Source organism: Bacillus sp. FSL K6-0138, from assembly GCF_037982765.1.
In the GTDB taxonomy this organism is placed as follows: Bacteria; Bacillota; Bacilli; order Bacillales; family Bacillaceae; genus Bacillus; species Bacillus glycinifermentans.
Genome location: NZ_CP150286.1, coordinates 2712361 through 3173733, shown reverse-complemented (window position 1 = coordinate 3173733; position 461373 = coordinate 2712361). Strand labels below are relative to the sequence as shown.

The window sequence follows — 461373 nt, the reverse complement described above, 5'->3', positions numbered from 1 at the left end:
GATCGGGCTTGTGACCTTCATTTTATTTAAAACATCTTCGCTCTGGGTGCATTACGAATCAAAGGAGGGATGACGGATGGAACCGGCAAAGGAAATGGCAAGAGAGGCTATTCTGGTTCCGGCCGGGAAGGAAAAAACGGGCCGGATCGCCTTTCATATCCTCACGGGAGGCCTTGCCCTTATTTTGCTGTATCCGGTTATTTGGCTTTTGGTCAGCTCGTTTAAAGAAAGCGCGGGCATTTTCGCTACATCGCATTCTCTGATCCCCGATCCGTTTGTCATATCCAATTATGCAGAAGGGTGGAAAGGGATCGCCGGACAGCCGTTTATTACATTTATCAAAAATTCGCTCATCATCGTCGGATTATCGACAATCGGCGCCGTTTCGTCTTCTGCGGTTATCGCTTATGGATTCGCGCGCATTCCGTTTAAGGGAAAGGCGTTTTGGTTTGCCTGCATGATGGTGACGATGATGCTGCCTCACGAAGTGCTGATGATTCCGCAGTACATCATCTTTGCGAAGCTTGATTGGCTCAATTCATTCAAACCGATCGTCATTCCGCAGTTTTTCGGGCACGCGTTTTTCATTTTTTTGATGATCCAGTTTATCAGGACGATCCCCGTTGAACTCGACGAAGCGGCAAGAATCGACGGCTGCAGCCGTTTCGGGATCTTTTTCAGGGTGATTCTGCCGCTGATCGCCCCGGCGCTTTCGACATCTGCGATCTTTTCGTTTTATTGGAAGTGGGAGGAGCTGATCAATCCGGTCCTTTATTTGAACAAACCGGAGCTTTATCCCGTTTCGCTGGCGCTGAAGCTGTTTTTAGACACGGAAACGGCGTCGAACTGGGGAGCGATGTTTGCGATGTCGGTCGTCTCGCTTTTGCCCGTCATTCTCGTGTTTTTTCTGTTCCAAAAATCGATCGTTCAAGGGATCAGCATGAGCGGATTAAAATAAAAAAGGGGAGAGATATGTATGCCGAAGCTCGTTTTTGATGAAGAAAAGCTTTATGAAATCATCGATCGAATCGTCAAGCGGACGTTTGAAATGGATTTTGAGTGGGACTGGCCCGGAGGTGTTGCGTTTTACGGCGTGGCTGAAGCGTATGAAGCCACGAAAAATGAAGAATACCTTCGCCTTCTGAAAGAATGGATCGATGAAAGGCTAGAAGACGGCCTGCCGAAGCTTTCGGTCAACGGCGTCTCAATCGGGCACACGCTTTTGTCCTTATATGAAGCAACCGGTGATGACCGCTATCTTGATACCGCAAAGCAGATGGCCGATTACGTTCTTCATGAAGCCCCAAGGTTTGCCGACGGCATTCTGCAGCACACCGTCAACTCGGAACGACATGTGTTTCCTGAACAGGCATGGGTTGATACGATGATGATGGCCGGGCTGTTTTTGCTTAGAATCGGAAGGCTTGCGGGGAATGATGACTATTTCGAAGACGGTCTCAGACAGTTTCACGGTCATGAAGAATTTTTGCAGGATATGGACACGAATTTGTATTATCACGCGTGGGATCATCAGGCAAAACACAATCTGTCAGGGGTGTTTTGGGCGAGGGGAAACGGCTGGGCCGCGCTGACGATGGCCAAGGCGCTGCCGCTGATTGATGTGACACACCCGTCTTATATGATCATTGACGGTTCGCTGAGAGATCTGTTGAGCGCGCTCGCGAGGCTCCAGCATTCTTCCGGGTTGTGGCATACGGTGCTGACAGACCCCGATTCCTATCTTGAGGTCTCAGGTTCGGCGGGAATTGCTGCAGGTCTTCTTGCAAAGGGGTCTTTATATCACAAATACATTCAAAAATCTTTGAGCGCAATTACAGAAGCAGTCCGCGAAGACGGCCGGGTCGAGCGTGTTTCCTCCGGAACCGCGGTGATGCCCGATGCCGAGGGCTATAAGGATGTGCCGTTTAAACGGATTCAAGGCTGGGGCCAGGGGCTTGTGCTGACCTTTTTGGCCGATGTCGTCCGCTCCAAATCGCGCGTATTCCAATAAAGAAACATCTGTTTTAGATCGCAGTGGGGGGATGGGGATGAAAAAGCTGCATCAAAGACATGTTTCACGGCGAAAGGGGACCTATTTTAGAAAGAGCTTTGTATTGATATTGCTGATTGCATGCATTCCCGGTCTTCTGACGGGAGCAGGCATCTATTTTTTCTCGGCGGCGAAGATTGAAAAAGAGCTTCAGGATCTGCATGAAAGCCAGGTCGAACGGCAGATCAGCCAGATCGATGACAAGCTTGAAGGCCTTGAGATCATGCTTTCTCAGCTCGCTTATGATACGCGGCTGATGAACGGCCTGGCCCGCGCCGATTTGCAGAAAGACTTTCAAACGACATACCGGCTGTCAAAATCGCTGTTTGTGCTTCAGGATCAAAATCCGCTGATCGAGCGGGTCGAGCTGTTTATTGAAGGCGCAGAGCCGCTCTTGTTGAGCCCCGAATACAGCGGAATAACCGACAAAAAAGCGTTGAAAGTTTACGATTCACTGCTGTCAGGGGATCAAAACGTCTATTGGAAAGAAGGGAACAACGGTTCTTCAGGCATGACCCTGATCCACAAAATACCCGGTGGGATCTCAAAACCGTTCGGCGCTTTGATTCTAACCCTTGACAGAAAGGAAATGAAGCATCTGCTTGAAAGCCTTTCGCCTTATTCAGAGGGAACGGCTCTGCTTTTCAACCGGAAGCAGCCAGAGGAGAGCGGCGAACGCACATTTGAAAGCGTTTTAAAAGAACGGATCGAACGGGAGGCGCGAAACCACGGCTCGTTTGTCATCAAGTGGAAGGACGGGACATATTCCGTGTCTTACGGACAAATGGCCAGGCTCGATCAGAAATGGACCTATGTCTCTGCATCGCCGATGTCGGCGATTACGGCTCCTGTATTGTTTTTTTCGAAACTTGTCGCATCGGTCAGCGCTCTGGGAATCGTGATTGCGGCATTGCTGACGTGGTATGCCTCAAACAAAATCTATTCGCCTGTTGCAAGGCTTATTCAGCTTTGCTCAGGTGAAGGGAAAAAAAGGATTCACCGCGACGAATTTCATTGGCTCGAAAAACGCTGGAACGACATGTCGACAGAGAGCGGACAGCTGAGAAACCAGGTCATGAAACAGACATCTGAAGCGGCAAACGGATTTTTCCAGCGCCTGCTTCACGGGCACTTCGCAGGCGAATCAGAGGAAGGCTTGAAAAAGCGCTTGAAAGCCTGCGGCTGGAATGTGCAAAACGGGGTGTTTATCATCGCTGATATTCAGCTGACAGGGCTGTACGACGGAAGCAGTTCTTTTTCAGAGAAGGACGAAAGCCTCGCCGGTTTTATGCTTGGCAATATCACAGCTGAACTTGCGGAACGCAGCTTTTTTATCTTTCCGGAGACCTTTTCGCTTGATGCGTACCGCTATATGTTTTCAACGCCGACGTTCATCAGGAGCATGGGGGTGTCTGTGTTCATCACGATTGTCGGCACGGTCGTTCAGCTCGTGTTTACATTTACGATGGCGTACCCGCTCGCCAAGCGGCATGTCAAAGGGAGGAACCTGGTGCTGAACCTCGTCATTTTTGCGATGCTTTTCAGCGGGGGGATGATTCCGACGTACCTCGTCGTCAAATCGCTGGGACTTCTTGATTCTTACTGGGCTTTAATTTTGCCGACGGCGATCAATCCGTTTAATTTAATCATTATTAAAAACTTTTTTCAGCAGCTGCCGAGAGAGCTCGAAGAGTCGGCGAAAATCGACGGCTGCTCGGAGATCGGCGTGTTTTTCCGGGTCGCACTTCCGCTTTCAAAACCGATTGTTGCGACATTCGCCTTGTTTTATGCGGTCGGTATCTGGAACGACTTTTTCCACGCGCTCCTTTACATCAATGACAGCGCAAAATGGCCCCTGCAAATGGTGCTGCGCCAGGTGACGATCCTTTCTGATCTGACCGGAACGACAAACGAACTGGCAGAAAACGCCGTCCCGCCGGAGCAGTCGATCAAACTGGCCGTCATTGTCATTGCGACGCTCCCGATTTTAGCGGTGTATCCATTTTTGCAAAAACACTTTGCCAAAGGGATTTTGATCGGGTCTGTAAAAGGATAAAAAAGCCGCCGGCAATTGCCGGCGGCTTCAGACCGTTGACAAAACAGGTCGGATTTTTAAAATCCGACCTGTTTTTGTCCATTTTATTCTATTATTTCGATCAGAAGGCTGGCGGTTAGGACCTTTCCAGGTCCAATTCGCCAGCTTTTTCAGATTCATGGCAGCGAAAACAAGCATCGCCTGCATGGACAATTTTTTCTTTCCCCGTAGGGTTGTCCAGCGCAGGCCATGCTTATGTTTTAAATCGGCAAAAACTCGTTCGATCGTCTCTTTACGTTTGGCATAGATTTGTTTATTCTCTTCCGTATGCCGAAGATGATCAGCTTCGTCTAAATGATCCTGCCAGATATGTCTGTGAATCATCTTTCGATGATCTCTACTTTCTGTACATGTATGTAGTAATGGACATTGTTTACATCGTTTTGGATCTGAAGCATACTCTCGATAACCTTGCCGATTGGTTGTGCGATAGGAGAGAATATGGTCTTGCGGGCAGATATAGACATCATAAAATTCATCGTAAACATACTCGTGTTTTCTCATGAATCCTTTTTTGGTTTGCGGACGCGTGTAAGGCATAACAGGGCGAACGTTTTCTTCATGAAGAAATTTTGCGATAACCGGTGTTTTGTATCCGGCATCAACTGCGACCGTATGAGGCTTGGCAACGCGCTCTTTTACTTGTTGAAACAGCGACGCGAACACTTGGCTGTCATGGATATTGGCAGGCTCAACAACCGTTCCCAGCACAAATCCGTTCCGATCACAAGCTGTATGAAATCCATAGGCAAAAAGACGTTCTCGTTCGCCTTTGACAAAATATCCGCTCTCAGGATCAGTTGTACTTTCCTTTACTTCTCGTTCCTCTAAGCATCGCCTGGGCTTTAAGGGCTTTTTTCCGTTCGCTTCGCGATCGGCATTAATTTCTTGATCTAGCTGCTCCTGATAAGCTCTTGTTTCTTTTCTTACGATCTTTTTCACAAACTTTTTCTTATTGGCATTCGCTTTGACATGTGTGCTGTCGATGAAGGCGACCGAAGGATCGACGAGGCCGAGATCCATGGCTTGACGTAAAATCTTATAGAAGATTGTTTCAAATAGGTCTGTGTCATGAAAGCGACGTTCATAGTTTTTACTGAAGGTTGAAAAATGAGGGATTTTTTCAGAGAATCCATATCCAATAAACCAGCGATAGGCTACATCAGTTTCGATTCGCTTAATGGTTTCGCGCATGGAGCGATGACCAAACACGTATTGAATGAGCACCATTTTAATCAGTACAACAGGATCAATACTTGGACGCCCTTTTGAAGAATAAAGAGGGGCAACTTTTTCATAAATAAATGAAAAATCAATGGCTTCTTCCATCTTCCTGACCAAATGGTCTTCAGGTACAAGCTCACTTAAGGCAAAGACTTCAAGCTGTTCACGCTGATCTTTAGAGTGTTTGGTCAACATGGTAAAACCTCCAAAAATTAGATTCCACACACATTTTAACAAAAAAAGCTTGTCGATCAAGCCACTTTTGTTTGTGACTTTGTCGACAAGCTGAAGCCGCCGGCAATTGCCGGCGGCTTTTAAACGGAGGAATGTCTTTTTTTCATCCAAAAATACAACGGCAGTCCGGCAAGGCCGATCAAGATCGACCATAAACAGCTGTAAAAGTCCGTAATGAGCGTGCTTGCGAGGACAAACATAGATCCGGCGATGGCCGCAATCGGCAAATACGGGTAAAGCGGCACACTGTACGATCTTTTCAGTCCGCTGTTTTTCCTCCTTAAAATAAACACCGCGAAAAATGCCATCACATAAAAGATGTAGATCATAAAAATCGAAACCTCTGACAGCTTTTCAGGGTTGCTGATGACCATCAACATACAGGCGATGACGATCTGTACGATCACTGCGATCCATGGCGTACGAAACGTCGGATGGACGTGTGAGATCCAGTGCGAAAACGGCAGCTGTTTCTTTTCGGCCATCGCGAATATCACGCGCGGAAAGGACAGCACCTTTCCATTTAAGCATCCAAAAATGCTGACGATGATTCCGATGGAGATCAGTTTGCCGCCGATCGGCCCGAATAGCATCGAAGCAGCCGTGCCCGTCGCATTCTCTCCGAGTTCAACAATTTGATCAGCCGGTAAAACATGAAGCAGCGCTATATTGATAAACAAATAGCAGGCCGTGACCAGGAGAATGCCTCCGGTCATCGCTTTGGGAAGCAGCTTCTCAGGATGCTTCATCTCCCCTCCGAGCGCTGCGAGAAGAATCCAGCCGTCATATGCAAACAATGTCGCCAAAACGGCGGCCCCGAAGTTTTGGTCACTGATGGTGGATGTGACTGTGCTGAAGATCTGCTCATCACCTTTCCAAAGGCCGAAAATCACGATAAAGACAATGGGGATCAGCTTTCCGACTGTCGTGAGCGTCTGAATCACTCCGCCGTATTTAGTGCCGATGATGTTGACGATGCACAAAAAGGCGAGGGTGATGATGCCGACAAGCGCTGCCCATGACTTGTCCCAGGAAAACAAATGGGTCACGAGTGAGCCGAAATACAATCCGATGGCGCCGATGATCGCCGGTCCGTATATGATAATCTGGACCCAGCCGCACAAAAAGCCCCAAAACTCTCCGTAAATCTCTTCAAGATACGTATAAAGACCGCCTGTTTTCGGTATCTGTGTGCCGATTTCGGCGATGGTCAATCCGCCCGCAAGCGTTAAAACCCCTCCGAGAAGCCAGGCGAAAAGCGCGATCTGCGAATTTCCGGAATAAGAAAGAACGCTGCCGGGCTTCATAAACACACCCGAGCCGATGATCGTTCCAATGACAAGAGAAAGCGCAAATAACAAGCCTATCTCTTTCCTGAGTCCGTTTACGTCTGCATTCATTTGTTACGCCTCCCATTGTTCATCTAAAAAACTTTTTTTATATTGTAATACCAATTTCGTAAAATAAAAATAAAATAAATTTTCTGATTTTCGTATTTTGACGTTTTTATTCATTTTTAATCGGGTGAATTGCCTTTTTTTAGTTTTATAAACGAACTTTAGTAGCTGATAAAATAGTTATTGTTAGGTTTTTTTCGGTCGAGTCGAATCGATTGACTTTTGCCGCGAAATCACATAATTTGGACATAAGATATATCTCGAATTCGAGATATTTTTGAATAGGAGAGGATCTACATGAAAGTACACGGTATTCACCACGTATCTGCGTTAACGGCAAATGCGCAAAAAAATCTCGATTTTTATGTGAGAGGGCTTGGAATGAAGCTTATCAAAAAAACGGTCAATCAGGATGATCCGACCATGTATCATTTGTTTTACGGGGATGAGGTGGCGACTCCGGGATCGGATTTGACGTTTTTCGAGATTCCGATGCTCGCGCGCCGCATAGAAGGAACAAACTGCATTTCTTCGATATCGCTTCGCGTGCCGGGGGAGGAGGCGCTCCGGTTTTGGGAAAAACGCCTCGATGAGCTCAGCATTCGCCGCGGAGACATCACAAAGCGGGCAGGGCGCAGCATTCTCAGTTTTTCAGATCATGAAGGCCAAAACATCATTCTCGCTGCTGATGAAAAAGGTAAATACATAGGAGTGCCTGTGAAAAACAGCGTCATACCTAAAGAATATGCAATCAGGGGACTCGGCCCGGTCGAGCTGTCGGTCTCTGATCAGGCGCCGACTGCATCAGTTCTGACAGACATCCTCGGCTTTCAGCAGATTGCTGAAGAAACCATCGCGGACACCGGCCGCAAGCTCCTCATTTTTGAATCAGGAGAAGGCGGGGCCGCGACGGAAGTCCACATCACGGAGACGAAAGACCACAGAAGGGAGCGCCCGGGAAAAGGAAGCGTCCATCATGTCGCATTCCGCGTCAAAGATGAGGAAGAACTGCAAAAATGGCATGAAACCATCAGCGCGCACGGCTTCACCAATTCCGGCATCGTGGAACGCTATTATTTCAAAGCGCTGTATTTCAGAGAACCGAACGGCATCCTGTTTGAACTGTCGACAGACGGTCCCGGATTTGCCGTTGACGAAGACATCGATGAGCTTGGTCAAAGCCTCGCGCTTCCTCCGTATCTGGAAAACAGGCGAAACGAAATCGAAGCCCGTCTGAAACCGATTAAATAATAGAAAAGTCAAGGCCTTTTTCGGGCCTTGATTTTTTTGTTATGCAAAAAGGCCGCCGGTTATTCCGGCAGCCGGGGGGGGGGGATGCGTATTGAATTAAGAAGAAGTTACTTCTTTTTGATCAAGCTTCACTTGTTTTGTCATCGTTTTGCCGTTTCTGATGATCGTCACTTTCACCGTTTCGCCGATTTTCGTATCCTTGTAGAGGATGCTGCGAAGGCTGCTTCCAGAATCGGTTTCCTTGCCATTCAGGCTGATGATGACATCATTTTCTTTTAGACCCGCTTTTTCAGCAGGAGATCCTGACGCGACCTGGCCGATGTAGACGCCTTTGTTTAATTGGCTTCTGGTCAGTCCGAGCGTGCCTGTTTGATAGTTTTCAGGAACCTGGCTGAGATCCATCATGCTGATGCCGATATACGGTCGTTCGATTTTGCCTTTTGACAAAAGTTGCTCTGCAATGGGCTTGACGTCATTGCTCGGAATCGCAAACCCGATTCCTTCAACGCCGGTTTCGCTGATTTTCATGCTGTTAATGCCAATCACTTCGCCTTTTTTATTGAGCAGGGCTCCTCCGCTGTTGCCCGGATTGATCGCCGCATCCGTCTGAATGACGTTCATCTCGGTTTCGCCAGCTGACGTATCGACGGAAACGGTCCGGTTTACGCCGCTGATGATTCCTTGCGTCACGGTGCGGGAAAGGTCTTTGCCGAGCGGGTTCCCGATCGCGACGACCTGCTCGCCCGCTTTCAGGCTTGAGGAGTCGCCGAATGTTGCGACTTTTTCAACGTTGGCAGCAGAAATTTCCACAACGGCAAGATCTGTCAATGAATCGCTGCCGACCAGCTTGCCTTCCACTTCTTTTCCGTTTGAAAGGGAAACCGTCAGCTTACTCGCGCCCTCGACAACGTGGTTGTTTGTAATGATATAAGCTTTTCCGTTCGCTTTTTTATAAATGACGCCTGAACCTGTGCCCGTTTCCTCTTCGCTTGAGCTTCCGCTGGTTGTTCCGTTTTCGCTGCTTTCAAAGCCGAACATGCCGCTCTGCGATTGTTTTTGATAATTTGAGATGCCGACGATGGCCGGCGATACATTTTCGACCATTGTTGAGACATCTGTCGAACTTGAGCTTGACAGCTTTTCGGTTTTCGTATTTTGCGAGGAAGATGTCGTCGTATCCGCCGTTTGTGTTTGCGCGGCCGATGTCGTCTTCTCGGTTCCGCTGTGCTGAAATGTCGTGACGCCGAGGACAAGGCTTCCTCCGATGATGCCGCTGATGATCGGCGTCAGCCAAGAGAGTTTTCGTTTTTGCTGTTCCGCACGATTGACAGTGTGACTAGCCTGATGTTCAGGGATGATGATTTCATTTTTGGGTTCACGTTTGTTTTCCCTATTGTATTCCATGTTCTCCACGCTCCTATTGTTATCATAACCTTTGATGCATACATCATAAACAAAGAGTGTGGGATAAACATGAAAAGATTGTGGGAAATTGTAAAAGAAACAGGGTAATATAGAAGGAGGGCCGCCTGACGGCTTGTGTACAAAAAATTCCCTGAGGTGTTATACGTTGAATAAAATCGGTTTTATCGGGTTTGGGAGCATGGCAGACATGATTGCGTCCAAACTGCTTGAACAAGGAAAAATTGATGATCATATGGTGTCAGTAAATACAAGGACGATCGGCAGCCGAGCGGAAGAACTAGCGAAACGCTATCCGAACGTTTCCTTCCAATCGGCTGAAGAGCTGGCAAAAGAATGCGGCCTTATCTTCATATGCGTTCCCCCTTTGGCAGTCGAAGAAGCGGTCACAAAAATCAGCCCTTTTCTCCGGGAGGATGCGCATATCGTATCGATTGCCGCTGCAGTTACGATCAGTCAGCTTCACAAATGGACAGACCGGCAATCATCAAGATACATACCGACTTTGACATCTGAGACGGGTACCGGTATTTCGCTTGTCGTTCACGGGGAACGGGTGACGGAAGACAACAAAAAACGGCTCGAAGAATATCTCTCTTTATTTAGTACGGTGAAAAACATCCGTGAAGCAGATATCGATGCCGCAAGTAATTTAACAAGCTCATCGCCTGGATTCATTGCTTCGATTTTTGAAGAATTCGCCCAGGCTGCACTCAGGAACAGCAGCCTGACAAAGGAAGAAGCATTTGACTTTCTGATCCATTCTTTAGTCGGCACGGGAAAACTTTTACTGGAAAAACAAATGACGTTTGAAGAAACGCTTCAAAGGGTGGCGACAAAAGGAGGCATCACCGCCGAAGGGGCCGATGCAATCCGGAAGGCGGCGCCGCAGATGTTTGACGAGGTATTTGTCAGAACAATGGAGAAATACAAGGAAATAAACGAAGCAATTAACCGCCGGAAAAACGGGATTTATGAATGAGAGGCTGCAAGCACGCGGCCTTTTTTCATTGTCACTCGATATATTTCTACACTTTTCCATTGTGATCTTTGATTTCTAAAATTGTCAAAAGTTATTGCAATCCTATTAAAATTCTAATATAATTTGTTAGAATATTCTTAAAATAATACAAAATTTGAGAGATTTGTCAGGGGGTTTTTGATGAAGCTGTATATGTCTGTTGATATGGAGGGGATTTCCGGGCTTCCGGATGATACGTTTGTCGATTCCGGCAAGCTGAACTATGAGCGGGGCAGAGCAATCATGACGGATGAAGCCAATTACGTCATAGAAGAGGCGTTTAAAAACGGCTGTTCTGAAGTGCTTGTCAATGACAGCCATTCGAAGATGAACAATCTTCTCATCGAACGGCTTCATCCTGAAGCGCAGCTGATCTCAGGGGACGTCAAGCCGTTTTCGATGGTGCAGGGGCTTGATGACACGTGCGGGGGAGCGATATTTCTCGGCTACCACGCAAGGGCGTCGATGAAAGGCGTTATGTCGCACAGCATGATCTTCGGCGTCAGGCATTTTTACATAAACGATCAGGCCGTCGGCGAGCTCGGATTTAACGCCTATGTCGCGGGCTATTACGGCGTTCCGGTGCTGATGGTGGCCGGTGACAAACAGGCGGCGCTCGAAGCGGAGGAGCTCATTCCGAACGTGGCGACGGCCGCCGTCAAAGAGACGATTTCCCGCTCGGCTGTCAAATGTCTGACGCCCGAGAAAGCGGGGCGGCTTTTAAAAGAGCAGACTGCCTTTGCGCTCCGAAACAAGGATAAAATCAAACCGCTCGCACCTCCGGACAGGCCGGTGCTGAGCATCGAATTTGCCAACTACGGTCAGGCGGAATGGGCGAACTTGATGCCTGGCACCGACATCAAACCGGGAACGACGATCGTCCGCTATGAAGCAAAGGACATTTTGGAAGCTTACCAGGCGATGCTTGTGATGACAGAGCTTGCGATGAGAACGACATTTTCATAGGAAGGTGTGATGAAAAATGGCGGGTTACATCATCAAGCGGCTGCTCTCGATGGCGGCGACCATTTTGGTAATTACGACGCTGACCTTTGTGATGATGAAAGTGATACCCGGCTCTCCTTTTAACGAGGAGCGGACTACAAATGAAGCGGTGCAGCAAAACCTTGAGGCTTACTACCATTTGGACGAGCCTCTCTTTGTTCAATATTTGTTTTATTTGAAATCGATCGTCACGTTTGATTTCGGCCCGTCGATCAAACAGCCGTCGCAGAGCGTGAACGATTTGCTGGCAAGAGGCTTCCCCGTTTCGTTTGAACTGGGGATGACGGCGCTTGTGATCGCAATTCTGTCAGGCGTCGTCCTCGGCATCTTTGCGGCGCTTCGGCAAAACGGAATCATCGATTATTTGGCGATGACGCTCGCAGTTCTCGGAATTTCCGTTCCGAACTTTATTATGGCAACCATGCTGATTCAACAATTTGCCGTCAATTGGAACATCTTTCCGCCGTCGACATGGACGAGCCCGATGCATATGGTGCTTCCGACAGCCGCTTTGGCCATGGGGCCGATGGCGATCATCGCCAGGCTGACGCGTTCCAGCATGATAGAGGTATTGACCCAGGATTACATCCGGACGGCGAGGGCAAAGGGGCTTTCCCCTTTTAAAATCGTCGTGAAGCATGCGCTGAAAAACGCGCTCATGCCCGTCATTACCATTCTCGGGACGCTCTCAGCCGCGATTTTAACGGGCAGCTTCGTCATTGAAAAAATCTTCGCCATTCCGGGAATGGGAAAATACTTCGTCGAAAGCATCAACTCCCGCGATTATCCCGTCATAATGGGAACCACCGTTTTTTACAGTATCATCCTCATCGTTATGCTGTTTCTAGTCGACATGGCCTACGGAATTCTAGATCCGCGCATTAAACTGCATAAGAAAGGGTGAGACATATGAGCCTCCCAGTTCGCACGGAACATAAAGCGCCGCCGGGCGGGCATATCCCGAACGAATGGTTCGTTCCGAAAAAACAGAAAAAAGGCGAAAGCGAATCTGTCGTAAGGCCGAGCCTTTCATACTGGCAGAACGCCTGGCGGATTTTAAGAAAAAACAAGCTTGCGATGACCGGTCTAGGGATTTTAATATTCCTCTTCATCATGGCGGCTCTCGGACCCGTCTTGTCTCCGCACAGCGTTACACAGCAATCGCTCTCACAGCAAAATCTTCCCCCGTCCGGAGAGAATTGGTTCGGAACGGACGAGCTTGGCCGCGACGTGTTTACAAGAACATGGTACGGAGCCAGAATTTCTCTTTTTGTCGGTGTGACGGCGGCTTTGATCGATTTTGCGATCGGCGTTGTTTACGGCGGGATTGCAGGGCTTAAAGGCGGCAAAACCGACCATATCATGATGCGGGTCATCGAAATCCTTCACGGTCTCCCGTATTTACTCGTCGTCATCCTTTTAATGGTGCTTATGGGACCGGGGCTCGGAACGATTCTCGTTGCGCTGACCGTCACCGGCTGGGTCGGGATGGCCCGGATCGTCAGGGGGCAGGTGCTGAAGGTCAAGCATGATGAACACGTTCTCGCATCGAAAACGTTCGGGGCGGACACGATGCGGATCATCAGAAGGAATCTGCTTCCGAACATGATGGGGACGATCATCGTTCAGATGACGCTGACGGTGCCGTCGGCCATATTCGCCGAAGCTTTTTTAAGCTTTCTGGGCCTTGGAATTCAGGCTCCGTTCGCCAGCTGGGGCGTTATGGCAAACGACGGTTTGCCGGTGATTTTGTCAGGACATTGGTGGCGGCTGTTCTTCCCGGCTTTCTTTATTTCGCTGACGATGTTCGCCTTCAACGTTCTTGGGGACGGCCTTCAGGATGCACTTGACCCGAAGCTGAGGAGGTCATGACGATTGCGGAAGAAAATATTGGAAGTCGATAACCTGCATGTTTCGTTTTCGACATACGGCGGGACGGTCAAAGCCGTCCGGGGCGTGAGCTTTGATTTATATGAGGGAGAAACGTTTGCGATCGTCGGCGAGTCAGGGTGCGGAAAGAGCGTCACTTCGCAAAGCATCATGCAGCTTTTGCCGAAGCATTCGGCCGTGATCACGGGCGGTTCGATTCGCTTTAAAGGAAAAGACCTGTGCCGTCTGCCTGAAAAGGAGATGAGGGCGATTCGAGGGGCGGAAATCTCGATGATCTTCCAGGACCCGATGACGGCGCTCAATCCGACTTTGACCGTCGGTGATCAGCTGGCAGAGGCGATCCTGCAGCACCGGGACGTGACGAAGGACGAAGCGAAAAAAGCTGTGATCTCGATGCTTGAGCTTGTCGGAATTCCGAATCCGAAAGAGCGCTTAAAGCAATATCCGCACCAATTCAGCGGAGGGATGAGGCAGAGGATCGTGATCGCGATGGCGCTGATTTGCGAACCTGAGATCCTGATCGCTGATGAACCGACAACGGCGCTTGATGTCACCATACAGGCGCAGATCCTTGAACTGTTTAAAGACATTCAGCGGAAAACCGGGGTGGCGATCATTTTAATTACCCATGATTTAGGCGTTGTCGCACAGACGGCTGACAGAATCGCGGTTATGTATGCGGGGAAAATCGCGGAGACGGGAACGAGAGCAGACATTTTTTATCATCCTCAGCACCCGTACACAAAAGGGCTGCTGAAATCCGTGCCGAGGCTTGACCTTGATGATGCAGACCTCGTTCCGATCGAAGGGACGCCGCCGGATTTGTTTTCCCCGCCTGAAGGCTGTCCGTTTACCGCCCGCTGCGGGTGCGCAATGGAGGTCTGTGAAAGGGTCTATCCGGTGAAAACAGAGGTGTCGGCGGGGCATGACGTATGCTGCTGGCTTCAGGATGAACGGGCCAAGCGGGCTATACTTTCGTCTTAACAAATGAAACGGGGGGATTTGATGAAAAGATGGTGGAGCAGTTTGATCGTCATAGTTGGTCTCGTCATGCTGTTCGGATGTACGGCCAATGAACAGGCAGGACAGGATGCTGGGGGAAAAGGAAACCATGCGGAAAAAGAACAGGTGCTAAAGCTGAACAATGAAAACGAGCCGACGTCATTCGATCCGCCGATCGGCTTTGATAATGTGTCATGGCAGGCGCTGAATAACCTGATGGAAGGGCTCACCCGGCTTGGCTCAGATCATGAGCCTGAGGCTGCTTCAGCCGAAAAATGGAACATTTCCGATGACGGAAAGACATATACTTTTACAATCCGCGGGCAGGCGAAATGGTCAAATGGCGATCCGTTGACAGCAGGCGATTTCGAATACGCCTGGAAGCGCCTGCTCGATCCGAAAACGGGTTCATCCGCCGCATTTTTAGGATATGTTATCGAGGGCGGTGAAGCGTTTAACAGCGGAAAAGGCTCAAAGGACGATGTCAAGGTTACAGCCGTTAACGACAAAACGCTTAAAGTCACGCTGACAAGCCCGCAAAAATCGTTTTTAAGCATCGTCTCAAACCCGGCCTTTTTCCCAGTCAACAAGAAAATAGCCGAAGAAAACCCGAAATGGCATGAGGAAGCTGACACATTCGTCGGGAACGGGCCGTTTCAACTGACGGAGTGGAAGCATGATGAAAGCCTGACGATGAAAAAAAGCGGTACGTATTGGGATAAAGATACCGTCAAGCTTGATAAAGTCACATGGGCGATGGTCAATGACAGAAATACCGATTATCAAATGTTTGAGTCAGGCGAGCTTGACACAGCTTATGTGCCGGCGGAGATGAGTGAAAAGCTGATGGGATCTGACGAGGTGAAGGTGTTTGACCAGGCCGGCCTTTATTTTTACAGATTCAATGTCAATATGGAGCCTTTCCAAAACGAAAACATCAGAAAAGCGTTCGCGATGGCCGTTGACCAGCAGGAAATCGTCGACTACGTCACGAAAAACGGTGAAAAACCTGCGCGCGCCTTCGTCTCGCCGGGCTTGAAAGGATCAAACGGCAAGGATTTTCGCGAGGAAGGCGGGGATTTGGTCACATTTAACGCCGAAGAAGCGAAAAAGCTCCTTGAAAAAGGAATGAAGGAAGAGCATTATGAGAAGCTTCCTGATGTTACGCTGACATACAGCACAAAGCCCGAACATAAAAAGATGGCCGAAGCGATTCAGCAAAAGCTGAAAAGCGTATTGGGCGTGAACGTGAAGCTGGCCAATATGGAATGGAACACTTTCCTTGAAGAGCAAAAAGCGCTCAAATTTCAATTTTCCCAAAGCTCTTTTTTGCCTGATTATGCCGACCCGATCAACTTCCTGGAAAGCTTTCAAACCGGCAATTCGATGAACAGGACCGGCTGGAGCAGCAAAGCGTATGATCAGCTGATTAAAGAGGCAAAACAAGAAGCTGATGAAACAAAGCGCGATAAACTGTTGCACGAGGCTGAAAAACTGCTGTTTGAAGGCATGCCGATCATTCCGGTCTATTTCTATAATCAGGTTCACTTGGAAAAGGAAAATGTAAAGGGCATCATCCGCCATCCTGTCGGCTATATCGAACTGAAATGGGCCGAAAAAACGTAGTCTAAAAAAACGTCCGCCCGGGACATTCATGTGCGCTTTTCGCACAGTTTTCGGGCGGTTTTTTCACAAAGGGGGACTTAGCATTGAGAGTAGCACCTCGCAAACTTGAGAGAGGGGATGTGGTCGGAGTGATCGCTCCCGCCAGCCCGCCCGTCGCAGAACGGCTTGATAAAGCCGTCGAATATTTAAAAGAGCTTGGGCTCCGCGTCAAATTCGGCCGCGCCGTCGGCAAAAGGTGCGGCTATTTGGCGGGAACTGATGAAGAGCGCGTCAACGACTTGCATGAAATGTTCCAAGACCCTGACGTAAAAGCGGTCATTTGTGCGTGCGGTGGATATGGCACGGGGCGGATCGCAGAGCGGATTGATTATGACATCATCAGAAATCATCCGAAAATTTTTTGGGGCTACTCAGACATCACCTTTTTACATATTGCCATCCAGCAATGCACCGGCATGATCACATTCCACGGCCCGATGTTAAGCTCTGACATCGGAAAGGAAGACGTCCACCCGCTGACAAAGCAGTCATTTCAGCAGCTGTTTCACAGCATGACGCTCAGCCTGACCGAAGAAGTGTCGCCTTTAGAGGCAATCGTCAAAGGAACAGCGAAAGGCGGACTGATCGGCGGAAACCTCGCACTCCTCGTGACGACCCTCGGCACGCCGTATGAAATCGATACAAGAGAGAAGCTTTTGTTTATTGAAGATATCGATGAAGAGCCTTACAGAATTGACAGGATGCTCAACCATTTGAAAATGGCCGGGAAATTGTCCGATGCCGCAGGCTTTCTGCTGTGCGATTTTCATGACTGCATTCCGAAAAAGCGCGATGAGTCACTGATGTTGAAGGACATTATTCAAGACTATATCATTCCGGAAGGAAAACCGGCGCTGTCCGGCTTTAAGATCGGCCACTCTTCTCCGAACATTGCCATTCCGATCGGAGCTGAGGGCGTGCTTGATGCCGATAAAAAGCAGCTCATCATCGAACCGGGAGTTTCTTAAAGGAGGCCGCCATGAAAATTACGGGAATTCATACATACCGTATTGCCGTTCCGCTAGTAAAGCCGTTTAAAACCGCGCTCAGAACGGTACGTACCGCAGAAGCCGTCATTGTGAAAATGTCGGCTGAGAATGCGGCGGGCTGGGGGGAAGCGCCGCCGACTGCCGTCATTACCGGAGAAACCCTTGACAGCATCGAAAGCGCGATCAAGGAAGTATTCGCCCCGGCTCTGACCGGCCGAAGTTTACTAAATGCAGAAGCGATATTTCACGACATCGGGAAACTGATGAGCGGAAATACGAGCGCAAAGGCAGCCGTTGATATGGCCGTTTACGATTGTTTATCACAGATGTGCGGGCTTCCCCTGTATCAATTTTTGGGAGGATACAGGAAGGAGATGGAGACGGATTTCACCGTCAGCGTCAATGATCCGGATGAAATGGGCGAAGACGCTGCCGGCTATGAAAAAGCCGGATTTCGCACGTTAAAAGTAAAGGTTGGAAAAGACGACATCGAGACCGATCTTGCCCGCATCCGTGAAATCCGCAGACGGACGGGGCCGGGCGTGAAGATCCGGCTTGACGCGAATCAAGGCTGGACACCGAAACAGGCGATCAGAGCGATCAAAAAGATGGAGGATGAAGGGCTTGAGATTGAGCTTGTCGAACAGCCTGTCCATAAAGGCGATCTTGCAGGATTAAAACGGGTGACAGACGCAGTCGATACGCTGATCATGGCGGATGAAAGCGTCTTTTCGCCGGAGGAGGCGTTTCAGGTGCTGAAAACGAAAAGTGCTGATTTGATCAACATCAAGCTGATGAAAGCAGGCGGCATCAAGAGGGCGCTGAAAATCAATGCGATCGCGGAAGCGTGCGGAGTCGAGAGCATGGCAGGCAGCATGATCGAAACAAGGCTCGGCATTACGGCGGCCGCCCACTTTGCAGCAAGCCAAAAAAACGTGACAAGGTTTGATTTTGACGCGCCGCTGATGCTGAATGATGATATCGTCGAAGGCGGAATCAGCTACGCCGGCAGCAGGATTGTGATGCCTGATGCACCCGGGCTCGGCATATCAGGCATCAAAGGGGAGGCGATACGATGAATGTGTATACGGCAGCCGTTTCAGTAGCGAACGTCTGGACGGATCCTGACGCACCGCGGAGGATCGATCAGGCAATGCTCTCGCGGCCCGTCCATGTAAAAGAATGGCTTGATTCTTTAACATATGAGAAGCGCCTTGAGCTGTGTACGGCGAATCTCATTCAAACACAGGTGCTGTTCGGTGAAGAAGTGCTGGTCCTTGAAGAAAGGGACGGCTGGGCAGCGGTTGTGATCCCCGGACAGCCGTCGGCGAAAGATGAACGCGGCTATCCGGGCTGGATGCCGAAAGCCTGTCTGGCAAAAAAACGCCGGGTGAAGGCGGAAGCGTTTGCCGTCATCCGAAAGCCTACCGCCTATTTATATACGGAGGAGAAAAAGAGAGAGTTCGAATTAAGCTTTCTCACGTCGCTTCCCGTTTTCGGGGAAGAAAGCGCCTGGTATCAAGTCGACACGCCGTTGGGGCCAAGGCGGCTGAGGAAAGAGGACGCCGGCACATTATCCGGTGAAAAAGGTTCGGGAAAAGACATCGTTCAAACGGGAGAAGCTTTTTTGCACCTGCCTTATCTGTGGGGCGGAATGAGCGGATTTGGCTATGACTGTTCAGGTTTTGCGTATTCGATGCTGAAAGCGAACGGCTATTTTGCGCCCCGGGATGCCGGTGATCAGGCAAAGGGCGGCAGAGAAGTTCCGTTTAGCCGGCCGGAGCCGGGAGATCTGTTGTTTTTTGCATATGAAGAAGGGCAAGGCCGGGTGCATCATGTCGGCATTTACTGTGGAAACGGAAAGATGCTTCATTCTCCGAAGACCGGCAAAACGATCGAAATTATATCCATCGAAGACACGGTATATGAAAAGGAGCTGTGCGCGATTCGGCGCTATTTTTCACCAAAAACGGGGGGAACGGCATGAAACGGAATACACTGCTGAACGTCAGCCGTCTGAAAATGCATTTTGACGCCGGGAAAGGCAAAACGGTCAAAGCGGTCGACGGTATTTCATTTGAAATTAAAGAAGGGGAGACATTCGGGCTCGTCGGTGAATCAGGCTGCGGCAAATCGACGACGGGCAGGGTGCTGATGCGCCTTTACGAACCGACCGAAGGCGAGGTTCGATACCGGGGGAAAAACATCCACGCATTGGACGAATCCGAATCGTTTCAATACAACCGCAAAATCCAAATGATCTTTCAGGACCCATATGCTTCATTAAACCCGCGGCTGACGGTCAGAGACATTATGCTTGAGCCGATGGAAATCCACGGCCTGTACGAAGGGCGGAAGGGGCGGCTTGAAAAAGCGGACGAGCTCCTGGAATCGGTCGGCCTGCACCGCAGCTTTGCCGATCGTTATCCCCACGAATTCAGCGGCGGCCAGAGACAGAGAATCGGGATTGCGAGGGCGCTCGCCCTGGAGCCGGAGTTCATCGTAGCCGACGAACCGATTTCCGCACTCGACGTTTCCGTGCAAGCCCAGGTGGTCAATCTGCTGAAAAACCTGCAAAAAGAAAAAGGATTGACCTTCCTGTTCATCGCCCATGATCTTTCAATGGTCAAGCATATCAGCGACCGGATCGGCGTCATGTATCTCGGCCACATGGTTGAAATCACGGCGAGCGCCCGATTGTATAAAGAACCGCTTCATCCGTATACACAGGCGCTTTTGTCCGCCATTCCGATTCCTGACCCGGATATTGAAGACAAACGGAAGCGAATCATTTTAAAAGGCGAGCTTCCAAGCCCGATCGACCCGCCGACAGGGTGCGTATTCAGGACAAGGTGCCCTGCTGCGATGGACATTTGCGCTGCGGAAAAGCCCGTATTGAAGGAAGCTGAGGAAGGGCACTTCGTCGCCTGCCATTTGTATGACGGGGATGTGAAAAAGGAGGCCGATGATGTGAAGGTGACGGTACAGGCCAGATAGGGATCAGTATTTTCGAACAGCATAAATCATGTTCTCCGAAAGAATAATAAAATGAATAGTTTTGAAGAAGGAGACTTGATGATGCTCGAAGAAAGGAAAGGTAACCTCGGTTTGGCTCTTTCTGGCGGAGGTTTTTGCGCCGCATTCTTTTATATCGGCGTTCTTGCAAGAATGGCCGATATGGGACTGCTTCGTCATGTAGAAGTAATCTCTACCGTATCGGGAGGATCAATTATTGGTGCGCTATTTTACCTTCACCTCAAGAACATGCTCGAGGAAAAACAGGGCTCTGAAATTAAAGATGAAGACTGTCAAGATATGTTGGAAACGATTCAAAACGAGTCTCCTCGCGGTTCAACACAGCATACGGTTGCATACTTTTCTCATCCATTCCCAAAATTTAAGAATGTGTTTACCCGATTCACGAAGGGATTATGTCGGAGAGACAATTGCTTAAACATGAAACAGCAATCCATTAAGTCCAGTGTAAAAAATGCGAAAATCCCGATACATATGATGAACGCCACCCGGTCATAATTGGGTATTTACCGTTTCGGGAATGGAGGAAACGAAGAGAGACAATAGCGTGCTGCCCGTAGACTGGAATTTCAATCTGCCGCCTTAAAGGACCTTAACAAGCGTACGGTGTCAATGACGAAGTTCAAACGCTTCTTCCAGACCTTGACTCTTTTTCTGATGCAGAAGCCATGCCGGACGGCTGTAAAATGAGCGGATGCGAAATCAATCGCTCAAAGGTTAAAGATTTTGCTGCGAAGCACCCTATTCCAAAAATAGACTACCGCTTTTTTGAAATTGAAGAACGGCTTACTTCACGGAACATATACCCTTACTATAAACGGCTGTTAGAGGCTGCAAGCAAAACTTTGTTTAAAGCTTTTCGAATAAACATTGTTTTGAAAATTGCCGGTTTCGCAATCATGGCATTTTAAGCATCATGCTTTTTATAATGCTGCCTCAACACTTTCACGTTCCAAAGGCGCTACTGACTCCGGTCATCTTTTTCCTTTTACTTTTAAAGGCAATGTATGCAGACTTACTGAAAGCACCTGCAGTAAGGATCATGTTGAAAATTGTACCTGCTGTAATCATAGCTTTCACAGGGGGTTTGTTAATCGGTCTTTATCTTGTTACACTTGATAAGCTCTATTTATATTTGGGAAGCATGAAGAGGTTAAAAAGAAAGGCAGAAAAAAAGGAGCCGCTTTAATCGGCCTCCTTACGTACAGCTCCGCTCAAGCGGCATCGTACAGCATCTGAAAGAACCGCCTGACTTGATAATCTCCGACAGGTCGACTTCAATAACCGTATAACCTCGCGACCTTAGCTGTCTGTTGACCGCCTGATTGTCAGGGAGGCTGATGACGGTTTGATTTCCGATGGAAAGCACGTTTGTTCCCAGTCTGAACTGTTCATGCTCAGGTATCTCGATCATATCGTAGCGCTCTTTAAGCACCTTGTATTCGCGCTTTCCTAGCGCTTTTGGATAGACGAGCGCTTCGTGCGGAGAAATAATGTTGAAGACGCAATCAAGATGAAGGAAGGTTTCTTCAAATGGAACGGGAATCACTTCGTGTGTAGGAAGCAGCCGTTTAAGCTCCTGAACGGCTGAAAGCGATGTCCGTTCGCTGATGCCGGCATACACGGTATGCTGATCGATGAGAATGTCGCCTCCCTCTATTTTATCGCCTTTGTTTAACGAACGGTAAGCGATGTTTTCTTTTGAAAGCCACTCCTGAAGCACGGTTTCCTCACCCTGGCGGATATCGGCCGAGAGCCGGGAGGTAAAAACAGTCTCCCCGATCGTAAATCCGATATCCCTTGTGAAAACCTGCTCGGGAAATTGGCTTAAAGCAGGAAGCAGCACTACTTCGATGCCGCGGTTTTCCAATTCCTTGACAAATGCTTCATGCTGGCGGACGGCAATCGTTATATCGATATTTTCTTCATGGAAGTGTTTCTGCGTTTCATTGATGACATCCTTAATCGTCATATATTCCGGCCGGCACAGCACAACTTTTTTCAAAATGTCGTATTCGCTGGTGCAGTTTGCTTTATCATTTTTTTTCGATACTGCTGAATCCATGTGCTCTCCCCCGTCTCGTGATCATACTGCCATTATTCCCTTCCCAGCGCAGGAAATAAACGCTTTCGAAAGAAAACCTTACAGATTATCCGGATAAAAAACTTTAGACAAATGAATTCTAATAGTGTTTAATAAAGAAAATTCCACTTCACAAACACATTCAAGACATCAAAGGAGTAATGGAACATGAATCGACCGGAGAAAAAAAACTGCAAGGAATCGAAAGTTGTCAAAACGAGCCGGGTTTTTCCGCTTGATACGAACAACCACAACACGCTGTTCGGAGGGAAGCTGATGAGCTATATTGACGACATCGCCTCGATTTCCGCAGCAAGGCATTCCAGATGCGGGACGGTGACCGCATCGATGGATTCTGTCGATTTTCTCGAACCGATCGGCCAGGAGGATTCGGTTTGTCTCGAATCTTACGTAACATGGGTGGGAAGAACGTCTATGGAGGTATTTGTCAAAGTGATTAAAGAGCATTTGCTCACAGGGGAACGCAAGCTTGCGGCCACCTCCTTTTTAACGTTTGTGGCGTTAGACAAAGACGGAAATCCCCAGCCCGTTCCGCAGGTCGTACCTGAGACTGAAGAAGAAATCATGCTCCACCAAACGGCCAAACAGCGGGCTGAAGAACGAAAAAGTCACAGGAAGCACAGCAAAGCGCTCGCCGAAGCCCTTGCGGTGGACAAGCCGTGGTAAGCCGGCCAACCCCGTCTCTTTTTACAAAGAGACGGGGTTTTCTTTTGCACCCGGCAGAGCCGACACTTTTTTTGAATAAGAGATTTCAAATGATGAATTATTCTAAAAAAATAACTAGCCGATCTGGTTATCTTGATTTTCTACGCTTTTAGGAAGATTTTTATCGAATTAATCGGGATGATTGTCATAAAAAGAATAAAAATGAAAAATTGAAAAATAGGAGGAAAATATGTTGTTATTTGTATTCCTGTAAAATATATTAGTTTTTGTGAAGTTTTTGTGAAAAAATTTGGATGAGGTGTATGAAATGAAAAAAGGTTTTGGTTTAATCGCGCTTGCCATGCTGGCGTTCAGTTCTTCCGTGCCCGTTCACGCGGCAGACCACGGGCGTGAAGTGCTCGGAGCGAATGACGGCTGGGGAGCTTACGGCGAAGGTACGACCGGAGGTGCTGAGGCTTCCTCTGATCATGTATATACGGTGGAAAACCGGCAGGAGCTTGTGGATGCGCTAGGCGGAAAAAACAGTACCAACGGCTCCAACGATACGCCGAAAATCATTTATATCAAGGGAACGATTGATCTGAATGTCGATGATGAAAATAAATTTTTAGGCTATGATGATTATCGGGACCCCGAATACAGCCTTGAGAAATATTTAAACGCGTATGATCCCGATAAGTGGGGGAAAAAGGAGCCGTCAGGAGAGCTTGAGGAAGCAAGAGCCCGCTCAGAAAAAAATCAAAAAGAGCGGGTTGTCATTAATGTCGGGTCCAATACGACGATCATCGGATTAGGGGATGACGCGAGAATCGTCGGCGGAGGTTTTCAAATCAAACAGGCGGAAAATGTGATCATTCGCAATATCGAATTCGAAAATGCGTACGACTATTTTCCGGCCTGGGATCCGACGGACGGGAGCGACGGAAATTGGAACTCTGAATTTGATAATCTATTAATCGATCAATCGGAACATATTTGGATAGACCATTGCTCATTCAACGACGGAAACAAACCTGACGAATTGAATGGAACGTATTTCGGACGCGAATTTCAGCATCACGACGGACTGCTTGACGTCAAAAAACAATCGGATTTTGTCACAGTGTCCTATAATGTATTCTCAGGACATGATAAAAACACGATTGTCGGATCAAGCGACAGTTATTCCTCGATAAAGGCCATTTGAGAGTGACTTTCCACCATAACATGTATGAAAACATCAAGGAGCGCGCACCGCGTGTCCGCTACGGAAAAGTGCACATTTACAACAACTATTTTAAAAACACGGATAATAACTACGATTACTTATGGGGCGTAGGATATTCTTCAAAAATTTACGCCGAGGACAACTACTTTGAGCTGCCTGAGGGAACGAAGCCTCAGAAGTTGATGAAAGCCTTTAAAGGGGATGCTTTATACGAAGAAGGTACGCTCTTAAATGACCAAGAAAGCGTCTCGAAAATCGATGTTGTCAGCACCTATAATAAGGCGAAAAGCGCATCGATCAAAAAATCGGTAGGCTGGAAACCTGAGCTTTACGGGAAAATCGACGCTGCCAGTGACGTACCTGAAATCGTCGAACAGCAGGCCGGCGCGGGTAAATTGAAATAAGCTGAAAAAAGAGGACAACCTGAATGTCCTCTTTTTTTTAAAAGTTTACAATCTGAACGTTCGGGTGCTAAGATTTTGCCATGATAGCGTTTTTGATAGAGGAGTGAAGGGGATGGGATTTGTCAAAGATTTGCATACTGAGGAAAAGATGGCGCCGGCCGTGGGGGTTCTGTATTCGGCCGTCAGTGAAAATGTCGAGCGGCTGAAGTCGATCGTCTCCGGCATCAGCCCCGAGCTTCTTGAGTATAAAGGAGAACACGGCGATCAAAACAGCATCGCCCAGCTGATCAGCCATTTAATCAATGTCGACACCCGCTGGGTGTTCAGACTGAGGCAGGAGAACCTGCCGCGGGAATTGGAAGAAGCGATCGGTCCGATGACAGATGAAAACGGCCTCCTGCCTGAGGTGAAAGGTGTTCCGCTGTCCGTATTATTGTCACGGTACGACAAAGTGCTTGAAGAGTTGAAAAACACCGCCGGACAACTGACGGAAGAAGATTTACTGAAGACCGTCCCGTACGAAGGAGATCTTGCCACGATCCGCTGGGGGATCTGGCATATGTCGGATCATAACCGCTATCATCAGGCGCATATTCAAGCATTGATTAATGCGTTTCGCAAGCGCGGAGGTTGAATTCGTTCTAAAAGGCTGGTAATCTATACAGTACATGAAGAATACAGCGTTAAAGTTTTCTAGGGTTCCGCACGTCTTTTGATGTGGTCTGGTCCGAGAGAAAACACATATGAAGCTTCATATGCACACGGAGGGATAAAAGCCCGGGAGTATCGTTTTCCATCGATAAACCCGGGCTTTTCTTTGCGCTGATAAATGAAATGGAGGGAATGAATATGAAATGGGGAAGCGTCGTACTGGCCGCCTTATTTGAAATTGTTTGGGTGACCGGGCTGAAACACGCAGATACGGCCATTGAATGGATCGGCACGGCATTTGGCGTCGTCGCCAGCTTTTATCTATTGGTGAAAGCGGGGGAGAAGCTGCCGGTCGGAACCGTTTATGCAGTATTTACAGGCCTTGGCACAGCAGGCACTGTCCTGTGTGAGATCATCCTGTTTCACGAACCGGCCGACATCGTCAAGCTCGCCTTGATCGGCGTTTTGCTGTGCGGTGTGATCGGGCTGAAACTAGTGACACATGAAGAGAAAGGGGAAGAATCGTAATGGAATGGATCTATTTAATTGCCGCCGGATTGCTCGAAATGCTCGGCGTAACAATGATGAACCAATTTCATAAGGATAAGCGCTTAAGATGGATTTTTCTGTTGATCATCGGTTTTGCCGCTTCGTTTTTCCTGCTTTCGCTCGCGATGAACGCATTGCCGATGGGCACGGCATACGCAGTTTGGACGGGTATCGGAGCCGCGGGCGGAGCGCTCGTCGGCATTCTCTTTTACGATGAACCGAAGGATGCCAGACGCATCTTTTTCATCGCGCTTATTTTGGCATCTGCCGTCGGGTTGAAGCTTGTCAGCTGATCTTTGGCAAAATAGGCCTTCATAAATTGATTTTTCAATAAACTCCAGTATAATGAAAAGATAGTTTATGATTACGAAAAAGAGGGTTTAACAAAACATGAAATCGTATATGAAACAGCAGTTAAAGCAATATCAGGAAACCAATCGTGAAAAAGCGCGCCTGCTCGTAAGCTGTCCTGATCAGCCGGGAATCGTTGCGGCGGTTTCTTCGTTTTTATTTGAAAACGGCGCAAATATTATCGAATCCAGCCAATATACGACAGATCCCGAGGGCGGCCGCTTTTTCTTGAGAATCGAATTTGAAGCGCCGGGAATCCGTGAAAAGATCGGCAATATGAAAGACATGTTCGCTTCTGTGGCTGAGTCTTTCCAAATGACATGGAGCATCGCCCCGGCAAGCGAATTAAAGCGGGTCGTCATCTTTGTTTCAAAAGAGCTGCATTGTCTGAATGAGCTGTTGTGGGAATGGCAGAGCGGCAATTTGATGGCGGAGATTGCTGCCGTCATCAGCAACCATGAGGATGCGAGGGAAACCGTTGAATCGCTCAACATCCCGTTTCTTTATATGAAAGCGAATAAAGACATCCGCAAAGAAGTCGAAGCGCAGCAGCTCAAATGGCTTGAAGAATACCGCGCGGACGTTATCGTTCTTGCCCGCTATATGCAGATTCTGACGCCGGACTTCGTCTCGGCGCATCCGAACAAAATCATCAATATCCATCATTCTTTCCTGCCCGCTTTTATCGGGGCCAACCCGTATAAACGCGCATACGAAAGAGGCGTCAAATTAATCGGCGCCACATCCCATTATGTGACAAACGAATTGGATGAAGGTCCGATCATTGAGCAGGATATAAAACGAGTCGATCACAGAGACAATGCGGAGGCGCTGAAAAACATCGGCCGCACGATTGAACGAAGCGTTCTCGCTAGAGCGGTCAAATGGCATTTGGAAGACCGGATCATCGTGCACGGCAATAAGACGATCGTCTTCAACTAAAAAGTCTTGACAGCGTCCGTTTTCCTCTGCATAATAATAAAAAATCAGCGAGCGTTGAAGAGGACCAGTAAGCAGTTTTTTCTGTGAAAGAGAGTGAAATGAGATGCTGAAACATTTCACCACATGAAACCTGCCGAACCTGCCTCAAGAGCCCTGGAGGGAAAACCCAGGCGCATCCCGGCGTTACAGGGGGAAAGCGGAATGCCGTTTTGCGCATTCAATGAAGGTGGTACCGCGGAAAGCTCTTTTCGTCCTTTTTTACAGGATGCAAAGGGCTTTTTTTATTGGTTTTAAGCCTTGATCATTTCGGAGGGAAAAAACGTGAAAAAACAACGGATTGTCATTAAAATCGGGAGCAGTTCTTTAACGGATGCAAAGGGCGGGATTGACGAAGCAAAGGTCAGCGACCACGTCCGGGCGATCGCCGCTCTGAAAAAAGAAGGCCATGATGTGATTTTTATTTCTTCAGGAGCTGTAGCGGCCGGCTTTTCCCGGCTCGGATATCCGGCAAGACCCGTCACTTTAAAGGGAAAGCAGGCCGCTGCTGCTGTCGGACAAAGCCTTTTGATGCAGCAATATATCCAGCACTTTGCCGAACACGGTTTGATGCCCGCGCAGATCTTATTGACGAGAAATGATTTTGCCAAAAGAGAGCGGTATCGAAACGCCTATGCGACCATCACGGAGCTGATCGAAAGAGGGCTTGTGCCCATCATTAATGAAAACGATTCGGTGTCTGTCGAAGAGCTGACATTTGGGGATAATGATATGCTGTCCGCGCTTGTGAGCGGATTGATCCATGCTGACAAACTGATCATTCTGACGGATATCAACGGTCTCTATGACTCAAATCCGGCTGAAAACCCCGGCGCCAAGCGCTTCGATTTTATCGCCGACATCACTGACGATCTATTAAGCTATGCCGGCTCGATCGGTTCAAAAGTCGGAACGGGCGGCATGAGGTCAAAGCTGTTGGCATCAAAAACAGCCCTTTCTCTCGGAGTCAATGTATTCATCGGCACGGGGAAGGGAGAAGACAAATTGATTCAGATTTTAGAAGGGAGAGGAGACGGAACGTACATCGGGCAGTCTGATCTGTCTTCTGTGAACAATCACAGGCAGTGGATTGCGTTTCATTCTCCGGTATCAGGAAAAATCACTGTTGATGAAGGAGCCGAACGGGCTTTGGCCGAAAACGGAAGCAGCCTGCTGCCGGCAGGTGTTACGGATGTATGCGGAGAATTTGCCAAAGGCGCAGTCGTCGAGGTCTATGGACCGAACGGCTTGGCAGGAAAAGGTCAGACGCTGTATTCGGCGGAAGAGCTTCTTCAAGTAAAGGGAAAACGGAGCGATGAATTCGAGCACGAAAAAGGGATAGAAGTCATCCATCGAGATGATTGGATTAGCATAAACGAATAGGGGGGCTGATTTAGATGAGTGAAGTGATCGAAAAAGCGAAAAAAGCGAAAATCGCAAAAGACGAGCTTGTACATCAGACGACGGAAAGCAAAAATGAAGCGCTTCGTCTGATAGCTGAAGCGCTTCGGATAAAACAGGACGACATTTTGGAGGCGAACGGAAAAGACATTGCCGCAGGCAAGGAAAAGGGGTTTTCGCCTTCGCTGCTGGACCGTCTCGCCTTAAGTCCGAAACGGCTGAACGATATTGCAGATGCCGTCCTTCTTCTTGCAGATCTTGATGATCCCGTGGGAGAAAGCCTTGAAACGATCAAGAAAGAAAACGGGCTTCTTATCGAGAAAGTCCGGGTCCCGCTCGGCGTTGTCGGCATGATCTATGAAGCCCGTCCGAATGTGACGGTTGACGCGGCGACCCTTTGCTTGAAAACGGGAAACGCCTGCATACTCCGCGGCAGCTCGTCTGCGATCAACAGCAACAAGGCGCTCGTCGGCGTCATACAGGAAGCGCTCGGCGCATCGAAGCTTCCAAAGGATGCCGTCCAGCTGATTGAAGATACGAGCAAAGAAACGGCAAAACAGCTGTTTACGTTAAATGATTACTTGGACGTATTGATTCCAAGGGGCGGAAAAAACCTCATCGACATGGTCGTGCGCGAATCGACGGTTCCAGTGCTCGAGACCGGAGCAGGAAACTGCCATATGTTCATTGACGAAACGGCAGAGAGCGAGATGGCTGAGCAAGTCGTCATCAATGCAAAAACGCAAAGGCCTTCGGTCTGCAATGCGATCGAAACGGTGCTGATCCACGAAAACTGGCCGAAGCGCTACGCAAAAGAACTGCTTCAAAAGCTTGAAAAAGAAGGCGTCCAAATCAAGGGGGATGAAGCGGTTTGCGAGCTGCTTCCTTCGGCGGTTCCGGCCGAAGAGCCCGATTGGGAAACGGAATTTTTGGCGCCGGTCGTCAGCGTCAAAACCGTCTGTGATCTGGATGAAGCGATCAGACATATCCACAAGTACGGAACGCGGCATTCAGAAGCAATTTTGACCGAAAATGAAGAAAACGCCCGCTTTTTCCTAACATCAGTAGATGCAGCGGCGGTTTATCACAATGCTTCAACCCGCTTTACCGACGGGTTTGAATTCGGATACGGCGCAGAAATCGGCATCAGTACGCAGAAGCTTCACGCAAGAGGTCCGATGGGTCTTAAAGCGCTGACTTCTTCTAAATATATCATTAAAGGAAACGGACAAATTCGTATATAACAGACTCACATTCTGCCTGAAACTTAGGCAGAATGTTTTTTTTATTGCATCTCCAATTTATATGTTGTAAAATTCAATTGTGCACAATATAAAATAAAGGAGATAAATCATGACAAAACCGTTATTTACATCCCGAGCCACTGCTAAAGGAGGAAGAGACGGAAAAGTCACCTCTTCTGACGGCGTGCTCGCGTTGGAGCTTGCCATGCCGGGAACGCCTAAAGCAAAGGAGAGGGGAGACGCCACCAATCCTGAACAGCTGTTTGCCGCAGGATATGCGGCTTGCTTTGACAGCGCATTGCAGCTCACCGCCAGAAAAGCGCGGCTGCAGATTGAGACTGAAGTGACCGCCGATGTCAGCCTGCTCAAGGATGAAGCGGACGGGGGATATAAGCTTGGCGTCAAACTGCAAGTGAAAGGAACAAATATTGAACCGGCAGAGCTTGAAAGCCTTGTTCATCAAGCGCACAAGGTCTGTCCGTATTCAAAAGCGATTTCTGAACATGTCGACGTCATACTTGAAATCTTGGCATAAAAAAAGCGCCTTCCAATTGAAGGCGCTTCAGACCGTTGACAAAACAGGTCGGATTTTTAAAATCCGACCTGTTTTTGTCCATTTTATTCTATTATTTCGATCAGAAGGCTGGCGGTTAGGACCTTTCCAGGTCCAATTCGCCAGCTTTTTCAGATTCATGGCAGCGAAAACAAGCATCGCCTGCATGGACAATTTTTTCTTTCCCCGTAGGGTTGTCCAGCGCAGGCCATGCTTATGTTTTAAATCGGCAAAAACTCGTTCGATCGTCTCTTTACGTTTGGCATAGATTTGTTTATTCTCTTCCGTATGCCGAAGATGATCAGCTTCGTCTAAATGATCCTGCCAGATATGTCTGTGAATCATCTTTCGATGATCTCTACTTTCTGTACATGTATGTAGTAATGGACATGGTTTACATCGTTTTGGATCTGAAGCATACTCTCGATAACCTTGCCGATTGGTTGTGCGATAGGAGAGAATATGGTCTTGCGGGCAGATATAGACATCATAAAATTCATCGTAAACATACTCGTGTTTTCTCATGAATCCTTTTTTGGTTTGCGGACGCGTGTAAGGCATAACAGGGCGAACGTTTTCTTCATGAAGAAATTTTGCGATAACCGGTGTTTTGTATCCGGCATCAACTGCGACCGTATGAGGCTTGGCAACGCGCTCTTTTACTTGTTGAAACAGCGACGCGAACACTTGGCTGTCATGGATATTGGCAGGCTCAACAACCGTTCCCAGCACAAATCCGTTCCGATCACAAGCTGTATGAAATCCATAGGCAAAAAGACGTTCTCGTTCGCCTTTGACAAAATATCCGCTCTCAGGATCAGTTGTACTTTCCTTTACTTCTCGTTCCTCTAAGCATCGCCTGGGCTTTAAGGGCTTTTTTCCGTTCGCTTCGCGATCGGCATTAATTTCTTGATCTAGCTGCTCCTGATAAGCTCTTGTTTCTTTTCTTACGATCTTTTTCACAAACTTTTTCTTATTGGCATTCGCTTTGACATGTGTGCTGTCGATGAAGGCGACCGAAGGATCGACGAGGCCGAGATCCATGGCTTGACGTAAAATCTTATAGAAGATTGTTTCAAATAGGTCTGTGTCATGAAAGCGACGTTCATAGTTTTTACTGAAGGTTGAAAAATGAGGGATTTTTTCAGAGAATCCATATCCAATAAACCAGCGATAGGCTACATCAGTTTCGATTCGCTTAATGGTTTCGCGCATGGAGCGATGACCAAACACGTATTGAATGAGCACCATTTTAATCAGTACAACAGGATCAATACTTGGACGCCCTTTTGAAGAATAAAGAGGGGCAACTTTTTCATAAATAAATGAAAAATCAATGGCTTCTTCCATCTTCCTGACCAAATGGTCTTCAGGTACAAGCTCACTTAAGGCAAAGACTTCAAGCTGTTCACGCTGATCTTTAGAGTGTTTGGTCAACATGGTAAAACCTCCAAAAATTAGATTCCACACACATTTTAACAAAAAAAGCTTGTCGATCAAGCCACTTTTTTTGTGACTTTGTCGACAAGCTGAAGCGCCTTCCAATTGAAGGCGCTTTTACTTTCTGTTTTCTTTCGTCATTGAAGCAAGAAGCGAACTGAGCGAGTGTTTTAATCGCTCGAGCTCTTCAGCGGGCAGGTTCGTCTGCGCCAGCATAGTTTGCGGGATGCAGCTTGCTCTTTCTTTCATCTCTGCACCGGAGGAAGTCAGTTTGACGATCACAGACCGTTCATCTTCAGGCGACCGTTCCCTCGTGATCAACCCGCGTTGCTCCATTCTTTTCAGCATCGGTGTCAGAGTCCCTGAGTCCAAGTAAAGAAGCTCCCCCATTTTCTTCACGCTTAAACCTTCATGCTCCCACAATAAAAGAAGCGCCAAGTATTGCGGATAGGTAATGTTCAGCTCATCGAGAAGCGGCTTGTACAGCTTCGTCATCTCGCGCGAACTGGCATAAAGCAGAAAACACAGCTGCCTGTCAAGCTTCATATGTTCAAATTCGTTTGCCATCGATTCACCAACTTTTATTTTGTTCCGTTTTTATTGTATAAGATTTTTCGTCTTTTTCCTATTCTTTCACAAGTATCATGTTTAAAAAGCGCGTTTTGTGAAATATAAGAAGTAAGGACAAAAACATTAGGGGAGGAAGTTGAGATGACTGCATTATTCACAGCAAAAGCAACGGCAAAAGGCGGAAGATCCGGACACGTCGCTTCAGATGACGGAATCCTGGATTACGATCTTGTCATGCCGAATGAAAAAAAGGAAGGAGAGACAGGAACAAATCCTGAACAGCTGTTTGCCGCAGGGTATGCAGCATGCTTCGGCGGCGCATTGGAACTCGTCGCCAAAAAGCAGGGCATTGATCTTGAATCTGAGGTAGAAGGCCGTGTAAGTTTAATAAAGGATGAAAGTGACGGCGGATTTAAGATTGGCGTTCAGCTCGTTGTCTCCGCAGGCGGATTGGAAAAAGAAAAGGCCGAGGAGCTTGTGAAGGCCGCGCACGAATTTTGCCCTTACTCCAAGGCGACGAGAGGAAACATCGATGTAGACCTGCAAGTGAAATAGCCTTTCAGGCGGGAAAGCAAACAGGAGTTTGCTTTCTTTTTTAGCATCCATTACTCGAAAGGAGCCCAACATGAAATATATGAAATGGACGATGATGATAACCGTTTTTCTTGTATTCGCCATGTTTTCGGGATGTGCCGGCGGCGCGCAGGAAAACGATCGGCAGCAGCCGGCTGATCAAGCCGCTCAGAAAAAAAGCGATTTAAGAAAATACTCTTATGATAAAGATAAGCAAACAGAAGACGACTTTGATCTTATCGGACAATATGTACAAGCTGAAGATGACCAGATGACCATCAAGATCAAAGATCAGGAAGTGATTATTACAAAAAGCAAACGCTTTAAGAACAATGAAGACTACGAAGACCTCATGGGCAAGCTTGTGAAAGTGGAGGTGAACGGAAAAAGCCAGGAAGCAGAAGAGATTGAGCTGATGCCGCAGTCGAAAGCCGATGAAAACGGCGTATATGAACAGGAAAAGGACGGAAGCCGAAAAATCGTCGCAACGCTTGTTGATGAAACAGGTAAACGGATTATAGTCAACACAAAAGCCGGAAACAAAACTTATCAGAAAACGGCTGATTTTGAGCGGGATATAGCAGAAAGTCCGGATAAGCTGAAGGGGAAAACGGTAAGGCTCAGCATTCAGAAGGACGGTAAAGCGGAAAGCCTGAACTTCGAAGCTGAAGATCAGCACCTTGACTGGTATAAACAATAGGGAGCCTTGAAGGCTCCCTAATATTGTATTTTATCGTCCGTTTGCTTCCATGTGAGGAAAGGTTCGAGCTTATCCCGAAGCTCTATATGATAAAAAGGAATCGTTCGGTCGCTCTGTTTTTTTCTGATTTCCTCATAAATAAACGAGTCGTCAAAACCGGCTGATGCGGCATCGGAATCCTTTGCTGCAAAGTACACTTCCTTTGGCCTCGCCCAGTAAATCGCCCCCAGGCACATCGGACAAGGCTCACAGCTTGTATAAATAATGCAGTCGTTCAGCTGAAAATCGCCAAGTGCTTCACAGGCAAGCCGAATGGCCGTCACTTCGGCATGTGCGGTCGGATCATTGCTCGTCGTTACATTGTTTTTCCCTTCGGCAATGATCCGGCCGTCTTTGACAATCACGCAGCCGAACGGGCCGCCTGTCCCGTCCTTTACACTTTCGACCGCAAGTTCGATCGCACGCTGCAAAAATGCTTCATGATTCATCTTTTGTATCCTCCTTGGTTGTCCTCATGATGATTATAGCTGATTGACAAAGAAAAATGAATTTAGTTCAGAATATTCTTTATTTTTGATTTCATATTTGGCATCACATAAAATAGACATACATAGAAATGGACGGGAGAGGATTTTTTGCTTACTTTGTATATTGCCAGACACGGACAGACCGAATGGAATATTGAAAAGAGAATGCAAGGCTGGGAGGATTCAAAATTAACGCCTTTAGGTTTGGCAAATGCCGAAGCGCTCGGCGAAAAGCTGAAGGACATCCCATTTCAGGCTGCATATGTCAGCACAAGCGGCCGTGCCGTAGACTCCGCTATGGCGATCCTCAAAAATCGTTCGATCCCTATCATCAAAGACGGCATATTTAAAGAAATTTCTCTCGGTTCTTGGGAAGGCAAGACATTTGAAGACATCAAACGAAACGATCCTGAGATGCTTGACGCCTACTTTCAGGCGCCTGAACGGTATATTCCGAATGAAGGGGAAAGCTTTCGCCAATTTGAAGGGCGGGTCAGACGGGCTCTGGGACAAATCACCGAAAAGCACCGGGAAGGAAACATTCTGCTTGTTACCCATTCCGTCTTCATCCTCATGCTGCTGAATATCTTCAAAAAACGTCCGATTGATGATGTATGGAATTCGAGCTATGTCCATGATACGGCGCTGGCTGTCGCCGCAATCAAGGAAAACGGAGACGCAGTCATATTAAAAGAAGGAGACGGAGAGCACCGGATTGAGCAGGCCGGCGCCACATGGTAATGATTAAAAAAGAAGCCTTAAAGGCTTCTCAGGCTGTCGAGAAAATCGACAGCCTTTTTCATTTTTTCCTTAAATTATCCATTTCACCATTTTATAATAAAGAAAAGCCTTCTAAAAGGACGGTGTCTGTTCATGTTCTACACAAGGAATTCTTCCCAGAACGAAGCTGAATTTGTATTGCTTGATCAGCTTGTTGAAGAGGATCACCTGCTTCGTAAAATTGACAAGTACATCGATTTCTCTTTTATCATTGAAAAGGTTAAACCTTACTACAGCGAAAATAAAGGCCGCCCCTCACTTGATCCGTTGATTTTATTCAAAATGATGTTTATCGGATACCTTTACGGTATCCGTTCAGAAAGACAGCTCGAAAAAGAAATTTACTATAATATGGCTTACCGATGGTTTTTAGGGTTAAACATCAACGATCCAGTTCCTCACCATTCAACCATCAGTTGGAATAGACGTACACGCTTTAAAGATACGACCATTTTTCAAGACATTTTCGATGAGATCGTTCTTCAGGCCATTAATCATGATATGGTAGGAGGCCGTGTCCTTTTCACAGATTCAACTCACCTCAAAGCCAATGCCAATAAGCATAAATATACGCGAAAAACGATTGAGCAGGATACACAAAACTATATAAAGGACTTGGATAAAGCCGTCCAAGAAGATCGGGAAGCACGCGGAAAAAAGCCTTTAAAAGCCAAAGAGGAGGTGAAAACTAAAAAGGAAATTCGTCATAGTACAACTGATCCCGAAAGCGGCTATCTTTACCGTGAAAACAAACCTGAAGGTTTTTTCTATTTAGATCACCGAACAACGGATATGAAATTCAATATCATCACCGATGCCTATGTAACGCCCGGTAATGTCCATGATTCTGCGCCTTATCTCGATCGATTAGACCACCAAATCGCACGATTTGGTTTTCAAGTTGAAGCCGTCGCTCTTGATTCTGGCTATCTGACAACTCCAATCTGTAAAGGACTGTCCGACCGTCGAATTTTTGGCGTTATTGCTCATAGACGCTTTCATCCTACAAAAGGTTTGTTTCCGAAGTGGAAGTTTCATTATGACCGTGAAAAAAATCAGTACATTTGTCCGAACGGACAAACACTCTTATACTCAACAACAGATCGAAAAGGCAACAGATTTTATAAGTCCAACCCTGAAAAGTGTGTCTCATGCCCTCTGCTTGAAAACTGTACAAGATCGAAAAACCACCAGAAGGTCGTCTCAAGACACATATGGGAGGACCATAAAGAAAAGGTCAGGCAAAATCGTTTGTCCGACTCCGGAAAAATCCTCTACAAAAAAAGAAAAGAAAAAATAGAGCGGAGCTTTGCAGATTCAAAACAGCTGCATGGGCTTCGCTACTGCCGGTTGAGGGGAAAACAAAATGTGAGCGAACAAGTTCTCCTCACCGCCGCTTGCCAGAATATGAAGAAGATTGCCACACACTTAGCCAAGCTTGGCTAAGTGTGTGGGAGGGCTTTTTCCTTTTATAAAGATTAAAAAATGAACAAGAAATTTTATGAAATAAAAAAGCTTGTAGGAAAAAACATGTTTTTCTCTACAAGCTGAGAAGCCTTAAAGGCTTCTTTTTTAATTACCAATCGCGTTCGCTTTCCCGCACGGGATCGCCAAGTTTCGCGGCGGAGATGTACGAAGAGTCGGACAGGCGAATCGTTTTGACATCGGATATGCCGGCTTTCGTTTTGACGTTTGCGAACGTGAAAACCGTGCGGGAAAGGGGGGAACCGGCAATTTGTCCGTATGCGATAAGGCACAGATTCCCCGTAACTTTCCGGCTTAGCAGGCGGCGCACAGACCAAAGCTGTTTTTTTCCTTGTTCATCAAACTGAAAATACGGAGTGCCGCGGTCTTTGAAGAACAGGCCGGACAGGCCGTTTTCTTTTAATTGCTTCATCAAAACAAGCGGCTCTGATAAAAGCGATGCTGTCAGCCTGAAGCTTCCGGACGGGCGCACTGATGCCAATAAGCTTATAATGGGCGGATAGCCTGTTAAGTGTCCGCCGCTTTGAAATAGCCGCGCCGCAAGCATTTGATCCGTTTTGATCATGCGGGCTTCAGTGTGTGAAAGCAAATGCTCCAGATCATCGAGCGTATGCAAGTATCCTTTGATTTCATGTTCCATGTCGGTTTGCGCCTGATCGATGGCGCTTGTTTTTGCCGCTGTCACGCTTGACAGCAGAACCTGCAGATGGCGGTTCAAACGGTGCATCAGGTCGCTGATTTGCTGATGGGAATGGCGAAATTGGCGGGCTAGGGCGTGCAAATCATGTACATTCAGGCGAATGGTCATTTAAAGCTCCCCGGCTTCCAGCTGAAGCCTTTCAATCTCCTCGGCGACACGCTGTTTCACGGTTCTCAGTCTGTCATACACGCGAAATTCCACGCGGTCGAGATCATCCAAAAGGGCGTCATACATTTCCCGCGCCTGGCCCCACCATCCGTTCATATGCATTTGATGAGCCTTTAAAATGCACGAGCTTTCATGTCTCAGCTCAGTTATAACAGAATTCAAATCTTTTACATAAAGTGTGAGAGAGTGAATATCTTCATCATACGCTTTTCTTTTTAATTCTCTTTCTAAGGATTTTCCATCGTCTATCACTACATATTTTCCTTCCCTTCCATCATCTACTATCAATATGTTAAAAGAAAAGAATCTGGAAAGAAATCGTACGAATGAATCAAAAGTCATAATAAAAATTTGCCGATTAAACCGCGATAATTAGTTCCTAAGAACTATAACGAAAAAGAACCATCCATACGGACGGTTCTTTTTGATATCAAACGGTTTGAGCGAGCTGGTCTCTCGCTTGTTTTGCAGCTTCAACCATATTTTTCAACGCGGCAATCGTTTCTTCAGGCTGTCTCGTTTTTAAGCCGCAGTCCGGATTGACCCAAAAACGGTCGGCAGGACAAACGTTCAAGGCATCCTGAATGATCGAGAGCATTTCATCTGCCGGAGGGACGCGCGGGCTGTGAATGTCGTATACCCCAAGACCGAGCCCTTTCAAATACGGATGCTTTTCAAGATAATCGAGGAATCCGCCGTGGCTTCTGCTGTGTTCGATCGTGATGACGTCCGCGTCAAGGTCTTCGATCGTGTCAACAATATCCTCAAAGTTGCTGTAGCACATATGCGTATGGATTTGCGTCGTATCCTTGACAGATGATGTGGACAATCTAAAAGCTTCAGCCGCCCATGAGAGGTACTCATCCCAGTCGCGTTCTTTCAGCGGGAGTCCTTCTCTTAAGGCCGGTTCGTCAACCTGTATGATTTGAATTCCGGCTTTTTCAAGCGCTTCGACCTCTTTTCTGAGGGCGTGCGCGATTTGAAATGCGATTTCTTTTCTCGGAAGATCGTAGCGGGCGAACGACCAGTTTAAAATCGTAACAGGTCCTGTCAGCATTCCTTTTACCTGTTTGGAGGTCAGGGATTGGGCGTACACCGTTTCTTTGACCGTCATCGGCTCTTTGAATTCGACATCCCCGTAGATCACCGGCGGACGGACGCAGCGGGAGCCGTAAGACTGCACCCAGGCATACTTGGTAAATGCGAACCCTCCCAGTTTTTCGCCGAAATATTCGACCATGTCCGTCCTTTCGAATTCTCCGTGAACGAGAACGTCAAGCCCGACCTCTTCCTGAATATCGATCCATTTTTTCGTTTCGGCTTTAATAAATGCCTCGTACTGCTCGTCTGACCATTCTTTTTTCCGCCATTTTTGCCGTGCGCTGCGCACTTCGGCGGTTTGCGGGAAGCTTCCGATCGTTGTCGTCGGCAAAATCGGCAGGCCGAGCGATTCGCTTTGAATGCGGAGCCGCTCTTCAAAAGGCGTCGCCCGCTTAAAGTCTTCTGCGGTCAGCCTGTTTCTTTCTTCAGCGAACGCCGTGTCCGCGGCGGTTCCAAATTGTTTAAGGGCTTCCAGATGCCTGTTTGCTGCATCGATTTGCTCTTTGACGGCCGCTTTCCCGGAAACCAATCCTTCCTTCAGCAGGCTGATTTCTGAAAGCTTTTCCTTTGCAAAGGACAGGCCGTTCAGCAAATCGCCGGCCAGCTGTTCATCGGGGTGCTTGGCGACAGGAACGTGAAGCAGGCTGTTTGAAGGCTGAATCCACACCTCTCCCACACCGAGTTCGCCGATCAGCTCCGTAATCCAGTCGAGCCGTTCTTCAAGGTTGGCTTTCCAAATGTTTCGCCCGTCGAGAATTCCGGCGGCAAGCACTTTATCTTTAGGGAAGCCGTGCGCTTTTACCTGTTCGAGGTTTTTTCCTTTGTCATGGACGAAGTCCAGGCCGATTCCTTCAACCGGAAAGGAGATCAGCTCCTCGTATGCATCAACCGAATCAAAATACGTTTGCAGAAGGATATTCAGCCCGGATACTTCGGCTGCAATCGCCTGGTAGATATCTTTCGCGGCGGCGACTTCGCCAGAAGAAGCCGTGACAAACGCAGGTTCGTCGATTTGTACCCATTTTACGCCTTCTTCTTCAAGTTCCTTCAGAAGCTGGATGTAAAGCGGGATCATGCTTTCGTAAATGCCTTTGATATCCTGTTTTTCGTAGCCCTTGGCCAGCGCTACAAACGTGTAAAGGCCGAGGATCACGGGTTTCGTTTCGATGCCCAATGCCTCTTTCGCCCGGCGGTAATCTTCAAGCGGCTTATTGTTTGTGAGGCGGTATTGTGCGTTTTTTTCATATTCAGGAACGATATAGTGGTAGTTTGTGTTAAACCATTTTGTCATTTCGCACGATACGGCTTCTTTTGTGCCTCTCGCCATTGCAAAATAAGTGTCCAAAGGATCGTTAATATGTTTGAACCTCTCCGGGATCCAGTTGAACATCACCGCCGTGTCCAGAACGTGGTCATAGAATGTAAAGTCGGAAACCGGTACGATGTCGATTTGCTGGTCAACCTGCGTTTTAAGGGCTGCAACGAATTGTTTGTCCATTTCGTTCAGGAATGTCTCACGTTCTTTGTTTCCTTTCCAATAGGCCTCAAGCGATTTTTTCCATTCCCTGTTCAAGCCGATTCTTGGAAATCCCAAGCTGCTTGTTTTCACATTTGTCATGTTAGGTCTCCTCCTTTTAATATTCAATAAAAAAAGACACTCACTCTCCGGATGGGTTGAAGGTGAATGCCTGATTCAGCATTTTTGTGAACGAGAAATAAACGTAGCCTTTTGTTACGTCAACTCGAACACCTCCTATCGACCGTAGGTATATGGTGTGTCAGAACAGGCAGGTCTCCTGGCTCATGAATCAGCGGTTATTTCACCCTTCCCGTATAGAAACAGTGGGTTTTCTCTGAAATAACCTCCTCAATTACAGTGGCGGGACCGCGTTGGATTTTCACCAATCTTCCCTTTTAAAATCTAACGTCACGCTAGATTACCGTGCTCCCGGTATGAAATTGTTTAGTAGATTATATACCGTGACGATCTTTTAGTCAAAATAATTTTTGAATTCTTACAATTAAAAAGATTCTGCGTCATAAAAAGGCTGCCGACAATGTCGGCAGCCTCCGGTTTCTTTTACAAGGAAAGAAGTCTTTTCTCGCCGGCTCTTTCAGCCAAGATTTCAGGTGCGGATAAATATAAAAAGCCGTTTCCGATCAGCGCTTTTGAGTAATCGAGAGGAAGGGTCCTGCGGATTAATTGGGCGTATAGTTCAGGCTCCGTCAGCTCCCGCTTGAATGCGTCCTCTTCGAAGGATTTGATCAAGGCGAGCGCGCCGCTTACGTGCGGAGTAGCCATAGACGTTCCGGTCAGCTTGCCGTATTGCCCATCCGGCAATGTCGACAAAATTTCTTCGCCGGGCGCAACCAGATCAATCTCTTTGTTGGCGTTTGAAAATTCCGACGATTCCCTCGTCAAAGACACAGATCCGACAGCGATCACTTCGTTGTATGCAGCAGGGTATGAATATTCCTCTGTACGGTCGTCTCCGTCGCCCTCGTTACCGGCGGCGCAGACGACAAGAACCCCGCTTTTGACGGCGTTTTGGATCGCTTCTTTTAATTCCGGTTCATCAGACGGACCGCCGAGCGACATTGAAATGATATCCGCTTTTTGCTCGACCGCGTAGTTGATCCCGTTGATGATCCATTCGTACTGGCCGCTTCCGTCTTCACCGCCGAGAACCTTGACGATTAAAAGGTTTGCCTCTGGCGCAACTCCGGAAATACCGCCGTTTTTATCATTGGCGGCGATCGTGCCCGCCACATGTGTGCCATGTCCATTATAATCGCTGATTTGATCTTCTTGTCCATCGTCATCGTCGGTGAAGTTTTTGCCTCCGATGATTCTGTCCGCTAAATCGGGGTGATTGACGTCACAGCCCGTATCAAGAACCGCGACGGTGACATCTTTTCCTTTAAAACCTTGTGACCACAGCTCCGGCGCCTTAATCGCATCGATTCCTTCCGGCAGTTCATTAACGTCCATAAACTTTTCGTCCGTCACATAAGGAATTAATCGCATTTGCATTTAAAAGCCCTCCCTGTTTTGTGCTGCTTAAGATGGGTTACAAGGTTGCATGATACTATTGTAAAACATTTATTTTGCTAAAAAAAAGGTTCATTTGTATGAATTTTATGAAAAATCAAAAAATACGGATAATAGAGGAAAAAAGTCGAATAATCGGTGAACTTGCTGATTCGATGAGTGAAAAGACCTGTCTCGTCTCATATTACGGCGGGCAAAAGGACATCCTATAATGAAAAAAGGAGGCGTTTTATATATGAAGGAAAAAGAAGACCGCGAACGGGATGTGCTGTCGATCAACGAAGCCGAATTTGTGCCGCATCCAAAGTTTGACGGGGAATATACACTTTTGCTGCATGAAAACTATCATTTTCTTTCGCGGGAAGATATTCCGGACGGCAGCGGAAAATAGCGGGCTTGCAGGGCACACCTAACGATATTTTTGGCGAAAAAGGGAACTAACGCATATAGATAAGAGATAAAGCCGTTTTAGTTATTGACAGGCACTCTTTTTTTCTGTAATCTCATTGTGTCCGGTAAATACAGCTCTTCGTTAGGTGAGGCTCCTGTATGGAGATACGCTGCTGCCCAAAAATGTCCAAAGACGCCAATGGGTCAACAAGAATCATCGACATAAGGTGATTTTTAATGCAGCTGGCATGTTTGCCTATGCCATACAGTGCTAAAGCTCTACGATTGAAGGCGTTAGGGTTTTATTATGTATGGCTTTTAACACCTTCATGCTCATGAAATAGGTGTTTTTTAATTTTTTGAGGAAAGTAAAGAGCGTATTTTCCAATTACGAAAACAATAGGAGGTGTGAGTATGGATTCTCCCCATTCGAGGCGGTCTAAACATACGAGAAACATCATCAATCACAAAACACTGATTCAATTTGAGGAGATCCTATTACCGCCGCACCTTCCGCTATGGCGATTACGGATCTCCTAAGAAGGAGGTACAGATTGCCATGGTACAGAACATGACATATGATGAACTGATTTTACGAATTATCATTTTGCTGAGAGACGGGAAACGCAAAGAGTTTCAAAACGTGTTAGAAGAACTCCAGCCTTACGATATGGCGATTTTATTTAAAGAAATGCCTGAAAAGCACCGCGGACGGTATCTGTCTTTTTTAACGGTTGAAGACATTACCGATCTGATGGGCGAGCTCGAAAAAGAAGAACAGCTCACAGTGTTGAACAAAGTCGGTAAAGAAAAAGCGGCCCATGTCATGAACAAAATGGACAATGACGACCTTGCCGCGCTCTTGGAGGAAATGGAGCCGAAGCTTAAAGAACAGCTTCTGTCAAGCATGGAAGAAGAGGAGTCTGAAGCGGTCAAGGTGCTGATGAACTATCCGCCTGAAACGGCGGGAAGAATCATGACGAACCGCTTTGTATGGATTCCGCAGCACTATACAGTGCAAGAAGCCGTCGTAAAGCTGAAAAGCTTTGCGGAGATCGCAGAATCGATCAACTATTTATACGTCATTAATGAAGCAAAGCAGCTCGTCGGCGTATTATCGTACCGCGACCTGATTTTGGCCGAACCGGGTGAAAAGGTTCAGGATTTGATGTTTACGAGGGTCATCTCTGCCGAAGCCCTTCAAGATCAGGAAGAGGTTGCAAGGCTGATTGAACGCTACGACTTCCTTGCGATACCGGTTGTTGAAAAGGATCAGAAGCTCGTCGGGATCGTGACGGTCGACGACATTATCGACATCGTCATCCAGGAGGCGAATGAAGACTACGAAAAATTCGCCGCTTCAGGTAAAGCGATCACGTTTGATACGAAATCGTACGTGGCGGCTTACCGCCGCCTGCCGTGGCTGATTCTGCTCTTGTTCATCGGATTGATCTCCGGAAGCATTATGAGCTATTTTGAAGATACGCTTCAACGGGTGGTCGCGTTGGCATTTTTCATGCCGATGATCGCCGGGATGACCGGAAATACGGGCACTCAGTCATTGGCTGTTGTCATCAGAGGCCTTTCTAAAGAAGAACTCAACAAGAAAACGATTTTCCGCTTAATTTTTCGCGAGCTTAGAACCGGCATTATCATCGGTTTGGTGTGCGCCGTTTTCATTACGGGAATCGCGATTGTCTGGCAAGGCAATTTGCTGCTCGGATTTGTCGTAGGAACATCGCTGTTTGCAACGCTTATCATCGGAACGATGGCGGGAACGATCGTGCCGATCATTCTGCACAAATGCAAAGTCGACCCTGCGATCGCATCGGGTCCGCTGATCACTACGCTGAATGACATTTTGTCACTTTTGATTTACTTTGGCATTGCAACTGCTTTTATTCATGCTTTATAACCCGTAAGCCCTCCTTTAACGGAGGGTTTTTTACTTGCCAGGCTTTAAGAACATTTTATATATTTAGGCGGGGGAAGGGGGATTGGGGCATGCAAAAAATCGCCGCGGTTATGTTGTTCATGGCTTTTGCCATCATCACCGGCTGCCAGGATCAGAATAAAGATGAGGGGAAAGACCGGCGGCTTGCCGCCGCTGAAGACATGCTTGAGGCCATCATGGAAGACGATCTGCCGAAAATGAAACAGCTTTATGTCGAAGGTGCGACTCCTTCGCCTGAAGAAGTTCTTAAAGCTAAAAGGAATTGGGGAATTTCCGGGCTTGATAAGAATGACTTTCAAATGTATGAAGCAAGCATCCACGTGTTTCACGCTTCTTACAAGGCGAAAAGCGGAGAGCCCGGAAAAATCGCGTTTCGCATCCGCAATGATCCAGACAAGGGTGTCATGATCGACTACATCGGGCATATAGCCGGCAAGCAGTGAGGACGAATCGTGTGACGAACGATTCGTTTTTTTAACGGTTTCTGTATTTAAAATGTGCGTTAAGCTGCCCCTCGAGCATTTTTTTTCTCAGCTGCTGGTCGTTTTTTAGGCTCTGCTCTTTTTTGCGCATATCCTTGAGGATCTCCGCCGTCTGGACGCCGTCCTCGCGTTTGTTCGCAATATCCATCAGCCGTTCCACATCTGTGAAAGAATATTTTCTCGTGCCCCTTGATGAGCGGTGCGGATAGATCAGTTTCCGTTCTTCGTAATAGCGGATCTGCCGCACAGATAAGCCCGTCAGCTCGCTGACGATGCCGATGGAAATCACTTTTTTATCCTTATAAGAAAGATCTTCGACTGACATTTTCCCACCCCTAAGATGACTTTTTTTGTATTATATAAGAAAATGCGATAAAAAAACTGCCATTTGTCAGAAAATCTAACATAGATTAAGAAGTTTTTTAAAAACCACGGAAGAAAAGTTTACAGAAAGGATGCAGACCGAAGATTACTCCTATATGCTTTAGCTATAGTGCTGATTAGGAGGAATATTCATGAAAGAACACAAAGCCGTCTCACTCGCTAAAGAAATCGTCGCATTGGACATCAAAAGGGATGAGCTGCTGGAGACTTTGATGAAGCTTGCCGGAAACGATGCATTTCCGCTGCTCAGGGCGGTGCAGAACGGTCTTTATCGGAAATCCTCTTAAAGTCCTGAAGGGAGTGGGGCAATTTTAACACGGTCTTCATATTGCCTTAACAAACAATGGGTATTCTTGACTTAAAGGATACACCAAAATGAAAGGAGAAGTCATGAGTAAATTATTGAAACTTGCATTGGAAAAAGAACGGAACCACTATTCGGAAAAATTGATTTCGATTGGTGTATATAAGCGGGATCATGTGCAGAGAATGACGATTTCGGAGCTCCGAAACGAATATTTTTATTTTTTCCGCAAAAATAAAGCCCCCTTTTCAAAATAAGACGTTTTGAAAAATGCGGGCTTCTTTTTAATGTGTTAAAAAAAATAAGAAGGAGTTTTCTTTCGTATAACGAAAATATAATACATATTGAATAGAGGAAAATAGCGCCCTTTTTTTGCTATGTATGTAAGGGTTTTCATTTTCCTGTATTCATTTAAGAAAATTGTATAAGAGGTAGATGATATGAGACTTTCGTTTAATGAGGAAGAAGTTCACCGCGCTATGTCATTGTACAAGGTTTTTGCCAGGGCTTTTAAAAGCATTTCGGAGCATAGTATACGGGACAGCAAAGAACATGGCTTTAACCCTACGGAATTTGCTGTACTGGAGCTTTTGTATACAAGGGGTGCCCAAAAGCTGCAGCAAATCGGTTCCAGGCTGCTCCTTGTAAGCGGGAATGTAACGTATGTGATCGACAAACTGGAAAAAAACGGTTTCATCAAACGAGAGCAGGATCCGAAGGATAAACGATCCGTTTACGCCAGCTTGACGGAAAAGGGCAAAACATATCTTGACGAGATTTATCCGATCCACTCCATGAGAATCGCCCGGGCGTTTTCGGGTCTGACAAAAGAAGAGCAGGAACAGCTGATGGCTTTGCTCAAAAAAGCCGGAATTCACAGCCAGCACCTTTTGTTTCGCTGATCTTCAGCTTTCCGCCCGCCCGGTTTCTTTCAAGTGATCGAGAATCGCTTTGATCTGTTTATCCTGGGGCTGTCTGAAAAAACTTTCGAAAGGGCATCCTATTTCTTTTGTCCGTTTTACGACAGCCTCCATTGTAAAATCGGCGGGAGACAGCTTTTCGCCGACTTCCTCCCAATAAAGCGGAGCTGCGACCGTGCCGAGCTCATTTCCCCTTGCGGAATACGGGCAGATGATCGTTTTGCCCGGCGCGTGCTGTACATAGTCGATATAAAGCTTTCCGCCCCTGTTTTTTATCAGCCGTTCTGTTGTAAACAGATCGGGAAAAAGCGATACGCAGTATGATGCGGCAAAGCTTGTGAATAGGCGGGTGTCTTCATACGTAAACGCGTTTTTTGAAATCGGTATATAAATTTGTATCCCTTTGTTGCCGGACAGCTTCGGAAAAGAAACGAGGCCGAGCTGATCAAATAAACGGCGAAGCTCTTCCGCGGCGCGGACAGCGAGCGGAAATTCCGATTTCGACGGCGGATCAAGGTCGAATACGATTTCGGTAGGATTTTCGGTATCGACCGTTTGAAAAGGGATGTGAAATTCGAGCGCAAGCTGATTTGCAAGCCAAAACAAAACGGAGTAATCACGGCATACGATGTGTTCGTGCTCATCATCTTTGACTGAAGTCACAAACTCCGGGGCGTAATCAGGCTTATTTTTTTGAAAAAAAGATTCTCTTCCCGCCCCGTGCGGATATCGGATCACGGTAAGTGCGCGGTTTTCCAAAAAAGGGAGCAAAACATCGCCGATTTCGGTTATATAGCCGACATAATCGGCTTTCGTTTTGTTGCTTTCAGGAAAAATCACCTTGTCAAGGCTTGTCAGCTGCAATGACGGGTGCACATTTTTTGAATGAAGCAGAAGCCGTGTATACGTACATTCCTCCCATGTCATATCAAATTCAAAAGAGACAAACGATACCTCGCGAAGCGCACCGAAATGAATCGTTAAATAATGCACAGTCAAACAAATGGAAGGATCGATGACGTATTCTCCAGGTTTGGTTTCGGTTCCGTGTTCGGTTATGATGGCGAGGATGGCATTCCTCTCCTGTTCTCCGAGCCCGTGGGATACAGAGCCCATTTCCCTGATGTGTCCGCGGTCGGAAACAGCGATCGACATATAGCCGTTTGCCTTGTTATACCCCGTCATAAAAACGGAGGCTCTCTTATAGTTTTTAAGTTTAAGCCACTCGGCCGTCTTTTTATTTTCGAGCCACCGGCTGTCTTTTTTCTTCGCAACAATTCCTTCACCGTCAAACCTTTTGATTGAGCTCCAAAGCGAATCAAAATCCCGCGTCTCGGGGATCAATTGAATCCGTTCATTTGAACGGGGATCGGGGGCCATCGGAAATCCAAGGCTCTTAAGCAGGCCGGATAACTCCTGCTTTCGCTCTGTATAGGGAGAGGATGTCATCGTTTTTCCTTTGTAAGTCAGCAGATCAAAGGCGAGAAAGTGGCACGGTTTTTTTTCGGCCGCTTTTTCGATCAGTTCCTGATTTTTCATCATGCCCCTTTTTTGCACGTACTCAAAGTTGGAACGAAAGGGGTTTGCCAAAGAGACGATTTCGCCGTCGAGCGTAAACGGAAGGTGGTCGTAAAAAGCGGTCAGCTTTCTTTTTGCAAATATCGCAATTTCCGGGAAGAGACCGTTCAGAGGCTGGCCGTTTCTGCTGATCAGGGAGACATCCGTTTTTGAAACCGTCAACAGCGCCCGGTAGCCGTCGTACTTTGTTTCATACCGCCACATTTCGCCCGAAGGAGGCACGGACGTAAGGACGGGCTGCATCGTAATGGCCATCTGTTATTTTGCTTCGGAGGCTTTTTTGCGCGAGGTTTTTCGTTTTTTGTCCTCCGCTCCTTTCGTAATTGCAGCTTCTTGCTTTTTCGGAGCTTTCGTCCGTTCGATGCTTGCCTGAAGGGCGCTGACGAGATCGATGACATCCTCCCGCGGTGCAGCGGCAGCACCTGGCGTGACGCCTTCATTCTGATCGATTTTTTCTTTGATTTTGTCCATGACCGCAATTCTGTAAGTATCCTCGTATTGTTCAGGAGCAAATGAGGTCGTGAGCTCATCGATGAGTGAAATCGCCGTTTGCAGCTCTTTTTGATTGACATCCGTTTCTTCGGGAACGCCGGGAACGTGGGCAGAGTTCCTAACTTCATCAGGATAGTGGATCGATTCCATTAAAATGCAGTTTTCGTACACGCGTAGGATGGCCAGCTGTTTCTTTGAGCGGATGGTGATGTGGGCGATTCCGATTTTTTCCGTTTTTCTCAGCGCTTCCCGAAGCAGAGTATACGCTTTTGTACCGTTGTCTCCCGGTCCGACGAAATATGAACGGTTAAAGTAGATCGGATCGATCTCTTTTAATTGTACAAAGTCGACGATTTCCACCGATTTTTCTTCCTGTTCTTCTTTAAGCTGTTTCAGCTCTTCATCCGTTAATACGACATATTTGCCTTTTACATATTCGTATCCTTTGACGATATCATCAGGGGCCACTTCCTCATGGCAGTTTGTGCATTTTTTTTCGTATTTGATCGGGGCTCGGCATTCTTTATGAAGCGAGCGCAATTTCACGTCTTTATCTTCCGTCGCTGCAAACAGTTTCACCGGGATGTTGACAAGACCAAAGCTGATCGAGCCTTTCCACATCGTATGCATCGGTCCAACTCCTTTTTTCCTTAGTGATTCCTCGGGGCAGATTGTTTCATGAATAGTAACTTATGGATTCAAAAAAGCATTCAGGTTTAAACCCGAATGCTGCCATGTTCAGATAAGAGCTTTTCTATTTCTTCAGCGGAAAGGAGACAGCCGGGGTCCTGTTGGAAAACCCCGCAGCCCTTTGCCAATAACCATTCTTTCTGTTCCGCGGTTTTGGCTCCTTCGGCGGCGGTTTCCAGTGAAAGATGGCGGGCGAATGAAATGATCGCTGCAGCCATCTGTTCTGATTTTGAATCTGATGGAATCCCTTTAATGAAGGATTTGTCGATTTTGATTTTGCTGACAGGCAGGTCTTGCAGGACGTTTAAGGAACTGCTGCCGGTTCCGAAATGATCGATCGTGATTCCGACTCCGAGCATTTTTAATGAAACGAGCTTTCTTTTTGAATACGGCAAATGATCCATAATCATGGCTTCGGTGACTTCCACTTCAATCAATCCGGGCGGGAGCCGGTGCGTCGCCAAGCTTTCTTCGAAGTCTTGTATGAACCTGTCGGATTGGAAGTGCCGTGGCGGCACGTTTACGGCTACGGTCAGCGGCGTTCCGCTGTCATGCCATTTTTTTGCCTGCCGGCAGGCTTCATCGATCATCCATTTCCCCAATTCAGCCGTCATGTCTTCAAGGCGTCGAATCGGCTCATCTGTTGCATTGAGGCATACCGCTTCTGCCCCTGCCGCTTTTTGTGTGGAAACGCTGAATTGCGGAACATACATGAGGATAAGCGATTCCTTCATGTCAGGCTTCTTTTTGGTCGATGGAGAGAAGTATTGGTATCTGCTTTTATTTTTTTCTTTTACGGAATACATGGCCATATCCGCTTTTTTCATCAGCTCCTCACCGTCCGTTCCGTCGAGCGGAGAGATTGCAATACCGATGCTGACGGACGTTTTCAGCCTGTGTTCTTTAATATGAAAAGCCGTTTCAAATTGCCGGATCAATTGTTGTGCCAGCCTGTCAATGTTTTCCCGCGGATCTGCAGGGATGATGATAATGAATTCATCTCCCCCCAATCGCGCAATAAACCCTTGTTCAGGCATACAGGCCGCCAAGCGCTTTGAAGCCTCTACCAAAAGCAGGTCTCCGATGTCGTGGCCAAGGGCGTCATTAAATTCCTTAAAGCGGTTTAAGTCCAAAAACAAAACGGCTGTGCTTCCGCTATGTTGATGAAGGACATTTTCCAAATGGATACATGCGTATCTTCTGTTCGGCAAGTCCGTTAAAGCGTCATAATGGGCCATTCGGTGAATCTTTCGTTCGGCTTCGCGCTGCTTTGTCATATCTTTGCAGATGAGATATATGCTGTCAAGATTCTGTCTGACATAAACGGGAATCAGCGTCAGATTTAAGTCGAACTGTTTGCCGTACAGCGTGATTTGCGTATCGCGGTTGAGCGCTTGCTTTTCACTTTTTACTCGATGAAACCAGCCGAGAAGCCTTTCACGCTCTTCATGCGGAAAAACAGACGAGAGCATGGCAGGGGTTTCTATTCCCATCTTTTTCAGAAGCCTGCATCCGGACGAATTGGCGAAAAGCATGCGCCCTTCAAGCGAAAAAACATAGATCGGATCAATATTATAGTTGATTAAAGATTGAAAACGCTCTTCGTTGTCCCGGATTTTTTCGGCTTGAATCAGCAGGCGCTTGTCGTGAAACGCGCCGAAAATCAAAAGAGCCTGAAGCAAAAGGGTGAAGATGACGATGGCAATCCCTAATTGGACCGTATCCATTTCCCCGTGTCCGTGGCTGATTCCTTGTTGCATGTAAAGCGTTGCCGCCGCCATACCGGTATAGTGCATGCCTGAAATCGCGCCGCCCATTAAAATCGCGCTTGCGATTTTAATAAACTGAGTCCGAAATGAACCTCTTCTTTTCGCGAAAACACGCGATAGCTTCAAGGCGGCGAAAGAGGCTGTAATGGCAATCGCAAAAGATGCCGTATAAAGAACGGGTTGATAGACGATCTTTATGTGTTCCATCGACTCCATCCCGATGAAGTGCATCGATGCAATGGCGACACCCATTGCAAAACTGGCGGCCCAAAGCCTTAAACCAGGCATGTCCTTTCCGTTTATCACGTAAAATGATACGAGGGAACCGCTGAAGGCGACAACAATCGACAGCATGACAAGCCAAAAATCGTACGTCATGGCAGCCCCGGTTTGAAACGAGATCATGCCGATAAAGTGCATGGACCAGATGCCAAGCCCCATCGTCAAGGAGCCGGCCAAAAGCCACCCTTTGCTTTTCCAGCCTTTCGTATGTACGACCCGTTCGGATAAATCAAGGGCCGTATAGGCTGCCAAAACCGCCGTAATGTATGATAAAACAATCAGCCATCCATTATAATCACCTGAAACTTGTGTCACTTTTTTCTCCGCCTTTTCTGAAGATGTAGAATAGAAGCCGAATGCTTGCCGTGGAAAGGCTGCCGGGTAAAGCGGCATTCGCTATAATTTGTGAATTATACTACATATGATGTTATTCGCCAATGGACGATCATATCCTTCCGGTCTCATAAAGCCATTTTCTCAATGAGGCTGAATGTGTTAAAATCATTTTGTGCGTTCTTTAGAACTTGAAATTATCAATCGTTTAAAGGTTGTGATCGATATCGAAGAATTGATTCTATCAATGGCAGAAGCATTTAAAAGTCTATCGTATTTCGGGATTTTTTTGGCGCTGTGCATCGAATTCGTGCCTGCAGAAATCGTCCTTCCGCTTGCCGGATATTGGGTCTATCAAGGAGACATGTCTATGTGGGGCATCGTTCTTGCGGGATCGCTCGGGGGTGTCGTCGGGCCGCTGACTCTTTACTGGCTCGGCAGATACGGGGGGCGTCCATTTTTAGAGCGATACGGCAAATACTTTTTCATCAAGCCTGAGGCGCTTGATAAGGCTGACCGCTTTTTTGAGAAGCATGGCGGGTTTGTCGCATTCAGCGGCCGGTTTATTCCGGGTATCAGAACGCTAATTTCGATTCCGTGCGGACTTGCAAAAATGAATGTGTGGGCCTTTTGCATGTATACATTCTTCGCGATTACGCCGATTACGTTCGTATATGTTTATTTAGGCTTTTATCTCGGCGAAAACTGGAAAAATGTCGGCAGCCTCCTCGACGGGTACCTTCTCCCGATCGGTATCGCTATTGTCGTTCTGTTTATTTTGTATCTTTTTTGGAAAAACAGGAGAAACAAAATCAAAGCAGCTCAGCCTTTTCTAGATAAAAATAGGGATTGACAGCAGAACGTTCGGAGGTTACTATTATCTTATAATTCAATATTTTTTCTTTTTTCCCAAAGGGGAGTAGCGTCCGGATGTAACCCGGAAACAAAGTCGTCAGTTCATGGATGTTCATCCATCGGCTTTGTTGGCATGTTTTAATCAATGACCATGTCTAGCAAGACCTTTGCCTAATGTTGGCAGAGGTCTTTTTTGTTTGCCGAAAATACCCTGCCGCATTAGCGGGAATAAGAGAAAGAGACAATCACTTAGGAGGAGATATTAAATGGATGCAGCATTGCTACTGGAATACGGTTGGGTTCTTCTCATTTTAGTCGGGCTGGAAGGGATATTGGCGGCAGACAACGCACTCGTCATGGCGGTCATGGTTAAACACTTGCCGGAAAAAGAAAGAAAAAAAGCGCTCTTTTACGGGCTGGCCGGCGCGTTTGCGATGAGATTCGGCGCACTGTTCGCCATTTCTTTCCTTGTGAACGTATGGCAGGTTCAAGCGATCGGAGCGGTCTATCTCTTGTACATTTCGATCCATCATATCGTAAAAACCCATGTTCTGAAAAAAGAAGAAAAAGCGAAGGAAACGAAAAAAGGCGGTTTTTGGCCGACTGTGATAAAAGTCGAACTGGCAGATATCGCCTTTGCAGTAGACTCCATTTTAGCCGCGGTGGCGCTCGCTGTTACGCTGCCTGTGACTAACCTTCCGCAAATCGGCGGACTTGACGGCGGGCAATTTATCGTCATCTTGGCCGGAGGTATCATAGGACTTGTCATCATGCGTTTTGCTGCAAGCGCATTTGTCAATGTTTTAAAGAAACGTCCGAGCCTGGAAACGGCGGCTTTCCTGATTGTCGGCTGGGTCGGCGTCAAACTGGCGCTCTACACGCTTGCACATCCGCAAATCCATATCGTATCCGAGCATTTCATCCATTCAGGCACATGGAAACTCATTTTCTGGGCCGTGCTGATCGCCATCGCTCTTGGAGGATGGTTTATGACAAACCCGAAAAAACAAGAAAAACGGGCTGTTCAAGAATAACACAAAAGCCGCCGGCGTTATGATATGCTCCCCTAAAGGTAGACAGATGAAATAAAAAAATCTGTTTGCCTTGGGGGAGTTTTTTCATGGCTGGAAAATGGTTTTCAAAAGAAGAAAAATTGAATATTCTATCAGAATGTGATCAGGGCAATAATTCGGTGAAGGAGATCGCAGAAAAATATGGCATTCATGCCGAAACGATTCGTGAATGGAGAACATCGCATGATATGGCGGGTGTGGAGAGTTTGGAACGTTCAAAGCGCCATAAGTTCTATCCCGCAGAATTAAAATACAATGCCGTGAAAGACTTCTTATCCGGACGCTACTCTCAAAGAGAAATCTCGAGAAAATATAAGATTTCCAGTAAATCCGTACTCATGAAGTGGGTTGAGCTTTATAATGGTCATAAAACGTTAAAAGACAGCGGGAGAGGAAGGAATCGTTTGATGACCAAACGGAAGAACGTTTCATTGGAAGAACGGATTGAGATTGCGAAGGATTGTCTAGCTCATGGAAAGGACTACGCCAGATCAATGGAGATTCATCAAGTCTCCTACCAACAGGTGTATCAATGGGTGAAAAAGTATCAAGAAGGCGGAGAAGAGGCCTTAAAAGACAACCGAGGGAAACGCAAAACCGAAGAAGAATTGACACCTGAAGAAAAAATTCAACGGGAAAACAAACGGCTGGAACAGGAAAATGAGCGTTTGCGCGCAGAGAATGCGTTCTTAAAAAAGTTGGAAGAGATCAAAAGGAGGCGGTTCTAAGTCAGGTTCGGTACGAAGATCGATATCTCGCCATTTTAGAGCTGAATCGAAAAGAAGGCTTTTCTGTCCAAATGTTATGTGAGATTGCCGAAGTTTCGCGCCAGGGGTATTACAAATGGAGGAGCCGAGTACCTTCAGCGAGAGAAAAACAGAATGAAAAGATTATCGCCAAAATGGCGCTACTTCACGAACAAATTGGCGGTATCTACGGATACCGCAGAATGACCTTAAACATGAACCGCCGCTTTAAAGAGCGCCTCAATCATAAGCGCATCTATCGGCTGATGAAAATTGCCAAGCTGGAGTGTGTCATTCGGCGGAAGAAAAAACGTTACGGCAAAGCGACGCCTCAACATGTGTCCGAAAATATCCTGAATCGAGAGTTTAAAGCGGACAAACCAAATCAAAAATGGGTGACTGATGTGACAGAGCTAAAATACGGCCATCGGAAAGCGTACCTCAGTGCCATTTTAGATCTTCATGAGGGAATGGTCGTGTCTTATGTGCTGGGGAAATCCAATAATAACGCCCTTGTGTTTAAAACCTTGAACCAAGCGCTTGAGGCAGCCCCAAACGCACGTCCTCTCCTTCACAGCGACAGAGGTTTTCAATACACGTCCCACCAGTTTAGAAGGATGATTGAAAACGCAAATATGACACAGAGTATGTCCCGCGTCGGCCGCTGTATTGATAACGGCCCCATTGAGTCGTTTTGGGGGAAATTAAAATGCGAGAAATACAGACGGAATTCGTACGAGACATTTGAGGCACTTCAAAGCGCAATTGATGAATATATCCACTTTTACAACCACGATCGTCTACAAGAAAAACTAAACGGCCTCAGCCCAGTGGAATACAGGGCTAAAGCCGTCTAGTGTGTTTTAGTTATTTCCACTGTCTACTTGACAGGGTGCAGATCATTATGCCGGCGGCTTTTTTATGACGAATATTGACGGGTTTCATCGAAATATCATTTCATTTTATTAACAGAGATGTTACAAAAACAAAAGAAAAACCCCCCTAATCCTCAAAGATATATCGAATTGATCTATAAGATCATGCAATCCGCTGTCACATTTGAAAAAATAGAAATGAATTCCACCTTTTCTCCTTTGCGATTCCCTATCAAATTAGCTATCATAAATGAGTAGTATAGGGAGGAACTGAGGTGAAACCAGTGCTTAGCCTTTTGTTTAAGACAGGGAAGAAGAAACCGACATTAGAAGAGTCTGTGATAAGCATACAAAAAGGAAATCAGCAGTTGCAAAACGAGCTTATCGAGCAATACAAGCCTTTTGTGGCTAAAACGGTTTCATCCGTGTGCAAACGATATATAGATGAAAAAGATGATGAATTCAGCATTGGCTTAATCGCTTTTAATGAAGCCATTGAAAAATATTCGTCTGAAAAGGGGAATTCCCTGCTTGCATTCGCCGAACTCATTATTAAGCGAAAAGTCATTGACTATATAAGAAAAGAAGCCAGAAACGCACAAAACATAAACATGGATTTACAAGAAGGAGAAGAGCAGGAATCGTCTCAAAGCGTGATTGAAGCCGAGCTTTCCATAAACGAATTCAACCGCCAGCTCGAACAGGAACAAAGGCGGGAGGAAATTCTGCATTTTAAAGGCAGGCTGAAAAGCTTCGGACTATCTTTTTCGGATTTGCTGGAGAATTCTCCGAAACATACGGATGCAAGGCAAAATGCCATCAAAGTGGCGCTGACGCTAGTCGAACATGAAGACTTGCTGGACATTTTGTTTCAAAAAAAGCAGCTTCCCGTTAAACAGCTTGAAAAACTGGTGGCTGTAAGCAGAAAAACAGTTGAAAGAAACCGTAAGTATATCATCGCCATGGTCATCATTATAACCGGCGATTATGTTTACCTTAAAGATTATCTAAAAGGGGTGCTCAACTCATGAGAAGAGGGATTATTGTAGAAAAAAATAAAAAATTCGTCACATTGCTAACCCCTGACGGACAATTTTTAAAAGCAAAAAAGACGGAGGAAGATTATGAAATCGGTCAGGAGATTACGTTTCCCGCGGAGACCAGAATGTCAAGGAGGCGCGCTGGTTTTTTTGACCTGCTTGCTCTTCGGCCGTTAAAAGCCGGCGTTTTCTCAATCGCGGCGATCATGCTGCTCGCTTTTATGATCATTCCCGATGCTTTGAACAACAAAGCGTACGCTTATATGACGATCGACATTAATCCCAGCTTTGAATTGACCCTTAATAAAAACTGCGAAGTCGTCGACTTGGTCCCGCTGAATCAGGATGGAAAGGATTTGCTGAACAGTATAGAAAATTGGAAGAATTCGGATTTCAAAGAGGTCGTCAGCGAAATCGTAGAGGATAGCGATGAACAAGGATATGTCAAAGAATCAAAGGAAGTGTTGATCACAACAGTTTATGAAAATAATGAAGATGATACATATAAAGCAACGGTTAAAAGCGAGATCGACGATGTCGCAAAAAAGTATGAGGAACAGAACTATAAAATGGAAGCCGTAGAATCTGATCTTGATACTCGCGCAAAAGCGCAAAAGGAAGGCGTTTCCACCGGACGCTACATCCGCACTCATGAAAAGGAATCACAAGATCCAAAACCGGAAGCCGAACAGGAAGAAGCTGAAAAGGACGGCCAAAATCAGGAAGATGCCGAAAAAACTGAAAAAGATAAAGCTGTAAAAGAAGAAGATCAAACAGAGCAAAATACGGATGATGAAGATTCCGATACGGAAGATCAGCCGAATCCAGATCAATCTTCAGGTCAGGATCAAAACGAATCTGATCACGATACAAAGAAAGAAGAGGAGACAAATACCCCAAAAAATCAAAACCCTCAAGAAAAATTCCATAATGACAAAAACGGTCAGCAGCCGGAAAAAGGAAATTCGAAAAATGGCTCCGGCAGAGAGAGCCAACAAAACAAGCCTCCGATGCAAAAGGAGAAAAAGCCCTCTGATCAATGGAATCAAGAATATCCGCCGAGCAGTCCCGGCGAATAATTCAGGAGGTATTTATTTGTCGGTATTTCCGCTTAGCTGAGCTTGTGCCTGCCGTACAAGACGTTTTGTCATTTCCCCGCCTACAGATCCATTTGAGCGAGCGACTGAATCTGAACCGAGCTGCACGCCGAATTCTTGGGCAATTTCGTTTTTGAATTGGTCCAGTACTTGCTCTGCCCCAGGGACAATCAATTTATTTGTTCTTGCCATGTTTTCAACTCCTTTTTCTTAGTGTACTGCTTGTTTAGTTTGAAATGGACAGGGGCTTTTTATGCTGGCAATTGTTGAAGCCTGCACGAAAAACGCCCGGCTTTCGGTAGCCGGGCGTAACGTAAAACATTATGTTGCGGAGTGTTTGGCAAATACGTCATCGATCACTGCCTGCGCCGTCGCCTGAATATGGGAAGCGATCACGGAAAGCACGGTAACTGCCGTGATGTCCCTCGTTTTCTTCCATTCAGGTTCTGCAAGCTCTTTGTAATAATCCCGCATGCGGTCAGTCTCCTGATAGACGATCGTTTCCATCGTCGCCTCTTTGCGCACAAAATCGTCTCTCTGATGCACAAGATCAAGAACGCGTGCATAGCCTTCATAAAAGCGCAGCGGACTGACGATATCGTCAGACCGGTCGGTAATCGTATTGAAAATCATTTTTAAAATGGGTCTGATCGTTTCAAAGTCATAAACCGATTTTAAATCCCGTACAATAAGAAGGATGACGGCTTGTTCGATGGAATACTTTTTGCCGAGTTCCGGATGGCCCATCAAATCTTTGATATCGCGCTTGATCCAGTTTTGAATCGCGGTTGATTTTAAAGATGTCAGTTCACACAAATTGCCGAGCTCGACAATTTCGTTTGTGGAAAGCCCGTGTTCGGTTTTTTGCTTTTTGCGTTCGTATCGGATGATGAATTCAGGGATTTTTATATGATGTTCCGCTTCATCGACCGTCATGTCGGCCGATTTCAGCACGATTGCGAGCGGGCTTATATCCAGCTGCCCTTTCAGCGAATACATCAGCTTGGCCATTTCCAGGCGAGTCAGTTTAAAAGGTTCCATGGATCCACCTCATTATGTCATAAAAAATAAAATAGCAAACATCACACATTATCTTACGTCTTATCGCTTGCATTTTCAAATCAATGCCTTATAATTTTATTATACGAGTTCATTTGATCTTATTATAACACGGAGGTAATTATGGGAAAAAGAATCCTTCTCTTTCTATTATCGAACATTTTGGTCATTACGACAATCGGTATCGTCTTGTCCATTATCGGTTCGCTGACAGGCGTCGGGACGTATTTTACATCAGGCGGAGGCATTGACATCGCCGCGCTTCTCATCTTCAGCGCCGTCGTCGGTTTTGTCGGATCTTTCATGTCGCTCTTGATGTCGAGATGGATGGCAAAAATGGCAATGGGCGTTCAGGTGTTAAATCCGAAGAAAGATGCGCTCAGCTTTGAGGAACAGCAATTGGTTGACCGCGTTCACAAACTGGCGCGCGCTGCCGGGCTGACGAAAATGCCGGAAGTCGGGATTTACCATTCCCCTGAAGTAAACGCGTTTGCGACCGGACCGTCTAAAAACCGCTCGCTGGTCGCCGTGTCTACAGGACTTCTTCAGGAAATGGACGATGCGGCCGTCGAAGGCGTGCTCGCCCATGAAGTCGCACACATCGCCAACGGCGATATGGTGACGATGACCCTGCTTCAAGGTATCGTCAATACGTTCGTCGTCTTCTTCGCAAGGATTGCCGCATGGGCGGTATCACGGGTTGTCCGTGAAGAGCTTGCGCCGATCGTTCACTTTATCGCGGTCATCGTCTTCCAAATTGCCTTTTCCATCCTTGGAAGCCTTGTCGTCTTCGCGTATTCGCGGCACCGTGAATACCATGCGGACAGAGGCGGGGCAGACCTTGCCGGCAAGGACAAGATGATCCACGCGCTTCGTTCTCTTGAGCGTTATACGTCAAGAATCAAAGACGAACAGGCGTCTGTTGCAACATTGAAAATCAATGGGAAAAAGCATACACCGCTTTTCTCAACCCATCCTGATTTACATGACAGAATCCGCCGTCTTGAAGCAAAATAAAGCTTTTGGAAATCCCTCCTTGAAAAAGGGGGGATTTTTATATACAAAAATCCAAAAGCTTCTGTACACGACAGAATGTTTCATTTAAAATGGAACACGTTATACAGAAGATGATGAAACAACTAATAAAAAAGAAGGAACGATTATGAAGGTTTTATTAAACAAGCTTTTGCGTGTTCTGTCGCCAGTACAGCTGATTGCGCTCTATTATTTTTTTGCGGTTTCGGTTTCCGTAATCCTAATAAGCCTCCCCATTGCGCATCAAGATGGCGTGGATTGGTCATTTATGGACGCGCTGTTTACCGCGGTAAGCGCCGTGAGCGTGACAGGCTTGACAGTAGTTGATACAGCCGATACATTCAGCACGGCGGGGATTTGGATATTGGCGTTTGTACTCCAATTCGGCGGGATCGGCATCATGACGCTCGGTACTTTTGTCTGGCTCATATTCGGAAAACGAATCGGCTTGAAAGAGCGCCGTCTCATCATGACAGACCAGAACCAGTCCAATTTATCAGGGGTTGTCAAGCTGATGAAGCATGTGCTGATTCTGATTGTTGCCATTGAGTTTTTCGGCGGGCTGATCCTCGGCACTTATTTTCTGAAATATTTTGATTCGCCAGGAGAAGCATTTATACACGGTTTTTTCACCAGCATCAGCGCGACGACGAACGCGGGATTTGACATTACAGGCGATTCGATGATTCCGTATCGCCACGATTATTTTGTCCAGTTCATCGTGATCCTGCTGCTCATTTTCGGAGCGATCGGATTTCCCGTTCTGACCGAAGTGAAGGATTTTCTGTTCAGCAGGGAACGGAAATTTACTTTCAGCTTATTTACAAAGCTGACGACAGTCACTTTTTTCCTCCTCGTCTTCGGGGGAGCAATCGGCATTTATGTCATGGAAGCCCGCTTTTCATTTTTAGGAAAATCGTGGCATGAAATATTGTTCTTCTCGCTCTTTCAATCTGCGGCGACGCGAAGCGGGGGACTCGCGACAATGGACATCAGCCACTTTACGGATACAACGGTATTGTTTATGTGCATCCTGATGTTTATCGGCGCCTCGCCGAGCTCTGTCGGCGGGGGGATCAGAACGACAACGTTCGCTTTAAACCTGCTGGCTTTATTCCATTTTGCCAGAGGAAACAAATCGGTAAAAATTTTCAAAAGGGAGCTTCACCAGTCCGATTTAATGAAATCGCTTGTCGTAACGATGGTTGCCGTGCTCTTGGTGCTATGTTCGACACTCATCCTGACGGCCACAGAACAACACACTTTATTGGAAATCCTGTTTGAAGTTTGTTCAGCTTTCGGTACGACCGGTTTATCACTGGGGATCACGGCCGATCTGAGCACGACGGGCAAAATCGTCATCATGATCCTGATGTTCATCGGCCGGATCGGAATTGTAACATTGCTTTATTTGATCGGAAGAAAAGATAGCGAAGCGAATTATCATTATCCAAAAGAAAGAGTTATTATCGGTTAAAAAAGACGGCCCATGTGAACTGCACCCCAATTGTTAGACACCATCTAACAATCGGAGGTGCAGTTTTTTATGGCTAAATTTACAGCTGAGGAAAAAATACAAGCGGTCAAAAGGTATCTTGCGGGTAGGGAAGGGCATAAAACAATCGCCAGAGAGATCGGTGTTTCGTCAGGTGTGTTTCAGGTATGGATTCGCAAATACCATTACCATGGAGAAAGTGCGTTTCAAAAACTCTATACAACCTATTCTGTAGAAGATAAACTGAAGGTACTTCACTATATGATCGAAAATGGGACGTCGATCCGTGAAACAGCCGCCATCTTCAATATTCAAGCACCTTCTACGGTGGCTCAATGGCAGAAACTGTTCGAAACCGGAGGAATCGATGCCCTAAAACCGATGAAAAAGGGGCGGCCGTCAATGACAAAGAAAAATCAAAAAAGAACGAAGAAACAAACACCGCAAGAAGGATCAGTGGAAGCCATGCAGGCTGAAATTGAACGTCTGCGAATGGAGAATGCCTACTTAAAAAAGTTGAATACCTTAGTTCAAAACAAGGAAAAATTACAAAACAAGAAAAGGCCCAAGTAGTATTTGAACTAAGGACTGAATTTCCGGTAAAAGCCCTGCTTAAACTGGCTGGAATTCCGCGCAGTACGTATTATTACTGGGTCAAAACCTTCGGTCTTCCAGACAAAGATGCCAAATTAAAAACACTGATTCAATCGATTTATCATGAACATAAAGGCCGTTACGGGTACCGCCGGATACGCGACGAGCTTAAAAACCGGGGATATCAAATGAATCATAAAAAAATATATCGCCTCATGAAGGAACTGGGGTTGAAATGTCTCGTACGGATGAAAAAATACCGTTCGTATAAAGGAGAAACCGGCACGGTGGCACCAAACAGGCTAGAGCGGAATTTCAAGGCGGAAAAGCCGAAGATGAAATGGGTAACAGATATCACGGAATTTAAATTATTTGGGGAGAAGCTCTATTTATCGCCAATGCTTGATTTATTTAATGGCGAAATCATTGCTTATACAATTGGATCCAGGCCAACGTATTCATTGGTATCCGAGATGTTGGAAAAATCATTTGAACAGCTGACAGATAAAGAAAATCTGTTGATTCACTCCGATCAGGGCTGGCACTATCAAATGAAACAGTATCGCCACGCCCTAAAGGAACGAAATATTATTCAAAGTATGTCTCGTAAGGGAAACTGTTACGATAACGCGGTCATTGAAAGTTTCTTTGGTATTTTAAAATCAGAGTTTATCCATTTCAACGAATTTCAAAGCATCGAGCATTTTAAACAAGAGCTCGTAACATATATCGATTACTATAATCACAAACGGATCAAGGCAAAATTAAAAGGCATGAGCCCAGTACAATACCGGATTCATGCCAGTCATGTTACTTGAGAAAATAAGCTGTCTAACTTTTGGGGGTCACTTCAATGCGGCTGTCTTTTTTATCCACATAAAGTCACCCTTTATATGGTATAATGCTTAAATGGCGGACTTGAAAAAAAGGGGGAAACTTCATGAAAAAGAGAATCATCCATTTGTTTATGGCCGCCGGATTTCTGTTGCTCGCCGGAGCCTGCTCAAACAGCCCGACGGCAAAAGAAAGCATGGATCAATATGTAGACAAATGGAACAATCAAAATTTTGCAGAAATGTATGACCAGCTGTCGGCTGAAGCGCAAAAATCGATCTCGAAAGACGACTTCATCAAACGAAATAAATCGATTTATGAAGATGTCGGAGTCACCGACTTAAAAGTGACGGCCGGTGATCAGGACGAAAAAGAAAAAGACAAAAAAGATTCGCAGATTGTACCGTACAAAGTCAGCATGAACACATTGGCGGGACCCGTTTCTTTTGAAGGAAAAGCGAAGCTTGTAAAAGAGAAGAAAGACGGCAAAACATCGTGGAACATCAATTGGAATCCGTCCTTTATGTTTTCACAGCTGAAAAAAGGGGAAACGGTCCGGATTACCGCGGAAGAGCCTGTCAGGGGCAACATATATGACCGGAACGGCAAGGCGCTCGCAACGAATGCGAAAGTGCCCGAAATCGGCGTCGTCCGCGGGGAACTCGGTGATCATAAAGATGCGGTCTTGAAAAAGCTGGCCGGCCTCCTGGATATGGAAAAGGGAGATATCGAAAAACAGCTGTCGGCTTCATGGGTGCAAAATGACTCCTTTGTCCCTCTTAAAAAAGTAAAGCCTGACGAGAAGGAGCTTATTAAAAAAGCGACCTCTTTACCTGGCGTGTTGAAACAGGACACGACATCGAGATATTATCCTTACGGTGAAGCAGCCGCTCATCTTACCGGATACATAAGACCGATTACAGATGAAGAGCTGAAACAGAACAAAGACAACTACAGCCAACATTCAATGCTCGGCATCGTCGGCCTTGAACATATTTACGAAAAGCAGCTCAGAGGCGAAATCGGCTGGTCGATTTCGATTCCGGAATCAGGTGCTACGATCGCATCAAAAGCAGCCAAGGACGGAACCGACATCCACACGACGATCGACGTTAAAAAGCAGCAGGAGATCTACAGCCAATTGAAAAACGATTCTGGCGCAGCAGTGGCCCTCCAGCCGCAAACAGGGGAAACATTGGCACTTGTCAGCGCACCATCCTACGACCCGAACGGATTTTTGTTCGGCTGGAAGAAAGGCGAATGGGAAAAGCTGAACAAAGACAGTGCAGCGCCATTTACTGCGAAATTCAACAAAACGTATGCGCCCGGTTCAACGATCAAACCGATCACGGCCGCGATCGGGCTGAACAACGGTGCGATCAAGGCGGATGAAAAGAAACATATCGTCGGCAAAGAATGGCAGAAAGATTCGTCATGGGGCGGATATAAGGTGGCAAGGGTTTCAGAACAGCTGAGCGATGTCGACTTGGAAAATGCGCTCATTACCTCTGACAACATTTATTTTGCCCAGACGGCTATTGATACGGGACGCGACAAATTTGTCGAAGGGCTGAAATCGTTCGGCTTTGAAGAAAAGCTCGGATACGAATTTCCGACGACGGCATCTTCGATCGCCAACGACGGGATCGACTCAGACATTCTGCTGGGCGATACTGCATATGGCCAAGGACAGATGCTGATGTCCCCGATTCATTTGGCAGCCGCTTATACGCCGTTTATCAATGACGGAAACCTGATCAAACCGCGCCTGATCAAAAAAGACGGCGATGAGAAGGAAATCTGGCACAAAAACCTCGTAACCGCAGACGAAGCAGCGGCCATTACAAAAGGGCTGAAAGGCGTTGTAGATGATCCGCGCGGCTCCGCTTATAAGCCGGTCGTCAAGGGTCTCTCGATCGCGGGCAAAACGGGAACCGCCGAACTGAAAAAGAAAAAAGGCGAAAAAGGCAAGGAAAACGGCTGGTTCACAGCCTATGACTACAAAAAGAAAGACCTGTTAGTCACGATGATGGTTGAGGATGTATCAAACCGCGGAGGCAGCTCATACGTCGTCAATAAAGTGAAACAATTGTTTAAATAAGCACCGTTTTTCGGTGCTTTTTTTCTTTCCGGAAAATGGATGTGTGGACGGCTCTTTTCAGGAAAAGATATGGATAAACAAAACGAAAGGAATGTCGTGTATGAAACGAAAAGTTGCCAGAAATGAAGCCGCTTTGAACAATAAAACGCCGGCTGAAAGCATGCATGATCACCAATATATCACACAGTTTGATGCGGAAAACGGAGACAGGGGTGCAAACCGCAATTCAAAACAAGGAAAACAGGGAGATTGACGGAACGGTGGAGAAAAATCAAAAAAGCAAGGATATGCAAAATCATAAAAAGCCGATGAACAAAAAAGTGCTTCAGGAGGAATTTTCGGGCGAACTCGGCGATGTCAACGCCTTTAAGTTTATCGATATCATCGAACAGAATAAGAAAAAGAAAAAAGATGAAAAGGATAAGCAGAAAGATTGAAAAAGGACCAAATCCGATTTGGTCCTTTTTTCTTATTTACACGTTATACCGTGCCTGCTTTTTCAGCCACCTCAGCAAATTCGTCATTTTCAGTTCGATAAACGGCTGAGCCACCGTTTTAACGAATCCGCTTGACAGGAAGAAGGTCAAGACGGCGGTTGCGATGATCAGCACGGTCAGGCTCTGATAGTCGGCGAGCCATTCTTCCGCACCGGTTTTTCTGAATGACTTAATAATAAAGCCGTGCAGCAAATACACATAAAATGTCCTTGTTCCCCAAAGGGTAAAGAAATACCGTCTTTCAGGCACAAGTGCCATAAACCCGAAGGTTGAGCCAAACGTCAGCACAAGGAGTGCGACGCGATTCAGGGCGCTTTTCATTCCGACGTCTCCAAATTCAGAATAAGGCTTTGAACCGAACAACCACGAATAATCGAAATCTACGAAGAAATAAAAAACGAACGTTGCCGCCAATACGGCTAGAGCCGCCTGTTTTCCTTTCCAGCCTTTCAGCTTTTTGAAGTGTTCTTTTTTTAGATAAAAGCCCGCCAAAAAGACCGGGAAGAAAACGAATGTCCTCGAAAGGCTGAGCGTATCGCTGATGGCGTCGATATACCCGACAAGAACGGCGATCGCAAGGCTTGCGGCAAACGACCATGCTGCAGGCAGTTTTGTAAATGGAAACAAAAAAAGGTTCCAAAAAAACAAGCTGAGCAGAAACCAAAGCGACCACTGCGGTTCAAACGGATTGAAGGCAGTCAGGCTTTGATCATCTATAAACGAATAAAACACCGTATATATCCCCTGGAAAATCAAGTAGGGAACGATCAGCTTCACAGCGATTTTTTTCACATATCCGGGACGGTTGAATCCTTTTGCAAAATAGCCTGATATGAGAATAAAAGCCGGCATATGAAACGTGTAGATGAATTTGTATATATGAAGCAGCACATCATTGTCATTGATATATGACCGGATGATGTGGCCGAACACGACAAGAAAAATTAACAGAAATTTGGCGTTGTCAAAATAGCTGTCACGTGAATTCGTCATAACATCACCCTTTTTTTATAAGTTTGCAGCAGTCAGGCGCTTGTTTCTGTTGAATGATGCTTCGTTTATCATTTTAAAATAAAAACCATGTCTTTTCCTATGAATGAAGGCCCATTGTTAGGGAGGTGTAACGGAATCGTAATGAACGATTATAGCGTCATTGTTCTGTAAAATGGGTGGAAATCTTGTAAAAGTTTGAAACAAATGAAGGAAGATCAGACGGTTTGTAGAATTATTGGAGGATAGGTTTTGAAGAAGGAGTGTAACAAATGGCGGATACTCTTGATTTGAACGAATCTTTATATCTGCAAAACCAGCTGAAAAAACTGAAGCGGGAAAACGAAAAGCTAAAGGCGGATTTGTATCAGTATGAACTGCTGTTCAACGGAACGCTGGACGCTATTTTTATTTTGGATCAACGAATGAACATTGTTCAGGCGAATGATGCCGCCTGCAAAATCTTGCAAAGCCAGAAAAAGAACGTGCTGAACCGTTCGGCGCTCGATTTTTTGCACGCTGTTCCGCCTGAAGAATTAGAGCAAAACGTCGAGCGGTTTTTGAAGCGGGGATATACGAAAAAAGAAGCCGCGATCAGGTTGGATAACGGCTCAGTCAAATATATTGAGTTTACGGCGAACAAAGGAATAAGGGATGATTGCTTTTTTGTCGTAATGAGGGATATTTCATCAAAAAAAATATTGGAGCGCGAACGCACGATCAATGAAAAGCTGTTTAAGGATTTGTTTCACAGGGCTGTTGAAGGCATCGTGATCTTTGACAATCAGGGCCGTTTTATCGATGCCAACCAATCGTTTTGCCAAAGCTTCGAAATCGAAAAAGACGAGCTGTCCAAATTGAGACTTTCGCAGTTCGTTTCCGCAGAAAACGCCGGAAAGCTCGACAAAATTTTGAGCGCTTTGTTCAGGAAGGGAAAGGCTAAAGGCGAACTGCCCGTGCGGCTGAGGTCCGGGAAAGACAGGCTGTTTGAGCTGACGATTACATCGAATATTTTAAACGGTTTTTATATGTCGATCATGAGGGACATCACCGAAAAACGGTCGATGGAAAAACAGCTGTTTAAAAGCGAAGAGCGGTTTCGGGAAGTGTTCGAAAATGCGATGGATGCGATCATTATTTTGAACAATAACGGCCGGATCGTAAAGGCTAATCAGTCGGCCTGCAAAATTTTCGAACTGCCGATGGAAGAGCTTTTACATAAAAGGATCAAAGATTTTATCGATAAATCCGATGAGCGGTATCTTTTCATTCAAGAGCAATATGATGAAAAAGGGGAAATCAGGGCAGAGCTGCTGTTCCGCATGGCGAACGGGCAATATAAAGAACTTGAGTTCACGTCGAAGCGCATCATGTTCGGCAGCCAGGGCTTAATGATTTTGCGAAATGTGAGCGACCGGAAGCGGATGGAAAAAGAGCTGCGGGAAAGCGAGCTGAAATTCAGGAAAGTCTTCAACGGATCAATGGACGGGATCGTTCTTTTCGACAACCGATACGACATTATCGATGCGAATCCGCAAGCCGGAAACATTCTCAGCATTCCTCTTGAACGGCTAAAAACTGCAAATCTTCTTGACGCCATCTCCGGATATCAAATAGAAAATGCAGCCTCTCCGGCAAAAGCCATTTCTTTGGAGGAAATGGACAATGACATTCCATTTCTGTTAACCGACCAAAACCGGATCTTAGAATTTTCATTTAAGCGAAATATCATCCAAAATATGAATCTGGCGATGCTCAGGGATGTGACGGAACGAAAGGAGCTGGAAGAACGGCTCCGCAAATCTGACACGCTTCATGTCGTCGGGGAGCTTGCGGCGGGAATCGCCCATGAAATCCGCAACCCGATGACCGCTTTAAAAGGATTTATCCAGCTGTTAGAAGGAAGCATTCAAGAGGAACACTCCCTATACTTCAATGTGATCACATCTGAATTAAAACGGATTGAATCGATTATTACCGAGTTTCTGATTCTCGCAAAGCCGCAGGCGATCATGTACGAAAAAAAGGATATTGTGAAAATCATGCAGGACACGATGGATCTTCTGCATGCACAGGCAAACCTGGACAACGTTCAGATGCACCTTGACACTAATGGCCAAATCCCCCTCATCTATTGCGAGCCGAATCAGCTCAAGCAGGTATTCATCAACATTTTGAAAAATGCAATCGAAGTCATGCCTGACGGCGGCAATGTCTACGTGTCAATCAGGCCGAAAGACGGAGACCATATCGTCGTGTCGCTCACAGATGAAGGGATCGGGATGACGGAGGATAAATTGAAGCGGCTCGGGGAGCCTTTTTATACGACAAAAGAACGGGGGACTGGACTTGGGCTTATGGTCAGCTATAAAATAATCGAAGAACACAATGGAAAAATTGAGGTCGAGAGCGAAGAAGGGAAAGGCACGACATTTCACCTGACCCTCCCGATCCGGCAGCAGCATGAAGAGGAGGTTTTATAGCGTTATGGGCTTTTACAGCGAGGTCAGCTCGCCTTTTGGAGAGGCATACATTGTCGAGCAAAACGAACATATTACACACTTGATTTTTGAAAAAGAAGAATTGGACAGCATGAAAGCGGAAGATCCTGATCTTGCACATCAGGAAACGGCGTTATTGCAGCTTGCAAAACGCCAGCTGACGGAATACTTCAGAGGAAAGCGGAAAGCGTTCACCCTTCCGATGCATCAAGAGGGGACGGTTTTCCAGAAAAAAGTGTGGGAAGCGCTGCTTTCCATTCCTTACGGGGAATCGCGGAGCTATTCCGACATTGCCGAGGCAATCGGCCATCCGAAAGCGGTCCGCGCAATCGGCCAGGCGAATAAAAAGAACGCGCTGCCGATTTTCATTCCCTGCCACCGCGTGATCGGAAAAAACAACACGCTGACCGGCTATGCCGGCAATGAAACAGACAAAAAAGCGATTTTGCTTGAGATCGAAAATATTCCGTATAAAGGAAAATAATCGGCGCATGCCGTTTCTTTTTTTCGCTTGCGACATATCATTTTATTAAGCTAAAAATGTTGGCCGCGGTGAAAAGGAGGACGAATAGATGAAACTCATCCGCCCGCAAAAAGTTGCAGTGTACGCTGAATTGTTCGTCAAACTGCATGTCCTTACGAAAGAACAAAAAGACGATATTATTCAATCGATAAAAAACCGCTAAAGCAGCCTGATCAAAGGACTTTAGCGGTTTTAGCCGAAGAAAACAGCGCGTCGATTTCCTCTTCGAATCTGTCGGTGATGATCCCCTTTTCCGTGATGATCCCGGAAATAAGATGATGGGGCGTGACATCAAACGCCGGATTGAATACGGGCACCTCTTTCGGAGCGATTTGCGCACCGGCGATTTGTCTGACTTCATCGGGATCGCGTTCTTCAATCGGAATGTCGTCGCCGGTTGATATCGATGGATCGAAGGTTGACAGAGGAGCGGCGACGAAAAACGGAATTTGAAACGCTTTGGCTAAGATCGCCAAACCGTACGTCCCGATTTTGTTTGCCGTGTCTCCGTTTTTGGCGATCCTGTCGGCTCCGACGATGACCGCCGAAATGTTTTTTTCTTTCATCGTGTGGGCAGCCATGCTGTCGGTAATGAGCGTGACGTCTATTCCGCCCTGCATCAGCTCCCATGCCGTCAGGCGTGCACCCTGCAAAACGGGACGGGTTTCGCATGCGTAAATGTGGAGATCGAGATCTTTTGTTTTCGCCAGATAAAATGGGGAAAGCGCTGTTCCGTATCTGCTTGTCGCGATCGAACCCGCATTGCAGATCGTCATGATGTTATCGCCCGATTTAAACAGCTGAAGTGCATTTTGTCCGATTTGACGGCACGTTTCTTCATCTTCAATCTGGATCTGAATCGCCTCATGAACGAGGTCGGTTTTTGCTTCATTGACCGATTTCGCTCCTTCCGCGCTTTTCACAAGCCGCTTGAGCGCCCATGACAAATTGACGGCCGTCGGCCTTGCCTCGTTCAAGTTGTCTTTTATGTTTTTGACTTCTCGAAGGAATTCGGATACATCCTCTGTTTCGATGCTTTGGGCAGAGAGAGCCAGACCGAAAGCCGCAGTGATTCCGATCGCAGGCGCGCCGCGGACTTTCAAGGTTTTGATCGCATCATAAATGTCTTCCTTTGTAGTTAAATGAAGATATTCCGTCTTTTCCGGCAGCTTTTGCTGATTTAAGATTTTGACTGATGTATCTTCCCACTCCACAGAGCGGGGCACAGCGAATTGCTCTGACATGTCATTCACTCCTAAAAGCTTGTTCTAAAAACGCATTGATCAAGTCCTTCGGCGTGCGGTATTCTTTGCGTTTTTTGATTAATGCTGAACCGATTTTCAAGGCGAGCCTTTTTTGGCTGATCCGCCTGCTGAATGGAACGATCGTTTCAAGATCAGCCACATGAGCCAGACCGATCGTCCGGCGGATCATTTCGCATCCGGCAAAGCCGGCTGCGTCTTCAAACGCTTTTTTCAGCGTGTCTTCAAGGTATTCCGGCGCATTCCGGTATGAGAAGAGGGCGTCTTTTTCCCACGCCTCGCTGAACGTTCTGCTGAACGTCTCCCATACGGTTTCCACATGGGCGAATAAAGGGCGGCGTTCCGCTTCTTCACGGGCGAGCGCATTTAGCAAGAGGTTGGCGATAAACTGTCCGATGTCAAAACCGATCGGCCCGAAACAGGCAAATTCGGGATCGATTACCTTTGTTTCCGCATCTCCGGCGAAGATGCTGCCCGTGTGCAAGTCACCGTGAATAAGCGTTTCATGAGAGGTGATGAAACGTTTTTTTAATGCCGCCGCTTCGAGCCTCAGCGCATCATCCGCCCATATCTTTTCCGCATCATCGCGAAGCTCCTCTTCAAAATCGTTTGTCTCATGATCCAAGAAAGGATCTGTGAACACGAGGCTTTCCGTGATATCGCATAAATCCGGATTTTCAAATTGCTTGGCAAGCCGTTTTTTGACTTCTGGATCGAGCGCATAATCGGAGGAATAAAACAAGGTTTTTCCGAGAAATTCTCCGATATCCCGCGACAGATTCGGGTAGTTTTTGCCTTCGATCAGACCTTTTCTTGCAATTTTCAAGCTTGAAAGGTCTTCAAGCACGGTTACGGCAAGCTCCGTGTCCGAATAATAAACCTGCGGCACAAGATGCGGGGCGTGTTCAGCCTGCCTGATCAGCGCGCTGCTTTCAATCCTTGCCCTGTCGAGCGACAGCGGCCAGCTTTCGCCGACGACCTTTGCATATGGCACGGCCTGTTTGATGATCAGCCCTTTGTTCTGCTCTTTATCGTACACATGGAAGACAAGATTCAGGTTTCCGTCCCCGATTTCCCGGCACGTCAAGGTGCTTTTGCTTGAAAACAGTCCGAGGCGGACGGCAAGAGCAGCAGCGGAGCTTTCTGTCAATGTTTCGTATACAGCGGTTTTCGTTACGGTCATATTCGTTCCCTCCAAAAAATAAAAAGCCTCTTTCTCAGTGAGAGAAAGAGGCTTTATCGTCGTGTCTGCCTCTCTTATCTCTCAGAATGCAAATCTGATGGAATTAGCACCGTGCCCTAGCGGCGCAAAACTTGCGCCCCATTTCACAATGGTATTACGGTCGGTTGCTGTTGGGGTCATTAGGCCAGTCCTTCACCCAACTCTCGATAAGAGAAATCGATATAAAATTTTAAAATTTCAGTCGGTCAGTTGCTGAAAATGTTACCAGCATCGCGGTTTCTTTGTCAATACTTTTTAATATAAATCTTTGCGGATGTCTTCGAAAACCGGAATGTGCCCCCTCGTTTTTGCAATGTCATCAAGATCAATTTCCGCTCTGATCACCGTGTCTTCACGTCCGGCTTCTGAGAGTACGTGTCCGAGCGGGTCGATGATCATGCTGTGGCCCGCAAATTCGTTTGCCGGGTCTTTTCCGGAGCGATTGCAGGCTGCGACAAAGCACTGGTTTTCGATCGCTCTCGCCGCCAAAAGAGCGCGCCAATGATCGAGGCGGGCCAGCGGCCATTCAGCTGAGACAAAGATGATGCCGGCTCCTTTTGAGGTGTGCTTCCTGATCCATTCCGGAAAGCGGATGTCATAGCAGATGAATCCCGCTGCTTTTACGCCTTCAAGCTCAAAACTGCCGTCAGCTGATCCGGAAGATAAATAAAGATGTTCATCCATGAGCTGAAAAAGGTGTGCTTTGCTGTATTCTTTGACGAGTTGTCCGTGTTTGTCCGCGATGTACATCGTATTGTACACGCCGCTTTTTTTCTTAACCGCGACAGAGCCGCACACGATGTGGACATCGTTCGCTTTTGCCGTTTGCTGAAGCCACTTTTTCGTCTGCTCTCCTTCATCGTCTCCGATTTCGTCGAGACGTTTTAAATCATATCCCGTCGTCCAAAGCTCGGGAAGGATTACGATGTCCGAGCGCCGGCTTTCAGCTTCGATCAGCCGGCTCGCTTTTTTGAAATTTTCGGAAGGATTTCCGTACGATATATTGAATTGCAGGCAGGAGATCGTCCATTTCAATTTGAGCCACCTCATTTTTTACTTTACATTTTACTTTTAACAATATATGATGATGGACTATCATTTCAAGAATTTTTCAAAGCGGGTGAAAAAAATGAAATTTGAGTTTTCTGATGTATTGAAGCAGCTTCCGGAGCAGTTTTTTGCTTCTTTGGTTAAAAAGGTGAATGAAAAAATTGCGGCCGGGTGCGATGTAATCAATCTCGGCCAGGGAAATCCGGATCAGCCGACACCGGCTCACATTGTAGATGCCATGACGAAAGCGGTCCGAAATCCCGAAAATCACAAATATTCGTCGTTTCGTGGCAGCCGTTCACTAAAAGAGGCGGCAGCCGAATTTTACAAAAAGGAATACGGCGTTACCCTCGATCCTGAAAAAGAAATCGCTGTATTGTTCGGGGGAAAAGCCGGGCTTGTCGAGCTGCCGCAATGCCTGCTGAATCCGGGGGACACGGTGCTTGTTCCCGATCCGGGATATCCGGATTATTGGTCAGGCGTTGAGCTCGCGAAAGCGAAGATGGAAACGATGCCGCTTTTGGAAGAAAACCGTTTTTTGCCTGATTACGGCCGAATTCCGGCAATCGTGAAGGAAAAAGCGAAGCTGATGTATTTGAACTACCCGAACAATCCGACAGGAGCCCAGGCGACGCCGGCGTTTTTTGCAGAAACGGTCAAGCTCGCCAAAGCGCACGGAATTTGCGTTGTCCACGATTTCGCCTACGGGGCGATCGGCTATGACGGAAAAAGGCCGGTCAGCTTCCTTCAAACCGACGGGGCAAAAGACGCCGGGATCGAAATTTATACGCTTTCCAAAACGTACAATATGGCTGGATGGAGAGTCGGATTTGCCGCCGGGAACGCCTCTGTGATCGAAGCGCTGAACCTCTATCAGGATCACATGTACGTAAGCCTCTTTAAAGCGGTTCAGGATGCCGCGGCCACAGCGCTTCTTTCGGATCAGAGCTGTGTGAGGGAACTAAACGAACGATACGAAAAAAGGCGGAACGTCTGGATAGAAGCCGTTCGCGGCATCGGCTGGGAGGCGGTGGCGCCCGAAGGATCTTTTTTTGCATGGATGCCCGTTCCGAAAGGCTTTACGTCTGAGGAGTTTTCCGATTTGCTTCTTGAAAAAGCCAATGTTGTCACAGCGCCCGGCATCGGTTTCGGAACGTATGGCGAAGGATATGTGAGAGTCGGACTTCTGACAAGCGAGGAACGCCTGCGGGAAGCCGCATGCCGGATCGAGGAGCTGAATATTTTCAAAAAATCGGGAGTCTCTCATTGACAAGTACATGAAACGATGGGATAATTCAAAATAATTTATAAAAATCAATATTCTTATCAAGAGCAGGTGGAGGGACGAGCCCGATGAAGCCCGGCAACCGACTTTTTAAAAGCACGGTGCTAATTCTTGCAGCTGTCGCTGAGAGATAAGATTCGACACGCAGAAAACGAAACCTCTTTAAAGCGAAAAGCAGCCGCATTAAAGAGGTTTTTTATATGCATGAAAGGCAGGAAGGAGCTAAAGAATGAGCGAACTTTTGGCAACATATGTCCTGACTGATCCCGGAAGCGACCCGGAAAAAAAGGCCGAAGAAATTGCAATCGGCCTGACCGTGGGATCATGGACGGATTTGCCGCAATTAGAAAAAGAACAGTTAAAAAGGCATAAGGGACGGGTCGTCCGGGTCGAAAAAACGGAGGGGAGCAAGGGAGAGCAACAGGCCCGGGTCACCATCGCTTATCCGGAAATCAATGTTACGCACGATATCCCGGCCGTCCTCACGACAGTTTTTGGGAAGCTGTCCCTTGACGGAAAAGTGAAATTGACGGATCTTGAATTTTCAGAAGACTTTAAACAAACGCTGCCGGGTCCGAGGTTCGGGGTCTACGGAATCCGCAAGAAGATAGGCGAATTTGAAAGGCCGCTTCTGATGAGCATTTTCAAGGGTGTGATCGGCCGCAGCATGGAAGACATAAAAGAGCAGCTGAGACAGCAGGCGCTCGGCGGGGTCGACTTGATCAAGGATGATGAAATTTTCTTTGAAACCGGTGAAGCTTCGTTTGAAAAGCGGATTGCAGAAGGGAAAAAAGTGCTTCAGGAAACCTATGAAGAAACAGGCCGTAAAACGCTCTACGCCGTCAATTTGACGGGGAGGACGATGGACCTGAAAGCAAAAGCGAGAAAAGCGGCCGAGCTTGGCGCTGATGCCTTGCTGTTTAACGTGTTTGCCTACGGGCTGGACGTGCTGCAAAGCCTCGCGGAGGATGATGATATTCCGCTGCCGATCATGGCGCATCCAGCGGTAAGCGGAGCGTTTACATCATCGCCGTATTACGGTTTTTCCCATTCGCTTCTCCTCGGAAAGCTGAACCGCTATGCGGGGGCGGATTTCAGCCTGTTTCCTTCACCGTACGGAAGCGTTGCGGTTCCAAAGCGCGAAGCCCTCGCCATTCATGAGGAATGTACGAAAGAGGACGTCTTTAAACCTTCCTTTGCCGTCCCGTCAGCCGGCATACACCCGGGGATGGTGCCGCTTTTGATGAAGGATTTCGGCATCGACCACATCATAAACGCGGGAGGCGGCATTCACGGTCATCCGAACGGAGCAAGCGGCGGGGGAAGGGCGTTTAGAGCGGCCATTGAAGCCGTTCTTGAAGCCGAGCCTATCGAAGAAAAGGCGAACCGTTCTCCCGATTTAAGGCTCGCCCTTGAAAAATGGGGGAAAGTCGAGGTATCTGCATGAGACGGCCCCTGATCATTTGCGACTTTGACGGAACGATTACGAATAATGACAATATCATCAGCATTATGAAGGCATTTGCTCCTGAGGAATGGCATGCCTTAAAAGACGGGGTTCTTTCAAAGGAGATGCCGATCAAAGACGGCGTCGGAAGCATGTTTCGGCTTTTGCCGAGCGCGCTGAAGGAAGAGATTACGGCATATATCCTCGAGCAGGCGGAGATCCGCCCGGGCTTTGAAGAATTTGTTTCATTCCTTGCCGAATGCGATCTCCCCTTTTATGTTGTCAGCGGAGGCATGGATTTTTTCGTCTATCCGCTGCTTGAAGGCATCGTGGGAAAGGAGCGGATCTACTGCAATCAGGCTGATTTCGGAGGCCGCTATATATCGGTGAAATGGCCGCATCCGTGTGATGCTGAATGCGGCAACGAATGCGGCTGCTGCAAGCCTTCGATCATCCGCAGGCTAAAAAGAGAAGACGATTTTATCATAATGATCGGAGATTCGGTTACAGATGTAGAAGCTGCAAAACGCTCCGATTTGTGCATCGCGAGGGATTATCTGCTCAAGGAATGTGAAAAGCTGCAATTGAATCATGCCGCATTTGCAGATTTCTATGATGTGAAGCGGGCGCTTCTGGGCGCAAGGGAGGTGGAGGAATGGATCAAGTGCAAAAACGCTGGCAGGAGCTTGCAGAAGTAAAACGTGAGCTTGCCGAAAGAGACTGGTTTCCGGCAACGAGCGGCAACCTTTCGATCAAGGTGTCTGACGAACCGCTCCGCTTTCTGATTACAGCGAGCGGAAAGGATAAACGAAAGGAAACCGATGAGGATTTTCTGCTGGCAAATGAGGAAGGAAAACCGGCAGTAAGCGGCCATACGCTTAAACCGTCGGCAGAAACGCTCCTGCATACGCACGTCTACAACAAAACGAATGCAGGCTGCTGTCTTCACGTCCATACGATCGACAACAACGTGATTTCAGAGATTTATAGAGAGCAAAAAGAGGTGAGCTTTAAAGGGCAGGAAATCATTAAAGCCCTCGGATACTGGGAGGAAAACGCGGAGGTCACCGTGCCGATTATTGAAAACACCGCCCATATCCCGGATCTGGCGGCTGACTTTGCCGCGCATCTTTCAAAAGACGCGGGCGCCGTCCTGATCCGCAGCCACGGCATTACCGTCTGGGGAAAAACGGCTTTTGAAGCAAAACGCATGCTTGAAGCGTACGAATTTTTATTCAGCTGGCATTTAAAATTAAAAACATTTCAGGCGCAATATGCATAGTGCGCCAAAGGGGGAGAAAACGCATGGCAACGATCCGCATCCATGATGAACAAAACACAACAATCGAAAATCAAAAAGAAGTCGAACAATTTCTGCAGCAGCAGGAAGTCATTTACGAAAAATGGGATATCACAAATCTTCCTGTAGATTTAAGAGAAAAATACGATTTGAGCGATGAAGAAAAGCAGCAGATTTTAGACGCGTTCGCAGCCGAGATTACAGACATATCAGAGCGCCGCGGTTACAAAGCCCAAGATGTCATCTCGCTCTCCGATCAAAATCCGAAGCTTGATGAGCTGCTCAAAAACTTTAAGCAGGAGCATCACCATACAGATGATGAGGTGAGATTCATCGTCAGCGGCCATGGGATTTTTGCGATCGAAGGCAGGGACGGCACGTTTTTCGACGTTCTGTTAAATCCGGGCGATTTGATTTCCGTACCGGAAAATACGCGCCACTATTTTACCCTTCAGGAAGACAGGAAAGTCGTTGCCGTCAGAATTTTCGTCACCACTGAAGGATGGGTGCCGATTTATGAAAAAGAGCGGCTGAAGCAGTCATAAAACAAGCGTCCCGGCAAACCGGGACGCTTGTTTACTTGTTTTTTTCATGCAGTTCCCGAATGTTGGCTTTGTGAAAGGAAAGGTGGGGCTTTTCTTTTTGGTAGTATGCAAGCCTGTCGAGTAAGGTTCCGGTGTGGAGCTCGAATTTATGGCCGTCAGGGTCGGAAAAATAAATCGAATCTTTATCGCCTTCATGGCGTTTCCTCCCTTTTAACACATTGACGCCCAAGTCATTCAATTTCTTTTCCCAATAGGGCAAATCCTCCTGTTTGATCGAAAAGGCGATATGCGTGTACGAATCGTGTATTTCCGTCCTCTTGATATCTTTTTCCTCGTTCAGCGCGAGCCAGATGCCATTTAGATCAAAATAAGCGGTTTTCTCCGCTTTTACGAGCCATTTGGCATCAAACACCTTCTCGTAAAAGCTGATGGAAGCCGAAAGGTCAGAAACAGAAAACAGCAGGTGGTTAAGCCCTTGAATCGTTTTACCTTCCATTTGCGCTCAGCCCCTCTTCAAAATCTTCCAGCTCTTTTGCGATGAGTCTGAATAAAAAGGCGAGAACCGCCGCATCATCAATCCATCCCGCACCCGCGAGAATATCCGGAATCAGGTCAACGGGAGACAGCAAATAAACGAGGGCGATAGCGGCAAGCCAAATCGTTTTTTTGGGAAAAAGGGGATATTCGCCTTTTCTCCAAGCCCTGAATGCCCTGAAAAACAACGGGATCCCCGATAAAGCTTCCTTAGCGGCAAAAAGCGCCTTTAGTCTTCTAAACAGCATAAAAAAAGACCTCCTGTATATGAAAAAAGCCTTTGCGGCGTTTATCTATTTTCAATATTGGGTATAACATCCTTAATCCAACAAATCTATTATACTCGATTTCGAAACTTTTTTTCAAAAAATAGGTTTACAAAATAAGTATAATCTGTAATAATGCTCAAGTACGCAAATATGAAAGATTTTCGAAACTTTAAAGCGGTAAGGGGTGAAGCGTATGCAAAGCTATTCACAGAAAGAAGAACTGCTTGATTCCATCAACGAAAAGCGGCAGATGATGGTAAAAGCTGCCGAAATCTATGGATATACAGGGGATGAAACGATTAAGCGCAGCCAGGAGCTGGATCAGCTGATCTATCAATATCAAAAGATGACAATGAATGAAACGCACGCATCTGACAAGCCATTGCCCGTTTTTTTAGATACGCTCATTCTGGAAAAGTATACGGCATAGCTGCCAGAGATCGAAAAAAGAGCTGCCGCAGGAAGAAAAGGACAGCTCTTCTAAAGAGGGACGGGCAAAGCCTGAACGTTTCAGCCGTGCTGCTCGTTTGAAATCGGCAGCGTGATGGTTACGGTTGTTCCTTTATGCCGTTCACTGTCAATATGAATGGTGCCCCCGTACATGGAGATGATTCGTTTGCACACGACCAGGCCGAGACCGGTTCCTTTTTCTTTTGAGGTGACAAAAGGCTGAAAGATCTTTTCCATCATTTCTTTTGGAATTCCTTCCCCGCTATCCTTCACGATAATTTCCGCTGTTTGTTCATCATGTTCAATTTTAATCAGCAATTTTCCGCCGTTTTTCATCGATTCCAGCGAGTTTTTTGCGACGTTTAACACGACTTGTTTAATGTGGTCCTTTTTGCAATAGACGTATGCCGGATTTTCTGCATGATCGCAGAATGAGACTTCGACATTGTATAAATTCGCTTCAGAATGAATAATCGGCATAATTTCATCGATCATTTCGTTCATTGAGTTCAGCTTCCACTGTTCAGCCGTAGGTTTTCCAAGCACGAGGAATTCGCTGACAATCTGGTTGATCCGCTTGATTTCCTGTTCGATGACAGAAAAATACATTTGGTCTTCTTTAGATTTGTATTTTTTTTGAAGAAGCTGGATGAATCCGCTGATTCCGGTCAGCGGGTTTCTGATTTCATGAGCCGTGCTTGCTGCGAGGGTGCCGATCAGCTCAAGTTTTTGCGCTTCATTTTGGGCGCGTTCCTGCTTGGTCCTCCTCTTCAACAGCACATACTGAATCAAAAGGAACAATATGTTAAGCAGAATAAATATGCTTAAAAAGGAAAGCAGGAGGCTGCGGACCAGTTCGTCAAGCTGAACCGGCTCCGGATATACTTCAAGTTTCCAGTCGATCTGATCCAAAAAGGCATCGACGGTCTGACCGGTTACATTCTCAGACGGTGCATGCCCGGCCGTAAGGACAATCTGATCTTTCTGATTGAGAATTTTGATGTAAAGCTCAGGGCTCAGCACGTTCATGATATTTTTTAAATAATCGATCCGGATCGACGCCAGCAAAAAGTTTGTCACATGGCCTTCGGGATCAAAGACGGGGGTGAAAATGCTCAGCTCGCGGCTGTGCGGCGTACTGCCGACGTCATCTGTGATGACCGATTTTTTGGAGCTTTCCGCTTTTCGCAAAATGCCTTTATAGGGGAGATGCTTTTTTTCTTTGACAGGCAGCGTGCTGACCGTGACATCGCCGTTTTTATCGAGCAGATACAAAGCCGAAAAGCGCGGTTCTTTTTTGTACGTTTCCGTCAAAATCTGCTTCATTTGCTTCTGATCGATAGGGTGGTTAAGGGCCGTTGCCATGGAGCTCATCCTGGCCTCTGTTTCGCCGATCAGATAATTGATCTGGTTGCGGTGGATATTCAGCATGAGAGTCGCCGTCTGCCGGTGTTTCTCGGTAATATTTTCGCGTTCTTGTTCGTATACAAAGAAGCTTATAATGAAAGCCGGGATCATTACCAGGATCAAATAAAGCCTCAAGTTCTTCCACATATTTTTCATATTGCTCATTTTTTCACTCTCTCCCAATCAATACAGAGATAGAGGTATTATATCACTAGTAGGAGCCGATTTATAGAAAAGATAACCAATACCTTGAAAATAGGACACAATACCGGGGAATTCCAGTAAATAAGGATATAGTCCTTATGACCTATTATCTTTTGAAGGGTTGAATGTTAACAGTTGACATTTTCCTCATAGTTTATTAATGTTTTCCTGTAGTTGTTTCTTTGGAGATGAGAGATATGAATAACCGAGAACAGGAACAGTCATTAAAATTATTTATCGTACTATCACGAGCGTACAGATCAATCAACGATCACATGAATAAACATATTCATAAACATGGTCTGAACCCGACCGAATTTGCCGTTTTGGAGCTTCTCTATCACAAAGGGGATCAGCCCCTTCAGCAAATAGGGGACAAGATTCTTCTGGCGAGCGGAAGCATTACATATGTCGTTGATAAGCTGGAACAGAAAGAGCTGATCATGAGAAGGGCCTGTACAACCGATCGACGGGTGACGTATGCCCAAATTACGGACAACGGAGTCAGGCTCCTGAAGCAGATTTTCCCGGGTCACGCGCAGGAGATTCATGACATGATCAGCGTGCTGAGCAGCGAGGAGAAAGAGGCCTGCATCGAGATGCTGAAAAGAGTAGGCTTGAATGCAAAACATTTTTATAAGGATAAAGAAAAAGGAAGCCGCTAAATGCAGCTTCCTATTCTTTTTCATTCAGATTTTCTTTGCCCATCGGCAGGATGAGAATTTCAACCCGCCTGTTTTTTCTTCTTCCTTCCTCCGTACGGTTGGAAGCAATCGGCTTATATTCCCCGTAGCCTTTCGCGCTGAACGTTTTTGCGTCAAGCTTCGGATTTTCGATCAAGAGGCTCATGAAGTTAACGGCTCTCATGACGCTTAAATGCCAGTTTGATTTAAATTGCGAGTTTTTAATCGGCACATTATCGGTATGTCCGCTGATCACGATATTCCGCGGCGGATTTAAAACGAGCAGATCAGAAATCTCTTTTGCAAGCGAAACGTCCTGCTGGCGAATCTCCGCTTTTCCCGAATCAAAAAAGATATTGTCTTCAATCGAAAGAAGCAGTCCTTCGTCTGTGAGCTTCGTATTGACCTGTTTTTCAAGCTTCTTATCTTTAATGAACTGGTTGACCTGCTCCTGAATTTTCTTCAGGGCTTCCTGGTCTTTTTGTTTTGAATCAGCTTGTTTTGCATTTTTTGGTTCATCCGGTTTTTTTCCGTCCTCTTGAGTAGGCGACTTCGGCTCGACGAAGCTGGAATAATCCATCACGCCTGTGCCGCCTGTCAGCACGGCATTGAACGATTTAGACAGCATATCGAACTTTTTCGCGTCTATCGAACTCATCGCAAACAGCACGATAAAGAGGGCGAGAAGAAGTGTAAGCAGATCGGCATAGGGGATGAGCCAGGATTCGTCTACGTGTTCTTCATGGTCTTTATGCTTTTTCTTTTTTTTAGCCATTATCGCTTTCCCCTTCTTGCGTCATGATGCCGGAACGTTCGCTAGGGGAAACATACATCAGAAGCTTTTGCTCAATGACTTTCGGAGCCTGGCCTTCCAAGATGGAAAGGATGCCTTCGATCATCACTTCGCGAACTTTAATTTCCTGCTTCGATTTCCGTTTTAATTTATTTGCAAAAGGGTGCCACAGCACATATCCCGTAAAGATCCCGAGCAGGGTGGCAACGAATGCCGCGCTGATCGCGTGTCCGAGCGCTTCTGTGTTGCTCATATCCGCCAGCGCAGCGATCAGTCCGACGACCGCTCCCAAAACGCCGAGCGTCGGGGCGTATGTTCCCGCTTGTGTAAAGATGCCGGCACCGACCTGATGCCTTTCTTCCATTGCTTCGACTTCTTCGGTCAGGACGTCGCGGATGAAGTCCGCACTCTGTCCGTCTACGGCCATGCTCATTCCGTTTTTCAAAAATTCGTCATCGATTTCGTTCAGGTTCGCTTCCAAAGCGAGAAGGCCTTCACGTCTCGCGATTTGCGCCCATTCTGTAAACATTGGGATCAGCTCGTTGATTTCGATCATCTTCCGTTCTTTAAATAAGATGCCGAAAAGCTTCGGAACCTTTTTTAATTCGCTTGTTGGAAAGGCGATAGTAACAGCTGCGATGGTCCCGACAAGAATGATCAGCCATGCTGCCGGATTGACGAGAACCGAAGGGCTCACGCCTTTCATCACCATGCCGACACCTACTCCGATGATAGCTAAAATGATTCCAATTAACGATGTTTTGTCCATTTTTTTCACCAATTCCTTTAACTAACTTTTCTAACGTTAATATCGGTGCCATAAGATAGGAACTTTAGCGGGTTTCACAAATTGTTATAAAATCAAGGCGAATAGGGACTTTCGGACGATGGAATGGAATTTTTTTCTTGTGGCGTAAAAAATGCCGGCTTCCGCAAAGGAAGCCGGCAGGGGGATCTATGCGACCGGTTTTACCGCGATATCGCCGTTTTCAACTGTCACATCGAATCCTGAGACGCTGTTTTCTTCAAGAAGCAGGTCTGTCATTTGATCCTCGATGAACTCTTGAATCGTTCGTCTTAAAGGACGCGCGCCAAATGCAGGATGGTAGCCGATGTCGGCTATTTTTTCTTTCGCTTCGTCAGACACCTTTAATGACAGATGCTGGTCGTTTAATGTTTCTTCAAGCTCTTTGAGAAGCAGGTCGACGATTTTCACGAGATCCTCTTTTTCAAGAGGCTGGAACTCGACGATGCTGTCAAACCTGTTTAAGAATTCAGGTTTAAAGTAGCTGCTTAAAGAGTCGATTAATGATTGTTCGCCGATCAGCCGTTCTTCTCTGTTAAAGCCGACGGTTGTCCGTTTTTCAGATGCCCCGGCATTGCTTGTCATAATAATGACGGTGTCTTTAAAGCTTACCGTCCGTCCTTGGCTGTCAGTCAGGCGTCCGTCCTCCATGATCTGCAGGAACATGTGCTGAACATCCGGATGGGCTTTTTCGATTTCATCGAGCAGCACGATGCTGTACGGGTTTCTGCGGACTTTCTCCGTCAATTGTCCTGCTTCATCGTGTCCGACATATCCCGGAGGCGAACCGATCAGTTTTGACACGGCGTGTTTTTCCATATATTCGCTCATGTCGAGGCGGATAATCGAATCCTTCGTGCCGAACAGCTCTTCAGCAAGCCGTTTGGAAAGCTCGGTTTTACCGACGCCTGTCGGACCGACAAACAGGAATGAACCGACAGGTCTGTTTTTTGATTTCAGTCCGGCGCGGCTTCTTCTGACGGCCTTCGCAACCTTTTTCACGGCCTCTTGCTGTCCGATGACGCGGCTTGCGAGGTTTGCTTCAAGCTCCTTCATTTTTTTCTGATCATCCTGCTGGAGCTTGCCGACGGGAATGCCCGTTTTTTGTTCGATGATCGCTTGAATGTCTTCAGCCCCGACTGTAGCCTGTTTTTCCTCTGTTTGCTTCTCGAGCGCATTGTGCAGCGCTTCTTCTTCATCGCGAAGCTTTGCAGCGAGCTCGTAATGTTCTTCCTGAAGCGCTTTTGCTTTTTCCGCTTCGATTTCTTTCAGCCGTTTTGAGGCTGCTTCTCCGCTCACAGTATCGATTTCAAGGTTCGCTTTTGAGCCGGCTTCATCCAATAGGTCGATCGCTTTGTCTGGAAGATGGCGGTCCTGGATGTAGCGGCTTGACAGGACGACGCAAGCTTTGACGGCTTCATCCGTATAGGAAACTCCGTGATATGCTTCGTATTTTTCCTTCAGGCCGTTCAAAATGGCTGTGGCCTGTTCGATTGTAGGCTCATGCACCATGATCGGCTGGAAGCGGCGTTCCAACGCTGCGTCTTTTTCGATTTGGCGATACTCTTTCAAAGTCGTTGCACCGATGACTTGCAGCTCTCCTCTGGCAAGCGCAGGTTTTAAGATGTTGCCTGCGTCCATGGAGCCTTCAGCAGAGCCGGCGCCGACAAGGAGATGAATTTCATCGATAAAGAGGATCGCGTTTTTGCGTTCTTTCAGCTCTTTCATCAGCTGTTTCATTCGCTCTTCGAATTGGCCCCTGATTCCGGTATTGGCAACAAGGGAGGCCACATCGAGCAGGTAAACCTCTTTATTTTTGAGTTTATTTGGAACATCGCCTTCCGAAATTTTCAGCGCAAGACCTTCGGCGATTGCCGTTTTACCGACACCCGGCTCTCCGATTAGGACCGGATTGTTTTTATTTCTGCGGTTTAAAATTTCGATCACGCGCGCCACTTCATCGTCGCGGCCGATGACGGGATCGACCAATCCCGTTTTTGCGGCATTCGTCAAATTGACGGCGAGTTCATCAAGCAAGCCTTTTTTGGCGTCAGTTTGCGCCTGCGCTTCAGACGGCTGGCTGAAGAAAGAACCCCCTCCAAAGAAGTGGTTACCTGAATACATGGAAGGCTGAGTCAGCTCTTTATAGCAGTTTTCGCATAAGTCCATTTGTTTCTTTGTGTAATTGATTTGCATGTTTAGGCGAATCGTCGCCTCATTTTTTTGACAATGTTGACAACGCATTTGCCAAAACCCCCTTTTTAGAATTTGACCTTTTTTGACCTTTTCGATTTTAAAAAATGGTCTTTTGTTTGACCATTTCTGACTATTAGTATACATTGACCTTCTTTGACTTTCAAGATACATGCTCAAAATATTCTTTTCCTTTTCATTCCTGTTTTTCAAGTTTGTCCTTCTTTTTAAGGAACATGTCTCATATGATGGAGAAAGGGATTTTGCGGAAACCATGTTTCATTTTACGGGGGAGAAATATGAGTCAATCACGAGGATCCGCTTTTCAGCTGGCGTTTGTCTATGTAGGAACGGTTGTCGGAGCTGGATTTGCGACGGGAAGGGAAATCGTTGAATTTTTTTTAAGGTTCGGCTGGACGGGTTTGGCCGGCATCCTGATCAGCGGGCTGATGTTTACATTTCTCGGTGCGAAAATCATGCTGATTTCGGTCAGGATCAATGCCAAATCGTATCAGGAGCTTAATAAATTCCTGTTTGGGCAGACGCTCGGGAAATTCGTCAATGTCTTCATGCTCATGGTGCTGCTCGGTGTGACTTCAGTCATGCTGTCAGGTGCCGGGGCGATTTTCGAAGAGCAGCTCGGGCTATCCAATCAGGCCGGCATGCTCGTGACGATTGCTTTGAGCCTGTTCGTGATGATGAGCGGCGTGAAGGGGATATTCAGCGTCAATGTCATCGTTGTTCCATTATTGCTGTTTTTTTCAGCGATTGTGCTATTTGATTCGTTTATCTTCAGCGGCCCGGCCGTTCACAAATTGCCCGGCTTTTCGGCAAAACCGGACTGGATTGTGGCAGCTGTTTCATACGGCGCTTTTAATTTATCGCTCGCACAGGCTGTGCTTGTGCCGATCGCTTCAGAATTGAAATCGGAGCGGCTGATTAAAAAGGGGGCGCTAATCGGAGGCACCCTGCTGACCCTTGTATTAATCTCAAGCTTTTTGTCTCTGTCCACATTGCCGAACGTCCTTCTATACGAAATCCCGATGGCGCAGGTCGTCTATATCGTTCAACACTCCGTACATATCATCTACCTGTTTATCATTTTCGGGGAAGTCTTCACATCGGTGATCGGCAATTTGTACGGGCTTGAAAAGCAGATAAACGAATACATTCATATAAAAAGCCTTTATATCTTCATCCTTATACTGCTTACGGTATACTTGACAGGACAGATCGGCTACGGAAAATTGATTTCGACGATCTATCCGTTGTTCGGCCAGTTAAGCCTTGTATTTATCTTCTTTCTGATGTTCAAAAAGTTGCCGAAGCGTTAAGAGTTTCCCCTTGGCGAAAATCCGGATTTGTGATAAGATGGCGAAAGAAAATTTAAACAAAATCCGCTCGGGAAATCTGCGGGAGAGGTTCTAGCAAAACCCTCTATAAAAAACTAAGGAAAGCTGTATCCTTGGGGTATGGCGTTTTTTATTGTTTGTTTGCTAGAACACCTTTCCTTTTCAAGGAAGGTGTTTTTTCGTTCTGCCGATGTTTTTTAAAAGCATGAGCGAAAGCGGAGAAGGAGGAATTATGAAACAGGAAAAAGCGGTCGTCGTTTTCAGCGGCGGTCAAGACAGTACGACGTGCCTTTTATGGGCATTACAACAATTCGAAGAGGTGGAAACGGTCACCTTTCATTATAATCAGCGCCACCAGCAGGAAATTGAAGTCGCGGGAAACATCGCCGGCAAGCTTGGCGTAAAAAACCATCTGCTTGATATGGCGCTTTTAAATCAGCTTGCGCCAAATGCCTTGACAAGAGATGACATCGAGATCGAGGCGAAAGAAGGCGAGCTTCCGTCCACATTTGTTCCAGGACGAAACCTTGTATTTTTATCATTTGCTTCCATTCTTGCCTACCAAATCGGCGCGCGCCATATCGTAACAGGCGTTTGTGAGACGGACTTCAGCGGCTATCCGGATTGCAGGGATGAATTCGTCAAATCGTGCAATGTCACCGTCAACCTTGCAATGGAGCGGCCGTTTGTGATTCACACGCCGCTCATGTGGCTGAACAAGGCGGAAACGTGGAAGCTGGCCGATGAACTGGGAGCGCTCGATTTCGTCAAAAACGAGACGCTGACCTGCTACAACGGCATCATCGCCGACGGCTGCGGCGAATGCCCGGCCTGCAAACTGCGCGCAAACGGCTATCAGGAATATATGAAAATGAAAAGGGAGAGAGCTTAATTTGCTTACACAAATCTACCCGCAAACAAGTCACCCGTACGCGTTCGAACTGAATAAAGATATGCAGGTGTCGGCAGCCCACTTCATTCCGAGGGAAGACGCGGGCGCTTGCAGCAGGGTTCACGGCCATACGTATACCATCAATATTACGATTGCCGGAGATCATTTGAATGAGTCAGGTTTTCTCGCGAATTTCAGCACCATTAAAAAATTGATTCACGGGGAATACGATCACACGCTTTTAAATGATCACAAGGAATTTTCCGGGGAAAGCCGCGAGCAGATCCCATCGACAGAAGCTGTTGCGAAAGCGATTTTTGACAAAGTCGAGGCCTATTTGGAAGGACTCGAAAATCGTCCGCACTGCGTTCAAGTATTTGTCAGGGAAACGCCGACAAGCTATGTCGTCTACCGACCAAAACAAGGTGATCACCATGGCTAAACCGATTCCGGTGCTCGAAATTTTCGGTCCGACCATTCAGGGAGAAGGAATGGTCATCGGCCAGAAAACGATGTTTGTCAGAACGGCCGGCTGCGATTATTCGTGCAGCTGGTGCGATTCGGCCTTCACATGGGACGGATCTGCCAAAAAAGATATCAAATGGATGACTGCTGAAGAAGTATACGGGTCGCTGAAAGAAATCGGCGGTGATTCATTTTCGCACGTCACTATTTCAGGAGGCAACCCGGCGCTGTTAAAACAGCTCGACGAACTGATTTCCCTTCTGAAGGAAAACGATATTCGGACCGCCCTTGAAACACAGGGCACGTTCTATCAGGATTGGTTTGCCAAAATTGATGACCTGACAATCTCGCCAAAACCGCCGAGCTCAAATATGAAAACCGATTTTCAAAAGCTTGACCATATCATCGGCAAGCTAAAAGAACAAGGCAGGCTGGCTGCAGCCAGCCTGAAGGTCGTTATTTTCTCACCGGAAGATCTTCAATTTGCGAAAAACGTCCACCAGCGTTATCCAGAAATCCCGTTTTACCTCCAGGTCGGAAACGAAGATGTGCATACAGAAGAACAGGATCGGCTCGTCGAAAAGCTGCTGCGAAAATACGAAGAGCTGGTCGATGCTGTTACGCGCGACCCGGAATTAAACCGCGTCCGCGTGCTGCCGCAGCTTCACACCCTGATCTGGGGAAACAAACGGGGAGTTTAATGTAGAAAGGAAGAAAAAAATGAGAAAAGATTCAGAGTTAGAAGGCGTAACCCTTCTCGGAAACCAGGGAACCGAGTATTTGTTTGACTACTCTCCGGATGTGCTGGAGGCTTTTCCGAATAAGCACGAAAACAGGGACTACTTCGTAAAATTCAACTGCCCTGAATTCACATCCCTGTGCCCGAAAACGGGCCAGCCCGATTTCGCGACGATCTATATCAGCTATATCCCTGATAAAAAAATGGTAGAAAGCAAGTCTTTAAAGCTGTATCTCTTCAGTTTCCGCAACCACGGAGACTTCCACGAAGACTGCATGAACATCATCATGAACGATCTGATCGAATTGATGGACCCGCGCTATATCGAAGTTTGGGGCAAGTTCACGCCAAGAGGCGGAATTTCCATTGACCCGTACACCAACTACGGCCGTCCGGGGACGAAATATGAGAAAATGGCGGAATACCGCTTGATGAATCATGATTTGTATCCGGAGACGGTGGATAATCGTTGATGTTTCCGTGTGTGAAACGAAGTGAGATCACGCAATATATCAGATAGTGTGACCCGTAAAAAAACGGAATTTTGCAGTGGTGGGCTGAGCGAGGAGATTGTTTACGGCTGTGGCCGAGACGCGTACTGTTACGACGCGTACTGTTACGCGTCTTTTTTTATTTGAAATTTAACCGGATATTATAAGGCGTGCTGGACGGGATGCTAGATGTCAATATGAAGCGCGATTCAATTCGTTAATCGAAGTGTGCAAAAATGAGATCACACCGTCATCTGTCTCATTTACGCCTTCGTACGTCTGTTCGTGGCGAACGTCCGGATACTCCTTGCCCATAACCCTTTGTTTCGTAATCCATCGTCTCAACCTCTGATTATGACCGTCTAATTCAACGCCATTCATGAAACAAAGGAATCCGCAGCACGGCTGCGCACACTATCGACTACCTTACCGTTACGATGGTCGGTATTCAGGCAGGCCAGCAGTTACATTCGCTTGTAAAACGGCTTGGACGTAACCGAAACGCCGTCACCCCGTCAGGTTAATAACTCATTATCTATATTTATGTATAGCAAATTCCTTTTCAGGCAGTCCCAAAATGTCTGTATTTTGAGGAATATAACCAAGTAACCGTAGCATTGCTACAATTTGCCCCTTATGATGAAATTCATGCGTAATAGAATGGATTAGTAATTGGTGCGGCGTTTTTCTTACAGCCCCACTGCCTAATTTCCACGAAGGCTCTTTTTCGATAATATTATCAAATTTATCAGTGAACTGTTCAAATACAGCATCTACATATACATTCGCCTGTTGAAAATAACGTTGAATATCCTCTATCTGCATACCATTGATTTCTTCCTTTGTTAATAGTGGCGAAGATGTTTTTGAAAGCACAAAAGACCCCAGCCAAGCATGATAACAACCCGCCGCATGAACTAAAGTATCTCTTATACTTTGAAAACCAAATCCAAATTCTTTTGTAAAATCATTTCCGTTCAGTTCTTTACACTGGTCTAGCAAAATCTGTCTCGTTTGTTTTATCCACTCATATTCTTGTTTTTCCATCACTATCCCACCCGTAGAAATAATAGATATTAGAATATTCTTCTAATTATACACAAATGGGTATCATCGTTAAATACCTGATTTAATCAAACTTTGAGATAAATGAACCATCTTTATTACAGAGCTGGACTTAACGTTAGATACTGCAAGCCCTTCTGCGCCATCCATGGAAATATATCATCAATAACGATAAAATTAGCGAAGAAGGATGTTATCTTATTGAATGCAAATCATTTTTTGAGAGACTTGAGAAGAAATGCAAAGGCGGCCGTTTCCGATTCTTTTAGAGAAACGACTAGAAGGTACAACATTTTGAACTGCGGATTTAAGGACAGGGGGAGGGAAAATGAGCAAAATCTCTGAAAAGCTTCTAAAATGCTGGTTGGCTATTCCGAGACAGGTGAGGGCTTTTGGATTGGCTCTCTTTACCGTCTGTTTTTTCGGCTTTATGATGATTCTCGGAATAAAAAAGCTGATTCAATTTAACACATTAAATGCAACAGACATGATTTTTTGTTTAATTGTTTCGGTATTTATCTTATGGATATTGAATAGTTCAAATAAAGGGGAAAATAAATAGCTTTATCCGACAGCCGTACCGCCAGGCTTTGGGTAGACATGATATAGACGTACAAACGTGTGCGTCTTTTTTTTAATGTTTGACAAGTTTATAATATGTAAAGATTGAAACACAAAGGGAAAATACAGGGAGGAGAAGAAATGAAAGTCATGCCAACAGGCGATTTGCCGAAATCGGCGGTTGCACAATTTTTCAGTACACATTGGGGGAGCCCTGTCATGGTAAATTCCAACGGTTCATTTCAATGCGATGAATTAGAAGGTTATGCCGCGTTGGATAAAGAAGGGGATATCATAGGTTTAATTACGTTCGTCATAGATGGAAACGAATGCGAGATTATCTCATTGGACAGCATCATTGAAAATAAAGGGATCGGGTCTGCGCTTTTAAAAGAAGCGGAGCGGGCATCAGAGCAAGAACGGTGCGAAATCGTGAAGTTAATCACAACCAATGATAATATAAGGGCGATCGGGTTTTACCAAAAGAGAGGCTATGTTTTTGCGGAATTGCATGTGAACGCAGTTGAAAAAGCCAGGAAAATAAAACCTGAGATTCCTCTGAAAGCCGATAACGGGATTCCAATACGGGATGAATTGCTTTTCGTAAAAAAGCTGAGAGCAGGAAATTAATAAATAGAGACGCCGCCTTGGCGTCTTTATCTCATTGTAAACCCATTACAAAGCTTTCCCCGTTCCCGCATTCTGCAGCACATCCCGCAGTGTCTCCGCGCCCATCAGCCATTTTTATAGCAGGAAAATCAGTGCTTTTTCTGCAACAATATGTGCTGAAAACACTTTTATAACCACCAATATCTTGCGCAAATTCCTTCATTGATTCATTACCTTGGTTATACCTTAAAACACTTTGAGTTTTTTCTTCAGCTGAAAATTTAGGCATAAAAACACCCTGTAAATATCTAAACCGGTGTCTAACATTTACAGGACAGTTCACGAATAGGCGGGCTTTTCTTTTGCTTTCATTCTTCATTTTAATCCATGTCATTAAGACTGCTTATACTTCTTTAAAGAAAAACACATCCATATTCAGTCATCTGAATGTATGGGTGTTTTTTAAAGCAAGTAGATAAATATACCTAATTCTGAAGTCTTCGATTCTTTCCGATTCAGAAGTGTCTGTTAGTTCTAATTGCTCATTTACTTTATCCCTACCTTAAATTAAGGAACAAATGATTCAAAAGGGATGTTTATTGATTTATAATAAAGCGGTTCCTGGTCAATGGGAAAATTTTCTTCGGCCGGGATTGCATAGTAGAGAAGCGCAAGATCTCGTTATTGAGGTTTCAAAGGGCGTTTTACAAAAGATGCTTTTCATGAACGATTTAAATGATAAAAATAAACAAACCTCATTAGAGGAGGACTAACGATGAAATATAAAAAAATCATAACGCTCAGTATTGGTATTCCAATACTTTTGGGAGGATGTATGAATTTGGATACAGGAAATCATGACAAAAACGGGGAAAAAACAGTATCTAATAGCCATGCGCAAGCTGACCAAAATTTAATTCGTGTACAAGATTATACAGGACAAGGCTATGAACTTGACGGCGGACAAGCAACCGCTAAAATCGCCAAAGCGCATCGTGGAGAAATTGAAAAAGCCGTTAAGAAATTTTTCCTGGAAAAGTATAAGACGAAGGTGAAAGTCCATAACGTCGTTGGTGCGCTTAACGCAGCTTCTGTATTTGTAGAATCTGAGGGTGAGCCGCATTTTCATACATATGTGGTTGTTCCGATTGATGTGAAGAATGATAAGGTATTGACGGATAAAGTATGGTCTCAGGAAGGTCAAGTAGAAAGTGCAATTAATAGTGGTATTTATGCAATGGTTTTTGATCAAGAACTAGGAAAACTTGATAATTACCTGGCCAAAACCGTGAAGCAAGAGCCTGTTGTTGGGATGAGGCAAGAAGCCGTTAATAATGTAATGGCATCAGGGTTCCATACAGTTTATTATTATATAACAACTTTTGATGATAGTTTAGATAAGGTTTATTTGAAATATTTAAAAAATCCAAATAAAAATAAAGAGGAATGGAAACGAGAGATCAAGCATTCTAAAATAGATCCGGAATCGTTTTATATCACTATACATTTATATATGAAAAAACCTAATACAGAACCAAACAAATTTATTTTCAATCAAATTGTAAAAGATTTAGAAAATATGAAAGGGCTCGCACCAGGACAATATAGTGTCTTTTTACATGACAATACAATTAACAAAAAAGCGGGTTCGAATTCACAGGAAAATACTCTTGAACGATCCGATCCAAATTATATTATGAAAGATTAGGAGCAATATTTCAAAATGGCTAATGAAGTCAAAAATAATAAAACACTCAGTGAAGATAAAAATTTAGTAGAAATTGCAGGATTTCATTCCTATAAAAATCCGCTTGAAACAGATACATTTAACGTCAATGGCTATAAGTATGTAGTGGTAAATAAAATTTATGAAGATCCAACCGGCCTTGATGTGATAACAGTCAAAAACGTGGAAACAGGAAAATACACAGTCGTCTACCAAGGAACAAACGCGGGCAAAGAAAACGGCATGCAGGACATTCTCACCGATGCCCAGATGGCCGGCCCTTTAACGCCGGAACAAGTAAAAGCAGCCCGCAAATACTACGATCAGATGAAAGCCAAATACGGTGATAAATTAACCTCAGTTTGCGGAAACTCGCTTGGAGGGGGATTGGCGAATGCCGTTGCGGTGGAGCATCCCGATGTGAAAGCTGTGACGATTAATCCGTCGATCCTGCCTGAAGGAGAAGTGGACCGGGATCAAGACTATCCGAATATCACAAACTATTTTAGTAAGTATGATCCGCTGACATTGGCGGAGGAAGGAGTGCTGCTCGGCGACAGGATTCCGGGAAAAGTGATCGAAATTGATAATGGCGTTCCGTTTCTATCAGCCCTCATGTCCAACCATATGGGCTATAGAATGGGAGAAAATACAGAGGAAGACCAATCGGTTGAAATCGGCGAAAAAGGAAAACCGGGCTGCGGCCGAATTTATATTTCTGCTGGCGATCATATTGTAACAAGCATTTGGACGGGTGAACCTCTTTACGGAAACATCGGTTCCAATAAGATCGAGATCAATAAAGAAAATCTCGACCTGCTGGCGGCTGCACTGGAAAACGATGTGCTTAGGCGGCTGGGGTATGTTTCAGAATATCTTCAACACTCCAATGAGATCGTCGAAAACGAAAAAAAGCTGAAATCAAAACGTTTAGCCGATCTTCGCGAAATGTTTACCGACATGTTTGAAAGTGCATTCGGCGATCCGTTGTTTATCGGAATCTCACAAGCTGGCAATATCCTGAAATATTTGATCGACGGTTTAATTGCATTGCTGGATACCGCTGAAGAAAAGTGCCGTTCTTTAAATGTGTTATTGAACTCGCTCCGTCTGAACTGCTTGAATATGTTTTTCAAACAAATATCAGTGTGGAAAGCATCACAGGTGAGATAAGGGGATATTTGAACGGGCTTAAACATGATATTGACATTCTGACAGGCGCGCTGACAAACATGATCCGACAGGAGATTTCCGATGTTTTCGTCAACCCTGCCATGGGATTTGCCGATGCTGTTGCAGACGAAATATACAGTCATTTTGTCATCGTCGGAAAAAATGAAAAGGGTCTGAAAAAACAGGTCAAGACTTTTATACGTCAGGTTCAATCGGCGGGGGAAGGCATTCAAAACGAGTGACCGCGGCGCCGCGCAAGACATTAAAAACCGTAAAGCGCCAACACAGCAAAAAACGTCGGTTCCGGCATCCGTTCAATCTCGATTTGAGGAGTCCGACTATTTAAAAGATCGTCTGAAATTGAAAGACCGTCATGTGAATAGTTCAGTGGCGACAATGGCGGGTTCTATTAACGCAAGCCTTGTTCCTGTCGCAAATATTCTATTTGATACATTGCTGGCGCTGGAATTGGCATTGGAGACTTCGGCGGCTTCCATAAAGGGAACGGGGAATTTATTTTTGGGCTTAGCCGTCCCGGCGAAATTGTTCGGGATGTTTTCTGATTGGGACGAGAAAATAAAAAGTGCGATTGACCATGTGGTGAAGCCGCTTGACGAAATTGCGGAAACAATAGAAGGGGTCCGCAAAGCGGTTGGCAATTTAATTTCATTCCTGCCTTGTTTTGTGTATAAATTCAAACCGTACATCGATAATGCGATTTTTGAACAGATTCACTTCAACAGCGTCAACCTTTACAATACGGCTGCCGTGTCTATTTTGGAAGAAACGGAATTGCTTTTTCAAGATATTGTTTTTCAGCTGTCAAACCAAAAAGCAAAAGCAATTACTGCATTGTGCAATGCATCAAAAGACATTTTGAAAAATATCAAACTTCTCCGTGCCGATGTTAAACGGGGGACGTTGTAGGAAGCAGGGGAAAAATCCGCCGTACCCAGCCAGACGGCGGTTTTTTCCTTCATTAGAAGCTCGTGCGGAAATCTTGCAGATTGCGAGGAAAAACATGATGAATCGGAGATTTGATTAATGAAAGGAGTCTTTAATAATTTTGTAGTTTTTATGGTTGACGACGGTTAAGGAGTCCAATTCTAAGTCTCTGTAGTTGTCCATTATCGTGACATCAACGATGACCGAGTTTTCGTTTACTTTTTCAACGACTCCGGTGAGTCCGTTTTTAAATTCGATGACGTTCCCGACTTTTGCAATTTTCACGTGGCTTCCTCTCCTTTAAAATGTTTTTACCTATTGAAAGTATTTTGCAATATTTTCATGGAGAAGTAAAGCGAAATGGGGGAGAACGGGACAATTGTTGTACGTGTTTTTGCTTAGTGGTATAATTAATTAGTTAAAGATGATATTTAAATAGAAGGAGAGGGACAAGTTGACAGAGGAAAATGCTATGGAGCACATCGAGAACTTGAGATCTGGAAACATCCATGAACTTCGCGTGAAAAAAGAGGATTTTCTTTCTTTTAGAGCCATCTTGACGAAACAGGAAGATTTCAAGCATTTTCGGGGGATTGCCCAGCGCGGGGGAGACGTCATTTTTCAATATATGAAAGAGCCAAGAAGCTAAAAGGCTTTCTCAAGCGATGAGAAAGCCTTTTTATATGGTGAAATGCCAGGCGTTCAGCACAAGTATTGCTGGATGCTTTGTTTTTTTCTGTAAAATCGGTGCACTGTCTATACAATTATGTGCCAGTTGGACGCTTTGATGGAAAGCTTGCCAAAATTTTATTAGTGAAATGAAGGGTTTGTCTTGTTACCGTAATACATATGTTTTTTCGATTTGACTAGGAGGAATGGAATGAAATCGAAAATTGCTGCGATAGCTGCTTTTATCATTTGCATGCTCCCTGCGGCAAGAATCGAACATGCTCAGGCCGTCAAGATATTCTCGAAAAAAGACAGACAGGAAATGGACCGGCTGCTTTCAAGCGTTGACCCGGAACCAAATCCGGCTTTTTCACATATGATCGATGAAAAAACGATCATTGAGCTTGTGCCCCGGCCGCGTCATGAAAAGAAAGGCGAAAAGGAAGAAGAGCCGAAATTGACGGGCAGGGAGAAAGATTTATTGTCAAGGCTTGTGCACGCTGAGGCCAAAGGCGAGCCTTTCGCGGGGAAGGTCGCCGTGGCAGATGTCGTACTGAACCGTGTGGAACACCACGGATTTCCTGACAGCGTAAAAAGCGTGATTTACCAAAAAAACGCTTTTGAGCCTGTTCTGAACGGGAGCATCAACCATAAGGCGGACCGCGAATCGAAGAAAGCTGTCGAAGAAGCGGTCGATCAACATAAAAAAGAAACAAACGCTTTATACTTTTATAATCCGGACACTGCATCAGACAACTGGATTAAAACGAGAAAAATCGTCAAACGCATCGGCAATCATGTGTTTGCGATTTGACCGCAAAAGCCGGGGCTCTAAATGATATGCTCCCCTAAAGGTAGACAGATGAAATAAAAAAATCTGTTTGCCTTGGGGGAGTTTTTTCATGGCTGGAAAATGGTTTTCAAAAGAAGAAAAATTGAATATTCTATCAGAATGTGATCAGGGCAATAATTCGGTGAAGGAGATCGCAGAAAAATATGGCATTCATGCCGAAACGATTCGTGAATGGAGAACATCGCATGATATGGCGGGTGTGGAGAGTTTGGAACGTTCAAAGCGCCATAAGTTCTATCCCGCAGAATTAAAATACAATGCCGTGAAAGACTTCTTATCCGGACGCTACTCTCAAAGAGAAATCTCGAGAAAATATAAGATTTCCAGTAAATCCGTACTCATGAAGTGGGTTGAGCTTTATAATGGTCATAAAACGTTAAAAGACAGCGGGAGAGGAAGGAATCGTTTGATGACCAAACGGAAGAACGTTTCATTGGAAGAACGGATTGAGATTGCGAAGGATTGTCTAGCTCATGGAAAGGACTACGCCAGATCAATGGAGATTCATCAAGTCTCCTACCAACAGGTGTATCAATGGGTGAAAAAGTATCAAGAAGGCGGAGAAGAGGCCTTAAAAGACAACCGAGGGAAACGCAAAACCGAAGAAGAATTGACACCTGAAGAAAAAATTCAACGGGAAAACAAACGGCTGGAACAGGAAAATGAGCGTTTGCGCGCAGAGAATGCGTTCTTAAAAAAGTTGGAAGAGATCAAAAGGAGGCGGTTCTAAGTCAGGTTCGGTACGAAGATCGATATCTCGCCATTTTAGAGCTGAATCGAAAAGAAGGCTTTTCTGTCCAAATGTTATGTGAGATTGCCGAAGTTTCGCGCCAGGGGTATTACAAATGGAGGAGCCGAGTACCTTCAGCGAGAGAAAAACAGAATGAAAAGATTATCGCCGAGATGACGCTTCTTCATGAACAAATTGGCGGTATCTACGGATACCGCAGAATGACCTTAAACATGAAGCGCCGCTTTAAAGAGCGCCTCAATCATAAGCGCATCTATCGGCTGATGAAAATCGCCAAGCTGGAGTGTGTCATTCGGCGGAAGAAAAAACGTTACGGCAAAGCGACGCCTCAACATGTGTCCGAAAATATCCTGAATCGAGAGTTTAAAGCGGACAAACCAAATCAAAAATGGGTGACTGATGTGACAGAGCTAAAATACGGCCATCGGAAAGCGTACCTCAGTGCCATTTTAGATCTTCATGAGGGAATGGTCGTGTCTTATGTGCTGGGGAAATCCAATAATAACGCCCTTGTGTTTAAAACCTTGAACCAAGCGCTTGAGGCAGCCCCAAACGCACGTCCTCTCCTTCACAGCGACAGAGGTTTTCAATACACGTCCCACCAGTTTAGAAGGATGATTGAAAACGCAAATATGACACAGAGTATGTCCCGCGTCGGCCGCTGTATTGATAACGGCCCCATTGAGTCGTTTTGGGGGAAATTAAAATGCGAGAAATACAGACGGAATTCGTACGAGACATTTGAGGCACTTCAAAGCGCAATTGATGAATATATCCACTTTTACAACCACGATCGTCTACAAGAAAAACTAAACGGCCTCAGCCCAGTGGAATACAGGGCTAAAGCCGTCTAGTGTGTTTTAGTTATTTCCACTGTCTACTTGACAGGGTGCAGATCAAAAGCCTTGGCTTTTTTATATTTGATAGCATGAAAAATAAAATAATTTTTGAACTTGTCTCATATGATGGGGTATAACCAGTGAGACAAGGAGAGACCTCATGAACCGTTTTGTGAAAGGAATTATTCTTCTATCGGTAGCTGCTTTTTTTGCAGAATGCCTTGAGTTCGTCATTAACATGATTCTCGCGCGGGAGCTTGGGGAGCATGGCATGGGGCTCTATATGAGTGTTTTACCTTCAATATTTTTGGTTGTGGTGATCGCGAGTCTCGAACTTCCCGTTTCCATATCAAAGTTTATCGCTGAATCCAATCCGAAGCTGCATGAAAGCATGCTGAAGCATGCCTTTCGAATGACGGCGCTTTGCACGGCGTTTTCTACGGCGGCAGCCGCCGTCATCCTTCCCTTTATCCCGATTTTTGATTCTTACCATCCCTTTATCAGAGGCCTTGTGATCGGCATGATTCCAACCGTCGCATTTACCTCGATTGCAAGAGGGTATTTTATGGGCGTCCAGCAAATGGGGAAAATCGCGACGGCAAATGCATTGAAAAAAATCTTTCAGCTGATCGGCTTGTTTTTATTTTTTCAATGGTATTCTTTTGAAATCGATACGTCTGTGTTGATCTCAGTGTTTGTGCTCGTTGCAAGCGAAGTCGTCGTGTTCGTTTATTTGTATTCCCAGTTTATTTTGGTCAGGCGGGCCGCCGCAAAGGGGCAGCATGTCCATTTGCGGAGAAGCGATGTGCTGAAACGGCTGCTCACCGTTTCCATACCGACTACCGGCATGCGCGTTTTCCATGCCGTCACAAATGCGGTCGAACCTTTTTTGGTGAAAGGGACGCTGATTGCCGCGGGCGTTTCTAAAACGGGGGCCGTCGATCAGTTCGGCATGCTTTCGGGAGTTGCGATGTCGATCGGTTTTTTTCCGGCTTTTATCGCCCATTCGCTTATGGTCGTCATGATTCCGAGCATTTCCGAAAGCTATGCGTACAGGCAATACGACAGGGTCATCAAACGGATCAAACAGGCGATTTTCATCACGCTGCTTTACGGTATACCGTCTGTGATGGTGATGTATCATTTTGCAGAACCGCTGACCCATTTGTTTTTTGATTCAGTAAAAGCGGCGTTTTACCTGAAGCTGCTTTGGCCGTATTTTTTATTCCACTTTTTTGTGATGCCGTTTCAAGCATGCCTGATCGGGATGGGCCTTGTCAAAGACGCCTTTTACCACAATGTCTGGGCAAGCGCTATATCGTTTTTGATGATGTATATCCTCGGTTCGATGGAGGAGCTGCAGATGACGGGGGTTATTCTCGCGATGAACACAGGAATGCTTCTTTTGACAGCTCTCCATTATGTCACGATTTGCAAGGAGCTGGGCGTGACCTTGATGTTAACAAATAAAACGGGATCTCCGCGAATCGAGAGCCGCTGATCTTCATAGTTTTTTCGTCTCCCGGGGAAGCTAATAAAAAAAGAAAGGGAGATACGATGAAAAGATATGGCATGATGCGTTATTCACTTATTTTTTTGCTTTCGGCAGGGATGTTCGCTTTTCAGCCTTCTGCGGCCGCCAAACTTGTGTCGCCGGCGGTGATGCACATGAAAACGATAGAAGGAGAGCGGGTCGTCATTCCCGCCGAAGGGCAAAAAACGATCATCCATTTTTGGACGACCTGGTGCCCGCCGTGCCGAGAAGAGCTTCCCCGCTTTCAATCCTATTACGATAAGAAGCATGAAGACGTAAGACTTATTACCGTCAACCTCTTGAATGCGGAGAAAAACGAACAGGCGGTGAATCGTTTTATTAAAGAGAACAACCTGTCATTTCCGATCGTTTTTGACCGCGATGGAGACATAATGAAGGAGTACAACGTCATGACGATCCCTTCGACGTTTTTCATTAACGAAAAAGGGGAGCTGGAGAAATCGGTCGTCGGGCCGATCACCGTTGAACAAATGAAGGAATGGGCGGAGAAAAAAAGCTGAAAATTTCTTTCGGCTTTTTTTATGATTTGATGCAAATGATAATTAATATCAAAAAGAAATTATAATAATTATTAGTTGAAACGTGAAGATACCATGCTATAATAAAAATGAACGTTCCCGTTTTTGCATCGCATAAAGCGGGAATAGCTATCAAATAACTGAAACCTTTACTTTTTATGCTGCCGTAGAAGGCGGCAATTTGTTTTTTATAAGGAAATTGACGATGAATTACATTCTCAATTAGGAGGAACCAACAATGCAATTAGAGATTCGAAATAAGACTGAGCATCGGCATCCGATTTTCAATTTTGACTATGTAAGGCAGCATGGCGAATTGGCTGCGGCTCTTTTATCAGGCATACTGATTGCCGCAGGCTGGCTGTTCTCCGCCCGTGAAACGCTGTCTGCCGCCCTTTTTCTCGCCGCTTTTTGCATTGGGGGCTTTGCCAAAGCAAAAGAGGGGATACTTGAAACGTTATCGGAAAAGACGCTGAACGTTGAGCTTTTGATGATATTTGCGGCGATTGGCTCCGCCCTGATCGGCTATTGGGCGGAAGGCGCAATTTTGATTTTTATTTTCTCCCTCAGCGGAGCCCTTGAGACATATACGCTAAATAAAAGCAAACGCGACTTGACATCCCTGATGAAATTGGAACCGGAAGAAGCCGTCCGATTGGAAGACGGGAGACAGAGAAAGGTTGCGGCAGCGGAGCTTGAGGCGGGAGACGTCATCATGGTCAAACCCGGTGAACGAATCGCAGCTGACGGTGAAATCGAATCAGGACAGACAAGTGTCGATGAGTCTGCGCTCACGGGCGAATCGATTCCTGTTGAAAAAAAGGGCGGAGATGCCGTTTTTGCGGGCACCGTCAATTTAAACGGCTCTTTGACTGTCCGCGTCAAAAAGGCGAACAAGGACTCGCTTTTCAAAAAAATCATCAAGCTGGTCGAATCTGCGCAAAACAGCGTATCTCCGTCGCAAGCGTTTATTGAACGCTTTGAAAATGTATATGTGAAAGGCGTTCTGCTCGCAGTCGGACTGCTGCTTTTTCTGCCGCATTATATGCTCGGCTGGACTTGGAGCGAGACATTCTACAGAGCGATGGTGTTTATGGTCGTCGCCTCGCCTTGTGCGCTTGTTGCGTCGATCATGCCTGCCGCACTGTCGCTGATATCAAACGGGGCAAGAAACGGCCTGCTTGTAAAAGGAAGCGTCTTTCTTGAGAAGCTCGGAAACAGCAAAATCGTCGCATTGGATAAAACGGGAACGATCACGTACGGAGCACCGGCCGTTGAAGATATGCTTCTTGCCGAAGGCACCGCCGAAAATGAATGCCTGACCGCCGCGGCTGCGATCGAACAGCAGTCAAATCACCCCCTTGCAAAAGCGATTGTCGAGTATGCCGATGCAAAAGGAATTCACCCTGATGCAAACGTATCGATTGAAGAGACTTCGGGATTCGGGGTGAAAGCGCAATTCGAAGGAGAAACATGGCTTATCGGCAAAGCCGGCTATGTCGGCGAAGATGAGGTCATCCGCGCCTTTGGAGATTCGGTTAAGCGTCTGTCCGAGGAAGGAAAAACGGTCGTGTACGTAAAAAAAGGCGACCGGCTCGCAGGCTGCTTTGCGCTCAAGGATCAAATCAGGCCAGAGGCGAAAGAGGTCATCGGCGAGCTGAACCGCCTCGGTATTCAGACTGCGATGCTGACAGGCGATCAGCCTGAAACAGCAGCGGCCATCGCGCGGGAAGCGGGACTGAACATCGTCGTATCCGAATGTCTGCCTGACAGCAAAGTAACGGAAGCGGAAAAGCTAAAGGAAACGTACGGAACGATCGTCATGGTCGGAGACGGGATCAATGATGCACCAGCTCTCGCGTCCGCCGACGTGGGAGTCGCCATGGGAGGCGGGACTGATGTAGCGCTCGAAACGGCGGATATCGTGCTTATGAAAAATGATTTGAAGGGATTGACGAAACTGATCCGGCTGTCACAGAAAATGAACACGATCATTAAACAAAACGTCATCTTTTCGCTCAGCATCATCTGCCTGTTGATCTGCAGCAACTTCCTCCAGATCCTCGACCTGCCGCTCGGCGTCATCGGCCACGAAGGGAGCACGCTGCTTGTCATCTTAAACGGACTCAGGCTTTTAAAATCTTAATGTAGCAAAAGGCTGCCGTGTTGAACTGCACCCCAATTGTTAGACACCATCTAACAATCGGAGGTGCAGTTTTTTATGGCTAAATTTACAGCTGAGGAAAAAATACAAGCGGTCAAAAGGTATCTTGCGGGTAGGGAAGGGCATAAAACAATCGCCAGAGAGATCGGTGTTTCGTCAGGTGTGTTTCAGGTATGGATTCGCAAATACCATTACCATGGAGAAAGTGCGTTTCAAAAACTCTATACAACCTATTCTGTAGAAGATAAACTGAAGGTACTTCACTATATGATCGAAAATGGGACGTCGATCCGTGAAACAGCCGCCATCTTCAATATTCAAGCACCTTCTACGGTGGCTCAATGGCAGAAACTGTTCGAAACCGGAGGAATCGATGCCCTAAAACCGATGAAAAAGGGGCGGCCGTCAATGACAAAGAAAAATCAAAAAAGAACGAAGAAACAAACACCGCAAGAAGGATCAGTGGAAGCCATGCAGGCTGAAATTGAACGTCTGCGAATGGAGAATGCCTACTTAAAAAAGTTGAATACCTTAGTTCAAAACAAGGAAAAATTACAAAACAAGAAAAGGCCCAAGTAGTATTTGAACTAAGGACTGAATTTCCGGTAAAAGCCCTGCTTAAACTGGCTGGAATTCCGCGCAGTACGTATTATTACTGGGTCAAAACCTTCGGTCTTCCAGACAAAGATGCCAAATTAAAAACACTGATTCAATCGATTTATCATGAACATAAAGGCCGTTACGGGTACCGCCGGATACGCGACGAGCTTAAAAACCGGGGATATCAAATGAATCATAAAAAAATATATCGCCTCATGAAGGAACTGGGGTTGAAATGTCTCGTACGGATGAAAAAATACCGTTCGTATAAAGGAGAAACCGGCACGGTGGCACCAAACAGGCTAGAGCGGAATTTCAAGGCGGAAAAGCCGAAGATGAAATGGGTAACAGATATCACGGAATTTAAATTATTTGGGGAGAAGCTCTATTTATCGCCAATGCTTGATTTATTTAATGGCGAAATCATTGCTTATACAATTGGATCCAGGCCAACGTATTCATTGGTATCCGAGATGTTGGAAAAATCATTTGAACAGCTGACAGATAAAGAAAATCTGTTGATTCACTCCGATCAGGGCTGGCACTATCAAATGAAACAGTATCGCCACGCCCTAAAGGAACGAAATATTATTCAAAGTATGTCTCGTAAGGGAAACTGTTACGATAACGCGGTCATTGAAAGTTTCTTTGGTATTTTAAAATCAGAGTTTATCCATTTCAACGAATTTCAAAGCATCGAGCATTTTAAACAAGAGCTCGTAACATATATCGATTACTATAATCACAAACGGATCAAGGCAAAATTAAAAGGCATGAGCCCAGTACAATACCGGATTCATGCCAGTCATGTTACTTGAGAAAATAAGCTGTCTAACTTTTGGGGGTCACTTCAAGCCAACCGGCAGCCTTTTCCTTTCCCGGCCTTCATCAGGCACGCTCCTTAAAAAACTGATACAATATATAGATGAAGCAACATGTTTTTAGGAGGGAACCGGACGTGAAAAGAATTGAGCAACTTTCATCCTGGCTGAAGGAACAAGGTATTTCGTCAGCTTTTATCCATTCAAAAGAAAATGTGTTTTATTTGACTCACTTTTATACAGACCCGCATGAACGGCTGATGGGCGTTTTCGTGTTTCAGCATGAGGAGCCGTTTTTTGTTTGTCCGCTGATGGAGAAAAATCAGGCGAAAGAGGCCGGCTGGGCGTATGAAATCATCGGATATGAGGATCATGAAAATCCGTGGGATCTCATTTCAGCCGCGCTCCAAAAACGCGGCTTGCGCCTTGCGAAGGTCGCAGTCGAAAAAGAAGCGATCTCCCTGTCGCGCGCCGAAATGCTGAAGCACGTTACAAATGGGGCGGAACTCGTTTCCGCGGAAGAAAAGCTGAACGAACTTCGCGTCGTTAAGGATGAAAAGGAAATCGGCATTCTCCGCGAAGCGGCAAAGCTTGCCGACTACGGGGTTGAAGCGGGGGCAGCCGCTCTAACAGAGGGCATCGCGGAAATCGATGTCGTCGCCAAAATCGAATATGAGTTGAAGAAAAAGGGAATTCAGGGGATGTCGTTTTCCACGATGGTCTTATTCGGGGAAAAATCTGGCCAGCCGCACGGCAATCCCGGCAGCCGGACATTAAGAGCGGGCGATTTTGTCCTTTTTGATCTGGGCGTCATCATCGACGGGTATTGCTCTGACATTACGAGGACGCTCGTCTTCAAAAACGCGAGCGACCGCCAAAAAGACATTTACGAAACCGTCCTCCAAGCCGAAACCGCTGCCCTTGAAATGAGCAGGCCCGGCGTCAGAATCGGCGATCTCGATTTAAAAGCGCGGGGAATTATCGAAAAAGCCGGTTACGGAGACTATTTTCCGCACCGCCTCGGCCATGGGCTCGGAATCTCACCCCACGAATATCCGTCCATGAGCCATAACAATGATGAGCTGTTAAAAGAAGGAATGGTATATACGATTGAGCCCGGCATCTATGTACCGGAAATCGGCGGGGTCCGAATCGAAGATGATGTGCTCGTTACATCAGACGGCTCAGAAGCGCTTACCCGGTTCCCGAAAGAGCTTACTGTGATTTCCTGAATGTTGGAACCCGCTTGCTGCGGGTTCTTTTTTGTAGATGATAAACCGTGAATTCTCTTCCTCTTTATTTTGACTTCTTTTACACTAAAGAGAGAAATCAATCCTTTGAAATGAAAAAGTCGTCAAAAGAGCGGAACGGCTCGACTTTATGTTTTTCGTTGAGCGGCCTCATCGCTGCTTTTGAAGACAGTACGATGATGATGCATAAGAAGATCAGAATAAAAATACCCATATTTCTTCTCCTTTCTGAAATGAAAACGTGATCAGCACCGATGCTGTTTTCATTTTAGAGTATGAAATGCATTTCAGAGCAAGAATGAAATGAAAGAAGGGAAACGAATGGTGAATATCAGGGAAATAGCCGAAGCTGCAGGTGTTTCAATTACGACCGTTTCAAGGGTTCTTAACGGCCATCCTTACGTGAAGGAAGAAAAGCGGAAAAAGGTTCTTGAAACGATCGAACGGCTCGAATATACGAGAAACGTGCATGCAGTTCATCTGTCGAAAGGCTTTTCAAACATGATCGGCGTTGTGCTGCCGACGGTCAGCATGCCGTATTTCAGCGAACTGATCGAAGGCATCGCCGAGGAAGCGGCCGAGTCCGGGGTCCATTTTGCGCTTTATCAGACGGATTATCAGCTTGAAAAGGAAATGTTTGCGTTAGAACAGCTGAAACAGCGGCAGGTGGACGGCTTGATTTTTTGTTCGAAAGCGATGTCAGATGAAGAGCTTTTGAATTGGCGGGATACGGGTCCGTTCATTCTGTGCCAGGATTCAAAGGATCCCCGTTTTTCAACGGTCAGCATCCCGCATCATGAAGCGTTTCGCCGCGGGCTCGATTTTTTGATCGGAAAAGGCCATCGAAAAATAGCGATCGGCTTGGCGCGCAAACATGGTGTGAACAGCCATTTCCGGCTGGCGGCGTATCAGGAAGCGCTTGAAGCCATCGGTGAACCTTACCGGGATGAGTGGGTTTTTGAACGATCGCTTACGATTACCGACGGGCAAAAGCTGTTTTCCAAATGGAGCGGAATGGACGAAAAACCGACTGCGATTTTTGTGGCTAATGATCAAGTATCAGCAGGGCTTTATCTTGAGGCGAAAAAACACCGTGTCGATATTCCCGGAACCCTTGCCTTATTAAGCTGCGATAACCAGCCGATCAGCGAAGTGCTCGGCATTTCAACGATCGAAATCAAGACGAAGGAAATGGGGAGGCACGCCTTTCGTCTTCTCCAAAACAGAATCAAAGGGGAGGAGCCGGAAAAGCAGGTCGTTTCCTACAGATTGATTGAAAGATCGACAGTATAAGTGAAATATCAGTGATAAAAATTCGACATTTTTCATCAAAAACGGCAAAATAAATTGACGCGCTTTCATGAGTTTTGTACGATATGAGAGATTGAATGACAAAAAGGAGCTGAGGATCGTGAACAGATCCTTCACCGTTGAAAAGGTACTCAACAACAACGTTTTAATCGCCCTTCATGAAGACTATAAGGAAGCCGTTTTGATTGGAAAAGGGATCGGGTTTGGCAAAAAGCGCGGAGATCTTATCGAACACGAGAACTATGAAAAAATGTTTATTCTGGAAAATGATAAAGAACAATCGCAGTATAAGAAGCTCCTCACATATGTCGATGAAAAAATGGTTGATATCGCCAATGACGTCATTTACCATATCGCGCAAAAAATCGGCCAGCCGCTCAATGAGCATATCCATGTCGCGCTGACAGATCATATCGCATTTGCTGTCAAGCGATTGGAACAAGGCTTTGATATGAAAAATCCGTTTTTGCTTGAGACGGAATCCCTTTATCCGAAAGAATACGAAGTCGCCAAAGAAGCTGTTGACATGATTAATGAACAATCGGGCATTCAGCTTCCGGAAGGGGAGATCGGTTTTATTGCCCTTCATATTCACAGCGCTTTGACAAACAGGCCGCTTTCGGAAGTCAATCAGCATTCGCAGCTCATTTCGAAGCTTGTCCAGGTGATTGAAGACGCCTTTCAAATGAAGGTGAACAGGGAAAGCGTCAACTATTTGCGCCTGATACGGCACCTGCGTTTTACGATCGACAGGATTACGCGGGAAGAGCCGACTCAGGAACCGGAAAAATTAATGTTGTTGTTGAAAACGGAATATCCGCTATGTTACAATACTGCTTGGAAGATGATCAAAATCTTGCAGCAATCGCTCAAGAAACCTGTTCATGAGGCAGAAGCCGTTTACTTAACATTACATTTGTACCGTTTGACTAATAAAATTTCATAAACACCTTTATAACGTGTTACTGATTCGATCAGGCATGAGTGAAAAAAGGGAGGAAATGAAGACGCTGTCTTTCGTTTCTTTGTGTACCCGCTTTCACCATGCCTTTTTGTCGTTTAAAAAAGGAAATGTAAACGGTTAAATTGAAAAAGAATGTCTTTTGAATGTGTTTGTCATGTTTTTTTGCTGTAAGGTCAAACTATCCTTAGAGGGGGTATACACCATGTTTAAATCGCTATTCGGCGTTCTGCAAAAAATCGGACGGGCGCTCATGCTTCCTGTTGCGATTTTACCGGCCGCAGGTATCCTGCTTGCCCTCGGTAACGCCATGCAAAATCCGCAAATGACAAAGGTCGCGCCGTTCCTGACCAATGGCACGGTCCAGCTCATTGCAAAGGTTATGGAAAATTCGGGAGACATCGTCTTCTCCAACCTTCCGCTCCTGTTTGCGGTCGGGGTCGCCATCGGGCTTGCAAATGGAGACGGAGTCGCAGGAATTGCCGCCATTATCGGATACCTTGTCATGAATGTAACGATGAGCGCGGTGCTTTTGCAAAACGGTACCATTCCGAGCGATGCAGTTGAAAGAGCGAAATTTTTCACGGAAAACCATCCGGCTTACACGACAATGCTGGGAATTCCGACATTGGCAACCGGGGTATTCGGCGGGATTATCGTCGGTGTTCTGGCTGCCGCCATGTACAACAAATTTTACAAAATCGAACTTCCGCAATATTTGGGATTCTTTGCCGGAAAGCGTTTTGTTCCGATTGTAACATCTGTCTGTGCATTAATTCTCGGTCTGATCATGCTGATTGTCTGGCCGCCGATCCAAGGCGCCCTTAACAGCTTCTCAAACGGGCTCCTTGCTGCAAACGAGGCACTGGCCGCGTTTGTCTTCGGTATCATCGAGCGCGCGTTGATTCCGTTCGGTTTGCATCACATTTTCTATTCTCCGTTCTGGTATGAGTTCTTCAGCTATACCGATAAAGCCGGAGAAATCGTCCGTGGTGACCAGCGGATCTTCATGGCGCAGATTAAAGACGGCGTCCAATTGACCGCAGGAACATTTATGACAGGTAAATATCCGTTCATGATGTTCGGTCTGCCTGCTGCTGCGCTTGCAATTTATCATGAAGCAAAACCGGAAAACAAAAAGCTTGTTGCCGGCATCATGGGTTCAGCCGCGTTGACATCTTTCCTGACGGGGATTACTGAACCGCTTGAATTTTCATTCCTGTTCGTCGCACCGATTCTGTTTGCGATTCACTGCGTGTTCGCAGGACTGTCTTTCATGATAATGGACATCTTGCACGTCAAAATCGGTATGACATTCTCCGGCGGGCTGATCGATTTCTTCCTGTTCGGAATTCTGCCTAACCGTACGGCATGGTGGCTTGTCATTCCTGTCGGTTTGGTGCTTGCCGTTATTTACTACTTCGGGTTCCGATTTGCGATCCGCAAGTTCAATCTGAAAACGCCGGGCCGCGAGGATGCCGCAGCCGAAACCGCTTCTGAAGGCGGCGGGGAAACGACGGGAGATCTGCCTTATGAAATTCTTGCCGCAATGGGAGATAAAGAAAACATCAAGCACCTTGATGCTTGTATCACAAGGCTGCGCGTAACGGTCAACGACCAGAAAAAAGTTGACAAAGAACGCTTGAAAAAGCTTGGTGCATCTGGAGTTCTTGAGGTCGGAAACAACATTCAGGCCATCTTTGGACCTAAGTCTGACAATTTGAAATCGCAAATGCAGGATATCATGTCAGGTCGGACGCCAAGACCTGCAAAAGCCCCGGATGCCGGCGGCGAAGTTGAACAGCAGGTTGAAGAAGTCATGGTAGAGCCTCTTCAAAATGAAGCGGGAGAAGAAGTGTTTGTTTCACCGCTTTCCGGAGAGATTCACCCGATCACGGACGTTCCTGACCAAGTATTCTCAGGCAAAATGATGGGCGACGGATTTGCGATTCTCCCTTCAGAAGGTACGGTCGTTTCTCCTGTGAAAGGGAAAGTGCTTAACGTCTTCCCGACAAAGCATGCGATCGGCCTGCAATCCGACGGCGGCAGAGAAATTCTGATTCACTTTGGAATCGATACCGTCAGCTTGAAAGGGGAAGGCTTCACGGCGTTTGTTTCTGAAGGAGACCGCGTTGAACCGGGACAGAAAATGCTTGAAGTCGACATTGAAAAAGTGAAGGATAAAGTACCGTCTCTCATGACGCCAATCGTTTTCACAAACCTGAAAGAAGGCGAAAGCGTAAGCCTTAATGTGGAAGGCTCTGTCAGCATGACACAAGACGAAATCGTCCGCATCGAAAAATAAGTTCATAAAATGGCCGTACTTGTCAGATGACATGTGCGGCTGTATGATATAATATTGTGAATGTATTAAAGCTAAAAGGAGATTGATTAAAATGGCACAAAAAACGTTTAAAGTAACTGCAGACTCTGGTATCCACGCACGTCCTGCGACTGTTCTCGTACAAACTGCAAGCAAATACGATGCAGATATCAATTTGGAATATAACGGTAAAACCGTAAATCTAAAATCAATTATGGGCGTTATGTCTCTTGGCATTGCGAAAGGTGCCGAAATTACGATTTCTGCTTCAGGTGCTGACGAGAATGATGCACTTGCTGCATTGGAAGATACAATGAAAAGCGAAGGACTTGGCGAGTAATGCTTGAATTAAAAGGAATAGGAGCTTCAGCCGGTATTGCAATTGCAAAAGCATATCGGCTTGAGGAGCCTGATCTAACGGTTGAAAAGAAAAACATCTCTGATTTTGAAGCGGAAGTTAATCGTTTTGACCAAGCAATCGAGGATTCAAAAAAAGAGCTTGAAACGATTAAAAGCCATGCTTTGAAAGAGCTTGGCGAAGATAAAGCAGAAATTTTTTCCGCGCATCTTTTAGTATTGAGCGATCCTGAGCTGTTAAACCCTGTAAAAGATAAAATCAAATCAGATTCCGTGAATGCGGAATTTGCTTTGAAAGAGACGGCTGACATGTTCGTATCCATGTTCGAGTCAATGGATAACGAATATATGAAGGAACGCGCAGCAGACATCCGTGATGTCACGAAGCGCGTCACAGGACATCTTCTCGGCGTCGATATTCCGAATCCGAGCTTGATTTCCGAAGAAGTGGTCATCGTTGCCGGTGACTTGACTCCGTCTGATACAGCGCAGCTGAACCGCCGTTTTGTTAAAGGGTTTACAACGGATATCGGCGGACGTACGTCCCACTCAGCCATCATGGCCCGCTCTTTGGAAATTCCTGCGGTTGTCGGTACGAAAGCGGCGACGAAGGAAATTCAAAACGGCGTGACTGTTATCGTCGACGGCATCAATGGCGATGTGATCGTTGATCCTTCACAAGAGATCATCGCTCAATACGAACAAAAACACCAAAAGTTCCTGGAGCAAAAAGCTGAATGGGCCAAGCTCGTCAACGAGCCGACCGTCACAAAAGACGGCCATCATGTCGAACTTGCCGCCAACATCGGTACGCCTGACGATGTAAAAGGCGTTCTCGAAAATGGAGGCGAAGCCGTCGGACTTTACCGCACAGAGTTCCTTTACATGGGAAGAGACCAGCTTCCAACAGAAGAAGAGCAATTCGATGCCTATAAAACCGTTCTCGAGCGTATGGAAGGCAAATCCGTTGTCGTTCGTACCCTTGATATCGGCGGAGACAAAGAGCTTCCATACTTGGAACTGCCAAAAGAAATGAATCCTTTCTTAGGATACAGAGCCATCCGTCTTTGCCTGGATGAGCAGGAGATTTTCAGAACGCAGCTTCGTGCGCTGCTACGGGCAAGTACATATGGAAACTTGAAAATTATGTTCCCTATGATCGCGACCGTTAATGAATTCAAAGAAGCGAAAGCGATTCTCCTTGAAGAAAAAGAAAAGCTTCAATCAGAAGGCCACAAGGTGTCCGATGACATCGAAGTCGGCATGATGGTTGAAATTCCGTCGACTGCGGTTATAGCCGACCAGTTTGCGAAAGAAGTTGATTTCTTCAGCATCGGAACAAATGACCTGATTCAATACACAATGGCTGCCGACCGGATGAACGAACGCGTTTCATACCTTTATCAGCCGTACAACCCTGCGATTCTCCGCTTAATTACGCTTGTCATTGAAGCGGCTCATAAAGAAGGAAAATGGGTCGGCATGTGCGGCGAAATGGCTGGGGACGAAATTGCGATTCCGATTCTTCTCGGCCTTGGCCTTGACGAATTCTCAATGAGCGCAACATCGATTCTTCCGGCAAGAACGCAAATCAGCAAGCTTTCTAAAAAAGAGGCGGAATCTTTTAAAGAACAAATTCTTTCTATGAGTACAACAGAAGAAGTCGTTCAATTCGTAAAAGATACATTCAAATTGTCTTAATTGACGAAGGAAACCCGGACATTTTGAACTGCACCCTGTCAAGTAGACAGTGGAAATAACTCAAACACACTAGACGGCTTTAGCCCTGTATTCCACCGGGCTGAGGCCGTTTAGTTTTTCTTGTAGACGATCGTGGTTGTAAAAGTGGATATATTCGTCAATATCATGTTGAAGCTCCTCGAACGTCTCGTATGAATTCCGTCTGTATTTCTCGCATTTTAATTTCCCCCAAAACGACTCGATGGGGCCGTTATCAATACAGCGGCCGACGCGGGACATACTCTGTGTCATATTTGCGTTTTCAATCATCCTTCTAAACTGGTGGGACGTGTATTGAAAACCTCTGTCGCTGTGAAGGAGAGGACGTGCGTTTGGGGCTGCCTCAAGCGCTTGGTTCAAGGTTTTAAACACAAGGGCGTTATTATTGGATTTCCCCAGCACATAAGACACGACCATTCCCTCATGAAGATCTAAAATGGCACTGAGGTACGCTTTCCGATGGCCGTATTTTAGCTCTGTCACATCAGTCACCCATTTTTGATTTGGTTTGTCCGCTTTAAACTCTCGATTCAGGATATTTTCGGACACATGTTGAGGCGTCGCTTTGCCGTAACGTTTTTTCTTCCGCCGAATGACACACTCCAGCTTGGCAATTTTCATCAGCCGATAGATGCGCTTATGATTGAGGCGCTCTTTAAAGCGGCGGTTCATGTTTAAGGTCATTCTGCGGTATCCGTAGATACCGCCAATTTGTTCGTGAAGTAGCGCCATTTTGGCGATAATCTTTTCATTCTGTTTTTCTCTCGCTGAAGGTACTCGGCTCCTCCATTTGTAATACCCCTGGCGCGAAACTTCGGCAATCTCACATAACATTTGGACAGAAAAGCCTTCTTTTCGATTCAGCTCTAAAATGGCGAGATATCGATCTTCGTACCGAACCTGACTTAGAACCGCCTCCTTTTGATCTCTTCCAACTTTTTTAAGAACGCATTCTCTGCGCGCAAACGCTCATTTTCCTGTTCCAGCCGTTTGTTTTCCCGTTGAATTTTTTCTTCAGGTGTCAATTCTTCTTCGGTTTTGCGTTTCCCTCGGTTGTCTTTTAAGGCCTCTTCTCCGCCTTCTTGATACTTTTTCACCCATTGATACACCTGTTGGTAGGAGACTTGATGAATCTCCATTGATCTGGCGTAGTCCTTTCCATGAGCTAGACAATCCTTCGCAATCTCAATCCGTTCTTCCAATGAAACGTTCTTCCGTTTGGTCATCAAACGATTCCTTCCTCTCCCGCTGTCTTTTAACGTTTTATGACCATTATAAAGCTCAACCCACTTCATGAGTACGGATTTACTGGAAATCTTATATTTTCTCGAGATTTCTCTTTGAGAGTAGCGTCCGGATAAGAAGTCTTTCACGGCATTGTATTTTAATTCTGCGGGATAGAACTTATGGCGCTTTGAACGTTCCAAACTCTCCACACCCGCCATATCATGCGATGTTCTCCATTCACGAATCGTTTCGGCATGAATGCCATATTTTTCTGCGATCTCCTTCACCGAATTATTGCCCTGATCACATTCTGATAGAATATTCAATTTTTCTTCTTTTGAAAACCATTTTCCAGCCATGAAAAAACTCCCCCAAGGCAAACAGATTTTTTTATTTCATCTGTCTACCTTTAGGGGAGCATATCATTTATGTCTGGGTTTTTTGTTGTTTGTTCTGAATGCAGCCTGCTGCGGACGGGGATAATACGAGTTGACCCGAAAAGAGAAGGGAGTTTTTCTCATGTCAAAACAACATGTCAAAGCCGGGGATCATGTGTATGTCATATACCGGAACCCGCATGCTGCAAACGTAGCGCATATCAAGGAAGCCGAGGTTGTCGAGCATCCCCTTCACGAAGGCGAACTGGCACTGTTTATTTATGATACGTATCATGCGTTCGCCGAGGATGATGCCGTTTTTTCTTCATACGAGGAGGCAGAGCGGCTTTACCGGGATTTGTTTGAGTAAAGTCCGCATATAAACGGGGAATATGGCAAAAAGTATTGGAAATAAGTAAAGGATGTGTGCTTTTTTCCAATGATAAAACCGTTTGTTCCCCAGCTTGTCTATATTGAGCCGCGCGCTTTGGAATATCCGCTCGGAAGGGAGCTGAAAGATAAATTTTCCCGAATGGGACTAGAGATCAGAGAGACGACTTCCCACAACCAGGTACGGAATATACCGGGAGAAGGCCATTTGCAAAAATACCGAAACGCAAAATCGACTTTAGTGATCGGCGTCAGAAAAACGTTAACTTTTGATTCGTCAAAGCCTTCCGCTGAATATGCGATACCGTTTGCGACCGGCTGCATGGGCCATTGCCACTACTGCTATCTGCAGACGACCATGGGAAGCAAGCCGTATATCAGAACATATGTCAATGTTGAGGAAATTCTTGATCAGGCGGATCAATATATGAAAGAGAGGGCTCCGGAGCAGACGAGGTTTGAAGCATCCTGCACGTCTGATATCGTCGGAATCGACCATTTAACCCACACGTTAAAGCGGGCGATCGAGCATTTTGGACAAACCGATCTCGGCAGGCTGCGCTTCGTCACGAAATTCCACCATGTCGACCATCTGCTCGACGCAAAGCACAACGGCAAAACAAGATTCAGATTCAGCGTAAACGCAGACTTCGTGATTAAAAACTTTGAGCCGGGCACATCCCCGCTGGACAAGCGGATTGAAGCGGCCGTTAAAGTCGCGGAAGCCGGCTATCCGCTCGGCTTCATCATCGCGCCTATTTACATTCACGACGGCTGGCAGGATGGCTACAGAATCCTTCTCGAAAAGCTGGATCAGGCGCTGCCGCGCCATGTCAGAAATGACATTACATTTGAAATGATCCAGCATCGATTTACAAAACCGGCCAAACGGGTTATCGAAAAAAACTATCCGAAATCAAAGCTCGAACTTGATGAAGAAAAGCGCCGCTACAAATGGGGCAGATACGGGATCGGAAAATACATTTATCAAAAAGACGAAGAAGCGGAGCTGCGAAGCGCATTGGAATCGTATGTCGACAAGTATTTTCCCGAATCCAAGATCGAGTATTTTACATAGGAGAGCCCTTTTTCCCCTTGATTGTGCTGGTCCGGAACCTTCTTTGCAATCAGGGGGTTCCTTTTATCATCATGTCAAAAAAGGATTTTTCCATTCCATCAATACAGCATTATTCAGCGATTCCTCATCTTCAAGATACTCCGGAATGACGCAAAGAGGCGACCGTCCGCAGTGCAGAAGGAACGACAGAACAGGATCCCGCTTTTTGCCGTCTAAAACGGCCTGCACATATTGTTCAGGGGACATGCTATGAGCCGACTTGTGGTAGCAGGGGATGCGCCCGCCTCCCAAAAGCCGTTCGAGACCTTTAAACACCGTCAATTCATACATCGTCTGCATCAGCCGCTTCCCGATTCCGAGTTTCCGGTACAGAGGGGAAACGGAAATATCAACGACATAAAGAGCATTGCCGTCTTCCTGATGATTCCGGATGTACCCACGATCTGTCGCGTCTTCCCATTTGTGGCGGGGGCGATCCGGATCAAAATTGATGATCAAACCTGTCATTGAGCCGATGATGCGCCCTCCTAACGCTGCGCAAAGCGCACCGTCCCGAAAAACGTCAATATGTGAACGTAGCTGTTTTTCATTCCATAAAAGCTCTTCCGGAAAAGGCGGAGGAAAGCATTCTTTTTGCAGAGAAACCAAAGCCGGAATATCTTTATACGAATAATTGCGGATCTCCACCTGCTGGTACATTGCACCGTAATCGACAAAAAACTGTTTGAGGATCACCCATCACCCCTTTTTCATTTCCCTTCATTATAAATTGATTTTTGTCTTAAACAATAGGAATAAAAGCCGATAAAAAATATGAAAGTGTATGTAAAAAGGAGGGGTCGCGTGTTTAAAAAACTGCACATTAAAATTGCGGGTTTCGTAGCTGTCGTCCTGATCTTGACAGTGATCGTTCTCCAATTTTCAACAACGTTCATCCTAAAATCGATGCTTGAGGAAGAAGCAAAAGATTCTACTTCAAGCCTGCTCAGTTCGCTTAAAGGAAATATCGAGCTCCAGCTGAAAAACTATGAAACGGCGCTTGAGCAAATAAGCGACGGGCAATTGGCCCAAACGTTCCTCAAAGACAGGAACGGCGACATCACGAAGCTACTCAACGATGATTTAAAACAGATAAAAGAGAAAAATGAGTTTGTCAATTTAGTTTATATCGGTACAGATCAAAAGGAAATGTTCACATTCCCTAAGAAAACGTTTGAAAAAAACTATAATCCGGCTGAAAGACCTTGGTATAAAGGAGCTGAACAAACGCCTGACAAAGTCGTCTGGACGGAGCCATACAAAGACGCCGTTTCCGGAGAGCTGACCATCACGGCTGCAAAAGCGATCGTAATCGATCAAAAAGTAAAAGGAGTCGTCAGCTTTGACCTGTCCTTAGATTCAATCAACAAAATTATTGAAAACCAAAAAATGCCTTATGATGGATATGCGTTTTTAATCGACAAACAGGGGATGATGCTGGCGCATCCGTCAAAACAAGGCGAAGATATGTCGCAGGATCAGACATATAAAAACGTCCTTTCCGGACAGGACGGCATCAAGATAGGCAAAGACAGCGTCATCGCATATCAGACCGTCGGCAGCACCGGTTGGAAAATCGGCACGCAATTTGAAAGCGGAAAGCTGCTATGGGTCGCGGGTGAAATGAACAAAATGGTCATCATCATTTCTGCAATCGCTTTAGCGGCCGCCATTATTTTGAGCTATTTCCTGGCGAAATCGATTACAGGGCCGATTAAGCAGCTCATTACCAAGACAAAAGCTGTCGCTGAAGGTGATTTAACCGTTCAGTCTGTTGTTAAATCAAAAGACGAAATCGGCACGCTGACAAATGACTTTAACAAAATGGTCGATCATATGAAAGAGATGATCCTTAAAGTAAGGGCGTCCTCCGGAAAAGTATCTGAATCGACCGACCGGCTGAGTGCGGTATCAGAGGAAACGGTATCGACGAGCGATGAAATCGCCAAGGCGATTGAAGAAGTGGCAGCCGGTGCGACAGAACAGGCTGCCGAGGTCGAAACCGTAAATGAAAAATCCGAACGGCTGTCTGTCAAAATTAAAGAAATCGAAAACCACGCCGACAGCATCCAGAAGCTTTCGAGAACGTCGGAAGATGCAAGCTACGAGGGAATCGATGCGCTCGGCCAGCTGTTGGCAAAATCGAATGAAGCCAATGCCGAAACGAAAAAAGTGGAGCAAATGCTTCAAAAACTCGAAGAAAAAACGAAAAACATCGAAGAAGTCGTCACAGCGATTTCAGCCATCTCGGACCAAACCAACCTGCTCGCCCTTAATGCGAGCATTGAAGCGGCCCGGGCCGGAGAAAGCGGGCGCGGTTTCGCCGTAGTGGCGGAGGAAGTCAGAAAGCTGGCCGAACAATCGGCTGCCTCATCCCAGAACATCAGCGAAACCGTCAAACAGATTCAGCTTGAAACAAAAGAAGCCGTCTCAGCCATGACGGAAGCGAGCAAGATGAATGAACAGCAAAATGACATGATTCACGAGACGGGAGAAGCGCTCAGTAAAATTACCGCAGAAATGCAGGAACTCGTCAAATCGATTGATCACATTTATTCAGAGATCTCGGTGATGAGCGCCGAGCAGCAGCAGATGACGGATTCGATCCAAAGCATTTCAGCCATTTCCCAGCAATCGGCAGCAGCCGCTGAGGAAGTCAATGCTTCCACAAACGAACAGCTTGCGGCGCTAGAAACGATTGCGACATCGACCGAAACGCTCAGTACTGCAAACAAAGAGCTGCTGGACGCGATTAACAAATTTAACGTATAACGAACAAACGCCGCCCCCTCTTTTAAGGAGGGGGTTCTCCTTTATTCCAATTTTCAGGCGACGCATGGTACACTATAAAAAAGAAGGGAGCTGATGTCTGTGGATTTAAAGATCAAAGGAAAAACCGCGCTTGTCGCCGCAAGCAGCAAAGGACTGGGGAAAGCGATCGCCTCCGCGCTTGCTGAAGAAGGCGCCAATATCATGCTGTCTGGAAGACATGAAGCATCCTTAAAAGGTGCCGCACAAGAACTCGACGCGCTCGGCAGCGGCTCTGTATCTTACCAAGTGTGCGACCTTGCAAACGCAGAGGACATTCAAGCGCTTGTTCGAAAGACGGCCGAAACCTACGGGGCGATCGACATGCTTGTCAACAATGTCGGGGGTCCAAAAGGCGGGGGTCTGCTGGAGCTGACGGACGAAGATTGGACATCATCGTTTGAGCTTCATTTGCTCAGCTATATCCGCTTAATCCGGGAGACTCTTCCTTATTTAAAAAAAGGCGGCGGACGGATTATCAATATTGCTTCATCATCAGTCAAACAGCCGATTCCGGGGCTTTTATTGTCAAATACGTTCCGGATGGGCATCGTCGGCCTCACGAAAACACTGGCGGAAGAGCTGGCGGACGATCGGATTTTGATCAACACGCTGGCACCGGGAAGAATTGCGACAGACCGCGTTGCAGAGCTTGATCGGCAAAAAGCCGAAAAAACGGGCCTTTCCCAAGATGAGGTTAAAGAAGACTATGAAAAGCAAATCCCGCTCGGTTTCTATGGACGGCCTGAAGATTTTGCCCAATATGCAAGCTTTCTTTTATCTGGACGCAATACATATATGACTGGGCAAACATTGTTAGTAGACGGCGGTATGGTAAAAGCAATTTAAGGAGGAGACAACATGAAACAAACGATCGGATTCGTCGGTCTGGGGGTCATGGGAAACAGCATGGCGTCTCATATTTTAACAGAAGGGTATCCGGTAGTCGTCTATACGAGAACAAAGCGGAAGGCCGATAACCTTCTTGAAAAAGGAGCAGAGTGGAAATCCTCCGTTAAAGAACTGGCGGAAGCGGCAGATGTGATCATCACAATGGTCGGTTATCCGCAGGATGTCGAGGAAGTGTACTTTGGAAGCGGGGGTATTATTGAAAATGCCAAAAAGGGTTCGTATCTTATTGACATGACAACCTCAAAGCCGTCGCTCGCCAAAAAAATCGAAGCGGCTGCCAGGAAGAAGTCACTCTACGCATTGGATGCCCCGGTATCAGGGGGAGACATCGGCGCGCGGAACGGCACGCTCGCCATTATGGTCGGCGGAGAACGGAAGGCTTTTGAAGATTGCTTGCCGATTTTTTCGATCATGGGCGAAAACATTCAATATCAAGGACCTGCAGGCAGCGGCCAGCATACGAAAATGTGCAATCAGATCGCGATTGCCGCAGGGATGATCGGCGTCGCAGAAGCGATGGCCTACGCCAAAAAATCGGGTCTTGACCCGGAAAATGTACTAAAAAGCATCACCACCGGAGCCGCAGGAAGCTGGTCTCTTTCCAACCTCGCGCCAAGGATGCTGAAAGGCGACTTTGAACCGGGTTTTTATGTCAAGCATTTTATTAAAGATATGGGAATCGCGCTTGAAGAAGCCGAGCTGATGGGAGAAAAAATGCCGGGACTTGAGCTCGCGAAATCCCTTTATGACCGCCTCGCTGAAAAAGGCGAGGAAAACAGCGGCACACAAAGCATCTACAAGCTATGGACAGAGTATCAATAAACGAAAAACCACTTGCAAATCGCAAGTGGTTTCAGACCGTTGACAAAACAGGTCGGATTTTAAAAATCCGACCTGTTTTTGTCCATTTTATTCTATTATTTCGATCAGAAGGCTGGCGATTAGGACCCTTCCAGGTCCAATTCGCCAGCTTTTTCAGATTCATGGCAGCGAAAACAAGCATCGCCTGCATGGACAATTTTTTCTTTCCCCGTAGGGTTGTCCAGCGCAGGCCATGCTTATGTTTTAAATCGGCAAAAACTCGTTCGATCGTCTCTTTACGTTTGGCATAGATTTGTTTATTCTCTTCCGTATGCCGAAGATGATCAGCTTCGTCTAAATGATCCTGCCAGATATGTCTGTGAATCATCTTTCGATGATCTCTACTTTCTGTACATGTATGTAGTAATGGACATGGTTTACATCGTTTTGGATCTGAAGCATACTCTCGATAACCTTGCCGATTGGTTGTGCGATAGGAGAGAATATGGTCTTGCGGGCAGATATAGACATCATAAAATTCATCGTAAACATACTCGTGTTTTCTCATGAATCCTTTTTTGGTTTGCGGACGCGTGTAAGGCATAACAGGGCGAACGTTTTCTTCATGAAGAAATTTTGCGATAACCGGTGTTTTGTATCCGGCATCAACTGCGACCGTATGAGGCTTGGCAACGCGCTCTTTTACTTGTTGAAACAGCGACGCGAACACTTGGCTGTCATGGATATTGGCAGGCTCAACAACCGTTCCCAGCACAAATCCGTTCCGATCACAAGCTGTATGAAATCCATAGGCAAAAAGACGTTCTCGTTCGCCTTTGACAAAATATCCGCTCTCAGGATCAGTTGTACTTTCCTTTACTTCTCGTTCCTCTAAGCATCGCCTGGGCTTTAAGGGCTTTTTTCCGTTCGCTTCGCGATCGGCATTAATTTCTTGATCTAGCTGCTCCTGATAAGCTCTTGTTTCTTTTCTTACGATCTTTTTCACAAACTTTTTCTTATTGGCATTCGCTTTGACATGTGTGCTGTCGATGAAGGCGACCGAAGGATCGACGAGGCCGAGATCCATGGCTTGACGTAAAATCTTATAGAAGATTGTTTCAAATAGGTCTGTGTCATGAAAGCGACGTTCATAGTTTTTACTGAAGGTTGAAAAATGAGGGATTTTTTCAGAGAATCCATATCCAATAAACCAGCGATAGGCTACATCAGTTTCGATTCGCTTAATGGTTTCGCGCATGGAGCGATGACCAAACACGTATTGAATGAGCACCATTTTAATCAGTACAACAGGATCAATACTTGGACGCCCTTTTGAAGAATAAAGAGGGGCAACTTTTTCATAAATAAATGAAAAATCAATGGCTTCTTCCATCTTCCTGACCAAATGGTCTTCAGGTACAAGCTCACTTAAGGCAAAGACTTCAAGCTGTTCACGCTGATCTTTAGAGTGTTTGGTCAACATGGTAAAACCTCCAAAAATTAGATTCCACACACATTTTAACAAAAAAAGCTTGTCGATCAAGCCACTTTTTTTGTGACTTTGTCGACAAGCTGAAACCACTTGCAAATCGCAAGTGGTTTTTTTGATCAGGCTTATTTTCCGATAAACTGCTGAGTCCAGATGTTTCCGTCTTTCACATAGCCGACACCGATATTTGTAAAGTCAGGGTTCAGAATGTTTTTTCTGTGGCCCTCACTGTTCATCCAGGCTTGTACGACTTCTTTTGGCGTTCTTTGGCCTTTTGCGATGTTTTCACCTGCTGTACGGTATGTGATGCCGAATTTCTTCATCATGTCAAAAGGAGATCCGTAAGTCGGGCTGTTGTGATCAAAGTAGTTTTTATCTCTCATATCTTCAGATTTTTTGCGGGCGACGCTGCTTAGTTTCTCATCCAGTTTCAGAGGTTTTAAGCCGCGTTTAGTTCTTTCGGCGTTTGTCAGGTCAACGACTTCTTTTTCATATGCACTTACTGAAGAAGCTGTCGTGTTTTGCTTTGTTTCAGAAGACTGCTCTTTAGAAGCCGCAGGTTTTGAAGCTTCCTGTTTCTGAGCAGGCTTGGACGCTTTTGGAGCCGGAGCAGATGCTTTCGGCTGATTTCCTTGATTCATATAAGAACGAAGCAGAGACTGAATTTTTTCCTGGTCAGCTTTAGACAGCTGGTTCGGATTTTGAATATTCAGCTTGCCGGCCAAATCAGAAATATTTATAGAATGAATGGTTTTCACTTGAACTTGAGGCTGCTCTTTAGCATCCGCATGCTGACCGCTGAACGTGAAGATCGATGCAGCAGCAGCCGCTGATAGAAGAAAAGCTTTTTTCATAAACTATGATCCTCCTAAATGTTGTAGTTTTGTTTTGTACACTAGCATCATAACATGCGTTTTTTGAAATAATTGATCCATTAATTTCCTTTGACGTGCAGTTGTTGTTAACTTTGTTATAAAAAAAGGGAAAATCCTTTTCTGACAATGTGCAACCAATTTGTATTTTTACACGTCTTGTCATAAACGTACCAAATTTTAAATATGTTAGATAAATTTTAATAGAAAAAGTGATTGACAGCCTTTTTCAAAACTACAGATTGTAACAACCATTACAAAAGTGTTACAATAAGACTCAGTTATTTAATGCAAAAGTGGAATATCGTGAGAGGAGAGAGTTGTGGGTGACTGAAACTGGACATGATCCGGCTCAAATAAAAAAAAGCAGGCGTTCACGCATGTGGCGGATTAATCTGTATTTCTTTGCAGTGTTCACTTTGTTCGCCGCACTGATCGTGAAGCTCGGCCTCGTACAAATCGTCAACGGAGAGGAATATGAGCGTCAGGCTTCAAAAACCGAAGCCAAAATCGCGTCTTATCCGGCTCCCCGGGGCAAAATGTACGACAGAAACGGCAGGGTTGTCGTTGACAACCAAAGCGTCCCGGCGATTACGTACACGGTGACATCGAATACAAAAACGAAAGAAAAAATCAGCACGGCCAAAAAGCTTGCAAAGCTGATCGATATCGATACGTCATTTCTGAAAGAGAGAGACTTGAAGGACTACTGGCTTGCCGCACATCCGAAAAAAGCCGAGGCGCTTTTGAGCAAGGATGAGAAAAAACTGGAGTCCAGCAAAACATACGCCCTTCAGGTTGAACGGGTTCCAGCCGAAGAAATCGCAGCCCTTAAGAAAGATAAACAGGAGCTCGAAACGGCGGCGTTTTTCAGAAGATTTTCCGGCGGCTACGCCTATGAACCGCAAATCGTAAAATCGATGAATCCGAAAACCGCGGCAAAGGGGGACGCCCAGCTGCTTGACGAAAAAACGTCAAAACAGCAGCCTGCCCGCGATTTAACGTATGAAGAGGTGTCGCGCGTCTCCGAGCATCTTGAAGAGCTGCCCGGGGTCGACGTCATTATGGACTGGACGCGGAAATATCCTTACGAGAAGACGCTGCACTCGATTTTCGGAGGCGTTACGACACCTGAGCAGGGGCTGCTCAAGGATAGGCAGGATTTTTACCTGACGAGAGGCTACGCGCGGAATGACAGGGTCGGAAAAAGCTATCTCGAGTATCAGTATGAAGAATATTTAAACCCGAAAAAAGCGAAGGTGCAATATACGGAAAACCGTTCAGGCGAGGTCGTCAGCCAGAAAACGGTCGATGAAGGAAGACGCGGCTACGATCTGCAGCTGACGTTCGATATAGAGCTCCAAAAGAAAGTCGAAGAGGCTATCGAAGAGGAGCTTAATAAATTCCGCGGCTCAAACTACATGCTGGACAGAGCGTTCGTCGTCATGATGGATCCGAACAACGGAGACATTCTGTCAATGGCCGGAAAGCGGATCGTCGACGGCAAAATAACCGATTATGCGATCGGCACTTTTACGACACAGTATGAAATGGGGTCGGCGGTCAAAGGCGCGACAGTGCTTGCCGGTTATCAAGACGGTATGCCGCACGGGCAGAGATATTTAGATCATCAGCTGACCTTCGCAGGTAATGTTAAAAAAGGCTCCTACAGAGGAAACACCATCGGCTGGGCTGATGAAGTCAGAGCGCTGGAAAAAAGTTCGAACGTTTATATGTTTTATGTGGCATTGAGGATGGCTGGCATAACGTACACACCGGGCGCCCCCCTTCCGGCAGACCTGGAGGACTTAAAGAAAATGAGGTATTACTACAATCAATTTGGGCTCGGCGTGAAAACAGGCATTGACTTGCCGCAGGAGTCGGCCGGGATGCAGACGAACCCGAAAATAGTCGGGGGTCTCCTTCTTGATGAAGCGATCGGACAGTTTGACACATACACGCCTCTGCAGCTCGCCCAATACGTTTCAGCGATTGCCAACGGCGGATACAGAGTGCAGCCGAGAGTCGTGAAAAGCATCCACCAGCCTGAAAGCGAAAAACTCGGTCCTGTCATTGAAGAGCGTTCTCCCAATGTTCTTAATCGCATCAACAATTCCGAAAGCGACATCGCCATCGTCAAGCGGGGATTTAAAAGAGTAACCCAGACGGGAACTGCCGCCGGCGCATTCGGTTCGCTTGACGTATCAGGCAAAACCGGAACGGCAGAGACGAACTACTACGGTACAAACCGAAACTGGTGGGGTACACCAACTTACAATATCACCTTTGCGGGCTATTACCCATCGGAAAATCCGCAGGTTGCCTTCAGTGTAGTCGTTCCGTCTGTTGACGACAAAACGAAGATGAATAAAAACATCGCTGCCAAAATCGTCAAAGCTTATGTCGATCTGCAAAAAAAATACAGCAAAGATTAGACAAAAAAGAACACGGGTCAATTCCGTGTTCTTTTTTTGTTATCAAAATTTGACGAATGCTAGAAGTTTTGAAGGAGATTTCTCGCATTTTAGCGAATCCTTTTAAACAAAATCGTTTTAATGAATGCTGGTCATGAATAGGGTATAAAGGAGGGATATGATGGAACAAAAAACAAAACGTTTTGAGCAATATAAACCTCATATGAATTTACAGGCAGTCCTTTCAGCAAACGGCCGTTTTATATACATATCCGCAAACTGCGAAGAGCTGTTAAGCTACAAGCAGAGTGAATTGATCGGTACGTATTTGAAGGACTATTTACACGAAGACGATCTTTTTCTGGTAGAAAGTTATTTTTACAATGAACACCATTTGCTGCCGTGCACCTTCAGATTTGTGAAAAAAGATTATACGATGATCTGGATTGAAGCATCGATCGATTTTGTGACGACCCATGTCGGAGAAAAAGAACGGGAAATTGTTCTCAAAATGAAAGTGTTTGAAGACCGTCCCTCTAAGAAGAACAGCTCTTTACATGAGGAAGCCGAGCTTGGGGAAACCGCCGGAGCTCCGGAGAAAGAGGAATTTGAAGCGATGGTGGAAGGCTTGCCCAGTCCTTTGTGCATCAGCGTTCAAGGAAAAATCGTCTATGTCAATGACGCCATGGTCAGCCTGCTCGGGGCAGAGCACAAACGGCAAATTATCGGAAAGTATTCCTACGATTTTATCGAAAAAGAGTACCACGAAATCGTCAAAAACCGAATTAAAAGAATGCAAAAAGGGCTTGATGTCGGCATGATCGAGCAAACGTGGAAAAGGCTCGACGGCACGCAAGTTCACCTTGAAGTGAAAGCGGCTCCGACCGTTTTTCAAAATCAAAAAGCGGAGCTTCTTCTGCTCATTGATATTTCGTCAAGAAAAAAATTTCAAACGATTTTGCAAAAAAGCAGGGAACGCTACCAGCTCCTGATCCAAAACTCGATTGACACGATTGCCGTGATCCACAAAGGAAAATGGGTATTTATGAACGAATCCGGGATCAGGCTGTTTGAAGCGAAAACGTATGAAGATTTAATCGGCAGGGATATATATGAACAGCTTCATCCTTGTGATCATGAAAACGTGAAAACCAGGCTCAACCGGATCACGGACCGCAAATCTGAATCGGAAATCATCAAACAGACCTGGTATACGTTTGAAAAACGACTCATTTACACCGAAATGGTCTGCATTCCGACGACGTTTTTCGGCGAAACGGCCGTTCAGATCATTTTAAGGGACATTTCTGAACGAAAACAGACCGAAGAGCTGATGCTGCGCTCGGAAAAATTGTCGATTGCCGGTCAGCTTGCAGCCGGAATCGCCCACGAGATCCGCAATCCGCTTACCGCCATTAAAGGATTTTTACAGCTGATGAAGCCGACGATGGAAGAAAACGAGCACTATTTTGATATTATATTTTCCGAATTGAGCAGAATCGAACTGATATTAAGCGAGCTTCTCATGCTGGCCAAGCCGCAGCAAAACGCCCTGAAAGAAAAGCTTGACCTCGTCAGGCTGATCCGCGAAGTGACTGCTCTTCTGGAAACGCAGGCAAACTTAAACGGCATTTTGATCAATACGAATCTCTCGGTTGAAAAAGTGTTTATAAAAGGCGATCAAAATCAGCTGAAGCAAGTCTTTATCAACTTGATTAAAAACGCTGTCGAATCGATGCCAGACGGCGGAACCGTCCATTTGGGCGTCAACGAAACCGATGAGTCCGTTACCGTAACGGTTCAAGATGAAGGCGAAGGGATACCAGAGCATGTCCTCAAACGAATCGGAGAGCCGTTTCTGACGACAAAAGAAAAAGGAACCGGCCTCGGACTTATGGTAACCTTTAATATTATCGAAAACCATAACGGAACGATCGAAGTCAAAAGCAAGGTTGAAAAAGGCACGACTTTCGTCATTTCTTTTCCAAAATAAAAAAACAACGGCGTAAAAGCCGTTGTTTATGTAGTCTGAAGCGATTGGCGCTTCTTGAAAATAAATGTCTCCAGACGGTCCAACCCCTCCCGCAGCGTATCCGGTGCATATGCGTAAGAGATCCTCACATAGCCTTCCCCATATTCAGAGAATGAGCTGCCCGGCACAATCGCAAGCCCCTCTTCCTCAAGAAGCGACGTACAGAAGTCAAAGGAAGACATTCCAAACGATTTGATCGACGGGAAAATGTAAAATGCGCCAGACGGCTTCACGACATCGAGCCCCATCGTCACCAGCCTGTCGTACACGTAATCAAGCCGTTTTTTATATTGTTCCCTCATGATCAGCGAATCGTCGAATCCGTTTGTGACGGCTTCCAAAGCCGCTTTTTGCGAAATCGAAGAAGCGCATGACACATTATACTGGTGAACTTTTAAAATATGTTTGGCGATTTCTTTAGGCGCGAACAGAAATCCGATTCTCCAGCCGGTCATGCTGTGGGATTTGGAAAGTCCGCCGATGACGATCGTCTGATCCCGGAGCATGGACGCAATCGAATGGTGCGGCCTGTCAAATGTAAGCTCGCTGTAAATTTCGTCTGAAAGGACAAATACATTCCGCCCTTTCAGGAGTGATGCGATTTCCTTCAGCTCCTCCTCGGAAAGCGTCATTCCCGTCGGGTTTGACGGATAAGGGAGAACGACGCATTTTGTTTTCGGGGTCAGCGCTTCCTCGATGAGCTTCGCTGTCAGCTTAAACCCGTAAGACGTCGTATCGACGATCACAGGGACGGCGCCGCACAGCCTGATAATCGGCTCATATCCGGGATAAACCGGTCCCGGCAAGATCACTTCGTCACCCGGAGACAGCATCGTGCGAAACGCAGCGTCAATGGCCTGGCTGGCCCCCGTTGTGACGATGATTTCGGTTTCGGCTTCATAGTTAACATCAGACTTTTTTTTCATATACAATTGGACAGCTTGTCTCAGCTCCGGATAGCCCGCATTGTGCGTGTAAGATGTATGGTTTTCATCTATCGCTTTTTTTGCGGCCTGTTTGACATGGTGGGGCGTGAAAAAGTCGGGCTGGCCGATTGTTAAAGAAATGACGTTTTCATGCCGGGATACAAGGTTTGAGAATTTGCGGATTCCCGAAATTTCAATGTCTTTTACATTTGGATTAAGCAAATGTTCCATTTTTCATCACCTTAAAAAATGTTGTGGTTGATCTTATTTTACCATCATCAGTTAAATTGTCATCTTTTAATCAATCAATTTTATGTAGACGAAAGCGAATATATGCAGGCCGGCATCGCATTAAAGAAAAATAAGACAATCAGGGAGATTGTCTTACAGATCAATAACCATAGTCTGGATCAAGATCTTCTTTCCAGGAAATATAGATTTCATCTTCGCGTTCTGCAGCATCCTTTTTCATTTCCGAATACATGGCTTTGCTTGCGTCCTCTAAAACGGTTAGTTCGTGATCTTTGATTACCACAATTGTTCCCATCATTAACACCTTTCCTGTAAAAATCCTTGACCATTGTAACACGTTGCGCCTGAAAGTCAATGATGAAATACATTAATTTCAGCTTAAAAAACCGCTCGATATATTGATCAAAATCGGCAAATGTTAGTAGTATATAGAAGTCAGATGTTAGGAGGAAATGTATTGGAATTAAGTAAACATGAAGCCGCTCCTTCTGCTGGGGGCGAATATGCCGGGATCGGTTCTCGCTTTTTGGCTTCTCTCATTGACGGAATCATTCTTGGTGTCCCAATGTATCTGATTTCTACTGTTTTTGCATCGCTGATGCTGATGGGAGATGCCGATTTTATGACCATGTTGGAAAAAGATAATAATTATGTAACAGAACCTGAAATTTTCGCCGTTTTCTTCTCGCTTCTTAAAATAACGGCGATCATCGGGGCTTTTGCGTTGCTCGTTTATTTTCTTTATTACACGCTGATGGAATCTTCGAAATGGCAGGCTACGCTCGGCAAGAAAATTATGGGGATTCACGTAGCCGACGCAGAAGGGGGGAGAATCTCGTTTGGCCAAGCTGCCGGACGTTTTCTGGCAAGAAGCTTCTTATCCCCGATTTTGATGATCGGTTATATTTTAGCGTTTTTCACGGAGAGGAAACAAGCGCTTCACGATTTGCTGGCCGGAACAATCGTCTTAAAAAAATAACGGATAAAAGACAGCACGCTTTCGGACTGAATGCGTGCTGTTATGCCGTAAAGATTAAAAATAGGGGGAATCTATATTATGATTCAGCCGGAACAAGAACAAGCAGTCAAACGGACGCCAGGTAAAGGGTTAAAGCTGTTTTTTACGCTTCCGATTATTTCCTGGGCTTTATACGACTTTGCGAACACGATTTTTTCATCAAATATCGTCACGATCTTTTTCCCTTTTTGGCTGCAGGAGGCGGTCGGCGAAAACGCGAGCATGAATCAGGTCGCCAGCACGTTTATTTCATACTCAAACGCCGCCGCAAGCTTTTTGCTTGTCATTTTTACGCCGCTGTTCGGGGTGCTCATCGACCGCACGGGCAGGAAGAAGCGGTATATTGCGCTGTTCACGGCGATTTCTGTCGCCTGCACCGTCTTCATGGGGGTGTTTGCAGGCAGTTCTTTCGGGCAAACGTTTTACGGTTTGCCGTTATCTTTGATGCTCGTTGTCGTCATGTTTGTAACGGCAAAGTTCTTTTATCATTCCAGCCTGGTGTTCTATGACACGATTTTGGCTGATTTGGGAACTAAGGAAGAAATCCCGCTTATCTCCGGGTTTGGAACTGCCGTAGGCTATATTGGCACATTGGCCGGTTTAACGGTCTATCTCATGGTCGGCAACCACGATTTTTATCGAGCGTTTATTCCGTCCGCTTTGTTGTTTTTGATCTTTTCTTTTCCGTATCTTTTATTTACAAAGGAGCGCAGAAGGCCGGAACCGATGGAGAAAAAGCCGTTTTTCAGCGGCTACAGGGAAATCGTGCAGACGTTTAAGGACATTCGATTGTACCGTCCGGTTTTTCTGTTTATGATCGCTTACTTTTTTCTCAATGACACCCTTTCTACGGTGGTCGCGATGATGGGGGTATACTCAAAGTCGGTCATCGGTTTTTCGACAGGGCAGTTTATCCTGCTCTATCTCGTATCAACCGTGGCAAGCATTGTCGGTTCATTCCTGTGGGGCTATGTGACGAAGTGGATGGGGGCGAAAAGAGCGGTCAGCCTCATCACCGTCATTTTGATCATCTCTTTAAGCATCGGTGTGTTTACGGCATCTCAAGCACTGTTTTGGGTCGCGGGCAGCCTGTTTGGCATCGCGCTCGGAGGGACTTGGGTCGCTTCGAGAACATTGATTATTGAACTGACGCCGGAGCACAAACGGGGCGAGTTTTTCGGGCTGTTTGCTTTCTCGGGGAAAATTTCCTCCATTTTTGGACCGCTTCTGTACGGTTCGATTACCCTGCTGTTTAAAGACCTTGGAAACATTGCGAGCAGAATGGCTTTCGGCTCCTTGATTTTGCTTGCTTTAACCGGTCTTGTCATCCATCAAACCGTAAAACCAAAAGCATGACACAGAGCATCAACTTTTAACAAAAGACGCCGATATAAAAGGTACAACACCAAGTAGGATAGAGAGGGATATCAGTGTCTTTAAACAAACAGGAAATTTTATTAAGCTCCGGAACGAATGAATTAGAAATTGTGAAGTTTGAAGTGGGTCACAATATTTTCGGCATAAATGTAATGAAAGTCAGAGAAATCATCCAGCCTGTCGAGATCACGAAAGTGCCGCATTCCCACAGGCATGTAGAGGGGATGATCACCCTGCGCGGCGAAATCCTCCCTGTCATTGATTTATTCTCATTTTTCAATGTTGAGCACGGTGAAGAAGAAAAGCAGGAAAAGTATATTGTCACCGAATTCAACAAGCGGAAAATCGTGTTTCACACAGGCGCCGTTTCGCAAATCCACCGTGTGTCATGGGAAGAGATCGAAAAGCCGACAGCCTTGAATCAAGGGTTGGAAAGGCATATGACAGGGATTATCAAGCTTGACGGAACGATGATCTTCCTCCCTGATTATGAGAAAATCATTTTTGATCTTGAGTCTGAATCCGGCCTTGATCCTTATCATGTGAAGGATGAGAAATTTGACCAAAGAAGAACAGACAAAAAGCTGATCATTGTCGAGGATTCTCCGCTACTGCTGCGCCTTTTAGTTGAAAAGCTGAACGAAGCGGGCTACAACAACATCGTTTCGTTTGAAAACGGCAAAGATGCCTATGAGCATGCCTTAGAGCTGATCGAGGACGGCACGCCGCTTCAGGAAAAAGTCGATTTAATGATCACCGATATCGAAATGCCGCAGATGGACGGCCACCGTTTAACAAAGCTTTTGAAAGACAACCCGTTAAGCGCCGGAATGCCGATATTGATTTTCTCTTCGCTTATTACGGATGACCTGCGCCATAAAGGTGAGCAGGTCGGTGCAGATGAGCAGATCAGCAAGCCGGAGCTGAACGAACTGATCGAAAAGCTCGACAAATATATTTTTCAAAATCAATAATTGAAAAAAGCCTCCTTTGGAGGCTCAGGCTGTCGAGAAAATCGACAGCCTTTTTCATTTTTCCCTTAAATTATCCATTTCACCATTTTATAATAAAGAAAAGCCTTCTAAAAGGACGGTGTCTGTTCATGTTCTACACAAGGAATTCTTCCCAGAACGAAGCTGAATTTGTATTGCTTGATCAGCTTGTTGAAGAGGATCACCTGCTTCGTAAAATTGACAAGTACATCGATTTCTCTTTTATCATTGAAAAGGTTAAACCTTACTACAGCGAAAATAAAGGCCGCCCCTCACTTGATCCGTTGATTTTATTCAAAATGATGTTTATCGGATACCTTTACGGTATCCGTTCAGAAAGACAGCTCGAAAAAGAAATTTACTATAATATGGCTTACCGATGGTTTTTAGGGTTAAACATCAACGATCCAGTTCCTCACCATTCAACCATCAGTTGGAATAGACGTACACGCTTTAAAGATACGACCATTTTTCAAGACATTTTCGATGAGATCGTTCTTCAGGCCATTAATCATGATATGGTAGGAGGCCGTGTCCTTTTCACAGATTCAACTCACCTCAAAGCCAATGCCAATAAGCATAAATATACGCGAAAAACGATTGAGCAGGATACACAAAACTATATAAAGGACTTGGATAAAGCCGTCCAAGAAGATCGGGAAGCACGCGGAAAAAAGCCTTTAAAAGCCAAAGAGGAGGTGAAAACTAAAAAGGAAATTCGTCATAGTACAACTGATCCCGAAAGCGGCTATCTTTACCGTGAAAACAAACCTGAAGGTTTTTTCTATTTAGATCACCGAACAACGGATATGAAATTCAATATCATCACCGATGCCTATGTAACGCCCGGTAATGTCCATGATTCTGCGCCTTATCTCGATCGATTAGACCACCAAATCGCACGATTTGGTTTTCAAGTTGAAGCCGTCGCTCTTGATTCTGGCTATCTGACAACTCCAATCTGTAAAGGACTGTCCGACCGTCGAATTTTTGGCGTTATTGCTCATAGACGCTTTCATCCTACAAAAGGTTTGTTTCCGAAGTGGAAGTTTCATTATGACCGTGAAAAAAATCAGTACATTTGTCCGAACGGACAAACACTCTTATACTCAACAACAGATCGAAAAGGCAACAGATTTTATAAGTCCAACCCTGAAAAGTGTGTCTCATGCCCTCTGCTTGAAAACTGTACAAGATCGAAAAACCACCAGAAGGTCGTCTCAAGACACATATGGGAGGACCATAAAGAAAAGGTCAGGCAAAATCGTTTGTCCGACTCCGGAAAAATCCTCTACAAAAAAAGAAAAGAAAAAATAGAGCGGAGCTTTGCAGATTCAAAACAGCTGCATGGGCTTCGCTACTGCCGGTTGAGGGGAAAACAAAATGTGAGCGAACAAGTTCTCCTCACCGCCGCTTGCCAGAATATGAAGAAGATTGCCACACACTTAGCCAAGCTTGGCTAAGTGTGTGGGAGGGCTTTTTCCTTTTATAAAGATTAAAAAATGAACAAGAAATTTTATGAAATAAAAAAGCTTGTAGGAAAAAACATGTTTTTCTCTACAAGCTGAGCCTCCTTTGGAGGCTTTTTTTATGATCAAAAATAGCTTTCGCCAAGCTTCTTGAATACAGGCTTTGCCGAAGGGCGCTTCCTGTTCGTGACAAGCGGCTTTTCCTTCAATCCCGTGTATTTCTGCAGAAGCTGCTTTGCGATGTTCAATGACATATGAGCTTTAGGGTTCCGATAAGAATGATTTAGTGTACCTAAGTGCGGAAGGTTATCGAAGTCTTCTTTAGTTGGAGGCATGTGAAAAAAGTAGTCTCCGAGAGAAATAAGCACATCTGACTGCTGCTGGCTGAACTTTGGGTTTTTTGAAAAGTGAAGTCCTACCTTTTTTCCTTTTCCTTCATTGATGAGCTTTTGCAGAGCTTTCTTTTTCAGGAGATACAGGTATTTTGGATCGGTCGCGGTTTTTGCGTGGCGATTGACCGTGTAAATCGCTTTTGAAAGGTTTTCAACTGTTGGTTTTAATACTTTAGTATGATTATGGTCGTCCATCTTTTCTCTCCTATCCATTCTTTCCTCATCACCTCCTAAAGATGTAAGGCTTATGTCTAAATTATACGAAATACAAGAGAAAATGCAAATATTCCATTAAAAAACGCGCGTTTTTTTAACGAAACGCGCGTTTTTCTCTTTATAAAACTGATTTTATTTTCGCTTTTGCATTTTTTTGTCTTTTCAATGCGGCTTGCACATCGATCTCTGCCGTCTGGGCGCTGAATCTGGGCAGCGCGATAAAATAGTACAATGCGGCTATTATAATAACGCCCGCCAATCCGTAATATATATAATCAACCTTGCCGATAATGCCGGGGAATAAGAGGGCGATCAATCCGAGCGCCGAAGATTGGGCGATCATCATAAGCGGATCCGTCCAACCGCTGACCCTTCCCATCAGCCGCGGATGAACGATTTTCGGTATCCATCCGCCAAGTGCGGTATTGACGGGCCCGATGCATGTCCCGGCGATAAAAGCGGCCGCATAGTAAATCGGCAATTGATCGGTAAACCCGAGGAGGATGACAAACGCTCCCGCAATAAAGATCGGAATCGACATCAAGTATTCGGGCTTCACTTTTTTTGAAAGCAGAGCGCCGCCGACGGCCCCCGCCAAAAGTCCGATACCGAGAACGACCGTAAAGAGGGACGTGTGCCACTCATAGCTGTCAGGGGACAGCTCGTATTTCATTTTAAACATCGGCAGAACGGATAAACTGCCGCTTACAAGCCCGAAAATAAAATATCCGAACACAAGCGAGGCAAGCAGTTTGTTTTTTAAAATATAAACGAAGCCTTCTTTAAAGTCGTGCATTGAATCTTTAATGGTAATTTGTTTCCAGCCTTTTTGTCCGTTCGGCTGACGCGCTTCAAGCGGAATGTTGCAGGAACGGATCAAAAACCCCGAAACAATAAAGCTTATAAAGTCGAGGGCGATCGCTCCGTGCAGGCCGATCGTTTTATACATAAAGGCTCCGAGGCCTACGCCGAACAGCATAAATAAACTGAAAAGCATTTGGTTAAGCCCTGCTGCCTGGGCATATTGGTCCTTTCGCAGGATGGCCTGAACCAGACTCGCTTCTGCCGGATAGAAAAATTTTGTCACGGCGCTTCTGATAAACAGAACGCAAAATACAAGCGGAATGGATTGTAAATACAATACAAAAAAGAGAACGACAGTCAAACCCGCTCTGATCCAATCACAGTTTTCAGCTACTTTCTTGCGGTCAAAACGGTCAGCAACCACACCGACGATAAAGAAAACGAACACTGTCGGAAGAGAATACATCAGCTCGGCGATCGTCGTGTATGCCGGCTGGCTGCTGAACCTGTCGAGCAAGAAGAAAGCGAAAGCCATATTTCCAACTGTCGTTCCCATTTGAGAAGCGAAAGCTGCGAAAAAAAGACGGACGAAATTACGATTTTTAAAAATATCCATATATACGCTCCTTACCCTAAAGGTCCCATTATATCTTAATATAGAACGAATGATTGTTCAAATTTAAGGCGTGATCGTAACTCGGGTACCGTTAGGCACGATGGAAGCCAGTTCCAGAACGTCCCGGTTGTGCATTCGGATGCATCCCTTTGAAACAGCTTTTCCAATTGAAGCGGGGTTATTCGTGCCATGGATGCCGTAGTGCCTTTTCGACAAGCCGAGCCAGTAAGCGCCGTACGGCCCGCCTGGGTTCGCTTGACGGTTCACAATGACGTATTCGCCTTTCGGCGTTTGCGTCAAAATTTTCCCTACGCCAATCGGAAATGTTTTTATCAGTCTGCCCCGGTTATACAATTTCAGTGTTCTGGCGCTGATAGATACGGTAATCCGGTAAGGAATGGGGGCCGGGTCCCTGATGAAGGCCTGAAGCGGAACAGGCGGCATGATGAAAGCCCCGGCCGCTTGAAGCGTTTCTCCCGGAGGTACTTGGTACATCAACAACTTTTTAGAACATCTCCTTTTCCAAAACGAAAAAAAGGAGCCTTTTCCTTATACTTATTATAGACGGAAAGAGGCTTGGGAAGTTTCGTTTTTTACTAAGATTGAAGGAGCGGGAATTTTTTCTATTTGTTTTAATGTATGCAGATGTACCCGTTTTTGAGCCAAAACGATTTATTCCGCCTCCAATTTGAAAACGGTGACCTCAGGTTTTGACAGAAATCGGAGAGGCAGCCTCGTCGTCCCGATTCCGCGGTTGACATAGACCGTCATCCCTCCTACATCGTACAATCCTTCCGTATAAATTTCCCCGTAAGGAGGCGTGATGAGAGGACCGAACAAAGGAAGCTGCACCTGCCCGCCATGGGTGTGTCCCGATATTTGCAGATTGACGGGATAATCCTTTGCCGCCAAGGCAGCATCAGGTTCGTGAACGAGCAAAATCGAAAAGGCGTCTTTGCTCAGCCTGGAAAGGACGCCTTCATAGTTCGGCCTGCCGAGCATTAAATCGTCGAGTGAAGCCAGCTCGATCACGCTGCCGTCGATTAACTCCAGATTGACGAGATCGTTTCGCAGCACGCGAAAGCCGGCGGATGCCATGAGAGACTGGTAGACCTTTGTCCCGTAGCCCCCGTGATCGTGATTTCCGTAAACGGCAAACTTCCCGTAAGGGGCGCTGAGCTTCGCCAATGCTTGAACAACGTCTTCATGATCACGGTATTGGTGCGGTTTATCGATTAAATCCCCGCTAAAGACGATCAAGTCCGGCTGAAGCTCGTTTACTTTGCGGATGACATCCAAAAGCTCGCGAACCGTAAAGTACTCGCTTAAATGGGTGTCGCTGAATTGGACGATCCGGAACTGGTCAAACCCTTTCGGAATCAACGGATGCTTAATGGGAATGAGCGTCGTTTCAAGCATGCGGGGTTCAAGATAGCGCGCGTAACCAAGGCCGCCGGCAGAAGCGAATATACCGGCTGCGGAAAGGCTAAAGAGCCCTTTTAAAAATCGTCTCCTTGATGGATTTTTCATCACTAAAACCAACCTTTAATAGAATCAATACATTATATCATCAGAGAAAGGAAATCAGGACAATCTATTCATTTTGTTAATTTTTTTTAAAGGATGTGGTAAACTGTGATGTGAATGACCATTCATTCATAATGAGGGGGATGAACATGGATAAAAAAGTTGTGATCGTGACCGGGGGATCGAGCGGAATGGGAAAAGCGATTGCCCAAAAGCAGGCCGAGGAAGGCTGGAATGTAATGATTACGGGAAGAACGGAAGACGCACTGAAGGCCGCCAAAGATGAAATCGAAACATTCCCGGGACAGGTTGAAATATGCCGGATGGATGTCAGGTCGATCGAAGATGTGGAGCGTATGATAAAAGAAACGGCCTCCCGCTTTGGCACGATAGACGCTCTTGTCAACAATGCCGCCGGCAATTTTATCTGCCCTGCGGAAAAACTGTCTGTTAACGGCTGGAAAGCTGTCATCGATATCGTCTTAAACGGGACATTTTACTGCAGCCAGGCGGCAGGCCGCTATTGGATCAAACATAATAAGGAAGGGCTGATTGTAAATATGGCAGCGACGTACGCATGGGGCGCGGGGGCCGGAGTCGTCCATTCCGCGGCTGCAAAAGCCGGCGTGCTATCGCTGACGAGAACGCTCGCCGTCGAGTGGGGGAGAACGTACGGGATCAGGGTCAATGCGATTGCGCCCGGACCGATCGAAAGGACGGGCGGAGCGGAAAAGCTCTTTGAATCAGAGGAGGCTGCGCTTGCCACGATTAAAAGCGTACCTTTAGGGCGGCTCGGAACTCCTGAAGAAATCGCGGGTCTTGCCTCGTTTCTGCTTTCGGAAAAAGCGGAATATATAAACGGGGAGTGCGTGACGATGGACGGGGGCCAGTGGCTGAATCCCCGTCCGTTTTAAGATTGTAAATTCAAACGTGCGGGCCGTTATGGTATAATCAGACAAAGATTTAGAAGCAGGTGATGTGCCGTGTTGGATCCACTCGATATATTAACGAACATTGAAGATGTCATTCCATTCTATCAGCCTATTTTCAGCGCCGAAGAACAGAAAGTGATCGGCTATGAAGTGCTGGGGCGCATTCAGCTCGAATCTGAAGTTCAAAGCCTCGGTCCGTTTTTCTCAGACCCGTCGATTCCCGAAGAATATAAGACAGAGGTCGACCTTAAAGTGATTCGTCAGGCGCTTGACCATTTTTTAGAAAGCGACCGGGATCTCCTGATTTTTATCAATCAGGATGCAAATGTGCTGATGATGGATCACGGAGAGGGCTTTCTGGAGCTCTTGATGGAATATAGCGAAAAGGGGATCGAACTGAACCGTTTCGTCATTGAAATCACGGAACAGCATTTTGAAGGGGATATCGAGCAGCTGCACCATTTGCTGACGTATTACCGTACATACGGCATTAAAGTGGCTGTCGATAATATCGGCAAAGGCAGCAGCAATCTCGACAGAATCGCGCTGCTTTCTCCTGATTTGCTGAAAATCGACCTTCAGCCTCTCAAACTGTCCTCCCCTTCGCCTTCCTATGAGTACGTGCTCTACAGCATATCCCTGCTCGCCCGAAAAATCGGCGCAGCGCTGCTGTACGAAGACATTGAAGCGAAATTTCAGCTTCAATACGCCTGGAGAAACGGCGGCAGATATTTTCAAGGGCGGTATCTGCAAAAGCCCCGGGGACAATTTGTCGAACGGGATTTGCTGAAGGAGCGGTTAAAGGCGGAGTTTCACCAGTTTATCACGCATGAGAAAAAGAAGCTCGAAATCTTATATGATCATTCTGAACAGTTTGATAAACGGGTTCATCAGCTTGTTGCATCGCTTAAAAAGGCAAGCCAAACAGATGACGCCTTTCTCTTGAACCTGGGGAAAGAGCTCTCCGACTGCAGTTTCAGAATCTATATGTGCAATGAAGACGGCTTCCAGGTGACCAAGAACGTGTTTAAGCATGACGGAGCATGGACGTTTCAGCCTGAGTACATCGGCAAGAACTGGAGCTGGCGCCCGTATTTTTTAGAAAACATTATGAGAATGAGAACGATGAGAAAGGGATTTTTCAGCGATTTGTACAGCGACATCGAAACTGGGGAAATGATCAGAACGTTTTCCTATCCGATGGATGAAGAACTCTATCTGTTCATAGACCTATCGTATTCCTATTTATACGAACAGGACGGTTTGATTTAAAGCGGCGCCACGCCGCTTTTTTTCTTTTCATTGCATTAGATTTTTCGATCAAAAAAGAAATTGCCGAGAAAATAGTTGACAATGATAGTGATAATCATTATCATTTAATTATAGAGAGATGATCCTCTCTGTTCCCCAACCCCTCTATCAGATCAAGATTTTTTGAAAAACTTGGCGCTGCCCCCGCCAAGTTTTTTGTTTTGATGAACCCGCGTGGCCGGCAGGAATAAGACAATCCGCATCATCCATACCATCTAACGTATATGTTCGCTGAATAATGCATGTGAAAAATATTTTGTATGTATGACATTTTTAAGAAAAACCATACTAGGAAAAGCAGTTTTTCTTTTTCCCGATCCGAAAAGGAAAAATGTCATCGGCTGATACTTTGTGGTATGATGCGTGTAGAACTTGTATTATAATTAATACTTGTTGATCCTGAAGTTGTTTTTTGAAAGGAGTCTTTTTTAGAATGTCACAATTAATGGGTATCATCACGAGACTGCAGAGCCTGCAAGAAACTGCTGAGGCAGCCGGAGAACCGACGCAGCGTTATTTCGAAGTAAACGGGGAAAAAGTATGCAGTGTGAAATATTTCGAGAAAAATGAAACATTTGAGCTGACAGTATATCAAAAAGGAGATAAACCGACAACATTTCCGTTTGACAACATTGATATGATTTCGATCGAAATCTTTGAACTGCTTCAGCAATAGGAGGATATGGAATGAAAGCATTTCCACGCGTTGTTTGCCCGCATTGCGGCCATGCGGAGCCAATGGATCAAGTCCTGACAGCCCAATCTAATCAAAACGTCATCTTTACGTGCGACAGCTGCGGATACATGTTGAAAAACATACCGACAAAAAAAGGGTAGCAAAAAGGTAACGGCGTTAATCTTCGGTGCAGATCATAAATGAAAAGGGGCATTCCAATGGCTGATTCTTTTCTTTTTTACAATCTTTCTGAAGATCAAATGACATTTTCCGACGTGGTCGAAAGGCTGAAGGCGTTTATTCTCAAAGATCCGCGCTCAAGCTATTTGCTGTCGGTCGGAACGGACTCTCAGATTCATCAGAACTGGACGAAGTTTATTACTGCCATTCATTTGCATCGCAAAGGCAAAGGTGCTTGGGGCTGTTTGAAAAACACCATCATCAAAAGACCGATACATAGCCTCAGGGAAAAAATATCGCTGGAAACTGCTTACAGCCAAGAGGTTGCCGCATACCTCCTGAATGATTATTTTACTGAAATCACAGATCTGCTTCTTCCGTTTACAGACGAAGGAGCAGATTTAACAATGGAAGTTCATTTGGATATCGGAAAAAAAGGGATGACGAAAGATTTGATTCAGGAAATGACGGGTCGGATCACCTCGATGGGAATCAATGCTAAAATCAAGCCCGACTCCTATACAGCTTCAAGCTATGCTAACCGGTATACAAAATAAATGTTTGAAAGGATATCGAACAGATGTCGAAATGTGCGGTTGACGTTTGATTTTTAATTTCTTATTCTAGCCCTATAGAAACTAGTGAGAGGTCATAGTTTCTCACTCTAGCAAAATCATTTAGGGGGCTGGTTAAGAATGGAACGCTTTTCAGAAGAAGAGAGAAAGCTGTTGCTGAATGTGCTGCTGAACCATGAATATGCCGTAGAACTATTGAGCAGTGAGATCAATGATATAGAAACGGGTACAAAAAACGTGGATAGCCTGACATATAAAAAGCTGGTTACCTTATACGACCGTGTCCGGTCTGAAAATTAGGTCAGATTATATCAATTGATACTCATCCTGAGTATCTTTTTTATTTCAAAACCTGCAGAAACGGCAAAGCCGGCCCTTTGAAAACAGGAAAGTTTTTCGACAAATATTGATAACGTTTATATTATTGTAGTATAGGGAATATATGCGTTGATGATAAACGCTTACAAAGGAGTCGAATAATCATGATTAGTTTGCAATCGGATGAACTTCTTGAAACGACGGTTGGACATTACATGATCGATGCTGATAAAGTCGCTCACGTCCAAATCGGAAACAATCTGGAACATGCTCTTCTCGTCCTGACCAAAACCGGTTATACAGCAATCCCTGTACTTGACCCTTCCTTCCGTCTGCACGGATTGATCGGTACCAATATGATTATGGATAAGATTTTCGGACTTGAACGAATCGAATTTGAAAAGCTTGATCAGCTTCATGTTGAAGATGTCATGCTGGCGGATATTCCACGGTTAAAGATAAATGACCCGATATTAAAAGGCTTCGGCATGGTGATTAACCATCCGTTTGTCTGCGTGGAAAATGAAGATCAGGTGTTTGAAGGCATTTTTACGCGCCGGGTCGTATTAAAACAATTAAACAAACACCTCAGGACATTGAATAAATAGGCGCGGCAGCTGCCTATTTTTTATTTGCAGCGGTTTCATCCGTCCCCTAAAACCTTCCCTCACCGTCACGCCATCCGTCAAAACTTGATAAACAAATGACATAGTGATTAAAATAGTTGATAAGGAAAACTTATTGGAATGAGGAATGCCTATGCAGCTTCAAGAGCTTCACATGCTCGTCGTTTTAGCCGAGGAATTAAATATGCGGAAAGCGGCAGAGCGCTTGTTTGTTTCACAGCCGGCGCTGTCCCAGCGGCTGCAGACCATTGAGAAATCGTGGGGCACCAAAATATTTTTAAGATCGCAAAAAGGGCTTACCGTCACATCGGCAGGTGAGAAAATCATTCAGTTTGCGAGAGATGTGACGGTCGAGCAGGAAAGGGTCAAGGAAGACATCGATGAACTTGAAGGTGAAATTCACGGCACGCTTAAGCTGGCGGCGGCCTCAATCATCGGGCAGCATTGGCTGCCGAGCGTCCTGAAGACGTACGTGAAACAATATCCGAACGTAAAAATTTCACTTGTCACCGGCTGGAGCAGCGAGATGCTGAAAAGCCTTTATGAGGATCACGTACATATCGGAATTATCAGGGGAAACCCCGAATGGAAAGGGCCAAAACATTATTTGATGAGAGATGAATTGTACCTCGTCGATACGGAAATCAGGAATATCGAGGATATTACAAAGACCGAACGTCCGTTTATCCAATTTAAAAGCGACAGCACTTACTATCAGGAAATCCAGCATTGGTGGCATCAAAAATTCAAAACGTCTCCGAAACAGACGATCATCGTCGATCAGATTGAAACGTGCAAACAGATGGCGTTTCACGGAATCGGCTATGCGATTCTCCCGTCTGTGACGCTTCACGGGAGCGGCAGCCATGTTCATAAGATTCCTCTGCTTGATGCGAAAGGAAAATCGATCGGCAGAGATACATGGCTGCTGGGATACGAACCCGCGCTTCAGCTAAAACAGGTGCAGGCCTTTTTAGAGGTCGTAAAAGCATGCACAAGAGAGGAGTAATCTGGTCAAAAAGGCAGTTTTCCAAAAGGAAGCTGTCTTTTTTATATGTTTTGTTGACATTGATAATCATTATCATTTAAAGTTATCTGTATAATAATGAAAATCATTATCAATTACGCGAGGTGATTCAGTTGGCGAAAGCGCTGATTGCGTTTGCCAGCATGTCTGGCAATACCGAAGATATCGCATCGATCATAAGAGATACATTGATCGAACATTCCGTTGATGTCACATATTTGGAGATGGACGACGCAGACATCGATCTGCTGCCTGAATATGACTACATATTGATCGGCACATATACATGGGGCGACGGGGATCTTCCCTATGAAGCGGAACCGTTTTTTGAAGACGTCTCCTCGCTCGTTTTAAAAGGGAAAAAAGCGGCATGCTTCGGTTCGGGGGATTATGCGTATCCGCGGTTCTGCGAGGCGGTAAACACGTTTTGCGGCATGCTGGAAAAGACGGGGGCCGACCTTTTTCCTGAAACACTCAAAATCGAGCTGGCGCCTGAAACAGACGAGGATATCGAATGCTGCAAAGAATTTGCGCTAAGCTTTCTCAGATGGGCGAAACACGAGAGCGGGTTAGAGTCCCATGTTTCATAAAGGAGCAACAGCGGTCGCCTCTTCAAGGCGCTCGGGTTATTTTGTAGCCGTAAAGCGGGAAGGTATCTTTCATTATTCGTGTGAACAAGGCTGGAAAAAGCTATTTCAGCTAAAAAGTAAAATTTGTTCGATCGCATATGTCGGCCGCTATGTTTTCGGAGCGGGAGAATCAGGGGTCATCATCAGGTCGGCTGATGATGGAGAAACGTGGACGATGTCGAGCTTTCCGACAAATGCAACGATATGGTCCATCACAGGCAGGAGCGACGGATTCGTATGTGCACACGGAAAGCATTGCATCTATACATCAGATGATTTCGGCGCGTCCTGGAATATCATTAAGCCGTTTTCGGATTTGGCCGATCCACCCGTCATCAGATCATTGTGCATTCATGGGAACAGCCTTTACATCGGGACGCAGATTCATCATGAAAACGGCGGAATATGGGGTTACGATTTGGAGAAAGGGACCGTTTGTATGGTGAAAAAAGAAGCGGACCGCATGACGGCCTCCATGATTATTTTTGGCGGGGAATGGCTCGTTTGCGCGATGGGATCAAAAAAAGGGAAACGCGGGGCTGTCGAAATTCTGAACACCCGTACAAACGCGGAACAGCGGATCTGTGCCGAAATCGTCGAAAAAGAAGAATCCTTTCTCGATGTATCAGAGAACAACGGCGTCATTTATGTGACATCCGCTCAGGATCATAACAAATTTTCGAGAATTTATCAGCTCGATTTCTTCGAGCGGGAACTAAAATGGTTCGACACGATCAAAGGTCACGGTTTCAGAGTGGCCAATCAAAAGGAGCATTTCTTTTGCGCCGGCCTTTACGAATGTAAATGTGTCAAACCTTTTGAACAGCCTGTAATCGCACACTAATATATCTGGAGGAATCAGAATGGGAAACGTTTTGCTTGTTTATGCCAGCATGTCGGGAAACACCGAAGCGATGGCGGACTTGATTGAAAAAGGCCTTTTGGAGGGCGGAGCCGAAGTCGACCGTCACGAAGCGATGGATATTGATGCATCGCTGTTCAACGATTACCGCCATATTATATTAGGCGCATACACATGGGGAGACGGAGACCTTCCCGACGAATTTTTGGACCTTTATGAGGAAATGGAAGACCTTGATTTCAGCGGCCGGACATTTGCCGTTTTCGGTTCAGGTGACACATCCTATGAACATTTTTGCGGCGCCGTCGACATTCTTGAAAAAAAAATCGCAGAGCTCGGGGGAGAGATCGCACTCCCGTCCGTCAAAATCGAGATGAATCCGGAAGGCGAGGAGGAAGCGATGCTGCTCGAATTCGGCAGGGCTTTTGCAGGGCAGGCTGGGGTGAAACAATAGCGCCTGCCGCCGTTACAGCCGATTTTTCGACAAGCTCCTTTTTTTCTTGTCTTTAAATCTTACCTTTGATACAGTAATGGGGTAGACAAGAGAAGGAGGACGTACATAATGAAAATGATGGATGCAAATGAAATTATTTCATTTATTCAAAATAGTAAGAAATCAACGCCTGTCAAAGTGTATGTAAAAGGCGATCTTGAAGGAATCGACTTCGGCGATTCGGCACAGCCTTTTATTACAGGAAACACCGGGGTTGTATTTGGAGAATGGGATGAAATCAAAGCGGCCCTTGAAGCGAACAAAAGCAAAATCGCGGACTATGTCGTCGAGAACGACCGTCGCAATTCCGCGATTCCGACACTTGATTTGAAAAACATCAAAGCGCGCATTGAACCGGGTGCCATTATCCGCGATCAAGTGGAAATCGGCGATAATGCCGTAATTATGATGGGAGCTTCCATCAACATCGGTTCTGTCATCGGAGAGGGAACGATGATCGACATGAACGCCGTGCTCGGCGGACGCGCAACGGTCGGAAAAAACTGCCACATCGGAGCGGGAGCCGTGCTTGCCGGTGTTATCGAGCCGCCTTCAGCAAAACCTGTCGTGATTGAAGACGATGTTGTCATCGGCGCTAACGCCGTCGTTTTAGAAGGCGTAACAGTCGGAAAAGGAGCAGTCGTAGCTGCAGGAGCCATCGTAATCGAAGATGTCGCGCCTTACACGGTAGTCGCGGGAACGCCTGCGAAAAAAATCAAAGACATCGACGAAAAAACGAAAGGCAAAACGGAAATTAAACAGGAATTGCGTCAGCTGTAAGAAGCGGCATCAAAGCGTGCGTGGATGTAACAATCCACGCCTTTTCGCATATTGGGAGGTTAAAAAAGATGAACTTGGAGCATTTGACAGCCATTCGAAGGGATCTGCACCAAATTCCCGAGCTCGGATTCCAGGAATATAAAACTCAGAGCTATATCCTCGACCATTTGCAAAAGCATCCCGGGAACAGGCTTGAGATCGAAAAGTGGCGGACAGGGCTGTTTGTTAAAGTGAAGGGTACGGCACCCGATAAGATTTTGGCTTACAGAGCCGATATGGACGGGCTTTCGATCCGCGAAGAAACAGGCTATTCCTTTTCTTCCGTCCATCAGGACAGGATGCACGCATGCGGCCACGATTTTCATATGACGATCGCGCTGGGGCTAATCGATCATTTTGTACATCATCCCGTCAAGCAGGATCTTCTGTTTTTGTTTCAGCCGGCGGAAGAGGGACCTGGGGGAGCCGAACCGATGCTTGAGAGCAGCGTTTTCAAAAAGTGGAAGCCGAGCATGATCACCGCGCTGCACATCGCACCAGAACTTCCGGTCGGCACGATTTCGACAAAAAGCGGACTCCTTTTTGCCAATACGTCAGAGCTTGTCATTGAGCTTGAAGGAAAAGGCGGGCATGCGGCATATCCGCACCTTGCCGAAGACATGGTAGTGGCGGCAAGCTCGCTGGTCACCCAGATGCAGTCGATCGTGGCTAGAAACGTCGATCCCCTTGACAGTGCGGTCATTACGATCGGCACAATCAAGGGAGGATCTGCCCAAAACATCATCGCCCAGGAAGCGAAGCTTGAAGGCACCATCAGAACGCTGTCGCCTTCATCGATGGAGCGGGTGAAGACAAGAATCGAAGCGATGGTCAAAGGCTTGGAAACATCCTATCATTGCAGAGGAAAGGTCAGCTACCCTGCGGCGTATCATCAGGTTTACAATTCCGGCGACTTAGTCGAAGACTTTATGCGTTTTGTAGCCGAAAAAGGGCTTGCCAAAGTCGTCCGTGCAAAAGAAGCGATGACGGGAGAAGACTTTGGCTACATGCTGAAAAAATATCCCGGATTCATGTTCTGGCTCGGCGTCGATTCCCCGTACGGACTTCATCATGCGAAGCTTACGCCGAAAGAAGAAGCGCTCGAAACGGCGGTCCGCGTCATGACAGCATATTTATCCGAGCAGGCCGATTAAATCCTTTAAAGACCGGTATAAAATCGCGGCAAAGGTGGCATCTTAGATGGTGGAGGTGTTTCTTCATGTCGAAAAAAATCGGAATTGAACAATCTTTATCAGATGTCGAGGCCGCACTAAAGGAAAAAGGATATGAGGTTGTATTAATGAAAACGGAAGATGATGCAAGGGGCTGTGACTGCTGTGTTGTAACTGGCCTGGATTCCGATATGCTCGGAATTTCTGACACGATGACCGGAGCTTCTGTCATTCAGGCATCAGGTTTAACCGCAGATGAGATCTGTGAGCAGGTTGACCGGAAGTTTCATTAATAGACGTTAAAACCGAAGTGTCATGCTTCGGTTTTAGCTTGTTTTTTCAGATGGGGAAGCGTGTGGTGCTAATTTAAATTCATTATCAATTAAAATTGACTAAAAAAACGCTTGACGCTATAATTGATTATGTGATGTTATTAACTAAATGAGAATGTATCATGTGCATTCTCATTTTGGATATGGGTAGCAGAACCCAAAAATATCATTGGAGGGATACATAAAATGGCAGAACGCATGGTAGGTAAACAGGCGCCCCGTTTTGAAATGGAAGCAGTGCTTCCTAACAAGGAATTCGGAAAGGTAAGCCTTGAGGAAAACATGAAAAACGACAAATGGACTGTCCTTTTCTTCTATCCAATGGACTTTACTTTCGTATGTCCGACGGAAATTACGGCAATGTCCGACCGCTATGACGAGTTCGAAGATCTAGATGCAGAAGTGATCGGTGTATCAACTGACACGATCCACACTCACCTTGCCTGGATCAACACAGACCGCAAAGACAACGGACTTGGACAGCTGAAATACCCGCTTGCAGCTGATACAAATCACGAAGTGTCCCGCGAGTACGGCGTGCTTATCGAAGAAGAAGGCGTCGCTCTTCGCGGATTGTTTATCATCAACCCTGAAGGTGAAATGCAGTATCAAACTGTTTTCCATAACAACATCGGCCGCGATGTCGACGAAACATTGCGCGTTCTTCAAGCGCTGCAGACGGGCGGACTTTGCCCGGCAAACTGGAAGCCTGGCCAAAAAACACTTTAATGCCGTCTCCCGGAATGGAATCGGATTGGAAAGGTCTAACATTTGTTAGGCCTTTTTCATCGAACAAATGAAAATGGAGGAAAAAACATGAAATTACGTCAGCCTATGCCGGAGCTTACTGGCGCAACAGAATGGTTAAACGGAGAAGTGTCAAAAGAGGAGCTGATCGGCGAAAAGCCGACGCTGATTCATTTCTGGTCAATCAGCTGCCATTTATGCAAAGAAGCCATGCCGCAGGTCAACGAATTCCGCGACCGCTACAGCGATAAATTAAACGTAGTAGCCGTGCATATGCCCCGTTCCGAAGATGACCTTGATATCAATAAAATTAAAGAAGTGGCCGCTGAACACGATATTACACAGCCGATATTTGTCGACAGCGAACACAAATTAACGGATGCGTTTGAGAATGAATATGTGCCGGCCTATTATGTGTTTGACAAAACAGGACAGCTTCGCCATTTCCAGGCAGGAGGCAGCGGAATGAAAATGCTCGAAAAACGCGTGAACCGCGTTCTTGCCGAATCAGAGCAGGCTGCTGAATAAAAATAAAAAGCCCGGTTTTTTGGGGTTTTTTATTTATCCGGGTGCTTCCGAAAAAAATTTTTTAAAAAAATTCCGCATTCAGCCTCTCTTACCAAATGAATCATTAGACTCTTTCGATTCATTTTAATGAGTCTAATTACCTGTTTTTGATGAAGTGTTATATTGCCCGTCCCCTGTTCATTCATGTATGCCATTTCGACATGAAGTGTCAACCAATTTAGAATATTCTGGATTTATAAGCCCTATAGATCACTGTTTTCTCACGCTTTCCAGTCCGTGCGGATCGGTATATTCAGTTGCTTAATTATGTTCATCTCAAAAGTAATTTTCTAGGTTTCTTCATTATTTACCATATTTCGACAAGAGGGATGAGATAGGCCGATGTACTGCAAAAAACCCCATGGATTCAGCCTTCACAGAAATTTAGTTCTATTTTCTTAACGGGAAGCAACAGTAGAAAAACAAAAAAATAATTGATAAAATTAGTTTGGTAATCTAATATTTTTATTAGAGGGTTATTTATTCTGATAGGAGGGTAAAAACGGTATGTTTAACGAGAGGGAAGCATTGCGTTTACGATTGGAGCAGCTAAATGAAGCTGAGGTTAAGGTCATTAGGGAGTATCAAATTGAGCGTGACAATATATATGCAAAGCTGCGTGAATTGGATCGCCCATCCAGCTTTAATAACGATACAAAAAAAGATTTTCGCACAGAGCGAAAAACCGAATCGCTCCCTGTTTTAGCTGAATTAGCTGCACAGGAGATGAAAAGCTATCAACAGCAGCAACAGATGCAGACATCTCAAAAAACTCAGCAGCAGACTTCTCCGCAAGCTTCCGCACTGCCTGCCGGAATTCCAGACGGTACAACGCGGCGCAGAAGGGGGACGGCACGTCCGGGTTCAAAAGCTGCAAAACTGCGTGAAGCGGCGATTAAAACGTTGAAGCGTCACAATGCGGCAATCAAAAGCTCCGAACTTCAAAAAGAAATTGAAAAAGAAAGCGGGCTTGAAATTCCGAATATGACAACCTTCATGCAAAGTCTCATTAAAATGTATCCGGAAGTCAAAAAACCATACCGCGGTCAATATATATTAGAGGGAGACATATCTACCGAAACAGAAAAACAATAGTTTTATCCTTAATTTCTCAGATAGCGCTTGCATTGATAAGGAGAGCGGCTTAACAGGCCGCCGTGTTCTTAAAACTGCTTGAGTCTATTCTCAAGCAGTTTTATCCATTTATTCCCTTAAAGTTTCGTTCAGTTTAAAGGTTTTGTTTCTTTATCCTTACGTTTTATTTTATAGACCCACTTTTGAGAAGGGGTCTCTTCTTTATACTGTTTTTTCCATTCTTCAATTTTATGTTCCATGATGCCGTCGTTTTTCTGAATGGCGCTCAGCTGCTCTTGCAGAACATCGACTTGTTCTGTCACGGATTGAAGAACCGCTTCAACCTGTTCTGAACGCTCAAACAATGCGCTGTCCTGCTGTGCTTCCTTCTTCGTCTGACGATGATATGCGTCAATATCGGCAAAATGAGAAGCAATCCACTTGTCGCTTTCATCAAGCTGCCTTTTGTAAGAAACGATCGTTTCGTAAAACAGCGTTTCCTTCGTTTTTTCCGCTTCTGCAATCCGGTTTTTCATATCGATCATCCGCTCTTTTAATACACTTACGTCAGCTTCGATTTGCTTGAGCTGAAAACTTTTGGCTTGAAGATCGTCTTTCAGGAGGGCATTTTCCTTCGCCAGTTTTCCGAGTTCTTCTTCCTTTTGAAGCCTCATCTTTTTTTCTGTTTCTGCATGATGCTTTTCGGCTTTGAATTGCCGATAGAGACTTTTGTTTTCTTCCGCGGCTTTGACATTTGTTAAATGAAGGCGGTGCTTTTCTTCTATTTCCTGCTTTCTCTTCAATGTTTCATTTTGAAGAAGCTCCTGCAGCGTCACGATTTTTTCGAGCAGTCCGCTTTTGATGCTGTTCAGCTCTTCATCCGCTCCGTCCTGCTTGTTTGCCAAAACCCGCTGTAATTCCAGTGTCAGCTGCTCAAGCTCCTGTTTCATCGCGTTGTTTTCTTTATTAAGCTTTCGGTTTTTTTGATGAAAATAGCTCGCTTCAAGCTCATGAATCAGCTGATGGCATCTGGCGACCTCCGCCTTTAAAAAAAGATTTTCCTGTGACAGATCATGGAAGAAAGGCAGCGAACCTGATGGTTTTTTCATGGTGACCCAGCCTCCTAAAGAAGTTACAACTACAATATGCAAAATTTGAACGGCTCATGCTTTCGAAAATGTCTTTTACAGACTTGTTCCTTTTTCGTATGTTTTGCTATGATTTTCACTGAAACGTCTATCTGAACGAAGGAGGGAAGCGATGAAGCCCGTTCATGTCATATTGGCAGGAGGATTATCGAGCCGTTTTGGGGAACCGAAAGCATTTGCCTTATGGAAGAACAAACCCCTCTATCAGTGGTGCAAACAAGCTCTCGGGGGGGAAGCGCTCATATTGAGCCGTCCGGAGCTTACCGAGCGTTTTAAAGCCCGCGGAGAAACGGCGGTTCTTGAAGATGCCGAGCCGTTCAAAGGGAAAGGGCCTTTGGCCGGTATATATACGGCCATGGCGTATGAAGAAGGGGATATTTATACCGTTTTAGCCTGTGACACGCCACTTATCCGGAAAGAGACTGTAGCCGCTTTGAAGCAGCTGATCGCTACAGGAAGAGATGCGGTTGTGCCTGTCGCCGGAGGAAGAGCGCAGCCGCTTGCAGCAGTCTATCATAAAAGAGTCAAACAAACTATCTATGAACAGCTTTGTCGCGATCAGCTGAAAATCAGCGATTTCCTCTCGCAGATTTGTGTAGAGTACGTTGAAGCAGGCGAAATCGGGGCAAAGGAAGACGAATTTACAAATGTCAATAAAAAGTCAGATTTAGAAAGAATAGAAGCGTTTCGCTTTGAATGAACCGCTTTTATCAAAGCTTTCAAGAAGCCACCGGGCGGTCAAACGGTAAAATAGAAAGAGATTTTTACAGCGGAAAAGTGATATGATACTAAAAAAGACAGCAAAGGAGATTCCCCTGATGGATGAACGGTATTCAAGACAAATCAGATATCAAAACATCGGACAGGCAGGGCAGGACAGAATCAATAAAAGTCATGTTTTGATAGTCGGCGCCGGAGCGCTCGGCACGTCTGCCGCAGAAGGGCTGGTGCGCGCAGGCGTCGGTGATTTGTCCATCATTGACCGCGATTACGTGGAATGGAGCAATCTGCAAAGGCAGCAGCTCTATACGGAAAAAGACGCGGAAAACCGCTTGCCGAAGGCGATCGCTGCCAAAAACCGCCTGGCGCAAATTAATCGAGATGTCAACTTGCATACATATGTTGCAGAAGGCAACGCCGAAACGCTGAAGCCTCTCATTGAAGAGGCAGATGCCGTCATTGATGCGACGGACAATTTTGAGACGCGCATGATCATCAATGACCTCGCACAACAGACGGGCACTCCCTGGGTATACGGCGCTTGCGTCAGCAGCCAGGGGATGTACATGACAATCGTTCCCGGGCGTACGCCCTGTCTCGCCTGTCTGTTTGAAGAAATTCCGGTCGGCGGGGCTACATGCGATACATCGGGAATCATTTCGCCTGCCGTACAAATGGTCTCGGCTTATCAGCAGGCTGAAATATTAAAGGTCTTGACCGGTAGGGAAGAAGCGCTTCAAACCGCTTTTGTGACCTTTGATTTATGGATGAACACCCATTTTGAGATGCGGATCAGCAGGAATGGCGAATGCCCGTCATGCGGTCATGCGCCGGTTTATCCCCACCTTTCGGATAGAAGCCTAAAGAAAGCGGACGTGCTGTGCGGAAGGGAAACGGTCCAGATCCGCAGCGAAGCGCTAAAACGCCTCCCGAAAGAGGAGCTCGCCGAAAAGCTCGCCGCGATCGGGAAAGTTGACATAAATGAGTATCTGCTTCATGTCGCATATGAAGCGTTCAGAATCGTCATTTTTAATGACGGGAGGGCGCTTGTTCACGGAACGAACGATATCAAGGAAGCCAATTCAGTATTAGCCAGACTGATCGGAATGTAACAACAGGAGGTTTTTTGAATGATCGAAAAAAGAACGCCCATTCCAGTTTATGAAGCCACAGCGCTCGTGTCGCAGCACCATAAACACGGAGAAATAGAATGGGTTCATCTTGAAGAAAGTCTGAACAGATATTTGGCGGAGGATGTAACGGCTGATCACGATGTACCGGCATTTGACCGTTCACCATATGACGGCTTCGCAGTCAGGGCGTCCGATACGGCCGGCGCCTCCCGGGAACAACCTGTGCGATTCGAAGTTATTGATCACATCGGTGCGGGTGCTGTTTCCGAAAAAACACTCGGGCCCTTTCAAGCGGTCAGGATCATGACAGGAGCACAAATACCTGAAGGCGCTGATGCGGTAGTCATGCTGGAGCTTGCGAAAACCTGCAGCGAGGGCGAAAAACAGTATATGGAGCTGAAGCGTTCTTTTCAGCCTGGAGACAATATTTCAAAAAAAGGTGAAGACGCTGAAAAAGGCTCGGTCCTCTTAGTGAAAGGAACAAGAATAACATCCGGAGTGATCGCTCTGCTTGCGACTTTCGGCTATGCATCGGTACCGGTCGTGAAAAAGCCGGTCATCGGTATTATCGCCACCGGGACAGAGCTGCTGAATGTCAGCGATCCCCTCGTTCCCGGGAAAATCCGCAACAGCAATGCAAGCATGGTAATGGCACAAGTCAAAGAAGCGGGAGGCATTCCCCTATATTTAGGGAAAATTTCGGATGACTTCGAGGAGAGCTTTGACGCCGTAAAAAAAGCGCTTGAAAAAGTTGACTTTCTCATTACAACCGGAGGAGTTTCCGTCGGGGATTTTGACTTTTTGCCCGCCATTTATGAGAAGCTCGGCGCAGAAGTGTTATTTAATAAAATCGCGATGCGTCCGGGAAGCGTGACGACTGTTGCTCATTTGGACGGAAAGCTGTTATTCGGGCTTTCAGGAAATCCGTCTGCTTGCTTTGTCGGATTTGAACTGTTTGTAAAGCCTTCCGTCAGAACCTGGCTTCTCGATCAAAAGCCGTATGCTTTATGCGCTGAAGCCGTTTTAACCAGGGATTTTCCGAAGCCGAATCCGTTTACCCGCTTTGTGCGTTCTTTTGTTTCGGTCAAAGACGGAATGCTCCAGGCAGAGCCTGTCGGCTTGGATAAATCGAGTGCGGTCACCTCGCTGGCGGATGCAAATGCCCTCGTCGTCCTGCCGGGAGGTACGAGGGGCTATGAAGCCGGAAGGCGTGTACATGTTCTTTTATATCGGGATGAGAACGGAAGTGAGCAGCTGTGGCCGGAAATGTTCCAATCCTCCAGATCGTAGGCTACCAAAACAGCGGCAAGACGACCTTTATCGAACAGCTCACGGAAAGGCTGGAGCGGCTCGGCGTAAAGGCCGCATGCCTGAAGCATCACGGACATGGGGGAGAGCCCGACTCCTTTTCGGAAGGAAAGGACAGCGACCGTTATTTGCGTGCGGGAGCAGCGGTTTCCGGAGTTGAAGGGGCAGGTGTTTTTCAGCTGACAGCACGCGGAAGCTGGACGCTTGACAAGCTGATTTCCGTCTACCGTCTGCTGTCAATTGACTGCCTCTTAATCGAAGGTTTTAAAGGAGCGCCTTATCCAAAGATCGTGATGGCCAGACATGAAGGGGACCATCAATTGATCGAACAATTGGAAGGGGTCCGCGCTGTTATTTATCAGCGCGGCGAACCGCCTGCACCAAGGCCGGACGTACAATCCTTCCATATCGAAGACCCGGCTGCCATATCATTCATATTACACCATTTAAAGGAGGAAGGCGTTTGTCTGAACGATTTATCATAACAGCAAAGCCGATCGTGATCGAAGATGTCGTAAAAAAAGTCGAAAAAAGGGAAGCGGGTGCGATTACGACGTTTATCGGCACTGTGAGGGAATGGACAAATGGAAAAAAAACACTTTATCTTGAATATGAAGCATACGTCCCGATGGCGGTTAAAATGCTTTCTCAAATAGGGGAAGAAATCAGCGGAAAATGGCCGGGAGCGACTGCGGCGATTACCCACAGGATCGGCAGGCTGGACATATCCGAAGCCGCGGTCGTCATCGCCGTCTCTTCTCCTCACCGTAAAGCGGCATATAAAGCAAACGAATATGCGATTGAACGGATCAAGCAGATCGTTCCGATTTGGAAAAAAGAGCATTGGGAAAACGGGGAATCCTGGATCGGCGATCAGCTTGAAACGACAGCTTATCCGGATGGCAAACCAGACATCGAAGCGGCGGCTTCGGCAAAGAAAGAGGTGTTAAAACATGATTAAAATTCTCCTGTTTGCCGGCCTTGCGGAACAAGCCGGGACGCAGAGCATCATGATGGATGAAGAGAAAACGACAACAGACCGCATCAAGGCATATTTAAAAGAAACATACCAGCTTCAGGGAATCGAACGGGCGATGATCGCCGTCAATGAAGAGTACAAGAGGGGAGAGAGCGACGTAATGTCGGGTGACACAGTCGCTTTTATTCCGCCGGTAAGCGGCGGGTGAAGAAACTGGCGCGGCAACCGGTTATGCATAAGCTATAACCGGTTGCCGTTTTTATCGGACGAATTCCCAAGGTAAAGAAAACAGCCGCGCCGTTCTTTCGAAATGTTCGGTTCTAATTTTTGAATCAGCTCATAAAGCTCACTAATGCGGTGAACGTTAAAATTGGTCCGTTCTTTCAGCTTCATTTTAAGCTCTTTTGTCGTCACGATTTTTCCTTTCTGCTGCTTAATAATTTCCACGCAATGTGCTGCATAATACTCTTTATTGGAACGTCTATGTCGATGGATTTCCCTGTCAAGCTCACCGAGCCTTGCATAGATTCCTTCTCGTTCTTTTCTGAAGTCTTTCCAGATTTTTTGTTCCAATTCACCTAAGAGGAGAAGCCGATTTTTTAAAGCCTCTCGTTTCGACATTGCAATCAACTCCGTCATTTATTATTCGATAATATTTTCTACTATTTTACATCATTTTCCTCCATTCATCAAAAAATTTCCTTTCTCATTTTATAAAAACTTGGAAAAATATATTTTTAGATACTGAGGGGATTTCCAGCATAAGGGGTAAAATGTTTACATAATTAGTCTGAATTTTATAAAATCGGTGGAAATTCATTTCGGAAACCGATATATTAGATGATGTGTTTCTGTTTACATGAATTGGAAAGGAGCTGATGCGAATGGAGTCGCTAAAAAAACTAAAAGCCTTTTATTGGCCTTATAAAAAATTGTTTGTATGGTCGCTGTTTTCGATGCTTTTGCTGACGGCGATCACCGTCGTCTATCCGATCATGCTTCAGATGACGATTGATGAAGTGATCCTGGGCGGCCGCTATGGCTTAGTGATTTGGATCAGCCTTGGCTTTATTGTCGTGATGGCGGTAAAGGGCGTTGCGACGTTTTTTCACCAATATCTCGGAGATATGTTCGGCATTCAATCAGTATACCGTTTGCGAAAAGAGCTGTATGCAAAGCTTCAGAGGCTGCCGTTTTCGTATTATGACAGCGCAAAAACGGGTGATTTGATGTCCCGTCTCACAGCAGATGTCGAAGGTATCAGATTCTTTTTATCGTTCGGTTTTTCAGAAGCCGTCAGATTTGTGCTGCTCGTGACGCTCAGCTTATCCGTCATGTTTTCCTATTCTGTCCCGCTTTCGCTTGTCACCATCGCCTCTTTGCCGTTTTTGGGAGCAGCAGTCTATCGGTTCGACAAAAAAGTACACCCCGCATTTCGAAATATCAGAAAATCCTTTGCCAGATTAAATACGAAAGTTCAGGAAAATATCAGCGGCATGAATACCGTCAAATCATTATCAAAAGAAGATTTTGAGATTCACAAATTTACCGATTCGAATGAACACTTTCGAACCAAAAGCTTGAATGCTTCATTGATCATGTCGAAATTCTTCCCTTTGATGGAGTTTATCGGAAATATTTGTCTCGTAGCGCTTCTCTCATTCGGCGGCTGGCTTGTCATTCAAAACAGCCTGCAGCCGGGGGAGCTCGTCGCTTTTTTCAGCCTTGTCAATTACATGATGTGGCCGATTATGAACCTCGGCTATGTGATCAACTTGTTTTCACAGGCGAAAGCATCGGGAGAGCGTTTGTTAGAGATTCTTGACGCCGATGAGGATATAACCGACCGCGCTCACCCGAAGGAAACCGGCCGGCTGAATGGTGATGTCGTGTTCAGCGGCGTGACCCTCCAATATTCGGAAGGAAACGCCGACGCTTTGCATGAGGTGTCTTTTCAGGCTCCGCGCGGAACGACGATTGGATTAATCGGGGGTACCGGCTCGGGTAAGAGCAGCATCGTACAGCTCTTAAGCCGTTTTTACGAGCCGACATCGGGAACGGTCACAATCGACGGAAAACCCCTTTCCCATTACTCATTAAAGATGCTCCGCTCCAACATCGGGATTGTGCCCCAGGAATCGTTTTTATTTTCGTCGACCATACGGGCGAACATTTCTTACGGCAGACCGGATGCATCGATGGATGACATCATCGAAAGCGCGAAAAGGGCCCAGGCCCATGATTTTATCATGGAGCTTCCGGATCGGTATGACACAATGCTTGGCGAAAGGGGGCTCGGGCTGTCGGGAGGGCAGAAACAGCGGATTGCGATAGCGAGAGCGATCTGTCTCGATCCGAGCATTCTGATTCTTGATGACTCGACAAGCGCCGTCGATATGGAGACGGAGCACCGGATTCAGCTTGCGCTCCGGGATGTAATGCGCGACCGGACGACGTTTATTATCGCCCATCGGATTTCATCCTTGAAGCATGCTGATGAAATACTCGTCCTTGATAAAGGCGTTGTCAAAGAAAGGGGAACGCATGAAGAACTATTAAGAAAAAACGGTTTGTACAAACGGATTTTCGATTTGCAGTATAAAGACCAAAATATTCTGAATGAACCGCATGTTGCGCGATAGGAGGTTTTGCCCTTGGAAAATCATGCGAAAAAACAAACGCTTTTGAACCGGTTTTATTATTCCTCAGATCAGATCATTGAAAAGCCTTTTAACTGGTCGCAAATGTGGCGTTTGCTCAAATACTTAGCGCCATACCGCAAAAACCTGCTTCCCTTGTCTTTTCTGACGGTGATGATCGCTGCCGCTGTCAGGCTGACGGTGCCGAGCTTGATCGGCGTCTATGCGCTTGACAAAGCGATCACAGGCAAGGACATGAACCTCTTATTGATCTTAATATGCGTCATCAGCCTGATGTACTTGATCAACTACGGAGCGAACGTCCTGAGAATCCGCTGGATGAACATGCTCGGGCAGCATGTCATTTACGATCTCAGGCAGCATTTGTTTACACATGTTCAGCGCCTTTCACACCGCTTTTTCGATGAACGTTCGGCAGGCTCCATTCTGGTCCGGATCATGAATGATATCAATTCCCTTCAGGAGCTGTTTACGAGCGGGGTCATCAATTTGCTGATGGATATCTTGCTTCTTCTTGGCATTATCGTCATTTTGTTTTCGCTCAGTCCCGAGCTGACGATTGCAATCATGATTACGCTGCCGGTCATGTTTTTTATCTCTACTAATCTGCGCAGAAAAATCAGGCGTTCATGGCAAAAAGTCCGCCTAAAGCAATCAAAGCTGAACTCCCATTTAAATGAAAGCATTCAAGGAATCCGTGTTACACAGGCTTTTACACAAGAAAAAGAAAACATGATGTATTTTGACGGCGTAAACGGCGAAAACCTTGAGTCCTGGCGGGAAGCGACGAAAAAAAATGCGACATTCCGCCCGCTCGTGGAAATGACGAATGCCGTCGGAACGGCGATTTTAATTTGGTACGGTTCAAGTCTCATCATAAATGAAACGATTACGATCGGCGTCTTTGTGTCTTTTGCCTTTTACCTCGGAATGTTCTGGGAGCCGATATCAAGGCTGGGGCAGGTGTACAACCAGCTTTTGATGGGGATGGCTTCATCCGAACGGATTTTTGAGTTTCTTGATGAAAAGCCGATTGTAGCTGATAAGGAAGATGCGGCCCAAATCAAGGAATTAAAAGGCGCCATATCGTTTGAAAGGGTCGAATTTTCATACGGCGGGAAACGAAAAGCGCTTCACAGCGTATCATTCGACATTCCGGCCGGAACGTCGCTGGCGCTTGTCGGGCACACGGGTTCAGGCAAGACGACGATTGCCAGCTTAATCAGCCGGTTTTACGACGCCACGGGGGGAACGGTGAAGGTGGACGGAATTCCGATAGCCGATATATCGCTGTCTGATCTACGTTCGCAAATCAGCGTCGTTCTTCAGGATACATTTATTTTCTCAGGAACGATCATGGAAAATATCCGGTTCGGCCGCCCAAACGCAACGGATGAAGAAGTCATCAAAGCGGCAAAAGCCGTCAGCGCCGACGCGTTCATTGCGGAGCTTCCGGACGGGTATGCCACAGAGGTGGAAGAACGCGGCAATATGCTGTCGGCGGGCGAAAGGCAGTTAATTTCATTTGCGAGAGCGCTTTTGGCAGATCCGCGCATTCTCATTCTTGATGAGGCGACGGCGAGCATTGATACAGAGACGGAAGTGAAAATTCAGGCGGCGTTGAAAACCCTGCTAAAAGGGAGGACTGCGGTTATGATCGCCCATAGGCTTTCCACGATAAGAGACGCCGATAAAATCATCGTGCTTGATCATGGCAAAAAAATGGAGGAAGGCAGCCATTCCGAATTGATGGAAAAAAAGGGAATTTACTACGAGCTTGTCAAAGCACAATATCATTTGCTGCAAGTATGACAGTTTCGTATTAACGGAAAAAATGAAACTTTTGGCTGGATGATTCGTACTCATATTCAGAAAAAACTATTGGAGGTATTGCGAAATGGAAGCGAATTTGGAAAAAAATCCGGTTAAAAGTCCCTCGATATTTGGAATTTTTACGAGCCCCGGCGAACAATTTGAAAGAATCAAAACAAAACCGGCAATATGGGGGCCGCTGCTTCTCGTACTCGTTTTAACCGTAGTTGGTGCAGTGTATACGGCTGTGGGCACTAATTATGACGCGATTTTTAAAGAGTCCGGATTAACGGGTGAGGAACTTGAAATTGTCAGACCACTTGCGGTGGGCGGAGCCATATTCGGCACAATATTTATACAAATCGCAACCGTTTTTATTGCTCCGCTTATTTATTGGCTCTGCGTCAAAATATCCGGCGGTACCACAACTTACCGGAACATGCTGTCTTTGAACCTTTTCATTATGTTTATTTCCTGCATCGGCTTACTGATCAACGGACTATTCTTATATTTTACCGACTCAACTTCACTGTACAATGTAACATCGCTTGCGAGCATCATTCCGGCTGAGCAGCCTCTTGCAAGTATTTTAAATCTCTTTGAAGTATTCTCGCTTTGGGGGTATGTTTTGCTGGCTGTCGGCCTTGAAAAAGTAGGGGGAATCTCCAAAAAATCAGCGTGGATCAGCGTAGCTGTCTTGTTTGGAATTCTTTTGTTATTCTCAGTCGCATCCGGATTTTTTGATGCAATGTCGGCGGGTGCATAGAAGATGAAGAAAATATTGATCGGAAGCGGTATAGTCGTGATTGTCGCTCTATTTATCGGAATTAATTTGTACCGGTCAGCTGCTCAAACCGGCGGCAGCGCCGGTGCCGAATTCAAAACCGGTAAGCTGGAGGAAAAGGAGATAGCGGCAACCGTTATGGTTCCCGGTAAGTTAAAGTTTGAAAATGAACAATCTGTTTTTTATGAGGCGGATAAGGGAGATCTCGATCAGATAAAAGTAAAAGAAGGGGACAAGGTCAAAAAAGGAACGGTCCTCTTAACCTATACGAATGAACAGCTGAAGCTGGAAAAAGAAAAAAATGAATTGGCGATAGAATCTAGTCAGCTCAAACTCAAGCAAATCAACGAAAAGAAAAAAGCATTAAACAAAAAAGAAAAAGAGGCCGGCGAACAATTTGATTCTCAGCGATCTGAGCTAGAAATGGAAGAAAAAACGGCGGAACTCGAGTTGCGGCAGTATAATCTGGAGAAGAAATCAATTGAGCGCCAATTGAGTGACCTTGAAGTCCGCAGCGAAATTGAAGGAACTGTCATTTCCGTCGAAAGGGAAGCGGCATCTAAAAAATCCGAGATTCAGGAGCCGGTTATACATATTGGCAATACTGATCGTCTCATCGTTGAAGGTGCATTGTCTGAATACGATACGCTAAAGGTGAAAAAAGGCCAGAAAGTAGCGTTGACATCAGACGTCATTCAGGATCATGAATGGAGAGGAAGGGTTGCAGCTGTCGGTCTTGTGCCCGAAAGGCAAAACGAAACAGCGGCTGCGGGGGCTTCTGAAACGGAGAAAGCCGTACAGTATCCGCTCAAAGTTAAAATCGCCGGTCGGCTCCCTCAAGGAAAGCCCGGATTTAAATTGATCATGAATATTGAAACAGATAAGCGTAAAGCGAATACGCTGCCTGCAAAAGCTGTCAAAAAAGAAGACGATCAGTACTATGTCTATACGGTAAAAGACGGCAAGGCAACACGTGTCGACGTAAAGATCGGTGAAACGGTGGATAACCTCATCGAAATAAAGGATGGCATTTCACCGGATGATCAAGTCATTTTAAATCCTTCAGACGATTTGACTGACGGAACGGATGTGAGAGTCTGATGATTCAGCTTTCCAATGTGACAAAAAGTTATCATATCGGGAAAGAGACATTTGATGTCCTTCATTCCATTGATGTCGCCATTGAACAGGGAGAGTATCTTTCGATCATGGGGCCGTCCGGATCAGGAAAATCAACGCTCATGAACATCATTGGCTGTCTTGATCGCCCAACGTCGGGTACGTATAAGCTGGACGGAGAAGATATTTCTTCTTATAAAGATAAGGAGCTGGCGGCGGTCAGAAATCGATCGATCGGCTTTGTGTTTCAGCAGTTTCAGCTTTTGCCAAGGCTTAACGCTAAAAAGAATGTAGAGCTTCCGATGATTTATGCAGGGATCGGCAAAAAAGAGAGGCAGGAACGGGCCGAAAGGGCTTTAGAAAAGGTTGGGCTAAAAGACAGAATGCTTCACATGCCGAATGAACTATCGGGTGGGCAAAAACAGCGGGTGGCAATTGCCCGCGCCATTGTGAATGAACCAAAGCTGGTTTTGGCAGATGAACCAACCGGAGCCTTAGATACGAAAACGAGCATTTCGATTATGGAGCAATTTTCTGAATTAAATTCCGAAGGTACGACGATCGTATTGGTTACACACGAACCGGAAATAGCAAATTATACGAACCGTATGATTTTGGTGCGCGACGGCGAAATCGTCTCTCCTGAAGGACAAAGGAGAGTGGGGGAATGAGCCTTTTGGAAAATGTGCAGATGGCTCTAAGCTCTGTGTTGGCTCATAAAATGCGGTCAATCTTAACGATGCTCGGAATCATAATCGGCGTCGGTTCGGTTATTGTCGTGGTAGCCGTCGGACAAGGCGGGGAACAGATGCTCAAACAGTCTATCAGCGGTCCCGGCAATACAGTGGAATTATATTATTCACCGAGCGAAGAAGAGCTTGCCAGCAATCCTGCCGCTTATCAAGCAAGCTTTACAGAAGCCGATATTAACGGTTTAAAGGAAATTGAAGGAGTTAAGCAGGTTGTCGCTTCAAAAACAGAAAGTATGTCTGCCCGCTATCGCGAAGAGGAAACCGATTCATCAATAATCGGTATTAACAGCGGGTATATGGATGTCAATTCATTGGACATAAAAGAAGGCAGAGGGTTTACCGAAAATGATTTTCTATCAGGAAAACGAGCGGGGATCATTTCTGAAAAATTGGCAGAGGAACTGTTTGACAAAAAATCACCGCTTGGTCAGGTCATATGGGTAAACGGACAGCCCGTTGAAGTGATCGGTATCCTGAAAAAAGAAACCGGGCTGCTTTCGTTTGAACAGAGCGAAATGTATTTGCCGTTTACGATGATGAAAACATCATTTGGCACGAGCGACTACAGCAATGTGTCCCTTCAGGTGCAGTCCGCTGATGATATCAAGGCGGTCGGTGAAGAAGCCGTGCAGCTGATGAATGACCATCATGGAACTGAAGATTCTTATCAAGTCATGAACATGGAAGAAATCGCAAAAGGCATCGGCCAAGTCACAACAATTATGACGACTATCATTGGTTCAATTGCCGGCATCTCTCTATTGGTCGGAGGGATCGGTGTCATGAATATCATGCTTGTATCCGTGACTGAACGCACTAGGGAAATCGGGATCAGAAAATCACTTGGAGCAACGCGAGGACAAATCCTCACCCAGTTTTTGATTGAATCGGTTGTTTTGACCCTGATTGGGGGGCTGATCGGAATCGGGCTCGGATACGGAGGAGCTTCACTGGTTTCTCTTTTGGCAGGGTGGCCGTCCCTCGTTTCTTGGCAGGTTGTTCTCGGCGGGGTCTTATTCAGTATGGTAATCGGCGTCGTTTTTGGAATGCTTCCGGCAAACAAAGCGGCCAGATTAGATCCGATCGAGGCTTTGCGTTATGAATAATGAAAAGAGACCGTTTGACGATCGGTCTTTTTTTATTGGAATTTAAAACAAAATTAAGCTGATTTTAATAAAACTTAGTCTGATAAATGTTAGACTGGGTATTGTCTTTATTTCATAAAAAGGAATTTTCAGGAGGAATTAGAAAGTGGAAGCAACGATAGAAACAGCAAAAGAAAAAAAGCCGTTTTTAATCGGCCTCATCACAAGTCCCGCCAAGCAATTTGAAAGAATGAGAGAACGGCCCGCCATCTGGCTGCCGATGATCATCACAGCTGTATTATCAGCCTTGGCCGCCTATCTCGTCATCTCCAAAAGTGCCATATTCGGTCAAGAGGATTTAAACACTGTAAGAAGCACTGCAATCATCGTCCGTAATATTTTCCAATCGGTTATTTTCTTTGTGATTGGTGCTTTAGTTCTATGGCTGCTTGCGAAAATCGGCGGAGGAAAAACAAATTTTATCACGATGCTTTCGTTATGCGTTTTTGTGAATTTCATCCCTGCCATTAGGGATATTATCATCAGCGTCATTTATTATATGACGGGTTCCGGCGTCGTCTTTTCGGTAACGTCGCTGGACGGATTGATCCCTGCCGAAGAACCGCTTGCGACCGTTTTAAACGTCTGTGACATCTTTACGATCTGGTCATTTGCCCTAACGGCGATCGGCCTGCAAAAAGCGGGCGGATCTTCAAAGCGGGGAGCATGGATCGGAGTAGCCGCTTTATTTATCCTTAAGCTTCTTTTGGCTTATTTATACGGGATGCTCCTTCTTTTAATAGCAAATTTACCTAATTAACGGACCCGCCTTTTGTCAGCCTCATGCCTTGTGCATGAGGTTTTATTTTGTTTATCCCGAATGAATGAAGAATGAATAGATCATAATAATGTCACATATTTTTGCGGATTTTTATCGCTTATACAGTTTACAAATGGTATATATCGCGTTAAGATGTTAAAATGTGAAGGATTTTGATGGTTATTGAATGAATTTGAAAGATTTTTGTTGAGTTATGTCGAAAAAGCGTTTACAATAGAATTGTAAGTGAAATGAAGGCGTTTTCAAAAAGGGGTGGTAATGTGTTGACTCCCGAACGGCATCAGCTGATCATCGACGAGATCAAAAAGCATGATGTCGTGAAAATCCAGTATTTAATGAACTTGACAAAAGCATCTGAGTCAACGATCAGAAGAGATTTGTCGACGCTAGAAGCCCGCGGATATTTAAAGCGCGTTCATGGAGGGGCATCAAGGCTGTCCGACATTCGGACGGAGCCTGATATGCTTGAGAAATCATCCAAAAACCTTCATGAAAAGAAAAACATCGCCAAGGAAGCGGCCTCTCTTCTTGAAGAAGGCGATTGCATTTATTTAGATGCCGGGACGACCACCTTGCAAATGATCGACTTTATAGATCAAGAGAAGGATATAATCGTCGTCACAAACGGAGTCATGCATATCGAGGCATTAATCCAAAAAGGCATTACATTCTACTTATTAGGCGGACAGGTAAAGCATAAAACCGGTGCGATCGTGGGCGGCTCCGCTCTTTCGGCTATCGGCCAGTACCGGTTTGACAAGAGCTTTATCGGCGTTAACGGCATTCATAAGGAGGCGGGATATACAACGCCCGATCCCGAGGAAGCACTCCTGAAAGCAAAAGCTGTCAAACAGGCGAAAAAAGCCTTCATTTTAGCCGATGCTTCCAAGTTTGGGGAAATGTCTTTTTCTGCCTTTGCAAGTTTAGACGAAGCAACGATCATTACAGCAGGATCTGCAAAGCATTCATTCGATAACTATCAAGAAAAAACTGTCGTAAAGGTAGTGAAAACATGATTTACACTGTAACTCTCAACCCATCAGTCGACTACATTGTTCACGTTGAAAACTTTTCCTTGGGCGGATTAAATCGTTCAGCTTATGATTCGAAATATCCGGGGGGCAAAGGCATCAACGTCTCAAGGGTATTAAACAGACACCATGTGCCATCAAAGGTTCTCGGTTTTGTCGGCGGTTTTACCGGGGGATATATCAAGTCATTTTTGGAAGAAGAAAAGCTTGAGACAGCCTTTCATGAGGTAAATGGCGATACCCGGATCAATGTAAAGCTGAAGACGGGCGACGAAACGGAAATCAATGGACAGGGCCCGTCGATCACCGACGAAGATTTTGCGGCGTTTTTAGATCAGTTTTCAGATATGCAGGAAGGGGATATCGTCGTATTGGCAGGCAGCATTCCCGCTTCACTTCCTCAAGACACGTATGAAAAGATTGCTGCAAAATGCAAGGAGAAAAACGTCAGGGTTGTTGTTGACATCTCTGGAGAAGCGCTTTTAAAGGCCCCGGAAATGAATCCGCTTTTAATGAAGCCGAATCACCATGAGCTCGGAGAAATGTTCCAGACGACGATTCACACAGCTGAGGAAGCGGTTCCTTACGGAAAAAAACTGATCGAACAAGGAGCGGAAAACGCCATCGTTTCCATGGCTGGAGAAGGAGCTCTGCTGTTTACGAAAGATCGGGTATATCACGCAACCGTTCCTAAAGGAAAACTCGTAAACTCTGTCGGCGCGGGAGATTCAGTGGTTGCCGGTTTTCTTGCCGGCATCGAAAAGCGGCTGGGCATCGAAGAGGCTTTTCGGTTAGGGGTCGCTTCAGGGAGCGCTACGGCTTTCTCAGAAGAACTCGGAACGGAAGAGCTGGTACACAAGCTGCTTCCTGAAGTTCAGGTCCAAGCCATCTAAAGGAGGAAAGGTTATGAAAATCACAGAGCTACTCACGAAGCATACGATCAAACTAAGCCTTGAGAGCAGCAAGAAAGAAAACGTTATTGAAGAAATGGTAACGGTTTTGGATCAAGCCGGAAAGTTAAATGATAAAGAAGGCTACAAAGAAGCGGTCATCAACCGTGAAAAACAAAGCTCCACAGGGATCGGCGAAGGCATTGCCATCCCCCATGCGAAAACGGCCAGCGTAAAAGAGCCGGCGATCGCTTTCGGACGTTCAAAAGAAGGCGTTGATTACGAATCTTTGGACGGACAGCCAAGCCATTTGGTATTCATGATCGCAGCAACTGAAGGGGCGAATAACACGCACCTCGAAGCGCTGTCAAGGCTGTCAACATTGCTCATGCGGGAAGAAATCCGCAAGCAGCTTCTTGAAGCAGCAACTGAAGACGAAATCATTGACATCATCAACATGCATGATAAAGATGATGAAGAAGAAGAGCAGGCTGAAGAGGCTCAAGCTCCTTCTGCAAAAGGAAAAATCCTCGCGGTTACGGCGTGTCCGACGGGAATCGCGCACACGTTCATGGCCGCTGACGCTTTGAAAGAAAAAGCAAAAGAAATGGGCGTTGACATCAAAGTTGAAACAAACGGTTCCAGCGGTGTGAAAAATAAATTGACAGCACAGGAAATTGAAGACGCAGTCGCGATCATCGTTGCTGCCGATAAACAGGTTGAGATGGAACGCTTCAACGGCAAACACGTCATCGAAGTGCCGGTGACAGCGGGGATCAGACGTCCGAAAGAACTGATTGAGCAGGCGCTCAAACAAGATGCGCCTATTTATCAAGGCGGCGGCGCTTCCCAAAATGATGAAGGTGAAGCAAAAGGAAAATCCGGCGCAGGAAATGCCTTCTACAAGCATTTGATGAGCGGTGTCAGCAACATGCTTCCGTTTGTCGTAGGCGGCGGGATTTTAGTTGCTATTTCGTTCTTCTGGGGCATTAACTCAGCGAAGCCTGGAGACCCTTCTTATAATGAATTTGCGGCTGCGTTAAATGCGATCGGCGGCGGAAACGCCTTGAAATTAATCGTTGCAGTATTGGCCGGATTTATTGCGATGAGCATTGCAGACCGCCCTGGTTTTGCGCCTGGTATGGTCGGCGGTTTTATGGCAACACAGGCTGATGCAGGATTCTTGGGCGGATTAATTGCCGGTTTCCTTGCCGGTTACATCGTCGTTCTCTTGAAAAAAGTATTTGCAGGTCTTCCGCAAGTGCTTGACGGATTGAAGCCTGTTTTAATCTACCCGTTATTCGGTATCTTCTTTACAGGAATTATCATGCATTATGTCGTCAATACGCCGGTCAAGATGATAATGGACGGATTGACGCACTGGCTTGAAGGCCTTGGAACAGGAAACCTTGTTTTAATGGGAATCATTTTGGGCGGTATGATGGCGATCGATATGGGAGGTCCGATCAACAAAGCGGCCTTTACGTTCGGGATTGCGATGATTGACGCCGGAAACTTCGGACCTCACGCTGCTATTATGGCGGGCGGTATGGTTCCTCCGCTTGGCATCGCGCTGGCAACAACGATCTTTAAAAACAAATTTTCAAAACGCGACCGTGAAGCTGGTATTACTTGCTATTTCATGGGTGCGTCATTTATCACAGAAGGTGCGATTCCGTTTGCGGCAGCCGATCCGGCACGGGTTATCCCTGCTTGTGTAATCGGATCAGCAATCGGAGGCGGATTGTCTCAATTTTTCCGAGTCACGCTTCCTGCTCCGCACGGAGGAGTGTTCGTCTTCCTGACAACAAACCATCCGCTTCTCTATTTGGTGAGCGTCCTGATCGGAGCAGTTGTCACAGCTGTCTTGCTCGGCATCTTGAAAAAGCCGGTTCCAGCTGAATAATAAGTGCTAGAAAGTGCCGCTTTGTTCTCTCCGCGGCACTTTCTTTTTTACTGTTTTTTCCGGCAGAAGGCATGCGAATTAGGAAATATCCCATGACTTATGATAAAGTATAGGAAAAGCCGATATTTTGCGTGATAGACTGTTTTAGGAGGAAGCGTTTTGACTGAAGAAAAATCCGCCAAAAAGAAAAGTTCTCTCTTTGAATGGGTAAAAGCCATTGTCATTGCAGTCGCTCTGGCTCTATTGATCAGGACGTTTTTATTCGAGCCGTATTTAGTCGAAGGGACATCGATGGACCCGACGCTCCACGACGGGGAACGCTTGTTTGTTTATAAAACGGTGAAATATGCCGGGGAATTGAAGCGGGGAGACATCGTCATTATCGACGGCGATGAAAAAAATGTCCACTATGTCAAACGCCTGATCGGTCTGCCGGGAGATACTGTGCAAATGAAGGATGACACGCTTCTCATTAACGGGAAGAAAGTGGATGAGCCGTATCTTTCGCACAACAAAAAAGAAGCTGAGGAAGTCGGGGTGAAGCTGACCGGTGACTTCGGTCCTGTCAAAGTTCCTGAAGGCAAGTACTTCGTGATGGGCGACAACCGCCAGAGATCGATGGACAGCCGGAACGGCCTCGGGCTGATTGATAAAAAGCGGATAGCCGGGACATCGGAATTTGTGTTTTTCCCGTTTAATGAAATCCGAAAAACAGATTAAAAAAACGCCTGACGTCCGCATCGGACGCCAGGCGTTTTTTCTTTTATGATGAGAATGAAGCCAGTACTATAATAAACAGCACGGTAATGAACACCGAAGCTGTAATAAGGAGCACGCTGTAGAAGAGCTTGATGTCGGCGGCTTCTTTTCCGTGCTTTGTCAGCATGCGCTTTGCTGCGATATGTACGAACGTATAAATGATGGCGATTCCGAGATAAAGGCCGAGATCGCGCGCCGTAAAACCGGTTACCGCCACATATACCCCGGTAAAAAAAATAAACATGCAGTATTCTGTCAGAGTGATAAGCTTCATGTTTTCCTCCGTCTAATTTTCCGTGTTTTCCCCGAACATTACTTTTTTATAATATATCTTTTGGAGCCAGCCTACAAGAAGGCCGAAAAAGGCTAAAAGGCACGAAAAAATAAGAAAGTCCGTCGTCCACATATCATAGCCTTTAAAAAATCCGATCGACATCGTGGAAATCACCATCGCGAGCGAGACGAACAGCGCATGCCACGGCCTCATGTTTATCCATCTTTTAATATCAGGATCATCTTTTATATTCATATTCCATCCCCCAATCCACATTAATTGTAACATATTGTAACAACATAGATGCAAGTGTTCATATTGCTTTAAAACTTTATTGTAAAAAAGCAAAGCATTTCTCTTAAAGACTATTCGTGTTATACTCTTTTTAATGAAGTATTAGTGATGGAGGATATTACATGATAGCTGTGAGTAATGTCAGCTTGCGGTTTGCGGACCGGAAGCTGTTTGAAGATGTAAACATTAAATTTACGCCTGGAAATTGCTACGGGTTAATCGGAGCAAACGGAGCGGGGAAATCTACCTTTTTGAAGATATTATCAGGGGAGATCGAGCCGCAGACCGGAGACGTTCACATGAGCCCGGGAGAGCGCCTCGCCGTGCTGAAGCAGAACCACTTTGAATACGAGGAACACGAAGTGCTGAAAGTCGTCATCATGGGCCATAAGCGCCTGTACGAAGTCATGCAGGAAAAGGATGCTATTTACATGAAGCCGGATTTTTCCGATGAAGACGGCATTCGCGCTGCAGAGCTTGAAGGTGAATTTGCCGAGCTGAACGGCTGGGAAGCTGAAGGGGAAGCGGCGATCCTGCTGAAAGGACTCGGTATTCCCGAAGAGCTTCATACGAAGAAAATGGCCGATCTCGGCGGATCTGACAAAGTGAAAGTTCTGCTTGCACAAGCGCTATTCGGCAAGCCTGACGTACTTCTTTTGGATGAGCCGACAAACCACCTTGATATTCAGGCGATCCAGTGGCTTGAAGAGTTTCTGATCAACTTTGAGAATACGGTTATCGTCGTATCGCATGACCGCCACTTTTTAAATAAAGTATGTACGCATATCGCCGACCTCGATTTCAACAAAATCCAAATTTACGTCGGCAACTATGATTTCTGGTATGAATCAAGCCAGCTTGCGCTTAAAATGGCTCAGGAAGCCAATAAGAAGAAAGAAGAACAGATCAAACAGCTTCAAGAGTTTGTTGCCAGATTCAGCGCAAATGCTTCCAAATCGAAGCAGGCGACTTCCAGAAAAAAACTGCTTGAAAAAATTACGCTCGATGACATTAAACCGTCATCGCGGAAATATCCGTACGTCAACTTCACGCCGGAACGCGAAATTGGCAATGACGTGCTTGTTGTTCAGGATCTTTCCAAAACAATCGACGGCGTGAAAGTGCTTGATTCGGTGAGCTTTATGATGAATAAAGACGATAAAATCGCTTTTACGGGCCGGAATGAGCTTGCCGCCACGACGCTGTTTAAAATTTTGGCGGGGGAAATGGAGCCTGACAGCGGAACCTTTAAATGGGGCGTGACAACATCGCAGGCCTTTTTCCCGAAGGACAACAGCGAGTTTTTCGAGAACAGCGATATGAACCTTGTCGACTGGCTTCGCCAATTTTCGCCGAACGATCAGAGCGAAAGCTTTTTGCGCGGATTTTTAGGCCGGATGCTGTTCTCCGGTGAAGAAGTGCTCAAAAAGGCAAGCGTCTTGTCAGGGGGAGAAAAAGTCCGCTGCATGCTGTCAAAAATGATGCTTTCAGGAGCGAACGTGCTTGTGCTTGATGAGCCGACAAACCACTTGGACCTTGAGTCGATTACCGCGTTGAACAACGGCTTAATCAGCTTTAAAGGCGCCATGCTGTTTACGTCCCACGACCATCAGTTCGTTCAGACGATTGCCAACCGGATCATCGAAATTACGCCAAACGGCATCGTTGATAAGCAAATGACCTATGATGAGTTTTTAGAAGACAAAACGGTTCAAAGCAAATTGGCCGAGTTATACGCATAACACGAAAGCCCGCCTCTTCGGCGGGCTTTCAGCGTGTCGACAAACCCTTGCATTCGTTGCCAGGCCTGCTAAGTCGGTGCTCACGAGTAAGAAAGGAACGGCGGCTAAACGCTCAGGCGTCCTGCCTGAACGCCGCCGTCATCACATCCTGTGAAAGTCCGCTCTGATGCCCGGCCTTCCTAGACTGCAAGGGTTTCGGGTCACTCAGCAGCAGGATAATTGCACCGGTTGTTGACATCCTGTGCAACAAACGGACAGTTTCCGGGCGGAGCATCATAAAAAGGGCTTCCATTTGAAGCCCTTTCGCATGTGCGGATGTGCCAGCCTTAAAAAGCCCAATTGCCGTTGCGGAAGATTGGTTCTCTTTTTCCGTCGGCCGTGATTCCGTCGATGTCCATTTCGCCTGAGCCGATCATGAAATCGACATGGGTGATGCTTTCATTCAACCCTTCCTTTGCCAGCTGTTCGCGCGTCATTTCTTTGCCGCCTTCGATGTTGAACGCATACCCGCTTCCGATGGCAAGATGATTTGAAGCATTTTCGTCAAACAGCGTGTTATAAAACAGGATATTTGATTTTGAGATCGGCGAATCGTGGGCTACCAGTGCGACTTCGCCCAGGTAGTGCGAGCCTTCGTCCGTCTCGACCAGCTCTTTTAAAATATCCTCGCCCTGCTCTGCTTTGACATCGGTAATCCGTCCGTTTTCAAACGTCAGCGTAAAGCCGTCAATGATGTTTCCTCCGTAGCTCAGCGGTTTTGTGCTGGAAACGGTTCCGTTCACCCCGTCTTTTTTCGGAGCGGTAAACACCTCTTCCGTCGGCATGTTGGCCATGAATTCATCGCCCTTTTCATTAACGCTTCCGGCCCCGACCCAGACGTGTTTTTCAGGAAGTTCAATCGTGAGGTCCGTGCCTTTTGCTTTATAATGAAGGGCCTGATAATGCTTTTCGTTTAAAACGCTCACTTTATCGCGAAGCGTCTGATCGTGCTCTTTCCATGCTTTGACCGGGTCTTCGCGGTCGACGCGGGTCGTCTTGAAAATTTCGTCCCAAAGCATTTGCACCGCTTTTTCTTCGCTGCTTTCAGGGAACACTTTTTTCGCCCATGCCGGAGAGGGGGCTGCCACGACAGTCCAGCTCACTTTATCGGACTGAATCATTTGTCTGTATGTATGCAAAGCTTTTCCGGCCGCTTTTTGCTGTGCTGCAATCCGTTTTGAATCGATTCCTTTCAAAAGGTCGGGACCTGATGAGACAATCGAAATAAATGCTGCACCCTCTTTGGCGAGCGTTTCCATGCCTTTTGCTTCCCATTCCGGATACTCTTCGAACGCTTCAGTTGGTGCAAGCTCATATTTCAGTCTGGTGACGACGTCATCCTGCCAGCGGACTGTCACATGTTTTGCTCCTCTTTCATATGCGCTTTTTACGAGCAGGCGTACGAAGTCGCGAATCTCCGTCGAAGCGTTGATCACGACTTGCTGTCCTTTTTGAACGTTGACACCTACTTCTATGACAAGCTGGGCGTATTTACTAAGTTTATCGGTAAATGAACTCATGTTTGCAAAACCTCCTTTATTGTCCATAACATCATAACAAATTTTGACTCAAAATAAAAAGTTCGCAGCGGGCAGGCTGCGAACTTTTTCAGCGGTTTATTTTGGCTGTCTGGCCGGGGGGAGAGCTCGGCATGTTGCTGAGCGAAACACTGATCCCGCCTAAAATGATCCCGCTTAAGATAGCGGTAATGGCCACGCGTCTTCCCAAATCCTTGAGCATGTTCTTCCTCCTTATCGTTACTCCATTTCCCACGATATGAAGAAAGTCTGCAAAAAAGACGTTAAAAATAAAATTATTTAGCGGCTTTTTGCAATTTGTGAATTACGTCAAGAGAACGGCCGGTCCCGATGGCCACGGATTCAAGCGGATTTGCAGCAACGTGGACAGGAACGACGATTTCCTGGGAGAGCCATTCTTTGATGCCGTTCAAGAGGGCGCCGCCACCCGTTAAAATGACGCCGCGGTCGACGATGTCTCCGCTCAGTTCCGGAGGACAGTCCTCAAGCGTTGCTCTGATCGCTTCGATAATGTGAAGAAGGGACTCGCGCATCGCTGCCTGGATCTCGTTTGATTCAAGCGTAATCGTTTTTGGCAGGCCTGTGACAAGATCGCGTCCCCTGACTTCCATCGTCTTCGTTTCATGCTCAATCAAAGCATAGCCGATTTCGATTTTGACTTCCTCGGCTGTCCGTTCCCCGATCAGCAGGTTGTATTTTTTTCGTACGAATGAAACGATGTCTTCATCAAGCTGATCGCCGCCGATTCGGATCGAGTGGCAGGATACGACGCCTCCGAACGAAATAATCGCCACTTCAGTCGTACCGCCGCCGATATCGACGACGACGTTGGCGACGGGTTCATCGACAGGCAGGTCTGCGCCGATTGCCGCTGCGACAGGCTCTTCGATCAAGTGGACCTGTTTGGCGCCGCAGTTTTTGACGGCGTCGCTGATGGCCCGTCTTTCGACAGCGGTCGAGCCGGAAGGCGTGCAGACGACGACGCTCGGCTTTCTGAATGTAAAGCCGATGTTTTTCCCGGCTTTTTTCATGATCTGTTTTAAAAGGTCGGTCGTCATGTCGTAGTCGGCAATAACCCCGTCTTTCAGCGGACGGACTGCGACGATTTTGCCCGGTGTCTTTCCGATCATGTTTTTCGCTTCGATTCCGACGGCCAAAACGCTTTTTGTTTCCGTATCAACGGCAACGACGGAAGGTTCGTTTAAAATGATTCCTTTGTTTTTACTGTAAACCAGTATGTTCGCTGTTCCTAGATCAATTCCGATCTCGGTTGTTTGAAACATATTTTCACCCAATCTCTATTTAAAATTTTTTGATAAACGAAATGGTTTTTCTTCGCGTTGAGAAAAAGATATTCATTCCATTTAAATTTTCTCTGAAAAACATCGATTTTTGGGGGTCTGTGACGACATTGAAAAAAACCTGTAAAATGATGACCTCATATTGGCATCATGAGAAAATTATTTCATTTTTATTGCGCGGATTTTTTGTCTGAAAGGGGGAAACCTTTTTCCCCTATTGTACGTCTATCGTTATACTAAGACAATATCTTAGAAAAATAGAAACATAATGAGGAAGAAGGCGAAAGACTTTGAAATCCATAGGAGTTGTGAGAAAAGTAGATGAACTCGGCCGCATTGTGATGCCGATTGAATTGAGAAGGGCGCTTGATATCTCAATCAAGGACAGCATTGAATTTTTCGTTGACAAGGATAAAATCGTTTTGAAAAAATATAAACCTTACGGCGTTTGTCTGATAACCGGAGAGATTACATCCGAAAACCGCGAATACGGAAACGGAAACATTACGCTCAGCCCGGATGGCGCCAAATTGCTTTTGGAAGAACTCAAAAGCGCGCTGGACCAGGCCAAATCGTAACATTGAGCCGCCCTGCCTGTTCACCCGGGCAGGGCTTTTTTTGCCAATTGGTTCAGAAATCGGTTTCCTCCGAAAAGATGACCGACATCACCGTCACTGAAAAATTCGGCAATACAGACGATAAATACTTCGAACAATCCTCTCAAAGATGGTGTAAAGAATGTTACAATTAACAGAGAAATACAAGTGGCAGGTGGGGTCATGAAAAGATATCAAGGACGGATCATTGCGACCGCTTTGGCAATGACTTTTATTATGTTTTGGAATTATTTATTTTACGGGATATTGGGAAATCAAATTAACTGGACGGTTGATCTGCTGTTTACACTTGTGACATTGGTCAGCGTATGGTGGCTGACGCTGTACATCGATGAATCCAATCAGCTTGTTTATAAGCTGAAGGAAAGCGAAAAACAATATAAAGAGCTTTCGGCGGCAACGAACCGGATTATGGACAACCTTCAGGAAATCGTGTTTCAAACCGACCGGAAAGGCAACATCACCTTCTTGAACCAGGCGTGGACCACCCTGACCGGCTTCAGCATTGAAGAAAGTCTCGGAACGATGTACAATGATTATTTTGATCATGAAGAGCGCATCTCGAATCATCTGATGAGCCAGCTGAAGAACAGGGAGCGGGAAGGAAGAATCGAAGTTCTGTACCACCGCAAAGACGGAAGCAAGTTTTGGGGTGAAGTGCACTATAAGCTTTATTATACGAATGGCCAATTTACGGGAAGCTTAGGCACGCTGACAGATGTTACAGAGAGAAAGAACACGGAAATGGAGCTTTTGAAATCAAATCAGCGCCTTGCCATGCAGTCTCAGAAGCTGGCGATGGCCGGTCAGCTTGCCGCAGGAATCGCACACGAGGTGAGAAATCCGCTCACATCTGTAAATGGGTTCCTGCAGCTGATGAAAACGGAATACCCTGACAGAACCGAGTATTTTGACATTATCTTTTCTGAAATCAAACGGATTGATTCCGTGCTCGGGGAGCTGCTCGTATTGGCAAAGCCCCATCAGGTTCAGTTTAAAAAAATCAAGATCAATTCCGTGTTGCAGCAGGTCACGACCCTGCTTGAAACAAATGCGGTTTTGTCCCATATCGAAATCGAAAAAGCCTTTCAAAAGGAAGGAAGAGAGTGGGAAATAAACGGCGACGAAAATCAAATCAAGCAAGTGTTCATCAACTTGATCAAAAACGGGATCGAAGCGATGCCTGACGGAGGAAAAATCACGATTTCATCAGAGAAGGAAGCAAGCTTTGTGAAAATCAGCATCAAAGATGAAGGCGGAGGCATGTCACAAGATGAACTGGCCAAGATCGGCGAACCTTTCTTTTCGACAAAACAGGAAGGCACAGGGCTCGGGCTTACGATCTGTTTAAATATCATCGGCGCCCATAACGGGGAACTAAAGGTAGACAGCAAATTGGGCGAAGGGAGCACATTCCACATTTTGCTGCCGCTTGAGGAGGGCGCACAATACGAAAAATCGCAGAAATTGAGTCATGCAACCTGAATGAACATACATATGAAGAAAAAGAGGAAAAAACCTTTTTCATATGATAGAATTTGTAAAAGATTGACCCATGGAGGAATTTTCGATGAAAAAAGAATTTGCTGTAATCGGACTCGGCCGGTTTGGCGGCAGCATTTGCAAGACATTAAGTGAAGAAGGCCTTGAGGTGATGGCGATCGACAGGGACGAGGACCGTGTCAACGAATACGCGAAGATCGCTTCTCATGCAGTCATAGGCGACACGACAGACGAGTCCGTCCTGAAAAATCTTGGGCTGCGCAATTTTGACCATGTCATCGTGGCGATCGGAGAAGATATTCAAGCGAGCATCCTGACTACCCTCATGCTAAAAGAGCTGGGCGTTAAATCGATTACCGTCAAGGCGCAGAATGATTATCATGAAAAGGTACTATCGAAAATCGGAGCTGACCGGATCGTTCATCCGGAGCGTGATATGGGCAAAAGAATCGCGCATAACATCGTGTCCAACAATGTGCTTGATTATCTCGAACTGTCAGATGAGCACAGCCTTGTCGAAATTGTAGCCAACAGCAGGCTCGCGGGAAATACGCTGCTTGACCTCGATATCAGGGCGAGGTACGGAATTAATATCGTTGCGATTAAACGCGGAAAAGAAGTGATCGTGTCCCCGCTTGCCACCGAGGAGATTCAAAAGGATGATATTCTCATTGTCATCGGCTCCAATCCCGATATCGACCGTTTTGAGAAAAAGGTTTTTCAGCATTCATAATGTACGGCTTATGCCGCAAGCGTTTTTCGCTTGCGGTTTTTTTATCTTTTCATTGACTGTTTCAATCGATTCAGATACGATATTGAACAATATACATAACAAAACGAGAGGGGCTTTATACCTTTGGAGAAACAGATGTTCATTCACCGGCTTGGTGCTGCGGGACATCGCAGAAAAGCTGATATTGTGATCAAAAACGGAAAAATAATGGATGTTTTTAATCAGGAATGGATCGAGCAAGACATAGCCATCACAGACGGAGCCATCGTCGGGTTAGGCGATTACGAGGGCGAAGAGGTCATCGACGCAGAGGGACAGATGATTGTTCCCGGCTTTATCGACGGCCATGTCCATATCGAGTCTTCTATGGTGACGCCGCCGGAGTTTGCAAAAGCGGTGATTCCCCACGGGGTGACGACCGTTATAACAGACCCTCATGAAATCGCGAATGTCTCAGGGGTAAAAGGTCTGCATTTCATGATGGAACAGGCCCGGCTGACCCCGCTGAACATCTATTTCATGCTCCCTTCGTGCGTACCGGCGGCGGCGTTTGAAAAATCGGGCGCCGCTCTTTATGCCGATGATTTAAAACCGTTTTACAGCCGGGAAGATGTACTCGGCCTGGCGGAAGTGATGGATTGCGTTTCAGTGGAATCTTTGGCGGCGGGCATGACGCAAAAGCTGTTTGACGCGCAAGCAGCGGGCAAGCGGATCGACGGTCATTTAGCTGGGCTTACGGCTAAATACGTCAACATCTACCGGGCGGCGGGGGTTCTGACAGATCATGAGGTCACAACTCCTGAAGAAGCGCTTGAACGCATCAGACGGGGAATGTATGTCATGCTCAGGGAAGGCTCTGTGGCAAAGAATGTGCGCAGCGTACTGCCCGCCGTAAACGAAAAAAATGCAAGGCGCTTCTTTTTTTGTACGGATGATAAGCACTTGGACGAGCTGATCGATGAAGGGAGCATTAATCACCAGGTGAAGCTCGCCATCCTGTCAGGGCTTGATCCCTTTCTTGCCTATCAAATGGGAAGCCTCAATGCCGCAGAATGCTATGGGTTAAAAACGAAAGGTGCGGTCGCTCCGGGCTATGATGCAGATCTCCTCTTTATCAGCGATTTAAAGAATGTACGCATCACAAAGACGATGATTAACGGGAAGGTGTACAGCGGACTGAATGAAGCGGACGCCGCCGCCTCTAAGCCTGAACCGGCGCTGCTCGAGACGGTGCATCTCCCCGATTTACAGGCGGAGGACCTCAGGATTCCCCTTGTTCGGGACAAGGACGTTCGCATCATCGAAATCATTCCCAACCAGCTTGAAACAAAGCTCGTCATCGCTAAGCCGAAAGACGGGGCGTTTTTCCGTGCAGATCCGGAAAGAGATTTGCTGAAGATCGCGGTGATTGAACGCCACCGGGGTATAAAGGAAATCGGCCTTGGGATTGTAAAGGGATTCGGATTGAAAGAGGGAGCAATCGCAGCGACGATATCGCATGATTCACACAATTTCATCGCCGTCGTCACGAATGATGAGGATATGATGAAAGCGGCTGGCATCTTGGGCAAGATCGGCGGAGGACTGACCGTCGCGAAAGGGGGAAAAGAGCTCCATTCCGTCGCACTGCCGATCGCAGGGCTTTTATCAGACAAACCGCTGGAAGAGGTCAACAAGAGCTTGAAATCGCTTCATGGCGCCTTGAAACAAACCGGTTTTTCAGGAAGCTTCAATCCGTTTTTAACGCTTTCCTTTTTGGCGCTGCCGGTCATTCCTGATGTGAAGATGACGACCGAAGGGCTGTTTGGTGTTAAAGCGTTCACGCACATTTCCGTGCAATGAAAAAACGGATGCACTGATAAGGTGCATCCGTCAGCTTGTCGACAAAGTCACAAAAAAAGTGGCTTGATCGACAAGCTTTTTTTGTTAAAATGTGTGTGGAATCTAATTTTTGGAGGTTTTACCATGTTGACCAAACACTCTAAAGATCAGCGTGAACAGCTTGAAGTCTTTGCCTTAAGTGAGCTTGTACCTGAAGACCATTTGGTCAGGAAGATGGAAGAAGCCATTGATTTTTCATTTATTTATGAAAAAGTTGCCCCTCTTTATTCTTCAAAAGGGCGTCCAAGTATTGATCCTGTTGTACTGATTAAAATGGTGCTCATTCAATACGTGTTTGGTCATCGCTCCATGCGCGAAACCATTAAGCGAATCGAAACTGATGTAGCCTATCGCTGGTTTATTGGATATGGATTCTCTGAAAAAATCCCTCATTTTTCAACCTTCAGTAAAAACTATGAACGTCGCTTTCATGACACAGACCTATTTGAAACAATCTTCTATAAGATTTTACGTCAAGCCATGGATCTCGGCCTCGTCGATCCTTCGGTCGCCTTCATCGACAGCACACATGTCAAAGCGAATGCCAATAAGAAAAAGTTTGTGAAAAAGATCGTAAGAAAAGAAACAAGAGCTTATCAGGAGCAGCTAGATCAAGAAATTAATGCCGATCGCGAAGCGAACGGAAAAAAGCCCTTAAAGCCCAGGCGATGCTTAGAGGAACGAGAAGTAAAGGAAAGTACAACTGATCCTGAGAGCGGATATTTTGTCAAAGGCGAACGAGAACGTCTTTTTGCCTATGGATTTCATACAGCTTGTGATCGGAACGGATTTGTGCTGGGAACGGTTGTTGAGCCTGCCAATATCCATGACAGCCAAGTGTTCGCGTCGCTGTTTCAACAAGTAAAAGAGCGCGTTGCCAAGCCTCATACGGTCGCAGTTGATGCCGGATACAAAACACCGGTTATCGCAAAATTTCTTCATGAAGAAAACGTTCGCCCTGTTATGCCTTACACGCGTCCGCAAACCAAAAAAGGATTCATGAGAAAACACGAGTATGTTTACGATGAATTTTATGATGTCTATATCTGCCCGCAAGACCATATTCTCTCCTATCGCACAACCAATCGGCAAGGTTATCGAGAGTATGCTTCAGATCCAAAACGATGTAAACAATGTCCATTACTACATACATGTACAGAAAGTAGAGATCATCGAAAGATGATTCACAGACATATCTGGCAGGATCATTTAGACGAAGCTGATCATCTTCGGCATACGGAAGAGAATAAACAAATCTATGCCAAACGTAAAGAGACGATCGAGCGAGTTTTTGCCGATTTAAAACATAAGCATGGCCTGCGCTGGACAACCCTACGGGGAAAGAAAAAATTGTCCATGCAGGCGATGCTTGTTTTCGCTGCCATGAATCTGAAAAAGCTGGCGAATTGGACCTGGAAGGGTCCTAATCGCCAGCCTTCTGATCGAAATAATAGAATAAAATGGACAAAAACAGGTCGGATTTTTAAAATCCGACCTGTTTTGTCAACGGTCTGACGGATGCACTGATAAGGTGCATCCGTTTTTTTAGTGCGCCGCGATTATACTTCCATAATGATTGGAAGTATCATCGGACGGCGTTTTGTTTTTTCGTACAAGAAAGGTGCAAGCGTGTCTGTAATTTCGTTTTTGATTTCAGACCACTGTGTCGTTTTGCGCTCCATCACTTTTCTCAAATGTCCGGCAATCAGTTCCTGAGCGTCATTGATGAGGTCGCCTGACTCCCTCATGTAGACAAACCCTCTTGAAATTAAATCAGGTCCGGCGGAAATTTTGAATTCCTTCATGTTAATGCTGACGACGACGATGACGAGCCCTTCCTCAGAAAGGATTCTCCGGTCGCGCAGGACGATGTTGCCGATATCGCCGATGCCGCTTCCGTCAATATAAACGTTTCCGGAAGGGACTTTTCCGGCGACTGATGCTTCTTCGCTCGTCAGCGCCAGCACCTCGCCATTGTCCATGATAAAGCAGTTTTCCTCGGGAATTCCGCAGTCTGTCGCCAATTTCACGTGCATTTTTTGCATTCTGTATTCACCGTGAATCGGCATGAAGAACTTCGGCTTGATCAGGCGGAGCATCAGCTTTTGCTCTTCCTGGCCCCCGTGTCCGGATGTATGGATGTTCGTTACCGCGCCGTGGATAACATCCGCTCCTGCCCGGTACAGCTGGTTGATCGTGCGGCTGACGCTGATCGTATTGCCCGGGATCGGAGATGATGAAAATACGACTGTATCCCCCGGGTTGATCGAAATTTGCCGGTGCGTGCCGTTTGCGATTCTCGAGAGAGCCGCCATCGGCTCGCCTTGGCTACCCGTACAGAGAATCGTCACTTTTCCGGCCGGAAGCCTGTTGATTTCATTGGCTTCAACAAACGTGTTTTTAGGGCATTTAATATACCCGAGAGTTTGTCCGATTTCAATCGCCGATTCCATGCTTCGTCCGAATACGGCCACCTTCCGGCCGTTGGCAACCGCTGCTTCGATCACCTGCTGAAGACGGTGGATGTTTGAGGCAAAGGTGGCAAAGATGATTCTGCCTTCGACCTTGCGGAAAATGTCATCAATGCTTTCCCCGACTTTGCGCTCCGACATCGTGAAATCCGGAATTTCGCTGTTTGTGCTGTCAGAAAGGAGGCAGAGAACGCCTTCTTTTCCGATTTCGGCCATTTTGGTCAAGTTGGCCGGTTCGCCTACCGGCGTAAAATCGAATTTAAAATCGCCGGTATGTACGATATTTCCTTGCGGTGTTTTTACGACAATACCGTATGAGTCCGGAATGCTGTGTGTCGTCCTGAAGAAAGAAACCGACGTTTTTCTGAACTTGACAATATCGTCCTCTTCAATAATATGAAGCTTTGTCTGGCGCAAGAGGCCGTGCTCTTCAAGCTTCTTTCTTAAAAGGCCGATCGCAAGCTGCCCACCGTAAACCGGTACGTTCACCTGTTTGAGCAGGTACGGAATGCCGCCGATGTGGTCTTCGTGTCCGTGTGTAATAAAAAGGCCTTTGATCTTTTCTTCGTTTTTGACCAGATAGGTGTAGTCGGGGATAACGTAGTCGATTCCGAGAAGCTCGTCTTCCGGAAACTTAATCCCCGCGTCAATTAGCACGATCTCATCCTGAAATTGAACGCAGTACGTATTTTTGCCGATTTCCCCCAGTCCGCCCAAGGCAAAAACGGCCGTTTGATCGTTTTTAACAAATTTCATTCACTCATAACTCCAATACTTTAAATTTTTCGCTCTGTTTTTCAAATTCTAAAAAAGCGCCTTCAACTTCCTGTATAAACTCAATGTTGTAGTTGTATGATTTTAATTTAGATCTGACATCACGTTCAGATTGAGCTTCCACAAAAATTGAATCTGTTTTTTCACGAACAGGTACTTCGTCATTGCTGCTCTGAAAAAATACCTTATAAATCATCCAAATCTCTCCTTAACTGCCGATTGTTAGACTCATCTTTCTATTATATGCGAAATTGCCTCATAAGAAAAGCATTGAGAAAAAAAGGACCTGTTCACCTGTGTGAAGGTCCTTTTTACGCAATTGATTTTCTGCGCATCATGCCGTTTAATTGTTTTTTTAATTTTTTTCGAAGGCGGCGAAGCATGTCTTATTCCTCCTTTCGCTGACTTGTCCCAAACCGGCCTTGTTACCTTTAGTTCTATTATATGACGAATTTGCTCATTGTTACATGGATATTATTGGAATGCAATTTTGTTTTGATTTTCGGGTTGCGAAGGTTTTCTGAACGCTTCAGTTTTTGTATGATGGAACAGAGGAATGATAAAATCATACAACTAAGGGAGAAGGATTCACAGTCATGGATAAAAAACTGATTTTCTTTGATATTGACGGAACGATTTATGACCACGATAAAACCATTCCCGCGAGTGCAAAAACGGCCATTTCCAATTTGAAGGAGCGGGGACACCACGTTTTCATCGCCACCGGACGGGCCCCTTTTATGGTCAGTCCAGTGCTTGAAGAGCTCGGCATCGACTCGTTTATATCTTATAACGGCCAATATGTTGTGTTCGAAGGGGACGTCATCTATAAAAACCCCCTTTCCGGGCAATCCCTTGAAGCGCTGCTTGCGCATTCAGACCAATGCGGCCATCCCATCGTTTTTATGGGAGAGGAAGGCATGCGGTCTTCTGTCGATGATCATCCCTTTATTCACGAGGGAATCGGCAGCTTAAAAGTCGATCCGCCGCAATTTGACCGCTCTTATTATAAAGGCAGGGACATTTTCCAGGTGCTTTTGTTTTGTGAGGAGGCAGATGAACGCCAATACGGCCGCTTCAGCGAATTCGACCTCGTCCGCTGGCACGAGCGTTCGACAGATGTGCTGCCTGCGGGGGGATCAAAGGCCGAAGGGATTAAAAAAGTCATCGAAAAGCTTCCATTTGACAGGGAGGACACATACGCGTTCGGAGACGGGCTGAACGATTTGCAAATGATCAAATTTGCAGGCACCGGAGTGGCGATGGGAAATGCTGTACCAGAGTTGAAAAAAGCCGCCGATTTTATTACAAAACCCGTCGATGAGGACGGAATTGCGTTTGCGGTTGAGTCGCTCGGCCTTTTGAAATAATCCAAAAAAAGCGGATCAAAGCATGATCCGTTTTTTTGTTATCTGCCGACCGGTATTGCATGATCCGGCTCTTTCAGCGGGTTTTCTTTGTCGATATGATCATAGAACATCACACCGTTCAAATGATCGATTTCGTGCTGAAAGACGATTGCGGGAAATCCTTTTAATCGAATGTCAATATTCTCCCCTTCAAGGGTCGTTCCTTTTACCCTGATCCGCGCATATCTCGGCACATAGCCCGGAATCGGCTCATCGACGGAAAGGCAGCCTTCTCCGCTCGTCAAATAGCTTTTCTCGACTGAGTGGCTGACGATCTTCGGATTGAAAAGCGCGTAGCTGTATAATGTACCGTCCTCGCTTTCGGCATGAACGGCGATCATCCGTTTATTGACGTTAATTTGCGGAGCGGCAAGGCCTACCCCTGGACGAAGGTTGTATTTTTTAGCGATTTCGGGGTCCTGACTGTTCTTGACGAATTCGATCATTTCAGTCAGTTGTTTGATTTCTGTTTCGTTTGCCGGCAATTGAACTTCTTCGGCGACGGTCCTTAATGCGGGATGACCGTCGCGGACAATGTTTTCCATCGTGATCAACATCTTCACTCCCAATGATTAATATGTAAAGTATAGCGGATCATTTGCATGCCGCGCAATGTCTGAAAAAGCGCATTGGTAAAATGACCAGCCTGTTTCGGCTGGTCATTGCACAGGTACTAGCAGCACCCTAAATAAGCGGCACCTACAATAATCAGCAATATAAATAGAACAACGATCAAAGCGAATGTGCGGCCGTAACCATAACCGCCATACCCGTATCCATATGAAGGGCAGCAATAACCGTACATATTAAGACCTCCTCCGTAAATTTACGCAAAGCCTTTTTTCGTTGGTAGGCATAGCGTCTAATATAAATTATGTAAAAGCGTAAAGGTTGTATAGTCGAATGCCCACTTTCGCGCAAATTTCCCGGGTCAGCTGTTCTAAATCGGACAAGCTGATACATACCGATTTTGTATCAGCTTGTCCGATAGAGACAGGGACTTCGGTTGTCAAACAAACGAAGACGCTTTATAGTTGAATTTGTGTTTAGATTGGGGGAAATACGAAAGTGAAATCTTTAAAAATGCGCGTGCCGACCGGCATTGCCGTCTTTTGCGCGGCGGCCTTTCTGCTTGCGGGATGCTGGTGGGAAGATCCGGTGGACTCGCTGCACGCCGCGTTCGAAAAGGTCGTAGATCTGGAAAAGCCGTTTCAAAAGGAGCAGAAATCTCTGAAAAGCCTGGAGCAAACCGAATCAAAGCTTTACGACAAGATGATGAAACTCAATATGGATGATTTTGACCAAGTCGTTGCCCTCTCAGAAAAAGCGCTCACATCTGCCGATAAACGGGAGCGGCATTTGAAATCGGAAAAAGAAAGCATCGATAAGGCCAAAAAGGAGTTTGAGGCGCACAAAGCTTCCGTCGAAAAAATCGACGATCAGAAAGTCAAGAAGAAAGCGCAAAGCGCGGCTTCCTATATGGAAAAGCGCTACCTGGCGTATGACAATCTCTACAAGTCCTATCAGGATGCGCTCGGGCTTGATAAAGAACTGTACAAACTGCTTCAGAATAAAGACGCCGGACTTAGCGAGCTTGAAGCGCAGCTGAATAAAATCAACAAATCATACGATGCAGTGTTAAAGCAAAACGAACGCTTTAATACCTACACGACAGACTACAACAAAGCGAAAAAAGATTTTTACAAGGCCGCAGGGTTTGATGTCAAGGAGAGCCGTTGATTCGGCTCTCCTTTTTTCGACAAAATCTGCAAAGCTATTGTAATACAGTTTGAGGTTTATACTAGAACAGTTTTATAACAGGGTGAAGAGCGTGAAAACAGTGTTTTAGTAAAGCGAATACATTTATTGAATTTCGGGAATGAAATCGATTGACGAGTACCATCGACTGGTGTAAACTTAGCGGTGGTGGAACTTGTTGTATTAGTTTGTAGCAAGCGATAAATGATACAGTTTTAGAACGCGTCGGGCTGTCCTTACATAAAATGTTTCGACAACAAGTACAGCGGCTAATATGAAATAAATATGAGTTGCGCCTGACAATTTAGGACACCCTAATTCTGTATGTATAAGGATTACACGTCTATGACTGTCAAAAGAAAGGAAGAGGTGACTTTAATATGGCTGCAAAAACGAAAAAAGCAATCGTTGATAGCAAAAAGCAATTTGATGCCATTAAAAAGCAGTTCGAAACGTTTCAAATTTTGAATGAAGAAGGCAAAGTCGTAAACGAAGCGGCAATGCCTGATTTATCTGATGATCAATTAAAAGAATTAATGCGCCGCATGGTGTATACGCGTATTTTAGACCAGCGTTCCATTTCTTTAAACAGACAAGGCCGCCTTGGTTTCTATGCGCCGACTGCAGGTCAGGAAGCTTCTCAAATTGCTACGCATTTTGCGCTTGAGAAAGAAGACTTCGTCCTTCCCGGCTACCGTGACGTTCCGCAGCTGATCTGGCACGGTCTTCCGCTTTATCAGGCGTTCCTGTTCTCACGCGGACACTTCCGTGGAAACCAAATGCCTGACGATGTTAATGCGCTTTCACCGCAAATCATCATCGGTGCGCAGTACATTCAGACAGCCGGTGTGGCTCTCGGTCTGAAAAAGCGCGGCAAACAGGCTGTGGCGATTACTTATACAGGTGACGGAGGAGCTTCTCAAGGGGATTTCTACGAAGGAATCAACTTCGCGGGCGCTTACAAAGCTCCGGCTATCTTCGTTGTTCAAAATAACCGCTATGCGATTTCAACGCCTGTCGAAAAGCAGTCAGCTGCTGAGACGATTGCTCAAAAAGCTGCAGCCGCAGGTATCGTCGGCGTTCAAGTAGACGGAATGGATGCGCTTGCTGTATATGCCGCTACACGCGAAGCTCGCGAACGCGCGATCAACGGCGAAGGCCCTACTCTGATTGAAACGCTTTGCTTCCGTTACGGTCCTCATACAATGGCCGGAGACGATCCGACGAAATACCGCACAAAAGAAATCGAGAATGAGTGGGAGCAGAAAGATCCGCTTGTCCGTTTCCGCAAGTTCTTGGAAGCTAAAGGCCTATGGTCTGAAGAAGAAGAAAACAAGGTAATCGAAGAAGCGAAAGAAGAGATCAAACAGGCAATCAAAAAAGCCGACGAAGAGCCGAAGCAAAAAGTGACCGACCTGATCGACATCATGTATGAAGAGCTTCCTTACAACCTTGCAGAACAAAAGGAAATTTATAAAGAGAAGGAGTCGAAGTAAGCCATGGCGCAAATGACAATGATTCAAGCAATCACTGATGCGTTACGCACAGAACTGAAAAATGACGAAAATGTCTTAGTTTTCGGAGAAGACGTCGGTGTTAACGGCGGCGTATTCCGTGCGACTGAAGGATTGCAAAAAGAGTTTGGTGAGGATCGCGTATTTGACACTCCTCTTGCTGAATCTGGTATCGGCGGTCTTGCGCTCGGTCTGGGCTTACAAGGCTACCGTCCGGTAATGGAAATTCAATTTTTCGGTTTCGTTTATGAAGTAATGGATTCCGTTTCCGGCCAAATGGCTCGGATGCGCTACCGTTCCGGCGGACGCTGGACTTCCCCTGTGACGATCCGTTCTCCGTTCGGCGGCGGCGTTCACACGCCTGAGCTTCATGCCGACAGCCTTGAAGGGCTTGTTGCGCAGCAGCCTGGTCTTAAAGTGGTAATTCCTTCAACTCCGTACGATGCAAAAGGACTTTTGATTTCCGCGATCCGCGACAACGATCCGGTTGTTTTCCTTGAGCACATGAAGCTTTACCGTTCATTCCGCCAGGAGGTTCCTGAGGAAGAGTACACGATCGAAATCGGCAAAGCTGATGTGAAGCGTGAAGGTACAGATCTTTCCATTATCACATACGGAGCGATGGTTCACGAATCATTAAAAGCTGCAGAAGAACTTGAAAAAGAAGGCGTATCTGCTGAGGTTATTGACCTTCGCACTGTCAGCCCGCTTGATATTGAAACGATCATCGCGTCAGTTGAAAAAACAGGCCGTGCAATCGTCGTTCAAGAGGCTCAAAAACAAGCAGGCGTCGGGGCTAACGTCGTAGCCGAAATCAACGACCGCGCAATTCTTAGCCTTGAAGCGCCTGTGCTTCGCGTCGCTGCACCTGACACTGTATTCCCGTTCTCTCAAGCTGAAAGCGTTTGGCTTCCAAACCATAAAGACGTGCTTGAGACTGCGAAAAAAGTGTTGGAATTTTAATCTGACAACCGGAAAGGGAAAAGATGTCATACATATTTTTCCCTCATGCATTTCCACAGTCAGACGGAAACATTTAGCCGTGTAACTGACGGTCGGCCGGGACGCCCGGCTGACGGATTTATCAACTACGTAAATATCTTAGGAGGTCGAGAACTGTGGCATTTGAATTTAAACTTCCAGATATCGGGGAAGGAATCCACGAAGGCGAAATCGTAAAATGGTTCGTCAAGCCAAACGATGAGGTAAACGAAGACGACGTTTTGGCAGAGGTTCAAAACGACAAAGCTGTTGTAGAAATTCCTTCACCTGTTAAAGGAAAAGTATTAGAATTAAAAGTTGAAGAGGGAACAGTCGCAACTGTCGGGCAGACGATTATCACATTTGATGCACCGGGTTACGAAGATCTTCAATTTAAAGGCGACGACTCTGGCGACGCCAAAACAGAAGAACAAGTTCAGTCTTCAGCCGAAGGCGGTCAAGATCTGGACAAAGCGAAGAGTCCTGAACAGCCGGCACAAGAAACAGGCGCAGGCAAGCAGGACCAAGCGGATGCAGATCCGAATAAACGCGTTATCGCGATGCCTTCCGTACGTAAATACGCTCGCGAAAAAGGCGTAGAGATCGCGAAAGTTGCCGGATCCGGCAAAAACGGCCGCGTTCTCAAAGAAGATATCGACAGCTTCTTAAGCGGCGGAAATGCGGAAGCTCCGGCTGCGCAAGCAGACAAAAAAGCGGAAACAGCCGCACAACCTTCAGCTCAAGCTCAAGCTCCGGAAGGCGAATTCCCGGAAACACGCGAAAAAATGAGCGGAATCCGCAAAGCAATCGCAAAAGCAATGGTAAATTCAAAACATACGGCTCCACACGTTACATTAATGGACGAAGTCGATGTTACAAACCTTGTGGCACACCGCAAGCAGTTTAAGCAAGTTGCGGCTGACCAAGGCATTAAGCTTACTTACCTCCCTTATGTGGTGAAAGCTTTAACATCAGCTCTTAAAAAGTATCCAGTATTGAACACATCAATTGACGATAACACTGATGAAGTTATTCAGAAGCACTACTACAACATCGGAATCGCAGCAGACACAGATAAAGGCCTGCTTGTACCGGTTGTTAAACACGCGGATCGCAAAGCGATTTTTGAGATTTCAAACGAAATCAACGAACTTGCTACAAAAGCGCGCGAAGGAAAGCTTGCTCCTGCTGAAATGAAAGGCGCTTCTTGCACGATCACAAACATCGGTTCTGCGGGCGGACAATGGTTCACACCGGTTATCAACCATCCTGAGGTTGCGATCCTTGGAATCGGCCGCATTGCTGAGAAAGCCGTTGTTCGTGACGGTGAAATTGTCGTTGCACCTGTTCTTGCTCTTTCCTTGAGCTTTGACCACCGTATGATCGACGGAGCAACTGCTCAAAACGCGTTGAATCACATCAAGCGTTTACTGAACGATCCACAATTAATTTTAATGGAGGCGTAATGTCATGGTAGTAGGAGATTTCCCTATTGAAACAGATACTCTTGTCATCGGTGCGGGACCTGGCGGCTATGTAGCTGCCATCCGCGCTGCCCAGCTTGGACAAAAAGTAACAATCGTTGAAAAAGGCAATCTTGGAGGCGTATGTCTGAATGTCGGATGTATTCCTTCTAAAGCTCTGATCAATGCAGGCCACCGTTATGAGAATGCAAAGCATTCTGAAGATATGGGGATCACTGCTGAAAACGTAACAGTGGACTTTACAAAAGTTCAAGAATGGAAAGCCTCTGTCGTGAACAAGCTTACCGGCGGTGTTGAAGGCCTTCTGAAAGGCAACAAAGTCGATATCGTAAAAGGTGAAGCGTATTTTGTAGACAGCAACTCTGTCCGTGTAATGGATGAGAATTCAGCTCAGACTTACACGTTCAAAAATGCGATCATCGCTACGGGTTCTCGCCCTATTGAATTGCCAAACTTCAAATATAGCGACCGTGTACTGAATTCAACCGGCGCTTTGGCTCTTAAAGAAATTCCTAAGAAGCTTGTCGTAATCGGCGGCGGATATATCGGAACAGAGCTTGGAACAGCGTATGCAAACTTTGGTACTGAACTTGTTATTTTAGAAGGCGGAGACGAAATTCTTCCTGGCTTTGAAAAACAAATGAGTTCTCTTGTCAAACGCAACCTTAAGAAAAAAGGCAATGTTGAGATCCATACAAACGCGATGGCAAAAGGCGTTGAAGAAAAAGCTGACGGCGTAACAGTCACTTTTGAAGTAAAAGGTGAAGAAAAAACCGTTGATGCAGATTACGTACTGATCACTGTCGGTCGCCGTCCAAATACGGATGAGCTTGGCCTTGAGCAAGTAGGCGTCGAAATGACAGACCGCGGCATCATCAAAACAGATAAGCAATGCCGTACAAACATTCCAAACATTTACGCAATCGGTGATATCATCGAAGGCCCGCCGCTTGCACACAAAGCGTCTTACGAAGGTAAAATTGCCGCTGAAGCCATTTCCGGTGAAGCTGCTGAGATCGACTACCTCGGAATTCCTGCAGTTGTCTTCTCTGAGCCTGAGCTTGCATCAGTCGGCTATACTGAAGCACAAGCGAAAGAGGAAGGCATTGAAATCACTGCTGCGAAATTCCCGTTTGCTGCAAACGGACGCGCGCTGTCACTCAATCAAACTGACGGTTTCCTTAAACTTGTGACACGCAAAGAAGACGGACTCGTTATCGGTGCACAAATCGCCGGCGCGAGCGCTTCTGATATGATTTCTGAGCTGAGCCTGGCAATCGAAGCAGGAATGACTGCAGAAGATATCGCCATGACGATCCACGCTCATCCAACATTGGGAGAAATCACAATGGAAGCTGCCGAAGTAGCAATCGGCCTGCCGATCCATATCGTAAAATAAAAAATAAGAAATCCCCTTTTTCCGGGGATTTCTTATTTTTTTAATTGTTTTCGAAGAAGCTCCACGATTTTTGCTTTGTCTTTTATTTTTCCCTCAATCTTGACCAGTACTTTTTTATCATGGACAAGCAGCAAGCTTGGAAATGTGTGCACGTCCTTTTTCCAATCTCCCTTTTCATGCAAGATTTCCATACCTGAAACCTGCTTTGGAAACTCCTGTTTTAAATCCATCAGAGCATCATAGTATGCGACTTCCTGTTCCATATGCTCGTCATCGGAAAAAAAGAGAAGCTTGACGCGATGTGTATTGTCATTTTGCTCATTCTGATCAGCCGAGATGTGAGATAAAGAACATCCACTCGCAAAAAAAAGGATACAAACAGCGGTGATAACAGCCCGACACAGCATCCGTCCCTTCACCTCTCTTAAAAATGCAAGTCAATTTACCTGTTTTTACATAACTGTTCAATTAGTAAACAATTCCTATTTTATCATGATAATAGGAAAATCCATTCGTTGTTACCGATTTGTTATCAAATTGATAACTCTTGTTTCATTTGCGGAATGTTTCTTAATAACAGGATAAATTAGGAAAAATGACACAGGTCTTAAAAAAACGTTCTGCACATGCTTAAAGTGTGAATAAACATGAAATACCGGATTGTTCAATCGTTAAAAAACATACAAAAATAATATGAATGTGTTATACAATTTACCATTGACAATGTTAATGTGACATCATATTATAAGGGTAACAAAATTAAACGCTTCCATTTTGAAATGAAAAGGGGAATGAAAGATGGGAACGATCGTTTGTCAAGAATGCAATGAAACCATTCAGCATTTTGAGGATGAAAAGGTGACGGTTCTTTACGGAACGTGCGGACATTGCAACTGCTGTCACGAAGAGGAGAAATAGACAAAAAAAGCATGCGGCATCAGATCAAATCGGCCGCATGCTTTCGTATTTTACAGGATTGCCTGCTGTTCTTTAATGACCCGGATCATATGGAGCGTGTCATCTTCAGGCCCTTGAACAGGAAGGCCCGCTTCAAGGTTTTTTTCAATGTAGGTGATGTTTTCCTCTGTAATGATCTCGCCCGGTATGAAGATCGGTATGCCTGGAGGATAAACCATGACAAACTCTGCGATAATCCGTCCGGCCGCTTGTTTAAACGGGACGACTTCCGTATTTGCGTAAAATGCATCACGGGGCGTCATTGCAAGGGCAGGGATATCGGGAAGAAGCACTTCAGGCTTTGTTTTGCTTACTCCGGATGAAACAGCCTGGCGGGCGATTTCCGTCAGCGCCTTGATCAGCGCTTCTGCATCCTCGCTGCGGTCTCCCGGCGTAAAGATGCAAAGGATGTTGTACAAGTCAGAAAGCTCAACTTCGATATGATAGGATTCGCGAAGCCATTTTTCTACATCATGCCCTGTCAAACCGAGGTTTTTCACAGAGATAATCAGCTTCGTCGGGTCATAGTCATAGGCTGCTTTTGAACCGAGGATGTCCCTGCCGGCGCAAAAGAGCCCTTTAATGTGATTGATGCGCTCCCGCGTTTGGTTGGCGAGTTGAATCGTTTGTTCGATCAATTCATGCCCTTCTGTTGCCAGGCGTTTTCTGGCGACATCGAGGGAAGCAAGCAGCAAGTAGGATGTCGACGTCGTCGTCAACATGCTCAAAATCGACTGCACCCTCTCTTTTGATACGAGTCCTTCTTTCATATTGAGCACTGAGCTTTGTGTCAGTGACCCGCCGAGTTTATGAACGCTTGTTGCCGCCATATCAGCTCCCGCCTGCATGGCTGAAACAGGCAGATCCTCATGGAAGTGGATATGAACGCCGTGCGCTTCATCCACAAGGACAGGGACGTTGAACGAATGCGCCACATCGACGATGCTTTTTAAATCGGCCGCAATGCCGAAATACGTCGGATTGATCACGAGAAGCCCTTTTGCATCTGGATGCTCAAGCAGCGCTTTTTTTGCTGATTCAGGCGTAATACCGTGAGAAATCCCGAACTCATCGTCGATTTCAGGGTGAACGAAGATCGGCACAGCACCGGAAAATACGATTGCCGACATAACCGATTTATGAACGTTTCTCGGAACGATGATCTTGTCTCCCGGCCCGCAGACTGCCATGACCATCGTCATGATGGCCCCGCTTGTTCCTTGAACGGAAAAGAACGTGTAGTCGGCGCCGAACGCTTCAGCCGCCAAGTCCTGCGCCTCTTTGATGATCCCTTTTGGAGCGTGGAGATCATCAAGCGGCTCAATATTGATTAAATCTATACTTAACGCATTTTCGCCGATGAACTGTCTGAATTCAGGATCCATTCCAGACCCTTTTTTGTGCCCGGGAATATGGAATTGAATCGGCTGCTTTTCAGCGTGTTTTTTTAAACCGGTAAATAAGGGTGTTTCGTGCTGCAACAATTGTATTCCCACCTTCATGTAGATGCCTACTGCTTATTGTTAGTCAAAATCGATTTTATTTTCCTTGATGGCATAAAACAAATGAATTATATTATGTTCTTGAAAGAATGTAAAGAACAATTTAAGATCTTTCTAAGGGGATGGAACATGCCCTTGGATAGACGCAAAAAAGAAAACGAATACTACATAGAACAAAGCCGTTACAAGGAGATGAAGAAAATGGAAGAAGAATATCAATATCCGATGGATGAAGACTGGAGCACCGAAGAAGCGATTGATGTCATTTCGTTTTTCCAGGCTGTCGAGCTCGCTTACGAAAAGGGCGTAAAGCGCGATGTATTAATGAGCGCATACCGTCGATTCAAAGAGATCGTGCCTGGAAAAGCCGAGGAAAAAAAGCTGTGCAGCCAGTTTGAAGAGGTGAGCGATTATTCTCCGTACCGGGTGGTAAAAAAGGCAAAAGAACTGACAGAAGACGATAAAATCAAAATGTAAAAAGGGATGAATGTGTTCATCCCTCCAGACCGTTGACAAAACAGGTCGGATTTTAAAAATCCGACCTGTTTTTGTCCATTTTATTCTATTATTTCGATCAGAAGGCTGGCGATTAGGACCCTTCCAGGTCCAATTCGCCAGCTTTTTCAGATTCATGGCAGCGAAAACAAGCATCGCCTGCATGGACAATTTTTTCTTTCCCCGTAGGGTTGTCCAGCGCAGGCCATGCTTATGTTTTAAATCGGCAAAAACTCGCTCGATCGTCTCTTTACGTTTGGCATAGATTTGTTTATTCTCTTCCGTATGCCGAAGATGATCAGCTTCGTCTAAATGATCCTGCCAGATATGTCTGTGAATCATCTTTCGATGATCTCTACTTTCTGTACATGTATGTAGTAATGGACATTGTTTACATCGTTTTGGATCTGAAGCATACTCTCGATAACCTTGCCGATTGGTTGTGCGATAGGAGAGAATATGGTCTTGCGGGCAGATATAGACATCATAAAATTCATCGTAAACATACTCGTGTTTTCTCATGAATCCTTTTTTGGTTTGCGGACGCGTGTAAGGCATAACAGGGCGAACGTTTTCTTCATGAAGAAATTTTGCGATAACCGGTGTTTTGTATCCGGCATCAACTGCGACCGTATGAGGCTTGGCAACGCGCTCTTTTACTTGTTGAAACAGCGACGCGAACACTTGGCTGTCATGGATATTGGCAGGCTCAACAACCGTTCCCAGCACAAATCCGTTCCGATCACAAGCTGTATGAAATCCATAGGCAAAAAGACGTTCTCGTTCGCCTTTGACAAAATATCCGCTCTCAGGATCAGTTGTACTTTCCTTTACTTCTCGTTCCTCTAAGCATCGCCTGGGCTTTAAGGGCTTTTTTCCGTTCGCTTCGCGATCGGCATTAATTTCTTGATCTAGCTGCTCCTGATAAGCTCTTGTTTCTTTTCTTACGATCTTTTTCACAAACTTTTTCTTATTGGCATTCGCTTTGACATGTGTGCTGTCGATGAAGGCGACCGAAGGATCGACGAGGCCGAGATCCATGGCTTGACGTAAAATCTTATAGAAGATTGTTTCAAATAGGTCTGTGTCATGAAAGCGACGTTCATAGTTTTTACTGAAGGTTGAAAAATGAGGGATTTTTTCAGAGAATCCATATCCAATAAACCAGCGATAGGCTACATCAGTTTCGATTCGCTTAATGGTTTCGCGCATGGAGCGATGACCAAACACGTATTGAATGAGCACCATTTTAATCAGTACAACAGGATCAATACTTGGACGCCCTTTTGAAGAATAAAGAGGGGCAACTTTTTCATAAATAAATGAAAAATCAATGGCTTCTTCCATCTTCCTGACCAAATGGTCTTCAGGTACAAGCTCACTTAAGGCAAAGACTTCAAGCTGTTCACGCTGATCTTTAGAGTGTTTGGTCAACATGGTAAAACCTCCAAAAATTAGATTCCACACACATTTTAACAAAAAAAGCTTGTCGATCAAGCCACTTTTTTTGTGACTTTGTCTACAAGCTGAAGGGATGAATGTGTTCATCCCTCAGCTTGTAGAGAAAAACATGTTTTTTCCTACAAGCTTTTTTATTTCATAAAATTTCTTGTTCATTTTTTAATCTTTATAAAAGGAAAAAGCCCTCCCACACACTTAGCCAAGCTTGGCTAAGTGTGTGGCAATCTTCTTCATATTCTGGCAAGCGGCGGTGAGGAGAACTTGTTCGCTCACATTTTGTTTTCCCCTCAACCGGCAGTAGCGAAGCCCATGCAGCTGTTTTGAATCTGCAAAGCTCCGCTCTATTTTTTCTTTTCTTTTTTTGTAGAGGATTTTTCCGGAGTCGGACAAACGATTTTGCCTGACCTTTTCTTTATGGTCCTCCCATATGTGTCTTGAGACGACCTTCTGGTGGTTTTTCGATCTTGTACAGTTTTCAAGCAGAGGGCATGAGACACACTTTTCAGGGTTGGACTTATAAAATCTGTTGCCTTTTCGATCTGTTGTTGAGTATAAGAGTGTTTGTCCGTTCGGACAAATGTACTGATTTTTTTCACGGTCATAATGAAACTTCCACTTCGGAAACAAACCTTTTGTAGGATGAAAGCGTCTATGAGCAATAACGCCAAAAATTCGACGGTCGGACAGTCCTTTACAGATTGGAGTTGTCAGATAGCCAGAATCAAGAGCGACGGCTTCAACTTGAAAACCAAATCGTGCGATTTGGTGGTCTAATCGATCGAGATAAGGCGCAGAATCATGGACATTACCGGGCGTTACATAGGCATCGGTGATGATATTGAATTTCATATCCGTTGTTCGGTGATCTAAATAGAAAAAACCTTCAGGTTTGTTTTCACGGTAAAGATAGCCGCTTTCGGGATCAGTTGTACTATGACGAATTTCCTTTTTAGTTTTCACCTCCTCTTTGGCTTTTAAAGGCTTTTTTCCGCGTGCTTCCCGATCTTCTTGGACGGCTTTATCCAAGTCCTTTATATAGTTTTGTGTATCCTGCTCAATCGTTTTTCGCGTATATTTATGCTTATTGGCATTGGCTTTGAGGTGAGTTGAATCTGTGAAAAGGACACGGCCTCCTACCATATCATGATTAATGGCCTGAAGAACGATCTCATCGAAAATGTCTTGAAAAATGGTCGTATCTTTAAAGCGTGTACGTCTATTCCAACTGATGGTTGAATGGTGAGGAACTGGATCGTTGATGTTTAACCCTAAAAACCATCGGTAAGCCATATTATAGTAAATTTCTTTTTCGAGCTGTCTTTCTGAACGGATACCGTAAAGGTATCCGATAAACATCATTTTGAATAAAATCAACGGATCAAGTGAGGGGCGGCCTTTATTTTCGCTGTAGTAAGGTTTAACCTTTTCAATGATAAAAGAGAAATCGATGTACTTGTCAATTTTACGAAGCAGGTGATCCTCTTCAACAAGCTGATCAAGCAATACAAATTCAGCTTCGTTCTGGGAAGAATTCCTTGTGTAGAACATGAACAGACACCGTCCTTTTAGAAGGCTTTTCTTTATTATAAAATGGTGAAATGGATAATTTAAGGAAAAAATGAAAAAGGCTGTCGATTTTCTCGACAGCCTGAGGGATGAATGTGTTCATCCCTTTTTACAAAATCGTCAGAGCGTGACTTTGTGGGTCAACCGGTAAAGAAAGGCAAGCTTTTCAAAAGACGATTCGATTTCAGATAAAAATTCCTGTTCGTTCATCTTGAGCACCTGTTCCTTTGAAAGCTGGATGCCGCACAGAGCCTCGGCTTTTTTTACATTCTCGAGCCGGTCAAACAGCTTTTCAAGCCCTTCTTTCCCCAGGTCGGACTGCTTGCTGGCTTCAGGCTTCGTATGGTCGGCTGACCAGAAAAATCCGTCAGGTATCGTGCTTTTGATCTCTGACAGATGCTCTTTAAACAGCTTTCCGTATTCTTGTTTAAGAGGAGATTCGTAAATCAAGGCAAACCAGACGAAAACATGGGTTTCCCAAAGGCCGATTTGAAAATGGGGCAGCTTTTTATAGCCGCGCTTGTTATTTGCAAACGCAACCCAGCTGTCATCAGGCGGATTAACCGAACGGCGGGCATGCTTCGCAACGTGTACGAACATGTCGTCCCCGGCCAGGGCGGAAAGAACAGGCGCAAAATGTTCGCCAAGCTCCTGAAGCTTCGGCCGTACGGTTTCTTTCAAAACGTCCATCCGCGCATCTAAACCTTCTATTGTAAATGTGTGAAAATCCTCTTCTGTGAAACGCAGATTGTTCATTTTTTTCCTCCTTGTCCAATCAGTAATGATATTTTACCACAGCCAGCTTTCCAAACAAAAAATAACGTTTGAAACTTTCGTATTATGGGAAACGGTAGGTAAACACACAATTTTTAGAATGACGTTGCGAAAGCACCGGCGATTCATACGATATGAATAAGAAAAAATCATAAATGCCGCGAGAAGCTATGACCAGAAGGATGACTTTTCAAATCAATTTTCTCTGGAAGGGGCGTAGGGCGATGAAACCAATTGTAAAACAAGGGATTAAGGAAGAAAAAGACAATCGGGCCGCCGTGTGGAGGCTTGAGGTCGATTATGAATTAGCAACACTTTATGAAGCGATGGAGAAAAAGGATGAAACCCAAATCGAAATGAGCAAGCGAAAACTGGAGCAGCTCAGAAAAGAATGGATCAGATTGCATGGATGAAACCATAATAAAAACGAACCTGGCAGACGGTTCGTTTTTATCTGGGCGACGGGATTCTTCTTTCATTTTTCTTGCTTTTTTGAGATCAATATCAGTATGCTATGAATAAAACAACACGTATACATAGAAAAGAGGTTGTGCGATGACAAACTGGAAGGAAATCGACCGGCTTGCAAAAAGATGGGTAAAGGAAGCTGGACAAAGAATTCAAGAATCGATGAAAAAGAAGATGACGATCGAAACAAAATCGAATCCCAATGACCTTGTCACGAATATCGATAAGGAAACAGAGCGCTTTTTCATTGAAAAAATCCAATCGGCTTTTCCCGACCATCATATTCTCGGCGAAGAAGGCCAAGGGGACAAGCTCACATCGCTCGATGGAATCGTCTGGATTATCGACCCGATCGACGGGACGATGAACTTTGTTCATCAAAAACGGAACTTCGCGATCTCAATCGGCATTTTTGAAAACGGAAAAGGCAAAATCGGACTTATTTATGATGTAACCCATGATGAATTGTACCACGCGTTTCGCGGAGAGGGTGCATATATGAATGACATCAAGCTTGAACAGATGAAAGAGGTGCCGCTTGAAGAAGCCATTTTGGCGATCAATGCAACATGGATAACGGAAAATAGACGGATCGATCCAAGCGTTTTATCCCCCCTCGTCAAACGGGTCAGAGGAACGCGTTCTTACGGCTCGGCGGCCCTGGAGCTTGCATATGTGGCGGCGGGCAGAATGGACGTCTATGTGACGATGCGTCTCGCCCCTTGGGATTATGCGGCCGGCTGCATCCTGCTTGACGAGGTTGGAGGTACATATACGACGATTGACGGAAAACCGCTCAATTTTCTTGAAAACAACAGCATTATAGCCGGCAATCCTGCCGCTCATCGAACGATATTCACAGACTATCTGCCGCATGAATAGCAAACCTTTTTCTGCGTCTGACCTTGCGTTTTTCGAAGAGCTGATACGTTTCAGTCCCGCATGGGCTGAAGAAGAGCTGAACGGGGAACCGGTAAAAAGCTATATGCAGTCCTATGCGATGTACAACGGAAGCTGGCTCGTGTGGGAGGATGACGGCCGGCCGGCGGCGGTCAGCTTTCACCTTGAATGGGCCCCCTCAAACGGCAAACCTTGGCTCGGCACATTGCTCGTTCATCCCGATTATCGAAGGAAGGGCCGCGGCAAAACAATCATTGGGAACATCGGGAGCAGGCTGAAAAACGCAGGGCATAAAGCGCTCTTTGCCGCCGTCCCTTTTGATCGGGATGAATGGCAGCAGATGCTCGCACATTGCGGTTTTGAACAGCTGAAAACGGAAAAGGATGAAAAGGGAAACCGGTATTTGATCATGGTATATCCGCTGACGCACACGTGAATTGTTTCGCGTGTGCGTTTTTTTTTGTTTTTCCTGAAACTTTTGGGATAGCTGTTTGTCTAAGGTTGCAGGCCTTAAGTTTGATGCAGAGGGTTTTTGGGTGCAAAATGGTTTATAAAAAGAGGTAGTTAAGTGGCCCAGGTAACCGGATAATTAAGGCGGCTGATCCTGACCGGAACCGTGCTGTTTTGCGGCGGATATGTGTTGATGATGGCGTTATACCTTTTGTTATTCTAGAAAACCGGCGGCACGAGACCGCCGGTTTATGCTTTTGTCATTCGAGTATCCCTTTTTCGCGCATTCTCTTTTTGAGCGTAAAGCCGCCTCCCATGATAACGATGAGAGCCGCTATAGCGACTAGTACCCCGACCAGGCTTTTTTCGGCGATCGCGACCCCGATCAGCATGATGCTGGCGACAGCGGTGAATGCAAACAATAAAAACAGCCATTTCACTTGCTTCATAAGTTTTCCATCCCCTTTTTCAGTCTACTGTTAGTTTACAGAAAAATGTTTAAAATATAAAGAGGGAAGCGCTTTATCTTGCTAAACAAATTGAAATGACTGCAATTCTCATGTATAATATGAAAGGTTATCTGACTTTTTTAGGAGATGAAAATGTGAAACTTCGAGAAGATCTTCGCAATATTGCTATTATCGCCCACGTTGACCATGGAAAAACGACGCTGGTGGACCAGCTTCTCCATCAAGCCGGTACATTCCGGGCAAATGAGAACGTGGCTGAGCGCGCGATGGATTCCAACGATTTGGAAAGAGAGCGCGGCATCACGATTTTAGCAAAAAATACGGCGATTAATTATAAAGATACACGCATTAATATTTTGGACACTCCTGGACACGCGGACTTTGGCGGCGAAGTTGAACGGATTATGAAAATGGTTGACGGCGTACTGCTCGTTGTCGACGCTTATGAAGGCTGCATGCCGCAGACCCGCTTTGTGTTGAAAAAGGCGCTAGAGCAAAACTTGACGCCGATCGTTGTCGTCAATAAAATCGACCGTGATTTTGCCCGTCCTGAAGAGGTCGTTGATGAAGTTCTTGATCTGTTCATCGAGCTGGATGCAAACGAAGATCAACTGGAATTCCCGGTTGTATATGCTTCAGCCATCAACGGTACCGCTTCAACGGATCCGAATCAGCAGGATGAAAACATGGAAGCTTTATTTGAAGCGATTGTCAGCCATATTCCAAGCCCTGTCGATAACCGCGAAGAGCCGCTTCAATTCCAGGTGGCGCTGCTTGACTACAACGATTATGTCGGCCGTATCGGAATCGGCCGCGTCTTCAGAGGCACGATGAAGGTTGGACAGCAGGTGGCATTAATGAAGCTTGACGGCACTGTTAAACCGTTCCGCGTAACGAAAATCTTCGGCTTCCAAGGGCTGAAGAGAGTCGAGATCGAAGAAGCAAAAGCCGGCGATCTCGTCGCTGTATCCGGAATGGAAGACATTAACGTCGGGGAAACCGTCTGCCCGATCGATCAGCAGGAAGCTCTGCCGGTTCTCCGCATCGATGAGCCGACGCTTCAGATGACGTTTGCGGTCAACAACAGTCCTTTTGCCGGACGCGAGGGCAAATATGTCACCGCAAGAAAAATCGAAGAGCGCCTCGAACAGCAGCTGCAAACAGATGTCAGTCTCAGGGTCGATCCGACGCCTTCGCCTGATGCCTGGATCGTCTCAGGACGCGGTGAGCTTCATCTTTCTATTTTGATAGAGAACATGCGCCGTGAAGGCTTTGAATTGCAGGTGTCAAAACCTGAAGTCATCATCAAGGAAATCGACGGCGTCCGCTGCGAGCCTGTTGAGCGCGTTCAAATCGATGTTCCTGAAGAACACACAGGCGCCGTGATGGAATCAATGGGCGCCCGCAAAGGCGAAATGATCGATATGATCAATAATGGAAACGGGCAGGTCCGTCTGATTTTCAATGTGCCTTCACGCGGTTTAATCGGGTATTCGACAGAGTTCCTTTCATTGACGCGCGGCTTCGGTATTTTGAACCACACGTTTGACAGTTATCAGCCGGTCGAGCCGGGTCAAGTCGGCGGACGCCGTCAGGGCGTTCTCGTTTCAATGGATACCGGAAAAGCTTCAGCTTACGGTATTCAAGGTGTTGAAGAGCGGGGCGTGATTTTCGTTGAGCCGGGTACGGAAGTGTACGAAGGCATGATCGTCGGCGAACACAACCGCGAAAACGACCTTGTCGTCAACATCAACAAAATGAAACAGCAGACAAACGTGCGTTCAGCGACAAAAGATCAGACGGTCAGCATGAAAAAACCTCGCATCATGTCTCTAGAAGAATCGCTCGAATATTTGAATGAGGACGAGTACTGCGAGGTAACGCCTGAATCGATCAGATTGAGAAAGAAAATTCTCGATAAAAATGAACGCGAAAAAGCAGCGAAAAAGAAGAAGCTGGCAGGATTGTCTTAAGTTTACGCAGAATTGAAAAAAGAGGCACCCAACTAAGCAAAGGGGAGGGGAATCTTTTTGACTGAAGTAAGTGAACGGCTTTCGTTTTTTGCCGCTCTTTATAAAGTGGACGAAAATCCCGGGGCGGGGATGTGGTGGCTTTACTTTACCATCTTCATCCTGTCCGCCGTCGTTTTTCAATTGGGGTTTGCCAAACGGCTGCCCCTGTTAAAAACAGCGATTATTTATTTCTTTCTTGCTTTGGGATGTACGTTTCTCACGTTTTTCGGCGTGTTTTTGCCGGTTGGAGAAGGATTGATCGTCGCCGCTCTTATTTTGACGATCTACAAAATCCGGCTGCACCGCTCGAAAAAAGGACAGGAGACAGGGACATAAGCGTCCAGTACAAAAAAAGACACAGCCAAGTGCTGTGTCTTTTTTACGTTTCTGCCAAAAAGTCATTCATGAGCAAGTCGCTGAACAGCCGTCTGGCAAATAGGATTTCCTCTGTTGAGTAGCGGTCTAAAAAGCCTTTAAACCGCTGTTCGATTTTCTCGTGTTCCCGCTGATGAATGGCATGCACTTTTTTTCCTTTGCCGGCTAAGCGAAAATAGACCTCTTTTTTATTGTCGCTTAGCTGGGTTTTGCCGATGAGGCCTTTTTTCATCAGCTTTGCCGTAATTCTTGAAACGGTTGCTTTTGACAGACCCATTTTCCCTGCGATGGAGGTGACATTAATCGGTTCGTGATCCCCAATACAGGCGATTGTGTGAATGTCGGACATGGTCAGATTCAGCTCTGAGCCCAATTCCTGCTCCATGCTTTCGAGTTCTGCCGATATTCGCTCCTTCATTGCGCTTTCCTGCTGTTCTTGCTGGTGGATGAGTGCAATGTACATGTCAAAAATCTCTTGTTTGGCGTGTGTCAAATGTTCCATGCAGAAAACAGTCTCCTTTTGATCGATTTCCTGCTTTATTATATCATTTTGTTTCAGATGAAACAAAATGATTATAAGGATGGCATTGGAACATTTTCGTACCAGCGGCGAATGCCTTCTGAAATGAGATGTTTCGGGTGTTGGTGCGCTTTGCTGACAGCCCAGGCAACATGGCCGTCAGGACGGATCAGGACTGATTTGACATCGTCCCATTCCGGCCGGTTCAACACAGCTTTTGCAATTACCGTTTTCAGATGCGGAAGGCAAGGGATTTGCATTGGATCATCATCTTCAAATGCGATATACAAAAAGTGTCCGGAATGAAGAAACGAATAGAGACGCTTGGCAGAGCCGTCTTTCAGCGTGATATCCAGGTCGGGCAGGCGTTTTCCATTCAGCTGATGCTGCGGCGACATTTCATCTGACGGGTAATTAACGCTGAGAGCGGCGATTTGTTCTGCCAGGTAGCGATTGACCTCAGGGAATGTGAGAATGTCTGAAAGCAGCTCGCGCAAATAGAGTCCCGACCTGGTGAAATCAAACAGTTTTGTTTGAATTTGCGTATTCCGGAGAAGCTCTTTCCCGACAGGATTCCTTTCCGTATGATAGCTGTCCAGGAGCCAGTCGGAAGCCCTGCCTTTGACGGCTGAAGCAAGCTTCCAGCCGAGGTTCATTGCATCCTGAAGCCCGACATTCAGCCCTTGTCCGCCGGCTGGAAAATGAATGTGCGCTGCATCTCCAGCCAGGAAGATCCTTTTTGATCTGTAGTGCTCCGCCAATCGGCTGGCATTGCCGAACCGGGACATCCAAACCGGGTTGCCGGCGCCGAAATCGGTGCCGCATATCTGTACGAGGCCTTTTTGTATTTCTTCCAGTGTCACCGCTTCGTGCAACAGGCGCTGAGGTTTGTGCGGCGACACGATGAGCACGCGGTAAACGCCGGGTGACAACGGGACGATAACGACGGCGCCTTCTTCATTGATATGCGTATAGAAACTGGAATTTGGCGGCGATTGAAGCGCTACATCCCCAAGCACGGCGGTCAGGCTTGCATCGCTTCCGTGAAACGCGATCCCCGCCTGTTTGCGGACGGTGCTTCCCGCCCCGTCTGCACCGACAATGTAAGCTGCCGTTAAAAATGAAATGCCGTCAGGGCCCTGGACGACGAGCTCTGCATGTTCATCGTTTTGCCGGACGGCAAGGACGTCATGGCCGCGAAGGATAGAGACACCTGAGCTGCGAGCATGTTCTTCAAGCAATTCCTCGGTATCAGTTTGAGGAAGAAACAGCGTATAATCGGTGCGAGTGTCAAGTTCAGAAAAGTCCAATGCCGTGTCAAGACCGGCAAAATGTCCGTGCGGCAGCGGCTTTCCTCTTTCTTTAAACCGCTCAAACAAGCCGCGCATTTCCAAAATTTCGATTGACCGCGGATGAAGCGTCAGCGCTTTTGAATGGGGGGAAGGCTGAGTCAGGCGTTCAACGATACAAGCACGCACGCCGGCCAGCGCCAATTCGGAAGCAGTCATCAGGCCGACCGGGCCGCCTCCAACGATAATAACATCAAAATCCATGATATATCACTCCTTTTTTGTTTCGCATGAAACAATTCAAATATACAATTTATTTGATTGATTTTCAATATTTTTCTCAAAAATGTTTCGAATGAAACAAAAATACAAAAAAGACATGAATCATGTTCATGTCTCAGACGGCTATGACTTTACCTGTTCTTTGTCTTTTCTGTGCGGATATAATTTAAAACGGCCGGTTTTCACCCGGTTCTCAGTTTTGATTTTGATTCGTTCATAGCATTCATTGCACATATACGTATGTATAGGCCGGTTTCGAAGACGCTTGGCAATCAGTGTGTCATCATCGATCTGATCAATTTTGTCACACAATGAACACTTTACCCTCACATTGTTTCACCTCGCTCGTGATTCATTATATCACCAATTTCACCGGACAAAAATGTTCTGCAGAAGAAAAAAGGAAAGCTTGTGCCGCGAGAGAAGGTAAAGGCACAAGCTTTTTTCGTTACTGCTGTCTGTTTTTCATGTATTTATTCGATTGGTCGTTCTGCTCTTTTTCAAGATTTTTTTGCCGCTCTCCGTTCAGCTGGTCATTGTTTGATTTTGTCGGATTTGTGTTTTGATTGTCTGTTGCATCATTCGGCACTTCCGGAAGAACGCGTCCGACAATCGCTGCGAGCTCGTCAAGGATGCCTTTTACGGGCCTTCCCGCTTGAATTTCTTTTCCCATCGCCCTGAGGCGGTTTACGGTGTCGGGGTCGGCCACGACGGCAGCATTGGCACCGTACGGATCGCTTTTCAGCGCTTGGACGACGGAGTATTTAATGGACTCTACTTTGCTGCGCTCCAAATTATCTTTGACATCGATGCCGACGACTGCGAGCCTGCCGAGAACGACGGCTGTTGCATCATTGACTCCAGGAACGCTTTCGGTAATTTTCACGAGGCGTCTGGCAATGGCTTGGCCGTCTTTGCGGCCGACGGGCTCCTGGGCGGTGTTTTTCACTTGAACGGTCCCGTTGCGCGGACGTTCATTCGCGTTATTTTGTGCATTATTTTGAATGCCGCAGGCTGAAAGGAGCATAACGGTTTGAATGAAGATCAAAAAAATGATTCGCACTTGAGGTTGCCTCCTTAAAAATGCTTTCAATATTTTTATTGTTGAATTAACCTTCTATCTTTATTCACGAAAACATATATTTTAGCGGGCGCTCCATCAGCTTTTAACCCGATTGAAACGAAAAGGCTAAAAATCCTGATCAGGAGGCGAAGGATTGAGTAAAATTTATGTGTTAGATACGAATGTGTTATTGCAGGATCCAAATTCAATCTTTTCTTTCGAGGATAATGAGGTTGTCATTCCGGCTGTTGTATTGGAGGAGGTTGATTCTAAAAAACGCTATATGGATGAAATTGGGAGAAACGCAAGGCGCGTATCTAAACTGATAGATGAATTGCGTGAAAAGGGAAGGCTGTATGAAAACGTATTGCTTCAAAATGGAGGGAGCATCAGAATCGAACTAAATCACCGCTCCTTTCATCAGCTTCAGGAAATTTTTGTGGAAAAAACAAACGACAACCGCATTTTAGCCGTTGCGAAAAATTTGAGTCTTGAGGAGGAAACGAAAGAGGACGGGCGTCCCGTCATCCTCGTCAGCAAAGACATGCTCGTCCGCGTCAAAGCCGATGCGATCGGCTTGATGTCAGAGGATTTTCTGCATGACCGGGTTGTTGAAAATGATGATATATACAGCGGTTTTACCGAATTATATATTCATGCCGACCAGATGAACGCTTTTTACGAACAACATTGTTTGCCTCTTGATGAGATCAGCAGTGAACCGTTTTGTCCGAATCAGTTCATCATCATGAAGGATGCGCTCGGCGGCTCATCATCTGCGGTCGGGATCGTCGATCAGAATGGAAAAGCCGTCAGAAAATTGGTTTTTGATCAGGAGCAGGTTTGGGGCATCCGCTCGAGAAATGTCCAGCAGACGATGGCGCTTGAACTTCTTTTAAGGCCGGACATTCCGCTTGTTACGCTGATCGGAAAGGCGGGCACAGGGAAGACGCTGCTTGCGCTGGCTGCCGGTTTATTGCAGACGGAAGACTTGGGGAATTTTAAAAAGCTGGTTGTCACAAGGCCGATCGTGCCTGTCGGGAAGGATATCGGATATCTGCCTGGGGAAAAAGAAGAAAAGCTCCGCCCGTGGATTCAGCCGATTTTTGATAACCTGGAATATTTATTCAACGCGAAAAAGCCCGGGGAGCTTGATGATATTTTAGCCGGGATGGGTTCCATTCAGGTCGAAGCCCTTACGTATATACGGGGCAGAAGCATTCCCGATCAATTTATTATCATCGACGAGGCGCAAAATCTGACCAAGCATGAAGTCAAAACGCTCCTTACACGCGTCGGAGAGGGCAGTAAGATCGTCCTGATGGGGGACACCGAACAAATCGATCATCCGTATTTGGATGCGATGAACAACGGCTTGGCCTACGTCGTGGAGCGCTTTAAAGATCAGAAAATTTCCGGAAACGTAAAGCTTTTAAAAGGGGAGCGCTCAGGGCTTGCAAGGCTGGCCGCCGATCTCTTGTAAAGAAAAAACCTGGACGGATGATCTGCACCCTGTCAAGTAGACAGTGGAAATAACTCAAACACACTAGACGGCTTTAGCCCTGTATTCCACTGGGCTGAGGCCGTTTAGTTTTTCTTGTAGACGATCGTGGTTGTAAAAGTGGATATATTCATCAATTGCGCTTTGAAGTGCCTCAAATGTCTCGTACGAATTCCGTCTGTATTTCTCGCATTTTAATTTCCCCCAAAACGACTCAATGGGGCCGTTATCAATACAGCGGCCGACGCGGGACATACTCTGTGTCATATTTGCGTTTTCAATCATCCTTCTAAACTGGTGGGACGTGTATTGAAAACCTCTGTCGCTGTGAAGGAGAGGACGTGCGTTTGGGGCTGCCTCAAGCGCTTGGTTCAAGGTTTTAAACACAAGGGCGTTATTATTGGATTTCCCCAGCACATAAGACACGACCATTCCCTCATGAAGATCTAAAATGGCACTGAGGTACGCTTTCCGATGGCCGTATTTTAGCTCTGTCACATCAGTCACCCATTTTTGATTTGGTTTGTCCGCTTTAAACTCTCGATTCAGGATATTTTCGGACACATGTTGAGGCGTCGCTTTGCCGTAACGTTTTTTCTTCCGCCGAATGACACACTCCAGCTTGGCAATTTTCATCAGCCGATAGATGCGCTTATGATTGAGGCGCTCTTTAAAGCGGCGGTTCATGTTTAAGGTCATTCTGCGGTATCCGTAGATACCGCCAATTTGTTCGTGAAGTAGCGCCATTTTGGCGATAATCTTTTCATTCTGTTTTTCTCTCGCTGAAGGTACTCGGCTCCTCCATTTGTAATACCCCTGGCGCGAAACTTCGGCAATCTCACATAACATTTGGACAGAAAAGCCTTCTTTTCGATTCAGCTCTAAAATGGCGAGATATCGATCTTCGTACCGAACCTGACTTAGAACCGCCTCCTTTTGATCTCTTCCAACTTTTTTAAGAACGCATTCTCTGCGCGCAAACGCTCATTTTCCTGTTCCAGCCGTTTGTTTTCCCGTTGAATTTTTTCTTCAGGTGTCAGTTCTTCTTCGGTTTTGCGTTTCCCTCGGTTGTCTTTTAAGGCCTCTTCTCCGCCTTCTTGATACTTTTTCACCCATTGATACACCTGTTGGTAGGAGACTTGATGAATCTCCATTGATCTGGCGTAGTCCTTTCCATGAGCTAGACAATCCTTCGCAATCTCAATCCGTTCTTCCAATGAAACGTTCTTCCGTTTGGTCATCAAACGATTCCTTCCTCTCCCGCTGTCTTTTAACGTTTTATGACCATTATAAAGCTCAACCCACTTCATGAGTACGGATTTACTGGAAATCTTATATTTTCTCGAGATTTCTCTTTGAGAGTAGCGTCCGGATAAGAAGTCTTTCACGGCATTGTATTTTAATTCTGCGGGATAGAACTTATGGCGCTTTGAACGTTCCAAACTCTCCACACCCGCCATATCATGCGATGTTCTCCATTCACGAATCGTTTCGGCATGAATGCCATATTTTTCTGCGATCTCCTTCACCGAATTATTGCCCTGATCACATTCTGATAGAATATTCAATTTTTCTTCTTTTGAAAACCATTTTCCAGCCATGAAAAAACTCCCCCAAGGCAAACAGATTTTTTTATTTCATCTGTCTACCTTTAGGGGAGCATATCAGGAATCCAGGTTTTTTCTTAGAATGCGCTTGATCATAGGCTTATTGGACATGAATTTCTTTTACGTTTTTGATCGGGTTTGTCCGGTTTGAGCCGTCTGCGAAATAAACATGGACGGGCCCGTCTTCTGTCAGCGGCTTTCCGTTTTTGCTGAAGCAGAGAAGGATGGCGCCTGCTTCCCCGATCGGAACTGAGAAATCTCCTTCTTCTGTTTTGAAGATGCAAAAAGCGGCAGTCTCGGACACTTCCGCGTTGTGTAAAAACGGTTCGAGCTTGATCGCGAATGTTCCGTCAAGCAACTTTTCCCGTTCGTATTTCTTCTCTGATTTTAGAGTCGGCGGCGATACGGCGCCTTCACTGATGATGCGCTCACGATCGATGTCAAGGTACTCCTGTTCCTGTTCCGCCTCATTTGAAAAAAAACGGTCCAGTTCGAATTTTCGGTCGTCAAATATCCAGACGCTCGGATCTAGCGTAATCGAGTATTTCACATTTCCTGTTATCGTTATGATCTCCATTGTTTCTCACCACTCCCTCACAGAGATTATAAGCGCTTTCTTTTGGATTGTCACTTCTCATAACGCGGGCTTCCTCAGGGAAAGATAAAAGAAACTCATGCTTTGGATGGAGGGAAGAGACGTGAATTGCCGGCATAATGACGAGCTCGAACATTTTGTCACAGAAGCGAAAAAAGTAACCGCAAAAGGAAAAGTAGCCTCATACATACCGGCTTTGGCGGAGCAGTCGGGGGATGATTTGTCGGTCGCGGTCTACTATACCGATGGGACGTGCCTTTCGGCGGGGGATGTGAAAGAAGTCTTTACGCTTCAAAGCATCTCAAAGGTGCTGGCGCTGGCGCTCGTTTTGATGGAACACGGACCTGAAAAAGTGTTTCATTTTGTAGGGAAAGAACCGACGGGCGATCCGTTTAATTCGATCATCAAGCTTGAAACCGTTAATCCGGGCAAGCCGCTCAACCCGATGATCAATGCCGGCGCTCTGGTCGTAACCAGCATGATGAAAGGGGCGACATCATCTGATAGAATCGGCAGGCTTTTGGAGTTTGTCAGGGCGCTTGCAAACAATCGGAGCATCTCTTTTTGCAAAAAGGTCGCGGATTCGGAATTTCAAACGTCGATGGTCAACAGGGCGATATGCTATTACATGAAAGAGCACGGGATTTTTCAGGCGGAAGTAGAGGACGTTATGGATCTGTATACGAAACAATGCGCCATTCAGATGAACAGCCTTGACTTGGCGAAGATCGGCTGTGTGTTTGCCTTAAACGGCAAACACCCCGAAACTGGGGAACAGCTTATTCCGAAAGATATAGCGAGAATTTGCAAAACGTTTATGGTGACCTGCGGCATGTACAATGCAAGCGGCGAATTTGCGATTAAAATCGGAATACCGGCAAAAAGCGGCGTCTCCGGCGGAATCATGGGGCTTGTTCCGTACAGCTTCGGAATCGGCATTTTCGGCCCTTCTCTGGATGAAAAAGGAAACAGCATCGCCGGAATCCGCCTGCTTGAGCTTTTGTCCGAAAATTACAGCCTAAGCATTTTTTAAGAATCCGAATGATCCTGAGATGCGCCGAAGGGGGCAGAAATAGCTTGCAATTTTATAGGTTAGGCTTTATTATAAATAGAAGAATTAGGTACTCGCCTGGGGAACGGAGGGATACTTTTGGCGTCTGAGATTGTAGTCGATCATCGTGAAAAAGCACTTGCTCTTTTAAAACGTGATGCTGATAAAATTTTGAAGCTGATTCAAGTGCAAATGGACAACTTAACGATGCCTCAATGTCCTCTTTATGAAGAGGTTTTAGATACACAAATGTTCGGACTCTCAAGGGAAATTGACTTTGCTGTCCGCCTTGGATTGGTAGAGGAACAAGAAGGAAAAGAATTGCTTTACAGGCTTGAACGAGAATTGTCTGCATTGCATGAAGCCTTTACAAAAAAATAAACGGATAGCTAAAGGGGATGCTTCTTTAGTCTGAGTCAGCTTGTCGACGACGTGTCTGTAAGTACAGATGGCCGGCAGGCTTTTTTTATTATTTTTGAGAAATAAACGAAGACGCCCGTACTGCCGATAAAAAACAGACCGGGATATCGAAGATTTATAAAAGGGTATCTTTCGTTCTTTTAAAGAAAGTGTAGTAAAATAACGAAAGATCATATCAAATATTTTAAGGGCAAAAGTAAGGAAGAGGATAATATGATAAAAAGAATGCTCAAATCGTATGATTATTCACTAATCTTCGCTGTATTTCTCCTGTGCGGGTTCGGACTCGTGATGGTGTACAGCTCAAGCATGATCACGGCGGTGACAAGGTACAATAAAGACAGCTCCTATTTTTTTGACAAGCAGCTCACGTTCCTGGTGTTCGGGACGATTGTCTTTTTATTCACGGCACTTTTTCCGTACAAGGCATTCGCCAATCAAAAATTCCAAAAAATATTGCTGCTTGCTTCCGTCATCGCCTTGGTCGCCCTGTTTGCAGTCGGTCATGTAGCGGGAAACGCCCAAAGCTGGTACAAGTTGGGGGGCTTAAGCATTCAGCCGGGAGAGTTCGTCAAGCTGACGATCATCTTGTATCTTTCTTCCGTGTATGCCAAAAAACAAAGCTACATCGACAATTTGGGAGCGGGGATCGCCCCTCCGGCGCTGATTACGCTCGTCATCTGCGCATTGGTAGCCGCTCAGCCCGATGTCGGGACGGCGACGATCATCGGTTTGATTGCGTTGTGCATTATTCTGTGCTCCGGATTCAGCGGGAAGACGCTGCTGAAGCTCCTGATGCTGGCGGGCATTGTTCTTTTGCTTGTCAGTCCCTTGATTTTGTTGAATTTGGACAACATCTTAACTCCGGGGAGGCTGAGCCGGTTTGAAAGCTACCAAAACCCGTTTGAGGATGCTCAAAACTCTGGATTTCAGGTCGTCAATTCGTATCTTGCGCTCGGTTCCGGGGGGCTTTTTGGCCTCGGGCTCGGAGAAAGCATCCAGAAGTACGGCTATCTGCCCGAATCGCACACCGATTTCATCATGGCGATCATCGCCGAAGAGCTCGGGATATTCGGCGTTTTATTTGTCGTGCTGCTGCTCGGCTTCATCGTTTTAAAGGGTTTTTATATTGCGAGAAAATGCGATGACCCGTTTGGGAGCCTTTTAGCGATCGGGATATCAAGCATGATTGCGATCCAGTCTTTCATCAACCTGGGAGGCATCTCTGGCCTGATTCCTTTGACAGGCGTCACGCTTCCGTTCGTCAGCTACGGAGGCTCATCGCTCATATTGCTTATGGCATGCGCCGGGATGCTGGTGAATATCAGCATGTTCAATGAATATTTTGACAGATACAAGCGGAAAGAGCCTGTTAATACTACAAAGCTTAAAGAAAATCAATATAAAAAAAGTATAAATTTTTAAAAAAGTAATCGTGTACAAGCCTCATTTGATTCATTTAGAATAGATACATATGAAAACAGCGGATGAGGAGGAGCGACATGTCACAACAGCCTATACAAAAAATACTTGTTGCAAACAGGGGGGAAATCGCGATTCGGGTGTTTCGCGCCTGTACAGAACTGAATATTCGTACGGTGGCGATTTACTCAAAAGAAGACAGCGGATCCTATCACAGATACAAGGCTGATGAAGCGTATTTGGTCGGCGAAGGAAAAAAGCCGATCGATGCTTATCTGGATATTGAAGGCATCATCGAAATCGCGAAGCGAAACCACGTAGATGCGATCCATCCGGGTTACGGGTTTTTATCGGAGAATATCCAGTTTGCCAAGCGCTGTGAAGAGGAAGGCATCATTTTTATCGGTCCGACCTCAAAGCACCTCGATATGTTCGGGGATAAAGTCAAAGCCCGTGAACAAGCGGAAAAGGCGGGCATTCCGGTTATTCCGGGAAGCGACGGCCCTGTCGCAAGCGTCGAAGACGTCAAGCGTTTTGCTGAACAATACGGATATCCGTTTATCATCAAGGCATCCCTTGGCGGAGGAGGCCGCGGCATGCGGATCGTCAGAGACGAATCCGAATTGGAGGAGTCATATAACCGGGCGAAGTCAGAAGCGAAAGCCGCTTTTGGGAATGATGAAGTATACCTTGAAAAGCTGATCGAAAAGCCGAAGCATATTGAGGTTCAGGTGATCGGGGACAAAGAAGGAAATGTGGTGCACCTCTATGACCGCGACTGCTCCATACAGAGGCGCCATCAAAAGGTCATCGAAATCGCACCGAGCGTTTCACTTTCCGATTCTCTGAGGGAAAAAATCTGTGAAGCCGCCGTTGCGCTCGCGAAAAACGTTGATTACGTCAATGCGGGAACGGTCGAATTTTTAGTCGCAAACGACGAATTTTTCTTTATTGAAGTCAATCCGCGCGTTCAAGTCGAACACACCATCACGGAGATGGTGACGGGCATTGATATCGTTCAGACGCAGATTTTGATCGCCGGCGGGCTGAGCCTGAAGAGCAAAGAGGTGAACATCCCGGATCAGGATGCGATCACTTTGCACGGCTATGCGATTCAGTCGAGGGTGACGACAGAGGACCCGTCAAACAACTTTATGCCTGATACCGGAAAGATTATGGCATACCGGTCAGGCGGCGGATTCGGCGTTCGCCTTGATACGGGGAACAGCTTCCAGGGAGCCGTGATTACGCCTTACTACGATTCCCTGCTCGTCAAGCTGTCGACCTGGGCGCTGACGTTTGAGCAGGCTGCCGCGAAAATGGTCCGAAACCTTCAGGAATTCCGGATTAGAGGAATTAAAACGAACATTCCTTTTCTTGAAAATGTGGCAAAACACGAAAAATTCCTGACGGGGCAGTACGATACATCATTTATCGATACGACGCCTGAGCTCTTTGTATTTCCTAAACAAAAAGACCGCGGCACAAAGATGCTGACCTATATCGGAAACGTAACGGTTAACGGGTTCCCGGGCATCGACAAAAAGGGGAAACCTGAGTTTGACAAGCCGCGAATTGTCAAAACAGACGTTGATCAGCCGATTGCGAACGGCACGAAGCAGATCCTTGACGAGCAGGGAGCCGACGGGCTGGTGAAGTGGGTGAAAGAGCAGGAATCGGTGCTTTTGACCGATACAACATTCCGCGACGCTCATCAGTCACTGCTCGCGACAAGGGTCAGAACCCACGACCTGAAGAAGATCGCTAACCCGACGGCTGCGCTCTGGCCGGAGCTGTTCAGCCTTGAAATGTGGGGCGGGGCAACATTTGACGTGGCATACCGCTTCCTGAAAGAAGATCCGTGGAAACGGCTCAAAGAACTGCGGGAAGAAATTCCGAACACAATGTTCCAAATGCTGTTAAGGTCGTCAAACGCGGTCGGTTATAAGAACTATCCGGACAATCTGATCCGAAAGTTTGTCAGTGAATCGGCAGCTGCCGGGATCGATGTGTTCCGTATTTTTGACAGCCTGAACTGGGTAAAAGGCATGACGCTTGCGATCGATGCCGTCCGCGAATCCGGAAAACTCGCCGAGGCGGCGATCTGCTATACAGGGGACATTCTTGATCCGGCAAGAACGAAGTACAACCTCGAGTATTACACATCGATGGCTAAGGAGCTCGAAGCGGCCGGCGCCCATATTCTCGGCATTAAAGATATGGCCGGTTTGTTAAAGCCGCAGGCAGCCTATGAATTGGTGTCTGCACTGAAAGAGACCGTGGATATTCCAATTCATTTGCATACGCATGATACGAGCGGAAACGGCATTTACATGTATGCAAAGGCGATCGAAGCCGGCGTCGACATCGTAGACGTGGCCGTAAGCTCCATGTCGGGATTGACGTCACAGCCGAGCGCAAGCTCTCTATATCACGCGCTTGAAGGCCATAAACGCCGTCCTCAGCTAAATGTCGATGCGGTTGAATCGTTGTCCCAATATTGGGAAACCGTCAGAAAATATTACAGTGAGTTTGAGAGCGGAATGAATGCGCCTCATACCGAAATCTATCACCACGAAATGCCTGGCGGACAATACAGCAATCTTCAGCAGCAGGCCAAAGGCGTCGGCCTCGGCGACCGCTGGAACGAAGTAAAAGCGATGTACAGGCGGGTCAACGATCTGTTCGGGGATATCGTAAAGGTTACACCGTCATCCAAAGTAGTTGGAGATATGGCGCTTTATATGGTGCAGAATAAACTGACTGAAGAAGATATTTACGAAAGGGGAGAATCCCTTGACTTCCCTGATTCGGTCGTTGAAATGTTTAAAGGGTACCTCGGCCAGCCACACGGCGGGTTCCCGGAAAAACTGCAAAAGCTCATTTTAAAAGGACAGGAGCCGATTACCGTCCGTCCCGGAGAATTGCTTGAACCAGTCTCCTTTGATGGGATAAAAGCGGAATTTTTGGAAAAACACGGTGTTGAGCTTTCTGATCAGGATGCCGTTGCTTACGCGCTCTATCCGAAAGTGTTTACAGAATATGTTCAAACCGCTGAGCTATACGGAAATATTTCCGTTTTGGACACGCCGACTTTCTTCTACGGCATGACGCTCGGCGAAGAGATTGAAGTCGAGATCGAAAGAGGAAAAACGCTGATCGTGAAGCTGGTCTCCATCGGGGAGCCGCGCTCTGATGCGACGCGGGTCGTCTACTTTGAGCTGAACGGACAGCCTCGTGAAGTGGTCATCAAAGATGAGAGCATCAAATCCTCCGTTCACCAGAAAGTAAAGGCGGATCGTTCTAATCCGAATCATATCGCGGCATCGATGCCGGGAACGGTGATCAAGCTCTTGGTCAGCAAGGGAGATCAAGTCAATAAAGGCGACCATTTGATGATCAATGAAGCGATGAAAATGGAAACGACCGTCCAGGCTCCGTTTTCGGGCACAATCGAAAACATTCATGTCGCAAACGGTGAAGCGATTCAAACCGGAGACCTTCTCATCGAAATGAAGAAATAAACAATGCAGGCTGCCGATAAAAATCGGCAGCCTGTTTTGCGCGGTTTAAAAGCCCCTGCTTCATAATGCAGGGGCTTTTGCCGTCTGTTTTTTAATGTTTTGTTTTGGATTGATGACGGTAACGGGATGCGAGCAGCAAGAAGTAGCAGAAAACCCCGAACAAGCATGAGATAAAGAATGCGTGGGCGAGAGCAAGGCTCAGCTGCAGGCGGGTCAGAACGACCAAAATTCCTGACACGGCCTGAAGGATGATCAATATAACCGAAATCATCCAGCCCCAATAAATCCGCTTCTGGTTTTTATAGTGTCTTGCCGCGTGAACAGCCGCTATGATGATCCAAGCGAACAGAAGAAAGGCTGCCGCCCTGTGGCCCATCTGCACCCATTCGTGGAACTGGGACGGCGCCCAGCCTTTCACCCTGCTGCACATCGGAAAGTCCAGGCAGGCTAGGCTTGACTCTGTATGCCGGACATAGGCTCCTGTATAAACAACGATATACGTGTATACGATGATTCCCGTCATATGAAACCGCATCGTTTTTCCTATATGAAAAGACTCAGACTTTTCATTGCTGTCCGCTTCGAATATGAGAAGCGTCAGCAGAAGGACCGAAGCGAATGAAATGAGTGAAATCCCAAAATGCAGAGCCATAATTAAAGCCGATGAGCCGAAGACGACAGCTGCGGCCCCGAGAAGCGCCTGGAGAATAAGAAAGACGACCGACATCACCGCAAGGAATTTCGTTTCCCTGATATGACCGATTTTTTTCCAGCTCCATATCGCAAGCGCCAGCACGAGAATGCCGGAGGTTCCGCTAACAAATCTGTGGCTCCATTCGATAATCGATTCCAACGTCAGCTCAGGGAATATGCTTCCGTGACAGAGCGGCCACGATCTGCCGCAGCCCATTCCGGAACCAGTCTTCGTGACCAGAGCCCCGCCGATCAGCACGAAGAGCATGGCGATAGTCGTAATAATTCCCAGCCATTTTAATGCTTTATTCATAAATTCAATTCCCCTTTTAATCCAAACTGCCTGATAAAAAAATTTTTATCCACTCTCAAGTTTAAGCGAATTTATGTTCTGCTGCAATTCATAATGATTATTGTTCACAAAAATGCAATACAAACCGTTCACATTTTTCTTGAATTTGAAGACTTGATTATTCCGGTCCGGTTTGATAGAACTATATTTGAATAGAGGAGATTTTTTCGCTCTCGTTCACAATTTTTCCTTCATCTGTAATGAAAGTCATAAAAAGTTCACAAATATAAACCGGTTTGTCGATTAATATCTAATAGGATGTTTTTTTCCATCCGGTAATCTTGTATGATAGAGTTGTAGGTTTTTTATGAATATACGGCTTCTCTTGACGTGATGAAGGTTTGAGTAAGGGGGGTTAACGTTATTGGCTAATTCAAGAATTACGGCTGATACAGCAATGAATGGACAAATAGAAGAAACAACGGCATGGAAGGATTTCCTCGCCCTGATCAAAGTCGGGATTGTATACTCAAACCTGATAACAACATTTACAGGCATATGGCTTGCCTTTTATTTATCAAATCAGAGCTTTCTTGGAAATCTGGATATCGTGCTGTTCACATTGGCAGGGTCGTCGCTCATCATAGCGGGGGCTTGCGTCATCAACAACTACTATGACCGCGACATCGACCGGCTCATGCAGCGGACGAAAACCAGGCCGACTGTAACCGGCAAAATCCAGCCCTCCCAGGCGTTGTGGTTTGGCATTTTGCTGATTGCGTTCGGTTTTATCATGCTTCTGATGACAACCGTTATGGCAGCTGTCGTCGGATTCGTCGGCGTCTTTACGTACGTTTTTCTTTACACGATGTGGTCAAAGCGCCGCTATACAATCAATACGATTATCGGCAGTATTTCCGGGGCCGTTCCTCCGCTGATCGGCTGGACCGCTGTCGAAGGATCGATCGGTGTTGTGGCGTGGGTTCTGTTTTTAATCATGTTTATATGGCAGATTCCTCACTTTCTGGCGCTTGCCATCAAGAAGACGGAGGAGTACAGAGCTGCGGACATTCCGATGCTGCCGGTCGTCCACGGGTTTGAAGTAACGAAAAGGCAGATTATCATCTGGACCGCCTGCTTAATGCCGCTGCCGTTTTTCCTCGGCGGGCTCGGCATGCCGATCGTCGTCCTCGGGACGGTATTGAACATCGGCTGGCTCGTCTGCGGCCTTTTAGGCTTCAGAAGCAAAGATATCATGAAGTGGGCAACGCTTATGTTTGTATATTCATTAAATTACTTGACCATTTTCTTTGTGGCAATGGTCGTTCTTACGCTATTTAAGATTGGATAAAAACTCTATATTCATCACATTGAAGGCTGTCACCTAAACACGGAAACAGACAACAATCTTGTAAAAGCCGCCTTAGACGATTACTCGGTCATCTGATATGGGCGGCTTTACGTTCATACATAGATGGTATTTTGAGTAAAAATGATCATTATTTAAGAAAAGAGGAAATGTAAGTGCTTTATTGGGTATGGGAGTCAGATGGGTGAATGGGTGTTCTAATAAAGATGGAGTAGTGAAAGTTTCAAAAGGATTCATTGAAAAGGGGTTGGGGTGAAATGTTAAAGAAATGGCGTCTGATTTCGCTGTTCACTATTTTGACGCTCGTTTTAGCAGGATGCGGAGAGCCGTTTTTATCAACGCTGAAACCCGCGGGAGAAGTGGCTGATCAGCAGTATTTCCTGATGATTCTCAGCACGCTGATCATGGTGGTCGTCGTCATCGTAGTGAGCTTCATTTTCATCTTTGTCATCGTGAAATACAGAAGGTCCCGTCTCGGTGAAGACCACATGCCGAAACAGATTGAGGGAAATCGCAATTTAGAAATTTTATGGACTGTTATTCCGATTATTCTATTGCTTGTACTGGTCGTTCCCGTGGTCGCGCAAACCTTCAGCCAGGCGGATACGAAACCGATGGATAAGAAGAACAGAGACCCTGAAAAAACGCTTGTGGTCAATGTCAGGGCAAATCTTTACTGGTGGGAATTCGAGTATCCTGATTACGGCGTCGTGACGAGCCAGGAGCTGGTCGTGCCGACGGATGAACGCGTCTATTTTAAACTGAAGGCTTCAGACGTGAAACATTCCTTCTGGGTGCCTTCGGCCGGCGGTAAGATTGATACGAATACAGACAATGACAACAAATTCTTTCTGACATTCGATTCAAAGAAGGCTGAACAGGCGGGCGAATATTTTTACGGCAAATGCGCTGAGCTTTGCGGACCATCCCACGCCTTAATGGATTTTAAAGTTAAGGCGCTTCCGAAGGATGAGTTCAAACAGTGGATGAAGAACATGGAAAATGATAAATCGAAGCCGAAAACAGACCTCGCTGTAGAAGGGGAGAAGGTTTTCAAAGAGAAAAACTGCCTGAGCTGCCATGCAACCGATGCGAAGGATCAGAGGGCGGAAGCAGCCAGAACGGCGCCGAATCTCGCCACTTTTGGCGAAAGGTCGAAAATAGCGGGCGTCAAAGACTTCAATGACGAGAACCTGAGAGCGTGGCTCAAGGATCCTGAGAGCATTAAACCGGGGAATAAAATGACGGGAACATACCCGGCTTTAAACGATAAGGAGCTCGATGCACTGACCGAATACTTAAAGGGGCTAAAAACACAAGATTAACGCTTCAAAGGGAGAAGAGGGAGGTTACATTGTGAGTACGCTTAGAAAAAAGCAAGGTTTTGGGGCTGTGTTATGGGACTATTTAACGACTGTCGATCATAAAAAAATAGCCGTGCTTTATTTAGTGGCCGGGGGATTCTTCTTTGTGCTCGGCGGAATTGAAGCGATGATGATCAGAATTCAGCTGATGTTTCCGCAAAACGACTTCGTCAGCGCCGGCGTCTACAATGAAATTATGACGATGCACGGGACGACGATGATCTTCCTGGCGGCCATGCCGCTGTTGTTCGCCTTGATGAATGCGGTCGTCCCGCTTCAAATCGGGGCGAGGGATGTCGCGTTTCCGTTTTTGAATTCACTCGGATTTTGGCTGTTCCTGTTCGGCGGCATCTTTTTGAACTTAAGCTGGTTTTTGGGAGGGGCGCCTGACGCCGGCTGGACGTCGTATGCTTCATTGTCCCTTCATTCAGAAGGGCACGGAATCGATTTCTTTGTGCTCGGTCTGCAAATCTCCGGGATCGGGACGCTGATTGCGGGCATCAACTTCATCGCTACGATCATCACCATGAGGGCGCCGGGGATGACCTATATGAGACTCCCGCTTTTTACGTGGACGACGTTCGTCTCCTCCTCCCTCATATTGTTTGCGTTTCCTCCGTTAACGGTCGGAATTGCGCTCTTAATGTTTGACCGCCTGTTCGGCACGAGCTTTTTCAATCCTGAATTAGGCGGAAATACGGTGATCTGGGAGCATCTGTTCTGGATTTTCGGTCACCCTGAAGTGTATATTCTCGTCCTTCCGGCTTTCGGAATTTTTTCCGAAATCATTCCGGTTTTTTCGAGAAAAAGGCTTTTCGGTTATTCGTCAATGGTATTTGCGACAGTACTGATCGGATTTTTAGGCTTCATGGTGTGGGCTCACCACATGTTTACGACCGGGCTCGGCCCCGTTGCAAACGCCATTTTTGCGGTCGCGACGATGGCCATCGCGGTTCCGACGGGGATCAAAGTATTCAACTGGCTGCTGACGATCTGGGGCGGCAGCATCAAGTTTACGACGCCGATGCTTTATGCGGTATCATTTATTCCGTCTTTCGTCCTCGGAGGGGTGACCGGGGTTATGCTTGCCGCCGCGCCTGCCGACTACCAGTTCCATGACACGTACTTTGTCGTCGCCCATTTCCATTACGTCATCATAGGCGGAGTGGTGTTCGCTATCTTAGCCGGAGCTCATTACTGGTGGCCGAAAATGTTCGGGAAAATGCTTTATGAATCTTTAGGAAAGATTACGTTCGTGCTCTTTTTCATCGGCTTCCATCTGACGTTTTTTATTCAGCACTGGCTCGGGCTGTGGGGAATGCCGAGACGCGTGTTCACATTTTTGCCGAATCAGGGGTTTGAAACGGCGAACATGGTCAGTACGATCGGAGCATTTTTGATGGCTGTTGCCGTTATCATTCTGGTGATTAATATCATCGCAACGACGGTGAAAGGGGAAAAAGCCGGCAGCGATCCATGGCTTGACGGGAGAACGCTGGAATGGTCCGTTTCGTCCCCGCCGCCTGAGTATAACTTTAAACAGCTGCCTTTGGTCAGGGGACTTGATGCATTATGGATCGAGAAAAGGGCGGGGAAACGGTCATTAACGGCTGCGGAGCCGCTGCAGGATGTCCACATGCCGAACGGTTCCATTCTTCCTTTCTTTATTTCCTTCGGCCTTTTTGTATCGGCGTTCGGCTTTATGTACCGTTCGGAGTTTGCCTGGGGCTTGCCTGTTATCCTGATCGGACTCGGGATCACATTCTTTTCGATGCTCCTTCGTTCGGTTATTGATGATCACGGCTACCACATTCATAAGGAAGATCTGATGGATGACGATGACAAAGGGGTGAAGGCATAATGCACACAGAAGAGAAACTAACGGCTGAAACCTTCCCGGCTAATCCTGAAAAGGCAACCTTAGAAGGAAAAAACAAGTTTATCGGATTTTGGCTGTTTCTTGGAGGGGAGACGGTTCTGTTTGCGTCTCTCTTCGCAACCTTTATCGCGCTGAGGGACTCCACAGCAGGAGGGCCGAAAACGAGCGAAATGTTTGATCTCGGTCTTGTGTTTCTAGCGACAATGCTTCTGTTGACGAGCAGCTTAACAAGCGTGTATGCGATGTATCACATGAAGAATTTTGCCTTTAAAAAAATGCAGTTTTGGCTCGGGATCACCGTTTTGCTGGGCGCAGGCTTTCTTGCACTTGAGATTTATGAGTTTACACATTACATTCATGAGTATAAATTCAGCATTACGAGCTCCGCTCTCGGCTCTGCTTTTTATACGCTTGTCGGCACGCACGGAGCCCACGTAACCTTCGGGCTTCTCTGGATTCTTGCGCTGATGATCCGGAATATGAAACGGGGATTGAACCTGTACAACGCTCCGAAGTTTTATGTAGCGAGCCTTTATTGGCACTTTATCGACGTTGTCTGGGTGTTTATCTTTACCGTTGTATATTTAATGGGGATGGTGGGATAACATGGTCAATAACGAAAACAGAGGGAACCCCAAAACAGATCTCGTATACCGCAGAAAGAAAAATGCGGAGGACATGAGATATCAGGTGATTTCATTCGGCTTGATGATCGGTTTGACCGTTGTCGCATTTTTAGCGGTGGCCGCTGATGCCGGGGTATGGTTTACGGTTCCGTTCATTCTTCTGCTTGCGGTCATTCAGGTTGCATTTCAGCTGTATTATTTTATGCACATGAGCCAGCGGGGGCATGAAGCGCCTTCCTTGTTTCTCTACGCAGGGATTTTGGTCGCTTTCGTCACCGTCTTAGCGTTTATGACCTTGATCTGGTGGTAAAGAAAGGAGGATGCTCACATGGGCACCCTTGAGATATTCGGCTTTCGCGCCCTTTGGAGCCCCTATTTCCTAGGGGCCGTCCTTTTCCTGACCGCTCTTTATTTTGTGCTGATCAGACGTTTTGGTTCTGAAGACGAACGGGCTTCCCGGAAAGAAATCACCCTGTTTTTGTCAGGCATGGTTCTTTTATATGTTTCCAAGGGAAGTCCGCTCGACTTGCTCGGCCATATTATGTTCAGCGCGCATATGGCACAGATGGCGATTTTATACTTGGTCGTGCCGCCGCTTCTCATCCTTGGAGTGCCGGCCTGGTTTTGGAAAAAAGCGATTTTTCGTCCGGTTGTAAAACCCTTGTTTCAATTTTGTTCCAAGCCATTAATCGCGATCATCGTTTTTAACGGTTTATTTTCGATGTACCATATTCCGCTCGTGTTTGATTTTATTAAAACAAACGCAGTTTATCACGCGGCTGTTACCGTTTTGATCTTTGTCGCCGCATTTTTCATGTGGTGGCCGCTTATTCACCGGGTGAAAGAACTGCCGCACATGAACGGACTCTTGAAAATGGGCTACATCATGGCTGACGGCATTTTGCTGACGCCTGCCTGCGCATTGATTATGTTTAGCGATACGGCCCTGTATTCGACGTATTCGGATCCTTCGGCATGGGCGGAAGCAATGAAGCTGTGTGTTCCGCTTGACATGCTGAGCGGCATGACGCTCACAGGACCGGAGATGTTCAGCAGCTTGCCGGTCATTGAAGACCAGCAGCTGGGAGCGATCATTATGAAGATCATCCAGGAAATTGTGTATGGAACATTTTTAGCGATCGTCTTTTTCAGCTGGGCTAAAAAGGAGAGGGCGAAAGATGAACTGGAGGAGCCTTATTCTCCGTCGACGGTTCATTGAAACGAAAAAGGGTACAGCCGGGTTGGGCTGTACCTTTTTATGTAAGCTTAAACGTTGAGAGCGGATACTTTTTCTTTTATTTTTTTTAAAACGTTCTCGCTCGTTTGCAGCAATTGCTTTGGAAAATACTCTTCTTCACCATACTCGACACCGTGCGGGTAATAATATTTTCCTAAAAGCGGTGTCAGCAGTTTGATGACTGCCCGTCTTGCGCCGACATCGCCTTCGACTGCATATCCGAAAACGCGCAGGTAATATCTTCCCTCCACCATGTCAAACTTGCGGTCATAGGTGACTCGTTCATAATCCCATTGTCCAGCCCTGACGAATCCTTCTTCTTTCATGATATCGTCAAGCCGGTTAAGTTCAGCGGTAAGCCCTTCAATACCGGATTCTTCAAATTTCATCCCTTAAAGCCCCCTTTTTAAAAAAATTACCTTTACTGACAATCATAGTATGAAAGCGTTAAACTTTCAATCCTGCTGAAGTCTGTAATCTAAATATTTTTGTGAAAGTATGAATCATGTAAGGCTTGACGACAATAGGAACAAAAAGAGGAGGTCTTTGTTTTGGCAAGTGTTAAGGATATCATGACAAAGGATTTGTTATATTGTACGGTTCTCGATAATGTATACGAAGCAGCGGTGAAAATGAAGGAAGGCAACATTGGTGCGGTTCCCGTCGTTCGCGATGACAGCCTTGAGCTTGTCGGCATTGTGACTGACAGAGACTTGGTGCTGCGGGGCATAGCCGACAGAAAGCCGAATTCGCAAAAAGTAACAAATGTTATGACGACAGATCTTGTAACATTGCAAGAAGATGATTCTCTCGAAAAGGCAATCGAACTCATGGGAGATCATCAGATCAGGCGGATCCCGGTTACAAACGGGAAAACTTTAACGGGAATCATCACGCTGGGGGATGTCTCGACTTACGAAAAATCAAACCGTCAAGCAGGCGATGCGCTGACGTTTATTTCGGAAAATGAAGAGAGATCAGGCGATTTTCTTCATTAAAAAACATATTTGCGATCATTTGCAAATAGGCTGTATTGTGATTGAAAATTCGTCCGAGTTCTGTTTAAATGACACTAAAGATAAGTTTTTCGGCGGAATGCGATGTATGCCGTTTATGTGATATATTGATCCGTTGGCAGGAGGTGGAAATTTGAAGAATGTATTAAGGGCTTTCTTGATCCTTCTCATTGTTGCGGCATCGTATGCTCTTTTTATCCAATACGGTTCAAGTCCTGAAAAAATCGTCAAAGAAGACAAGCCGCAAGTATCAAACGATGATGCGAAGAAGGAAAGAGCGCTGAACATCCCTTCATCCGGTTTGCTTTCATTCATCGGGGAATCAGCTGATACGGTGGAAAAGAAGCTGGGCAAACCGGACAGGATCGACCCGTCTGCTTACGATTACAAATGGTGGGTGTACAATAAGGGGCCGAAACAGTACGTTCAAATCGGCATTCTGGATAATAAGGCTGTCACGCTTTTTGCGACAGGCGACAAGATCAATACGGCACCGTTTAAAATCGGGCAGCAGGCAAGGGACGTGTTTAAGAAAACCCAAATTGCTCCGTACGTTAATGTCAAATACGACGGCAGCTCGTACCGGTTTGAATTTTCAGAGGAAGATATGAACACGAGGCCGACTGTAAAAGCAGGCGATCTTTATGTTCAGCTGTATATGGATAAATTCGAAGGAACGCTGTCAAGCGTCAGGGCGTTCGATGCCGAAACGCTGATCAAGCAGAGGCCGTATGAGGTCGTCTACAGGGGAACGCTGATCGAACCGAAGGCGCTGACTGAATCTGATTGGCAGCAAGTCGAGAAAGCAAATGAAAAACAGATCTTTGATTTGACAAACGTGATCCGTGCAAAGCACGGACTTTCCCGGCTTTCCTGGGATGAAGCCGTCGCAAAGGTCGCCTACGGCCACAGCCGCGATATGAAAGAACACAACTATTTCTCTCACGTTTCCAAAACGGACGGCACGTTAAAGGACCGTCTTGAAAAAGGACGCGTGAATTTTGAGCAGGCGGGGGAAAACATCGCCCTCAATTACGTTGACGGCCCGGCTGCGGTTGAAGGCTGGCTCAACAGCGAAGGACACAGAAAGGCTCTGTTAAACGCCGATTATACCCATCTGGGGGTAGGCGTGGATCAGAAGTATTATACGCAAAATTTCATTAAACAGTGGAATTGAGAAAGAGCCCGGGGATGCCCCGGGCTTTTCTCATATGCGATTCCACAGCAGTTCGATCGTCCTGATAAACGTTTTTATTGTGACGGTATCTTTTTTATGCGCGGGCGCAATCAGCGAAGTTTTGACCTGGATCGTATCGTTTGCCCCCTGAATCGGAACAAGCATGCCTTTTTCAATTTCTTCGTCGACCAGGTTGCTGCTTAATAAGGCAACTCCCATTTCCTGTAAGACCGCCGCTTTAATCGCTTTCTCGCTTTCTACTTCAACGGTTTTTTCCGGTGAGTATCCGGACCGGGACAAAAATTCCTGCATCATCGTTTGATAGTATCCGTCTGTCCTGTACTTAAAAAAGGGAACGCGCTTCATCAATTCTTCAGGCGTATAGCGCTGATAGAGCGTTATCCCGCAAACGAGAACGAGTTCTTCTTCTTCAAGCAATATATTTGTAATGCTTTTTCTCGTGATTTCCCCGGCAATGATGCCGACGTCATATTGGTTGTTTTCGATACCGGCAATGACTTCATTGTTTGAACGCGACAAAATGTGAATGTCGACTTCCGGGTGCTGTTTCAAATACTCGGAAACGATCGGAATCAAATAATTGGCGCAATATATTTCCGACGCGGCAATGAGCAATTGGCCGTTCGGCTTTGCGAGCATTGAAAATGACTCTTCCATCTGCTCGATGATGAGAAACAGCCGGTCTGTATAACTTTTCAGCAGTTCACCGGCCGGGGTGAGATATGTCTGTTTTCCGATGCGGAAAAACAGCTGCTGCTTTAATTCGCGCTCAAGCGAATGAATCTGGGCGCTGACAGCAGGTTGACTGAAATTTAAGCGCTCTGCGGCTTTTGTGAAATGAAGAAGGTCGGCAGCCACTTGAAACGTTTTTAAATGTCTTAATTCCATTTGGGGCCTCCCGAATCGTGTATCATTTTCATATTTTTAAAGCGTATTTTCGAAAAAGCAACCGAAGCGTGAAGAAATATAACATAAAAAAATGTGATGAAACGATAAAGAACGTCGATTTTTCAGGCGCAGCCTTCTATGATAAATTACAGACAAGTCAGAAAAATAAAAGGAGGGGCGCATGAAACAAATTGATCTGTCCGTTATGATCGTTTATTTCTTCGTGATTTTGCTTGTCGGGTTTTTAGGGTCAAAAAAAGTCAAAACCTCTGAATCCTATGCGGTTGCTGAACGAAATCTCGGTTTCTTCATGTACCTGTCGTGTATGGCGGCGGTTGTCCTTGGCGGCGCTTCTACAATAGGGACCGCAAAGCTTGGCTACATGCATGGCATATCAGGTGCATGGATGGTCATCATGCTCGGGGCGGGAATCATTTGCCTCAGCCTTTTTCTCGCCAAAAAGATTTACGGTTTGAACGTTTTGACGATCAGCGAGATGCTCAGCCGGCGATACAAAGGGGAGACAAGGCTGATCAGTGCAGTTGTCGCCTGCACGTATACCTCTTTAATGGTCGTCACGCAGATCATCGGGATGGGGACGATTTTAAACGTTTTTCTCGGATGGGGTCTTTTTCCTTCCATATTAATAAGCGGCGGGATCGTCCTGTTTTATACGCTTCTCGGCGGGATGTGGGCGATTACTATGACGGATGTCGTTCAATTTGTGATCATGACGGTGGGCATTTTCTTCATTATGCTGCCGGCAAGCCTTCTCGAAGCGGGCGGCTGGACAGGCATTGCGGAACGGCTTCCTGAATCTTATTTTAATATAGGAGCGATCGGAAGCGGAACGATTTTTCAATACTTTTTGTTGTTTACCCTTGGGATGATCGTCGGACAGGAGCTTTGGCAGCGGACGTTTACGGCAAAATCGCTGAACGTCGCCAAAGCCGGCGGAATAGGCGCCGGAGTTTACAGCATGTTATACGCCGTATGCGTCAGTGTGATCGGGATGTGCGCCTATGCGGCGTTTCCCGGACTTGAAGACCCGCAAGATGCATTTGCTTACATGGCGTTTCACACCCTGCCTTCAGGCCTTTTAGGGATTGTGCTGGCAAGTGTGATGTCTGCGCTGATGTCGACGGCGTCGGGATCGCTTTTGGCATCCTCTACGCTTCTTGTCAATGACATAATCAAGCCGAAGCTTGTTCCTGAGATGACAGAAAAACAGTTTCTCTTTTTCTCGCGGGCTATGACGTTGATCATCGGGCTGTTTAGCATCTTTTGCGCGCTTTGGATCCAGGATGTCCTTACGGCTTTGGATATCGCTTATGCCATTTTGTCAGGCGCGATGTTTTTTCCGATCATCCTCGGATTCTTCTGGAAGAAAGCGACAGCTTATGCTGCTTTCTGGTCGATTCTGATCAGCTCCGGAGCCGTTATCGCCGGGCTTGTCTGGAAAGGCGCCTCTTCCAGCGAGCCGATTTTATACGGACTTGCCGCCGGCTTAAGCACGATGGCGGTTGCCGCGTTTCTGCCTGCGTCAACATCGGACGGCAGGGAATCCTCGCCGGAAGCGGCCCGTCTGCAGGATGGAAATAAAGGAGGAGACGTATGGAAGCGATCGATATAAACCCTTTAAGATTAACAGAATCCTTGAGAGAAATGTCCATGATTGGAAAAAGCGAAAACGGCGGAATATCAAGGCTTGCTTTAACCGATGAAGACAGGAGGGCGCGGCTTCTGTTTAAAAGCTGGTGTGAAGAACTCGGAATGGACGTCAGAGTCGATGACCTCGGAAATATGTACGCCGCATATGAAGGCTTGAAGGATGAACCGCCTATTCTGATCGGTTCCCATTTGGATACGGTTGAAAACGGCGGTGCTTATGACGGGGCCTATGGCTTGATTGCAGGGCTTGAAGCGGTGAGAGTATTGGTCGAAAGCGGCAAAAGGCTGACGCGTCCGGTCGAGCTGGTCAATTTTACGAATGAAGAGGGGGCGAGATTTGAACCATCGATGCTTGCATCAGGAGTTCTTGCCGGGCGATATGCGAAAGAAGAAGCATACGCAAAAACAGATCGAGCGGGGACTTCGTTTTTAAAGGCTTTGGAGGACACCGGCTTTAAAGGAGAGCAAGAGAACAGGATCCGGCACGCTTCATGCTATATCGAGCTGCACGTTGAACAAGGTCCTGTTCTTGAGCGGTCCCGCCGGCAGATCGGGATCGTCGAGGGAGTTGCCGGACTGACGTGTGTTGAAATCGCGATTAAAGGAACGGCTAATCATGCCGGAACAACGCCGATGGTCATGAGAAACGACGCTCTCGTCACAGCCTCAAACGTCATCAGCCGGATTCCGGCGCTGGCTTCTTCCATAGATGACGGATTGACGGCGACTGTCGGCCGTTTTTCCGTAAAGCCAAACATCTATAATGTCATACCGGGCGAAGCCGTTTTCACAGTCGATGTCCGCCATATCAAAACAAAAATCCGGGAGGAAGCCGTCCTCCAGATCAGCCGGCTTGCAGAAGCTGCAGCCGGTGAAGCGAAAGCGGAGTGCGCCGTGAAGGTGCTGTGGAAAACGGAGACCGCATTGTTTTCAAAAGGGATGCTCGCCGCTGCAAGTGATGCGGTCTGCCGGCTGGGCTACTCATCCCGGCGGATGTTCAGCGGGGCCGGGCACGATGCGCAATATATCGCTTCTTTGTTTCCGTCGCTCATGCTGTTTATTCCGTGCGCCGGCGGGAAAAGCCACTGTCCTGAGGAATATTCCTCACCTGAAGATTGTGCAAGGGGGGCAGCCGCGCTGCTTCAAACCGTTTTGCTGTTGGACAATCAATATGTAAAGGAGATGTAACAATGCCTCTGCCGACACAGGAATTTTTAGGAGAAAGCATGATTCAACACAGCTTCCATGATGAAGAGACGCTAAAAAAAGTATGGGGCAGAAAATGGGGAGTAACGAACCACGTAGGCGCCATACAAACCGTTTTGCTGCACCGCCCGGGAAAAGAGCTTGAACTGATCCGGACGGGAACGTACGAAGAGCAGATCGATGCCATAGTGCTCAGGGACCGGGAGTCGCAAATTCGGGGCTATACGTACGGCTCTGAATCGATCAACCCGGTGCTCGTCAGGCGCCAGCACGACGGCTTGCGCAGCGCGCTTTTGGACGCCGGTGCCGAGGTCGTCGATTTGGCGGAGACAAGTCCGTTTCATACGAAGTCAATTTATACGAGGGACATCGGCCTCGCTGTTCCCGGGGGAGTGATTTTGACCAGGTTCGCATTGAGAATGCGTGAAGGGGAGGAGGCCTCCGCTTATCAAACCTTTGCGAAAATGGGTGTTCCGATTTTGGGAACGATCCAGGGGACCGGTTTTATCGAAGGAGGCAGCTTCTGCATGTTTGATCGGAAGACTGCTTTCATCGGGCGCTCGGTACGCGTCAATCAGGATGGGATTGACCAGCTCGCGCAAATTCTCTCATGGCAGGGAATCGAGCTGATCGCAGTTGATTTGCCGGCTGACAAGATCCATCTTGATGAAGTCTTTCTGATGGTGGACACAGACGCTGCCCTCGTTGATCCGGCAAGGCTGCCGTACTGGTTTATGGAGGAGATGCGCGCACGCGGGCTCAAGCTGATCTTTGCCGATCCCGACGACCCGATCCTATCCGTTAATTGTATAGCCGTTTCGCCGGGGAAGGTACTATTTTCCGCCGATGCGCCGCGGACGATGGAGGTTTTGGAGAAAAACGGCATTGAGACGATTCCGGTCGACGTTTCAGAGATTCGAAAAATGGGAGGCGGCATTCACTGTTCGACGCTTCCCCTTTCAAGGGAAGACGTGTAATGGGTGAATTTTAGGCGAACACATTTCGGCTGATCAGGATACATTATAGTAGGCACTTGTTTTTCGGAGGGGGTGTAGACGTTGGCAAATCAAAACGCAAAATCATCAATCGATGAATTTAAGCGGTTTATTAAACGGCATCCTAAGCTGATTTCCGCGGCGCGGAAGGAGGAAAAAAGCTGGCAGGAAGTGTATGAGAACTGGGTTTTGCTAGGGGAAAACGACGCGGTTTGGGAGCCGTACAGAGAGGAAAAAGAGATGAAAGAAAAGCCGTCCGACGGGGGCGGGAAAAACGATTTCATTTCGAAAATGGTGACGGCCGTCAAAAGAATGGACGCCGACCAAATGAATGAACAAATCAATAAAGTGAGCCAGTCTATTTCTTCACTGCAAAGCTTGCTCAGTCAGTTTTCCGGAAGCGGCCAAAAAAATGTGAACCATAGCGGGGGACAGCATCCGTTTTCTTTCCGAAAAGATTAACAAAGGAGTTTGTCATGCGTAAAGAAGTGCAGGAATATGTGTTCGCAAGCGAGGAGCGCCGCCGCTTTATCCGTGAGCAGCCGATCTGGTACCGCAGGCTTTCGCGCCGTCCGGATGATTTGTCAGAGTTTCAGCTTGATATGATGAATTTTTACGAAAAAACGATTCCCCACCGTGTAAGCCAGTTTTCAAGCAGCCTACAGATGGCCCAAATGATGATTCAGATGTTTCAGGCCATGCGAACTCAGGACTAATCGGACCCCTGAGTCTTTTTTTTGTGATCATAAAACATCCCTCATCAGTCAAGACTAGCCGGTAAGGGAGTTGATCTACATGAAGAAAAGGTGTCTGATTGCCTGCGTTTGCCTGCTTTTGGCCGGCTGCACGACATATAAGCCGAAGCCTAAAGGCATCACACAAGAAGATGCGCTAAAAGCTTTCGATGTATCAAAGACAATAGACATTTTGAAAAATGCCGTTTTATGATACACTAATATTCGGAGGTGCATGTCAATGTATGCCACAACGGAATCCTTGCGGCTTCAAAACGAAGCGGATGTTTTGGCCAACATGATTCTTCAATCAGAGGCGGCTGAACATTACAGAATGTGCTACAAGCGTCTCCAAGAAGATGAAGAGGCCGGGCGTATCATCGCTTCATTCACAAAAGTAAAAGAACAATACGAGGATGTACAGCGTTTTGGAAAGTATCATCCTGATTATAAAGAGATTTCAAAAAAAATGAGGGATATCAAACGAAAGCTGGACCTTCATGATACGGTCGCCGATTTTAAAAAGGCGGAAACCGAGCTGCAAAGCATACTTGATGAGGTCAGTGTAGAGATCGGCCGGGCGGTGTCAGAACATATCAAAGTACCGACCGGAAATCCTTATTTTGACAATCTTTCATCCTGCAGCGGCGGCTGCGGATCAGGCGGAAGCTGCGGCTGTAAAGTATCCTGACGAGACCCTTTTTAGTCTCGTCCTTTTTCTTAGAACGTGACATAGCGACAGGCAGGTGAAAAATATGGAAGATAGGCGTCAAGGTTTAATCGTCTGGCTCCATTCCTTAAAGCAGGCGAAAATGCTCAGGAAATTCGGGAACGTTCACTACGTCTCAAAACGTTTGAAATATGTAGTTGTTTACTGCAATATGGATGAAGCTGAAAGAATCGCGGCCAAGATTCGCTCGTATTCTTTTGTCAAACAGGTGGATCTGTCCTATAGACCGTTTTTAAAAGTGGAATTTGAATCTAAGCTCGATAAGGCAAAAGAGTACGATTATAAAGCAGGAATTTAATATTTTGTTAAAAAAATCCCCGCAGAAAACCCTGCGGGGTCCTTCTATTCCTTAACGATTTAAGGAGAAGGCAAAGGGAGAGGAGAAACCGGAGGAAGAACTTATGGGGAAACGTAAGTCTTCTCCGCGGTTGGCAACAACATCAATCGATGCTGTTGCTACTAGTATCACCAGGTGTTCAGTCTCCTATACATAAGAAATCACACTTTGGCTGTTTGTGCCAAAAAACACTTTATGATAAGATAGTGATGATTTTTTTCGAGTTTTAAGGAAAAAGTGGTGGAAATATGAGAGTGATTTCTGGGACTTATAAAGGGCGTGCATTAAAGGCGGTTCCCGGCACGTCAACAAGGCCGACGACTGACAAAGTGAAAGAATCCATTTTTAATATGGTCGGCCCTTATTTTGACGGCGGAGACGGCCTTGATCTGTATGCAGGAAGCGGCGGATTAGGCATCGAAGCGCTCTCCAGAGGCTTTGACCGGATCGTTTTCGTTGACCGGGATTTTAAAGCGATTCAAACCGTAAAAAACAACCTGCAAACATTGGGGCTCCAAAAGCGCGCAGAGGTCTACAGAAACGACGCTGAACGGGCTTTGCACGCATTGGTGAAAAGGGGCTTGACGTTCGATGCGATTTTTTTGGATCCGCCATATCGGGAGCAAAAACTGGAAGCGCTTCTTTCGATCGTTGACAAAGCCAATATGTTGACTGATAAAGGGTTTATCCTGACGGAGCACGCAAAAGAAGTGGTGCTGCCGGAACAAGTGGGCGAACTCCTGAGAACACGTCAGGAATTGTACGGTGTAACAGGAGTGACGATCTACAGAAAGAGAGGGAATGGGGATGGCTAGCATTGCCGTTTGTCCCGGAAGTTTTGATCCGGTGACCTTTGGACATTTGGATATTATCAGACGCGGAGCGAAAGTGTTTGACCGGGTCTATGTATGCGTTTTAAACAATTCTTCAAAACAGCCGCTGTTTACGGTAGAGGAGCGCTGTGATCTGCTGCGTGAAGTCACGCAGGACATCCCGAATGTCCATGTTGACTCATTTCAGGGGCTTTTGATCGAATATGCGAAAAGCAAGGATGCGAACGTCATCTTGCGGGGGTTGAGAGCTGTCTCCGATTTCGAATATGAGATGCAGGGGACCTCGATGAACAAGGTGCTTGACGAAAATATTGAAACGTTTTTCATGATGACAAACAACCAGTATTCATTTTTGAGTTCAAGCATCGTCAAAGAGGTGGCGAAATACAAAGGATCAGTAGCAGAACTCGTGCCGGAAGCGGTCGAAGCTGCGCTTGAAAAAAAGTTTGCAAAAGAATGAGCGGCCTAAAACGGCTGCTCATTTTTTCGCAGTTGCCAAGCGTTTTGTGTAAAGAACGATGTAAAGCAACAGGGTTGCAATCGTAAGAAGCGGGCCCGTTTGGACGATGGCATTCCACGTCTGTGTAAAAAGCGTTTCAGGGTTCCCGTCCCGCAAAAATGAGAAAGCCGGCTGATTCGGGTAATGGAAGGCTGTGTAAAGAGGCTTCCAAAGGATAAGGGCAAAAACGGCAGCATAGATTCCCTGCAGGAGCCGCGCGAAAAAAAACGGTTTGAAACGAATGTCCGTTTCGGCCAAAATGCCGGCGACCTGCGCCTGTACACTAAACCCGCTGAAGCCTAAAATGAAGCTGACAACAACGGCTTTTTGCAGCAGGTCGGCATCTGTTGCGCTGACCAGCTTGCTTCCGAGCGTGATCTCAAACAAGCCTGACAGTAAGGGTTTGTCAAAGCTTGCGGGAAAATGGAGCGCTGTCATGATCGAACGGGTGGCATAAGAAAGAACGTCGGCAATTTTCACGGCGGAAAGAATGTTGTTGAAGACAGAAAAGAGAATGATGAAACCGCCGACCATGAGAAGCGTCTGTACGGAAGAAATAACAGCATCGCTCAATAGTTTTCCAAGCGGTCTTTTTTCTTGAAGCCTTGCCTGGTGAAGGGCTTTGAAGGCTTCTTTCATGGAAGGCAGGGGAAGCTTCTTTTTTCTGGCGTGGAGGATTTCTTCTTTTCTTCCATAGGATCGCATTGTCAGCCCGACAGCCAAATTGCCTAAATAGTGAGCCGCTGCAAGCAAGATGCCAAGCGACGGATTATGAAAAAAGCCGACCGCGACAGCCCCGAAAATAAAGAGCGGGTTCGACGAATTCGTAAATGAAACGAGCCGCTCGGCTTCAACCCGGGAAATCTGCCGTTCCTGTCTGAGCCTTGAGGTGAGCTTTGCGCCTGCAGGGTTTCCGGAAGCCATGCCCATCGCGAGAACGAATCCGCCGACGCCGGGAACCCGGAAGACGGGTCTCATAAAAGGCTCGAGGAGGAGTCCGACAAACTTGACGATCCCGAACCCGATCAAGAGCTCTGATAAAATGAAAAAGGGCAATAAGGAAGGGAAAACGACTTCCCACCACATGGCAAGCCCGCTTTTTGAAGCATTAAGCGATTCCTGCGGGTGGGTGATGACGGCAGCGGTAAACATAAGCAGCACACCGGCAATAAGTATAGTCTTTATCTTTGACATGTCCATTTCTATCCCTCCTTACGGCTAACTACACACCTAAAAAAACCGGATCATGGTAAAATAAACGGGAGCGAAGAATCCTCCCAAGAAACTTCTTTATCATTATACGAGGCTTGGTCTACATTTTAGACCATCAGATTCTCTCCCGTTTTTTGACAAAAAGCTGAACGTCTTGACCATACTAAACCAGAAAAGCCCTTCTCTTGAAATGAAGTCAATAGAAGGTATTCGGACATTCAAGCAGGCGGGCGCGATCCCGGTCAGCTGTCAGCACGTTAATTTAAAGATGGAGGGTTACATATTCATGTTAAAAAGAAGATTTATCCGTATCGCATTATTGATCATGATCATCGGGGCCGCCCTGACATTTGTCAAGCTGCCGTATTACATTACAGAGCCCGGCGAAGCGACGGAGCTCAATCCGTTAATCAAGGTGGACGGCGGGTATTCCGAAAAAGGCAGCTTTTCTTTGATGACCGTAAAAGTAGGGCCCGCAAATCCGATTACATACCTATGGGCAAAGGTGCGCCCTTATCATGAAATTCTTCCTGAAGACAATTTTAAACAAAAGGGCGAATCTGATGAGGAATATATGAAAAGACAGCTGCAGATGATGAGGGATTCCCAGGAAAATGCGATGATCGCCGCCTATAAGCGGGCGGGGAAAAGCGTCAGCTACACATCGGACGGCGTTTATGCCATGGCTGTTGTTGACGGCATGCCTGCCAAAGGAAAGATAAAGGTCGGAGACAAAATCAAAAAAGTTGACGGAAAAACGTTTCAGTCGGCGGAGCGCTTTGTCCGCTATATCGAAACGAAAAAAGCCGGGGACACAGTCAAAGTCGTCATTGAACGGGATAACAAAGACGCGACATACGACATGAAGCTGAAAACGTTCAAGGATGATCCGAACAGAGCGGGACTGGGCGTTTCCCTCATAACGGACCGGAAAGTGAAAGTAAAACCGGCTGTTAAGATGGATATCGAAAACATCGGCGGACCGTCAGCAGGGCTTATGATGTCCATGGAAATCTACAATCAGCTCACAAAACAAGATGAAACAAAGGGTCATCACATTGCCGGAACGGGAACGATCGACGATGAAGGCAAAGTCGGACCGATCGGAGGAATCAGCCAAAAAATCGTTGCCGCAGACCGGGCGGGAGCCGATATCTTTTTTGCGCCGAATGAAGGAGGCAGAAAAGGGTCAAACTATGAGGAAGCGGTCAAAACGGCGAAAGATATTAACAGCGACATGAAAATCGTCCCCGTGGATACGATGGATGACGCGATCGAATATTTGAACAAAAAAGTAAAAAGCGCCTGAATGAATGACAGGCGTTTTTTTATGTTCGCAAAAATGTCCGGTTTTCTTCATCATATATGACTGGTGACAGCGAATACTCCTGCCCGGTCAGCATCGTTTGTGCGGGCTCCTTCAGCGGTGCGCTGTAAACCCGTCCGGCTTTGATGTCCAGGTCGAGGGACGGGTGGGAAAAGGCTCCGATTTTGGTGATGAGCGGAACGCGCAGCTCCTTTTTCTTTTTCGAAAGATACGCCTGCCCTTTTTTTGTCATTCCGAGAAGCCTGATGTAGGAAGGGCGATTTTCGGCAAGGATGGAGCGGATATCGGCTTTTTTTGCCCTCGTTAAAATGTGTGTGTTCATTCGCTGCAGCCTCGTCCATGTGTAACGTTTCGTTTTTAGCTGCTCCATGTACTCCGAATAAGAACGGGCAGTGCGGATTGCTTTCGCAATGCGGTGCTCAAGGCCTTCTTCAACCTCATAAATCCCCTCCAGCTCTTTTGTATCCATCGTATGGATGCTGTATTTCAAAAACGGAAAGTAATCTTCCGGCGAGTGCCAAAGGCCGAAGGTTCCGGCGTATTCCTTGAGCTCCTCGGCCGATGCTTCAGGGAGAAAGGAGCTGCTGTCTGAAAGGCTCATCGTTTCCAGGATCGATTTGCGGATTGATGTCGCGCTTGCGATTTGGCTTGGTCCTTCGGGGAGATCGATATCATGATAGTCGGACGAAAGGCGCGTTAAGGTTGCAGGTTTCATCCCGGTATCATCCTGAAGGATCGCTTTGACATAGTGAAATCCGAGAATATTGTTCGGTTTTGACAAGTCGAGCGCGCGCCTTCCGTCTGACACGTTATGAAACGCTTTTGCCATCGCAGCGGGATAGCTCATTCCTGTTGATATGTGCCGCTTCACTTCTTCGTCGAGCTCATCTTTATGCTTAATCGTATATGTTGCTGTGTCAAGAAACGAATCAATATCGCCGTTTTCGCTTCCGAAAAACAGGGAAGTGCACTTCAGTTCGCCAAGGATCGAAACGGCGCCTTCGGCAAATGTTTCGGCCTTTTGGACGGCGAAAGCGTACGGAAGCTCAACGACGATATCAGCATGGGACCTGAGCGCCATCTTCGTCCTCGCCCACTTGGAGACGATGGCGGGTTCGCCCCGCTGCAAAAAGAAGCCGCTCATCACCGCGATCGCAACATCGCTGTGAGTCTGTGCCTTTGCCTCTTTTATATGGTATAAGTGACCGTTGTGAAAAGGGTTATATTCGACGACAACGCCGACCGCTTTCATTTTTCCACCTCTCTTGCATCTCTTGAAATAGTTGTGATACATTTACACAAGGAATGTACAGAATGCCCGCTGTCAGCGGTGTTTTTTCTAAGTGTATGAATTGTTGTTCACGATGTCAACGAATGACTGAAGCGGGCCTGTGATCTGTAAAGAAAAAATATTGACAAAAAACATGATGAAAGCTATAATCATGTTTGTTGCTCTCTTAGAGGTGATACAATGAAATGGACGATACATCAGCTGAATCAAATGCCGAAGACGGGCTTTGAATTTGATGAAACAGTTGATCTGAGCGAACTCTCTCAACACTCGGATATACGCAGCATTTCACCGGTGCGGGTGAAAGGAAATGCGGAGATCGGATCAAAGCAGGCTGCATTTGATTTTACCATTTCGGGCGAGATGATCTTGCCTTGCTCCAGAACGCTTGTTGATGTTCGTTATCCATTCAGTATTTCAACAAAAGAACTGTTTATATTTCATAAGACCGACGAAATGGAGGATGAAGACGTCCACATCGTTGAGGATGATCTGATCGATTTGACGCCGGTCGTAAAAGAAGAAATCCTTCTTGAGATCCCTATGCAAATCTTTTGTGAATCTGTTCAAAACGAAGAAGGTGCTCCACAGGAAGGCAAGGATTGGAAAGTCATTACAGAAGATGACCGGAAAAATCAAATCGATCCCAGACTTGCCGGTCTTGGGAAGCTCTTAAAACAAGAAGATGAATCTTAACGCTCTTTAAGGAGGTGGGAATAATGGCTGTACCTTTTAGAAGAACTTCTAAAATGAAAAAAAGACTTCGTCGTACTCACTTTAAATTGCAAGTGCCTGGTATGGTAGAATGCCCAAACTGCGGTGAGATGAAACTTTCACACCGCGTCTGCAAAGCATGTGGATCATACAAAGGAAAAGACGTAAAAAGCAACTAATCCATAAGAAACGAAAACACAAGACTTCCTGTCTTGTGTTTTTTTGCGCAAAATCCCCTTCTAAAAAGAAAATAGTCTATCTACTCTATTAGCCGCATATGTATGAATTAAATTCATAAAGTCATGGAGGGGGATAACTTTTGACGGTTACAAGACAGGATGCATGGACGCAGGATGAAGATATATTGCTGGCTGAGGTCGTATTGCGGCACATCAGGGAAGGCGGCACACAGCTGTCGGCATTTGAGGAAGTCGGCAAAGCGCTGAGCAGGACGGCTGCTGCCTGCGGCTTCCGCTGGAATTCTTTTGTCAGAAAGCAATACCAGTCGGGCATCGAGCTGGCAAAAAAACAGCGCAAAGAATTGCGGAAAAAAATAGGGGTCCACTCGGCCAACATGCCGAATACGGTAAAAAGCATTTCCGGAGGCGCGGCGGACGGCCTGACGATTGACGACGTCATCCGCTTTTTGGAAAAATTGAAACATGCACCCGGCCACAAAGATGCGAGCGATGAAAAAGAGCGGCTTATCGAAGAAGTCAACGCCTTGAAGGAAGAGGTTGAAAAGCTCAAGAGTGAAAACGAATCGCTGAAGAAACAGCTTGAACTGACAGAGGAGGATTATAAAGCGCTGATCGAAATCATGGAGCGGGCCAGAAAAATGGTGGTTCTTCAGGAGGACGAACGGAACAAAAAAGCCAAAATTCAAATGGAACCGAACGGGAGTTTTGAAAAAATGGAAAAGTAGAGAACCGGCCATTGTTTTCGGCCGGTTTTTTGCTTATGCGGATTCAGAGCTTTGTTTAGTTTCGCTGTCAGGATGCCAAACCAGCGGATTTTCCCCTTTGTCGCGGGCCATGTCGTATTTGACTGATTGAAAGCCCATTTTGTTCCAGAAGTCTGAAGATTTCACGCGCGGACTTGTGCGAATCGGGAGCCCGAACGATTTAGCGAATTCCACCAGCATTGTCCCGTATCCGTTGCGCTGATAGCCCGGCAATACTTCGAGCTTCCACAGCTCAAGGTAATCTTCTCCTTCATCGAAATATTGATTGTATTTCCCATCCGCTTTATACAGGCTCATCCTTGCCACGAGCCGATCCCCGTAATAGATGCCGTAAAACGGCGAGTCGCTGTCGTTTTCGATCATATTGCTTTCAAGGTCCTCCAGCATGGAAAGCTCTTGAATCCCGTATTCCCGGAATTTTTTAAATTCCTCAAGCGTTTTATAATTGATCCGCAAACGTTCGACTTTGACCATTTTGTTACCCCCTTGTTTGTGGTCTATCTATATTGTAATCGCTTTATTGGAAAAATCCAAATGATAATAAATTTTCTAAATAAACGCGCAAAACGATTTTCTGAAAATTTGAAACGCCCATGAAGTCAACCGTTTAAATTTTTGCTATGATATACAGTATATAAAAAACGGGCAGGATGTGAGAGTTTGAAAATCGGAGTAATTGGAGGAGGCTCGGTCGGGCTCCTTTTTGCGTATTATTTTTCGTTCCGCCATGAAGTGACGGTGATCACAAGAAGGCGGGAACAGGCGGACGCGATCCGGCAAAACGGCATCCGCCTTATAGCGGACGGAAAAGAGGGGACCGCCAAAACGGAAGCAACCGTAAAACCTGATGCGGCATACGACCTTCTGTTTGTCGCGGTAAAGGCGCATCAGCTCGAATCCGTTTTGCCGCAATTGGATAAGGCGGCTCCCCGGAATATCATGTTTTTGCAAAACGGTATGGGCCACATTCCCGAACTTGAGAAATGGGATGCCGGACACCGCGTTTTTGTCGGGGCCGTGGAGCACGGAGCCGTTAAAGAAAATGACTATACGGTCCGCCATACCGGAAAAGGGGCCGTCAAATGGAGCGCGTTTACAGGGAATTCGGCTCCGGAGGCGCTTATTAAAGAGCTGGCATCCGTTCATGAAGCGTTTCCTTTCTTGTGGCAGGAAGACTGGTACGACATGCTTGCCGGCAAATTGATCGTCAACGCGTGCATCAATCCGATGACTGCACTTTTGCGGGTGAAAAACGGCAAGCTCGTCGAAGAGCAGGCATATTTTTCATATATGAAGCTCGTTTTTGAAGAAGCGAGCCGGATTTTAGCTATTGAAGATCCGGAAGCGTTTTGGGAAAACGTTCTGTCGGTTTGCCGAAACACAAAACGGAACACGTCTTCGATGCTTGCGGATGTCGCGGCAGGAAGGAAAACGGAAGCTGATGCGATTATGGGCTATTTGCTGAAACGGGCGAAGGAAGCTGGGGAATCCGCTCCCCATCTCGCCTTTTTATACGACAGCATCAAGGCGCTGGAAAAGGGATGAAGCTAAATCTTTTGACCAAAACGCCGAACGTGCTATACTCTTTTCGGAAAGCTAACTATTTACTGGAGAAAGGAAGTTCGAAAGATGCAGCTTACTGAACTTTCCATAAAAAGTCAAAACCCGTTTGTACGAGACTATCTAGATGGAAAAGAGGAGACAACTCCATTTTTTGATTACGGTTTAAACAGAGAAGATTGGGAAGTCCGGTTGTGCGATCTTTCCTCAAGGACATTTGACCGCAGCGCCTTAGCCGATTATCTGCTCAGCTACCACAGCAAATTCCGGTCAAAAAAGATGAATGAGGCAATCGAGCGGCTGCGCGACCCCGCGAGCGTCGCAGTCGTCGGGGGACAGCAGGCCGGTCTTTTGACAGGGCCCCTATACACCATACATAAAATCGTATCGATCCTAGTGTTTGCACAAGAGAAAGAACAAGAGCTGAACGTTCCGGTCGTTCCTGTTTTTTGGGTGGCGGGGGAAGACCACGACTTGGACGAAATCAATCATCTGTATGTATCAGACGGCGGACATGTGAAAAAGCACAAGCTCGCTCAAGCTCATTGGAAGAAAAGCCAGGCCGCAAAAACGGCGCTTGATTCCGATAAAGCCGAGCAATGGCTGAACAGGGTGTTCGCTTCCTTTGAAGAATCCGAGTACACGAACGGACTTCTCTCAAAGCTGAAGCGATGTTTGCGGCAATCTTCTTCCTTTGCCGAGTTTTTTGAATATATCATCGCCGATCTGTTCGAGAATGACGGGCTCGTCTTGCTGAATTCGGGCGATCCTGGACTAAGGTCTCTTGAGGTTCGTTTTTTTCAGGAATTGCTTGAGAAAAACGATGAGCTCGCCCAAGCCGTGAAACAACAGCAGGCGCACATGGAGGAACTGGGCTATTCCCCGATCATCGAAGGGGCGGCTGAGCATGCGAACCTTTTTTACGAACACGATGGAGAGCGGTTTTTGATCGAAAAAAAGGACGGCGCTTTTTTCGTAAAAGAGCTTGAACTCGAGTGGACGCAGGCAGAGCTTCATCAGCTGATGGGCGAACAACCTGAAGCTTTCAGCAACAATGTTGTCACAAGACCGTTAATGCAGGAATTTCTCCTTCCGACTCTGGCATTTATCGCAGGGCCGGGCGAAATCAATTACTGGGGAGAGCTGAAAAGCGCTTTTCAAGTGATGGGCTTTAAAATGCCGCCTGTTGTGCCGAGGCTGAACATCACGTTTTTGGAACGGCATATCGAAAAAAAGCTGGCTGAGCGGGGCATTGACATCAAGGAAGCGCTGGAACAGGGATCTGCCGCCAAAAAAGAGCAGTTTTTCGAAAGCAGGGTGCCAAGCGGGTTTACTGACGCCGTCAAACGGGCGAAAGAAGAAATCGAAAGCATTCATTCCGGCATCCGGAAAGAAGCGCTCGACATTGACCGCAGCCTTGAGCCTCTTCTTGAGAAAAACGCCGGCTTTATTCAGGATCAGCTATCATTCGTCGAAAGAGCGGTCATCAGAAGGATTGAAGAAAAGGAAAACAACATTCTGCGCGATTTTGACAAAATTCAAACGAGCATCAGGCCGTTGGGTGCTCCGCAAGAGAGAATTTGGAATATCATGTATTATTTGAACAAATACGGTCCTGATTTCTTGGAAAACTACAAAAAATTGCCATATTCTTTTCGGAATATGCATCAAGTTGTCAAACTTTGAAATAATTTTTTAAAAAACCTTGACTAGTTCAGGGTTTTTTTTTGTTCTAAAACAGTGTAAAATGAATTTGTGGAGGGAAGTGGTGGATAGTGGTGAGTTGAGGAACGAAAGTGGGGGCCGAGATCATGTTTATGGGTGAATATCAGCATACGATAGATGCAAAAGGCCGCATGATCGTTCCGGCAAAGTTCAGAGAAGGCCTCGGCGAGCAGTTTGTACTGACGAGAGGGCTTGATCAGTGCCTGTTTGGCTATCCCATGTCCGAATGGAAACTCATCGAAGAAAAATTGAAGGCTCTTCCTCTCACGAAGAAAGATGCACGCGCGTTTACCCGCTTTTTCTTCTCCGGCGCCACGGAATGCGAGCTTGACAAGCAGGGCAGAATTAACATTGCCTCTCCGCTGTTAAGCTACGCGAAGCTTGAAAAGGAATGCGTGGTCATCGGGGTTTCAAATCGAATTGAATTGTGGAGCAGAGAGATTTGGGAACAATACGTAGAAGAGCAGGAAGATTCATTTGCCGAAATTGCTGAAAACATGATCGGCTTTGATATATAATGAATCTTTGCGAGATAAAAGCAACGCTCACAGCCAGTTCATTTGAAAAAAAGGTGGGACAAGTTAGAAATGTTTCAGCATACAACAGTACTATTAAAGGAAACAGTTGACGGTTTAAACGTAAAAGAGGACGGTACATATGTAGACTGCACGTTAGGCGGTGCAGGACACAGCGCATATTTGCTTTCCAAACTGTCAAAAGACGGCAGATTAATCGCTTTTGATCAGGATGATACAGCGCTCCGCCATGCGCAGGAAAAACTGGCGGATGATGAAGGGAAAGTGACTTTCATAAAAAGTAATTTTCGGTATTTAAAAGACCGTCTAAACGAAATCGGCATCACAAAGGTGGACGGTGTTTTATTTGATTTGGGCGTCTCATCTCCTCAGCTGGACACGCCTGAAAGGGGATTCAGCTATCATCATGATGCCCCGCTCGATATGCGTATGGATCAATCCGCAAGCCTTTCGGCGAAAGAAGTCGTCAATGAGTGGCGCTACGAGGATCTGGTCAGAATTTTCTTCAAATACGGCGAAGAAAAGTTCAGCAAACAGATTGCCAGAAAAATCGAAGAGGCAAGAGACAAATCGCCTATTCAAACGACAGGTCAGCTTGTCGATATCATTAAGGAAGCAATTCCGGCACCCGCAAGACGAAGCGGCGGCCATCCTGCCAAGCGGATTTTCCAGGCGATCCGGATTGCGGTAAACGATGAGCTGAAGGTATTTGAAGAAGCGCTTATACAGGCGGTTGACGTTCTCAAACCGGGAGGAAGGGTGTCTGTCATCACATTCCACTCGCTGGAGGACCGGATCTGCAAAACGACGTTTAAAGAAATGTCTTCACTGCCTGAACTGCCTCACGGATTGCCGGTGATTCCAGAGGAGTTTGAACCGAAATTAAAATTAGTCAATAAAAAGCCGATTACTCCATCGAAAGAGGAGCTTGAAAACAATAACCGCGCCCGTTCAGCGAAGCTGCGCATCGCGGAAAAAGCACGAGAATGAGCGATGAATAAAAAGGAGGTCATCAGTCTATGAGCAATTTAGCTTATCAAGCGGAAAAACAGCAAAGACAGACACAGCAAAGCCCGGAAAAATCCGTTGTCATCCGGAGAAGGGCATCGATTACATTGGGGGAAAAGGTGCTGATCGTCCTGTTCGCCCTGGCTGTTCTCGGCGGTTCGCTCTTTATGATTTCAAGAGCGTTCGCTGCGTATCAGACGAATATCGAAATCCAAAAACTCGAAAAAAAGGTTGAAACGGAAGGCAATAGAGTTGATGACCTCAAAAAGACGGCAGATGAACTGAAGGAACCTGAACGGATCATAAAAATCGCACGGAAAAAAGGCCTTCATTTAACAGACAAAAAAGTGAAAAACATACAGGAATGATGCAAAATGCCGAAAAAGAATAAATTTATGAACAGAGGAGCGGCAATACTTAGTATTTGTTTTGCCCTCTTTTTCTTTGTCATTTTAGGAAGATTCGCCTTTATTCAAGCGACAGGCAAAGTCAACGGGGAAGTTCTTGCCGTCAAGGCGAAAGAAAAGTATGAAAAAAAACGGATGATCGAAGCGCATAGAGGATCGATCCTTGACCAAAACGGAAAAGTGCTGGCAGAGGACACCTCGACCTATAAGGTGATCGCGATTTTGGATAAAAAGATGACAGTGGATATAAAACACCCTCAACATGTCGTCAACAAGGAAGAAACGGCGAAAAAGCTCGCGCCGATCCTAGGAATGGATGAAGGGAAAATACTCGACATCCTCAATAAAAAAGGGTTCCAAGTCGAATTCGGCGCAGCCGGCCGCGACATTTCATACAGCCAAAAAGAAAAAATCGAAAAGCTCAACCTCCCGGGCATCGCCTTTATCCGCGATACAAAACGATATTATCCGAACGGAATTTTCGCTTCCAACCTGATCGGCTACTCTCAGGTGAATGAAAAAACGGGCGAAATGAAAGGCATGATGGGCCTCGAAAAAACGCTGAACGACTATTTGAAGGACACGGACGGCTATGTCACATATGACACGGACAGGTCTGGATGGCGCCTGCCGAACAGCGGCGAAAAAGTGACAGCGCCTAATAACGGAGACAACGTGTACTTGACGGTCGACCAGAAGATTCAAGCCTTTTTGGAAGACAGCATGACGACGGTTCAGAAGGAGTATCAGCCGAAGAAAATCATGGCGGCGGTCGTCGACCCGAAAACGGGCAAGGTGCTTGCGATGGGGCAAAGGCCGAGCTTTGACCCGAACAAGCGGGATGTCACCAACTATTACAACGACCTGATCTCCTACAGCTTTGAGCCGGGCTCGACGATGAAGATCTTCACCCTGGCGGCCGCGATCGAAGAAGGCGTCTATAACGGAGGGGACTGGTACAAGTCGGGCAGCTATTCGGTCTCCAAAAAGGATAAGCCGATTAAAGACCACAACAACGGCAACGGCTGGGGAACGATCACGTTTAATGAAGGTGTTGAACGCTCTTCAAACGTCGCCTTTGCGATCCTTGCCAACGAAAAGCTGGGAACCGACCGCTTCAACCAGTATTTAAGGAAGTTTCATTTTTATGATAAAACAGGCATCGATTTGCCTGGAGAAGCGTCCAGCAAAATCAACTTTGAATATTTGCGGGATAAAGTATCAACTGCTTTTGGTCAAAGTTCAGCGGTAACGCCGATCCAGCAGCTCCAGGCTGCGACAGCGATCGCCAACAACGGAAAGATGATGAAGCCGTATGTGATCGATCATATCGTTGATCCGGATGACAAGAAAACGGTTCTGCAAAATAAACCGAAGCAGGTCGGCCAGCCGATTTCCGCAAAAACGGCGAAAGAAGTGCGCGATCTTCTCGGTAAAGTCGTCACCTCCAAAAAAGGGACGGGGCAGCCGTATCAGATCGAAGGGTTTGATGTCGCCGGAAAAACGGGAACGGCGCAGATCGCAGGCCCTGACGGCAAATATTTAACCGGAAAGGACAACTACGTGTTCTCCTTCATGGGAATGGCGCCGAAGGACGATCCGAAACTGTTGATCTATGTCGCGGTCCAGCAGCCGAAGCTGAAAAATACCGAAACGGGATCAGCACCTGTTGCAAAGATTTTCAATCCGGTTATGAAAAACAGTCTTCACTACTTAAATATCACGCCGTCGAGCAGCAAGAAGGACGGCGAAAAAGACCAGGACAAGGAAATATCGATGCCTGAGCTGACAGGCAAACGAACAGAGTCTGCGGTAAAAGAGGCGAAAGAGGAAGGCCTTGATCCGGTTGTGGTCGGCGACGAAATGGCCGTGAAAGAACAGTACCCGAAAGCAGGCGAAGAAGTGCTCCCGAATGAACGGGTATTCTTAAGAGCAGACGGGAAGATCACGATGCCTGACATGACGGGCTGGTCAAAACGCGACGTCCTCCGCTTCGCTTCGGTTTCGGGGATTCACTTCGAAACGAGCGGACAGGGGTATGTGACAGGTCAAAGCGTGAAAAAAGGCAAGACATTAAAAACGAAAACAGTCATAAAAGTGACTTTAAAAAACACTTAAAGCAAATCTAAAAGGCTGTCGGCTAAGGTCGATAGCCTTCTATATTGCAAGAGGCGGCGCCTGGCCTGAAAATAGAGAAAACGAGGCCGTTCTATCAAAACGCTCCAAGGCATAAAATGAAACAAGCCTATATAAGGAGTGAACGGTCTCTTGCGCGTTTCTAATGTGACTGTCAGAAAACGTTTAATCTTTGTTCTGATTTTTGGCGTGATCATCTTTTTGATTATCGATACAAGGCTTGGATATGTTCAATTTGTGCTGGGAGATAAGCTGACGTCTTTGGCAAAGGATTCGTGGAGCCGGAATCTCCCCTTTGAACCGGAACGCGGGGAAATTCTTGACCGGAACGGGGTCAAGCTTGCGACAAATCAAAGCGCGCCGTCTGTTTTGGTCGTCCCGAAGCAAGTCGACAACCCCATCAGAACGAGCAAACTGCTGGCCAATGTATTGAATATGTCAGAGGAAAAAGCGTACAAACACGTGACGAAAAAAACTTCCATTGAAAGGATCAATCCGGAAGGTCGGAAAATATCCCACGAAAAAGCAAAAGAAGTCAGGGATTTGAATTTAAAAGGCGTTTATATCGCAGAAGACAGCATCCGTCATTACCCGTTCGGCAGCTATCTGTCCCATGTCCTCGGTTTTGCGGGGATCGACAACCAGGGGCTGCTTGGACTTGAAGCGTTTTACGATGACGATCTGAAGGGCGAAAAAGGCTATGTGAAGTTTTATTCTGATGCAAAGGGAAAAAGAATGCCGGGTGAAGCTGATGACTATACGCCGCCAAAAGACGGTCTCGATATGAAGCTGACGATCGATTCGCGGGTGCAGACGATCATGGAGCGCGAGTTTGACATCGCTGAAGCCAAATACAACCCGGACGGGATGGTCGGCGTGGCGATGAATCCGAAAAACGGCGAGATTTTGGCGATGGTGAGCAGGCCGGATTTTGATCCGGCAAACTATAAATCTGTCGATCCGAAAATCTATAACCGGAATTTGCCGGTATGGAGTACATACGAACCGGGGTCGACATTTAAGATCATTACGCTTGCGGCAGCCCTTGAAGAACAAAAGGTCAATCTGCAGAAAGATCATTTCTATGATAAAGGATCTGTTGAAGTGGACGGGGCGAGGCTGAAATGCTGGAAGCGGGGCGGGCACGGATCGCAGTCGTTTCTCGAAGTTGTCCAAAATTCGTGCAACCCGGGCTTTGTCGAGCTGGGCCAGCGGCTCGGCAAGGAAAAACTGTTCAGCTACATTAAAGATTTCGGCTTTGGCAAAAAAACCGGGATCGACCTTCAGGGGGAAGGTACAGGCATTTTGTTCCCGCTTGACCGCGTCGGCCCCGTCGAACAGGCGACAACAGCCTTTGGGCAGGGTGTATCAGTGACGCCGATTCAGCAGGTGGCAGCCGTATCAGCGGCGGTCAACGGAGGAACACTGTATACGCCGTACATCGCGAAAGAATGGATCGATCCAGTCACAAAACAAACCGTCAAAAAACAGACGCCGATGCCGAAAAAGAAGGTCATCTCTGAAGAAACGTCCAAACAAATCCGCTATGCGCTCGAGAGCGTCGTCGCCCAAGGGACGGGGCGGAATGCGTTTGTCGACGGCTACCGCGTCGGCGGCAAAACGGGTACCGCGCAAAAAGTAAAAGACGGAAAATACTTGAAAAACAACCATATCGTTTCGTTTATCGGCACTGCGCCTTCTGACGATCCGAGCATCGTCGTCTACGTTGCCGTCGATAATCCGAAAGGAACGATTCAATTCGGGGGTACCGTCGCGGCTCCGATCGTCGGCAATATTATGAGAGACAGCCTCCCGCAGCTCGGCATCGAAAAGCGGAAAGACCAAATCGAACGCAAGTACCAGTGGCTGGACAAAAAACTTGTGGAAGTCCCGAACCTTATAGGGCTGTCTGTGACAGAGCTTGAACCGCTGCTTATCAATCTCAACCTGAAAGCGTCGGGGAAAGGGGACGTCGTCGTTCAGCAATCCCCGAAACCGGGCGAGAAGGTAAAAGAGGGTTCGACCATCCGCATATATCTTGACGACCAAGATTGATATAACGATAGACAAAAACGGCAGCCGGCTTTCTCAGCGGTTGCCCGTTTTTCAAAAAATGCATAGATTTTAAAGGATTAGCTGGATGTCTCCTCTTTTTTGCGCTAAAATATGAACTGTATGTCTGGCGCACCTTAAGTGGGCGCAAACCGTAAAAAAACGGGACAGCGAATGAGATCCAATAGAACGCGAGAGGTTTGATACAATGAAATTAACGAAGCTTCTTACATACTTAAAAAACGAACCTTCCTATAAAGGACAAGAAGACCCTGACATTACTTCGATCGAAATGGATTCAAGGGAAGTCAAGACAGGAAGTCTTTTTGTTTGTATAAAAGGATATACAGTCGACGGGCACGATTACGCCCGGCAGGCGGCTGAAAAAGGAGCGGCGGCGATCGTGGCCGAAAGGCAGGTCGATGCCGATGTTCCCGTGATTATCGTCCGCCGTTCGAAAAGGGCGCTTGCCGTGCTTTCCGATGCCTTCTACGGCCAGCCGACCAAGCGGCTCAGACTCGTCGGCATCACCGGCACGAACGGGAAGACGTCGACGTCCCACATGGCTGAAGAAATCTTCAGGAAAGCGGGCTGCAAGACGGGTTTGATCGGCACGATGTATACGAAGATCAACGATGAGACATTCGATGTGAAAAATACGACGCCTGAAAGCGTAACTCTCCAAAAAACGTTCAAAAAAATGGTTGACCGCGAAGTGGATACAGCCATTATGGAAGTTTCTTCACACGCTCTTCATATGGGCCGGGTGCACGGCTGTGATTACGATATCGCCGCTTTTACCAACCTGACGCAGGATCACCTCGATTATCATCAGACAATGGACGAATACAAGCATGCGAAAAGCCTTCTTTTTTCACAGCTCGGCGGTTCTTTTAACCACGAACATCCGAAGTGGGCCGTTTTAAATGCAGATGATCCTGCTTCAGAATACTTTGCCCAGGTCACGTCAGCCCATCTTCTGACTTACGGAATCTCCAATCGTGCCGATATCATGGCAGACAATATCGAGATGGCCCCGAAAGGGACAACCTTTGATCTCGTGACGCCGAAAGGGACGGAACGGGTGACGATCCCGCTCGTCGGCCGGTTTAACGTGTATAACGTGCTGACGGCGGCAGCGATCGGCTTTGCTGCGGATATTCCGTTTTCCGTGATTGTCGAAGCGATTAAGGGTTTGAAGGGCGTGAGAGGAAGATTTGAACTCGTTGATGCAGGACAGGACTTTCCGGTGATCGTCGACTACGCCCATACGCCGGACAGCCTTGAAAACGTCCTGAACACGTGCAGGGGCCTGACGGAAGGGAAGCTGTTTGTCGTCGTCGGCTGCGGGGGCGACCGCGATAAGACAAAGCGCCCGAAAATGGCGAAAATCGCGGCTGAATTGGCGGATGAGCCGGTCTTTACAGCCGATAACCCGAGAAGCGAGGATCCGCTCGCGATTTTGCGAGACATGGAAGAAGGGGTCAAAGGCGCTTATTATCACAGCATCGTCAACCGCGAGCAGGCGATCTTTTTTGCAATCGCAAACGCCAAAAAAGGCGACGTAGTCCTCATCGCCGGCAAAGGCCATGAAACCTATCAGCAAATCGGCGGCGAGACCTTCGACTTTGACGATGCCGAAGTGGCGAAACGAGCTGTTCTTGAGCTGAAATAAAACGAAAAAGATCTAGAGGAAAGAGTTGTTAAAGTGATGGATGCGTTCAAAATAAATCAACATATGAAAAAAAACGGTGAATATGATAAATGCGTATGCTGTTTCTTAAAAATCGGGGAAGGAGAGGAAAACAATGCTTGAACAAGTGATTTTGTTTACGATCATCATCGGCTTTTTAATCAGCGTTGTTTTGTCTCCGGTGTTCATCCCGTTTTTAAGAAGGCTGAAATTCGGTCAGAGCATCCGCGAGGAAGGGCCGAAGTCCCACCAGAAAAAATCGGGTACGCCGACGATGGGCGGCGTGATGATCATCATATCGATCATCATCACAACGATTGCCATGACGATCAAATTTTCCGAAGTCAGCATGAATATGTTCATGCTGCTGTTCGTTACGGTTGGGTACGGACTGCTCGGCTTTTTGGATGATTATATAAAAGTTGCGATGAAGCGGAACCTCGGCCTTACGTCAAAGCAAAAGCTCATCGGGCAAATCGTGATTGCCGCCGTGTTCTACGCCGTCTATTATGCTCAAGGGCTGCCGACGGACATCCGCATTCCGGGCACGGACGTATCGTTTGATCTCGGCTTTGTTTATCCGATCCTTGTGATCTTTATGCTTGTGGGCGGCTCAAACGCCGTCAACTTGACAGACGGGCTTGACGGGCTTTTGTCCGGGACAGCGGCGATTGCTTTCGGAGCATTTGCAATTTTGGCATGGAATCAGTCGCAATACGATGTCGCGATTTTCTCGGTTGCCGTCGTCGGGGCTGTTTTAGGCTTCCTTGTCTTCAACGCACATCCTGCGAAGGTCTTCATGGGAGATACGGGATCGCTTGCCCTTGGGGGCGCGATCGTGACGGTTGCGATTTTAACGAAGCTCGAAATTCTGCTCGTGATCATCGGCGGTGTATTCGTCATCGAAACCCTTTCTGTCATCTTGCAGGTAATCTCGTTTAAAACGACAGGTAAACGAATCTTTAAAATGAGCCCGCTTCATCATCACTATGAGCTTGTGGGCTGGTCGGAGTGGAGAGTTGTCGTCACATTTTGGACAGCGGGTCTTCTGCTTGCCGTCTTAGGAATATACATCGAGGTGTGGTTATAAGTGGATACTCAAGATTTATTACAAAATCAAAACGTCCTTGTTTTGGGACTGGCAAAAAGCGGATATGCGGCTGCTTCGATCCTGCATGAAAGAGGCGTACACGTTGTGGTGAACGACCAAAAGCCTTTTGAAGAAAACGAGGAGGCCCAGATTCTTGCCGAAAAAGGGGTCGAAGTCATCTGCGGCTCCCATCCGACGGAGCTGTTCGACCTCCATTCCATCAGCATCCTGATCAAAAATCCGGGCATTCGCTATGAAAACCCGATGGTCGAGGAAGCGATGAAAAGAAACATTCCCGTCTGGACGGAAGTCGAGCTCGCCTATCATCTGACCGATGCGCCGTTCATCGGCATTACAGGTTCAAACGGAAAAACGACAACGACAACGCTTGTTTATGAAATGCTGAAAGCCGATTCCAAAAAAGCGCTTGTTGCGGGAAATATCGGAACGGCTGCGAGCGATGTGGCTAACCGGGCGAAAGGGGACGAATGGATCGTTACAGAGCTTTCCTCTTTTCAATTGATGGGGACGCATCAATTCAGGCCGAAAATCGGTTTATTATTAAACGTATTTGACGCCCACCTTGATTATCACCATTCACGGGAGAATTACGAGCTTGCCAAGCAGCAGATATACCGAAATCAATCGGAAACAGACGTTGCCGTTGTCAATTTGGACGATGATACCGTTGTGAGGCTCGCCGAGTGTTCAAAAGGGGAAAAGGTCTGCTTCTCTGTCAGACAAGAGCTTGAACACGGAGCATGTGTCAAAGACGGAATCATCATGTTTAACGATCAGCAGGTCATGCCGCTGAAAGATGTCGTGCTGCCGGGCGAGCACAATCTTGAGAACATTTTGGCCGCGGTGTGCATCGTCAAAACGGCGGGAGTTTCCAATGAGGCGATCCGCCGGGTGCTGACGAGCTTTACAGGGGTTAAGCACAGAATGCAGTACGTGGCCACGATTCAAAACAGAACGTTTTACAATGACAGCAAAGCGACGAACATCCTCGCGACGAAAAAGGCGCTGTCTTCCTTTGAAAAACCGGTGATTTTGCTTGCGGGGGGGCTTGACCGCGGAAACGAATTTGACGAATTAAAGCCGCACATGTCCTCGGTTAAAGCGATCATCACATTCGGCGAAACAGCGCCGAAGTTTGAGAAGCTGGCTGAGGATTTGGGAATACAACAGGTTAAACGTGTCGATAATGTTGAACAAGCAGCATCTGCGGCGTTCAGCCTGTCAGACGAAGGAGATGTCATTCTTCTGTCACCGGCATGCGCAAGCTGGGATCAGTACAAAACATTTGAAGAACGTGGTGACATGTTTGTAAACGCCGTGCATATGCTTAAATAAGGGCTTGTCTTTTAGTCTGAAAGCCCAAAGAAATGAAGCTTGGGGTGTTCGGCTTTGCAAACAAAAAAAACGTCACCGGATTTTTTACTGGTTATCATTACGTTATTACTGTTAACAATCGGGCTCATCATGGTATACAGCGCCAGCGCGGTATGGGCGACATACAAATATGACGATTCCTTTTTCTTTGCCAAACGGCAGCTGTTGTTTGCCGGCATCGGGATCATCGCCATGTTTTTCATTATGAACGTCGACTACTGGACGTGGAGGACGTATGCGAAAATCCTGATTATCGTTTGTTTTTTTCTCTTGGTCATCGTTCTCATTCCGGGGATCGGCATGGAGCGGAACGGATCGCGGAGCTGGATCGGCGTCGGCGCGTTCAGCATTCAGCCGTCCGAATTTATGAAGCTTGCGATGATCGCGTTTTTAGCCAAGTTTTTATCGGAAAGGCAAAAGAACATCACATCGTTCAGAAAAGGCTTTGTGCCGGCGCTCGGGATTGTCTTTTCCGCGTTTCTCATCATCATGATGCAGCCTGACCTCGGAACGGGAACGGTCATGGTCGGCACGTGCATCGTCATGATCTTTGTGGCCGGGGCGAGGATTTCGCACTTTGTGTTTCTCGGTCTGATCGGCCTTAGCGGCTTTGCCGCCCTCGTCCTGTCGGCCCCATACCGGATCAAAAGGATTACGTCTTACTTAAACCCGTGGGAAGACCCTTTAGGAAGCGGCTTTCAGATCATTCAGTCGCTTTACGCGGTCGGCCCGGGCGGACTTTTTGGCCTCGGACTCGGCCAGAGCAGACAGAAATTCTTTTATCTCCCTGAGCCGCAGACGGACTTTATTTTTGCGATTCTGTCGGAAGAGCTCGGATTTATCGGAGGATCGCTCATTCTGCTGCTCTTCAGCGTCCTTTTATGGAGAGGCATCAGAATCGCGTTGGGCGCGCCCGATTTATACGGCAGCTTCGTCGCTGTCGGAGTCATTTCGATGATCGCGATCCAGGTGATGATCAATATCGGAGTCGTCACCGGATTGATTCCTGTAACAGGCATTACCCTCCCGTTCCTAAGCTACGGAGGGTCATCGCTTACCCTGATGCTGATGGCGGTCGGCGTGCTGCTCAATGTCAGCAGGTATTCAAGATATTAGCGTCAACATCGTTTTGCCGGATAACCCTGTTCGAAAAAGCAGGGTTATCGTCATGTACATAAGAAATGAGGGGGAAACCAGATGCGGATCGTTGTAAGCGGAGGCGGAACGGGCGGACATATCTATCCCGCCCTCGCATTTATTAAAGAAGTCAAACAGCACCATCCCGACGTGGAGTTTTTGTACATCGGAACAGAGAAGGGCCTTGAGAAAAATATCGTCGAGCGGGAAAACATCCCTTTTAAAGCGATTGATATCACGGGCTTTAAACGAAAGCTTTCATTTGAAAACGTCAAAACGGTGATGCGGTTTTTAAAAGGAGTCAAGGAGTGCAAGAAGGAGCTAAAACGCTTTAAGCCCGATGCGGTGATCGGAACGGGCGGCTACGTGTGCGGACCGGTCGTATATGCCGCTTCGAAATTGGGAATTCCGACGATCATACACGAGCAGAACAGCCTTCCGGGACTCACCAATAAATTTTTATCCAAATATGTTGATAAGGTAGCCATTTGTTTTGAAGAGGCAAAAGCACATTTTCCGGCTGAAAAAGTTGTATTCACCGGAAACCCGAGGGCCTCTGAAGTCGTCTCAATAAAAGGGGCCCAGTCTCTCAAGTCCCTCGGGCTTCAGGAAAACAAGAAAACGGTTCTCATATTCGGAGGAAGCCGCGGCGCCGCTCCGATCAACAAAGCTGTGATCGGCATGCAGCAGGAGCTCAAAACACGGGATTATCAGGTTCTTTATGTTACAGGGGAAGTTCACTATGATAAAGTAACGGAAGAGCTAAATAAACAGGGCGCGGCCGAAAATATGGCCGTCAAACCGTTTTTGCATCAAATGCCGGAATATTTAAAAGCGCTGGATGTCATCGTGGCGCGGGCCGGTGCGACGACCATCGCCGAAATCACCGCGCTCGGCATTCCGAGCGTCCTGATTCCGAGCCCGTATGTTACGGCCAACCACCAGGAAGTCAATGCGCGCTCGCTCGGCGACCGGAACGCCGCAGTCGTTTTGAAAGAATCAGAGCTTAATGGACAGCGGCTCATTCAGGCGATCGATCATATTTTACAAGACGAAAAAACGTTACAAGAGATGAGCGAGCGTACAAAGTCCCTCGGTGTTCCAGACGCTGCCCAGCGTTTGTATCAAGTATTGAATGAACTAAAGCAAGCGAAATAAGTTTATAAGAGTTTTTGGAGGTTTTTCGATGGATAAGGTGATACAAGAATTAAAAGATCTTCAAGTCGGCAAAGTTCTGGAAAATGAACCGCTCGCAAATCATACGACGATTAAAATCGGCGGCCCTGCCGATTGTCTCGTCATTCCAAAGGACATTCAGGCCGTCCGGGATACGATGGAAGTCGTGAAAAAGCATGGCGTCCAATGGAGGGCGATCGGCAGAGGCTCAAACCTTCTCGTTCTTGATGAAGGCATTAGGGGCGTCGTCATCAAGCTCGGAGCAGGGCTCGATCATATGGAAATCGACGGCGAGCAGGTGACGGTCGGCGGAGGCTATTCCGTCGTGCGGCTGTCTACTGGCATCAGCAAAAAAGGGCTTTCAGGCCTTGAATTTGCATCAGGCATTCCGGGATCTGTCGGGGGAGCGGTGTACATGAACGCCGGCGCCCACGGCTCAGATATCAGCCGGATTTTGGTTAAAGCTTTAATTCTCTTTGAAGACGGGACGATGGAATGGCTGACGAACGAAGAGATGGAATTCAGCTACCGCACATCAATCCTGCAGAACAAGCGGCCGGGCATTTGCCTTGAAGCGGTTCTGCAGCTCGAACAAAAAGAGCGCGACGCGATCGTCGCACAAATGCAAAAAAACAAAGACTACCGGAAGGAAACGCAGCCTGTCTCAAACCCTTGCGCCGGAAGCATCTTCAGAAATCCCCTCCCGGATCACGCCGGAAGACTCGTTGAACAGGCCGGGCTGAAAGGGCATCAGATCGGCGGAGCAAAGGTTTCCGAAATGCACGGCAACTTCATCGTCAACGCAGGCGGCGCAACCGCAAAAGACGTTCTTGATTTGATTGCGTTTATCCAAAAAACGATTAAAGAAAAATACGATATCGACATGCACACGGAAGTTGAAATCGTCGGAGAAAAACGGTAAACGACAAGACCGCCTTATGATATAATGTAACAAAAACAAACGGCATCTTTAGTATGTCGTTTGTTTCGCTAACGGAAGTTTTTCATTTTCAAGGTTTGGAGACTTAGCGTCTTCTTCCCGAATAAATATAAGCAAATAAAAGTTTTTTTGTCTGCTTGATTGAACCTGAGGTGAGCCCAACGTGAAACCCGGTATTGATAAGGAAAAAGTAGTAAATATAGAAGAGCGGATTCCAAAAATCAAAGAACAGAGAAAGCAAAAGGCGAACCGCCGGCTGATCACATTTATTCTGCTTTTTTTTACGATGATGCTGATCATCATCTACCTTCAGACCCCGATCAGCAAGGTATCCGAAGTCGAGATCAAAGGCAATCAAAACGTTCCGGCAGACGACGTCATTTCACAGTCCCAAATCTATAAAGGGCAGACGGAATTCTGGAGCCTCAGTAAAGAAAAAACCGAAAAAAGGCTGGAGGAAAATAAATTAATAAAAAAAGCCGAAGTATCAAAAAAGCTGCCCAACAAAATCGCAATCTCGATCGAAGAATATAAGAGTATCGCGTTTTTGCAAAAGCATAATGTGTATTACTCGGTGCTTGAAAACGGGACGGTCCTCCCTGAAGAAGTGACGCCGACTGACAACGGACCGATATTGAACGGCTGGACGGAGGACAAAAAGCTCGTTCAAATGGCCAAACAGCTTGACAAACTCCCTGATTCAGTAAAGGATTCGATTTCTGAGATCGACTACGCCCCTCAAAAATCAAACCCTTGGCTTGTCAGGCTTTATATGAATGACGGCTACATCGTCACGGCTTCAATTAAAACGTTTGCGAAGAATATGAAGAACTATCCCGCCATCGTCAGCCAGCTTCCAAAAGGAGAAAAAGGCATCATCCATTTGGAAGTTGCGGCGTACTTCGAATCTCTGCAAAAGAAGTCCAAAGACAGCAAGAAGGAAGACGGACGTTGAAGAGACATACGGTCAACCTCTCACTTGCCATGCTCGTATTGGGTTTCCTTTTGTCTTTTTCCTACCAGTTCACAAAAGAAAACAAAGGCCGCGGAGAAGCCGCAGAAGACTGGAAAACGGAATATTCCCTCCGCGACCGGCTGATAACGGAGGAAAAGCAGAACAAAGCGCTGGAAAAGGAATTATACAAGAAACAGCAGGAAGTACAAAAAACAGAGGCATCGCTCAAAAACGAGAAAAAGGAATACTACAACATTGTTGAAGATGTTGAAAGATACAGAATGTTTGTCGGCGAAATCGGCGTTCAGGGAAAAGGCATTGAAGTCACGCTGAAAGATTCATCATATGTGCCGGAAGGGGAGAATGTAAACAATTATATTGTTCATGAAAGCCACATTTTCCGCCTGCTGAATGAATTGTGGATCTCAGGCGCGGCCGCTGTATCGATTAACGGACAGCGCGTGACGCATCATTCCTATATTTCCTGCAACGGACCGGTCATCACGGTTGACGGCACCCAGCATCCGGCTCCGTTTGTCGTTTCGGCCATCGGGGAGGCAGACGTGCTGTTCTCTGCGCTGAACATAGAGGGAGGCATCGTCGACCAGCTGACCCGTGACCATGTTTCAGTCAGCATCGAGAAAAAAGATAAAATCGAGATGGAGCCTCTTTTGAAACAAGGGGAATGAAGAAGAAAAGTTGGTGGGCGGATCTTGAAAAAACACGATCGTTTCGTCAGTTTAAGCGCTTTGATGCTCATATTCGGGATCATGCTGGCCGTACAGTTTAATTCCTTGAAGGAGCCAGAAGTCCGCGACACAAGGGATATTTGGCAGCTTCGCGAGGATTTAAAAAAGGAACAGAAAAAGCAGCTTGAATTGATCGGCGAAATCGACAAATACGAAAACATGCTCGGCACGTACAGCCGGGAGGAAGACCATTCGCGGACAAAAGCGCTGAATGACACCCTTCAGCACTTAAAAAAACAGGCCGGCTTCACCGATGTCACCGGCAGCGGCATCACGATCACGATCTCCCGGCTGTTCTCCGATGAATTAACGGGAGAGCCCCTCAAAAACCCGCCCCCTGATCTTTTGAAAAAGCTGATCAATGAATTAAACATGTATGAGGCGGAGGACATTTCCATCAATGACAGGAGGGTTGTCAATACGACCGTGATCAGAGACATCAATGGAACGACGAAAATAGACGGTTATCCATTGGACAACTATCCGATAACAGTAAAAGTCATTGGGAAAGACGCCGATAAACTATATAGCCGAATGAATGCTTCATCCCTTCAAGATCTTTTTGCGGGAGAAAATCTGGATTTGCAAATCAACAGACCTGAAAAACGCATCAAAATCAAGGCTTACGACGGTCAAATGCAAGTGGCACCATTGAAACCGCTCGAAAAATCAAAAGGAGAGAATTCCTAATGTGGCTTCCGGTTTTAGGGCTTTTGCTCGGAATTGCCATCGGGTTCAGCACGAACTTAACAATTCCGGAAGAGTACTCGAATTATTTGTCTTTAGCCATTCTCGCATCGCTTGATACGCTGATCGGGGGAATAAGGGCCCATTTACAATGTGTATACGATGAACTAGTTTTTGTGTCGGGCTTTTTTTTCAACATCATTCTCGCGATAAGTTTGGCTTTTCTGGGCGTTCATCTTGGTGTAGACTTGTATTTAGTCGGCATGTTCGCATTTGGCGTCAGACTGTTTCAAAACATAGCGGTCATCAGAAGAATATTGCTCGCCAAATGGACGGCCACAAGGAGAAAAAAATAAAAAAAATCGGATTTAAAAAAGGATATACATAGGATATAACGAATATTCACAGTAATCCTAAAAACTAAACAGAAGCGTGTTGGTTCGTTATTTATTGTTACACACTTGTAAAACCAGATTCATTGTATTGTTGTTCGGCAAATAATAGAATAGAATTGACTGAAATGTGAGGAGGTGCCATAGAATGAACAACAATGAACTTTACGTCAGTCTAGACATCGGTACGTCCAATATAAAAGTGATCGTCGGTGAAATGTCAGATGAATCGCTTAACATTATCGGAGTCGGAAATGTTCCCTCAGAGGGGCTGAAAAAAGGATCAATCGTTGATATAGATGAAACGGTTCATTCTATAAAAAAAGCGTTTGAACAAGCTGAAAGAATGATAGGTTTTCCGCTGAGACACGCCATTGTCGGCGTTAACGGCAACTACATCCATATCCAGGATACGAACGGGGTTGTGGCGGTTTCAAGCGAAAACAAGGAGATACACGTTGAAGATGTACGCCGGGTCATGGAGGCGGCCCAAGTCGTTTCCATCCCTCCAGAACAGCTGATTGTCGATGTGATTCCGCGGCAATTTATCGTTGACGGAAGAGGCGACATAACAGATCCGAAGAAGATGCTCGGCGTCCGCCTTGAAGTTGAAGGCTCGCTGATCACCGGTTCAAAAACGATTCTACATAACCTGCTCCGCTGCGTGGAACGGGCGGGAATTGAAATTACGGATATATGCCTGCAGCCGCTGGCTGCCGGATCTGTCGCTTTATCGAAGGACGAAAAAAACCTCGGGGTGGCTTTAATCGATATCGGTGGCGGCTCGACGACGGTTGCCGTATTTGAAAACGGCCATCTGCTCGCAACCCGCGTCGTTCCGCTCGGGGGCGAAAACATTACGAAGGACATTTCGATCGGTCTCCGCACGTCTACGGATGAGGCTGAGAGGGTGAAAAAACAGTTTGGACATGCTTTCTACGAAGAGGCGTCAGACGAGGAAGCATTCGAGGTCGCCGTGATCGGGACAGACCAAAAACAGACGTTTACCCAGCGGGAAGTGGCTGACATCATCGAAGCCAGGCTCGAGGAAATCTTTTTGTTTGTGGCGGAAGAGCTTCGGAGCATGGGGATTAAAGAATTGCCCGGCGGGTTCGTCCTTACGGGCGGACAGGCGGGAATGCCGGGTGTCCTCAGCCTCGCACAGGAAGTTCTTCAAAACAACGTCAGAGTGGCTAGCCCGAATTATATCGGCGTGAGGGAGCCCCAATACATGACAGGGGTCGGGCTCATCCAATTCGCATACCGGAACGCAAAAATCCAAGGCAGAAAAGTAGGCTTTAAAATGCCGGCGGAAGCGGTTCAGGAAGTCGCGGCAACTCACCAGAAAGAAGTGCAGCAGCGTCCGAAGCCAAAATCCAAGCAGCAGGCTCAACCTGAGAAAAAGCAAAGCAAAATGAAGAAAATATTTAACTTCTTTTGGGAATAGAGATTAGTCATTCGACGGATTAGGAGGATATAGCATGTTAGAGTTTGAAACAAATATAGACGGCTTAGCATCGATTAAAGTAATTGGAGTAGGTGGCGGCGGAAACAATGCCGTCAATCGGATGATCGAAAATGACGTTCAGGGAGTCGAGTTTATCGCGGTCAACACCGATGCTCAAGCCCTTAACCTTTCAAAAGCGGAAACGAAAATGCAGATCGGCGCGAAGCTGACGCGCGGCCTCGGCGCCGGTGCCAATCCGGAAGTCGGCAAAAAAGCGGCAGAGGAAAGCAAAGAACAAATCGAAGAAGCGTTAAAAGGCGCTGACATGGTGTTCGTTACAGCCGGAATGGGCGGAGGAACAGGAACAGGAGCCGCACCGGTTATCGCTCAAATCGCCAAAGACCTCGGCGCTCTGACTGTCGGCGTCGTGACAAGACCGTTTACGTTTGAAGGAAGAAAAAGACAGCTTCAAGCTGCAGGCGGCATTTCGGCAATGAAGGAATCGGTCGACACTTTGATCGTCATCCCGAATGACAGACTTCTTGAGATCGTTGATAAAAATACACCGATGCTTGAAGCGTTCCGCGAAGCGGATAACGTCCTCCGCCAAGGTGTTCAGGGCATTTCAGACCTGATTGCAACACCGGGACTGATCAACCTTGACTTCGCCGATGTCAAAACGATCATGTCAAACAAGGGATCTGCACTGATGGGTATCGGTATCGCCACAGGCGAAAACCGCGCTGCCGAAGCCGCTAAAAAAGCCGTTTCCAGCCCGCTTCTTGAAACGGCGATTGACGGCGCACAAGGCGTCCTCATGAACATCACGGGCGGAACGAACCTGAGCCTGTATGAAGTGCAGGAAGCAGCTGATATCGTCGCTGCTGCGTCAGATCAGGACGTCAACATGATCTTCGGATCTGTCATCAATGAAAACTTAAAAGACGAGATTGTCGTAACCGTTATTGCGACCGGGTTTATCGAACAGGAGCCGGATTCAGCAAAGCCGCAGAACAGACCTTTAAACCAAGGCTTTAAACAGCATCAGCCAGCTCCGAAGCGCGAACCGAAGCGCGACGAACAGGTCAGCATGCCTCACCGCAGCCAATCCCAGCCTGCCGAGGATACGCTTGACATCCCGACTTTCTTGAGAAACCGCAATAAACGCTAATGAATAAACAAGAGGCTGCTGATCCGTTCAGCAGCCTTTTAAAATTGAAACTCCATTGAATTCCCCCGAAACAACTAGAACAAAAGGCTTGCCGCTCAACACTGCCTTTCTGCCTAAAATCACGCAACGCCGGCAAGTACGGCGGACTATACCGTAAAAATGCGGATGCGTAAAAAGTATCAATTTATCGATCAATTGCAGCACGGTGACAAAAACCGACAAAATCTACGAGCTTTTTCTTTTACATTATAGATGCCTTCTTTTTTCTAGACATAGAAATGCAAGAAGCGGCAAATCGCGACTAGATTCGCAATGTAAAAGGAGGATGCCAGTTGAAGAAAAAGCCAATATATCGCACATTGACGTGCGCGGCAATTATCGGTGCACTGCTGGTGCCCGGGGCTGTTCAAGCCGACGGCGGCACAGCGGGGAAAGACGTGAAAGGACATAATAAAATATCAGACTCTCTTTACAAGGACTTTGAATCACACGAAAAGGTCACATTTTTAATTAAAATGAAAGATCAGGCCAATCCGCAGCAAACCGCACGAGTGGCAGAGACGAATGCCAAGGCGAGCATTATGACTAAGAAAAGGGTAAAAGAGCTCAAACGTTCGGCGGTTCTCACCTCTTTAAAGACAAAAGCCGAAAACACGCAAAAAGACTTGAAAACGTATTTGCAGACACAAACGAAAAAAGGTGCCGCATCGCAGGTGGAATCATTTTATATCGTAAATGGAATGGCGGTTACGGCTACAAAAGAAGTGATGGAAAAAATAGCGGCGTTTCCAGAAGTGGAGAAGGTGCTTCCAAATCAAACGATCAAATTGAGCGAAACGGAAAAAGCCGCAATCGATACAACGTCGAAAGCTTCATCTTCCGGGGCAGCGGCAAACATCAAGCAAGTGCATGCACCTGATGTCTGGAAAAAACGGTATAAAGGCAAAGGAACTGTCGTCGCATTGATCGATACCGGCGTTGAATGGGATCATCCGGCATTAAAGAAAAAATACCGCGGATATAATCCTTCAAAGCCGAACAGCCCGAACAACGAATATAACTGGTTTGACGCCACAAGCAATAAAAAAACGCCATACGACGATCTCGGCCACGGCACACACGTGACCGGAACGATGGTCGGATCAGAATCAGGCGGAAAAAACCAGATCGGTGTTGCACCTACTGCGAAATGGATCGCTGTCAAAGCTTTTTCACAAGAGGGCGGAAGTGAAAAAGACCTTTTAGAAGCGGGCGAATGGATTTTGGCGCCGAAAGATGCAAAAGGGAAACCGCACCCTGAAAAAGCTCCGGATGTCGTCAATAATTCCTGGGCCGGCGAACGCGGGCTTAATGAATGGTATCGCGACATGGTGAAGGCTTGGCGTGCGGCGGATATTTTCCCGGTATTTGCAGCTGGGAATGTGAGCGAAACCGAGCCGGGCGGACCAGGATCTGTCGAAAATCCTTCCAACTATCCGGAATCTTTTGCAATCGGAGCGGTTGACAGTACGAATACTTTAGCCGATTTTTCATTGCAGGGGCCATCTCCATACGATGAAGTCAAACCGGACCTTTCCGCTCCCGGCGTGAGCATCCGCTCAGCTTATCCGGGACACAGATACGCAACCATGGACGGCACATCGATGGCAACTCCGCATGTTTCAGGCGTTGTTGCATTAATGAGGCAAGCCGATCCGAACATCACCGTTGATGAAATCGAGCGCATTTTGCGGAAAACGGCGAAGCCTCTGACGGACGAAACGTTTAAAAGTTCGCCTAACAACGGGTATGGATACGGATTGGTCGATGCGCTAAAAGCGTTCAAAGAGGCCAAGAAATAAATATCTTCTCAAAAAAGACAAAACCTTTTACCGGTTTTGTCTTTTTTTAACTAATTTTAAAAAGCCATGACAAATAACGACAAAAAAATAAACCAATATTTACTATATTTAAAGGAACAACCCGGTCAGACAAAACATTACAAACGAGAGGGGGATGTCTGCTTTTACCCATTTTAATTGAAAAAGGGGGATTTCATTTGAAAAGAAAGCTGAAAAAGAAGGCCTTCTGCTCCATGTTAAGCGGGCTTCTGGCCGCATCTATGCTGATGCCCGCCGCTTCTGCCGCAGAATCGGCATCACCGCTCACTTCTTACAAAGAACAAGCAAAACAAAATGCTTCCATCAAGAAAAAAATTTCGTCATCTCTTGTCAAACAATTCAAAAAAGAAGATCAAGTCACGTTTTTGATTAAAATGAAAGATCAAGTCGACACGCAAAAAGTCGCGAAACAGGCGGAAAAGAAAGCAAAATCGAAATCTTTGAGCTCGGTGAAAGCGGAATATCAAAAACGCTCAGCAATTGTTTCGTCATTAAGAATCAAAGCGGATGAGACGCAAAGCCATCTTCAAAGCTATTTAAAAAAGCAAGCGAAAAAAGGCAAAGCAAAAGATATTCGCTCATTTTACATCGTGAACGGAATGGCGGTCAAGGCGACAAAAGACGTGATGGAGCAGGTGGCTTCCTTTCCGGAAGTCGAAAAAGTGCTTCCGAATGAAACGAGGCACCTGATCAAACCGGTCAACAAGTCCGTCAGCAAAAAATCGGTCCAGGCCAGTGACGGTATCGAATGGAACATTGATCAAATCGGCGCTCCGAAAGCATGGGAGGCAGGGTATGACGGAAGTGGAACCGTTGTCGCTTCCATCGATACGGGCGTTCAGTGGGATCACCCGGCGCTTAAAGAAAAGTACCGCGGATACGATCCGGCGCATCCTGACAGTCCAGATCACGAATTCAACTGGTTTGACGCAACAGCCGGAAGATCAGAGCCTTACGACGACCTTGAGCATGGAACGCATGTGACAGGCACAATGGTCGGCTCAGAGCCCGGCGGCAAAAATCAGATCGGAGTTGCGCCTGGAGCCAAATGGATTGCGGTGAAAGCTTTTTCCGAGGATGGCGGAACAGATGAGGATCTCCTCGAGGCGGGGGAATGGATTTTGGCGCCTAAGGACAAAGACGGGAATCCGCACCCTGAAATGGCTCCGGATGTCGTCAATAATTCATGGGCAGGCAATGCCGGTCTTGATGAATGGTACAGGGACATGGTTAAAGCGTGGAGAGCCGCCGACATTTTCCCTGAATTTTCCGCAGGCAATGTCGATTTCTTTAACCCGGGAGGCCCGGCTTCAATCGCAAACCCGGCAAACTATCCGGAGGCGTTTGCAACGGGTGCGACAGACATCAACAAGAAACTGGGCGACTTTTCTTTGCTTGGTCCGTCCCCTTATGATGAGACAAAACCCGAAATCACCGCCCCCGGCGTAAACATTCGTTCATCGGTTCCGGGAAGCGGATATCAAGACGGCTGGGACGGCACTTCAATGGCCGGGCCGCATGTCTCGGCGGTTGCAGCACTTTTAAAACAAGCAGATTCATCGCTTTCCGTCGATGAAATTGAGCAGATTTTAATGGATACGGCAACACCTTTGACTGACAGCAAATTTACCGAATCACCGAACAACGGGTACGGCCACGGGCTCGTCAATGCGTATGAAGCGGTATCAGCCGTCACGGTAGGACTCGGCAAAGCCGAAGGCAAAGTCGGAAAAGAAGGGGAAGACCAAAAGCCGCCGTCCGTAAGCCATGAAGCGCAGAAAGAGGTATTTGCAGGCGCCGATATTCCGTTTACGGCCGAAGCAGAAGATGACGTCAGCATCATCTCGGTCAAACTGAGCTATAAAACGGATTCTTCCGATTGGAAGACGGTAGATGCGAAGCGAATCAGCGGCGACCATAAAAAAGGTTCGTATGAAGCGGTCATTCCTTCTTTGGAAGGAAAAGTCCTCACCTATAAGTGGATCGTTACGGACTTCGGCGGAAATCAAACGGAATCTGACGTATATGAAGTACCGATATCCCCGGCGGTGTCAACCGGCTATAAACAAGATTTTGAGAAGCCTGCGCTCGGATGGTCAAGCTACGGCGAAAAAAACTCGTGGCAGCAGGGAGTCCCGGAATCAGGTCCGAAATCAGCCGCCTCAGGCAAGCAGGTATACGCGACAAACTTGACAGGGCCGTATGACGATTCAGCCAATATGAATCTTTTGATGCCTCCGGTCTACGTGCCAAAAAATCAAAAGCTGTTTCTTCATTTTAAGTACTGGCATGAATTTGAAGAGGACTTTGACTCCGGCTTCGTTTTCATACAGCCTGAAGGTAAAGAAGAATGGGTGCAGGTCATTCAATTCAATGGCGTGACGCCTGATTGGATGGATGAAGAAATCGATCTGTCACAATACGCGGGGCAGAAGATCAAAATCATGTTTAACCTTCAATCTGACGACAGCATTTCAAAAGACGGCCTTTACATCGATGATGTCGAACTCATCAAGGAACCGAAAGGCGTCGGCAAGAAAAGCCGCTTAGGCGTTGAAAAACGTTCAGCGGGCATGAAGGACAGAAATTCGAAAAAGCAGACGATCGATCCGAAAAAAGCGAAACCTGCTGATGCCATCGTGCGCGGGCAGCAGAACGGAAAAGCGTTACCGGCTGTGCTTCCGCTCAGAGCAAAGGTGAGCGTGCTCGAAACGGGAAAATCGACATACTCAAGCCAAGCTGACGGATCATACAGCATGGCTCATTCGCCGGGAACGTATACGATGAAAGCCGAGGCGTACGGATATGAGTCAAGCGCTCAAACCGTAACCATTGAGGCTGATAAGACGACAGCCGCCGACTTCGTGCTGAAGGAATTGAAAAAAGGCACGATCACGGGGACTGTGAAAAACAAAAAAACCGGAGAACCCGTTCGAAACGCAAAGTTGTACATCCTTGAAGATGCGGCCGTCAAACCGGTGCAAACCGATGAAAACGGCAAGTATTCATTAACGGCCTACGAAAATTCCTACACGGTAAAAGTCGGTGCGAAAGGGTATTACAGCAGCGAATTTACGGTTGACTTAAAAGGCGATGTCACAAAAGACATTGAGCTCGACCCTTATCTCGGCTATCCGGGAGAAATCGGCTATGATGACGGAACCGCAGAAAACGCTTATGCTTTTTATGACAAAGGCAATGCGTTCGCCGTCAAAATGACGCTTGACAAAGGACAGGAAAAAGCGATGCTGAAAGGCGGTAGATTTAAATTTTGGGGAGCCGATTTTCCGGATCCGGGCGGCACCGATTTTGCGGTCGAAGTCTATGATGCGTCAGGCGACAAAGGATCTCCGGGCAAAAAAATCGCCGGCCCGTTCAAGGGTGAAGCGCTGCGGAACGGCGATTGGACCGAGGTTGATCTGAGCGAAGAGGGCATTATCGTCGGGAAGGATTTTTATCTCGTATATGTCCAAACGAACGATATGGATCATTCCCCTGGCCTCGCCACTGACGAAGACGGGGAATACTCTGGACGGAGCTTTCAATTTACGGACGGCGCCTGGTCGAAAACGCCTGCAGAACAAGGCAATTTCATGATCCGTGCCCTCGTCGACTACGAGGTATCAGTCCCGGTTATCACATCGCCGAAAGACGGACTGGTCACCAATCAGAAAAAAGTCGTCATCGAAGGAACGTCTTCTCCGACAACGACCGTGCATCTGTTTAACGGCAAGGAAGAAATCGGAACGGCAGAAACAACAGGAGACGGCACATTTTCAAAAGAAATCGAGCTTCAAAAAGGAGAAAACGTCATAACCGCCAAAGCTTCCGCGGCTTCGGGAACGACGGATGCCTCATCTCCGGTGCGGATCATACTTGACCAGACAAAACCGCGGCTTTCCATTGATTCGCCTGAAGACGGATCGAAGCTTAACAAAGAAACCGTAACTGTAAAAGGCACCGTCTCAGACGATAATTTGGATTCGGTGAAAGTGAACGGCAAAAAAGCAACAGTTGAAAACGGCCAATATTCGGCCCGGATTCTCCTGGACAACGGGAAAAACGAAATCAAAGTGACAGCGGCTGACACGGCGGGAAATAAAACGACCAAAAAACGGACGATCGATGTAAACTTTGAAGCGCCGAACATTGCAAATTTAAAGCCGGATGAAGATCGGCAGCTGAAAACGGGAGAAACTGTAAAAATCGAGTTTGAAAGCAGCGCCGATTTGGATGCCGTGTTTGTCATCAGGATGCCGCTGACCAACGTAAAAACAGCTGCGCAAAACGTGACTGAACTTCCGCTGAGAGAAGTGTCGAAGGGCAAGTATGAAGGCTATTGGACCGCCACCTCGGCTTCAAAAGCAAAGGGAGCGGAAATCGAAGTCATCGTCCGCGATGATTACGGGAATGAAGCAAGAAAAACGGCAAAGGGCAAGCTGTATATAAATGAAAAACCTTAAATTAAAGGTGAAGCGCTGTCGGATGACGACAGCGCTTCTTCTTTTTGTCATCGACAAATTCGGTATGAATTTCTCAAAAAATGTACCATCTGCGCAACATTAATTGACAGACTTTCCCTTTGGGCTTGATTTATACTTATGAAAACAACTATGCAGGAAAGAGAATACGAACCGAAAGGGGACGGATGTGGAAGTTTATTTGGATGCGATTTGGCTGTTGAATTTTTGTTTTGACTTGCTGCTTTTACTGTTGACCGCATTTATGCTGAAGCGGAGGGTTAAAAAGCGGAGGCTGATCTTAGGAGCGCTTATCGCGTCAAGCATCGTTCTGTTCATGTTTACTCCTTTTTCGCCGTATGTCCTCCATCCGGCCGGCAAGCTGTCTTTTTCCATCGTAATCGTTCTTTCGACTTTCGGGTTTAAACGGTTTCGCTTTTTTTTGCAGCATTTGTTTTCTTTTTATTTTGTCACTTTTTTAATGGGAGGGGGAATCATCGGAGTTCATTCTTTGATGGAGACGGACTCGATCTTGGAAAACGGCGTCTTTATGACCAATTGGTCCGGATTTGGCGACCCTGTCAGCTGGCTGTTTGTTGCTGCGGGATTTCCGGCTGTCTGGCTGTTTTCCAAAAAGCGTTTTGAGGACGTGGAGGCGAAAAAGATCCAATACGAAGAACGCGTTTTGCTGGAGGTGGATGTCGAGGGGCATACGCTTCATTTTCATGGACTGATCGATTCCGGCAACCAGCTCTACGACCCGATTACAAAAACGCCTGTCATGATTGTCAATATCGGAAAGCTGAAAAGCATGCTTGGCGAAGAAGCAAGCACGGTCATCTTGGAAAACAGCCCGCTTGACGCCGTCGGCCTGCTCGATGACCGGTTTCCGCACTTCGGCCGAATCCGCTTGATCCCATACAGAGGCGTCGGCCATCAGCATCAGTTTTTGCTGTGTGTAAAGCCGGATCATGTGCTCATTTATACGAAAAAGGAGGTTCTTGAAGCGCCCAAATGCCTGATCGGCATCAATACGTCGCCGCTTTCGGCCGACGATGAATTCGATGCGATCGTCCACCCGAAAATGATGTCCGGCCATCCTGTCAAACGCGTTTCGTAAAACCTCGGGCCCCGTTACACTATCATACTCCCGGGGACGCTTATTTAGAAGGGGGAGGAAAATGAAAAAACTAAAATTAAGACTGACCTATTTATGGTATAAACTTTTAATGAAGCTCGGTTTAAAAAGCGATGAAATATACTATATCGGAGGAAGCGAAGCACTGCCGCCTCCATTATCGAAAGACGAGGAACAGGTGCTTCTCCATAAGCTGCCTGACGGCGATCAGGCGGCGCGGGCAATTTTGATCGAACGCAATTTACGGCTTGTCGTATATATCGCCAGAAAATTTGAAAATACGGGCATCAACATCGAGGATTTAATTTCGATCGGCACGATCGGCCTCATCAAGGCGGTGAACACGTTTAACCCCGAGAAGAAAATCAAGCTGGCTACATATGCTTCAAGGTGCATAGAAAACGAAATATTAATGTACTTGCGGCGGAACAATAAAATCCGTTCGGAAGTATCATTTGATGAACCGCTGAACATCGACTGGGACGGAAACGAACTTTTGCTTTCGGATGTACTCGGCACGGAAAACGACATCATCACCAAAGATATCGAAGCAAACGTCGACAAAAAGCTGCTGAAAAAAGCGCTCGAGCAGCTGAACGACAGGGAAAAGCAAATCATGGAGCTGCGATTTGGCCTTGTCGGAGGAGAAGAAAAAACGCAAAAAGATGTGGCGGATATGCTCGGTATTTCGCAATCGTATATTTCCCGGCTTGAAAAAAGGATCATCAAAAGATTGAGGAAAGAATTTAACAAAATGGTGTAATTTTTTATAAAAAAGTGAAGCATTGGCAGCAAAGGGTTTGTCTGATCGCCTGCTTATTTTTGGGAATTCGCGATGCATATTTTTCCCACCCGAGGAGATACTGAACTTTGTACAGCAGCTCCTGTAGGGAGGGAAAAAAGTGTCGAGAAATAAAGTTGAAATCTGCGGGGTTGATACATCAAAACTGCCCGTGCTCAAGAATGAAGAGATGAGAAAGTTATTCAAGCAAATGCAGGAAGAAGGAGACCGCTCAGCAAGAGAAAAGCTTGTTAACGGCAATTTGCGCCTTGTCTTAAGCGTCATTCAAAGGTTTAACAACAGAGGAGAATATGTTGATGACTTATTTCAAGTCGGCTGTATCGGACTAATGAAATCAATTGATAATTTTGATCTGAGCCACAATGTTAAGTTTTCAACATACGCTGTACCGATGATCATTGGAGAAATCCGCAGATATTTGCGCGACAACAATCCGATCCGCGTATCGCGGTCACTCAGGGATATCGCGTACAAAGCGCTTCAGGTCAGGGAGCGTCTCATCAGTGAGACAAGCAGGGAGCCGACAGCCGAAGAAATCGCCAAAGTACTGGAAGTCCCTCACGAAGAAATCGTCTTTGCCCTTGATGCCATCCAGGATCCCGTATCGCTGTTTGAGCCGATCTATAATGACGGAGGAGATCCGATCTATGTAATGGATCAAATCAGCGATGAGCGGAACAAAGATTCGCAATGGATTGAAGAGCTTGCTTTAAAAGAGGGCATGAGACGGCTCAATGAGCGCGAAAAAATGATCCTCAGAAAGCGCTTCTTTCAAGGGAAGACGCAAATGGAAGTCGCCGAGGAGATCGGAATTTCCCAGGCCCAGGTATCACGGCTCGAAAAAGCAGCAATTAAACAAATGAATAAGAATATCCATTAAAGCCGCAGACAGCCTGCGGCTTTTACACGTTCACAAGAGGAAAATGATCATTCACATTGCCGTCTTTATAAGCTATAATAAAAGAATTATATTTTCATTTATCAGAATATTTACATAAATAGAGAGAGAGGGGTATAACCATGGTTTTAGAGCTTGAACAAGCGTCATTAAAGCGAAACGGAAAATGGATACTAAAGGGGGTGGACTGGACCGTAAAGGGTGGAGAGCACTGGGCGCTGTACGGTTTAAACGGCGCCGGCAAAACGGCTTTGCTCAATATGCTGTGCGCATACTATTTTCCTACAACAGGGAGGGTGAACGTACTCGGGCATGAGTTCGGCAAATCGGAGCTCGGCGAAAAGCTCCGCCGCAAGATCGGGCTTGTCTCAGCCGCATTGCAGCAAAAGCTCTACCCTGAGGACTCAGCCTTTGAAATCGTCCTCAGCGGCGCATTTGCTTCGATCGGACTGTACCAAACACCGACACAGGACATCAGGGAAAAAGCCATTTCCTTTTTGGAAGAATTCGGGTCGATCGATTATGCGGACAGAAGGTATGAAACGCTGTCACAGGGAGAAAAGCAAAAAGTGCTGATCTCACGGGCGCTAATGGCCGACCCCGAGCTCCTGATTCTTGATGAGCCTGTCACAGGCCTTGATTTCATCGCAAGGGAACAGGTGCTGGAAACGATCGAAAGCATAGCGAAAAAAGAAGGCGCGCCATCGATGCTGTATGTCACTCACCACGCCGAAGAAATTCTTCCGGTTTTCGGCAAAACGCTGCTGCTAAAAAAAGGGGAAGTATTTGCTAAAGGGAAAACGGGAGAAATGATGTGTGACGATGTTTTATCAGCCTTCTTTGAAACGCCTGTAAAAGCCGTCTGGACGGATGGCAGGCCGTATTTATCAAAGAAAAAGCCCGCCAATGTGAACGGATAGATTCAAGGAACGGCGGCTGATGAAAGCGGAAGCCGCCTTCTCTGAGTCTGTATCAAACAAATGCCGCTTTCCAGATCGGCAATGACCTGTTAAGATATAGAAGAACGTCATTAATAAAGGAGTTCATCATCATGATCATCCAATTCATTCGTTACAGATAATGAAAGGTATAGACAAGCGAACGGCACCCACACTGTCGGTTTTTTAACAATCCGATGGAGCGGGTTTATTTGTCTATGCCTTTTTCATTTATCTAACAAACGAATGAATGAGGTGCAGCATGATGAATAAGAAGTTAAAAAGCGCAGCGCTTATGAAGAGGCATGAGATGATGTTTCAATGCCCGCTTTGCGCCGCAGATATGACCGTTATCGATTTAAAAAGTTTAATTTGCAGAAACAGGCATACATTTGACATTGCAAAAGCGGGGTATTTGAATGTCGTGCAGCATTCTTCCGCTGTCAAATATGACAAAGATTTGTTTGAAGCAAGGAGAGCAATAGCCGCCGGCGGCTTTTTTGAACCGCTCGAAAGAATGGTCACAGACCGGATGAAACAAGCACGCCTGCCGTCCGGCAAAACCGTTACAATCCTTGATGCAGGCTGCGGAGAAGGCTCTCATTTGGCGAGAATTACCGAAAAACTTCAATCGCGCTCAGGGCTGTCCCTTCTTGGCGTCGGAATGGATTTGTCGAAAACGGGGATTTTGGCGGCGGCCAAGCATGAAAGAGAGGCGATTTGGTGTGTCGCCGATCTGGCAAACGCCCCGTTTCGGAACCGTTCAATCGATGTGATCCTCAATATTTTGTCGCCTTCCAATTATGCGGAATTTAAGCGGCTGTTATCAGACGACGGCATCGTCATCAAAGCGATTCCAAAGGGCGGCCATCTGAAGGAATTAAGGGAAGCCTTCTACGATGCCCCGGAAAAGCCGTCCCGGTCCGACCCGGCAGACCGATTCCGCGCGCACTTTGACCTGAAAGACAGGACGGACTATTTACCGCACTGTTTTAGACCGGCAGCAGCTCCTGCCGCTCATCAAAATGACGCCTTTATCCTGGAACGCAGAGAAGGAACGAATCGCATCCTTTGCAAAAAAAGAATCGGCTTCCATTACCGTTCACCTTGATATTTTAATCGGCGGAAAAAAAGCTGAATAAAGTAACCGAAAAGGCAGTCTAAATAAGAGACTGCCTTTCATATAAATAGAAAAGGACAGCTGATGATAAGGGAGGCGCGCTTAAAAAAGATGATGAACATTTCCGAATTCCAGGTGAAGGATGTTGTCAATGTGTCAAACGGAAAAAAGCTCGGCAGCATCGGCGACATTGACATCAATGTTACAACCGGGAAAATCCAGGCGATCGTGATCGGGGGAACGGGGAAAGTATTCGGATTTTTCGGAAAAGAAGAGGAGATTGTCATTCCGTGGCGAAATATAGTTAAAATTGGGGAAGACGTCATTTTAGTTCGTTTAAGCTAATCATATTTCAAAAAATACATTTCGTTTAGTTTTTTGAAACGAAACTAAACGAAAGCGGAAAGTTGTGTTAAAATAGGAGCGATATGATGTAAGAATAAGACGTTTGTCGAAAGGCTGATCAGCATGAGTACATATAAACCCTTTCGTCTTGATGCTCCGTCATTGCTTTTGATCGAGGATTGGGATCAGCCGGCGGAAGCCGGCGGAGCGATTACAGCGGGATTTACGACAAAAAACGGCGGGGAAAGTAAGCCGCCTTTTCAATCATTAAATACAGGGCTGCACGTTCAGGATGATGAACGGCATGTCGAAAAGAACCGAAAAAAGATTGCCGGCTTTCTGCAAACAGATCTGCGTAACTGGGTGTTTGCGGACCAGACGCACGAAGACCGCATTCAAAAAGTGACGCGCGAACATGAAGGCAGAGGCGCTTTCCAATATGACACGGCTTTAGAGGCAACAGACGGGCTTTATACAAATGAGAAAAATCTATTTTTAGCGCTCTGTTTTGCCGATTGCGTTCCTGTTTATTTTTACGACCCTGTGCGCTCGCTTGCCGGTGTCGCCCACGCGGGATGGAAAGGAACCGTCAAGGGAATTGCCGGGAAAATGGTTGAAACCTGGGTCACCTGTGAAGGGTCTAATCCAGGGGATATCCAAGCCGTGATCGGCCCTTCGATCGGCGCTTGCTGTTACACGGTGGACGACCGTGTCATCAACAAAGTGAAACAGCTTCCGCTTCAAGAGGTAGACAAAGCTTTTTTGCCGGCTGAAGAAGGGGAGTACAGCCTGGAACTGAAAGAAGTGAACAGGCAGCTTCTTATACATGCGGGAATTCCCGACGCGCAAATTAAAGTCAGTTCGCTGTGCACAAGCTGCGAGCGTTCCCTGTTTTTCTCCCACCGCAGAGACCGGGGAAAGACGGGACGGATGATGTCCTTCATCGGGTTAAAGGAGGTATAGCTAACAGGTGGATGTAAAAAGCAATCTACGACATATACAGGATAGAATAGACGAAGCGTGTAAAAGGGCGGGAAGATCGCCCGGCGAGGTATCCATCATCGCTGTTACCAAATACGTCTCGCCCGAGAGAGCGCGGGAGGCGCTTGATGCAGGGATCAAGCATTTGGGTGAAAACCGGGATTCCGGGCTGCTTCATAAGCATGAGATGCTGAAGGACGACGGTCCGGTATGGCATTTTATCGGAACGCTGCAAACGAGAAAAGTAAAAGCGGTTATCGATCACGTTTCATATATTCATTCTTTGGACAGGCTTTCGCTTGCGGATGAAATCCAAAAAAGGGCGGGAAAACCGGTTGACTGTTTCGTGCAGGTCAATACGTCCCTTGAGCCTTCAAAACACGGCATGGCGAAAGGAGAGGTTCTTCCTTTTGTGAAAAAACTGTCCGCGTATGAAAACATCAGAATCGTCGGGCTGATGACGATGGCGCCGTATACGGACGACGAGGCGGAAATCAGAAACTGTTTTCGCCAGCTGAGAGAGCTGCGAGACGAGGTTCGGAAGCTGGATCAATGGAACGCGCCTTGCAGCGAGCTGTCGATGGGAATGTCGAATGATTTTACAATCGCTGTCGAGGAAGGCGCGACATTCGTCAGAATCGGATCTTCCTTAGTCGGAAATGAAACTGGAGGTGGACAATCATGAGTCTTAAAAACAAGTTCAAAAACTTTTTTTCCTTGGATGATGAGGAATATGAATACGAATATATTGAAACAGACAGGGAGGAAATCCCTGAAGAAGAGGAATCAAAAGACAGAACCGCCTACCAGTCAAAAGCGGCTGGGAAGCAGAATGTCGTAAGTTTGCAAAGCGTGCAAAAATCTTCTAAAGTAGTGTTAAGTGAGCCTCGGGTGTACGCGGAAGCCCAGGAAATAGCAGACCACGTGAAAAACCGCCGCTCCGTCGTCGTCAACCTGCAGCGCATTCAGCACGACCAGGCCAAAAGAATCGTCGATTTCTTAAGCGGAACGGTCTACGCCCTCGGCGGCGATATTCAGCGGATCGGATCTGACATCTTTTTATGCACGCCTGAAAACGTCGATGTATCCGGCACGATTTCCGAGCTCATAGAAGAAGAACATCAGAGGTGGTAAATCGCAGATGATCCTACTTTATAACATTTTAAGCTCGCTTTTGACCGTTTATTCCTTTGCGCTGATCATTTACATCTTTATGTCCTGGGTGCCGAACGCCCGGGAAACATCGATCGGCAGGGTGCTGGCATCTTTATGCGAACCGTATCTTGAGCCGTTCAGAAAAATCATTCCGCCGATCGGCATGATTGACATTTCTCCGATCGTGGCGATTTTCGTCCTGAATTTTGCAAAAACTGGGCTTGCTGCGGTTTTCAGGATGCTTTCTTCGATTTAAGCGCTTGTCCAGTAAGGACTGCGGAATCAAGACTTGCAGCATCTTGAGCGCCGCCATCGGGATGAGCGGGCAAGCTTTGGGCTTGGCCTTTAAAAGCCGGGCCTCTTTACATAGAAAGGGAAGACGATGAGCGATATTTACCAGCATTTCAGAAAAGACGAAGAGCCATTCATCGACCAGGTGCTCGAATGGAAAAGAATCGTGACAGAACAATACCGGATGAAGCTGACCGATTTTCTCGATCCTCGGGAACAGGTCATCGTAACATCCGTCATCGGCCGGTCGGACGAAGTCAAGCTGGCTTTTTGCGGCGGCTATCCCGAAGCAGAGCGGAAACGGGCCGTGCTTTATCCGGAATATATAGAGCCTGATGCGGAAGACTTTCAGCTTCAGGCCTGGGAAGTGGCGTATCCGGAGAAGTTTGCTTCGATTGAGCATCGCGAGCTTCTCGGGTCGCTGATGGGGATCGGGCTGAAAAGGCAAAAATTCGGCGACCTCATCTTTTCGGGAGAAACGCGGCAGTTTATTTGTTCAGAGGAAGTTGCCGATTTCGTTTTTTCCCAGCTGACTCATGTCGGGAGGGTGAAGGTGTCTCTTGAAAAAATTCCGCTTTCAAAGCTTAAAGTCCCTGAACAAGATGTCGAAATAAGAGATGACACAGTTTCATCCTTGAGGCTTGATGCACTTTGCTCGTCGGTGAGCAGACAATCCCGGCAAAAAGCGCAGACGCTTGTCAAAAACGGTCTTGTGAAAGTGAACTGGAAGGTGGTCGATGATCCTTCTTATTCGCTCGCGGAAGGGGACATGCTGTCTGTCCGCGGATTCGGCCGTTTCACGCTGAAAAGCATTGACGGGAAAACGAAAAAGGGCAAGTGGAGAGTAACGTTTGCAAAACAAAAATAAGCCGTTTTACAGTTTTTTTCTCCGTCCGGTCGAATTTTGCTTTATAATGTTGAATAGGACGTTTGTACATACAGAAAAATAATGGAGGTGGGCAGAATGCCTTTGACGCCAAATGATATTCATAATAAGACATTTACCAAAGCGTTCCGCGGCTATGATGAAGACGAAGTGAACGAATTTCTGAACCAGGTGAGAAAAGACTACGAAATCGTTCTCCGCAAAAAAACGGAGCTTGAAGCAAAGGTAAATGAGCTTGATGAGCGTCTCGGACACTTTTCAACGATTGAAGAGACGTTGAATAAATCGATTCTTGTCGCACAGGAAGCAGCAGAGGACGTAAAGCGCAGCTCTGAAAAAGAAGCGAAGCTCATCGTCCGCGAAGCTGAGAAGAACGCAGACCGGATCATCAATGAAGCATTGTCCAAATCGAGAAAGATCGCCATGGAAATCGAAGAGCTGAAAAAACAGTCAAAAGTATTCAGAACCCGCTTCCAAATGCTGATCGAAGCACAGCTTGACCTTCTGAAAAACGATGATTGGGATCATTTGCTCGAATACGAAGTGGACGCTGTCATGGATGAAAGGGAATAGATTTTCCGTTCAATCTTGACATGTTTGTGCCAATTCGCATATAATACGTTCATAAAATCGAGATGAAAAACGTTTGAGAGGGACCGGCATCAATTCCAATAAAGCAATCGAAGCGACCCGGGGGCGGTGTGAGCCCGGGATTGCCGGAATTTTTGCGAATCAGCCCTCAAGTTTCCTTTCTGAACCTTGCAGTAGGAAAGGACGTCCCGTCACGTTACGATGTTTGAGCGGATAAGCCGAAATCAGGCTTATCTAAAAGGGTGGTACCGCGAGATCAAAGCCTTCTCGTCCCTTATGGGATGAAAAGGCTTTTTTTGTTTTAGAAAAATGGTTTGGAGGAATGGGAATGGATTACAAAGATACGCTCTTGATGCCGAAGACGGATTTTCCAATGAGGGGAAACCTGCCGAAGCGGGAGCCTGAGATTCAGGAAAAATGGGAGGACATGGACATCTACCGCCTCGTTCAGCAACGGACGGAAGGAAGACCGCTGTTTGTCCTGCATGACGGACCTCCGTATGCGAACGGCGACATCCATATGGGGCATGCCCTCAATAAAATCATGAAGGATATCATCGTCCGTTCCAAATCGATGAACGGCTATCATGCGCCATATGTGCCCGGCTGGGACACTCACGGGCTGCCGATTGAAACAGCCCTTACGAAAAACAAAAAAGTAAAGCGCAAAGAAATGTCTGTAGCCGAATTCCGCAAGCTTTGCGAAGAGTATGCGTGGCAGCAGATCGAAGGCCAAAAAGCGCAATTTAAGCGCCTCGGCGTCAGAGGGGATTGGAAAAATCCGTATGTGACGCTAAAACCTGAGTTTGAAGCGCAGCAAATTAAAGTGTTCGGCGAAATGGCGAAAAAAGGCTATATTTACAAAGGCTTAAAGCCTGTTTACTGGTCCCCTTCAAGCGAATCCGCTTTGGCTGAAGCGGAAATCGAATATTACGACAAACGCTCACCGTCGATCTATGTTGCGTTTGACGTAAAGGACGGAAAAGGCGTTTTGACAAACGGCGAAAAATTCATCATCTGGACGACAACGCCTTGGACGATCCCGGCAAACCTTGGAATCGCCGTGCATCCTGATTTGGAATACAGCGTCGTCGCTTCAGGCGGCTCACGCTATGTCATCGCAAGCGCATTGGTCGACAGCACGGCACAAACGCTCGGCTTTGAAAATCCGGAAGTCGTCAAGACGGTAAAAGGAAAAGATTTGGAACACATCACAGCCATCCATCCGTTATACGGCAGAGACTCGCTCGTCATGCTCGGCGAGCACGTGACGACAGACGCCGGTACAGGGTGCGTTCATACCGCTCCCGGACACGGGGAAGACGACTTTATCATCGGCCAGAAATACGGCCTTGACGTTTTGTGCCCTGTCGATGAGAAAGGAAACATGACAAGCGAGGCGCCGGGATTTGAAGGACTGTTTTACGATCAGGCCAACAAGGCGATTACGGAAAAGCTTGAAGAAAACGGCGCTTTGATGAAGCTTGATTTCATCACCCACTCTTATCCGCACGACTGGAGAACGAAAAAACCGACGATTTTCCGCGCGACTGCGCAATGGTTTGCGTCAATCAAAGACTTCAGGGACGAGCTGCTCGAAGCCGTTAAGGAAACAAAATGGATGCCTGAATGGGGCGAAACGCGCCTTTACAATATGATTCGCGATCGCGGCGACTGGTGTATTTCAAGACAGCGCGCATGGGGCGTGCCGATTCCGGTATTCTACGCCGAAAACGGTGAACCGATCATTACCGATGAAACGATCGAACACGTTTCTGAATTGTTCAGGGGGCACGGATCAAACATTTGGTTTGAAAAAGAGGCGAATGAGCTGCTTCCTGAAGGCTTTACACACCCTGGAAGCCCGAATGGCAAGTTCACGAAAGAGCAGGATATCATGGATGTCTGGTTTGATTCCGGTTCATCCCACCAGGCCGTGTTAGTAGAACGGGAAGAACTGGTAAGGCCTGCCGACTTATATCTTGAAGGCTCTGACCAATACCGCGGCTGGTTCAACTCATCGATTTCAACAGCGGTCGCCGTAACCGGAAAAGCGCCGTATAAAGGCGTCCTGTCTCACGGATTTGCGCTCGACGGAGAAGGTCGCAAAATGAGCAAGTCGCTCGGCAATGTCGTCGTTCCGGCTAAAATCATGAACCAGTTCGGCGCCGATATTTTGAGGCTGTGGGTGGCATCTGTGGACTATCAAGCAGACGTCCGCGTATCTGACGCGATTTTGAAGCAAGTCGCTGAAGTGTACCGGAAAATCCGCAACACGTTCCGCTTCCTTCACGGGAACATTGCCGATTTTGATCCGGCAAAAGATGCGGTTCCTGTAAAGGATCTCCGTGAAGTGGATCAGTATATGCTGATCAAGCTGAACAACGTCATCGAAAAAGTCAAAAAAGCGTACGAAGAATACGAATTTGCCGTGATCTACCATACGATCCACAACTTCTGCGCGATCGAGCTCAGCTCGTTCTATATGGATTTCGCTAAAGATGTCGTCTATATTCAGCATGCGGATCAAAAAGACCGCCGCTCAATGCAGACCGTGTTCTACGAAACATTGGTCGCACTCGTTAAGCTCGTTACGCCGATCCTGCCGCATACGGCAGAAGAAATGTGGAGCCACTTCACATTTGTAACGGAAAAAAGCGTGCAGCTTACAGATATGCCGGAAACAAAAGAAATTCCGAATGCGAAAGAGACGGAAGAAAAATTCGACCGTTTCATGAACCTTCGCGACGATGTGTTAAAGGCGCTTGAAACAGCGCGGAACGAAAAGGTGATCGGAAAATCTTCCGTTGCCAGCCTGATCCTGTATCCAACGGAACAGTCAAGGGCGCTGCTTTCTTCGATCAAGGAAGATTTGAAACAGCTCTTTATCGTTTCCGAATTGACCATCGCCGAAACGGAAGCTCCGGAAGATGCGCAAACGTTTGAGACGGGTAAAATCGTCGTTAAACAGGCGGAAGGCGAGACTTGCGAACGGTGCCGCATGGTTTCTAAAGAAATCGGCCATGATCCTGATCATCCTGAGCTTTGCCCTCGCTGTGCAGAGATCGTCAAAACGTATTATTAACATTACCCAAAGCGGTTCGGACATCCGGGCCGCTTTTTTTTGCCGGCAAAACAGCGGCGCTTTCCCAAACCTGACACTGTTTTGAACGTCAGGAAAAATCTTATGGGCTTTGAGATCTGCATTGTCGGTAACACTAAAAGCACAACGATAAAAGCAGGAGTTGATGCAGGAGTGAACAATCAGCTGGCAAACATACAAGACGAACTTCTTCAAATGAAGCAGGAACTTGAATCACGGTTGTTTGAGTATTCATTTTTTCAGCAAGGTTCTCAGGTAAACCGGTCCTATCAGCAGGCGACTCTTATATACCATGTGAAAGAAGAACTCCAGGATGTGCTTTTAGCCCTTTCAAAAATAGAAAACGGAACGTATGGGATTTGCGAAGAAACAGGAAAGGTGATCCCGTATTCAAAGATGGCCGTTTTGCCGACGGCAAGGACGGCGGATGACTTTTTGTACCATATCCAGTTTGAGAAAAAGACGCTTCCTATTTGGGCTGAAACAGATGAAACGTACGATGAGGCGCTTTATTCGTAATGTTGGAAAGAGGGCAGGCGGTCCGCCCTCTTTTAAGGATGTCAATGATTATTCCTTTACTCCTTTTCTTTTTCTTGATAAAATGCTTAAATGAAGAGAAACAGAAACTGGAGGAACGGTTTGTGCCTTATTACATACTTGCATTGTTTATTATCGGCATCGATCAATTAACGAAATGGCTTGTCGTGAGCAACATGGTATACGGGGAAAGCATTCCGGTCATCGGCAGCTTCCTGCAGATCACGTCACATCGGAATACCGGCGCGGCATGGGGAATTCTCGCCGGTCAGATGTGGTTTTTTTACATCATTACAACGGTTGTGATAATCGGCATCATCTACTACATCCAAAAGCATGCAAAAGGGCAAAAACTGCTCGGCATCTCGCTCGGTTTGATGCTCGGCGGTGCAATCGGCAATTTTATCGACCGCGTGTTCAGACAAGAGGTTGTCGATTTTATACATGTAACGATCGTCAACTATCATTATCCGATTTTTAATGTTGCCGATTCGTCTTTATGCATCGGCGTCCTGCTTTTGTTTGTGCAAATGCTGTTAGACGGAAAGAAGAAGAAGGAGCTGTAACATGGAGCAATACGAAATGACCGTTCAAAACGACCATAAAGGCGAACGGATTGATAAATACTTGACCGCGATGGAATCGGACTGGTCGCGGACACAAGTTCAGCAGTGGATTAAAGAAGACCGCGTTCATGTGAACGAAAAGGCTGTCAAAGCAAACTACAAAGTTCAGCCGGGCGATGTCGTGAAAGTCGATGTCCCTGACCCTGAACCGCTCGACGTTTTGGCTGAACCGATGGATCTAGATATTTATTATGAAGACCAGGATGTCCTTGTCGTCAACAAACCGCGCGGGATGGTCGTCCATCCGGCTCCCGGCCATCTGACGGGAACGCTTGTCAACGGCTTGATGGCGCATTGCGATGATCTGTCAGGCATCAACGGCGTCATGCGTCCGGGGATCGTACACCGGATTGATAAAGATACGTCAGGGCTTTTGATGGTTGCCAAAAATGATATGGCCCATGAGTCCCTCGTATCCCAGCTTGTCAATAAGACGGTGACAAGAATCTATACGGCGCTCGTTCATGGCGTTATTCCCCATGACCACGGAACGATCGATGCGCCGATCGGAAGAGATAAAAAAGACCGGCAGAGCATGACGGTCACAAGGGAAAACGGAAAGCATGCGGTGACTCATTTCGAAGTGAAAGAGCGGTTTGACGATTTTACCGTGGTTGAATGCCGGCTGGAGACTGGAAGAACCCATCAGATTCGGGTGCATATGAAATACATCGGCTTTCCGCTTGCCGGAGACCCGAAATACGGACCGAAGAAAACGATCGATTTCAACGGACAGGCTCTGCATGCCGGTGTTTTAGGATTTGATCATCCTCGGACAGGGGAATATATCGAATTTAAGGCGCCCCTGCCTGACGATATGAAAAATCTTCTCGACAAACTTCGAAATAATCATTGACAGACGATTTCTTTTTTGAAATAATAAACGAAGTTAGAACAGATTCTTTAACACAGTCCAGAGAGGCTGAGAAGGATATCGGACAAGTGAATGGGTATATTCGCTTTAAAGACCCCTCTCTGCCTGCCAGAAGGGGTTTTTGTTTTATCCTTTTAACAAGAGATGAGGTGCATCTGTCATGGAAGGGCAGGAAAAGGCTGTTGTACTTGACGAACAGGCGATCAGAAGGGCGCTGACAAGAATCGCCCACGAAATGATCGAACGAAACAAGGGAATGAACAACTGCATCCTCGTCGGAATCAAGACGAGAGGGATTTATTTGGCAAAGCGCCTTGCCGAACGAATCGAACAAATTGAAGGAAACAAAGTGACCGTCGGAGAACTCGACATTACGCTGTACAGAGACGATCTGTCCAAAAAAACGGCCAATGAGGAACCGCTGGTCAAAGGCGCGGATATTCCGGTTGACATTACCGATCAAAAGGTGATCGTCGTCGATGATGTCCTCTACACGGGACGGACGGTCAGAGCGGCGATGGACGCGCTAGTAGACGTCGGACGGCCTTCTGCAATACAGCTCGCCGTCCTCGTTGACCGAGGTCATAGGGAGCTGCCGATCAGGGCTGACTTCATCGGAAAAAACATTCCGACTTCAAAATCCGAAAAGGTCATGGTTCAGCTCGAAGAAGTTGACGGCCGCGACCTTGCGGCGATTTATAAAAAATGAATGATTATATCCTTTTTTAAGTGCATTCCAGAGAGTTTGCAAAGAGGGATTAGACGGGACAGTCACTTCATAGCAGTGACAATTTTGGTCTGCCTCTTTGCGCATATGCAAAGAGGCTTTTTTAATGGTCGTTATCTTTACCGGATTTAAGACATCATAGAAAATGAGTCGATCATCAGGAGGAAAAATTATGAGTCAGAAAAACGTTAACTTAGATGTAAGAGAAGTGCCAAAACCGCTGAATTGGCTTTCATTCAGTCTTCAGCATTTGTTCGCCATGTTCGGATCGACCATCCTCGTGCCGAAACTGGTCGGCTTGAGCCCGGGTGTCGCGCTGATTACGAGCGGACTCGGGACACTCGCATACCTGTTGATTACAAAAGGACAGATTCCCGCTTACTTAGGATCATCGTTCGCGTTTATCGCCCCGATCCTTGCGGCTAAAGCTGCCGGCGGCCCTGGAGCAGCCATGATCGGCGCGTTTATGGCCGGGATTGTCTACGGGCTGATCGCCTTATTCATTCAGCGGCTCGGCACGGGCTGGCTGATGAAGCTTCTGCCGCCGATTGTCATCGGACCGGTCATCATCGTCATCGGGCTCGGACTGGCGAGCACGGCGGTTAATATGGCGATGTACGAAAATCCGAATGCCGAAACGCTCGTATACAGCGCAAAACACTTCGGCGTAGCCGGGTTTACGCTTGCCGTGACGATCGTATGCGCAATCTTCCTGCGCGGTTTTTTCAGCCTGATACCGGTACTTATAGGAATCATCTGCGGATACTTGTTCGCCCTCACGCAAGGAATCGTCGACTTTCAAATGGTGGCGGATGCCAAATGGTTCGCGGTTCCGGATTTCGTTCTGCCGTTTGTTGATTATACGCCGACCACCGCAGCTGCCGTCATCGGACTGGCCATGGTGCCCGTCGCATTCGTAACCATGTCCGAGCATATCGGACACCAGATGGTTCTAAGCAAAGTCGTCGGCCGGGATTTCATTAAAAAGCCCGGGCTCCATCGCTCCATCTTAGGAGACAGCGTCGCGACGATGATCGCTTCTTGCATCGGCGGGCCGCCGACAACGACATATGGAGAAAACATCGGCGTTTTGGCGATCACGAGGGTCTTCAGCGTGTTCGTCATCGGCGGAGCCGCCGTCATTGCATTGTGCTTCGGTTTCGTCGGCAAAATTTCCGCGCTGATCAGCTCGGTTCCTTCAGCCGTCATGGGAGGCGTGTCCTTCCTGCTCTTCGGCATCATCGCATCAAGCGGGCTCCGCATGCTGATTGACAATAAAATCGATTTGGAAAACAAACGAAACTTGATCATTTCATCCGTCATTCTCGTCATCGGGGTCGGCGGCGCATTCATCAAAATCTCCGGATTTGAGCTGTCCAGCATGGCGCTTGCCGCAATCGTCGGCGTGATCTTAAACCTTGTTCTGCCGGAATCAAAAGAAGATCAGGGTGGGACAGAAGCTTAAAAAACGCATACGGAAGACCTTTTAAATGAAGTCCAGAGAGGCTTGAAAGGGTTGTTGAAAGGGAAGTGCATAAGCGCATTCTCTGATTCACTATACCCCAAGCCATACGGCCTGGGGTTTTTTTATAAAAACATTCAATGAAAGCGGAGGGGTAAACATTGAAACATTTGACCGCAATGAACGAGCTGAGTCTTGAGGAGATTTTCGGTCTGATTGAAGAGGCGGAAGCGCTGAAAAAAGGCAAATCTGATCGCGTTCTCTCCGGAAAGTTTGCTGCCAACTTGTTCTTTGAGCCGAGTACACGGACGCGCTTCAGCTTTGAAGTCGCAGAGAAGAAGCTCGGCATGAATGTTTTGAATCTGGACGGTGTATCGACAAGCGTTCAAAAAGGGGAGTCATTGTACGATACGGTACGAACGCTTGAATCCATCGGCGCAGATGTTTGCGTGATCAGGCACTCGGAGGATGATTATTACAAGGAATTGGTCGGGCGTGTCGGCATTCCGGTAATCAATGCCGGAGACGGCTGCGGCCAGCATCCGACGCAATCTCTGCTCGACTTAATGACGATTCACGAGGAATTCGGCAAATTTGACGGACTGACCGTATCGATTCACGGCGACATCAAGCACAGCAGAGTGGCACGCTCGAACGCCGAAGTGCTCTCAAGGCTCGGGGCCGCGGTTCTTTTCTCAGGACCGGACGAGTGGCGGGATGCGGATAATCCGTACGGGACTTATGTGCCGGCGGACGAAGCGGTCGCCAATTCAGACGTCGTGATGCTGCTTCGGATTCAGCACGAGCGCCATCAGACGAAAACGGCCGATCGCGGGTTTTTGCAAACATTCGGATTGTCGCTGGAGCGGGCGAAGCGTTTGAAAAAGGATGCGATCATTATGCACCCGGCCCCGGTCAATCGCGGCGTCGAAATCGACAGCGCGCTTGTGGAATCGGCGCAATCAAGGATTTTTAAACAAATGGAAAACGGGGTCTACATCAGAATGGCGGTTTTAAAAAGAGCGCTTGAGAAACGCGAAAACGAAAAAAGGGGAGATCAGGCTTATGTCTTATTTAATTAAAAACGGCTTCATGCTGGATGAAAACGGCGAAAAAATAAAGCGTGACATCAGGATAGAAGGGGAAGTCATAAGCGAGATCGGCTCCCTTGAGGCCGAACCGGGCGAATCGGTCATTGATGCTGAAGGACTGTTCGTCTCTCCCGGACTCATCGACCTTCACGTCCATTTCAGAGAGCCGGGCGGAGAGAAAAAGGAGACGATTGAAACGGGTGCACAAGCAGCGGCAAGAGGCGGTTTCACGACGGTAGCTGCGATGCCGAACACACGACCTGTCCCTGATACGAAAGAACAAATGGAGTGGCTGACAAATCGCATTCAGGAAACGGCATCTGTCAGGGTCCTTCCGTACGCCTCGATTACGGTCAGACAGACCGGCAAAGACATGACCGATTTCGACGAATTGTCCGAAGCAGGCGCATTCGCCTTTACAGACGACGGAGTCGGCGTCCAAACTGCCGGAATGATGTTTGAGGCGATGAAAAAGGCGGCCTCGATCAACAAAGCGATCGTCGCCCATTGTGAAGACAATTCGCTGATCTACGGGGGAAGCGTGCACGACGGGGAATTTGCAAAAAAACACGGTCTAAACGGAATTCCTTCGATCTGTGAAGCGGTTCATATTGCAAGAGACGTGCTGCTGGCGGAAGCGGCAGGCTGCCATTATCACGTCTGCCATATCAGCACGAAGGAATCGGTCAGGGCCGTCCGCGACGCCAAAAAGGCCGGAATCCGCGTCACTGCGGAAGTAACGCCGCACCATTTGCTGCTTTGCGACACAGATATACCGGGGCTTGATACGAATTACAAAATGAATCCGCCTCTCAGAAGCAAAGAAGACAGGGAAGCGCTTTTGGAAGGGCTTCTTGATGGAACGATCGATTTTATCGCAACAGACCATGCCCCGCATACGGAAGCGGAAAAACAGCAGACGATGAGCCTCGCCCCGTTTGGAATCGTCGGCTTGGAAACGGCTTTTCCGCTTCTGTACACGCACTTTGTCAAAAACGGTGCCTGGACATTAAAACAGCTTGTCGATTATATGACGGTTAAGCCTTGTGAAGCATTCGGACTGCCATACGGAAGGCTTGAAGCCGGACGACCGGCGGACATCACGCTGATCGATCTTGAAAAAGAAGACAAAATCGATAAAAACCGCTTCCTTTCCAAAGGAAAAAATACGCCGTTTGACGGCATCAACTGCTTCGGCTGGCCTGTATTGACGATGGCTGCCGGAAAAGTCGCTTACAAAGAGGGGAGACTCGTAAAATGAAAAGACGTCTAGTGCTTGAAAACGGAACGATATTTGAAGGGAAGGCCTTCGGCAGCCTGGAGAACACAATGGGGGAAGTCGTGTTCAACACGGGGATGACGGGCTATCAGGAAATTCTCTCAGACCCTTCCTACTGCGGGCAGATTGTCACATTAACCTATCCTCTGATCGGAAACTACGGCATCAACAGAGACGATTTTGAATCGATTACACCTTATGTCAAAGGGTTTATAGTAAAAGAGTTATGTCAACTTCCTTCAAACTGGCGTTCGGCATATACGCTTGATGACTATTTAAAAATGAAGAACATTCCGGGCTTGTCGGGAATCGATACGAGAAAGCTGACGAGAATGATCCGTACGGCAGGGACGCTGAAAGGGATGTTCGCCGGTCCTGATGAGGACGCGGACGCTTTGATCAGAAAAATGAAAGAAACGGAGCTTCCGCGGGATCAGGTCAGTCAAGTGTCAACGAAAACCGCCTATCCGAGCCCTGGAAGAGGCAAGCGGATCGTGCTTGTTGATTTCGGCATGAAACATGGCATCTTAAGGGAATTGAACAAGCGCAAATGCGATTGTATCGTCGTCCCCCACCATGTAACCGCTGAAGAAATCATGCAGCTCAAGCCTGACGGCGTCATGCTGTCAAACGGACCTGGGGATCCGAAGGACGTACCTGAAGCGATTGCCATGATCCAAAACATTCTCGGCAAGGTGCCGCTGTTCGGGATCTGCCTCGGACATCAGCTGTTCGCGCTCGCATGCGGAGCTGAGACCGTCAAGATGAAATTCGGCCACCGCGGCTCCAACCATCCGGTAAAATGCTTGAAAACGGGCAGAGTATCGATCACGGCGCAAAACCACGGCTACACGGTTTCATCTGTTGAAAATACGCCGCTTGAAGTGACGCACGTGGCGATCAACGACAACACGATTGAAGGCCTGAAACATAAATCAGAGCCTGCCTTTACGGTGCAATATCACCCGGAAGCTTCACCGGGACCTGAGGATGCCAACCATTTATTTGATCAATTTCTGCAGATGATTGAAACGACAGAGAAAGAAGGGGAAACGGTATGCCTAAACGCGTAGACATTCAAAAGATTTTGGTGATCGGCTCAGGTCCGATTATAATCGGCCAGGCGGCAGAGTTTGATTATGCGGGCACCCAAGCGTGCCTCGCTTTAAAAGAAGAGGGCTATGAAGTCATTCTCGTCAATTCCAATCCGGCGACGATTATGACGGATACGGAAATGGCAGACAGGGTTTATATCGAACCGCTGACGCTCGAGTTTTTAACGCGGATTATCCGTAAAGAGCGCCCTGATGCGATTTTGCCTACCTTGGGCGGCCAGACAGGCCTGAATTTGGCGGTCGAATTGTTAGAGAACGGCATTTTGGAAGAGTGCGGCGTTGAAGTGCTCGGCACGAAATTGTCCGCGATTCAAAAGGCGGAAGACCGCGATTTGTTCAGAAGCTTGATGAATGAGCTCAACGAGCCGGTGCCGGAAAGCGACATTATCCATTCGTTAGCAGAAGCCCAAGATTTTGTCGGGAAAATCGGGTTTCCGGTCATCGTCAGACCTGCATACACGCTCGGCGGAACCGGCGGAGGAATCTGTTCAAATGAAGATGAACTGAAGGAAATCGTTGAGAACGGCTTGAAAATGAGCCCTGTTCATCAATGTCTGCTCGAAAAAAGCATTGCCGGATATAAAGAGATCGAATATGAGGTGATGAGAGATTCGAGCGATCACGCGATCGTCGTCTGCAATATGGAAAACATCGATCCCGTCGGCATCCATACCGGAGACAGCATCGTCGTCGCACCGAGCCAGACGCTGAGCGACCGCGAATACCAAATGCTTCGCAATGTATCGCTTAAAATCATCCGCGCGCTCGAAATCGAAGGAGGCTGCAATGTGCAGCTGGCGCTTGATCCGGACAGTTTCCAATACTACATTATCGAGGTCAACCCGCGGGTCAGCCGTTCTTCAGCGCTCGCTTCAAAGGCGACAGGGTACCCGATTGCAAAGCTTGCTGCCAAAATCGCCGTCGGCTTGTCTCTTGATGAAATGATGAACCCTGTGACAGGAAAAACGTATGCTTCGTTTGAGCCGGCGCTTGATTATGTCGTCTCAAAGATTCCGCGTTGGCCGTTCGATAAGTTTGAATCGGCAAACCGCAAACTCGGCACGCAGATGAAAGCGACGGGCGAGGTGATGGCGATCGGCAGAACGTTGGAGGAATCTCTTCTTAAAGCGGTCCGCTCTCTTGAAGCAGACGTGTACCACCTTGAATTAAAAGATGCAGAAGACATTACAAATGGCGTGCTTGAGAAGCGGATCAAAAAAGCGGGCGATGAACGGCTTTTCTATTTGGCAGAAGCATTCAGAAGGGGCTATACTGTCCTTGATCTCCACGAATTTTCTAAGATTGACGTTTTCTTCCTGTATAAACTGGAAGGGATTATCCGCTTCGAAGAAAAACTGCAAGCGGAGCGCGGCGATCTTGCGCTGTTGAAAGAGGCGAAAGAACTCGGCTTTTCAGACCGCTTCATCAGCCGCCTGTGGGAAATGCCTGAACGAAAGGTGTATGAGCTTAGAAAAGAAGCGGGCATCACGCCGGTTTATAAAATGGTTGATACGTGCGCGGCCGAATTTGAATCGGAAACGCCTTATTTTTACAGCACGTATGAAGAAGAAAACGAGTCTTTAAGAACCGGGAAAAAGAGCGTGGTCGTGCTCGGCTCAGGCCCGATCCGGATCGGCCAGGGGGTTGAGTTTGACTATGCGACGGTGCATTCGGTCTGGGCGATCAAAGAAGCCGGCTATGAAGCGATTATCATTAACAACAACCCTGAGACTGTGTCGACGGACTTCAGCATTTCCGACAAGCTGTACTTTGAGCCGCTGACGATTGAAGATGTCATGCATGTCATCGACTTGGAGCAGCCGGAAGGCGTCGTCGTCCAATTCGGCGGACAAACTGCGATCAATCTCGCCAATGAACTGGCAGAGAGGGGGGTAAACATTCTCGGAACGTCGCTGGAGGACTTGGATCGCGCAGAAGACCGCGACAAATTCGAGAATGCGCTTGAAACGCTGAATGTTCCTCAGCCGCTCGGTAAAACGGCAACTTCTGTGGGTGAAGCCGTCACAATCGCAGGCCGTATCGGCTACCCTGTGCTTGTGCGCCCATCCTACGTTCTCGGCGGAAGGGCGATGGAGATCGTGTACCATGAAGAAGAGCTTCTTCATTACATGGAACATGCGGTCAAAATCAACCCGCAGCATCCTGTTCTCATCGATAAATATTTAATCGGAAAAGAAATCGAAGTCGACGCGATTTCCGACGGGGAAACGATCGTCATTCCGGGGATCATGGAGCATATCGAACGGGCGGGCGTCCACTCCGGAGACTCGATTGCCGTCTATCCGCCGCAATCGCTCTCTATAGAGATCAAGAAAAAGATCGAACAGTATACGGTCGAACTCGCGAAAGGCTTGAACATCATCGGACTGCTCAACATTCAGTTCGTCCTTTCAAAAGATGAGGTCTATGTCCTTGAGGTGAATCCGCGCTCAAGCCGGACGGTGCCGTTCCTCAGCAAAATCACCGGAATTCCGATGGCAAATCTCGCGACAAAGATCATTCTCGGCCAAAAGCTTGCCGATATGGGATATACAGAAGGCCTTCAAAAAGAGCAGGAAGGCGTCTATGTAAAAGTTCCGGTCTTCTCCTTCGCAAAGCTGAGGAGAGTGGACATCACGCTCGGTCCGGAAATGAAATCGACTGGTGAAGTCATGGGGAAAGATACGACACTCGAAAAGGCGCTTTATAAAGGACTGATCGCTTCAGGCATCCAGATCCCGAATTACGGATCTGTGCTTCTGACCGTCGCTGATAAAGACAAGGAAGAAGGACTCCATATCGCCAAACGGTTCCACGCCATCGGCTATAAAATCCTGGCGACAGAAGGAACGGCAGATTGCCTGCGGGAGGCATCCGTCCCTGTGAAAACCGTCGGGAAAATCGGCGAGGAAGGCACGAATCTGCTTGACGTCATCCGCAACGGGGAAGCGCAGTTCGTCGTGAATACTTTGACAAAAGGAAAGCAGCCGGAAAGGGACGGCTTCAGAATCAGACGGGAATCGGTGGAAAACGGCGTGGCCTGCCTGACGTCATTAGACACGGCAGAAGCGATTTTGAGGGTGCTAGAAAGCATGAGCTTCCGCGCCGATCATATGCCCGCTGTCAAAGTCGGTCAAGAGGCGGCGGCCGTCAGATGAAAAAAGGATATATGACGGTTCGTTCCAACGATTGCATTGCCGATAACATTTATCAAATGGTGCTGAAAGGGGAGCTTGCTGAGTCGTGCAGCGCCCCCGGCCAGTTCCTTCATTTGAAAGTCGCCGAGTCTGTCACCCCTTTGTTAAGGCGGCCGATCAGCATCGCACGCATTGATCGGGACAACCGGGAAATCACGGTTATTTTCCGAAAGGACGGAGAGGGGACACGGCTTCTCTCATTAAAGGAAAAGGGAGATCTCGTTGACGTACTCGGACCGCTCGGAAACGGATTTCCGCAAGATGCGCTTGCCCCCGGCCAAACGGCTCTTTTAGTCGGAGGGGGGATCGGCGTCCCGCCGCTTTACGAGCTCGCAAGGCAGCTGACAAGCCGAGGCGTCAATGTCGTTCAAGTGTTAGGATTCGCGTCAGCCAAAGACGTTTTTTACGAGCGGGAATTCTCTGAATTCGGCCCTGTCTATATTGCTACAGCAGACGGCACCCATGGGACGAAAGGGTTTGTCACAGATGTCATCGAAGCAGAAGAGCTTCAGTTTGACTGCCTTCTCGCCTGCGGGCCGACGCCGATGCTGAAGGCGTTAAAGGAGCGCTATCCGGATAAAGACGTTTACTTGTCGATGGAAGAGCGGATGGGCTGCGGAATCGGCGCTTGTTTTGCCTGTGTGTGCCATACGGACGAAAGCGAAAAGCCGTACGTGAAAGTCTGTCTGGACGGCCCTGTTTTTAAAGCGCAGGAGGTGCTTTTGTAATGCTTGAAGTAAATTTGCCCGGCCTCAGGTTGAAAAATCCGATCATTCCGGCTTCCGGATGCTTCGGTTTCGGAAAAGAGTTTGCAAACCTGTATGATCTTTCATGCCTCGGGGCGATCATGATCAAAGCAACGACGAGCGAACCGCGCTTCGGGAATCCGACGCCGAGGGTCGCCGAAACGCAAGCCGGCATGCTGAATGCGATCGGACTGCAAAATCCCGGCGTGCAGGCTGTCATGGAACACGAACTTCCCTGGCTCGAACAATTCGATACGCCGATTATCGCCAATGTAGCCGGTTCACAGCTTGAAGATTATGTCGAGGTTGCGCAAGAAATCAGCAAAGCGCCGAATGTGCATGCGCTCGAGCTGAACATTTCCTGTCCGAACGTCAAAACGGGCGGGATCGCGTTCGGCACGCGTCCGGAAATGGCGGCTGAGCTGACGAAGGCGGTTAAGGGTGTTTCCGATGTGCCCGTTTATGTGAAGCTGTCGCCGAATGTCACAGACATTGCGGAAATCGCCCAAGCGATCGAAGAAGCGGGCGCCGACGGGCTGACGATGATCAACACCCTGATCGGCATGAGGCTCGACTTGAAGACAGGCAAGCCGATTTTGGCGAACAAAACCGGAGGATTATCAGGTCCGGCCGTAAAACCGGTCGCAATCCGGATGGTTTATGAAGTCAGCCAGGCGGTCAGCATTCCGATCATCGGCATGGGCGGGGTGCAGTCGGCGGAAGATGCACTTGAATTTCTGCTGGCAGGGGCGAGCGCGGTCGCGGTCGGCACGGCCAATTTCGTCAATCCGTTCGCCTGTCCGGAAATCATTGAAGACTTGCCGCGCGTTTTAGGAAAATACGGATATCGATCTATTGATGAATGCATCGGAAGGAGCTGGAAACATGAACAATACGCCGCCCATCATCGCGCTTGATTTTCCATCCGCACAGGAAACGCTTGCGTTTTTGAAGCGGTTTGACGGAGAAACTCTTTTTGTAAAAGTCGGAATGGAGCTCTTTTATCAGGAAGGTCCTTACATCCTTGAGCAGCTTAAGAAGCAAAACTGCCGGATATTTCTCGACTTAAAGTGCCATGACATTCCGACGACCGTATATAAGGCGATGAAAAGGCTGGCTGGTTTTGGCGTCAGTCTTGTCAATGTGCACGCAGCAGGGGGAAGACGGATGATGGAGGCCGCGCTTGAAGGCCTTGAAGCCGGGACTGTCTCAGGGCAGAAACGGCCGTCATTAATCGCTGTTACACAGCTGACAAGCACGTCGCCTGACATGCTGCAGCATGAGCTTTTGATCGAAACGCCGCTTGAAGAAACCGTTCTTCGCTACAGCAAGCTCGCAGAAGAGAGCGGGCTTGACGGCGTCGTCTGTTCGGTTCACGAAGCGGACCGGATCTGCCTGGAGACGTCTCCTTCCTTTCTGACGGTGACGCCGGGAATCCGGCTTGCCGATGACAATAAGAACGATCAAGTCAGAGTGGCAACGCCAGCCATGGCGAGGGAAAAAGGCGTTTCCGCGATCGTGGTCGGCCGTTCGATCACACAAGCGGAAGATCCGGTTTCGGCTTATCGAAAAATAGTGCTTGAGTGGGAGGGAATCAAAGCATGAAAACAGAAATTGCAAAGCATCTATTAGCAATCAAGGCGGTTTTCCTGCGGCCGAATGAGCCGTTTACATGGGCGAGCGGCATGAAGTCGCCGATTTACTGCGACAACAGGTTGACGCTTTCGTATCCTGAGGTAAGGGATGACATCGCATCAGGCCTTGCCGGGTTGATCAAAGACAAATATCCGGAAGCAGAAATCATTGCGGGCACGGCAACAGCGGGAATTCCTCACGCGGCGCTTGCCGCTGACAGGCTCCGCCTGCCGATGTGCTACGTCAGAAGCAAGCCGAAAGCGCACGGAAAAGGAAATCAAATCGAAGGAGCGGTCAAAAAAGGGCAAAAAGTTGTTGTTATCGAAGATCTGATCTCGACGGGCGGCAGTGTTCTTGAAGCCGTCTCCGCTTTAAATGATGCCGGCTGCGAGGTGCTTGGCGTTGCTGCAATCTTCACGTACGGGCTTCCGAAAGCGGGTATCGCCTTCGATGAAGCGGGCGTCGAATACCATACCCTGACCGACTACGACACGCTGACAGAAGCAGTGCTTGCCGAAGGCTATATCAGCGAAGCAGATGCAGCAAAGCTGAAAGAATGGAAAGCAGATCCGCAATCAACAGCATGGATGAAAATATGAAGAAAGCAGTCGTCTCTTTATGAAGGGGACGGCTTTTTTGATACTCCAAAAAATAGTAAAATCGAACCATTTTTATTTTTTATTAATCCTATAAAAAAAGTCGGGTTGACTTTTATTCGAATTGTGCTAAAATTTAAAAATACAAAAGCAAACTTATCAAGAGCGGTGGAGGGACTGGTCCGATGAAACCCGGCAACCTGCGTGTATTCGTAAGGTGCTACTTCCAGCAAAATGCGCTCATTTTGAGAGATAAGGAATATATAAAGTTCCTCGTCTTTCTTTCACATTTGGAAGAAAGATTTTATTTTTCGGGGCAAAAGGAGGAGCTGGCAATGAAAACGGATGAGCAGCTGGACAAAGCGATCATCACAATGAAAGACATGCTGAAGGATATGAGCTACGGATCCATCACAATCGTTGTCCAGGATGGAAAGGTCATTCAAATCGAAAAAAATGAAAAAATAAGATTGAAATAGCTGACTAGACAAACTAGAGGCGGTTTTCACAGAGTTTTTTTCTGCTGAAAGCCGTTTTTTTGTTGGCAAAAAAAGGGGGAACCGAAAATATTTACTTACAGTACATGGGAAGAACCGACGATCACGTTTCAGGAGGATGATTCTTATAAAGGCGCGCTGTCCGTCCTCAAATGGGCGTACGGCCATTACGGCGATCAGCTCGTATACGCGTGCAGCTTCGGAATCGAAGGGATCGTCCTCATCGATTTAATCTATAAGGTGAAAAAAGACGCCGTCATCGTTTTTCTTGATACAGGGCTTCATTTTAAAGAAACGTATGAAACGATAGAGGCTGTCAAAGAACGATATCCGGGCCTTCAGATTATGATGAAGAAACCGGAACTTACAGTCGAACAGCAGGCTCAGGAATACGGGGACAAACTTTGGGAGACCAACCCGAACCTCTGCTGTGAAATGAGAAAGGTCATCCCTCTCCGCGAGACGCTTTCAGCATATCCGGCATGGCTGTCGGGGCTGCGCCGCGAGCAGTCCGAGGGGCGGAGCAAGACGAACTTTTTAAACAAGGACGATAAATTCAAGTCTATCAAAGTCTGCCCGCTCATCCATTGGACATGGAAGGATATTTGGAGATATGTGACAAAGCACGATCTGCCGTACAATCCGCTTCACGACCAGGGCTATCCGAGCATCGGCTGCGCACCGTGCACGTCGCCGGCCTTTACGATGGACGATCTCCGCTCCGGCCGCTGGAATGGATTGAATAAAACAGAATGCGGATTACACGAGTAAGGAGATGAGTCATGGAACTTGCCGCCATTATATTTAGCCTGTTTTTTGCGATGAATATCGGTGCGAGCGGTGCAGCGGCCTCTATGGGCATCGCCTACGGGTCGGAAGCTGTGAAAAAACAGTTTCACGCGCTTCTGATCTGTGCGGCCGGCATTCTTCTCGGAGCCGTCATCGGCGGAGGGGAAGTCGTCAAAACGATCAGCTCAGGGATCATTCCCGAACGGGTGATTACGCTTGAAATCGTCTGCATCATCATCGGATCCGCGGCTTTGTCGCTCTTTATCGCAAATGTTCTCGGAATTCCTTTATCGACAAGTGAAGTGACAGTCGGATCTGTCGTCGGTGTAGGTGTCGCGTATCAAGTATTGTATGTCAAATCTTTGACGGTGATTGTCGCGTTTTGGGTGATTATCCCTTTTATCGCGTTTTGTTTTACTTACGTGATGGCCAAGATCATGAAAAAGATGGTCAAACCGGCCTCAGGAAAAAAACTTCAGATCTTGACGGCCGTTCTGGTCATTGCCGGTTTTATGGAAGCTTTCTCGGCGGGAATGAACAATGTCGCAAACGCTGTTGGGCCGCTGGTGGCGGCGCATGTTTTGACCGTCGGCCAAGGTACGCTGTACGGCGGGGTGTTTGTCGCGCTCGGCGCCCTTTTGTTGGGCCGGCGCGTCCTTGAAACAAACGGCAAAAAGATCACCAGATTCTCCAAAGGAGAGGGGATCCTTCTTTCGGGGACAGGATCGGGCCTTGTCATTATCAGTTCTATTTTCGGCCTTCCGGTTCCGCTCACGCAAGTGACATCATCTTCTATTATAGGGATGGGAATGGCGAAAAACGGCGGCAATGTTTTTCATAAACAGGTGGTCAAAACGATGCTGAAAGTGTGGATCGTTTCGCCATTTCTTTCCTTGAGCCTGTCTTATATGCTGGTCAGCCTTTTCTTAAAAGGAGACTACTATTCTCTCATCGTCGTCACGAGCGTTCTTCTTGCATCAGTCGGAACGATCAGCCTGATGAGAGCAGTGAAAAAGGAACACAGCTCCGTCCATGAACAGGGCGGGGGAATTTAAACACCAAGTAGGGGGAAATAAAGTTATGAGTTTAGCGCCACACGGCGGTGTATTGGTTAACCGCGTCAATGAAGCATACGATGTGAAACATATCGGACCTGAAATCGAACTTGACCTGATCGCATTTGCCGATCTCGAATTGATCGGGATCGGGGCGTACAGCCCGATCGAAGGCTTCCTTACGGAAAAAGACTACCTTTCTGTCGTAGAAACGATGAGGCTTGCGAGCGGCGATGTTTGGACGCTTCCGATCAGCCTTCCCGTTGACGGACAAAAAGCCGCCGAATTCAAAACGGGCGACACCGTCCGCCTCACATACGGGGGAGAAACATACGGGGTCATTGAAATCGAAGACATCTACAAGCCCAATAAGAAAAAAGAAGCTGTGAACGTCTATAAAACTGACGATCTGAACCATCCGGGCGTCAAAAAATTGTTCGAGCGGGGCGATGTCTATGTCGGCGGCCCGATCACACTCATCAAACGGAGCGAAAAGCAGTTCCCTGCCCATACGTTTGAACCGGCGGAGACGAGACGGAAGTTTGCCGAGCTCGGCTGGAAAACGATCGTCGGATTCCAAACGAGAAATCCTGTGCACAGAGCGCATGAATACATTCAAAAAACCGCGCTGGAAACAGTTGACGGACTTTTCCTCAATCCGTTAGTCGGAGAAACGAAGTCAGACGATATTCCGGCAGATGTCAGGATGAAAAGCTACCGGGTGCTGCTTGACGGATATTATCCGAAAGACCGCGTCTTCCTTGGCGTTTTCCCGGCAGCGATGCGTTATGCAGGTCCGAAAGAAGCGATCTTCCATGCGCTCGTCAGAAAAAATTACGGCTGCACCCATTTCATCGTCGGAAGGGACCATGCGGGTGTCGGCGATTATTACGGAACATATGAAGCCCAGGAGCTGTTCGATCAGTTCACGCCAGAAGAAATCGGCATCACTCCGATGAAATTTGAACACAGCTTTTACTGCAATGTGTGCGGATCAATGGCGACGGCAAAAACTTGCCCGCATGACAGGGAGCACCATGTCATTTTGTCCGGCACAAAAGTGAGGGGAATGCTGAGAAACGGCGAGTTCCCGCCAAGCACATTCAGCCGTCCCGAAGTCATCGAAACCTTAATCAAAGGCTTAGCAGCCGGCGTTTCTTAAAGGGAGGAAAAACCGTTGGTGAATAAAGACATCGTCTGGCACGAGGCATCCATTACAAAGAAGGAATATCATGAGAAAAACGGACATAAAAGCGGAATTATTTGGCTGACAGGTTTGAGCGGCTCGGGGAAATCAACGATTGCCAACGCAGCCGCCCGCCAGCTGTTTGAAGAAGGCTTTCAGGTGACGGTGCTTGACGGCGATAACGTCAGACACGGCCTGAACAAAGACCTCGGATTTTCGGATGAGGACCGGAAAGAGAACATCCGCCGGATCGGCGAAGTCGCAAAGCTGTTCGTCGAGCAGGGTACGATCGTGATTACGGCGTTTATTTCTCCTTTTAAAGAAGACCGCGACCTTGTCAGACAGCTCCTCGGGGAAAACGAATTCCACGAAGTGTACGTCAAATGCGATTTGGAAACGTGCGAAAAAAGGGACCCGAAAGGCTTGTACAAAAAAGCGAGAAACGGGGAAATTCGATTTTTCACGGGCATCGATTCGCCGTATGAAGAACCTGAATCGCCTGAGCTCATCCTTAATACGAGCGAGCATGACCGGAACGAGTGCAAAGACAGGCTCGTTGAATACGTAAAAAACGAAACGAAATAAAACGCTTGGCCAATAGGAAAGTGCATTGACTGCACTTTCCTATTTCATAAAGAAAACGTTTGGCGTGTTGTGACATTTTCATCACCGAACGCTTTCTTTATGATTTATAATGAAATGAAGTGAAACGATTTTGATCGATCGGGGGAAAGTGCAAGATGGGGAAAGTGTATATCGTTGGGGCAGGTCCTGGAGACCCCGATTTACTGACAATCAAAGCTTTGAAAGCGATCCAGAAAGCCGACGTCATTTTATACGACCGGCTTGTCAACAAACAGATCCTTCAGCATGCAAAAGAGGGAGCAGACCTCATATACTGCGGAAAGCTTCCCGATTATCATATGATGAAGCAGGAGACGATCAACCATTTTCTCGTCAAATATGCGAAAAAAGGAAAAATCGTCGTCAGACTAAAAGGGGGGGACCCTTTCGTTTTCGGCAGAGGAGGAGAGGAAGCCGCAAGCCTCGCAGAAAACGGAATTCCCTTTGAAATCGTTCCCGGGATCACTTCAGGGATCGCAGCGGCCGCTTATGCCGGCATCCCAGTAACTCACCGGGATGCGAGTTCAAACGTCGCTTTCGTGACGGGCCATTACAAGGCAGAAGAAGACTTTGAGGAAAAGTGGAAAGCGCTGGCGACCGGAATCGATACCCTCGTCATCTACATGGGGATCAAAAACGTGAAGCAAATCGAAAGGCTTTTAATCGAAAACGGCAGAGACCGTTCAACACCGGCTGCTTTCATCCACTGGGGAACGACGGACAAGCAGAAAACGGTGGTTTGCACGGTTGAAACGCTTGCCGAAACCGCCGAAAACGAAAAAATCGTTAACCCGAGCCTCATCGTCATCGGCGATGTGGTCAACTTCCGCTCGCGTTTGAACTGGTACGAAACCGAGCTGAAAAATACAGCACTAAGCGAGGCGCTTTAACATGAAACAAGCCATTTTGTATATCGGCCACGGCAGCCGTCTGAAAAAAGCACAACAAGAAGCAGCCGCTTTTTTGGAAGGGTGCAGAAGCGACATGTCCGCACCCATTCAGGAAATCTCTTTTTTGGAGCTTGCACCGCCTGATATTGAATCGGGATTTAAAGCGTGCGCAGAAAAGGGCGCGACGCATATCGCCGCGGTGCCGCTTCTCCTTTTGACCGCCGCACACGCCAAAAAAGACATCCCGGCAGAAATCGCCCGTGTTTCTTCCCAGTATCCTTCCATCAGCGTCACTTACGGCAAGCCGATCGGCGTTGATCAGGAGGTCGTCAAAGCCGTTTTGACGCGGATCGAAGAGACTGGCGTTCCTTATGAACATGCGAGGATCGTATTGATCGGAAGGGGGAGCTCAGATCCGGACGTCTTGCGGGATGTCACAGAGATTGCAGCCCGCCTCAAAGCGCTGGCTCCGGTTGATGAGGTCATTCCTTGTTTTATGACCGCATGTGAACCGAATTATCGCGACGTTTTTTCACAGCTTAAAGAAAGCGGCGGAAAAACGACATTCATCGTTCCGTATCTGTTGTTTACAGGGATGCTGATGAAGGAGATCGAAAGGGAGACCGAAAAGCTGAAGGAAACCAATCCAGACGTTGTGCTCTCTGAATATCTCGGCTTCCACCCGCACGTCAAAAACGCCTTTTTAAACCGCGTCAAGGAAGCCGTTATTAATCATGACCGTTCCTTCGATTTCAAAGGAGCCGCCGATGCTTCCGCTTCACATTAACATGAGCGGCAAGCCCGTCGTCATCGCAGGCGGGGGGCGGATTGCGGCAAGGCGGCTGAAAGCGGTGGCGGGTGAAGGCGCATCCGTTACCGTCATAAGCCCTGACGTATCGGCTGACATGCTCGAGCTGATCGAAAAACACGGGGTTTGCTGGAAGCGGAAAAAAGCGGAGCCTGAAGATGTGAAAGACGCCTTTCTCATCATACTTGCAACAGATGATCGCGAGGCGAATAAGCGGATTGCAAGATCAGCCGGAGAAGGCCAGCTCGTCAATGTTGCGAGCGAGGCTGAGCTCGGAAATGTGTACGTTCCGAAAATCGTCAAAAAAGGAAACATCACCATCAGCGTCTCGACAAACGGCGCAAGCCCGAGCCATACGATCGAATTGGCCGGGCGGATCGACGGACTGATCGATGACGAGCTCGTCCGGGAGATCGATGAACTTTTCCGAAAAAGAAGAGGCCCGAACCGATAATGATATGCTCCCCTAAAGGTAGACAGATGAAATAAAAAAATCTGTTTGCCTTGGGGGAGTTTTTTCATGGCTGGAAAATGGTTTTCAAAAAAGGAAAAATTGAATATTCTATCAGAATGTGATCAGGAGAATAATTCGGTGAATGAAATTGCAGAAAAATATGACATTCATGCCGAAACAATTCGTGAATGGAGAACATCGCATGATATGGCCGGTGTGGAAAGTCTGGAACGTTCAAAGTGCCATAAGTTCTATCCCGCAGAATTAAAATACGCCGCCGTGAAAGACTTCTTATCCGGACGCTACACTCAAAGAGAAGTCTCGAGAAAATATAAGATTTCCAGTAAATCCGTGCTCATGAAGTGGGTCGAGCTTTATAATGGTCATAAAACGTTAAAAGACAGTGGGAGAGGAAGGAATCGTTTAATGACCAAACGGAAGAATGTTTCTTTGGAAGAACGGATTAAGATTGCGAAGGATTGCCTAGCCCACGGAAAAGATTACGCCAGATCGATGGAGATTCATCAAGTTTCCTATCAACAGGTGTATCAATGGGTGAAAAAGTATCAAGAAGGTGGAGAAGAAGCCTTAAAAGATACACGGGGAAAACGCAAAACCGAAGAAGAATTGACACCTGAAGAAAAAATTCAACGGGAAAACAAACGGCTGGAACAGGAAAATGAGCGTTTGCGCGCAGAGAATGCGTTCTTAAAAAAGTTGGAAGAGATCAAAAGGAGGCGGTTCTAAGTCAGGTTCGGTACGAAGATCGATATCTCGCCATTTTAGAGCTGAATCGAAAAGAAGGCTTTTCTGTCCAAATGTTATGTGAGATTGCCGAAGTTTCGCGCCAGGGGTATTACAAATGGAGGAGCCGAGTACCTTCAGCGAGAGAAAAACAGAATGAAAAGATTATCGCCAAAATGGCGCTACTTCACGAACAAATTGGCGGTATCTACGGATACCGCAGAATGACCTTAAACATGAACCGCCGCTTTAAAGAGCGCCTCAATCATAAGCGCATCTATCGGCTGATGAAAATTGCCAAGCTGGAGTGTGTCATTCGGCGGAAGAAAAAACGTTACGGCAAAGCGACGCCTCAACATGTGTCCGAAAATATCCTGAATCGAGAGTTTAAAGCGGACAAACCAAATCAAAAATGGGTGACTGATGTGACAGAGCTAAAATACGGCCATCGGAAAGCGTACCTCAGTGCCATTTTAGATCTTCATGAGGGAATGGTCGTGTCTTATGTGCTGGGGAAATCCAATAATAACGCCCTTGTGTTTAAAACCTTGAACCAAGCGCTTGAGGCAGCCCCAAACGCACGTCCTCTCCTTCACAGCGACAGAGGTTTTCAATACACGTCCCACCAGTTTAGAAGGATGATTGAAAACGCAAATATGACACAGAGTATGTCCCGCGTCGGCCGCTGTATTGATAACGGCCCCATTGAGTCGTTTTGGGGGAAATTAAAATGCGAGAAATACAGACGGAATTCGTACGAGACATTTGAGGCACTTCAAAGCGCAATTGATGAATATATCCACTTTTACAACCACGATCGTCTACAAGAAAAACTAAACGGCCTCAGCCCAGTGGAATACAGGGCTAAAGCCGTCTAGTGTGTTTGAGTTATTTCCACTGTCTACTTGACAGGGTGCAGATCATAACGGTTCAGGCCTTTTTTTCGTTTAGCGCGAAGTTTTCAGCTTGATGACAAGGTCTTCATCAGGCGTCACGAAAACGGTTTGCTGGCGGTCATATGTGACAAAACCGGGCTTTGCGCCGTTCGGCTTTTTGACATGGCGGATTTTCGTATAGTCGACAGGGACTGAAGCTGAGTTTTTCGCTTTGCTGAAGTATGCTGCGATCCGGGCAGCTTCAAGGATCGTTTGTTCGTCAGGATCGCTTGCGCGGATCACGACGTGTGAGCCCGGGATATCTTTCGTGTGCAGCCAAAGGTCGTCCCGGGCGGCCAGCTTCATCGTCAAATATTCGTTCTGCTTGTTGTTTTTTCCGACGAGGATCGTTTCTCCCGCCGTAGATTCATAGGTTTCCAGAGAAGGGGCTTGTTTTTTCTGCTTTTTCTGGCCCGGCTGCTGTTTGGCGCGCAAATAGTTTCCTTCTTGAAGCTCTTCGCGGATTTCTTGCAGATCCTTTGGCGATGCAGACGCGAGCTGCTGCATCAGCTGGTCGAAATAAGCGATCTCTTCCTCAGCGAGCCTGATTTGTTCTTTGACGACTTCCACTGAATTTTTCGCCTTCTGATATTTTGTAAAATAGCTTTGCGCATTTTCAGACGGCGTTTTATTCGGATTGAGGGGAATTGTGACCTCCCCGCCGTTTTCATCATAATAGTTGGCGACTTTGGCTTCTTTATCGCCTTTTTTCAGCTTGTAAAGGTTTGCCGTCAACAGCTCTCCGTACAGCTGGTATTCCTTGGCGTTTTTGGAATCCGCCAGCGTTTTTTTGAGCTTTTTGATCTTGTTTTCGTTCTTTTTCTTTTCGTTCATGACGAACCGTTCCAAGTCATGGGCCTGCTGTTTGACGCGGTCCCTTTCCGCTTTTCCGAAATAGTAGCGGTCAAGGAGTCCGCTCAGCGTCCCGAACGGCCGCCTGTCTCCTTTTACGTGCGTCAAATCAAGCAGATAGAAATATTCCTTTCCGTCTTCTGTCACAAGCTGCGGGGTAAAGCTCTGGTTTTTGACGTCGGCAAACATCCTCATAAGCGCATCTGGAAGCGTTGCCCTGTTTGCAAGCCCGGCCCGGAACACGGCTTCTTTTGCAAAGAGGGGGGAGACCCCGGAGAAGGTGTCGACGATCTGTCTGTCTAATTTCCCCTCCTGAAAATTGAGGTGGCGGAGAATGTCTTCCTTATCCGCCTCAAGCGGCGACAGCTTGTTTTGCGCGGGCGGCAGGATGTAATCATAGCCTGGAAGAACGGTCCGATAGCTGTTAATCGATGGAGAAAGGTGCTTTAAGCTGTCAATGATGATGCCTTTTTCCCCGTCGGTCAAGACGATGTTGCTGTGCCTTCCCATGATTTCCACGACGAGCTTTCTTGTGAGCATGTCGCCGACTTCATTGCGGCTTTTCATGTGAAATACGATCACCCTGTCCATGCCGACTTGTTCGATCTGTTCGACGAAACCGCCCTCCAAATGCTTGCGGAGGAGCATGCAAAACATCGGCGGAGCGCTCGGATTGCCGTACGCTTCCTCTGTAAGATGAACCCTGGCATAGCTGGGGTGGGCGGAGAGCAGCAGTTTGCGGTTTTTTCCGTTAGCCCTGATGTGAAAAATCAGCTCATGCTTAAACGGCTGATGGATTTTGGTGATTCGCCCGCCCCTAATCGTTTCATTCAATTCTCCTATCATTCCGTATGTAAAAATGCCGTCAAAAGACATATTAAAAACACCCTTTTCTTATTTATCCTCTTCATCATGTGTCTGTCCGAATAATTATAGCATGATTTAGGACGAGTCTGAATAAATTGACTTATAGAGACAAAGGAAAGCTTTAAGGGCAGAAGGAGTGGACGATTCAATGAAATGGCACGAGATGGGACAAACCGAATTGTTAAACGTAACAAAAACGTCCATTGAGAAAGGGCTGACAGAAAAAGAGGTTAAAAAGCGGCTTGAAAGACACGGGGCAAACGAACTTCTTGAAGGCGAAAAAACGTCGGCATTGGCTTTGTTTTTTTCGCAGTTTAAAGACTTCATGGTTCTTGTGCTGCTTGCGGCCACGGTGGTTTCCGGCTTTTTGGGTGAATATATCGACGCGATTGCCATCATTGCGATCATCTTCGTAAACGGCATCCTCGGTTTTTTCCAGGAACGAAAGGCGGAGAAATCGCTTCAGGCATTAAAGGAACTGTCCGCCCCGCAGGTGACGGCGCTCCGCGACGGAAGCTGGGTCAAAATTCCTTCAAGAGAGCTTGTGCCGGGAGATGTCGTGCGTTTTTCAAGCGGGGACAGAATCGGTGCTGATCTCAGGCTGATCGAGACGAAAAGTCTTGAAATAGAAGAGTCGGCACTAACCGGCGAGTCGCTTCCGGTATCAAAGCAGTCGGAACGTTTTCAGGCTTCGGATGTGTCGCTCGGCGATTTGACGAACATGGCCTTTATGGGAACGCTCGTGACAAGGGGAAGCGGGATCGGGATCGTCATTGGCACCGGGATGAACTCGGCGATGGGAAAAATCGCCGATATGCTTGAGTCGGCCGGAAATGCGGCGACTCCGCTGCAAAGAAGGCTGGAGGAGCTCGGGAAAATCCTGATCGTGGCTGCGCTCTTGTTGACGCTCCTTGTCGTGGTGGCAGGCGTTGTTCGAGGCCATGATCTGTACAGCATGTTTTTAGCCGGCGTTTCGCTCGCCGTCGCCGCCATTCCCGAAGGGCTGCCGGCGATTGTCACGGTCGCCCTGTCCCTCGGCGTTCAGCGGATGATCAGGCAAAAATCGATCGTCAGAAAGCTGCCCGCCGTTGAAACGCTGGGCTGCGCTTCGATTATTTGCTCCGATAAGACGGGAACGATGACGCAGAACAAAATGACCGTCACCCACGTATGGTCAGAGGGGAAAACGTGGAACGTGTCAGGCATCGGCTACGATCCACAAGGCTCTTTCAGCATGAACGGCCGGGAGATTCAAGTCAAAAACCACAAGTCATTGCAGCAGGTGCTCCTGTTTGGCGCATTGTGCAATTCATCCTCGATCATTGAAGAAGACGGCGAGTTCCGCCTCGATGGAGACCCGACGGAAGGCGCTCTGTTGACAGCCGCCAAAAAAGCGGGGTTTACGGACCGATATGTCAGCGGACATTTTAAGATTGTCGAAGAGTTTCCGTTTGATTCGGCCCGGAAAATGATGTCCGTCGTCGCGGAGGATGCAAGCGGCAAGCGCTTTGTCATTGCCAAGGGCGCTCCCGATGTGTTAATGAAGCGCTCCTCCGCCGTCTATAAAGAAGGCAGGCGCGAGCCGATTACAAAAGAGAGACTCGCCGAAACGAACACCGCGCTGGAAATGCTCGCATCCCAGGCGCTGAGGACGATTGCTGTCGCCTATAAACCGGTCAGGGAATCTGCGAATCTCACCCTTGAAAAAGCGGAGTCAGACTTAACGTTTATCGGGCTTTTGGGAATGATTGACCCTCCTCGGCCTGAAGTAAAACAGGCCATTAAAGAATGCCGCGATGCCGGAATCAAAACGGTCATGATCACAGGCGACCACGTGACAACGGCAAAGGCGATTGCAAAACAGCTGGGGCTTTTGCCGCGGGGCGGTAAAGTCATGGACGGGCAGACGCTCAATGAGCTTACACAGGAAGAGCTGACAGAAATCGTCGAAGACGTGTACGTGTTTGCCAGAGTATCGCCCGAGCACAAGCTGAAAATCGTCACTGCCTATCAGGAAAACGGCCATGTGGTCGCGATGACGGGTGACGGCGTCAATGATGCGCCGGCGATCAAGCAGGCTGATATCGGCATCGCGATGGGCATCACCGGAACAGATGTCGCCAAAGAAGCTTCATCCCTCATTCTTGTCGATGATAATTTCGCCACGATCAAGTCGGCGATCAAAGAAGGGCGGAACATCTACGAAAATATTAGGAAGTTTATCAGATATCTGCTCGCTTCAAATGTCGGGGAAATTCTTGTCATGCTGTTTGCGATGATGCTTGCCCTGCCGTTGCCGCTCGTTCCGATCCAGATCCTTTGGGTCAACCTTGTGACGGACGGACTGCCGGCCATGGCGCTCGGAATGGATCAGCCGGAAGGCGATGTGATGAGGCGGAAGCCGCGCCACCCGAAAGAGGGGGTCTTTGCGAGAGGCCTTGGCTGGAAAGTTGTATCGCGCGGCTTTTTAATCGGGGCGGCGACGCTTGCGGCATTCATGTTTATCTACCACCGCAACCCGGATGCGCTTGCATATGCCCAGACCGTTGCGTTTGCCACTCTGGTGCTTGCCCAGCTCATTCACGTGTTTGACTGCCGCAGCGAGCGGTCCATTTTTGAACGGAACCCGTTTGAAAACGTTTATCTGCTCGGCGCCGTGTTGTCTTCGATTGTACTGATGCTTGTCGTCATTTACTATCCGCCGCTGCAGCCGATCTTCCACACCGTGCCGATCTTAATGGCGGACTGGCTGCTGATTATCGGAATGTCGGCCATCCCAACTTTTTTGCTTGCCGGGTCACTTTTGACAAGAAAAAAGTAGGCTTGTATGATATAATCTTAAAGGTAATAGAGGTTTCTATTGCCTTTTTAAGCTTGCCGGAAATCGCTTCGGCATTTTCGTGAGAAGGCACATCGTTGCCTAAAGCATCATCAATTTTTGATGAAAGTATACAGAATTGGGTGTGTTTTATGATACGGAGTATGACCGGTTTCGGCAGCGCGAGCAAAACGGAGGATGGTCTGACGGTAGCTGTTGAGCTGAAATCTGTCAACTATCGCTTTAAAGAAGTGAACGCCCGCATGCCAAGGCCATTGCTCTATTTGGAAGACAAAATAAAGCAGACGATTTTTAAACATATACAAAGAGGACGGCTGGAGCTGTTTGTTTCGGTTGACGATGAGGCGCTCATCAGCCGGAAAATCCAGGTCGACTGGCCGCTGCTTGAAGAATACATGAAGACGGCCGGCGAAATGAAAGACCGCTATAAGCTTTCAGGCGAGATCACGCTTCATGATGCCTTACGGTTTGAACACGTCATACAAATCGAAGAGGAGCCCGTTTATCACGAACACCTTGAGCGGGTTCTCCTTGAGGCGGTTGAAGCGGCCGTCAGCGAACTGTGCAGCATGCGCGAAGCTGAGGGAGAGAGACTGAAAGACGACTGCCTTCAGCACATCGCTAAGCTTGAGAAACTGACCGGCGAAATCGAAGCGCTCGCCCCCGCGGTCGTCGACCATTACCGCGAACGCCTTGAATCAAGGCTTGAAGAATGGTCGGCCGACCGTTTTGACGAAAGCCGCCTGCTGACGGAAGTGGCCTTGTTTGCAGACCGCTCAGACATCACGGAAGAAGTAACGAGGCTGAAAAGCCATTTCCGCCAGTTCCGCGATATTTGCGAAGCGGGAGGCGCCTGCGGCCGCAAGCTCGACTTTCTCGTTCAGGAATTAAACCGCGAATCCAACACGATTGGTTCAAAGGCAAATGATCACCACATCACAAAACGCGTGGTCGAAATGAAAAGCTCTATTGAAAAAATAAAAGAACAAGTGCAAAATATAGAATAGCGATTGTGCGTATTGTTTACGGACGTTCTCATCAGGTTAAACTAGAGACGTCCAAATATACAGGGGGAACGTATAGGATGACGATTAAACTGATCAATATCGGCTTTGGAAATATCATATCCGCCAACCGGCTCATCTCGATTGTGAGTCCTGAGTCCGCGCCCATCAAACGGATGATCCAGGACGCGAGAGACCGCGGCATGCTCATAGATGCTACATATGGAAGAAGAACGCGTGCGGTTGTCATTATGGACAGTGACCATATCATCTTATCTGCCGTCCAGCCTGAGACAGTAGCACAAAGGCTTTCTGTAAAAGAAGAAATCATGGATGAAGGGCAGGGATAAAGAGCCTTATGAAAGAAAGAGGATTATTGATCGTTCTCTCCGGCCCTTCAGGCGTCGGCAAAGGAACAGTCAGACAGGCGCTGTTTGCTCAGGAGGACACAAAATTTGAATATTCGATTTCCGTCACGACGAGAAAGCCGAGACAAGGCGAACGGGACGGAGTGGACTACTTTTTTAAAACCCGCGAAGAGTTTGAAGAAATGATTGAGAACAACAAGCTGCTCGAATGGGCCGAATACGTCGGCAACTATTACGGCACGCCCATTGACTACGTTGAAAAAACGCTTCAGGAAGGAAAGGACGTTTTCCTTGAAATCGAGGTTCAGGGAGCGCTTCAAGTGAGGAAGGCCTTTCCAGAAGGGCTGTTTATCTTTTTGGCGCCGCCGAGCCTCGCCGAGCTGAAAAACCGGATCGTCACAAGAGGGACGGAAACAGAGGCCCTCATCGAAAACCGGATGAAAGCGGCGAAGGAAGAAATCGAACTGATGGACGCCTATGACTATGTTGTCGAAAATGACAGCATCGAGCTTGCCTGCGAAAAAATTAAAGCAATCGTTCTCGCCGAGCATTTGAGGCGGGATCGCGTTGCCCCAAGATATAAGAAAATGCTGGAGGTTGAATAAACTTATGCTAGATCCGTCAATTGACTCTCTCATGAATAAACTGGATTCAAAATACACGCTTGTGACCGTTGCTGCAAGACGCGCCCGCGAAATGCAGATGAACAAAGACGAACAGATCGAAAATCCGAAATCTCACAAATATGTCGGCAGAGCCCTTGAAGAAATTGATGCTGGCCTATTGACGTTTGAAAAAGAAAATCGCTAATAGCCGAAAAAATAGCAACCTATCCATTAGGTTGTTATTTTTTTCACGGCCACGAACTAAAACGTAAGGGGGAAAAACGATGCTGAAAAATCGAAACATCTTGCTGGGCGTAAGCGGAGGGATTGCGGTTTATAAAGCGGCCGCATTGACGAGCAAACTTGTTCAGGCAGGGGCAAACGTGAAGGTCATCATGACAAAATCCGCCTGTGAATTTGTTTCCCCGCTCACCTTTCAGGCGCTCTCCCGGCATGAAGTATATACAAATACATTTGAAGAGCCGAATCCGCGCGTGATCGCCCACATCGATGCCGCCGACTGGGCCGATCTCGTCATCGTCGCCCCGGCCACGGCCAATATCATCGGAAAACTCGCGTCAGGCATCGCCGATGACATGCTGACGACGACGCTTTTGGCGACGACCGCGCCGGTATGGATCGCGCCGGCGATGAACGTTCATATGTATGACCATCCGGCCGTAAAACGGAATATCGACATTCTGTATCAGGACGGCTACCGGTTTATTGAACCGAGTGAAGGGTACCTTGCGTGCGGTTATGTCGGCAAAGGCAGGCTGGAGGAGCCTGAGCGGATCGTAGAGCTTGCCGAAGAGCATTTTTCAGGCGGAAGGATGAGCCCTTTGAAAGGTAAACACGTTGTGGTCACGGCGGGTCCGACAAGGGAGCAGATCGACCCTGTCCGCTTTTTCTCAAACCGTTCAACGGGCAAGATGGGCTATGCAATCGCTGAAGAAGCCGCAAAGCTGGGCGCCCGCGTGACACTGGTTTCCGGTCCGACATCGCTTGAAGCGCCGTCCGCTGTTGACGTCGTCCGCGTCAATTCGGCTGATGACATGTATGATGCGGTCTTATCCGTATTTGAAGACGCAGACATCGTTTTTAAAACGGCAGCTGTCGCGGACTATAGGCCAAAATACGTCCATGACCAAAAAATGAAGAAAAAGGACGGGAGCCTCGTGATTGAGCTTGAGCGGACAAAAGATATTTTAAAAGAGCTCGGTCAGCGGAAAACAAAACAAATCTTAATCGGATTCGCTGCGGAAACGCAGCATGTCGAAGAGTATGCGCAAAAAAAGCTGGCATCCAAAAACCTCGACATGGTCGTCGCCAACAACATTACGGCCGAAGGCGCCGGCTTTGGAACGGAGACGAACATTGTGACGGTTTTTTATCAAAACGGGGAAAAGAAAGCGCACCCGCTGATGACGAAGCGGGAGGTCGCATCTGAAATCCTGAAGGACGCCGCAGCGCTCGCCGAACGGGGCGGGACGTCTTCATGAACTTTGCCGAAGTGATCGTCGATGTCAATACGAAAAATATTGACAGACCGTTTGATTATCGGATTCCTGACAAATGGAGGGGAATGATCAAGAAAGGGATGCGGGTTGTCGTCCCCTTCGGCCCCCGAAAAATTCAAGGGTTCGTCATCAATGTGAAAGACGCTTCAGATCTTTCCGGGCGGTCTGTCAAGGACATTGAGGAAATCCTTGACCTGACGCCTGTTTTGACCGAAGAGCTGCTCGAGCTGTCCGACTGGCTGACGGAAAAGACGCTTTCATATAAAATCACGGCTTTACAGGCGATGCTTCCGCCGGCCATGAAGGCGAAATACGCGAAAGAAATCAAAGTGATCGGGAAAAAACCGCTTCCAGAACCATTACAAAGCCTGTTTTCAGAAAGAAACGCACTTTCCTATTCAGATATCGAAGATCCCCGGACACTAAAGCTCATTCAGCGCCAGGTTCAAGAGGGAAACCTTGAAGTGGCGTACAAGGTCAACCAAAAAACGAACAAAAAGACGCAGCGCACAGTATCGGCCCTCTGTCCGAAAGCTGAACTGAAAGAGGCGCTTTCGGGGCTTTCCCCGCAGGCTGTCAAACAAAAAGCGATTCTCGAATTTTTTATTGAGGGCAGTGAAGGGATGACTGTAACCGTAAAAGAGCTTTTAGACAAAACCGGAGGGTCGTCCGCCTCCTTGAAAACGCTTTTGGAAAAAGGTTTGTTGCAGGAAGGGGAGCAGGAGGTTTACCGGGACCCCTATCAGGACAGAATGTTCAAAAAAACCGAACCGCTTCCGCTGACAGAAGAGCAGTCGCGGGCTTATGAAGCGATTTCTGAAGCGGTTGAAAACGACCGTCATGACGTCTTTCTCCTTCATGGTGTAACGGGAAGCGGCAAAACGGAAATCTATCTGCAATCGATTGAAAAAGTGCTGAACGCCGGAAAAGAAGCGATCGTCCTCGTGCCGGAAATCTCGCTGACTCCGCAGATGGTTCATCGTTTTAAAGGCCGGTTCGGCTCACAGGTGGCGGTTTTGCACAGCGGCCTTTCCACAGGAGAAAAGTATGATGAATGGCGAAAAATCCACCGCAAAGAGGTCCGCCTTGCAGTAGGGGCGCGCTCTGCGATTTTCGCCCCCTTTGAAAACCTCGGAATGATCATCATTGACGAAGAGCATGAGACATCATACAAACAGGAGGAAATGCCGAGATATCATGCGAAGGAAGCGGCGATTAAACGGGCTGAGCACCACCGGTGTCCGGTTGTTCTCGGGAGCGCGACGCCGACGCTTGAATCGTTTGCAAGGGCAAAAAAAGGCGTGTACAAGCTTCTGTCCCTCAAGCGCCGCGTCAAAAGCCAGGTCATGCCTGATGTTTCGCTCGTCGATATGAGGGAGGAGCTGAGAAACGGAAACCGCTCGATGTTTTCGAGAGCTTTAATGGAAGAACTCGAAAAAACGCTTGAAAAAGGCGAACAGGCCGTTCTGTTTTTAAACAAAAGGGGCTATTCCTCATTTGTGATGTGCAGGGACTGCGGCTATGTCATCCAGTGTCCGCATTGCGAAATTTCCCTCACATACCACAGATTCGGACAGCGCCTGAAATGCCACTACTGCGGCTTTGAAACCGGCATGCCGTCAAGATGTCCCGAATGCGCAAGCGAGCACATCCGCTACTTTGGCACGGGGACGCAGCGGGTCGAAGAAGAATTGACGAAAATTCTCCCGCAAGCCAGGGTGATCCGCATGGATGTTGATACAACGTCCCGGAAAGGAGCGCATGAAAAGCTGCTGACATCCTTCGGCAAAGGTGAAGCCGATATTTTGCTCGGGACGCAGATGATCGCCAAAGGCCTTGATTTCGAAAATGTCACGCTCGTCGGCGTGCTGAGCGCAGACACGATGCTGCACATCCCCGATTTCAGGGCCGCTGAAAAGACGTTTCAGCTTATGACGCAAGTCAGCGGGAGAGCAGGGCGCCACGAAAAACCGGGCAAGGTGATTATTCAAACCTATACGCCGTCGCACTACAGCATCCAGCTTACAAAAACGCACGACTATGAAACGTTTTTTCAGCAGGAGATGATGCACAGAAGGGTACAGGCGTATCCGCCGTATTATTACTTGGCACTCATCACCGTGTCCCATGAAGAGGTGGCAAAGACGGCTCTCGTTACCGAAAAAATCGCCCAATATTTAAAGGCGAACATTCAGGGAGATGCGAAAATCCTCGGGCCCGTCGCTTCGCCGATCGCCAGGATCAAGGATAGATATCGCTACCAATGCGTGATAAAATACAAACAGGATCATCAGCTGACACCTTTGCTGAAAAACATTATGGATCATTACAAGCGCGATATCGAACAAAAGCAATTGACGATCTCGATCGATATGAATCCGTATATGATGATGTAACAATACAATGTGATGGAGGAATTATAGATTGGCAGTAAAACCGATCGTGACGTACCCGGCAGATGTTCTCGAAACGCCTGCCGAGCCCGTTGCGGCTTTTGATAAATCGTTGAAAAAACTACTTGATAACATGTATGATACGATGCTTGAACTTGACGGAGTCGGACTGGCCGCACCGCAAATCGGCGTCTCCAAAAGGGCGGCTGTCGTTGATATCGGTGATGAAACGGGAAGAATCGAACTGATTAATCCCGAGATCATTGAAGAGCGCGGCGAACAAACAGGACCGGAAGGATGCTTAAGCTTCCCCGATCTGTACGGTGAGGTCACGCGGTCTGATTACGTGAAAGTGCGGGCGCTCGACCGCCGCGGAAAGCCGTTCACCATTGAAGCGGAAGGCTTTTTGGCGAGAGCGCTGCTTCATGAAATCGACCATTTGGACGGCATTTTATTTACATCAAAAATCACGCGCTACTATGATGCGGAAGAACTTGCGGAAATGGAAGGATGATTGGATGACAAGGATTGTTTTTATGGGAACGCCGGATTTTTCGGTTCCTGTGCTGAACACGCTGATTAAGGACGGCTATGAAGTGGTGGGCGTCGTCACCCAGCCTGACCGTCCGAAAGGCAGAAAAAAAGTGATGACACCGCCGCCGGTTAAGGAAGAAGCGCTGCGCCACGGAATTCCCGTGCTTCAGCCTGAAAAAGTGAGGGAGGAACAGGAGACTGACAAGATCCTTGAGCTCAAGCCGGATTTAATCGTAACGGCGGCATTCGGGCAAATCCTGCCGAAAAAGCTGTTGGATTATCCGAAATACGGCTGCATCAACGTCCATGCTTCCCTTCTCCCTGAGCTGCGCGGAGGAGCGCCGATCCATTACGCGATCCTTGAAGGAAAGCAAAAGACAGGCGTGACGATCATGTACATGGTCGAAAAGCTCGATGCCGGAGATATGCTGGCTAAAGTCGAAGTTGACATCGAAGAACACGATAATGTCGGCACGCTCCACGACAAATTGAGCAAAGCGGGAGCCGCGCTTCTTTCTGAAACGGTGCCGAAAGTAATAGACGGCTCCGTGACGCCGGAGGAGCAGGATGAGGAAAAAGCGACATACGCTCCAAACATTAAGCGGGAACAAGAGCGGATCGACTGGTCACAGCCCGGCGAGGTTTTGTACAACCAGGTCCGCGGCTTAAACCCATGGCCTGTCGCATATACGACCCTCGGAGGACAAATCTTGAAAGTATGGGCGGCCGAAAAAGTTCCCGCAGAAAAACAGGCTGAGCCGGGAGAGATCATTGCTATTGAAAAAGACGGCATCGTTGTCGCCGCAGGAAACGGCACCGCACTTAAACTAACGGAAGTGCAGCCTGCCGGAAAAAAAAGAATGAAAGGCGAAGATTTCGTCAGGGGAGCGGGTCTTCAAGCCGGAATGAAATTAGGGTATAACGATGAAAAAAAGTAATGTCAGGGAAGTCGCGCTCGATACATTGATTAAGCTTGACCAAAATCAAGCGTACAGCAACCTTCTGCTGCAGTCGGTCATGAAAACGAACGATTTAAACGACAAAGACAGGGGTCTTTTAACTGAGCTCGTATACGGCACCCTTCAGAACAAGCTTGCCCTCGACTATATGCTGAAGCCGTTCATTAAAAAGCCGGAAAAAGTGAAGCCGTGGGTGATCCATCTGTTAAGAATGTCTCTGTATCAAATGGAGTATCTGGAGAAAATCCCGGATCGGGCCGCATTGTTTGAAGCGGTAGAAATCGCGAAAAAACGCGGGCATAAAGGAATTTCTTCATTTGTCAACGGGGTTTTGCGTTCCATCCAGAGGGAAGGCGTTCCTTCATTTGCTGAAATCGGCGATCCGGTTAAGCGCCTGGCGACCGAAACGAGCCATCCGGAATGGCTTGTCAAAGAATGGGCGGAAGCGTACGGATTTGAGGCGGCCGAACGCATTTGCCGCATTCATATGATACCGCCAAAGCAGACGATCCGCGTCAACAGGCTGAAAAACGACAGGGACACGATGCTCAAGCACCTGAGCGAAGCGGGAATCGAGGCCGAAAAAGGCGACCTCTCGCCGGACGCACTCAAACTGTTAAAAGGAACGATTGCCTCAACCCCATTTTTCAAGGAAGGCGATGTGACGATCCAGGATGAAAGCTCGATGCTCGTCGCGAGGGCCCTCGGTCCAAAACCGGGTGAAACAGTACTTGATGCGTGCGCGGCGCCTGGAGGGAAATCGACTCATATCGGCGAGCTCCTTGAAAACACCGGAAAGGTCGTTTCCCTCGACCTGCACAAGCATAAAGTGAAGCTCATCAGGGAAACAGCCGGCCGGCTCGGGCTTTCCAACATTGAAACGGCAGCAATGGATGCCCGAAAAGCGGCCGAAGCTTTTCAGCCGGAGCAATTTGACCGGATTCTCGTCGACGCGCCGTGCTCAGGGTTCGGCGTCATCCGCAGGAAGCCTGATCTCAAATACAGCAAAACACCGGAAGACAGCGCCCGCCTTGCCGGCATTCAACTCGCGATTTTAAACGAAATCGCGCCGCTTTTGAAAAAAGGCGGCACACTGGTCTACAGTACGTGTACAATAGACCGGACAGAAAACGAACAAGTCATGCATGCGTTTTTGGAAGAACACGATGAATTTGAGCTTGATCCGACGCTGAAGGACCGGCTGCCGGAAAAAGCCGCGCCTTATGTGAAGGACGGAAGCATCCAAATTCTTCCCTATTATTTCGGCACAGACGGCTTCTTTATTTGCAGCATGAGAAAGAGGGATCACAATGATTGAATCAAAACAAAAGGTAAGAAAAGAATTGCGGACTGAAAAACCGTCGATTTATTCATTTGAAATCGATGACATCAAAAGCTGGCTTGAGGAAAACGGCGAAAAGCCTTTCCGCGCCACGCAAATCTTTGAATGGCTATACAGCAAAAGAGTTTCATCATTTGACGAGATGACAAACCTTTCAAAAGAGCTTCGCAATAAGCTCAAAGAGCATTTTGTATTGACAACGCTCAAAACGGCCGTCAAGCAGACATCCCAGGACGGAACGATGAAATTCTTATTCGAACTTCATGACGGTTATACGATCGAAACCGTTTTAATGAGGCACGATTACGGCAATTCTGTTTGTGTCACTACACAGGTCGGCTGCCGCATCGGCTGTACGTTTTGCGCATCCACGCTCGGCGGGCTGAAGCGGAACCTTGAAGCCGGGGAAATCGTCGCACAGGTTGTCAAGGTGCAGCAGGCGCTCGATGAAACAGATGAGCGCGTCAGCTCCATCGTGATTATGGGAATCGGCGAACCGTTCGATAATTTCCAGGAAATGCTCGCCTTTTTAAAAATCGTCAACCATGATAAAGGACTGAACATCGGCGCCCGCCATATTACAGTGTCAACGAGCGGAATCATTCCGAAAATCTACGAGTTTGCAGATGAAAAACTGCAAATCAACTTTGCGATTTCTCTGCATGCGCCAAACACCGAGATCAGAAGCCGGCTGATGCCGATCAACAGGGCATACAAGCTGCCAGAGCTGATGAAGGCCGTTGATTACTATATCAAGAAAACCGGCAGAAGGATCACCTTTGAGTACGGGCTTTTCGGCGGTGTCAACGATCAGGTTGAACACGCGGAAGAACTCGCAGCGCTGTTAAAAGGAATCAAGTGTCACGTCAATTTAATTCCCGTCAATTATGTACCCGAACGAGACTATGTCAGAACACCTAGAGAGCAGATTTTCGCCTTTGAAAAAACATTAAAGTCTCATGGAGTCAATGTTACGATCAGAAGAGAGCAAGGCCATGATATTGACGCTGCCTGCGGACAGCTGCGTGCGAAGGAGCGTCAAGAAGAGACGAGGTGAATCAAGGTTGAAGACAGCCTTAAAAACAGACAGGGGAAAGATACGTCAGCACAATGAAGATGATGCCGGCATTTTTGCAGGAAAAGAGGAGCGGGTTTTGGCCGTTGTCTGCGACGGAATGGGAGGCCATCTTGCGGGAGACGTCGCCAGCAGGATGGCGGTCTCTGCCCTAAAGGACGCCTGGGAGCAGGCGCAAGATATTCCGGATTCACCGGCTGATACCGAAGCTTGGCTAAAAGGACAGATTACCGCCGTCAACCAAAAGGTTTACGACCATTCGAGGGCGCACGAAGAATGCCATGGAATGGGGACGACGGTCGTCTGCGCTTTATATACGGGGAAAACGCTGACGGTAGCCCATATAGGAGACAGCCGCTGCTATCTCCTGCACAAAGACAGCTTCACACAGCTGACCGAAGACCATTCGCTTGTCAATGAACTTGTGCGGACGGGAGGGATTTCGAAAGAAGACGCCGAACATCACCCGCGGAAAAATGTGCTGACAAAAGCGCTCGGCACAGATCCCGAAGTGGAGGTGGAGGCCCATTCCTTTGAAATGGAACCCGGTGACAAGGTTCTGTTATGTTCCGACGGCCTGACGAACAAGGTCGATGATATGAAGCTGAAAGAAATGCTTCAATCTGCTTCTTCCTTGGAAGAAAAAGCGGAGCGGCTTGTTCAGGCGGCAAATGACAACGGCGGTGAAGACAACATTACCGTTGCGCTGTTGGAGCTTCCTTCTCAAACTGAAGAAGGTGAAGACAAGTGCTAATCGGCAAACGGATCAGCGGACGTTATCACATCCTGCGAGCCATTGGCGGAGGGGGGATGGCTAACGTTTATTTGGCAAATGACATCATACTCGACCGGGAAGTCGCGATTAAAGTGCTGCGGTTTGACTTCGTTCATGACGCTGATTTTATCAGGCGTTTCAGAAGGGAAGCCCAGGCCGCCGCAAGTCTCGACCATCCGAATATCGTCAGCATTTATGATGTCGGAGAAGAAGATGACATCTATTATATCGTGATGGAGTACGTAGAGGGGATGACCCTGAAAGAATACATAAACCAATCCGGCCCCCTTCATCCAAAAGAAGCGGTCCAGATCATGGAGCAAATCGTGTCGGCTATCGCACACGCCCACGATAACCGGATTGTCCACAGGGATATCAAGCCGCACAATATCCTGATCGACCATTTGGGACATATTAAAGTCACCGATTTCGGCATCGCCATGGCGTTAAGCTCTACGACCATCACACACACCAACTCGGTTTTGGGCTCGGTCCATTACCTTTCGCCTGAACAGGCAAGGGGCGGCCTGTCCACGAAAAAATCCGATATTTATTCACTCGGCATCGTGCTGTTTGAGCTGTTAACCGCACGGACGCCGTTTGAAGGGGAATCAGCGGTCAGCATCGCGCTCAAGCACCTGCAATCGGAAACGCCTTCAGTGAAAAGGTGGAATCCGGCCGTGCCGCAAAGTTTGGAAAACGTCGTTCTGAAGGCGACGGCCAAAGATCCGTTTCACCGCTACGAAACGGCCGAGGACATGGAAAGCGATTTGAGGACGGCTTTTGATCCGGACAGGATGAATGAAACGAAATTCACCATCCCGCCGGACGATGAAATGACAAAAGCGGTCCCTGTCATCAAAGACGTGCCTGATGACGGAAGCCCGGGCCCTTCAAGCGGCCCGGACGAAGAGCCGGCTGCCCCGCACAAAAAAGCAAAGAAAAAAAGGAAGAAGTGGCCGCTCGTTGTATTCACGCTGTTTTTTATTTTGGTCACGTCCGTTATCTTGGCGGTGACGGTGTTTCCGTCGCTGTTCATACCAAAAGATGTAAAGGTTCCCAATGTGGCCGGCCTTGAGTATGAAGAAGCTGTCACCCTTCTAGAAAATGACGGATTTGAAGTTGATCCGAACGCCGAAGACATTGCCGACGAAAAAATCAAAGAAGGCCTGATCGTCAAATCCGATCCGGCAGCCGGCGATGTTGTCAAGGAAGGCGCGACGGTCAAGCTTTATAAAAGTTCGGGCAAGGAGAAAAAAGAGGTTGACGATGTTGTCGGCCAGAACATCGATACGGCGAAAAAACTGCTTGAACAAAAAGGCTTTAAACACGTTACAACAGAAGAGGTGTATGATGAGGAGGAAGCGGGAACCGTCATCGGGCAGCAGCCGGCAGCGGGAACGGAAATCGTCCCCGGCGATGACGACGTCAAATTGACGGTCAGCCTGGGGCCTGAAAATATTATGCTCAGGGATTTGAAAACGTACAGCAAACAGGCGGCATCCGGCTATTTGGAAGACCACCAGCTCGTCCTTGTTGAGAAGGAGGAACATTCCGACGATGTTCCGGAAGGCCAGGTCATAAAGCAAAAACCAGCGGCCGGGACGTCTGTCAAACCGGGATCAAAAGTCGAGGTCACGTTTTCGCTCGGACCTGAAAAAAAACCGGCCAAGACGGTGACGGAAAAGATCGACATCCCTTATGAGCCGGATACGCCGGGCGAAGAGCTCGACGTCCAGATCTCAATCGATGATGCCGAGCACAGCATCTCAGATTCGTATGAAAACTTTAAAATCACCGCCCCGGCCGAGCGGACGATCAAATTTAAAATTGAACCGGGCCAAAAAGGGTATTATCAAGTGACGGTCAACAATAAAGTGGTCAGGTCAAAAACGATCGAATATCCTGACGATGAATAAAGGAGGTGCAATATGCCCGAGGGCAAAATCATTAAAGCGTTAAGCGGCTTTTATTACGTATTGGATGGAGATCGGGTCATTCAATGCAGGGGGAGAGGGGTTTTCAGGAAAAATAAAGTCACCCCCCTTGTCGGCGACGATGTCGTATATCAAGCCGACAATGATAAGGAAGGCTACCTTCTTGAGATTAAACAAAGGGTCAACGAATTGGTGAGGCCTCCGATCAGCAATGTCGATCAGGCGGTTCTTGTGTTTTCGGCAAAGGAGCCGAATTTCAGCACGTCGCTTTTGGACCGTTTTTTAGTGCTCGTTGAGGCGAATGATATCAAGCCGATTATTTGCATTACGAAAATGGACCTGGCCGAGGGAGACTGGGAAGGCGAAATCAGGCGCTATGCCGAAGACTACCGGCAGATAGGCTATCACGTCTATTTGACGTCAACGAAAAACGGAGACGGCACGGAAAAGCTCATTCCGCATTTTCAAGACAGCATTACCGTGTTTGCCGGCCAGTCCGGCGTCGGGAAATCTTCGCTGTTAAATGCAATCAGCCCCGGCCTTGAATTGAAAACCGCACGTATCTCGGCTCATCTTGGCAGGGGAAAGCATACGACGCGCCACGTCGAGCTGATTCATGCGGGCGGCGGACTCATCGCGGATACGCCGGGCTTCAGCTCGCTTGAGTTCACGGGCATTGAAGCGGAAGATTTGGGCTATACATTTTTGGAGATCGCAGAAAAGAGCGCAGCGTGCAAATTCCGCGGATGCCTGCATGTAAAAGAGCCGAACTGCGCCGTGAAAAAAGCGGTGGAAAATGGAGAAATCGCTTCATACCGGTATGATCATTACGTTGAATTTTTATCAGAGATCAAAGACAGAAAGCCGAGGTATTAAAATATGGTATATGTTGCTCCATCGATTCTTTCAGCAGATTTTGCCCGATTGGGCGAAGAGATTAAAGATGTTGAACAAGGCGGTGCCGATTACATCCATATTGACGTGATGGACGGGCATTTTGTTCCCAACCTGACGATCGGACCGCTTGTCGTAGAAGCCGTCCGTCCGATTACGAAGCTGCCGCTCGACGTCCACTTGATGATTGAAGAGCCGGACCGCTATATTCCCGCGTTTGCAAAAGCGGGGGCGGACATTATTTCCGTCCATGCCGAAGCCTGTCCGCATCTTCACCGGACGATCCAGCTGATCAAGGAGCAGGGTGTGAAAGCGGGCGTCGTGTTAAACCCGCACACCCCTGTCCAGCAGATCGAACATGTGATAAAAGACCTTGATCTCGTGTTATTGATGACGGTGAACCCCGGCTTTGGCGGGCAGTCGTTTATTTCTTCCGTCGTTCCGAAAATCAGGCAAGTCAAAGAGCTTGCAGATCAGAACGGGCTTTCCGATCTATTGATCGAAGTCGATGGAGGCGTCAATAAAGAGACGGCTGCACAGTGTACAGAAGCAGGCGCGAACCTGCTTGTTGCAGGCTCTGCGATATACAACGAGAAAGACCGCAAAAAAGCCATTGCAGACATTAGAGGAGCGCTTAGATAACACGTTTTAGCCAAAAAGAGAGCCGGCCTTCGAGAGCTGGGCTCTTTTTTAAAACGGCGTGAGAAAGGATACATCGATCATGAACATCAATCTTGTTGCCGGAGGACCCGAAAACCTCATCCCCGATTTGTCAGAGTACCGGGAAAAGGATACGCTTTGGATCGGCGTTGACAGGGGAGCGGTGACGCTTCTCGATTCAGGGATCGTTCCGGATGAAGCGTTCGGCGATTTTGACAGCATCACAACAGAGCAAAAAAAAGCGATTGAAAAAGCCGCCCCCGGCCTCCACATCTATCAAGCCGAGAAGGACAAGACAGATTTGGACCTCGCCCTCAGCTGGGCAGTCGAGCAGCGGCCCGCCACCATCAGGATGTTCGGCATCTCAGGAGGCAGGGCAGACCATTTTCTCGGAAATCTGCAGCTTCTTTACCAGGCGCTCCAACATAATGTGAGCGCCGTGATGATCGACCGCCAAAATACGATCAGCATGTTCTCCCCAGGCTCTTATACCGTCCTGCGCGACCCTGTGAAGCCGTATGTGTCATTCCTGCCGTTTACAGAAACGGTGAATAACCTTTCTCTCGAAGGATTTAAGTATTCTTTAAATAAGTGTCATATTGCACTTGGTTCGACACTATGTATTAGTAACGAACTCATCCGATCACAAGGTGCTTTTTCGTTTACTGAAGGCATATTAATAATGATAAGAAGCACTGATTAAAATATCGCGGCTCTTTCCGCTAGGCGGATGTTTAGGGATCCGGTGTCAGACATGCGGTTTACAGGGGCTCTTATAGGAGGGAACGGAATGAAATTTTACACCATTAAATTACCGAAGTTTCTGGGGGGAATCGTCCGGGCGATGCTGGGTTCGTTTCGCAAAGACTAGCAAGCGCCCCTTCTTCCCCGGACGAAAAAGAACGAAAAAAACGCCTGCCCTAAAACACAGTCGCTTTGGGCAGGCGTTTATTTTTTCTTATACACGCTCAACTTTTCCAGATTTCAAAGCTCGAGCAGATACATATACTTTTTTAGGCTTGCCGTTCACAAGGATGCGCACTTTTTGAACGTTTGCGCCCCATGTGCGTTTAGAAGCGTTCATCGCGTGAGAACGAGAATTGCCAGAACGTGATTTTCTGCCTGTAATAACGCATTTACGTGCCATTCGTTTCCCTCCTAACTCTAAAAACAAACATCATTATTCATTATCATTTGATCGTTTGTGATGCTTCACATACTTTAATAATTTACCACAGCTGAAAACCGTTTGCAACTATTGATTATTCTCCTTTCAAGAATAATTCCTTGACATCTTGAAAAAATAACCCCGCTGTAGTATAAGTAGGGTTGGGTCCAGAGGGAAGCTTGCCTGTTCTTTTAAAAAGAAGATCCTTATAGTAGAATGATGATAACTCGGTCATAGAGACTCAAAAAGGAGGAACCGACGTGTCCATCGAATTTCGAACAAAATACGGACAGATTGATATATCGAACGAAGTCATCGCCATGGTTGCCGGAGGGGCGGCGATTGACTGCTACGGGATCGTAGGTATGGCATCCAAGAACCAAATTAAAGACGGGCTGACTGAAATCCTCAGAAAAGAGAATTTCAGCCGCGGCGTGATTGTCCGTCAGGAAGAAGACCGCATTCACATTGACATGTACATCATTGTCAGCTACGGAACAAAAATTTCAGAAGTGGCACACAATGTTCAAACAAAAGTCAAATACACGCTGGATCATACAATAGGTCTTGCAGTTGATTCCGTAAACATTTACGTACAAGGAGTACGAGTGACGAACCCGTAGTTAGGAGGAAAACAAGAGTGTCTATACGAAACCTGGATGGGAAAGCCTTTGCAGAAATGATTCTGTACGGTGCGCACCATCTGTCTCAAAACGCAAACGTGGTTGATGCGTTAAACGTTTTTCCCGTGCCGGACGGTGATACAGGAACGAACATGAATTTATCGATGACATCCGGTGCAAAAGAAGTGGAGCAAATCGATACGGCGAATATCGGCAAAGTGGCGGCAAGCCTTTCAAAAGGGCTCCTCATGGGAGCCAGGGGAAACTCCGGCGTCATTTTATCGCAGCTGTTCAGGGGCTTTGGAAAGTCGATCGAACAGAAAAGCGAAATTGACGCAAAGGAATTTGCGGCCGCGTTTCAGGCCGGGGTCGACACCGCCTATAAAGCGGTCATGAAACCGGTGGAGGGCACGATATTGACGGTTGCGAAAGACGCGGCCAGAAAAGCAGTTCACACCGCGCGAACTGAAACCGATATCATTGCCGTCATGGAGGCCGTTGTCAAGGAAGCGTCTGCTTCATTGGAGCGGACCCCTGAGCTCTTGCCGGTATTAAAAGAAGTCGGCGTCGTCGACAGCGGAGGAAAAGGACTCTTGTACGTATATGAGGGATTCCTTGCTTCTTTAAAAGGAGAAAAGCTGTCGGATAAGGCCGCCGCGCTTCCGTCATTGGATGATCTCGTCAGCGCGGAGCATCATAAAAGCGCACAAAGCCATATGAACACTGAAGACATCGAATTCGGCTATTGCACGGAATTCATGGTGAAGCTTGACAAGGAGAAAGACAGCTTTCAAGAAGACGCGTTCCGCCGGGATTTAAGCCGATTCGGCGATTCGCTGCTCGTCGTCTCTGACGAGAACCTTGCAAAAGTGCACATCCATGCCGAATTTCCGGGTGAAGTCCTGACATATGCGCAAAAGTACGGCAGCTTGATCAATATGAAGATTGAAAATATGAGAGAGCAGCACAGCGCGATTGTCGGCCAAACGAAGGAAGATGCTGCCGTTAAGGCTCCAGCCGAAAAACAGCCGTACGGCGTTGTCACCGTAGCGATGGGTGAAGGGGTTGCCGAGCTCCTCAAAAGCATCGGCGCGACGGTTGTGATCGAAGGCGGCCAGACGATGAATCCGAGCACGGAAGACATCGTCCAGGCGGTAAAGGATGCCAACGCGGACACAGTCGTGATCCTGCCGAATAACTCCAACATCGTCATGGCGGCCAACCAGGCGGCAGATGTCGCTGATCAAAACGTGATCGTCGTCCCGACAAAGACCGTTCCCCAAGGAATGGCCGCGCTTCTTTCATTCAACCCTGCCGCAAGCACGGAAGAAAACGAAGAGAACATGCTTGAAGCGATTACCCATGTCAAAAGCGGACAGATCACATATGCTGTCAGAGATACGAACATTGACGGCATCGACATTAAAAAAGGCGACTTCATGGGCATCCTCGATGGAAAAATCGTTGAAACCGCGGCAGAGCAATTGACGGCAGCCAAAAAGCTGATCGCCGAAATGATCGATGAAGACAGCGAAATCGTGACGATCATAAAAGGCGAAGACGCTTCCGAAGAAGAAGCGGAAGAGCTCGCCAAGTATGTCAGCGAAACATTCGAAGATGTTGAAGTCGAAATTCATGACGGCAAACAGCCGCTGTATTCTTACATTTTGGCTGTGGAATAAGCATTGACGGCAGAAGGGCGTTTTAAAAAAGCCCTTCTCTTCTTTTGGCTTTTTTTAAAGCGTGCTCGCGAGCTCCTCGCGGCTGTCTGCTTGCCAATCGACCTTAGATCGATTAGTCTAAAAAAAACGGCTGTTTTCCGGTATTCACAGTGAAATCTGTGAACGCATGAAAGGGGGATATACATGAAATACAGAAGTGTGTTTGATATTATCGGGCCGGTCATGATCGGACCGTCAAGTTCTCATACTGCAGGCGCCGCCAGAATCGGCAGGGTCGCCAGAAGCGTGTTTGGACGGGAACCGAAACGCATCATCGTTTCTTTATACGGCTCTTTTGCCGAAACCTATAAAGGGCACGGGACGGATGTGGCGATCATCGGCGGTCTTTTAGACTTTGATACATTTGACGAAAGAATTAAAGAATCCATCCGCATCGCGGAAGAAAAGGGAATCGAAATCGAGTTCCGCGAAGAAGACGCGGTGCCGAAACACCCGAATACAGCCCGCCTTCTCATCTCTGATGAAGAAGGATCCCTTGAACTTGTGGGCATTTCGATCGGCGGAGGAAAAATCGAAATTATAGAGCTTAACGGCTTTGAACTCAGATTGTCGGGTAATCACCCCGCTATTTTAGTCGTCCATAATGACCGGTACGGAACCATTGCAGGCGTTGCGAACGTACTGGCAAAATTCGCGATTAACATCGGCCATATGGAAGTGGCCCGCAAAGACGTCGGACAGGAAGCGCTCATGACAATCGAGGTCGATCAGGCGATCGATCCGGCCGTATTTGACGAACTGCGGACGCTGCCGAATATCATCGAAGTGACGCAGATCGCCGACTAAAGGACAAAGAGAGGGAGTTTATATGTTTCGAAACGTAAAAGAATTGATTCAGCTGACGAAAGAGAAAAACGTCTCCATCTCAGAAATCATGATCACCCAGGAAATCGAGGTGTCAGGCCGGACGAGAGAAGAGATTTTCGAGCAGATGGAGGCCAATTTAGAAGTGATGGAAGCGGCCGTGGAAAAAGGCATCAGCGGCGTTCAGTCACACTCGGGATTAACCGGCGGCGACGCCGTCAAGCTGCAGGCTTATCTCAAATCGGGAAAAGGTCTGTCAGGAGACGTGATTTTGGACGCCGTCAGCAAAGCGGTTGCGACAAATGAAGTCAACGCTGCAATGGGGACGATCTGCGCGACACCAACGGCAGGGTCGGCAGGCGTCGTGCCCGGCACGCTGTTTGCCGTCAAAGACAAACTCAATCCGACAAAAGAGCAGATGGTCCGCTTTTTATTCACCTCAGGCGCGTTCGGATTTGTCGTCGCCAACAATGCGAGTATCTCCGGAGCGGCCGGCGGATGTCAGGCTGAAGTCGGATCCGCCTCCGGAATGGCTGCGGCGGCCATCGTCGAAATGGCGGGTGGAACGCCTGAACAGTGCGCAGAAGCGATGGCGATCGCCTTGAAAAACGTGCTCGGTCTTGTGTGTGATCCCGTCGCAGGGCTTGTCGAAGTTCCTTGTGTGAAACGCAATGCGATGGGAGCGGCAAATGCGATGGTTGCGGCAGATATGGCGCTCGCCGGTATTACGAGCCGGATTCCGTGCGATGAAGTCATTGATGCGATGTACAAAATCGGGCAAACGATGCCGACGGCTTTAAGAGAAACAGGCCGCGGCGGTCTTGCCGCAACCCCGACAGGCAAAGAATTGGAGAAAAAAATATTCGGAGGGGCGTCAACTGCACGTGAAGAACAATCTGCAAAATAGCGTATCTGTTGTAAAAGGAATCGGGGCGGAAACGGAAAAGACGCTGAACGAGCTCGGCATCTACGACGTTTCCGATCTTTTGAACTACTTCCCGTACCGGTATGACGATTATGAATTGCGCGATTTGGAAGAAGTGGCACACGAGGAGAGAGTGACGGTCGAAGGGAAGGTTCACAGTGAGCCTTCTCTTACCTATTACGGGAAAAAACGGAGCCGGCTCACGTTTCGGCTTTTGGTCGGAAACTACCTGATCACGGCGATTTGCTTTAACCGGCCGTATTTGAAAAAGAAGCTGGCCATCGGGTCGGTTGTCACCGTTTCAGGAAAATGGGACAAGCACAGGCAGTCGGTGATGGTCCAGGAATTGAAAAACGGACCCCATAAGGAAGATCAAACGATAGAACCCGTCTATTCGGTAAAAGAAAACATCACGGTAAAGACGATGCGGAAGCTGATTCAGGAAGCCGTTCGCACCCATCTGCAATACGCCGTGGATCCCCTTCCGGAAAAGCTGCGGCTCGCCTACAAACTTCCTTCTTACCGGGATGCGGTAAAAGCGATCCACAAACCGGAGACGAGGGAAGCGTTAAAACAGGCGCGCCGCCGCTTTGTCTATGAAGAATTTTTATTGTTTCAGCTCAAAATGCAGGCGCTGCGGAAATTTGAGCGGGAAGAGTCCCGCGGGATCAGGCACGCCTTTAAACGCGAAGACGTCGACGAGTTTGTCAAAAGCCTTCCGTTTACGCTGACAAACGCCCAGGCGAAAGCCCTCGGCGACATCTTAAACGATATGGCTTCCGAATACAAAATGAACCGGCTGCTGCAGGGCGATGTCGGCTCGGGCAAAACGGCAGTCGCCGCCATCGCCTTGTACGCTTCGATTTTATCCGGCTGTCAGGGCGCGCTGATGGTTCCGACCGAAATACTGGCCGAACAGCACGCAGACTCATTGGTTTCCCTGTTTGAAAACATGGATGTCAATGTCGCGCTTTTGACAAGCTCTGTAAAAGGCAAAAGAAGGCGGGAGCTTTTGGAAAGGCTGCAAGAAGGCGAAATTGATATTTTAGTAGGAACACACGCCCTCATCCAGGACGATGTGCATTTTCAGCAGCTCGGCCTTGTCATTACCGACGAACAGCACCGGTTTGGCGTCGAGCAGAGAAAAAAATTGCGAAGCAAAGGAAAGGACCCCGACGTCCTGTTCATGACGGCGACGCCGATTCCGAGAACGCTCGCGATCACGGTATTTGGCGAAATGGATGTCTCCATCATTGACGAAATGCCGGCGGGACGCAAGCGGATTGAGACGTACTGGGTGAAGCACGACATGCTTGAACGGATTCTTGCCTTTATTGAAAAAGAACTGAAAAAAGGCAGGCAGGCTTACGTCATCTGCCCGCTGATCGAAGAGTCGGACAAGCTTGATGTGCAAAATGCGATCGATGTGCACAGCATGCTGACCCACGCTTTTCAAGGAAGATGGCGGATCGGGCTGATGCACGGAAAACTGTCCAACGATGAAAAAGAACAAGTGATGAGACAGTTCAGCAGCAATGAATGCCAGATTCTCGTCTCGACCACCGTTGTGGAAGTCGGCGTAAACGTGCCGAACGCGACCGTCATGCTGATCTATGATGCCGACCGGTTCGGACTCTCGCAGCTTCACCAGCTTCGCGGCCGCGTCGGCCGCGGCGACCATCAGTCGTACTGCATCCTGATGGCTGATCCGAAATCTGAAACGGGCAAGGAACGGATGGCGATCATGTCCGAAACGACCGACGGCTTTGAGCTTTCTGAAAAGGACCTCGAACTAAGGGGACCGGGCGATTTCTTCGGCAAAAAGCAAAGCGGGATGCCGGAGTTTAAAGTCGCTGACATGGTCCATGACTACCGCGCGCTTGAGACGGCCAGGAAAGACGCGGCAGAGCTCGTCTCCTCGCAAGCGTTCTGGACGGATTCCGAATATGCCCCGTTAAGGGAGCATTTGCAAAAAAGCGGAATCATAGGCGGGGAAAAACTAAGCTGACTCAGAAATTTTAACCGTGAACAGGAGAAAGAAAGATTGCATTCCAATCTATGAAATTATATACTACTATTAGTACCTAGTCATAATTGCGCGGATGGTGTTTATAAATATGAGAAAAAGCAAAAGGGAACGCCAAGAATTGCTGCAGCAGACGATTAAAATGACCCCGTTCATTACAGACGAAGAGTTGGCGGAGAAATTTAAAGTCAGCATTCAGACGATTCGTTTAGACCGTTTGGAACTTTCGATACCCGAGCTTCGGGAAAGAATCAAAAGTGTTGCCGAAAAATCGCTCGAAGACGAAGTGAAGTCGCTGTCGCTTGATGAAGTCATCGGAGAAATCATCGACCTTGAGCTTGATGAACATGCGATTTCGATTCTTGAGATCCGAAGGGAACACGTGTTCAGCCGCAATCAAATCGCCAGGGGACACCACTTGTTCGCCCAGGCCAACTCGCTTGCCGTCGCCCTCATCGATGATGAGCTCGCGCTGACCGCCAAAGCGGACATCCGCTTTACAAGGCAGGTCAAACAAGGCGAGCGGGTTGTGGCAAAAGCGAAAGTCGTAAAGCTTGATAAAGATAAAGGCAGAACGGTTGTCGAAGTGAACAGCTTTGTTGCCGAAGAGCCTGTGTTTTCAGGCGTTTTTGTCATGTATCGTTCAAAACAATCATAGAAGGTGGCGCATTTGTCATGAGAATTGCAGTAGATGCTATGGGAGGCGACAATGCTCCTAAAGCTGTAATCGACGGAGTGATGAAGGCTGTCAAGGATTTTCAGGACCTTGAGATCACACTCATCGGAGACCGGGAAAAAATAGCCGGCCATTTAACAGAACACGGGCGGATCACCGTCAAACATGCAGAAGAAGTCATTGAAGCGACAGACGAACCTGTCCGGGCTGTCAGAAGAAAGAAAAACTCTTCGATGGTCCTCATGGCGCAGGAAGTTGCAGAAGGCAGAGCCGACGCTTGTATTTCGGCCGGAAACACGGGCGCTTTAATGACAGCCGGACTTTTTATCGTCGGCAGAATCGAAGGAATCGAAAGGCCGGCACTGGCGCCGACGCTGCCGACGGTGGCGGGGGACGGCTTTCTCCTTCTGGACGTCGGAGCGAACGTAGATGCGAAGCCTGAGCATCTCGTCCAATACGCAATCATGGGTTCTGTATACGGCGAACAGGTTCTCGGTGTGAAAAACCCGAGAATCGGGCTTTTAAACGTCGGAACGGAAGACAAAAAAGGAAATGAACTTGCAAAACAGACCTTTCAAAAGCTGAAGGAGACGGACTTGAACTTCATCGGCAATGTGGAAGCGCGCGACATGCTGGACGGAGTCGCAGATGTCATCGTAACGGACGGCTTTACCGGAAACGTTGCCTTGAAGACGGTTGAGGGTGCGGCTTTGTCGATCTTTAAAATGCTGAAAAGCACGCTGACATCCAGCTTTACCGCCAAATTGGCGGCGTCCGCGCTGAAACCGAAGCTGAAAGAAATGAAAACGAAAATGGACTACTCCGAATATGGCGGAGCAGGGCTTTTCGGTTTGAAGGCGCCGGTCATCAAAGCGCACGGTTCGTCTGACGGGCGCGCCGTTTACCATGCGATCCGCCAGGCGAGAGAGATGGTCAGCCAAAATGTCGCGGCATTTATTGAAGAAAAAATACAACAAAAAGCAGATGAATAGTCTGGAGGTTTTACAACATGGGTAAGATTGCATTTCTATTCCCGGGCCAGGGATCACAGCATATCGGCATGGGGCGTGAGCTGTATGAGCAGGAGCCGAAAGCAAGACGGATTTTCGAAGAAGCGGATGAAACGCTGGAAACAAAGCTGAGCGCTCTTATGTTTGAAGGCGACGCCAAAGAACTGACCCTTACATACAATGCGCAGCCGAGCCTTTTAACGGCCAGCATAGCCGCGCTTGAAAAACTAAAAGAATACGGCATTGAAGCCGATTTTGCAGCGGGCCACAGCCTCGGCGAATATACCGCGCTCGTGGCTGCCGGGGCGATGTCGTTTAAAGACGCCGTATACGCCGTGAGAAAACGCGGCGAGTTCATGAATGAAGCGGTTCCTGCCGGAGAAGGCGCGATGGCCGCGGTTCTCGGCATGGACGGAGAGGCGTTAAAAAAAGTGACGGATCAGGTGTCTGAAGATGGCCACCTCGTCCAGCTCGCCAACTTGAACTGCCCGGGGCAAATCGTCATTTCGGGTACGGCCAAAGGGGTCGAACTTGCGTCAGAACTCGCCAAGGAAAACGGCGCGAAGCGCGCGATTCCTCTCGAAGTCAGCGGACCGTTTCATTCGGAGCTGATGAAGCCCGCCGCTGAAAAGCTGCGCGAAGTACTTGACGCATGCAGCATTAAAAATGCGTCAATCCCTGTTATTTCAAATGTGACCGCAGACGTGATAACGGACAAGGACGAGATCAAACAGAAGCTGATTGAACAGCTCTATTCACCGGTCCGCTTTGAAGAATCGATCAGCAGGCTGATCGACGAAGGCGTCACAACGTTCATCGAAATCGGGCCGGGCAAGGTATTGTCAGGGCTTGTCAAAAAAGTGAACCGCAGAGTCAAAACGATTGCCGTATCTGACCCTGATACGATTGAACTCGCTGTTCAAACATTGAAGGAGGAAAACGAAAATGCTTGAGAATAAAACAGCCGTTGTTACCGGTGCTTCAAGGGGAATCGGCCGTGCGATCGCGCTGGATCTTGCGAAAAACGGCGCGAACGTCGTCGTCAATTACGCGGGAAATGAAGCGAAGGCGAACGAAGTTGTCGATAAAATCAAGGCGCTCGGCCGCGATGCGTTTGCAATCAAAGCTGACGTTTCCAATGCCGACGAAGTTCAGGCAATGATGAAAGAGGCGCTTGAGCGCTTCGGTTCAATCGATATTCTCGTCAACAATGCCGGCATCACGAAAGACAATTTGTTCATGAGAATGAAAGAAAATGAATGGGACGATGTCATTAACATAAACTTAAAAGGGGTATTCAACTGCTCCAAAGCTGTGACAAGACAGATGATGAAGCAGAGAAGCGGCCGGATCATCAATGTCGCCTCAGTTGTCGGCGTCGTCGGAAACGCCGGACAGGCGAACTATGTCGCGGCAAAATCTGGCGTCATCGGCCTGACGAAGACGCTGGCTAAAGAGCTTGCTTCACGAAACATTACCGTAAATGCGATCGCTCCGGGTTTTATCTCAACGGAAATGACGGACAAGCTCACAAAAGACATTCAGGACGAAATGCTGAAACAGATTCCGCTTGCCCGCTTCGGGGAGCCTTCTGACATCAGCAGCGTCGTCGTCTTCCTTGCTTCTGACCAGTCGTGCTACATGACAGGCCAGACGCTGAATATCGACGGCGGAATGGTTATGCAGTAAAAATGTAATTATCTCTGGTTTTTTAAAAACGAATCAACTATAATACTTGAGGGGAGGTGAATAGCTATGGCAGACGCATTAGAGCGTGTAACAAAAATCATCGTAGACCGCCTTGGCGTAGATGAAGCTGACGTCACTCTCGAAGCTTCTTTTAAAGAGGATTTAGGCGCTGATTCCCTGGATGTAGTTGAACTTGTCATGGAACTTGAAGACGAGTTTGATATGGAGATTTCTGACGAAGATGCTGAAAAGATTGCAACAGTCGGTGACGCTGTGAACTACATAAATAGTAAGCAGTAAGCTAACTTAAAGTCCCGTTTAAAGACGGGGCTTTATCCCTTTATACATGCGGCTTTAGCTTAATGTTTTGCCGAACGAAAAACGAACCCTGCCTTTTTCTAACAGGAGGTCTAGGTGAACCTGATGTGCCCATATGGAGGTTGCTATGTCAAAACATTCACATTTCAGAGACAAAAAATTGTTTCAAAAGAAAGCGGAGCAGTTTAAAAAGTTTCAAGAACGGATTTCGGTTCAATTTCAGCACGAGAAGCTTTTATACCAGGCATTTACACATTCATCTTATGTGAATGAGCATCGGAAGAAGCCGTATGAAGATAATGAAAGGCTTGAATTTTTAGGAGACGCTGTTTTGGAACTGACGATTTCTCAATTTTTGTACGCCAAATACCCGGCGATGAGCGAAGGGGATTTGACGAAATTGAGAGCGGCGATCGTTTGCGAGCCTTCTTTGGTTTCTCTTGCCCATGAGCTGTCCTTCGGGGAGCTTGTCCTTCTCGGAAAAGGAGAGGAAATGACGGGCGGAAGAAAGCGGCCGGCGCTGTTGGCCGACGTGTTTGAAGCGTTTATCGGCGCGCTTTATCTTGATCAGGGGCTTGAAGCTGTCGTAGCTTTTCTGAAAGCGTACGTCTTCCCAAAAATCGACGATGGTGCTTTTTCTCATGTGATGGATTTTAAGAGCCAGCTGCAGGAATTTGTACAGCGCGACGGACGCGGCACTTTGGAATACAGAATCCTTCAGGAAAAAGGTCCGGCGCACAACCGCGAATTTGAAGCAAACGTATCGCTAAAAGGAGAAGTGCTCGGGGTGGGAAGCGGCCGTTCCAAAAAAGAAGCTGAACAGCATGCCGCTCAGGAAGCACTTGCAAAGCTGCAAAAACACCATATGAAACAGTAAATCCCCCTTGCCAGCTTCCAGGGGGATTTCGATATGTTTACGCCTTTATCCAAAGGTATGATAGAATTGTAATACTTTAATACATAAGGAGGATCAGGATGTTCCTCAAACGTTTGGACGTAATAGGTTTTAAATCGTTTGCAGAACGAATTTCTGTAGATTTTGTTAAAGGTGTGACAGCCGTCGTCGGCCCGAATGGAAGCGGAAAAAGCAACATTACCGACGCGATCCGCTGGGTGCTCGGGGAACAGTCCGCCAAATCATTGCGCGGCGGCAAAATGGAAGACATCATTTTTGCCGGGAGCGACTCGCGGAAAAAGCTGAACCTCGCTGAGGTGACGCTGACGCTTGATAACGAAGACCACTTCCTTCCGATTGACTTTCACGAGGTCAGTGTAACGCGGAGGGTATACAGGTCCGGGGAAAGCGAATTTCTCATCAACAATCAGTCGTGCCGCCTGAAGGATATCATCGATCTCTTCATGGACTCCGGACTCGGAAAAGAAGCGTTTTCGATCATCAGCCAGGGGAAGGTCGAGGAAATCCTCAGCAGCAAAGCGGAAGAGCGGAGAAGCATCTTCGAAGAAGCGGCGGGCGTTTTAAAATATAAAACGAGAAAGAAAAAAGCCGAAAACAAGCTGTTTGAAACACAGGACAATTTGAACCGCGTGGAAGACATCCTCCATGAGCTTGAAAGTCAAGTCGAACCGCTGAAGATGCAGGCATCGATTGCGAAAGACTACCTCGAAAAAAAGGACGAGCTCGAAAAGATAGAAATCGCGTTGACGGCGTATGACATTGAGGAGCTTCACCAAAAATGGGAGGCGCTCAAACAAAAGGTCGAAAAAGCGAAAGATGAAGAAATGGCTTCCTCATCAGCAATCCAGGCGAAGGAAGCCAAAATCGAAGAGGCGAGGGATAAAATCCAGGCCCTTGACGAATCGGTTGATGAGCTTCAGCAGGTCCTCCTTTTGACAAGCGAGGAGCTTGAAAAGCTCGAAGGCAGAAAAGAAGTGCTGAAAGAGCGGAAAAAGAACGCGAGCCAAAACAGGGCCCAGCTTGAAGATACAATTGCCCAGCGCGGAGAAAAAGAAAACAGTCTGAAAGAAAAAATCGCCGCACAAAAGCTTGTGTTCGAAAAACTGCAGGCCGAAGCAAAGGGACTCGCTCAAGAGGTCAAAGAAAAAACGGCGGCGCTTTCAGTATACAGCGAAAATGTAGAAGAAGAGATCGAACAGCTCAAAAGCGACTATTTCGAGCTTCTGAATGAACAGGCGTCTCTGCGAAACGAGCTGCAGTTTTTAGACGATCAAATGTCCCAATCGAAAGCCGCGCAAAAACGGCTTGCCGACAACAATGAAAAATACTTAAGCGAACGGCGGGATATCGCCGAGCAAAAAGCAAAAGCCGAACACGAATTCGGCCTTTTCGAGGAGCGTCTCGCACAGCAGATCAAAGCATACCGCGACGCGCAGAAAAACTATGAGCTGAAGAAAAACGAATACGAAAAGAAAGAGTCGGCTCTTTACCAGGCGTATCAATATGTTCAGCAGGCGCGCTCGAAAAAAGAGATGCTTGAAGCCATGCAGGAGGATTTTTCGGGATTTTATCAAGGCGTCAAAGAAGTGTTGAAAGCGAGAAGCGAGCTGGCGGGCATCCACGGAGCGATCGCTGAGCTCGTCAAGACGGACGAAAGGTATGAGACGGCGGTCGAAATCGCTTTGGGCGCTTCTGCGCAGCACGTCGTGACCGAAAACGAGGACGCGGCAAGACAGGCGATTCAATATTTGAAAAAGCATTCGTCAGGACGTGCAACCTTTCTTCCGCTTTCTGTCATCAAAGAGCGCAGCATCCAGCCCCGCGACATCGAAGCTGCAAAAGAGCATCCGGCATTTATCGGGATCGCAAGCGAGCTCGTGTCGTTCGATCCCGTGTACAGGACGGTTGTGCAAAACCTGCTCGGCACCGTGCTCATCACCGAGCATTTAAAAGGGGCCAACGAGCTTGCCAAACGGCTTGGACACAGATACCGCATCGTTACGCTTGAAGGCGACGTCGTCAACCCGGGCGGATCGATGACCGGAGGAGCCGTCAAGAAGAAAAACAACTCTCTTTTGGGCCGAAACCGGGAGCTTGAAACAGCGGCAGAGCGCCTAAAGGTAATGGAAGAAAAAACCGAAGCGCTCGAAGCCGAAGTGAAAAGCTTAAAACAAGCGATTCAAAAGCTTGAACGAGAGCTTCAATCGCTGCGCGAAGACGGGGAGCGTTTGCGCGCTGAGCAGCAGGAGATCAAAGGGCGCCTCTATGAGCTTGAAATCGCCGAGAAAAACGTCAACAGCCACTTGGAGCTATACGACGAGGAAAAATCGGCGCTCCTGAAAGAAGACGACGAAAAGAAACAAAGGAAGGCAGAGCTCGAAGAAAAGCTTTCCGCCATGTCCGAAAGCTTAAAAGCGCTAGACGGGAAGATCGAGAGCCTGACGGAAAGAAAGCAGACGCAGACTTCAACCAAGGAGGCGCTGCAAAGCGAGCTTACAGATCTGAAGGTCGTTCTCGCCAAAACCGAGCAGTCATGTGCAAACGAACGGGAAAAGCTCGCAAGGCTTGAAGAGGAATTTGCCGAGAACGAAGAAGCGCTGAAGATTGCAAAAGAAGACCTGTCATTATTGACAAATGAGATGTCGTCCAGCACAAGCGGCGAGGAAAAGCTTGAAGAAGCCGCGAAGAAGAAACTGAACGATAAAAACAAAACCGCCGAGCTCATCGCTTCAAGAAGGGAGCAGCGGATGAAGCTGCAGCAGGGCCTTGAAACAGAAGAGCTTGAGCTGAAAGAAATGAAGCGCCAGTACAAACAAATGGCCGGGCTCCTGAAAGATGAAGAAGTCAAGCTCGGCCGCATGGAAGTCGAGCTTGACAACCTGCTGTCATTCCTGAGGGAGGAATACGGCCTCTCCTTTGAATGGGCGAAGGAAAAATATCCGCTTGAGCTCAGCCCCGAAGAGGCGAGAAAGCGCGTCAAGCTGATCAAGCTGGCGATCGAAGAGCTGGGCACCGTGAACCTCGGAAGCATTGAAGAATATGAAAGGGTCAATGAGCGCTACGTTTTCCTGACAGAGCAGAGAGACGATCTGCTTGAAGCGAAAAATACGCTCTTTCAGGTGATCGAGGAAATGGACGAGGAAATGACGAAGCGCTTTTCAGATACGTTTCAGCAAATCCGCTCCCATTTCGAAGACGTCTTCCGCGCGCTGTTCGGCGGCGGCAGAGCTGAACTGAATCTGACCGATCCGAATGACCTGCTTCAGTCGGGCGTAGACATCATCGCTCAGCCTCCGGGGAAAAAACTGCAAAACTTAAGCCTCCTCTCCGGCGGAGAACGGGCTCTGACGGCGATCGCCCTCTTGTTTTCGATCCTAAAGGTCAGACCCGTCCCGTTCTGCGTGCTTGATGAGGTTGAGGCCGCGCTTGACGAAGCGAACGTGTTCCGCTTTGCGCAATATTTGAAAAAATACAGCCACGAAACACAGTTTATCGTCATTACGCACAGAAAGGGAACGATGGAAGAAGCCGACGTTCTCTATGGCGTAACAATGCAGGAATCAGGCGTTTCCAAGCTTGTCTCCGTCAAGCTTGAAGATACGAAAGAATTAGTTCAATAAAGCGAGGTTACCAGTCATGAGCTTTTTTAAAAAACTGAAAGAAAAAATCACGAAGCAAACAGACTCAGTCTCAGGAAAGTTTAAAGAAGGGCTCGCCAAAACGAGAAACTCATTTCAGGAGAGGGTCAATGAGCTTGTCTCCCGCTACCGGAAAGTCGATGAAGATTTTTTCGAAGAGCTTGAAGAAGTGCTGATCGGAGCAGACGTCGGCGTGTCAACGGTGATGGAGCTGATCGATGAGCTGAAGACCGAGGTCAAACGAAGAAATATCCAGGATCCGAAGGAAGTGCGTTCCGTTATTTCCGAAAAGCTCGTCGACATTTATGAAGGCGGGGAGCAGGAAGCTTCAGAGCTCCGCGTAGAAGACGGACGCTTGAACATCATCCTGTTTGTCGGGGTCAACGGCGTCGGCAAAACGACGACGATCGGCAAGCTCGCCCACAAGTTTGTCAAAGAAGGCAAAAACGTTGTTCTCGCAGCAGGAGACACGTTCCGCGCCGGTGCGATCGACCAGCTTGAAGTGTGGGGAGAGCGGGTCGGTGCCCATGTCGTCAAACAGGCCGAAGGCTCAGATCCGGCAGCCGTCATCTATGATGCTGTTCAAGCCGCCAAAGCGCGCGGCGCCGATGTTCTGCTGTGCGACACGGCGGGACGTCTGCAAAACAAGGTGAACTTGATGAAAGAGCTTGAAAAAGTAAAGCGGGTCATCCAGCGCGAGGTTCCTGACGCGCCTCATGAAGTGCTGCTCGTTCTGGACGCGACGACAGGCCAAAACGCGATGACGCAGGCGAAGGAATTTTCCAAGGCGACCGATGTATCGGGCATTGTTCTGACAAAGCTCGACGGAACGGCAAAAGGAGGAATCGTCCTCGCCATCCGCCACGAGCTGAAGATTCCCGTCAAACTTGTCGGCCTCGGCGAAAAAATGGACGACCTGCAGCCGTTTGAAGCCGAATCCTACGTATACGGCCTGTTTTCCGATCTGATTGAAAAAGAAGAATAGCACGCGAAAGCCCCTATATAAAAGGGGTTTTCTTTTTAACAAACGCTGCAGGACATTATGACAAGATAAAAACTTGACAGATGAAAAAAATCAGCGTAAACTAGTGTATCGTAAAGGGATTTGACTTAACAAGGGGGAGAGTCTCATGACGCTTGAAAAAACAACGCGAATGAATTACCTGTTTGATTTTTATCAGTCGTTGTTGACATCAAAACAAAAAAGCTACATGTCGCTTTACTATTTAGACGATTTCTCCCTCGGCGAAATAGCTGAAGAATATCATGTCTCAAGACAGGCGGTCTATGACAACATCAAACGGACCGAGGCCATGCTTGAGCAATATGAAGAAAAGCTACTTTTGTTTAAAAAATTTCAAGAGCGCAAAAAGATTTTTGAAGAGCTGAGACAGCTGACTGCCGGTCAGCCTGAAGTGTCCCCGCTCATCGACGCGCTTGAGAAATTAGATTAGGAGGCGGCACTGAAAAATGGCATTCGAAGGATTAGCCGACCGACTGCAGCAAACGATTTCTAAAATCCGCGGAAAAGGAAAAGTAACGGAACAAGACGTCAAAGAAATGATGCGAGAAGTCCGTTTGGCGCTCCTTGAAGCGGACGTCAACTTTAAAGTCGTCAAAGATTTTGTGAAAAAGGTAAGCGAACGGGCCGTCGGGCAGGATGTCATGAAAAGCCTGACACCCGGACAGCAGGTCATTAAAGTCGTCAAAGAGGAGCTGACGGAGCTGATGGGCGGCGAAGAAAGCAAGATCGCCGCGGCAAAGCGCCCGCCAACCGTCATCATGATGGTCGGTCTGCAAGGGGCCGGTAAAACGACGACGACAGGAAAGCTTGCCAACCTGCTTCGCAAAAAACATAACCGCAACCCGCTGCTCGTGGCAGCGGATATATACCGCCCGGCTGCGATCAAGCAGCTGGAAACGCTCGGCAAACAGCTCGATATGCCGGTATTCTCGCTCGGAGACCAGGTCAGCCCTGTCGACATTGCCAAACAGGCAATCGAAAAGGCGAAAGAAGACCACCACGACTATGTGATCATCGATACGGCGGGACGCCTTCATATTGATGAAGAGCTGATGGATGAGCTGGAAAAGGTAAAAGAAACGGCTCAGCCGGAAGAAATCTTCCTTGTCGTCGATTCCATGACGGGTCAAGATGCGGTAAACGTTGCCAAAAGCTTTAATGAACAGCTTGGCGTGACAGGCGTCATCCTTACAAAACTTGACGGTGATACGAGGGGCGGAGCGGCCTTGTCGATCCGCGCCGTGACGAACACGCCGATCAAATTTGCCGGAATGGGCGAAAAGCTTGATGCCCTTGAACCGTTCCATCCCGAGCGGATGGCTTCGCGGATTCTCGGAATGGGCGATGTGCTCACCCTGATCGAAAAAGCCCAAGCCAACGTCGATCAAGAAAAGGCGAAAGAGCTCGAACAGAAAATGAAAAATATGAGCTTCACCCTTGACGACTTTTTGGAACAGCTCGGGCAAGTCCGCAACATGGGACCGCTTGAAGAGCTGATTCAAATGATGCCTGGCGCAGGCAAAATGAAAGGCTTAAAAAACGTAAAGGTTGACGAAAAACAGCTCAGCCACGTCGAAGCGATCATCAAGTCCATGACGGGGAAAGAAAAAGAGCAGCCGGAGATCATCAATGCCAGCAGACGCAAACGGATTGCCAAAGGGAGCGGGACATCCGTCCAGGAAGTCAACCGTCTGCTAAAGCAATTTGATGAAATGAAAAAAATGATGAAGCAGATGACAAACATGACAAAAGGGAAGAAAAAAGGATTTAAATTGCCCTTCATGTAATCTTGTTTTCAAATGATAAAACCGTTGTTAAGAAAAAACACTTTACAAACACTTTTATCATTGTTAATATACTATCTTGTTGAAATATTTTCGGAGGTGCTAGTAAAATGGCAGTAAAAATTCGTTTAAAACGCATGGGAGCTAAAAAATCTCCTTTCTATCGTATCGTTGTAGCAGATTCTCGTTCGCCGCGTGACGGCCGTTTCATCGAAACAGTCGGAACTTACAACCCGGTGGCAAAACCTGCGGAAGTGAAAATCGATGAAGAGCTTGCGCTGAAATGGCTTCAAACGGGAGCTAAACCGTCTGACACGGTTCGCAACCTTTTCTCAAAAGAAGGCATTATGGAAAAATTCCACAACGCTAAACAAAGCAAGTAATGAGTGATCTGCACTTGGAAGAACTGATTGTATCTTTGGTCAAACCGCTTGTGGATCACCCGGATGACATACAGGTATCCAAAGAGGAAAGCGAACGGCGGATCGTCTTTCGCCTTTCCGTCAACAAAGAGGATACCGGCAAAATCATCGGCAAAAAAGGGCGGACTGCAAGAGCGATACGTTCTGTCGTATTTGCGGCCGGCGCACAGTCTTCTAAGAAAGTTCAACTAGAGATCGCAGACTAAGGGGAGAGGGTGAAAACCTCCCCCTTTTTTATCATGTGGGAAACATCAAAACAGATGACAAATTCCGCGTCAGTCGGCCATGCTACGCCGCCGGATAACAGGGAAGAAAAATCACGGGGACAGTAGGTGATGATGCCATGCAAATTATCCAACGTGTTACCGTTATGCAGGTTTTAACCGAAAACAGCAAAAAAAAGCTGCTGGCTTCTTTTGAAGAAAGAAAAGAAACCCTTGAGCGCGAATGCAACCAGCTTTATTTTCAGCTGAGAAAGCACGAAAAAGAACACCACAATCCGGCGGCAACCGAATCGTTCAAAAAAGAAATCGAAAAACGCCAGGATAAAATCAAAATCATCGATTTTCAAATCAATCAGATCCACACGCTCCCGCTGGGCAGCGAAGTGAAAGAAAAAGAGATTGATGCTTTAATGGAGATCGAAGTCGGTGACAATTGGCATGATATGACAGAGGGTAAAACAATCGTGATTAAAGACGGAATTGTCATTGAAATTCGTCCGAGGTGAAGAAATGCAGAAACAATGGTTTAATGTAGGGAAAATTGTCAATACTCATGGGGTAAAAGGTGAAGTCCGCGTAATTTCGAAAACCGACTTTCCCGAAGAACGGTACAAGCCGGGAAATACGCTCTATTTGTTCATGGAGGGAAAAGAGCCTGTTCAGGTGACCGTCGGCTCTCACAGGCTTCACAAACAGTTTCATCTCTTGCAGTTCGAAGAGATCTCCACTTTGACTGAAGCCGAAACGTTAAAAAACGCCTTGATTAAAGTTCCCGAAGACCAATTAAGCCCATTGGCAGAAGACGAATATTATTTTCACGAAATCATCGGCTGTGACGTTTTCTCGGAAGAAGGAGATCTGATCGGCAAAGTAAAAGAAATTTTGACTCCCGGTGCTAACGATGTCTGGGTTGTCGGGCGCCAGGGGAAAAAAGACGCGCTCATCCCTTATATCGATGCCGTTGTCAAAGACATCAACGTCAAAGACAAAACGATCAAGATTCATATCATGGAAGGATTACTTGACGAATGAGAATTGATTTTTTAACGCTTTTTCCGGAGATGTTTGAAGGCGTGCTGGGCTCTTCCATTCTGCAAAAAGCCCAGGAAAAAAATGCCGTCGACTTTCACGTAGTGAACTTTCGCGCTTATTCCGACAATAAGCATCAAACCGTTGATGATTATCCGTACGGCGGTGGGGCGGGAATGGTGTTAAAACCGCAGCCCGTCTTTGATGCGGTCGAAAAGCTGACAGAAGAAGCAGGCAGATCTCCAAGAATCATCCTCGTCTGCCCCCAAGGCGAGCGCTATACACAGAAGAAGGCGGAAGAGCTGGCAAAAGAGGAGCATCTCCTGTTCATTTGCGGCCATTATGAAGGATATGATGAACGGATCAGAGAGCATCTCGCCACTGACGAGATTTCGATCGGGGACTTCGTCCTGACGGGCGGCGAGCTTCCTGCCATGATGATCGCCGACAGCGTTGTGAGACTTCTGCCGGGCGTGCTCGGCAAGGAAGAGTCGCACCTTGAAGACTCTTTCAGCACCGGGCTGCTCGAGCACCCTCACTACACGCGGCCGGCGGATTATAAAGGCATGAAGGTGCCGGAGGTTCTCACATCAGGAAACCATGCGAAGATTAAAGAGTGGAGGCGGAAAGAGTCTCTCAAACGGACGTTTCTAAGACGGCCCGATCTTCTCGAAGACTATCCTTTGTCAGACGAAGAAAGAAAATGGATTTCAGAGTGGGAAAACCGATAGATTCTATTGCATGGCGGGAAAAGGTATGATATGATACTACTTGTGACTCAAACGGGGGTTTCGTTTGAGTTTGAAAACGATGTTCCGCTGTGTGAGGTTATTCGCTCATGAGCATCTGTTGGAAGGAGTTGAAGACGATGCAAAAATTGATTGAAGAAATCACAAAAGAACAATTGCGCACTGACTTGCCTGCGTTCCGTCCTGGTGACACTCTTCGCGTACACGTGAAAGTCGTCGAGGGTAACCGCGAGCGTATTCAGGTATTCGAAGGTGTTGTGATTAAGCGTCGTGGTGGCGGAATCAGCGAAACTTTCACAGTTCGTAAGGTTTCTTACGGTGTCGGAGTTGAGCGTACATTCCCATTGCACACACCGAAAATCGCGAAAATCGAAGTTGTCCGCCATGGTAAAGTACGCCGTGCGAAACTTTATTACTTGCGCGAACTTCGTGGAAAAGCGGCTCGTATTAAAGAAATCAGACGATAATGATAGCGAACGAAAAGAGCTTGTTAACCATAACAAGCTCTTTTTTTGTAAAAGAAGTATAAAATCATTCTGCCTTTTAAAAGATAGCAGTAACAGAAGGAAGGTGTCCGTCATATGGTAATTCAATGGTTTCCCGGGCATATGGCCAAAGCGAGGCGGGAAGTAACGGAAAAGCTGAAACTAATCGACATCGTATATGAGCTGGTAGACGCCAGAATTCCGATGTCTTCGCGAAACCCGATGATCGAAGAGATCCTCAAGAATAAACCGCGAATCATGCTGCTCAATAAAGCGGATAAAGCCGATTCCGCGGTGACGAACCAATGGAAAAAGCACTTTGAAGCAGACGGGATTCCCTCGCTTGCGATTAACTCCGTTAACGGCCAGGGGTTAAATCAAATCCTGCCGGCTTCAAAAGAGCTGCTCAAAGAAAAATTTGATAAAATGAAAGCAAAAGGCGTAAAGCCGAGGGCGATTCGGGCATTGATCGTCGGCATTCCGAACGTCGGCAAGTCGACCTTGATCAACCGGCTCGCCAAAAAGAACATTGCGAAAACCGGCGACAGACCGGGGGTTACGACCGCACAGCAATGGGTGAAAGTCGGAAAAGAGCTTGAACTTCTCGATACGCCGGGCATTTTATGGCCGAAGTTTGAGGATGAGCTCGTCGGATTAAAGCTGGCGGCAACTGGGGCCATTAAAGATTCGATCATCAATTTGCAGGATGTCGCGGTTTTCGCTTTGCGCTTTTTGGAAGAGCATTATCCCGACCGCTTAAAAAAGCGCTACGATTTAGCGGACATTCCGGAAGAGATCGCACGTTTGTTTGATGAGATCGGCAAAAAGCGCGGCTGTCTGATGGCAGGCGGAGAGATTAATTATGACAAAACGACAGAAGTGATCATCCGGGATATCCGCACCGAAAAATTCGGCCCGCTCTCTTTTGAGAAGCCTATAGACGATTAAGGCGCGCTTTTAAAAAGGCGGGTCTTTATTTTTGCGGGAGAAGCGCCGATAAGAAAAATAGGGGAGAAGAGAAGTGAAATCACTAACCGTAAAAGAAATCAAAGAACATCTTCAATCGGTGAAAGAAGAGCACGACCCTTTTATCGAGCAGTGTAAAAAAGATGAGCGAAAAAGCGTTCAAGCCCTTGTCAGCGCATGGCTGAAGAAAAACGAAAAGCTCTCGGCCATGCGGGAAGAGTGGCGGGTGATGACGTCTATGGAGCAGCGTTTAAGAGCGGAGGGCTGCCGTTATATCGCCGGAATAGATGAAGCCGGAAGAGGCCCTTTGGCAGGCCCTGTCGTGGCCGCCGCCGTCATCTTAAAAGAGGACTGTGAAATACTCGGTTTGACGGATTCTAAAAAGCTGTCAAAGCAAAAAAGGGAAGATTACTATTCTTACATTATGGAAGAAGCGGTTGCTGTCGGCGTCGGAATTTGCGATTCAGCCGTGATCGATGACGTGAATATTTACGAAGCGTCGAAGCTTGCGATGGTCAAAGCCGTTCAAGCGCTGTCCGCGGCTCCAGACTACCTTTTGCTGGACGCGATGTCGCTTCCTTTGGACACGAAGCAGTCCTCGATTATAAAAGGAGACGCCAAAAGCGCGTCGATCGCCGCCGGCGCATGCATCGCCAAAGTAACGAGAGACAGGCTGATGGACGAATACGCCGCAAGCTATCCGATGTACGGTTTTGAAAAACATAAAGGCTACGGGACGAAGGAACACCTTGAAGCCCTTGCCAAATACGGACCGTCACCGATTCACCGAAGATCGTTCGCCCCTGTTCAAGCCTATTTATAAATCATAAAAGGGAGCAGGATGCCGGTGATGCTGAACGACATACATAACAGCCTGATAAAACAATTTGAAAAGTCGGATTCTATAAAGCAGATCATGGGGACGGAGACAGATCAGAAAAGGCTGATGCTCGGAAAGGTTCTCCGCTTCATCAGCGGACAATTGGCTGAAATTCAGATCGGCAATTCGGTGCTGCAGGGAAAACTGGAAACGCCGCTTGCCGCAAATACATACTATTGGTTTTCTTATGAGAAGAAACCGGATGAGCCGGCAGGCCGGCTTCAAGTCGTCGAGACGTTTGACCAAAATCCGAAAACGATGCAGGATGCCGCTGTTAAGCTGTTAAACGGGCTCTCATTGAAACGTACGAATGAAGCCTTATTTCTGGTCGGAGCGATGCTGAAAGAACAACAGCCCATCAAGGAAAACGACTTAAAAGCGGCCGTTAAATGGCTTGAAAATCTGCCGAAATCAGATGCCCAGAAAGGAACGGATGCCGTCATGTTTGCATTGAAGCGCGAGCTGCCGGTTCATCCCGGCGTGCTGGATTCGATTCTGGCCGTAAAAGATCCGGCTCCCCTCCACAAACAGATTGCAGAAACTTTTGAGATGATCAATAGGGAGCCGCAGCAAACGGCAAGTATGGAAAAGCTCAAGCAAGCGCTGCTGCCGATTTTGCAGTCGGAAACAGAGGTTCATGCCGAAAAGCTCATTCAAGTACTGAAAGAGCTCACTGTATCGGCCGGCAAGGACACGAAGCAAACCGCTCAGCCCCTTCTGCAGGCGGATGCACCCGAACGGGGAATTCCTCGGCAATTTCAGGCGGTACAGGAAAGAATAACGGTAAAACAGAGGCCAGAGAGCCTTGAATTAGCGGCCGCGGAACGCCTGCTCGCAAAATTGGCCGCACAGGCTGACCATAACGGTACAACTCCCGTTAAAGAGGCAGTAAACTGGTTGAAAGCGACCGAAGCTAAACAGCCTGTGGCGCTTCACGCCGATCTGGGCGCATTGTCGGAAAACGAGATGGACGTATTGCGGAATGTCATCAGGGAAACAGCGCCCTCATTGACGAATAAAGCGGATGCGCTCGCCTTCCTTTTTAAAGCGAAAGACCTTTTTGGCGTCAAAGACGAGCTGTCATTCATTAAAGCGCTCGACAGCGGAAGAACCTTGAAAGATGGGGGGCTTCACTCATTAAAGCTGCTTTTGAACGAGGTGAGGCATTCCCAGGACCTTCCGGCTCCTGTCAGGCAGGAAGCGGAGCAGATCTTTCACCGTTTAAACGGCCAGCTGTTTCTGCAGCAGGACAATACCGCGCAAAGCCAGCTGTTTCTTTCGTATCCTTTGTTTTCAAAGAACGGGGTACAGGATTTGACGGTTTTCTTAAAGGGAAAAAAGAAGGAAGACGGAAAAATCGATCCGTCCCAATGCCGCCTCATGTTTTATCTTCAGTTGGAGGGATTGAAGGAGACGGTTGTCGATTGCTTTATCCAGCAAAACGTCATGACGGTTACGATCGAGACCGGCTTTGATTTGGAGCCGCTCATTGAGCCTTTGATCCCCGTCCTGAAAGAAAACGTGAAAGAGCTGGGCTACAGCCTGTCAAGCGTCACGGCGAAACAGCGCGAAAACATTGAAATCGCGCCGATTTTAGAGCGTCAGTTTGAACGGGTCACAGAAAGCGCCCTGGATGTGAAAATATGAAGGAATCTTTGTTAAGAAGGGCTGTCGCTCTTCACTATGATGAAATGAAAGACAAGGCGCCGAAAGTCGTTGCCAAGGGATCGGGTCTGACAGCCGAAAAGATCATTGAAGAAGCGAAAAAAGCGGGCGTTCCGATTCAGGAGGACCCGACGCTTGTCGAATTGATGCGCCACCTGGAGCTTGACGATCATATCCCGGAAGCGCTGTATGAAATCGTTGCCGAGATCTTTTCGTTCATCTATACGTTGGATGAAAAAGTGAAAATGAGGGAATGACCTTTGCGAAAAAGGCATTCCCTTTATTAATTTTTATATTTTCAATAAAATAAAAGTTTGAATGTTTAGAAGGATTTTACGATTTCTCATTGAAACCTAGACAATCGATCTATGATTATATAAAATGAAAGCGCAGTCTATTTTTATTTTTGCTACATAAGTTAGGAGGATGGGAAATGAATATCCATGAGTACCAAGGGAAAGAGGTCCTCAGAAAATACGGGGTGACTGTTCCGGAAGGTAAAGTGGCATTTACAGCAGATGAAGCGGTCAAAGCGGCAGAATCACTGTCGGGCCCAGTTTATGTCGTGAAAGCTCAAATTCATGCAGGAGGCCGCGGCAAAGCAGGAGGGGTAAAAATTGCAAAATCAACAGACGAAGTGAAAGCCTATGCGGAAGAACTGCTGGGGAAAACGCTCGTCACTCATCAGACGGGTCCTGACGGCCGCGAAATAAAACGCTTACTTATCGAAGAAGGCTGCGATATTAAAAAGGAATATTACGTCGGGCTTGTTCTTGACAGGGCGACATCGCGCATCGTCCTGATGGCTTCTGAAGAAGGCGGAACGGAGATCGAGGAAGTCGCCGAAAAAACGCCGGAAAAAATCGTCAAAGAAGTCATTGATCCGGCTGTCGGACTGCAAAGCTATCAAGCGAAGAAAATCGCTTTTGCGATCAACATTCCCAAAGAGCTCGTCAACCAGGCCGTGAAATTCATGATGGGCCTGTACACTGCTTTTGTTGAAAAGGACTGCTCCATCGCCGAAATCAACCCGCTCGTCGTCACTGGAGACGGGAAGGTCATGGCGCTTGACGCAAAGCTCAATTTCGACAGCAATGCTTTATACAGGCAAAAAGACATATTGGAATACAGGGATCTTGATGAAGAAGATCCGAAGGAAATTGAAGCATCAAAATACGATTTAAGCTATATTTCACTGGACGGCAACATCGGGTGCATGGTCAACGGAGCGGGGCTTGCGATGTCGACCATGGACATCATCAAACACTATGGAGGGGAACCGGCCAACTTTCTTGACGTAGGAGGCGGCGCAACAGCCGAAAAGGTAACGGAAGCTTTCAAGATCATCTTGTCTGACCAAAATGTAAAAGGGATCTTCGTCAACATTTTCGGCGGCATCATGAAGTGCGACGTCATTGCAGAAGGCGTTGTAGAAGCGACAAAACAAGTCGGTTTGACATTGCCGCTTGTCGTTCGATTGGAAGGAACAAACGTGGATCTCGGCAAGAAGATCCTCGATGAGTCAGGACTCAATATCACGTCTGCGGAATCGATGGCTGACGGCGCGCAGAAAATCGTATCCTTAGTGAAGTAAGAAAGGCAGGGGGACCAAAATGAGTGTATTTATTAATAAAGACACAAAAGTCATTGTTCAAGGGATAACAGGTTCAACCGCTTTGTTTCATACAAAGCAGATGCTCGAATACGGAACAAAAATCGTCGGCGGTGTGACGCCGGGCAAAGGCAGAACAGAGGTTGAAGGGGTGCCTGTGTTCAATACGGTGGAAGACGCGGTAAACGAAACGGGAGCGACCGCATCTGTCATTTATGTCCCGGCGCCATTTGCCGCAGACGCGATTATGGAAGCGGTTGACGCTGAGCTTGAGCTCGTCATCTGCATCACCGAGCATATTCCGGTGCTTGACATGGTAAAAGTGAAACGATTTATGGAAGGCAAGAAAACAAGGCTGATCGGGCCGAACTGTCCGGGAGTCATCACGCCTGAGGAATGCAAAATCGGCATCATGCCGGGATACATTCATAAAAAAGGCCATGTCGGAGTCGTGTCGCGGTCTGGAACGCTTACATATGAAGCGGTTCATCAGCTGTCAGAAGCCGGAATCGGCCAGTCGACGGCAGTCGGAATCGGCGGAGACCCTGTGAACGGCACGAACTTCATCGATGTGCTGAAAGCATTTAATGAAGATCCTGAGACACATGCGGTGATCATGATCGGGGAAATCGGCGGAACAGCCGAAGAAGAAGCGGCAGAATGGGTCAAAGCAAACATGACTAAACCTGTCGTCGGCTTTATCGGCGGAAAAACGGCGCCTCCCGGAAAGCGGATGGGCCATGCCGGCGCCATCATTTCTGGAGGAAAAGGCACGGCTGACGAAAAGATTAAAACGATGAATGCTTGCGGAATCGAAGTCGCGGAAACACCTTCAGTCATGGGTGAAACGCTGATTAAGGTCCTGAAGGAAAAAGGACTTTACGAAACCTGCAAGACACACTGATTTATCGTCCCTTAGCGGGAATAGTCCGAACGGTCTATTCCTGCTTTTTTATCATGGAGATTTCGTACGATACTTTATAATGGAGGTTTTCGAATGAATGACAAGTGCGGGCTTTTAATATTGCTTCGCCTGTACAGCAACCTTTCCCCTTCCCTCTTGTTTAAATGGTGGAAGGAAGACCCGTCCTTATCGCTTGCGGAAGATAAGAACCACTCTCTAAAAAAGCTGTCATCGAAAAGCATAAACGTCGGCGCCATCCGAAAGCTGGCCGAAAAAGAGCTTCCGAATGTTAAGCAGATCATCGCAAGCTACCGCGAAAACGGAATAAGCGTAATTGCGATTTCGTCCCCTGAATATCCACCCCTGCTGAAAACGATCCACGACCCGCCTCCCGTTCTTTTTCTCAAAGGAAACAAAACCCTTCTTTATGAAAAAAGGCTCATCGGCATTGTGGGAACCCGAAATCCTTCACAGTACGGCGAAAATGCGGCTTCCTACTTTGCCAGAGCGCTCAGCAAAAAGGAATGGACAATCGTCAGCGGGCTTGCCAAAGGGATCGACGGTCACGCCCATCGGGAGACAATCCGTTCAAAAGGAAGAACGATCGGCATCATCGCCGGCGGATTCAACTGCATATATCCTCGTGAAAACCGTCTGCTTGCCCAACAGATGGCCGAAAGCCATCTTCTGGTGTCAGAGCACCTACCCGATACAAAACCCCAAAAATGGCACTTTCCGCAGCGAAATCGGCTGATCAGCGGCTTAACAGAAGGAATCGTCGTCATTCAGGGCAAGGAAAAAAGCGGCTCGCTCATCACCGCCTACCAGGCGCTCGAACAAGGCAGGGAAGTATTTGCGGTGCCTGGTTCAATATTTGACGAAAATTCAAAAGGACCGGCCGGGCTGATCCAGGAAGGAGCAAAACTCGTCTCAAGCGTAGACGATATTCTCGGTGAGCTTCCGGCATTTCAGGCCCGTTATACGGAATCCGTTTAGAATTATCGTTTGACAAACCGTATATGAATATTTAATAATAGTGAGGATTTCAAGTTTAAACGCTTTAATCAGCGTTCATCATATAAAAGGAAATAAATCAGACGTTTTTAATCAACATCATCACTATATAAACGGCGATTATGATGAATACAATAAAAAGGCTAAATTGATAAGAGAGAGAACACCTCTTGAGGGGGATAATGTGATGTCCGAATACTTAGTCATCGTGGAATCGCCTGCAAAGGCGAAAACGATTGAACGATACTTAGGAAAAAAATACAAAGTAAAAGCATCGATGGGGCATGTCAGAGATCTGCCGAAAAGCCAAATGGGAGTTGACATCGAGCGGAACTTTGAACCAAAATACATTACGATCCGCGGGAAAGGACCGGTTCTGAAGGATTTAAAAACGGCGGCGAAAAAAGCGAAAAAAGTATATCTCGCAGCCGACCCCGACAGGGAAGGGGAAGCCATCGCATGGCACCTTGCCCACAGTCTGGATTTAGATTTAAATTCAGACTGCCGCGTCGTATTTAACGAAATTACAAAAGACGCGATCAAAGATTCGTTTAAGCATCCGCGCATGATCAACATGGATCTCGTAGATGCCCAGCAGGCGCGAAGGGTGCTTGACCGCCTCGTCGGTTATAAAATCAGTCCGATTTTATGGAAAAAAGTCAAAAAAGGGTTAAGCGCGGGACGCGTGCAATCTGTTGCGCTCCGCCTGATCATTGACCGCGAAAAAGAAATCAACGAGTTCAAACCCGAGGAATACTGGACGATTGAAGGCACGTTCCTGAAAGGAAAAGAAGCCTTTGAAGCCAGCTTCTTCGGCATCCGCGGCGAGAAGCATCCATTAAAAAGCGAAGACGATGTCAAACAGATCCTTTCACAGATCAAAGGAAACAAATTTGATGTCAAAAAGGTAACGAAAAAAGAGCGCAAACGAAATCCGGCTCTGCCGTTTACAACGTCAACATTGCAGCAGGAAGCCGCGCGCAAATTAAATTTCCGGGCGAAGAAAACGATGATGATCGCCCAGCAGTTATATGAGGGAATCGATCTTGGAAAAGAAGGAACGGTCGGGCTCATTACGTATATGAGAACGGATTCAACCCGCATCTCAAACACGGCCCAGGAAGAAGCCGCCGCTTTTATCGGCGAAAACTACGGAAAAGAATTTTTGGGCAGCAAACGAAAGCCCGCCAAAAAGAATGAAAACGCCCAGGATGCTCACGAAGCGATCAGGCCGACTTCAGTGCTAAGGAAGCCTTCAGAGCTGAAAGCCGTGCTGGGCAGAGACCAGCTTAGACTATACAAGCTGATTTGGGAACGCTTCGTCGCGAGCCAAATGGCGCCGGCCACTTTGGATACGATGAGCGTCGACCTTGAAAATAACGGATTGACATTCCGGGCGAACGGAAGTAAAGTCAAATTTTCCGGTTTTATGAAAGTGTATGTTGAAGGAAAAGACGACCAGTTGGAGGAAAAGAACAAGATGCTCCCTGACCTGGCAGAAGGGGATACGGTTCTTTCCAAGGACATCGAACCCGAACAGCACTTCACCCAGCCGCCTCCCCGCTATACGGAAGCAAGGCTTGTCAAAACGCTTGAAGAGCTGGGCATCGGGCGTCCGTCCACATACGCTCCTACGCTTGACACCATTCAAAAGCGGGGATATGTCGCGCTTGATAACAAACGCTTTGTGCCGACAGAACTCGGCGGTATCGTCCTTGATCTCATTATGGAGTTTTTCCCTGAAATCATTAACGTTGAGTTCACGGCGAAAATGGAAAAAGAGCTTGATGACGTCGAAGACGGAAACATCGAGTGGGTGCAGATCATCGATTCATTTTATAAGGACTTTGAAAAGCGCGTGAAAAAAGCGGAAGCAGAGATGCAGGAAGTCGAAATCGAACCCGAGTATGCAGGCGTCGACTGTGAAGAATGCGGCCATCCGATGGTATACAAAATGGGCCGTTACGGAAAATTCATGGCTTGCTCCAATTTTCCAGACTGCCGCAATACCAAGCCGATCGTCAAAGAGATCGGAGTCAAATGCCCGTCCTGCAAAATCGGCAACATCGTCGAACGCAAATCGAAAAAACGCCGCATCTTTTACGGCTGCGACCGTTACCCTGAATGCGAATTTGTATCATGGGATAAACCCCTTGAGCGCAAATGTCCGAAATGCGGGGACATGCTCGTCGAGAAAAAGCTCAAAAAAGGCGTTCAGGTGCAATGCGTGGGCTGCGATTATAAGGAAGAACAACAAAAGTAGCGGTGAGCAGGGCTTTGCTCACCTTCTTTGTTGTGTTAAAAGAACAATTCAATTCATAAATTAGGAGATGTAAAACATGAATCAAACAGTTAACGTCATCGGGGCCGGACTTGCCGGAAGCGAAGCGGCATGGCAGCTTGCAAAACGGGGGATCAGCGTCCGCCTGTACGAAATGAGGCCCGTCAAGCAGACGCCGGCGCATCACACTGACAAATTTGCAGAACTTGTCTGCAGCAATTCGCTTCGCGCCAATTCTTTAACGAATGCCGTCGGCGTATTAAAGGAAGAAATGCGGATTCTTGATTCGGCGATTATCGCCGCCGCCGATGAATGCTCAGTACCGGCCGGCGGAGCGCTTGCCGTGGACAGACACGAATTTGCCGCAAACGTAACGGATAAAGTGAAGAATCATCCGAATGTGACCGTTATTAATGAAGAGGTGACGTCGATTCCGGAAGGACCGACGATCATCGCGACAGGCCCGCTGACTTCCGAGGCGCTGTCAGAGCAGCTCCGGGAGCTCACCGGCGAAGACTACCTGTATTTTTATGACGCCGCAGCGCCGATTGTCGAAAAGGACAGCCTTGATATGGATAAAGTATATTTAAAATCGCGCTATGATAAAGGCGAAGCCGCCTACCTGAACTGTCCGATGACAGAAGAGGAATTCGACCGGTTCTATGATGCGCTCGTGTCCGCGGAAACCGTTCCGTTGAAAGAGTTTGAAAAAGAGATCTTTTTCGAGGGCTGCATGCCGATTGAAGTGATGGCCAAGCGGGGCAAAAAAACGATGCTTTTCGGACCGATGAAGCCGGTTGGCCTGGAAGATCCGAAAACGGGAAAACGTCCGTACGCTGTCGTTCAGCTCAGACAGGACGATGCCGCAGGCACGCTCTATAACATCGTCGGCTTTCAAACGCACTTGAAATGGGGCGATCAAAAAGAGGTTCTCCGTCTGATTCCGGGGCTGGAACAGGCTGAAATCGTCCGGTACGGCGTCATGCACAGAAATACGTTCATCAACTCGCCGAGCCTTTTAAAACCGACGTATCAGTTTAAAAAGCGGGACGATCTGTTCTTTGCCGGACAAATGACCGGGGTTGAAGGCTATGTCGAGTCAGCGGCATCGGGGCTTGTCGCCGGTATCAATGCGGCGCACCTTGTCATGGGCAAAGAGCCTGTCACGTTTTCAGGTGAGACGGCAATCGGCAGCATGGCCCACTACATTACGGAAACGAACAAGAAGAATTTTCAGCCGATGAATGCGAATTTCGGGCTTTTTAAGGATCTGGGGGTTAAAATTAAAAATAAACAGGAACGAAATGAACAGTACGCTTTGCGCGCCTTGGAAACGATTCGAAATATTGCGAAAACACTATAGTTATTCATTGCATGATCAACTTGTTATGTGATACCATTTAAAAGCCCTTTTCGGCGAGGTGGAGTCATGGCAAATGTTAAGAATTTTTTAACTTTATTCATTGAATATTTACAAATAGAAAAGAATTATTCAAAATATACAATTGTGGGTTATATTTCTTCCATAGAGGAATTTGAATCCTTTTTAAAAGTTCAGGGAATAAAGGGCTTTGAAGACGTCACCTATCCAGATGTAAGGATTTTTTTGACGGAGGCTCATGAAAAAGGGCTCACACGCAGAACGATCAGCAAGAAAATTTCCGCTCTGCGAAGCTTCTATAAATTTTTATTAAGGGAAAAATTGGTTAAAGAAAACCCGTTTCTGCTCGTCAGTCTTCCGAAACAGGACAAAAGAATTCCGAAGTTTTTGTATGAAAAGGAGCTTGAAGGACTGTTTCGTATATCTGATTTGGACACGCCGCTTGGCCAAAGAAACCAAGCGCTGCTGGAACTTCTTTATGCCACAGGCATGCGGGTGAGCGAACTTTGCAGCTTAAAGGAATCCGAAGTCGATCTGTTTTTGGAGACGGTATTGGTTCACGGGAAAGGAAAAAAGCAAAGGTATATTCCATTCGGTTCCTATGCCCGCGAGGCTTTGGATCTATATTTTCAAAATGGAAGGCGCGTCCTCCTTGCAAAAGCAAAGGAGCCCAGCCCTTTTGTCTTTTTAAATCAGAGGGGGGGCCCCTTAACTTCAAGGGGGGTCCGCTATATTTTGGATGAGCTGGTCAAGAAGACTTCGGGTACGTTACATATACATCCGCATATGCTTCGCCACACGTTTGCCACCCATTTATTAAATGAGGGGGCCGATTTGCGGAGCGTACAGGAGCTTTTGGGACATTCAAATCTTTCTTCCACCCAGGTGTATACACATGTATCGAAAGACATGCTCAGAAAGACGTATATGTCTCACCACCCCCGTGCTCAAAAAGGGAAATAAAGGAGGTTCTTTTATGTCATCTTTTCATGCAACAACGATATTTGCCATCCGGCATAACGGAAAATGCGCCATGGCGGGTGACGGCCAGGTCACGTTCGGTCAGGCTGTCGTCATGAAGCATACGGCAAGAAAGGTAAGGAAGCTGTTTAACGGAAAAGTGCTCGCGGGTTTTGCGGGTTCTGTTGCAGACGCTTTCACTCTTTTTGAAATGTTTGAGGCGAAGCTTGAGGAATACAACGGCAATCTCCAGCGGGCGGCTGTGGAGCTTGCGAAGGAGTGGCGAAGCGATAAAATTCTCAGAAAGCTTGAAGCGATGCTGATCGTGATGAATGCCGACAGCCTTCTGCTCGTTTCCGGAACGGGGGAAGTAATCGAACCGGATGACGGCATCCTTGCGATCGGCTCAGGCGGGAACTATGCCCTTGCCGCAGGCCGGGCTCTGAAACGCCATGCCTCAGGCCTGACCGCAAAAGAGATTGCAAAGGCATCACTCGAAACTGCGGGCGAAATCTGTGTGTATACGAACAATCAGATCATTGTAGAAGAACTTGAATAGAAAGGATATGAGGCATATGGAAAAAAAGCCGCTGACGCCGAGACAGATTGTTGAACGGCTTGACCAGTACATCATCGGCCAGCTCGACGCGAAAAAAGCGGTCGCCGTCGCTTTGAGAAACCGCTACAGAAGAAGTCTTCTTGATGAAAAGCTGCGCGAAGAAATCGTTCCGAAGAACATTTTGATGATGGGCCCGACAGGAGTAGGAAAAACCGAAATTGCAAGGCGGATTGCCAAGCTCGTAGGCGCGCCGTTCGTTAAAGTCGAAGCGACGAAATTCACGGAGGTCGGCTATGTCGGCCGTGATGTTGAGTCAATGGTCAGGGATCTTGTCGAAACATCCGTACGCCTAGTCAAAGAGGAAAAAATGAATGAAGTCAAAGGCATCGCCGAGGAAAACGCGAATAAACGGCTCGTGCGCCTGCTTGTTCCCGGAAGAAAAAAACAGGCAGGAGCCAAAAATCCTTTTGAAATGCTGTTTGGCGGAAATCAGGATCAGCAAAACGACGAAGCGGAAAAGCAGGAAGAATCAGATATCGAAAACAAACGGAAGCGTATTGCGCATCAGCTCGCTCTCGGCGAACTTGAGGACCATTACGTCACAGTCGAGGTTGAAGAGCAGCAGCCTTCGATGTTTGATATGCTCCAAGGCTCAGGCATGGAACAGATGGGCATGAACATGCATGATGCCCTCAGCAGTCTGATGCCGAAAAGGAAAAAGCGCCGCAAGCTCACCGTCAGGGAAGCCAGAAAGGTGCTGACGAACGAAGAGGCCGCCAAGCTTATCGATATGGACGAAGCGGCTCAGGAAGCGGTGGCAAGAGCCGAACAATCAGGGATCATCTTCATTGATGAAATCGACAAAATCGCCAAAAAAAGCGGAGCTTCCTCTTCGGCGGATGTGTCAAGGGAAGGCGTACAGCGCGATATTTTGCCGATCGTTGAAGGCTCGACCGTCATGACGAAGTACGGAGCGGTCAAAACAGACCACGTGCTGTTCATTGCGGCGGGTGCATTCCATATGGCAAAGCCGTCTGATTTGATCCCTGAGCTTCAGGGACGTTTTCCGATCCGCGTCGAGCTGAAAAAGCTGAGCATCGATGATTTTGTCAAAATTTTGACCGAACCTGATAACGCGCTTCTGAAACAGTATAAAGCTTTATTAAAGACTGAAGGTATATCTCTTGAATTTTCTGACGATGCTATTCGTAAGATTGCAGAAGTGGCTTATCACGTGAACCAGGACACAGATAATATCGGAGCGCGGAGACTCCATACGATTTTGGAACGGCTATTGGAGGAACTGTCATTTGAGGCTCCGGACGTGATGATGGAACAAGTGGTTATCACGCCGCAGTATGTCGAAGAAAAGCTAGGTTCGATCGCCAAGAATAAGGATTTAAGCCAGTTTATTTTATAAACAATTAAATACGAGTAATTTAGGAGGATCATTTATTATGGCTTTATTACAAAAAACAAGAAAGATTAATGCAATGCTGCAAAATGCGGCAGGGAAGCCGGTTAATTTCAAAGAAATGGCCGAAACGCTTCGCGATGTAATTGATTCGAACATTTTCGTCGTCAGCCGCAGAGGAAAACTTCTCGGCTTCTCTATCAACCAGCAGATCGAAAACGACCGGATGAAAAAAATGCTTGAAGAACGCCAGTTCCCTGAGGATTACACAAAAAGCCTGTTCAACATTCCGGAAACATCATCAAACCTCGACATTAACAGCGAATACACGGCGTTCCCTGTCGAAAACCGCGATCTTTTCCAAGCAGGGTTGACAACGATCGTACCGATCATCGGCGGAGGTGAAAGACTCGGAACATTGATTCTTTCCCGTCTTCAGGAAAAATTTGAAGATGATGATCTGATCCTTGCCGAATATGGCGCAACTGTCGTCGGAATGGAGATTCTCAGAGAGAAAGCCGAAGAAATCGAAGAGGAAGCCCGCAGCAAGGCTGTCGTTCAAATGGCGATCAGTTCATTATCTTACAGCGAGCTTGAAGCGATTGAACATATCTTCGAGGAGCTCGATGGGAACGAAGGCCTGCTCGTTGCAAGTAAAATTGCAGACCGCGTCGGCATTACGCGCTCGGTTATCGTAAATGCGCTGAGAAAACTCGAAAGCGCAGGCGTTATTGAGTCCCGCTCATTAGGGATGAAAGGCACATACATTAAAGTGCTGAACAACAAGTTCCTGATGGAGCTTGAAAAACTAAAGTCTCATTAATCAAAAAGGCTGCAGAACATTTTGTTCTGCAGCCTTTTTTTGTCAACCTTTATAAATTATATTATTGTAATTTTTTGAAACGATAAACTCAATATTATCAGACTTGTGAGCTCGCTAAAAAATATTCTGATATATTTTTTAGTGAGCTCCATTTCATTTGAAAAACATAGTTCTTACAATCTAGGTCAAAAGACCTATCAGTAAAATAGATATATATTACGATTTTTTTTTGCTGTCAGATCATAGACTTTAAGCCTATTATTTCTTACAATAGGCTTATGGTTTTTACAATTCTCGACAAGATTTTAAGACAGATGGAAAAAGATTGGAGGTATTTGGCGGTGGATATATTTTCAGGAACGATTCAAACACTTGAAGGAGCCTTGCAACGAGCGAATGTTAAGCAAAAAGTCATATCCAACAATATCGCCAATGTAGATACACCGAACTACAAGGCGAAAAAAGTATCCTTTAAAAATATGCTGAATGAGGAGTCCTCCCGGATAGATGCAACAAAAACAGACTATAGACATATTGACTTTAAAGGAAGTGATTCGAATTATTCAATCGTGTCGAGCAAACAAACATCATACCAGCAGAATAGAAACAACGTGGACATTGATCAGGAAATGAGCGAAATGGCTGAAAACCAAATTCAGTACCAAGCACTAGTTGAAAGAATCAGCGGAAAATTCAACTCGCTGAAAACAGCGATTACGGGAGGTAAATGATGGGGGTATTTGGTAGCATCAACATCTCGGCTTCTGCCTTAACTGCTCAGCGTGTCCGAATGGACACCGTTTCTTCCAACCTTGCGAACATGGATACAACAAGAGCCAAGAAGGTGAATGGAGAATGGCAGCCCTACAGGCGGAAGCTTGTATCAACTGCTCCGAAAGGCGAGTCCTTCTCATCCGTTCTGGAGTCATCGATGAATGCATCAAGCAGAATCGGTGAAGGGGTCAAAGTAACAAAAATCAGTGAAGATGAAACGCCCTTTAAGCTTGTTTATGATCCGACACACCCTGACGCAAATGAAGACGGCTATGTACAAATGCCGAATGTCGATCCCCTGAAGGAAATGGTCGACTTGATGAGCAGCACGAGATCTTATGAAGCAAATGTCACAGCAATGAATGCAACAAAAGGAATGCTCATGAAAGCATTAGAAATCGGAAAGTAGGGTGATGAACTTATGATCAACGGAATCTCTCCGTTCCAGGTCCAAGTCGCGCAGGCGGGAACAGACGCAACAAATCAGATCAACAACAGTCAGGCAGGTTCCGCAAACCAAACCAGCTTTTCAAATGTGCTGAAAGATTCTATCAATGCTCTGAATCAATCTCAAAATGAATCTGATAAACTGACAAACGCGCTGGCACTCGGTCAGGATGTCAATCTTGACGAAGTCATGATCGCGGCTCAAAAAGCAAACGTGACCTTAACAGCAGCGACAGAATTCCGCAACAAAGCGGTGGAAGCTTATCAGGAAATCATGAGAATGCAAATGTAGGAAAGGAGTCTGAAAGCGAAGAGAATTAGTGTAACTACCGGGGGAGTAAGATGAATCGTACTTTAACGCAAATCAAAACAAAAATAACTGATTTTTGGAATAAAAGATCGAAGCTGCAAAAAATATTAATGATCGGCGGCTTTGCAGCAGCCGTCATCCTTACCATCATCATCGCCATTTTTGCTTCATCAGAGAAGATGGTTCCTCTCTACAAAGACCTGTCTGCTGAAGAGGCAGGACAGATTAAACAAGTGCTTGATGAAAAGGGCGTCTCTTCCGAACTGGCGGATAACGGTACCGTCATCAAGGTTCCTGAAGAGCAGGTCGATTCGCTGAAAGTCGAACTGGCCGCCCAGGGGCTGCCGAAAAGCGGAAGCATTGATTATTCATTCTTCAGCCAAAACGCCAGCTTCGGAATGACGGACAATGAGTTTGACGTATTAAAAGCCGAGGCGACGCAGACGGAACTTTCAAACTTAATCAAAGGCATGGATGGGATCAAGGATGCAAAAGTAATGATCAACATGCCGAAGGATTCCGTTTTTATCGGAGAAGAAAAACCGGAAGCTTCCGCGTCGATCGTTCTGCAGATCAAGCCGGGCTATACGCTGGACAAAGGCCAGATCAACGGCCTTTATCATCTGGTTTCTAAAAGCGTGCCGAATCTTGATCCGAAAAACATCGTCATCATGGATCAAAATTCGAATTACTATGATCAAAACAGCGAGGGCGCCGGAGGTACGGCTGGAGATACATATGCATCGCAGCGCGAGATCAAGACGCAGATCGAAAAAGATCTTCAAAGACAGGTTCAAAGCTTGCTCGGCACGATGATGGGCCAGGATAAAGTCGCGGTATCTGTTACGACAGACATCGACTTTACGCAGGAAAAAAGAAAAGAAGACCTTGTTGAGCCTGTAGACAAGGAAAACATGGCAGGCATCGTCGTAAGCTCGGAAAAAATCAGCGAAACGTACTCTGGTGACGGGGCTAATGCGGGCGGAGTCAACGGCACAGGTGACAAAGACGTCACCAACTATGCCGAAACTGAAGACGGCAATAATAACGGAAATTACGAAAAAAGCGAAGACCGTCTCAATTACGAAGTTAACAAGATTCATAAAGAAATCGCAGAAAGCCCTTATAAAGTCAGAGATTTAGGCATTCAAGTTTTAGTTGAACCGCCTGATCCTAAAAATCCGGCTTCTCTGACGCAGGAACGGCAGGACGATATTAAAAACATTCTTTCTACAATCGTCCGGACATCGATTGACAAATCAGAGAATAATAACCTGTCAGACGAAGACCTTCAAAATAAAATCGTCGTATCCGTCGAACAGTTCGATGGAAAAACAACGGTTGATACGGCAAAGGATACCGGCGGCATTCCGCTTTGGGTTTATATTGCAGGCGGAGCGGTCTTGATCGCGCTGATCGGTTTGATTTTCTGGCTTGTAAGAAGACGCAAAAATGACGACGAGGAATATGAAGAGGAATGGTATGAAACGCCTCAGGAACCGATAAGAGTTGCGGATGTTAACAACGAAAAAGAGACTGAAGAAACCGTCAGACGAAAACAGCTTGAAAAAATGGCGAAAGACAAACCGGAAGAATTCGCAAAATTACTACGCAGCTGGCTGACCGAGGATTAGGAGGAGTTTTGAAATGGCAAAAATGAAACAAGACAAGCTTACAGGCAAGCAAAAAGCGGCCATCCTCATGATATCCTTAGGGCTTGATGTGTCAGCGTCCGTTTACAAACATTTAACCGACGAAGAAATTGAAAGGCTGACGCTTGAAATATCAAATGTCAGATCTGTTTCGCCACAGAAAAAAGACGAAATTATTCAGGAATTTCATGAAACGGCCATCGCCCAGGAGTACATTTCCCAAGGCGGTATCCATTACGCGAAACAAGTCCTGGATAAGGCGCTTGGCGAAGAAAAGGCGTCAAGCATTATCAACAGGCTCACATCATCCTTGCAGGTCAGGCCGTTTGATTTTGCCAGAAAAGCTGATCCTGAACAAATTCTGAACTTTATTCAGCACGAGCATCCGCAGACGATCGCTTTGATCTTATCCTACCTTGATCCTGTGCAGTCCGGACAGATCCTGTCGGAACTGAATCAGGACGTGCAGGCTGAGGTCGCAAGGCGGATCGCCGTCATGGACCGGACATCACCGGAAATCATCAACGAAGTGGAGCAGATTTTGGAGCAGAAGCTTTCATCGACCTTCACTCAGGATTACACGCAGACCGGCGGCATAGAAGCGGTTGTGGAAGTATTAAACGGAGTTGACAGGGGAACGGAAAAAACGATTCTTGATTCCCTGGAAATTCAGGATCCTGAGCTTGCTGACGAAATTAAGAAGAGGATGTTCGTCTTCGAAGATATCGTTACGCTTGACAACCGGGCCATTCAAAGGGTTATCCGCGATGTCGAAAACGACGATCTGCTTCTGTCCTTGAAGGTCGCGAGCGAAGAGGTCAAAGACATCGTCTTCAGCAATATGTCACAGCGTATGGCTGAAACGTTCAAAGAGGAAATGGAATTCATGGGACCTGTCCGTCTGCGCGATGTTGAAGAGGCTCAATCCAGAATCGTAAGCGTCATCCGGAGACTGGAAGAAGCGGGTGAAATCGTAATCGCCAGAGGCGGAGGGGATGATATCATTGTCTAATATCATTAAACAGCGATTATCATCCGTTCCCGATCAAAAAAAGCGAAAGATTTCTTTAAAAGAAATTAAGCTTCCTGAAACGACGGCCGATCTGGCTGCCGAAGAAAGCCCCGAGCTTCTTATTGACAAGGCGCAGCAACAAGCAAAGGAAATTCACGAAAAGGCGAATGTCGAACTCGAACAGATCCGCCGGCAAATCGAACAGGAAAGAAAAGGCTGGGAAGCAGAGCGCGAAGCCCTGATCGAACAGGCGAAAAAAGAAGGTTATGAGGCAGGCTTTGAACTGGGGAAGGCTGAGGCGGAAAAATCTTATCAATCCTATTTGGAAGGTGCAAACGCCATCGTCAGGGCAGCAAGGCAGGATTATGAGCAAAAAATCGAGCAATCTGCCGAAGACATCATTACGCTTGCCGTTTCCCTGGCGAAAAAAGTATGGAATCAAAAGCCTGATGACAAAGAAGCTTTCATCGTCCTTGTCAAACAGGTGCTGTCTGAAATGAAGGAGTTTGACGAGATTTCCATTTATGTGGACCCGGAATATTACATAGAGGTTCAGAGTCATAAAAATGAGCTTGAAGAGATGCTTCAATACGGTGCACACATTGCGATCTACGCAGATGAAAAAGCGGCAAAAGGCACCTGCTATATCGAAACGGCGTTTGGAAGAATCGACGCCGGCATCGACACCCAATTGCAGCAGCTCAAACAAAAGCTGCTCGATGCGCTTGAAACGGCGGGTGAAAGCCGGTGATGTTGGATCAGCTTCTGGAGTGTATTGAAACAGCCGATTCTTATAAACGCTATGGAAAAGTAAAACAGGCCGTCGGATTAATGATTGAATCGAAAGGGCCGGAAAGCTCGATCGGTGATGTCTGCAAAATTTATACAAAAGGAGACAGCCGGAAGGTTATTAAAGCGGAAGTCGTCGGCTTCAAAGACCAAAATATCCTTCTGATGCCGTACCTTGAGGCGTCAAATATCGCCCCGGGCAGCATCGTCGAAGCGACGGGCGAATCATTGAGGATCAAGGTGGGCGCCGGCTTGATCGGCCAGGTTGTCGATGCGTTTGGAAATCCGCTCGACGGCAGCATGCTGCCGAAAGGCTTGACTCCGGTTTCGACGGAGCAGGCCCCGCCAAATCCGATGAAACGGCCGCCAATCAGAGAAAAAATGGAAGTTGGAGTCAGATCGATTGACAGCCTTTTAACCGTCGGAAAAGGGCAGCGTGTCGGCATCTTCGCGGGCAGCGGCGTCGGGAAAAGCACGCTGATGGGAATGATCGCAAGGCAAACTGCAGCAGATCTGAACATCATCGCCCTTGTCGGCGAGCGCGGGCGCGAAGTGCGCGAATTCATCGAAAAAGACCTTGGAAAAGAAGGATTAAAGCGTTCGATCGTCGTTGTCGCAACATCTGACCAGCCGGCTTTGATGAGGCTGAAAGCGGCCTATACGGCGACGGCAATTGCCGAGTACTTTCGGGACAAGGGCCAAAACGTCATGTTTATGATGGATTCGGTGACAAGGGTCGCCATGGCCCAGAGGGAAATCGGGCTGGCGGCGGGAGAACCGCCGACGACGAAAGGTTATACACCTTCAGTGTTCGCTATTTTACCCAGGCTCTTAGAACGAACAGGAACCAATGAAAGCGGCTCGATCACCGCGTTCTATACGGTTCTTGTAGACGGCGACGATATGAACGAACCGATCGCCGATACGGTAAGGGGGATTTTGGACGGGCATATCGTCCTTGACAGACATCTGGCGAATAAAGGCCAGTTTCCGGCGGTCAATATTTTAAAAAGCATCAGCAGGGTTATGGGAAACATTTCTGAAAAAGACCATATCAAGGCGGCAAACCGCTTCAGGGAACTGTTATCAACCTATCAAAACTCAGAGGATTTAATCAACATAGGCGCATATAAAAAAGGATCTTCGAGAGAAATCGATGAGGCGATACAGTTTCATCCAAAGCTGATCAGCTTCCTCAAACAGGAAGTAGATGAGACCGCATCAATGGAAGACAGCATTTCCTTCTTAAAGAGTCTTACAGGAAGAGAGGAATAAGAATGGCCTATTCATTTAAATTTCAAAAGCTTTTGGAGCTTAAGGAAAATGAAAAAGACCAATCATTCGCTGAATATCAGCACTCGGTTTCCGAATTTGAAAAGGTTGCAGAAAAGCTGTATGAAAGCATGAACAAAAAAGAAACGCTCGAAAAAAACAAGGAAATCAAGCTGCAGTCGGGCATGAGCGTTCAGGAAATGAGACATTATCAGCAGTTCGTCACCAATCTTGAAAACACGATTCACCACTATCAAAAACTGGTTATCATGAAAAGAAACGAAATGAACGAAAAACAGCATGACTTGACGGAAAAAAATATCGAGCTCAGAAAGTTTGAAAAAATGAAGGAAAAACAGCTTGAAATGTTCTTAATACGAAACAAAGCAAACGAAATGAAAGAGATGGATGATATATCCATCACCCAATTTATGACTCATGGAAATTAGGAGCAGAACACGATGAGTGAAGAAAAAAAAACCGGTAAATTTCAGACGTTTTTGTTTTTGATTGTCATTCCGTTCATCTTCTTAGCCATTATTGTCTGTGTCGGATTGTGGCTTTCCGGTGTAGGCATTAAAGATGTTGCCTCACATATTCCATTCGTCAAAGAGCTCGTACCGGACGATAAAGAAAAAGCGGCTACAGCGAGCAGGAGTGATAACAGCCAAACCGAAGAGCTTCAAAAAACGATCAAAGAACAAAAAACGAAAATCGAAAACTTGACAAGCGATCTTAAGACAAGCGATGAAGAGATTCAAAGGCTGAATCAAAAAGTCCGCTCGTTCGAAAAACTCGAAAAAGACGCCAAAAAAGACAGCAAGGACAAAGCAGGCAGCAAAGGGGACAGCGACGAGCAGGCGCAAAAAGTCGTGAAAATTTACCAAAGCATGGACAGCGGCAAAGCCGCCAAAATTTTGAGCCAGCTCAATGAAAAAGAAGCTGTCAAGATTCTGAATGAATTAAACAAGCAGAAGATCAGCGAAATCCTTGCCAAAATGGCGCCTGACAAAGCCGCTGCAATAACGGAACAGCTGTCAAAACTAAAAAAATAAATAAGAGGGGGGAAAAAGTTGAAGCTCCTGGATATGATCTCTTTTGACGGAGCGCCGCCGGCGCAAACGTCGGGGAAAAATGGGAAAACGTCAGCAGGAACGCTGTTTCAGAGCGTGCTGCAAAAAGAAAACCTCTCGTTCAGCGGAAACGCTCAGGGCATGCCGCAACATGCGGACAACCTGAATGAACTTTTGCAAAAAATCAAGGATTTGCTGTCGGGAACGTCAGCAGGCGAGTCGGATGATAAGCTGCTCAAAGCTCTTGAGGCGCTCATCGGCCAGGGGGCGAAAGATCAGGAGACGGTGTCATTAGCCGAAGAACTCCTGAAGAAAATCGCAGCGTTGCTGCAGCAGAGCGCTGCGCCGGCCGCTGATCTGGAAGACATGAATCCATCTGAACCGACTGATGAGTCAGACAGGGGTGAGACAAAAGGCCTTGGATCTGACAGAGACGCCCTTGCAGCGATCCAGCACCTTTTATACACGCTCGTTTATGAACAGCAGCCGCTCGAAAAATCGGCACAAATCTCGTACATTTTGGAAAAAGGGCCCGAATTTCTCGAGATGCTGAAGAATAAGGGAGCCGCGCCCGAGCTCATTGATGAGCTGAAGCGTCAAATATTTACAAAAGATCCTGACCAGTCAAAACTGTTATCGATGTCAAAGGCTGAGCTGAAAAGCTTTAAGAGCGTCATCGACCAGATGATGAAAAACACCGCGGACACGGGACAAAAGGAATGGAAGATGGCTGAAAGCGAACTGAAGGCCTTTCTTCTTGGCAAAAAAACGGATGTACAGGTTACAGGCAAACCTTTTTTCGTACTCCCGAAAGACGATCAGCCGAAAGCGGATGAAAAACCGGCGCCTTTCCACCAGCAAAGCTTAGGTGTTCAGCAGAAATCAGAATCATTTCTGCTCAAGGTGAGCCAGGCTGCACCAGCCGGTGATCCGGCACCCTCGCAGTCAAAGGGATTTACGGATCAGATTCTCGGCTCATGGAAGCAGATGAAGTATACGCCGTTCGGGAAATCGACAGGCAGCTTTACGATTCGGCTCAATCCTGAAAATCTGGGATTTATCACCGTGAAACTGATCAAACAGCACGGCATGTTCTCGAGCAAAATCATCGCTTCGACACAGTCGGCGAAAGAGCTTTTGGAACACAATCTCGCTCAGCTCAAACAGGCGCTTCCGAGCATGTCGGTACAGATCGACCGCTTCAGCGTTCCGCTGCAAACCGGAGATCAGCAGCAGTTCGGCCAGCCGGCCGATGATCAAGGAAGACACCAGCAGCCGAAGCAGGACAGCCGAAGCGAACAGGAAGGCGAAGACTTCCATGAATTTTTAGAAGAGCTCATCGAAAGCCGAACCCACGATTACGAGGAGGAGATCTAATGTCTGGAACAACAGCTGCCGCAAGAACCGAAACGACGGCTTTGAATGCAAGTTCGACAAAGACGGCGAAATCAAAAGGCTCCGACTTAGGAAAGGATGACTTTTTGAAGCTGCTGGTAACACAGCTGCAACACCAGGATCCTTTAAATCCGATGGAGGACCGCGAATTCATCGCACAGATGGCAACTTTTTCAAGCCTTGAGCAAATGACGAATTTAAATTCGACGATGTCAACGTTCGTCGGCCTCCAAGATCCGATGTCAATGTACGTCAGCTGGATTGGTAAAGAAGTCACATACGAAGGCGACAATCATGAAGAAAAAACGGCGCTCGTCAAATCAGTGAAAAGCTCAGACGGCCAATATAAGCTCGTTCTCGACAACGGTAATGAAGTGAGCCCATGGAATGTGACCGCGGTCGGCGAAGCTAGCAAATAAAAACAAAGAATACTGGGAGGAATAGTATATGTTACGTTCACTTTATTCAGGAATCAGCGGAATGAAAAACTTTCAGACGAAGCTTGATGTCGTCGCAAACAACATCTCAAACGTCAATACTGCCGGATTTAAGAAAAGCAGGGTCACCTTTAAAGACATCGTCAGCCAGCAGATTTCAGGGGCGTCTGCCTCAACTGCCAACAAGGGATCAGTAAACGGCAAGCAAGTCGGGCTCGGTTCAACGATCGCCTCCATTGATACCGTTCATTCACCTTCTTCGACTGGGACAACAGGAAGAGACTTAGACATCGCGATCACCGGCGACGGCTACTTCCGGGTCGGCACGGGGAACGAAGTCAGCTATACAAGATACGGAAACTTCCAGTTGTCTGATCAAGGCTATTTAACAACAGCAGACGGACTGTTTGTCTTACAGGCTGACGATCAGAAAATTCAAATTCCGATGGATAATGCGAAAAGCTACTCAATTGGACCTGACGGAACGGTGTCATACGTAGATAAGAATACGAACAACAGCGTAAAAGTCGGACAGATCTCACTTGCGACGTTCAGCAATGCGGCGGGTTTAACCAAAACTGGTGACAACCTTTACCGCAAATCATTAAGCTCAGGGACTCCGCAGATCGTCGCACCTGGCGAAGGATCAGCAGGAGCATTGCAAACAGGTGCTCTTGAAATGTCAAACGTCGACCTTTCGGAAGAATTCTCCGAAATGATCATTGCGCAGCGCGGCTTCCAGTCCAATGCGAAAATCATTACAACCTCTGACGAAATCCTTCAGGAGCTCGTCAATCTGAAGCGATAAGGAGGAAGGCGGGCGCCTTTAGTTAAGGCGCCTTCTGTGAAACGATGATCAAGGTTACGCGATTAAACGGACAACCCTTTGTTCTGAACGCATTATTAATCGAACAAATCGAATGTTTCCCAGACACGACGATCACGCTGTCAAACGGAAAAAAATTTGTTGTCAAAGAAGACGAGGATACAGTTGTAGAAAGCATCGTGTCATTCTATCAAAAAATCAACATACTTTCTTGTGACCAAAGAATTGAGGAATCAGAATGAATAAAAAACTTCTAGCAATCATGATGATCATTTTGTTGGCGATCGCCGCACTGGGGACGGCTGCTTTCTTTGTCATTAAAGGAAATGCAAGCGAAAAGGTTGCAAAAAAGGAACCGACGATTGACGAGGTTGTCGAGTCTTCAGTCGCAATCGATGAGATCACGACAAACCTGAAATCAGACAACTACGTCCGCCTTTCGATCAAGCTTGAAACCGATTCGAAAAAAGCGAAGGAAGAGCTTGAAAAACGCGATTTCCAAATCAAAGATACGGTCATTTCCCTGCTCGGAAATATGACGGCTGAACAAATGGATGGAGAAAAGGGAAGAGAAGCCTTTAAAAAGCAGCTCAAAGATAAGCTGAACTCAGAGTATATGAAAGAGGGCAAAGTCAAAAAAGTATACATTACCTCCTTTAATCTGCAGTAGGAAACATATTTGACAGGACCACGGAGGTGAAAAAGAAGATGGCAGGAGAAGTTCTCTCCCAAAATGAAATTGATGCATTGCTTTCAGCGATATCGACCGGAGAAATGGATGCCGATGAGCTGAAAAAAGAGGAGACCGTAAAAAAAGTAAAAGTTTACGATTTTAAACGGGCGCTCCGCTTTTCAAAAGACCAGATCCGCAGTTTAACAAGGATTCACGATAATTTTGCGAGGCTGTTAACAACCTATTTTTCAGCACAGCTGAGAACGTATATCCAAATTTCGGTGAGCTCGGTTGACCAGGTTCCGTATGAGGAATTCATCAGATCCATTCCGAATATGACGATCCTCAATCTGTTTGAGGTTCATCCTCTTGAAGGGAGGATCATGATGGAGATCAATCCGACCATCGCCTATGCGATGATGGACAGAGTCATGGGCGGGATCGGAACGAGTCATAACAAAATTGACAGCATGACGGAAATTGAGACGAAAATCATGTCCAATCTATTTGAAAGCAGTCTTGCGAACTATAAAGACGCTTGGGAATCCATCGCGGAAATCGAGCCGGAAATGTCCGATTTTGAAGTGAATCCGCAGTTTGTGCAAATGGTTTCTCCTAATGAGACGGTCGTCGTCATTTCATTGAACACGCAAATAGGGGATATCAGCGGGGTCATCAATCTGTGCATCCCGCACGTCGTTCTCGAACCGATTATTCCTAAGCTTTCCGTCCATTATTGGATGCAATCTGACAGAATTGAGCCAAAACCGGAGGAAACAAAGTCAATCGAAAAGCGGATTATGACGGCCCGAATTCCGATTGTCGCAGAACTCGGAAAATCGGAACTCACAATTGAAGAGTTTTTACAATTAGAAATTGGCGATTGTATCACCTTGGACAAATCAGTAGCAGAACCTCTTACTGTTTTGGTCGGAGATAAACCGAAATTTCTAGGACAAGCCGGCCGCATGAATCGAAAAACTGCGATTCAAATTCTAGATCACGACATAAGAGGTGAAGAATATGGAGAATAACAATAGGTTATCACAGGATGAAATTGATGCGCTGCTGACGGGCGGCGATGACAATAACGGGGAGCAGCCGGAATCAGGACTGTCCCCGATGGAACAGGATACGATCGGGGAAATCGGAAACATTTCCTTTGGGAGCTCTGCAACAGCTTTGTCCACATTGTTAAACCAGAAAGTAGATATTACAACACCGACCGTTTCGGTTATTGAAAAGAGCCATTTAAACGAGGAATTCCCTCATCCTTATGTATCGATCGGCGTGAGCTATACGGAAGGCTTATCAGGCAACAACCTTCTGGTCATCAAGCAGGAAGACGCGGCGATCATCGCCGACCTGATGATGGGGGGAGACGGAACAAATGCAGATCCATCGCTCAGCGAAATTCATTTGAGCGCAGTTCAGGAAGCCATGAACCAAATGATGGGATCAGCAGCGACTTCCATGTCGACCGTCTTCAGCAAGAAGATCGACATCTCACCGCCTGAGGTAGATCTTCTTGACGTGAATGAAGGGGAAGGGACAGACCAGATCCCGAAGGAAGACCCGCTCGTTAAAGTATCTTTCAGATTGAAAGTCGGAGAGCTGATAGATTCCCATATCATGCAGCTTTACCCGCTTACGTTTGCGAAAGAATTGATAGATGAATTAACAAAGCCGCAGGTTGCAGATGAACCGGTACAGGCTGATGAACAACCTTCTGCTCCGGTACAGCCGGCGCCTGCCGCCGCTCCGCAAAGCGCGGCTCCTAAACAAGAGCCTGCCCCTAAAAGGCAAGGAACGGCAAAGGTTTCCGAGCCCGTACAAGTCACGCCGGCCGAGTTTGCGTCGTTTGATCCGCAGCCTGAAGGCCGCACCTCTATGAACAATCTCGACATGCTCATGGACATTCCTTTATCCGTGACGGTTGAGCTCGGCAGGACAAGCCGCAGCGTCAAAGAGGTGCTGGAGCTGTCGACAGGCAGTATCGTCGAGCTTGACAAATTGGCCGGTGAACCCGTCGACATCCTCGTCAACCAGCGGGTTGTCGCAAAGGGCGAGGTCGTCGTCATCGACGAAAACTTCGGCGTCAGGGTAACAGACATTTTAAGCCAGGCTGAACGAATCAGCAAATTACGATAACAACAGATTGATGAAGGAGAGATAAACAATGGCTTACAAGATTTTAGTAGTTGATGATGCAGCATTTATGAGAATGATGATCAAGGATATTTTGGTGAAAAACGGATTTGAAGTGGTCGCCGAAGCTCAAGACGGAGCGCAGGCAGTTGAAAAATATAAAGAGCATTCACCGGATTTGGTGACAATGGACATCACCATGCCGGAAAAAGACGGAATTACCGCTCTGAAAGAAATCAAAGAAATCGACCCGCAGGCGAAAATCATTATGTGTTCTGCAATGGGACAGCAATCCATGGTTATTGACGCGATCCAGGCCGGAGCAAAAGATTTTATCGTCAAGCCGTTCCAGGCTGACCGCGTAATGGAAGCGATCAATAAAACGCTGAGCTAAAGGGTGTACAAGTTGTTGAAAAAATCTCTTATTTTCATAGCCGGCATTTGTCTCACTCTTTTACTCGCTTTGCACACCGCCCCCGCCCATGCTGAGGAATCCGGCGACAAGACGGTTGATCAGCTGTTCGATAAAGGGGCCGGCAAAGACAGTCAGAAAAATGAAAAAGACAAGACGGAGAAAACAAGCAGCAGCAAATCTCTTAAGGAAGGGACGGAGACACCGTCTCCTTCCGTTTCCATATTTGATTTTGTCAAAATGATCGGCGCCTTGCTGTTTGTGATTTTTCTCATCTACGCGTTGGTCAAATTCATGAATAAACGAAACCGGCTGTTAAAACCGTTTCAGTACGTTGAAAACATCGGCGGTGCGCCGCTCGGCCAAAACAGGTCCGTACAGCTGGTGAAAGTGGGGAACAGGGTGCTTGTCGTCGGTGTCGGCGAAAACATTCAGCTCCTGAAGGAGATCGATGACGAACAGGATGTAAAAGAAATTCTCGCTCAGCATGAGGCTGCAATGAACAGCAAGATCGAATGGCAAAAATGGGTGGATCAAGTCAAAGGTCCGGGCGCGCAAAAACGAGGCGGGCTGCCTTCGTTTTCTGAATCGTTAAAAGCGCAGCTTGCAGAACTTAAACAAAACCATGCAAAAGGCAGAAAGAAAGGCCAAAATCAACATGAATGAATTTATCAATTTATTTAATTCAAGCGATGCGGCAAATGTCAGCGCCAGCGTCAAACTCCTGCTGCTGTTAACCGTGTTTTCGATCGCTCCGGGGATTTTGATCATGATGACGTGCTTTACAAGGATCGTCATTGTTTTGTCTTTTGTCCGGACATCTCTGGCAACGCAGTCGATGCCGCCAAACCAGGTGCTGATCGGACTCGCATTATTTTTAACCTTTTTCATTATGGGACCGACATTTTCAGAGGTTAACAAAGATGCCCTGACCCCGTTAATGGATAACAAAATCAGCTTGGACGAGGCCTACACAAAAGCCGAGGCTCCGATCAAGAAATTCATGAGCAAGCACACGAGACAGAAGGATCTGGCGCTGTTTATGAATTACGCGAAGATGAAAACGCCCGACTCCATTGATGACATTCCGCTTTCAACAATGGTGCCCGCGTTCATCATCTCGGAATTAAAAACCGCATTTCAAATGGGATTTATGATTTTTATTCCGTTTTTAATTATCGATATGGTAGTGGCGAGTGTTTTGATGTCGATGGGGATGATGATGCTTCCTCCGGTCATGATCTCACTGCCGTTTAAAATTTTGCTTTTTGTCCTTGTAGACGGCTGGTATTTAATCGTTAAATCTTTGCTGGAAAGCTTTTAGAGTAGGTGCTGAAAATGAGTTCGGAATTTGTTATATCGATTGCCGAAAGAGCGGTGTACGTAACGTTGCTCGTCAGCGGGCCGCTGCTTGCGCTCGCTCTTCTGGTGGGGCTGATCGTCAGCGTTTTTCAGGCAACGACCCAAATACAGGAACAGACTCTTGCATTCATACCGAAAATTGTCGCCGTTTTGGTGGGACTCGTCATCTTCGGGCCGTGGATGCTGTCGACGATTTTGTCTTTTGCAACCGAGCTGTTCTCGAATTTAAATCGTTTTGCAGGGTAGCTTGAACATGTCAATGATTGAATTAATTCCAGCCTTTTTACTTGTGTTTGTCAGGATCACGGCATTTTATGTAACGGTCCCTCTATTTTCTTATCGGACAGTTCCAGCTATTCATAAAATAGGTTTTGCATTTTTTCTTGCGCTTGTCAGTTTCAGCACGATCGAAAAGCCTCCCCACCTTGATGTTGACGGCTTTTACATGCTGCTTGTCATGAAGGAGGCGCTTGTCGGGCTTCTTCTGGGGCTCATCGCCTACATGATGCTGTCAGCGGTTCAGATTGCCGGATCGTTTATCGACTTTCAGATGGGATTCGCGGTGGCAAACATCATCGATCCCCAAACGGGGGCGCAAAGCCCGCTAGTCGGTCAATTTTTATACACGATGGCGCTGCTTTTGATGCTGAGCCTGAATGCGCACCATTTATTGCTCGATGGCATCTACTACAGCTATCAGTACATTCCGGTTGACCATCTCGGGCTGTCGTTTGGAAACGCGCAGTTTGCCGAGTTCATCGCGAAAAGCTTCAATACGATGTTCATTACGGCTTTTCAATTATCTGCACCCGTTGTTGCGAGCTTGTTTTTGGTTGATTTGGCGCTCGGCATCGTGGCGAGGACGGTGCCTCAGCTGAACGTCTTTGTCGTCGGTCTTCCGCTGAAAATCGCGGTCACCTTTATCATGCTTATCATCTGTATGGCGGTTATGTTCAGCATGATGCAAAACGTGTTCGAATTCGCCGTCAGGACGATGAGAGATCTACTAACTTTGCTTGGGGTGGCACGATGAAGCTGACGTTGGATTTGCAATTTTTTTCAGGTGAAAAAACGGAAAAAGCAACGCCGAAAAAACGGCGGGAGACAAGAAAAAAAGGACAGGTTGCCAAAAGCGCGGACGTCAATACCGCAGTTACGCTGTTTATCGTCTTTTTGTCCCTGCTGTTTTTCGGATCGTATATGAGGGATCATCTGCTCGGTCTCATCGAAAGGTTTTACCACGATCTGCTCATGATGAAGGTGACGGAGACCAATATCCCTGTACTCTTTCGGGATCTGTCGCTGGAAGCCGGCATGATTTTGGCGCCGATCATGCTTGCGGCTCTCATTTCAGGGGTTTTGAGCAACTACATGCAAGTGGGATTTTTATTCGCGCCTGAGGTGGTCAAGCCCGATCTTGCTAAACTGGATCCGCTGAAAGGGTTCAAGCGGATTTACAGCATCAGGGCGATCGTTGAGCTATTAAAATCCATTTTAAAGATCGTTGTCGTCGGAAGCGTGACCTTCACAGTCCTGTGGCAAAACTTCGGCGGAATTCTCAGGACCCCATTGCTGACCCCCGGAAAAGCTCTGTCATATGTCGGCTGGCTCTCCTTTTTGATGGGGGTGTCGGCAGCGGTTGCCTTGCTTTTTCTTGCGGCGCTCGATTACCTCTATCAGAAATTTGATTATGAAAAAAATATTCGGATGTCAAAGCAGGACATCAAAGACGAATACAAAAAGACCGAGGGCGACCCGTTGATCAAATCCAAGATCAAGCAAAAGCAAAAAGAAATGGCGATGCGCCGCATGATGCAGGAGGTTCCGAAGGCAGACGTCATCATTACGAACCCGACCCATTATGCGGTCGCCTTGAAATACGACGAAAACAAAATGGATGCTCCGTTTATCGTGGCCAAAGGGGTCGATCTGGTGGCCCTGAAAATCAGACAGATTGCAAAAGAGCATGACGTCATGACGGTTGAGAACAGACCGCTTGCAAGAGCGCTCTATGATCAGGTTGAGATTGAACAGGCCGTACCGGAAGAATTTTTCAAAGCCATAGCCGAAATCCTGGCTTATGTGTATAAAGCAAAGCAAAAAATATGAATTTTTCAGTTTTAAAAGGAGAGAAACAGCATGTCAGCAAGAGATTTATCAGTTTTATCAGGCGTTGTCCTCATTGTGGCAATGCTTATCATACCCTTTCCACCATGGTTGTTGAGCGTTTTAATTATCGTGAATATTTCTCTTGCGTTAATCGTGCTTCTCACCACAATGAACATGCAAGAACCGCTGCAGTTTTCGATTTTTCCTTCATTATTGCTGCTGCTGACGCTGTTCCGATTAGGGCTTAACGTTTCAACGACGCGCTCGATCCTTTCAAACGGAGACGCGGGCAAAGTCGTTGAGACGTTCGGATCATTCGTCGTCGGCGGCAATGTGTTAGTCGGTCTTGTCGTCTTTATTATTCTGATCATCATCCAGTTTATCGTCATTACAAAAGGGGCGGAGCGGGTTTCCGAAGTCGCTGCGAGATTTACGCTTGACGCCATGCCGGGAAAACAGATGAGCATTGATGCTGATCTGAACGCCGGAATGATTACTGAGCATGAAGCGAGGACGCGCCGGGAAAAAGTCGCGCGCGAAGCGGATTTCTACGGGGCGATGGACGGTGCCAGTAAATTTGTCAAAGGCGACGCCATCGCAGGGATCATCATCGTGCTGATCAACGTGCTTTGCGGCATCGTCATCGGCATGCTGCAAAAACAGATGACCATTCAGGAAGCCGCATCCCACTTCACGCTGCTGTCCGTGGGGGACGGTATTGTATCACAGCTGCCCGCGCTTTTGATTTCGACGGCAACGGGTATCGTCGTCACGAGAGCCGCCTCGGACGGCAACCTCGGACAGGATATTACAGGCCAGCTGTTTGCCTATCCGAAGCTTTTATACGTGACAGCCGGTACGATTTTTGCGCTCGGGATTTTCACGCCGATCGGACTCCTTTTGACAGGGCCGCTCGCCCTTCTCCTCGCTTTTGGCGCCTACATGCTTTCTAAGGCCGGTCAAGAGAAGGAGAAAGTGGAAGATATTTTAGAGGAAGAAGCCGAAGTCGATGAGCTGAAAAGCCCGGAAAGCGTCATACACCTGCTTGATATCGATCCGATCGAATTTGAATTCGGCTACGGGCTGATTCCCCTGGCTGATGCGAATCAAGGCGGAGACCTTTTGGACAGGATCGTCATGATCAGGCGCCAGCTTGCGATCGAACTCGGACTCGTCATTCCGGTCGTCAGAATCAGGGATAACATTGCCCTGCAGCCGAACGAGTACAGGTTGAAAATCAAAGGAAATGAAGTGGCGAAAGGCGAGCTTCTCCTTGACCACTATTTGGCGATGTCCCCGACGGGTGAGGACGATGACATCGAGGGGATTGACACGGTCGAACCGTCCTTTGGCCTTCCGGCTAAATGGATACCAGAGTCTCAAAAGGATCAGGCTGAAATGCTCGGATATACGGTCGTCGATCCTGCTTCAGTCGTCTCAACCCATATTACGGAACAGGTGAAAAAGCATGCCCACGAACTGCTCGGCAGACAGGAAACAAAGCAGCTCATCGACCATTTGAAAGAATCGTATCCGGTTCTCGTCGAAGAGGTGACGCCGAATCCTCTGTCTGTCGGCGACATTCAAAAAGTGCTTGCTAAGCTTCTGAAAGAAAAAGTATCCATCCGGAATCTGGTGACGATTTTTGAAACATTGGCTGACTACGGAAAACTGACGACGGATTCTGACATGCTGACCGAATATGCACGGCAGTCTCTCGCCAAGCAGATTACCGCACAGTATGCAAAAGAAAACGAGATGCTGAAGGTCGTGACCTGCTCAGGACGCGTTGAGAAGGCGGTAGCTGAAGGCATCCAGCAGACCGAACACGGCAACTATTTATCTCTTGAACCGTCAATCTCGGACAATATCATTCAATCTGTAGCAAGGGAAATCGAGCAGCTTTCCTTAAGGCAGGAAGTGCCGATTCTCCTCTGTTCACCGCCGGTCAGGATGTACGTCAAACAGCTTTTGGAGCGGTATTTCCCTGATCTTCCGGTTCTGTCATATAACGAACTGGAGGCCAACGTAGAAGTTCAAAGTATCGGAGTGGTGGATATCCAATGAGAATCAAAAAATTTGTAGCCGGTTCGATGCAGGAAGCCACAAAGCAAATTAGACACGAGCTTGGAAATGACGCCGTTATCTTAAACTCCAAAAAGATTCAGATGAGGCGCTTCCTCGGACTCGTCAAAAAACAGGGCGTTGAAGTGATCGCCGTTGTCGATCAGGACTTTTCCGATACGAGAAAAACGAAGCAGCAGCAGGTGCAGCCTGCTTTTCGCGAGCCCGCTTTCCTCCCGGAAAACCCGGTGCAGCTTGAGCTTGCAAGCCAGGTGAAAGAGCTGAAGGCGCTTTTAGAAACGCGGCACGAACAGCCTGCCGATGTGCTGCCGGAGCCTTTAAAACAAACAGACAGGCTCCTGGCGAAACAAGGGGTATCGCAAGCGATCCGGACGAAAGCGTTGAGCAGGCTGCTCAGCACGTCCTTCCAGGCGGGGGAACAATGGACGGATGACAAAGCGCTTCGCCGTGTAACCGAGATTTTAGCAGAGCTTCTTCCGGAAAATCCGGAAGAAAATGCGGCGATCCGTTCGAAATATATCGTCCTTTTTGGATCGACCGGCGTCGGCAAAACGACGACGCTTGCCAAACTTGCCGCCTCATCGGTGCTTGAGAAGCAAAAGAAGATCGCCTTCATTACAACGGACACGTACCGGATCGCCGCGGTTGAGCAATTGAAAACGTATGCCGAACTGTTAAATGCACCGCTTGAAGTGTGCTATACGAAAGAAGAATTTAAAACGGCCCAGCAAAAATTCGCCGATTTCGATCATGTGTTTATCGATACGGCGGGCCGCAATTTTAAAGACGGGCAATATGTCAGGGAACTGAAGGAAATCATTCCGTTTGAGCGGGGGATTCAGGCGTTTCTCGTTTTGTCCGCCACAAGCAAATACGAAGATATGAAAGAGCTCGTCAAGCAGTTTTCAAGCATTCCGATCGATCAGCTCATTTTAACGAAGGTGGATGAAACCGACTCGCTCGGAAGCGTCATGAATCTGCTTGCCGAATCGAGGATCGGCCTCGGCTATATTACCAACGGCCAGAACGTTCCCGAAGATATTCGTTCTGTATCAAATGCATCTTTTGTCAAATTGCTTACGGGGTGTTGAACATGGATCAGGCAGAAAGCTTGAGAAAGCGAATGGAAGAGCGATTTGCCGGGACGCCCGCCGTCTATCGCAATAAAGCGAAAACGCTGGCGGTTGTCAGCGGAAAAGGGGGCGTCGGGAAATCGAACATATCGCTTAATACGGCGCTGGCATTATCCGACAAAGGGAAAAAAGTTCTTGTCATCGATCTTGATGTGGGAATGGGCAATATCGACATCTTGATCGGCCGCCAGGCGCTTTATACCGTCGTGGACGTGCTGAATCACAAAATGCCGATTCACCGCGCTTTGTCAACGGGCCCGAAAGGCATCCGGTATATTTCCGGAGGAACCGGGCTCAACACGATGTTCGAATTAAGCAGAGACAAATGGGCGTTTTTTCTGAAAGAACTGTCAACTGTCATCAATGATTTCGACCTTGTCGTGTTTGACATGGGAGCGGGACTGTCAAAAGACCAGTTGCCATTCGCCCTTTCAGCGGATGAAATTCTGGTCGTCACCACCCCTGAGCCGACGTCGATTATGGATGCATACAGTGCGATCAAGCATTTGACTTTAAACGGACCGGAGCTCAGGCTGAAGGTCGCCGTCAACCGCTGCATGAACCAGAAAGACGGAATTTCTGCTTTTTTGCGGCTCTCGAATACGGTGAACGCATTTTTGCAGCAAAAATTGGAATACGCCGGACCGATTCCCGAAGATCCTCTAGTGTCAAAAGCAGTCGTCGAGCAGCAGCCGTTTTTGATCAGACATCCGCGCTCCAAGCTGAGCAGCGCGGTTTATCTTTTGGCGGACTCACTGCTTGAAAGCGGCACGGTGAAGACGGGAGGAAACCGGTCATTTATTGATAAATTATCTTCATTTTTCAGAAGGGGTAATGCTACATGATTCGTGTTCTTGTCGTTGATGACTCTGCTTTTATGAGAAATATGATCACCGAGTTTTTAACATCCAATCAACAGATTGCTGTAGCGGGAACGGCAAGAAACGGGGAGGAGGCCCTCCAAAAAATCGAGGAGCTCCGCCCGGATGTGGTCACATTGGATATCGAAATGCCCGTGATGGATGGAAAAGAAACATTGAAACACATCATGGCCAAAAGGTCCCTTCCGGTCATCATGGTATCAAGCCTGACACAGCGCGGAGCGGATATTACCATCGAGTGTCTGGAGATCGGTGCAGTCGATTTTGTCGGAAAGCCGTCAGGCTCGATTTCATTCGATTTATACAAAGTAAGGGAAGAATTGATAGAAAAGGTTTTGGCAGCCGGACGGGCGAAAGTAAATCCTGCCTCAGCCCGCTTGCCTCACCCAGCGCCTCTTCAAACACCCGCTGCAAAAAGCGGCGGCCGGTTCATTCCTTCCGGGGCTTCTAAACAGCTGGTCTGCATCGGTACATCGACAGGGGGGCCGAAAGCGCTGCAAAGAGTGCTGCCGAAGCTGCCCCGTACGCTGAAGGCGCCTGTATTTGTTGTCCAGCATATGCCGGCGGGGTTTACGGCTTCACTTGCAAACAGGCTGAACTACCTCTCAGAAGTAACCGTAAAGGAGGCTGAACACGGCGAGAGAGCAAAAGCCGGATGGGTCTATATCGCGCCGGGCGGAAAAAACATGACGGTGCACCTTGCAAACGGCGAACTTGTGATTTCGCTTGATGACAGGGACACAGGCAGCCGCCACAAACCGTCTGTCGACTACCTGTTCAACTCGCTGTCGACGCTGACAGGCTTTGAAAAAATCGCCGTGATCATGACGGGCATGGGATCGGACGGAACAGAAGGCGTCAAAAGCCTCTTGAGACATTCGCGGGGTCCGGTAATCGCCGAGTCGGCAGAATCCTGCGTCGTCTTCGGGATGCCCAAAGCGGTCATTAACAACGGACTAGCAAATGATGTTAAGCATGTTGACGAAATAGCTGCAGCTATTATGACGTATACGAAATAAAGAGAGGGCGTGACTTAAATGGAGATGAATCAATATTTAGACGTCTTTATAGAAGAAAGTAAAGAACATTTGCAAACCTGTAATGAAAAACTGCTCGAGCTCGAAAAAAATCCATCAGACCTGCAGCTTGTCCACGATATTTTCAGGGCGGCCCATACGCTAAAAGGCATGAGCGCCACGATGGGCTATGAAGATATGGCGCATTTGACGCACAGCCTAGAAAATGTGCTGGATGCCATCCGGAACGAGGAGATGACGATTACGTCAGAATGGATGGATATCATGTTTGAAGCGCTCGACGATCTGGAGGCGATCGTCCTTTCGATCATCGAAGGCGGCGACGGAAAACGGGATGTTTCAGAAGTCTGCGCCAAGCTTGATGTCACAGGAGCCGGCAAGGAAACGGCGGCAGCGGCCGAAGCCCCTGAAGCGGCACCTTCCAAATCGAAATGGTCCTATGACGAGTTCCAAAGAACCGTCATTGCAGAGGCGGAAGAACAGGGCTTTAAATGCTATGAAATCACCGTTTCTCTTAAAGAGGATTGCTTGCTTAAAGGCGTCCGCGTCTACATGGTGTTTGAACAGCTGAATGAAATCGGCGAAGTCGTCCAAACCATTCCGGAAACGGAAGTGCTGGAAGCCGAAGACTTTGACTCCGAATTTGTAATTTGTTTTTTAAGCAAACACAATGAACAGGATATTTTCAATAAAATTAACGGCGTCTCAGAAATTGAAAAGGTCGAAGTGACTGAGCTGAAAATCGATGCTGCAGCACCTGAAGAGGAGAAGGAGGGCGCCGAAAAAGAAGCAGCTCCGAAACAGCCGGAGAAAAAACCGGAAAAGCCGGCAAAACAGGCAAATGACAAAAAAGAACCGGCAAAACCTGCGGCCGGCGGCGGAACGAAAACGATCCGCGTCAACATTGACCGCCTCGATTCACTGATGAACCTCTTTGAAGAGCTTGTCATTGACAGAGGCCGTCTCGAGCAGATTGCAAAAGAGCTTGACCATGGCGAATTAACGGAAACCGTCGAACGGATGACACGAATTTCCGGAGATCTCCAATCGATCATCCTCAATATGAGAATGGTGCCTGTCGAAACCGTATTCAACCGTTTTCCGCGCATGGTCCGCCAACTGACGAAAGAGCTGAACAAAAAAATCGAGCTTTCCATTTTCGGAGCGGATACAGAGCTTGACCGGACAGTGATCGATGAAATCGGCGATCCGCTTGTCCATCTGCTGCGAAACAGCCTTGACCACGGAATCGAAGCCCCTGAAGTCAGAGCGAAAAACGGAAAGCCTGAAACAGGACACGTCCGGCTGAAAGCATACCACAGCGGAAACCACGTCTTTATCGAGGTTGAAGATGACGGAGCGGGCATCAACCGCAAAAAAGTGCTTGAAAAAGCGATAGAGCGAAATGTCATTTCTGAACGTGATGCGGAAACGATTGAAGATCATGAAATCGATGCGCTCATTTTTGCGCCGGGATTTTCGACCGCGGATCAGATTTCGGATATTTCCGGCCGCGGCGTCGGCCTGGATGTCGTCAAAAGCAAGCTTGAATCATTGGGCGGATCTGTCAGCATCAAATCAACCGAAGGGGAAGGGTCGCTGTTTTCAATCCAGCTTCCGCTGACGCTGTCGATCATCTCTGTGCTTCTCGTCAAGCTTGAAAAAGAAACGTTCGCGATTCCGATTTCTTCTATTATAGAAACGGCCGTCATCGATAAGAAAGACATTCTTCTGACACACGACCGCGAAGTGATTGATTTCAGGGGCCATATCGTACCGGTGGTTTACCTGAAAGAAGAGTTTAACGTTGAGGATTCATCAGACGATCTCGACCAGCTCCATGTCATCGTCGTGAAAAAGGGAGACAAGCTGACCGCGTTTGTCGTCGACTCTTTCATCGGCCAGCAGGAAGTCGTCCTAAAATCGCTTGGCGATTATTTGACAAACGTCTTTGCAATATCAGGAGCGACGATCCTTGGAGACGGACAAGTCGCGCTGATCATTGATTGCAACGCCCTTATTAAATAGAGATAGCGAAAGGAGAGCGATCCTCTTGACCACACAGACTACCACCGGTGAAAAAATGATTGTATTCAAAGTGAATCATAAAGAATATGCCATATCCGTTTCAGAAGTCATGTCGATCGAAAAGTGGCAGCAGCCTACAAGGGTTCCTGGAGTTGAACCGTATATTTGCGGCGTCATCAATTTAAGGGGCGTCGTCACGCCTGTCATCGATTTAAGAAAGCGGATCGGGGCGCCCGGTGATGACATTACGGATGAAACGAGAATTATCATCATTACCTATCAGGACATCGAAGTCGGCTGGGTCGTAGATGAAGCAAACGACGTTATCACTGTCGAAGAGCACGAGATCGAATCAGCTCCCGAAACGGTCGGGAAAGACGGCAGGCAATGGATAAAAGGCATTGTGAAGCAAGGCTCCAGACTTCTTAATCTAATTGACTCTGAAGCCGTATTAAACAGGAAGTCCAGCCTTTCTGCAGCTTCAGAAAACGCGAAGAAGTAGGTAGAGAGATGAGCATATTTAAGGGAATTACAGAACAGCATCTTGATATTTTGCGGGAAGTAGGAAACATTGGAGCCGGTCATTCGGCGTCAGCTTTGGCCCAGTTGCTCAACAGGAAAATCGAGATGGAAGTGCCGTTTGTCAAGCTGCTGTCATTTGATGAACTGGTGAACTTCTTCGGCGGAGCAGACCTTCCTGTCGCCAGTATTTTTTTAAGGATGGAGGGGGATTTTCCGGGCTCCATGTTCGTTATCATGCCTTTTTCAGAGGCGGAGCAGTTAATCAGGGAGCTTGTCGGCAATCCGGAATTCGAGATCGACAGCATGACGCCTGATGATATCGGTGCCTCCGCCCTTCATGAACTGGGCAACATTATGGCGGGGTCTTATTTGACGGCTCTCGCCGATTTGACAAACCGGCAAATGTATCCGAGCGTTCCCGAACTTACGCTTGATATGTTCGGAGCCGTCATCAGCGAAGGGCTGATCGAGCTCAGCCAAATCGGGGACCAAGTGATCGTCATTGACAACTCCATTTTTGACGAAGAGCACAACCGGAAGGTAAATGCGCACCTTTTCCTTTTGCCTGACTATGATTCGTTTGAAAAGCTCTTCCGGACATTGGGTGCAGCGCTATGAAAATGATAGAAAAAGAGACTACTATTATCAGGGTGGGCATTGCAGATGTGAAGATTGTCCGCACTCCGGACCGCATCAGAACATCCGGGCTCGGCTCGTGCGTCGGGCTTGTGCTTTACGATCTGGAAGCGAAAACAGCCGGACTCGTCCATGTCATGCTTCCCGATTCTTCCCTTTCAAAGACCCCGGATATCAATCTGGCAAAATACGCGGACACGGCTGTTGCATCAACGGTTGACATGCTGCTTAAAGCCGGCTGCCGCAAATTCGCCCTGAAAGCGAAGATGGCCGGAGGAGCCGAAATGTTTAAATTTAAAATGACGAATGATTTGATGAAAGTCGGGCCAAGAAACGTGTTGGCGATAAAAAAACATCTATCTCTCTTGAACATTCCGATTGTAAGCGAGGATACAGGCGGAAACAGCGGAAGGACCATCGAGTTTGATCCGCAGACTGCGGAGCTTGTCATCCGCACTGTGAAACAAGGTATAACGACGATTTAATAAGCAATTTAGGGGGATAACGATGCAATCCTTGAACTACGAAGATCAAGAGCTTTGGTCGCGGTGGAAAGAATGGAAAGATCCTCAGGCCGGCGATGATTTGATCCGCCGCTATATGCCGCTTGTCACATACCACGTCGGCCGGATCGCCGTCGGCTTGCCAAAGTCCGTACATAAAGATGATCTGGTGAGCCTCGGCATGCTGGGTTTGTATGATGCCCTTGAAAAATTCGATCCGGGAAGGGATCTGAAATTCGATACATACGCTTCTTTCAGAATCAGGGGCGCGATTATCGACGGCCTTCGAAAAGAGGACTGGCTTCCGAGAACATCCCGGGAAAAAACGAAAAAAGTCGAAGCGGCGATTGAAAAGCTTGAACAGCGCTACTTGCGAAACGTATCACCGAGCGAAATCGCGGCTGAATTGGGAATGACAGAACAGGATGTCGTGACGACAATCAATGAGGGGTTTTTTGCAAATCTCCTTTCCATTGATGAAAAGCTTCACGACCATGAAGACGGGGAGAATGTCCAGGTCATGATCAGGGACGACAAAACGAGCACTCCTGAAGAAAAGATGATCAAAGACGAACTGATATCCCAGCTTTCCGAAAAAATCAGCGAGCTTTCCGAAAAAGAACAGCTTGTCATCAGCTTATTTTATAAAGAAGAGCTGACGCTGACTGAAATCGGACAGATTCTGAATTTATCGACCTCCCGCATTTCGCAGATTCACTCCAAGGCGCTTTATAAACTAAAGCACCTTCTTGATAAAGTGGTACAATAATCTTAGCTGCTGGCTTTGCCGGCAGCGTTTTTTAAGAACCTTTTAAAATCCATGGTTAGCGAGTGAAAAAAATGTCAACAATATTATGGATTACGAGCTTTATGCTCCACGGTATACTGATCTATTTCGTCATCATCCTTTACACGCGGCTCAGCGCTTTTAAAGAGGCCGAAAAAAATCAAAAACAGCTATTGGAAGAAACAGAGAATACGCTGACCGCATTTCTGATGGAGCTGAAAGACGAAAATGAAAGGCTCGTCAGCCAGCTGCAGCAAGCCGGGGAACACGAAGTGCAGCAAGCGGAAAAACACCGTCCGGCCGCCCCGGAAGAAGCCGCCGCCGACCGCCCTGGAGCAAAAGACGCGGACGATCTGCCGCTTCACATCGAATCGATGATTGATGAAGTGGAAAGAAAAGAAGATGTCCTGAATCAGGAACAAACGGGCGAAGCGGTTTCCTTTGAAGAAAAAGCCGTCGCACTGCATGAAGAGGGCTATTCACCCGAAGATATTGCAAGGCAGTTGAAAAGCGGAAAAACCGAAATCGAGCTTTTGTTAAAATTTCGCGGAAAGCTGAAAAACGATTCTTGATTGTCCGGGAAGCTTATGTTATATTAATTCGTGGTGTTAATTACACACGCTTAACGATTTATGCAAGCGGTGCTATCGCGCTGTGCGCGTTAGTCCTGCATAAAAATGACCTAAGCGGAGGAAAAAACCATTATATTAGGAGGAAATCACATGTCAGTCATTTCTATGAAGCAATTACTTGAAGCTGGTGTTCACTTCGGTCACCAAACTCGCCGTTGGAACCCAAAAATGAAACGTTACATCTTCACGGAGCGTAACGGAATCTACATCATCGACCTTCAAAAAACGGTCAAAAAAGTTGAGGAAGCATACAACTTTACGAAAAACCTTGCAGCTGACGGAGGAAAAATCCTTTTCGTCGGTACGAAAAAGCAAGCACAAGACTCTGTTAAAGAAGAAGCGGAACGTTCTGGAATGTACTATGTCAACCAACGCTGGCTCGGCGGTACATTAACAAACTTTGAAACGATCCAAAAGCGTATCAAACGCCTTAAAGATATCGAAAAAATGCAAGAAAACGGCACATTTGACGTGCTTCCTAAAAAAGAAGTCGTTCAATTGAAAAAAGAATTAGAGCGTCTTGAAAAATTCCTTGGCGGAATCAAAGACATGAAAGAACTTCCTGACGCGCTGTTCATCATCGACCCTCGCAAAGAGCGCATCGCTGTTGCTGAAGCGCGCAAGCTGAACATTCCGATCATCGGAATCGTCGACACAAACTGCGACCCTGATGAAATCGACGTTGTCATCCCTGCGAACGACGACGCGATCCGCGCTGTCAAATTGCTTACTTCTAAAATGGCCGATGCGATTTTGGAAGCGAAGCAAGGTGAAGAAACAGCAGCTGAAACAGAAGAGAAAGAAGCAGAAACAACTGAAACGACAACTGCTTAACCTGATCAAAAGGTGATAAGGGGGAACTGCCTTTTATCACCTTTTTTTTCACCAAATGACAATTTACATAATTTGTTGAATCATAAGGAGGAAATCAAAATGGCAATTAGTGCACAAATGGTAAAAGAGCTTCGCGAAAAAACCGGTGCAGGCATGATGGACTGCAAGAAAGCGTTAACTGAAACTGACGGCGACATGGACAAAGCAATCGACCTTCTCAGAGAAAAAGGAATTGCAAAAGCGGCGAAAAAAGCTGACCGCATCGCTGCTGAAGGTCTGACGCTCGTGAAAACAGAAGGCAACACAGGCGTGATTTTGGAAGTGAACTCTGAAACTGACTTCGTTGCGAAAAACGAAGGCTTCAAAGCGCTTCTAAACGACCTGGCTGATCATATTCTTGCCGAAAAGCCTGAAAACCTTGAAACAGCTATGGCGCAAAAAATGGCAAACGGTTCAACTGTTGAAGAATACATTACGAGCGCCGTTGCAAAAATCGGAGAAAAAATTACGCTTCGCCGCTTCGCTGTGCTTACAAAAGGCGATGACGCTGCATTCGGTTCATACCTGCACATGGGCGGAAAAATCGGCGTGCTGACCGTTCTAAACGGCACAACTGACGAAGAGACTGCGAAAGACATCGCAATGCACATTGCGGCTATCAACCCTCGCTACATCTCCCGTGACCAAGTGTCTGAGGAAGAAGCAAAACACGAGCGCGAAATTTTGACTCAGCAAGCTCTTCAAGAAGGCAAGCCTGAAAACATCGTCGCTAAAATGGTTGAAGGCCGTCTGAACAAATACTTCGAAGAAATCTGCCTCCTGGATCAGGCGTTCGTGAAAAACCCTGATGAAAAAGTGAAGCAGGTTGTCGGCGCGAAAAACGCAACCGTTGAAACATTCGTCCGCTACGAAGTCGGAGAAGGAATCGAAAAACGCCAAGAAAACTTTGCTGAAGAAGTTATGAACCAAGTGAAAAAATAAGACTGAAAAGCGCTTGCCAAAGCAGTTCGGCACGATCTTTTCAAGGAAAATAAGGGACACTGACTGTGTCCCTATTTTTAAAACAGTTTACAAACCTTTTTTTCTCTTGCATAATAAATAACGGCAAGCATGCACTTGGAGGTTATTATGGAAAAACCAAAGTATAATCGTATCGTATTAAAGCTTAGCGGAGAAGCGCTTGCGGGTGAGCAGGGAAGCGGCATCAACCCGACCGTGATCCAGTCCATCGCCAAGCAGGTGAAGGAAATCGCCGAGCTTGACGTTGAAGTTGCAGTCGTTGTCGGAGGAGGCAACCTGTGGCGCGGAAAAACCGGAAGCGATCTGGGAATGGATCGCGCGACGGCAGATTACATGGGAATGCTTGCAACTGTCATGAATTCCCTCGCCCTTCAAGACAGCCTTGAAACACTCGGCGTTCAGTCAAGGGTGCAGACATCGATAGAAATGAGGCAGGTCGCTGAGCCATACATAAGAAGAAAAGCGATTCGCCATCTTGAAAAGAAGCGTGTCGTCATTTTCGCTGCCGGTACAGGCAATCCGTATTTTTCTACGGACACGACAGCTGCGCTAAGAGCGGCTGAAATTGAAGCCGACGTCATTTTGATGGCCAAAAATAATGTCGACGGCGTGTACAATGCCGATCCAAGGACTGACGAAACGGCCGTAAAATATGAACAACTGTCATATCTCGACGTATTGAAAGACGGTTTGGCCGTCATGGATTCGACTGCTTCTTCACTGTGCATGGATAACGACATCCCGCTGATCGTCTTTTCCATTATGGAAGAAGGAAATATTAAAAAAGCCGTGTTCGGCGAACCAATCGGAACAATCGTAAGGGGGAAATAACGTGTCAAATCAAGTGATGAATGAAACAAAAGAACGCATGGAAAAAGCCGTGGCCGCATACCAGCGCGAACTTGCCACAGTCCGTGCCGGACGTGCGAATCCGTCGCTGTTGGATAAAGTAACGGTCGAATACTACGGAGCGCAAACGCCTTTAAACCAGCTTTCGTCCATTACTGTGCCTGAAGCGCGCATGCTCGTCATCACACCGTATGATAAAACGGCGCTCGGAGACATCGAAAAAGCGATTCAAAAAGCCGATTTGGGCGTGACTCCGACAAACGACGGCAGCATTATCCGCATCACGATTCCTCCTTTAACAGAGGAGCGCAGAAAAGAGCTCGTCAAGCTCGTCAAAAAATATTCTGAAGATGCGAAAGTCGCCGTCCGCAACATCCGCCGCGATGCAAACGACGATCTGAAAAAATTAGAGAAAAATGGTGAAATGACTGAGGATGAACTGCGTTCTTCAACGGAAGACGTGCAAAAACTGACAGATGAATACGTGTCAAAAATCGATGAGATCACAAAAGATAAAGAGAAAGAAATCATGGAAGTTTAATGAAAAACTCTGTACAATAGATAATAGTGAAAAGACCCTCTCATGTTTACAGGGGGTTTTTTTGTTAATACTGTTGTTATCTAGCAGGATATCACAGGAAAGCAACCTTTTGGGTGATGGAGGAATCTCATGCTCAATATACTCAAAAATTGGAAGAACCAGCATTCGGTTGCTTCCAATGAATCTTACACAAAAGAAAATATATTAAAGGGAGAAATTCCTGAACATATCGCCATTATTATGGACGGAAACGGCCGTTGGGCAAAAAAACGTGCCATGCCCCGCATCGCGGGCCATCATGAAGGCATGAAGGTAGTCAGGGAGACAACAAAGCTTGCAAGCGAACTTGGTGTCAAAGCATTGACTTTGTATGCTTTTTCTACTGAAAACTGGAAACGTCCAAAGCTTGAGGTTGATTTTCTGATGAAGCTGCCTGAAGAATTTTTGGGCACGTATCTTCCTGAATTGGTGGAAGAGAATGTTCAGGTGCGCATTACCGGTGATAAGAACGGTCTGCCCCCTCATACGATCCGCGCTGTGGAAAAAGCCATCAGCGATACGGAGCACAATGACGGACTTATTCTTAACTTTGCATTGAACTACGGGGGACGTGCGGAAATCGCAAATGCTGCCAAAAGAATCGCCGAGGAAGCAAAAAAAGGGACGCTCGACATTGAAGAAATCGATGAAAAGCTGTTTTCCGATTATTTAATGACCGAATCGCTGCAGGATCCCGATTTGCTGATTCGGACAAGCGGCGAGATCAGGCTGAGCAATTTCATGCTCTGGCAGCTTGCGTACAGCGAGTTTTTATTCACCGATGTTCTGTGGCCTGATTTTAAAGAAGTTCATTTCCTACAGGCCATCGGAGAGTATCAACGTCGAGGGAGAAGGTTTGGCGGAATTTAGAGGATGGTGCAGATGAAACAGAGAATATTGACGGGTGTTCTGGCAGCGGCGATTTTTTTGCCGCTCGTGATTTTGGGCGAGCTGCCGTTCACCTTGCTGGTCTACGCGATGGGCATATTGGCCCTATTTGAACTTTTGAGAATGAAAGGCATGAAGCTTTTGAGCCCCCCGGGCATCATAAGCCTCTTGCTGCTCATGATTTTATTAGTCCCGGCTCAATTTGGCGGAACCGTGGATATCACCGTCACGAAAGGGGAAACCGTGTTTTTGGCCGTGCTGCTCTTGCTTTCTTATACGGTCCTCAGCAAAAACTCGTTTTCTTTTGATGAAGCGGCTTTTGCTGCTTTGGCTGCAATCTATATCGGATTCGGTTTTTATTATTTTATCGAAATCAGAAGCATCGGTCTCAGCTATGTATTTTTTGCGATCGGCGTCGTCTGGTCGACGGATTCGGGCGCTTATTTTATCGGAAAGGCCCTCGGTAAGCGCAAGCTTTGGCCTGAGATCAGCCCCAACAAAACGATTGAAGGCTTTTGGGGAGGCATTTTGACGGCTGTCGTCTTTTCGGCCGTTTACCAGGCCGCAACAGGCTTTCCGCATTCGTATTTATTCGTGTTTTTGATCACCGTGCTTTTGTCGATCGTCGGGCAGCTCGGCGATTTGGCCGAATCTGCGTTCAAGCGGCATTACCAGGTGAAAGACTCCGGACGGATTCTTCCCGGACACGGCGGAATGCTCGACCGCTTTGACAGCTTTTTATTTGTCATGCCGGTTTTATACTTCTTGCTTGTTCTTTTTCAGCCGTTCGGGCTATGATAGAGAAGTACTGATAGCTAGAAAGAAACAGAGGTGCGGCAATTTTGAAGAACATATGTCTTTTGGGGGCGACAGGCTCCATCGGGGAACAGACGCTTGATGTCATAAAAGCGCACGGCGATAAATTTCGTCTTGCGGCGATGACGTTTGGCAAAAATGTAGAAAAAGCGGCTGAGATCATCGAAATGTTTAAACCGAAATACGTAGCCGCCGGTGATGAGCGTACATATAAAAAATTAAAACAGCTTTCTTTTTCCTACTCCTTTCAAACGGGAGTCGGGGAAGAAGCTTTAATGGAAGCGGCTGTTTTCCCGGAAGCGGATATCGTCGTCAACGCTCTTGTCGGAAGCGTCGGACTTATTCCGACGTTAAAGGCGATAGAGCATAAAAAAACAATTGCGCTTGCAAATAAGGAAACTCTTGTGACAGCCGGACATATAGTGAAAGAACATGCAAAACAATACGATGTTCCATTGCTGCCCGTCGACAGCGAGCATTCTGCGATTTTTCAATGCCTCCAGGGCGAAAATCCGAAACAGATCAAGCGCCTCGTCATCACGGCTTCGGGCGGAAGTTTCAGAGACAGAACGAGAAAAGAGCTGGAAGGCGTAACGGTCGAGGAAGCCCTCAACCATCCAAATTGGTCGATGGGTGCAAAAATTACGATCGATTCGGCTACAATGATGAATAAAGGACTCGAAGTCATAGAAGCGCACTGGCTTTTCGACCTGCCGTACGAACAGATCGATGTTCTGCTGCACAAGGAAAGCATCATCCATTCAATGGTCGAGTTTCATGACAGAAGCGTCATCGCCCAGCTCGGCACCCCCGATATGAGAGTGCCGATCCAATACGCGCTCAGCTATCCGAAGCGCCTGCCGTTTGAAGAAGCGAAATCTCTCGAGCTGTGGGAGATCGGCCAGCTGAATTTTGCCCAAGCTGATGTTGAAAGGTTCCGCTGCTTACAGTTCGCATATGAATCAGGCAAAATAGGCGGTACAATGCCGACCGTTTTAAATGCGGCCAATGAGGAAGCCGTTGCAGCGTTTCTGTCAGGCAGGATTACCTTTTTGGAAATCGAAGACATCATCGAAAAAGCATTGGAACGTCATCAGGCGATTGCAAAACCTAGCCTTCAGGAGATCCGTGAAGTGGACAAAGATGCCAGAAGGTTTGTCCAAACATTACTCACATAAGGTGGTATGTCCGTGAATACTGTGATAGCTTTTATTCTCATTTTTGGAACGCTCGTTTTTTTCCATGAGCTGGGCCATTTAATCCTTGCCCAAAGAGCGGGGATCCTGTGCCGGGAGTTTGCCATCGGCTTCGGCCCGAAGATCTTTTCGTTTAAGAAAAATGAGACCGTCTATACGATCCGCCTGTTTCCGATCGGCGGCTTTGTCCGGATGGCCGGCGAAGATCCCGAAATGGTCGAGGTGAAGCCGGGTTATACGGTCGGGCTTTTGTTCAACAAAGAAAATAAAGTCGAGAAAATCATTTTAAATCAAAAAGAAAAATATCCTGATGCATTGGTCATCGAAGTCGAAGAGGCCGATTTGGAGCACCAGATGAGAATTTCCGGCTATGAGCAAGGCAATGAGGATCAGCTCGTTTCCTTTTCCGTCAGTGAAACGTCATTTTTCATCGTCGACGGGGAAGAAGTGCAGGTTGCACCGTACAACCGCCAATTTCATTCGAAAACGGTCTGGCAGCGAATCAAAGCAATTGCAGCCGGTCCGATCATGAATTTTATTCTGGCTTACGTGATTCTCGTCATGCTCGGGTTGATGCAGGGCGTGCCTTCAGATGAGCCGGTGCTCGGAAAGCTGATCGACAACGGACGTGCAGCTGAAGCCGGACTCAAGGAAGGAGACCGCATCCAGACGATCAACGGAGAAAAAATGTCTTCGTGGACCGATATTGTCAACACGGTCAGGGAGCATCCGGAAAAGGAACTGAAGGTCGTTCTGACGCGCGACAATGTCAAGATGACGAAATATGTGACCCCTGAATCGGTCAAATCGGGGAAAGAAACCGTCGGCAGATTCGGCGCTTATAACCCTGTGCAAAAAGGCATGTTAACATCGATTTCATACGGCGCGACCGAAACTGTCGCTGTGGCGCAGAACATCGTCACAAGCCTAAGCAAAATCGTGACGGGCCAGTTTTCGATCGATATGCTGGCTGGACCTGTCGGCATCTATGATATGACAGAGCAAGTGGCGAAAACGGGTATCATCAACCTGCTGAAGCTTGCAGCCTTTTTAAGCATTAACCTCGGGATTGTCAACCTCCTGCCGATTCCGGCTTTGGACGGCGGAAGGCTGTTGTTTCTGTTGATTGAAGCGGTCCGCGGAAAGCCGATCAACCGGGAAAAAGAAGCATTTGTCGTATTCATCGGCGTGGCGTTTCTGATGCTGTTGATGCTTGTCGTTACATGGAACGACATCCAGCGTTTATTTTTATAAAAATGAATAAAAAGTAACCAATTGACATAAATGAGGTGCGAACGAAATGAGACAGAGCAGGACTCTAATTCCGACGCTCCGGGAAGTGCCGGCTGATGCGGAGGCGAAAAGCCATCAGCTCCTTCTCAGAGCGGGTTTTATCCGACAAAATACGAGCGGCGTATACAGCTATATGCCCCTTGCCAATAAAGTAATTCAAAAGATTCAGGCCATCGTCCGCGAAGAGATGGAAAACATCAACGCGGTTGAAATGCTGATGCCGGCGCTGCAGCAGGCTGAAACTTGGCAGGAATCCGGAAGATGGTATACATACGGACCTGAGCTGATGAGGCTGAAAGACCGCCACGGCCGCGAATTTGCGCTCGGCGCCACACACGAAGAGGTCATCACAAGCATCGTACGGGACGAAATCAAATCGTACAAGCGGCTTCCGCTGACCCTCTATCAGATCCAATCCAAATTCCGCGATGAAAAGCGTCCGCGTTTCGGATTGCTGAGAGGCCGCGAATTCATCATGAAAGACGCGTATTCTTTCCATTCATCTGCTGAAAGCCTTGATAAGACATACAACGATATGTATCAGGCTTACATGAACGTCTTTACGAGATGCGGATTGAATTTCAGGCCGGTTATCGCCGACTCCGGCGCAATGGGCGGAAAGGACACGCATGAATTCATGGCGCTATCCGATGTCGGGGAAGATACGATTGCCTATTCAGATCAGTCGTCATATGCTGCCAACATCGAAATGGCAGAAGTGCTGGAATCCGCTGAAGCCAAAAACGAAGACATGAAAGAGCTCCAGGAAGTCCATACGCCAGGCGTGAAAACGATTGAAGAGCTTGCCGGATTTTTACATGTATCCCCGTCAGACTGCATCAAATCGATGCTGCTGAAGGCGGACGACCGCTTCGTCCTCGTCTTGACAAGAGGGGATCATGAAGTGAACGATATTAAGGTGAAAAATCTGCTGAACGCGCAAACGATCGAATTCGCAAGCGCTGAAGAAGTCCAATTGGTCATCGGGACAGAGCCGGGCTTTGTCGGACCGATAGGCCTTAACCCGGACATCGAGGTATACGCCGATTTCGCCGTAAAAGCGATGGCAAATGCAGCCGCAGGCGCGAACAAAGCTGACTACCATTATCAAAACGTCAATATCAGCCGCGATGCGGGCAATGTCACATACGCTGACCTCCGATTCATCCAGGAGGGAGATCCGTCCCCTGACGGCAAAGGGACGATCCGCTTTGCAAAGGGAATCGAAGTCGGACAGGTATTCAAACTCGGCACCCGCTATTCAGAAGCGATGGATGCGACATTCCTTGACGAAAACGGCCGCGCCAAACCGATGCTGATGGGCTGCTACGGAATCGGTATTTCACGGACGCTTTCCGCCATCGTCGAACAGCATCACGACGAGAAAGGCCTGATCTGGCCGCTGAGCGTGAGCCCGTATGACCTTCACATTCTCGCGCTCAACATGAAAAATGACGCACAGGCCGAGCTTGCTGAACGATTATACGGCGAATGTAAAGAGAAGGGTTATGACGTTTTATTTGACGACAGGGCTGAGAGGGCCGGCGTAAAATTTGCGGACTCCGATCTCATCGGCCTTCCGATCCGTATCACGGTCGGAAAGCGTGCTGACGAAGGCATTGTCGAAGTGAAGATCCGCAAAACCGGGGAGACTTTTGAAGTCGCAGCCGGCGAGCTTTCAGACTTCATCGAAAAGCAAATCAAGAGCTTATCTTCACATTCATAAACGTGTTACACTAATGTAAAGGAAGGTACCTCGGGAATCCCTGAGGTACCTTCCATTATGATTTTCTTTTAGGGAGGAATCTGTCTTGGAAGACCAGCTTTCTGTCAACAGAAGACAGTTTCAAATTCTTCTGCAGCAGCTGAATTTTACCGAAGATACAGTAATCCGCCATCTTGAAGGCGGGCAGATCATCAAGCTTACCGTTCATAAAAACAAGAAGACCTGGCATTTCCACTTTCAATTTAAAGCCGTGCTGCCGTATCAGGTTTTCGAACGGTTTCATCACCAGCTGACACGCACCTTTTCCCATATTGCACAAGTGACATGCTCAATCGAAGCCGAAGACCGGACGGTGGACGAGCGGCTCATCCAGGACTACTGGACGCGCTGCATTCAAGAATTAGACGGCATTTCTCCGCCGATTTTAACGCTTTTGAATGAGCAAAAGCCTAAACTTTCAGGGAACAAACTCGTACTGAAAACGAAAACAGATACAGAAGCTTCGGCACTGAAGAAAAAATACGCTTCACTCATTCAGGCAAGCTACCGGACGTTCGGGTTTCCCGAGCTTCAGCTCGAGACTGAAATTTTCGTATCAGATCAAGAGATTCAGAAATTCAGAGAACAAAAGCTGGCTGAAGACAAGGAACGCGCCCTTCAGGCCTTAATCGAAATGGAAAAGCAGGATAAAGAAAGCGCTGAAGATGAGGCGCCGCAAGGGCCGCTGCAAATCGGCTATCCGATCAAAGACACGGAAGAAATCAGGACGCTTGACAGCATCATGGATGAAGAGCGGAGAATTACGGTTCAAGGGTATGTGTTTGATGCTGAAACAAGGGAGCTCAAGAGCGGCAGAACGCTTTGCATCTTTAAAATCACAGATTATACGAACAGCATCCTCATCAAAATGTTCGCCCGCGAGAAAGAGGACGCAAACCTGATGAAATCCTTGAAAAAAGGGATGTGGGTCAAGGCGCGGGGAAGCATTCAAAACGACACGTTCGTCCGCGATTTAGTTATGATCGCCAACGATGTAAATGAAATCAAAGCGAAAACGCGCGAAGATACCGCACCGGATGACGAAAAACGGGTTGAACTTCACCTTCATTCGCCGATGAGCCAAATGGATGCCGTTACAAGCATCGGCAAGCTTGTCGAACAGGCGAAAAAATGGAACCATTCCGCCATCGCAATTACGGATCACGCCGTCGTACAGTCGTTTCCGGATGCGTATGCGGCAAGCAAAAAACACGGCGTGAAAATGATCTACGGCCTTGAAGCGAATCTCGTAGATGACGGCGTGCCGATCGCTTACAACCCCGCGCACCGTCTTTTAGAAGAGGAAACCTATGTCGTATTTGACGTCGAAACGACGGGGCTGTCCGCGGTATACGATACGATCATCGAATTGGCCGCTGTAAAAGTAAAAGGCGGGGAAATCATCGAGCGTTTTGAAAGGTTTGCTAACCCGCATCGTCCTTTATCAGCTACCATCATTGAGCTGACGGGAATTACGGACGATATGCTCAAAGACGCACCAGATGTTGAAGAAGTGATCAGGGATTTTAAGGAATGGATCGGAGACCACACGCTTGTCGCCCACAATGCGAGTTTTGACATGGGGTTCATCAATGTCGCCTATAAGCGGCTTCTGAAAACCGAAAAAGCGCAAAACCCTGTCATCGATACGCTGGAACTTGGACGTTTTCTCTACCCTGAGTTCAAAAACCACAGACTGAATACGCTCTGTAAAAAGTTCGATATCGAGCTCACGCAGCACCACAGGGCGATTTATGATACGGAAGCGACGGGCTATCTCCTCGTGAAAATGCTTAAAGACGCGGCTGAAAAAAATATTTTGTATCATGACCAGCTCAATGAAAACATGGGGCAGTCGAATGCGTATCAGCGCTCAAGACCTTATCATGCGACACTTTTGGCGGTAAACGAAACAGGCTTAAAAAACCTGTTCAAACTCGTTTCACTTTCACACATCAACTATTTTTACAGGGTGCCGAGAATTCCGCGGTCACAGCTGGAAAAGCACAGAGAAGGCCTGTTAGTCGGCTCGGCGTGCGACAAAGGCGAAGTATTTGAAGGCATGATGCAGAAATCGCCGGAAGAGGTCGAGGAGATCGCTTCGTTCTATGACTATCTTGAAGTGATGCCGCCTGAAGTCTACCGCCATCTGCTCGAGCTTGAGCTGGTCAGGGATGAAAAATCGCTCAAGGAAATCATTACAAACATCACAAAGCTTGGGGACAAGCTGAACATACCCGTCGTGGCAACAGGAAATGTGCATTACTTAAATCCGGAGGACAAAATCTACAGAAAGATTTTGATTTCCTCGCAGGGCGGGGCAAATCCGCTGAACAGGCATGAGCTGCCGAACGTTCATTTCCGTTCGACGGATGAAATGCTTGAAGCCTTTTCATTCTTGGACAAGGAAAAAGCGAAAGAAATCGTTGTGACGAATACGCGGATGATCAGCGAAAAAATCGAAGAAATCAAACCGATCAAAGACGATCTCTATACGCCGAAGATCGAAGGGGCAGATGAAGAAATCCGCAACATGAGCTATGAAAAAGCGAAAAGCATTTACGGCGAAAATTTGCCCGAGATTGTGGAGAAGCGTATCGAAAAAGAGCTGAAAAGCATTATCGGCCACGGATTTGCCGTTATTTATCTGATTTCCCACAAGCTCGTAAAACGCTCTCTTGATGACGGTTATCTCGTCGGCTCAAGGGGATCGGTCGGTTCTTCACTCGTTGCGACATTGACTGAAATTACCGAGGTTAATCCGCTGCCTCCGCACTACGTCTGTCCTGATTGCTGCCATTCGGAATTTTTCAATGACGGATCTGTCGGCTCGGGATTCGACTTGCCTGACAAAGACTGTCCGAAATGCGGGGCCGTCTATAAAAAAGACGGGCACGATATTCCGTTCGAAACGTTCCTGGGCTTTAAAGGGGACAAGGTTCCGGATATCGATTTGAACTTCTCCGGGGAATATCAGCCCCGCGCCCACAATTACACGAAAGTGCTGTTCGGGGAAGATAACGTCTACCGCGCGGGAACGATCGGCACGGTTGCCGAAAAAACGGCTTACGGATATGTCAAAGGGTATGCGAACGATAACAATCTGCATATACGCGGGGCGGAAATCGACCGCCTTGTGCAGGGGTGCACCGGCGTTAAGCGGACGACGGGCCAGCACCCGGGCGGAATCATCGTCGTTCCGGACTATATGGATATTTACGATTTTTCACCGATCCAGTTTCCGGCAGATGCCACCGATTCAGAATGGAAAACGACCCACTTCGACTTCCATTCGATTCACGACAATCTGCTGAAGCTTGATATTCTTGGACACGATGATCCGACGGTGATCCGCATGCTTCAGGATTTAAGCGGAATCGATCCGAAGACGATTCCGACCGATGATCCGGAAGTCATGAAAATCTTCCAGGGGCCTGAGTCTTTAGGCGTCACAGAAGAGCAGATCGGCTGTAAAACCGGTACGCTCGGAATCCCTGAATTCGGAACCCGTTTCGTCAGACAGATGCTTGAGGATACAAAGCCTACGACATTTTCCGAGCTCGTCCAGATTTCCGGACTTTCTCACGGCACGGACGTCTGGCTCGGGAACGCACAGGAGCTCATTCATAATAATATATGCGAGCTGAGCGAGGTTATCGGATGCCGCGACGATATTATGGTGTATCTCATCTATCAGGGCCTTGAACCTTCCCTGGCCTTTAAAATTATGGAGTTTGTCCGGAAAGGGAAAGGCTTGACACCGGAGTGGGAAGAAGAAATGAGGAATAATAATGTTCCCGAGTGGTACATCGATTCATGCAAGAAAATCAAATACATGTTCCCGAAAGCCCACGCCACCGCCTATGTGCTGATGGCCGTCCGGATCGCATATTTTAAAGTGCACCACCCTCTGCTTTATTACGCGGCATACTTTACGGTCCGCGCCGATGATTTCGATATCGATACGATGATCAAAGGCTCGACCGCGATCAGAGCCGTCATGGATGACATCAACAGCAAGGGGCTTGACGCTTCTCCGAAAGAGAAAAGCTTGCTTACCGTGCTTGAGCTGGCGCTTGAAATGTGTGAAAGGGGATTTTCTTTCCAAAAGGTGGATTTATACAGGTCAAGCGCCTCAGAATTTATTATTGACGGCAACAGCCTGATCCCTCCTTTCAACTCCATTCCGGGCCTTGGTACAAACGCCGCTTTAAATATTGTCAAGGCAAGGGAGGAAGGCGAATTTCTTTCAAAAGAAGATTTGCAAAAAAGGGGAAAGGTTTCGAAAACCCTTATGGAATACTTGGAGCGGCACGGCTGCTTAGAGTCGCTTCCGGAACAGAATCAGCTTTCTTTATTCTAAAACTGCCGGCTTTGTCGGCAGTTTTTTTTGTTAGGTTTTCTTCGAATAGGACAGCTGCAGGAGGAAATGCCTCATTCTGCATAAAGGGCTGCCAGATCCATTGACATAAAATATACAATAATGTTAATATCTTCAAAAGAATCTCAGATTTGAAGACAAAAAGCTATCAATCTCTTTAGTTTGTTTCTCGTTTAAACAAACTAAGTTTTTATACAGTACACCATTTCCCCATGTTAACCGCCCCCTCAAAAAAGGTTGCATTCAGAATCTCTCTGTTATTGGCAGACACTATGAGCTTTAACTGAAAGGAGGTGAGGAGGATGTAGCAAACTTTTAGTTTTATCGGTAAACAGAGGTGAGGGGGATGAATCATGTGAAACGGACCGTTTTTTCAAAAATGAAAGCGCTTTTCTCGCTTGCTGTACTTTTGGCCGCCGCGGTTATGATGCCGTTTTCTGAAAGGGACAGTACGGCATATGCGGCGGACAATCAGCAAAATTACGCTGAGCTCCTGCAAAAGTCGATCTTGTTTTATGAAGCGCAGCGCTCAGGCAAACTCCCCGACAACAGCCGGCTGAATTGGAGAGGCGATTCAGGGCTTGATGACGGAAAGGACGCCGGCCGCGATTTAACCGGCGGATGGTATGATGCCGGAGATCATGTGAAGTTCGGGCTGCCGATGGCGTATTCTGCCGCCGTTTTAGCCTGGTCGGTTTATGAATACCGCGATGCGTATATAGCAGCCGGACAGCTCGGGGCGATTTTGGACAATTTAAAATGGGCGACGGATTATTTTATTAAAGCGCATACAGCTCCTAACGAATATTGGGGGCAGGTCGGCAATGGAGCCGCTGACCACGGCTGGTGGGGGCCGGCTGAAGTCATGCCGATGAAGCGTCCCGCCTACAAGATTGATGCCGGCTGCCCCGGTTCGGATTTAGCAGGCGGTACCGCTGCTGCCCTCGCTGCAGCTTCAATCGTCTTTCAGCCGACAGATTCCTCATATGCCGCGACACTTATAACGCACGCGAAGCAGCTGTATGATTTCGCTGACCGATACCGCGGCAAATATTCCGACTGTATCACAGATGCCCGGCAATATTACAATTCGTGGAGCGGGTATAAGGACGAATTGACATGGGGAGCCGTATGGCTGTATCTGGCAACCGATGAAGAGCGATATCTGGACAAAGCGCTCTCTTCGGTCAACGACTGGGGAGATCCGGCAAGCTGGCCTTACCGCTGGACCATTTCGTGGGATGACGTCACATACGGGGCACAGCTCCTGTTGGCACGTCTGACGAACGATTCCCGCTTTACCGCGAGTGTCGAGCGCAACCTTGATTACTGGTCAACCGGCTACAAGCATGACGGAAGCACGGAAAGAATCACATATACGCCGGGAGGGCTGGCGTGGCTTGAACAGTGGGGCTCGCTCCGTTATGCATCAAATGCCGCGTTTCTCGCGTTTGTTTATTCAGATTGGGTAAAAGACGAGGCTAAAGCGAAAAGGTATCGCGATTTTGCCGAACAGCAAATCAACTATATGCTTGGAGACAATCCGGGGAAGCGCAGCTTCGTTGTCGGCTATGGAACAAATCCGCCGAAACATCCGCATCACCGGACTGCACACGGGTCATGGGCCGACAATATGAACGTGCCTGAAAACCACCGGCATACGCTTTACGGAGCACTGGTCGGCGGACCGGGAAGAGACGATTCATACCGGGATGAGACATCAGACTATGTATCAAACGAGGTAGCGATTGACTACAATGCCGCTTTTACGGGGAATATTGCGAAAATGTATGAACTGCATGGAGTGGGACAATTGCCGCTGCCCGGCTTCCCTGAAAACGAAACGCCGGATGACGAGTTTTTTGCAGAAGCGTCCGTCAACAGCTCAGGAATCAATTTCACCGAAATACGGGTGCAGCTCAACAACCGGTCGGGATGGCCGGCAAGAAAATCCGATCAACTGTCTTTCCGCTATTACATTGACCTTACTGAAGCGGCGGGTGCCGGATATTCAGCCGACGACATCAAAGTCGCACTCGGAGGATATCACGAGGGGGCAACCGTGTCTCAGCTGAAGCCTTATGATGCAAAGAATCACGTTTACTACACGGAAGTCAGCTTCAGCGGTGTGCCGATTTATCCGGGCGGACAATCGGCTCACAAAAAGGAAGCGCAATTTCGCATTTCGGCACCGTCGGGAACGGCCTTTTGGAATCCGAATAACGATTACTCCTACCAAGGACTGTCATATATGCTTGCGAAAACCCGGTATATCCCTGTTTATGATGGAGGACGGCTCGTATTCGGAAACGAGCCGAAGTAAAAAGCCGGGATGGAAACCCGGCGTGCAAAACATGGAGAAGCTTTAAAAGGAGGACACACCATGGACAACAAAACCCGTTTTATGCAATTGTATGAGCAGATTAAAAATCCGAATAACGGTTATTTTTCCCCGGAGGGCATTCCGTACCACTCCATTGAAACACTCATCTGTGAAGCTCCGGACTACGGCCATATGACGACATCTGAAGCATACAGCTATTGGCTGTGGCTCGAAGCGATGTACGGGCGTTACACGCAAGACTGGGCTAAGCTTGAAGCCGCTTGGGACAACATGGAGAAATATATCATCCCCGTCAATGAAGGAGACGGAAAAGAAGAACAGCCGACGATGCGCTACTACAACCCTTCAAGCCCTGCCACATACGCCGCTGAACATCCCTTTCCTGACCGCTACCCGTCGCCTCTTACCGGACAGTATCCCGCAGGAAACGACCCGCTTGACGCCGAGCTGAAAGCCACATACGGAAGCAATGAAACGTATTTGATGCACTGGCTGCTGGACGTTGACAACTGGTATGGATTCGGCAATCTTCTGAACCCTTCCCATACTGCTGCCTACGTCAACACTTATCAGCGCGGAGAACAGGAATCAGTCTGGGAAACGATTCCGCATCCGTCCCAGGATGATCAGACCTTTGGAAAAGCAAATGAAGGGTTTATGAGCCTGTTCACAAAAGAAAATCAGGCGCCTGCTCCGCAATGGCGCTACACGAACGCGACGGATGCCGATGCCCGCGCCATTCAGGCGATGTACTGGGCAAAGCAGTGGGGCTACAACAATTCAACGTATTTGAACAAAGCCAAAAAGATGGGGGACTTTCTCCGCTACGGCATGTATGATAAATATTTCCAAAGGATTGGGAGCGCTTCTGGAGGATCGCCGCAAAGGGGATCGGGCAAAGACGCCTGCCATTATTTAATGGCATGGTACACCGCATGGGGAGGCGGGCTCGGACAGTATGCGAACTGGGCTTGGCGGATCGGCGCAAGCCATGTGCATCAAGGCTATCAAAATCCGGTTGCCTCATATGCGCTGTCTACGTCTGAAGGTGGCCTGATTCCAAATTCGCCTTCGGCGCGCGCCGACTGGGAAACCGCGCTGAAACGGCAGCTTGAACTGTATACGTGGCTGCTTTCTTCAGAAGGTGCGATCGCCGGCGGCGCTACAAACAGCTGGAACGGCAACTACAGCCGGTATCCGGAGGATGTCAGCACGTTTTATGGCATGGCGTACACAGAAGCGCCGGTTTACCATGATCCGCCTTCAAACAATTGGTTCGGCATGCAAGCCTGGCCGATGGAAAGGGTCGCTGAACTGTATTATATTTTGGCTGCAAAAGGCGACACATCTTCCGAGAATTTTAAAATGGCAAAGACCGTCATTGAAAAATGGACCGCTTATTCGATGGACTATGTTTTTGTTAACGAACGTCCGCTGTCAGACGATGAGGGCTATTATTTGAATGAAGCGGGAGAAAGAATTTACGGCGGCAACAACCCGAATGTTGCCACAGAGCCTGATCCGGGCGAATTTTGGATTCCGTCCAATCTAGAATGGAGCGGTCAGCCCGACACGTGGAAAGGTTTCGCTTCCTTTACGGGCAACCCGGGGCTGCACGTTACGACAAAGAGCCCGTCACAGGATGTCGGTGTTCTCGGAAGCTATATTAAAACGCTTGTTTTCTTTGCGGCTGGAACAAAAGCCGAAACAGGAAGCTTCACCGCTCTCGGAAACCGCGCCAAAAACCTCGCGAAAGGCCTGCTCGATTCGGCGTGGAATAAAAATGACGGGATCGGTATTGCGGCAGAGGAAGAGCATGCCGATTACGTCCGCTACTTTACGGAGGAAATCTACTTCCCGAACGGCTGGAGCGGAAGGAACGGCCAGGGAAACACCATCCCCGGACCGAATACCGTGCCGTCCGACCCTGCTAAAGGAGGAAACGGCGTCTATATCAGCCATACGGATCTCCGTCCAAAGATCAAAAACGATCCGAAATGGACTTATTTGGAAAACAAATACCGAACATCGTGGAACCCGGATACCGGCAAATGGGAAAATGGTCTGCCGACATTCATTTACCACCGTTTTTGGTCCCAAGTCGACATCGCGACAGCGTATGCCGAGTATGACCGCTTAATCGGAGATGCGTAGAGAACTCAGCATATTTTTGAAAACGCTTTAAATAGAGGCGGTGCTGACCTTAAGCGAACGGCGCCGCCGCTTTACTCTACAAATAAAGATGCGAAATAAGGAGGATAAAAGATTGAGAGATAAGTGCATAAAATCGATCATCGTCTTATTTTTGTTCATGGGAACGGCTGCTCTTGGCGCGATTCCGGCCTCGGGAACAGAAAGGGAAACAAAAGCGACAGTTGAGAATAAACCGTTAGACCTTTTGGAAAAGATGAGCCCCGGCTGGAATCTCGGCAACACGCTTGATGCCGTCCCCACCGAAGGCTCATGGAACAACCCGCCTGTTCAGGAGCACACATTTGACGATATTCGCGAGGCAGGGTTTAAAAGCGTCAGAATTCCCGTGACCTGGGATTCGCATATCGGCGGCGCTCCGGATTACAAGATTGCCCCGGAGTGGATGAATCGGGTGGAACAAGTCACAGACTGGGCGTTAAAAAGAGACTTCTATGTCGTATTAAATGTCCATCACGATTCATGGCTGTGGATCAACCGCATGGGAAGCAGCCAGCAGGAAACGCTGGAAAAACTGGGTAAAGTATGGACACAGATCGCAGACCGCTTCAAAAACAAAAGCGACCGTCTGCTCTTTGAAATCGTCAATGAACCGACGGGAATGAGCGCCTATCAATTGAATCTCCTCAACCGTGAGATGTTGAGGATGATCCGCGCTACAGGCGGGCAAAATGCCGAGCGTCTCGTTATCGTCGGCGGGCTGGAAGACAACAAGGATGAGCTGCTCAATACATTTGAACCGCCTGATGATGACAGAATCGTGCTGACCTTCCACTACTATTCCCCATGGGACTATGTCTCCAACTGGTGGGGCCGGACGACTTGGGGAACGTCCAAAGATATCGAAGACATGGAGCGGGATATTAAACCGGTTTATGAAACATTCGTTGCGAAAGGTTATCCGGTCATTATCGGCGAGTACGGGACGCTGGGCGCCAATGAGAAGTATTCCAAGCGTCTTTACCACGATGCGCTTGTCGGACTGGCTCACAAATATCAAATGGTCACCATGTGGTGGGATAATGGGAATGACCAGTTCGACCGGACAACAAGAACCTGGCGCGATCCGGTTGTAAAAGACATCGTCATTCAAGCGGGGCGGGGCATCTCTAATGCCATCGTCAATCCGGGAGACCTTTATATCAGAAAAGGGCAGTCCATCACCGATCAGACGATGGAAATCCGCCTGAGCGGAAACAAGTTTGCGGGAATCCGGCACCGATCGGAACAATTGCAAAACGGAACTGATTATACGGTCTCCGGACAGTCGGTGACGATCAAAGCATCATATTTGGCAAAGCTCATTGACGGATCGCCGGCATTCGGAACGAAGGCAGAGCTTACCTTTGCGTTTGACAAAGGAGCGAGCCAGGTGGCCGACGTGATTCTGTATGGCGCGCCGAAGCTTGAGAAAGATGAGTTTACGATCAGCAGGTCGAATATCAAGGGAGATTTGGAAATCCCCGCTTCTTTAAACGGGACGAAGCTCGCCACCGTTAAAGGTGTCGTGGACTCGACCGGCAGGCCGGTTCTTGAAGACGTATGGTCATGGACGCCATACTTGAACTATGACGAAGATTTTTATGAAAAAGCCGGGAAGCTGTATCTCAGAGAGCGCGTTTTACACTTCTTGAAGAGCGATTCGACCTTTACATTTGAAATGTGGCCGAAGGGTGTCGAAGTAGCCGTGAAAGTGAAAGTCACGCCTTAAAGAAACGGGCGATTAAAAAGACAGGGAGCGGCGGCGAAAATCAGATGCCGCCGTCACCTCAGTGAAAGCGGGGAGAACCATGAAAGCGCGAAAAATGTTGCTGCACTTGCTGATGGTGCTGTTAGCGGCATGTTCGGCCATGCTGCCCGGCGATAACCGGGCATTTGCCGCATCTCCTTTTGTGGAGACATCGGGAACAATTTTTAAATTGAACGGAAAAGATTTTTATTTTGCAGGAACCAATAACTATTATTTTCACTACAAATCTAAAAAAATGGTCGATGATGTATTTGAAGATATGAAAGCGATGAATCTGAAAGTGATCCGGATTTGGGGCTTTCTTGACGGCACGCCGCAAGAAAACTCCGTCATGCAGCCAAGGCCCGGGGTATTCGATGAATCAGGCTTTTCAAAGCTTGATTACGCCATTTACAAAGCGGGCCAGACCGGGATAAAACTGGTCATTCCCTTTGTGAACAACTGGGACGATTTCGGCGGGATGAATCAATACGTCAGATGGTTTCAGGCTTCCGGACATGATGCGTTTTATACCCATCCCGGCATTAAACAGGCTTATAAAGATTATGTCGCTTATATGCTGAACCGGGTAAACACTTATACGGGCGTAAAGTATAAGGACGATCCCGCCATTATGACATGGGAACTGGCAAACGAGCCAAGGGTTCAGTCGGATAATAGCGGCGACACGCTCATTGAATGGGCTGATGAAATGAGCGCATTTATTAAATCAATCGATCAAAACCATCTTGTCGCGGCAGGAGATGAAGGGTTTTATCGGATTGAAGGCCATCCGGACTGGACATACGGAGGCGGAGAAGGCGTTGACTGGAAGCGGCTGACCGCCTTGCCCGGCATTGATTACGGAACCTTCCACCTGTATCCCGACCATTGGGGCAAAACCGCGGAATGGGGAAACCGGTGGATTTTGGATCATATTCGTGACGGAAACGAAATCGGCAAGCCCGTCGTTCTGGAGGAATACGGCTACCTGGACAAAGCGAGGCGGGATGCCGTCTACAGCACCTGGCTTGATATCATCGAGTCACAGGGCGGCGCCGGAAGCCAATTTTGGATTTTAACCGGCATTCAGGACGACGGCACCCTTTATCCGGATTATGACGGCTTCCGGATTATTCATCCGAGTACGTCTGCTTCCGTCATTTCAGAACATGCGGAGCGAATGAACGAAAAGTCGTTCAAAATAAAGGAGAAAACCGCAACCGATTTGCAATAAAAATATGGTTATGGTATAGTTTTATTGGAAATGCTAACGATAGCCGAGGCGAAGAGTGGGGAAACCCGCTCTTTTGTATTGAACAGGCAATTTTGTCTCGACATGTTCATCGTCTTTTCTTTAGCCCCTGCTTCTTAAAAAGCGGGGTTTTTACGAGAGAGCTGATGAATGGGAGCCTGCACAAGGAGGAAAAGTATGAGTAGCAAAGTGGTCGAAACAGCAAGCGAAATGGTTCAGCCCATATTAGACAATCTTCAGCTTGAACTCGTTGACATCGAATTTGTCAAGGAAGGGCAAAACTGGTTCCTTCGCGTGTTTATTGATTCTGATGACGGCGTCGACATCGAAGAATGTGCAAAGGTTAGCGAAGCGCTGAGTGAAAAGCTTGACGAGGCTGATCCGATTCAGCAGAACTACTTTCTTGAAGTATCATCTCCCGGAGCGGAACGGCCTTTAAAGAAAGAAGCCGATTTCACGAAAGCGCTCGGAAAAAACGTATACATTAAGACGTACGAACCTATTGAAGGCAATAAAGAATTCGAAGGCGAGCTTTCTGCATTTGACGGTGAAACCGTAGAAATTACAGTCACGATCAAAACACGGCAGAAAAAAATCCAGATACCGTACGAAAAAATAGCAAAAGCAAGGCTGGCTGTTTCGTTCAATTAATTTTTGACTGTTTAAGGGGGAAACCATAAACATGAGTAGTGAGTTGTTAGATGCCCTGACTGTTCTTGAGAAAGAAAAGGGAATCAGTAAGGAAATTATTATTGATGCAATTGAGGCTGCGCTCATTTCCGCATACAAGCGGAACTTTAACCAGGCGCAGAATGTCAGGGTCGATTTAAACCGCGACACCGGCACAATCCGCGTTTTCGCACGCAAGGACGTCGTGGACGAAGTCTATGATCCGCGCCTTGAAATCTCGATTGAAAACGCCAGAAACATCAACCCGAACTATATTGTCGGGGACGTCGTGGAAATAGAAGTTACCCCGAAAGATTTCGGCCGCATCGCCGCCCAGACGGCGAAGCAGGTGGTTACCCAGCGCGTCCGCGAAGCCGAGCGGGGCGTCATCTATTCAGAATTTATCGACCGTGAAGAAGATATCATGACAGGCATCGTCCAGCGGATCGACAATAAGTTCATCTACGTTTCTCTGGGCAAAATCGAGGCGCTATTGCCCGTCTCTGAACAAATGCCGAACGAGGTCTACAAGCCTCACGACCGGATCAAAGTGTACATCACAAAGGTCGAGAAAACGACGAAGGGTCCGCAGATTTATGTTTCAAGAACTCATCCCGGATTATTAAAGCGCCTCTTCGAAATCGAAGTTCCTGAAATCTACGATGGAACCGTCGAGCTTAAGTCTGTGGCGAGAGAAGCAGGAGACCGCTCGAAAATCTCCGTCCGGACGGACGATCCAGACATCGATCCGGTCGGCGCCTGCGTCGGCCCTAAAGGACAGCGCGTGCAAGCGATCGTCAATGAACTGAAAGGCGAGAAAATCGACATTGTCCACTGGTCAAGCGATCCCGTCGAATTTGTCGCAAATGCGCTGAGCCCTTCCAAAGTCCTTGATGTCATCGTCAATGAGGAAGACAAGGCGACAACCGTCATCGTCCCTGATTACCAGCTTTCGCTCGCCATCGGCAAAAGGGGCCAAAACGCCCGGCTGGCCGCAAAGCTGACAAGCTGGAAAATCGATATTAAAAGCGAAACTGATGCAAGGGAACTTGGGATTTATCCAAGGGAGCTTGAAGAAGAGTCTGAAGAGCTCTTTTTAGAGAGCGAAACTCCAGAAACGGATGAATAAGAGGTGACCTTTGGTGAAAAGCCGAAAGAAGATCCCGCTTCGAAAATGCGTCGTAACAGGGGAAATGAAGCCTAAAAAGGAGCTCATCCGCGTCGTCCGCTCCAAAGAAGGGGAAGTTTCAGTAGACCCGACTGGCAAAAAGAACGGCCGGGGAGCTTACCTTACGCTTGATAAAGACGTAATCTTAACCGCAAAAAAGAAAAACAGCTTAGCAAATCAGCTTCAGGCACAAATTGATGATCAGATTTTTGATGAATTGCTGGAACTGGCGGAAAAGGAGACCAGATAGATGTCGGAATCAGAGTGGTTTTCCTTGCTGGGCCTGGCGAATCGAGCTCGAAAGGTCGTGTCCGGAGAAGACCTGGTTGTGAAGGAAATCAGGCATTTGCGCGCAAAGCTTGTTTTGCTTGCAGAAGACGCATCAGCCAACACGGAGAAAAAGGTAACCGACAAATGCAAGTACTACGGCGTGCCGTGTAAAAAAGTCGGAGACCGTACGATTCTCGGCCGTGCAATCGGCAAAGAATCCCGTGTGGCAGTGGCCGTCACTGATCAAGGCTTTGCGCAAACGTTGCTCCGAAAGCTCGATTAATTTTTTTGGGGGTGAACGAATGGCTAAAATGAGAGTTTATGAATATGCAAAAGCCATAAATGTTTCAAGTAAGGATGTCATCGCGTCATTGAAAGATATGAATATCGAAGTCAATAACCATATGGCAATGATTGAAGAAAGTGCAATCAAACAGCTTGATAAAAAATTCAAAAAAGGCGCCGGACAGCCTGCGGGAAACAAGCAGGCCGAAAACAAAAAAAGCGCCGATCGAAGCGGCCAAAAACCTCAGCAAGAAGCCGCAAAACAGAATGCCGGAACTAAGCCAAAGAAAAATCGAGACGGAAAGAAGAATAACGTGCAAAATACTCAATTTAACAACAAAAACAAGAAGAAAAACAACAACAACAAAAAAAACAAGCGCAATAGAAACCATCATTCTCCGCAGGAGAAGCAGGTTAAACCGAAAAAGGAACTGCCTGAAAAAATCTCGTTTACAAATTCAATGACGGTCGGCCAGCTGGCCGAAGAACTCGGCAAAGAGCCGTCAGAAATCATTAAAAAACTGATGCTGCTCGGAACTATGGCGACGATCAACCAGGATCTCGACAAAGATACGGTTGAACTGATCGCTTCCGAATACGGCGTTGAAGTCGAAGAAGTGATCGTCCACGAAGAAACCGAATTTGAAAAGTACGAGGAGCCTGATCGCGAAGAAGATCTTGAAATCCGTCCGCCTGTCGTGACGATCATGGGTCACGTTGACCACGGAAAAACGACGCTTCTTGACAGCATCCGCAAAACGAAGGTTGTCGAAGGAGAAGCAGGGGGTATCACGCAGCATATCGGCGCTTATCAAATCGAAGAAAACGGCAAAAAAATCACGTTCCTCGATACGCCGGGACACGCCGCATTCACGACAATGCGCGCCCGCGGAGCGGAAGTAACCGATATTACGATTCTCGTCGTCGCGGCTGATGACGGGGTTATGCCTCAGACGGTCGAAGCGATCAACCACGCAAAAGCCGCAGAGGTGCCGATTATCGTCGCCGTTAATAAAATCGATAAACCGACGGCAAACCCGGACCGCGTCATGCAAGAGCTGACAGAGCACGGCCTCGTTCCGGAAGCATGGGGAGGAGACACGATTTTCGTTCCGCTTTCCGCTCTTTCAGGCGAAGGAATCGACGAGCTGATTGAAATGATTCTGCTTGTCAGCGAAGTAGAGGAGCTTAAAGCGAATCCAAACCGCAGGGCGAAAGGTACGGTCATCGAAGCCGAACTTGATAAAGGAAAAGGCTCTGTGGCAACATTGCTCGTCCAAAACGGAACGCTTCGCGTCGGAGATCCGATCGTTGTCGGAAACACGTTCGGCCGCGTGCGTGCGATGGTCAACGATGTCGGCAGACGCGTCAAAGCGGCCGGCCCGTCAACTCCTGTTGAAATCACAGGTCTTAACGAAGTTCCGAACGCCGGGGATCAGTTCCTTGTCTTCAAAGACGAAAAAACGGCCCGCTCGGTCGGTGAAGCGCGCGCTTCCAAACAGCTTGAAGAACAGCGCAGCGATAAAGCGAAGCTCAGCCTTGACGACTTATTTGAACAGATCAAACAAGGAGACGTCAAAGATATCAATCTTGTCGTAAAAGCCGATGTTCAAGGCTCTGTTGAAGCGCTGGCGGCAGCTCTTCAAAAAATCGAAGTGGAAGGCGTCAGGGTAAAAATCATTCATACAGGCGTCGGCGCGATTACCGAATCAGATATCATTTTGGCTTCCGCGTCAAATGCGATCGTTATCGGGTTTAATGTAAGACCTGACGGTAATGCTAAGAGTACCGCCGAAGCCGAAAATGTGGATATCCGCCTTCACCGCATCATCTATAAAGTCATCGACGAAATTGAAGCAGCGATGAAAGGCATGCTTGATCCGGAGTACGAAGAAAAAGTGATCGGCATGGTCGAAGTCCGTCAAACATTCAAAGTCTCCAAAATCGGCACGATTGCCGGAGGCTATGTGACGGAAGGTACGATCACGCGCGACAGCGGAATCCGCTTAATTCGCGACGGCGTCGTCATCTTCGAAGGCGAAGTCGATGTTCTCAAACGCTTTAAAGATGACGTAAAAGAGGTTTCACAAGGATATGAATGTGGTATCACCATTAAGAATTACAATGACATCCGCGAAGGCGATATGATCGAAGCGTATGTCATGCAAGAAATTGAAAGAAAGTGATCGGTTTCGCCGAATGCGAATGCATCATCTATGATGCATCCTCACTCAAGGAAAAACGGGCGGTTCTGAAGCGGATCATCACAAGGATCCGCGGCAGGTTCAACGTGTCTGTCTCAGAGATTGCCTACCAGGATTCGTGGCAGCGCACATGCATTGGAATCGCCGCCGTTTCTTCCTCTCGCGTTCAAACGGAAAAAGAGCTTCAGCGGGTTCTAAGCTTTATTGACTCTTTTCCGGAAATCGAACGGACGATCACGAGAACAGAGTGGTTTTAACGTAGAGGTGGTATGGACATGAGTATGAGAGCTACCCGTGTGGGTGAACAGATGAAAAAAGAACTTGGCGACATTATCGGAAGAAAGCTGAAAGACCCGAGAATCGGGTTCTTAACGGTTACCGATGTCAGCGTCTCCGGCGACTTGCAAATCGCCAAGGTGTACATTTCCGTTCTTGGCGATGAAAAGAAAAGAGAAGAGACGCTAAAAGGCCTTGCAAAAGCGAAGGGCTTTATCCGGTCCGAATTGGGGAATCGGATCAGGCTCCGCAAAACACCTGAAATCCAGTTTGAATTCGATGAATCAATCGATTACGGAAACCGCATCGAAACATTGATCCATGAACTGCATTCAGACAAAGAAGAATAAACAGCTGAAAAAGAGGATAGGCGGTTTTTTAACCGCCTGTCCTTTTTAGCTGAAATGAGAAAGGAGCGGATGTTTGCATGTACAACGGAGTCCTGCTTTTACATAAACCGGTCGGGATGACCTCCCATGACTGCGTCATGAAGATCCGCAAAATGCTAAAAACAAAAAAAGTCGGTCATACAGGGACGCTTGATCCCGAGGTGTCAGGCGTTCTCCCAATCTGTATCGGCAGGGCGACCAAAATCGTTGAATACTTGACGGAGAAATCAAAAACGTACGATGCCGAGGTTACGCTTGGCTTTTCAACGACGACAGAGGATCAGACGGGGGAGATCACCGAAAGAAAGCCGGTCGGCACTCCGCCTGATGAAGAAGCGGTGAGGAGCGTCCTTAAAAGCCTTGAAGGCAGAATCGAACAAGTGCCGCCGATGTATTCGGCAGTCAAAGTAGGCGGCAAAAAACTGTATGAATATGCAAGAGCGGGGATCGAGGTTGAAAGGCCGAAGCGCACCGTCACCATTCATCATATCGAACTGACCTCTGGAGTCGCGGGAGAAGAGGATACGGCCCGGTTCAGGTTTACTGTGACATGTTCCAAAGGCACTTATGTCAGGACTCTGGCGGTCACTATCGGCGAAAAGCTCGGGCTTCCGGCCCATATGTCCCATCTGATCAGGACGGCTTCAGGCAATTTTTCGCTTGAGGAGTGCCTGACGTTTGAAGAGATTGAGGATCACATCGCAAACGGCACATTGTCCGGGCAGCTCGTCCCGATCGAGCGTGCGCTTGATCATTTGCCGAAATGGATAATTAGTGATACATTAGCTAAGAAAGTGGAAAATGGCGCAGTGCTTGAAACACCCGCGGGCTTAACACACTTGACCGGCGAAGACCGCCTGGCGGTTTTCACGGAAGACGGCCGTTGTATTGCCGTTTATTTTCCTCATCCTGCAAAGCCGGGACTGTTAAAGCCTGCAAAAGTACTCGTGCAAAAAAGCGAACAATAAGAAAAGGTGACCGTTCTTGAAGACGATACATATTTCTCATCCGCACGACCTGAAGCGTGAGGACTTTCCAAAATCAGTTATGGCACTAGGTTATTTTGACGGTGTTCACCTGGGGCATCAGCAAGTGATTCGGACGGCTGAAACAATCGCAAAGAGAGAAGGAGCGAAAACGTCCGTGATGACGTTTCACCCTCATCCTTCGGCCGTGTTGAAAAAAGGCTCAGAGCCTAAAGACTTAATTACGCCTTTAAGCGAAAAGATCAGTATCATCGAAGGGTTGGGGGCCGATTATTTATATATCGTGGAATTCAGCCCCGAATTTGCTTCCCTTTCGCCTGAAGAATTTATCGAGCAATATATTCTCGGTTTTAATGTATGTCATGTCGTGGCAGGCTTTGATTTTACTTTCGGGAAATTTGGAAAAGGCACGATGGGAAACTTCCAGGAATTTGCCAAAGGCCGCGTGAGAGGTACTTGTGTCGCCAAATATTCCAATCAGGATCAAAAGGTGAGTTCGACACGGATCCGCACCGTCATCGGGGCAGGCGACGTAGAGTATGCCGCTGAATTGCTCGGAAGACCGTACTATGTCAAAGGCATCGTGATTCACGGTGATAAAAGGGGCCGGACGATCGGTTTTCCGACTGCCAATATCGGGCTTTCCGACGCGTACATCGTGCCGCCGATAGGCGTATATGCCGTCAAAGCGGAAATCGGCGGGACGTCGTACAACGGAGTCTGCAATGTCGGATACAAGCCGACGTTTTACGAAAAACGCCCTGACCAGCCTTCGATCGAAGTGAACTTATTTGACTTTAACCGGGAGATATACGGAACTGATATAAAAGTCGAGTGGTACAGACGCTTGAGAAGCGAGAAAAAATTCGGCAGCGTGGACGAACTGGTCGCACAAATTTCGAAAGACAGGGAAGAAGCGATCCGCTTTTTTCAAGAAGCGAAGCTGACCGAAATTTAACAGGTATAAAAACAGCGGACATCCGTCAACAATGATGATGAAAATGAAACATACGGCAAAGTTTCTCATAAATGCCTTGCATCAGGCCGGTCTTTCTAGTATCATATTGTCTGTAGCTTTAAAACCGATCACTTGGCAAATCGATTCACCGGCGTTTGCTAGGTAACCGGGGCTAATAACATTTGGAGGTGAAACAGGATGGCAATTACTCAAGAACGTAAAAACCAACTCATCAATGAGTTCAAAACACACGAATCTGACACGGGATCACCGGAGGTTCAGATCGCTATCCTAACTGATCAAATCAACAACCTGAACGAGCATTTGCGCGTTCATAAGAAAGACCATCACTCACGTCGCGGTCTTCTTAAAATGGTAGGTAAACGTCGTAATCTTCTTACGTATCTTCGTAACAAAGACGTAACTCGTTACCGTGAGTTGATCAACAAACTAGGATTACGTCGATAATCGTAAAAAGCGGGAGGATTCCCGCTTTTTTATCGTATAAAAACGAATATCCGGCAACTCCAAAACACGTGGTTCATATATATGATCTTAATTAACTGATTCGATCTCTACATAGCACTTTGCCATTGATATGTTCAATTCATTTCGTTCATAATAGGAGTAACGTAAAAACTATCCGAAGAGAGGAGTTCATATAAGAATGGGACAAGAGAAACACGTCTTTTCCATAGATTGGGCCGGCCGAAAACTGACCGTTGAAACCGGCCAGCTTGCAAAACAAGCAAACGGAGCCGTTCTGATCCGTTATGGAGATACTGCGGTTCTAAGCACAGCAACGGCTTCAAAAGAGCCTAAAACCGTAGATTTCTTCCCTTTAACCGTGAATTACGAAGAAAGGCTTTATGCTGTCGGAAAAATTCCGGGCGGTTTTATTAAAAGAGAGGGCAGACCGAGCGAAAAAGCAATCCTGGCCAGCCGATTGATCGACCGTCCGATCCGTCCGCTGTTCGCCGACGGTTTCCGCAACGAAGTTCAAGTCGTCAGCATCGTGATGAGCGTTGATCAGGACTGTTCGTCAGAAATGGCGGCAATGTTCGGTTCATCCCTTGCGCTGTCGATTTCTGATATTCCGTTTGAAGGACCGATCGCCGGTGTTACAGTGGGCCGGGTCGACAACGAATTCATTATCAATCCGACGCTTGAGCAGCTTGAAAAAAGCGACATTCATTTAGTCGTGGCCGGAACGAAGGATGCCATCAACATGGTGGAAGCCGGAGCAGACGAAGTTCCCGAGGAGATCATGCTTGAAGCGATCATGTTCGGTCATGAGGAAATCAAACGCTTAATCGCATTCCAGGAAGAAATCGTCGCCGTCGTCGGAAAAGAAAAATCAGAAGTCACTCTGTATGAGATCGATTCCGATCTGAAAGAAAAAGTGAAAGCCATGGCTGAAAGCGATCTGTTAAAAGCCATCCAGGTTCACGAAAAACACGCGCGCGAAGACGCGATCAACGAAGTAAAAAAAGAAGTTGCAGCAAAATTTGAAGAAGAAGAGCATGATGAAGAAACGCTGAAACAGGTGAACGACATTTTGTCACAGCTTGTGAAAAATGAAGTGCGCCGCCTGATCACGGAAGAAAAGGTTCGTCCGGACGGCCGGGGCGTCGATGAGATCCGCCCGCTTTCCTCAGAGGTCGGACTGCTTCCGAGAACGCACGGTTCCGGCCTGTTCACGCGCGGACAGACGCAGGCGCTCAGCATCTGTACGCTGGGTGCGCTCGGCGATGTTCAAATTTTGGACGGTCTCGGTGTAGAAGAATCAAAACGCTTCATGCACCACTACAACTTCCCGCAGTTCAGCGTCGGGGAAACAGGACCGATGCGCGGACCGGGGCGCCGCGAAATCGGACACGGAGCCCTCGGAGAACGGGCGCTTGAACCGATTGTTCCGTCTGAAAAAGACTTTCCGTACACCATCCGCCTTGTCTCTGAAGTACTTGAATCAAACGGTTCGACTTCCCAGGCCAGCATTTGCGCAAGCACGCTGGCGATGATGGACGCAGGGGTGCCGATCAAAGCGCCGGTTGCCGGAATCGCCATGGGGCTTGTCAAATCCGGCGACAACTACACGGTCTTAACCGATATTCAAGGTATGGAAGATCACCTCGGAGATATGGACTTTAAGGTTGCGGGAACGTCTAAAGGCGTCACAGCCCTGCAAATGGATATTAAAATTGCCGGTCTCTCAAGAGAAATCTTGGATGAAGCGCTTCAGCAGGCGAAAAAAGGCAGAATGGAAATCCTTGATAGCATGCTGAACACATTGGCTGAATCGAGAAAAGAGCTGTCTCCATACGCACCGAAAATCTTGACGATGACGATTAATCCGGATAAGATCCGCGATGTTATCGGACCAAGCGGAAAACAAATCAATAAAATCATTGAAGACACAGGCGTTAAAATCGATATCGAACAAGATGGCACGATCTTTATTTCTTCAACAGATGAAAGCATGAACCAAAAAGCGAAGAAAATCATTGAAGACCTTGTCAGAGAAGTTGAAGTCGGACAGCTTTACCTAGGTAAAGTCAAACGGATTGAAAAATTCGGCGCTTTCGTCGAGCTCTTCAGCGGAAAAGACGGTCTCGTTCATATTTCAGAGCTTGCGCTTGAACGTGTCGGAAAAGTTGAAGACGTCGTGAAAATAGGCGACGAAATCCTTGTCAAAGTAACAGAAATCGATAAGCAGGGACGTGTCAACTTATCAAGAAAAGCAGTACTCCGCGAACAGAAGGAAAAGGAAGAACAAAAGTCTTAAAACGGTGTCCGTCTTGCTTCTGTTAAGCTGAAAAAACGAAAAAGGAAGCCTGGGGGACCCGGCTTCTTTGTTTTAAGCAAAATTGTTTCCAAAAACCGCTCCAGTTCTATCTTGTCCTTTTCCCACATATTTTGTGGGGAAGGGAGGAAATACAATTGAAAAGAAAATTCGTTCCGTTTGCCGTTTTTTTCTTTTTATTGCTTGTATCATATCAGGTCATGAATCATCCGTACTCACTAGATTACATAGATGCAATGACAAAGGACGCGGCTACCGTTGCCGCCCAAAAGGACGAACTGTATCAGGAACTGCTTCAAAAAGCTCCTGAATATGAAGTGAAAGCCCAAAATGCAAAAATCGATAGAATTTGGAAAGCGATGCCCGGCTATAATGGGTTAAAGGTAAATATCGAAAAATCGTACAAAAAGATGAAGCGTTCAGGCACATTCGATGAAAAGCTTCTCGTCTATGACCAGGTCAAACCGGAGGTCCGCCTTGAGTCTTTGAAGCCTGAACCGATCTACCGCGGGCATCCCGACAAACCGATGGTCTCGTTCCTTATCAATGTCGCCTGGGGAAATGAGCACTTAACAAAGATGCTTCCTGTTTTGAAAGAGAACGATGTGAAAGCCACTTTTTTTCTCGAGGGCAGATGGGTGAAAAATCATCCTGAGCTGGCGAAAACCATTGTAAGAGACGGGCACGAAATCGGAAACCATTCATACAATCATCCCGATATGAGCAAACTGACGAGTGAACGCATTTCGGAACAGCTGCGGCTGACGAACCGGCAAATCAAAGAAACGATTGGCGTTGAGCCGAAATGGTTTGCTCCGCCGAGCGGAAGCTTTCGCAAAGAAGTTGTAGATCAGGCCCGCAAGATGGGAATGGGAACGGTGATGTGGACAGTTGATACGATCGATTGGCAGAAGCCGCAGCCGGCCGTCTTGCAGCATCGGGTATTAAGCAAAGTACATAACGGCGCCATGATTTTAATGCATCCGACAGATCCAACCGCCAAAAGCCTCGGAATCTTGATTCAGAAGCTGAAAGAAAAAGGCTATCATATCGGAACTGTCTCACAGCTGCTGAACGAAAAAAGGCTTGCGGTAAAATAGATGCTCAGGGCCCGTTCTTTGAATAGGAGGAACAGATTTGATAAAACGGTATACTTGTCAAAATGGGGTAAGAATTGTACTCGAGAACAATCCCACTGTCCGGTCCGTCGCGATCGGGGTTTGGATCGGAACCGGATCAAGACACGAAACACCGGAAATTAACGGCATTTCGCATTTTTTGGAGCACATGTTTTTTAAAGGGACAAAAACGCGTACGGCCAGAGACATCGCCGAGTCGTTTGACAGAATCGGGGGACAGGTCAATGCGTTTACCTCAAAGGAGTATACGTGCTATTATGCCAAAGTTCTTGATGAGCATGCGAGCTATGCATTGGAAGTGCTCTCAGACATGTTCTTTCATTCAGCTTTTGACGAAGAAGAATTAAAAAAAGAAAAAAACGTCGTTTACGAAGAAATTAAAATGTATGAAGACACGCCTGACGACATCGTCCACGATCTGCTCAGCAAAGCGTCGTACGGAGGGCATTCCCTCGCCTATCCGATTCTCGGAACAGAGGAAACGCTTGCCACGTTTGACGGGGATGCCTTGAGAGGGTATATGGACGAATATTACACGCCTGACCGCGTCGTGATTTCGATTGCCGGGAATGTTTCTGACAGCTTTATTAAAGAAGCCGAAAAGCATTTTGGCTCATATGAGGCAAAAGGAAGAAGAACGGGAACGAGTAAACCGGAATTCCGGCATGAAAAAATGGCGCGGAAAAAAGAAACCGAACAGGCTCATCTCTGCCTCGGCTTCAACGGCCTGGAAGCCGGCCATCCAGAGATTTACGATTTGATCGTGCTCAACAACATCCTCGGAGGAAGCATGAGCAGCCGCCTTTTTCAGGATGTCCGCGAAGATAAAGGGCTCGCCTATTCCGTATACAGCTACCACAGCTCGTACGAAGACAGCGGAATGATGACCATTTACGCCGGAACAGGCGCGGGTCAGCTTCAGCTTCTTTCGGATACGATCCATGAAACGCTTCGCGTTTTAAAAACAGAGGGCATCACGCCGAAAGAACTTGAAAACAGCAAAGAGCAGATGAAAGGCAGCCTGATGCTGAGCCTTGAAAGCACAAACAGCAAAATGAGCCGCAACGGCAAAAACGAGCTGTTACTTGGAAGGCACCGGACGCTTGATGAAATCATCGAAAAGCTGAATGCCGTTAACCTGGACCGGGTTAACAGCCTCGCGAACCGCATTTTTACCGATGATTTTTCAACGGCCTTAATCAGCCCGACCGGAGAGCTGCCGAAGTAATATATGCCTGAAAAACATGCCTGTTTAAAAGTGCAGGCATGTTTTTTGTTTGGAGAACATACATCATTACAAAAGGGGGGTTTTTCGATGAGGCTCAGTGAACTATCCGGAAAGGAAATCGTGGATGTCAAGCGGGCCGAGCGCCTCGGCATTTTAGGACAGACCGACCTTGAAATCAATGAACAGGACGGACAGATTACCGCTCTTATCATCCCGTCGGTCAAATGGTTCGGCTTTAGAAAACAGGGGAATGACATCAGAGTGCCCTGGAAGCAGATCCGCAAGATCGGATCTGACATGATCATTCTCGACGTTCCGGAAGAACTCGGGAATCACGACGAATAAACTTCTTTTTCATAATGCAAGAACCGGCCCGGCTCTGATCTGCACCCTGTCAAGTAGACAGTGGAAATAACTAAAACACACTAGACGGCTTTAGCCCTGTATTCCACTGGGCTGAGGCCGTTTAGTTTTTCTTGTAGACGATCGTGGTTGTAAAAGTGGATATATTCATCAATTGCGCTTTGAAGTGCCTCAAATGTCTCGTACGAATTCCGTCTGTATTTCTCGCATTTTAATTTCCCCCAAAACGACTCAATGGGGCCGTTATCAATACAGCGGCCGACGCGGGACATACTCTGTGTCATATTTGCGTTTTCAATCATCCTTCTAAACTGGTGGGACGTGTATTGAAAACCTCTGTCGCTGTGAAGGAGAGGACGTGCGTTTGGGGCTGCCTCAAGCGCTTGGTTCAAGGTTTTAAACACAAGGGCGTTATTATTGGATTTCCCCAGCACATAAGACACGACCATTCCCTCATGAAGATCTAAAATGGCACTGAGGTACGCTTTCCGATGGCCGTATTTTAGCTCTGTCACATCAGTCACCCATTTTTGATTTGGTTTGTCCGCTTTAAACTCTCGATTCAGGATATTTTCGGACACATGTTGAGGCGTCGCTTTGCCGTAACGTTTTTTCTTCCGCCGAATGACACACTCCAGCTTGGCGATTTTCATCAGCCGATAGATGCGCTTATGATTGAGGCGCTCTTTAAAGCGGCGCTTCATGTTTAAGGTCATTCTGCGGTATCCGTAGATACCGCCAATTTGTTCATGAAGAAGCGTCATCTCGGCGATAATCTTTTCATTCTGTTTTTCTCTCGCTGAAGGTACTCGGCTCCTCCATTTGTAATACCCCTGGCGCGAAACTTCGGCAATCTCACATAACATTTGGACAGAAAAGCCTTCTTTTCGATTCAGCTCTAAAATGGCGAGATATCGATCTTCGTACCGAACCTGACTTAGAACCGCCTCCTTTTGATCTCTTCCAACTTTTTTAAGAACGCATTCTCTGCGCGCAAACGCTCATTTTCCTGTTCCAGCCGTTTGTTTTCCCGTTGAATTTTTTCTTCAGGTGTCAATTCTTCTTCGGTTTTGCGTTTCCCTCGGTTGTCTTTTAAGGCCTCTTCTCCGCCTTCTTGATACTTTTTCACCCATTGATACACCTGTTGGTAGGAGACTTGATGAATCTCCATTGATCTGGCGTAGTCCTTTCCATGAGCTAGACAATCCTTCGCAATCTCAATCCGTTCTTCCAATGAAACGTTCTTCCGTTTGGTCATCAAACGATTCCTTCCTCTCCCGCTGTCTTTTAACGTTTTATGACCATTATAAAGCTCAACCCACTTCATGAGTACGGATTTACTGGAAATCTTATATTTTCTCGAGATTTCTCTTTGAGAGTAGCGTCCGGATAAGAAGTCTTTCACGGCATTGTATTTTAATTCTGCGGGATAGAACTTATGGCGCTTTGAACGTTCCAAACTCTCCACACCCGCCATATCATGCGATGTTCTCCATTCACGAATCGTTTCGGCATGAATGCCATATTTTTCTGCGATCTCCTTCACCGAATTATTGCCCTGATCACATTCTGATAGAATATTCAATTTTTCTTCTTTTGAAAACCATTTTCCAGCCATGAAAAAACTCCCCCAAGGCAAACAGATTTTTTTATTTCATCTGTCTACCTTTAGGGGAGCATATCACTCCTCAAGCCGGGTTTTTTTATTGCCTTGAGATCACCCGGAATATTTCAATTCACCGCCATTTCCTTTTTTTCATATGATGACATTAGCTTATGAATTAGATCCTTGTCAAAAAGAAGGTGAATATAAAGCCATGTTAACCGGATTGACGATTGCAATCATCGGCGGTGATGCGAGGCAGCTTGAAATCATCCGCAAGCTGACCGAACAGGATGCACAGGTGTTTCTGGTCGGTTTTGACCAGCTTGACCACGGATTTACGGGCGCCACCAAATTAAAATTAGGCGAACTCGACTTCGGAGCGGTAGACAGCATCGTTCTGCCTGTATCAGGAACATCGGCAGACGGCGCGGTTGCCACCGTTTTCTCGAATGAAGAAGTTGTGCTAATGCAGGAGCATTTGGAAAAAACAAAGCCTCATTGCACGATCTATTCAGGTATATCAAACGATTATTTAGAAGGAATCGCCAAGGGATCAAACCGCCGGCTCATCAAGCTTTTTGAAAGAGACGATATCGCGATTTACAACTCGATACCTACAGTTGAAGGGGCCATTATGATGGCTATCCAGCACACCGATTATACGATTCACGGCTCAAACGTCATGGTTCTCGGACTCGGGCGGACCGGCATGAGCATCAGCCGGGCGTTTTCCGCTCTCGGAGCCCGCGTCAAAGTCGGCGCGAGAGCCTCAGCACACCTTGCCAGAATCATGGAGATGGGCCTCACTCCTTTTCACATACATGAACTTGGGGAGCACGTCGAAGATACCGATATTTGCATCAATACCATTCCAAGTCTCATTCTCGATCACGCCGTCCTATCCCGAATGACACCCAGAACATTGATTCTCGATTTGGCGACCCGCCCGGGGGGCACCGACTTCGAATTTGCCGAAAAACAGGGCATCAAAGCGCTGCTTGCGCCGGGTCTTCCGGGTATTGTCGCTCCTAAAACGGCGGGTCAGATCATCGCCAACGTTTTGTGCAATCTTTTATCACCATCAACAACCGATTGAAGGGGGCTGTCATAATGTCGATCAAGGGAAAAAGAATCGGATTTGGCCTTACGGGTTCTCACTGTACGTATGATGCCGTTTTTCCGCAAATCGAAAAGCTCGTCGATCAAGGAGCAGAGGTCAGGCCGATCGTGACGACAACGGTAAAATCGACGGACACACGATTTGGAGAAGGGGAAGAATGGGTTAGGAAAATCGAAGAGCTCACGGGTTTTGAAGTCATCGATTCCATACCGAAAGCGGAGCCTCTCGGGCCGAAAACACCGCTTGACTGCATGGTGATTGCGCCGCTGACGGGAAATTCGCTGAGCAAGCTCGCAAACGCGATCACGGACTCGTCTGTCATTTATCATACCCCCAAAAGAAAGAACCCCTATTTTACAAGGGTTCTCAAGTTTTTATTGGTTAAAGCTTTATACTTAAAATAAGGGACAATCCTAAATTTTGAAGGCCGTGTGCCTCTTCCTTTTTCAATAATTTCAATCTCCACATGATCAAAAATTGTTCTTAAATACTCATTCTTTATCGTTTTTTCAGTTTGCTCCATATAAGCTTCTCTAAATGTTTTCATGTTTTCTTTTATGGTTGGTATTGATTCATTCTTGGTCAATACAGGAGCTTGCTCTAACTCGCTCTTCGCTTTTTTAAGTTCTTCTCTTTCTTTATCAATAACAGCTTTTCGTTGAAGAAAAATTTCATCAGTATAAATTCCTTGCTCAAATTTTTCAAAAATAAAGGATTCTCGACTCTTTAGCTCCTTTTCTTTTTGTTCAATTTGCTGTAGCATCCTTTCTTGCGTCTGTGAGCCATCTGCATTTTTTTGCTCATTAATCTGAGCCTCAAAAAAGATTTTAAGCTGATCCTCATCCATGCTTTCAATATTTTTTAATACTTCCAAGATTGCTTCTTCAACATCACGATATTTAACGCTCATGCAGCGTTCTTTTTGACATTTTAGGAACTCTTTAATATAAATACTCTCAGAGCCATCTTTTTTCTTATATCTATGCTTACCACAATTTCTCACAAGCTTTCCTCCACAAACCGAACAAGTGCATACACTAGCGAGTTCACATGGATCAAAATCAAGAGGATTGTGGGGTGCTATAGGCTTATTTTTTATTTTTGTTTGTACTTTTTCAAATTTTCCCTTCTCTATAATTGCTGGATGAGCATCCTCAACAACAATATGCTCATTTTCAGGTCTAGGGATTCTTTGCCCTTTCTTATTTCTTTCATGGGTTCTAAATCTGATCGTACCTATATAAAGATCGTTTTCAAGTACCCGCTTTACATAAAAATAACTCCATGCTTTCTTTCCTCTGGGAGTGGGAATGCCCATTTTAGTTAAATGCGTTGCTATTGCTGTATAACTCATATCAACGCCATTTAAGCCATATAGAAATAAATCATAAATCATTATAATGACTTTTGCTTGCTCTTCGTTTATTTCAAGATTCCTTGTGTTTTTATTGTATCGATATCCATATGGGGCTTTCCCTGCTACCCATTTTCCTTGTGCGGCATAAGTATATCTTGCTCCAGTCAAACGTTCTCTAATCAGCTCGTATTCTTCTCTAGCTAAGAACAACTCAAATCTAATTTGTTTCATGTCCATTACGTTTCTTGGATCAAATACTTTGTATGGAGTTATTATAGGAATTCGCTTTTCTGTTATAAGCTCAATAATCCTACCAGCATCAGAATAACTCCCCCTGCTTAAACGTGCTAACTCTTTAACGGCTATTGCTTGATATTTCCCGTTTTCGAGGTCTTTGAGGCATTCTTGAAAAACAGGGCGACCATCTATGCTTTCACCTGAACCAATTTCTGATTTTAATTCATAAGGAAGTTCTATGGACATTAAAACATTGTTCATCAATTTAGTTTGTTCGGCTAATGTATCCTCTCCTGTTCGTTTTTCTCGCTCAATATCCTGTCTGGATTTCCTTATATAACCCAGTATATTAGAGACATTATGATTTTCTAAAGCGTTCTTTAAATTCACACCGACACTCCCTTTGGTGACATTATAAATTAGGTAACATTTTCTTGATTATATTTAACATTTCCAAAGGATGCAATCAAAAACAAATAACAAAATATGAACAATCTTTATCTTCATCAAAATAGCTGTTTACTTTCACGGTATTTGAATCCCGATAAAATTCTTATTTTATTGAGAATATAAAAGGGAGCATAATAACTCCTTCTCATTTTCCCATCTTGTTAACAAATGCCTTCGTATGAGGGGTGTGCGTCTTTCTTTTTGTGCTTAAAACAAACAGGAATTATGAACTAGGTTATTCGATTCATTTTCATGGATAAGCAGGATTTATCCACCAATCCCTTTCTATAAAGTGGTAAAATATATACTGATTGTAACTTTAGTATTAGAGGAGAATGTCATGAAAACTTTGGACGTTCAGGCGTTGCACAAAGCAATTGACCATACGCTGGAACAGTTAAAAAAGCAATCAGATGAAATGGCTAAAGTCAAAAAAAGCGTTGAAGCCATCACATCCCTTGACGATGCCTTAAAAGGAAAAGGCGGAGATGCGATTCGTGCTTTCTACGAAGAATGCCACACTCCGTTTCTTCAGTTCTACGAAACTTTCATTGACGAATATGAATCAGCATTGAAAAAAATTAAAAATGCATTGAATTCCTTGGAGCCGAATCACAACGGATATATTTCGCAATCATTTCTCGATCATGAATTGGAACAAGGCTTAAACGCGGCTGATCGAACAACGAAACATTTGGTGTCCAAAGCCAACGCCGCCATTTCAAAAGTCAGCCATATTGTCGATCTGCCAGGTTTAAATGACAACGAATTTCATGAGCAGAATAGAAAAGCATTGACTGACATCAATCAGACGATTGAAAAGCTGCATACGTTTGACAGGGAACAAACAAGCGCCCTCAAAACTGCTGAAAACGATCTTGAGACGATGCAACAATACATAAAAAGACTTGAAAAAATGTATACGGGGCCTAAAATTGAGATTGCCGCCTATCAAAAAGGATCGATTTTAAAACCGGATGAGTTGGATGCTTTGAGCGGGAATCAAGAGACAGCGATGGGAGTCATGTTGGACAAGCTTGATAAGAGATCAAAGCTTGAAAAAGAGATTGGCGAAGTTAGTGAACATGATATCAAAATTTCCAAGTTAAAGAAGAAGCTTGATGATTATGACTTTTCAACAGCTTCAGAGTTTTATGAGCTTGCCAAGGAAATTGGATATGAAAATCTTTCCCCTTGGCAACAACGGTATTTCAATGGAATCGAAGGCTCTCGTAATTTTGGCAATTCCATTAAAGGAAGTGCTGCAGGAATCAAAAATGCAGTTGTCGATACTGCTGTAGGCATATGGGACATGATCGCTCACCCAGACGAAACGATTGAGGGCATTAATTATACGATTCATCATCCCGTAAAAGTATTTAATATTATGAAACAGGGAATTGAAGAGTCTTACGAGCGAGATGTAGTCAATGGCGATTCTTATACCCAAGCTAGATGGTTTAGCTATGCCGTTGGAATGGTCGGTACATCGATTGTTAGTTCAAAAGGCGTTGACAAAGTAGGGAAAGTGGCCAAAGCGGGGAAGGTTGGACAGGTCACAGCCAAAGCGAGTAAAGCTTCTAAAAAAGTAGCGAACAAAACGATTAAAGCTTCGAAAGAGGCTGTGGAAAAAAGCGTAGCGTCTTTTAAAAAATCGATGCAAAGGGTCGCTTCCAAAGTAAAAGGGATTCAAATATACAATCCTTTTGAGCCACGGGTTCAGTTGGCTGGCGGGGGTAAAGTACCTTATAATATTCTTGATGGAGAGAATATTAAGAAAGAGGCTATTCAATATATAAAAAAGGCCACAGATAACATTAAGAAGACGGCAATAAGCAGAAGAAGAAAGAGTGCTTCGAAACTAGTTGGGAAAGAAGTTAAACTTGATTGGTTGGGGCATAATTACAAAGCAGTTGACATTAAAGGTACTGTAAAAGTAGGGGGTAAGGAGAGGGATATATCAAGGCGTGTGTTTCAGAAAGTTGATATAGATTGGAACTATAGACCAAGGAACCCCAAAGCAAATGGGTTATCGAATAAAGAACTTATTCAGAAAGGTAGAGCACCATATGCAGTTGATAAAAATGGGGTAGAATCTCAAATTGAGCTTCATCACATACTCCAAAAGGAAGCTGGAAATATGGTTGAAATAATAGCGACTACACATGATGAATACAAAAAGATTTTGCACGGACTGATAAAAAATGGAGATAGTTTTAGAAACAATGAGATATTAGATAAACAATTCAACAACTTTAGAAGAAATTATTGGGTTTGGAGATCACAAAATCTAGATTGAGGTGATAATAATTATGAATAAACAAATATCAAAGATGATAAATGAGTATATTGAAGAAGGCGATTTTGTCGGAGCAGTAACCGACGAAGATATCACAAATGCTGAAAACAAGTTAAGATGTAAATTTCCACAAGAATATAAAGAATTCATTAAATCTTATGGTTCTGGAGGTATATGTGGGGTTGAAGTTTTGGGTGTAGAAGGAAATGGCTATGCTTCAGTAGTTGATGCTACAGAAAGATTTAGAAACTTTGGTTTACCTGAGAAATACGTAGTTATTGAAAATGTAGATGAATTTGTTTATTGCCTAAATACAGAAGAAGATTATAGTGTCATAAGGTGGGATGACACAAGCAAAAATGAGGTTAAAAGATATTCAAGTTTTGATGAATATTTACAAGATAGCTTCCAAGAAGCAATAGACAACTGGGAGTAACACCAGGGATGAAATTTCCCTTAGCAGAGGATATGAAAAAATGGATTATTCTAAGGTGGAAAAATTCATAAAAGAAAATGCTGATGCCGACGACTTTACAGGTGGTATAAGTGAAGGGATCATTTCTGAACTGGAAGAGAAACTTCAATTGAATTTTCCGACGAGTTATAAATGGTTCTTGAAAAATTATGGTTCAGGAGGGATATATGGCATAGAAGTTCTTGGCTTCGTTAATGGCAAAGCAACTGTCGTTGAACAGACAGAAGATTATAGAAGATACTTTAATTTACCGAAAGGTATAGCGGTAATTGAATATATAGACGAGTTCTCGTATTGTCTCGATACCAACAAAATGGTTGATGGAGAATGTCCTGTAATTTTATGGGCAAACGAAGCTGGTTATGGAAGAATTGTTGCAGATAACTTTTTGAATTTCTTTTTTGAAAGACTTAAAGAGAAAAAAGAAAACTGGGAAGAAGACGAAGATTGGGAAGATGAAGAGTGATCAAAACAGCCTCATCCTTATTAGGGATGAGGTTTTTCTTTGTCTTTATTTTCTGCTCGTATTATTTTTGAAATCGTGTTCACCCTCAATATTGGAATCCAGAAATTTGTGGGTTTTTCATAATATAAGTGACAATTGAGATTGGGCAAAATAAAGTTACTCCACATAATTGACAAAGTTCGTAAAGTAGATTCAAAATAAAGGAGAATACAATAAATAAGCACTTGAGATAACATTTTTCAAGTTGGAAATTTCTCAACACACAACAATTTGCAATCGATTTGGCTGTTGCAAATAATACTGTAGGAGCTATTGAAACTCAAATTGACTGTAATCATCAAAGAGTTAGACGTTTGAGTTTCGTATTATGAAGAAGACTTTAACAAAGAGGCGATTTGTTTGGATAAAAGATTAATTGTATTAGAAATAAAGAGCAGAATATTTAATCTTGTTAACCAATTAGATGAAAACAATTATGGGGATTTGACTCAAAAGATTCAATCATATCTAGATTTTTTAAAAGCGATGGATAATCTCCCAGATTTAATGTCTGATGATATAAGAGCAGAGGGGGGAAAAGATTCATTTAAAAATAATAATATTGATGAGAAAAAAATAGAGGAAAATAAGATAGAAGAGTATAAGGGGGATAGTGATACACATGTTTACAGATTGAGAAGGCTCCCTGTTAACGGAAACTTAGAAAGTATACATGACCCCGCTGAAATCTTACGAATGCCAGAGGGTCAAATACGTCGTTTAGCAGTTTCAACGGGAGATTTAATTAAAGCAATACCAAAGGGTGATGGATCAAGATATGATTTTTATCTATACAAAAAGGTCAATATGAATGATGAAGAACCTCTTAGACGTGAAATCAAATATTGTGTAATTGATGAGGAAGAAGGAGACCTTTATATTAACAGAATTGCAACCGGTGGGGCACTGATTGTAAATGGAATTGAACGAAAGTTTGTTTTAAATCAATATATAATTGAAAAATTTTCTCTTGAAAAAGGATCAATTGTAGATGTTGCTTATAATAAAGGGGAAGATAATCTATTCGTCAGTTGGCGACATGATAGTGCTCCAAGAGCACAGAAGAATGTCTTCGGAGCTTCTGCTATAAAAAAGTCTGTATCCGGGGTTAATATCGATAAAGAAAAAGATACTGTTTTTGCAAACCCGGCGTATGTAGGGAAGTGTGTAACAGTAATAGGTGCTGTTGAAACACATGATAATATAAAAAAATTATTTAATCAGCATCAAATTAAATACCAAGGATTTGAAGGAACGGAGAATGAAGATCGTATAGAGGCTGCGGTAAGAAAAAGTGATCTAGTAATAGTTGTCACTCCATTCACCGCCCATAAAGGAAGCTGGGCTGCACGTAATTATACAAAGAATTACGATGTCCCATTTAAGCAAACAACATCTTATGGAGTTAAAACCATTGAAAACATATTGCATGATACGTTTATTAACTCCTAACTGGTATAAATATTTGACTACTTTATAGTTTTCTGTAAGAAGACTCCAACCACAAGGAAGGGGAAAGTCGTAGGCCAATGAGTAGGCTGGAGGTGTTCAACTCCCTTCACTTAAACTCCAAAGATACAGAGCTAAAGCCGCCCTATGTGTTTTGATTATTTCCGCTGTCTACTTGACGGGGGAGATTAATATTTAAATAAATTAGAAATCAATTGTTAAAATTATAAAAGTCCTATAAACTATAATAAAATAATGTTTTTTAGGAGATGGGGTTATGTTTACTGAAAGGGAAGCATTACGTTTAAGGCTTGAACAGCTTAATGATGCTGAGATTAATTTGCTGCGTCAACTTCGGGAAGAGCGCAATGAAATTTATTCTAAGCTGCGCGAATTAGATAATCAAAACAATCCAGACGAAGCAACCGATGCAAACATGATCCACAAAAAATCCTTATTAGAGTTGGCAAATGAAACGGCAAAGTCCTTTGAAAAAAACAAACCAGAGAAAACAAATCCGCCAATTGTGTCATCCTTAAACCCTAGCAGAAAACCAAGGCTCGGGACGAAATCTCACAAACATCGTGAGGTAGCTTTAAAGATTTTAAGGGATCACAAAGGTGAAATACGGGGATATGAGCTTCAAAAAGAAATTGAAAAGGAAACAGGGATGCCGATTCGCAATATGACTACTTTTATGCAAGGATTATTGAAGTATCATCCTGAAGTGGAAAAGACATACCGCGGTCGTTATGTTCTCAGAAAAGAAAAAGACAATACCATTAATGAAAGTCCTTCTGAATGAGGGATTTTTTGTTTAGGAATTGTTTAAAAAATGTATAATAAAAGGGAACATACATTCTGCTTTGAGGTGCTGAGAGTATGAAGCCTGTTATTTCTAAGGAACTTGAAAACGCAATACATGAAAAGATCATTATTGATCTGTGTATCCATGCAATGGATACAAAGTTGACGAAAGCTGAATCAAATAAAGAACCAGAACTTGTTGAATATTATGAGGGGAAGTTGAAGAAGCTCTTTTCAATAAGAAAAGAGTTGAATGACTATTTAAAGAAGGAAAACACGAAGATTCAAGAGTTTGTTGCATGTGATGATATGTTTGTGGAGTATCCTTATTATATAAGAACTAAAGAAGGGGGGATTAAAGAGGGGGAGGCGAGGTATTGGAAAGCTGCATTGAAATTGCATATGAAGAATAAGCTGGAAGGATTGTGAACATCATTTTTCATTCCCGCTTAAGAGTCCATTTAACATAAATTTTTCTTAAACAATTCCTGGTTGACGTTGACCCATAAACCAAAAATAGGATATGCTTATAAAATAAACATTGTAAAAAAGAGGGATTTTTGTAAGGGGGATTTATGAAAAATGGATAGTGGTAATACTGTATGGCAAAAAAACTTCGCCTTTCTTTTTTGCTCTAAATTGGTGAAGATAACCGCAGATTGCTTTGCTGTCAATACAATTCTGTGGTTCTTGATTTACGAAGGGAAGGGAGCGATGGGTACAGCTTTACTCTTGGCAGTTTCTTTTCTTCCTCAAGCCCTGTTAGGGCCAATTATAACTCCTCTAATGAAAACAAATTCATTAAAATTCTGGATGTTCTTTGCTGATTTAACAAGGGCAATGCTCATGTTTGCCATTCCAATATGTTACTTTAGCGGCTTTTCTCCTTTATGGTTTATCATACTGCTCATGCTTGTTCATTCAGCAACAGGAGCATCCTACAATCCTGCATCTGTTTCATTAATTCCGAAAATTGTGAAAGCAGATCTCATTCAAAAAGCAAATGCAATCATGCAATCGTCAGAACATGTTGTTAGGCTTGCTGCGGTTACTCTTTGCGGTGTGGTTATTGTCGCAATCGGGGCAGTGCAGGCAACATTGATTACATTCCCACTCTATATAATTTCAGCCAGTTTAATTCTTTTCATCAAATACACCATAAAAGAAAACGTTAAACAGAGAGCTGAAGAATCAAAGAAAAAGGGTACATATTTGAAAAAACTGAGAAGAGGTTTTACTCTTGTCCGAAGTCACCATATTTTGTTTCCATTAGCTATTTATTGTGTTTTCTCCAATTTAGCCTCTGCACCTTGGGAGGCACTTTCGGCAGTCTACATAGCTGAAGAACTCAATGGTGATCCGATCATTCATTCTTTAATAAAAGTTACAACTGCTGGTGGAGCATTTTTATTAGGTTACGTTTTGGCAAAGGTTAAAGTAAATCGATATGGCCTGTTGTTTGTCACGGCTGGAATTGTTGAAGGTGCAGCATTTTTCATAACGGGCATGAATTCGCTTTTACCTTTACTATTTCTTGCTGCCTTTGCATTAGGAGCCACTATTAGTGCAATTAATGTTCCAGAGCACACCATTATTCAAATGTCTGTCGATGATGAAGATCAACCACAGGTTTATTCAGTTATCAGCATGATTTCCTATGTCATGATTCCTTTGGGGGCTTTAATTGGGGGATATGCCGCAACCTTTTTTGGAGCAGGAAAAGTGATTGCTTTTGGTGGGGTGATTGAGATCCTTGCTGGAATTGGTATCCTGTTGTTCACTAGGCTTGGGAAAGCCCAACGGACTGATTTAATCAAAGAAAAAGAAGAGAGCCTAAGGGTTTAAAAATTAAGAAAAACGACAGCGTTTTACAAATTTAAGCAAAAACCTTTCAAGGACTTCCGAATTTTGCGATAATACAGATGATTATAAAAATGTTGTGTGAATAATCTAAGAAAGGATGAAGGAGATTGACAAAAACAAAAATTGCATATCAAGAAGTGGCCAATAAGATTAATCAATGGTATACGATGATTAAGAAGCGTGAAATTGAAAATGCAGTGAAAATGAAAGAAGAAATCAATAACATGTTAGAAGATATGGAAGAAAATCAAAATTTGCTTCTTTATTATAATCTCTTAGATTCCCGTCATAAGCTTTTGTTGGATATGTTCAAATCATCCGGTAAAATTCTTCATAAAATTCAGAAGAGTCCTGAAATGCAGAAAACTGATGACATGTTGCAGTATTACTTCTTATTTTTCTCTGGTCAATACATGTTTTCCAAAAAGAAATATATTGATGCAATCAATTATTATAAATTAGCTGAAGATAAGCTTGTTAAAATTGAGGATGAAATTGAAAAAGCAGAATTCTATTATCATTTAGCCATATCATATTATCATATTGATCAGTACTTTTTCTCGTTGGCGTATGCAGAAAAAGCTTTAACTGTTTTTCGTGAATATGACGATTATGCCCATCGAACAGTGAGCAGCGAAATGATACTGGGAGCAAACAAACTTGATTTATTCCGTTATGAAGCAGCCTACAAACATTACGAACATGCATTACACATCTCCAAAACAAGAGGTATATCCAACTCAGAGGGAAAGGCATATCATAATTTAGGAATCCTTTATAATAGAAGGAATATGCTTTCTGAAGCAGAAGACTGTTTTAGAAACGCTTTACAAATTGATGAATATGCTAATACTTATAATGGACTAAAAGCCGTTTATAATCTAACCCACGTTTTGTACAAATCTGGACATATTGAAGAAGCAAGGGAATGGTTTAAGAAAGGATTAAATCGTGCAGAAAAAGAAGGGGATAAGGAATATTTGGCGAAATTTACTCTTGTTAACACTTTGTACGATGAGTACAATGAAAGTGTATTAGCGGATTCCCTTGACACTTTAGAGCAGATGGGGTTATGGAATGATGTAGCAGAATTAACACTAGAGGTGGGATGCTACTTTAAAAAATCCGATGATATTATAAACACCGCTAAGTTTCTTGAAAAATGTATACACGCAAGGGATCAAATTCTAAAAATGACGGAGGAATTAAAATGAAAAAGACAATTGCCATTGCTTCTACGGTCATCTTAGCTGGTCTGGTTGCTTTCGGAGTATCAACTGGAAAGATTGCAATCCAACAAGGTGAACATGTTCAAGTTGCTGAAAAGGCTGTCTTCTGATACACGTTTTTCAAAAATGCATATAATTAAAGCAATACGAATGGGGCATCTCTTTAATTTTTTCCATAAAACAAGGGATGTCCTCTTTTGTTATGAGATGGAATTGTATTCTTTCTCTAAAAAGGTTTGTCTACTCTAATTAAACAAAAGTATTGCAAAATGGATTATCCCCTACATTCTTTCTTTAGTTTGACCAACAGTATGTAATGCATTACAATTATTCTTGAATTTCATTTTGGGAATCACCCAAAATGCAGGCAACATCAAAGACTGCAATTGACAAGAAGTATTCCATTGACTATAATAAACGTAAAACGAAATACAAAACAACATATTAATGTTATATTCTTTATTTTAGTGAATGCATGCTGAATTTTTTTATCTTCGTTAAGCAAAAGTATTGCAATTGGGTTTATCATCAGACTACAATGTCATGATGTTAACTTAAAAAAGACCTGGTTGCAGCCAGGTCTTAGAGATTAGCTATGACCATCTCTCCGTTTTTTGCACATGTCGCAGAGGTGGTCTTCAACCTTGTTGTTTTCTTTTAAAGTGAGAATTAATTTCGTATAGCCTACGAGAAATATTAGAAATTGAAACAACTCAAATTTCACTTAATCTTCCTCCTCTTCCAAAGTTAATTCAATAGTATCATATTAACTTTGGTTTTTCTAGATCAGAGGAAAGTTTTGTTTTTGAATAAACCGCAGGTGATGGTGCACCGTACGGTCAAATGAAGGCAATCCTACTGATTTTTATCAGTAGGATCTTTTTTGATCAGCTTAAGAATTATGATAATCTTCTTGAATTATTTTCGCGCTTACAATATAATGAAATTGTTTAGAATGTTGTCATATTCATTTAAAAAGACCCGACTGCGGCCAACAGTCGAGTCAGAAGTACAAAGCAGCCCTCAAGGGGCTGGCTCAAAGCGTCTTTTTTAAATAGATTTTCCCTTTAAACTTTTGCGGGTCTCAAGGGAAGTCTATTTTTTGTTTGAAAAAGAAGAGGGGAGATCCCTCACAAATCACATCTGTTTTAAAAAATCTCTGAGAACCTGCAGCAAAACAGTAGTGTCCTGTTTGTTCATATCCATGATCTGTTCAGTTGCTATTCCATCGTTAATTTCAAATTTTATGATAGGCTCCATCAACGTATTCGTTGATGTTTGAGCTGTATTATTTTCTGTATTCACAGCATCATCTGAAACCACAGGGGGAATAACAAGACGAAGCGTTATAGATTTATCCTCACCAGTGTCAATTTTGACTTCCGAAAAGTTTGAAGGGTAAGGGGAATATGTAATTGTTGTTTTCATTAAATCAACCCTTTACGAATTATTTTCTTGGTTCTTCATATTCCATTGCTTGTTCGCTGTCAGAGATACCTTTAGTTGTTGGATCAACGATAATGCCCATTGCAGTCAAAAACGCAAGGAAGGCATTAAATTTCTCCGTAAGGTCATTGCCAAATGCAGTCAAATCATATCCAAATGCAGCAGCGATTGATTGAACAAATAAAAGTGTTGCGGAGAAAATTGCTACAAGGAATGTTTTCTTTTTAAGTCTTACTTTCCAGTTGATTTTAGTCATAATATCAATCTCCTTTTCTTATTTAAGTCCAAAATGTATAAGTAACCATGCACCGACTAATGTTGCAATTACGGTTGGCAAAACCTTGTACATAAGATCTTTACCGAACTGACCTGGGTCGATTTTTCTATTGGAATCTGATTGCTCAAGAATGCCCACTCGATTATCGAGTTTTTCATATGATTTACTTAAATTTTTTAAGCTGTTATTCATCTCAGTCAATGTGACAAATTGTTCTCTCGATTGTTTTTGAGCATCTTTGTTTATTTCGATTTGTTGTTCCATAAGTGTTGTTAGTCGACTCATGTCTTCAGTTCTTGCTTCTAAATTTGTAATTTTTTCTTGATGATTTTTCATTTTTTCTTCTAAGACACTTAGTCGTGTATTTACATCTACTTCAGCCACAAATTCAACCGTCCTTTATCCTTAATAAAGAAGGTGTACGTCATCCCACGTTGTTCACCTCCAAAAGAAATAGAGGATATTCATTGATCAATTTAGATCAACAAATATCCTTAAAGATAATTAAAGATCAGTTAGATTCTTGTTCCAAACTGACCTGAAACGTAACCACGTTTGCCATTGTAAATGACTTCCCAATAGCCTTTAGGGTTATTTTTGCCTTTCACTGATCCAGAAATATCGATCTTACTGCCAAGTTTAACTGTACCGATATTCTTGGAGTTATTACGGTCAGGTTTGTCCATTACAATTGCAGCATTTGACACTCCAACAATTTTAATTTTTCCTACAGATTTAATGGAAGAAGAACCAGCGCTAGATTTTGTTGTCGTTGATTTCGAAGGGGAGGAGGCAGTTTTCACATTACCTGAAACTTCAACATATTTGTCTGAAGCAGTGATGTAATATGTTGCTCCTTTAGAGTTTTTAACCTTGTACTGATAAGCACTTCCTACTTTCACTTTTTCAACAACAGTAGGGAAACCATAGCCTTTATTCACCGTGCCAACAACATCTTTGTCTTCCCATGAAGGTTTAGAATAAAAGCGAAGTCCGTTAACTTTTGATTTCAGGGAACCACTAGCAGCAGAAGAGGAAGAAGAGCTTTTCGTACTTGAAGGTGCCGTAGAATTAGAAACTGTCTTATTCCCAAGTAGGCTATCAACTTTTTTACGGAATGCGGTAAGTTTGCTTGAGTCACTTACCCAAGGAGCAGGACAGTTCTTGTTCGTTACATCATAGTGGCGGACGATTTTTTCTGTAGATAATTTGAATCTTTTGCAAAGATCAGCCACCAATTCGGCAGCATTCTGCACAGTCTCATCATGAATTGTACCGTTTTTCTCTACACACATTTCAACACCAATTGCTGTTTGGTTAGCATTGGGTTTAAGGAAGCTCACATAGCATCGATTTTGATCGTGTGCATGATAAGCCATTTCGTTTTCAGGGATAATGTATTGTGCTTCGTTTCGGTCTACGAAATAATGAGCAGATGCATAACGTTGATCAGCGATACAAGTACCATTAAAATAATTTCGTTCATTTAGCGCACTAGCTCCTGGAGTAGCTGTATAGTGCATCACAATTCCTTTCACGCCAGACAATTTAATACCAGGACGAGTAAATTTGTTTACTTTAACGAAATTTTTCACAACTTTAACCAAATTAAATCACTCCTAATTGTTTTTGAGCATTAAAAAAGAGACTGGGGGGTTCCCAATCTCTCTCATTCTCACGTATGCTCTTGTTTTCTCTGTTTTGCTAATATGTACTTTGAATAAAATCTAAGTTTTATTTAGAAAATAATCACCTCCTTTAAGACTTTTTCAGTTTTGCAATTTCATCTTCTAACGTTTTTGTTCTCTCAAGTAACTCCAGTAATTCTTTTACGGTAATGACAGTTTTCCCATCACTTACACCAGTTGTATAGATGTCTTCCCACTTGTCTTTCTTTTTGTTGTAGAAGCTTAATGTATTCATCTGAACCTCCAATCAAGGTTTATCTTATAAAGCAAATTGCGACACCGTATCCATCTTTTTTAGAGTATGGTTTTGTAATCTCCATAACTCTCCAAGTGGAGTTCTCTGATTTTGTAGCTATTCCGTTATTTGCTTCAATGCAATCTCCAACTTCAACAGTTTCATCTATGCGAATATAAACTTGTCCAACAAGACCTACGATATTCCATTCAGGTCTTTGTTCTCTCGGGATATAATCTTTTTTTGACTTCCATTCAGGGTTTTCAACAGGCATTTTGACGTATTCACCTGTTTTTTCATCAAGAACATCTTCATAAATAAGACCGCCAAACTCATTTTTTAAATAGCGATCTTTCCAATAAACCTCAGCGCTTCCAAGTACAGTTCCTGCTGTTTCAGATATAACGCCGAGCATAAATTCAGATTTTTGAGCAGGTCTTATTTTATTTTTTTCAAGGGTAACGATGGTTCCAGAAGGTATGCTTTTGCCATCAAGGCTTTCAAAATACTCCGCGTAGTCACTGAATGTTGCTCCACCATTGATCTTCCCTGTGGCGGAGATGTCTCCATTCATAGAGTTAAGCATCCACTTTATATTTGAACGTGAAGGGGTTTCTCCATATCCGCCAACAACCATATAGCGATCATTTGCTCCGAGCTTAACCCCACCAGAAGACAGAATGGTTCTAGAGACATTTTCACCTTCAATATGGGAATCATTCGAAGACATGACTGTGCTACGGGAACCATCAACAGAGCTTCCGCCAGATGAAGAATAAACCCCTGTTCGAACTCCTTTAGCCTTTGCTCCTCCAGTTGTTCCAATAGCTGCAGATGCTTCTCCAGTAACTTCTGGCGTACCTGAAGAAGCGGCGATAAAACCCGTCGATGTTTTAACATGTCCAGAAGTAGTGGCAGCTCTTGTCCCACCTTTAAAGTTGTTTGGAACATATGAGTAATCATAGCCAGCGATTGTTGAAGCTTTGCCATACTTTTCAGCAGTGACTCCAAATATGTAAGCTTGAGAATTCGAGCAATAAACACCAACACTATCTTTCCGACCATACCCGATTAAGCTTGCATTGGTTAATTTTACATTCTCTGTTTTGCTGCCGATTCTTACACCGACTCTCGCTGATTCAAAGGAATTGATATTGCTTATATTTACGTTGTCAGATTTTTGACTTCCTCCGATCACGTAAATGTCTGCTTCAGCCGTCTTGAAGCCAGAAACGGAAATATTGTTTAAATTAATGTTTCTAGATTTAAATTGAGTTGCAATTGCAGGATTTCCTTTGTAGTCATAAGAGGGATCTCCAATTGCTGTGAAGTTGTTTATATTTACATTGCGAAATGCGGAGATTACCAAGGCTCTAGGGGACAGTCCTTCATACAAGCTGTTGAAAATAGGGTTAAGAACTCTACAATTTGTAGCACTAACATTAAAAGCACTTTTTGAAACTGGATCTGAAGAGCGGTGGAATCCAATATGTCTGAAGTCAAAGCCTCGAATATCATTCTCAGAGGAACAATTTACAAAATGAACATCTTGGGCTGCAGGTGCTAAAGCGTGCGCTTTTACTTCAAAACCTCTGCAATTTTTTCTACTATGACAGTTCATAAGCCATGCATGTTTAGAACCATCATCGATCTCAAAACCATTTGTGTTACTGCCTCCAGCACGGTGAGCCGAACCATTTCCATCATATGAATAACAATTTGAAAAGAAAATGTAGTCAGAAAAGTGAGTTGTGAACCCGTCATCCCCGAAGTTCCAAGCTGTACAATTGTCGATCCAAACGTACTTGGAACCTTTAGGCTGATAGTATTCAGCACCATCTGAGGAAGAGTTGTACTTTGGAGAGGTGACATCAAAACCATGAAGACCAGCATCTTTTGCGTGAACTTTATTAATCCAAACAAATTGACTGTTAGTGATGTTTACGCAGCTTGCATTTGGCCCCGATCCAATCTTGTTGTCTTTTTTATTTAAATTCCAATCAACAAGCAGATTTTCGATCTGGATATATGAGTTACCATTTGTATAATCTTTGTTTGTAATGACATGTGTAGTAGGAGGGGTATCAGGATGAAGTTTGATCACTGACTTCATACCATTGCCATAAAGTTTTGTGAAAGAGGGAAGTTTAACTCCTTTGACCATGTATGTGCCATCAGGAACGTAAATACTTGAAAATCCACTTCCTATAGCTTTCTCAAACGCAGCGGTATCGTCAGTTACTCCGTCTCCTTTTGCTCCAAAATCTTTAACATTAACACTTCTCATATTGAATTCATTAATGATTTTATCAACTAGGGTGTCACCAATAACCTTAAACTTTGATACATCACCAATAATCTTTTCGACGTTGCTGATCTTATCCGAAACATTGGTGATTTCTTTTTGAAATTCAATTTTGACATTGATGATATCTTGTTTAACGTCGCCGATATTGCCTAATACTTCTTTAAATTTTTCTGTAATCATTGGGGCTGTCCATCTTTCCCCGTCTGAGCTTATTGCTTCAAGTTCAATAGAGACCCACTTTTCCAAGAGTGGATCATAATATTTTAAATAATTCATTATATACCTCCTGAATTGCTATTCGATCTTGAGCCATATTTGATTGGTAAGGGGAGCAGTCTCTGATTTTTTGATTCTTGCTGCAAATGGAGAGACAGGTGCTTGGAGCCATAAGTGATTAACATTGTTAGGAGGGACTTCACTGACGATTACATTGAATCCATCATAGGCATCTGACACACCTATATCGATCCAATCAAACCCATCCCATCTCCATTCAATGTGTGTGTCCTCGGTTACAACTGTCCATCCGATTTGAGGGTTTGGATATGTAGTCATGATATCTGTGTATGTATAAACTTTAGGGAGGTATATCTTCCTTGTGTTAGCCACCACATCTTCATAATCTGAAGTAGCATACTTAGTCCATTTTGTAACTTCTCTTGATTCCTCAGTTGCTTCTTCGCATTCTTCTGTCGCTTTTCGTGTTCTTTCAGTCAATGAGTCGAGTGTTTCAACAACTTCATTTCCGTCGCGTTTTGTCCAAATACGTGAGCCTGGGAAGTAATAAGCACCTTCGCCGCTGTATTTGAATTGAAGAGATTTCCCTTCATTTGAGGCATTAAAATAGACAACTCCATTAAGGTAATCAACCCTAAAGTAGTCGTCTTGTAACTCACCGTCTTCAACTTCTTTCCACACTTTGTCGTCCCCAGTGACTTCAACTCTCATTTCTCTGTTGGGGACTTCGGTTAATTGAGCTTTTCCGTTATAAACCACCTGTGTTTCATTGTAAAGCTGGTAAGGATCATCAATCGATCCTTTTCTCTTCTTAGAAAGAATAGGATCATTATAAAGTTTTGCAGTATCTTCCAAATGATCACCTCCGTATTAATTTTGTTTGAATGCTTCCCAAATATATTTAACGTTCAGCTTATTTCCGCGTGTGTTGATGTCTGAGCCGGTAATAAAATAATTCAAATTCATTGACCCGTATGTTTTATCGCCGCCTTTAAGGTAGGAACCTGCTTCTCCATTTTGAATTGAGTAGCCACCTAAACTGTTTTGAATGATAAGTGTTGAATCAGTAGGGGAAGTAGAATAAATCTTGACCAAAGTAGGAATGAAGTTTAAACTAATTGATCTGCTTTGCTTTCCGTCACCGATGTACTCTCCTGTTGCGTATTGAGGAGAAGAGGGGAGATCAGACTTAAGAACATACGCAGATGAATCATAACCGCCGAGTTGAGTTGCACTTCCTGTAATTGAAGCATTAATTGTTCCTGTTTCATCTCGAACAGCTATTGTATTAGGAGTTGATGCAACTTCAGCAGTGTATCCATTCAAAGATTCAGCGGATGTAACGGATTGCTCAATCCACTTTTCACCGTCGTAAAGTTCCTGTTTATTCGTTTTGGGATTAATCCAAACAGTGTTTACATCCGGATTTTCTGGTCTTACCTCAGAAACTGCTTGAATTAATCCATTCACTCTCCCTTTGACCTCAGCAATAGCAGAAGGGAGGTAGGGGTTTTCAGAAGCATGTTTCGATTGAGCAATATCTGAAAGAATAATTCCTGCTCTTTCAATATCTGCATCAACCCTACGGTAGGCTCTAACACCTAATGTGTAGTATTTATTTGATGCTAATCCCGTGAATTTATAGGAACGCTTATCATATTTGACGTTGACCAATTCCTCATGGCTCATTTTAGAACCGAAAACATATTCGTCAGAGGATTCGCTGGAATAGAGATATACTTCAAATCCATCTATGTTGTACTGATCTTCATCAGATTCTGGATACTCCCATTTCAAAACAATATCAACCGATCCATTATCGTTGTATTCATGAGAGATCGCTGTCCCATCTGATTTAACCGTAGGGGCTGCGACAGGAGTAGAAATTCGATCATTCCTGATGTTGAAGTTTTCCGCAGTCTTCATCCAATCAATTTTTCTAACACCATAATCATTGTCGATGTGATTTATGGTATAAACGAGCTTAACCATTTTCTCTTTTACAGTCTCAACACGTTTTGAGTTTGAAATAGTCAAATTGATCTTATTAGATTCAAAATCAAAACTCATTTCAATTACTTTTGTTTTAACATCGATGCCTAAACGGTCGTGTTGAACTCGAATAATATCCCCAATAGAAAGCCGATTCCAGTTTTGATGTTCACTTATGATGCCAAAGAAGTTTACGATGCTCATTGTGATATTGACTGGTGGGGTATTTCGTTTCTTCATTTCCTCCAGACCAGCTTCATAAAGGTCAGTTTCATCATATAGGTTGTCATTTGACCATTCTTGCTCATTGATAAACTCAGCCAACTCTTCTTTGAGTTCATTGCTAAGATGACTTTCAAGGGTTAATTTTCCCTTTAAAAGTGTAATTTTGTTTTGAATATCGGCAATCAAATTCTCCCTGTTTTTGATTTCATTCTTTTTAGCAGCAATCTCTGCTTCTTTCGCATTTCTTTCTTTAATCAATTCAGCAGTGGGATCTTTCGCTTCAGTTGCGACTACAATCTTATCCAAAATAACTTGAAGCTCTAAATCAAGCTGCGTCTTTTGAGCTTTCAATTTGGCCAATTTCTTTTCTTCTTCAGTTTGTCGAGCAAGAAGGGAGGAGAACGTTTCTGTTTGAGAATCGATGAACTCATTAAAGTCAAGAATGGCATGACATAATTCATCACTCATCTCATAGCTATGGGATATTACGTTTCGATCCTTGTCTCGTTCAAAAGGGTAGAGGTAGTACGTAAAATCTTCAATGTATGCTTGTCCGGTTGGATTGGCCGCGTTAATTGAAAGATCATCTTTACCAGTCACATAAAGCCTGGTGCAAACTTCTTCAAGCTCCTCAGTGTCTTCAATGGTGTCTAAGTATTGGCCGTACTTAATTCTCATTCCTTTATATTTTGACGCTTCATCTTCAGTATAGAAATGAACCTTTTTTTCTATAGTGTCAAACACAGGAACAGCTTCAAACGTTTCACAAATTTTCATTAGGAAATCTAACTTGGTTGAAGATGTGATATCAAAACTCCTGAATTTTTCATTGAATAGTGGATTGATATATCCGGCTTTCCAGTTCGTATTTGCAAAACAATCATCAGTTACCTGTTTCATGTTATAGGAAGTGACTTCGTACCTTCTGACTTTCCGGTAGCTTAATTGATGAGCTAAAGACATACAGGTAAATGTAACTGATTCATTCTCTGCCCCTGATTTTTGCTTAGTTTTGATGATAAACCATTCATCCTTGAAATTATAAGCAGACAATTTCACCAGCCTTCGGAGCTTCAATCTCTTGAGATGGGGGTTCTTTACCCATTGTTTGTCTATCTCAATTTTCAAAGGCACAGTGAAGGAAAGCTCATTAATTTCGCCTAACTTTATAGTCAAATTAACGTTTGAGACATCAACCAGGTTGGCGATTTTCTTTTTATTTGCTTTGGCTAGGGAAAGTTTGGGCTTTAATAAATTGAATGATCTTGATACCTCTTGAAACAGTACCGACACCTCCTAACGATATTTGAATCTATAGTTGAAAAGAATTTTACATCTGCCTGTCACTCTAATTCGGTTCATTCCATAACCGAGTTGAAGATACTCTTCATTGAAATTGTCGTATCGTTCGTCTCCATATTTTGATGAATCTACAATCTCTTTTTCACCTGTAACTGCAATGATTTCTCCATCCTCAAGATCAATAAACTTAGAAGGGGAGGAGAAGTTACTTAGATTTTCAATTTGAACATCGCCTTTACCAATCTTTTGAATTTTAAACGATGGGACAATGGTGCATTCACCTTTATTGTTGATTTCAATTGTAATGTCTTCCTTAGAAGCATCGTACAATGGAGTGGTTATCGATCTACTGTAGGCATAAGGGGAATCGCATCGCATTGTTAACCTGACATAGCCCTCTTTGCTTGCGTTATGAACTAAATCATTTGTATCAACAGGCATAGCATAATAAACGATGTCTAAGTTTTCACTGAAAGATAAAGGCTGGTATGTATCAACATCCAGCCATCGTTTAATGTCAGCGAGTCTTTTATCATTCCAGTAATCTACAATATAAAAATTAAGGTTGAATTGTTTAGGATCGCGTTTTTTCCCTTCATAAAAGGGAGTGTCATTTCCTTTTATGGATGTCTCGTTTATTGAAGAGGTAGCTAGAAATGTTTCTTCAACTAAACCGCCTTCAGTATTGACATTTTCAATCCCCATATCTGTTGATTTTCTATCTCCGAAGAAAAAGTAACGGCTCTCTCTAATCACTGATGTTTCTCACATCCTTTCATACAAAGAAAGAGCCGACAATTTTGCCGACTCTTAGAATACTCCTCTAGCGGATAAAGCGTTATATACAGTTCCTAAGAATTTCTCCGCATCATCCTTAGAACCAGTCATTTTATCCACGTTAAAGTTAATATTGATCGTTTGATTGCTTGTCGTTTGATTAGGTGCAGTAGAAGGGGAAGGGAGCGTAGCTTTTGTTGGAATATCCCCGAAAATGTTTCTTGTCAGCTCAACAATTTTCAGGACATTGCTTGTATCAGATTTGTTCAATACAAGCTCTTGCTCATGAAGCATAGCAAGCTTTCCTGAGCTTCCCCATTTTCCGGTATATCCACCAACATCAAAAGAGGAAACCTTCTTGCCAGTTTTATTTCCGGCAATCACGACATTTAAAGCATTGGAAGCTTCTTTAAGTTTATCGATAAGGTTGTTTGAAATGCTCTTACCGATGGAATCCATGTTGCTGTTGATGAACTTAGTGAATTCATTAAGCTGTTTAGCAATATCGGTTATCTTACCATCCAAAAGTTTTTTCTCAAGTTCCTTAAAGGCTCGATCATCATTAACAAGGTCATCATACTTTTTGTTGATTGATTCTTCATCTTTTTCAAGCTGATCTTGGAGTGCTTCCTTTCGTTTCGTGTTTTCACGATCTTTCAGAAACTCTTCAAGGTCTTGTTCTTGTTCCTGAAGCTGTTTATCCAAATCCTTTAATTTTGCTTTGGCTTCATCAGAATCATCTAAAGACAGCTTATTGATTTGATCTTTTGTTTCCTGAATGGATTCCTGTTTCTCTTTAAGGGACTTCTGGAACTTGGCTTCATCGTCTTCTTTGTCAATTTCATCAATGATGTTTTGTGTTGCTTTTCGATGGGCTTCAAGTTCAATATCACGCATCTTTTCGTACATTTCTTTATAAATAGAAACGACTTCATCTGCAAGTGATTTGTAAATATCCTTAATGGACTTCTTGGTGTTATAAAGCTCAAGGTTGTAGTCCTTTTGTTTATCTTTCCAGTTTTCAATTTCCTCTGTGATTTGTTTCTGGATATCAGGGAAACCTTTAGCTGCCTTTTTCTGTTCCTCAAGCTGTTTGATGTACTTTTTGGCTTCAGCTTGTTGCTGTTGAATCAATTTTACTTGCTGACTGTAGTACTTGACTTTTTGATTGTCATCCTCAGTCATCTGAATCTTGATATCAACATCTTTAAGCTTACCCTCAGTTTTCTTGACTGATTTCTCGATGTTGTTAAGTACTTGATCAACTTTAGATTGAACAAGCTGACCTTGTAGCTCTCTGACTTGATCCTCAAGGGAGATTAAATCTAATTTGGCCTGTTTCAGTTCTTCTCTAAGCTGATCACGTTGAGCATAGTTGAGCTTTTTGTTTGTTTTAAGCTCTTTGTTAATCCAATTGAGCTTTTCCTGTTGAATTTTCCGCTGCTCATCAACAGCTTTCTTTTGCTCGTTAGTGTATTTACGGAACTCTTTGCTGTCAGTGAGGTAGCGTTTAGCTAAGGATTCGTTTTTAGCAATCTTAACTTCTAAATCTGATTTGCGTTTATCAAATTCATCGAGCTTAGATTGAACTAATTCATATTGGAGCTCTTGAATTTGATCGTTTACAGAATCTAAATCGCCTTGTAAGCCGATTAAATCAGACTTTGCTTGAGCAATAGCCTGTTGTCTTTCAGCTTCAGATTGAGATAGGTCAGACGTCAAACCTTTCATGTAGTTTTCTGGATCGATTGGTTTTCCGTTCTGTTCAATCTGTAAATGAAGGTGATTTCCTGTTGAATGCCCAGTGCTTCCGACTTTACCTATTGTTTGACCAGCAGATACAGTATCTCCTTTTTTAACTTTAAGACCTTTCTGCATGTGCATATATTTTGCAACTGTTCCATCATCTTGTTGAATGACAACCCAGTTACCTGCTGTTTTAGAATAGGCAGCGGTAATGACTTTACCAGCTCTTAATGCTTTAACAGGAGTTCCAGCTTTAGCTGCTAGGTCTAACCCTTTGTGAGGGGAGGAGCGGAGACCACTTTCTTTTTGGCCAAACTTTGAGCTTACTCTAAATCCATTCGCGCTGGTGTAGTAATTAGCAATTTTTGATGTCGCAGTAGATAAGCTCTTATTGTAGTTAGAAAGAATGATCTTAACGTAATTTTGTGTTTCTTTGAAAGGAGGGACGCCACCATATTTAATAACGTTTCCTGGCCCCGCATTATAAGCAGCCAACGCTTTTTCGATGTTGCCGCCAAACTTATTGAGCATTTGAGCGATATATTTTGTACCGCCCATGATGTTTTGATAAGGATCATATGCATTGTTTACACCAAGGCTCTTAGCAGTACTAGGCATAAGTTGCATCAAGCCCATAGCACCTACGGTGGAGCGAGCTTTTGAATTGAAGTTTGATTCCTGTTTAATAATCGCGGCAATTAGTGCTGGATCTACACCGTATTTACTTGCTGCAGCATTGATGTAAGAAGAATACTTACCTGAATATGAACCACCAGAATAATAAGAACCAGCCGATGATCCAGAAGAGGAAGAAGAAGTAACAAGTCCTGTTTGTGGAATATAACCAGATTTGATTTGCTGTTTAAGCAGTTTGATCTGATCTTGCATTAGTTTTTTCTTACGTTCTAATGCTTTGATTTCCTTATTGATTGCATCGCGATATTTCTGAGACCATTTAGGATAGTCGTTGGTTTGCTTGTTGAATTTTTCAATTTCCGCGTTTACTTTTTCAAGCGCTTCTTTATATTTATCAACGACGTATTTGGATTTCTCAGTTTCAGAAGATGCTTTTTCTTGTTCGTCTGAGTATGTTTCGAGAGAGGTTCCGACTTCATCTAGAGAAGTAGAAGTGATTTCAGAAATCTTTTCAATGTTTTCAAGGCTATCTACAAATTTCTTGTAATTTTCGTAGTTTTCCTTTGCTCCACTTATATGTTGAATGCCACCGTGATTTATGTTTTTTAGGGCTTCCTCATATGATTTTTTAAATTCAGCAAGTTGTTCCTTAGCCTCTTTTAAAGAATTAACTTTAAGCGGATCATCAGACCCATCTTTAGACATCATAGATGTGAATTCATTAGCTTGAGCTAATATTAATTGCTTGACGGCATTTATTTTGTCTTTATAAGCTTTTATGAATTCATCTCTGCTTTTTATTACAGCTTGGCGGTTAATATGAACCATGCCATTTTCTACTTTTATTGCCTTACTCAAACTTTTTTCTTTTTGAATAAGTTTCATTGCTTCAGCGGCCGATATATTTTTTCCTTCAGCCATTTTTTCAAGAAGGTCATTGTAAATAGAAACTTTATCAGCTACTTCATCATAACCCTCTTGTTGAAGCGTAGACGCTGCATAATCACTTTGTTTGGAGTCGATCAACTCTTCAATAATGTTTAAGGTTGCTTCTAAATCACCTTTAGCATCTTTGAGTTTTTGACTTAATTCTTCAACATTTTCCGTCGATCCTTCAACAGCATCACCAAATTCATCATAGGTGGCAGTTGCCGTTTTTAGATTGCTGTCCCCATCTTTAATTGTTTTTTTTGCTTCATCGTAGCTCATTGAAAAGACATCAATTTTCTCATCAGATGATTCATATGTTTTAAGAAGAGAATTGAGATCTTCTTGAGCGTTATTGAATGCATTGCTATCAGACTTGTCCAAAGCAGTTTGCATCCGATCTTGAAGTTTGGCTAAGGCACTTTCAAATGCCACGATGTCATCAGCATTTGCTTTTGAAAAATCAAGAGAATCAACAAGGTTCTTCACATAGTTAGAAAGAGTATTGCTTATGTCTACGTTATTAAATGCGGATACAACAGACATAATATCATCTTTCATTTTAAATGATGAATTTGATACCTGTTGCTCTAAAGATCTAATTTCAACCTTTTTCTCCGCAATTATTGAATCATTGTCATTTTTAGTTGGATCAGCAGAGAAAAAAGCATTTTGAACTCCGTGTTTTAACTCTTCGATTTCACTTTCAATGTCTTGGATTTGACGTTTCTTGTCCTTAATTTCATCAATTGATTGCTGTGCAGTTTCAGGAGCTTTCGTTCTTTGCTCTTCTTTTTTGGCTTCAATTAATTTTTCAACTGCTTCACGTTCTTTGTCTACACGAGAAGCGGAAACTAGATGAGCTTGTCCGTTCTGATCTATTCTCTGTACTAGGGCAGGGAGGACATCAGCTAACTGAGTTTGAACATTTAAATACTCTTGTTCTTGATCAGTTGTTAGACCGCCTTTCCGCTTTGTTTCATCTAATTTTTTATATTTCTTAATTAATTCTTCGGTGGTGTTTTTATTTTTTGTTAAAGCATCAATATTCTTTTGCTGGTTCTGTTCAAATTCTTCTTGTTTCTGTTTTGCTTCCGAGTATGCGGATACAAGTTTTTCAATAACAAATGCTACAGCCATAAAACCAGCGATAGGAAGTGCTGCACCAGCCATGAAAGCCATCGTAGTTCTGGTTACTTTTCCTAATGTAGAAATAGCAACAGAAGTTATATTAGTGGCTACTGCAAGCATTCTCTGTCCTGCGGCAGCTCCAGTTGAAGCCACATTAAGCAAACTAAAATTAGCTATAAGGGACTTTAACGCAGTTCCCATATTTGATCCAGCAAGAATCATGGTTGACCTTAGATTGCTATTGAACAGGAGCACTGCTGTAGATGCTGTCGCAAATAAGGTTGGCAAAAAACCAATAGTCTTAGTAACATTTGCTCCGACTTGAACAATATCTTTTAATGTTTCAGCAAAAGCAATTATTCCATCAGACAGAAACGCTTGTCCTGATACAGCAGCAAGTCCTGTCCATGCAGCAGACAATCTATTAAGACGACCTTCTAGGCTCTCGGAGTAGCGTTCTTGCTCGCGTAGGGCGCTATTCTGACTATGGGTAGCACTTGATGTCGCTGAAATCGCAGTGTTAAAATTTTCCATCAAACCGAGGAACCTTGTATTTTGAAACATGCCCGCTGTAGAAACTCCGATTTGCTGTTTCTGTGCCTGACTTAGATCGTCCCATTTTTGATGAAGTTCCTCAAGAATTTTAGATACAGGTCTAGCTTCTCCGCCTACATCTTTTACAGCAATACCTATGCTTTCAAGGCTTTTTATTGCAGCTCCATTCGTTTGAATTCTCGCGAAAATTGTTTTTAATGCGTTCAATTCTGTTACTTTCACCAATAGGTTACTGACCATATAAAATGGCGGTAAGGCACTTCAACCTTACTCTCTATGTTTCCATAGAGTTCAGACTGTCGCTTCACATTTCTGTGTCTCTTCACTCAGTCGTTCAGGCTACCATTACGCTTGCCCCTTGTTGTCCTCGACTTAACGTTAGGAGTTCCAAGTCAATTAGAAGAGATTTAACGTCGGCAACCATTTTACCGACAATATTTCCACTTTCTTTCGTGGCCGATTGTATGGCTGTTGTGTCAGTTTCTTCCATGTAATTCGCTACATTACATGCGTTTTTACTGCTTATAGTTACCTATAAGTTGAGACTATATCATGACCCACATGGGGCACCTCCCGTTTCGATTTAAGGGGTTTTCACCCGCGCCAATAGCTTGCGCCCTACTTCTGTTGCGGAATTTCGCCGCCAATGGAATAGTCGTTGAACGTTCCTCGAAAGAGGCTTCGCTGCTGATTGTCCCATAAGGATTTCCCAGCAATTAGAGAGGTTTATTACCTTTATATTGCTATAAAGGAGGACTAAACTTAATCCCAGTAGTTGTTCCATACTTACGCCATATACTTTTGCGGAGGCAGCAGATTTTCTCATGGATTGAGCGAGATCTAATGTGCTTGTTTGGAAGTTATTGTCAATCTCATTTAACGCATCGGCTATTTTTATGCTGTCTTTCGATTGTATTCCGAAGTTAACCATCGCTGAAGTGAGGGCTTTAACAGTATCTTCAGGTTGTAGCTCACTAATGTTTTCCATCATTTGAGCTGTTTTGGTTAAATCTAATAACTCATCACCTTTATAGCCCATCCGCCCAAATTCATTCATAATTGTGAGAACGTCTTGCGTCTTGTTAGCTAGTTCATCACTTAAATCAATTGACTTCTGAAGAAGATCATTAAATTTATAATCAGGTAAATCCATAACACGCCTTAATCCAGTCATTTGAGTGTCGAGTTCTACCACCTGACTGGTAAGATCTTGAATAAGTCTTAATGGCATGTAAAAAAGTGTCATGGATGCCATCCACACAGGTACGCGGGACATTGCGACTTGTAGTTGTTCACCGAAACTCATCGTCTGTCGTGTTGTAGCAGCAATATTGGATGACATTTCTCTGAATTGCATATTAAGACTAGCCATCTGATTTCTCAAATTGGGAGTTCTTGCAGTTAGCTGATTAACTGAATTCAAATACTGTTGAATCTGCTGATTGCTTGCATTACTTAATGAGTTACCATATCTATTTTGTAAATTTTGAGTGTTTACCTGGGCTTGTCTTCTATAAAGCTCAAGCTGTCGCTCAAGCTCTTTAGTCTTTGCAACGGCAGAAGACTTGTCATCAAGCAGCTTTAATTTAGCTCTTAGGGATTCGATCTGCTCACCTGATTGAGCTAAATTTATTCTTCGACCAAGAGAGGAGAGGGTGACTTCTGAAAGTTGTCCTTGCTCTCTAAGTTTTTGTAAACTTGCTCGAAGCTGTTCAATTGCTTTTCTTTGTTGGTCAAGATTAGTTACAGTAGTAGTGTTTTTTACATTACCATTTTGATCAAGGTTATAGGTAATATCCTTGAAATTATCACGATTTTTCTGAGTTGATCCTGTTTTTACACCTTGAGCATTTTGACGTTCAATTATCTTTTGAGCTTGGCCGAGCTTTTGAATTTCAGAGGTTAATTTTGCTGTTTCTTGAGTTTCTTGGCGAATCTTTTGATTACGATTATCAATTGTCTTAATTTCTCGTTGAAGTATTTCACCATTCTTCTTGTGTTGCTGGATTATCTTTTCAGTCGTTCCGTCAGCATTCTTAATAACTGTTTGTGTTTCTTTGACTGTCTGATTGTAATTCTTAAGATTTTTTTGATATGTTTCAACTGCAGAAGAAAATTCCTTGAGGGTTTTTAATGCGGAAGCATCAATGTTTGTTTTGAGCTGAAGGGAGTTTAACTTTGATTGTAGCGTTTTAAGCTGCTTGTTAATTTGCTCGACTGATTGAGCGGAAGTATCGGCAACGGGGGTCACTACAATTTTCAACTGTTGACTCAATTAATAATCACATCCTTTCAAAGCGGAGAGTGGGGGAGAGGTGGACACAAATAAAAAACTCTGCATTCAAGCAGAGTCAGAATAAAATACAGTCATTGTTTTATGTATAGTGTTGTATCGTCTTCATCAATCTCTTCCGTGTCTTCAATTTCAAGCCCCATATTAAAGGCTCGGAGAGTAATCTTATCACCATCAAAATTGGTTAATGTTATTTCTTTAAGTTCTTCAAATTCACCAAACTCCAATAAATCATACTCGGTAAATCGTTTAGCTTCATCTTCAGAGTTTCCAAGTGTTGTGTGGCAAGCGGCTATAGTCAATGTCAAATGATTAACGTATTTTTTCATTTTGTTCATCCCCAATTTAAGAATCATTTATTTTTATAACGATTAGCGTTCTTTCCTGTCAAATATTGAGATTGCCAAATGCTTTGACACTTTTTTGAGCAAGTGACGCTTTTCCTAGCAAGAGAAGGTCTAAGGAAATAAACATTATTGCATATTTTACAAGTTTTTTTGACTTTTTGACTCTTGGAATGTTTATTGAAAATACCAACGCATTTATTGCTACAAAAAACAAGTCCACTCTTGCTACTTGAGATTTTTGATGGAACTACGAAAAGTTCTCTATTACAAACACCACAGGTGGTTTTAATTTTATTTTTCTTTGATTCTCTGCTGCATTTCATTGAACAATATTTAGAAGCTTGCTCTCTATATTTTGAGACTTTGTATTTTTTATTGCAATATAAACACTCTTTTTGAATCGAGGTATCCTTCAGTCTATTATTTTGATTCCATGAAGAACTGCAAGACCTTGAGCAGAATACGTTTTTGACCTTTCCACTTTTTAAAAGTTTGGCTCTATACTTAGGCAAACTAACATCTTTGCCGCAGTTTTTACATTGATAACATAAATTATTTCTTTGTTTATAAAGTTTACTGCAATTTGCAGAGCAAAAATGATTGCCCTTGTTCTTATAGTGGTATAAATATTGAACAGATTCTTTACCACAGTAATCACAATTAAAGTTGACATGCTTTGAAGGTTGGTATCTATTAATTTTTTCTCTAACAGAAAGATCTGTTATAGCTGCTAAATCGTTTTTATCCCATTCCATATATGGAATAATAGGTTTTTTGGTTATTGATAGAGTTGCTTCGTTATCATAATTAAAACTATGATAATTTTCTAATATACCTTTTTTGCTAATGAACAGATCAATTAACTCATTACATAATTCCAAGTTTGTAATGATGTCGTATTCCCATAAATAAAGAACATTTTTGTTGTGATAATTCTTTAAATATGTTTTCTTCTTCTTATCCATTTTAATTCTATTCAGTTGCATATTGTATTTTATTTCATCATAAAAACGATTATCTACATGAAAGAACCCACCGTTTACCTCGATTAACAGATCGTGATCGTCAAGATAAACGTCTAAAGCATATTCGCCGAACTTTTTTTCATTGGTAAACCTTATCTTTTTTGCAGTCAACAATTCATTAATAATTACCTGCGGCTTTGAATTTGTAAAACTAATTTTTCCAGTCGAAAGATTGTTTAACATGTTTTCTCTATTAATTTTTATAAACTCTTCAGATTTAACAAGAATTTCTTTGTGCCAATTTCTTTTGCAATTAATATTACAAAAGTTATATTTTCTTTGAGACAAATAGGAGGGAGTTCTATTTATAGTCTTATTACACCAATCACAATTTATATTTACTCTTTTAACATAAACTGCACTATTTTCACCTTTAAATGCGCTCTTTTGCCAATTTGCGAGACAATGTTTATCACAGAATCTGCTGATTTTCTCCAAATGTTTTGGCACAGCATATACTTTTTTACAATACTCACATTGCTTTTTGATTCGTTCAGCCTTTTGTTTATTAGCATAAAACTTACTACTACAGCTAAGGCTACAAAAGTGATTTTTCTGTCGATTAGCGCGATCATAATCCCTATACATCTTACTTTCACAAAAATCGCAAGAGAGAAGAACTTCAGACTTACTGCTTTTAGTTAAATCGTCAAGAGCAACTTCAAATTCATCTCCGTTTTTTGTGAATTTATATCCCTTTAAAACGTAGTGCCTTCTGTTTGCATTATTCCACTTTACTATAACTTTTTGTTCCTCAATAATCATTCATAAGAGCCTCCTGCTAAAAATCCGTCCCAAGAAATGTTTACATTATGTACTTTGACTGTCCCTAAAGCTTTTCCATTCTTGTGCAGCAGAGTCAACTCAGTCAAACCAACTCGATCATCGGATATGGCGTAGTATGAATCTAAAATGGCTAAATCTAATGAGGTTAATCCAGTGGGGCGGGAAACCGTTAAAAGAATTTCCCCGAAAACTCTATGATTTGGCATCATAACCACTCCTTTATAAATCATTATGATGCCATTATGATGCTTATTTTCGATTTTGTCAACCTCTTTATAAATTTCATCCAGCGTGTTAATATACTGATATCACAAATAATATCTGGGAGGCCGCTATGCCAGAAGAGATTAAAAGAATATCCTTGAGAATTCCTGAAAGCCTTCATCAACAATTAACTAAAATAGCTGATGAAAATAAGAGAAGTATAAACAATGAAATTTTATTTATGATCGAAAAAGCCATAAAAGAAAGCAAAAAATAAGTCGCCCATTTTATGAGCGACTTAACTTGCTTTCCTTATAGCTATTTCAAAAACGCTTTGCCATATTTCAACGTTTGATAGAGCCTCTTTTACTTTAGGATCATCTTGTTTAAATCCAGTAACATTCTCTAAGCCCATATCGGTTTTACTTGGCAAGAAATCAATTTTGAAAATGGGGGATTTGAAATCATCTATTTTTATTTTAAGTGCAATTTTTCGAAAGCGTTTTGTTTCAACTTTGTCTGAAGATAATCCACCAATTACAGCGCCAACACCACCAGCTACAGCTCCACCGACCATTGCTCCAGCCAACTGACTCCCTCTAGAAACTTTTGAAACAGAATTATCGTCAACTGTCACTTCCGCTTCAATAATTTTATTAAATGGGATTACAATTTCCTCCAAAGATTGATCTTTGTGTAATCGATGTGCAACGAATTTCTCCTCTGTTTCAATAAGAGTAAGCTTCATATCTTTATCAGGAGTAATATAAAATTTATAATCAGATGGATAATTACCTGCAGATTCGAGCAAATTTAAAATTTGGTTTTCTTCTTCCTTTTGTTTGTTCATTCCTATAAAACCAATTAAAAAGAAAATAATAAAGCCAGAAATAATCAAAAACGCAGTAAACACACCAAACCACCCTCATCAAACAATATGCCTACAGTATACCACAATTTTCTTCCCTAGGAATGTTTATCTTGAACAGAAGAGAAAGGGGATAGTTTAAACCTAACAATATCCACTTTGCGTTAAACGCAAGGTGGTGTTCTTGCATACAAACTGAATTTCTGATTTTTCATCCACTGTCGGTTTAACCGATAGTGGACTTGTCTTCTTCAATAACTGCCGTCATTTAAAATGACATCAACTTTTTCATTGGTCATAAAATGGTTGTAAGTGTATCATTTCAAATGACATACAATTGATAGAACAACCTTCAAGATCGCATTTTTACCTGTCAAATTGACAGACATGATTTCTTCTAAAAATCGATCAACAGGGGGACAAGATTAAACAAAAACTGTTACAATGATGATATACTCAATAGAAAGAAGTGAATGGAATGGATAATCAAGTTTTGCAAGCTATTCATGAAATGCAAAAGGAAATGAGGGAAGGCTTTAAAAGCGTAAATGAGCGTTTAGATACAATCGATAAAACATTAGCGCGCATAGAGGAAAATGAGCCTGAAGAAATCATGTCCATGCTTAAACTAATCAATAAGAACATCGAAAGTGACCATAGATACAACGACAAGAAGTTCTCTGAGCTTGAAAGAAGGATTCATGCATTAGAGGAACGATTGAATAATTAAAAAAAGTCGCCCAATTTAATGAGCGACTTTTGCAGCATCACGCATGGCCAATTTAAAATATCTAAACCATGTGTCAATTTCTTTTATTGCTTTTTGTACTTCTGGAGAGCTTTTTTTGTGCGCTGTTTTTAAATCGGGGTCATAAAAAACTCCACTAAAAAATGCAATATCATAATATGGATTATCGTAGTCTTCAACCGTAATTCTGAGATGTATGGATTTTACAAATTCTTGTGCTGAACTCGAAGCTGTACCTCCACCTATGATAGCTCCGACACCACCGCCAACAGCACCACCAATAGTTGCACCTAAGGCGGCTTCGCTTTTAGATACCTTTGTTAATGTTTTATTATCAATAACTATCTCTACATCTGCAATGTCATCAAACGAATATTCCTTTATAGTAGGGGAGACATTTTTGGCGTTTAAATCCTCTAAAGAAATATTCGCGATTTTAAATTTTTTCTTTTTTTCATCAAAGAATATTTTTGACGCATATTCACTCGAAGTGAATACTCTTGAATAATTATCGTCTTTTATATTCTCCATTGTGTTTTTACGTAATTTTTGATGATCAATTAATTTACCATCTGAGACGAAAGCCCAAACCAAAGCTAATACAATAGGAATACCTATAATAAATAATAAAATCATATTGAACCACCTTATTCATCAGATACCCACAAGTATGACACAAACAATTAATGAGCGACTTGATTTGTTTTTCTTATAGCTAATTCCAGAACACCTTGCCAATATTCAGCTTTCTTAAGAGCGGTTTTAATTATCTCGCAGTCTTTCTTAAAACCAGGATGGCTATAATCAGGGGTATCGAAGCTAGGGAGAAAATCAATATAGTGAACAGGGTTTTTAAAATCGTCCACTGTAATTTTCATGGTAATTGATTTCACCATTGTAACTTGCTTTGACCCAGAAGAAAGACCGCCAATTATTGCCCCAACTCCTCCAGCCAAAACTCCACCAATGGCTGCACCTGTAATCTGCTCACCTCTAGAAGTTTTCGATACTGTTTCGTTGTCTAATGCAATTGATGACTCAACTATCTGTGAAAAAGGGTAGGAGAACTCAACAATTTCATTCTGTTCATTCCGTTTATAAATTTTTAAAACGCCTTTAGTCTCATTGAATGAAATTTTGATATTGTCATTAGCAAAAGAACCATCAGCATTGAAGTTTGAATCGTATCTTTTAAGCATTTCAACATTATTTTTAAATTCATTGGTTAATTTTTTATTGCGTCTTCTATACGGCTCAAGACCCAAAAGTGATAAACCTAGTATGGCGATTATGATTGCGAAAGGTTTCCAATCAATTATAAAATAGAAAAATAACGCAACTATCCCAAATGATAAATAAAATAAAACCTTATTATTCACCAAACCACCTCATACAAAACAATATGCCTAATTATACCACAATTTTCTTCCACGGGAATGTTTATCTTTCGTTTCCACGAAAGCCTTACTCAATTGAAGAAGCCACATTAATTTCCCAAACCATCAAAAAAAGAGTTTCCTAAATAAACTGGAAGTGGTATGATTATCATGGTTATTTTGGACTAATTATACATAATTGGGGAGGTCATTAAAATTATTGTTTTCATACCTTTAGCATGTTTAATAGCCGCACTAACTTTCTTAGTTCTAGGAATCATATTCATTTTTAAAAAGAAGAGCAAAAAAGCACTGATTCAGTTTGCTGCACTGATTGTTTCCGTAATATTATTTGTGATTTCTCTGAATCTCTATGAACCTGAAAAGGAAGAATCCAGTACTTCAGAACAAACCACTGCACAATCTGAGCCTAAAGAGACTATTTATTTAAAATTCAAAGATGCTAAATACAGCAAATCAAAAGAAATTGTCACAGCAAATTTTGATACTAACATCGAAGATGGAACAACAATTGACCTTATATTAACTAACCAAGAAGATGATAGTTCTTTTGGTGGAAATGCTCAAGTTCAAGATGGAAAGGTTAAAATTGAGGCTGGAGACTATGATTTTGTTCAAAATGGTCAATATAGTATCGATGCCTCTGTTACAGTTGACGATGTAAATAATATAGACTTTCCAGAGAGATACGGTGATTACGACGAAATTCAAAACAAAGTTAAAGTCCAAAATGGCGAGATAGTATCTAATGATGAGGGCTATGAGATTGAGTTTAACAGTATTGGGAATATAAAAATCACTAACGCATATTCCAAGAAAGAAGTAGCACAATTAGAAAAAGAACGCAAGAAACAAGAAGAAGAAAAGAAAAAGCAAAGTGCCAAAGAAATACGTTTTGCTGAACTGAACAAGAATCCAGATAAACATACTGGGGAATTTGTTAAATATCAAGGTGAAATTGCTCAAATCGTGGAAAATGACAATTCAACTGATATAAGGTTAGCAGTTACGAAAACATCATATGGATACGACTTTAATGACATTGTATATATCACATATGATGGAACAACACCATTTGTTGAAGAAGATAAGATTACTGTATACGGCACAATTCAAGGCTCCTACACATATGAATCAACGGCAGGATATCAAATTACGTTACCGCACATAGAAGGGGAGATTATAGAATAATCCACATTAGGAGCAGTTGATGAGACTGCTCTTTTTTTATTTCGTAAGAAATGTTTATCTTGAGCAGAAGGGAAGGAGAGAAGCGGCTACTCTTTATTCAACGCCTCAACAAAACGTTCCCTATACAATTTTTCTCTCCTTTCAAGATCATCACAATCTTCACCACATTGGGTTATAAGAGTCGATTCAGCGAAAAACCATTCTTCAAGAACCACCTCGAATATTTCCAAAACTTCATATTTTTTCATAGGTTTTCACCTGCAATTTCAAAATAAAAAAGACATCCGTCAGGACGCCTTTTCTTTCTCTTTTTCAGTTTTAACTTGCTCCAGTAAGCTTTTTAAATAAACAGCACTTACACGTCTTCTAGTTTCTCTGGCAATCATTTTCAACAACACTCCAGTTATAAGCGAAGTCACAAACAAAGCCCACCAAATACTAATCTCCATATAAAGTTTTAATGATAATCCTATCAAAGCAACTATTGCCGCAAAGTACTTAGAATGATCAAATTGAGATTCAACTTTTGTTGCCTTTGCTATTCCATAAAATAAACCATCGTTGTCAAGACCTCTTAAAAGGTTTAACAAATAAATTAAATTACCTTCTGTACGCTTTGAAAAATTTGATTCAATAAATTCATGAAATTCCTTTTCAGATGCAGTTAAGAAGAAGTACTTTGTGTCTTCCTTAGTCCAATTTTCCACTTTCTTGAACTCTTTTTTCTTCTTTCTAAACGGCCACATATGTACATTCACCTCATAGTGATTATCGTACACAAATGGAAAATTTTAAAGAGGGGGAGGGAAAACCTCCCTAAATTGTGGTACGATTAGAATGATTACCAAACGAGGAGAGATTGTTATGGAAAAAAGACCAGATAACAGAGCAGCAGAAATTAGACCAGATAGTAGACCGACTGAGAATGCAATGAACACACCAAGACATGCGCAAAATTCAGCCGATAAACCTTTGCTAATAAAAAGGGAACCAAAGCCTAAGAATTAATTTTCATTTTCTTTTTCATAAATTTTATTATAAGCTGCCATTGCGGAATCTGTATCGTAGATAGAAATAATAAAACCTGTCTTAGTATCAATAAAGATGTTGGCTACCTCAACATCTTTATTATCTTTTAAAACTTTTGTCCATTTATCTATATTAGTGAGCAGTAGGTTCCTTTCTAATTCAACAGGTCTGGACACTTTTTCTATTTCTCCATAGATTATTTCATCAGGATTGTCTATTTTTCTAAATGACACAGCCTGTCCCTCATTCTTTAAAAATGTCTCATTCCATACTGTACTAGTATCTGAAAGTTCAGCAGTTCCACTTCCTCGTCTCACAACATTCACCAATCTAATCATCCATCTGTAAGCGAATCTTGACACAAACCAAGAGAAAAGAAAACTGAAGATAACACTGAACAACACAAAGTAAACAAGGAAACCAAGATTATTCGATAATTCGAGAACGTCACTAAGCGTATGAACTGATAACCAAGGATTGCTTACCGAATTTGTATTTACAATCATTGCGGTTAACTGATAAATGCTAAGCACAATCATGCCAACAGGAAACCATAGAATTGCGCTTATTGCTGCTATCTCAAAGTTTATATGTTTGCTTGCTGGGTGCAAGCCAAAAAGTTGAATCCAAAAATAACTCAATAATCCCGGTAAAGTAAAAATCAAAATTGTTACAAAGTTTTCCATCCTGACACTCCTTTAAATTAATCACCACATATGACAAATAAAAAGACATCCATTAGGATGCCTTTTATTTGTTTGTAAGATTATTTAATTCTTGTGAAGCCACTCATAACAATCATAGTCATAGGTTGAAGAACCCAATTTGACGTTGGAGGATATTCTATCAACTCACCTTGTTGTCCCAGTGCTTTTAACTTAACCCCTCCACTATAGTAAAAAGCCTGATACACAAATTTGGAACAATAAAGATCCTTCCAGTCTCTTAAGGCAGAACCAGATATAATTTTATAATTATATTTTGCTCCAACATTATAACTTGCCCATGCGGCTGCACCAGCTCTGATACTAGCATTGTTATACCTTTGTACATAATATCCTGTAGATTGTTTTTTAAGCCACGAGCTTAATGAAGAGCTTTTAACAGTACTTCTGCCTTTATACACCTCTATAGCCGATTTCCCATCTTGCCCAACGATTGCAACATGACCTACAAAATAATTGTCTATAGAGACGTTGGAAATTAAAACATCTCCGGCTTTAGCTGCTTTACCATTACTATAGTTAACAGCATGAGCATATTGCGTTTGAGTAAATATACACCCAAACAAAAGCAACAAAGTTAATGTTTTGCGAACGATTTTCATATTTTATCCTCCTTTTATTGTGTTATTTTACATAATTCAACACAATAGAGGATAATCCTTCATTTTTTATCATTTTTTTCAATTTAGTTTCGGTTCTTTAGCCTTGCTTATATCTTCCTTGCCGTCGTAGGTGATCTTGCCCTTATATGACTTATAAAAATAATGAACGTTTGGATTGTCTTTGTAAATTACTCGAACCAAGATCCCGTAGTCACCACCCTTTGAACGTATACCTTTTATCTCTTTGATATCTTCTTTTTTCTTATTTTCCTTGTTTAAAAGATAGTCCTCTGTTTTATCCGCAATTTTTTCAGCTTGGACATTATAAAAATAATTAACCGAAAAAATTGCTGCTACAACCAAACCAGCTACAATAAGAAAAGACAGTGCAATTTTTTTCAATCTAAATCACCGATCCTTTAAAAATTAGGTTTCGTGGTAAATACTAACCCTAATGGGATTTTGTGATTAGCCCTCTCTATTCTAACAAAAATGTTAACTGTATTCAAATTGAGTTGACATATTCGGGTCAAAACTTTGACTGACATTCTTACGAAAATTACAGGCTATTTGCAACTTATCAAAAAACATCATTAAGAAAAGGGGGGGAGGCGTTTTTCCCTCATTGTATCTAAATAAAAAAGACATCCTTTAGGATGTCTTGTGCCTTGGTTAGTTTTTAAGTAATTCTGCTGCCAATTTTATTGCTATGTCTTTTATTTCATTGTAGCCACCTTTAGCCAGTTTGCGTGCTATCTCTTTAAGTTTTTCAGGTTTACTAAGGTGTTCGTCAATTTTCAATTTTTCTTCAACATAATTTATTCCAAAGCGACTGAGATAAGCAAACTGCAAAAGTACGCCGTATGGCTTCGTATATTTAACATTATTTAAGAATCCTTCGTTCTCAAGCTTTTTAATTGCTTCGTAAAACATTTGCTGACTCATTCCTAAACAGTTTGCATCTACATTTTCAAGCATAGGTAAATCCTTTTGATATTCTAAATAAAGGGCGACTAAAACCCTTTCTTTTGCATTCAATTCAGTCATTTTCTCACCACCAGTAATATTTTCCTCAATTATAACATCAATTCAAATTACGTGGTTTTGTGTATCCTCTTTTGTTTGTTTCTTCTCTAGTTCAGACTTTACCTGTTCAAGTAAACTCCTAAAGTGGATTGCTCTAGCTCTTTGTGTTCTTCCATCGCTCATAAACCAACTTGCTATTGCAAAGGCTAACGCAGAAAAAAGAATTCCAACATTAACTGACATAAAAGTAGGATCTCCATTATCTTTATCTTGATATGCTACGTAGACGACAAAATGAGTAACAAAGAAGGTGAGGAGAGAGGTAAAACCCGGCACAATCTTAGAATTGTCAGAGTATTCCTCGAGATCTTTCATTCTCGCAATACCCAATATTATAGTATCTAAATCTAAGTCTCTAATCCGTTTTAACTCAACCTTCTTTTTTTTAGTTGACCAGTAACCAAAATAGTCACTTACATACTTAGCTAATTCTTTATCCGGCCAATTAAGTAAGATTTCCTCTAGGTTCTGTGCTTCTTTTATATAAAAATTATTCTTTTTCCATAAAGGTAGCAGCTTTGAGATCTTTACTTCAATACGATTATTAGACCGTATTTGGGGAGTAGGGGTGTCTTTTTCAATCTCTTTTTCATCCGTTTTATCAGCCTTAGCTTGCTCAAGCAACGTTTTGAAATAACTGGCCGTTGTCATTTCTCTTTTATCCAATACAGCAGCAATCAAAAGTAATGAAACTGAAGACACCGTGAATGTGAAATAGCCTTCACCTCCAAGAGGTTGCGGGTTATCGATTAACATAATCTTAAATGCACCAAATAATAAGGTCAATATCACAACAAAAAGCGCAGCAAATTTCGAATGATCAAAACTTGATTCAATTCGTACCATCCGAGCTATTCCAGAAGAGAGATCATTATCACTCAACTGCTTAAGAGCCTCATACTTTCTCTCTTGTTCGGAATGGGGTTGCCCCTTTGCAGGAAACTCTTTTCGAATAAACTTGGTTAATTTTCTTAATTTTGCTGTTGCCAACTGATCTTTAACGATTTCACTAAATTCCACCATGTTCACCTCGAATCTATTATCGGGCAAATGTGGAAAATTTTAAAGGGGAAGATAAAATTGAAGACTGTGATGTGCTATACTTTAATTACCAAAATGAAGGAGGTTGAACATTGATTAATTTTGCCCCTGAAAAATTCAAGATTATCCTAAATGCTATGTCAAACCCACCAAATCCTAAGGATTCAAAAATAAAAGACTACTATGCCGACCAAGAGTATGCAAGCTTTAATATAGATTTTGAAAATGTGGATATCGCCTTGCGTATAGCTGGACTGTTAGGAAAACATGCTACGAACTTTACCATAACCACTTGTCATTTCCCTGACACAAACAAAATTGATTATATTCAATTTATGATTTTTAAAATTAATGATCCGGAACTTTTAGCTATACTAGATCAAATATAAAATAAAACCCCCACTGAATGGTGGGGGAATGTAGTTCAAGTAGTCCTGTAGTTCGGTTGAAGGGAAGGGGGAGGATTAACTCACTTATAACCGCCCCTTAACCATACAATTCTGCATCAATGTTACTGTCTTCTTTATGGAAGGATAAATAAAGCTGAATATTAATAAGAGAAGAAACTCATTTTTATTTAAAACGAATAGTGTTATCTATAGATTTAACCACTGAATAGCCATTGCCTAAATCGATCACTTTTTTGTTATTCCTTAAGTCGATAGCATTTTTTTTAGCAAGACGTTTATAAAGGGGGACATCTAAGAAAGGATTAGATAAGTACTCTAACGATTTGATTCTATTCTCTTTCATTTTAATGACCTCCTTTATAAATTTTTATGAATACTTTTTAATCATTTTTTCAATATGGCTAGAAGCTTGGTCTAAGCTTGAAAACTGACCATTGGGTGGTTGTAAATTAATTAACCTTTCACTATTGATAACATATTTTACTCCAGATGTCAAAAAAGATCCTTCATTTTCTTTGATATATAAAGAGTGTATCGACTTCCCATTATTGTATTCCCATTTAAATTCCTTACTCTCTTTATTATAACTGTAGTACCAATCTAATTTTTCATCAACCTTGCTTAAATCATTTATTATGTTTAAAACTGATTGGTATCTGTTGTCTGGATTAGGCTGTATTGCTTTATTAACGATACGCTTAAATCTTTCAGGTATATGGGGCAAATATTGCTTATACGGAAACATGCCTCTCTTTATTTTGTTTGCCATGTCATTTACATCAACAGAATTTACTTTTAAGGCTTCAAATTGATTATAAAATTCATCATTTCCATTACACATTCTGTATAAAGTAATTCCTGCTTGGTAAATGTCATCTAAAACTGATTTATTTAAAGAAACATATGATTCAGGTGATCTGTGAGCGTGATACTGTCTTTCCTGTAATGTAAACCCATCATCATTTAAAAAACGTGATAATCCAAAATCCGTCAAAATAGCTCTATCATTATTATTAATTATAATATTTGTGGGCTTAATGTCTAAATGTAATATTTTTTTTGTATGCATAAATAATAACCCAGTTAAAAAATCTAAAGCATATTTAATGATTTCTCTCGGACTTAAAAAACGCTTATTTAACAAGCTATCTAAAGATCCTTTCTCGTAGTACGGCATAGTTAAATAAATGTTTTTTTCATCTTCTGCTGCGTAATGAATAGGCATGATTAACGGATGTTTAGTTGCATTTAATATCTTAGCTTCCAAGAAAAAATCTTCGATAATTTGTTTTGCTAACGAATCTTTCGTAATTTTTTTGAGAATAACAACTTGGTCTAATTGAGTATCTCTTGCTATAAAAACTTCAGAATTCATTCCTTCATTTGAACCGATTCTTTTCCATTTATCTAGATGCAATTTAGCTTCTACATGATTTATTTTATGCATGTTTTTCCCCTTCCTCAAGCCAAGGGAAAGCAGCTAAAGCAGCAAGTAAACTTTCTTTATGTTCTTTATTGCTTATTTTATCCCATTCTGATTTCCACTGATTTATTTTTATACTATTATCTCCTTTGAGAAAACCTGATACCACTTTAGAGGGAATCCGTAGTCTTGAGGCTAGACTATTAATAGTGCCAGCAAAATAGCTAATAACCGTACTGTCAGCAAAGAGTTCTTGGACGACTCCTTCGATATGAATTCTGAAAGTATTATAACTTTTGGCATTTCCTTCTGCGGTTTTAATTCCAGCGTAAGAAACATCATAGTCATAAATTATTGATGAAAGTGTGGTTCTAATTAGTGAAAGCTGCCGCGGCACATCATTTTCTAGAGCAGCAGAGATAGAAAGTTTTTGTGTTAGACTTGAATCGTTATGAGTATCAATAATCGTATAGTATATTTCCCTAGGTGTTACTCTAATACCAATTGAATTCATTTTCATACTCCCATCCTTAATTGAATACATAACTACAATTCGACAGAATAGGAGGAAATACCTTCTTTTTTGCAAAAATTTCATTTCACTCAAAAGCAAAACCCCTCAAGAGAGGGAATTTGATTTTGAATAAAAGAGGGATTTTACATGAAAATCTGGTTCTTTTCTTCTTTAAAATCACGAAGATCATAATGTTTGACTGTGGTTGAGACATCTTCGTGTTGAGCAATGTGTTTACTGACAAGTTCAAGTTTGATTTTCTTGACTTCGAGTAAGTAGGTGATACAGGAAGCTTTAAAAAGGTGAGGGTTGATTCTACGGCCAAGAATGTCTGATAAAACATCGGAGCAAAAATAATCAGCCCATGTTTCTGACATTTGTTTTGGTTGTCCACCATATGTAGTGGTAAAGAGGTATTCGTGGTCATATCCACGTTTTTCATGCCATAACTTCAAATATTGTAGAGCTTCTGTATTGATCATATATTTTAGAGCTTTTCCTTCACCGCCACCTTTTCCGAAGACTTGATGGGACATTACATATGATTGCCCTTCAGGGATAGGGTAGTCTAAAATTTCTGTTTTAAATTGAATGATTTCTGCTCTTCTTGCTCCTACATTAAAAGCCGTTGCAAGCCAGGCCATTCCTAAATAGTTCTCATCTTCTTCAAGTGTTTGCATCATTGTTTGATAGTCTTCATATGTAATCTTTACTTTATCGTAAGTGACTGTCTTAGGAATAGCAGGGAGGCCACGAGTAAAGTTCCTGAATGTTTTATAATTGTCATCATCTTCAGCCACGACGTTTTCAATATAGTTGTTTAAAGAAGAAACACCAGCTTTTTTAAGCGCAATACCACTAGAAGACATGCCCCTATTTTTTAGGAAACTTTGATACCTAATGAAGTCACGTTTAGTGATTTTGTATAATTTCTTCCCATTGAGAGAATTATGCACCCACCAGAAGAATTGCCGAAGGGAGGAGGTGTACTGTTTTCTTGTTTTATCACGGAATGAGTGAGCGTCTAAAAATTCTTGTGTTAAATTTCTGTGCTCTTCATCAACCTGAGACCACATTTCATCAGTAACTTCAGGCAGTTTCTTTGCACGGGGGCGTATCATATTTTTTTTGATTTCTTTCGCCATTAATCCACCACCGACTATTTTATTGTCTTATGTCCGAGCCTGTTCACATCTCTGGACACAGCTTCAACTAAGCGGCCATCCTTTAAAGATTCAGCAGTATTAGCCATGAAAGGTCTTGGTTTTCCATATCCATAACCATGTTCATCAGGGAACTGATAACCTTGCCCAGTTTCAACAATCGTTGCAACATCACGGCCATCATCTTCACAAATGTTATCCAATGAGATTCCGTTTACTTCATTCTCAGTTACAAAAGAGCTCTTTAACTCATGCGTCCGTTCATAAACTAGGGGATCATATGCGTCATAAACATCTGTTTCAACATGATCTTCTCCAGTTTTAATTAACGTTTGCTTTGTGCTGCTATTTGACTGTTGGATGGCCTTTAAAGCTTCTTTCTGAACTAAAATGGCGAGATCTTTGTAAGCCGCCATTATCTGTCCTCTTGAGTAAGCTCTTCAACTTTTTTTAAGATATCTTCATTTATTTTGTCTGCATTTTTATCTGCTGCTCTTGATATAAAATCAACAAAACCATTAGCAGCATCTTCAACTTTTTTTAAACTTTCTTCAGGGAATGAATCATGAATAGTTCTGATATGCTCTGATTTAGCAACTTCTTCAAGCATTTTAACTTTAGATGTCAAGGTTTTAGGCATATCACAAATATCACTAAATTCAATAACCGTATAGAGATAAGCTAAATCTCCAGCGCCTAAGTCAGTCTTGACTCCTTTTTCCGACTGAATCTCAACATAGTCTTTAATAAGAGTTTTGATCATTTTGTTTACTCTTGTTGGATCGAAATTCGGATAAATATAAGTGTGAAATTGATCATTCAATTCAATTCTTTGCTTCTCATTGTATTTTTTATTATCCTCTTTAATATGACTGAGCGTTAATTTTTGCGTTGTCATCATGCTTCCTCCTTTTAAATCCAAAATAAAAACACCTCTTAAGGTGTCACACACATTCCTAAATCCACACTGACATTAATGAACGGTTTATCATAACTTCTGCCTGTAATTTCTTCATACTCAGCAGGAGTAATATGACCCCACTCAACGTAATCTCTCATAATAGAATCGTCTTCATAGCAGCCCCAATCATAAAATTGTTTAATCGTAGCATAATCAGGATACTTCATGATGCGACGCTACCTTTCAATTTTTCAATTTCTGCTTGAACTTGAGCTAGCTGATAGGAGAGTAGTGCGTTTTGTTTTTTCAATAATTCCAATTCACTTGGTGCAGGTTTAGACGGTTTTATTTGTTCGATATATTCTGGTGTAGCTGCTTCGATCCACTTATCTTTTTCCGGATCGTATTTAGGATCGATTAAATTACCGGAAGATAAAGTTGATGTACAATTAGGCGGAAGTTTTTCGCCAGCTTCAAGGTTAACATCGATGTCACCTTCACCAGCATATTTGAAATTCTCATCATAAAAAAGAACATGCATTTTAATCCCTCCTTACCATAGCGGAATTCCAACATTAAATGAAACACGAGTCACACTAGCGTTATCATTTGCCATCATACCATCAAATCTCAAATCTCCATCAGTAGTAAAAGCGAATCGAGCCGTTCCATAAGATCCAATTGTCGGTACAACGAAATCGATTAGTTGTGTCGGTTTATTCGTAAATTTAGCGACAGAAGTACCTATAGCTGGCAATGTGCCGAAAGTTCCGCGGAGCCACAGAATATTATTGCTGATAGAGAATTTCAATGGATAGTTCGCGTCCTGTTTTACCCCATTAATTAGTGTTACGTTGTTCCAAGAGGGGGATAAATCAGTATCAGAAAGAACACGACTCCATCCCTGCCAGCCTAAGGTAGGGTCTAAATAATTTGTATACATATTATTCCTATAATCAATTGCCACAACGTAACCATAAGTGCCTTTTCCCTCACTATCTTCTACGGTAAAATGAAAAAATCCCCGCGTTGATAGGGAAGTGGGGGCATTTGTTGGCTTGCCAGTTGAGTAAAATGTTCCAAACCGTTTACCACTTTGAACAATTTTGGTGTAAAAATCGTCAGTGTCACCAATCGAAACAAAAACACCCCCGGCGTCATTGGTTATTTTAGATAGCTGTCCAGCGTTCCATTTGTCTTTTTCCGATTGTGTAACGTGGATGGTCGTATTTTTCGCATGGACATCAACTCTTGCCTGTGCTCCTGTGGTTGATTCTATAGGAATCCAGTTAATTGCCGTCTGATTTCCGTTATAGTAAAACCACCAGGCACTGCCACTTGCATCTGCCGCATATCCCATGCCTATTCCAGCTTGTCCTACTAACTGCATTCCTCTAAGACTACTCTTGGAGGGGGAATCTGTAACAGCGTTCGTACCAAAAAAAGAGACAGTTCCGACGTCTTTCAAAGCATCATAAAACGTTCCAGATGTAAGGTTTATTTTTTGCGTGCCCGAAT

459 protein-coding genes, 4 pseudogenes, 7 riboswitches and 2 other annotated features (2 of these 472 cut by a window edge) are annotated in these 461373 nt (G+C 46.1%); of the genes and pseudogenes, 354 read left to right on the top strand and 109 right to left on the bottom strand.

Features of this window, described 5'->3' with window-relative positions; translation table 11 throughout:
- The 4 genes and pseudogenes from MHB78_RS16800 to MHB78_RS16785 form a co-directional block, all read left to right on the top strand.
- Positions 1-73: the end of a sugar ABC transporter permease gene (locus tag MHB78_RS16800; protein ID WP_046131122.1), read on the top strand. It extends 821 nt beyond the left edge of the window; the window shows 73 of its 894 coding nt (coding positions 822-894); the start codon falls outside the window, past its left edge; it ends in the stop codon at positions 71-73.
- Between the two features lie 3 nt (positions 74-76).
- Positions 77-958, top strand: a complete 882-nt coding sequence (locus MHB78_RS16795) for a carbohydrate ABC transporter permease (protein WP_046131121.1) — start codon at positions 77-79, stop codon at positions 956-958.
- An 18-nt stretch (positions 959-976) separates the two neighbouring features.
- Positions 977-2011: a glycoside hydrolase family 88 protein gene (locus MHB78_RS16790; RefSeq protein WP_046131120.1), complete on the top strand. Its 1035-nt coding sequence runs from the start codon at positions 977-979 to the stop codon at positions 2009-2011.
- 1345 nt (positions 2012-3356) lie between these two features.
- Positions 3357-4106, top strand: a pseudogene (locus MHB78_RS16785) (carbohydrate ABC transporter permease); the annotation flags it as partial.
- Between the two features lie 27 nt (positions 4107-4133).
- On the opposite strand, the gene MHB78_RS16780 reads toward MHB78_RS16785, so the two are convergent.
- A complete protein-coding gene (locus MHB78_RS16780; protein ID WP_340032995.1) occupies positions 4134-5564 on the bottom strand; it encodes an IS1182 family transposase in 1431 nt (476 codons plus the stop codon).
- A 119-nt stretch (positions 5565-5683) separates the two neighbouring features.
- Positions 5684-7003 carry an amino acid permease gene (locus MHB78_RS16775; protein WP_046132998.1) on the bottom strand — a complete coding sequence of 440 codons (1320 nt, stop codon included), beginning with the start codon at positions 7001-7003 and terminating at the stop codon, positions 5684-5686.
- A gap of 294 nt (positions 7004-7297) precedes the next feature.
- Here MHB78_RS16775 and MHB78_RS16770 point away from each other — a divergent pair, with 294 nt between their 5' ends.
- Positions 7298-8251: a ring-cleaving dioxygenase gene (locus tag MHB78_RS16770; protein ID WP_046132999.1), complete on the top strand. Its 954-nt coding sequence runs from the start codon at positions 7298-7300 to the stop codon at positions 8249-8251.
- Positions 8252-8347: 96 nt separating this feature from the next.
- Here the strand turns inward: MHB78_RS16770 and MHB78_RS16765 are convergent, their stop codons facing one another.
- On the bottom strand, positions 8348-9655 hold the full coding sequence (locus tag MHB78_RS16765) for a trypsin-like peptidase domain-containing protein (protein ID WP_065894234.1): 1308 nt from the start codon (positions 9653-9655) through the stop codon (positions 8348-8350).
- A 166-nt stretch (positions 9656-9821) separates the two neighbouring features.
- On the opposite strand from MHB78_RS16765, the gene proG reads away from it, so the two are divergent.
- The 11 genes from proG to MHB78_RS16710 all read left to right on the top strand — a co-directional run bounded on the left by proG (position 9822) and on the right by MHB78_RS16710 (position 20779).
- Positions 9822-10655 carry a pyrroline-5-carboxylate reductase ProG gene (gene proG, locus MHB78_RS16760; RefSeq protein WP_046133000.1) on the top strand — a complete coding sequence of 278 codons (834 nt, stop codon included), beginning with the start codon at positions 9822-9824 and terminating at the stop codon, positions 10653-10655.
- 180 nt (positions 10656-10835) lie between these two features.
- On the top strand, positions 10836-11660 hold the full coding sequence (locus MHB78_RS16755; RefSeq protein WP_046133001.1) for a M55 family metallopeptidase: 825 nt from the start codon (positions 10836-10838) through the stop codon (positions 11658-11660).
- A 16-nt stretch (positions 11661-11676) separates the two neighbouring features.
- A complete protein-coding gene (locus MHB78_RS16750; RefSeq protein WP_046133002.1) occupies positions 11677-12603 on the top strand; it encodes an ABC transporter permease in 927 nt (308 codons plus the stop codon).
- 5 nt (positions 12604-12608) lie between these two features.
- Positions 12609-13571 carry an ABC transporter permease gene (locus MHB78_RS16745; RefSeq protein WP_046133003.1) on the top strand — a complete coding sequence of 321 codons (963 nt, stop codon included), beginning with the start codon at positions 12609-12611 and terminating at the stop codon, positions 13569-13571.
- A 3-nt stretch (positions 13572-13574) separates the two neighbouring features.
- On the top strand, positions 13575-14573 hold the full coding sequence (locus MHB78_RS16740) for an ABC transporter ATP-binding protein (RefSeq protein WP_046133004.1): 999 nt from the start codon (positions 13575-13577) through the stop codon (positions 14571-14573).
- 21 nt (positions 14574-14594) lie between these two features.
- On the top strand, positions 14595-16217 hold the full coding sequence (locus MHB78_RS16735) for a peptide ABC transporter substrate-binding protein (protein ID WP_046133005.1): 1623 nt from the start codon (positions 14595-14597) through the stop codon (positions 16215-16217).
- 83 nt (positions 16218-16300) lie between these two features.
- The gene (locus MHB78_RS16730) at positions 16301-17224 is read left to right on the top strand and encodes an LD-carboxypeptidase (RefSeq protein ID WP_046133006.1); all 924 of its coding nucleotides are present in this window, start codon (positions 16301-16303) and stop codon (positions 17222-17224) included.
- An 11-nt stretch (positions 17225-17235) separates the two neighbouring features.
- Positions 17236-18324 (top strand): dipeptide epimerase, encoded by a 1089-nt coding sequence (locus MHB78_RS16725; RefSeq protein WP_046133007.1) that lies wholly within the window; start codon positions 17236-17238, stop codon positions 18322-18324.
- Complete coding sequence (locus MHB78_RS16720) at positions 18321-19232, top strand: C40 family peptidase (protein WP_046133008.1); 912 nt, start codon at positions 18321-18323, stop codon at positions 19230-19232. Before MHB78_RS16725 ends, MHB78_RS16720 begins: the two co-directional genes overlap by 4 nt.
- A complete protein-coding gene (locus MHB78_RS16715) occupies positions 19229-20242 on the top strand; it encodes an oligopeptide/dipeptide ABC transporter ATP-binding protein (RefSeq protein WP_046133009.1) in 1014 nt (337 codons plus the stop codon). Before MHB78_RS16720 ends, MHB78_RS16715 begins: the two co-directional genes overlap by 4 nt.
- 78 nt (positions 20243-20320) lie before the next feature.
- Positions 20321-20779, top strand: coding sequence for a patatin-like phospholipase family protein (locus MHB78_RS16710; protein ID WP_065894236.1), 459 nt, complete (start codon positions 20321-20323; stop codon positions 20777-20779).
- A gap of 700 nt (positions 20780-21479) precedes the next feature.
- On the opposite strand, the gene MHB78_RS16705 is transcribed toward MHB78_RS16710, so the two are convergent.
- A complete protein-coding gene (locus tag MHB78_RS16705) occupies positions 21480-22346 on the bottom strand; it encodes a dimethylarginine dimethylaminohydrolase family protein (RefSeq protein WP_046133013.1) in 867 nt (288 codons plus the stop codon).
- A 186-nt stretch (positions 22347-22532) separates the two neighbouring features.
- On the opposite strand from MHB78_RS16705, the gene MHB78_RS16700 reads away from it, so the two are divergent.
- From MHB78_RS16700 to MHB78_RS16660, 9 genes and pseudogenes are all read left to right on the top strand, one after another.
- On the top strand, positions 22533-23051 hold the full coding sequence (locus tag MHB78_RS16700; protein ID WP_046133014.1) for an acyl-CoA thioesterase: 519 nt from the start codon (positions 22533-22535) through the stop codon (positions 23049-23051).
- Between the two features lie 307 nt (positions 23052-23358).
- Positions 23359-24662, top strand: a pseudogene (locus MHB78_RS16695) (pectate lyase).
- A 112-nt stretch (positions 24663-24774) separates the two neighbouring features.
- The gene (locus MHB78_RS16690) at positions 24775-25296 is read left to right on the top strand and encodes a DinB family protein (RefSeq protein ID WP_046133015.1); all 522 of its coding nucleotides are present in this window, start codon (positions 24775-24777) and stop codon (positions 25294-25296) included.
- A 48-nt stretch (positions 25297-25344) separates the two neighbouring features.
- Positions 25345-25448: riboswitch (guanidine-I (ykkC/yxkD leader) on the top strand.
- Positions 25449-25511: 63 nt separating this feature from the next.
- Positions 25512-25841 (top strand): multidrug efflux SMR transporter, encoded by a 330-nt coding sequence (locus MHB78_RS16685; RefSeq protein ID WP_046133016.1) that lies wholly within the window; start codon positions 25512-25514, stop codon positions 25839-25841.
- Positions 25841-26155: a multidrug efflux SMR transporter gene (locus tag MHB78_RS16680; protein WP_046133017.1), complete on the top strand. Its 315-nt coding sequence runs from the start codon at positions 25841-25843 to the stop codon at positions 26153-26155. The genes MHB78_RS16685 and MHB78_RS16680 overlap by 1 nt, the downstream gene beginning before the upstream one ends.
- Before the next feature lie 97 nt (positions 26156-26252).
- Positions 26253-27155 (top strand): formyltetrahydrofolate deformylase, encoded by a 903-nt coding sequence (gene purU / locus MHB78_RS16675; RefSeq protein ID WP_046133018.1) that lies wholly within the window; start codon positions 26253-26255, stop codon positions 27153-27155.
- A gap of 45 nt (positions 27156-27200) precedes the next feature.
- Positions 27201-27414 (top strand) — a binding site (T-box leader).
- A gap of 62 nt (positions 27415-27476) precedes the next feature.
- Positions 27477-28574 (top strand): glutamate 5-kinase, encoded by a 1098-nt coding sequence (proB, locus tag MHB78_RS16670; protein WP_046133022.1) that lies wholly within the window; start codon positions 27477-27479, stop codon positions 28572-28574.
- Between the two features lie 14 nt (positions 28575-28588).
- Entirely contained in the window at positions 28589-29836 is a 1248-nt protein-coding gene (locus tag MHB78_RS16665; RefSeq protein WP_046133019.1) for a glutamate-5-semialdehyde dehydrogenase, read from the top strand.
- A gap of 109 nt (positions 29837-29945) precedes the next feature.
- The gene (locus tag MHB78_RS16660; RefSeq protein ID WP_046133020.1) at positions 29946-30371 is read left to right on the top strand and encodes an organic hydroperoxide resistance protein; all 426 of its coding nucleotides are present in this window, start codon (positions 29946-29948) and stop codon (positions 30369-30371) included.
- 27 nt (positions 30372-30398) lie between these two features.
- Here the strand turns inward: MHB78_RS16660 and MHB78_RS16655 are convergent, their stop codons facing one another.
- Positions 30399-31829: an IS1182 family transposase gene (locus tag MHB78_RS16655; RefSeq protein WP_065894240.1), complete on the bottom strand. Its 1431-nt coding sequence runs from the start codon at positions 31827-31829 to the stop codon at positions 30399-30401.
- Between the two features lie 117 nt (positions 31830-31946).
- The gene (locus MHB78_RS16650) at positions 31947-32396 is read right to left on the bottom strand and encodes a MarR family transcriptional regulator (protein ID WP_046131849.1); all 450 of its coding nucleotides are present in this window, start codon (positions 32394-32396) and stop codon (positions 31947-31949) included.
- A gap of 144 nt (positions 32397-32540) precedes the next feature.
- Between MHB78_RS16650 and MHB78_RS16645 the strand changes: the two genes are divergently transcribed.
- Together MHB78_RS16645 and MHB78_RS16640 are read left to right on the top strand one after the other, a co-directional pair.
- Complete coding sequence (locus MHB78_RS16645) at positions 32541-32954, top strand: organic hydroperoxide resistance protein (RefSeq protein WP_046131850.1); 414 nt, start codon at positions 32541-32543, stop codon at positions 32952-32954.
- Positions 32955-33024: 70 nt separating this feature from the next.
- Positions 33025-33672, top strand: a complete 648-nt coding sequence (locus MHB78_RS16640) for a hypothetical protein (protein WP_046131851.1) — start codon at positions 33025-33027, stop codon at positions 33670-33672.
- A 17-nt stretch (positions 33673-33689) separates the two neighbouring features.
- On the opposite strand, the gene MHB78_RS16635 is transcribed toward MHB78_RS16640, so the two are convergent.
- Positions 33690-34160: a nucleoside deaminase gene (locus tag MHB78_RS16635; RefSeq protein ID WP_046131852.1), complete on the bottom strand. Its 471-nt coding sequence runs from the start codon at positions 34158-34160 to the stop codon at positions 33690-33692.
- Positions 34161-34307: 147 nt separating this feature from the next.
- Between MHB78_RS16635 and MHB78_RS16630 the strand changes: the two genes are divergently transcribed.
- Both MHB78_RS16630 and MHB78_RS16625 read left to right on the top strand, forming a co-directional pair.
- A complete protein-coding gene (locus MHB78_RS16630) occupies positions 34308-34940 on the top strand; it encodes a histidine phosphatase family protein (protein ID WP_046131853.1) in 633 nt (210 codons plus the stop codon).
- Between the two features lie 132 nt (positions 34941-35072).
- The gene (locus tag MHB78_RS16625; protein ID WP_046131917.1) at positions 35073-36425 is read left to right on the top strand and encodes an IS1182 family transposase; all 1353 of its coding nucleotides are present in this window, start codon (positions 35073-35075) and stop codon (positions 36423-36425) included.
- Positions 36426-36555: 130 nt separating this feature from the next.
- On the opposite strand, the gene MHB78_RS16620 is transcribed toward MHB78_RS16625, so the two are convergent.
- The 4 genes from MHB78_RS16620 to MHB78_RS16605 form a co-directional block, all read right to left on the bottom strand.
- A complete protein-coding gene (locus MHB78_RS16620; protein ID WP_046132398.1) occupies positions 36556-37272 on the bottom strand; it encodes a hypothetical protein in 717 nt (238 codons plus the stop codon).
- Positions 37273-37584, bottom strand: coding sequence for a hypothetical protein (locus tag MHB78_RS16615; RefSeq protein WP_046132397.1), 312 nt, complete (start codon positions 37582-37584; stop codon positions 37273-37275).
- Positions 37585-37762: 178 nt separating this feature from the next.
- Complete coding sequence (metE, locus tag MHB78_RS16610) at positions 37763-40051, bottom strand: 5-methyltetrahydropteroyltriglutamate--homocysteine S-methyltransferase (protein ID WP_046132396.1); 2289 nt, start codon at positions 40049-40051, stop codon at positions 37763-37765.
- A gap of 150 nt (positions 40052-40201) precedes the next feature.
- A riboswitch (cobalamin riboswitch) is annotated at positions 40202-40393 on the bottom strand.
- Between the two features lie 120 nt (positions 40394-40513).
- Positions 40514-41467 (bottom strand): S8 family peptidase, encoded by a 954-nt coding sequence (locus tag MHB78_RS16605; protein ID WP_046132395.1) that lies wholly within the window; start codon positions 41465-41467, stop codon positions 40514-40516.
- Between the two features lie 253 nt (positions 41468-41720).
- Between MHB78_RS16605 and MHB78_RS16600 the strand changes: the two genes are divergently transcribed.
- The 3 genes from MHB78_RS16600 (at position 41721) to MHB78_RS16590 (ending at position 44272) form a co-directional block, all read left to right on the top strand.
- Positions 41721-41876 (top strand): transcriptional regulator SplA domain-containing protein, encoded by a 156-nt coding sequence (locus MHB78_RS16600; RefSeq protein WP_161797079.1) that lies wholly within the window; start codon positions 41721-41723, stop codon positions 41874-41876.
- 130 nt (positions 41877-42006) lie between these two features.
- Positions 42007-42172, top strand: a riboswitch (M-box (ykoK) riboswitch).
- A 262-nt stretch (positions 42173-42434) separates the two neighbouring features.
- A complete protein-coding gene (gene mgtE, locus MHB78_RS16595; RefSeq protein ID WP_046132393.1) occupies positions 42435-43790 on the top strand; it encodes a magnesium transporter in 1356 nt (451 codons plus the stop codon).
- An 89-nt stretch (positions 43791-43879) separates the two neighbouring features.
- Positions 43880-44272: a hypothetical protein gene (locus tag MHB78_RS16590; RefSeq protein WP_046132392.1), complete on the top strand. Its 393-nt coding sequence runs from the start codon at positions 43880-43882 to the stop codon at positions 44270-44272.
- Positions 44273-44303: 31 nt separating this feature from the next.
- Here MHB78_RS16590 and MHB78_RS16585 read toward each other — a convergent pair whose 3' ends face one another.
- Positions 44304-44636 (bottom strand): MerR family transcriptional regulator, encoded by a 333-nt coding sequence (locus MHB78_RS16585; RefSeq protein ID WP_046132391.1) that lies wholly within the window; start codon positions 44634-44636, stop codon positions 44304-44306.
- 190 nt (positions 44637-44826) lie between these two features.
- On the opposite strand from MHB78_RS16585, the gene MHB78_RS16580 reads away from it, so the two are divergent.
- The 3 genes from MHB78_RS16580 to MHB78_RS16570 all read left to right on the top strand — a co-directional run bounded on the left by MHB78_RS16580 (position 44827) and on the right by MHB78_RS16570 (position 45901).
- Positions 44827-44982, top strand: coding sequence for a hypothetical protein (locus MHB78_RS16580; protein ID WP_099047028.1), 156 nt, complete (start codon positions 44827-44829; stop codon positions 44980-44982).
- Positions 44983-45085: 103 nt separating this feature from the next.
- Complete coding sequence (locus MHB78_RS16575; RefSeq protein WP_046132400.1) at positions 45086-45256, top strand: Fur-regulated basic protein FbpA; 171 nt, start codon at positions 45086-45088, stop codon at positions 45254-45256.
- A gap of 183 nt (positions 45257-45439) precedes the next feature.
- The gene (locus MHB78_RS16570; protein WP_046132390.1) at positions 45440-45901 is read left to right on the top strand and encodes a MarR family transcriptional regulator; all 462 of its coding nucleotides are present in this window, start codon (positions 45440-45442) and stop codon (positions 45899-45901) included.
- 3 nt (positions 45902-45904) lie between these two features.
- On the opposite strand, the gene MHB78_RS16565 is transcribed toward MHB78_RS16570, so the two are convergent.
- The 3 genes from MHB78_RS16565 to MHB78_RS16555 form a co-directional block, all read right to left on the bottom strand.
- On the bottom strand, positions 45905-47752 hold the full coding sequence (locus MHB78_RS16565) for a DNA ligase D (protein ID WP_046132389.1): 1848 nt from the start codon (positions 47750-47752) through the stop codon (positions 45905-45907).
- A 3-nt stretch (positions 47753-47755) separates the two neighbouring features.
- A complete protein-coding gene (locus tag MHB78_RS16560) occupies positions 47756-48619 on the bottom strand; it encodes a Ku protein (RefSeq protein WP_046132388.1) in 864 nt (287 codons plus the stop codon).
- An 86-nt stretch (positions 48620-48705) separates the two neighbouring features.
- Positions 48706-51045 carry a diguanylate cyclase gene (locus MHB78_RS16555; protein WP_046132387.1) on the bottom strand — a complete coding sequence of 780 codons (2340 nt, stop codon included), beginning with the start codon at positions 51043-51045 and terminating at the stop codon, positions 48706-48708.
- Between the two features lie 214 nt (positions 51046-51259).
- Here MHB78_RS16555 and MHB78_RS16550 point away from each other — a divergent pair, with 214 nt between their 5' ends.
- From MHB78_RS16550 to MHB78_RS16530, 5 genes are all read left to right on the top strand, one after another.
- Complete coding sequence (locus MHB78_RS16550; RefSeq protein WP_099047102.1) at positions 51260-51916, top strand: DedA family protein; 657 nt, start codon at positions 51260-51262, stop codon at positions 51914-51916.
- A gap of 268 nt (positions 51917-52184) precedes the next feature.
- The gene (locus MHB78_RS16545; protein ID WP_046132386.1) at positions 52185-52952 is read left to right on the top strand and encodes a TerC family protein; all 768 of its coding nucleotides are present in this window, start codon (positions 52185-52187) and stop codon (positions 52950-52952) included.
- Positions 52953-53038: 86 nt separating this feature from the next.
- Positions 53039-54594, top strand: a protein-coding gene (locus tag MHB78_RS16540; RefSeq protein WP_231947364.1) for an IS3 family transposase whose coding sequence is annotated in 2 segments (ribosomal slippage) — positions 53039-53696 and positions 53696-54594 — 1557 coding nt in all. Because the reading frame shifts where the segments join, the coding sequence is not laid out codon by codon here.
- A gap of 293 nt (positions 54595-54887) precedes the next feature.
- Positions 54888-55643, top strand: a complete 756-nt coding sequence (gene sigI / locus MHB78_RS16535) for an RNA polymerase sigma factor SigI (protein ID WP_046132455.1) — start codon at positions 54888-54890, stop codon at positions 55641-55643.
- Positions 55640-56731, top strand: coding sequence for an anti-sigma factor domain-containing protein (locus MHB78_RS16530; RefSeq protein WP_046132454.1), 1092 nt, complete (start codon positions 55640-55642; stop codon positions 56729-56731). Before sigI ends, MHB78_RS16530 begins: the two co-directional genes overlap by 4 nt.
- Before the next feature lie 12 nt (positions 56732-56743).
- Here MHB78_RS16530 and MHB78_RS16525 read toward each other — a convergent pair whose 3' ends face one another.
- Both MHB78_RS16525 and MHB78_RS16520 read right to left on the bottom strand, forming a co-directional pair.
- Positions 56744-56941: an alpha/beta-type small acid-soluble spore protein gene (locus MHB78_RS16525; protein ID WP_046132453.1), complete on the bottom strand. Its 198-nt coding sequence runs from the start codon at positions 56939-56941 to the stop codon at positions 56744-56746.
- 129 nt (positions 56942-57070) lie between these two features.
- Positions 57071-57790 carry a DUF1836 domain-containing protein gene (locus MHB78_RS16520; protein WP_046132452.1) on the bottom strand — a complete coding sequence of 240 codons (720 nt, stop codon included), beginning with the start codon at positions 57788-57790 and terminating at the stop codon, positions 57071-57073.
- A 141-nt stretch (positions 57791-57931) separates the two neighbouring features.
- Here MHB78_RS16520 and htpX point away from each other — a divergent pair, with 141 nt between their 5' ends.
- From htpX to MHB78_RS16490, 6 genes are all read left to right on the top strand, one after another.
- Positions 57932-58825 carry a protease HtpX gene (gene htpX, locus MHB78_RS16515; RefSeq protein WP_046132451.1) on the top strand — a complete coding sequence of 298 codons (894 nt, stop codon included), beginning with the start codon at positions 57932-57934 and terminating at the stop codon, positions 58823-58825.
- A 145-nt stretch (positions 58826-58970) separates the two neighbouring features.
- Positions 58971-60320, top strand: coding sequence for a TrkH family potassium uptake protein (locus tag MHB78_RS16510; RefSeq protein ID WP_046132450.1), 1350 nt, complete (start codon positions 58971-58973; stop codon positions 60318-60320).
- Positions 60321-60389: 69 nt separating this feature from the next.
- Positions 60390-61750, top strand: a protein-coding gene (locus MHB78_RS16505) for an IS3 family transposase (protein WP_099047013.1) whose coding sequence is annotated in 2 segments (ribosomal slippage) — positions 60390-60861 and positions 60861-61750 — 1362 coding nt in all. Because the reading frame shifts where the segments join, the coding sequence is not laid out codon by codon here.
- Positions 61751-61872: 122 nt separating this feature from the next.
- A complete protein-coding gene (locus MHB78_RS16500; protein ID WP_046132283.1) occupies positions 61873-63867 on the top strand; it encodes a penicillin-binding transpeptidase domain-containing protein in 1995 nt (664 codons plus the stop codon).
- Between the two features lie 100 nt (positions 63868-63967).
- Positions 63968-64120 carry a hypothetical protein gene (locus tag MHB78_RS16495; RefSeq protein ID WP_164918148.1) on the top strand — a complete coding sequence of 51 codons (153 nt, stop codon included), beginning with the start codon at positions 63968-63970 and terminating at the stop codon, positions 64118-64120.
- A gap of 7 nt (positions 64121-64127) precedes the next feature.
- Positions 64128-64304: a hypothetical protein gene (locus MHB78_RS16490; RefSeq protein WP_099047030.1), complete on the top strand. Its 177-nt coding sequence runs from the start codon at positions 64128-64130 to the stop codon at positions 64302-64304.
- Positions 64305-64340: 36 nt separating this feature from the next.
- On the opposite strand, the gene MHB78_RS16485 is transcribed toward MHB78_RS16490, so the two are convergent.
- Complete coding sequence (locus MHB78_RS16485; protein WP_046132285.1) at positions 64341-65357, bottom strand: acyltransferase family protein; 1017 nt, start codon at positions 65355-65357, stop codon at positions 64341-64343.
- 269 nt (positions 65358-65626) lie between these two features.
- Here MHB78_RS16485 and MHB78_RS16480 point away from each other — a divergent pair, with 269 nt between their 5' ends.
- The 3 genes from MHB78_RS16480 (at position 65627) to MHB78_RS16470 (ending at position 68541) form a co-directional block, all read left to right on the top strand.
- A complete protein-coding gene (locus MHB78_RS16480) occupies positions 65627-67837 on the top strand; it encodes a PAS domain-containing sensor histidine kinase (protein WP_046132286.1) in 2211 nt (736 codons plus the stop codon).
- 4 nt (positions 67838-67841) lie between these two features.
- Entirely contained in the window at positions 67842-68339 is a 498-nt protein-coding gene (locus MHB78_RS16475) for a methylated-DNA--[protein]-cysteine S-methyltransferase (protein ID WP_046132287.1), read from the top strand.
- Positions 68340-68427: 88 nt separating this feature from the next.
- Positions 68428-68541, top strand: coding sequence for a hypothetical protein (locus tag MHB78_RS16470; protein WP_231947438.1), 114 nt, complete (start codon positions 68428-68430; stop codon positions 68539-68541).
- Between the two features lie 10 nt (positions 68542-68551).
- Here MHB78_RS16470 and mtnA read toward each other — a convergent pair whose 3' ends face one another.
- The 3 genes from mtnA to MHB78_RS16455 form a co-directional block, all read right to left on the bottom strand.
- A complete protein-coding gene (gene mtnA, locus MHB78_RS16465; protein WP_046132288.1) occupies positions 68552-69622 on the bottom strand; it encodes an S-methyl-5-thioribose-1-phosphate isomerase in 1071 nt (356 codons plus the stop codon).
- 1 nt (position 69623) lies between these two features.
- Complete coding sequence (mtnK, locus tag MHB78_RS16460) at positions 69624-70823, bottom strand: S-methyl-5-thioribose kinase (protein WP_046132289.1); 1200 nt, start codon at positions 70821-70823, stop codon at positions 69624-69626.
- A gap of 71 nt (positions 70824-70894) precedes the next feature.
- Positions 70895-71036, bottom strand: a riboswitch (SAM riboswitch).
- Between the two features lie 81 nt (positions 71037-71117).
- Positions 71118-71897: a carbon-nitrogen family hydrolase gene (locus MHB78_RS16455; RefSeq protein ID WP_046132290.1), complete on the bottom strand. Its 780-nt coding sequence runs from the start codon at positions 71895-71897 to the stop codon at positions 71118-71120.
- 94 nt (positions 71898-71991) lie between these two features.
- Here MHB78_RS16455 and MHB78_RS16450 point away from each other — a divergent pair, with 94 nt between their 5' ends.
- The 5 genes from MHB78_RS16450 to MHB78_RS16430 all read left to right on the top strand — a co-directional run bounded on the left by MHB78_RS16450 (position 71992) and on the right by MHB78_RS16430 (position 76489).
- Entirely contained in the window at positions 71992-73182 is a 1191-nt protein-coding gene (locus MHB78_RS16450; RefSeq protein ID WP_046132291.1) for a pyridoxal phosphate-dependent aminotransferase, read from the top strand.
- A gap of 50 nt (positions 73183-73232) precedes the next feature.
- Positions 73233-73334: riboswitch (SAM riboswitch) on the top strand.
- Between the two features lie 92 nt (positions 73335-73426).
- Positions 73427-74644: a 2,3-diketo-5-methylthiopentyl-1-phosphate enolase gene (gene mtnW / locus MHB78_RS16445; protein WP_046132292.1), complete on the top strand. Its 1218-nt coding sequence runs from the start codon at positions 73427-73429 to the stop codon at positions 74642-74644.
- Positions 74635-75342 (top strand): 2-hydroxy-3-keto-5-methylthiopentenyl-1-phosphate phosphatase, encoded by a 708-nt coding sequence (gene mtnX, locus MHB78_RS16440; RefSeq protein ID WP_231947483.1) that lies wholly within the window; start codon positions 74635-74637, stop codon positions 75340-75342. The genes mtnW and mtnX overlap by 10 nt, the downstream gene beginning before the upstream one ends.
- A complete protein-coding gene (locus MHB78_RS16435; protein ID WP_046132294.1) occupies positions 75300-75926 on the top strand; it encodes a methylthioribulose 1-phosphate dehydratase in 627 nt (208 codons plus the stop codon). The genes mtnX and MHB78_RS16435 overlap by 43 nt, the downstream gene beginning before the upstream one ends.
- A gap of 23 nt (positions 75927-75949) precedes the next feature.
- Positions 75950-76489, top strand: a complete 540-nt coding sequence (locus tag MHB78_RS16430) for a cupin domain-containing protein (protein WP_046132295.1) — start codon at positions 75950-75952, stop codon at positions 76487-76489.
- Between the two features lie 31 nt (positions 76490-76520).
- Here the strand turns inward: MHB78_RS16430 and fosB are convergent, their stop codons facing one another.
- Positions 76521-76985, bottom strand: coding sequence for a metallothiol transferase FosB (fosB, locus tag MHB78_RS16425; protein ID WP_046132296.1), 465 nt, complete (start codon positions 76983-76985; stop codon positions 76521-76523).
- Positions 76975-77271, bottom strand: coding sequence for a YkvA family protein (locus tag MHB78_RS16420; RefSeq protein WP_046132297.1), 297 nt, complete (start codon positions 77269-77271; stop codon positions 76975-76977). The genes fosB and MHB78_RS16420 overlap by 11 nt, the downstream gene beginning before the upstream one ends.
- Before the next feature lie 214 nt (positions 77272-77485).
- Between MHB78_RS16420 and MHB78_RS16415 the strand changes: the two genes are divergently transcribed.
- A complete protein-coding gene (locus tag MHB78_RS16415) occupies positions 77486-77722 on the top strand; it encodes an aspartyl-phosphate phosphatase Spo0E family protein (protein WP_046132298.1) in 237 nt (78 codons plus the stop codon).
- An 80-nt stretch (positions 77723-77802) separates the two neighbouring features.
- On the opposite strand, the gene MHB78_RS16410 is transcribed toward MHB78_RS16415, so the two are convergent.
- On the bottom strand, positions 77803-79314 hold the full coding sequence (locus MHB78_RS16410) for a PAS domain-containing sensor histidine kinase (protein WP_046132299.1): 1512 nt from the start codon (positions 79312-79314) through the stop codon (positions 77803-77805).
- Positions 79315-79550: 236 nt separating this feature from the next.
- Between MHB78_RS16410 and MHB78_RS16405 the strand changes: the two genes are divergently transcribed.
- Positions 79551-80018 (top strand): MarR family transcriptional regulator, encoded by a 468-nt coding sequence (locus MHB78_RS16405; RefSeq protein WP_046132300.1) that lies wholly within the window; start codon positions 79551-79553, stop codon positions 80016-80018.
- Between the two features lie 10 nt (positions 80019-80028).
- Here MHB78_RS16405 and motB read toward each other — a convergent pair whose 3' ends face one another.
- From motB to MHB78_RS16390, 3 genes are all read right to left on the bottom strand, one after another.
- Positions 80029-80811, bottom strand: a complete 783-nt coding sequence (gene motB / locus MHB78_RS16400; RefSeq protein ID WP_046132301.1) for a flagellar motor protein MotB — start codon at positions 80809-80811, stop codon at positions 80029-80031.
- A complete protein-coding gene (gene motA, locus MHB78_RS16395; RefSeq protein WP_046132302.1) occupies positions 80804-81598 on the bottom strand; it encodes a flagellar motor stator protein MotA in 795 nt (264 codons plus the stop codon). The genes motB and motA overlap by 8 nt, the downstream gene beginning before the upstream one ends.
- Positions 81599-81784: 186 nt before the next feature.
- Positions 81785-83878 (bottom strand): ATP-dependent Clp protease ATP-binding subunit, encoded by a 2094-nt coding sequence (locus tag MHB78_RS16390; RefSeq protein ID WP_046132317.1) that lies wholly within the window; start codon positions 83876-83878, stop codon positions 81785-81787.
- A gap of 248 nt (positions 83879-84126) precedes the next feature.
- Here MHB78_RS16390 and MHB78_RS16385 point away from each other — a divergent pair, with 248 nt between their 5' ends.
- The 5 genes from MHB78_RS16385 to queF all read left to right on the top strand — a co-directional run bounded on the left by MHB78_RS16385 (position 84127) and on the right by queF (position 87748).
- Complete coding sequence (locus tag MHB78_RS16385) at positions 84127-85161, top strand: membrane protein (protein WP_046132303.1); 1035 nt, start codon at positions 84127-84129, stop codon at positions 85159-85161.
- Positions 85162-85239: 78 nt separating this feature from the next.
- A riboswitch (PreQ1 riboswitch) is annotated at positions 85240-85284 on the top strand.
- Between the two features lie 127 nt (positions 85285-85411).
- A complete protein-coding gene (gene queC / locus MHB78_RS16380) occupies positions 85412-86071 on the top strand; it encodes a 7-cyano-7-deazaguanine synthase QueC (RefSeq protein ID WP_046132318.1) in 660 nt (219 codons plus the stop codon).
- A gap of 1 nt (position 86072) precedes the next feature.
- On the top strand, positions 86073-86513 hold the full coding sequence (queD, locus tag MHB78_RS16375; protein WP_046132304.1) for a 6-carboxytetrahydropterin synthase QueD: 441 nt from the start codon (positions 86073-86075) through the stop codon (positions 86511-86513).
- Complete coding sequence (queE, locus tag MHB78_RS16370) at positions 86506-87237, top strand: 7-carboxy-7-deazaguanine synthase QueE (RefSeq protein ID WP_046132305.1); 732 nt, start codon at positions 86506-86508, stop codon at positions 87235-87237. The genes queD and queE overlap by 8 nt, the downstream gene beginning before the upstream one ends.
- A gap of 19 nt (positions 87238-87256) precedes the next feature.
- Positions 87257-87748, top strand: coding sequence for a preQ(1) synthase (gene queF, locus MHB78_RS16365; RefSeq protein ID WP_046132306.1), 492 nt, complete (start codon positions 87257-87259; stop codon positions 87746-87748).
- A gap of 210 nt (positions 87749-87958) precedes the next feature.
- Here queF and MHB78_RS16360 read toward each other — a convergent pair whose 3' ends face one another.
- Positions 87959-88147 (bottom strand): hypothetical protein, encoded by a 189-nt coding sequence (locus tag MHB78_RS16360; RefSeq protein ID WP_128748085.1) that lies wholly within the window; start codon positions 88145-88147, stop codon positions 87959-87961.
- Positions 88148-88297: 150 nt separating this feature from the next.
- Positions 88298-88813 carry a DinB family protein gene (locus MHB78_RS16355; RefSeq protein WP_046132307.1) on the bottom strand — a complete coding sequence of 172 codons (516 nt, stop codon included), beginning with the start codon at positions 88811-88813 and terminating at the stop codon, positions 88298-88300.
- Between the two features lie 346 nt (positions 88814-89159).
- Here MHB78_RS16355 and MHB78_RS16350 point away from each other — a divergent pair, with 346 nt between their 5' ends.
- A complete protein-coding gene (locus MHB78_RS16350; protein ID WP_046132308.1) occupies positions 89160-89393 on the top strand; it encodes a hypothetical protein in 234 nt (77 codons plus the stop codon).
- Positions 89394-89533: 140 nt separating this feature from the next.
- Positions 89534-90022, top strand: coding sequence for a GNAT family N-acetyltransferase (locus MHB78_RS16345; RefSeq protein WP_046132309.1), 489 nt, complete (start codon positions 89534-89536; stop codon positions 90020-90022).
- A gap of 31 nt (positions 90023-90053) precedes the next feature.
- Here the strand turns inward: MHB78_RS16345 and MHB78_RS16340 are convergent, their stop codons facing one another.
- Entirely contained in the window at positions 90054-90395 is a 342-nt protein-coding gene (locus MHB78_RS16340; protein WP_046132310.1) for a hypothetical protein, read from the bottom strand.
- A 381-nt stretch (positions 90396-90776) separates the two neighbouring features.
- Between MHB78_RS16340 and MHB78_RS16335 the strand changes: the two genes are divergently transcribed.
- The 4 genes from MHB78_RS16335 to MHB78_RS16320 all read left to right on the top strand — a co-directional run bounded on the left by MHB78_RS16335 (position 90777) and on the right by MHB78_RS16320 (position 93827).
- Complete coding sequence (locus MHB78_RS16335; protein ID WP_046132311.1) at positions 90777-91709, top strand: DUF1672 family protein; 933 nt, start codon at positions 90777-90779, stop codon at positions 91707-91709.
- A 15-nt stretch (positions 91710-91724) separates the two neighbouring features.
- On the top strand, positions 91725-92900 hold the full coding sequence (locus MHB78_RS16330; RefSeq protein ID WP_046132312.1) for a hypothetical protein: 1176 nt from the start codon (positions 91725-91727) through the stop codon (positions 92898-92900).
- A gap of 8 nt (positions 92901-92908) precedes the next feature.
- Positions 92909-93142, top strand: a complete 234-nt coding sequence (locus tag MHB78_RS16325; protein ID WP_046132313.1) for a hypothetical protein — start codon at positions 92909-92911, stop codon at positions 93140-93142.
- Between the two features lie 133 nt (positions 93143-93275).
- The gene (locus MHB78_RS16320) at positions 93276-93827 is read left to right on the top strand and encodes a hypothetical protein (RefSeq protein WP_128748087.1); all 552 of its coding nucleotides are present in this window, start codon (positions 93276-93278) and stop codon (positions 93825-93827) included.
- Positions 93828-93941: 114 nt separating this feature from the next.
- On the opposite strand, the gene MHB78_RS16315 is transcribed toward MHB78_RS16320, so the two are convergent.
- Positions 93942-94130, bottom strand: coding sequence for a DUF2187 family protein (locus MHB78_RS16315; RefSeq protein ID WP_006638423.1), 189 nt, complete (start codon positions 94128-94130; stop codon positions 93942-93944).
- Between the two features lie 187 nt (positions 94131-94317).
- Here MHB78_RS16315 and MHB78_RS16310 point away from each other — a divergent pair, with 187 nt between their 5' ends.
- The 8 genes from MHB78_RS16310 to MHB78_RS16275 all read left to right on the top strand — a co-directional run bounded on the left by MHB78_RS16310 (position 94318) and on the right by MHB78_RS16275 (position 103847).
- Positions 94318-94494, top strand: a complete 177-nt coding sequence (locus tag MHB78_RS16310) for a hypothetical protein (protein WP_231947485.1) — start codon at positions 94318-94320, stop codon at positions 94492-94494.
- A gap of 231 nt (positions 94495-94725) precedes the next feature.
- Positions 94726-95328, top strand: a complete 603-nt coding sequence (locus MHB78_RS16305) for a cell wall hydrolase (RefSeq protein WP_046132316.1) — start codon at positions 94726-94728, stop codon at positions 95326-95328.
- Between the two features lie 88 nt (positions 95329-95416).
- A protein-coding gene (locus MHB78_RS16300; protein WP_231947390.1) for an IS3 family transposase occupies positions 95417-96972 on the top strand; the annotation gives its coding sequence in 2 pieces (ribosomal slippage) (positions 95417-96074 and positions 96074-96972; 1557 coding nt in all).
- Between the two features lie 145 nt (positions 96973-97117).
- On the top strand, positions 97118-98458 hold the full coding sequence (locus MHB78_RS16295) for a polysaccharide biosynthesis protein (protein ID WP_046132458.1): 1341 nt from the start codon (positions 97118-97120) through the stop codon (positions 98456-98458).
- Positions 98459-98514: 56 nt separating this feature from the next.
- Positions 98515-99012: an endospore biogenesis thiol-disulfide oxidoreductase StoA gene (gene stoA / locus MHB78_RS16290; RefSeq protein WP_046132457.1), complete on the top strand. Its 498-nt coding sequence runs from the start codon at positions 98515-98517 to the stop codon at positions 99010-99012.
- 256 nt (positions 99013-99268) lie between these two features.
- Entirely contained in the window at positions 99269-101176 is a 1908-nt protein-coding gene (locus MHB78_RS16285) for a heavy metal translocating P-type ATPase (protein WP_046132456.1), read from the top strand.
- Between the two features lie 75 nt (positions 101177-101251).
- A protein-coding gene (locus MHB78_RS16280; protein WP_099047013.1) for an IS3 family transposase occupies positions 101252-102612 on the top strand; the annotation gives its coding sequence in 2 pieces (ribosomal slippage) (positions 101252-101723 and positions 101723-102612; 1362 coding nt in all).
- Between the two features lie 140 nt (positions 102613-102752).
- Complete coding sequence (locus MHB78_RS16275) at positions 102753-103847, top strand: Xaa-Pro peptidase family protein (protein WP_046132442.1); 1095 nt, start codon at positions 102753-102755, stop codon at positions 103845-103847.
- A 97-nt stretch (positions 103848-103944) separates the two neighbouring features.
- On the opposite strand, the gene MHB78_RS16270 is transcribed toward MHB78_RS16275, so the two are convergent.
- Positions 103945-104079, bottom strand: a complete 135-nt coding sequence (locus MHB78_RS16270) for a hypothetical protein (protein ID WP_269082057.1) — start codon at positions 104077-104079, stop codon at positions 103945-103947.
- Between the two features lie 107 nt (positions 104080-104186).
- On the opposite strand from MHB78_RS16270, the gene MHB78_RS16265 reads away from it, so the two are divergent.
- The 5 genes from MHB78_RS16265 (at position 104187) to ptsP (ending at position 110518) form a co-directional block, all read left to right on the top strand.
- Entirely contained in the window at positions 104187-105158 is a 972-nt protein-coding gene (locus MHB78_RS16265; protein WP_046132443.1) for a LacI family DNA-binding transcriptional regulator, read from the top strand.
- Positions 105159-105225: 67 nt separating this feature from the next.
- Positions 105226-106122, top strand: coding sequence for a transcription antiterminator (locus tag MHB78_RS16260; RefSeq protein ID WP_096891708.1), 897 nt, complete (start codon positions 105226-105228; stop codon positions 106120-106122).
- 220 nt (positions 106123-106342) lie between these two features.
- Entirely contained in the window at positions 106343-108442 is a 2100-nt protein-coding gene (gene ptsG, locus MHB78_RS16255) for a glucose-specific PTS transporter subunit IIBC (RefSeq protein ID WP_046132445.1), read from the top strand.
- Positions 108443-108533: 91 nt separating this feature from the next.
- Complete coding sequence (locus MHB78_RS16250; RefSeq protein WP_006638411.1) at positions 108534-108800, top strand: phosphocarrier protein HPr; 267 nt, start codon at positions 108534-108536, stop codon at positions 108798-108800.
- Positions 108800-110518 (top strand): phosphoenolpyruvate--protein phosphotransferase, encoded by a 1719-nt coding sequence (ptsP, locus tag MHB78_RS16245; RefSeq protein WP_046132446.1) that lies wholly within the window; start codon positions 108800-108802, stop codon positions 110516-110518. The genes MHB78_RS16250 and ptsP overlap by 1 nt, the downstream gene beginning before the upstream one ends.
- A gap of 69 nt (positions 110519-110587) precedes the next feature.
- On the opposite strand, the gene MHB78_RS16240 is transcribed toward ptsP, so the two are convergent.
- Positions 110588-112143 (bottom strand): IS3 family transposase gene (locus MHB78_RS16240; RefSeq protein WP_231947441.1). Its coding sequence is split into 2 segments (ribosomal slippage): positions 110588-111486 and positions 111486-112143, totalling 1557 coding nucleotides; the frame shifts between segments, so codons are not numbered across the junction.
- 160 nt (positions 112144-112303) lie between these two features.
- Here MHB78_RS16240 and MHB78_RS16235 point away from each other — a divergent pair.
- Positions 112304-112531, top strand: a complete 228-nt coding sequence (locus tag MHB78_RS16235) for a transcriptional regulator SplA domain-containing protein (RefSeq protein ID WP_046131854.1) — start codon at positions 112304-112306, stop codon at positions 112529-112531.
- Between the two features lie 69 nt (positions 112532-112600).
- The gene (splB, locus tag MHB78_RS16230; protein ID WP_046131855.1) at positions 112601-113629 is read left to right on the top strand and encodes a spore photoproduct lyase; all 1029 of its coding nucleotides are present in this window, start codon (positions 112601-112603) and stop codon (positions 113627-113629) included.
- Positions 113630-113698: 69 nt separating this feature from the next.
- Here splB and MHB78_RS16225 read toward each other — a convergent pair whose 3' ends face one another.
- Positions 113699-114328 (bottom strand): GNAT family N-acetyltransferase, encoded by a 630-nt coding sequence (locus MHB78_RS16225; protein WP_046131858.1) that lies wholly within the window; start codon positions 114326-114328, stop codon positions 113699-113701.
- A 144-nt stretch (positions 114329-114472) separates the two neighbouring features.
- Between MHB78_RS16225 and MHB78_RS16220 the strand changes: the two genes are divergently transcribed.
- The 3 genes from MHB78_RS16220 to MHB78_RS16210 all read left to right on the top strand — a co-directional run bounded on the left by MHB78_RS16220 (position 114473) and on the right by MHB78_RS16210 (position 118210).
- On the top strand, positions 114473-116440 hold the full coding sequence (locus tag MHB78_RS16220) for a methyl-accepting chemotaxis protein (RefSeq protein WP_046131856.1): 1968 nt from the start codon (positions 114473-114475) through the stop codon (positions 116438-116440).
- A gap of 99 nt (positions 116441-116539) precedes the next feature.
- A complete protein-coding gene (locus tag MHB78_RS16215) occupies positions 116540-117325 on the top strand; it encodes an SDR family oxidoreductase (RefSeq protein WP_046131859.1) in 786 nt (261 codons plus the stop codon).
- A gap of 12 nt (positions 117326-117337) precedes the next feature.
- The gene (locus MHB78_RS16210; RefSeq protein ID WP_046131857.1) at positions 117338-118210 is read left to right on the top strand and encodes an NAD(P)-dependent oxidoreductase; all 873 of its coding nucleotides are present in this window, start codon (positions 117338-117340) and stop codon (positions 118208-118210) included.
- Positions 118211-118241: 31 nt separating this feature from the next.
- Here the strand turns inward: MHB78_RS16210 and MHB78_RS16205 are convergent, their stop codons facing one another.
- Entirely contained in the window at positions 118242-119672 is a 1431-nt protein-coding gene (locus MHB78_RS16205; RefSeq protein WP_065894138.1) for an IS1182 family transposase, read from the bottom strand.
- A gap of 131 nt (positions 119673-119803) precedes the next feature.
- The gene (locus MHB78_RS16200; protein WP_046132426.1) at positions 119804-120532 is read right to left on the bottom strand and encodes a CAP domain-containing protein; all 729 of its coding nucleotides are present in this window, start codon (positions 120530-120532) and stop codon (positions 119804-119806) included.
- A 344-nt stretch (positions 120533-120876) separates the two neighbouring features.
- On the opposite strand from MHB78_RS16200, the gene MHB78_RS16195 reads away from it, so the two are divergent.
- Entirely contained in the window at positions 120877-122985 is a 2109-nt protein-coding gene (locus MHB78_RS16195; RefSeq protein ID WP_046132425.1) for a penicillin-binding protein 2, read from the top strand.
- Positions 122986-123145: 160 nt separating this feature from the next.
- The gene (locus tag MHB78_RS16190) at positions 123146-124957 is read left to right on the top strand and encodes a PAS domain-containing protein (RefSeq protein ID WP_046132424.1); all 1812 of its coding nucleotides are present in this window, start codon (positions 123146-123148) and stop codon (positions 124955-124957) included.
- Between the two features lie 26 nt (positions 124958-124983).
- Here MHB78_RS16190 and MHB78_RS16185 read toward each other — a convergent pair whose 3' ends face one another.
- Both MHB78_RS16185 and MHB78_RS16180 read right to left on the bottom strand, forming a co-directional pair.
- A complete protein-coding gene (locus MHB78_RS16185) occupies positions 124984-126153 on the bottom strand; it encodes an aminotransferase A (protein WP_046132423.1) in 1170 nt (389 codons plus the stop codon).
- A 160-nt stretch (positions 126154-126313) separates the two neighbouring features.
- A complete protein-coding gene (locus MHB78_RS16180) occupies positions 126314-126469 on the bottom strand; it encodes a hypothetical protein (protein WP_167543081.1) in 156 nt (51 codons plus the stop codon).
- A gap of 162 nt (positions 126470-126631) precedes the next feature.
- On the opposite strand from MHB78_RS16180, the gene MHB78_RS16175 reads away from it, so the two are divergent.
- The 4 genes from MHB78_RS16175 to MHB78_RS16160 all read left to right on the top strand — a co-directional run bounded on the left by MHB78_RS16175 (position 126632) and on the right by MHB78_RS16160 (position 131024).
- The gene (locus MHB78_RS16175; protein WP_231947442.1) at positions 126632-127153 is read left to right on the top strand and encodes an RDD family protein; all 522 of its coding nucleotides are present in this window, start codon (positions 126632-126634) and stop codon (positions 127151-127153) included.
- A gap of 78 nt (positions 127154-127231) precedes the next feature.
- Complete coding sequence (locus MHB78_RS16170) at positions 127232-128548, top strand: MFS transporter (protein WP_046132421.1); 1317 nt, start codon at positions 127232-127234, stop codon at positions 128546-128548.
- 74 nt (positions 128549-128622) lie between these two features.
- Positions 128623-129543 carry a chemotaxis protein gene (locus MHB78_RS16165; protein ID WP_046132420.1) on the top strand — a complete coding sequence of 307 codons (921 nt, stop codon included), beginning with the start codon at positions 128623-128625 and terminating at the stop codon, positions 129541-129543.
- Between the two features lie 128 nt (positions 129544-129671).
- A complete protein-coding gene (locus MHB78_RS16160; RefSeq protein ID WP_046131917.1) occupies positions 129672-131024 on the top strand; it encodes an IS1182 family transposase in 1353 nt (450 codons plus the stop codon).
- A 131-nt stretch (positions 131025-131155) separates the two neighbouring features.
- Here MHB78_RS16160 and MHB78_RS16155 read toward each other — a convergent pair whose 3' ends face one another.
- The 4 genes from MHB78_RS16155 to MHB78_RS16140 all read right to left on the bottom strand — a co-directional run bounded on the left by MHB78_RS16155 (position 131156) and on the right by MHB78_RS16140 (position 134588).
- Complete coding sequence (locus MHB78_RS16155) at positions 131156-131617, bottom strand: YkyB family protein (protein WP_046132282.1); 462 nt, start codon at positions 131615-131617, stop codon at positions 131156-131158.
- Positions 131618-131756: 139 nt separating this feature from the next.
- Complete coding sequence (locus MHB78_RS16150; protein ID WP_046132281.1) at positions 131757-133058, bottom strand: MFS transporter; 1302 nt, start codon at positions 133056-133058, stop codon at positions 131757-131759.
- 63 nt (positions 133059-133121) lie between these two features.
- Entirely contained in the window at positions 133122-133502 is a 381-nt protein-coding gene (locus tag MHB78_RS16145) for a L,D-transpeptidase (RefSeq protein WP_231947486.1), read from the bottom strand.
- Between the two features lie 228 nt (positions 133503-133730).
- Positions 133731-134588 carry a metallophosphoesterase gene (locus MHB78_RS16140; protein ID WP_046132279.1) on the bottom strand — a complete coding sequence of 286 codons (858 nt, stop codon included), beginning with the start codon at positions 134586-134588 and terminating at the stop codon, positions 133731-133733.
- Positions 134589-134734: 146 nt separating this feature from the next.
- On the opposite strand from MHB78_RS16140, the gene fadH reads away from it, so the two are divergent.
- From fadH to rok, 17 genes are all read left to right on the top strand, one after another.
- On the top strand, positions 134735-135499 hold the full coding sequence (gene fadH / locus MHB78_RS16135) for a 2,4-dienoyl-CoA reductase (protein ID WP_046132278.1): 765 nt from the start codon (positions 134735-134737) through the stop codon (positions 135497-135499).
- Between the two features lie 69 nt (positions 135500-135568).
- A complete protein-coding gene (locus tag MHB78_RS16130; protein WP_046132277.1) occupies positions 135569-136789 on the top strand; it encodes an EAL-associated domain-containing protein in 1221 nt (406 codons plus the stop codon).
- A 472-nt stretch (positions 136790-137261) separates the two neighbouring features.
- Positions 137262-137504 (top strand): DUF1797 family protein, encoded by a 243-nt coding sequence (locus MHB78_RS16125; RefSeq protein ID WP_046132276.1) that lies wholly within the window; start codon positions 137262-137264, stop codon positions 137502-137504.
- An 11-nt stretch (positions 137505-137515) separates the two neighbouring features.
- Positions 137516-137665 carry a hypothetical protein gene (locus tag MHB78_RS16120; RefSeq protein ID WP_099047035.1) on the top strand — a complete coding sequence of 50 codons (150 nt, stop codon included), beginning with the start codon at positions 137516-137518 and terminating at the stop codon, positions 137663-137665.
- Positions 137666-137722: 57 nt separating this feature from the next.
- On the top strand, positions 137723-138241 hold the full coding sequence (locus tag MHB78_RS16115) for a ribonuclease H-like YkuK family protein (RefSeq protein ID WP_046132275.1): 519 nt from the start codon (positions 137723-137725) through the stop codon (positions 138239-138241).
- Positions 138242-138379: 138 nt separating this feature from the next.
- The gene (gene abbA / locus MHB78_RS16110) at positions 138380-138559 is read left to right on the top strand and encodes an antirepressor AbbA (protein WP_006638386.1); all 180 of its coding nucleotides are present in this window, start codon (positions 138380-138382) and stop codon (positions 138557-138559) included.
- A gap of 182 nt (positions 138560-138741) precedes the next feature.
- Positions 138742-139185 carry a cyclic-di-AMP-binding protein CbpB gene (cbpB, locus tag MHB78_RS16105; protein WP_046132274.1) on the top strand — a complete coding sequence of 148 codons (444 nt, stop codon included), beginning with the start codon at positions 138742-138744 and terminating at the stop codon, positions 139183-139185.
- A 151-nt stretch (positions 139186-139336) separates the two neighbouring features.
- The gene (locus MHB78_RS16100) at positions 139337-140212 is read left to right on the top strand and encodes a LysR family transcriptional regulator (protein ID WP_046132273.1); all 876 of its coding nucleotides are present in this window, start codon (positions 139337-139339) and stop codon (positions 140210-140212) included.
- Positions 140213-140343: 131 nt separating this feature from the next.
- Positions 140344-140820 (top strand): flavodoxin, encoded by a 477-nt coding sequence (locus tag MHB78_RS16095; protein ID WP_046132272.1) that lies wholly within the window; start codon positions 140344-140346, stop codon positions 140818-140820.
- A complete protein-coding gene (locus MHB78_RS16090) occupies positions 140810-141703 on the top strand; it encodes a sialidase family protein (protein ID WP_046132271.1) in 894 nt (297 codons plus the stop codon). The genes MHB78_RS16095 and MHB78_RS16090 overlap by 11 nt, the downstream gene beginning before the upstream one ends.
- A 19-nt stretch (positions 141704-141722) precedes the next feature.
- The gene (locus MHB78_RS16085; protein WP_046132270.1) at positions 141723-142175 is read left to right on the top strand and encodes a flavodoxin; all 453 of its coding nucleotides are present in this window, start codon (positions 141723-141725) and stop codon (positions 142173-142175) included.
- Positions 142176-142283: 108 nt separating this feature from the next.
- Positions 142284-142994, top strand: a complete 711-nt coding sequence (dapD, locus tag MHB78_RS16080) for a 2,3,4,5-tetrahydropyridine-2,6-dicarboxylate N-acetyltransferase (RefSeq protein ID WP_046132269.1) — start codon at positions 142284-142286, stop codon at positions 142992-142994.
- A gap of 68 nt (positions 142995-143062) precedes the next feature.
- On the top strand, positions 143063-144187 hold the full coding sequence (locus tag MHB78_RS16075; RefSeq protein ID WP_046132268.1) for an N-acetyldiaminopimelate deacetylase: 1125 nt from the start codon (positions 143063-143065) through the stop codon (positions 144185-144187).
- A 65-nt stretch (positions 144188-144252) separates the two neighbouring features.
- Positions 144253-144498: a YkuS family protein gene (locus MHB78_RS16070; RefSeq protein WP_046132267.1), complete on the top strand. Its 246-nt coding sequence runs from the start codon at positions 144253-144255 to the stop codon at positions 144496-144498.
- Positions 144499-144723: 225 nt separating this feature from the next.
- The gene (ahpA, locus tag MHB78_RS16065) at positions 144724-145266 is read left to right on the top strand and encodes a biofilm-specific peroxidase AhpA (protein ID WP_046132266.1); all 543 of its coding nucleotides are present in this window, start codon (positions 144724-144726) and stop codon (positions 145264-145266) included.
- A gap of 87 nt (positions 145267-145353) precedes the next feature.
- Entirely contained in the window at positions 145354-145812 is a 459-nt protein-coding gene (locus tag MHB78_RS16060; protein ID WP_046132265.1) for a redoxin domain-containing protein, read from the top strand.
- Between the two features lie 546 nt (positions 145813-146358).
- Positions 146359-146946 (top strand): transcriptional regulator Rok, encoded by a 588-nt coding sequence (gene rok / locus MHB78_RS16055; protein ID WP_046132264.1) that lies wholly within the window; start codon positions 146359-146361, stop codon positions 146944-146946.
- A gap of 128 nt (positions 146947-147074) precedes the next feature.
- Here the strand turns inward: rok and MHB78_RS16050 are convergent, their stop codons facing one another.
- Positions 147075-148034, bottom strand: a complete 960-nt coding sequence (locus MHB78_RS16050; RefSeq protein WP_046132263.1) for a hypothetical protein — start codon at positions 148032-148034, stop codon at positions 147075-147077.
- Positions 148035-148185: 151 nt separating this feature from the next.
- On the opposite strand from MHB78_RS16050, the gene MHB78_RS16045 reads away from it, so the two are divergent.
- The 6 genes from MHB78_RS16045 to moaD all read left to right on the top strand — a co-directional run bounded on the left by MHB78_RS16045 (position 148186) and on the right by moaD (position 152421).
- Positions 148186-148773 carry a molybdenum cofactor guanylyltransferase gene (locus MHB78_RS16045; protein WP_046132262.1) on the top strand — a complete coding sequence of 196 codons (588 nt, stop codon included), beginning with the start codon at positions 148186-148188 and terminating at the stop codon, positions 148771-148773.
- A gap of 118 nt (positions 148774-148891) precedes the next feature.
- Positions 148892-149905, top strand: coding sequence for a MoeB/ThiF family adenylyltransferase (locus MHB78_RS16040; protein WP_046132261.1), 1014 nt, complete (start codon positions 148892-148894; stop codon positions 149903-149905).
- Between the two features lie 18 nt (positions 149906-149923).
- The gene (gene glp / locus MHB78_RS16035) at positions 149924-151216 is read left to right on the top strand and encodes a gephyrin-like molybdotransferase Glp (RefSeq protein ID WP_046132260.1); all 1293 of its coding nucleotides are present in this window, start codon (positions 149924-149926) and stop codon (positions 151214-151216) included.
- Positions 151183-151719, top strand: a complete 537-nt coding sequence (mobB, locus tag MHB78_RS16030) for a molybdopterin-guanine dinucleotide biosynthesis protein B (RefSeq protein WP_046132259.1) — start codon at positions 151183-151185, stop codon at positions 151717-151719. The genes glp and mobB overlap by 34 nt, the downstream gene beginning before the upstream one ends.
- Positions 151698-152195, top strand: coding sequence for a molybdenum cofactor biosynthesis protein MoaE (locus MHB78_RS16025; protein WP_046132258.1), 498 nt, complete (start codon positions 151698-151700; stop codon positions 152193-152195). Before mobB ends, MHB78_RS16025 begins: the two co-directional genes overlap by 22 nt.
- Positions 152188-152421, top strand: a complete 234-nt coding sequence (moaD, locus tag MHB78_RS16020; protein WP_046132257.1) for a molybdopterin converting factor subunit 1 — start codon at positions 152188-152190, stop codon at positions 152419-152421. The genes MHB78_RS16025 and moaD overlap by 8 nt, the downstream gene beginning before the upstream one ends.
- A 32-nt stretch (positions 152422-152453) precedes the next feature.
- Here the strand turns inward: moaD and MHB78_RS16015 are convergent, their stop codons facing one another.
- Complete coding sequence (locus tag MHB78_RS16015; RefSeq protein ID WP_046132256.1) at positions 152454-152834, bottom strand: hypothetical protein; 381 nt, start codon at positions 152832-152834, stop codon at positions 152454-152456.
- Between the two features lie 263 nt (positions 152835-153097).
- Between MHB78_RS16015 and MHB78_RS16010 the strand changes: the two genes are divergently transcribed.
- The 11 genes from MHB78_RS16010 (at position 153098) to lepB (ending at position 165813) form a co-directional block, all read left to right on the top strand.
- Entirely contained in the window at positions 153098-154855 is a 1758-nt protein-coding gene (locus MHB78_RS16010; protein ID WP_046132255.1) for an ABC transporter ATP-binding protein, read from the top strand.
- 12 nt (positions 154856-154867) lie between these two features.
- Positions 154868-156685 carry an ABC transporter ATP-binding protein gene (locus MHB78_RS16005; protein ID WP_046132254.1) on the top strand — a complete coding sequence of 606 codons (1818 nt, stop codon included), beginning with the start codon at positions 154868-154870 and terminating at the stop codon, positions 156683-156685.
- Between the two features lie 85 nt (positions 156686-156770).
- Positions 156771-157451, top strand: coding sequence for a Yip1 family protein (locus MHB78_RS16000; RefSeq protein ID WP_046132253.1), 681 nt, complete (start codon positions 156771-156773; stop codon positions 157449-157451).
- 3 nt (positions 157452-157454) lie between these two features.
- The gene (locus MHB78_RS15995) at positions 157455-158570 is read left to right on the top strand and encodes an efflux RND transporter periplasmic adaptor subunit (protein ID WP_046132252.1); all 1116 of its coding nucleotides are present in this window, start codon (positions 157455-157457) and stop codon (positions 158568-158570) included.
- Positions 158570-159259, top strand: a complete 690-nt coding sequence (locus MHB78_RS15990; RefSeq protein WP_046132251.1) for an ABC transporter ATP-binding protein — start codon at positions 158570-158572, stop codon at positions 159257-159259. The genes MHB78_RS15995 and MHB78_RS15990 overlap by 1 nt, the downstream gene beginning before the upstream one ends.
- A complete protein-coding gene (locus MHB78_RS15985) occupies positions 159256-160446 on the top strand; it encodes an ABC transporter permease (RefSeq protein ID WP_046132250.1) in 1191 nt (396 codons plus the stop codon). Before MHB78_RS15990 ends, MHB78_RS15985 begins: the two co-directional genes overlap by 4 nt.
- A 145-nt stretch (positions 160447-160591) precedes the next feature.
- Entirely contained in the window at positions 160592-161245 is a 654-nt protein-coding gene (locus MHB78_RS15980) for a Yip1 family protein (protein WP_046132249.1), read from the top strand.
- Positions 161246-161526: 281 nt separating this feature from the next.
- Positions 161527-162282: a DeoR/GlpR family DNA-binding transcription regulator gene (locus MHB78_RS15975; RefSeq protein WP_046132248.1), complete on the top strand. Its 756-nt coding sequence runs from the start codon at positions 161527-161529 to the stop codon at positions 162280-162282.
- On the top strand, positions 162279-163190 hold the full coding sequence (gene pfkB, locus MHB78_RS15970) for a 1-phosphofructokinase (protein ID WP_046132247.1): 912 nt from the start codon (positions 162279-162281) through the stop codon (positions 163188-163190). Before MHB78_RS15975 ends, pfkB begins: the two co-directional genes overlap by 4 nt.
- Before the next feature lie 13 nt (positions 163191-163203).
- Positions 163204-165093, top strand: coding sequence for a PTS fructose transporter subunit IIABC (locus MHB78_RS15965; protein ID WP_046132246.1), 1890 nt, complete (start codon positions 163204-163206; stop codon positions 165091-165093).
- A 159-nt stretch (positions 165094-165252) separates the two neighbouring features.
- Positions 165253-165813, top strand: a complete 561-nt coding sequence (gene lepB, locus MHB78_RS15960; RefSeq protein ID WP_046132245.1) for a signal peptidase I — start codon at positions 165253-165255, stop codon at positions 165811-165813.
- A 43-nt stretch (positions 165814-165856) separates the two neighbouring features.
- Here lepB and MHB78_RS15955 read toward each other — a convergent pair whose 3' ends face one another.
- On the bottom strand, positions 165857-166126 hold the full coding sequence (locus MHB78_RS15955) for a hypothetical protein (RefSeq protein ID WP_046132244.1): 270 nt from the start codon (positions 166124-166126) through the stop codon (positions 165857-165859).
- A gap of 12 nt (positions 166127-166138) precedes the next feature.
- Positions 166139-166381 carry a hypothetical protein gene (locus MHB78_RS15950; RefSeq protein ID WP_046132243.1) on the bottom strand — a complete coding sequence of 81 codons (243 nt, stop codon included), beginning with the start codon at positions 166379-166381 and terminating at the stop codon, positions 166139-166141.
- A 161-nt stretch (positions 166382-166542) separates the two neighbouring features.
- On the opposite strand from MHB78_RS15950, the gene MHB78_RS15945 reads away from it, so the two are divergent.
- Entirely contained in the window at positions 166543-168162 is a 1620-nt protein-coding gene (locus MHB78_RS15945) for an ATP-binding cassette domain-containing protein (RefSeq protein WP_046132242.1), read from the top strand.
- Between the two features lie 326 nt (positions 168163-168488).
- On the opposite strand, the gene MHB78_RS15940 is transcribed toward MHB78_RS15945, so the two are convergent.
- The 3 genes from MHB78_RS15940 to mreBH form a co-directional block, all read right to left on the bottom strand.
- Positions 168489-169721, bottom strand: a complete 1233-nt coding sequence (locus MHB78_RS15940) for an aminopeptidase (RefSeq protein ID WP_046132240.1) — start codon at positions 169719-169721, stop codon at positions 168489-168491.
- Between the two features lie 88 nt (positions 169722-169809).
- On the bottom strand, positions 169810-169941 hold the full coding sequence (locus tag MHB78_RS15935; RefSeq protein ID WP_096891714.1) for a protein YkpC: 132 nt from the start codon (positions 169939-169941) through the stop codon (positions 169810-169812).
- A gap of 73 nt (positions 169942-170014) precedes the next feature.
- A complete protein-coding gene (gene mreBH, locus MHB78_RS15930; protein ID WP_046132239.1) occupies positions 170015-171022 on the bottom strand; it encodes a rod-share determining protein MreBH in 1008 nt (335 codons plus the stop codon).
- A gap of 308 nt (positions 171023-171330) precedes the next feature.
- On the opposite strand from mreBH, the gene MHB78_RS15925 reads away from it, so the two are divergent.
- The 5 genes from MHB78_RS15925 to MHB78_RS15905 all read left to right on the top strand — a co-directional run bounded on the left by MHB78_RS15925 (position 171331) and on the right by MHB78_RS15905 (position 177289).
- Positions 171331-171618: an AbrB/MazE/SpoVT family DNA-binding domain-containing protein gene (locus tag MHB78_RS15925; protein WP_046132238.1), complete on the top strand. Its 288-nt coding sequence runs from the start codon at positions 171331-171333 to the stop codon at positions 171616-171618.
- Positions 171619-171819: 201 nt separating this feature from the next.
- Complete coding sequence (locus tag MHB78_RS15920; protein WP_046132237.1) at positions 171820-173142, top strand: ATP-binding protein; 1323 nt, start codon at positions 171820-171822, stop codon at positions 173140-173142.
- 85 nt (positions 173143-173227) lie between these two features.
- A complete protein-coding gene (locus MHB78_RS15915; protein ID WP_046132236.1) occupies positions 173228-173893 on the top strand; it encodes a TrkA family potassium uptake protein in 666 nt (221 codons plus the stop codon).
- A 123-nt stretch (positions 173894-174016) separates the two neighbouring features.
- Positions 174017-175735, top strand: coding sequence for an adenine deaminase (ade, locus tag MHB78_RS15910; RefSeq protein WP_046132235.1), 1719 nt, complete (start codon positions 174017-174019; stop codon positions 175733-175735).
- 123 nt (positions 175736-175858) lie between these two features.
- Positions 175859-177289, top strand: a complete 1431-nt coding sequence (locus MHB78_RS15905) for an IS1182 family transposase (RefSeq protein WP_065894389.1) — start codon at positions 175859-175861, stop codon at positions 177287-177289.
- A gap of 44 nt (positions 177290-177333) precedes the next feature.
- Here the strand turns inward: MHB78_RS15905 and rnjA are convergent, their stop codons facing one another.
- Positions 177334-179001 carry a ribonuclease J1 gene (gene rnjA, locus MHB78_RS15900; protein ID WP_046130599.1) on the bottom strand — a complete coding sequence of 556 codons (1668 nt, stop codon included), beginning with the start codon at positions 178999-179001 and terminating at the stop codon, positions 177334-177336.
- A gap of 4 nt (positions 179002-179005) precedes the next feature.
- On the bottom strand, positions 179006-179215 hold the full coding sequence (locus MHB78_RS15895) for a DNA-dependent RNA polymerase subunit epsilon (protein WP_046130600.1): 210 nt from the start codon (positions 179213-179215) through the stop codon (positions 179006-179008).
- Positions 179216-179615: 400 nt separating this feature from the next.
- Here MHB78_RS15895 and MHB78_RS15890 point away from each other — a divergent pair, with 400 nt between their 5' ends.
- The gene (locus tag MHB78_RS15890; RefSeq protein WP_046130601.1) at positions 179616-180389 is read left to right on the top strand and encodes a Cof-type HAD-IIB family hydrolase; all 774 of its coding nucleotides are present in this window, start codon (positions 179616-179618) and stop codon (positions 180387-180389) included.
- 38 nt (positions 180390-180427) lie between these two features.
- Here the strand turns inward: MHB78_RS15890 and def (MHB78_RS15885) are convergent, their stop codons facing one another.
- Entirely contained in the window at positions 180428-180982 is a 555-nt protein-coding gene (gene def / locus MHB78_RS15885) for a peptide deformylase (RefSeq protein ID WP_046130608.1), read from the bottom strand.
- Between the two features lie 119 nt (positions 180983-181101).
- The gene (locus MHB78_RS15880; protein WP_082094089.1) at positions 181102-181233 is read right to left on the bottom strand and encodes a YjcZ family sporulation protein; all 132 of its coding nucleotides are present in this window, start codon (positions 181231-181233) and stop codon (positions 181102-181104) included.
- A 278-nt stretch (positions 181234-181511) separates the two neighbouring features.
- Between MHB78_RS15880 and MHB78_RS15875 the strand changes: the two genes are divergently transcribed.
- The 5 genes from MHB78_RS15875 to lpdA all read left to right on the top strand — a co-directional run bounded on the left by MHB78_RS15875 (position 181512) and on the right by lpdA (position 187564).
- Entirely contained in the window at positions 181512-182168 is a 657-nt protein-coding gene (locus tag MHB78_RS15875) for a YkyA family protein (RefSeq protein WP_046130609.1), read from the top strand.
- A gap of 398 nt (positions 182169-182566) precedes the next feature.
- Positions 182567-183682, top strand: coding sequence for a pyruvate dehydrogenase (acetyl-transferring) E1 component subunit alpha (gene pdhA, locus MHB78_RS15870; RefSeq protein WP_046130602.1), 1116 nt, complete (start codon positions 182567-182569; stop codon positions 183680-183682).
- 3 nt (positions 183683-183685) lie between these two features.
- Positions 183686-184663: a pyruvate dehydrogenase complex E1 component subunit beta gene (gene pdhB / locus MHB78_RS15865; RefSeq protein WP_046130603.1), complete on the top strand. Its 978-nt coding sequence runs from the start codon at positions 183686-183688 to the stop codon at positions 184661-184663.
- A 155-nt stretch (positions 184664-184818) separates the two neighbouring features.
- Positions 184819-186147 carry a dihydrolipoamide acetyltransferase family protein gene (locus MHB78_RS15860; protein WP_046130604.1) on the top strand — a complete coding sequence of 443 codons (1329 nt, stop codon included), beginning with the start codon at positions 184819-184821 and terminating at the stop codon, positions 186145-186147.
- 4 nt (positions 186148-186151) lie between these two features.
- The gene (gene lpdA / locus MHB78_RS15855) at positions 186152-187564 is read left to right on the top strand and encodes a dihydrolipoyl dehydrogenase (RefSeq protein ID WP_046130605.1); all 1413 of its coding nucleotides are present in this window, start codon (positions 186152-186154) and stop codon (positions 187562-187564) included.
- A 32-nt stretch (positions 187565-187596) separates the two neighbouring features.
- Here the strand turns inward: lpdA and MHB78_RS15850 are convergent, their stop codons facing one another.
- On the bottom strand, positions 187597-187983 hold the full coding sequence (locus MHB78_RS15850; protein ID WP_231947443.1) for a hypothetical protein: 387 nt from the start codon (positions 187981-187983) through the stop codon (positions 187597-187599).
- Between the two features lie 379 nt (positions 187984-188362).
- Here MHB78_RS15850 and MHB78_RS15845 point away from each other — a divergent pair, with 379 nt between their 5' ends.
- Positions 188363-188482, top strand: a complete 120-nt coding sequence (locus tag MHB78_RS15845) for a GapA-binding peptide SR1P (protein WP_082094090.1) — start codon at positions 188363-188365, stop codon at positions 188480-188482.
- Between the two features lie 50 nt (positions 188483-188532).
- On the opposite strand, the gene MHB78_RS15840 is transcribed toward MHB78_RS15845, so the two are convergent.
- Complete coding sequence (locus MHB78_RS15840; RefSeq protein WP_046130607.1) at positions 188533-190005, bottom strand: aminotransferase class I/II-fold pyridoxal phosphate-dependent enzyme; 1473 nt, start codon at positions 190003-190005, stop codon at positions 188533-188535.
- A gap of 219 nt (positions 190006-190224) precedes the next feature.
- Between MHB78_RS15840 and MHB78_RS15835 the strand changes: the two genes are divergently transcribed.
- Complete coding sequence (locus MHB78_RS15835) at positions 190225-190500, top strand: UPF0223 family protein (RefSeq protein ID WP_046130610.1); 276 nt, start codon at positions 190225-190227, stop codon at positions 190498-190500.
- A 120-nt stretch (positions 190501-190620) separates the two neighbouring features.
- On the opposite strand, the pseudogene MHB78_RS15830 reads toward MHB78_RS15835, so the two are convergent.
- The 3 genes and pseudogenes from MHB78_RS15830 to MHB78_RS15820 all read right to left on the bottom strand — a co-directional run.
- Positions 190621-191955: pseudogene (locus MHB78_RS15830) on the bottom strand (IS1182 family transposase); the annotation flags it as partial.
- Between the two features lie 219 nt (positions 191956-192174).
- Entirely contained in the window at positions 192175-193527 is a 1353-nt protein-coding gene (locus tag MHB78_RS15825; RefSeq protein ID WP_046131917.1) for an IS1182 family transposase, read from the bottom strand.
- Positions 193528-193665: 138 nt separating this feature from the next.
- Positions 193666-194301 (bottom strand): DUF1054 domain-containing protein, encoded by a 636-nt coding sequence (locus MHB78_RS15820; RefSeq protein WP_046131915.1) that lies wholly within the window; start codon positions 194299-194301, stop codon positions 193666-193668.
- A 242-nt stretch (positions 194302-194543) separates the two neighbouring features.
- On the opposite strand from MHB78_RS15820, the gene MHB78_RS15815 reads away from it, so the two are divergent.
- The 3 genes from MHB78_RS15815 to MHB78_RS15805 all read left to right on the top strand — a co-directional run bounded on the left by MHB78_RS15815 (position 194544) and on the right by MHB78_RS15805 (position 196123).
- Entirely contained in the window at positions 194544-194732 is a 189-nt protein-coding gene (locus MHB78_RS15815; protein WP_046131914.1) for a hypothetical protein, read from the top strand.
- Between the two features lie 142 nt (positions 194733-194874).
- Positions 194875-195669: an inositol monophosphatase family protein gene (locus MHB78_RS15810; protein WP_046131913.1), complete on the top strand. Its 795-nt coding sequence runs from the start codon at positions 194875-194877 to the stop codon at positions 195667-195669.
- A complete protein-coding gene (locus tag MHB78_RS15805; RefSeq protein WP_046131912.1) occupies positions 195662-196123 on the top strand; it encodes a GNAT family N-acetyltransferase in 462 nt (153 codons plus the stop codon). The genes MHB78_RS15810 and MHB78_RS15805 overlap by 8 nt, the downstream gene beginning before the upstream one ends.
- Positions 196124-196397: 274 nt before the next feature.
- Here the strand turns inward: MHB78_RS15805 and MHB78_RS15800 are convergent, their stop codons facing one another.
- A complete protein-coding gene (locus tag MHB78_RS15800; RefSeq protein ID WP_046131911.1) occupies positions 196398-196586 on the bottom strand; it encodes a YlaF family protein in 189 nt (62 codons plus the stop codon).
- Positions 196587-196741: 155 nt separating this feature from the next.
- Here MHB78_RS15800 and typA point away from each other — a divergent pair, with 155 nt between their 5' ends.
- Together typA and MHB78_RS15790 are read left to right on the top strand one after the other, a co-directional pair.
- On the top strand, positions 196742-198580 hold the full coding sequence (gene typA, locus MHB78_RS15795) for a translational GTPase TypA (RefSeq protein WP_046131916.1): 1839 nt from the start codon (positions 196742-196744) through the stop codon (positions 198578-198580).
- Positions 198581-198637: 57 nt separating this feature from the next.
- Positions 198638-198955 carry a YlaH-like family protein gene (locus MHB78_RS15790; protein ID WP_046131910.1) on the top strand — a complete coding sequence of 106 codons (318 nt, stop codon included), beginning with the start codon at positions 198638-198640 and terminating at the stop codon, positions 198953-198955.
- A gap of 43 nt (positions 198956-198998) precedes the next feature.
- Here the strand turns inward: MHB78_RS15790 and MHB78_RS15785 are convergent, their stop codons facing one another.
- The 4 genes from MHB78_RS15785 to MHB78_RS15770 form a co-directional block, all read right to left on the bottom strand.
- Complete coding sequence (locus tag MHB78_RS15785) at positions 198999-199496, bottom strand: MarR family transcriptional regulator (RefSeq protein WP_046131909.1); 498 nt, start codon at positions 199494-199496, stop codon at positions 198999-199001.
- A gap of 71 nt (positions 199497-199567) precedes the next feature.
- Positions 199568-201067: a monooxygenase gene (locus MHB78_RS15780; RefSeq protein ID WP_046131908.1), complete on the bottom strand. Its 1500-nt coding sequence runs from the start codon at positions 201065-201067 to the stop codon at positions 199568-199570.
- A 141-nt stretch (positions 201068-201208) separates the two neighbouring features.
- Complete coding sequence (locus tag MHB78_RS15775; RefSeq protein ID WP_046131907.1) at positions 201209-201415, bottom strand: YlaI family protein; 207 nt, start codon at positions 201413-201415, stop codon at positions 201209-201211.
- 118 nt (positions 201416-201533) lie between these two features.
- The gene (locus MHB78_RS15770; RefSeq protein ID WP_046131906.1) at positions 201534-202148 is read right to left on the bottom strand and encodes a YhcN/YlaJ family sporulation lipoprotein; all 615 of its coding nucleotides are present in this window, start codon (positions 202146-202148) and stop codon (positions 201534-201536) included.
- Between the two features lie 154 nt (positions 202149-202302).
- Here MHB78_RS15770 and MHB78_RS15765 point away from each other — a divergent pair, with 154 nt between their 5' ends.
- The gene (locus MHB78_RS15765) at positions 202303-203631 is read left to right on the top strand and encodes a PhoH family protein (RefSeq protein ID WP_046131905.1); all 1329 of its coding nucleotides are present in this window, start codon (positions 202303-202305) and stop codon (positions 203629-203631) included.
- A 63-nt stretch (positions 203632-203694) separates the two neighbouring features.
- Here the strand turns inward: MHB78_RS15765 and MHB78_RS15760 are convergent.
- Both MHB78_RS15760 and MHB78_RS15755 read right to left on the bottom strand, forming a co-directional pair.
- A protein-coding gene (locus tag MHB78_RS15760) for an IS3 family transposase (protein ID WP_231947364.1) occupies positions 203695-205250 on the bottom strand; the annotation gives its coding sequence in 2 pieces (ribosomal slippage) (positions 203695-204593 and positions 204593-205250; 1557 coding nt in all).
- Between the two features lie 106 nt (positions 205251-205356).
- Positions 205357-205833 (bottom strand): hypothetical protein, encoded by a 477-nt coding sequence (locus MHB78_RS15755; RefSeq protein WP_046130770.1) that lies wholly within the window; start codon positions 205831-205833, stop codon positions 205357-205359.
- 121 nt (positions 205834-205954) lie between these two features.
- On the opposite strand from MHB78_RS15755, the gene glsA reads away from it, so the two are divergent.
- From glsA to pyc, 4 genes are all read left to right on the top strand, one after another.
- Positions 205955-206884, top strand: a complete 930-nt coding sequence (glsA, locus tag MHB78_RS15750) for a glutaminase A (RefSeq protein WP_046130769.1) — start codon at positions 205955-205957, stop codon at positions 206882-206884.
- Positions 206885-207001: 117 nt separating this feature from the next.
- Positions 207002-207283, top strand: a complete 282-nt coding sequence (locus MHB78_RS15745) for a YlaN family protein (RefSeq protein ID WP_046130768.1) — start codon at positions 207002-207004, stop codon at positions 207281-207283.
- Between the two features lie 252 nt (positions 207284-207535).
- A complete protein-coding gene (gene ftsW / locus MHB78_RS15740; protein WP_046130767.1) occupies positions 207536-208747 on the top strand; it encodes a putative lipid II flippase FtsW in 1212 nt (403 codons plus the stop codon).
- A 77-nt stretch (positions 208748-208824) separates the two neighbouring features.
- Positions 208825-212268: a pyruvate carboxylase gene (gene pyc, locus MHB78_RS15735; protein WP_046130766.1), complete on the top strand. Its 3444-nt coding sequence runs from the start codon at positions 208825-208827 to the stop codon at positions 212266-212268.
- A gap of 91 nt (positions 212269-212359) precedes the next feature.
- Here pyc and MHB78_RS15730 read toward each other — a convergent pair whose 3' ends face one another.
- Complete coding sequence (locus MHB78_RS15730) at positions 212360-213274, bottom strand: heme A synthase (RefSeq protein ID WP_046130765.1); 915 nt, start codon at positions 213272-213274, stop codon at positions 212360-212362.
- A 403-nt stretch (positions 213275-213677) separates the two neighbouring features.
- Between MHB78_RS15730 and cyoE the strand changes: the two genes are divergently transcribed.
- The 6 genes from cyoE (at position 213678) to ctaG (ending at position 219710) form a co-directional block, all read left to right on the top strand.
- Positions 213678-214604 carry a heme o synthase gene (cyoE, locus tag MHB78_RS15725; protein ID WP_046130764.1) on the top strand — a complete coding sequence of 309 codons (927 nt, stop codon included), beginning with the start codon at positions 213678-213680 and terminating at the stop codon, positions 214602-214604.
- A gap of 275 nt (positions 214605-214879) precedes the next feature.
- Positions 214880-215947, top strand: a complete 1068-nt coding sequence (coxB, locus tag MHB78_RS15720) for a cytochrome c oxidase subunit II (RefSeq protein WP_046130763.1) — start codon at positions 214880-214882, stop codon at positions 215945-215947.
- A 28-nt stretch (positions 215948-215975) separates the two neighbouring features.
- Complete coding sequence (gene ctaD, locus MHB78_RS15715) at positions 215976-217847, top strand: cytochrome c oxidase subunit I (protein ID WP_046130762.1); 1872 nt, start codon at positions 215976-215978, stop codon at positions 217845-217847.
- The gene (gene ctaE / locus MHB78_RS15710; RefSeq protein WP_046130761.1) at positions 217847-218470 is read left to right on the top strand and encodes a cytochrome c oxidase subunit III; all 624 of its coding nucleotides are present in this window, start codon (positions 217847-217849) and stop codon (positions 218468-218470) included. The genes ctaD and ctaE overlap by 1 nt, the downstream gene beginning before the upstream one ends.
- A gap of 1 nt (position 218471) precedes the next feature.
- Positions 218472-218801: a cytochrome c oxidase subunit IVB gene (gene ctaF, locus MHB78_RS15705; RefSeq protein WP_046130760.1), complete on the top strand. Its 330-nt coding sequence runs from the start codon at positions 218472-218474 to the stop codon at positions 218799-218801.
- An 18-nt stretch (positions 218802-218819) separates the two neighbouring features.
- Entirely contained in the window at positions 218820-219710 is an 891-nt protein-coding gene (ctaG, locus tag MHB78_RS15700) for a cytochrome c oxidase assembly factor CtaG (RefSeq protein ID WP_046130759.1), read from the top strand.
- 47 nt (positions 219711-219757) lie between these two features.
- Here the strand turns inward: ctaG and MHB78_RS15695 are convergent, their stop codons facing one another.
- Positions 219758-220117: a YugN family protein gene (locus MHB78_RS15695; RefSeq protein ID WP_046130758.1), complete on the bottom strand. Its 360-nt coding sequence runs from the start codon at positions 220115-220117 to the stop codon at positions 219758-219760.
- Positions 220118-220279: 162 nt separating this feature from the next.
- On the opposite strand from MHB78_RS15695, the gene MHB78_RS15690 reads away from it, so the two are divergent.
- On the top strand, positions 220280-220726 hold the full coding sequence (locus tag MHB78_RS15690) for a CBS domain-containing protein (RefSeq protein WP_099047036.1): 447 nt from the start codon (positions 220280-220282) through the stop codon (positions 220724-220726).
- Positions 220727-220877: 151 nt separating this feature from the next.
- A complete protein-coding gene (locus MHB78_RS15685) occupies positions 220878-221921 on the top strand; it encodes a CAP domain-containing protein (RefSeq protein ID WP_046130757.1) in 1044 nt (347 codons plus the stop codon).
- 30 nt (positions 221922-221951) lie between these two features.
- Here the strand turns inward: MHB78_RS15685 and MHB78_RS15680 are convergent, their stop codons facing one another.
- Positions 221952-222830, bottom strand: a complete 879-nt coding sequence (locus MHB78_RS15680) for a LysR family transcriptional regulator (protein WP_046130756.1) — start codon at positions 222828-222830, stop codon at positions 221952-221954.
- A gap of 181 nt (positions 222831-223011) precedes the next feature.
- Here MHB78_RS15680 and MHB78_RS15675 point away from each other — a divergent pair, with 181 nt between their 5' ends.
- From MHB78_RS15675 to coaD, 10 genes are all read left to right on the top strand, one after another.
- Positions 223012-224463, top strand: coding sequence for a sodium:solute symporter (locus MHB78_RS15675; protein ID WP_046130755.1), 1452 nt, complete (start codon positions 223012-223014; stop codon positions 224461-224463).
- On the top strand, positions 224445-225689 hold the full coding sequence (locus MHB78_RS15670; RefSeq protein ID WP_046130754.1) for a M20 family metallo-hydrolase: 1245 nt from the start codon (positions 224445-224447) through the stop codon (positions 225687-225689). The genes MHB78_RS15675 and MHB78_RS15670 overlap by 19 nt, the downstream gene beginning before the upstream one ends.
- 2 nt (positions 225690-225691) lie before the next feature.
- Complete coding sequence (locus tag MHB78_RS15665) at positions 225692-226684, top strand: arginine deiminase family protein (RefSeq protein WP_046130753.1); 993 nt, start codon at positions 225692-225694, stop codon at positions 226682-226684.
- A gap of 81 nt (positions 226685-226765) precedes the next feature.
- Positions 226766-227164, top strand: a complete 399-nt coding sequence (locus tag MHB78_RS15660) for a YlbD family protein (RefSeq protein ID WP_046130752.1) — start codon at positions 226766-226768, stop codon at positions 227162-227164.
- A 14-nt stretch (positions 227165-227178) separates the two neighbouring features.
- On the top strand, positions 227179-227418 hold the full coding sequence (locus MHB78_RS15655) for a YlbE-like family protein (protein WP_046130751.1): 240 nt from the start codon (positions 227179-227181) through the stop codon (positions 227416-227418).
- 79 nt (positions 227419-227497) lie between these two features.
- Complete coding sequence (locus MHB78_RS15650; protein WP_164918150.1) at positions 227498-227650, top strand: hypothetical protein; 153 nt, start codon at positions 227498-227500, stop codon at positions 227648-227650.
- Between the two features lie 27 nt (positions 227651-227677).
- Entirely contained in the window at positions 227678-228127 is a 450-nt protein-coding gene (locus MHB78_RS15645; RefSeq protein ID WP_046130750.1) for a YlbF family regulator, read from the top strand.
- A 64-nt stretch (positions 228128-228191) separates the two neighbouring features.
- Positions 228192-228464, top strand: a complete 273-nt coding sequence (locus MHB78_RS15640) for a YlbG family protein (protein WP_046130749.1) — start codon at positions 228192-228194, stop codon at positions 228462-228464.
- Positions 228465-228751: 287 nt separating this feature from the next.
- Entirely contained in the window at positions 228752-229318 is a 567-nt protein-coding gene (gene rsmD, locus MHB78_RS15635) for a 16S rRNA (guanine(966)-N(2))-methyltransferase RsmD (protein WP_046130748.1), read from the top strand.
- Positions 229311-229796, top strand: coding sequence for a pantetheine-phosphate adenylyltransferase (gene coaD, locus MHB78_RS15630; RefSeq protein WP_046130747.1), 486 nt, complete (start codon positions 229311-229313; stop codon positions 229794-229796). The genes rsmD and coaD overlap by 8 nt, the downstream gene beginning before the upstream one ends.
- 18 nt (positions 229797-229814) lie before the next feature.
- Here the strand turns inward: coaD and ylbJ are convergent, their stop codons facing one another.
- Positions 229815-231035 carry a sporulation integral membrane protein YlbJ gene (gene ylbJ, locus MHB78_RS15625; RefSeq protein ID WP_046130746.1) on the bottom strand — a complete coding sequence of 407 codons (1221 nt, stop codon included), beginning with the start codon at positions 231033-231035 and terminating at the stop codon, positions 229815-229817.
- A gap of 298 nt (positions 231036-231333) precedes the next feature.
- Here ylbJ and MHB78_RS15620 point away from each other — a divergent pair, with 298 nt between their 5' ends.
- Positions 231334-232356 carry a SepM family pheromone-processing serine protease gene (locus MHB78_RS15620; RefSeq protein ID WP_046130745.1) on the top strand — a complete coding sequence of 341 codons (1023 nt, stop codon included), beginning with the start codon at positions 231334-231336 and terminating at the stop codon, positions 232354-232356.
- A gap of 19 nt (positions 232357-232375) precedes the next feature.
- Here MHB78_RS15620 and MHB78_RS15615 read toward each other — a convergent pair whose 3' ends face one another.
- Complete coding sequence (locus MHB78_RS15615) at positions 232376-233626, bottom strand: nucleotidyltransferase (protein ID WP_046130744.1); 1251 nt, start codon at positions 233624-233626, stop codon at positions 232376-232378.
- A 219-nt stretch (positions 233627-233845) separates the two neighbouring features.
- Between MHB78_RS15615 and MHB78_RS15610 the strand changes: the two genes are divergently transcribed.
- The 3 genes from MHB78_RS15610 to gerR all read left to right on the top strand — a co-directional run bounded on the left by MHB78_RS15610 (position 233846) and on the right by gerR (position 235304).
- Entirely contained in the window at positions 233846-234361 is a 516-nt protein-coding gene (locus tag MHB78_RS15610) for a DUF177 domain-containing protein (RefSeq protein WP_046130743.1), read from the top strand.
- A 23-nt stretch (positions 234362-234384) separates the two neighbouring features.
- Positions 234385-234558, top strand: coding sequence for a 50S ribosomal protein L32 (gene rpmF, locus MHB78_RS15605; RefSeq protein WP_046130742.1), 174 nt, complete (start codon positions 234385-234387; stop codon positions 234556-234558).
- Positions 234559-234698: 140 nt separating this feature from the next.
- Positions 234699-235304, top strand: a complete 606-nt coding sequence (gene gerR / locus MHB78_RS15600; RefSeq protein WP_046130741.1) for a sporulation-specific transcriptional regulator GerR — start codon at positions 234699-234701, stop codon at positions 235302-235304.
- A gap of 33 nt (positions 235305-235337) precedes the next feature.
- Here the strand turns inward: gerR and MHB78_RS15595 are convergent, their stop codons facing one another.
- Complete coding sequence (locus tag MHB78_RS15595; RefSeq protein ID WP_046130740.1) at positions 235338-235817, bottom strand: N-acetyltransferase; 480 nt, start codon at positions 235815-235817, stop codon at positions 235338-235340.
- A gap of 186 nt (positions 235818-236003) precedes the next feature.
- Between MHB78_RS15595 and MHB78_RS15590 the strand changes: the two genes are divergently transcribed.
- The 56 genes from MHB78_RS15590 to MHB78_RS15315 all read left to right on the top strand — a co-directional run bounded on the left by MHB78_RS15590 (position 236004) and on the right by MHB78_RS15315 (position 297997).
- Positions 236004-236888 carry a 2-dehydropantoate 2-reductase gene (locus tag MHB78_RS15590; protein ID WP_046130739.1) on the top strand — a complete coding sequence of 295 codons (885 nt, stop codon included), beginning with the start codon at positions 236004-236006 and terminating at the stop codon, positions 236886-236888.
- An 84-nt stretch (positions 236889-236972) separates the two neighbouring features.
- Entirely contained in the window at positions 236973-238589 is a 1617-nt protein-coding gene (gene bshC, locus MHB78_RS15585; RefSeq protein ID WP_046130738.1) for a bacillithiol biosynthesis cysteine-adding enzyme BshC, read from the top strand.
- Between the two features lie 125 nt (positions 238590-238714).
- Entirely contained in the window at positions 238715-239146 is a 432-nt protein-coding gene (gene mraZ / locus MHB78_RS15580) for a division/cell wall cluster transcriptional repressor MraZ (RefSeq protein ID WP_046130737.1), read from the top strand.
- A gap of 69 nt (positions 239147-239215) precedes the next feature.
- A complete protein-coding gene (rsmH, locus tag MHB78_RS15575) occupies positions 239216-240154 on the top strand; it encodes a 16S rRNA (cytosine(1402)-N(4))-methyltransferase RsmH (RefSeq protein ID WP_046130736.1) in 939 nt (312 codons plus the stop codon).
- Between the two features lie 29 nt (positions 240155-240183).
- Complete coding sequence (ftsL, locus tag MHB78_RS15570) at positions 240184-240540, top strand: cell division protein FtsL (RefSeq protein ID WP_046130735.1); 357 nt, start codon at positions 240184-240186, stop codon at positions 240538-240540.
- A gap of 6 nt (positions 240541-240546) precedes the next feature.
- Positions 240547-242697 (top strand): penicillin-binding protein, encoded by a 2151-nt coding sequence (locus MHB78_RS15565; RefSeq protein WP_046130734.1) that lies wholly within the window; start codon positions 240547-240549, stop codon positions 242695-242697.
- A 150-nt stretch (positions 242698-242847) separates the two neighbouring features.
- Positions 242848-244770, top strand: a complete 1923-nt coding sequence (locus MHB78_RS15560; RefSeq protein WP_046130733.1) for a stage V sporulation protein D — start codon at positions 242848-242850, stop codon at positions 244768-244770.
- Positions 244771-244975: 205 nt separating this feature from the next.
- Complete coding sequence (locus MHB78_RS15555; protein WP_046130732.1) at positions 244976-246442, top strand: UDP-N-acetylmuramoyl-L-alanyl-D-glutamate--2,6-diaminopimelate ligase; 1467 nt, start codon at positions 244976-244978, stop codon at positions 246440-246442.
- 133 nt (positions 246443-246575) lie between these two features.
- Entirely contained in the window at positions 246576-247550 is a 975-nt protein-coding gene (mraY, locus tag MHB78_RS15550) for a phospho-N-acetylmuramoyl-pentapeptide-transferase (RefSeq protein ID WP_046130731.1), read from the top strand.
- Complete coding sequence (murD, locus tag MHB78_RS15545) at positions 247551-248906, top strand: UDP-N-acetylmuramoyl-L-alanine--D-glutamate ligase (protein WP_046130730.1); 1356 nt, start codon at positions 247551-247553, stop codon at positions 248904-248906.
- Between the two features lie 54 nt (positions 248907-248960).
- Positions 248961-250061 carry a stage V sporulation protein E gene (gene spoVE, locus MHB78_RS15540; RefSeq protein WP_046130729.1) on the top strand — a complete coding sequence of 367 codons (1101 nt, stop codon included), beginning with the start codon at positions 248961-248963 and terminating at the stop codon, positions 250059-250061.
- Between the two features lie 81 nt (positions 250062-250142).
- The gene (murG, locus tag MHB78_RS15535) at positions 250143-251240 is read left to right on the top strand and encodes an undecaprenyldiphospho-muramoylpentapeptide beta-N-acetylglucosaminyltransferase (protein WP_046130728.1); all 1098 of its coding nucleotides are present in this window, start codon (positions 250143-250145) and stop codon (positions 251238-251240) included.
- 28 nt (positions 251241-251268) lie between these two features.
- Positions 251269-252180: a UDP-N-acetylmuramate dehydrogenase gene (gene murB / locus MHB78_RS15530; protein WP_046130727.1), complete on the top strand. Its 912-nt coding sequence runs from the start codon at positions 251269-251271 to the stop codon at positions 252178-252180.
- Between the two features lie 181 nt (positions 252181-252361).
- Entirely contained in the window at positions 252362-253153 is a 792-nt protein-coding gene (locus tag MHB78_RS15525; protein WP_046130726.1) for a cell division protein FtsQ/DivIB, read from the top strand.
- The gene (locus MHB78_RS15520; protein ID WP_046130725.1) at positions 253150-253842 is read left to right on the top strand and encodes a DUF881 domain-containing protein; all 693 of its coding nucleotides are present in this window, start codon (positions 253150-253152) and stop codon (positions 253840-253842) included. Before MHB78_RS15525 ends, MHB78_RS15520 begins: the two co-directional genes overlap by 4 nt.
- Before the next feature lie 63 nt (positions 253843-253905).
- A complete protein-coding gene (locus MHB78_RS15515; protein WP_231947487.1) occupies positions 253906-254592 on the top strand; it encodes a DUF881 domain-containing protein in 687 nt (228 codons plus the stop codon).
- On the top strand, positions 254592-254945 hold the full coding sequence (locus MHB78_RS15510; protein WP_046130723.1) for a small basic family protein: 354 nt from the start codon (positions 254592-254594) through the stop codon (positions 254943-254945). The genes MHB78_RS15515 and MHB78_RS15510 overlap by 1 nt, the downstream gene beginning before the upstream one ends.
- A 184-nt stretch (positions 254946-255129) precedes the next feature.
- Complete coding sequence (ftsA, locus tag MHB78_RS15505) at positions 255130-256428, top strand: cell division protein FtsA (RefSeq protein WP_046130722.1); 1299 nt, start codon at positions 255130-255132, stop codon at positions 256426-256428.
- Between the two features lie 34 nt (positions 256429-256462).
- Positions 256463-257599: a cell division protein FtsZ gene (gene ftsZ, locus MHB78_RS15500; protein ID WP_046130721.1), complete on the top strand. Its 1137-nt coding sequence runs from the start codon at positions 256463-256465 to the stop codon at positions 257597-257599.
- 389 nt (positions 257600-257988) lie between these two features.
- The gene (locus MHB78_RS15495) at positions 257989-259440 is read left to right on the top strand and encodes a S8 family serine peptidase (protein WP_315956999.1); all 1452 of its coding nucleotides are present in this window, start codon (positions 257989-257991) and stop codon (positions 259438-259440) included.
- A 197-nt stretch (positions 259441-259637) separates the two neighbouring features.
- A complete protein-coding gene (locus MHB78_RS15490) occupies positions 259638-263942 on the top strand; it encodes a S8 family peptidase (RefSeq protein WP_046130720.1) in 4305 nt (1434 codons plus the stop codon).
- Positions 263943-264129: 187 nt separating this feature from the next.
- Positions 264130-265059: a sigma-E processing peptidase SpoIIGA gene (gene spoIIGA / locus MHB78_RS15485; RefSeq protein WP_046130719.1), complete on the top strand. Its 930-nt coding sequence runs from the start codon at positions 264130-264132 to the stop codon at positions 265057-265059.
- A 61-nt stretch (positions 265060-265120) separates the two neighbouring features.
- On the top strand, positions 265121-265840 hold the full coding sequence (gene sigE, locus MHB78_RS15480; protein ID WP_003181573.1) for an RNA polymerase sporulation sigma factor SigE: 720 nt from the start codon (positions 265121-265123) through the stop codon (positions 265838-265840).
- Positions 265841-265979: 139 nt separating this feature from the next.
- Complete coding sequence (gene sigG / locus MHB78_RS15475) at positions 265980-266759, top strand: RNA polymerase sporulation sigma factor SigG (RefSeq protein WP_046130718.1); 780 nt, start codon at positions 265980-265982, stop codon at positions 266757-266759.
- A 140-nt stretch (positions 266760-266899) separates the two neighbouring features.
- Positions 266900-267697 carry an ABC transporter ATP-binding protein gene (locus MHB78_RS15470; RefSeq protein WP_046130717.1) on the top strand — a complete coding sequence of 266 codons (798 nt, stop codon included), beginning with the start codon at positions 266900-266902 and terminating at the stop codon, positions 267695-267697.
- 280 nt (positions 267698-267977) lie between these two features.
- Complete coding sequence (locus MHB78_RS15465; RefSeq protein WP_241657050.1) at positions 267978-268826, top strand: putative RNA methyltransferase; 849 nt, start codon at positions 267978-267980, stop codon at positions 268824-268826.
- A 120-nt stretch (positions 268827-268946) separates the two neighbouring features.
- Complete coding sequence (locus tag MHB78_RS15460) at positions 268947-269180, top strand: YlmC/YmxH family sporulation protein (protein WP_046130773.1); 234 nt, start codon at positions 268947-268949, stop codon at positions 269178-269180.
- A 123-nt stretch (positions 269181-269303) separates the two neighbouring features.
- Positions 269304-270143 carry a peptidoglycan editing factor PgeF gene (gene pgeF, locus MHB78_RS15455; RefSeq protein ID WP_046130716.1) on the top strand — a complete coding sequence of 280 codons (840 nt, stop codon included), beginning with the start codon at positions 269304-269306 and terminating at the stop codon, positions 270141-270143.
- Between the two features lie 7 nt (positions 270144-270150).
- The gene (locus MHB78_RS15450) at positions 270151-270846 is read left to right on the top strand and encodes a YggS family pyridoxal phosphate-dependent enzyme (RefSeq protein ID WP_046130715.1); all 696 of its coding nucleotides are present in this window, start codon (positions 270151-270153) and stop codon (positions 270844-270846) included.
- Entirely contained in the window at positions 270843-271295 is a 453-nt protein-coding gene (sepF, locus tag MHB78_RS15445; RefSeq protein WP_046130714.1) for a cell division protein SepF, read from the top strand. Before MHB78_RS15450 ends, sepF begins: the two co-directional genes overlap by 4 nt.
- A gap of 7 nt (positions 271296-271302) precedes the next feature.
- Positions 271303-271572, top strand: coding sequence for a YggT family protein (locus tag MHB78_RS15440; protein ID WP_046130713.1), 270 nt, complete (start codon positions 271303-271305; stop codon positions 271570-271572).
- Positions 271573-271698: 126 nt separating this feature from the next.
- Entirely contained in the window at positions 271699-272475 is a 777-nt protein-coding gene (locus tag MHB78_RS15435; protein WP_046130712.1) for an RNA-binding protein, read from the top strand.
- Between the two features lie 96 nt (positions 272476-272571).
- Positions 272572-273066 (top strand): DivIVA domain-containing protein, encoded by a 495-nt coding sequence (locus MHB78_RS15430; RefSeq protein WP_046130711.1) that lies wholly within the window; start codon positions 272572-272574, stop codon positions 273064-273066.
- 63 nt (positions 273067-273129) lie between these two features.
- Positions 273130-273362: a binding site (T-box leader), on the top strand.
- 50 nt (positions 273363-273412) lie between these two features.
- Positions 273413-276169 (top strand): isoleucine--tRNA ligase, encoded by a 2757-nt coding sequence (gene ileS, locus MHB78_RS15425; protein ID WP_046130710.1) that lies wholly within the window; start codon positions 273413-273415, stop codon positions 276167-276169.
- Positions 276170-276340: 171 nt separating this feature from the next.
- Positions 276341-276706: a hypothetical protein gene (locus tag MHB78_RS15420; RefSeq protein WP_046130772.1), complete on the top strand. Its 366-nt coding sequence runs from the start codon at positions 276341-276343 to the stop codon at positions 276704-276706.
- A 44-nt stretch (positions 276707-276750) separates the two neighbouring features.
- Complete coding sequence (gene lspA, locus MHB78_RS15415; protein ID WP_236809822.1) at positions 276751-277290, top strand: signal peptidase II; 540 nt, start codon at positions 276751-276753, stop codon at positions 277288-277290.
- 1 nt (position 277291) lies between these two features.
- Positions 277292-278206, top strand: a complete 915-nt coding sequence (locus tag MHB78_RS15410) for an RluA family pseudouridine synthase (RefSeq protein WP_046130709.1) — start codon at positions 277292-277294, stop codon at positions 278204-278206.
- Positions 278207-278384: 178 nt separating this feature from the next.
- A complete protein-coding gene (gene pyrR, locus MHB78_RS15405; RefSeq protein ID WP_046130708.1) occupies positions 278385-278933 on the top strand; it encodes a bifunctional pyr operon transcriptional regulator/uracil phosphoribosyltransferase PyrR in 549 nt (182 codons plus the stop codon).
- Between the two features lie 190 nt (positions 278934-279123).
- Entirely contained in the window at positions 279124-280416 is a 1293-nt protein-coding gene (gene pyrP / locus MHB78_RS15400) for a uracil permease PyrP (RefSeq protein WP_046130707.1), read from the top strand.
- A gap of 158 nt (positions 280417-280574) precedes the next feature.
- Positions 280575-281495 carry an aspartate carbamoyltransferase catalytic subunit gene (locus MHB78_RS15395; protein WP_046130706.1) on the top strand — a complete coding sequence of 307 codons (921 nt, stop codon included), beginning with the start codon at positions 280575-280577 and terminating at the stop codon, positions 281493-281495.
- On the top strand, positions 281479-282765 hold the full coding sequence (locus MHB78_RS15390; RefSeq protein WP_046130705.1) for a dihydroorotase: 1287 nt from the start codon (positions 281479-281481) through the stop codon (positions 282763-282765). Before MHB78_RS15395 ends, MHB78_RS15390 begins: the two co-directional genes overlap by 17 nt.
- Complete coding sequence (locus tag MHB78_RS15385; protein ID WP_046130704.1) at positions 282762-283856, top strand: carbamoyl phosphate synthase small subunit; 1095 nt, start codon at positions 282762-282764, stop codon at positions 283854-283856. Before MHB78_RS15390 ends, MHB78_RS15385 begins: the two co-directional genes overlap by 4 nt.
- On the top strand, positions 283841-287056 hold the full coding sequence (gene carB, locus MHB78_RS15380) for a carbamoyl-phosphate synthase (glutamine-hydrolyzing) large subunit (protein WP_046130703.1): 3216 nt from the start codon (positions 283841-283843) through the stop codon (positions 287054-287056). Before MHB78_RS15385 ends, carB begins: the two co-directional genes overlap by 16 nt.
- The gene (locus MHB78_RS15375) at positions 287053-287823 is read left to right on the top strand and encodes a dihydroorotate dehydrogenase electron transfer subunit (RefSeq protein WP_046130702.1); all 771 of its coding nucleotides are present in this window, start codon (positions 287053-287055) and stop codon (positions 287821-287823) included. Before carB ends, MHB78_RS15375 begins: the two co-directional genes overlap by 4 nt.
- Entirely contained in the window at positions 287823-288758 is a 936-nt protein-coding gene (locus MHB78_RS15370) for a dihydroorotate dehydrogenase (RefSeq protein ID WP_046130701.1), read from the top strand. The genes MHB78_RS15375 and MHB78_RS15370 overlap by 1 nt, the downstream gene beginning before the upstream one ends.
- Complete coding sequence (pyrF, locus tag MHB78_RS15365) at positions 288727-289446, top strand: orotidine-5'-phosphate decarboxylase (RefSeq protein WP_046130700.1); 720 nt, start codon at positions 288727-288729, stop codon at positions 289444-289446. The genes MHB78_RS15370 and pyrF overlap by 32 nt, the downstream gene beginning before the upstream one ends.
- Positions 289443-290075, top strand: coding sequence for an orotate phosphoribosyltransferase (gene pyrE, locus MHB78_RS15360; RefSeq protein WP_046130699.1), 633 nt, complete (start codon positions 289443-289445; stop codon positions 290073-290075). Before pyrF ends, pyrE begins: the two co-directional genes overlap by 4 nt.
- A 150-nt stretch (positions 290076-290225) precedes the next feature.
- A riboswitch (SAM riboswitch) is annotated at positions 290226-290331 on the top strand.
- A gap of 76 nt (positions 290332-290407) precedes the next feature.
- Entirely contained in the window at positions 290408-290551 is a 144-nt protein-coding gene (locus tag MHB78_RS15355; protein WP_082094093.1) for a YezD family protein, read from the top strand.
- Positions 290552-290638: 87 nt separating this feature from the next.
- The gene (locus MHB78_RS15350) at positions 290639-291340 is read left to right on the top strand and encodes a phosphoadenylyl-sulfate reductase (protein ID WP_046130697.1); all 702 of its coding nucleotides are present in this window, start codon (positions 290639-290641) and stop codon (positions 291338-291340) included.
- An 11-nt stretch (positions 291341-291351) separates the two neighbouring features.
- The gene (locus MHB78_RS15345; protein WP_046130696.1) at positions 291352-292413 is read left to right on the top strand and encodes an inorganic phosphate transporter; all 1062 of its coding nucleotides are present in this window, start codon (positions 291352-291354) and stop codon (positions 292411-292413) included.
- Positions 292414-292438: 25 nt separating this feature from the next.
- Positions 292439-293575: a sulfate adenylyltransferase gene (sat, locus tag MHB78_RS15340; protein WP_046130695.1), complete on the top strand. Its 1137-nt coding sequence runs from the start codon at positions 292439-292441 to the stop codon at positions 293573-293575.
- A 15-nt stretch (positions 293576-293590) separates the two neighbouring features.
- A complete protein-coding gene (gene cysC / locus MHB78_RS15335) occupies positions 293591-294184 on the top strand; it encodes an adenylyl-sulfate kinase (RefSeq protein WP_046130694.1) in 594 nt (197 codons plus the stop codon).
- Between the two features lie 155 nt (positions 294185-294339).
- Positions 294340-295113, top strand: coding sequence for a uroporphyrinogen-III C-methyltransferase (gene cobA / locus MHB78_RS15330; RefSeq protein WP_046130693.1), 774 nt, complete (start codon positions 294340-294342; stop codon positions 295111-295113).
- Position 295114: 1 nt separating this feature from the next.
- On the top strand, positions 295115-295900 hold the full coding sequence (locus MHB78_RS15325; protein ID WP_046130692.1) for a sirohydrochlorin chelatase: 786 nt from the start codon (positions 295115-295117) through the stop codon (positions 295898-295900).
- Positions 295881-296375 carry an NAD(P)-dependent oxidoreductase gene (locus tag MHB78_RS15320; protein ID WP_046130691.1) on the top strand — a complete coding sequence of 165 codons (495 nt, stop codon included), beginning with the start codon at positions 295881-295883 and terminating at the stop codon, positions 296373-296375. Before MHB78_RS15325 ends, MHB78_RS15320 begins: the two co-directional genes overlap by 20 nt.
- Positions 296376-296441: 66 nt before the next feature.
- Positions 296442-297997 (top strand): IS3 family transposase gene (locus MHB78_RS15315; RefSeq protein WP_231947403.1). Its coding sequence is split into 2 segments (ribosomal slippage): positions 296442-297099 and positions 297099-297997, totalling 1557 coding nucleotides; the frame shifts between segments, so codons are not numbered across the junction.
- A 69-nt stretch (positions 297998-298066) separates the two neighbouring features.
- Here MHB78_RS15315 and MHB78_RS15310 read toward each other — a convergent pair.
- Entirely contained in the window at positions 298067-299782 is a 1716-nt protein-coding gene (locus MHB78_RS15310; protein ID WP_046129014.1) for an NFACT RNA binding domain-containing protein, read from the bottom strand.
- Positions 299783-299921: 139 nt separating this feature from the next.
- On the opposite strand from MHB78_RS15310, the gene MHB78_RS15305 reads away from it, so the two are divergent.
- The 17 genes from MHB78_RS15305 to spoVM all read left to right on the top strand — a co-directional run bounded on the left by MHB78_RS15305 (position 299922) and on the right by spoVM (position 317549).
- A complete protein-coding gene (locus MHB78_RS15305) occupies positions 299922-302594 on the top strand; it encodes a calcium-translocating P-type ATPase, SERCA-type (protein WP_046129013.1) in 2673 nt (890 codons plus the stop codon).
- Positions 302595-302743: 149 nt separating this feature from the next.
- Positions 302744-303619, top strand: a complete 876-nt coding sequence (locus MHB78_RS15300; RefSeq protein WP_046129012.1) for a YicC/YloC family endoribonuclease — start codon at positions 302744-302746, stop codon at positions 303617-303619.
- A gap of 77 nt (positions 303620-303696) precedes the next feature.
- Positions 303697-303966, top strand: a complete 270-nt coding sequence (remA, locus tag MHB78_RS15295; protein WP_003181657.1) for an extracellular matrix/biofilm regulator RemA — start codon at positions 303697-303699, stop codon at positions 303964-303966.
- Positions 303967-303974: 8 nt separating this feature from the next.
- Positions 303975-304589, top strand: coding sequence for a guanylate kinase (gene gmk, locus MHB78_RS15290; RefSeq protein WP_046129011.1), 615 nt, complete (start codon positions 303975-303977; stop codon positions 304587-304589).
- Positions 304590-304593: 4 nt separating this feature from the next.
- Positions 304594-304794 (top strand): DNA-directed RNA polymerase subunit omega, encoded by a 201-nt coding sequence (rpoZ, locus tag MHB78_RS15285; protein ID WP_046129010.1) that lies wholly within the window; start codon positions 304594-304596, stop codon positions 304792-304794.
- Positions 304795-304873: 79 nt separating this feature from the next.
- Positions 304874-306091: a bifunctional phosphopantothenoylcysteine decarboxylase/phosphopantothenate--cysteine ligase CoaBC gene (gene coaBC / locus MHB78_RS15280; RefSeq protein WP_046129009.1), complete on the top strand. Its 1218-nt coding sequence runs from the start codon at positions 304874-304876 to the stop codon at positions 306089-306091.
- Entirely contained in the window at positions 306088-308505 is a 2418-nt protein-coding gene (priA, locus tag MHB78_RS15275) for a primosomal protein N' (RefSeq protein WP_046129008.1), read from the top strand. Before coaBC ends, priA begins: the two co-directional genes overlap by 4 nt.
- Before the next feature lie 28 nt (positions 308506-308533).
- On the top strand, positions 308534-309016 hold the full coding sequence (gene def, locus MHB78_RS15270; RefSeq protein ID WP_046129007.1) for a peptide deformylase: 483 nt from the start codon (positions 308534-308536) through the stop codon (positions 309014-309016).
- Positions 309017-309020: 4 nt separating this feature from the next.
- Positions 309021-309974, top strand: a complete 954-nt coding sequence (fmt, locus tag MHB78_RS15265; protein ID WP_046129006.1) for a methionyl-tRNA formyltransferase — start codon at positions 309021-309023, stop codon at positions 309972-309974.
- Positions 309961-311313 (top strand): 16S rRNA (cytosine(967)-C(5))-methyltransferase RsmB, encoded by a 1353-nt coding sequence (gene rsmB / locus MHB78_RS15260; RefSeq protein ID WP_046129005.1) that lies wholly within the window; start codon positions 309961-309963, stop codon positions 311311-311313. The genes fmt and rsmB overlap by 14 nt, the downstream gene beginning before the upstream one ends.
- Positions 311306-312394: a 23S rRNA (adenine(2503)-C(2))-methyltransferase RlmN gene (gene rlmN / locus MHB78_RS15255; protein ID WP_046129004.1), complete on the top strand. Its 1089-nt coding sequence runs from the start codon at positions 311306-311308 to the stop codon at positions 312392-312394. The genes rsmB and rlmN overlap by 8 nt, the downstream gene beginning before the upstream one ends.
- A gap of 7 nt (positions 312395-312401) precedes the next feature.
- Positions 312402-313166 (top strand): Stp1/IreP family PP2C-type Ser/Thr phosphatase, encoded by a 765-nt coding sequence (locus MHB78_RS15250; RefSeq protein WP_046129003.1) that lies wholly within the window; start codon positions 312402-312404, stop codon positions 313164-313166.
- The gene (gene pknB / locus MHB78_RS15245) at positions 313160-315106 is read left to right on the top strand and encodes a Stk1 family PASTA domain-containing Ser/Thr kinase (RefSeq protein ID WP_046129002.1); all 1947 of its coding nucleotides are present in this window, start codon (positions 313160-313162) and stop codon (positions 315104-315106) included. The genes MHB78_RS15250 and pknB overlap by 7 nt, the downstream gene beginning before the upstream one ends.
- 12 nt (positions 315107-315118) lie before the next feature.
- Positions 315119-316000, top strand: a complete 882-nt coding sequence (gene rsgA, locus MHB78_RS15240) for a ribosome small subunit-dependent GTPase A (protein WP_046129001.1) — start codon at positions 315119-315121, stop codon at positions 315998-316000.
- A 3-nt stretch (positions 316001-316003) separates the two neighbouring features.
- Positions 316004-316660, top strand: coding sequence for a ribulose-phosphate 3-epimerase (rpe, locus tag MHB78_RS15235; protein ID WP_046129000.1), 657 nt, complete (start codon positions 316004-316006; stop codon positions 316658-316660).
- Positions 316661-316736: 76 nt separating this feature from the next.
- A complete protein-coding gene (locus tag MHB78_RS15230) occupies positions 316737-317381 on the top strand; it encodes a thiamine diphosphokinase (protein WP_099047103.1) in 645 nt (214 codons plus the stop codon).
- 87 nt (positions 317382-317468) lie between these two features.
- On the top strand, positions 317469-317549 hold the full coding sequence (gene spoVM, locus MHB78_RS15225) for a stage V sporulation protein SpoVM (RefSeq protein WP_003221545.1): 81 nt from the start codon (positions 317469-317471) through the stop codon (positions 317547-317549).
- An 87-nt stretch (positions 317550-317636) separates the two neighbouring features.
- Here spoVM and rpmB read toward each other — a convergent pair whose 3' ends face one another.
- Positions 317637-317825 carry a 50S ribosomal protein L28 gene (gene rpmB, locus MHB78_RS15220; RefSeq protein ID WP_003181685.1) on the bottom strand — a complete coding sequence of 63 codons (189 nt, stop codon included), beginning with the start codon at positions 317823-317825 and terminating at the stop codon, positions 317637-317639.
- 281 nt (positions 317826-318106) lie between these two features.
- Here rpmB and MHB78_RS15215 point away from each other — a divergent pair, with 281 nt between their 5' ends.
- The 94 genes from MHB78_RS15215 (at position 318107) to MHB78_RS14750 (ending at position 413205) form a co-directional block, all read left to right on the top strand.
- Entirely contained in the window at positions 318107-318469 is a 363-nt protein-coding gene (locus MHB78_RS15215; protein WP_046128998.1) for an Asp23/Gls24 family envelope stress response protein, read from the top strand.
- 17 nt (positions 318470-318486) lie between these two features.
- Positions 318487-320151, top strand: a complete 1665-nt coding sequence (locus MHB78_RS15210) for a DAK2 domain-containing protein (protein WP_046128997.1) — start codon at positions 318487-318489, stop codon at positions 320149-320151.
- Between the two features lie 183 nt (positions 320152-320334).
- A complete protein-coding gene (sdaAB, locus tag MHB78_RS15205) occupies positions 320335-320997 on the top strand; it encodes an L-serine ammonia-lyase, iron-sulfur-dependent subunit beta (protein WP_046128996.1) in 663 nt (220 codons plus the stop codon).
- A gap of 22 nt (positions 320998-321019) precedes the next feature.
- A complete protein-coding gene (sdaAA, locus tag MHB78_RS15200; RefSeq protein WP_046128995.1) occupies positions 321020-321922 on the top strand; it encodes an L-serine ammonia-lyase, iron-sulfur-dependent, subunit alpha in 903 nt (300 codons plus the stop codon).
- Complete coding sequence (gene recG, locus MHB78_RS15195) at positions 321900-323948, top strand: ATP-dependent DNA helicase RecG (RefSeq protein WP_046128994.1); 2049 nt, start codon at positions 321900-321902, stop codon at positions 323946-323948. The genes sdaAA and recG overlap by 23 nt, the downstream gene beginning before the upstream one ends.
- A gap of 109 nt (positions 323949-324057) precedes the next feature.
- Positions 324058-324624, top strand: coding sequence for a transcription factor FapR (fapR, locus tag MHB78_RS15190; RefSeq protein ID WP_046128993.1), 567 nt, complete (start codon positions 324058-324060; stop codon positions 324622-324624).
- 17 nt (positions 324625-324641) lie between these two features.
- Complete coding sequence (plsX, locus tag MHB78_RS15185) at positions 324642-325634, top strand: phosphate acyltransferase PlsX (RefSeq protein WP_046128992.1); 993 nt, start codon at positions 324642-324644, stop codon at positions 325632-325634.
- Between the two features lie 17 nt (positions 325635-325651).
- Positions 325652-326605 (top strand): ACP S-malonyltransferase, encoded by a 954-nt coding sequence (gene fabD / locus MHB78_RS15180; RefSeq protein ID WP_046128991.1) that lies wholly within the window; start codon positions 325652-325654, stop codon positions 326603-326605.
- Complete coding sequence (gene fabG / locus MHB78_RS15175; RefSeq protein WP_046128990.1) at positions 326598-327341, top strand: 3-oxoacyl-[acyl-carrier-protein] reductase; 744 nt, start codon at positions 326598-326600, stop codon at positions 327339-327341. Before fabD ends, fabG begins: the two co-directional genes overlap by 8 nt.
- A 66-nt stretch (positions 327342-327407) precedes the next feature.
- Positions 327408-327641 carry an acyl carrier protein gene (gene acpP, locus MHB78_RS15170; RefSeq protein WP_003181706.1) on the top strand — a complete coding sequence of 78 codons (234 nt, stop codon included), beginning with the start codon at positions 327408-327410 and terminating at the stop codon, positions 327639-327641.
- Between the two features lie 145 nt (positions 327642-327786).
- Positions 327787-328536: a ribonuclease III gene (gene rnc / locus MHB78_RS15165; protein WP_046128989.1), complete on the top strand. Its 750-nt coding sequence runs from the start codon at positions 327787-327789 to the stop codon at positions 328534-328536.
- Positions 328537-328634: 98 nt separating this feature from the next.
- The gene (smc, locus tag MHB78_RS15160) at positions 328635-332195 is read left to right on the top strand and encodes a chromosome segregation protein SMC (RefSeq protein WP_046128988.1); all 3561 of its coding nucleotides are present in this window, start codon (positions 328635-328637) and stop codon (positions 332193-332195) included.
- 16 nt (positions 332196-332211) lie between these two features.
- The gene (gene ftsY / locus MHB78_RS15155) at positions 332212-333198 is read left to right on the top strand and encodes a signal recognition particle-docking protein FtsY (protein ID WP_046128987.1); all 987 of its coding nucleotides are present in this window, start codon (positions 332212-332214) and stop codon (positions 333196-333198) included.
- Positions 333199-333343: 145 nt separating this feature from the next.
- Positions 333344-333667, top strand: a complete 324-nt coding sequence (locus MHB78_RS15150) for a putative DNA-binding protein (protein ID WP_046128986.1) — start codon at positions 333344-333346, stop codon at positions 333665-333667.
- Between the two features lie 16 nt (positions 333668-333683).
- Positions 333684-335024: a signal recognition particle protein gene (ffh, locus tag MHB78_RS15145; RefSeq protein ID WP_046128985.1), complete on the top strand. Its 1341-nt coding sequence runs from the start codon at positions 333684-333686 to the stop codon at positions 335022-335024.
- A gap of 107 nt (positions 335025-335131) precedes the next feature.
- A complete protein-coding gene (rpsP, locus tag MHB78_RS15140) occupies positions 335132-335404 on the top strand; it encodes a 30S ribosomal protein S16 (RefSeq protein WP_006638197.1) in 273 nt (90 codons plus the stop codon).
- Positions 335404-335649: a KH domain-containing protein gene (locus MHB78_RS15135; RefSeq protein WP_046128984.1), complete on the top strand. Its 246-nt coding sequence runs from the start codon at positions 335404-335406 to the stop codon at positions 335647-335649. The genes rpsP and MHB78_RS15135 overlap by 1 nt, the downstream gene beginning before the upstream one ends.
- A 137-nt stretch (positions 335650-335786) precedes the next feature.
- On the top strand, positions 335787-336173 hold the full coding sequence (locus MHB78_RS15130; RefSeq protein WP_046128983.1) for a YlqD family protein: 387 nt from the start codon (positions 335787-335789) through the stop codon (positions 336171-336173).
- 4 nt (positions 336174-336177) lie between these two features.
- Positions 336178-336699, top strand: a complete 522-nt coding sequence (rimM, locus tag MHB78_RS15125; RefSeq protein WP_046128982.1) for a ribosome maturation factor RimM — start codon at positions 336178-336180, stop codon at positions 336697-336699.
- Positions 336696-337427 (top strand): tRNA (guanosine(37)-N1)-methyltransferase TrmD, encoded by a 732-nt coding sequence (gene trmD / locus MHB78_RS15120; RefSeq protein ID WP_046128981.1) that lies wholly within the window; start codon positions 336696-336698, stop codon positions 337425-337427. The genes rimM and trmD overlap by 4 nt, the downstream gene beginning before the upstream one ends.
- Before the next feature lie 137 nt (positions 337428-337564).
- A complete protein-coding gene (gene rplS, locus MHB78_RS15115; RefSeq protein ID WP_046128980.1) occupies positions 337565-337912 on the top strand; it encodes a 50S ribosomal protein L19 in 348 nt (115 codons plus the stop codon).
- A gap of 114 nt (positions 337913-338026) precedes the next feature.
- Positions 338027-338878 (top strand): ribosome biogenesis GTPase YlqF, encoded by an 852-nt coding sequence (gene ylqF / locus MHB78_RS15110; protein ID WP_046128979.1) that lies wholly within the window; start codon positions 338027-338029, stop codon positions 338876-338878.
- Between the two features lie 73 nt (positions 338879-338951).
- Positions 338952-339719 carry a ribonuclease HII gene (locus tag MHB78_RS15105; protein ID WP_046128978.1) on the top strand — a complete coding sequence of 256 codons (768 nt, stop codon included), beginning with the start codon at positions 338952-338954 and terminating at the stop codon, positions 339717-339719.
- A gap of 27 nt (positions 339720-339746) precedes the next feature.
- Positions 339747-341423, top strand: coding sequence for a hypothetical protein (locus MHB78_RS15100; protein WP_231947445.1), 1677 nt, complete (start codon positions 339747-339749; stop codon positions 341421-341423).
- The gene (locus tag MHB78_RS15095) at positions 341420-341698 is read left to right on the top strand and encodes a FlhB-like flagellar biosynthesis protein (protein WP_046128976.1); all 279 of its coding nucleotides are present in this window, start codon (positions 341420-341422) and stop codon (positions 341696-341698) included. The genes MHB78_RS15100 and MHB78_RS15095 overlap by 4 nt, the downstream gene beginning before the upstream one ends.
- Before the next feature lie 176 nt (positions 341699-341874).
- A complete protein-coding gene (sucC, locus tag MHB78_RS15090) occupies positions 341875-343035 on the top strand; it encodes an ADP-forming succinate--CoA ligase subunit beta (RefSeq protein WP_046128975.1) in 1161 nt (386 codons plus the stop codon).
- 19 nt (positions 343036-343054) lie between these two features.
- Positions 343055-343957: a succinate--CoA ligase subunit alpha gene (gene sucD, locus MHB78_RS15085; protein WP_046128974.1), complete on the top strand. Its 903-nt coding sequence runs from the start codon at positions 343055-343057 to the stop codon at positions 343955-343957.
- 93 nt (positions 343958-344050) lie between these two features.
- Complete coding sequence (gene dprA / locus MHB78_RS15080; protein ID WP_046128973.1) at positions 344051-344953, top strand: DNA-processing protein DprA; 903 nt, start codon at positions 344051-344053, stop codon at positions 344951-344953.
- Positions 344954-345158: 205 nt separating this feature from the next.
- The gene (gene topA / locus MHB78_RS15075) at positions 345159-347234 is read left to right on the top strand and encodes a type I DNA topoisomerase (RefSeq protein ID WP_046128972.1); all 2076 of its coding nucleotides are present in this window, start codon (positions 345159-345161) and stop codon (positions 347232-347234) included.
- Positions 347235-347310: 76 nt separating this feature from the next.
- Entirely contained in the window at positions 347311-348615 is a 1305-nt protein-coding gene (trmFO, locus tag MHB78_RS15070; protein WP_046128971.1) for an FADH(2)-oxidizing methylenetetrahydrofolate--tRNA-(uracil(54)-C(5))-methyltransferase TrmFO, read from the top strand.
- 66 nt (positions 348616-348681) lie between these two features.
- Complete coding sequence (gene xerC, locus MHB78_RS15065) at positions 348682-349596, top strand: tyrosine recombinase XerC (RefSeq protein WP_046128970.1); 915 nt, start codon at positions 348682-348684, stop codon at positions 349594-349596.
- A gap of 13 nt (positions 349597-349609) precedes the next feature.
- Positions 349610-350152 (top strand): ATP-dependent protease subunit HslV, encoded by a 543-nt coding sequence (gene hslV / locus MHB78_RS15060; RefSeq protein WP_046128969.1) that lies wholly within the window; start codon positions 349610-349612, stop codon positions 350150-350152.
- Positions 350153-350159: 7 nt separating this feature from the next.
- Positions 350160-351572: an HslU--HslV peptidase ATPase subunit gene (hslU, locus tag MHB78_RS15055; RefSeq protein WP_269081991.1), complete on the top strand. Its 1413-nt coding sequence runs from the start codon at positions 350160-350162 to the stop codon at positions 351570-351572.
- Positions 351573-351609: 37 nt separating this feature from the next.
- On the top strand, positions 351610-352389 hold the full coding sequence (codY, locus tag MHB78_RS15050; RefSeq protein ID WP_006638180.1) for a GTP-sensing pleiotropic transcriptional regulator CodY: 780 nt from the start codon (positions 351610-351612) through the stop codon (positions 352387-352389).
- 341 nt (positions 352390-352730) lie between these two features.
- The gene (gene flgB / locus MHB78_RS15045) at positions 352731-353120 is read left to right on the top strand and encodes a flagellar basal body rod protein FlgB (protein ID WP_046128967.1); all 390 of its coding nucleotides are present in this window, start codon (positions 352731-352733) and stop codon (positions 353118-353120) included.
- Entirely contained in the window at positions 353120-353572 is a 453-nt protein-coding gene (gene flgC, locus MHB78_RS15040) for a flagellar basal body rod protein FlgC (RefSeq protein ID WP_046128966.1), read from the top strand. Before flgB ends, flgC begins: the two co-directional genes overlap by 1 nt.
- A gap of 12 nt (positions 353573-353584) precedes the next feature.
- Positions 353585-353902 carry a flagellar hook-basal body complex protein FliE gene (gene fliE / locus MHB78_RS15035; protein ID WP_065894398.1) on the top strand — a complete coding sequence of 106 codons (318 nt, stop codon included), beginning with the start codon at positions 353585-353587 and terminating at the stop codon, positions 353900-353902.
- A 50-nt stretch (positions 353903-353952) separates the two neighbouring features.
- Entirely contained in the window at positions 353953-355554 is a 1602-nt protein-coding gene (gene fliF, locus MHB78_RS15030) for a flagellar basal-body MS-ring/collar protein FliF (protein WP_046128964.1), read from the top strand.
- A gap of 13 nt (positions 355555-355567) precedes the next feature.
- Positions 355568-356584 (top strand): flagellar motor switch protein FliG, encoded by a 1017-nt coding sequence (fliG, locus tag MHB78_RS15025; protein ID WP_046128963.1) that lies wholly within the window; start codon positions 355568-355570, stop codon positions 356582-356584.
- Entirely contained in the window at positions 356568-357335 is a 768-nt protein-coding gene (gene fliH, locus MHB78_RS15020; RefSeq protein ID WP_052948478.1) for a flagellar assembly protein FliH, read from the top strand. Before fliG ends, fliH begins: the two co-directional genes overlap by 17 nt.
- Positions 357335-358648, top strand: a complete 1314-nt coding sequence (fliI, locus tag MHB78_RS15015) for a flagellar protein export ATPase FliI (protein WP_046128961.1) — start codon at positions 357335-357337, stop codon at positions 358646-358648. Before fliH ends, fliI begins: the two co-directional genes overlap by 1 nt.
- A 2-nt stretch (positions 358649-358650) precedes the next feature.
- Complete coding sequence (fliJ, locus tag MHB78_RS15010; RefSeq protein ID WP_046128960.1) at positions 358651-359094, top strand: flagellar export protein FliJ; 444 nt, start codon at positions 358651-358653, stop codon at positions 359092-359094.
- A 12-nt stretch (positions 359095-359106) separates the two neighbouring features.
- A complete protein-coding gene (locus MHB78_RS15005; RefSeq protein WP_046128959.1) occupies positions 359107-359700 on the top strand; it encodes a MotE family protein in 594 nt (197 codons plus the stop codon).
- A gap of 18 nt (positions 359701-359718) precedes the next feature.
- Complete coding sequence (locus MHB78_RS15000; RefSeq protein WP_046128958.1) at positions 359719-361095, top strand: flagellar hook-length control protein FliK; 1377 nt, start codon at positions 359719-359721, stop codon at positions 361093-361095.
- Complete coding sequence (gene flgD / locus MHB78_RS14995; RefSeq protein WP_046128957.1) at positions 361095-361532, top strand: flagellar hook assembly protein FlgD; 438 nt, start codon at positions 361095-361097, stop codon at positions 361530-361532. The genes MHB78_RS15000 and flgD overlap by 1 nt, the downstream gene beginning before the upstream one ends.
- A gap of 28 nt (positions 361533-361560) precedes the next feature.
- Positions 361561-362358, top strand: a complete 798-nt coding sequence (gene flgG / locus MHB78_RS14990) for a flagellar basal body rod protein FlgG (protein ID WP_046128956.1) — start codon at positions 361561-361563, stop codon at positions 362356-362358.
- A gap of 44 nt (positions 362359-362402) precedes the next feature.
- A complete protein-coding gene (locus MHB78_RS14985) occupies positions 362403-362618 on the top strand; it encodes a flagellar FlbD family protein (RefSeq protein ID WP_046128955.1) in 216 nt (71 codons plus the stop codon).
- The gene (fliL, locus tag MHB78_RS14980; protein ID WP_046128954.1) at positions 362615-363046 is read left to right on the top strand and encodes a flagellar basal body-associated protein FliL; all 432 of its coding nucleotides are present in this window, start codon (positions 362615-362617) and stop codon (positions 363044-363046) included. The genes MHB78_RS14985 and fliL overlap by 4 nt, the downstream gene beginning before the upstream one ends.
- Positions 363047-363084: 38 nt before the next feature.
- Positions 363085-364083 carry a flagellar motor switch protein FliM gene (gene fliM, locus MHB78_RS14975; protein WP_046128953.1) on the top strand — a complete coding sequence of 333 codons (999 nt, stop codon included), beginning with the start codon at positions 363085-363087 and terminating at the stop codon, positions 364081-364083.
- Positions 364073-365200 carry a flagellar motor switch phosphatase FliY gene (gene fliY / locus MHB78_RS14970; protein WP_046128952.1) on the top strand — a complete coding sequence of 376 codons (1128 nt, stop codon included), beginning with the start codon at positions 364073-364075 and terminating at the stop codon, positions 365198-365200. Before fliM ends, fliY begins: the two co-directional genes overlap by 11 nt.
- Positions 365201-365228: 28 nt before the next feature.
- On the top strand, positions 365229-365591 hold the full coding sequence (locus MHB78_RS14965) for a response regulator (protein WP_003181796.1): 363 nt from the start codon (positions 365229-365231) through the stop codon (positions 365589-365591).
- Between the two features lie 15 nt (positions 365592-365606).
- Positions 365607-366275, top strand: a complete 669-nt coding sequence (fliZ, locus tag MHB78_RS14960; RefSeq protein ID WP_046129017.1) for a flagella biosynthesis regulatory protein FliZ — start codon at positions 365607-365609, stop codon at positions 366273-366275.
- Complete coding sequence (gene fliP, locus MHB78_RS14955) at positions 366268-366933, top strand: flagellar type III secretion system pore protein FliP (protein ID WP_046128951.1); 666 nt, start codon at positions 366268-366270, stop codon at positions 366931-366933. Before fliZ ends, fliP begins: the two co-directional genes overlap by 8 nt.
- A 14-nt stretch (positions 366934-366947) precedes the next feature.
- A complete protein-coding gene (gene fliQ / locus MHB78_RS14950) occupies positions 366948-367217 on the top strand; it encodes a flagellar biosynthesis protein FliQ (protein WP_046128950.1) in 270 nt (89 codons plus the stop codon).
- Between the two features lies 1 nt (position 367218).
- On the top strand, positions 367219-368004 hold the full coding sequence (fliR, locus tag MHB78_RS14945; RefSeq protein WP_099047037.1) for a flagellar biosynthetic protein FliR: 786 nt from the start codon (positions 367219-367221) through the stop codon (positions 368002-368004).
- The gene (gene flhB, locus MHB78_RS14940; protein ID WP_046128948.1) at positions 368001-369080 is read left to right on the top strand and encodes a flagellar biosynthesis protein FlhB; all 1080 of its coding nucleotides are present in this window, start codon (positions 368001-368003) and stop codon (positions 369078-369080) included. Before fliR ends, flhB begins: the two co-directional genes overlap by 4 nt.
- A 30-nt stretch (positions 369081-369110) precedes the next feature.
- Positions 369111-371147 (top strand): flagellar biosynthesis protein FlhA, encoded by a 2037-nt coding sequence (gene flhA, locus MHB78_RS14935; protein ID WP_046128947.1) that lies wholly within the window; start codon positions 369111-369113, stop codon positions 371145-371147.
- Complete coding sequence (gene flhF, locus MHB78_RS14930; protein WP_046128946.1) at positions 371144-372256, top strand: flagellar biosynthesis protein FlhF; 1113 nt, start codon at positions 371144-371146, stop codon at positions 372254-372256. The genes flhA and flhF overlap by 4 nt, the downstream gene beginning before the upstream one ends.
- 2 nt (positions 372257-372258) lie before the next feature.
- Positions 372259-373143: a MinD/ParA family protein gene (locus tag MHB78_RS14925; RefSeq protein WP_046128945.1), complete on the top strand. Its 885-nt coding sequence runs from the start codon at positions 372259-372261 to the stop codon at positions 373141-373143.
- A complete protein-coding gene (locus tag MHB78_RS14920; protein ID WP_065894400.1) occupies positions 373140-374198 on the top strand; it encodes a chemotaxis response regulator protein-glutamate methylesterase in 1059 nt (352 codons plus the stop codon). The genes MHB78_RS14925 and MHB78_RS14920 overlap by 4 nt, the downstream gene beginning before the upstream one ends.
- Positions 374199-374216: 18 nt before the next feature.
- Positions 374217-376244 carry a chemotaxis protein CheA gene (locus MHB78_RS14915; RefSeq protein WP_046128943.1) on the top strand — a complete coding sequence of 676 codons (2028 nt, stop codon included), beginning with the start codon at positions 374217-374219 and terminating at the stop codon, positions 376242-376244.
- Between the two features lie 25 nt (positions 376245-376269).
- Positions 376270-376746, top strand: a complete 477-nt coding sequence (locus MHB78_RS14910; protein ID WP_046128942.1) for a chemotaxis protein CheW — start codon at positions 376270-376272, stop codon at positions 376744-376746.
- A gap of 8 nt (positions 376747-376754) precedes the next feature.
- Positions 376755-377384 (top strand): chemotaxis protein CheC, encoded by a 630-nt coding sequence (locus tag MHB78_RS14905; protein ID WP_046128941.1) that lies wholly within the window; start codon positions 376755-376757, stop codon positions 377382-377384.
- The gene (locus MHB78_RS14900) at positions 377381-377887 is read left to right on the top strand and encodes a chemotaxis protein CheD (protein ID WP_082094012.1); all 507 of its coding nucleotides are present in this window, start codon (positions 377381-377383) and stop codon (positions 377885-377887) included. The genes MHB78_RS14905 and MHB78_RS14900 overlap by 4 nt, the downstream gene beginning before the upstream one ends.
- A 22-nt stretch (positions 377888-377909) precedes the next feature.
- On the top strand, positions 377910-378674 hold the full coding sequence (locus MHB78_RS14895) for a FliA/WhiG family RNA polymerase sigma factor (RefSeq protein ID WP_046128940.1): 765 nt from the start codon (positions 377910-377912) through the stop codon (positions 378672-378674).
- A gap of 71 nt (positions 378675-378745) precedes the next feature.
- The gene (locus MHB78_RS14890) at positions 378746-379264 is read left to right on the top strand and encodes a hypothetical protein (protein WP_046128939.1); all 519 of its coding nucleotides are present in this window, start codon (positions 378746-378748) and stop codon (positions 379262-379264) included.
- Positions 379265-379414: 150 nt separating this feature from the next.
- Positions 379415-380158 (top strand): 30S ribosomal protein S2, encoded by a 744-nt coding sequence (rpsB, locus tag MHB78_RS14885; RefSeq protein WP_046128938.1) that lies wholly within the window; start codon positions 379415-379417, stop codon positions 380156-380158.
- A 99-nt stretch (positions 380159-380257) separates the two neighbouring features.
- Positions 380258-381139 (top strand): translation elongation factor Ts, encoded by an 882-nt coding sequence (gene tsf, locus MHB78_RS14880; protein ID WP_046128937.1) that lies wholly within the window; start codon positions 380258-380260, stop codon positions 381137-381139.
- A gap of 147 nt (positions 381140-381286) precedes the next feature.
- Positions 381287-382009 (top strand): UMP kinase, encoded by a 723-nt coding sequence (gene pyrH / locus MHB78_RS14875; protein ID WP_046128936.1) that lies wholly within the window; start codon positions 381287-381289, stop codon positions 382007-382009.
- A gap of 1 nt (position 382010) precedes the next feature.
- Positions 382011-382568: a ribosome recycling factor gene (gene frr / locus MHB78_RS14870; RefSeq protein ID WP_046128935.1), complete on the top strand. Its 558-nt coding sequence runs from the start codon at positions 382011-382013 to the stop codon at positions 382566-382568.
- 129 nt (positions 382569-382697) lie between these two features.
- The gene (locus MHB78_RS14865; protein ID WP_046128934.1) at positions 382698-383477 is read left to right on the top strand and encodes an isoprenyl transferase; all 780 of its coding nucleotides are present in this window, start codon (positions 382698-382700) and stop codon (positions 383475-383477) included.
- A 12-nt stretch (positions 383478-383489) separates the two neighbouring features.
- Positions 383490-384293, top strand: coding sequence for a phosphatidate cytidylyltransferase (locus MHB78_RS14860; protein WP_046128933.1), 804 nt, complete (start codon positions 383490-383492; stop codon positions 384291-384293).
- Positions 384294-384337: 44 nt separating this feature from the next.
- The gene (gene dxr / locus MHB78_RS14855; RefSeq protein ID WP_046128932.1) at positions 384338-385489 is read left to right on the top strand and encodes a 1-deoxy-D-xylulose-5-phosphate reductoisomerase; all 1152 of its coding nucleotides are present in this window, start codon (positions 384338-384340) and stop codon (positions 385487-385489) included.
- A gap of 6 nt (positions 385490-385495) precedes the next feature.
- Complete coding sequence (gene rseP, locus MHB78_RS14850; RefSeq protein ID WP_099047038.1) at positions 385496-386761, top strand: RIP metalloprotease RseP; 1266 nt, start codon at positions 385496-385498, stop codon at positions 386759-386761.
- A 46-nt stretch (positions 386762-386807) separates the two neighbouring features.
- Positions 386808-388526, top strand: coding sequence for a proline--tRNA ligase (locus MHB78_RS14845; protein ID WP_046128930.1), 1719 nt, complete (start codon positions 386808-386810; stop codon positions 388524-388526).
- An 85-nt stretch (positions 388527-388611) separates the two neighbouring features.
- On the top strand, positions 388612-392928 hold the full coding sequence (locus MHB78_RS14840; RefSeq protein WP_046128929.1) for a PolC-type DNA polymerase III: 4317 nt from the start codon (positions 388612-388614) through the stop codon (positions 392926-392928).
- Between the two features lie 373 nt (positions 392929-393301).
- Positions 393302-395269 carry a glycoside hydrolase family 9 protein gene (locus tag MHB78_RS14835; protein ID WP_046128928.1) on the top strand — a complete coding sequence of 656 codons (1968 nt, stop codon included), beginning with the start codon at positions 393302-393304 and terminating at the stop codon, positions 395267-395269.
- 60 nt (positions 395270-395329) lie between these two features.
- Positions 395330-397444, top strand: coding sequence for a glycoside hydrolase family 48 protein (locus MHB78_RS14830; RefSeq protein WP_046128927.1), 2115 nt, complete (start codon positions 395330-395332; stop codon positions 397442-397444).
- 112 nt (positions 397445-397556) lie between these two features.
- Positions 397557-399212, top strand: coding sequence for a cellulase family glycosylhydrolase (locus tag MHB78_RS14825; protein ID WP_046128926.1), 1656 nt, complete (start codon positions 397557-397559; stop codon positions 399210-399212).
- A 79-nt stretch (positions 399213-399291) separates the two neighbouring features.
- Complete coding sequence (locus tag MHB78_RS14820; RefSeq protein ID WP_046128925.1) at positions 399292-400467, top strand: cellulase family glycosylhydrolase; 1176 nt, start codon at positions 399292-399294, stop codon at positions 400465-400467.
- Positions 400468-400662: 195 nt separating this feature from the next.
- Positions 400663-401136 carry a ribosome maturation factor RimP gene (rimP, locus tag MHB78_RS14815; protein WP_046128924.1) on the top strand — a complete coding sequence of 158 codons (474 nt, stop codon included), beginning with the start codon at positions 400663-400665 and terminating at the stop codon, positions 401134-401136.
- Between the two features lie 31 nt (positions 401137-401167).
- On the top strand, positions 401168-402283 hold the full coding sequence (gene nusA / locus MHB78_RS14810; RefSeq protein WP_046128923.1) for a transcription termination factor NusA: 1116 nt from the start codon (positions 401168-401170) through the stop codon (positions 402281-402283).
- A 13-nt stretch (positions 402284-402296) separates the two neighbouring features.
- Complete coding sequence (locus MHB78_RS14805; RefSeq protein WP_082094016.1) at positions 402297-402572, top strand: YlxR family protein; 276 nt, start codon at positions 402297-402299, stop codon at positions 402570-402572.
- On the top strand, positions 402573-402875 hold the full coding sequence (locus tag MHB78_RS14800; RefSeq protein WP_046128922.1) for a YlxQ family RNA-binding protein: 303 nt from the start codon (positions 402573-402575) through the stop codon (positions 402873-402875).
- A gap of 19 nt (positions 402876-402894) precedes the next feature.
- Positions 402895-405063, top strand: a complete 2169-nt coding sequence (gene infB / locus MHB78_RS14795; protein WP_046128921.1) for a translation initiation factor IF-2 — start codon at positions 402895-402897, stop codon at positions 405061-405063.
- Positions 405060-405338, top strand: coding sequence for a DUF503 domain-containing protein (locus MHB78_RS14790; RefSeq protein WP_046128920.1), 279 nt, complete (start codon positions 405060-405062; stop codon positions 405336-405338). Before infB ends, MHB78_RS14790 begins: the two co-directional genes overlap by 4 nt.
- 18 nt (positions 405339-405356) lie before the next feature.
- Positions 405357-405707, top strand: coding sequence for a 30S ribosome-binding factor RbfA (gene rbfA / locus MHB78_RS14785; RefSeq protein ID WP_046128919.1), 351 nt, complete (start codon positions 405357-405359; stop codon positions 405705-405707).
- A 77-nt stretch (positions 405708-405784) separates the two neighbouring features.
- On the top strand, positions 405785-406714 hold the full coding sequence (truB, locus tag MHB78_RS14780) for a tRNA pseudouridine(55) synthase TruB (protein WP_046128918.1): 930 nt from the start codon (positions 405785-405787) through the stop codon (positions 406712-406714).
- A gap of 16 nt (positions 406715-406730) precedes the next feature.
- Positions 406731-407690: a bifunctional riboflavin kinase/FAD synthetase gene (gene ribF, locus MHB78_RS14775; protein WP_046128917.1), complete on the top strand. Its 960-nt coding sequence runs from the start codon at positions 406731-406733 to the stop codon at positions 407688-407690.
- Between the two features lie 198 nt (positions 407691-407888).
- Positions 407889-408158 (top strand): 30S ribosomal protein S15, encoded by a 270-nt coding sequence (rpsO, locus tag MHB78_RS14770; RefSeq protein WP_006638123.1) that lies wholly within the window; start codon positions 407889-407891, stop codon positions 408156-408158.
- Between the two features lie 199 nt (positions 408159-408357).
- Positions 408358-410475: a polyribonucleotide nucleotidyltransferase gene (pnp, locus tag MHB78_RS14765; protein ID WP_046128916.1), complete on the top strand. Its 2118-nt coding sequence runs from the start codon at positions 408358-408360 to the stop codon at positions 410473-410475.
- Between the two features lie 155 nt (positions 410476-410630).
- Positions 410631-411593, top strand: coding sequence for a polysaccharide deacetylase family protein (locus MHB78_RS14760; protein WP_046128915.1), 963 nt, complete (start codon positions 410631-410633; stop codon positions 411591-411593).
- Positions 411594-411630: 37 nt separating this feature from the next.
- Complete coding sequence (locus tag MHB78_RS14755) at positions 411631-412860, top strand: pitrilysin family protein (protein ID WP_046128914.1); 1230 nt, start codon at positions 411631-411633, stop codon at positions 412858-412860.
- Between the two features lie 87 nt (positions 412861-412947).
- On the top strand, positions 412948-413205 hold the full coding sequence (locus tag MHB78_RS14750) for a YlmC/YmxH family sporulation protein (RefSeq protein ID WP_046128913.1): 258 nt from the start codon (positions 412948-412950) through the stop codon (positions 413203-413205).
- 80 nt (positions 413206-413285) lie between these two features.
- Here MHB78_RS14750 and MHB78_RS14745 read toward each other — a convergent pair.
- A protein-coding gene (locus tag MHB78_RS14745; protein WP_231947390.1) for an IS3 family transposase occupies positions 413286-414841 on the bottom strand; the annotation gives its coding sequence in 2 pieces (ribosomal slippage) (positions 413286-414184 and positions 414184-414841; 1557 coding nt in all).
- 199 nt (positions 414842-415040) lie between these two features.
- Between MHB78_RS14745 and dpaA the strand changes: the two genes are divergently transcribed.
- Positions 415041-415925 (top strand): dipicolinic acid synthetase subunit A, encoded by an 885-nt coding sequence (gene dpaA, locus MHB78_RS14740; RefSeq protein ID WP_046132722.1) that lies wholly within the window; start codon positions 415041-415043, stop codon positions 415923-415925.
- Positions 415926-415936: 11 nt separating this feature from the next.
- Positions 415937-416272, top strand: a pseudogene (locus MHB78_RS14735) (dipicolinate synthase subunit B); the annotation flags it as partial.
- Positions 416273-416298: 26 nt separating this feature from the next.
- Here MHB78_RS14735 and MHB78_RS14730 read toward each other — a convergent pair.
- Positions 416299-417933 (bottom strand): recombinase family protein, encoded by a 1635-nt coding sequence (locus MHB78_RS14730; protein ID WP_046132721.1) that lies wholly within the window; start codon positions 417931-417933, stop codon positions 416299-416301.
- A gap of 400 nt (positions 417934-418333) precedes the next feature.
- On the opposite strand from MHB78_RS14730, the gene MHB78_RS14725 reads away from it, so the two are divergent.
- The 9 genes from MHB78_RS14725 to MHB78_RS14685 all read left to right on the top strand — a co-directional run bounded on the left by MHB78_RS14725 (position 418334) and on the right by MHB78_RS14685 (position 426730).
- Positions 418334-420292, top strand: a complete 1959-nt coding sequence (locus tag MHB78_RS14725; protein ID WP_046132720.1) for a T7SS effector LXG polymorphic toxin — start codon at positions 418334-418336, stop codon at positions 420290-420292.
- A 13-nt stretch (positions 420293-420305) separates the two neighbouring features.
- Positions 420306-420728 carry an SMI1/KNR4 family protein gene (locus MHB78_RS14720; protein WP_046132719.1) on the top strand — a complete coding sequence of 141 codons (423 nt, stop codon included), beginning with the start codon at positions 420306-420308 and terminating at the stop codon, positions 420726-420728.
- 40 nt (positions 420729-420768) lie between these two features.
- Positions 420769-421233 (top strand): SMI1/KNR4 family protein, encoded by a 465-nt coding sequence (locus tag MHB78_RS14715; RefSeq protein ID WP_046132718.1) that lies wholly within the window; start codon positions 420769-420771, stop codon positions 421231-421233.
- 399 nt (positions 421234-421632) lie between these two features.
- Positions 421633-422724 (top strand): DUF2325 domain-containing protein, encoded by a 1092-nt coding sequence (locus MHB78_RS14710; protein WP_065894404.1) that lies wholly within the window; start codon positions 421633-421635, stop codon positions 422722-422724.
- 274 nt (positions 422725-422998) lie between these two features.
- On the top strand, positions 422999-423526 hold the full coding sequence (locus MHB78_RS14705; RefSeq protein WP_065894406.1) for a hypothetical protein: 528 nt from the start codon (positions 422999-423001) through the stop codon (positions 423524-423526).
- Positions 423527-423603: 77 nt separating this feature from the next.
- Complete coding sequence (locus MHB78_RS14700) at positions 423604-423957, top strand: hypothetical protein (RefSeq protein ID WP_335499247.1); 354 nt, start codon at positions 423604-423606, stop codon at positions 423955-423957.
- Positions 423958-424110: 153 nt separating this feature from the next.
- The gene (locus MHB78_RS14695) at positions 424111-425373 is read left to right on the top strand and encodes an MFS transporter (RefSeq protein WP_046132714.1); all 1263 of its coding nucleotides are present in this window, start codon (positions 424111-424113) and stop codon (positions 425371-425373) included.
- Between the two features lie 125 nt (positions 425374-425498).
- Complete coding sequence (locus MHB78_RS14690; protein WP_082094171.1) at positions 425499-426605, top strand: Rap family tetratricopeptide repeat protein; 1107 nt, start codon at positions 425499-425501, stop codon at positions 426603-426605.
- A complete protein-coding gene (locus tag MHB78_RS14685) occupies positions 426602-426730 on the top strand; it encodes a hypothetical protein (protein ID WP_255131167.1) in 129 nt (42 codons plus the stop codon). Before MHB78_RS14690 ends, MHB78_RS14685 begins: the two co-directional genes overlap by 4 nt.
- A gap of 479 nt (positions 426731-427209) precedes the next feature.
- On the opposite strand, the gene MHB78_RS14680 is transcribed toward MHB78_RS14685, so the two are convergent.
- From MHB78_RS14680 to MHB78_RS14610, 15 genes are all read right to left on the bottom strand, one after another.
- Positions 427210-427344, bottom strand: coding sequence for a hypothetical protein (locus MHB78_RS14680; protein WP_340032769.1), 135 nt, complete (start codon positions 427342-427344; stop codon positions 427210-427212).
- Positions 427345-427757: 413 nt separating this feature from the next.
- Entirely contained in the window at positions 427758-428048 is a 291-nt protein-coding gene (locus MHB78_RS14675; RefSeq protein ID WP_046132713.1) for a hypothetical protein, read from the bottom strand.
- Between the two features lie 19 nt (positions 428049-428067).
- Complete coding sequence (locus tag MHB78_RS14670; protein ID WP_046132712.1) at positions 428068-428322, bottom strand: phage holin; 255 nt, start codon at positions 428320-428322, stop codon at positions 428068-428070.
- A gap of 18 nt (positions 428323-428340) precedes the next feature.
- The gene (locus tag MHB78_RS14665; protein WP_021837858.1) at positions 428341-428727 is read right to left on the bottom strand and encodes a hypothetical protein; all 387 of its coding nucleotides are present in this window, start codon (positions 428725-428727) and stop codon (positions 428341-428343) included.
- Positions 428728-428858: 131 nt separating this feature from the next.
- On the bottom strand, positions 428859-429950 hold the full coding sequence (locus tag MHB78_RS14660) for an N-acetylmuramoyl-L-alanine amidase (RefSeq protein WP_046132711.1): 1092 nt from the start codon (positions 429948-429950) through the stop codon (positions 428859-428861).
- A 151-nt stretch (positions 429951-430101) separates the two neighbouring features.
- Positions 430102-430266, bottom strand: coding sequence for a hypothetical protein (locus MHB78_RS14655; protein WP_176463767.1), 165 nt, complete (start codon positions 430264-430266; stop codon positions 430102-430104).
- Positions 430267-430285: 19 nt separating this feature from the next.
- The gene (locus MHB78_RS14650) at positions 430286-432850 is read right to left on the bottom strand and encodes a peptidase G2 autoproteolytic cleavage domain-containing protein (RefSeq protein WP_046132710.1); all 2565 of its coding nucleotides are present in this window, start codon (positions 432848-432850) and stop codon (positions 430286-430288) included.
- 18 nt (positions 432851-432868) lie between these two features.
- A complete protein-coding gene (locus tag MHB78_RS14645; RefSeq protein ID WP_046132709.1) occupies positions 432869-433666 on the bottom strand; it encodes a hypothetical protein in 798 nt (265 codons plus the stop codon).
- Positions 433667-433681: 15 nt separating this feature from the next.
- A complete protein-coding gene (locus MHB78_RS14640) occupies positions 433682-436321 on the bottom strand; it encodes a phage tail spike protein (protein WP_128748091.1) in 2640 nt (879 codons plus the stop codon).
- Positions 436322-436324: 3 nt separating this feature from the next.
- Complete coding sequence (locus tag MHB78_RS14635; RefSeq protein WP_046132707.1) at positions 436325-437086, bottom strand: distal tail protein Dit; 762 nt, start codon at positions 437084-437086, stop codon at positions 436325-436327.
- A 54-nt stretch (positions 437087-437140) separates the two neighbouring features.
- A complete protein-coding gene (locus MHB78_RS14630; protein ID WP_231947447.1) occupies positions 437141-442309 on the bottom strand; it encodes a phage tail tape measure protein in 5169 nt (1722 codons plus the stop codon).
- Between the two features lie 376 nt (positions 442310-442685).
- On the bottom strand, positions 442686-444377 hold the full coding sequence (locus tag MHB78_RS14625) for a phage tail tape measure protein (RefSeq protein WP_231947448.1): 1692 nt from the start codon (positions 444375-444377) through the stop codon (positions 442686-442688).
- Positions 444378-444469: 92 nt separating this feature from the next.
- Entirely contained in the window at positions 444470-444724 is a 255-nt protein-coding gene (locus tag MHB78_RS14620) for a hypothetical protein (protein WP_046132751.1), read from the bottom strand.
- A gap of 23 nt (positions 444725-444747) precedes the next feature.
- The gene (locus tag MHB78_RS14615; protein WP_046132705.1) at positions 444748-446532 is read right to left on the bottom strand and encodes a hypothetical protein; all 1785 of its coding nucleotides are present in this window, start codon (positions 446530-446532) and stop codon (positions 444748-444750) included.
- On the bottom strand, positions 446529-446759 hold the full coding sequence (locus tag MHB78_RS14610) for a hypothetical protein (protein WP_046132704.1): 231 nt from the start codon (positions 446757-446759) through the stop codon (positions 446529-446531). The genes MHB78_RS14615 and MHB78_RS14610 overlap by 4 nt, the downstream gene beginning before the upstream one ends.
- Positions 446760-446887: 128 nt before the next feature.
- On the opposite strand from MHB78_RS14610, the gene MHB78_RS14605 reads away from it, so the two are divergent.
- Positions 446888-447034, top strand: a complete 147-nt coding sequence (locus MHB78_RS14605; RefSeq protein WP_082094169.1) for an Arc family DNA-binding protein — start codon at positions 446888-446890, stop codon at positions 447032-447034.
- Between the two features lie 21 nt (positions 447035-447055).
- On the opposite strand, the gene MHB78_RS14600 is transcribed toward MHB78_RS14605, so the two are convergent.
- Positions 447056-447670 carry a hypothetical protein gene (locus tag MHB78_RS14600; RefSeq protein WP_231947449.1) on the bottom strand — a complete coding sequence of 205 codons (615 nt, stop codon included), beginning with the start codon at positions 447668-447670 and terminating at the stop codon, positions 447056-447058.
- A 433-nt stretch (positions 447671-448103) separates the two neighbouring features.
- On the opposite strand from MHB78_RS14600, the gene MHB78_RS14595 reads away from it, so the two are divergent.
- Complete coding sequence (locus tag MHB78_RS14595) at positions 448104-448355, top strand: DUF3734 domain-containing protein (protein WP_048354014.1); 252 nt, start codon at positions 448104-448106, stop codon at positions 448353-448355.
- 15 nt (positions 448356-448370) lie between these two features.
- Here MHB78_RS14595 and MHB78_RS14590 read toward each other — a convergent pair whose 3' ends face one another.
- Positions 448371-449009, bottom strand: a complete 639-nt coding sequence (locus MHB78_RS14590; RefSeq protein ID WP_052948574.1) for a hypothetical protein — start codon at positions 449007-449009, stop codon at positions 448371-448373.
- A 47-nt stretch (positions 449010-449056) separates the two neighbouring features.
- Positions 449057-449752, bottom strand: coding sequence for a hypothetical protein (locus MHB78_RS14585; RefSeq protein ID WP_046132702.1), 696 nt, complete (start codon positions 449750-449752; stop codon positions 449057-449059).
- A gap of 351 nt (positions 449753-450103) precedes the next feature.
- Here MHB78_RS14585 and MHB78_RS14580 point away from each other — a divergent pair, with 351 nt between their 5' ends.
- On the top strand, positions 450104-450961 hold the full coding sequence (locus tag MHB78_RS14580) for a hypothetical protein (protein WP_052948573.1): 858 nt from the start codon (positions 450104-450106) through the stop codon (positions 450959-450961).
- 86 nt (positions 450962-451047) lie between these two features.
- On the opposite strand, the gene MHB78_RS14575 is transcribed toward MHB78_RS14580, so the two are convergent.
- Positions 451048-451209, bottom strand: a complete 162-nt coding sequence (locus tag MHB78_RS14575) for a hypothetical protein (RefSeq protein WP_167543084.1) — start codon at positions 451207-451209, stop codon at positions 451048-451050.
- Positions 451210-451248: 39 nt separating this feature from the next.
- Positions 451249-451707: a hypothetical protein gene (locus tag MHB78_RS14570; protein WP_046132701.1), complete on the bottom strand. Its 459-nt coding sequence runs from the start codon at positions 451705-451707 to the stop codon at positions 451249-451251.
- A gap of 118 nt (positions 451708-451825) precedes the next feature.
- Here MHB78_RS14570 and MHB78_RS14565 point away from each other — a divergent pair, with 118 nt between their 5' ends.
- Positions 451826-451969 (top strand): hypothetical protein, encoded by a 144-nt coding sequence (locus MHB78_RS14565; protein WP_156415980.1) that lies wholly within the window; start codon positions 451826-451828, stop codon positions 451967-451969.
- On the opposite strand, the gene MHB78_RS14560 is transcribed toward MHB78_RS14565, so the two are convergent.
- From MHB78_RS14560 to MHB78_RS14540, 5 genes are all read right to left on the bottom strand, one after another.
- A complete protein-coding gene (locus MHB78_RS14560; protein WP_046132700.1) occupies positions 451966-452676 on the bottom strand; it encodes a hypothetical protein in 711 nt (236 codons plus the stop codon). The two genes, MHB78_RS14565 and MHB78_RS14560, sit on opposite strands and share 4 nt — an antisense overlap.
- Positions 452677-452756: 80 nt before the next feature.
- Positions 452757-453317, bottom strand: coding sequence for a YiiX/YebB-like N1pC/P60 family cysteine hydrolase (locus MHB78_RS14555; RefSeq protein WP_046132699.1), 561 nt, complete (start codon positions 453315-453317; stop codon positions 452757-452759).
- A 78-nt stretch (positions 453318-453395) separates the two neighbouring features.
- Positions 453396-453719, bottom strand: a complete 324-nt coding sequence (locus MHB78_RS14550) for a DUF3139 domain-containing protein (protein WP_046132698.1) — start codon at positions 453717-453719, stop codon at positions 453396-453398.
- Positions 453720-453989: 270 nt separating this feature from the next.
- Positions 453990-454364: a hypothetical protein gene (locus tag MHB78_RS14545; RefSeq protein ID WP_046132697.1), complete on the bottom strand. Its 375-nt coding sequence runs from the start codon at positions 454362-454364 to the stop codon at positions 453990-453992.
- Between the two features lie 42 nt (positions 454365-454406).
- Entirely contained in the window at positions 454407-455426 is a 1020-nt protein-coding gene (locus MHB78_RS14540; protein WP_231947450.1) for a hypothetical protein, read from the bottom strand.
- Positions 455427-455536: 110 nt separating this feature from the next.
- Here MHB78_RS14540 and MHB78_RS14535 point away from each other — a divergent pair, with 110 nt between their 5' ends.
- Positions 455537-455833 carry a hypothetical protein gene (locus MHB78_RS14535; protein ID WP_231947451.1) on the top strand — a complete coding sequence of 99 codons (297 nt, stop codon included), beginning with the start codon at positions 455537-455539 and terminating at the stop codon, positions 455831-455833.
- Between the two features lie 184 nt (positions 455834-456017).
- Here MHB78_RS14535 and MHB78_RS14530 read toward each other — a convergent pair whose 3' ends face one another.
- The 9 genes from MHB78_RS14530 to MHB78_RS14490 all read right to left on the bottom strand — a co-directional run.
- Positions 456018-456197: a hypothetical protein gene (locus MHB78_RS14530; protein ID WP_046132696.1), complete on the bottom strand. Its 180-nt coding sequence runs from the start codon at positions 456195-456197 to the stop codon at positions 456018-456020.
- A gap of 24 nt (positions 456198-456221) precedes the next feature.
- The gene (locus MHB78_RS14525; protein WP_052948571.1) at positions 456222-457301 is read right to left on the bottom strand and encodes a serine/threonine-protein kinase; all 1080 of its coding nucleotides are present in this window, start codon (positions 457299-457301) and stop codon (positions 456222-456224) included.
- On the bottom strand, positions 457294-457791 hold the full coding sequence (locus MHB78_RS14520) for a hypothetical protein (protein ID WP_046132743.1): 498 nt from the start codon (positions 457789-457791) through the stop codon (positions 457294-457296). The genes MHB78_RS14525 and MHB78_RS14520 overlap by 8 nt, the downstream gene beginning before the upstream one ends.
- A gap of 143 nt (positions 457792-457934) precedes the next feature.
- Positions 457935-458936 carry a site-specific integrase gene (locus MHB78_RS14515; protein ID WP_006640209.1) on the bottom strand — a complete coding sequence of 334 codons (1002 nt, stop codon included), beginning with the start codon at positions 458934-458936 and terminating at the stop codon, positions 457935-457937.
- A 14-nt stretch (positions 458937-458950) separates the two neighbouring features.
- Complete coding sequence (locus MHB78_RS14510) at positions 458951-459370, bottom strand: hypothetical protein (RefSeq protein WP_046132695.1); 420 nt, start codon at positions 459368-459370, stop codon at positions 458951-458953.
- Positions 459370-459852 carry a hypothetical protein gene (locus MHB78_RS14505; RefSeq protein ID WP_046132694.1) on the bottom strand — a complete coding sequence of 161 codons (483 nt, stop codon included), beginning with the start codon at positions 459850-459852 and terminating at the stop codon, positions 459370-459372. Before MHB78_RS14505 ends, MHB78_RS14510 begins: the two co-directional genes overlap by 1 nt.
- 38 nt (positions 459853-459890) lie before the next feature.
- The gene (locus tag MHB78_RS14500) at positions 459891-460082 is read right to left on the bottom strand and encodes an XkdX family protein (RefSeq protein WP_046132693.1); all 192 of its coding nucleotides are present in this window, start codon (positions 460080-460082) and stop codon (positions 459891-459893) included.
- The gene (locus MHB78_RS14495; protein WP_046132692.1) at positions 460079-460396 is read right to left on the bottom strand and encodes a hypothetical protein; all 318 of its coding nucleotides are present in this window, start codon (positions 460394-460396) and stop codon (positions 460079-460081) included. Before MHB78_RS14495 ends, MHB78_RS14500 begins: the two co-directional genes overlap by 4 nt.
- 12 nt (positions 460397-460408) lie before the next feature.
- A protein-coding gene (locus MHB78_RS14490) for a hypothetical protein (protein WP_046132691.1) crosses the window boundary here: on the bottom strand, positions 460409-461373 show its 3' portion. Its footprint extends 691 nt past the window's final position; the window shows 965 of its 1656 coding nt (coding positions 692-1656); its start codon lies beyond the right edge, outside the window; the stop codon is at positions 460409-460411.

Bases quoted from the DNA above. Each gene is read 5' to 3' on its own strand.
- MHB78_RS16415 (WP_046132298.1), top strand. From the start codon at position 77,486: ATGCAAAGCTATTCACAGAAAGAAGAACTGCTTGATTCCATCAACGAA.
- MHB78_RS16720 (WP_046133008.1), top strand. From the start codon at position 18,321: ATGAATGTGTATACGGCAGCCGTTTCAGTAGCGAACGTCTGGACGGAT.
- MHB78_RS14920 (WP_065894400.1), top strand. From the start codon at position 373,140: ATGATTCGTGTTCTTGTCGTTGATGACTCTGCTTTTATGAGAAATATG.
- MHB78_RS16525 (WP_046132453.1), bottom strand. From the start codon at position 56,941: ATGGCAAGAACAAATAAATTGATTGTCCCTGGGGCAGAGCAAGTACTG.
- MHB78_RS16100 (WP_046132273.1), top strand. From the start codon at position 139,337: ATGCAGCTTCAAGAGCTTCACATGCTCGTCGTTTTAGCCGAGGAATTA.
- sdaAA (WP_046128995.1), top strand. From the start codon at position 321,020: ATGTTTCGAAACGTAAAAGAATTGATTCAGCTGACGAAAGAGAAAAAC.
- MHB78_RS15875 (WP_046130609.1), top strand. From the start codon at position 181,512: ATGCGCGTGCCGACCGGCATTGCCGTCTTTTGCGCGGCGGCCTTTCTG.
- MHB78_RS15470 (WP_046130717.1), top strand. From the start codon at position 266,900: ATGGTTTTAGAGCTTGAACAAGCGTCATTAAAGCGAAACGGAAAATGG.
- rpmF (WP_046130742.1), top strand. From the start codon at position 234,385: ATGGCTGTACCTTTTAGAAGAACTTCTAAAATGAAAAAAAGACTTCGT.
- abbA (WP_006638386.1), top strand. From the start codon at position 138,380: ATGGAACGCTTTTCAGAAGAAGAGAGAAAGCTGTTGCTGAATGTGCTG.
- ptsP (WP_046132446.1), top strand. From the start codon at position 108,800: ATGCTTGAATTAAAAGGAATAGGAGCTTCAGCCGGTATTGCAATTGCA.
- rpsO (WP_006638123.1), top strand. From the start codon at position 407,889: ATGGCAATTACTCAAGAACGTAAAAACCAACTCATCAATGAGTTCAAA.
- MHB78_RS14655 (WP_176463767.1), bottom strand. From the start codon at position 430,266: ATGAATACATTAAGCTTCTACAACAAAAAGAAAGACAAGTGGGAAGAC.
- MHB78_RS16705 (WP_046133013.1), bottom strand. From the start codon at position 22,346: ATGGATTCAGCAGTATCGAAAAAAAATGATAAAGCAAACTGCACCAGC.
- MHB78_RS15965 (WP_046132246.1), top strand. From the start codon at position 163,204: ATGAAAATCACAGAGCTACTCACGAAGCATACGATCAAACTAAGCCTT.
- mtnA (WP_046132288.1), bottom strand. From the start codon at position 69,622: ATGTCAGAGCAATTCGCTGTGCCCCGCTCTGTGGAGTGGGAAGATACA.
- MHB78_RS15620 (WP_046130745.1), top strand. From the start codon at position 231,334: ATGTTAAAAAGAAGATTTATCCGTATCGCATTATTGATCATGATCATC.
- MHB78_RS16710 (WP_065894236.1), top strand. From the start codon at position 20,321: ATGATGCTCGAAGAAAGGAAAGGTAACCTCGGTTTGGCTCTTTCTGGC.
- MHB78_RS16545 (WP_046132386.1), top strand. From the start codon at position 52,185: ATGGATGCAGCATTGCTACTGGAATACGGTTGGGTTCTTCTCATTTTA.
- splB (WP_046131855.1), top strand. From the start codon at position 112,601: ATGATAAAACCGTTTGTTCCCCAGCTTGTCTATATTGAGCCGCGCGCT.
- MHB78_RS16485 (WP_046132285.1), bottom strand. From the start codon at position 65,357: ATGACGAATTCACGTGACAGCTATTTTGACAACGCCAAATTTCTGTTA.
- MHB78_RS14565 (WP_156415980.1), top strand. From the start codon at position 451,826: ATGGAAAAAAGACCAGATAACAGAGCAGCAGAAATTAGACCAGATAGT.
- MHB78_RS16260 (WP_096891708.1), top strand. From the start codon at position 105,226: ATGAGTTTTGTACGATATGAGAGATTGAATGACAAAAAGGAGCTGAGG.
- rlmN (WP_046129004.1), top strand. From the start codon at position 311,306: ATGATTGAATCAAAACAAAAGGTAAGAAAAGAATTGCGGACTGAAAAA.
- pnp (WP_046128916.1), top strand. From the start codon at position 408,358: ATGGGACAAGAGAAACACGTCTTTTCCATAGATTGGGCCGGCCGAAAA.
- MHB78_RS15305 (WP_046129013.1), top strand. From the start codon at position 299,922: ATGAAATGGCACGAGATGGGACAAACCGAATTGTTAAACGTAACAAAA.
- MHB78_RS16040 (WP_046132261.1), top strand. From the start codon at position 148,892: ATGGATGAACGGTATTCAAGACAAATCAGATATCAAAACATCGGACAG.
- MHB78_RS15610 (WP_046130743.1), top strand. From the start codon at position 233,846: ATGAAATGGACGATACATCAGCTGAATCAAATGCCGAAGACGGGCTTT.
- rimP (WP_046128924.1), top strand. From the start codon at position 400,663: ATGAGTAGCAAAGTGGTCGAAACAGCAAGCGAAATGGTTCAGCCCATA.
- MHB78_RS15955 (WP_046132244.1), bottom strand. From the start codon at position 166,126: ATGAAGCTTATCACTCTGACAGAATACTGCATGTTTATTTTTTTTACC.
- MHB78_RS16420 (WP_046132297.1), bottom strand. From the start codon at position 77,271: ATGCTGTTTAGAAGACTAAAGGCGCTTTTTGCCGCTAAGGAAGCTTTA.
- fosB (WP_046132296.1), bottom strand. From the start codon at position 76,985: ATGGAAGGTAAAACGATTCAAGGGCTTAACCACCTGCTGTTTTCTGTT.
- fliP (WP_046128951.1), top strand. From the start codon at position 366,268: ATGAATGAATTTATCAATTTATTTAATTCAAGCGATGCGGCAAATGTC.
- MHB78_RS15640 (WP_046130749.1), top strand. From the start codon at position 228,192: ATGGAAGATAGGCGTCAAGGTTTAATCGTCTGGCTCCATTCCTTAAAG.
- queE (WP_046132305.1), top strand. From the start codon at position 86,506: ATGGCTAAACCGATTCCGGTGCTCGAAATTTTCGGTCCGACCATTCAG.
- MHB78_RS15130 (WP_046128983.1), top strand. From the start codon at position 335,787: ATGCAAATTATCCAACGTGTTACCGTTATGCAGGTTTTAACCGAAAAC.
- MHB78_RS14525 (WP_052948571.1), bottom strand. From the start codon at position 457,301: ATGCATAAAATAAATCATGTAGAAGCTAAATTGCATCTAGATAAATGG.
- MHB78_RS14715 (WP_046132718.1), top strand. From the start codon at position 420,769: ATGGATTATTCTAAGGTGGAAAAATTCATAAAAGAAAATGCTGATGCC.
- MHB78_RS16305 (WP_046132316.1), top strand. From the start codon at position 94,726: ATGAAATCGAAAATTGCTGCGATAGCTGCTTTTATCATTTGCATGCTC.
- MHB78_RS14900 (WP_082094012.1), top strand. From the start codon at position 377,381: ATGAAAATGATAGAAAAAGAGACTACTATTATCAGGGTGGGCATTGCA.
- cbpB (WP_046132274.1), top strand. From the start codon at position 138,742: ATGATTAGTTTGCAATCGGATGAACTTCTTGAAACGACGGTTGGACAT.
- rnjA (WP_046130599.1), bottom strand. From the start codon at position 179,001: ATGAAATTTGTTAAAAACGATCAAACGGCCGTTTTTGCCTTGGGCGGA.
- MHB78_RS15555 (WP_046130732.1), top strand. From the start codon at position 244,976: ATGAAATTAACGAAGCTTCTTACATACTTAAAAAACGAACCTTCCTAT.
- MHB78_RS16360 (WP_128748085.1), bottom strand. From the start codon at position 88,147: ATGAATGGCGTTGAATTAGACGGTCATAATCAGAGGTTGAGACGATGG.
- rpmB (WP_003181685.1), bottom strand. From the start codon at position 317,825: ATGGCACGTAAATGCGTTATTACAGGCAGAAAATCACGTTCTGGCAAT.
- mtnK (WP_046132289.1), bottom strand. From the start codon at position 70,823: ATGACCGTAACGAAAACCGCTGTATACGAAACATTGACAGAAAGCTCC.
- ptsG (WP_046132445.1), top strand. From the start codon at position 106,343: ATGTTTAAATCGCTATTCGGCGTTCTGCAAAAAATCGGACGGGCGCTC.
- MHB78_RS16335 (WP_046132311.1), top strand. From the start codon at position 90,777: ATGAAATATAAAAAAATCATAACGCTCAGTATTGGTATTCCAATACTT.
- flhA (WP_046128947.1), top strand. From the start codon at position 369,111: ATGTCAGCAAGAGATTTATCAGTTTTATCAGGCGTTGTCCTCATTGTG.
- mreBH (WP_046132239.1), bottom strand. From the start codon at position 171,022: ATGTTTCAAACAACCGAGATCGGAATTGATCTAGGAACAGCGAACATA.
- dprA (WP_046128973.1), top strand. From the start codon at position 344,051: ATGAATGACAAGTGCGGGCTTTTAATATTGCTTCGCCTGTACAGCAAC.
- MHB78_RS16330 (WP_046132312.1), top strand. From the start codon at position 91,725: ATGGCTAATGAAGTCAAAAATAATAAAACACTCAGTGAAGATAAAAAT.
- MHB78_RS14500 (WP_046132693.1), bottom strand. From the start codon at position 460,082: ATGAAGTATCCTGATTATGCTACGATTAAACAATTTTATGATTGGGGC.
- MHB78_RS15355 (WP_082094093.1), top strand. From the start codon at position 290,408: ATGAAAACGGATGAGCAGCTGGACAAAGCGATCATCACAATGAAAGAC.
- MHB78_RS15905 (WP_065894389.1), top strand. From the start codon at position 175,859: ATGTTGACCAAACACTCTAAAGATCAGCGTGAACAGCTTGAAGTCTTT.
- ftsZ (WP_046130721.1), top strand. From the start codon at position 256,463: ATGTTAGAGTTTGAAACAAATATAGACGGCTTAGCATCGATTAAAGTA.
- rsmB (WP_046129005.1), top strand. From the start codon at position 309,961: ATGAAAAAAAGTAATGTCAGGGAAGTCGCGCTCGATACATTGATTAAG.
- MHB78_RS15950 (WP_046132243.1), bottom strand. From the start codon at position 166,381: ATGAATATAAAAGATGATCCTGATATTAAAAGATGGATAAACATGAGG.
- MHB78_RS15465 (WP_241657050.1), top strand. From the start codon at position 267,978: ATGATGAATAAGAAGTTAAAAAGCGCAGCGCTTATGAAGAGGCATGAG.
- MHB78_RS16520 (WP_046132452.1), bottom strand. From the start codon at position 57,790: ATGGAACCTTTTAAACTGACTCGCCTGGAAATGGCCAAGCTGATGTAT.
- plsX (WP_046128992.1), top strand. From the start codon at position 324,642: ATGAGAATTGCAGTAGATGCTATGGGAGGCGACAATGCTCCTAAAGCT.
- MHB78_RS16345 (WP_046132309.1), top strand. From the start codon at position 89,534: ATGAAAGTCATGCCAACAGGCGATTTGCCGAAATCGGCGGTTGCACAA.
- MHB78_RS16125 (WP_046132276.1), top strand. From the start codon at position 137,262: ATGTCACAATTAATGGGTATCATCACGAGACTGCAGAGCCTGCAAGAA.
- MHB78_RS15345 (WP_046130696.1), top strand. From the start codon at position 291,352: ATGGAACTTGCCGCCATTATATTTAGCCTGTTTTTTGCGATGAATATC.
- infB (WP_046128921.1), top strand. From the start codon at position 402,895: ATGGCTAAAATGAGAGTTTATGAATATGCAAAAGCCATAAATGTTTCA.
- MHB78_RS16560 (WP_046132388.1), bottom strand. From the start codon at position 48,619: ATGCATACGATGTGGAAAGGCTCGATCAGCTTTGGTCTTGTCAACATC.
- pdhA (WP_046130602.1), top strand. From the start codon at position 182,567: ATGGCTGCAAAAACGAAAAAAGCAATCGTTGATAGCAAAAAGCAATTT.
- MHB78_RS15780 (WP_046131908.1), bottom strand. From the start codon at position 201,067: ATGGATTTTGATGTTATTATCGTTGGAGGCGGCCCGGTCGGCCTGATG.
- flgD (WP_046128957.1), top strand. From the start codon at position 361,095: ATGTCTGGAACAACAGCTGCCGCAAGAACCGAAACGACGGCTTTGAAT.
- MHB78_RS15310 (WP_046129014.1), bottom strand. From the start codon at position 299,782: ATGTCTTTTGACGGCATTTTTACATACGGAATGATAGGAGAATTGAAT.
- moaD (WP_046132257.1), top strand. From the start codon at position 152,188: ATGATTAAAATTCTCCTGTTTGCCGGCCTTGCGGAACAAGCCGGGACG.
- MHB78_RS16750 (WP_046133002.1), top strand. From the start codon at position 11,677: ATGGCGGGTTACATCATCAAGCGGCTGCTCTCGATGGCGGCGACCATT.
- rsmD (WP_046130748.1), top strand. From the start codon at position 228,752: ATGAGAGTGATTTCTGGGACTTATAAAGGGCGTGCATTAAAGGCGGTT.
- MHB78_RS16310 (WP_231947485.1), top strand. From the start codon at position 94,318: ATGGAGCACATCGAGAACTTGAGATCTGGAAACATCCATGAACTTCGC.
- MHB78_RS15595 (WP_046130740.1), bottom strand. From the start codon at position 235,817: ATGGTCAAAGTCGAACGTTTGCGGATCAATTATAAAACGCTTGAGGAA.
- sucC (WP_046128975.1), top strand. From the start codon at position 341,875: ATGAATATCCATGAGTACCAAGGGAAAGAGGTCCTCAGAAAATACGGG.
- fabD (WP_046128991.1), top strand. From the start codon at position 325,652: ATGGGTAAGATTGCATTTCTATTCCCGGGCCAGGGATCACAGCATATC.
- MHB78_RS14505 (WP_046132694.1), bottom strand. From the start codon at position 459,852: ATGACAACGCAAAAATTAACGCTCAGTCATATTAAAGAGGATAATAAA.
- MHB78_RS15565 (WP_046130734.1), top strand. From the start codon at position 240,547: ATGCCGAAAAAGAATAAATTTATGAACAGAGGAGCGGCAATACTTAGT.
- MHB78_RS16495 (WP_164918148.1), top strand. From the start codon at position 63,968: ATGAAACGAAAAGTTGCCAGAAATGAAGCCGCTTTGAACAATAAAACG.
- MHB78_RS16500 (WP_046132283.1), top strand. From the start codon at position 61,873: ATGAAAAAGAGAATCATCCATTTGTTTATGGCCGCCGGATTTCTGTTG.
- MHB78_RS16340 (WP_046132310.1), bottom strand. From the start codon at position 90,395: ATGACATGGATTAAAATGAAGAATGAAAGCAAAAGAAAAGCCCGCCTA.
- rpsB (WP_046128938.1), top strand. From the start codon at position 379,415: ATGTCAGTCATTTCTATGAAGCAATTACTTGAAGCTGGTGTTCACTTC.
- mtnW (WP_046132292.1), top strand. From the start codon at position 73,427: ATGAGCGAACTTTTGGCAACATATGTCCTGACTGATCCCGGAAGCGAC.
- MHB78_RS16180 (WP_167543081.1), bottom strand. From the start codon at position 126,469: ATGGGAACAATTGTGGTAATCAAAGATCACGAACTAACCGTTTTAGAG.
- ileS (WP_046130710.1), top strand. From the start codon at position 273,413: ATGGATTACAAAGATACGCTCTTGATGCCGAAGACGGATTTTCCAATG.
- MHB78_RS15325 (WP_046130692.1), top strand. From the start codon at position 295,115: ATGAAACAAGCCATTTTGTATATCGGCCACGGCAGCCGTCTGAAAAAA.
- ftsA (WP_046130722.1), top strand. From the start codon at position 255,130: ATGAACAACAATGAACTTTACGTCAGTCTAGACATCGGTACGTCCAAT.
- MHB78_RS15460 (WP_046130773.1), top strand. From the start codon at position 268,947: ATGATGAACATTTCCGAATTCCAGGTGAAGGATGTTGTCAATGTGTCA.
- ylbJ (WP_046130746.1), bottom strand. From the start codon at position 231,035: ATGGACATGTCAAAGATAAAGACTATACTTATTGCCGGTGTGCTGCTT.
- MHB78_RS14560 (WP_046132700.1), bottom strand. From the start codon at position 452,676: ATGGAAAACTTTGTAACAATTTTGATTTTTACTTTACCGGGATTATTG.
- MHB78_RS16475 (WP_046132287.1), top strand. From the start codon at position 67,842: ATGGGCTTTTACAGCGAGGTCAGCTCGCCTTTTGGAGAGGCATACATT.
- ylqF (WP_046128979.1), top strand. From the start codon at position 338,027: ATGGTAATTCAATGGTTTCCCGGGCATATGGCCAAAGCGAGGCGGGAA.
- MHB78_RS16295 (WP_046132458.1), top strand. From the start codon at position 97,118: ATGAACCGTTTTGTGAAAGGAATTATTCTTCTATCGGTAGCTGCTTTT.
- MHB78_RS16510 (WP_046132450.1), top strand. From the start codon at position 58,971: ATGAAGGTTTTATTAAACAAGCTTTTGCGTGTTCTGTCGCCAGTACAG.
- MHB78_RS14595 (WP_048354014.1), top strand. From the start codon at position 448,104: ATGGATAATCAAGTTTTGCAAGCTATTCATGAAATGCAAAAGGAAATG.
- MHB78_RS16355 (WP_046132307.1), bottom strand. From the start codon at position 88,813: ATGGAAAAACAAGAATATGAGTGGATAAAACAAACGAGACAGATTTTG.
- MHB78_RS15300 (WP_046129012.1), top strand. From the start codon at position 302,744: ATGATACGGAGTATGACCGGTTTCGGCAGCGCGAGCAAAACGGAGGAT.
- MHB78_RS16640 (WP_046131851.1), top strand. From the start codon at position 33,025: ATGAAATATATGAAATGGACGATGATGATAACCGTTTTTCTTGTATTC.
- flgC (WP_046128966.1), top strand. From the start codon at position 353,120: ATGGGGGTATTTGGTAGCATCAACATCTCGGCTTCTGCCTTAACTGCT.
- fliM (WP_046128953.1), top strand. From the start codon at position 363,085: ATGGCAGGAGAAGTTCTCTCCCAAAATGAAATTGATGCATTGCTTTCA.
- MHB78_RS14570 (WP_046132701.1), bottom strand. From the start codon at position 451,707: ATGTGGCCGTTTAGAAAGAAGAAAAAAGAGTTCAAGAAAGTGGAAAAT.
- MHB78_RS15815 (WP_046131914.1), top strand. From the start codon at position 194,544: ATGAAACCAATTGTAAAACAAGGGATTAAGGAAGAAAAAGACAATCGG.
- MHB78_RS16620 (WP_046132398.1), bottom strand. From the start codon at position 37,272: ATGACCATTCGCCTGAATGTACATGATTTGCACGCCCTAGCCCGCCAA.
- MHB78_RS15800 (WP_046131911.1), bottom strand. From the start codon at position 196,586: ATGAAGCAAGTGAAATGGCTGTTTTTATTGTTTGCATTCACCGCTGTC.
- MHB78_RS16010 (WP_046132255.1), top strand. From the start codon at position 153,098: ATGGAGTCGCTAAAAAAACTAAAAGCCTTTTATTGGCCTTATAAAAAA.
- pyrF (WP_046130700.1), top strand. From the start codon at position 288,727: ATGAACAATACGCCGCCCATCATCGCGCTTGATTTTCCATCCGCACAG.
- MHB78_RS16390 (WP_046132317.1), bottom strand. From the start codon at position 83,878: ATGCGTTGTCAACATTGTCAAAAAAATGAGGCGACGATTCGCCTAAAC.
- MHB78_RS14620 (WP_046132751.1), bottom strand. From the start codon at position 444,724: ATGAAAAAATACGTTAATCATTTGACATTGACTATAGCCGCTTGCCAC.
- acpP (WP_003181706.1), top strand. From the start codon at position 327,408: ATGGCAGACGCATTAGAGCGTGTAACAAAAATCATCGTAGACCGCCTT.
- MHB78_RS16585 (WP_046132391.1), bottom strand. From the start codon at position 44,636: ATGTCAGTCGAAGATCTTTCTTATAAGGATAAAAAAGTGATTTCCATC.
- MHB78_RS14515 (WP_006640209.1), bottom strand. From the start codon at position 458,936: ATGGCGAAAGAAATCAAAAAAAATATGATACGCCCCCGTGCAAAGAAA.
- MHB78_RS16715 (WP_046133009.1), top strand. From the start codon at position 19,229: ATGAAACGGAATACACTGCTGAACGTCAGCCGTCTGAAAATGCATTTT.
- MHB78_RS15100 (WP_231947445.1), top strand. From the start codon at position 339,747: ATGCTGAACGACATACATAACAGCCTGATAAAACAATTTGAAAAGTCG.
- MHB78_RS15730 (WP_046130765.1), bottom strand. From the start codon at position 213,274: ATGAATAAAGCATTAAAATGGCTGGGAATTATTACGACTATCGCCATG.
- fliI (WP_046128961.1), top strand. From the start codon at position 357,335: ATGTTGGATCAGCTTCTGGAGTGTATTGAAACAGCCGATTCTTATAAA.
- trmFO (WP_046128971.1), top strand. From the start codon at position 347,311: ATGAATCAAACAGTTAACGTCATCGGGGCCGGACTTGCCGGAAGCGAA.
- MHB78_RS16410 (WP_046132299.1), bottom strand. From the start codon at position 79,314: ATGAGCAATATGAAAAATATGTGGAAGAACTTGAGGCTTTATTTGATC.
- MHB78_RS14555 (WP_046132699.1), bottom strand. From the start codon at position 453,317: ATGAAAATCGTTCGCAAAACATTAACTTTGTTGCTTTTGTTTGGGTGT.
- MHB78_RS15430 (WP_046130711.1), top strand. From the start codon at position 272,572: ATGCCTTTGACGCCAAATGATATTCATAATAAGACATTTACCAAAGCG.
- MHB78_RS14495 (WP_046132692.1), bottom strand. From the start codon at position 460,396: ATGCATGTTCTTTTTTATGATGAGAATTTCAAATATGCTGGTGAAGGT.
- MHB78_RS14985 (WP_046128955.1), top strand. From the start codon at position 362,403: ATGATCAAGGTTACGCGATTAAACGGACAACCCTTTGTTCTGAACGCA.
- MHB78_RS16405 (WP_046132300.1), top strand. From the start codon at position 79,551: ATGAATAACCGAGAACAGGAACAGTCATTAAAATTATTTATCGTACTA.
- MHB78_RS15920 (WP_046132237.1), top strand. From the start codon at position 171,820: ATGAAAAGATATCAAGGACGGATCATTGCGACCGCTTTGGCAATGACT.
- MHB78_RS16070 (WP_046132267.1), top strand. From the start codon at position 144,253: ATGTCGAAAAAAATCGGAATTGAACAATCTTTATCAGATGTCGAGGCC.
- ftsY (WP_046128987.1), top strand. From the start codon at position 332,212: ATGAGCTTTTTTAAAAAACTGAAAGAAAAAATCACGAAGCAAACAGAC.
- MHB78_RS15990 (WP_046132251.1), top strand. From the start codon at position 158,570: ATGATTCAGCTTTCCAATGTGACAAAAAGTTATCATATCGGGAAAGAG.
- MHB78_RS16285 (WP_046132456.1), top strand. From the start codon at position 99,269: ATGCAATTAGAGATTCGAAATAAGACTGAGCATCGGCATCCGATTTTC.
- pyrE (WP_046130699.1), top strand. From the start codon at position 289,443: ATGAAAACAGAAATTGCAAAGCATCTATTAGCAATCAAGGCGGTTTTC.
- MHB78_RS14605 (WP_082094169.1), top strand. From the start codon at position 446,888: ATGCCAGAAGAGATTAAAAGAATATCCTTGAGAATTCCTGAAAGCCTT.
- fliJ (WP_046128960.1), top strand. From the start codon at position 358,651: ATGGCCTATTCATTTAAATTTCAAAAGCTTTTGGAGCTTAAGGAAAAT.
- truB (WP_046128918.1), top strand. From the start codon at position 405,785: ATGTACAACGGAGTCCTGCTTTTACATAAACCGGTCGGGATGACCTCC.
- MHB78_RS16600 (WP_161797079.1), top strand. From the start codon at position 41,721: ATGAAGGAAAAAGAAGACCGCGAACGGGATGTGCTGTCGATCAACGAA.
- flhF (WP_046128946.1), top strand. From the start codon at position 371,144: ATGAGAATCAAAAAATTTGTAGCCGGTTCGATGCAGGAAGCCACAAAG.
- MHB78_RS15650 (WP_164918150.1), top strand. From the start codon at position 227,498: ATGAAGAAAAGGTGTCTGATTGCCTGCGTTTGCCTGCTTTTGGCCGGC.
- MHB78_RS14675 (WP_046132713.1), bottom strand. From the start codon at position 428,048: ATGAAAACAACAATTACATATTCCCCTTACCCTTCAAACTTTTCGGAA.
- MHB78_RS15995 (WP_046132252.1), top strand. From the start codon at position 157,455: ATGAAGAAAATATTGATCGGAAGCGGTATAGTCGTGATTGTCGCTCTA.
- rpe (WP_046129000.1), top strand. From the start codon at position 316,004: ATGGTATATGTTGCTCCATCGATTCTTTCAGCAGATTTTGCCCGATTG.
- MHB78_RS16160 (WP_046131917.1), top strand. From the start codon at position 129,672: ATGTTCTACACAAGGAATTCTTCCCAGAACGAAGCTGAATTTGTATTG.
- mraY (WP_046130731.1), top strand. From the start codon at position 246,576: ATGCTTGAACAAGTGATTTTGTTTACGATCATCATCGGCTTTTTAATC.
- MHB78_RS16205 (WP_065894138.1), bottom strand. From the start codon at position 119,672: ATGTTGACCAAACACTCTAAAGATCAGCGTGAACAGCTTGAAGTCTTT.
- rimM (WP_046128982.1), top strand. From the start codon at position 336,178: ATGCAGAAACAATGGTTTAATGTAGGGAAAATTGTCAATACTCATGGG.
- MHB78_RS14615 (WP_046132705.1), bottom strand. From the start codon at position 446,532: ATGATTATTGAGGAACAAAAAGTTATAGTAAAGTGGAATAATGCAAAC.
- MHB78_RS15515 (WP_231947487.1), top strand. From the start codon at position 253,906: ATGCTCATATTCGGGATCATGCTGGCCGTACAGTTTAATTCCTTGAAG.
- MHB78_RS14925 (WP_046128945.1), top strand. From the start codon at position 372,259: ATGGATCAGGCAGAAAGCTTGAGAAAGCGAATGGAAGAGCGATTTGCC.
- MHB78_RS15645 (WP_046130750.1), top strand. From the start codon at position 227,678: ATGTATGCCACAACGGAATCCTTGCGGCTTCAAAACGAAGCGGATGTT.
- carB (WP_046130703.1), top strand. From the start codon at position 283,841: ATGCCTAAACGCGTAGACATTCAAAAGATTTTGGTGATCGGCTCAGGT.
- MHB78_RS15390 (WP_046130705.1), top strand. From the start codon at position 281,479: ATGTCTTATTTAATTAAAAACGGCTTCATGCTGGATGAAAACGGCGAA.
- MHB78_RS14725 (WP_046132720.1), top strand. From the start codon at position 418,334: ATGAAAACTTTGGACGTTCAGGCGTTGCACAAAGCAATTGACCATACG.
- MHB78_RS16120 (WP_099047035.1), top strand. From the start codon at position 137,516: ATGAAAGCATTTCCACGCGTTGTTTGCCCGCATTGCGGCCATGCGGAG.
- MHB78_RS16770 (WP_046132999.1), top strand. From the start codon at position 7,298: ATGAAAGTACACGGTATTCACCACGTATCTGCGTTAACGGCAAATGCG.
- MHB78_RS14610 (WP_046132704.1), bottom strand. From the start codon at position 446,759: ATGCCAAATCATAGAGTTTTCGGGGAAATTCTTTTAACGGTTTCCCGC.
- MHB78_RS15135 (WP_046128984.1), top strand. From the start codon at position 335,404: ATGAGTGATCTGCACTTGGAAGAACTGATTGTATCTTTGGTCAAACCG.
- sat (WP_046130695.1), top strand. From the start codon at position 292,439: ATGAGTTTAGCGCCACACGGCGGTGTATTGGTTAACCGCGTCAATGAA.
- fadH (WP_046132278.1), top strand. From the start codon at position 134,735: ATGGATAAAAAAGTTGTGATCGTGACCGGGGGATCGAGCGGAATGGGA.
- MHB78_RS15810 (WP_046131913.1), top strand. From the start codon at position 194,875: ATGACAAACTGGAAGGAAATCGACCGGCTTGCAAAAAGATGGGTAAAG.
- hslU (WP_269081991.1), top strand. From the start codon at position 350,160: ATGAGGCATATGGAAAAAAAGCCGCTGACGCCGAGACAGATTGTTGAA.
- MHB78_RS16660 (WP_046133020.1), top strand. From the start codon at position 29,946: ATGACAAAACCGTTATTTACATCCCGAGCCACTGCTAAAGGAGGAAGA.
- MHB78_RS14865 (WP_046128934.1), top strand. From the start codon at position 382,698: ATGCTCAATATACTCAAAAATTGGAAGAACCAGCATTCGGTTGCTTCC.
- MHB78_RS14845 (WP_046128930.1), top strand. From the start codon at position 386,808: ATGAGACAGAGCAGGACTCTAATTCCGACGCTCCGGGAAGTGCCGGCT.
- MHB78_RS14905 (WP_046128941.1), top strand. From the start codon at position 376,755: ATGAGCATATTTAAGGGAATTACAGAACAGCATCTTGATATTTTGCGG.
- motA (WP_046132302.1), bottom strand. From the start codon at position 81,598: ATGGACAAAACATCGTTAATTGGAATCATTTTAGCTATCATCGGAGTA.
- fabG (WP_046128990.1), top strand. From the start codon at position 326,598: ATGCTTGAGAATAAAACAGCCGTTGTTACCGGTGCTTCAAGGGGAATC.
- sepF (WP_046130714.1), top strand. From the start codon at position 270,843: ATGAGTCTTAAAAACAAGTTCAAAAACTTTTTTTCCTTGGATGATGAG.
- MHB78_RS16210 (WP_046131857.1), top strand. From the start codon at position 117,338: ATGAAACAAACGATCGGATTCGTCGGTCTGGGGGTCATGGGAAACAGC.
- MHB78_RS16575 (WP_046132400.1), top strand. From the start codon at position 45,086: ATGAGTAAATTATTGAAACTTGCATTGGAAAAAGAACGGAACCACTAT.
- MHB78_RS14695 (WP_046132714.1), top strand. From the start codon at position 424,111: ATGGATAGTGGTAATACTGTATGGCAAAAAAACTTCGCCTTTCTTTTT.
- MHB78_RS16635 (WP_046131852.1), bottom strand. From the start codon at position 34,160: ATGAATCATGAAGCATTTTTGCAGCGTGCGATCGAACTTGCGGTCGAA.
- MHB78_RS16250 (WP_006638411.1), top strand. From the start codon at position 108,534: ATGGCACAAAAAACGTTTAAAGTAACTGCAGACTCTGGTATCCACGCA.
- MHB78_RS16570 (WP_046132390.1), top strand. From the start codon at position 45,440: ATGAGACTTTCGTTTAATGAGGAAGAAGTTCACCGCGCTATGTCATTG.
- sucD (WP_046128974.1), top strand. From the start codon at position 343,055: ATGAGTGTATTTATTAATAAAGACACAAAAGTCATTGTTCAAGGGATA.
- htpX (WP_046132451.1), top strand. From the start codon at position 57,932: ATGGGAAAAAGAATCCTTCTCTTTCTATTATCGAACATTTTGGTCATT.
- MHB78_RS15935 (WP_096891714.1), bottom strand. From the start codon at position 169,941: ATGCTCAAGGATTTGGGAAGACGCGTGGCCATTACCGCTATCTTAAGC.
- priA (WP_046129008.1), top strand. From the start codon at position 306,088: ATGAACTTTGCCGAAGTGATCGTCGATGTCAATACGAAAAATATTGAC.
- MHB78_RS16725 (WP_046133007.1), top strand. From the start codon at position 17,236: ATGAAAATTACGGGAATTCATACATACCGTATTGCCGTTCCGCTAGTA.
- fapR (WP_046128993.1), top strand. From the start codon at position 324,058: ATGAGAAAAAGCAAAAGGGAACGCCAAGAATTGCTGCAGCAGACGATT.
- MHB78_RS16385 (WP_046132303.1), top strand. From the start codon at position 84,127: ATGAGTCAATCACGAGGATCCGCTTTTCAGCTGGCGTTTGTCTATGTA.
- MHB78_RS14890 (WP_046128939.1), top strand. From the start codon at position 378,746: ATGTCAACAATATTATGGATTACGAGCTTTATGCTCCACGGTATACTG.
- MHB78_RS16085 (WP_046132270.1), top strand. From the start codon at position 141,723: ATGGGAAACGTTTTGCTTGTTTATGCCAGCATGTCGGGAAACACCGAA.
- purU (WP_046133018.1), top strand. From the start codon at position 26,253: ATGAAATCGTATATGAAACAGCAGTTAAAGCAATATCAGGAAACCAAT.
- ahpA (WP_046132266.1), top strand. From the start codon at position 144,724: ATGGCAGAACGCATGGTAGGTAAACAGGCGCCCCGTTTTGAAATGGAA.
- MHB78_RS15915 (WP_046132236.1), top strand. From the start codon at position 173,228: ATGAAAAAAGAATTTGCTGTAATCGGACTCGGCCGGTTTGGCGGCAGC.
- MHB78_RS16665 (WP_046133019.1), top strand. From the start codon at position 28,589: ATGAGTGAAGTGATCGAAAAAGCGAAAAAAGCGAAAATCGCAAAAGAC.
- MHB78_RS14750 (WP_046128913.1), top strand. From the start codon at position 412,948: ATGAGGCTCAGTGAACTATCCGGAAAGGAAATCGTGGATGTCAAGCGG.
- MHB78_RS15675 (WP_046130755.1), top strand. From the start codon at position 223,012: ATGAAACAAATTGATCTGTCCGTTATGATCGTTTATTTCTTCGTGATT.
- MHB78_RS16270 (WP_269082057.1), bottom strand. From the start codon at position 104,079: ATGGGTATTTTTATTCTGATCTTCTTATGCATCATCATCGTACTGTCT.
- MHB78_RS16000 (WP_046132253.1), top strand. From the start codon at position 156,771: ATGGAAGCGAATTTGGAAAAAAATCCGGTTAAAAGTCCCTCGATATTT.
- MHB78_RS16780 (WP_340032995.1), bottom strand. From the start codon at position 5,564: ATGTTGACCAAACACTCTAAAGATCAGCGTGAACAGCTTGAAGTCTTT.
- MHB78_RS15940 (WP_046132240.1), bottom strand. From the start codon at position 169,721: ATGAGTTCATTTACCGATAAACTTAGTAAATACGCCCAGCTTGTCATA.
- MHB78_RS15825 (WP_046131917.1), bottom strand. From the start codon at position 193,527: ATGTTCTACACAAGGAATTCTTCCCAGAACGAAGCTGAATTTGTATTG.
- MHB78_RS15435 (WP_046130712.1), top strand. From the start codon at position 271,699: ATGAGCGATATTTACCAGCATTTCAGAAAAGACGAAGAGCCATTCATC.
- MHB78_RS14915 (WP_046128943.1), top strand. From the start codon at position 374,217: ATGGAGATGAATCAATATTTAGACGTCTTTATAGAAGAAAGTAAAGAA.
- MHB78_RS15150 (WP_046128986.1), top strand. From the start codon at position 333,344: ATGACGCTTGAAAAAACAACGCGAATGAATTACCTGTTTGATTTTTAT.
- hslV (WP_046128969.1), top strand. From the start codon at position 349,610: ATGTCATCTTTTCATGCAACAACGATATTTGCCATCCGGCATAACGGA.
- ctaE (WP_046130761.1), top strand. From the start codon at position 217,847: ATGCACACAGAAGAGAAACTAACGGCTGAAACCTTCCCGGCTAATCCT.
- trmD (WP_046128981.1), top strand. From the start codon at position 336,696: ATGAGAATTGATTTTTTAACGCTTTTTCCGGAGATGTTTGAAGGCGTG.
- tsf (WP_046128937.1), top strand. From the start codon at position 380,258: ATGGCAATTAGTGCACAAATGGTAAAAGAGCTTCGCGAAAAAACCGGT.
- rpoZ (WP_046129010.1), top strand. From the start codon at position 304,594: ATGCTAGATCCGTCAATTGACTCTCTCATGAATAAACTGGATTCAAAA.
- fliH (WP_052948478.1), top strand. From the start codon at position 356,568: ATGATATCATTGTCTAATATCATTAAACAGCGATTATCATCCGTTCCC.
- flhB (WP_046128948.1), top strand. From the start codon at position 368,001: ATGAAGCTGACGTTGGATTTGCAATTTTTTTCAGGTGAAAAAACGGAA.
- MHB78_RS15890 (WP_046130601.1), top strand. From the start codon at position 179,616: ATGGATAAAAAACTGATTTTCTTTGATATTGACGGAACGATTTATGAC.
- MHB78_RS16565 (WP_046132389.1), bottom strand. From the start codon at position 47,752: ATGGCCATTACGATGCAGCCCGTCCTTACGTCCGTGCCTCCTTCGGGC.
- MHB78_RS15670 (WP_046130754.1), top strand. From the start codon at position 224,445: ATGGAAGCGATCGATATAAACCCTTTAAGATTAACAGAATCCTTGAGA.
- MHB78_RS15370 (WP_046130701.1), top strand. From the start codon at position 287,823: ATGCTTGAAGTAAATTTGCCCGGCCTCAGGTTGAAAAATCCGATCATT.
- ftsW (WP_046130767.1), top strand. From the start codon at position 207,536: ATGATAAAAAGAATGCTCAAATCGTATGATTATTCACTAATCTTCGCT.
- MHB78_RS16155 (WP_046132282.1), bottom strand. From the start codon at position 131,617: ATGGACGACCATAATCATACTAAAGTATTAAAACCAACAGTTGAAAAC.
- murB (WP_046130727.1), top strand. From the start codon at position 251,269: ATGGATAAGGTGATACAAGAATTAAAAGATCTTCAAGTCGGCAAAGTT.
- MHB78_RS16170 (WP_046132421.1), top strand. From the start codon at position 127,232: ATGATTCAGCCGGAACAAGAACAAGCAGTCAAACGGACGCCAGGTAAA.
- MHB78_RS15845 (WP_082094090.1), top strand. From the start codon at position 188,363: ATGGGAACGATCGTTTGTCAAGAATGCAATGAAACCATTCAGCATTTT.
- MHB78_RS15785 (WP_046131909.1), bottom strand. From the start codon at position 199,496: ATGGAACATTTGACACACGCCAAACAAGAGATTTTTGACATGTACATT.
- rbfA (WP_046128919.1), top strand. From the start codon at position 405,357: ATGAGTATGAGAGCTACCCGTGTGGGTGAACAGATGAAAAAAGAACTT.
- MHB78_RS16225 (WP_046131858.1), bottom strand. From the start codon at position 114,328: ATGTACCAGCAGGTGGAGATCCGCAATTATTCGTATAAAGATATTCCG.
- MHB78_RS14705 (WP_065894406.1), top strand. From the start codon at position 422,999: ATGTTTACTGAAAGGGAAGCATTACGTTTAAGGCTTGAACAGCTTAAT.
- metE (WP_046132396.1), bottom strand. From the start codon at position 40,051: ATGACAAATGTGAAAACAAGCAGCTTGGGATTTCCAAGAATCGGCTTG.
- MHB78_RS16265 (WP_046132443.1), top strand. From the start codon at position 104,187: ATGGTGAATATCAGGGAAATAGCCGAAGCTGCAGGTGTTTCAATTACG.
- MHB78_RS16790 (WP_046131120.1), top strand. From the start codon at position 977: ATGCCGAAGCTCGTTTTTGATGAAGAAAAGCTTTATGAAATCATCGAT.
- MHB78_RS16700 (WP_046133014.1), top strand. From the start codon at position 22,533: ATGAATCGACCGGAGAAAAAAAACTGCAAGGAATCGAAAGTTGTCAAA.
- MHB78_RS15985 (WP_046132250.1), top strand. From the start codon at position 159,256: ATGAGCCTTTTGGAAAATGTGCAGATGGCTCTAAGCTCTGTGTTGGCT.
- MHB78_RS14520 (WP_046132743.1), bottom strand. From the start codon at position 457,791: ATGAATTCAATTGGTATTAGAGTAACACCTAGGGAAATATACTATACG.
- MHB78_RS15615 (WP_046130744.1), bottom strand. From the start codon at position 233,626: ATGAAAGCGGTCGGCGTTGTCGTCGAATATAACCCTTTTCACAACGGT.
- MHB78_RS16450 (WP_046132291.1), top strand. From the start codon at position 71,992: ATGAAATTTGAGTTTTCTGATGTATTGAAGCAGCTTCCGGAGCAGTTT.
- rsmH (WP_046130736.1), top strand. From the start codon at position 239,216: ATGTTTCAGCATACAACAGTACTATTAAAGGAAACAGTTGACGGTTTA.
- motB (WP_046132301.1), bottom strand. From the start codon at position 80,811: ATGGCTAAAAAAAAGAAAAAGCATAAAGACCATGAAGAACACGTAGAC.
- queC (WP_046132318.1), top strand. From the start codon at position 85,412: ATGAAACAGGAAAAAGCGGTCGTCGTTTTCAGCGGCGGTCAAGACAGT.
- MHB78_RS16430 (WP_046132295.1), top strand. From the start codon at position 75,950: ATGGCAACGATCCGCATCCATGATGAACAAAACACAACAATCGAAAAT.
- MHB78_RS15880 (WP_082094089.1), bottom strand. From the start codon at position 181,233: ATGTACGGTTATTGCTGCCCTTCATATGGATACGGGTATGGCGGTTAT.
- MHB78_RS14820 (WP_046128925.1), top strand. From the start codon at position 399,292: ATGAAAGCGCGAAAAATGTTGCTGCACTTGCTGATGGTGCTGTTAGCG.
- rok (WP_046132264.1), top strand. From the start codon at position 146,359: ATGTTTAACGAGAGGGAAGCATTGCGTTTACGATTGGAGCAGCTAAAT.
- MHB78_RS14590 (WP_052948574.1), bottom strand. From the start codon at position 449,009: ATGATTTTATTATTTATTATAGGTATTCCTATTGTATTAGCTTTGGTT.
- MHB78_RS14830 (WP_046128927.1), top strand. From the start codon at position 395,330: ATGGACAACAAAACCCGTTTTATGCAATTGTATGAGCAGATTAAAAAT.
- MHB78_RS16115 (WP_046132275.1), top strand. From the start codon at position 137,723: ATGGCTGATTCTTTTCTTTTTTACAATCTTTCTGAAGATCAAATGACA.
- MHB78_RS14800 (WP_046128922.1), top strand. From the start codon at position 402,573: ATGTCGGAATCAGAGTGGTTTTCCTTGCTGGGCCTGGCGAATCGAGCT.
- MHB78_RS15835 (WP_046130610.1), top strand. From the start codon at position 190,225: ATGGAAGAAGAATATCAATATCCGATGGATGAAGACTGGAGCACCGAA.
- MHB78_RS16060 (WP_046132265.1), top strand. From the start codon at position 145,354: ATGAAATTACGTCAGCCTATGCCGGAGCTTACTGGCGCAACAGAATGG.
- nusA (WP_046128923.1), top strand. From the start codon at position 401,168: ATGAGTAGTGAGTTGTTAGATGCCCTGACTGTTCTTGAGAAAGAAAAG.
- remA (WP_003181657.1), top strand. From the start codon at position 303,697: ATGACGATTAAACTGATCAATATCGGCTTTGGAAATATCATATCCGCC.
- MHB78_RS15005 (WP_046128959.1), top strand. From the start codon at position 359,107: ATGAGTGAAGAAAAAAAAACCGGTAAATTTCAGACGTTTTTGTTTTTG.
- fliY (WP_046128952.1), top strand. From the start codon at position 364,073: ATGGAGAATAACAATAGGTTATCACAGGATGAAATTGATGCGCTGCTG.
- ftsL (WP_046130735.1), top strand. From the start codon at position 240,184: ATGAGCAATTTAGCTTATCAAGCGGAAAAACAGCAAAGACAGACACAG.
- MHB78_RS16775 (WP_046132998.1), bottom strand. From the start codon at position 7,003: ATGAATGCAGACGTAAACGGACTCAGGAAAGAGATAGGCTTGTTATTT.
- MHB78_RS16690 (WP_046133015.1), top strand. From the start codon at position 24,775: ATGGGATTTGTCAAAGATTTGCATACTGAGGAAAAGATGGCGCCGGCC.
- ctaF (WP_046130760.1), top strand. From the start codon at position 218,472: ATGGTCAATAACGAAAACAGAGGGAACCCCAAAACAGATCTCGTATAC.
- ctaG (WP_046130759.1), top strand. From the start codon at position 218,820: ATGGGCACCCTTGAGATATTCGGCTTTCGCGCCCTTTGGAGCCCCTAT.
- MHB78_RS14720 (WP_046132719.1), top strand. From the start codon at position 420,306: ATGAATAAACAAATATCAAAGATGATAAATGAGTATATTGAAGAAGGC.
- coaBC (WP_046129009.1), top strand. From the start codon at position 304,874: ATGCTGAAAAATCGAAACATCTTGCTGGGCGTAAGCGGAGGGATTGCG.
- lspA (WP_236809822.1), top strand. From the start codon at position 276,751: ATGATTATTCCTTTACTCCTTTTCTTTTTCTTGATAAAATGCTTAAAT.
- MHB78_RS16435 (WP_046132294.1), top strand. From the start codon at position 75,300: ATGGATCAAGTGCAAAAACGCTGGCAGGAGCTTGCAGAAGTAAAACGT.
- MHB78_RS16745 (WP_046133003.1), top strand. From the start codon at position 12,609: ATGAGCCTCCCAGTTCGCACGGAACATAAAGCGCCGCCGGGCGGGCAT.
- flgG (WP_046128956.1), top strand. From the start codon at position 361,561: ATGTTACGTTCACTTTATTCAGGAATCAGCGGAATGAAAAACTTTCAG.
- MHB78_RS16075 (WP_046132268.1), top strand. From the start codon at position 143,063: ATGAACTTGGAGCATTTGACAGCCATTCGAAGGGATCTGCACCAAATT.
- rpsP (WP_006638197.1), top strand. From the start codon at position 335,132: ATGGCAGTAAAAATTCGTTTAAAACGCATGGGAGCTAAAAAATCTCCT.
- lpdA (WP_046130605.1), top strand. From the start codon at position 186,152: ATGGTAGTAGGAGATTTCCCTATTGAAACAGATACTCTTGTCATCGGT.
- MHB78_RS16150 (WP_046132281.1), bottom strand. From the start codon at position 133,058: ATGGATATTTTTAAAAATCGTAATTTCGTCCGTCTTTTTTTCGCAGCT.
- fliF (WP_046128964.1), top strand. From the start codon at position 353,953: ATGAATCGTACTTTAACGCAAATCAAAACAAAAATAACTGATTTTTGG.
- MHB78_RS16650 (WP_046131849.1), bottom strand. From the start codon at position 32,396: ATGGCAAACGAATTTGAACATATGAAGCTTGACAGGCAGCTGTGTTTT.
- MHB78_RS16350 (WP_046132308.1), top strand. From the start codon at position 89,160: ATGAGCAAAATCTCTGAAAAGCTTCTAAAATGCTGGTTGGCTATTCCG.
- sigE (WP_003181573.1), top strand. From the start codon at position 265,121: ATGAAAAAACTAAAATTAAGACTGACCTATTTATGGTATAAACTTTTA.
- pdhB (WP_046130603.1), top strand. From the start codon at position 183,686: ATGGCGCAAATGACAATGATTCAAGCAATCACTGATGCGTTACGCACA.
- MHB78_RS16645 (WP_046131850.1), top strand. From the start codon at position 32,541: ATGACTGCATTATTCACAGCAAAAGCAACGGCAAAAGGCGGAAGATCC.
- MHB78_RS16755 (WP_046133001.1), top strand. From the start codon at position 10,836: ATGAAGCTGTATATGTCTGTTGATATGGAGGGGATTTCCGGGCTTCCG.
- pfkB (WP_046132247.1), top strand. From the start codon at position 162,279: ATGATTTACACTGTAACTCTCAACCCATCAGTCGACTACATTGTTCAC.
- MHB78_RS15805 (WP_046131912.1), top strand. From the start codon at position 195,662: ATGAATAGCAAACCTTTTTCTGCGTCTGACCTTGCGTTTTTCGAAGAG.
- mgtE (WP_046132393.1), top strand. From the start codon at position 42,435: ATGGTACAGAACATGACATATGATGAACTGATTTTACGAATTATCATT.
- MHB78_RS14510 (WP_046132695.1), bottom strand. From the start codon at position 459,370: ATGGCGGCTTACAAAGATCTCGCCATTTTAGTTCAGAAAGAAGCTTTA.
- MHB78_RS15755 (WP_046130770.1), bottom strand. From the start codon at position 205,833: ATGGAGATCATAACGATAACAGGAAATGTGAAATACTCGATTACGCTA.
- MHB78_RS15385 (WP_046130704.1), top strand. From the start codon at position 282,762: ATGAAAAGACGTCTAGTGCTTGAAAACGGAACGATATTTGAAGGGAAG.
- MHB78_RS16200 (WP_046132426.1), bottom strand. From the start codon at position 120,532: ATGAAAAAAGCTTTTCTTCTATCAGCGGCTGCTGCTGCATCGATCTTC.
- MHB78_RS14530 (WP_046132696.1), bottom strand. From the start codon at position 456,197: ATGAAAGAGAATAGAATCAAATCGTTAGAGTACTTATCTAATCCTTTC.
- MHB78_RS16795 (WP_046131121.1), top strand. From the start codon at position 77: ATGGAACCGGCAAAGGAAATGGCAAGAGAGGCTATTCTGGTTCCGGCC.
- MHB78_RS16470 (WP_231947438.1), top strand. From the start codon at position 68,428: ATGAAACTCATCCGCCCGCAAAAAGTTGCAGTGTACGCTGAATTGTTC.
- MHB78_RS16480 (WP_046132286.1), top strand. From the start codon at position 65,627: ATGGCGGATACTCTTGATTTGAACGAATCTTTATATCTGCAAAACCAG.
- MHB78_RS15895 (WP_046130600.1), bottom strand. From the start codon at position 179,215: ATGATTTATAAGGTATTTTTTCAGAGCAGCAATGACGAAGTACCTGTT.
- MHB78_RS15665 (WP_046130753.1), top strand. From the start codon at position 225,692: ATGCCTCTGCCGACACAGGAATTTTTAGGAGAAAGCATGATTCAACAC.
- MHB78_RS15510 (WP_046130723.1), top strand. From the start codon at position 254,592: ATGTGGCTTCCGGTTTTAGGGCTTTTGCTCGGAATTGCCATCGGGTTC.
- MHB78_RS16045 (WP_046132262.1), top strand. From the start codon at position 148,186: ATGAAGCCCGTTCATGTCATATTGGCAGGAGGATTATCGAGCCGTTTT.
- MHB78_RS14670 (WP_046132712.1), bottom strand. From the start codon at position 428,322: ATGACTAAAATCAACTGGAAAGTAAGACTTAAAAAGAAAACATTCCTT.
- stoA (WP_046132457.1), top strand. From the start codon at position 98,515: ATGAAAAGATATGGCATGATGCGTTATTCACTTATTTTTTTGCTTTCG.
- sdaAB (WP_046128996.1), top strand. From the start codon at position 320,335: ATGAAATACAGAAGTGTGTTTGATATTATCGGGCCGGTCATGATCGGA.
- rsgA (WP_046129001.1), top strand. From the start codon at position 315,119: ATGCCCGAGGGCAAAATCATTAAAGCGTTAAGCGGCTTTTATTACGTA.
- coxB (WP_046130763.1), top strand. From the start codon at position 214,880: ATGTTAAAGAAATGGCGTCTGATTTCGCTGTTCACTATTTTGACGCTC.
- MHB78_RS16185 (WP_046132423.1), bottom strand. From the start codon at position 126,153: ATGGAACATTTGCTTAATCCAAATGTAAAAGACATTGAAATTTCGGGA.
- MHB78_RS14895 (WP_046128940.1), top strand. From the start codon at position 377,910: ATGCAATCCTTGAACTACGAAGATCAAGAGCTTTGGTCGCGGTGGAAA.
- fliQ (WP_046128950.1), top strand. From the start codon at position 366,948: ATGAGTTCGGAATTTGTTATATCGATTGCCGAAAGAGCGGTGTACGTA.
- xerC (WP_046128970.1), top strand. From the start codon at position 348,682: ATGGCAAATGTTAAGAATTTTTTAACTTTATTCATTGAATATTTACAA.
- ffh (WP_046128985.1), top strand. From the start codon at position 333,684: ATGGCATTCGAAGGATTAGCCGACCGACTGCAGCAAACGATTTCTAAA.
- MHB78_RS15820 (WP_046131915.1), bottom strand. From the start codon at position 194,301: ATGAACAATCTGCGTTTCACAGAAGAGGATTTTCACACATTTACAATA.
- gmk (WP_046129011.1), top strand. From the start codon at position 303,975: ATGAAAGAAAGAGGATTATTGATCGTTCTCTCCGGCCCTTCAGGCGTC.
- MHB78_RS15095 (WP_046128976.1), top strand. From the start codon at position 341,420: ATGAAGGAATCTTTGTTAAGAAGGGCTGTCGCTCTTCACTATGATGAA.
- pyrR (WP_046130708.1), top strand. From the start codon at position 278,385: ATGGAAGGGCAGGAAAAGGCTGTTGTACTTGACGAACAGGCGATCAGA.
- MHB78_RS14575 (WP_167543084.1), bottom strand. From the start codon at position 451,209: ATGAAAAAATATGAAGTTTTGGAAATATTCGAGGTGGTTCTTGAAGAA.
- MHB78_RS16050 (WP_046132263.1), bottom strand. From the start codon at position 148,034: ATGAAAAAACCATCAGGTTCGCTGCCTTTCTTCCATGATCTGTCACAG.
- MHB78_RS16235 (WP_046131854.1), top strand. From the start codon at position 112,304: ATGTCAAAACAACATGTCAAAGCCGGGGATCATGTGTATGTCATATAC.
- MHB78_RS16140 (WP_046132279.1), bottom strand. From the start codon at position 134,588: ATGAAAAATCCATCAAGGAGACGATTTTTAAAAGGGCTCTTTAGCCTT.
- MHB78_RS16590 (WP_046132392.1), top strand. From the start codon at position 43,880: ATGCAAAAAATCGCCGCGGTTATGTTGTTCATGGCTTTTGCCATCATC.
- fliL (WP_046128954.1), top strand. From the start codon at position 362,615: ATGAATAAAAAACTTCTAGCAATCATGATGATCATTTTGTTGGCGATC.
- pyc (WP_046130766.1), top strand. From the start codon at position 208,825: ATGTCACAACAGCCTATACAAAAAATACTTGTTGCAAACAGGGGGGAA.
- queF (WP_046132306.1), top strand. From the start codon at position 87,257: ATGAGAAAAGATTCAGAGTTAGAAGGCGTAACCCTTCTCGGAAACCAG.
- MHB78_RS16190 (WP_046132424.1), top strand. From the start codon at position 123,146: ATGGAACAAAAAACAAAACGTTTTGAGCAATATAAACCTCATATGAAT.
- pgeF (WP_046130716.1), top strand. From the start codon at position 269,304: ATGAGTACATATAAACCCTTTCGTCTTGATGCTCCGTCATTGCTTTTG.
- mraZ (WP_046130737.1), top strand. From the start codon at position 238,715: ATGTTTATGGGTGAATATCAGCATACGATAGATGCAAAAGGCCGCATG.
- MHB78_RS15320 (WP_046130691.1), top strand. From the start codon at position 295,881: ATGCTTCCGCTTCACATTAACATGAGCGGCAAGCCCGTCGTCATCGCA.
- fliG (WP_046128963.1), top strand. From the start codon at position 355,568: ATGGCAAAAATGAAACAAGACAAGCTTACAGGCAAGCAAAAAGCGGCC.
- spoVM (WP_003221545.1), top strand. From the start codon at position 317,469: ATGAAATTTTACACCATTAAATTACCGAAGTTTCTGGGGGGAATCGTC.
- rplS (WP_046128980.1), top strand. From the start codon at position 337,565: ATGCAAAAATTGATTGAAGAAATCACAAAAGAACAATTGCGCACTGAC.
- dapD (WP_046132269.1), top strand. From the start codon at position 142,284: ATGAAAATGATGGATGCAAATGAAATTATTTCATTTATTCAAAATAGT.
- MHB78_RS15945 (WP_046132242.1), top strand. From the start codon at position 166,543: ATGATAGCTGTGAGTAATGTCAGCTTGCGGTTTGCGGACCGGAAGCTG.
- glp (WP_046132260.1), top strand. From the start codon at position 149,924: ATGATCGAAAAAAGAACGCCCATTCCAGTTTATGAAGCCACAGCGCTC.
- fmt (WP_046129006.1), top strand. From the start codon at position 309,021: ATGACAAGGATTGTTTTTATGGGAACGCCGGATTTTTCGGTTCCTGTG.
- MHB78_RS14965 (WP_003181796.1), top strand. From the start codon at position 365,229: ATGGCTTACAAGATTTTAGTAGTTGATGATGCAGCATTTATGAGAATG.
- MHB78_RS16735 (WP_046133005.1), top strand. From the start codon at position 14,595: ATGAAAAGATGGTGGAGCAGTTTGATCGTCATAGTTGGTCTCGTCATG.
- MHB78_RS16605 (WP_046132395.1), bottom strand. From the start codon at position 41,467: ATGCAAATGCGATTAATTCCTTATGTGACGGACGAAAAGTTTATGGAC.
- murG (WP_046130728.1), top strand. From the start codon at position 250,143: ATGCGGATCGTTGTAAGCGGAGGCGGAACGGGCGGACATATCTATCCC.
- MHB78_RS15695 (WP_046130758.1), bottom strand. From the start codon at position 220,117: ATGAAATTTGAAGAATCCGGTATTGAAGGGCTTACCGCTGAACTTAAC.
- rseP (WP_099047038.1), top strand. From the start codon at position 385,496: ATGTCCGTGAATACTGTGATAGCTTTTATTCTCATTTTTGGAACGCTC.
- topA (WP_046128972.1), top strand. From the start codon at position 345,159: ATGTCCGAATACTTAGTCATCGTGGAATCGCCTGCAAAGGCGAAAACG.
- MHB78_RS15440 (WP_046130713.1), top strand. From the start codon at position 271,303: ATGATCCTACTTTATAACATTTTAAGCTCGCTTTTGACCGTTTATTCC.
- MHB78_RS16655 (WP_065894240.1), bottom strand. From the start codon at position 31,829: ATGTTGACCAAACACTCTAAAGATCAGCGTGAACAGCTTGAAGTCTTT.
- MHB78_RS15655 (WP_046130751.1), top strand. From the start codon at position 227,179: ATGCGTAAAGAAGTGCAGGAATATGTGTTCGCAAGCGAGGAGCGCCGC.
- rnc (WP_046128989.1), top strand. From the start codon at position 327,787: ATGTCAAAACATTCACATTTCAGAGACAAAAAATTGTTTCAAAAGAAA.
- MHB78_RS15375 (WP_046130702.1), top strand. From the start codon at position 287,053: ATGAAAAAAGGATATATGACGGTTCGTTCCAACGATTGCATTGCCGAT.
- MHB78_RS16765 (WP_065894234.1), bottom strand. From the start codon at position 9,655: ATGGAATACAATAGGGAAAACAAACGTGAACCCAAAAATGAAATCATC.
- pyrP (WP_046130707.1), top strand. From the start codon at position 279,124: ATGAGTCAGAAAAACGTTAACTTAGATGTAAGAGAAGTGCCAAAACCG.
- fliE (WP_065894398.1), top strand. From the start codon at position 353,585: ATGATCAACGGAATCTCTCCGTTCCAGGTCCAAGTCGCGCAGGCGGGA.
- MHB78_RS16625 (WP_046131917.1), top strand. From the start codon at position 35,073: ATGTTCTACACAAGGAATTCTTCCCAGAACGAAGCTGAATTTGTATTG.
- codY (WP_006638180.1), top strand. From the start codon at position 351,610: ATGGCTTTATTACAAAAAACAAGAAAGATTAATGCAATGCTGCAAAAT.
- smc (WP_046128988.1), top strand. From the start codon at position 328,635: ATGTTCCTCAAACGTTTGGACGTAATAGGTTTTAAATCGTTTGCAGAA.
- MHB78_RS14685 (WP_255131167.1), top strand. From the start codon at position 426,602: ATGAAAAAGACAATTGCCATTGCTTCTACGGTCATCTTAGCTGGTCTG.
- MHB78_RS16685 (WP_046133016.1), top strand. From the start codon at position 25,512: ATGAAATGGGGAAGCGTCGTACTGGCCGCCTTATTTGAAATTGTTTGG.
- MHB78_RS15410 (WP_046130709.1), top strand. From the start codon at position 277,292: ATGGAGCAATACGAAATGACCGTTCAAAACGACCATAAAGGCGAACGG.
- MHB78_RS16090 (WP_046132271.1), top strand. From the start codon at position 140,810: ATGTTTCATAAAGGAGCAACAGCGGTCGCCTCTTCAAGGCGCTCGGGT.
- dpaA (WP_046132722.1), top strand. From the start codon at position 415,041: ATGTTAACCGGATTGACGATTGCAATCATCGGCGGTGATGCGAGGCAG.
- MHB78_RS16580 (WP_099047028.1), top strand. From the start codon at position 44,827: ATGAAAGAACACAAAGCCGTCTCACTCGCTAAAGAAATCGTCGCATTG.
- pyrH (WP_046128936.1), top strand. From the start codon at position 381,287: ATGGAAAAACCAAAGTATAATCGTATCGTATTAAAGCTTAGCGGAGAA.
- MHB78_RS14540 (WP_231947450.1), bottom strand. From the start codon at position 455,426: ATGGTGGAATTTAGTGAAATCGTTAAAGATCAGTTGGCAACAGCAAAA.
- MHB78_RS16530 (WP_046132454.1), top strand. From the start codon at position 55,640: ATGAGAAGAGGGATTATTGTAGAAAAAAATAAAAAATTCGTCACATTG.
- MHB78_RS14700 (WP_335499247.1), top strand. From the start codon at position 423,604: ATGAAGCCTGTTATTTCTAAGGAACTTGAAAACGCAATACATGAAAAG.
- MHB78_RS15680 (WP_046130756.1), bottom strand. From the start codon at position 222,830: ATGGAATTAAGACATTTAAAAACGTTTCAAGTGGCTGCCGACCTTCTT.
- MHB78_RS14545 (WP_046132697.1), bottom strand. From the start codon at position 454,364: ATGACTGAATTGAATGCAAAAGAAAGGGTTTTAGTCGCCCTTTATTTA.
- MHB78_RS14650 (WP_046132710.1), bottom strand. From the start codon at position 432,850: ATGAATTATTTAAAATATTATGATCCACTCTTGGAAAAGTGGGTCTCT.
- coaD (WP_046130747.1), top strand. From the start codon at position 229,311: ATGGCTAGCATTGCCGTTTGTCCCGGAAGTTTTGATCCGGTGACCTTT.
- MHB78_RS16680 (WP_046133017.1), top strand. From the start codon at position 25,841: ATGGAATGGATCTATTTAATTGCCGCCGGATTGCTCGAAATGCTCGGC.
- MHB78_RS16015 (WP_046132256.1), bottom strand. From the start codon at position 152,834: ATGTCGAAACGAGAGGCTTTAAAAAATCGGCTTCTCCTCTTAGGTGAA.
- cobA (WP_046130693.1), top strand. From the start codon at position 294,340: ATGGGGAAAGTGTATATCGTTGGGGCAGGTCCTGGAGACCCCGATTTA.
- bshC (WP_046130738.1), top strand. From the start codon at position 236,973: ATGCAGCTTACTGAACTTTCCATAAAAAGTCAAAACCCGTTTGTACGA.
- MHB78_RS14860 (WP_046128933.1), top strand. From the start codon at position 383,490: ATGAAACAGAGAATATTGACGGGTGTTCTGGCAGCGGCGATTTTTTTG.
- MHB78_RS16145 (WP_231947486.1), bottom strand. From the start codon at position 133,502: ATGCCGCCTGTTCCGCTTCAGGCCTTCATCAGGGACCCGGCCCCCATT.